Source organism: Ignavibacteriales bacterium (assembly GCA_016700155.1).
Classification (GTDB): Bacteria; Bacteroidota; Ignavibacteria; order Ignavibacteriales; family Ignavibacteriaceae.
Window position 1 is genome coordinate 3,978,907 of sequence record CP065001.1, and the last position, 461,373, is coordinate 4,440,279.

Sequence of the window (461,373 nt, forward strand, 5' to 3'; positions counted from 1 at the left end):
ATTACCGCTGATGGTACTTACACCGGGATTCGTTGCGATCTTTGCATTTATATTTTTAGGCGAGTCATTAACACTTCAGGAAATATCCGGAGTAATACTTTTGCTCGTCGGTACTTATATACTTGAAACGGGTTCTGACGGGGGGATTCTCGGTCCGTTCAAAGTATTTATCAAAACTAAAAATTACAGGTTTGTAATTACAGCATTACTTTTATTTACAATCACTTCGATTCTTGATAAAGTTTTGGTCGGACAGTACAAGGTGACACCTCATACATTTGTCGGATATCAGCATTTGTTTACTGCAATAATTTTTTTAATAACTTTTTTATTCAACAGAAGAAGTGATGATGAAAAACTAATTCCTGAAAAATCGTTATTGGGATTAATTGTAGTGATAGCCGTAATAACAATCGGTTACAGATACACACAGATTGAAGCAGTTAAACTCGCGCCGGTTGCGTTGGTATTATCAGTTAAAAGAATTTCCGTTTTTTTTGCAACGTTAGCAGGCGGAAAAATATTTAAAGAAAAAAATCTTTTGAAGAAAGCAATCGCAACGGCTGTAATGATTGCTGGGGCGTTACTAATATTAGAGGAATAAAAATTACACAGAGATACACGGTGGATCACAGAGAACCACGGAGATGAATTCTCAGTGGTTCTCCGTGTAAGTCTTATTTCTTCTTTACTCTAAACTCCATTTATTATTTGTTAAATCTGAATCAGGTATTTTATCATCACCAAGTTCAGCGGATATAACTTTTGAATTAACTTCCGCAGTCAACATAATTTCTTTATTCCCTTTCTTCCATACATAAGCAGTTTCATAAAGTTTTATTTCATCACCGGTTTCTGTTTTTAATTTTACAACGACCGGAACAGGAAGATTTCCCTTCATCATAATTTTAATTTCAACTTTACCTGACGATTGATTGACAGCACTTATACCAACATCAGGAATTCCTCTTTCAAGAAACCATGGATTGAAATACCAGGATAAATCTTCACCGACAGCATCACTGAAACAATTAAAGAAATCATAAGGCGTTGGATGTTTGCCGTTCCATCTTTCGATATAGGTCTTCATCGCGAGTTTGAATTTTTCTTTCCCCAAGGCATCGAGAAGAATATCATATGCAACTCCCGGTTTATAATAACTAAGCATACTAAGATCAGGATCACGAAGCATTGTTGATGGACCAAACATCGGGATATCATTTTCTTTTCCGGCAAAGTTCGCAAAACCTTTAGCTGCTCTTATCCTGTGATCATAAGGCTCAAACGATAGTTGAATATCATACGGAAGCATATATGCCCAGCCTTCATCCATCCACGCGTATTTGGTTTCGTTTGTCCCGACATAAAACGGGAAATACATGTGTGCAATTTCGTGTGTCGTTACATAAATATCCCAAAGTCGGCTCGGGAAAATACCATCATTAACAATCATAGGGAATTCCATTCCTGCATCACCATTAAAAACAGTTATCGCAGGATATGGATAAGCAACTCCCGGAAGATCGTTTGATAACATTTCAATTGTCTTTTTTGCGACAAGCGCCGACTCATAAAAGAATTTTGACTCAGGATTATATGCTGACTGAACAAGTACTCTTCTCCCCTTTTCTATTTCAGTGCTTACAGCATCATACAGGAAATGATCTGAGACTCCAAATGCAAAATCAGGAATGTAATCAGCATAAAACTTCCAGGTTTTTTTTCCGTTTTTACTTTTGAATATGTTTTTGCCCTTAAGATCTTCGGTAGTAATAATATTTATAACTGAATCAGATTTTTGTGAATTGTTATATCGTTCTAAATATTTAATCTCAAAAACTTCTGATGGATTTTGAAGTGTGCCTGTTGCCCAGACTCCAAACCCTGAAGGCACTTCAATTTGAACATCCATCTTTCCGTATTCGTTATAAAACTCATGTTCGCCGTTATGCTGATACATGTCCCAGCCGTTTATATCATCATAGACAGCAATCTTAGGATACCAGTAACCGATAAAAAAAGTTGTTGAATCATAAGCTCCCATTCTTGGATTTGCAGGATATGGAATTTCAAATCTCCAGTTTATACCAAAAGAAGTATTTGATTTTGGAGCCAATGGAACGGGAAGTGTGACAATCATATTTGTTCCATTTATCAGCACGGATTTATCTTCAGGCTTAAGACTTAAAGAAGTTTTTTCTGAAATGAATTTTGAAATTATTATTCCATCTGTTAATGAGTTTTGATCAAGTTCAATATTTCTTACTGCTTCTTTTTTATGAACATTCTGATAAAGTTTGAAAATGATTTTCTTTAACGTGTCGGGACTGTTGTTGAAATAAGTTATTGTCTCCTCACCTATTAATGTTCGTGTTGAAGGTTCGATAAAGGCTTTGATTTTATAGTCAGAAATATTCTGCCAATAATTTTTCCCGGGATTTCCATCCGGCGAGCGGGTTTCCTTCTGATAGGCTTTTGAAATTTCTTTCGGCATGAAAGAATATCGCTGGCTATAAATTGTGCCGGTAAAACTTATGAAAAGAATAATAAACGGTGTTAAGAGAGCATTCAACTTCGGCATGATAACAATCTCCACATTTAATACTTGATGAATTGTAAATTGTAGAGAAGTAAAGAGAGAGTAAAACCGTTTATCAAATTTTTCTAATTTGATTCAAAGCTTTCTTTGTCGGAAAAGCAAGATAAACATTCGCCAATATCCTGCCGATCATAAAAGATAAAGTTGCTGCAACCGCGCCGACTAAGTAAAAATACTTTATCGAAATAAACAGGACTATTATGATCCCTACAAACTCTGCAAGTGTTCCGACTGAAATTGGTTTTGTAAACTTACTGCTTACAAGTACCGCTCTTTGAAAACTGACAAGTACAGTAAGCATCGGGAATACTGAAATTATCATCAGCGGAAATTTTGCAAAGTCTGCAAGTTCATCCGTTAATCCTGCAACACCTTTAAACCAAAGATCAGCGAGAGGCGTGTAAGCAATGATAGTTAATGTTCCCGCAAGTATGATTGCCAGCCCTATCCCGAATTTCTTAAGCCTTTCATATCCTTCACCTTTATCACCAATTAACGCAACCACAACTTCCTGGTATGAGAGTCCAAGGCTTCTGAATATAAAAAGGAATGAAGTGACAACAGGAAGAACTGCATAGGACTCAAGCGGGTATTTACTCTGCCCGATAAAAAATGTAACAATCGGCTGAACACCGAGATTGAGTAATGACATGATCGCGAGTGGAAAATAAAATGAAAATATCTCGCGGTAGCGGATTGAGTGTTCAGTGATAAATTCTGCTGAACCCGACTTTAATTTCTTTATCAGCTCTTTAGCCATTATTCTGCTTGCAATTGCTTCAACAATAACAGCGGCAGAAAGTGATGATGCGCCGATCACAGCGCCGGGAATTTTTGTAAATGAAAAAAGAAGTACTGCCGTTGTGGACATTGTAAGCAATCGTATTATTGTTCCGTAAGCAACTCTTCTTGTAAGATTATTGCTAATCAATATTCCCTGGTAAAATCTTCGGTACCCAATAGCCGCAGGCCATGGTAATAACATTATCAATGAATGATGAGTTAGTTCAGCAACAACAGCCGGCAATCCGATCAGATCGCGAGTTATGAAATAGAAAACTATAGGTAATAACAGAATCGCAAATATTAATGTTATCGCTGAGTTAAGTGTGTAAGTAAAAACGCGAAGTTTATTAAACGTAAGTTTATTCTTAACAATTGCTATCGATGCGCTCATCATCATTATAACGGGAGCTTCAATTATAAGTGCAAATGAAAAGGCAACACCGTAAGCCGCAAGATTATATTTGGGATCAGGAAGACGCGCAATAAGTGCAGTTAGAAACGGACCTTCAACCGACATCATCAGCCAGGTTAATGCCAAAGGCAGCCAGAATAAAAATATCTTTTTTGAGTTAAGTTCTTCAGCCGGCGATGTCATTGATCAGTTTGTTCTTTCATTTCCTTTTTATTGTCCGCTGCAAAAATAAAAAAAGACAGGATGTTATTCTGATTATTTCTTATGGACGACTAAAATATTTATAAATATTTTCGACTATGAGATAAGAAGAATTGTTTTATTTCAAATAAGAGATATGACTACAGAAGAAAAAGCAGAGTGGTTTGAGCGTTCGCTAAAATTTGTGCTTGACGGGAAAGTTCAGCTTGTTATGAAGTCCCGTAAAAACGGCGAAGGAAGCTGGTCAATTGTTGATACTTCAACAAGCCAGGTGTTAAACTCCAACCTTGAGTGGGAGTCAGAGCCGCAGCTTTCAAAGCGTGATCAGTCATTTCTTATAAGGGCAAGATTTCCTTTCGACCAGGCAGCCGCACTCTTTGAACAGTATAAAATGTTCGCTGGTGTAGAGTAGTCTACTCTGTCCTTTTTCACCACTGAGACACTCCCGGAGGGATGCATCTGGCATTAGTTCACTTAGTTAGACTAAGAATCCCACAACTATTTTAATGGAACTATTTCCTGTTTTTCTTTAAGTTTGAACAGAGGAATTTGTTCAAATGAAAACTATTTATTCTATTGCCGTTACCTTACTTATTGTGAGTTTTATCTCGTGCACAAGACCTGCCGAAACTATAACCGACAAATACAAAAAAGAGCTGTCCACCACCGCCGATGAATTTCAGAATAACCTGAAAAGTGTTCTGGTAAAAGAATTGCAATCCAATGGTGTAATCTCTGCGTTGTCTGTATGTTCGGATACTGCACAACTTCTGACAAAATCAATTGCTGATTCAAGACAGGTTGAGATAAAAAGAATTTCATTTAAGAATAGAAATAGTTTGAACAAGCCTGATTCATATGAAGAAAAAGTCCTGAAGAAATTTGAATCATTGTTCAATGCCGGCAAACTTCCCGATTCAACAATTCACATAGAGTTATTGAGTGAAGGAAGAAAACAGTTTGTAAGATTTTTAAAACCAATTTATGTTCAACCGCCATGCCTGGTTTGTCACGGGGATGATAATCACGTTTCACCTGAAACCGCTGAAAAGATAAATTCAATTTATCGCGATGACAAAGCAAGAAACTACAAAACCGGCGACTTAAGGGGAGCCATTTCAATTAAAAAATTTTTAAGCAGTATTAATTAGACGGGGATATTTATGAAACTAAAAAGTGAATTAGTAAAAGTACCAACAATCAGTTCCTTGCAGGATATGGTTCTGCAATCTGCACAGAGATATAATTCAAAACTTGCACTTGAAGATCTCACCAACACTCCCATAAGCAAGGTCAGTTATTCAGAACTGCTTGAAAATGTTTTAAAGTTTGGAAGCGCTTTAAAAAAGCTTGGTATAAAGGAGCGAACTCATATTTCACTTATAGGTGAAAACCGTGTTCAATGGGGAATAAGTTTCCTTACCTCGATGTGTTTTAATTATGTAATTGTCCCGATAGACAGGAACCTGAACACAAATGAAATCCTGAATATTATTCATGAGTCTGATTCGGAAGTAATAATATTTACTGAATCTTTCGACTCAATGATAAGAGAGAAAAAATCCGTCTTTAAGAATTTAAAACATTTTATAAGCATGGATTTAAGAACCGAGAAAGAAGGATTTCTTTCAATGGTTGAACTGATGGGTAAAGCCCCTAATTTGACTTCACACAATCTTCCAAAAATTAATCCTCATGAAATTGTAGAAATAATTTTTACTTCCGGTTCACTTGGAAGAGCAAAGGGTGTAATGTTAAGCCAGGCAAATCTTTGTGCTAACCTTATGAGCATGACCAGTATGATCAAAATGTACGAGGAGGACCGCTTCCTTTCTGTTCTGCCAATACATCATACTTATGAATGCACGTGCGGATTTTTATGCCCGGTGTTCAGCGGTTCATCTGTTCATTATGCGCGTTCACTAAAAACTGTTGTTGATGATTTAAATACTGTAAAAGCAACAATGCTGCTTGCTGTTCCTCTTCTTTATGATAAAATGTTCAAGCGTATTTATAAAACCATAAATGAAGATAAACTGAAATCGAAGATCATTCCTCCGATGATACGCGTGAGTAATTTTTTTGAAGCTGTGGGCTGGAAGAGTTTTAAGAAAATTATTTTTAAAGAGTTGCATCACAAGTTCGGCGGTTCAATAAGAATATTTATTGCAGGCGGTGCGGCACCTGATCCAAAGGTTGCGAAAGGTTTACGCGAGTTTGGTTTTAATTTTATACAGGGCTACGGCCTTACCGAAACTTCACCGATTCTTGCTCTTAACAGGCTGGATCAATTTAAAGATGATGCCGCCGGTTTACCGTTGCCTGGAGTTGAATTGAAAATTAATAATCCCGATGCAGATGGTATTGGCGAGGTTTATGCAAAGGGTCCAAACATTATGCTGGGTTATTACAAAAACCAAAAACTCAGCGATGAATCAATCGATAACGGCTGGTTCAGAACGGGTGATCTTGGTTTCTTCGACAGTGAGGGCTTTCTTCACATAAGCGGCAGACAGAAAAATGTTATCATTGCTAACAACGGTAAAAATGTTTTTCCGGAAGAGATTGAAGATATTCTTAACAGAAGTCCGTTTATACTTGAATCACTTGTTTATGGTGAAAAAGATGACAAGCATGATGAAATAATAGCTGTGCAAATTGTAACTGATGCGGAAGCATTTATTGAATTCTCTGAAAAGAACAATGTTCAGATTACTCCTGAATTAATTAACGAAACAATAAGCCAGGTTATTAAAGAAACGAACAAAGAACTTTCAAGCTATAAGCAGATAAAGAAATTTGTTGTACGTGAACAGGAATTTGAAAAGACAACAACACAAAAGATTAAAAGATATTTAGTTAAAAAGTCAGGTGAGAATTAATAACGAATGTTAAGCCTCGTTGAAAGTTTACATCTTTTTAAGTTAAATCAGGAATTAATTATAAAATTAAAATTGTAACACTTTTTAATGCTCTACTAAAAATATAAAGATGTCATCTTTGCCTACCTGGTAAAGATTTAAAGTAAGAATTTATTCTTGTCTCAACTTCATAGCCGTTTCAAATCACATCATAATTATTTAAGTTGAAGTAATCTTACGGAGGAAAAAATGCTGCAGTTTAATTACTCTTTCAAAATGTTATTTATTTGTACAACCATTCTTGTGTTTACTTCAACACAGCTTTACTCACAATGGACAAACGACCCATCAACAAATCTTACAGTATGCGATACAACCGGAGAACAGGCTCTGGCAAAAATAGTTTCTACTTCCGACGGCGGTACTTATGTATCCTGGTTTGATAACCGGTCAGGAAGTTATGCAGTGTACCTGCAGAGGTTAGATCCGATGGGAAATAAACTCTGGAGCAGCAATGGATTGCTTGTAAGTAATAATCCGCAATCAACTTCTCTTGTGGACTATGATCTTATTGCAGACCACAATAATAATGCAGTTATTGTTTTTACTGATACAAGAAATTCCGGAAACCTGAATGTGTTCGCTTATATGATAAGTCCATCGGGTAATTTTGTTTGGGGTGCTAACGGTGTCGGTTTATCATCAACGTCTGATTTTCAAGCCAATCCCAAAGTGGCGGAAACACTTGATGGTAATTTTGTGTTTGCATGGATCGTCGCCACATCTCCAACAAAAATCGGTTTACAAAAATTATCGTCAACAGGTGTAAAACAATGGGGCACAGACCCTATACTTATTTCATCCGCAACCGAAGGATTTAATTATCCTGCCGTTGTACAATCAGACAGCAACGCAGTTTTAGTTTTTCATACAGCAACAACGGGTTCATTCCCTGCACAGACGGTTAAACTGCGTGTAAATAAAATTCAATCAACCGGAACATTAAGCTGGGGTAGTTCCGGTATGAGTATTCAGGACCAGGGTAGAATTGCCGCATTCACTGTTCCAAAAGTTTATTCTGATAAAATGAACGGTGGAATAATTGCATGGCACGATGACCGTGATCAGAATAATCTTCAAAGCGCTTTTGTTCAGAGAGTATCTTCTGCGGGAACATTGTACTTTCCTGTTGATGGTGCAGAAGCTTCATTAATGGGCTCCCGCCATAAGTTCAATCCTGTCGCGACTATTAATCCTTCAACCAATGAAACATTTATTTTCTGGCGTGAGACAGATAACAATCAGAATTTTGATGGAATAACCGGGCAAAAACTTTCTTCCAATGGAAGCCGGTTATGGACTGATAACGGAAAAATATTCAGAGATCTTTTATCCGCCACAACTGACGGATTAAGCAGCTTGAACATTCAACGAGGCTCAGACAGGACGTACATGATGTACACGAAGAATAACGGTTCAGTTGTTAATCAACAAGTTGAAGCATTTGCCTGCAATGATAATGGTGATTATATCTGGAGCGGAAATACAGTAACGATGTCAACTGTTTCAAGTGAAAAACTTCAAATGGTTTCAACTGTTGACGTATTTGGAAATTGTAAAGCTGTATGGGGTGACAGAAGAACGGGTGCACAAGGTATTTATGCACAGGATATTAATATGAATGGACAACTTGGTAATCCTATTGTTCCTGTTGAATTAGTTTCATTCTCTGCCTCTGTTGTAAATGATGATGTTCATCTTGGTTGGGTAACTGCCAGTGAAACGAATAACTTTTGTTTTGATATAGAACGAAAACAAATGGCAAGTCTTCAGTCCACAGCCGGCAGTGAACTTTGGGAAATAATCGGGAATGTTGCAGGAAATGGAACAACAACAGAAGTCAATTCATATTCATTTGTTGATAACTCAGTATTCCCCGGCAAATATCAATACAGATTAAAGCAGTTTGATTTCGACGGAAGTTTTGAATACTCAAACATTATTGAAGTTGAAATTAATTTCATTAATGAATTTGCTCTTGAACAGAACTACCCGAATCCGTTTAATCCTTCTACAACAATTTACTATACCGTAGCGGACGCATATTTTGCGTCCGGTGTACCTGTAAGTTTACTGGTGTATGACATTTTAGGAAATGAAATCGCGACACTTGTTAGCGATATACAAATGCCCGGCGCATACAAAATTAATTTTGATGCAGGCAATTCACTTGCAAGCGGAATTTATTATTGCAGACTACAAGCAGGTTCCTTTAGTAAAACGATTAAGATGAATTTAATTAAATAGTATTTATGGCAGGCAGACTTAAAAAAATACTGAGCTCTTCTAAGACTTATAAGAAGAACCAGATTCCTATACTCAGAAAGATTGTGAAGTTAAAACAAACATTCTTTCATCTGTTTCATCTTTATGACACAACTGATGTTGAAGGTACAATTGATAGCATAAGCAGGAATGTAGCTTTCAGAGGCGTGAACAACTGGATGCTTATCTGTGCCGCGTTATTAGCGTCACTTGGACTTGATACCAATTCCCCTGCGGTAATTATCGGAGCTATGCTCATCTCGCCATTGATGTCTCCAATACTGGGAATAGGACTTGGTATCGGCGTCAATGATAAAGAGTTGATGATCAACTCAATTAAAAATTTTGCGTTTGCGGTAGGGCTAAGCCTGTTTGCGAGCGCAACATATTTTCTTTTAACTCCGCTCGGTGAGTTAACAAGCGAGATGAACGCACGCACTTCACCAACGCTTTTAGATGTTGGAATTGCTTTCTTTGGAGGAGTTGCAGGAATAGTTGCCGGTTCAAGGAAAGATAAAACAACGGCTATTCCGGGTGTTGCTATTGCCACAGCATTAATGCCGCCATTGTGTACAGCCGGTTTTGGTTTAGCAGCCGGAGATATGACAATTTTTTTTGGTGCGTTCTATTTGTTTTTTCTTAATGCCGTGTTCATAAGTCTCTCAACTTATTTTATTGTCAGACTGTTAAGATTTCCTTACAGGGCTTTCATTGATGCGAGGGCAAAATTAAAATTCAAAAGATGGTTAGCAGGCATAACAATTATTGTAATCATTCCAGCCGCAGTAATTTTTCTTGATGTAATTGATGATATCCGGACGAATAAAAAAATTCAGAACTTCATCCGTGAAAATGTTGAAACAGAAAATCGTAATTCAGTTAAATGGGAATTAATTGAGAATGATTCACTAAGAGTTGTAAAAGTTTATCTGCTTGGAGAAACAATTCTCCCGGATGAAGAATCTGCAATATCAGACAAACTTGCAAAACAGGAAGGTGATGATTTACAGATCAGGTTTGTACAGATGAACCTGCCGGATTATGAACGTGAAAAAATAGCGAGTGAAACCGCATTAAATGTTTTGAAAACTATTGAAGCCGGACAAATAGCAAGAAAGACAGAGCAGACAATAATCGATAGTCTTAACAGAAGAATTTTAAGACTGATGGGTGATACAATCCCGATGTATCAACTAAAAGGTGAGATTGAAGCACTGTTCCCGGAAATAAAAGATTTTTCATTCGCAAATGTTTTCCAGGGAACAAACTTAAGTAAGAGTGATACTATCCCTTCATTCCTTATCAGTTATAGTAAAAGGATGAGTATTTCATCACAGCGATCAACAGAAAAGAAGATTGAAACATTTTTACGCCAGCGTCTTAATAAAGATACTCTTTGGGTGATAAGCAGAAACTAAAATGGTATTGTCAACACCCCCAAACTCTTAATAGCATACGTATTAAACAGATCAAACAGATAAGAACTGATCTGTGTTAATCAGCTCCATCAGTCTGATCTGTGTGCTATTTGTGTTTACTTCAGCAATATCATCTTTTTAGTTTCAGAAAAATTCCCTGCGTGCCCGCCGCCAGGCGCGGCAGTTAACTTATAATAATAAACACCGCTTGCCAAGCCTTCTCCGTTGAATGTCACTTCATAAGTTCCTGCGGGTTTTTCTTCATTCATTAATGTTGTTACTTTACTTCCTAGCGCATCATATACTGCTAAAGTTACCATACGCTGAGACGGGGCATGCCCCGTCTCTACATCGGAAATACTGAATTTAATTTTTGTTGTTGGGTTAAATGGATTTGGATAATTCTGATTCAACAAAAAACTTTTGGGTAATGGAGATTCTAAACTACCGACAACATCCGATACAACTTTCGGTAAAGACGTTCTTCCTGGTCCGCCATAAACTCCCATATCATTTCTTAAAGTTCCTAAAGAAGGCAACTCAGCATTTCCCGGTGAATTAATATCTTCAGGATCATTATAAACTGAAGAACTATCTCCCGCATCAATGCAAAGTGAGCCCTGCAGCAGATAAAAATTTGTCGTATCAAAAAGAGGATTTTCATTAATGTTCCCTGTGCCGTTGTATCCACCCTGAACATCATTATATGAAATGCTTGCGGATGCAGAAGTCAGTCTTAACTGCGGATTGACAGGCGCTGTATTACCCCAAAGAATATTGTTCTTCACAACCACATTATTTGTTCCCCATAAAAATACTCCGCCTCCGTTAGTTGCGGATGAATTATAAACAATAGTATTGTTCACTAACAGTTTTACTTTATTCTGAAAATGATTTCCAAGAATCCAAACTCCTGCTCCTGCATAGTCTTCACCTCCGCTGTTCCTTGCAATAATGTTGTTTGTTATTACCGCTCCGGCATAATTTAAAACTATTCCTCCTCCGTATCTTCCCCTGTTCTCAACAATTATATTATTTGCAATGGTAGGATTTCCATCACCGCAACGGATGCCTCCGCCTCCGGCACTGGTAAGTCCGGTTTTGTCATAAGCATCATTATCCCTGATTATGTTAAATAAGATTCTTGGTGCCCAGTACTGAATAAGTATTCCTCCGCCTTCCCTGTAATAGCTGCCAAGATTATGTTCGTCTTCCCACGAAGTTCCTTTCCCGCCTGTTAAAGTGAATCCAATTAATGCGGCGGATGTATCAAGTGATGATGATTGATCAAGCTTGTACATTAAAACACAACTTGCCGAGTCCGGGTTTGATGGCTGACTGCCATTTATGATTGTTTGTTCTACATCTTCAAAGTTCCCGCCGAAAATAAATTCACTTGCTAAAGTAATCCCCTTTCCGCGAAAATTGATATTTTCAAAATATGTTCCTCTTGAGACGACAATAGTATCACCTTCCTGGGCATTATCAATCGCTGTCTGAATATTGTTAAAGTCTGCAGGTACATGGATTATATCTGCTGACAGCGAACTAAAGAATATCCCAATTAATGAAATCGTAAGAATAATTTTTTTCATAGAAGTTCCTTTTTTTGAAGCCAACATAATCCTTTGAATATACAATGTCGTTCGGGTTCAGGAATCAGAACGATTTTATATAAAATGGATATTACATTTTAGTTAAGTGGTTTTTATTGTAATTGAATGGTAAGGTTTTTAAGCCTGTATTCAGTAGGTGTTTGCCCGGTATTCCGTTTAAATGCGGTATTAAAAACAGATTTTGAATTAAACCCGCATTCGTATAAAATTTCAAGCACGGTCATTTTAGATTTTGAGTGATCTGAAAGAATAGTTTTCGCTTCACGGATACGGTAATCATTAACAAAATCATAAAAATTTTGATTGAGGTTCTGGTTAATTATCTGGGATAGTACTTTAGGTTGAACTTTTAAAGATGCGGCAAGATTACTCAATGTCAGTGTCGGCTCAAGGTGCGGCTTTTCATTTTCCATATAAGCCAAAAGCTCTTCAAGATACTCCTCGCTTCTTTCTTTTGTTAAAGCAGAATTTTCATATTTAACTTTTTCAATAGGTGTTTGCAGCGTATCAAAATATTGCGGTTGTTTAAGTCCGCGGTACATGATCAGTATTGCAAATACAAAATTAATTGTCAAAGAAATAAGTGATAGCCAGTTACTTATGAGATTGGTAATCAAATAATTTCTTATCAAAACATAATGAACAAGATCAATGAACCACATAAAAACGAATGCCCATATCACGAGTTTTAACCATGATAATTTTATTGTATCAATATCCGAATACGAGTTCTTGATAGAAAGCTCATGCTTTTTCAGTATGACAATAGACAGAATCAGATAAATAAGTATCTGAGTGTTCATTACCTGATTGAACCAGAATCCTAAATTCCCCGGAAATACATGCCCCGTTTGCAGAAGGTTTATTTTTTCTTCAAGTGGTTTTAAATGAAATAATAAAAGAACTAATACGATATAAAGAAGTGATGGCAGTAAATGAAGAAAGAATCGTGAAGTTATTTTATATCCGGGAATCGTCACTGACTTTGTATAAAAGTAAAGAAGCGGTCCAAACAGAAACCCAAACGTAGTTCCCCAGAATAAAAAATTCACAAATAATTTCAGGTCAACAAAAAGATAGTGTTGTATCAAAAAGCCGGCAATAAATAATGCATTTGATACAAGGAATATTAAAAGTAGTGAATGGCTTAAGTCTCCCTTTTTTCTCAGCATCAAAACAAACCCTGCAAACAGCAGTAGCTGGAATGTTGTAATGATGGAAACCATTCTTATAAGTTCAGCCATAAACTTATGTTCTTATTATTCTATTTTATTAAAACTTGTCCTCCGCAGTGTTAACGCAGGAGGATCATTTTCTTTGTTTGAGTATACTTCCCTGCTTGCCCACCGCCAGGCGTGGATGTCAATTTATAATAATAAACTCCGCTTGCCAATCCTTCTCCGTTGAATGTCACTTCATAACTGCCGGCAGGTTTTTCTTCATTAATTAATGTAGTTACTTTTTTGCCAAGTACATCGTAAATGTTTAGTGTTACCATTTGTAGAGACGGGGCATGCCCCGTCTCTACGTCAGAAATACTGAATTTAATTTTTGTTGTCGGGTTAAACGGATTAGGATAGTTTTGTTCAAGAGTAAAATTATTAATTGCAGAAGAAGTGCTTTCAACATTTGTCACTGCATTAAGATCTATTTTATACATCGACCTTCCATACGTACCGGCAGCAAGATAATTTGCTGTTGGATGAATTTTTATATCACCTATTGGAAGAACAGGCAATCCTTCACCAAGCACTTCCCAGCTTGCACCGGTATTGAAGCTGACATACATACCAACATCGCTTCCAAGATATAACCTGTTCGCATTATTGTTATCAACTGCAAAAGCATTTACGGGAGCGTCAGGAAGATTGCTGCTTATATCTGTCCAGTTGCTTCCTTTATTTGTACTTCTGAAAACATGCGGCTGCGGGTCTCTCCATTTCAATCCGCTGAAAGTTACATAAACTATATTTTCATCATTCGGATCGACAACAACTCTTGTAACCCATCTATCAGGAAGTCCATCTGAAATTTCTGTCCAGTTTGTTCCATTGTTTGTGGTAACCCAAACGTGTGCATCATCTGTTCCGACATAAATTACGTTTGTGTTTGTCGGTGCTACTGCAATGGTTGTGATTGTACCAAGTCTTCTTCCGCTAACCCAATCAGTAAGTGCCGGACTAATTTTTGCCCACGATGAAGCTCCGTTAGTTGTTCTGTATAAAAAGTTAGTTCCGTAATAAAGTTTTGTTGGTGTTACAGGATCCATAATTACAGGCGTTGACCAATTGGTTGGTTCGCTGGATGATACTCCGTTTAATACATCATAGTTCCAGTTGAAGCCTCCGTCAACAGATTTTCCAAGTCCGCCGTTTTGTGATTCTGCATAAATAATATTCGGATTTGAATGGTCGACGATTACATAAAATCCATCGCCGCCGAAAATGTTCTGCCAGTTACTTAAGCCGCCGTCCTGAGTTCTGTTCGTTCCGTTATCCTGTGTGCCGCCATATAATTTTTGCGGATTATTTGCATCAAGTCCAATTTCATAAAACTGAGTCGCTGGTATATGCGCCGCATTTGACCAATTCACTCCGCCGTCAGATGAAATATTTATTCCGCCGTCATTTCCATTTAAAATATAATTAGGGTTTGTTGGATGGAACGCAAGCGCGTGATGATCAACATGTAAATGATCCGGTCCGCCATATCCATAAATTATCGGCCAGGTAGTTCCACTGTTTGTTGAACGCATAAAAGCGACGTCCATCACATATACTGTGTTGGGGTTTGTCGGATGAACTCTAACCTGACCAAAGTACCAGCTGAATCCTGCAGTTCCATCCTGAAGTTCCCCGTCAGTATCAACATCAATCCAGCTATTTCCGAAGTTTGTAGTTTTAAACAAACTTATAATGTTACTTCCATCACCATATAAAGCATAAACAATTTCAGGATTACTTTTACTTATTGATAAACCAATTCTTCCCACATTTGTTGAAGATGGATCAGGAAGTCCTGATGTAACTGGTGACCAGCTATCACCGCTGTTTGTTGTTCTGTAAATTCCGCTTGAAGGTCCGTAAAGATGTGAAGAGTTTGGTCGCCTTACTCTTTCCCACATTGAAACCATTAGCCTGTCTGGATTATTCGGATCGATAACAATATCAATTGCGCCTGTTGAATCGCTGATAAATAAATTTTGTTCCCATGTACTTCCGCCGTTTGTAGATTTATAAATTCCTCTTTCAGGGTTAGGTGAAAAGTAAGAGCCGACAGCGGCAAGGTAAATGATATTTGTATTAACAGGATGAACAATGACTCTTCCGATTGAAGTTGTTGCTGACAATCCTAAAAAATTCCATGTTGTTCCGGCATCCGTTGATTTGTAAACACCGCCGCCGGGAAAATTATTGTGACCGCCATTCGATTCGCCAGTTCCAACATAAATAATGTTCGGGTTGATCGGATCGATTGCAATATCTCCTACGGTAAGAACCGCAGCTTCATCAAAAACAGGAAACCACGTTACACCCGTATCGGTAGATTTAAACACTCCGCCAGTGGCGAATCCCGCATAAACATTGTTGGGATTAACCGGATCAAATTCGATATCAACAACTCTTCCGCCGATATTGAAAGGTCCCGCAAACTGCCATTGAACTGCAGTCTGCCCTTTACTCAATCTCTTAATTCGTGTTTCTTCAGCCAATAACTTTGCCTGTTGAATTGCATTTACATAAGCATCAGCATCTGCTTTATAAAAGGGATAAGTTCGTTTGATGAAATCCCACTCCGACGGTCTTTGATCAGGACCCGGTTCTTCACCTGTTGAAAGAACTATTTCGTTTCTATTTTTAAGTGTCGTTGAATCGTTCCCCGAAATAAAAAGAATTGAAATGAGGGCAAGAAGGAAAATCACCTGTAAAAAAATTTTCATAACGAACCTTAGGATAAAATTATTGGATTAATGTTTGAATATTCTTTAGTGGAAACATAATCAAGTTTGGGACTTTACTCAACGGTATAAATAGTGTGGTATATTGTAAATGTCACACTGAGCCTGTCGAAGTGTGACATTACTAGTAATGTCAAGCTTCGGCTTCAAGAGGCCAGGTATGCTACTTTGATGAAAAAAATAGCTGTTCCATAAGTGCCCATCCCATCAACCTGTCCGTTAGCTATTTATTATCAGGCTTATGATGATGGTTATGAAACAGCCATCTGCTCTGCATTTGGAGGACTATTATTTCAGTAGTGACCTAATTTCACACTTAGTCATTCCGAACTTGTTTCGGAATCTATTCAACCGAGGAGATTCTGAAATAATCCGCCGCAGCGGACAGAATGACAGTTTGTAATTTGAGCCTTCAGGCGAAATTAGGACACTGCTTTTTTTCAGGCTATTTCATTAATCATCTTAACAGAATCATCTTTTTTGTTTCTATAATGTTGCCAGCTTGTAATTTGTAGAAATAAACTCCGCTTGATAATTGAGAGGCATTAAACTCAACTTCATAAGTGCTGGCGGGTTTTTGTTCGTTGACCAGAGTTACAACTTCATTTCCAAGCACATCATAAACGCGCAGCAGCACGTGCGCCTGGGACGCATAATATGCGTCTCCCACAACGTATTTTATTTTTGTTGTGGGGTTGAATGGATTGGGATAGTTCTGAAGTAATTCAAATCCACTCACTATTTCGTTTTGAGCTTCGTGAATAGAAGTTGGTGCATCATATTTTAGTTTGAGGGAAGGATCACCAAGTATGTTAAGTGATTTTTTCATTTCATAAAAAAACCCTCCCGAACCATCAAAGAAATTCAAAAGTTGTCCAATGGATTCATCTGGAAGCGAAAATAGATTCTGGGCTATTATCCGTTGCATGTTTTGATATGTTGACCACCATGTTAAACCGCTTATTACCAGACTACCTATTGATCCTGCATTTTCAAGGTACAACATTTCATTACTTATTGTTGTGTTTGTATCGACTATAGCAGATTGAGTCATCAAAATTGAAAAGAAATATTTCCCATCATTCAGTAGTAATGATAGATCATTTAAACCAAAATAATCTTCTCGATTAAGAGATGAATCTTTATTCCGACCCTCAAACCACAAAACGGCACAGCCTGCGTTATTTACATAATTGGCGATCGAATCTTTATTTCCATAGAAAATTGAAGTGTCTACATCAGCAATAATTTTTTTATCAATATAAGTTGGTAAGTAAGCCGATAGTGATTGAGCTGTCCCTACAAAATTAAATACAGTATCATCTCCACAAACAAAAAGTACATTGTTATTCCACTCCTGCAAAGTTGAATTACTTTCATACTGTATAACTTTATTCAGATACTTTGTTAATTCGTTCTCACTCTTACAGGGGATTCTTCCAACATAAAAATCCGTTGCTACCGTATCTGGTTCGTAAATACTTTGTGTGTAGTAATAGTCTGTAAAAAATCTCCACTCCCCGGAACTTCCTAGTTGAGGGTTATCAAAATTCGGAACCATTGTAGTTGTACCCGCAATTAAGAAATAAACAGGTCTGGGCTGCTGCCAGTAAGTTCCCGCATAACTTATAAATGAACGGATGTTATCCTGTTTTGTTGAGTCTTCAAAAAACTCGGCGTAAATAGATGTTGTATCCGTTACGAGTACACTAAAATCAAAAAGTGTTTCTTTGTGATTTTTGAATTGCTGAAATGACTGAACCAGTTCCGGCGTTGTGATTACTATATAATCATACTGGTTCATTGTGTCGCGTAGTGTAACTGTTTGTGAATAGATCGTGCCCAGAAAAAGAAAAACAAGAAGCCCGGTTATTTTCCTCATATCTCCATCCTTATGTTTTGTTTCCGGTTACCCTCATCGCCGGTGGACGCAAAGCATGCGTCCCCAACTTTATTTTCTTAATTGTAAAACTATGCAGGTTCATAAATCAAAAAAAGAGGAAATAATTTTGCGTTCATTTAACAGTGACTGCATTTTTTTGTTTGGTCAGTTTTTAAGGGAAAAATCCGTGTATTACTTTAACTCGCTTTTCTCTTCAAACATCAGGCAATTGAACCACTCATAAAAATTGTTGCCTGTCGACAAATATTTAATCCTACTTTATTTCACACACCAATAAAAAATTTTAGGAGGGATGTATGAGGTATTTTTTTAAGTCCGTTTTTTATGTGTTCTTGTTAATGTTCCTGGTAACATCTATTGAAACATTCTCTCAGCCGCAACTTACCTTGCCGGATGCCAGTCAATCCGCAACTGTGTCACAGCGTATCGGGTTGACAGATATATCAATCACCTATAACCGTCCGGGAGTAAAAGGAAGAAATGTGTTTGGAGAGCTTGTTCCGTATGACCAGGTATGGCGAGCCGGCGCAAATAAAAACACAACAGTTTCTTTCAGCACTGATATAATGGTTGAAGGGAAAAAACTTTCTGCCGGTACTTATGGTCTGCATATGATTCCGTCAAAAAATGAATGGACAATTATATTCAGTAAAAATAATTGGTCGTGGGGCAGTTTTAATTATGATGAAGGTGAAGACGCACTGCGCGTTAAAATAAAACCACAAAGCGGTGAGTTCACTGAATGGCTTCAATATACTTTTGAATCTGCTGATCCTAACTCAACAATCATTGCATTGAACTGGGATAAAACAAAAGCCGGGTTTAAAGTTGAAGTTGATGTAAAGACACAGGTTCTTGCAAGTTTCAGAAAACAGTTTGATGACTTGCCGGGATTTTTCTGGCAGCCATGGAACCAGGCAGCAAATTATTGTCTTCAAAATAAATTTAACCTTGATGAAGCACTGACCTGGGCTGACAGATCAATAGGTATAAACCGAACTACTCAAAACCAGGTTACAAAAATTATGCTGCTGGAAGAACTCGGGAGAAAGAGCGAAGCGGATCAACTTAAAGGAACAGCATTTGAAAACGCAACAGAAGCTGATGTAAATGCGGCGGGCTACCAGTTTTTATTCGCAGGAAAAATTGATGATGCGATTAACGTATTTAAAATGAATACGGAGAATCATCCCGATTCGTGGAATGTGTGGGATAGTCTTGCAGAAGGATATATGAACAAAGGCGACAAAGATCTTGCGACAAAATTTTATAACAAAGCGCTTGGTATGGCTCCCGAAAATCAAAAGGCGAGAATTAATCAATTACTTGGGCAGTTGAAGATGTGAGTTCACTTAATATTTCATAAATATAAAACCCGCCCACAAGAGCGGGTTTATTTTTTTACATCGCATAAACTGAAATCACTTCATCAAAACCATTTGCTTTGATTCACGGAATAAAATACTATTACCATTGCTTACTGTTATGGTATATATGTAAACCCCGCTGCTAAGTGATTCTGCATTGAACTTAACCTGGTATGTTCCTTCGTCTTTTATTTCATTTACAAGTTCTTTTACTTCCCGTCCTAACATATCATAAACTTTGATTACCACATTTGATCTCTCTGGTGTTGAATATTCAATTGTTGTAGAAGGGTTGAACGGATTGGGATAGTTATTTATTTGAAAATCATAAATTATATTTTTTGAACTAATTAGTTTTTCAGGACTTTGCCCGTCGATGTTAGCAACAACAGTATTTGTTGCCTCACTTTCACTTTCGTGGATTACAATTGCCTTAACATAATAATACGCATTTGTACCGCCTTGTATAAAATCTAAAGTAAGTTCTGTGTCATTATAATAATATTCATCAAAGTCTGTAGTTGCAATAGGATCAAAAGTTGCTGTACCGTATTTCCGATAAACACGGTAGCCAACAACATCGGTTAGAGTTGGATGTGGACCCCAAACAAGTTTTGGATGATTACCGATTTGGGAGGGGATTAGAACTAAACAGTTTTGCCAAAAATTTTCTAATAAATTGTTGATAGGATAGGATTCATTAAATATTTCCCAAATAGATATTAATTCACCATTAACTAATTCAGTAAATTGTGTAATATCTGAGGCAATACCAGCAAACCAATAATATTTATTTATATCTGACCTATATTTAAGGGAAATATCATAGTTATAGTTTCCTAAAATGGACAATCTATCATCTCTATAATCAATGTAGAAACAGGTATTACTATCATCACAATGCACTTTATAAAGTCCGAATCCAATAACGGGATATTCATAACCTTGTGGACTTGAACCTCCTTCATTAGATTTAATAAAATGCCAGCCCCCACCTCCGCTATTTGTTCGATTACCCCTAATCGGAAAAAATGTATTGATGATGTTATCTCCATTATTGGGATCAACTGTATTAATATTATAATATTGATCCCAAACGACACTTACAGCATCAAAATGGTGAATTATTAAATGATTAGAATTATCTGCCAATTGATGAACATAAATCTCAACTGCGGGTGGTAATTCTTGTGGAAAGAATGGAATGGAATACATTATTATAAGAGTGCAGCAGAATAAGATTTTCATTTTATCACCTTATTGTAATTATATGTGATGATTTCCATGTTGGGACAAAAAGTTTTGAAAAACCAAGGGCAGGCGAGGAACCACTTCCATTATTTGTAAAATTTATTTCTGTTTGCCATGCGATGTTCCCGTTTTTAATCGCCAAAATTCTACTCAAACCATTTTGATTTTCACAGACTATCACAGTACCTGATTCATCACATATAATCGGTGACCAATTAAACTCATCTAAGTCTAATTTCCATTTCAGATTTCCTGAATAATCAAGTGAGTACAAGGAATCCAGCGCAAAATAAATATTGCCCTCGACATCAATCGTTGGATCAGCATTACCGAAAATATAATTGTTCACACCAACCTGATAATCAAAATACCATCTAATTTTACCATCGTTGGTTATTGAGAAGAAGAATGGTTTTAAAGAATCTACCAATGATGACTTACAAAAGAGATAAATATTTCCTTGTGAATCAATTACTGGAGTATGCAATACTTCGGAGTTACCAAATATCCATTTGATACTCTGAGAAATCAAATCGAGCGCTAATAACGATGTACTGCTTTGCCCGGGAAGATACATCGTTCTGCCATCCGGAGATATCGAAATAGCAACACCGGAACTTGGATTAAATCTGGCATCATGAATTTTCCATAAAAGAGTTCCGGTAGAACTAACTGCATTTAAATTACCTCCACCATCAATCACATAAAGATTTCCTTCCTTATCAATATTTAAGGTTGTTTGCCATACTGGAAAGCCCAAATTATAAGTCCATTGAATATTCCCTTCACTACTAAGGCTATATAAAATACCTTCCTGACCAGAAATACAATATATGTTACCGTTATTATCTATAAGTGGAGTTGTATAAATATTCTCATTCCCTAGTTTTACCTTCCAATTAAAAATTCCATTGATGTTATAAGAGTGAATATAACCTGGCATCGAAGAACAAAAATAAATATTTGAATCAGGTGAAATCGAAATTCCGGTAAAGAGGTAGAGGCTATCAATATAAAAATCAATTGAGCCATTAATTAAAATACGACCTTTGTATCTGCCTGTGTTTTGTGGATCGTTATGATTCATCGGCCAGGGACTATCAGCAAGGCTTGGCCAGGGTATATCTTCCTGCCAGCCGGGTGGATTATTTTTTGGCGGTGGAGTTACTCCGTTGTCTTTACAACTTAATTGTAAGATTAGTAAAAGAAGGATTGGTAAAATTATTTTTTTCATTTTCCCCTCTGCTCCTTTCATAATATGATGTGTGATTTAGTGAGGTGTTGAAGGCAAAGCAAAGATTTTATGACACTGTAAATACCCGTATATGTTTTGCAAAGCCAATCACCCCCATTTTATTATTGGAACCTGTACAAACGTACTTCAGACTTGTTTTATTGTCAACATAAAAAACATATTTATTTTTTAGCAATAAAAAACCCGCTAAGTAAAGCGGGTTTTTATTACTTCTCTTTTTTCGACTATAGTTTTACTTCATAAGTAGCATCTTATGCGTTTGGCTGAAGCTGCCGGCTTTCATCGTATAAATATATACACCTGAACTTAAGCCATAAGCATCAGTATTGAAATCAATTGTATAACGTCCCGGTTCTTTGTTTTCATTTACAAGTGTTGCTACTTCGTTGCCGAGTATGTCATATACTTTTATTGTTACCGGCACTCCGGACGCATAATATGCGTCCGCTACTGTGTAGTGAATTTTAGTAGTTGGATTAAATGGATTAGGATAATTCTGCGACAGTGAAAATTCTTTAGGACCTGTTACATCAACTTCTACTGCGTTGCTGTAATTTACTGTGCCGTCAAAGTCGATTTGTTTCAGTCTGTAAGAATATTTCCCTGTAACTACTGACTTATCAACAAATGAATATGAATTCACTTCTGTTGTAGTTCCTTTACCTTCAACACTACCAACCATTTTCCATTCCTGGTTGCCTACTGCCGATTGCCTACTGCCTACTTCCCTTCTCTCCACTTCAAATCCCCTATTATTCGTTTCACTCGCCGTACTCCAGTTAAGTACCACATTATCATCTTTCTGCTCTGCACTGAATGTTGCAAACTCAACGGGAGTTTCATTTGTTATTGTCATATGAACAGGCACAACAATGTTTGTGTGAAGCGGATCGTTGGTTGTTATTTCCATATCCATTGAGTAATCACCAAGTGCAAGATCATCAGTAGTAAATGTTAATTGTATATCAACTGAATTTCCGTTGTATATCCTTCCTTCATAGTTGTTTGATGCAAGCCAGTCCGGTTCCGCAGAAAATTGAAGAGCGAGATTGTTCTGAAGGTAAGCTGCGTTCCTGACAACCTGCAATCCATCATTACCTTGGAGATTTTCAATACCGACTGTGCAGGACGTAACAGTTCCAAGTATTGAATTGTAGTACAACATTATTTTCCCGCTCTTGTAAAGAACTACCTGGAAAGTAAAAGGTCCCGTACCGCTGAAGTAACCGGGCCAGTCTTTATACTGAACAATGAACTTATCTGATTCAGCTTTGTAATAAACTTTACCCGTGGTTTTACCGTCAAGATCATCCCACAAAGGAGCTATTAAATTATTTGGAATCGCCGTACCAGGAATGGCTGCGTTTGTCATTCCCGCATCAGTAATATCTGTAAATGATATGAAGCCATTGGTGCAGAAATAAACCTGCGTATACTGAACACCATAATACTTAAAGCTGAACCCGAGATTAAATGGTCCTGCTTTGCCTTCATCAGTCGCAGTGTAAGTACTTGTTGCAATCCAGTTATTTACGAGCGTACCGGTCGCTGAAATATCATTCCAGATATAATCCGGTCCTTCGGGGTCGTTGCTGTCAATCCATTCATACCCGAACGTATCAGGTCCGCCGCTTCCCCTTTGCGATGTTCCGTAGAACTGCTGTTTAAAATTCTTATCCGAACTTTCTTCAGCGTTTTTATTTTTTTCAACAACTTTTGCAAGTACGTTTCCGGGAAAAGTATTATTAGTAAAAGTGATGCTGTAATCAAGTGTTGAACTGGTTGACGAAATATTTGAAAGTGATATTATCTCTGTGTGAATGGTATCAGGTAATATCAAGCAATTCAGCGAGTCAGGATTAACGGACATTAACGGCGCATCCCAGGTTATGATTGATGGCACATTAGACATTGTGGATTTATTGCCCCAGATATCAGTTGCTTTAATTGCAACGTAATATGTTGTGTTGAAACTTAGATTTTTCAATTCATAACTTTTTGCAATCCCGGCTGAATCAGGACCGCCCGGAACAATTATCGAGGTTGCATTTTGAAAATCAACCTCAGTAATGATAGGACTGTTAGAATATCTTAAATCATAACTGACAACACCGCCAAGTGATGAATCAAAAGGTGATGTCCAGTTGATCATAACTGAGTTTGATGTCGGGTTTGCAGCAGCAAGATCAGTTATCTGTTCAGGTGCTGTTGAATCAGGAAGAAGACCAAATGTAAGCAGCATGGTACAGTCGCCAAAAATATTATACTGTTCCATCAGCTTTAATCCTTCTCCGGAACTTCCGCCCCATAAATCCATTGCGTGCATCAGCCCGTTAAAGCAAACACCGCCGACTGATTTCATCTCCCTGGTTGTTAACAATGATACACCATGATTCTGCATATCACATGGAGGAACCCAGCTTGCATTTGTCGATGAACCATACACACCTATAGCGCCTTTCGGGTTTGCCATATCGCCTGCTCTTATCCAAGCTTCTTCCATACATTCGGTCATTGTAAAATCACCGTTCATACAAGCTACATCAATTATGAAAGGATTCTTATAGCCATTAGCAAGCTGATGAATTGTGCTTACACCAAATCCGGTTGTACTCCAGCTTGTGCCGGAACCGTGACCGATGTAATTAATAATGCTTCTTCCATTATTAACCGATGTTGTAACCATGCTTGATGTTGCACCCGGATCATAAATTTCATCAACTTGTGTGAAGTACATGTCTTCGATCAACATTTCTTTTAACCAGCCTGCACGCGTATAGTCCGGTGGCGATCCTTCATTACTTGCAACACCGACTCCCTTTAAATACCATGTTGCTGCCGGACCGGTATCTGGAAATTTTTCATAACGGATAAGTTTGTTAAGTACATAGTCCAGATTCGTCGCTGATGAAGGTGATATTCTTGATATGAACGCATCAGGATATGCATCTGTTCCTGCAAGTTTAACATAACAAGGATCAGACGGCGCGCCTTCATATTGCCCGCTGATTGTAGGTATCTGGTTAGATTCACCGACAAAAATTATAAAGGTTAAACCTTCAGCAGAGTTATATAAATTCTGTATATAACTTTTTAAAGCCGCGGTTCCTGTTCCGGTTGTTGTCGGATATTCTGCTGTAAGGGTCTGTAATCCTCTCTCCTGTTTCCACTGAACAAACGGAGTTATGTTAGAAGCAAATGCAGTCGGATAAACTATAAGCAGTCTTCCGTTTTCCTGCAGCGGAACATAATCATAATATGAAAAACCAAAGTTGATAAAGAGTGAACTGTATATGCTTGAAAATTCTTTACTTATTCCTGTTAGCTGTCTGGTTCTTTGTAATATATTGTGAGCCGCAACATTTGCATCAGAATAAACTTCGACAACCATACGCGTACATATTTTCAGTTTACCCTCCGCAGGATTATACTGCATCGGGTTGAACTGAACTGTCTGTCCTCTCAGATCACGAATGATGTATGGTTCATCAAGCAAAATATTATTTTGCGGATACCAGCTATTTGACTGATAAAACTCACTGAATGTATAAGCCACAGTGGAGGGGTCGATATCCCTGGTTATATGTCCCTTTGATGGCGCTACTTCTCTTGTAACAATTGTGTTGATGTCCTGATCAATTACCCTGAAGTTCATTCCGGCAAGATCGGGAATAACAATACTGACTCTGTGAGTTGGTAATTGGGGCAAGCCTTTTTCCATAAGGAATATGCTGCCCGGGATGTAGTAATCAACAAATTCTTTTCCATTAATTGTCGATGAGTACGTTTCATAATTGTTTACAACAAACTCAAGAGTTGTCGATGTTGGTGTAGTGCCAATAACATTCACTGAAATACCCTGCGGGTTATTTCTTTGTGCAAATGAATTATTGAAAAGAAAAGTCAGCATCAACACTACTAAAAATTTTGCAGCTTTGTTTAGAATATTTTTCATAAAATTTTTCTCTGTAGTTTCTGATTAAGAATTTTATTTTATCAATATCATCTTCTTTGTTGAATAAAACTCACCTGATTTAATAGTATAGTAATAAACTCCGCTTGAAAACGATGAACCATCAAAATCAACGGTGTGTTTACCCTGTTCTTTTTCTTCACTTACCAGCGTTACAATTTCACCTCCGAGTAAGTCGAATACTTTCAGTTCAACAAAATTCTTAACCGGTATGGAATACTGAATTTTTGTTACAGGGTTAAATGGATTAGGATAGTTCTGTTCAAGAGCAAAAACTGACGGTGCTGCAAAGTTCACTTCGATTGAGTTATAAATTTTTGAAGTTCCGTCAAAATCTTTTTGAACTAAACGGTAAAATGAAATTCCGGTTACCGGATCTTTATCAACAACGGAATAATGTGAACTTGAAGTAACTGTTCCGTTTCCTTCAACATAAGATATTGTATACCATGAATTTTCATCTGTTGATCTTTGAACTTCAAAGCCTGCATTATTTAACTCGGATGCTGTTGACCAGTTTAAGTGAACTTCATCATTAATAACTGCTGCGGCAAATGAAGTAAGTTCAACAGGTACTGATGAGTATGAAATAATTTTTATGTTATCAATAAACCATCCGTCAAAAACCTGGCTGCCGTCTGAGCGGAATAAAAATCTGAGCAAGATTGTCTGTCCGTTGTAAGTGGAAAGATCAATAGATTCAGTAACCCATGTTGATTGAACAGCATCATACAATGGCTGTCCGCCTGGCTGAAATGATCCTGTTCCGGGATTTGTATACAATCCCTGCTGCGGTGTCCATGTACTGCCGGAGTTTGTTGAAATTAAAACCTGTCCGTAATCCCAATCAGTTTCGATATTCCACTGAGTATCAAATTCAAGTATTGAGCCGAGAGAATTATCAAGCACAATTGGAAGACTGTATGTTAATGTTGCTGTCAGATTGTTTGTGTAGTTACCTGAAGGCGATTCATTAAATGATGTAGGCGGAGAAACAAATTTTGTTGTTGCAAGTCCCCAGGCTGAACTGATCGTCCAATTAGTAGTTGTGCTCGCATTGTCGTTAAGCGAGTATGTTATTGGCGCAACATAGAACGCGTAAAGATTTAACGGAGGAGTACTGCCGGGAGGATTATATCCGCCGCCGCCTGCTGGCAGAGTTGTTACTATTGATGAGTTGGCATCCTGTGCTGCAATATAATATTGAACAACTGTTCCAAGCGGCTGAGCCGGAATAGTAAAATTATATGTTGCACTTAGTGTCGCTGGTGTACCAACAATTTCATTAAACTGTGAAAAAGAACCGCCGCCGGTCTTCGTTCTGTAATAAAGTCTTGGTGCTGCGCTTCCTGTTCCGATAGTTAAACCGGTTGAGATAAATGCGCTTGTATTAATTGGTTGTGAAATATCTGTCGATGCAATAGGTGAGTGCTGAATTGTCAGATTAAGATTAAGTGCGAATGATACCAGCGTACCAATTGCCAGCCTTGACATCTTAAGGTAATATGGATTATTAAAATGTATAACAAGATCATTTACCGTGTGGTAGTATGGATGAAAATCATTATCATCTTCAATAATTAGTATGGCACCGTAACCGTGATCTAAGAATGATTGATGATCACTGTACGGTTCTGCCGGAACGACATCAAGATCAAGATTGATTCCGTACACAAGATTTACTTCCAGCATTTTATCTTTTAATAAACCTGTATTTGCTATTGAACTGTTATGAACATCTGCATTGCCATCATTGTTGCCGTCGTAAGCAATCATATCCATGTTTACTACACCAAGTATAGAATCACCTGCATTAGCCGCCTGAGTAGCATAATATTCGCTGCCTATCAATCCCTGTTCTTCTTCATCCCATAAAGCAAAAACAATAGTGAACGGGAAAGAATAATTCTTTAATACCCTTGCCGCTTCAATAACAGCCGAGGTACCGCTTGCATTGTCATCCGCACCAGGCGCAGTTGTACCGCTTGGCATATCGTCATAATGTGCGCAGATAATATATTTTTGATTCGGGAATTCTGTACCTGTTTTGACTCCGAGAACGTTTTTCCCGGTTGTACTGAATGACTGAATAGTTGTAGTCAGACCATAATTCTCAAGCTTCTGTTTTATATAAGTTTCAGCGAGTGAGTTCCCCGGCTGGTTTTTGTGTCTTGAGACAATCGTTTGAGATGTTCCATTAATAATAGTCGGAACATTACCGGAGAGTTCGCGCACAAAATAAACTAATGAATCCTGACTTACAGAATTCAGTATCTGTTGAACTACCGGTGATTGTGGGAAAATCTGAAAAGCAAACAGGAATGTGAAAAACACTGATTGTAACAATCGTTTCATAAACTACCCCGTAAATAATATTTAGTACTTAAAGTTTCTGGTTAAAACTTAAGAACATTTTACGATAAAGACCATAAATAAAATTTATTTATGCGGGTTGTATCAGTGAAAACAGCTTTTTTGAACTAAATCGTCAAGGCATCCATTCTGATTTTTGCGAGGATCTCTCTTTCGATTTCAATTCCTTTATTCTGTGCATACCATAAGTGAAGTTTTACAAGCCATTCGTCTTTTGTTAATCCTTGTGATTTCAGATCTTTGACAAGTTTTTCGACAACTTCCGGACGCGAACCCCACCTTAATAATTCTTCTCCTGCTTCATCAAAAATCACCAGAACAGGAATACTTCTTTTATTGTCCTCAGTTACATACAAATCCATAATTTCAGAATTTTCATCACGAAGAATAATCTTTAAGTCAATCAAAGTGTTTGCCGAAGCAATATTTGCTAATACCGGAATAATTTGTGCTGAGTCTCCGCACCAGGGCTCGGAGATTATCATCCATGTTTGTTTTTCATTTATCTTACTTATTTCCTCTGCCATTTCTTCTGATACAGAAAAAGTTTTTTCAACTCTCTTCATTCTCTGTACATTTAGTTTAAGCATTGAGTGCCGGTGAGTTTGTATTTCATTTGCGTCTGCGGGCAATATTTTTACACTGTCATCAACTGTGCGCTGAAAATACTGATTATAAGTAAGACCATTAGTTTTAACTGAATCCAGAAAGAATGGACGCCCCATTAAATATCTCCTTGAATAAAAGAATAATTTTTCTGTTTAGTTAGAGACAAATATTTCATTAAGGATTCAGAAATAGTTCCGAAAGATTTTTTTATGAACTTTTTTTATTACACATTAAGTTTATCTTAACATCGTTATTTGAATACACATTTGATTTATGACAACCGAACTAAAATATTTTACAGTTTCTGAAGCAAACAAAACTCTCCCTCTGGTAAAAAGGATTGTGCAGGATATTATTCTTGCCAGCAGTGAATTAAAACTTTTTGCGGATGAGATTGGAAAAAATCCAGAGGAAGATCCGAGAGTAAAAAAATTAATTGCAGAGATAAACGGATTTATAAATGAACTTGAAGAAATCGGGTGTGAATATAAAGACTGGAATTTTACAATCGGTCTTGTTGATTTTCCTGCAATAATTGATGGAGAAGAAGTTCTCCTCTGCTGGAAGAGCGATGAAGAAGATATCAGGTATTATCACAAACACGAATCAGGATTTGCCGGGAGAAAACTTATTCCCGAACAGTATCTTAATGAATGATCACTCTTCCGTAATTTCAAATGAAGCTGCCGTAGTTGCAGTCTGATTATTGTTCACATCCTTCACATTAAAAACCACATTATATTTTCCTGCAGCATAAGTTGAGTCAAGTTCAAATTGTGCTTCGAGTGAAGTGTCGAGCACTTTCTCATTGTTGTTAAGATCTTCTACGCGGGTTATTAGTCCCGCAATTGTATCACCGGATGGTGTTATCAGATCGACAGAAAAAGCTAATGACGCTTTGAACATTTCATTTTCTTCGACCTGCAAAAATCCTCTTACCTGTGCAGAAGCATTCACTTCCCAGGTATCACCAATATCAAATGCAAAAGCTTCGGGATTAAACGCTTCAAGTTTTAAATCTTCTTTGCCGCAGCTTATTAGCGTCAATCCGGTGAGTAATACAAAAAATATTTTTTTCATCCTTAACCTTTTTTTTCATAGTGTGACTAAGTGAGCTAAGTGCCTTAGTGGTAAAACTTCACTAAGGCACATAAAATAATATTTATCCGTTCTTCTTCTGGAAATCTTTCATGAATGAAACAAGATCTTCAACGCCTTTTGTCGGGAAAGCATTATATATAGAAGCTCTCAAACCGCCGACAGAACGATGCCCTTTAAGTCCGCTGAATCCGGCTTTAGTTGCTTCATCGATTAATTTTTTCTCAAGATCAGGAGTTGCAAGATTGAAGGTAACATTCATCAATGAACGGCTTTCTTTTTCAGCGTGACCTTTATAGAAACCACCGCTGTTATCGATTGCATCATAAAGTATCTTTGCTTTGTTTTTGTTGATCTCATACATCTTATCAAGTCCGCCTAAACCAAGAAGGTGTTTAGTAACAAGCTTTATAATGTAAATACCAAATGTATTTGGTGTGTTATAGAGGGAATCATTCTCTGCCTGGATTTTATAATTCAACATTGTGTGAAGCGAATCCTGGCTTCTTTCAATCATATCTTTTCTAATGATAACAAGAACAACACCGGATGGACCAATATTCTTCTGTGCGCCGGCATAGAGTAAAGCATATTTACTTACATCAATTTTTTTATGGAGAATGTCAGAAGAAGCATCGCAGACAAGCGGAACATTACCAACTTCCGGTTCGCTCATCCATTGGGTTCCGTAAATTGTATTGTTTGATGTGAAGTGAACATAGGATGCATCAGCATCAAGTTTAAGCTCACTCTGTTTTGGAATACGTTTAAAATATTTATTCTCGCCTTCGCCTTCTTCTGTAGTTGCGGCAACGTTAACTGTTCCGACTCTCTTTGCTTCTTTAATAGCTTTCTTCGACCAGCTTCCTGTTGAAATGTAGTCGGCTTTATTCTTTGGCGGCATTAAATTTAAAGGAATCATTGAGAACTGAAGACTAGCTCCGCCTTGTAAAAACAAGATGTGGTAGTCATCTGAAATATTAAGAAGTTTTTTAATTCCGTCTTTTGCTTCTGCGTGAATTGCGTCGAATGTTTTTGAACGGTGAGAAATTTCGAGAATTGACATTCCCACACTGGGCAATGTAAAAAATTCTTTTTGTGCTTCTAATAAAACTTCTTCCGGAAGAATTGCCGGACCAGCACTGAAGTTATAAATTCTTTTTTCCATGATGTTTTTCCTTTGATGTTTTGACTTTCTTAGTGAATCTTAGTGTTCTAAGTGTCTAAGTGGTAAAAATAATTCGGTCACTCAAATTAAATGCGTTAACAAACCATCTCTCAATTTCGGTTCAAACCATGTTGATTTAGGAGGCATAATCTCGCCGGCATCTGAAATATTCATAAGGTCATTCAGGCTTACAGGATAAAGTGAAAATGCTACTGCAGCCTTGCCTCCGTCAACTAATTTTTCGAGTTCTTTTGTTCCGCGAATTCCTCCGATGAAATCGATCCGGGTATTTGTTCTCGGGTCATCAATACCAAGCACAGGATTTAATAAAAAATTTTGAAGTACGCTTACATCCAACTTTTCACCAACCGACTTTTCTAAAGATAAACTTGCAAGGACCGAATCACGCGCGCTCAACAAGTACCATTCTTTATCTAAATACATACAGAACTGCTTCTGAACAGATGGTTCTTTTACAGAAGTTTTTGTCACTTCAAATTTATCGCTTACAGCATTTAAGAAATCATCCTTGCTCAATCCATTAAGATCAAACACTACACGGTTGTATGGAAGAATTTTCAACTGGTCTTCAGGGAAAAGAACAGCAATGAAATAATTATACTCTTCATCACCTTTGTGATTCGGATTTGCTTTCATCTTTTCTTCTTTTGCGCGGCTCGCGCTTTTTGCACGATGATGACCATCAGCGATATAAAGTTTGCTTACCTTTTTAAATTCGTTGACTATCAACTCATTGAGCTGCTCGGGCATAACCCAAACTGTGTGCTGAATTCCATCAGGCGCAGTAAAATCATATTCGGGTTTTACTTCTTTAATTGTCTTATCAACAAGTTCATTAACTGATTTTACTCCGCGATAAGTGAGGAACACAACTCCTGTTTGTGCTTCAGTTGTAATAATGTGATTTGTTCTGTCGTCTTCTTTTACCTTACGTGTTTTTTCGTGTTTGAGAATTACATCATTGTCATAATCATCAACAGAAAATGTTGCGCAGATACCGGTTTGCGATCTTCCATCCATTATCAACCTGTAAAGATAGAAGTGTGGTTTATCTTCGGTTGTTAACGGAGCTTCTTTAATTATTTTGTTAAGATTTTCTTTTGCCTTCAAATAAATTTCTTTGGAGTAAACATCTTTAACTTCGGGCAGATCAATTTCTGACCTGGTGATGTGTAAATAACTTAACGGATTTTCTTTTGCAAACTCCGATGCTTCCTCCCTGTTAACTACATCATAAGGAACGCTTGCTACAAGTTGTGCTTTTTCTTTTGTGGGTCTTAGAGCATTGAAAGGTCTGATAATAGCCATTATGAAAAATCTCCTAAACTTTTTTTTGTGCTGGGTTTAAAATCTGTAAAAATTGTACAATTGTCCATTTAAACCTGATGAAAATTACTCTAGAAAATGGTGCTTTAGTTTTGAATATCGCATTTAATCCAATTTATGGTTTATTGCCCGATTTTTGCATTATTAAAAACTATAAGTATCTTTTCGATAATTAATATATTTCAATTTCATATGGAGAATATGAGAAACGCGGTTAAAAAACTTTCCGCCGGTTTTAAAAGACGCGGGAGTGATGGAAGCATCAAAATAGTAGGGGATATAAAATTCTTCGATGATTTCGAATCAAAATTCCTGCATAACAAAAGAAGAGTGTTTGTATGGCTTCCTCCTGCATACAAAAGTAACCCGGATAAAAAATATCCCGTGCTCTATATGCACGATGGTCAGAATCTTGTCGATCCTAAAACATCTTATGCGGGTTATGACTGGAGAGTTGATGAGACTGCAACAAAGCTTATAAAAAATCACAAAGTAAAACCATTTATCCTGGTCGGCATAAACAATACGAATGACCGGCTTGACGAATACAGTGAAACAGAAAAAGGAAGAAATTATCTTCAGTTTATCGTTAATGAACTAAAACCTTTTGTTGATACGAATTTCAGAACTATGCCGGACAGGATTAACACTGCAATTATGGGTTCATCAATGGGCGGGTTGATTTCTTTTCTTGCTGTCTGGAATTATTCCGATGTGTTTTCAAAAGCGGGATGTATGTCCAGTTCATTTTATTATCACAATGATCATGCAATAAATCTTGTTAAGAACTATAACGGAACAAAGAAGGACATAAAAATTTATATCGATCATGGGGAAGATGGGATAATACGTGGTCAGCAAATGTTCTGCGCGCTTACACAAAAGGGATTTGTTATCGGGACAGACCTGGATTATTTCTATTCGCCCGGTGCTGAACATCATGAAACCGAATGGGCTAAAAGAATGGAACGCCCGCTTAGATTTTTTTTCGGAACAAAATAAACTTTTATAAAAATGAAACTAACATCGCTGTTTTTGTTTGCTCTGATTTCATTACTTTTTTTTAATAACGGATGCTGTCCTTCAATTCAAAATGTTGAACATGTTAAAAGGTTAGTTACTCAATATTATGAGTCCGGGCAGTACGAAGCGGAGTTGAAGGAAATCCTCGATGATGCGAAAGAGGATATAGACAAAATAATTCCCGCGAATTTATCCGCAGTTATTTTTGATGTTGATGAAACGGCTCTTTCAAACTTCAAGTACATGAAACAGTATGATTATGGTTATGAAAAAAATATCTGGGATGAGTGGATAAAAAAAGCTGAGGCAGAGCCGATTGTTCCTGTCAGGGATCTGTACAGTCACTTAGTTAAAAAAGGATTCAGGATAATTTTTTTAACAGGAAGAAGAGATTATCAATACCAGCCCACCTACGATAATTTGTTGAGCGCCGGTTATACAACATTTGATACTCTCATCACACGTTCACAAAGTGAATATAAATTACCCGCGGGTCAATACAAGACACAGGTAAGAGCATCACTTGTTAATAAGGGTTATACAATTGTTGCAAACTTTGGTGATCAGCAGAATGACGTTGACGGCGCAAACAGCGGAATAGCAGTTAAACTACCCAACTACCAGTACGGGGTAGAATAAAACTTAATAATTTCCCATTTAGTACACTGTTTCAATGGGACTCTCGCTTCCCTTTCATTTTTGTTTTCATCTCCTTATACTAAAATCAAAAAAGGAAATACAATGAGGAAACTATATTTAATCCTGTTTCTGTTGGTGATATCTGTTATGTCATTCGCGCAGAACCAGAGAAAAGCACTTGTTGAAGTGTTTACAAATTCGCATTGCCCGTTATGCCCGGCCGCACATAACACACTTGATAATTATTTGATGAACAGTCCAAACAGCGGGAACATCAATTACATATATTATCATATGATCTATCCTTACAGTACCGATCAGCTTTATATACAAAGTGCGGAAGGATCGGCGGCGAGACATACATTTTATAACCCTGTTGCAGCAACACCGCGAGGATTTTTTGACGGCGCGATACAAGGATCAACTTCAGGCTGGGGCAGCTCACTTGATGCACGCATTATGATGACGAGTCCGCTGACGATAAGTTTGAGCGGAACGAGAGATGAAAATGAATTTAACATTTCCGCAGAAGTGACAAGGACCGGAGATATTTCCGATAGCGATTTAAATATTTATTTCGTTGTTGCGGAAGATGTGTTTTATGCCGGGAATAATGGAATACAAAACCACAAACACGTGATGAGAAAAATCTTACCCACAACTACCGGAACACCTTTTACAATTAATCCTTCTGAAACAAAAACTGTTGGACAGAATATTCCACTGGAAGCATTGTGGGATGTTGATAGTCTGCACGTAATGGTTTTTATTCAAAGCAATACTTCAAAGATGGTTTACCAATCTGAAATGATAAGTTATAACCAGTTGACTGTTACCGAGGTTGATGATGTTATTGATGTGCCTTCCGGATTTATTCTTGAACAGAATTACCCGAACCCGTTCAATCCAAACACAAAAATACGTTATACTGTTGCGTCAAATGTCACTGGTCAAATGTCAAAGGTGGTGTTGAAGGTTTACAATTTGTTAGGGAACGAAGTAGCAACACTTGTTGATGAATTCAAATCCGCAGGAAGTTATGAGGTTGAGTTTCAGTCGGCAGTCAACAGTCAGCAGTTGGCAAGCGGAGTTTACTTTTATAAACTGCAAGCAGGTTCGTTTGTTGAGACGAGGAAGATGGTTTTCATGAAGTGAGGATGATTGTTGCATTGATCCATTATTGGCTTGTTGGTTTATAAAAATGATATACTTTTTCAAACTTTGATCCCGAAGGAACAGGTTCGACAGCTTAAGAAATTTTGCCCCCGCAGAATGAGATAGTTCTGTGTTGCCCCTCAATTGCAGAAGGGCTTTTTTATTGGAAACTGTCAGGGACTAGTCCGAGACAACCGGGAAAAGTTCTACTGAAGGTGTAGTTTCTGGTGTCGTGAACGTTGTCACACTTCGATCCCAAAGGGAAAGGCATGCTCAGTGTGACATAGTGGTCAGATTTTCTGAAGTAATTTCCCCTCAATTACGCACATCAATTTTTCTTATATTTGCATTCAATATTTTCACTAACAGAGATACGAATGTCCTCAACAAACTTTTCAGAATCCCCGCAGGGAGCGGGGCAAGTTCCCAAAGCTTATGATCCTTCTATTGTAGAAGATAAATGGTACAGGTACTGGCTTGAGAATAATCTTTTCAATTCAGATATAGACAGTTCAAAGAAACCTTATACGATAGCAATACCTCCGCCGAACATTACCGGTATGTTGACGATGGGACACATTCTTAACAACTCACTGCAGGATATTCTCATCCGCACAAAACGTATGCAGGGTTATAATGCATGCTGGGTTCCCGGCACCGACCACGCCTCAATTGCAACCGAAACAAAGGTGACGAAGTTTCTTGAGGAGAAAGGAATAAAGAAGTACGACATCGGTCGTGAAAAGTTTTTAGAGCATTGCCAGGTTTGGAAAAAAGAATACGGCGGAATAATAATCCAGCAGTTGAAGAAGCTTGGCGTTAGCTGCGACTGGCGGCGTGAACGTTTTACTATGGATGATGATTATTATCACGAAGTAATTAAAGCGTTCGTTGAACTTTACAAGGAAGGAAAGATATACCGCGGTTACAGAATGGTTAACTGGGACCCGGCTAACAAGTCCGCAATTTCTGATGAGGAAGTAATCTTCAAAACTGTTAACGGTAAGTTGTGGTACTTTAAATATCCCGTAATGAACTCGAATGAGTTTGTTGTTGTAGCTACCACACGTCCTGAGACTATGCTCGGTGATACAGGCATTGCTGTTAATCCTAATGATGAACGTTACAAACATCTTATCGGCAAAAAAGTTTTACTGCCTATCGCTGAAAGAGAAATACCCGTATTCGGTGATGAGTATGTTGATATGGAATTCGGGACAGGTGTTGTAAAGGTAACTCCCGCACACGATGTTAATGATTATGAGATGGGTAAGCGACATAATCTTGAGTTCATTAATATTTTTAATGATGACGCAACTACTAACGGAAATGTTCCGGCTGATTTTAGAGAGCTTGACCGCTACGAGGTAAGAAAAAAAGTTGTTGCCCGTTTGGAAGAGTTAGAGCTTGTCCAGAAGATTGAAGATTATCAGAATAAAGTCGGCTACTCCGAACGCGGTAATGTTCCGATCGAACCATACTTAAGTGAGCAGTGGTTTATGAAGATGGATGAACTTTCAAAACCCGCGCTTGAAGTTGTGAGAAACGGCAGAGTTAAGTTTTATCCGCAGCACTGGGAAAAAACTTATTATCACTGGATGGAAGGAATTAAAGACTGGTGTATATCACGACAGCTTTGGTGGGGTCACCGTATCCCGGTCTGGTATAATTTCAAAACAAAAGAAGTTTATTGTGATGTTAATCCTCCAAATGATTTAAATATTTGGAAACAAGACGAAGATGTTCTTGATACGTGGGCATCAAGCTGGTTGTGGGCGCACGCAATATTTAAAACGGATGATGAAAGAAAATATTATTACCCGACCAGCTCATTAGTAACCGGTCCGGATATAATTTTCTTCTGGGTTGCGAGAATGATAATGGCTGGCATGCATTTTATGAATGACATTCCTTTCAGTGATGTTTACTTCACGAGTATCATTCGTGATTCGCAGGGAAGAAAGATGAGTAAGTCGCTCGGTAATTCTCCCGACCCGCTTGAAGTGATAAAAGATTACGGTGCAGACGCGTTAAGGTTTACCGTGATATACTTAGCGCCGCTTGGTCAGGACGTTTTGTTCAGCACTGATAAGTGTGAACTCGGCAGAAATTTTGCAAACAAGATGTGGAATGCCGGAAGATTCCTTTTGATGAACAAGGAAACAATTCCCGTTAAGAGTGAATTAATAGACACGCATATAGACTTTGCGGATGAATGGATAATCTCACGCTTCAACGAAACACTTCAACAGCTTAATAAAGCTATGGATGATTTTGAGATAAATAATTCGCTTAAACTTATTTATTCTTTTATATGGAACGATTACTGTGACTGGTACATAGAGTTAATTAAGAACAGGCTTTATTCTGATAATGAAGAAATAAAATCTGCGGTACTGACACGCGCTATTTCAATTTTTGAAAATGCTTTAAAGATTCTTCATCCGTATATGCCGTTCATAACTGAGGAGCTTTATCATCTGCTTGGTGAAAGAAAGAACGGAGAGAGTATTTCTACTTCATCGTATCCGCTGGAAAATGAAAGCCTCATTAACAAGAATGCTGAAACTGAAATGGCAATGGTGATGGATATCATTACGGCGATAAGGAATATCCGTGGTGAGATGAACATTGCGCCTTCTAAAAAAGTTAACGCAATTATCAAGACTTCATCAGTAAAGCCGCACCAGGTTGAGTATATAAAAAGGCTTGCAAAAGTTGAGGAGCTTTCAGCAGATGCAAGCATAGCAAAACCCAAAGCGAGTGCTTCGGCTGTGTTGAGTAGTTGTGAAATATATATCCCGCTTGAGGGGTTGATTGATCTTGATGTTGAAAGAGCACGTCTTCAGAAGGAGATAACAAGACTTGAAGGTGCATTAACAGGAATTCAGAAAAAGCTGTCGAATGAAAAGTTTGTTGCTAATGCCGCCCCGGAAGTTGTTGAGAGAGAACGCGCTAAGGAGAAGGAATGGATTGCAAATATTGGTAAGTTGAAAGAGATATTGGTGAGTTTGGGTTAGAATAATTTTAATTGAAAAATATTTCTATTGCCGTTGACTTCAGTCAACGGTAGTGATCTCTGAAATTAATTCAATGACTTTAGTCACATCAAAAAAAATCAAATGTGGTTAAAGCCTAAATCATACTGTTATTAACCCCCGGCATAAATGCCGGGGCAATTTTATGAAATAGTTTTAGAAAATAGACAATTATACAAAGGGAGAAGAAAAATGTACTACAAACTAAATGACTTCTTAAACGACTGGGCTTATGAATCACAGGCAACATTGAAGCTGCTGAATAATCTTACCGATGAATCACTAACAAAAAAAATCGGTAATGACGTACGTACTCCCGGAAGAATTGCATGGCACATTACAACATCTATGAATGAAATGGTATCGCGTACGGGATTATCTTTCGATAGTAAAAATCACGAAGCTCCTGTTCCCGCAACAGCAAAAGAAATTGTTGATGAGTATAAACATTCATCTGAAAATCTTGTAAAAGAACTAAAAGCAAAATGGAATGATGATTCTCTTAAGACTGAAGACAACATGTACGGTGAAATGTGGTCGAGAGGAAAAACTCTTGGTGTGTTAATTACACATCAGATACATCACCGCGGACAGTTGACTACTTTGATGAGATTATCAGGTTTAAAAGTTCCCGGTATTTATGGTCCGTCAAAAGAAGAGTGGATCGGTTACGGCATGCAGCCGCAGGAGTAAAAGAAGTTTCAGCGTTTTACCAGTTTATTTTTGAATCCAAGATTAATAACATCACGGATTGCGAGTTTATCGCCAGCCGAGAGATCATTAAATTTCATTTCGGAGTTGGAGTCGGGATTAATAACTGAAAACATTATGTCTTCTTCGTTATTACTATGACCTAAACCAAGTGCGTGACCGAGCTCATGAATGATTGTGTTTTTTATTTCACCTTCGGTTACCGGTTTGTTGTTAAACTTGAGTAAACTAATCTGAATATCAGCGAACTTAATTTCTTTCCTGTCATTTGTTTCATATTCAGTCAGCCCGAGATAATTTTCATCATATTTTTCCATAAGATTATGAATGAATCTTATCGATATATCTGCGTTTGAAGATGAGGATGTTTCAACAAATTTAATTCTGCTGTCTGCCTTCATCCAGTGATTGAAAGCATATTTTATAAACTCTCCGTATTTCTTTTTAAAATATTTTGATGATGTGGATTTAACATACACCTTAAGTGGGAAATCATATTCATTCCAGTGCTTTCCATCCCACAAAGAATTTTTTGATTTGTCTACCCGGAAATAATTTTTTCCGGAAGATTCATTTTTGTTATATCTATCCCAATGATTTCTGTCGGAACTTTTATTATCTAACTTTGATTCTTTTTTGCTGTCACCGTAACGACTATTCCGCGCCTGTTTTTCATCCTTAACAACTGTGCCGTTATTTGCATCAGCTTTTGTATTTCTTGAAACCTGCGCAATGCTCATTCCCGAAACAGCAAGCAGAAACAGAAATACGACTGAAATATTTTTGAGTTTGTAAATCATCTTCTTGATTTAACCAATAAAAATTTTTTCTTGATTGAGCATAAAAAAAAGAGAATTAAAATTCCACAGAAATATTATGGATAGAGCAGGTTTCTTTTGACCCGAAATGAATGGTATTCTTTTAGTATATTAGCGCACAAATTTTAATCAAAAAATCACGCAATCTTAAACAAAAAAGGAGAATTATTATGCCTGTCAGGAGTGCATCCGCAGAATGGCGCGGAGATTTAAAGGGCGGTAAAGGGAACCTAACAACCGACAGCAAAGTGCTGAACAATAATGAGTATAATTTTATATCAAGATTTGATTCGGGAACTGTTACAAATCCCGAAGAATTACTTGGTGCATCACACGCCGGTTGTTTTACAATGGCGCTTGCCAATGCTTTATCAAATGACGGATTCAAAGTGAATTTAATTTCAACAGTAGATAAAGTCCATCTTGAAAAAGGAGATGCCGGATTCGGAATTTCAAAAATTGAGATAAGCACAGAAGGCAACGTTGAAGGAATTGATGCTGCAAAGTTTAATGAGTACGCAGAAAAAACAAAAACAGCCTGTATAATTTCGCGGGCACTTTCAAGTGTTCCGATGACCCTTAACGCCAAATTAAAATAAACTACTCTTTACAGCCGCATAAAATTTTGTGCGGCTGCAGTTTCATGCCCTTGTAATCAATTCTTTGTACTTATCATTTTTTTGCATGTAATAATGAACATATGAACAGGTGGGAATAACCGTGAGATTATTTTCGAGCGCGAAATTCAATGCAGTTTCTGCGATTGATCCCGCAATCCCTTTCCCGCGTAAATCGTGAGGCACGTATGTCGAACGTAAATCTATAGTGGTAGCATCTTTCATGAAATAACGCAGGTAAGATTCTTTCCCTTCGATAGTGCAATAAAACTTATGATTTTGTGCATCGTGAATTATTTTCGGATTCATCATTTTGTTCCGTATAGTACTTAAATTTTCTGATACAAAAATACATAAATTCAATTTCAGAACCTTCATACTGTCAATAGTATAAAGCTGATTAAAATTTTTTTCTGTCAGAATGATGTTTGTTAAATAAAAAATAATTATTTAAACTTCCGGCGTGATTTAATCCGACATGATTTCAGTATAAAAGCAAAGATTAACTGTAACAATCAAAACAAGGATTTATTTTAAGCAGTTTCCTCCTAAAAATTTTGTTCCGTTCATACTTCGAATAATTTGAATTACCTGGTTAATAATCACAATGTGATTGGCATGGGAGCCGGAATTAACTAAAAAGGTATTGTGCTCAATATGCTATAAAGCAGGTTTCAAAAGCCATTACGAATTTCTTTAAATCAAAATAATTTAAACACCACTTACAGGGATATGTCATGAAGCTATTTGTAAGCTTTCTATTATTGCTGGCAGTTACATTTCTCACTTCCTGTTCAACTTGTAAAGAGACAAAGGACTCCGGCACATCAACCAACCAGAATAACCCGACAACAGTCACTCCGAATGTATCAATAGTTACTGCCGTGGTAAAAGAAATCAATTCAAAAAATGAAACTGATTTTACCATCAGCGCAACTATAGTTGAAGTGCAGGAAACTGACCGCCTGCCGAGCATTGCAGTAAAAGGTAATGAGTATAAACTCATTCCTAATTTCAGGTATGATAACGACAAGCTGATTGAAAGTGATGTTAATGACTCATTGAAAAAACTTGGCAGACTGAGTGAAGGTAAAAGTTTTAAAGCAGAAATATCTTATGAATATCAAAAGGGATGGTATATACAAAAAGTAATTAGTGTTGAATAGTAAATGAAATTCAAAAGTTTAACTAAACAAGAGGTATAAAATGAAAAAGAATCTGTTACTATATTTTCTTTTTGTGGGACTGTTGTCTGGTTTCTTTTATCTTCAAACCGGGGAACATGAATTTACGAGTGAGGACTTTCAGCAGCACAGAATTGAAAAGAAAAAAGCAAGACTGAATTTGAAATATGATCAGCCTGACAAAGCCATGAAATGGTTTTATGATCAGCGTGCATACCCTAATGGTTTCATTCCTGAACGATGGCAGGAAGAAGCAATGGAACATATACTGCTGCATAATCAGTCCCCAGCAAGTAACCCCGCAGCACTTAACTGGACGCAATTAGGTCCGGGAAATATCGGTGGAAGGATCCGGGCAATCGCTGTTCATCCTTCCGATCCGAATACAGTTTACATTGGTGCTGTGGCAGGCGGTGTTTGGAAAACCGTTAATGGAGGAACTACCTGGACACCGTTAACTGACTTTATGGAAAACATTGCGGTGTGTGCTCTGGTAATTGATCCTGATAATCCTAACACAATTTATGCAGGTACAGGCGAAGGGTTTTTTAATGGCGATGCAATTCGCGGCGCAGGTATCTTTAAATCTGTTGATGCGGGTGCAACCTGGTCACGTTTATCTGCCACAGACAATTCTGACTATTACTACGTTACGGATCTTGACTATGATAACACAAATAATGTTCTGTATGCTTCAACCAGAAAAGGATTATATTCATCAAACAACGGCGGCTCATCATTCACAACTCATTTATCAGGTACAGGCGGAAGTGATGTACATTGCACAGATATAGAAATTGCGTATACATCGCCCGTTACTGTTTATGCTGCGTTTGGTTTATTCGATCAGTCACAGATATGGAGAAGTACCAATGCAGGATCAACATTCGAGTTTAACTATGGATTAACGGGTGCCGGTAGAATTGAATTGGCAGTTTCGAAGTCAAATCCTCTGGTTGCTTATGCTTCATTTATGGATCTTAGCACTAACGGTACAGGCGCAATGGCTTATACTAATAACGGCGGTGGTTCATGGTCTGCAAGAACAGTCCCCGGCCCTTCTTATGCTGGACAAAGTACATATACAGGATCACAGGCATGGTATGATAATATACTTGCTGTGGATCCCGATAATGCAAACAATGTGCTTGCAGGAGGCATTGATAACTGGAAATCAACAAACAGCGGAAACAACTGGACACAAAAAACAAACTGGTACTCTGAAGCAGGTGCACCACCTTATGCGCATGCAGATCAGCACGGCTTAGCATTCGCTCCATCTAACTCAAGTATAGTATATCTTGGTAATGACGGCGGTATCTACAGATCAAACAATAAAGGTGAAACCTGGACATCATTAAATAATGATCTTTTCATAACTCAATTTTTTTATGGAACAACTGCATCATCAGGAACTATATACGCCGGCGGAACACAGGATAATGGTACTTTAAAATCAACCGGAGGCACTGCATGGAATGAAATTCTTGGTGGTGATGGCGGCGCAACAGAGATTGATTTCAACAATCCAAACAATATTTATATGGAGTATGTTAATCTTGCATTCTTTAAAACAACAAATGGCGGGGCAACATTCTTCAAGGCGATGACGGGAATTCCCACAGGTCCGAATTTTTATGATGGAACCACCGATAGAACCCAGTTCATTTCCCCGTTCTCTATGGATCCTAATGATGCCAACACAATCGTAGCAGGCACATACAGAGTTTGGCGTACACAAAATGGTGCATCAAACTGGTCTGCTATAAGTACAGACCTCACAGGTGACGGTTCCGGTCAATCAGGTGCAACAATATCTGCAGTTACAGTAGCCAAAGGAAATTCCGGTGTTATATATGCCGGCTGTTCAAACGGAAGAGTTCAGGTTACAACTAACGGCGGTACTAACTGGAACCTTAGAAATTCGGGTTTACCAAATCTTAGTGTAACAAAAATCGCAACTGATCCTAACAATCCTGCAGTTGCATATGTTACTTTCTCCGGTTACCAATCGGGTTCAAAAATTTTCAAGACGGACAATTACGGACAGAGCTGGTCTAACATTTCAGGAAATTTACCAAACCTGCCCGCAAACTGTGTTGCTGTTAATCATTCAAACGGAAATAATATTTTTGTTGGAACTGACCTTGGAGTATTCTCAACTGAAAACGGCGGAAGTTCATGGGTTCAGGACGTGAATGGTATGGCAAATGTTCCTGTACTGGATCTCGACCTGCGCGCGAGTGATAATAAATTATTCGCTGCCACACACGGCAGAAGTATGTACTCAGCAACCATTGGAGGCGGTGGCGGCGGAACACAGACTACATTGATGCAGCAGGGATTTGATCAGGCATTCCCTCCGGCCGGATGGACCACACAAATTTTAAACTCTTCTTATACATGGCAACAGGGAAATCCACAGAATAATAATTTCAATCAGATTGACCCTTCAAGTACAAACTCAGCTATTTGCCCCTGGGTAGCACAAAATCAAAACGAATGGTTAATATCACCGGCTTTTGAATTGGGTAACGGAAGCGCTTATGTAGAATTTTATGCTGCATATAGTACTCAGTGGCTTTCTGCAGCGACTTTAAAATTACATGTTTCAACAAATGGCGGTTCAAACTGGCAGGAAATCTGGTCTGCTGAAAATGATGGTCAGGGTTTTATGTGGAGACAAAAGAATGTTGATCTTACAGCTTATTCAAACAGGTCAAATTTAAAACTTGGCTGGCAGTATGTTGGAAATGACGGCGATCTTGTAGGATTAGACGGAATTAAAATAGTCGGCTTCCCTACATCAGTTGAAGAGATTGATTCTGAAATTCCTGAAACGTTCGATCTGTCGTTCAACTATCCTAATCCATTTAACCCATCTACAAAATTCAGATATGCTCTGCCTGAAGCACGAAATGTAAAAGTAATTATTTACAACATTAATGGTGAGAAAGTAACCGAGCTTGTAAATAATTATCAGAATGCCGGAACGTATGAGATTACATGGAATGGCAAAAATGATTTGAATCAGGAAGTCGCAAGCGGAACATATATATATTCTGTTGTTGCCGGAGATTTTTCCCAAACACGGAAGATGGTACTGCTTAAGTAATATTTCTTAATCATTCAAAGGCTGTCTTTCACTTTATTGAGAGACAGCCTTAATATTTATTTGTAAATCATACAGGCAGCCTTTAGCTAAATTATCTAAAAATAATCACTTACAAGCGTCTCATTCATTGATTTTTAGAATACTTAATACTACTTTTGTGCAGGTTTTCAATAACAACCACTAAAACAAATTGAGTTCAAGATCATCCTTTTCTGATTATGAGCTTTTGAAAAAAGTTACGGGGAAAGATAAAAAAGCCCTTGAGACTTTATACTCAAGATATTCGCCAACTCTTTTTCCACTTCTTTTAAAAATCCTGAAGAATGAAAGAATAGCTGAAGAAACTCTTGTTGATATTTTTGTGATCATCTGGCGCAGAGCAGGTTCATTTAATTTTGGTCAGGAAAATGTTTATGCATGGATAATCGGAATAGCAAGAAACAAAGCGGTTGATTTACTTCGCAGGAATTCAGAAGACAATACGATTGAAGAATACACCGAGGATTATGAAACCAGGTATATTCTCCCTGTTCTATCCTCCGGCTTAGCCTCTATGGATTACAAAGCTGCCGTTGAGTATAAATCCAAAATAACAGATGCATTTAATGAACTTACTGACGCGCAGCGTTACGTGATTGAACTGGCATTTTTTGACGGATTAACTGAAAGTGAAATAGCACAACGATTGAATATCCCGCTTCCAACAGTGCAATCCAAAATAAAAATTGCTTTAAATAACCTGAATGAGTTTCTGTTAAAAAGCAGGAAGAAACAATAATGTCATCCGAAGACCTGAACGAAAAAATATTTGCTGCCGCTCTTGGATGTCTTGATAATAATGACCTGCTTAAATTCAGAGAACTTTCGGGCACTCAAAAAGATTTTCCGGAAAAAAATTATGCGGTGTATCAGCAGCTTGTCTCATTACTTCCGCTGATACTCGATAACGCTGAGCCGGATAAAAATGTTAAGGATAAAATCGCAAGAAAAGTATACCGCTTGAAGGATACTGCGCCGAACAAATTTATTGATTCGTTAACAACTCCTTCACAAAAACCACAAAACGAAACAAAAGAAATAACTGACCCCGAAGAAGAAAATAATATTTCCCAAACATCTGATAACATCATCATAAATGTTCAGAAGGAAGAAGTAAAACCTGATGCAATAATTCCGGAGCCTGTTGAAGTCAGAACACCGGCAAATATTGAAATCCCAAAGCAGATCACTGAGAGGTTTGAGAAAATTAATTCACTGTCGGATGATAGCGCAAAGGATGATATAGTTTTTACTCAAAGAAAACTTGATATTCCGATAGAAGATAAAAAACGTAAACAGCCCAGAAGAGAACAGGCAGCTGATGATATTGACGATGTAGTGCCGGTTGCATTACCTAAAATCGACGATGAAGGTGAAAAGAAAAGTAAGTTCTTTACAATATTGCTGATACTGATTACAGCAGTTGTGCTTGTTGGCGCGGCTTTTATGTACATAAAGTTTACCGGGGAAACCGATAAATATTTTCAACAGGTGAATACGTTAAACAATAGAATCACTGTTTTAAATGATGAAGCTGCGGCAAACAAGAAGCTTCTGGACTTGTTTGAATCAGAGAATTTAAAAGTAATAAACCTGAATCCTCTTAAAGGTGACAGCACATCGATGGTCAGGATTTTACTTGATAACAACTATCGCGGATTTTTACAGACAAAGTTTTCGGGAACAATAACTCCAGGTAAAACACTAAGACTATGGGGATTGAACGAAGTTGAAAAATTAATGCTTGTGGAATTCAAAGGTGAAGATCAAAATAAATTTTACCCGGTTGATGTGTCTTTTCCTTCTTCACCATCGGAAGTGATTTTAGTATTAAGCACTGAAACAATTGCGAATTCGATCGCTCAAGACAGTTTAGTTTTCAGCGGAAGTTTTTTCTTTAACCTCCCAGCCGAATAATTTCATCTCTTTCGGCTCCACAAAAAACTTAAAACAAGAGTAATTACAAAAACAGCCCAGTACTCTATTACAACTCTTTGCACGGAAAGTGCAAATAAATTCAAGTTGAGTTTTCCCCTTTTAAAGATTACTGCAAGACCAACACTCAAAAAAATAACAGAAAGTATTGCACTCAAAAAGTATTTTCTGTCTTCAATGAACAACACCGCAAATCCCGCCGAACAAATAAACATAGTAACCGGAAGGATGAGTAATCTTAGATCCGGAAATTCAAAATAACTAATTGTAATAAGGAGAATCCCCAGCATAAAGATTGTAGTCCCGCTGAAAAGCGCAATCCGTTCATAATTACCAAAATGATTTATAACTACAATGATCCCGTAGAAAACCAGTACATACCCGCTGTATTCTATAATACTAAAATCAACGACACCAAAAGCTTTTAACAAAACTGAAAGAAGGAAAACACCGGCAACGTAGTAAACTATTGAGGAATTGTTTTTCAAAATTATCAGCCTGAAAATATTTTATAAAATTCTTTGACCCATACTTGAGGCAATAACATCGGCAGTAAATAAAGCACTTTTATTTTTATCATCAAGAATAGGATTAACTTCGGCTATCTCAAGTGATGACATACAACCGCACTCAGCGATTGATTCCATTAACAAGTGAGCTTCACGATAACTTAACCCGCCGGGCACTGGTGTGCCCACTCCCGGGGCAACTGCGGGATCTACAGAATCAACATCAAAACTAATGTGAATGTGATCGACTTTTTCCCTGAATTGTTTAAGTACGCGTACTATTATCCTGTGAATGCCAAGCTTGTCAATATCGCTCATAGTATACACGGGAACTTTTAATTTATTAATTATTTCTTTCTCAAGTGAATCAATGCTTCTTATGCCGATCAATGCGCAGTTCTCGGGTTTTACTTTTGGTGCGAATCCCATAAAGTTGACAAGCTTATCGTTCCCCACTCCCATAAGTGCGGAAAGCGGCATTCCATGAATATTACCTGATGGAGAAGTTTGATCCGTGTTCATATCAGCATGCGCATCTATCCAGATAACTCCGAGTTTTAACCTGTTCTTTCTGCAGTGCGCTGCAATTCCCGTAATCGTACCAAGCGCCATTGAATGATCACCGCCGATACAGAGAGGAAAGTGTCCCTGGTCAAGTACTTTTTCAACTTTTTTTGCCAGCACTGTGGAAGTTTTAAGTATTTCATTTAAATACTTTAATCGGGGATTTGTAATCCGCTGTTGCTCCATGATCTGTATGTGAATATCACCGCTATCAATAATTTTATAGCCAAGTTGTTCAAGTTTCACCTGGATATCAGCAATGCGTAACGCGGAAGGACCCATATCCACGCCTCTTCTGTCGGCACCAAGATCCATAGGGAATCCGATGATATTTACAATCTTGGAATCTTTCTTTTTCATTTTTTGGTAGTTAAAAATTAAATGAGGTAAAAATTTTCCGGGTTCAATATACGAAGAGACATCTTATAATGTTTATAAAATAAATTGCTTAATTCTTATATTTTGTTTTTGAAAATGACCAGTTTAGAAAATAATAATTAAGGTCAAGGCACAAACACAAATGAAACTTCCATCCAAAGAACCGGAAATAAGTGTCGGTATTACATCTGATAAACAGATTAACTTTGAATTGTACGGCGACTTCAAATCCGGAAACTCTAATGATGAATTCAGCGGAAGATTCAGTGCGGAAATTATTAATGACAAGATCAGCTTTAAACGCGGAAGTGAAAAATACGAAGCTCAGGATAATGTAATTTTTGTGCCGCAGGATATTGAAACTGAATCGTTCCTTGTTAAAGATGTAACGATAGGAAAAAAATTTCACTGGGAGCGTAAAGAAAAACAAAGATTCATCGGTACGCTGAAACTCATAAAGGACAACGGCAAACTAACTGTTATAAATATTCTTCCCCTTGAAAAATATCTTGTAAGCGTTATCTCATCTGAGATGAGCGCAAAAAGTTCCTTGCAACTGTTAAAGGCTCATGCTATTGTTTCGCGAAGCTGGCTGCTTTCTAATATTAAGTCCCGCACATTAAAAACCAAATCCTCTTTCGGTGAGTTTCATGAAACCGGCAGCGAATATATTAAATGGTATTCAAGAGAGGAACATGAACACTTTGATGTTTGTGCCGATGATCATTGCCAGAGATATCAGGGAATTACCAAGATATCTTCAGAAGGCGCAAGGAAAGCGGTTGAACAAACTAACGGTATTGTTTTGTTGTATGACAATTCAATCTGCGATGCCCGGTATTCAAAGTCATGCGGAGGAGTTACTGAATCATTTGAAAATGTATGGGAGCCCGTCAAGTACGATTACCTCACTTCAATTGTTGACTACAAGTTTGATCAGGATAACTATAACATAGATTTTTCTTCCGAACAAAATGTAAGGAAGTGGATAGTTTCAAACCCGCCTGCTTTTTGCAACACTAAGGATGACACGATACTTAACCAGGTACTCCCGGCTTTTGACCAGGAAACAAAAGATTTTTACAGATGGAAAGTTGAATACTCTCAGGAAGAAATTTCATCAATTATAAAAACTAAAAGCGGGTATGACTTTGGTAACATTATCGATTTAGTTCCGGTTGAAAGAGGCGCTTCGGGAAGATTGGTAATATTAAAAATTGTAGGCTCTGATAAGTCACTCGTTGTAGGTAAAGAACTCGAGATCAGAAAATATTTATCACTTTCTCACTTATATAGTTCAGCATTTGTTGTTGACAGACTTGACGTAAAAGAAAATATTCCCGGGAAATTTTTAATCCGGGGTGCCGGATGGGGTCACGGCGTTGGAATGTGCCAGATCGGTGCAGCAGTAATGTCACAGCAGGGTTATCAGTTTGATGAAATTCTGCTTCATTATTTCAAAGATGTGAAATTAAAGAAACTATATTGATCAGATGAAAGTATTGTATTCATGCCTTTCTAAAAGCTGGGGCGGAATGGAGATGAATACTCTCACTTCCGTTAAGCAACTGCTGAACAGAAGTTTAAATGCTGAGTTGATTTGTTCTGCCGAGTCAAGAATCCATGTGGAAGCCGTTAGTATGGGTATACTTACACACCCTGTTCACGCTCCCGGATATTTTCATCCCGTTACGGTAACGCGCATAAGTAATATAATCCGCAAAGGTAATTTTGATCTCATCCATTCACACGCATCAAAAGACTTATGGCTGCTGGTGCCTGCATTAAAACTGAGAGGAATAAAAATTCCATTATTACTTACAAAACATGTCGGTTCATTTATAGTGAAAAAAGATTTTTTTCATAAATGGTTGTATAACCGTTTGACTTACGCACTGGCAATCAGCCGGGCGATTGAAAACAATCTTTTGAAAACCTGCCCGCTGACAAAAGAAAAAATTTTATTGCATCACAACGGCATTGATACCTGCCGGTTCGATCCGAATAAAATTAACCGGGATATATCACGGAAAGAGTTTGGATTAAACACTGAAGATCTGCTAATCGGTATGATGGCAAGATTCAGCCCCGGAAAAGGTCATGAAGAATTTCTTTATGCGGCTTCTGAACTGAACAAATTATATAAGAATCTGAAATTCACTATTGTTGGTGAAGCAAGTCGCGGTGAAAATGAATATGCGGAATCAATAAAAAGACTCGCCGAAAGCTATGAGTTAAATAATTTGATTTTTACAGGCTACCGGAGCGACACTGAAAATGTTCTGGCAGCGATGGATATTTTTGTTATGCCTTCACACGCTGAAGCATTTGGTATAGCGCTGGCGGAAGCAATGTCAATGGGAATTCCTTCTGTTTGTGCCGATGCTGAGGGACTGCTTGATATCGCAGTTGACGGCTCCACATCATTACTCTTCGAAGTAAAGACCGGAGATAGTTTAAAAGAAAAATTAATTCGTTTGATTGAATCACCATCCCTGAGAAAATCTTTTAGTGCGGCTTCAAGAGAAAGAGCCGTTGATAAATTTGAAATAGAAAAACTCACAGACAGAGTACTGGATATTTATACAAAAGCGATTAAGAAATGAAACTAAATCCTGTAAATATTTTTCTTCCTTTTGATGAGCAAAATCCTTTTGCCGTTCCTGAGGCATTTGAAAATAATGTTCTGGTGAATAAAGTATTTTTTATCTCACCTGAAAACATTTCAGGTAAAACTGGTGAATTGATAATTTCTAATTCGCTTACCGGCAGTAATACTTATAACAAAATAAATCTCAGCAATGATTCCCATGACCTGATACTGATCACTTCGTCTGTCAAAATTGAATTCACAAAAGAGGACCTGGAAAGGTTCATTAAAATTGCTCAGAACACTGACGCGGGGATAGTAACATCCAATCACTTTGAATTGGTCAATTCAGTTAAACATTCGCGCCATGTGTTGAATTATCATTCAGGAAGTGTTCGTGATGATTTTTATTTTGGTCCGGTTATGTTTTTCAAACGTGAAGCATTTGATTATGCAGTCACCCACGGCCCGCGGGAACTACAGTTTGCAGGATTGTATGAGTTACGACTTCTGATTTCAGAAAAATTCAGGATCATTAACATTCCTGAACAACTATACAATTATAACAAACATGCTTTGAACAAACCGGGAATTGAACAGCACTTCATTTATGTTGACCCAGGAAATAGGAATGCCCAGATTGAAATGGAAAATGTATTCACCGATCATTTAAATCGTATTGGTGCATTAACTTCACCCGAAAGAAAACAGATAGAAATTAATGAACAGCAGTTTGAAACCGAAGCTTCGGTGATTATTCCGGTTCGCAACAGGGTTAAGACAATTGCTCACGCGATTAAATCCGCAGTTAATCAGAAAACTGATTTCAGCTTTAACATAATTATTGTAGATAATCACTCAAATGACGGTACGAGTAAGATAATTGAAGAATTAAAATCAAAACAAAAATTAATTGTTCATATCATTCCTGACTCTGACTCCCTTGGCATAGGCGGCTGCTGGAATGAAGCCGTCAACTCTGTTCACTGCGGAAAGTTTGCTGTTCAACTGGATAGCGATGATATATATAAAGATGAAAATACGCTTCAAAAAATTGTGGATAAATTCAGGCAGACTAAATGCGGAATGGTTATAGGTTCGTATATCATAACAGATTTCAGTCTGAAGGAAATTCCTCCCGGATTAATTGACCACCGTGAATGGACTGATGAAAACGGCATGAACAATGCATTACGCATCAACGGACTCGGTGCACCGCGGGCATTTTATACACCGCTTATTCGTGATTTCAATTTTCCAAATGTAAGTTATGGTGAAGACTATGCTGTCGCGCTAAGAATTTCTGCTGAGTATAAAGTCGGCAGAATTTATGAACCAGTTTATATCTGCAGAAGATGGGAAGGAAATTCTGATCACAATATTTCGCACGAGCAGCAGAATAAAAATAATTCGTATAAAGATTTTATCCGTCTTCAGGAAGTTTTGACTAGACAAAGAAATAATAAAAATGTTAGCTGACCGAATAATTAAAGATGATTTAATCGAATCTTATCTTGCTGAAAATAAATTCAGCAATGCGATTGAGCGTTTATTTGAACTTCAAAAAAAGGAATGGCAGGATTTACAAAATAATTATTCAGCACTTTCTGATATCCAGTCGAACACATTTTACTTTGATGGCTTCCGGATAAAAACTCAACTCAACCCTGGAAGAATTACATCAACCAGTGCAAAGACTGATAAGGTGAATATATTACAGCGCAATTGCTTTTTGTGTGAACATAATCTTCCTGATCATCAAAAGGGGATAATGATAAATGAATCGATGATACTTTTGATTAATCCGTTTCCAATATTTCCGCTGCACCTTACCATTCCGCATACAAATCATATTGAGCAGGAAATTTTAAAACATTTTGATTTGTTCGTTGACTGCGCAAAAAAAATCGGCACTGATTTTACATTAATGTATAACGGTCCTAAATGCGGGGCTTCGGCTCCTGATCATTTTCATTTTCAGGCTTGTAAAAAAAATCTCCTGCCGGTTGATGATGATTTTCATCAGCTCAAAAATGAGTACGGTGAAACTCTGCTAAGAAATGATCTTGTTGAAGTAACAACTATTGATGACTCACTAAGAAAGATTATTTCAATTGAAACGAATGACAGCAGAATTTTACTTCACACTTTTTCGCTTATCATTCTGCATCTTCAAAAATTTTTATTCACGGATGAAGAACCCAAAGTTAACCTTCTTTGCAGCTATGAAGAAGACCACGGATGGAGGGTGATAATATTTTTACGAAGCAAACACAGACCGGAAATATATTTCAGTGAAAAGGATGACAAGCTGCTGTTCAGCCCGGCGGTTGTGGATGTTGCCGGGTTATGTATCACCCCTCTGGAAAAAGATTTTATCCGATTAGACAAAAATCTAATCACAAAAATTTTTAATGAAGTTTTTATTTCCCCAAATGAATTCTATCAATTCACTTCCGAACTTGCAGAACTGTTATCCTATGATTCATTTAACGATTAAACTATCTCATCAGTCCAGAGGGTGTCTGGGGTGTTGATAAAAGTTTTGTAAAAATTTTCCATCTCAGTTCTTCTTCATTACTGCCAGCCATTGATTTCTTAACATAGTTTTCTACTATCTGCTCGCCCAGATTATAATTTATAACATAACCCCGATAGTGATCAACAAATTTCATTCTCTGCTCAGCGCGTTCACCTGTCATTAAAAGATATTTCATAAGCCAGTTTAATGAAGCTTCTCGTGTCCATTTTCCATCAAGATAATTTCTTGCTGCTTCATTTCCGGCAAAACTTAAATTGCTCATAAGTTCAAGCACTTTATAATAATCATCAGTCAGCGATGTATCCAGTCCTGCAATCGGGAACAAAACTTCTCTTTCAAAATTTATTCTTGATTCACCGGGGAAAACGATTCCGATACCATGATTAGCTGTTCCTTCAGCAATTAATGATTGCGGACTATATAAAGGATAAACCGAATATTCTACCCAGCCTCGTTTCCGCATCAATTCTTTTTCAAGCAGCGCGTTATAAACATGATGACCGGGATAACCTTCATGCGCGGCAAGATCCACAGCCCTGTCTATGTAAACAGGCAGTTCAGTATTAATTTGTATAAGACTGAAACTATTTCCCTTATACCAGTTGTAAGCAGCCCAGGGTTTATTTACGACATACTCCAATTCAAAATTTTCATCGGCGGGAAGATCAATATATTGAAGAGTACGTTTTCTGCACTCGTCTATGGCTGCACGAAACACTCCATCAATTTTATCTTTTGGAATTATAAACTGATTCCTGAAATTCTCAAAACGTTTTTGTAAATCACCTGTGCCGGGAATTATTTTATCTATCTCGGTAAGAACGCTGTCAAAATGTTCACCGCTTAATTGCGGGGTTACGGCATCATACAATGCTTTTGTCTCCGAGTCAAAATCAAGTGTTCCGCCGAATATCATAAACAATCTTGTTTTAACGGCGAGTAATTGTTTGTAAAGAAAAGTATACCGAAGCGTCTCTATTTCATCTGCTTTAAGATTACCAAGCGCTTCAAGCTGATTAAGCAAAGTATCTGCTTCTGCATTTAAATCGGTGAATGCGGTAGAATCATTCATACTTACGGTGGAATCTTTTGGAAGCCATTCCTTTGGTCCGTAATAAGCGTCAACATACCCTTCATCATGCAGTCCGATTTTTAGAACCAGTTTAACATAACGTTCTGCGATTGAGTTCATTTTATCCCCAATGTTAAGTTGATTATCGGTGTCTTTTTTTTCAGTGCAGGAAATGAAAACAAAAATTACGAGTATATATAAAAAATATTTTTTCAATTGAATTCCTTTTTATCTGACATAAATTTTTTTGGGTTAACCTGGTTGAACAGCTCATTTTGCAAGTAAATGCAAAGTGTGTTCAAGCAACTCTTTACTCCCGGTGTTGCCGTGACCCGGAATTACATATTCAGCATCCGGAAACTCTGCGAAAACTGTTTTTATTGTTACCGGCCATTGCTTCGTGTCCGCATCTGAAAGATTACCTAATCCTTTTGAGCTTAGTTCTTTAGCCATGCACCCTGCAAATAAAACTTTTTCTGATGGCAGCCAAACGATAATGTTGTCGGCAGCATGTGCGGCACCAAAGTATTTACAGATTATTTTGTTCTTCCCAAAGTTAAGCAAAAGGGAATCACGAAAATGATATTTGGTCAGCGGAAGATTTTTTTCTTTCAGAATATCGTATGTAAGTATGTTTGAATAACTTTCAATGTTTAGTTCATTTATCATCCTTAGTCCGCCTGTACAGTCATCATGCCAGTGATTTGGAATGAAGCCTGTTATTTCAAGTTTCAGACTATCCTTTATAAAAGAGATTAATTGTTCTGTCATTCCTTCTGTCATTGGAGTATCAAAAAGAAATGCTTCATTGCCCTGGACATATATCATTCCGTTTGATGGAAATCTTCCGTACTCTTTTGAAGTAAAATATGAAATATGAACGAAAACATTTTCGGTCAGTTTCATTAATTCAATGTCGGTAGATATTTTATAAATATCATACTGACTTTTTGATGCCGTATTAGCAATAAGAATAATTAACGCTGCGTAAAAAAATTTCAGTCTCATTGGATTCAATTAGTGTGAAGATTTGTAAAGTTTCCCAAGTGAAGTGATGTCTTTGTTCTCAAGTATATGTTTCGAATATCCTTCAGTTGCAACATGTATCATCGAAAGCGCTATGTCCTCCATTTTGCAAATATATTTTGATAAAAAAATATTCATAACAGGATAGAAAATTCCTATAATTTTTGAGGCTAAAAAAGCATGTGTTTGCCCTTTTAACGGCTTTATAAATCCTGGTCTGAAATTATAAACTGCTTTGAATGGGAATTTCATCAAATCGTTTTCTGTTTTACCTTTTACGCGTGCCCACATTAGTTTTCCGTTTTCAGTGCTGTCGGTTCCTTGTCCGGATACATAACAAAAAACCATTCCCGGATTAACTTTAGAAAGTGTTTCGGCGGCACTTATTGTTATGTCGTAAGTGGTAAGTGTATACTCCATTTCGTTTTTGCCGACTGACGTTGTACCAAGACAGAAAAAACATGCCTGGTAACCTTTAAGTTTTTCTTCTATTGAGTTGTACTTAAAAAAATCATCATGAATGATCTCGTGTACGCGGGGATGCTTAAAGTCGGAAGCCCGCCTTGTTATAAGAAGAATTCTTTCCACTTCCTGGTGGTTCAGAATTTCCAGAAGCACTCCCTCGCCAACCATGCCCGTTGCTCCGAAAAGTATTACATCAATCTTCATTGATTTTATACCTCCTGGTTAATTTTTAATTTCAGCCGCAAGTTCTGAAAGTATATTAACTGTATTCCAGTTTCTTGTTGTGGCTTTCACTTTAAGTTTAGATTCAAAAAAATTATTGTTGATCTTTGAGGTTCCATAACCTGAAGGAAGATACATGTAAATCGTCCTTTCTTCGATGACAAATTCCTCCGGTTTGAAATCAGCCGGATTTAATTTTTCAATTAAAGATTTTTCCGGAACTGCAGTCATAAAAGCAACATACATTCTTGAGCCTTCTGAATTTTTTCTTCGGGTAAACGGATTATTTTTTATTACTGAGTTCAGTTCATCCCGATTAAGCACTACAACACTTACATCAAATCCGAATTTTTCCAGGATTTTCTTTTCAATTTTTTTCGACAGCGATGATGTTTCGTTTGATTTATTATCAAACAATACATTTCCACTCTGGATGTAAGTTTTCACATTTTTGAATTTCAGTTCTTCGTAAGCCTTAGACAGATCAACCATTTTGATTTTTTTCTGTCCGCTTACGTTAATACCTCTGATCAATGAAATGTATGCCGGCATATATTCTTTATCTAATTCACTTTTAAAATAAGAAAACTTAACGGCTTCAACATTAAGTTAAGCGAATTATTTTGGGTGCTGTACTGTGATCCATCAATCAAATCGAACACAGAATTGATCCTATAAACTTCAGGCAGCTTAACGGAAGTGCTGATTTCATTATAACTTTTATTTATGACAACAATAATTCTTTCAGTCATATCCGATCTGATATATGAATAAATATTTTTATCAGCCGTAAGCGTAAGGAAATCCCCATACCGCAATGCTGGACTTTGATTCCTGACGCCGATGATTTTACGTACATCAGCTATTGTGTTTGTTTCAGCAGCATTAAGTTCTTCGTCAAACCTCATCATTCTTCTGTTGTCAGGATCAGCAGCGCCGGTCATTCCGAATTCATCGCCATAATAAATTACAGGTATTCCGGGAATCGTATTAAGGAAGACCGTCATCAGTTTAAGTTTTTTATAGCTGTCACTATAACTTACTTCAGGCGGATTGTTCCATCCGATTTCACCCGCATTCATAGCATCAGCAAGAGCAACGTCATAATCCGCGAATGCCATAAACCGGACTTTATCATGGCTATCCATGACATTTCCCATCAGATGGTTTATGCCGTATACTTCAAAAGTATTTTTCATCTGGAGATCAAGCAGCTTGAATGAAAGCGCTGTGTCAATGAATACAGGAACAGAAGTATCATAAAGATTAAAATTAAACTGCGCATCAAGCTGTCCTTTGTTGACATATGAACTAACAAGATCATAACTACCGAATGTTTCTCCAATCTGGTAGAGATTTTTATTCCCGGAGTTAAAAAATTCTTTCCTGATTTTTTTTGTCAGCAATCTCCAGAATTCATTTGGAATATGTTTTACAGCATCGTGCCTGAAACCGTCAGCACCGGTTTCCTTTAACCACCAGACTGCATTGTCTGTCATTACTTCAAGTGCTTCTTCTGATCCTTCAAAATCGAATGACGGCATATAAGGCTCAAACCATGTGGTTAATCTTTGTTCATCCCAGAGTCTTAGATTTTTTCTTCCGTCGGGCAACTCAAGATTTCCAAACCAATCCCTGTGTTCTTTCCAGAAAGGATGCTCGATGTGAATATGATTAGCAACATAATCCAGAAGCACTTTAATGTTTTTAGAATGAGCAGTCTCAATTAATTTTTTCAGTAACTCCATATCGCCAAATCGTTCTTCAACATTTGTGGGATGTACCGGCCAATAACCATGATAGCCAGTATAGTAACGATGTGGTTCGGGGTATTCCTGGTAGGCGCTGTCTGTGTTTGCGATTACCGGAGAAAGCCAGAGAGTGTTTGCGCCGAGTGATGTAAAGTAGCCATCATTAATTTTGTCGATAATTCCCTGAAGATCCCCACCCATATAATTTGCTTTAGCCGTAAGTGATTTGTGTTGAACCGGGATAGTATTTGACTCATCGCCATCATTGAAACGGTCTATCATTATTGAATAAATTATTGCGTCATGCCATGAAAAATTATTCTGATTCAAAAAGATAGTTTGGAGATTCGAGCTTCTGCCGTTTACAGTTACCGCAATTCTGAAAATGCCTCCGGTTTCAATTTTATCATTATCAATTTCAACATAGATATAGTTGTCATCTGTCTTAATTTTTACTTCCTCAATTTTTTTATTGTTTATAAGTGCAAATATATTTTCGGTACTTAATCTGCTTCTGCTGTTTTCATCCTCAAGATAGAATGTATATGTATTCGAACTTTTATTTTTTACCATTGAAATGTTATGAAGATAAAATACACCCGAATGTCTTTCGTGCACAGTACGAACTGAATTATATCCTCCAAATCCGTTTGACAAAAATTCGGGATTATCCGGGTCAATGAATTCCATCGCGCCGGATGAATCATCCGGATCATCAACATAAAATTTATATTCGTGCCGTCCCGGCTCTAATGAAATTGACGTATAAAAAACACCGTCATTATTAATATCAGTCATCCTGATATTGTTTCTGTTCCAGTTATTAAAGCTGCCGAACAAAAACACATTTGATTTTTTATTTGCCGGCTTGAATGCAAAATCCACTTTCTGATTTATCTCACTTAGTACCGGAATGGAATATTTATCATTATTAAAAAAGAAATGTAACAGTTCCATCCCCTCAAATAAGGAATCCGGAGTGAGTATCAATAAATTGTTTTCATACTTCACCTTTATGTTCGGAGATGATTCAACCGTAATATCATATTTTTCTGCATAGAAAATATCGCTGATAAGCAATGTGTCGGTTTCTCCGGACTTTAATTTAATCGGGTCAATAACATCCGTTATGGTTTGACTAAAACCATTTGAGAGGAACAGCAACAATATGGTCAGGAGGGTTTTCGTAAAAGAAGACATATGACTGGTTTATTTTAACTTTTAAATAACTACAAAAATTCCTGGAACATCTTAATTCCTCATAGTTTCTTTAGGAATTTCTTTCGTCTGTATTTTCATTTCATCAAGTGATATTCCGTCGCTTCCAATTTTCCTTTCGCCAATCTGCTGGCGCCACATAGCATAGTAAAGACCTTTAAGCTCCAGCAGTTCACTGTGCTTCCCTGATTCAATTATTTTTCCTTTTTCAAGAACGTAGATCCTGTCTGCATGTAAAATAGTTGAAAGGCGGTGAGCAATTAAAATTGTAATCAGGTCTTTTGTGTTAGAAACATCGCGGATTGTTTTCCCGATTTCTTCTTCGGTCAAAGAATCAAGTGCTGAAGTTGCTTCATCAAAAACAAGAAGGTGCGGCTTTCTTAATAGCGCTCTCGCAATTGAAAGTCTTTGTTTTTCACCGCCGGAAACTTTTACGCCGCCTTCACCTATCAATGTATCAAGTCCTTTATCAGCTCTTGCAAGTAAGGTTTGACATGCCGCTTTTTCAAGAACCGCAAAACAATCCTCTTCAGTTGCACCCGGATTAACAAACAAAAGATTCTCTTTTATTGAGCCTGAAAACAATTGAGTATCCTGTGTTACAAATCCGATTTTTTCTCTAAGCTCATCAAAATTTATTTCGACATGCGGATGATCATTGTAAATAATTTTTCCTTCGTGTGGTGTATAAAGTCCCACCAATAATTTTACAAGTGTTGTTTTACCGGAACCGGATGGTCCAACGAACGCAACAGTCTCCCCCATTTCAACTTTAAAGGAAATTTTTTCAAGCGCTTTCGTAGTGGCACTTCGATGTTTGAAACTGACATTATCAAATTCAAGTTTACTTACCCTTCCGAGTTTTGCCGGAATATCGGGTTTCGTTTCAATTGGAATATTAATTATATCCTGGAAGTTATTAAGCGACACTTCCGCTTCACGGTATATGTTTATTATATCTCCAAGACTTTGAAGCGGACCAAAAATAAAAAATGAGTAGATGAACAATGAAAAGAATTCGCCGACAGAAATTGCCTGAGTGAAAATCAGGAACAGCATCAGGAATAAAATACTTGTTCTAATAAAATTGACTGATGTGCCCTGTATAAAGCTTAGTGTTCTGATATACCTGACTTTTTTTAATTCAAGTTTTAGAATTTTTTCTGTTGTTGAATTGAGTCTATTTATTTCCTGAGTCCCAAGTCCAAGACTTTTAACCAGCTCAATGTTCCTGAGTGATTCTGTTGTAGCGCCAGCAAGCGATGTTGTTTCCGCAACAATCACCTTTTGAATTTTTTTTATCCTTTTGCTAAGGAGTGAGCTAATTAATCCAAGAACCGGCACCGAAAGAAAAAAGACCGGGGCTATAAGCCAGTGAACATAGATTGAGTAAACCGTTACAAAGATTATCCCCACGAGTGTGGTGAACAAAACATTAACTGAAGCTGAAATTAATTTTTCAACATCAATCCTTACTTTCTGAAGCACCCCCAATGTTTGTCCGCTTCGCTGATCTTCAAACATTGAATACGGGATTTGCAGCGAATGCTTTATTCCGTCTGCATAAATCTGTGCGCCAAGCCGTTGGGTAATTACGTTTACAAAATAATCCTGAAAATTTTTTGCAACCCTTGACACAAAAGCCACACCGACAGCCGCTAAAAGAAGCAGGCTTACTCCTTTTATAAATTCGTTTGTAGTATAGTGATCAAACTTTGTTGCGTACTCGTCAATAACAATCCTGAAGATCCAGGGATCGAGCAGCGAGAATACCTGGTTAATAGCTGCGAGCAGCAGCGAGAGCAGCACAAGTTTCCAGTATTGCCTTAAGTATGAGTATAATAATTTCATGGGTTGCGGTGAAAATAATGATTCATTATTTAAATTAAAAAGTATTAGCCAGGGTCTATAAAAAAGAAGCCCGTCTTTTGACGGGCTTAACGAAGCGTTCTTACTATCATTCTTAGAGGGTAGTGTTAATTACAGGATAGCATCTTTTGCTGCTTTTGCTATTCTGAATTTCAATACTTTCTTAGCAGGAATAACCATTGTTTGACCAGTGGCAGGATTTCTTCCCATTCTCTTTTTACGATTAACAACAACTAGTTTACCTAAACCTGGAAGCACAAAAGATTTTTTTGCTTCTTTGTGTGCGAGACTAACTAACTCATCCAAAAATTCGCCGGACAATTTTTTTGTTGTGCCGGTTTTTTTTGAGAGGTGGTCGAGTATCTGAGACTTGGTCATTGGTTTTGCAGCTGCCATAGTTTAAACCTCTTTTTAATTAATGATTGTTTATTTCGCCAGTGAAATTAAACATTATTTTCGTCAAACAAAATATTTACACGTTGTTATTGAAAATTTTTTCAATTTACATGATCTATACTAAGCCCATCAATCAAGGCTGAAAATCATGTATCAAACCCCGCCCCACTATAGAGATACCTGTTCTGTGCCTTTGTGCTGATTCTTTAATTACTTATTTTACACCCGACAATAGTTATGAAAAATCTTCAATTCAACCTGTTATGCAGTTTGATGTTCATAACAATGCTTATGACATCAGCCTCTGCAATTGCGCAAAATGGGCAACCGGGCAATGACAGTCTCTCTACGGTTCATACTGATACGCTAAGCATTCTTACAGATTCTACCAGCAATAGCATAATGCAGGACAGTACATTATTGGTTGAAGTTAAAGATTCGATAATTATTTTTTATGGCAACCCGTTCCTTTCTGAAAGCACTATTTTATCATACGCCGAACTGATGAATAATGATTACAGATATACAGGCGACTTCTTCAAACTATCAGCATTTTCTTTTACAAAGGACTTCGGTTTCATTGGACAGAACAATGAGACAATGATATACGGAACCGGGTTTGAAGGCATTAGCTATTTTGAAGATGGCGTACTCCTCAACAACAGAAGTCTTAATCAACTGGATCTTAACAATGTGCCGAGTGAATTAATTGATTCAATTGAAATACTTCCGGCAGTCAGAGGATTTTTCTATGGTTCGTTCAACAATCCTGTGAGTGTAAATTTTATTACGAAAGATAAAAAGCATAGCCCCGCATACTCGAGGATAAAATACTACGAAGGTCCATTCGGGGAAGCAATGATAGACGGTATCGTTTCAACAAATCCTTTTAAAAGACTTTCTCTTTATTTTGAAGCATCCAACCGAAAGGCTGACCGCCGGTATCTTAACAGCAGTTCAAGTTCGTGGCTTGGACGGATAAAGCTTAAATATTTCTTAAATGATTTTCTTAACCTGCAGGCAAGTTACGGTTATGTTAAATCGACAAAGGGATTAAATGGCGGAGTTCTTATTGATTCCATCGGCAATACAACCAATTTAGTTAGCATAATGTACAACGAAGTACTTGCGCCGGTAAAATTCAGTGAAAGAAGTTATGATGTTAAGCAGCATCACTTCGGACTACGTGCCCTGAGTGAGATCGGTGATTTTACTAAAACTGATTTAAATCTTTATTACAAGTTCAGCCTTGAAGAATTGAATAACTCACAAGCTCCTCATAAAATCGCTGAAGATATAAAAGACAAAACACTCGGAATTAATTTACGCCAGGTATTTACAAGAGGAAATTTTGATGTTGAATTAAACGGAACATATGAGTCAATAAATTATCTGAACCGTGAATATTTCCAGGTAGACACGCTGCCTGTGTCTATTACTGATTTTTATTTTAAGTCAAAAAATTATTCGACCGGTGGAATTGTATCATTCAAAACTCTAAATCATAAATTAAAATTTTCTGCTTTTGGTAAGATGACAGGAAGAGAATATGATTATACATCCGAGTTGAATAATCTTATAGGATATGGGTTTGATGTTGTATTTAAGCCGTCGGAACGGATCAAACTTTACGCGGGTTATTCATATTTTGAACCGCAGTTGTACGCTGAAAATATTTCAACGTTCGAAGCTTCTCTCAACTATGCGCACGATAATATATCCGCCGGTGTCCATGCGTTTTTAAGAAAGTCTGAAATTATTTATTCCCCGGTATTAAATAGGGATCAACCTGATATATTCAATCCTTACCAGGATATGACCGGAATTGCGATAACTGTTAAAAGTAAATTCTGGAAACTCGTATTCGAAGGACGCGGGGCATCTTATTCAGGCAGTTCGGATTCTTTTGATCTTTATAATCTTCCAAAGCAAAACCTGGTTGCGGGAATTTATTTTAACGATCTGCTCTTCGATTCAAATTTAGATCTCAAGACAGGGTTCGTTTATTATTTTACAGGAGAACAGGACCTGTTTAATTTCACTGTTCCTGCTTCTTCAAAACTTGACTTTACTGTTGCCGGTGAAATTCAAAAAACAGCCATTGCTTATTTTACATGGGAGAATTTGCTCGGCGAAGAATATTTTATTGTACCTTATTATCCAATGCCGCTGCGTGGAATTCGTTTCGGTGTTGCGTGGGAATTTCTGAATTAATTTCAGAAACGCATTTATAAATTGTGTTATTAACTATTGTTCTTAAAATCAAAACACTTCCAGTTTAAAATTAAAGTTTGAATCTGCTTGGATGCGCTTTCACAGCATAAACTAAAATTTCTTGTTGCATCAGGAATTGTATCCTTCCTGTTTTACCTGCTGATTACACTTAGCAGCGGCGGCACAAATGATATTCCGCTTTATATGTTTATTTATTTTGAAGCTTTCCTTGTAATGCTGTTCTGCTATTCTGTTTTAAAAATTAAAGAAGATGATAAGAAAACCGTATCCTCTCTTTCCCAAAAATTTCTCTCTAAAATCGGATTGAGGGATACCCCGACTGGATCAGAATATATATTGCTGATATTGTTTTTCGGAATATTGTTCCGGGTTATTCTATTTCCCGCGGACTATGTTACTTCTCCCGATGTTAACCGGTATATCTGGGAAGGTAAAGTGATAAGCAATGGATTCAATCCCTATTCATCGGCTCCGGACGCTGATAATCTTTATCATCTTCGTGATGATGTTTATGAAAAACTGACCTTTAAGCATATCCCTGCGATTTATCCGCCCGCAGCACAATATGTTTTTACGTTTACATATTTTTTCTTTAATGAGAATACAACCGGATTAAAACTTATTTACCTAATCTGTGAGATCATAAGTTTTATATTCATTCTTAAACTGCTTGAGTTAAAGAAAATTCCATTGAACAGAATTATACTTTATGCATGGCTGCCGCTGCCGATAATGGAATATTTTGTAAACGCTCACATTGATCCTTTGCTGATAATGTTTATCGTGATGTTTGTTTACCACTCGGAAAAGAGAAATACAAAACTGTCCGCTTTGTTCCTCGCCCTGTCAGTGCTGTCAAAAGTTATATCTATAATTTTGCTTCCATTAATTCTTAAACAATTTGGAATAAAGAAGAGTATTATTTTCATTTTAATATTTGTATTAACTATAATCGCCGGTTATCTGCCATTCGTCTTTGATGACATAAATGTACTAATAGCTTTGAATAAGTACGTTGCTAAATGGGAGTTTAATGCTTCAATCTATTACCTGCTTAAATTAATTTTTTCTGACGGTACAATTGCAAGAATGATTTGCTATGCGGGACTTGGAATTTCAATTGTTATAATTTCATTTATGTACAAAGACTTTTCCAAAGCAGTTTACGGTGTGCTGATAGCATTTGTAGTATTTGCAGCGACACTTTATCCCTGGTACTTAGGATGGATTGCCGTTTTAAACCCGGTGTTTAATTTCTATTCCGTTACTTCATTACTCTTTACGATAAACTTTTCAAACTTCACTCCGCTTGCGCCTGAGTGGAAAGAATACGTTCCTGTGCTACTGATACAGTATGTATTGTTTTATGTTTTGTTGTTTTATGATTTTGGCAAGAAAATATTAAAAAACAATCATGCTGTCGATAAAACAATTAATGTTTAAGTTTTATTGATCACTCATTTATACTGAGAACAAAAATGAGCACAACATTAACAGAGCCAACACGACTAAAAAATAAAAACTTATTCTTGCTTTCACGAATATTACGGCAAGCAAGCTTAATCTTACTCTCATCCTTTTTCTCACTGCAAATTTTTGCTCAGGATAGTACACTAATAATCAAAGAATTTCATAACAGTTTTCTTCAATTTTTACCCAATACAAATCAAGTAGTTTCAATTATTGTTAAGAGTAATTCTAAACTGGAAAATCAATCAAATGGTCAGCCTGATTTTTTTGCTGCTATTTGCTCCTTAAATGATGGAGAAGTTTTAAAAGAGGTGCGTCTATCAGATGAAGATGTGAAATTTATTCAAGCCTTTAATGTTAGTCATGACGGATTAAGTTTTGTGGTGCTTCTATCTATTAACCAAGGAAATTCTCTAGAGGCGCATAATAATCGGTTCATATTAAAAAAATATTCTTTGGTTGAAAATCGATGGAATTGGCAAATTCAATTAGAAGAGAAAATTCCATATTTAGATTTAACTTTTAGCCACGATAATAAACTCATTGTCGTTATCTCAGCTTACAAGACAATCCTAATTGAATCTAATACCGGAACTCCTCTAAAAAATTATAATCGGGAATCAATAGTTGAAGCAAACGAATATCAACCTTATTTCAGTCTCAGTCAAAATGGTAAGTACTTAGCTTTTTGGTGGAACAAGTTCCTTAGATTCAGTAAAGGAACTGAGTCGGGCATAATTAAATTGATTGATTTATCCTGGTATGGTATTAAATATCTCTATCATTTGGGTTCAATCCCAAACTACCTTTATGTGTGGGATATTTACGATGATTCTCTTCTATGTAAAATTATTATCCCATATGAAGCGAAACGTGGGAATATAGTATTTACTGAAGATGAAAGTCACTTGTTAACCGAATATCCTGATTTTGAATATCATGTTTATTCCGTGTTAAATAAAACATTTATCAGAGATTTTATGGATCCGGATTCTGATTATCCTAACTCAACTAATTATTCAGCAATCGATTACAAAACAATTTCTCTTAGTGCTAATTGTTTTGCTCAAACTTATAAAGATTCTATTTTGTTAATTGAATATCTCACTGGGAAAATCCTACATAAATTGCCGCAGACAACTGTGGCTTATATGCCAATAAATCGATATGCAATGGCATTTAGTCCAGATGGTAAATATTTTGCTGCAGTTACGAGTAATGATAGCGAAACAGAAAAAACACCATTTAGTACCTATATAGTTAATAGCGGAAACAAATTAAGTTTGTTTAGTACTGATTCTTGGAAAAAAATGTGGGACTTAGATATATCCGGTGATTAAAAGGTACATTTTTTTATAATCACTTTTCTGTTAAGAATTTATTGAATGCCTAAGTATGCATTTGAAATATTTAATTTAAGAGTGCCCTTTAATCAGCTCTTGGTTGTTTTACTTTTTGAAGTTTCGTCTTCCCCGATTTCAGTTTTTTTTATTTGCTGCCTATGTTGATAAAATGAAATCTCCCTTGAGTAAAAGTCCCGCATCTGTGAGGCTGAGGTTCAAGTAATTCTAAAAAGTGAGGCTCACCTTTGAGGTGAGCCTCACTTTAATGAAATCTTACAAACTCAGCATCTCCTTAAATTTTATTGCCTGCCTTCTTGATACTTCAATTTTATTCCCGCCTTTAAGTTTTACCAGCAAGCCCCCGTTAAGCCAAGGTTCAATGTTTTCAATCCATTTAAGATTAATTATGTGTTTCCTGTTAGCGCGGAAAAATACTTTTCCGTCTAATCTTTCATCAAGATAATTCAGTGTGCGGAGAATCAATGGTTTGTTCTCATCAAAATATAAGCGGACATAATTGCCTTCCGATTCCATTAAACGAACAGTTTCAAGTTTAACAAACCAGCACTTCTCGCCGTCCTTAACAAACACCTGGTCTGTTTCCGTAAGTACAGGTGTTGTTGTCTGCAGGTTGATTTCTTTTTTATTCTTTTCGATTAATTTTTTAACCGTGTCTTCCAACCGCTTTGGTTCAATCGGTTTCAGGAGATAGTCCATCGCGTTGTACTCAAAAGCTTTTAACGCGTACTCATCATAAGCGGTTGTAAATACAACAACAGGCACACTGTCAAGTTCTTCAAGAAGCTGGAACCCGTTTTTGCCGGGCATCTGTATATCAAGAAAAATTAATTCCGGTTTAAGTTCAGTTATTTTATCAAGCGCGTCTTCAGCATTAACTGCTTCACCGACAATATTTATTTCTTTAAATGGCGTCAGCAATCTGCGAAGTTCTACACGCGCTAATCGTTCGTCGTCTATTATTAAAGCTTTCATTGGTTTGAACCTCCTGTTGGTATTACTAATTCTGCAAGAACAACATTTTGATTTTCATTTTTAATTGTAAAAGAAGCATCATCTCCAAACAAAAGACTTAACCTGTGTTTGGTGTTGCTTATTCCGAATCCTTTTGAATTATGAAAAAGTTCATCATCGAAATGACCTGTATTTCTGATCTGTATATGTAAATCAGTTCCTGTCATTTTCGAATCAACACTTATTTCCCCGCCCTGTGTTTTTTTTGAAATGCCGTGTTTGATACCATTCTCAACAAGCGTTTGTATCATCATCGGGGGAATTTCAATTTTAGAAGATTTTGGATCGATCGTTACTTTATATTTTAATCTCTCTTCAAAACGGATTGACTCAAGTGCAAGATAATCCGATACCGTCTGCATTTCATCTTCAAGCGGAACTGTTTCTGTTCGTTCTATCTTTAAAGAGTACCGCAGTATGTTTGATAATTTCGTCACGGCATTTTGTGCGTTAGCGGGATCTTCTTCAATCAATGCGCGTATACTGTTCATCGCGTTAAACATAAAGTGCGGGTTTAACTGCGATTTCAAAGTCTTCAATTCAAAATCTTTAACTGCTGCTTCCCAGATAAGTGATTCAATCTGCACACGTTTATAATTTTCAAAATAATGAACGGCAAAATATATCAGCGCCCAGAGAAGAACTATACTGCTCAGATTAATTGTTGCAACAAATGGGGTGATTACTTTAAATCTGTCTGACTCAAATAATCCCGCGGCATAGTTTACAGCAAACACCAGGATGTACATTATAAAGCCGAGTACAAGGCTTGCGATTAAAACTCTTGGTATAGTTTTCTTTAACGGAAGATTAAGCCAGTTATTTTTTTTGATGTAAGAACGGAAAAGATGGGTAAAGAAAATTCCGGAGTAACAGAGATAAACCCAGACTAAGGCACGCTGCCATGTAAGCCGTTCAAATGAATAGATAACTATTATGTTTACCAGTCCGAAAAAGGACCAGCCGGAAACCTGGCTGAGCCAATAGATTTTTTTACGGCTGAACTTCATATCTTTTTCAATATTTCCATGTTCCGGAACCGGTTTTAGTGGAATGCCGCTTAATGCGTTCCCTGATTTTTCTTTGTTACTCATCTAAATATAGCTGACCTGTTCTTAAAAGAAAATTTTAAACATAAAGGCTGTGTATTCTCATCTCATTTTGTATTGATTAAAAACAGGTGTGATCAACTCCACCGTATCAATGCGTCCGAAACTTACCTGATATATGCCCGAGTCGTCGATTTAATATTATTGATGGTTTATTTTGGTGATGAGCGGAAGTTAAACACAAAATTCTTTGCGGCTGCCGCTTATATAGTTCATGGTTTATCTTTAAAAAGAAAATGCCGGATGAAAATACTTATCAATCATCCGGCACTAAATTCTATTTCTAAAGTATCAGAGACTTAGGATATCGTTGTAAACGATAAACGCCATCAATAATAGTAAAAGAACAAAGCCTGTGTTTTGAATTGCAATTTTAATTTTGATGGGTATTTCGCGTTTCATAATTCCTTCGATAAGAATTATTATCAGGTGTCCGCCGTCAAGAACAGGGAAAGGCATAATGTTAATTATTGCAAGGCTCAAGCTGAGTAATGCAAGAAAGTAAAGAAAACTAAGAATTCCTGTATCTGCAGATTTTGCCGCAAACTGTGCGATCTTAATCGGACCACCAAAAGCTTTTCCAAACTCTACATTGCCTGCAAAAACTTTTCCAAGCATGCTGAATGTCAGGTTCGTCATTTTCACAATATCAAGCCAGCCGTAATAAAACGATTCAAAAAATCCGTACGTTTTATATTCAACAAGCCCGCCGAATGTTTGTCCCAACGCAACGCCGATTGTACTATCCGCACCCGGTGTTACACTCAATGTTAAAGTTTCTTTATCCCGTTGTACAACAATCGGTATTTCCAAATTTGCATTCTTACGAATTAGCTCTTTTGTCTGCGGAACTGAATAAACAGTGTTATTATCTACCTTAAGTACAATATCCCCCGCTTTGAATCCGGCTTTATCCGCAGGTGAGTTTTCGGATACTTCATTGAATATTGTTTTTAGCCCGCTTGGCACAAGGAACAGTTTTTCATTTTCATCCGAAGGCATTTTTGAACGGGGAATATTCAGGGCAAGTGTTTCATTATTACGTTCTATCTTTACATTAAGATCTTCCCCGATGGTATGTACAAAAAATTCAGCTCGTATATCATCCCAGCTATCAACCGGCTTACCATTAATGCTTAATATCTTATCATGAATTTCAAATCCAAGTGAGTCTGCCGTACTTGAAGGTTCTATATAACCGACCGTTGTTGTCCTTATTACCTGTTTGCCCTGGAAAAAATTCGCTCCCCAGAAAATTAAAAGAGAAAGCAGCAGGTTCATTAGTACACCCGCAGAAATCACTATCACTTTTTGGTAAACTGGTTTTGCTCTGAATTCATAAGGCTGCGGTTCTTTATCTGCATAAGATGTATCAAAACTCTCGTCAACCATACCTGCTATTTTTACATAGCCGCCAAGCGGAAGCAAACAAAGGCGGTAATCAGTATTACCCTGTCCGTCAAAATCTTTTGGCAGATCACCAAATGTAAATCCGGTAAGTTTATTATAACCAAAAAGTCTTTTTCCAAACCCGATTGCAAATACATCGGCGCGCATGCCGCAAAGTTTGGCTGCGGCAAAATGTCCGAATTCATGTACAAAGACCAGGATGCCGATTGTAATCGCGAAATAAATTATATAATCCATTAAATGAATAGCTCCTTAGCGAACGTTATTTGAAACTTAAAATTCTTCTATGTGATGTGTATACTAACAAATCGATGAAACAAATTCGCGGGCAAGTTTATCACATTCGATTATCATTTCCAAATCAGGATCATTATGATTGACTACCTTATCCAATGAACGATTAATAATCTCCGGTATTTTGGTAAACCCGATCTTTCCTTCTAAAAATTTACTTACCGCAACTTCATTAGCCGCATTAAGAATGCACGGTGCAGTGCCGCCTTCATTCAAAACATCATAAGCTAATTGAAGGCATTCGTACTTATTCAAATCAGGTTCAAAAAAAGTAAGATTCCCTATCGCCGGAAAATCAGTTCTTACAAAATCATTTTTTAATCTTTCCGGAAATGAAAGCGCATATTGAATAGGCAGTTTCATATCCGGTAAACCAAGCTGGGCTTTTACAGACCCGTCAACAAACTGTACCATTGAATGTATTATCGATTGAGGATGTATCACAACATCAATTTTTTCCGGCTTTAAACCGAACAACCATCGTGCCTCAATTACTTCCAGTCCTTTATTCATCATAGAAGCTGAATCAATGGTTATCTTATTCCCCATTTTCCAGTTAGGGTGATCGAGTGCTTCTTTTACCGTCACTTTTTCCAGTTCTGATTTTGTTTTATTCAGAAATGGTCCGCCGGATGCTGTAAGAATTATTTTTTCGACTTCATTTATATTCTCGCCTATAAGGCTCTGGTAAATCGCGCTGTGTTCAGAATCAACCGGGATTATTTCCGCATTATTATCTGCACATAATCGGGTTACTAATTCACCGGCAACAACAAGAGTTTCCTTATTTGCCAGGCAGATTCTTTTTCCGCGTTTGATGGCTTCAAGCGTTGGAATTAATCCGGCAAATCCAACCATTGCACCAATCAGTATATCGTAGTCAAAACTTTTTGCTACATCAATCAGACCCTGTTCGCCGCCAAGAACCTCACATTTGCCGCCAACTTTTTTTCTGAGTTCTGAAGCAAGATGTTCATCTTTAACAACAACTGCCGTTGGATGAAATTCTTCAATCTGAGGTTCAAGAAGATCTATCCTGGTGTTTACAGTCAGTGCGGAGATTTTGAATAGCGGGGGATAATTTCTGATCACGTTAAGTGCGTTTATCCCAATCGAACCTGTCGATCCTAATATTAATATTTTCTTCATTTAAGCAATTTTCAGTGGGCAAAAGTATGAATTAAAGCTGTCTTAATCAATGTATAATTAGCTGTTCTGCCTGCACTCTAAAATGATCCGCTTGTTTTCAGACACTTTTTTGATGTTCAGCTCACTTATTATCTGTAACTATTTTATTATTTTCATCAACCACTATTCACTTTCAAAGGAAGTCACATGAAAAAACTCAATCTCTTATTCCTTGTGCTGATTATTTCTTCACTCTTTAATATTGGATTTGCTTTGCCAAGATTTGCTTTAATGACGGGATCACAATGTATTGATTGCCATGTTAATCCCACAGGCGGAAACCTGCGAACGAACGGCGGCTGGGCTTACAGTAAAAACCAGATTGCCATGGTTTCACCTCGTGATGTCGATTTTAAAATGACAAACAGGCTTGGCGATAATATTCTTTTCGGTTTTGATTTCAGAACTCAATACCTTGTAAAGATGACAGACTCGACTAAACAAACCGACTTCCAGCGAATGACCGGATCAATTTATACAGGGGTTGAGTTATCTGAGGATATAAGCTTATCGGCAAGGTACGATTTTATCTGGAGTATATGGGAAGCGTATGCAACCGCATTCATACTCCCTGAAGACGGCTACATAAAAGTGGGATCTTTCACACCAAACTTTGGGATCAGAACTGATGATCATACATCTTACACAAGAGGCGGTGATCTCGGAGTACTATTTCAAACCGGCAGACCGCAGGGCTTAATCTATGAACCACGTTATGTGGAAACAGGAGTAGAGGTCGGGTTTAATTTTTCAAGGATGGTTTTGCTGACAGCAAGTGTTGGAAATAATCTTGCTCGATTCAACCAGCAGTTTGTTACTGATCCTGCATACACAGCATCGCTTCAAATTATGCCGCCCATCAGCGATAACCTCGGACTTTTTGTCGGAGGTTCATTTGTCAATTTCAAAAAGAATAATGCAACCTTTTCCGGGTTTGATGATGTTATGATGTACGGAGGTTTTGCAGGCATCGGTTCCGATTGTTTTTCCTTGATGGGTGAATTTTATCTCGCGAATAATTTTTACAGACCAGATTCGACTTCAAGTGCAATGATGGTTGAAGGTTCTTACAGAATAACAAAAGGTCTGGATGCGGTTGTAAGGTATGACCGTTTTGATTTAAATACTGATTCAGAAAAGAATGATGTGTCCAGATTAACCGTCGGGTTTGAGTTTATTCCATACAGCTTTATTGAGATACGTCCGCAATACCGCCTTCAGATGGAAGACCCGAAGATCGACAATGATTCATTTGTACTTCAGTTTCATCTATATTATTGATACTTCCGGATTGATTTCTTAAGGCTCGCCTGTGATTTTCCGGCGGAGCTTTAGCTTATTTTTGATTTCGCGCAATAATTGGCGTTTGACAATCAAATATATTTTTTGGTATTTTCCAAGTGAGAGTCAGGTACATCATAATAAATAATTTATTTAACATACAAACAGGAGTCAGTATGATAAAAAAACTTGAATACGGTTGTTCATCACCGGGCATTATTGCCTTATTTGTAGTAGCAGCTCTCATCATTTATTTTGTTTAGAGAGATGTTTCTTCTGTTCTAAATCTTTTCTCATAGTATTTATAGAGGGAACCCTGTTTAAGGGTTCCCTCACTTACACCTTCACTGAACTTTACTTTCAAAAAATTTCCTGTACAGAATTAGAACTAATTTCTTTAAGTTTGCCGGAAATCTTTATCTGACTTTGTACATATTCTTGTCGAAAGGAATTTTATGGATAGCAGCACTGAAGTAAAAAAATCGGGCTTCAAATCATTTTCAAAAAATTACTGGATCGTCATAATGATGGAGTTCTTTGAAAGGGGCTCTTATTATGGAATGATGAGTATACTTTCGGTGTATATGACAGATCAGCTTGAATATACTAAAGAAAGTGTAGGTGTTATTAAAAGTACCATCCAACCTTTGCTTTACATACTACCTATCCTTTCGGGTGCAATCGGTGACCGGTTCGGATATAAAAGAACTTTAACATTCGCCTTCATATTTCTTGGACTCGGTTATTTCCTTACGAGCCAGACGACAGAGTATGCTATGGTATTTGCAAGTCTGGTGATAATGGGAATCGGTGCCGGCGCATTTAAACCAATGATTTCAGGAACGATTGCCAGAGAGACTAACGAAACTAACAGTACACTTGGTTTCGGAATATTTTATTGGTCGATCAACCTCGGTGCATTCTTATTCCCTTTGATCCTTGTGCCTTACATAAAAAGCACATTTGGTTGGCAATATGTTATGATGGCTTCAGCAATAGCAACAGCATCAATGCTTATCCCAACTTTCCTTGTTTATAAAGAACCTAAAAAACCTGCCAGTACCAAAACTTTTGCCGAAGTGTTAAAAGGTGCTGTCTTGGTTTTAACGGATGTTAAGTTCATTGGACTAATAGTTATCTATTCAGGATTCTGGATTTTATACTTCCAGATGTTTGATTCTGTTTTGTGGTATGTTCAAAAATATGTTGATGCAACTTCACTCAATATCTTTGTTAATGGAGTTCTGGGTGGTGTTGGAATCAATATAGACTGGAAATTTGATGTTGAACATGTTACAGTAATAAATGCGGGAACGATAATCCTGCTGCAGATACTTGTCTCCAACATAGTAAAAAATACAAAGGCGCTTCCAACTATGATTTCGGGTATAGCGATGGGGACTCTTGGTATGGCAATACTTGCAATCAATACAAACATATGGGTGTTTATGCTTGGCATAACGATCTTCTCGATCGGTGAAATGACCGCGCACCCGAAGTTCATTAGTTATGTTGGTTTAATTGCACCCGAAGATAAAAAAGCACTATACCTTGGATACTCGTTCCTGTACGGTGTGCTTGGCAGTTTTATCGGTGGCATTCTCGGTGCTAATCTTTACGTTCACTTTGTTGATAATTTAAATCAGCCTTCAACACTGTGGATTATATTCAGTTTGATTGGTGTAGTGACAATAATCGGATTACTGCTTTATAATAAATTTATCGCTTCAAAAACTGCTAAAGTATAATGATGAAAAATTATTTGTTCGTTTTGCTCGTAATTGCCTGCGGATCTCTGTTTGCACAGAGCGCTCCTCAACAAAAGCTAATGGCTGTTACAATTGATGACTTGCTGATCAATGGTCCTGACAAAGATGTTTCTGTGATTGAAAATATAACCATCAAATTATTAAGCAAACTTCGCTCAGAAAATATTGAAGCAGTCGGATTTGTCAACGAAGAAAAACTCTATACAAATAATGAAACCGAAAAGAGAACTGCACTATTAAAAATGTGGCTTGAATACGGGATGGATCTTGGTAATCACACATTTTCTCATGTTTCCATGCACGATGTATCTTTAAAAGAATATGAAGAAAATTTTCTGAAGGGTGAAGTTGTAACCAAAAAACTTTTGTCGGGCGAAGGTAAATCAATAAGATACTTTCGTCACCCCTATTTAAGAACAGGCGAATCAATTGAAACAAAGAAGCAGTTTGATAATTTTTTAGCGGATCGCGGCTATACAATTGCGCCTGTTACAATTGAAAATTCGGACTGGTATTTTGCTAACGTTTACAGACGTGCAATTGCTAATTCCGATTCAGCTACAATGAAGGTTGTCGCTGAAGCTTATCTTAATTTTACTAAGGATGTAATTGAGTACGGCGAGCTGCTTTCGGAAAAATTATTCGGACGACAGATCAAACATGTGTTCCTTATTCATGCCAATGAAATAAACGCAGATTATTTTGCTAAAATCATTACGATTATTAAAAGTTATCAATACGGATTTACAACGCTTGAGGATGCCTTAAGTGATAAAGCCTATGAACTGCCGGATAACTTTACCGGAAAATACGGACCGATTTGGACGCAAAGGTGGGCACTCGATAAAGGGTTAAATGAAATTATAAAACTTGAACCCCGGATTCCGGATAAAGTCCGGGAGTTGTACGATACTTATAAATAATTTTATTTCATTCTGGCGCTTTACAAAATTAAATAGTATTTATAGTTCAGATTGATTCAGAAATTATTCCAATTACACATGAAGTTCAGAATACAAAACCGGATTTATTTGTTCTTCATATTCTTATCATTTTTTCTGCTTTCATTAATTGCTTTCACTACTCCCGAAAAAATCACAACATCTGAAGAAGGCTGTACAATAGGGGTTGTTTCCGGAAGAGCAACACCCGATGGAAGACCATTGTTGTGGAAAGTCCGTGACAATTCCGATATGCCGAATAATAACCTTGTTTACAATTCATCCTGTGCATATAAATTTATCGCGGTTGTTAATAACGGCGATAGTGTCGTATGGATGGGTGTAAATGAGAAAGGTCTTGCAATTGTAAACTCAACCGCTTACGATCTACCGGGAACTAACTCAGGTTTTTCAAACGGTTCACTAATGTATTATGCCCTCGGTTATTTGTCCTCTGTTGAACAGTTTGAAAATCTGCTGGAGCGGACAAATCAAACAGGAAGAAAGACCCGCGCAAACTTTGCATTGATAGATGCATCCGGAGCCGCAGCTATTTTTGAAACTGCCGGTACACAATTCAAAAAATTTGACGCGAATGATTTAACTCAAAGTCCCGACGGATTTGTAATAAGAACTAACTTTGCATTTTCAGGTGGAGGAACAACCGGAACCGACAGGTACAAAAGAACCGTTGAGTTAATCAGTTCGTTAAAAAAGGATAATGCTCTTTCATATGAATCAATTATTAAAAATCACTTCAGAGATTTTTCAAATGAATTAAGTGTGCCCGTCGAGCTGCCTTATAAAAACCGTTGGTACAACAGCAAACCATTCGGATATATAAACTCCAACTTCAGTGTCTGCAGAAAAATTTCCCTTTCAGCTTCTGTGTTTCATGGGGTTAAGAGTAATGAGCCTCCTGCTCTGACAACAATGTGGACTTCACTTGGAAATCCATCATCAACAGTAGCACTGCCATATTGGGTGGTTGGCGAAACACCTGAATTGACAAGAGGTGAATTGATCTCCCCGATGTACAAAACATCCGAAGCGATTAAATCTTATTTGTATGATGATGCTGTCAACAAATCATATTTTGACAGCTACAAATTGGTAGATGAATCCGGCTACGGCATCACAGGTGAGATAAAAAGGTTTGAAGAATCCATTCTGCGCACCACAGACAACGAATTAAATAATATTCGTGAAAGACATCATTCAATCAACAGACTTTTAAGAATCGAAAACGAATTATGTGCTTCCGGATACAGATTCCTACAGGAAATTAAATCTACTTTGAACAATCTTATATCACTCGAAGTATTGAATGAAAAATCATGGGAAACTATAAGAGACATTTCTTTTGAAGATGACAACATTATCCAATTAGTTTCTGCGGGCAGGAATGGAATGATTGATGACCCCGTAATTAACGGAGGTGATGTAGCTGTGGGTATGCCGGGCAATGACGATTACCTTATCGGGGAAAATCACACACTCGGTGAAAATGATGATGATCACGGCAGGTTTTATCTGAGGAAAATGTTGTGGAAGAACATCCATGGTTTGCCTTCGGCGGGAGAAAAAATTTATCTCAGGATTTTTAACAGCAATGATTTGAATTCTGCTCTATACTATGGTAACTCCGGTTTATATGAAATTACTTCTTCATCAAAACAAAAATTCAACCCTGAAATATTGGAAGTGATAAAACTAAGACCGAAAGAAACAACACCGGAAATTGCGGGTTCAGAATATTTACAATTTTCATTAAGTGATAATTTTCCAAATCCATTTAATCCATCCACGGTTATAAATTACTCCCTGCCTGTTGATTCTGATGTAAGATTAGAAGTCTTTAACTTGATCGGTGAATCGGTAACAGTTTTGGAAAATACATTTAAAAACTCCGGATCATATTCTGTCAGCTTTAACGCTTCAGGTTATTCTTCCGGTATTTATTATTACAGGTTAACTGCCGGTACTTATACTGCCATAAAGAAAATGCTACTAATAAAATGAGGTTATACATGAAAGTTTCGTTATGCTTTCTGTTTTTCTTTCTGATCATACTACCGCAAAAGAATTTTGCCCAGGATAATTCAAACCCTGATGTTCCATATGAAATGAAAACTTATTATATGGCATTTCTTAAAAAAGGTCCGAACAGAAACCAGGACTCGACAGAAACACAACAAATTCAGAAAGCACATCTGCAGCACATAAATAAAATGGTTGAAGATAAGAAGGTTATTATAGCAGGTCCGTTTTTAGATGATGGTGATATACGGGGCATTTTAATTTTTAATGTTGAAACAATTGAAGAAGCAATCGCTCTTACCGAAGCGGACCCGGCAGTAAAAGCAGGCAGATTAATAATGGAGGTTCGTCCCTGGTGGGGAGCGAAAGGAAGCTGCCTTGAGTAATGGCATTTTAAAAAACCCCGGCAAGTTAATCGGGGTTTTAGAGATTGATTATTTAAGAACTGTCATTTTGTTGTTTTGAACAAAGTCATTAACCCGTAGTGAGTATATGTACACACCACTTGGAAGGTTTGCCGCATTGAAGTTCACGGAATAATAACCTTCGGATGTTATTTCATCAACAAGTGTTTCAACTTCAGCACCAAGCAAATCATAAATTTTCAATTGAACAAAACCAGTTTGGGGAATCTGGTAGTTAATTGTTGTCGTTGGATTGAATGGGTTGGGATAGTTCTGATAAAGCTCAAAATTATAAATAAAATATTGTTCATCATTTATGCCTACAGGGTAAGTAGTATCACCGTACACTTTGTTATTAATTAAACATCCAGTCGTAAGAGTTAATGGATTGCCCCAAGGAAAATCAATCATACTTAACATCCCAACTTCATCTGTCCAGAATTGATAAAACTCTGTTAGACCACCATTATTTATGTGCAGTTTTTTTATAGTAAAAGTTGTGTCAAAAACTGGAGCCTGGTATGCATCAACAACCGCTACAACAGAAGTGGAGACTTGTGATAAGGGGAAAGAAAAAGTATCTCCAACAACACAATTTTTTTTATAATAAGGAATATCGCCATCGTTGTATGGATAATTTTCGGAATATCTATAGTAAAGGCTGTCACTTTCACTATATCTTGAATATGAAAATACTTCTGAATCATTATATAAACGAATCTTATAGTAGTTTTTATTATTGATAATAACATTAGAGTCAACTATAGTTGTTCGTATTAAACTATCCCATTCAGTATTTTCCCAAATCCACACGTTTCCCTTATCAAGCGGAAGAAAATTCTGCGCATAAATATTATTGTTCGAGAAGAAAAAATTTATTAATACCAAAAAAATTACTATTACAAGTTTCATAGATACACCATATTTTTATTTTGACAATTAATTTTTATGGCTAGGTTAGCAAATTTTGTGTGGTCACCAGATTTGGGGAGGGTTCCAAAACCTAAACGATGAATTGAGTAAATGAGTGTATTAGAAAGATAAATTCGAGTGTTTATAGTGGCCAAAATCATAAAACTCAAAATGCGCTATTATTAAAAAGTTGGGGAAAATGGTGTTGGTTTTTGTGCTGCCCAACGCCCGAAATTTTCCCCCAATTATTTATTAGAATTAACTCTGGTTCAAACGTAGTTTTAAATTATGCGGGTGTCAAGTTATTAATTTAATTTGTCCTGGGTATAATAGTTAACTATAAATTGCAAATAAAAATCATGTTAAGTCGCAATCTTAAATCGTCAATCTAAATTCACTAGTACTCTCCCTGTTATTCCGCCTTTCAAAATAATATCAATCTTATCACTTAATTGATCAAGTGAACATTCTTCGTACATCATTTCTAATGTTGATGGTTTCCAATCTGCAGCGAGTTTTTCCCAGACTTTTAATCTTGTATCCATTAAAGTTTCTGCGGAATTAATTCCAAGCAGGTTAACGCCTCTAAGAATAAACGGAAAGACTGTTGTATTAAGTTCAAAAGATTTTGCATTACCGCATGATGCAACAGAGCAACCCATTTCAGTCTGTGCAAGAACGGTTGATAAAATATTTCCACCTACAGTCTCAACTACACCAGCCCACTGTCTTGTAAGCAGGGGTTTTTTCTTTTCATCATCAACTTCACTTCTATTAATTATTCTCGCTGCGCCTAATTTCTTTAAATACAATTCGGAATCTTTTTTTCCTGTTGCGGCAACAACGTTATAACTTGCATTTGAAAGTATTGCAACAGCCATTGAACCTACTCCGCCTGATGCCCCGGTTACCAGAACTTCACCGTTTTCTTTTTTTAAACCTGCGTGTTCAAGTTTCAGAAGAGAAAGTCCGGCAGTGAATCCTGCTGTTCCGTAAATCATACTTTCTTTGAGTGTCAATCCTGATGGTAGTTTAACGACCCAGGCTTCGGGCACGCGGATGTATTCACCAAACCCGCCCGAGGTATTCATTCCTAAATCATAACCGGTCACAAGGACTTCCTCACCCAATTTAAATTTGCCGGATGAAGATTCAGCAACGATCCCGGCAGCATCAATTCCCGGCGTGTGTGGATATTTTCTTGTAACTCCTTTGTTGCCAGAGGCAGATAATGCATCCTTATAATTGAGTGATGAAAATTTTACTTTAATCAGCACTTCGCCTCCGGGCAGATCATTAATCTTTTTATCACCGATTGTCCTGACAAATTTTCCGTTCTCTTCTGTGACAATCATTGCTTTGAATTTATCGGGGATCATTTTTTCTCCTGATTAACTTTTTTACCAAACTTTTCTGAAATACTTTTCGCCGCAATCCATGCTGTCGTCCACGCTGCCTGAAAATTGAATCCACCTGTAACTGCGTCTATGTTTAAAACTTCACCGGCGAAAAATAAATTTTTTACGAGTTTACTTTCCATCGATTTGAAATTAACCTCTTTCAGATCTACACCGCCGGCAGTTACAAATTCTTCTTTGAAAGTACTTTTACCATCTACAAACAATTTTGTGGATTTAAAAATTTCCGAAAGCGTGTTCATTTCTTTCCGGCTAATACTGCCCCATTGTTTATTAAGGTCTATTTCAGCCTTATCAATAATATTATCCAACAATCTTCTTGGAATGTTGAACAACGCTGTCTTTGAAATCATTTTATTTTTTTCTTTTTCCGAATGTTGTTTAAGAAGACTTATGATTTCATCCCGGCTTAAACCCGGAACCCAATCCACAACAATGAAATTCTTATAATTAACTTCGGATAATTCCCTCGCCGCGAACGCAGATAACTTTAGGACCGCCGGACCGCTTAATCCCCAATGAGTTATTAGCAAGGGACCGGAAATACTTTTAGAAAATCCGTTTAATTTTATCACAACATTTTCAACGCTGACTCCAGAAAGACCTTTTAACAAATTATCTTTTACATTAAATGTAAATAATGAGGGAACTGGTTCAATTATTCTATGACCTGTTTGGGCTAAACAACCCCACATCGATTTATTGCTGCCGGAAGTTAAAACTATTTTTTTTGCTGTGAATTTATCTCCCGCTTTTGCCTGAACAACAAAATCATCTTTCTCCTTAGAGAAACCGGTGACAGATGCGCGCTTCATTATTTCGATTTTATGTTTTGATGAAAGCGCTATGAAACAATTTATAATTGTCTGAGAATCATTGGTAACCGGAAAAATTCTGCCGTCACTTTCAGTCTTTAACTTCACGCCGCGTTTTTCAAACCAATGAACAGTGTCTCCCGTACTGAACGTATGGAAAGGTCCGATCAGTTCTTTTCCTCCCCTCGGATAATTCGAGATTAACTCCCGGATATCAAAGCAAGAGTTGGTGACATTGCATCTTCCTCCGCCTGAAATTTTTACTTTTGACAGAAGGTGAATATCTTTTTCAAGAATTAAAATTTTTAAATCTTCAGATCTTTCAGCAATATTGATCGCCGTAAAGAAACCAGCGGCACCTCCACCGATAATTATTACATCATAAATATGCTGGTTCATTTTTTTTCAGTTCATTTAAAAATTTTAATTACACATTCCTAACTTATCAAATGTTGGATTAAATTAGTGCCATTAAATTTCATAAGTAATAATGATAAACTTTTCAGAAAATATTGTGCTTGAAAACCGGAATGTCCTGCTCAGACCTACTGTTGAGAAGGATCTTGATTCACTTAAACTGATTTCAACTGATAATGATATCTGGAAATACACGACTAACATGCTTACAAATGAAGTTGAACTCAAACAATTTATAAATTCGGCGATTGATGAAAGAAATAACAGGAACAGGTACACATTCATTATCTTTGACAAGAAAATCGGTGAAGCTGCCGGCAGCACTGCTTATGGAAATATTTCAACAGGTGATAAGAGATTGGAAATCGGCTGGACTTGGCTCGGCATAAAGTTCCAGGGAACTGGTTTGAATAAGAATGTAAAGTTTCTGATGTTGCAATACGCTTTTGAAAAGCTTGGATGTGAAAGGGTAGAATTTAAAACCGATGTTCTGAATTTACAATCACGCAAGGCATTGTTGAATATAGGCGCTGTTGAAGAAGGGATTCTCCGCAGTCATACACAAATGCACAGCAGCAGAAGACGCGATACCATTTACTTCAGCATACTTAAAAACGAATGGGAAAAGTTAAAGAACACCACATTCGACAGTTTTAACAACAACTAAATAATTTTTTTGATTAGAAAGTTTATTATGACAAAAGATGAATCAATACGTTTATATCTTGAAGGTTATCACAAGCTGAAAGGATGTCTTGATGAACTTCCTTCTGAAATGTGGGACTTCAAACCGTCACCCGATAAATGGAGCGTGCGTGAAATAGTAATTCACATAATGGACAGCGAAATAAATGCTTATGTGCGATGCAGAAAAATAATTGCCGAAACCGGCTCAACAATCACCACTTATGACCAGGACAAATGGGCACAGGCTTTAAATTATAAGGATCACAATATTGACATCGCTGTTGAAGTTTTTAAATTTTTGCGAATGATTACACATGACTTGCTCATGATTTTACCGGACTCAACCTGGGAAAATTTTATAATTCATCCTGAAAGAGGAAAAATAAAACTTACGGATTGGTTAAAAGAATATATCGTTCATATAAATAAGCACTGCGGGCAAATGCAGAGAAATTTAGATGAATGGCAAAAACAAAATAAGTCTTAAAATATTATTGCGGAGAAATAATGGATCATAGTCATCGACCTTCATGGGATGAATACTTTTTAAAACTTGCAATGCTGGCTTCCGAAAGATCGACCTGTCCGCGAATGCACTGCGGCTGTGTGCTTGTAAAGGACAGGTTTGTACTCGCTACCGGGTATAACGGTTCAATCCCCGGTTTACCGCATTGTGAAGATGTTGGATGTTTGATTGTTGAAAATCACTGTGTACGTACAAACCATGCGGAAATAAATGCTCTTGTTCAGGCGGCAATTCACGGTATTAATATCAAAGGTTCAACAGCTTATATCACAAATATGTCCTGCACTACATGTGCCAAAGCATTAATTGCTGCAGGAATAATGCGCGTGGTTGTCTTTTCTGATTTTCATGACACACTTGCTACACAGTTTTATACTGATGCTAAAGTAGAAATTGTAAAACTCCCCATGCCTGACAGGCTTATCCAGTATAATCTGGAAAGTTATACTTCTGCAAAGAAGACTGAGAAATCAAAATAATAATTAATTGGAAGACCGGGATTCTCTGCTGCAAGTGTAATGTCTTATTTATAATTATTTACACCCGCAATGTGTTAAGACCGTTCAACACATTAACTATCTCCGGCATCAATCATAATAATAGTTTTCCTCAGCTTGAATTGCTGATATTGAAAATCGGAACTGAATAAGTATCTTTGAACAGTCTTATTGTACGAAAATTTTTTTCACACCCGATATTACATTTGTTAAGATATTTTTGATTTTGTTCAGATTAAACCTTTAAAAGTACTCTGACGTTTTTAATGACTGCTCCTATCTTAAATACAAAACTTTTTAAGCCGGCTGCCGGACCTCAGACGATTATACGCAAACGTCTCAATGACAGGCTTAATGCGGGGCTTAAATCTAAAGTGATACTTATCTCAGCTCCTGCCGGTTTTGGCAAAACAACATTAATCAGCACATGGATAGATCAGTTAAACTCAAACGTGGGATGGGTATCGCTGGATATTGCAGATAATGACCCGAACAGGTTTTTGACCTATTGCCTTGCTTCACTCCAGACCGCTGACAATGAGCTTGGTAAAACAACTATGTCACTGCTTCAGTCGCCGCAAAGTTCCTCGGTTGAATTAATTATTACCAACCTGATAAACGACATAACATCAACACTCAATGAAACCATTCTTGTTCTCGATGATTTTCATCTGATCGACTCGAAAGAGATTCATGCAGCGATGGACTATTTAATTGAAAATCTTCCATCAAATTTAAAACTTGTTGTTTTAAGCAGGCAGGATCCGCCATGGCATTTGTCAAGAATGAGGGTTAGGAATCATTTAACTGAATTAAGAGAAGCTGATCTGCGTTTCACTTCAGAAGAAGCGCTGGATTTTTTCAGGGACACGATGAAACTTGAACTTTCACAAGAAGATATAGCTGCTCTTGATTCACGTACAGAAGGCTGGATAGCAAGTCTTCAGCTTGCAGCACTTGCTATGCAGAACAGGAAAGATATTTCTGCGTTCATTGCGGACTTTACCGGAAGCCACAATTACATTGTTGACTACCTTACCGAGGAAGTGCTACAGCATCAATCAGGCGAAATTCAGGAATTCCTTTTAAAGACAAGTATTCTCAACCGTTTCTGCAGCGGTTTGTGTGATGCTGTAACCGGTAAAAATAATTCATCCGAACTGCTTGAATACCTGATTAAATCTAAATTGTTTGTTATTCCGCTAAGTGATACGAGGATCTGGTACAGGTATCATCATCTGTTCAGCGATCTGCTTCAGTACAGGTTGTCACTAACTTACCCCGACAAAATTAAAGATCTTCATATCCGCGCCAGCATCTGGTATGAAGAAAACGGATTAATTGAAGAAGCATTTTTTCATGCTGTCAAGGGCGATGATTTTGAGAGCGCCGCAGACCTTGTTGAGTCCGTTTCCGTTAATACATTAATGCGTGGAGAAATTGTAACTCTCCGGAAATGGGTTTCGCAAATTCCGGAAGAGGTTGTAAATAAACGTGCGCTGATCAGTATCTGCAAAGCATGGATCTACAATATTTCGGGGGATCTTCAAAAAGTTGAGCCTGAAGTCCTTAAAGCAGAAAAAGCGATTGGTGAAGGACAAAGAAGATATAATGAATCTGATGTCGCTAACATCAAAGGTCACGTAGTGTTGCTGCGGTCATATTACTTCAGTCCCTTTTATACGGGAAATCCTGAAAACATTATTAAACACCGGCAGATGCTGCACGAAGCGGAAAAAAATCTTCAGACTACAAACCCGATTATACTAAGTATACTTCAGCTTGTAATCGGAGGAACATATTTTTTCACCTGTGAATGGAAGCCCGCGCTTGAAGCGTTTAAGTCGGCTCAATATTATGGAGAGTTATCCGGCAATCATCTTGTTACGTATGCGGCTATAAATAATTATGCTGACATATTGATCTTCCAGGGTAAATTGAAAGAAGCACACCGGCTGATATCATCAGCAATTGATGAGGCTGTCTCCAAATACGGAAAACTTTTTCCGCCGCTCTCATTCAGTTACCTTGCAATGGGTAAACTGATGTATGAAATGAATGACATTGCCGCAGCAGAAGAATATTTTCAGTTGTGCATAAAACTTACCAACACTATTGCTAACCCGGCTATTTATTTAATGTCCCTTCTTCAGCTTGCATACATAAAACAGGTACAGGGAAACACTAAAGAAGCTAAAGCCTACTTGAACAAATCTGAAAGCGTAGGTCAGATCAATACAATTTATCTCAGGGAAATAACCGTTGAATCATTCCGAACAAGAGTTCTTCTTCTTCAGAAGAATTTTAAAAGTACAATAAGTTGGATTGAAAGATTCAGAAAAGATCCTATGACAAACGCAGGTTTATTCTCCCAGGCAAAGTTGATAATTGCCAGGACATATATTGCTCTCGGTGATAACGATACAGCTCTTTTGCTGTTATCCGAGTTGAAAGATTCTTCTGAAAATTTTGGCGCTACCGGATGGTTGATTGAAGCTTTGATTCTTGAGTCGATTGCATTTGATGCCGAGGGTGAAACCGACAGAGCAATAGATTCCTTAAAAAAATCTCTTGCCCTGGCTGAATCTGAAAACTATATGCGGATGTATATAGATCACGGTAAATCAATGACTGAACTGCTTGAAACGGTTCTTGCTATTTATCCTGATGATGAATCATTTTCCGCCGGCTATGTGACTTTACTTATAAATGAAATGAATAAGGAAAATTCATCGAATGGATTATCAGATCAGGAACCTTTAAGTGACAGGGAGATTGAAGTATTGAGGCTTCTCTCGGCGGGATTTTCAAACAAAGCAATTGCGGAAAAATTATTTGTCGCTATAGGAACAATTAAAAAACATACTCATTCAATCTATCAAAAACTCGATGTTGACAGCAGAACCAAAGCAATAAAAAAAGCCCGCGACCTGAATATCATCTGAGTTTAAACCAGGTGATTCTCCTGTCTTTCTTAAATCCGATTTTGTTAACAAGATTAATCGCGTTCAGATTATCCTCTTCAATATTTGCAAAAGGAATTTTTCCTTTAGCAATTACCTTTTGTGCAAGAGAGATTGTTGCAGAAATTCCTAACCCTTTTCGTTGATAGTTATCCATCACCTGTAAAAATCCTAATGAACCGTCATCGTGTGTTAGTGCCCACGCGGCAGGTTTATCATCAATGCGTATGCATGAACTTAATCCATTCATGATTCTTTCAACTATGTAATCAAGCGAAAGATAATCTTTATACTTTGCGTTTTCCATAATGAACTCAGCATCGCCCGGTGTAAGAGAACCGGCTTTGTGAACCGGAACTGGAAGTGTTATTTCACGCGGAAGATAATAACGCATCGTGATAAGCTTCCAATCAATCTCTCTGCAATTGGTTATAAAAGGAATCATCCAGTCTTCCAGAGAAGCATAATACTCATCTTCGCCGCTCATCATATCAACTAAAGATTTAAATTCGTTTTCATCTTTACTGCTTATATAAACCCAAAGCTGATCGCTTTTCTGTTTAATCAATATTGAGTTTCCCGCCTGATGAAACTCCTGCACCCCGTTGTTCTCAACAAATCCAGTAATGCTAAGGTTTCGTATCGGGTCTTCGGCAAGCTTTAGGAGAATGGTTTCAATATTCATCTGTTGTTCTTTTTCTTATTCCTACTCTTACTCTCTATTAGCACAAATTATTTTCTTCATTATATTTCCTTTACAAATATATATAAAGTGTCCTGCTTTTGAATCCATACAAATCTCTTAAAAGTCTTCCGCATGATATGTGGATTTTATTCTTCGCCACATTGATCAACCGATCAGGAACAATGGTGCTTCCATTTCTTGCGCTGTATCTTACTCAGGATTTAAAGGTTGCCGCAACATCTGCCGGATTGTTAATCGCATTTTACGGTGGTGGCGCACTTTTAACAGCACCATTCGCCGGACGTTTAAGCGATAAACTTGGTGCCTTGAAGGTAATGATATACTCACTTCTGTTATCCGGAATTTTGTTAATTGTTTATTCCTTCATTCAAACATATGAATGGCTGGTTGTTCTTACGCTTGTCTGGGCAACCACTAACGAAGCTTTCCGTCCTGCAAACCTTGCTTACATTTCAGAAGTGGTTCCGGCAGAACAAAGAAGAGTTGCATACGCATTAAACAGGCTCGCAATAAATATTGGAATGAGTATTGGTCCTGTTGCGGCAGGATTTCTTACGTTAATAGACTACTCAATAATTTTTTATGTCGATGGTATAACCTCAATCATGGCGGGCATTTTTTTAATATATGCGCCGTGGCAAAAAAGTGAAAACATAAACTCATCAACTCAAATATCAGAAGCAGATATAAAGACCGTTAATTATTCGGACAGTAATAAAAAATTGATTTACTTTCTTGCTGCAATGATCCCAATCTCAATGGTTTTCTTTCAGCATATTTCAACAATGCCGCTGTTTGTCGTTAATGAATTAGGAATTTCATCAGCTACTTACGGATTATTATTTGCTATTAACACCGGACTGGTAATTTTATTCGAAGTTCCGTTAAATGATTACCTCGGAAAATTTAAAGAAGGCAGAGTGCTTGCTGTCGGCGCTTTTCTAACTGGATTAGGATTTGGCGGGATGGCCTTTTGTACGGATGTTCTTTCTGTTGCAATTACAATTGTTATCTGGACAGTTGGTGAAATGATAATACTACCAATTAGTGTTGCTTACGTTTCTAACATTGCACCGGATAACAAACGCGGTTCTTACATGGGCTTTTACCAGATGATTTTTAACCTGGCATTCACCGCAGGTCCCTGGCTGGGAACAATAGTAATGGAAATTCATGGAAGTAAAATTTTATGGTATGCTATTTTTGTGCTGGGATTGATTTCAACACTGATGATGTTGAAGCTGGATAAAAAAAGTTAATTCCATAATACATGGAAATTTTTATCCAGCTTCATTTGCAAATCAAATTTTCTGCGGGTTAGACCTATTCGGATATTCTGACAATTTTATTGGGCGCATAATTCCATGCATCCCCCTTTTTGCTTTCATCATTATTTGTGCTGTTGCCGTTTGCATAAATAGTAATCTCTCCGGCTGTATCAGGCGCAGTAAAACTAAATTTAAATGTGATCTTTCCGTCAGCAGGAGCTTTTGGATCTTTGTGAGTAAGTTCACCTTTTTTTAGAGTCATACCATCGCCCGCGATAAGCGTACCGCCCGAAACAGCTATATTAGTACCGCCCCTAACCAAAGGACCACCTGAAATGACAATAGTATATTCACCTGTTTCACCCTTTTTAAGTTCAGAAGGACCATCAATCACAACTGTAACTTTAGAACTCGCATCACCGTGACAATCGCAGCCTTCGCCATTCTTTTTTGTTGTTCCGATTTTACCATTTGTCTTTGCGTAAATGATAAAGCTTATCATTATAAAAACTAAAAATATATTAACAGCGTTTTTTACAAGGTTGTTTTTCATTTTTCCTTTGATTTGTTGTGAATGAATGATATGACTAATAAATGTGAATTACTATTTAATAATAAGCATCTTTTTTGTATCTGAAAAACTTCCTGCCGTCAGGTTGTAATAGTACACTCCGCTTGATAGTTTTCCCGCATCAAATTCGACTTCATAATACCCCGCCGGCTTTTCATCGTTTATGAGGGTAAAAATTTCATTACCTAAAACGTCATAAATTTTTAACATTACATGTAGAGAAGGGGCATGCCCCGTCTCCACCAATGGAATTGTAAATGAAATTTTGGTCGAAGGATTAAATGGATTAGGATAATTCTGCTCAAGTAAAAAAGTAACCGGTTGAGAAAAATCCACCTCAACAATTTTTGAATATTCATACGATCCATCAAAGTCAATTTGCTTTAGTCTGTATTGATAAATTCCGGGTAAAACACCTTGTCTCCCGGAAGGCAGGTTTTCATCAATGAAAGAATAAGTATGCTGTGCGGTAGTCGTCCCAAGTCCGGCGACAAAACCAATGCTCTGCCAACCGTCATTGCCTGCTGCCGATTTCTCGCTGCCTACTTCCTTCCTCTCCACTTCAAACCCTCTGTTATTAACCTCTGTTGCTGTTACCCAGCTTAGCTTAACGTTGTTATTCATCACAGCCGCATTAAAAGAAATTAATTCTACCGGAATTGTTCCCGGTTGGTTCAACTTGGCTACAAAAATATTTATACTTCCGCCGCCTAATGCGATTGAATCAAACACAGAATTTGCGGCAACTCTTCCTGCAAGAATACAATTGCCTGTTGAATCGATTATGATTGATTGAGCTCTGTCATAACCTGTTCCTCCTGCTGTTTTAGCCCACAGCAATTCTCCGGCAGAAGAATATTTTAAGCTCAACACATCCTCATTCAAATTTACTGAATGTGTTACAATACCATTTCCCCAGTCTATACTTCCTCTTAAAAAACCGGCAAAGTATACGCTGCCCTGATGATCCGTAGATAAAAATTCTGAGTTACCGGTACTTGCATCACCGGTTATACTGCCGTTTGGTACTTCACGAACCCATAAAAAATCTCCGGAAGGATTAATTTTTGCGATGAAAAAATCATATACCCAGTTTGGACCTGCAACGACAATACTTCCAAAAGAAGTTTCGTCAAACAGATTTCCGCTGAAAAAAATATTTCCTTCATCATCACATTTAACAATGAACTCCTGAAAGGTAATATCTTCAACAAATCTTATCCATTGAACAATACCTGAAGGTGAATATTTCACTACATACATGTTGTAAACATTCGGCGGTGTTACCTGGTAACCGTTAAACGATTGACTATTGTTTGCGGTGGCTCCCGTAACAATAACATTTCCTTGAACATCAATATCAATACCTGAAACTCCGCGGACATTATCCTGCAGCCAGGTATGAATATGATTTCCTGATTCATCAAGTTTTTGAATGTATGAATCCTGAAAATCATTAGTAACAGTCAACCAGATATTGTTCTGCTGATCGATGACCATTCCCTCGACACTACGGAAATCTGTTATCGATGTATTTATAATTTTATGCCAGAGTATTAGTCCGTTTGTGTCAAACTTCAAAATAAAACCAACTGGATTATTGGTAAGATCAGTCAGGAATAATTGATCGACCGACAAAGTATCTTTAAATAATCCTGATACAACTATATTGTTCATTCGATCAATGATTAAAGATTGAATTGCGGTTTTACCAAAGACTGTGTCCTGAAATAAAATATTTCCCGAAGTATTCATTTTTTCTATAACTGAATTTCCGAGATATACCTGGCTGAATAATACTTTGGACTGTATAATTCTTGAAGAAATAATATTTGACTGCGCATCTGCGGCAACGAGTGCTGTAAGGTATGAGGGGTTTGTTGAAAGGTTTAAGGGCATAACTTTAGCCCACTCGAATGTTTGTGCGAAAGAAAACACTGTGCAAGTCAATACAATAAAAATGATTTTCATAGTTAATTCCTGACCCTAAATGCAATTTGATGCATTGAGCAAAAAAATTTTATGTGCTTTATTATTATCAGTAACAACCGGAAGGGTTTTGTGACATAAATATAGAACAATATTCTCTTAATCCTTCAGTTATATATTAAAGGATATTGATTGTTTTACTCAAGTTCTATTTTTAAATTACTTTCACCATTCCAAATAATCTCAGAGGGAAAAATGTCGTTAACTTATTCAGGCTATCTTCATTTAGATGAACTTCTTCACATTCAGCAGCCTCGCTCTGAGGGGCCGGATCATGATGAAATGCTCTTTATCATAATTCATCAAACATACGAGCTTTGGTTTAAACAGGTTCTTCATGAACTAGATCATTTGAAAAAACTTCTCTCCGGGAATGATCTTCCGCGTTCACTTCACACAATGAAGCGCATACTTACAATTTTAAAAGTACTTGTGCATCAGACAGATATACTTGAAACGATGACTCCGCTTGAGTTTTTAACTTTCCGCGACAGACTTGAAACTGCAAGCGGGTTTCAGTCATTCCAGTTCCGTGAACTTGAATTTTCCCTCGGTCAGAAAAATGAAAAAATACTTTCTCGTTTCGACGAACATTCTTCCGAAAGAAAAAGACTTCAGAAAAGATTTGATGAACCTTCTCTCTGGCAGGTGTTTCTTCATTTTCTTAAAGTGAATAAATATGATATTCCTGATTCTGCAATCCTCTCTATTGATAATGATGTTGAAGCAGATTCCATTGAACAGATCCTGATTAACATTTATAAAAGCGATCACAACCTTGCTCAATTTTGTGAATTACTTCTTGATATGGACGAAGGTTTCCAGGAATGGCGTTATCGTCATGTTAAAATGGTCGAAAGAACCATCGGTACAAAACAAGGAACCGGCGGTTCTGACGGGGTTAAATATCTTATGGCAACTTTATCGATAAAATTTTTTCCGCTTCTTTGGTCAGTCAGAAAGGATTTCAACAAATGAAATTAAAACCTGATGATCTTTATGCTTCGCCCAACAAACTTGCCAGGCACTATTCAAAATTTAAGGTGAGCAAAAGGTTATTGTTTACAGGACACTCACACCAGGCATGGCCTGACTGCGGATTTGCCGGTCAGAAAAAAACCTGGGAAGACGCTGCAGAGTTAGTCGATGATAAATGGGAAAAGGCTTTTGAAAAAGCAGGTGAAGTAAAACAAGGTTTCTTAAAACTGCTTAATGATAAAAATGGATTTATAGCACTTGCGTCAAATACGCATGAACATTTGATAAAATTTCTTTCTGCTCTTCCGTTAAAAACAAAACCAAAACTAATTTCAACTGACGGTGAATTTCATACAATCAGGAGACAGCTTGATCGTTTAGGTGAAGAAGGTATTGAAGTTGCAAAAGTATCATCCTCCCCAGTTGATGAAGTTGTGGGAAAATTAATTTCAAAGTGCGATGAAAAAACTTCCGCAGTAATTGTTTCATCAGTATTTTTTCAATCAGGACTGATACTTCCTCATCTGCATGAGCTTGCCGAACATTGTTACAAAAACAATATTGAACTGCTTGTTGATACTTATCATCATCTGAATGTTGTTCCTTTTTCGATCAAAGAAAAAAATCTTGAAAAAGCATTTGTTGTCGGCGGAGGATATAAATACTGCCAGCTTGGTGAAGGAAATTGTTTTTTAAGGATTCCGAAGGACTGTGAGCTGCGACCAGTAATTACAGGATGGTACAGCGAGTTTACTGCTCTTGCTGAACAGAAAAAAAGCGGAGAGGTGGTTTATGGAACAGGCGGAGACTTGTTTGCCGGAGCTACTTATGATCCAACAAGTCATTACAGGGCATCAGAAGTTTTTAATTTTTTTGCAAAAATGAAATTGACTCCTGAGTTTTTGCGTGAAGTGAATCAACACCAGGTTTCTCTTCTGATGAATGAGTTTGATAAGCTAAATCTGAATGATGAATTAATCACGCGGGATAGAAATGTAGATCTGAATAATGTCGGCGGCTTTCTTGTATTAAACTCAGAACGTGCGGGAGAGATTTCAACCGGACTCTCGGAAAAAGGGGTGATGACCGATTACAGAGGAAGTTCGTTGAGATTCGGACCTGCGCCATATTTGTCCGATACACAAATAATTGAAGCGATAAATAAATTAAGTGAAGTTGTTTCAGAACTAAAGTGAAATTTATTTTTTTCTCTTATAACAAAAACAATATGTCATATGATCATTCACCATTCCAGTTGCCTGCATATGCGCATAAACTATCGTTGAACCTACAAATTTAAATCCGCGTTTTTTCAGATCTATGCTGATGATATCAGACAATCCGGTTTTTGCAGGAATTTCTTTGAGCGATTTGAATTTGTTAATGACAGGTTTATGATTTACAAAACTCCAGATGTATTTATCAAAAGTCCCGAACTCTTTTCTAACCTGCAGAAATGCTTTTGCGTTTGTCACCGCGGCTTCTATTTTCAATTTATTTCTGATAATGCCTTCATCTTTTAATAATGAACTGACTTTTCTTTTGTTGTATAGCGCAACTTTATTAAAATCAAAACCATCAAAAGCTTTGCGAAAATTTTCCCGCTTGTAAAGAATTGTCCGCCAGCTTAAGCCAGCCTGAAATCCTTCGAGTATAAGAAATTCAAAAAGTTTTTTATCACTATGAACAGGAACACCCCATTCGTTGTCATGATATTTGATCATAAGTTTATCATCCGAAGGCCAGGGACAGCGCTGCTTCATAATATTTCCTTGTTGAAAAAATAATACATAAATTTAATAAAAGAATTTACACTCAATACAGGGTTTAATAATGAGCACAAAAGAAAAATTCTCTGAAGAAATAAAAACCGCATATTCATTTGGAACGGAATTTATCACACTCGGCGGAGTTATTTACCAGGGCGAATGTGTTAATGATCTTCATATAAATATTCCGCTAAAAACATTAAACAGGCATGGATTAATTGCCGGGGCTACGGGAACCGGGAAAACAAAAACTCTGCAGGTAATTACCGAACAGCTTTCATCAAAGAGTGTTCCCGTTCTTGTCATGGATATAAAAGGAGACTTTAGCGGAATTGCAAAAGCAGGATCGGTTAATTCCAAAATAGAAGAACGTCATAATAAAATCGGACTGACTTATACTCCCTCAGGTTTTCCTGTTGAATTATTAACTCTGTCGGAAGAGAAAGGTGTCCGTCTGCGAGCAACAGTTTCTGAATTCGGACCGGTATTACTTTCAAAAATTCTTGAACTTAATGATACTCAATCAAGTTTCGTTTCTCTCATTTTCAAATATTGTGATGATGTTCAACTGCCTGTACTTGATTTAAAAGACTTTAAGCGCGTGCTTCAATACATTTCAAATGAAGGTAAAGCTGAAATAGAAAAAGAATATGGAAAGATATCAACGACTTCAGTCGGAACAATTTTACGCAAAGTCATCGAGCTTGAGCAGCAAGGTGCCGAAAAATTTTTCGGTGAAAAATCTTTTGAAGTAGATGACCTGGTAAGGATTGATGAAAATGGTCGCGGGGTAATTTCAATCATCCGGCTTGTTGATCTGCAGGATAAACCAAAATTATTTTCGACTTTTATGCTTTCACTACTTGCAGAAATTTATTCATCCTTTCCTGAAGAAGGCGATGTTAGTCAGCCTAAACTTGCAATCTTTATTGACGAAGCTCACCTGATTTTTAAAGAAGCTTCTAAAGCCCTTCTTGAGCAGATAGAAACAATTATCAAATTAATCCGCTCGAAAGGAGTTGGAATTTTCTTCTGCACTCAAAACCCAACGGATGTGCCTTCAAGCGTACTTAGTCAACTGGGATTAAAGGTTCAACATGCACTGAGAGCATTTACCGCTAAGGACAGGCAGATGATCAAATTGACTGCTGAGAATTACCCAACCTCTGAATATTATAAAACTGATGAGATGTTAACATCTCTTGGAATCGGCGAAGCCGCAATAACCGCACTGAATGAAAAAGGAATTCCGACTCCTTTAACTGCTGTGTTGTTAAGAGCTCCTCAATCAAGAATGGACGTACTTTCAGAAAATGAGATAGATGAGCTTGTACGCAGTTCAAAATTAATCTCAAAGTACAATGATGAGTTTGACAGGGAAAGCGCATATGAAATGTTGAACAGGAAACTGGAAGTCTCAAAAACTCCCAAGACGGAACCTTTGCCCAAACATCAGCCAACTACTCAACCAAGACAATCAACACGACAAGAAAAAAGTACATTTGAGAAAGTATTGACGAGTCCGACAACAAAACAAATCGGCAACACAATTGTTAAAGAACTTGCCCGAGGCTTGCTTGGAGTGCTTGGTTTAGGCGGTACAACAAGACGAAGATAATTTTCTGATTTAATTCTGTTAACAGAATCTTAATTTCATTTTACACATCTGACTTTGCTCAGATCTAAATTTATTTATTAACCATAATCGTTTTAGCACAGGAGGCACTATGGGTATCTTGGATACTATTCAATCATCTTCCGGCGAACAAGGCGGAAACCAGAATGATTTATTAAATACTGTAATGAACTTAATTGGCGGACAAGGCGGCGGCTTAAACGGATTGATCAGTCAATTTACATCTAATGGTCTTGGAGATGTAATTGGCTCATGGGTTGGTACAGGAAAAAATCTCCCGATTTCAGGTGACCAGATCCAAAACATATTGGGAAATGATACAGTGAAAAACCTTGCTTCAAAACTCGGGATGGATACCGGCTCACTTACTTCACAACTTTCTAATTTACTTCCGAATGTTGTTGACAAATTAACTCCAGAAGGTAAAGTGCCCGAAGGTGATATACTCAGCCAGGGTATGAATCTTCTTGGCGGATTGTTTGATGGAAAATAAATTCTGATAATTATGAAAATTGAGCCGTGATATTATTCACGGCTTCTGTTTGTGCGCATAAACTTTTTATTGTCAGGGTAAAAGAATATCATCAAAAACTGCCGCATCAATCTTAAAACACCAATAGCCATTTTCATCTTTTATTTTTTTCTGCTCCATTGAAAACCCCGATGAATAACTTGCCTCGATAGTATTAGTAAAAAAATTATAGACTGTTATTTCATTTTCCTTTGGTACCACACCATATTTTTCACCAGAATAATTTCTGCCGGGAAATAATTCTAAAAACAACTTGCTTATATATCCATCTGATTTTGCTTTTGAGTAAAAGAATACCGGTTCATTTATTTTACAGTGATAATATCCCTGCTTCAACTCTACGCCGGATTGTGAAATGCTGCTGTCAATGATGACGGAATTTTTATATTCTGATGAAAATTGTTTCCACCGGTTTTCATCCGGTAGTTCTTCCTGTTGAATCGTCATTTGATTTATTTCATTCTCACTGCCTGAATACTTCAGATAAAGATTAATATATTCTTCCATTCCAAATTGTTCCATTAAAAATAAATTATAGAGTCCGCTTACAGGATAAGTGATAGAAGCATCGTGCATTTTGAACTCAGAATTTTTTAGTATTTCCCTGTAATTAAAAAATTGAGATTGCTCTAGGAAAGTAGCAATGTTCAGTAATGATCCGGCTGATAAACCTCCCCGTCCACCAAGTGCTACAGCTATTCCTTCCTGCAGGAATGAATGTGTATATAATGGAAGTGTTTTTAATTTATAGTTGACAAGAAAATGAACCAGTTCATGATAATGTGAATTGTAAGTGCTGAGAATCATATCACCTGAAAGGTTATACATCCCGCGTGTATAATAACCTGTAAGTCTTTTTATCTCATCTTCACTGTTGCACAGTACATAGTATATTTTTTCAATTTCCAACAGCATAAAATCAGAATCGCTGAACCCGAAAAGTTTTCCGATTCTCTCAACAAAATTATCTAATTTGTGTACTGCATATTGGTTGAGCGATGAACTATCACTATAAAATAATCTGGAGTATTTACTGTTGAGTACCTGCCAGTTATTTGTTTCGGCAAAAACCGGGTGAATTAGTTTTGCATTTTTAAAGTAAAATTTTGTACTGAATTTTTTTGATGCTGATGAGACAACAAGCCTGTCAAGTGACTCTGAGACCGGTTCTATTTTATAAGATAAATCAGAAGACTGATTTTTATAGTAAGATTTTATTTCATCTGGTAAGTCGTAAGATATTAGTGCTTTGCAGTAAACATTATCATATTTGATCCCTAACCTGTTAACAGCGTTAAGAGTTTCAACTTCAATAAGTGAGTCCGGAAGATCATTATTGCAAAGATGATGGATAAATTTTTTGGCTGAAACTGAGTCTATGTTTTGACAAGCAGCCGCAATGGTATACAGCAGCAAAATAATAAATAGTTTTAGCATACCGCCAATTTGATTTCTTAACGGCAGAAAAATATGTTATAACTTTTTAAGTTTTTCAGTAATAAACCAGACTTGAAAAATCTATACCCTATTATTTAATCAGCACGAGTTTTTTTGTCTGTGAAAAATTTCCTGCTGTCAAAGTATAAAAATAAACCCCTGATGAAAGTTTACGTTCAACAGATGTTGTATTAAACTCAACCTCGTATGTGCCCGGTGCTTTTACTTCATTGATAAGAGTAGTGATTTCATTTCCAAGCACATTATATATTTTCAGCGTCACGTTGGTGCTGTTACTTGATCCAACGCCAGGAATTTCAAATTTAATCTTTGTTGATGGATTAAAAGGGTTTGGATGGTTTTGATATAGTTTAAGATTTTCAGGTAGTGAAATTACATTTTCATTTGCTGATGTAATACCGCCATCCCAGCCCGCTATTCTTGCCATCAAAACCCAGAACGCTTTTACAACCCGGATTTTTCCTGATGAAACAGAACCAAGATGTCCACCCTCTGTTTCAGTTGTATATTCCTGGCAGATAGCCGGTATTTCAATTCCGTCATCAGGATAATTTTCGGAATTACTTCCAAACGTGTAGGCAACACCATCCCTGTTATCATAACAGGGAGTGCCCCACGGAGTGTGCGACAATATATCCGCAACATCAAAAAGTATTATGTCATTCTGCAATGCATACTGCCTTAGCTGATCATTGAATGATTGTGATTCAACAGAACCGATTGAACGGGCAAGTGACGTTGTGAACCAGATCATTTTCTTATCTGTATGACTGTTTATAAAACCCTGATACTGTGATGCTGTTCCGGTATTTCCGTTACCAAAAAATCCATTAACCGGATCAGCGATTGATGAACCGGGCATGACTTCAAGATAACTGAATTGAAATCCCGCAACATCATAGCTGTCAATCCTTGTTTGAACAAAATCTATAAAGCATGGAAGTTTTTCATTCCAGTTGCCGCAGTTATCCGGCCAGCCTTCATAACTCCAGTTACTGCAGTCCCAGATGCCGTTCCAGTAAACCTCTGTGGAATCAACGCTGTAGGAAGGAACGCCTGTATGAATGTACCGCTTACATTGATTATTAGCAGAACTGTATTCTGATGAAAGACATTGTAGACCTTCATAAATATTCTGTCCAACCGAGCGATCCATAAACATCATCCGTAAATTCTGAGCGAGAGATTTATACTGCTGAGGTATGCTGTCAAACAAAGCAACAGAGTTATGATCGACTGTTATCTGAGCCTGAACAGAGGCTATCGATATCAGAAAAATCATAACTGCTAAATAAATGTTCCTATTCATTCTTTGTAACATAACTACCTCTGGCTTATAAAATTTTGTTGACTTACTGATCACCCGCATACCGACAATTATTATTCCAGATAAAAATTGAAATTTTTCCTGTTTTCTTCCTCTCTTCAGCGGAATAACAAGCAAAATATTCACTTTAAGGAAAATATTTTCTTAAATGACAATACTCCCGAAACCCAAAACTGTTTGACATTACAAAAAATAAATTTGCATCACGGAATGGCTTTTCTTATTTTTGTTATGAACATATGCTCATAATGAAAAATGGCAAGACCAAAGTTAAAACGAACAATCCGGTGTAATCCTTCAGCATACTACTTTAAGCCGAGGGGCATTCCGATATCTGATCTCGAAGAAATCACTCTAAACGATGATGAGGTGGAAGCTATAAGACTGGCTGACCTTAATGGACTATTTCACGAAGACGCTGCCATTAAAATGAAAGTATCACGTGCAACTTTCGGGCGCGTGCTTCATTCAGCAAGGAATAAAATAGCAGATAGCATTCTAAACGGAAAAGCAATAAAAATTTCAGAGTCACTAAAGCAAATCAATGCTAAATCACTAAGCCGATGTAATAAATGCGGAAACAGGTTTAGGAAAAGAAACACGGCAAATCAAAACATTTGCTCTAATTGTAATAACAAATAAGGGAGATACAAAAAATGAAAATAGCAGTAGCAACTGATGACAATCAAACCGTAACAGGTCACGTGGGAAGATGTAACGCGTTTATTTTCTACACAATTGAAGACGGAAAAATTGTGAACAGGGAAATAAAAGAGAATAGACATACTCATCACAAAATGCATGAACATCATCACCAGGGCGAAGAACACTCACACGGACATAGTCACTCCGGACTGATCAGTTTGCTTGATGGATGCAAGTCTCTGATTTTCAATCACGGCGGATGGCGACTAATTGAAGATCTGAAGCGATACAATATTGAGCCTGTGATGACAGATATTAGCCTTGCTGATGAAGCCGCTCTTTTATACTCAACAGGTAAGCTTGTGAATAAAGAAGAAAACGCCTGCAATCATCACTAAAAACAATTGATAGCAGAAAACAAATTAGTCACTTTGCGCTATTGAATAAGCGATTTGAATTATCAATATTTTCATAAACCAAATTAAAAATTATTAATCGGAAGTAAGATTATGAAAAAGCTATTCTTTCTTATGATCGCATCAATATTGCTTTTCGGTTTCACCGCCGGCAGAATGATTGATGATAAAACACAATCATTATTAAAACAATTTCAGTTGAGTGAAGACAACGCGATGAACCAGGTATTCTCGAATATTTCGGGACCATCTTTTTATATACCGAATGTTAAAGTTTTAAAATCAATGGCAACAGGTGAACGCGTTGAGATGGTTAAATCAATAGGGAAATACGTAAAAGAATTTACAACCACACAGGAATTTATCAAACGTTATAATCAGTATCGTGAAGACAAAAAACCAGACGAACCTAAAAAACCGGAATCGGGAGCCGAACTGCAGAAAAAAACTGTCGCTGATATGAAGAAAAGTATTTCCGAAATGGAAAAGCAAATGAAGCAAATGCCTGCCGATCAAAAGGCGATGTTTGAGGACGTTATAAAGCAGAATAAACAAATGCTTGCAGAATATGAAAATCCGGACAACCCGATGTTCGGTAAAAATTATGATGACGCGATGAAACAATCTTATGATTATCAGATGAATGATTACAACAATAAAATGACAGAATGGAAAACAAAATACCCTGAAGGAAAACCATCATTCCTCGTTAAAGAATGGCTTACGCTATATCTTGAAAAATCAAAAGACGTCGACTTTGCCGCAAAGACAGCAGCTAATAACTACGGCAAACAGGTATTCGCTAAAGCTGAATATGAAAGAAAAGATTATTTATGGAAGATGCTTTTCCGTGCCGGCAAGGAAAGTGTTGATGCAAGCAGATCATTTGCACAATCATGGCTTAACGAACTTAAATAGTTTTGTAATCACAAAAGAAAGTCACACCGGTTTAGGATTGGTGTGACTTTTTTATTTCAGCGTATCACAATTTATTGTTTTGACTTTAAAATTTTAATCTTAAATTAAAATCAGAAACCTTACTCTAATTACTTCTTTAACAGCCTGCCGGGGATAAATAATCAGCTAACAAAAAATTTTTTGAGGTGATCATGAAAAAGTTATTGTTACTGTTAGTCATTGCTCTTATCTCCGAATCATTCTCTCAGACCAGTATTGACTTCACAAATTTTAATAGTTCATCAGCAAACGGCTGGATGACGGCTAATGGTTCTCAGCCAAATAAATGGGCAATTGGAGGCGCTGCAAGCTACTATGATTTTTTTTCACGATCCGGCGCTTATATAAGTAATGATATGGGAACAACGTATGGTTACGATGACGATACCACTTCGGTTGTTCATCTTTACAAAGACATTGCAATAAATTCCGTGACAAAAGATATGATGCTTACATTTAAACTTATGTGCCTGGGTGAAGAAAATCATGATTACCTGACAGTTCATGTTGTTTCATCATCGATAACACCGCAGGCGGGCATTGAATTGACTGATGGTTTGGTAGGAAGATCGGAATACAGCGGTGATGATTACTGGAGAGGTTATTCAATAAATCTTAAAAGAGATCTGTACCCGGAAAATTTTATGAGGATTGTTTTTACCTGGAAGAATGATAACAACGGAACAGGAACTAATCCTGCGGCATTGGATGAAATAAGGATTTCTGAGTTAAGTATGAACTACAATACTTTTCATTCAAAAATAAATCTGCCAAGCGGTCGATATTACGGCGGCTCGTTGATGAGCGGTTACTCAGCATATTTTGTGGGCGGAGATGTAGGCGGACCCCCAACACAGCAGGCAGTGGAAATAGATTACGGCGGACAGGCAGGAAAAGATCTTCCGCAAATCCCTGAAGCAGTAAGATTAAATGAACTGACAAAAATCAACGGAAAGATTTTCAGCATTGGAGGATTTAATACCGGCGCTACTGATCCTACAAATGAAATATATTCATTAGACTTAAAAAGTTTCCAATGGGCTGCGGAAGATTCTTTCCCTAAAAAAATATTCTATCATCGGCTTGCGACTCACGATTGGAAAGCGATCTATTCAATCGGCGGATCTGACGAAACAAATCAGCTTCTGAATAGTGTGTACTACAAATTAGCAGCAAGTACAAACTGGCAAGAAGCAACCCCGCTTCCCGGTGATGGTCGTGCGGATGGCGGTTTGGCAATTCTTGACCGCGAAAATAAAATTTTCTACGTCGGCGGATTTACAAACTCATTTGATTTTCAAAGGCAGGTTGACAGCGTTTTTATCGGGACAATTGATACATCAAATCCCGGTGTAATAACATGGAAAACGGGAACAAGTTTTCCGGGCGGACCCCGGGCAAGGTTACGCGCATTTCCGTGGGGCAGAGATAAAGTTATAGTTGTTGGAGGAACGGACGGAGGTAATTTCAACACTTCAACAATTTTTAATGATGTGTGGGAATACGATCTTTCCGAGGATCAATGGACGCTGCTTGGTAATATGCCGCTTGCATTGTGTGCTTATATGGGCGGGACAGAAAGATTATCCGGAGGATTGTGGGCAATGTATTTAGGCGGAGGAATTAAACCCGGTCCCGCGATTTCAAATACTACTTATGCTTACTTTGATACAGTACAAACTCCGACATCAGTTGAAGACAATGAAATAATTGTTAATGATTATTTTCTTTCACAGAACTATCCCAACCCTTTCAACCCAACTACAAAAATAAAGTTTAGTATTCCTCAAACAACGCGTCCCCTCCCGGGAGGGGAAAGGGGTGGGTTAGTTACACTAAAAGTTTACGACATACTCGGCAATGAAGTTGCAACATTAGTAAACGAAACAAAACCCGCAGGTACTTACGAAGTTGAGTTTAATGCAGAAGGATTATCAAGCGGAGTTTACTTTTATCAATTAAAAGCAGGTAGCTTTATTTCAACAAAAAAACTTTTACTGCTGAAATAAATCCTTTGTGTTCTTTGTGAAAAGTATAGTTGATTGAGTTTCACTTTGTGCGCTTTGTGGTTTATGTTCACTTTCTTTAACCGCAAAGAGCGCAGAGAAAACGCAAAGATCATAAAGAAAAACTCTTTGCAAGTTGTCAGGTGAAAATATAATTTGATTCACAGATAATAATTAAAAATGTTTTCATCAAAACTTTCAGGGCAAAATGAAAATAATACTGTTAATAATTTGTCAAAGTCTTATTGCGGTTTCACTCGCACAGCAGGTTAATACCGAAGAGATCCCGACTCATTACCGCAGGGGAATTGAATCACCAACCGGTTACCAGTCCTACAACCAAAAATATTTTGGGAAAAACTTTGAAGAAGAAAAAAGAAAACTATTTCCTCTTAACAGAATTAATTCAGGAACCGGTGTTTGGACAGAATTAAATCCCAACGTACCGAGAGTAGATTACATAGGAGTTGATTTTATAAATCCTGATACAGGCTGGGCAGTTGGTGAATTAGGCGCCTTGATTAAAACCACCGATGGAGGAAATAACTGGACAGTAATTGCAACAAACACAACTACGCTTCTTCTCAAAGTCCATTCTTACAATGGACAAATAGTAATAGTAACAGGATATGATGGGATGATACTCCGCTCAAGTGATGGAGGAGAAACATTTGAACAAATTGTTAGCGGAACAACAAATGATCTTTGGGGAATAATAATGTTGAACAACACCACAGGCTTTATCTGTGGACTTAACCAGACTTTACTCAAAACTACAGATGCAGGAATAAGCTGGCATTCTGTAAACACAACATTGAACCAACACTATTGGGCGATTGATTTTTTCAACGAACAATTCGGAATGATAGCCTGTGGCGGAGGGAAAGTATTAAGAACAACTGATGGTGGAAACAGTTGGACGGAACATCAGGCAGGTGATGCAAGCGCTTTATATGCAATTGACATAATTGATTCAACACACACAGCAGCAGCAGGTGCTAATGGGAAAAATATTTATAGTACAGACGGTGGATTTACATGGTTACAAAATAACCGACTGCAGCACGATGAACTTAACAGCATTAGATTTATAAATGCTGATACAGGTTATACAATAGGTACTTATGGTGGAGAAAGCTGGGGAATTAGAAAAACAACAAACAGAGGAGTGACCTGGTTTAGTCCTCCATTGCCGAATCTAAGTGAATGGGAACTTGAACTGCTATCCGGCGGAACGGGATATTCTGTTGGCAGTGATCTCTGGATAAATAAAACAACTGGAGGTTATGATAACTGGGACGGGCTATTTATGAATAGAAATTTTGTTGATGTTTACTTCACAGATGAACAGAATGGTTACGCACCGGATGGAACATGGATAGGAGGACCCCTGTACAAAACAACAGACGGAGGAGAACACTGGTTTGGATTGCCAAACTTTCCAACAGGTGTATTCACATCTACATTAAGATGTGTTGTGTTCACTGACAGCCTTACAGGATTTGTTGGCAGTGCACCTTGCAGGATAGTAAAGACAACAGACGCAGGTAACAGTTGGCGTATAGTTAACAGAACAGGGCTAACAGATACGATAGGATTGATAAACAAGATTTTCTTTATAAACCCAACAACCGGATGGGCAGTTACTACAAGAGGCGGAATACTTAAAACAACGGATGCAGGTGAAAACTGGTTTGCTCAACTGGAGGCTGGGTCTTTTGTAACATTTAATAGTATTTTTTTTATCAATCCTTTGTATGGCTGGACTGCAAACGAAGCACAATGGCCATTTAAGACTACAAACGGTGGTGATACTTGGATTCAGCAAACAGGGGCAAATATATTTGCAACAAGAGACATTTATTTCCTCGATTCATTAAATGCTTATACAATTAAAATTCTTGAGCTCTATAAAACAACGAACTCTGGTAATAATTGGTTTGCTCAACTTAACTCACAATATGTACTCAGAACATTTGGATGGTTAACATCAAGCCGAGGCTTCATTATTGGAGATGGGATTTATGAAACGACTGACAGTGGAAATACTTGGAATGAAATTTTAGAATTAAGAAATATTGGTTTAAGAAAACTTCATTCACCAATAAATCATATTGGTTACTCAGTTGGATATACTGGCTTAGTATATAGATGTATTGATACTACAATAGTTCCAGTGGATCTATCTTCATTTTTTGCAGAGATAAATAACAATACTATTACCCTAGAATGGTCCACAGCAACGGAAACAAATAATCAAGGATTTGAAATATTAAAATCAAATGATAAACAAAGCTGGAAAACTATTGTATTTGTTGAAGGCCACGGAACAACAACAGAGACTCATTCATATTATTTCACTGATAAAGATATTCTATCAGAAAAAGTTAAGTACAGATTAAAACAAATTGATTATGATGGAACATTTACATATTCAAAAATAATTGAAGTGAATGCTGATCTAACATCAACAGAATTTGTGCTTCACCAGAACTATCCCAATCCCTTCAACCCAACAACAAAAATAAAGTTTACAATACCTGCCGTAGAGACGAGGCACGCCTCGTCTCCGAACGCTGTGCATTTAAAAGTCTTCGACATACTCGGCAATGAAATTGCTACATTAGTAAACGAAACAAAGCCCGCAGGTACTTACGAAGTTGAGTTTAATGCAGAAGGATTGTCAAGCGGAGTATATTTCTATCGGTTAAGAGCAGGTAGCTTTATTTCAACAAAAAAACTTTTACTGCTGAAATAAATTAATTGGAACTACTTTTCTTAAAATAAAAAAATGTCAGTCTTCAATCCCCAAACAACCGGGAGCGCAGACTGACATCATCATTAAACAGAAATGTTTTTATCTGGGCGAATGGAATGCCATGTTGTTTCCTTCACAGTCAATGAAGAAAGCCATATAACCTATATCATCATTAATTTTAGTTTTAGGCATTGTAATTTTTCCTCCCGCTTTTTCCACTTTGCCAAGAGGAACGCTAAGATCCTCACCGCCATTTAAATAAAGTTTCGGTCCGTCCATAGTCGGTTTGTAACCTTCACCCTGGCACAGTGAACCACTGACTTCCTTTTGATCTTCCATAGGAAAGAAAGCCATTTTAATACCGTACATTTCAACACGCTGAAATTCGCCGCCGAGTACATCGGTATAAAACTTTACCGCGCGATCCATATCTGTTACCGGGATCTCTACCCAATTAATTAAGTTAGCCATCTGTGTCTCCTGAAAATTAGTTAATAAAAATTTTGGGCAGGCAGAATAGCAAATAATTTTTATTCCCGGCTAATACTTTTTGCAATGGTCAATAAAATTGATAGAAGGTTGAATCAATAAAAGAATTTTTTTGTCTGCGTTCATCAATTCAACCTTAAAAATGAAAGTCTATTTCATCAGTATCATTTTTCTTATTTCTCTGAATGAACCCGCCGTCAGCGAATAAAAATAAACTCCGCTGGCGAGTGATCCTGCGTTCCATTCATAACTGTAAATACCCTGGTTTAATTCTTCTGAAACAAGTGTTGCCGCTTTTTCTCCGTTTATGTTGTAAACTTCAAGCAAAACAATTGATGATTGCGGAATTGAAAATTGTATTTTCGTTGAAGGGTTGAACGGGTTTGGATAGTTCTGCATTAGTTCAAAGTTTTCTGCGATTGCTCCGTTTGATATTTCTTCTACAGACAACACTCCCACACTGTCAACAATAACTTTAACATTGTTATTGTTCACTTCAACGGAAACGAATAGTCCATCAGGAACAATTATATCGGGGAAACTATCCGTTATGCTGAATGTCGAAGTGATTATAGTGAACATATCTCCGGCATCTGGAATAAATCCATTTACCAAATCTATTTTAAGATCACCATTTAGAACCGCACTGCCATTTATGTTTAGCTGATCGTGTTCAGATCCCGGATTCAATCCGCCAAGTTCAATTTCAAGAACTGAATTTACAGTTGGGAGATAGTTGCCTACATAGTTCATTGTGCCGACTGAGTTTCCCGGTCTGGTAATTCCTCTGTTGCTGAAATTTGCAGGAACTAATATTGAAGCATCACCTGTTATTACCGAGGATATAAAAGTTTCCAATCTTAAAAACCTGATCTCACCCGATGCTGCATCAATAGTTCCGCCGTTATGATTTTTAAAATCCCACATTGTTCCCCATGTACTGAAAGTGTTTCCGCCGCTTTTCTTTACCGTACCGTAGTTATTAAATATTCCGTAATCAGGTATTGTTGTTGTAAACTGTGCGTCTGTTACAATGTCCACCAAACCATAGTTGTTCACCACCGAGGAATCCATAACAACAAAACCACTTTCAGCCTTTATTGTTCCAAGGTTATGAATGGTTGTTCTGCCGATTAATCTTTTGTTTGAAATTCCCGGAACTAAGACAAGAAGACATGTATCGGGAATTGATAAAGTGTTGCCTCCGGATATAGTTGAAGCGCTCCAGGTGAATCCGGTCCCGGTAAAATCAAGCACAACTATCTGGCTGCCAAGAATAAGCTGCCCGCCTAAATATTCAACACGTCCCGCCGGTGATCCTTTTAAGATACCCTCAAAAATGTGGGTGCCGTTTGAATAAAACACAAGCTTTGCATCAAACTCCGCATTATATATTCCGTCTGTATACGTACCATCACATAAAAAATTTAATGCGCCATGCTGCACATTGATAGTCCCGTTCATGTTTGTGAAATAAATTCCGTAACTGAATTGTGAATTTGCATTTCCCCCGCTTTTAAGTACAGTGCCCCTGTTGATGAACTGTCCGTTTTGTGTAATGCTCGTTCCGATCCAAAGGTCAGAGATAATTTCGAACAGACCCCTGTTATCAATTATGGATGCGTCGAACACAGCCATTTGATCTTCTATTCTTATGTGACCTTCATTCAACAATGTTATTCCTCCCATCAGCCATTTATTCTGTGCGGTTCCCTCGTTGATTGTAAACAAACCGCCGATTGGAACAACGAAAGTTCCGTTGTGTGTTGATGTGCTGTCATAAATCTGACCGTTAACCCAACTGCCGACATCGTGAACATATAATGACCCGTTTTCTCCATTTACTATTAGTGTCCCGAATATCTGATTATAGCCTGCAACTTCTCTATAGCCATTAGTCTTTACAATGTATCCGCTGTCAATTGTAACAACATCTAATTCTCCGGGAATTCCAGGGGGCATCCATGTTGAGGGATTATCCCAGTTGCCGTTATTTACAGCAACATAATTTGTCTGAGCATGAACAGAAAAAGCAATCAGCATAAGAAACACAGGTAAAAGTACCCATTTCATACTAACCTCCGTTTAGATAATTTATTTTTTTGATTGACCTTTATAAGTACATGCGACAGTTTTTGGAAAAGTGGTTCATGGCAGGTTGAAATATTTTCAGGCGTGGGGCTGAAGAAAATAATTTTGATAGCCTGAGTATTGAATAAACTCAGACCGGTTCATTAAAGAGCATCCAAATTTTAAGGAAGCGTTTTAAAATTAGCTTATTTGATAATCACCATTTTTTTACATGAAAGAAATCCTTCAGTAGTTAATTGATAGAAATACATTCCGCTCGATAATCCTTCTGCGTTAAATTCAACTTCATAAGTGCCTGCAGGTTTGGATTCATTTACTAATGTCGCAACTTTATTGCCGAGTATATCGTAAACTATTAAACTTACCCTTTGTAGAGACGAGGCATGCCTCGTCTCTACGGCAGGTATTGAATATTTTATTTTTGTGGCCGGGTTAAATGGATTGGGATAATTCTGATACAGGAAAAATGTTTCTGGAACAGAATTAACCCCGGGATCAATGCCGGTTATTTTTTGTGAATATTTTATAGTAGTGTAGTCTTCATTGGAACCTGTTGCTCTGCTTGTGCCTGTGACGATTACATTCCCAACATTATCCAGCGCAATTGCATTTATCTGATCAGAGTTATTTGCAGATCCGTTATACCTGATAACCCACTGCTCCAATCCATCAGCATTATATTTTACTGTAGCATAATCATTATTTGTTTCACTCTGGCTGAATCCTCCAACGTACACATTTCCTTCATTATCAATTGTGATGCAAGTTGCTTCATCAATACCCGCTACCGGATAACTATACCTTGAAGCCCATTGCTGTTCGCCGTTTGAGTTGTATTTTACCGTTGCAAAGTCACTGAACCCGCCTGCCGTACTTCCGAAACTTCCGCCCGTTACATAAACATTTCCATTAGCATCAACGGCTATCGCATTACCGCGCTCGGATTGCGTTGTGTTAAGTCCTGTATAACGGGCTGCCCATTCTTCCAAACCACCCGGATTATATTTTATAGTTAAATAATCAGCTCCCGTTGCAGCAATGGTACTTGTCCCGACTACATAAATATTTCCCTGATTGTCAATTGTAATATCATTCGGTTCATCGTTTGAATTACCGGGAGAGTTATATCTTGCCAGCCACTGCTGCTCTCCGTTTGTGTTATACTTAATTGTTATATAGTCATACCCGGCGCTACCGGAAACACTCATCGCGGTCACAAAAACATTTCCGGTATCATCAACAACTAATGCTTTTGTTTCTTCTTCACCGGGACCTTCATACCTTGCGACCCATTGCTGCACACCATTTGAATTATATTTTATTACAGCAAGATCCACAAAAGTTGAGTCGCCGGTACTTCGTCCGGCAATATATACGTTGCCCATAATATCAACCGCAATGTCGTCAGCAAAATCAGATTGTTCTGCCGGTCCATCATACCTGGCAATCCATTGTTCAACACCATTCTGATCATACTTTATTGTAAGAAAGTCTGAATGAGCAAGACCGGTATAAACCATACTTTGCCCGGTAACATAAACATTGCCTGACTTATCTACCGTTATGGCATTTCCAAAATCGCTGAGACTATCGGGATGATTATAATCGGCAAGCCATTGTTCAACTCCTTCGGAATTATATTTTATCGTTACAATATCGAAACTTGCACCAGGTCTGGTGCTTCCGCCAGTAACATAGATATTACCATTATTATCCGTTGTCAGATCTCTTGCCTGGTCGCTGCCGTTAGTGCCCGGATGAGAATAGCGAGCGACCCACTCCTCCGTTACAGGCTGAGCATTTACAATAAGGGCATTGAAAGAAAAAATAATTATTACAATTGTGAAAATGTTCAGCTTTTGGAATGATGCGTTCATAAACCAACTCCTTATTAATTATTAGTTCAGCAGCCATCTATAAGCGGGGAATTATTGAACTGCTATTTCTTCATTTAATTTTTGCAGCTCGGTTTGAAAATATTTTGCTTTGGTTTCATTGCCGAGCTCTTTATAGAGTAAAGAAGAGTATTCAGTATAGCGGGTAACTTTTTTCTGATCTTTATTTTTGCCGTTTAAAAAATAATCAAGTGACGGAAGAAGATTTTTTTCGGCTTCGGTATATCTTTTTTGTTTTAAGTAACACACACCAAGTTCACCTTTGGTTGACCATGTTCTGAAATTATTTTCAGGAAATATTTCCTCGCGTATTCTCAGTGATTTAAGCAATTCAGCTTCTGCTTTATTCAACTGATTAGATTCAAGATATGAAAATCCGAGCCAGTAATATGCGAGTGAAAGTATGGGATCTTTAGGTGCATTAATTCTTTTGAAAAGATCAACTGCCTGAATAAGCGGCGCTTCGGATTTGGGATAATCTTTCATACTTATATAAAGCATACCAAGATTTACATAAGCCAATCCAACCGAAGGATGATTTTCTCCAAGTGTAGCTACCTTAACATTGTAGGCATCAATGAAAGATTTTTCGGATGACAGATAATCTTTTTTATCAAGATATATGAATGCAAGATTGTTGGATATACTCGCAATCTCAGGTTTGTTCGGTCCATAAAGATCAATAAGTATTTCCCTCGCTTGCCTGTAAAACTTTTCTGCTTCTTCAATTTTCTTTTGATGATGCAGATTAACAGCCATGTTGTTAATTGTTATTGCGGCTTTCTTGCCTTCACCAATACCGTGCAGTTTGTAAATATCCAGTGCCCTTTTATAAACAACACCGGCGCTGTCATAGTCTCCGAGGTTTGATAAAAATGTTCCGTAGTCATTAAGATTGTCAGCAAGTTCTTTCATCGGAACATCCGATACTTTTTCATATATGTTGATGCCCGCATTGTAAAATGAATCGGAAGCCTTATAGTCACCTATCCAGTCATAACAAAGTCCAAGTTGATGTGATGATTTAGCCGACTCCTTACTGATAACTCCGAATAATTTTTTATTTGATTCAAGTGATTCGTGCAAAAGTTTTTTTGCTTTTTCATAATCACCCAGACCTATAAATGTTGAACCGAGCGTCTGCTTGATGGCGGATTGTATTTCGGGATATTCTTTCAGGTTTACATCAACATCTTTTGTTGCTTTTTCTAACAGGTCATAAACTTTCACATCCTTGCTTTCAACCCCGGGATCAACTGAAGAGAGCATTTCAAGCAGGAAGTTATTCACTTCTTCAAACTTACTTAGTTCAATTTGCGCCCTGTCCCGTTCCCGTGCAGCAATGTTTCCCTGGTATATAATAGCGGCTATACTCGCGATGATAAATATGTTGCCGATAACAAAAACTGAAAATCCTACTTTATGTCTAGCAATAAATTTTGATGTACGGTAAGTGATGGAATCCTTTCTTGCCTGAACGGGAAGTCCTTTCAAATATCTTGAAATATCATCATTAAAATCTTTTACTGAAGCATATCGCTGTTCGGGATCTTTATGCATTGCCTTAAGCACAATATTATCAAGATCACCTTTTAACTGGTTAGAAATTTTTTCGAAGTTAATACGGCTTTTTTCATCTTTAAAACTTTGTGTTGTGCGTCTTACTTTTTCACTGGGCTTTAATACATTCTCTTCGGTGATCACTTTGCTTATTGCTGCGGGTGAACTGTTTGTAATTCTGTATGGTTGTTCTCCTGTCAGAATTTCATAAAGTAAAACACCAAGCGAATAGATATCACTTGCAGTTGTAATTTTTGTTCCCTTAATCTGTTCGGGACTTGCATACTCGGGGGTTAAATGCCACATACCTGTTCTTGTTAAACCTTCGTGGTCGTTCACATCTTCATCCAGCAGTTTTGCGATTCCGAAGTCAAGAAGTTTTGGAACGCCCGAATCAGTAACAAGAATATTTCCGGGCTTTATATCTCTGTGCACAATAAGATTCTGGTGAGCATATTGCACAGCTCCGCAGACTTTTTTAAAAAGTTCTAACCGCTCTGTAATATTAAGTTCTTTTGTTCTGCAGAATTCAGTGATCGGTAAACCGTGTATAAATTCCATAACTAGATATGGAAGCCCTTCTTCAGTTCTTCCGCCATCAAGAAGTCTTGCAATAAACTCATGCTGCAAATTTGCAAGGGCCTGCCGCTCTATCTGAAATCGTTTAAGAAGATAATCAGAAGTAATACCGTGCTTTAAAATTTTTATTGCAACCTGCTGGTCAAACTCTTTATCATTTCTTGCGCCTTTATAAACAACGCCCATTCCGCCTATACCGGCTTCTCCTTCGATCAAGTAACTGCCGATTTGTTTGCCTATATATGGGTCGGTAAATGATTCCGAGTTTTGTTTATCAATAGTCAGCGGTTGTTCAAGAAAATCTTTTGTATGCCTGGATGAGTCAATAAGTGAAAGGACTTCTTTCTTCAGTTCATTATCTCCGTAAGAATGTTTATCAACAAAAGATTCCTTTTCACTCTCAGGAACTTCACTTACTTTTTCAAAAAGTTCTTTTACTTTTATATAAAGTTCTTTATTCAAACGACCTCATAATTTTCAGCCTATTTCCCTGTACAGCCATGCTTTGGCAAAGTTCCAGTCCCGTTTAGCTGTTGATGTAGAAATGTTTAGTGCTTTTGCAGTTTCTTCAATAGATAATCCCGAGAAGAATCTCATCTCAACAATTTTACCTGATCTTGAATCTATCGCTTCGAGTTTTTTTAATGCATCATCAAGCGCAATTATTTGTTCATCGCTTTCAACCAGTAAAGTAGGAGAATCGTCCAAAGAAATTTTTTGTTCCCCATCCCCGCGTTTCTTCGAATTTCTTTTGCGTGCGTGATCCACAAGTATCTGTCTCATTGATTGAGCCGCAATTCCAAAAAAGTGTGCGCGACTTTCCCAGGAAATATTTTCATCGCCGATCAACTTAAGATATGCTTCGTGAACAAGTTCAGTTGTTTGAAGTGTATGATTGCGGTGTTCTTCTCTTAAATACTTCGATGAAATTCGTCTCAGTTCATTGTAAACAAGCGGCAGGATTTCAGCCAGCACAAGTTTATTGCCATTGCTGTAGTCATTCAACAGCTTTGTTATATGAATTTGAGAGTTCTGCATTTAGGTATCGGGATGTTTGTTTCAAGATAACAATCCGAAATGAAAAAAGAAAAGTTAAATAACCTGATTACCTCTTCGCTAAGAAGTAACCAGATTATTCGGAATAAATATTATTACATTTTTTAGAATTGAGTTAGAAACAAATCAGTAATCTATTTCAATAAAATCATCTTCTTTGATTCAATAAAGTTTCCTGATTGTAATTTGTAGAAGTAAACTCCGCTTGGTAATAAATCTGAACTGAAAACACTTTCATAATTGCCGGGAGATTTATATTCGTCAACGAGCGTCGCGATTTCATTCCCAAGTACATCGTACACGCGCAGCGTTACCCACGCCGGGGACGCATAATATGCGTCCCCTACGATAAACCGTATTGTAGTTGCTGGATTGAACGGGTTTGGATAGTTCTGCTCAAGTGAAAATCTTTTTATTAATAACTCATCATCATTCACGTCAGTTGCCATTACAAGTTTAACAGCCATTAAATCCTGGTTTCCGTTCGTCCCTTCACCATCGCCCGCAGAGTATACGTTTCCTACATCATCAATCCACATAGCAAAAGCTCTTGATGATTCGTTTATGTCATAAGCATATTCCCATTCAAAATTTCCTGACGAATTAAACTTTACAACAGTAAATACAAAGTTCGAACCGGTACGGTTGCTTTCGCCGCTGACGTAAACGTTGCCATTTGCATCAAGATTAATTGCAAGCGGATCATCATCAAGATTTTTTGGACCATCATGATATGAAACCCATTGCTGCACCCCGGCGTTATTATATTTTATAACTGCAAAATCATTGTACCCGCCTCCTGAGGCTCTTCTTGTTCTTCCGGTTACAAAAACATTTCCACTTTCATCCAACACCATATCCTCCGGAATATCCTGTGCGTTATTCTCATTAAACTCTGTACGCCATAAAATTTGTCCGTCAGAATTTATTTTTAGTGTTGCATAGTCTGTTCCGCTGTTTGTGTTTTGAATTCTGCATAGGGCATGAAGGTTCCCGGTATCATCCAGATCAAGGTCAATTGCAAATTCATTCAGACTATTGTCTGTACCATTAACATGTATGGTCCAAACTGTATCAAGTGATGAATTATATTTTAGTATTACTACTTCCTCTCCGTTTGTTAAGCCGCTGAAACTTTGTCCGGCAGAAAATATATTCCCGTTATTATCAGCAATTATATTTGTTCCGTCATCACTCGCAGTAGTCACCTGTCCGAAATAATGCGAGTCAATGATATTTCCATCAGCATCCATTTTTATTGTTGCCAAATCATAGTAACCGTTATTTAAGGGTGAAAGTCTTCCTGTCGCATAAACGTTTCCATTATCATCTGCGCAAATATCGACTGCTTCACCAACAGAAGTGCCGGCAGAATCAAACACACAAATCCATTGCAGCACTCCGGCTGCTGAATATTTGAGAGTTATGATTTTGCTTGCAACAGAACTCCAATCACTTGTTCCTGTTACATAAACATTCCCTGAATTATCAACACAAACTCCAAACGGACGATCTGTTCCGTTTTGCTGACCATTGTATATTGCAGTCCATTCTGCAACACCTGATGTATTGCATTTTACTGTGATAAAATCCTGACCCTGTCCGCCGGGAGTGAAGTATCCATAGCCGATGATGTATGCGTTACCTGAATTATCATAAATAACTTTCTCTGCAGATTCGGGAACATTACCGGGACCGGTTAAGAAACTCATCCACTCCGGTGCGATTTGTGCGAAACCGGATAAAGGATATAATACAGCAAATAGCAGTAAAACTGTTTTCATAAAAATGATCTCCTGAAAAAATGTTTATTGAATTCTTGACCCTGTCCGGTTGAGGAGAAAGGATTTTAGGAATACACCGGATTAAAAATATGAGAACCGATGAGAGAACATACCTTTTAGGATTATATCAGTCAATAGTCTATTTCATGAAAAGATTTGGCTTGAGATCGATTTCCTTTAAAAGACCAAAGCAAAAAAAACAAACCCGAACACGCAAAGGCTATAACGGGTACTTTGTAATAAGACACCACGTCATAACGAAAAACTGCGCCGGCAGCGCCTGCTGTTACAATTACGAATGCTATCTTAATCAATCTGAATGCTGCTGTTTCATTTACAAAGTTTGAGATTAATATGATAACCAAAGCCGAATGAAAAATTAAAAAACCGCCATAACCATTTCTAATTGAATAAGTAAAACTCCAGTTATAATGAATCATCCACACCATCAGAACATGCGAAAGTATAATCAATGTTGTAACCAACCAGAAACGTCGGGATAATTTTTTCTTAATTGAAATGATCATAACTAATGTCATCCCGGCATATCCTATCATAGCCAGAAGAAACGTAATAAATATTCCGGTTTGATTCGTTGACATAGTTTATATTATGAAAGAAGCGAATAACTCACTAAAAGTTTTCCATCCTCATGCCATTGGATCCAGCCTTCGCCTTTTTTATTAAGGTCATCATCATAAAGAATTACTTTGATCCAATTATCCTTTACTAACACAGGTGACATTATCGAATATTCTTTTATCTGAACAAGACCGGCATTCAGCAGTGGTTTAACCCGAAGAGGATTCTTCTTGGGATCGGGATTTTCAACAGAAAAAACTTTTAATAAAAATTCCTGCCACAAAATTATTTCTACATCAGATGAAGATATCCACACTGACTGTCCCGTCTCTCTATTCACTTCAACTTCAACCCACTCATTAGCAAGTGTGATAATTTTAAGGAACAAAATTTCGTAATCCATTTTTTGATGCGCGGGATAAAACCATGGCGGCGCATAACTTATATCATATTGATGATGATCGGAATGGGAAAAAACTATACTGTCCGATGGAAAATGTTCTGATGCTGATTTTTCAAACTCCGGATGTGAATAAAAAAATAATATCCTTTTGTTGTAGAAATCCGGTTTTGCCATGCCAAGTCCCATATCACCATTTGATTTTATTTTGCTCACAAAACTTAACGCTGGTTTTATTGAAGCATAATTTATCTCTGAATTTTCACGATGCTCAAAGGCTGATGAAACAGACATAACGCGGACAATCATCCATCCAAAAAACATTAGATTAATTACGGCAAGAATAATTAATATCTTTTTTAATACTTCCGGTTTGATTTTTTGAATCAACATAACTGATATAATAATTCCAATAACAAAACCTGCTATGCTGTAAAGAAATACGGCTGCGCCGCCTGCTAATCCTGCTTCGCGGGATTGCGTTAGACCACCAATAACAGCTGCGATAAAAAATCCTGTTATGGCGCTGAGAAATACAAAAAGAATTTTCATTTTACTTTGCGATTAATTGTGAATAATAATCTGCTTCCTTCTTTTTTCCCCATGAATTGTAAAGATCAACAAGAGTGCTTAATGTTTTATTGGTGTTTTCATTTCCGGTTCCTGAAATTTCTTTGAATCCCGAATAACATTGCAAGAGTTGTTTCTCTGCTTCATTATATTTTTTAGCAGTCCCCAGGCATTTACCAAGATGTAATTGTGTTGTAAGCGTAAGATTATTTTTATCTCCGAATTCATTTCTTCTTATCTCATATGCTTTATTCAGATAAAATATACCTTCTTCATATTTGCCGTTACCTTCCAAAGCTCTTCCGTACCACATATACGAACGGCTGAGGTTTACGTTATTTTCATCAAAGTTTTTTAATCCTGCATCAACGGAGGCTTTCATATATTTTTCAGCTTTATCATAAACACCAATATTGTGATAAGTGCTTCCAACATTTGAATACGCGAGTATAAGGTCGGGATGATCTTCACCCAAAACTTTTATTTTGATATTGAGCGCCTCTTCGAGAAGAGGAATTGCTTTATCATGTTCTTTTTTAAAAATACTTATGAAAGCAAGATTATTTATAACTCTCGAAACCTGTATATGATAATTTCCATAATGTTTTCTGAAAACTCTCAGAGCTTCCCTGTATAGCGAATCAGCCTCATCAAGTTTATCAAGATAGTTTAATGATGTGGCAAGATTATTTTTTATTTGCGCTACGTCGGGATCTTCGGGACCTTTAATGCTTTCGCTGATAGTAAGAGCTTGTTTCGTGATTACTTCGGCTTTTTCATAATCGCCTTTGTCAGTCATAAGCGAACCGATAGCATCAAGTACCAGCGCTCTTTCGAATGACGGAGTTTCTTCAATCTCTTTTAACATTTCAAGTGAGGCATTGTAAAATTGTTCAGTCTTTTCGTAGTCGCCTTCATAATGATAAACCAATCCGAGATTTTTCAAACTCATTGCAGTCTCTTTGCTTTTTCCGCCGAAAAGTTTTTTGTTTATCTCAAGCGCTTTATTCATTTCACTTTCAGCGGAATTATAAATTCCAAGATTCTGATAAGTGTTACCAAGCATCGTCCTTATTTCAGCTTCAATCTGCGGGTGCCGGCTTAACTCAAACTGAAGTTTGCCGGATGCTTTATTTATCACATCAATTACTTTGACTTCTTTTCCTTCCTTTCTCGGATCGGGAGCTGAGATCATATCAAGTAAAAACGATTTTATGCGGTTTGATTTTTCCGCTTCAAGTTTTGCAGTGTCACGTTCTTTAGCGGCAAGATGTCCCTGCCATAAAATTCCTGCAAGTCCAAGATTGATTATGATGAAGATAATTGCTGCGGGTATAACCGCAGCTTTATTTCTTTTAATAAATTTTTTAGTTCGATAAGCCCAGGAATCTTCGTGGGCTTTTACCGGTTTATCATTTAGAAATCTTTCAACATCTTCAGCAAAATGTTCTATTGATGAGTAGCGTCTCTCAACTTCTTTCCTGATAGCCATTGAAACTATGTTATCAAGATCACCTTTAAGTTTTTTGTGAAGTTTATCGACGCTGCCTTCTCTTGTTACGCTTATTGTATCGGGTGTTATCCGCGTGGTCTCTTCATCTGAAATTTTTTCAATTGTCTGATAGATGACTTCACTCGGTTTTACAGGTTCAGTTTGTGTAATTATCCGGCTTATGTCCTGGTGGAATACACTTTTTATTCTGTATGGATTGTGCCCCGTTAAAAGTTTATACAAAATTATTCCAAGTGAATAAACATCACTTGAAGTTGTAATTGATTCACCTTTTATCTGTTCCGGACTTGCATACTCCGGTGTAAGATTCCACATACCTTTATGAGTAAGGGTATCGCTTTCTTCCCCGGGTGATAAAATTTTTGCAATGCCGAAATCAAGAAGTTTCGGTTCCCCGTTTTCTGTAATTAATATGTTGTTGGGTTTTAAGTCCCTGTGGACTACAAGATTCTGATGCGCATACCTGACTGCTGCCGCAACTTTAAGAAAAAGTACGAGCCGTTCTTTTGTGTTCAGTTTTTTCTTATCGCAATATTCATCAATCGGTATTCCCTCGATGTATTCCATTACCAGGAATTGAATTCCATCATCAGTAATTCCGCCGTCAAGAAGTCTTGAAATATTGGGGTGATTTAAATTTGCTAAAGTCTGCCGTTCATTCTGAAATCTTTTAATAACTGTTCCGGAAGCAACGCCGGGATTAATAATTTTTACTGCTGCATTTTGTTTTACCTCATCATCGCGAACTCCAAGAAACACCAGCCCCATTCCGCCTTTAGCAATAAGTTTTTCAACTTTGTACCTGCCGAAATACTTTCCTATAAAAAATGCACTGTTCTCTTTTTCAGATTGATTTAATAGATGGGTTGATTCCATAAATTTTTCTGATTTGTCATGTGCACTAAGTAAAGAGAGAACTTCTTTTTTTATTTCCGGGTCACTGCAGTTTTTATCAATGAAAGCTTCTCTTTCGCTTTCGTTAAGTTCGTATGCTTTATAAAATATTGTTTTCAGGTCTGACCAGGTGTTTTTGTCCATCTGCTTCTGTCCTTATGAGAACTCTGTTTAATAAAATATTTTATGTCAATTACGTATAATCTAACATGCGTAAAGTTTCAAGTGAGCAGCTCATTTATAACGAAAAATTTTATTCACTTAACAAAGGAAGGTTATGCTTTACCAATTTCCCTGAACAACCATGACTTTGCCAGGCTCCATTCTCTTTTTACAGTAGCGGCTGAACATTCAAGCACATTAGCTGTTTCTTCAACATTAAGTCCTGCAAAAAATCTTAGTTCAACAACCTTGCTTAATCTCGGGTCAAATGATTCAAGTTTTTGAAGTGCATCTTCCAGGGCAATAATATCCTCGTCCGATTCAATTGCCATCTCCATTGCCTGTTCAAGCGCTAGTATTGTTTTGCCCTCGCCTCTTTTCAGAGAATTACGTTTACGAGCATGGTCAACTAATATCTGCCTCATTGAATTTGCAGCAATACCGAAAAAGTGTGAGCGGTTTTGCCAAGAAAGGTTTTGATCCCCCACAAGTTTTAAATATGCTTCGTGTACAAGTTCAGTTGTTTGCAGAGTATGATTTCTGTATTCATCTTTCAGATACTTTGATGAAATTTTTCTTAGCTCATTAAAAATATATGGAAGAAGTTCATCCACTGCTTCTTTTTTTCCATTGCTGTATGCTTCAAGAAGTAGCGTAATGTTCTGTTGAGAATTGTCCGGCATTATTAATTCAGAATGTTTTGGGATATTGAATTCGGGACTTAAAATAGAAGTTTATATGAGGTATGTCAAATGAAAGCTGTGATCAAAACGTTCCGATATTTTAGATGAAAATATAACGGGATAAGAATTACTTATCCCGTTATTAATCTTTAAAAGACTAAAAAATTACTTAACTAAAATCATTTTCTTTGTTTCAGAATATTTACCTGCGTTAAGTTTGTAAAAATATATCCCGCTTGAAAGACCGGATGCATTAAAATCAACCTCATAACTTCCTGTTGGTTTTTCTTCGTTTACCAAGGTGGCAATCTCTTTTCCAAGAACATCGTAAACTTTTAATGTTGTTAATACAGACGCACCGCGAAGCGTCTCTGATAATGGAATTGTAAAATTAATTTTTGTCATTGGATTAAACGGGTTTGGATAATTCTGTTCCAAGGTGAATGATGATAACTCTGCATCGTCTTCATCAACTGATGTGGGGTTTTGTACATACTTAATGATTGCAATATCATATCCCGAGGTTGTATCAAGGCTGTTACCTGTAGAAAAAACATTTCCATCATTATCAACACCAATTGCCACAGGGTTATCCTGACTGTTACTTGGTCCATCATAAGTTTCTGCCCATTGAAAAATACCTGATGAATTATACTTAACTGTAATTATGTTAGAGTTACTGTAAGTCTGCCCGACAATATACGTGTTTGAATTATTATCGATTGCCATGTCATAACCACGGTAACCGTCATTGCCAACACCTGTGCCGTCATAAGCATTTACCCAAAGTTCATCACCGGCCGGGCTGTATTTAATTGTCGTCATTTTATAACTGGATGGCAATCCCGATGTTCCTGTTTCACCTGTTATATAAATATTTCCCAGATCATCTTTCACCACCGCCCTGGATATATCCCATCCTGTCATAGAATTATACTGCTTACTCCAAAGTACTGAACCTGCCGGATCTATTTTTATAGTTGAATAATCAACCGTTGTACTGTTTGTGCCGGTGATTATTATGTTGCTGTTATTGTCTACTACCATATCAATGATATTCTGATTTCCTACTCCCTGACCGTATCTTGCTGCCCATACAAAATCAAGATTCTGTTCGTACTTCAAAGCAATAAATGAAAGCGAATCATTGTCGTTTATGTATCCGCCGATAATAATTTTCCCGGCTCCATCAAGCGCTATCCTTCTTCCGCCTTCGCTGTTAGAGTGATAAAAGGTTTGATTGAGAAGTGCGCCATCGGGACTGAATTTTACAAGGGAAATATTGTTGTATGTGATAACATTTGTGGCATATTCACCAACGACATAAACATTCCCCGTCAGGTCAGTGACAATGTCATAGCCACCGTTGTATGCACTGCTATAAGCGAAAACATACGACCAAAGTTGTGTTCCGTCAGGACTGTATTTAATGACAAGCATATCATTACCGCCGCCGGAGTAAATTGCTGTTTCGCCAGTTACATAAACATTACCTGCTGCATCAACATGTATTGCCCGTGTGAAGGCACCATTGCTATCCGCAGCTACATAGTTTTGTATCCACTGTTGAACGCCCTGGGAATTGTACTTAACAGTCACTGCCTGTATATCGAGATTCAAATTAGTTTGCCTTTGTGAACCGGTTACATAGACGTTACCCTGAGCATCAACAAACATATCATTAACATATTCGTTTCTTGTGCTGTCGGAAGTAAACCGTTGTACCCAGCTTTGTGAAACCTGTCCATGTATAGTTAAAATTAGGCATAGTACTGCCAGGAATGTAAATGTAGTTTTCATAAGATTATCCTTTAATTAATTGCTAAAAGGAAGAGATACCTGATTTCACAGTTTACATGCGTAAATCAGAATTACTTTGGCTCATTATTAATAAACTATTTTGAAAGATTGTCGGAAATGATCTTGTATTGGTGTGCTTTATCTTTTTGATTTGTTACGTCGAATAACTTTATAAGATAGTCAAGAAATCTTACAGCGCTGATATTTTTTTCGCCTCTTTGTTTTACCACCTGCTGATAACCATAGAACAATAATTTTTCTGCCTCCGGATATCTTTTAAGATAATACAATGAAATTCCCAGTTCTCCTGATGCGGTAATAATATTGGGATGATCTTCGGGATAATTTTTTGTCTGAATTTTAAGTGCATTCCGCAAGTATTTTTCAGCGGATACATATTCTTTTTTTTCAAGCAGAACTTTTCCGTACCAGTAGTTTGTCATTCCGACCCAGATATGATCTGAGTTAAGTGATGTGTTGAAATTTTCCAATGCTCGTGATATATAACGAAATGATTCATCAATCTTTCCGGCACGAAATAGAAATCCCCCAAAATTCATAAGCCCCAACCCGACAAGGGAATGCTTATCACCATAATATTTTATTTTCAGGTCGAGTGATTTTTTATAATACCATTCCGCTTTTGTATAATCGTTTTTATCAACATATATGTATCCAAGGTTATTGTAGTTGGAAGAAGCTTCGGGACTATCTTCACCAAAAAGTTCAATATTTAATTTTAGTGATTTCAGAAAATATTTTTCTGCTTCGTCAATTTCTTTTAACTCATGTAATGTAATTGCAAGATTGTTAACTACGCTTGCGACATCCCGCTCTTTCTCCCCAAAATTTTTTATAAAGATATCAAGTGCTTCTTCGTGATATCTTTTTGCATTTTCATATTCCGCAAAATCATTTTTCAGAATGCCATAATCATTTAGTGCATTTGCCAGATCTCTTGGAGGAGCATCTTTATTTCTTCTTAACATTGATATACTAATCTGATAAAGTGAATCCGCGGTTTTCAGATCAGCAATCCAGTGATAATAAAAAGCAATATCATAAATACTTGCCGCCGCCTGGTTGCTTTCATTGCCATAAACTTTTCTGTTTAACTCAAGTGCTCTGTCCAGATGCGGTTTTGCCTGGTCAAATTCGCCAAGGTTTGTAAGCGTCTTGCCTATTGTTTTTCTAATTGCCGCCTCAATTTCCGGCTGACCTTCAAATCTTTTTCCTACATCATCGGCAGCTTTTTTGAGTACATCATACACTTTAACATCTTTACCTATTTCATTCGGGTCAACTGATGAAAGCATGTCCTGCAAAAATTTATTTACAGTCTCCACCTTAACAGCTTCAGTGCGCGCTTTGTCTCTTTCCCCTGCGGCAACGTTTGCCTGCCAGGCTATAAGTATGATGCTAATAATCATGAATAAGACAAAGATTGAAGAAACAACAAATCCCGTTTTATGTCTTTGAATAAATTTTGATAACCTGTAACCGGCGGTATCTTTCTGCGCAATTACCGGCAGCCCTACAAGATATCTTCTTATATCTTCTGAAAATTGTTCTACAGAAACATATCTGCGCAACGGATCTTTTTGCATTGCTTTAAGAACTATGTTATCCAGATCTCCCTTTAAATGATGATGGAGTTTATCCCTTATATCATATTTTTTCTTTGTTCCTGAATCTTCAATTTTATTATTGAACTCAAGCGTTGATACCTGTTTTACTTTTTCACTTGGCTTTAAAATATTTTCTTCTGTGATTATTCTGCTGATTGCAGAGGGAGAATTATTAGTGATCTTATAAGGCTGCAGATTAGTAAGTATCTGGTATAACATTACACCAAGAGAATAAATATCACTGGCGGTTGTAATGTTGTCCCCTTTTATTTGTTCGGGGCTTGCATAGTCCGGTGTAAGATGCCACATACCCGTTCTTGTTAAGCCCTCTCCTTCTTCCAGCATATTCTCATCAAGCAGTTTAGCAATTCCAAAATCAAGAAGTTTCGGGTGACCGTCTTCTGTAACAAGTACGTTCCCGGGTTTTATATCACGATGTACAACAAGGTTCTGGTGAGCATATTGAACGGCGCTGCAAACATCTCTGAATAATTTTAATTTATCATTAAGGTTTAAATTATTTTTTAAGCAATATTCGGTTATGGGTATACCTTCGATAAATTCCATTACCAGATAAGGAAGACCTTCGGTTGTTTTTCCGCCATCAAGCAGCCGGGCAATAAAAGGGTACTGAAGGTTAGCGAGAGTCTGTCGTTCTATTAAAAATCTTTTTAGCAGGTATTCAGAGTTCAGTCCTTGCTTCAGAATTTTGATCGCGACTTTTTGTTTAAATGATTCATCGTTGCGTCTGCCCGAGTAAACAATTCCCATTCCTCCCACCCCTGCTTTTCCATCGATAATAAAACTTCCTATGTTCTTACCGATAAAAGGATCATCAAGGCTCATTCTTTTAGTTACTGCTTCATTTACATGGTTTTCTATAAAATCATCTGTGTGTTCAATCGTACGAAGCAGGGACAGAATCTCATTCTTTAAACTTTCATCATCACATTTATCGTTAAGGAATTTTTCACGATCGGACTGCGGAAGATTTGAAGCACTATCGAACAACTGCCTGATTTTTATTAATCTCTCTTTATCCATGATGTTTTTGAAAGAATATCAGCGGGATTGTATTTCCCTGTATAACCAGGCTTTTGCAAATGTCCAGTCGCGTTTTGCCGTTGCGGGTGATATATCCAGAACTTCAGCAGCTTCTTCAATTGTTAAACCGGAAAAATATCTTAGTTCAACAATTTTACAGGAACGCTCTTCAACCTGTTCTAATTTTTTTAGTGCTTCATCAAGCGCTATTAGCTGTTCATCACTTTTATCGGATAAATGAAACACATCCTCAAGAGAAAGATTTTCTTTTCCTTCTCCTCTCTTTTGCGAATTTCTTTTTCTTGCATGATCAACCAGAATATGTCTCATCGAATTTGCGGCAATGCCGAAAAAGTGAGCGCGGCTTTGCCAGGCAATATTCTGATCACCAACCAGTTTTATGTATGCTTCGTGAACTAATTCGGTCGTCTGCAAGGTATGATTCCTGTATTCATCTCTCAGATATTTTGAAGATAATTTTCTAAGCTCGTTATAAACATGCGGAAGGAGTTCATCGACGGCACCTTTTTTTCCTTCGACACATTCCTGTAAAAGAAGCGTAATATTTTGCTTCGACAGATTATCCAACTGCGTTCCCATTCCCTTGTGATCAGTTAAATAAAAGTATCTTACTTCTTCTTCACAATATTCCCGTCACATATTACCCGCCCGGTATATTGATTCAAGAACTAGTGAAAAAGCAGATTCGTTAATTGTGGTTATATATTATTTAAAAGTAAGTTAGCCTTTTGATGTGTGTTTGTCAATTTATAAATCATTTGTGTTGAATGTATTTCCCTGGTTAATATCCCCGGAGGTAAATCCTTTATAGAACCATTTTTTTCTTTGTTCAGAAGTTCCGTGTGTGAATGATTCCGGAACAATATATCCCTGCGTACTTTTCTGAATTCGATCATCGCCAACAGCACTTGCGGCATTTAAGGCTTCATCAAGATCTCCCTGTTCAAGCAAGTTAAGTCTTTCGGCATAATGAGCCCATACGCCGGCATAAAAATCAGCCTGCAGTTCAAGCCTGACTGAATACTTATTATACTCTTCTTCACTTAACCTGGAGCGAAGCTGATTCATTTTGTCCATTGTTCCGGTTAAGTTCTGAATGTGATGCCCCACCTCATGTGCAATTACATAAGCCATAGCAAAATCACCGGGGGCTTTAAATCTTTGCTGAAGCTCATTATAGAAGCTCAGGTCAATGTAAAGTTTTTCATCCGCAGGACAATAAAAAGGACCGGTAGATGCGCCGGCTACTCCACATGCTGATTCTACTTTTCCACTGAATAAAACGAGTCTTGGTTCAGTATAAGAATCGCCTGCATCTCTAAATATTTTCTGCCATACGTCTTCTGTTTCTGCAAGCACAACAGAAACAAACTGAGCAAGCTCCTTATCCTCTGCAGATTCAGTATAGTTTGAACTTCCCGTCTCGGTTGAAACATTCTGAAGAATCGAAGTTGGATCACCGCCAAGCAGAAGCACAACAATAACAATTGCAATTGTTCCTATTCCTCCGCCAACCATTCCTTTGGGAGACATTCCTCTTCTGTCTTCTATGTTAGAGCTTTGTCTTCTTCCCTGCCACCGCATATTAATCCCTTTCGGTATTGAAAAGAAATTGTAACGTATTAAAATATTGATTGACTTTAATTTACTTATTAGAGATTAAAACAAAAATCTTTATTGCAGTTTTATAAAAATAATAAGCGGACTGCCTGCCAATCCGCTTTGATGATTCTCAAATGTAATTTTGATTAAGTTATACAAAGATCTGTCATTTAATCAAAAGCATTTTTCTTGTCTGTGTGAATTCTCCTGCTTGCAACTTATAAACGTAAGTCCCCGATGAAAGATTTGAGGCTTCGAATTCAACTTCATAAATACCTTCCGGTTTTTGATCATCAACTAATGTAGTTACAATATTTCCCAGAATATCATAAACCGTAAGTTTGACATTCGATATTTCGCCGCTGATGTTTGAAGGAATCATAAATATTATTTTGGTTGATGGGTTAAATGGATTCGGGTAGTTTTGTCCCAAATCAAAATTAAATAATAAATTAATTTCAACCTCCACAACGTTGGAGAAATGGAAAGTGCCGTCGAAATCAATTTGTTTCAATCGATAATATTGTTTTCCTGTTGATAGCTTATTATCAATGAAAGAATAATATTTTGTTTCCGTAGTATTACCGGCTCCCTTTACTGTTCCGATAGTTTTATAGCCGGTTCCATCATCACTTCTCTGAATTTCAAAATGTGAATTATTTCTCTCGGAAGCTGTTGCCCAATTTAAAAGTACAGTATTATCATTTACCGAAGCATTGAATGAAATTAATTCAACCGGAATAAATCCGCCGTCTCCCGTCCAGCAAGTTGCCTGGTAATTCGTTGATGACCCGCCCATATTTCCACCGCCAAAAAATATTTTGCCTTGTGATGGCATATAAAAAGATAGCGCCAATCCTCTTTCAGAAGCAACATCGCCGTCATAAGTCCATGTGTTATTTGAAGGATCATAATAAAAAACTTTCGGGTTCGATGGATAGGTTGTATAACCACCGCCGGAACCAACCAGCACTATATAATTATTAACTGTTGTTGTTGTCCACTTGCAGAAACTTACAGGTTCGGGAAGGGAAGCTATCGGGCTCCATGTATTTGTAGCAATTTCATATTTCATACAAGCAGTTTGATCCTGTCCGTCGGGGACGAGTCCGCCAACGAGATATAAAAAACCGTTATGATATGTTAACCCACCGTATCTTTTAATTATTGGTGATGGTGCCAGGACACTCCACGTATCAGTTGATATACTGTATCGCTCAAGGTATGATGCCGGCGCGGTAGTACTGTAATTGGAACAGTGCGCATAGATGTAATCACCTCCGCCCCAGGCAATTGCGTTTTGTGCTTCCATTATATTTGCAGATGGATTGACAAGCACTCTCCAGATACCTGTTCCGTTTCCATCAGGTGAAAATTTTTCGAAAGTAGTTGCTGCCGCGGTTCCGGAAATTTTATAAAGTTCTCCATCAGCAACGCAAAATCCACTGTTATATCCGGGGTCAAGACAAACAGTTGAACTGTCCCATGAATTTGTATTAAGATCATAAGCCATTGCCAGCAGCCCGGCATTCTGTCCCGTAAAAACATAAACATAATTCCCGATTTGTCCGCCGATTGAACGACCAAATGGCTGCATCGCATTTGTAATGCTGTTCCAATTAAGACTCAGTATCGAATAATTGTTTTCTGTAGAAATTGGTCCGGCTATGTTTCCGTTTTCATCAAGATTTTTTTGTAAAGATTCTTCCGGTGTTAGCTGGGTTTGCGCACAAATTAAAGTGGTAAAGAAAAGAATAAAGAAAAAAAACTGTGAAGATGTTCTCATTATGTCTCCATTTTTTCGATGAGGTAGGATTAACTTACTGAATACTTATTTTACTGACAACGAAATAATATTTTTTATAGATTGTAAAGTAAACCAACGGAGTATCATGAAAACTATCGGACTTATCGGTGGAACAGGCTGGTTATCAACAATTGAATATTACCGTGAGTTGAATCTCGGCATAAATAAAAAATTAGGTGGACTAAGTTCGGCGAGGATAATTCTTGATTCATATAACTATGGTGATATTGATAAGCTAAATAAGGCAGAAAACCACGAAGGCATTTTAAGATTATTAATAGAGTCTGCCAATAAACTGCAGCAAGTCGGGGCTGAATGTATTTTGCTTTGCGCAAATACACTTCATATGCATGCTGAAAAACTTATTGAAAATATTTCTGTCCCATTAATTCATATTGGTGATGCTACGGCGACAGAAATAAAACGACATAACATTTCAACAATTGCTTTGCTGGGAACTAAATGGACAATGGAAATGGATTTTTATAAAACCCGGTTAAGTAATTCGGCAATAAAATCTCTTGTTCCATCTTCTGAAGAGATTAATTTTATTCATTCAGCTATTATGAATGAATTGCTGAAAGAGGATTTCCGTGTTGAAACTAAAAACAGATTTTTAGAAATCATTAATAATTTATTATCTCAAGGTGCAGAAGGAGTTGTTCTTGGCTGTACAGAAATCCCGTTGATCATCAGCCAAAAAGATTTTGAAGTGCCTGTGTTTAATACTCTTCAGTTACACGCAAACGCGGCTGTTGATTTTGCTTTACTATAAAGAGAAAGCAGTTCAATAAAAACTGCTTTCTCTTAATCTTACTCTTTATCTCTCTTACATAAACAACTCTTTAAAAAACTTTTTCATATCGTCCCAGCTTTTCTCATCAGCAGCTTTATTGTACGCAATTGGGATATTGAATTTTTTACCAACACTATCAGCTGCGGGATTTGTAAAAGCATGAAGACCATCAGGATAATTAATAAACTCGTACTTTAATCCTGCATCATTCATTGCTTTTTCAAAAGCGGTGATCTGTTCTTTAGGGATAAAACCATCCGCTTCACCATTGCACACTAACATTTTTGCTTTAACAACAGAAGGATCGGGAATTGAATCCGTCGGCAGACTTCCATGAAAACTTACAACACCATTCAGATCAGCACCGCCGACAGCCATGTGAAGCACAACTCCACCGCCAAAACAATAACCTATTGCCGCAACTTTATCTGGATTAGTTTGCTGTTGTTCTTTAAGTAGTTTTATTGCTGCATTAAATCTTGCTGTTGCCTCTTCGGGATTTTGCATAACGCCCCCTGCAAGCGCACCCGCGTCAGTCGGGTTATCAACCGTTTTTCCGTCACCATACATATCAATTGCTAAAGCGGTGTATCCAAGTTCTGCTAATTTCCTTGCCCTCATTTTTGCGTAATCATTGTTACCCCACCACTCGTGCACAACAATTACTCCGGGTCTTTTTCCTTTTACATTTTCATCATAGGCAACGTACCCTTTTAATGTTGTTCCGTTTGATGAGTAAGTGACGTCTTTTGTTGTTATTGACGGACCGTCTTCCTTTTGAGCGCAGCCGGCTAAAAACATAAATGATAAAATGATTGTCGATAAGTACTTCATACTTCGTCCTTTCTTTTAAAATATTATTGCAGAAGAAGTGATAGGGAATCAGTTAAGTACAAAACTAAAAAAAGAATCCGCATTCACAAATGGATAAAATCGGGAATTACAGATGGTGTGATTCTAAAATTATTTTAGCCAACCTGAAGATAAGTGCTGACTTTTCTCTAATTCACTGCTTCAAATACTTTAGCGCCATCGTTGTAACGTCATCAGACTGTTCAACGCCATCAGCAAATGACTGAACACTCTGAAAAACATGATTAATAAGTTCGTTGGCGTTGTAATTATTTTTATTTTGAATCATCTGTGACAACCTGATTTCCCCAAATTCTTCATTCTTTTTATTGAACGCTTCTGTTACACCGTCGGTATAGAAGAATAAACTCTCACCCGGTTTCATCATAATAACATTTGATTGATACTCAACATCTTTCATAGCGCCCAATAGCAATCCGCCCACATCAGGAATTTGTTTTATTGATCCATCGTTTAAAAGATGATAAGGAGAATTATGTCCGCCATTACAATATTCAAAAGCACCGCTGCGGGTGTCAAGTACTCCATAAAAAACAGTAACAAACATATTGCTTGGACTTTCCTCAACAAGAATATTATTTACTTCAGACAAAACACTGTCCGCAGGTATTCCTTTGCAGGCCGTTGATTTCAGCAATGTTTTACAAACTGCCATTAAGAGAGCCGCCGCAATTCCTTTTCCGGATACATCTCCTATTACAACTCCAAGTCTGTATTTATCAATCATTAAGAAGTCATACAGATCACCGCCTACTTCTTTAGCGGGTATCATTTTTGCATAAATATCAAATTCTTTCCGTTCAGGAAACGGAGGAAATGTTTTAGGAAGTATTGACGTTTGAATCACATTAGCAATATCAAGTTCCTGCTGAAGCGCAACCAGTTTATTATGACTTGCAAGAGCCTGTTTATATAATTCAATTTCCTTCAATGATTTTTCTATGGTAATCTCAAGGTCTTTTAGATCTATTGGCTTAGTAATAAAATCATATGCCCCGCGGTTCATCGCAGTTCTGATGTTTTCCATATCACCATAAGCAGAAACAATTACTGAACGCAGCATTTTATTATTCAGTTCATTAATCTTTGAAAGCAGTGTAAGTCCATCCATAACCGGCATATTAATATCTGTCAGTATAAGATTTACAGAATCATTTTTGCGAATTGTGTCTAAAGCTTCGGCTCCGTCTTTCGCAAAAAGAAATTCATACTCACCGGTTTTTATCTTTGTCCTGAACTTTTGGAGGATTAGAAATTCAAGATCCGGCTCGTCATCAACGACTAAAATTTTTGCTAATTGCATTTTCTTATTTCCTTAAATTGCCCCGGGATTATTTAGTCTTTCCCTTAAAAGATCAAATTGAAGAGGTTTTGTAAAATAATCATCTGCACCAAGGTTCTTGGCAGCATTATAATTTTGTTCATCACCGTAAGCAGTTATCATAAAAACTCTTAATTCCGGATACCTGGCTTTAATTTTTTCAAGCAGCTCAATTCCGTTCATCTCCGGCATATTAATATCAGTTAAAACTAAATAGTCGGTCTTGTTTTCGATTGAATCAATTAATTCAAGAGCAGATGAACCATTGAGCGCATATTTGATTTGAATCTCACCGGATTTTATTTCTTTCCTGAATTTTTGTTGAAACAAAAACTGAACGTCACTTTCATCATCCACTACTAACAACTTCATTTTTAAAACTCCTTAACACAAAATTATAAGCACAATTAAAAATGCAAATGACTTATCACGCTTTATTAGAAACAGTAATCCGGATTACCTGCTTATCCCTATAAATTATTTGGAAGGGTAATGATAAACTCAGTGTATTTATTCTCCTCGGTCTCAAATCTTATATCACCTGAATGTTGTTTTACTACTATGTCATAACTCAGGGATAAACCCAGCCCGGTTCCTTCACCTGTTGGTTTTGTTGTAAAAAACGGATTAAATAATTTATCTTTTATTTTATCAGGTATTCCCATTCCGTTGTCTTTAATCCGGACCTCAACTTTTCTATGCAAATTTTTTGTTGAGACCTTTAATATTGGAGAGAAATCATTTCCGGCTTTTTTCTGTTTATCATAAGCCGCATAGCAGGCATTGTTAATTATATTTAAAAATACTCTGCTGATATCCTGGGGTATGACATTTATCTTTTCGATAGATTCATCGTAATTTTTTTCAATAGTAATATTAAAATCTTTATTCGCTGCTCTCATTCCGTGATAAGCGAGATTTACATACTGATCGAGCAAGTCATTTATATCAGTTAAAGTTTTTTCCCCGGATGATCCTCGTGAATGAAGAAGCATTCCTTTTACTATTGAATCTGCACGTTTACCATGCTGATTAATTTTTTCGAGATTCTGTTTTAAATTTTCTATTAACTCAATAACTTCTTCTTCATTTTTATTCCTCAATCCTGTTCTTATTTCATCAAGCAGTTCGCGGCTGATTTCTGAAAAATTATTAACAAAGTTAAGCGGGTTTTTAATTTCGTGTGCAATGCCGGCAGTTAGTTCTCCAAGTGATGCCATTTTTTCTGAATGAATGAGTTGTGCCTGTGTGTCTTTAAGCTCTTTGTATGCTTTTTCGATTTCTTTAGCGTGCTTTAGCTGTTCTTCTTTTCGTTCATACTCGGCACGCAGGCGTTCTTTCCTGATTAATCGGTTTCTCTGCGTGCGGTCTGTTATGTATACACCAAAACCAAAAATCAATATATAAAAAGAATAAGCCAACCATGTTCTGTACCACGGTGGAAGTATCTCGAATGAATAGGTTCCCGTACTACTTTCATTATCGAGAATATTTAATGCCGCTACTTTAAATGTATATTTACCGGGGGGAAGGTTTGTATATTCTTTCTTTGTTTCTGTTGAGTATTGAGACCAGTCATCATCAAAGCCTTCTAAGAATGTTTTAAAATTATTTATGTTCCTTCCTTCGTAGCTTGCTGCAGAATACCAGAACTTAACTGAATTGTTCTCAAATGTTATCTCCGGCATAACCGGGTTTACTACCTTTCCACCGAAGTATATGGTTGAATCTTCACCTATTTCAACTTTGCGTACAAGTGATGCATAATCTATGCTGCCTAATTGTTTCTTCCCGAAATCATATTTAATAATACCCGTACTTGTGCAGAACCATACTTTTCCATCTTTCTCAGCATATAAACCATATATTTCTTCATCAGCAAAACTATTAAAAGGAGCTGTTACCCATTTATAAGAGCTATCCTTTTGAAATGTGCCCATTGCAACTCTCCCTTTTGTAATCAACCAAAGTCTTTCTAAACTATCTTGCCCGAAAAAGAGGACACTTTGATTATTAGAAAGATTATAGAAATCAGAGATGATTTTATCTGAAGTATCAGAAAAAAATATTTTCTTACTTGCATCAAATTTGAAGATGCTGTCTAATGAAAAGAAATAATTTACCCCATTAATTTTATCAACCGATATTTGCCCGCTTTGCAGCCCGTTACTTTCATTAAAATGTTCAACAAGCGGTGTATCTAAAAGAGTATTACCTTCCCTATCCTTTAAAAAAACAATTCTGAAAATGCCTGAAGCAACTGTCCCAATCCATAGGCTACCGTCAGCTTCTTCCATGATTGAATTTTTTTGATCGTCTAGTTTTAGAATCTGAGCCTCATCTATCCACTGGTTACCACTTTTTAATTTTGTATATAATCCATCAACTGTGCCAAGAAAAATTCTGTCTGAATTGATTTTAGATTGTTTAATTACTGTGATCTGGTATCCATTTGATCTTCTGTCCCGGACAGGAAGTGCTTTATTGTCCTCAACTTTAAACAGTCCATCATCTGTTCCTACAAGCAGATCTTTTCCTTGTTCAAGAAACCCCCATGATTGTTTATTAATCTCTTTTATTTTATGCAGATCAGATGTTTTAGGGTGCAGATAATAAACACCGCTAGTTGAGGCAACATAGAGAATTTCATTATGACGAATTATACCAATAGGTATAGTTTCAAAATTGTTCCTGGAATCGAAATAAGTAATCGGTGATGCATAGTCTATTCTGGATATACCATTATCTGTTGCCAGCCAAATTGCACCTGCCCGGTCTTGAAAAGCATAATAAACGGTATTATTAATTATGCCGCTTTCAAGATTGTATCTGCGGATTTCTTTACCGCTGCTATCGATTATTATGGCACCCCCATGTAATGTTCCTAATAATATATTTCCATCAGAAAGTATTGCCCTCGCGGAGTAAGTTAAATTTTCTTTGATAAAATCATCAGCTTCTGTTTTAAAAGGAGTAAAATTATTGCCGTCGTATTTATAGAGACCCATGGTTCGGGTAACAATTAGAATTGCATCGGTTTCACCGAAAAAAGGAAGCATTACAAATACACTTTCATTAGCAAATATTTCGCTTCCATTTAAAAGAGTTAATGAATCTTCAGTTAATCGCAAAAGTCCTTTCCCTCTTTCACGAACATATAAAGACCCGTTAACAGAAAACATTATGTGAAAACCTGCATCACTCTGAAGAATCTTAAATTTTCCTTTCTGATTATTCCATATAAAAATATAATTGTTTGCTAAAAAATAAATGTGATCGTTGCTGATATAGATATTCCATACATTGGAAAATTCTTTTTTGTCTTCAGGCAAATATTTTAACAGAGAATGAAATGTTAACCGACCTAAAGAATCCGGTGTAAAATATCCTAATTCACCAATTCCGCCGACATAATATTTTCCGTCTTTTATTGCTATAGAATTGACAGCCGATTTATTATCTAATTGATATAATCTCCATTTTGTACCGTCAAACTCCAGTAAACCGGACCAATTCCCAAAATACATTATCCCGGTTTCACTCTGCGCAATTGCCCGGTTTTGTGAAATGGCGTTATATTCCTTTGGGGAATAATTTGTGACATTTTGAGAACCGCTTTCCAAATAATTTTGTGCTGTTATGACCTTTGCAAAAAAACAGAGGTGTATGATCAGAATAATTTGTTTTCTTAAATAAATTTTAATCATCATAATTTAGATTTGTGAAGAATTCATTGTACTTATTTTTCTATCATTTTACTTTTGGGAAATTCATACAATTGGTAAGTGAATAATAAACCTTGTTCCTTCGCCTTCTTTAGTCTCTACCTTCAACTCACCGTTATGCACTTTAGTAACAATATCATAACTCAAGGATAAACCCAATCCTGTTCCTTCTCCTGTTGGCTTTGTTGTAAAGAACGGCTGGAATATTTTATCTAAGATATTTGCAGGAATTCCATTACCGTTATCAACAATTCTTATCTCAACTTTTCCATTAAGATTTATTGTTGAAACTTTAAGTGTTGGTGAAAAATTGTTGAAACCTTTTTTCTTTTTATCGAATGCCGCATAACAGGCGTTATTAATAATGTTCAGAAAAACTCTGCTGATATCCTGTGGCACAACATTTATTTTTTCTAATGATTTATCATATGTTTTTTCTATGGTTATGTTGAATTCTTTATTCTGTGCTCTCATTCCGTGGTAGGCTAGATCAACGTACTGTTCCAGCAAATCATTTATATCAGTTAAAGTTTTTTCACCAGAACTTCCTCTTGAATGAAGAAGCATTCCCTTCACAATTGAGTCTGCTCGTTTACCATGTTGATTTATTTTTTCAAGATTTTGTTTTAAGTCTTCAATTAACTCGGCGACTTCTTTTTCATTTTTATTTTGCAATTCTGTTTTAATTTCATCCAGCAGCTCGCGGCTTACCTCTGAGAAATTATTTACAAAGTTGAGCGGGTTTTTTATTTCGTGGGCAATACCTGCGGTAAGCTCACCAAGAGATGCCATTTTTTCTGAATGCACAAGCTGTGCCTGTGCAGCTTTCAATTCATGTAAAGTCAATTCAATTTTATTTTTTGCCTCTTCAAGGTTTTTAAAATCTTCATAGCGAGCATAAGCAATTGAGAAAGCCTCTGCTAACGTTTTAACCAATCCAAGTTTTTCATCTGCAAGCGGATTAACATCGCCAACATATAGCATACCTTGTGTGAAAGGTACAAAGTGCAGATCAAGAGATTCCGGAGGTGTTGATGAACCCTGGTATGTTTCTGCATTCTGTATCTGCCCTATTTTCATCAATGACTTTGTCCAATTTATAAACTCTTCTTTATTCCAATGTTCTTTATAAACTTTTTTCTTCTTCCAGTAATCAACCGTATTAGTTGTAAGTTCATTTGCATCAAATGATAAGTTCAATACACCCAATGATTTACCATCGGGTGTTGTTAAATAAACCCGCACTTTTTCTTTTTCTTCATCAACAATAAAAACACCGCAGCGGATAAACGGCACTTCAAGATTTTTTAACTCTCGCCAAATAACAGGGGTAATACGATTTAAATCTTCTGATGTTCTCATCGAGGCAATTTCTGCACGAACTCTATCCAGAGAAGCTTGTTTTGTTGCTGCAATTGCTTGTTTTTCAGCTTCTTTTAGTTCTATGTATCGTCTGTACGTTAAACTTAGAACAGAAGTATATCTCCTGAATATCTGTAAATCTTCTTCTTTAAGTTCTTTATCTGTCCAGGCAAAGACGCCGCCTTCCTTGAAGTAAAAATAATAGCCATATTGAACTTCATCTTCTGCGAAATCAGGAAATTCAACTTGCGGGTTCATGACATTATAATATTCTAAAATTTCTTTACCACGTAAAACAGGATGATATTCCTTTTGTCGTTTCCAGGTTTCAAATATTTCATCTAACACAGGATGCCCCGCAAGTTTTAGACTGCCGATAATTTTTTTTGAAATATTTTCTTTTGTATATGCTGTAGCACGTATATCAACCGTCCGGGTTTCACCATCCACTATACCCACACCACACCGATGAGGTAAAATATTTAACTTATTCAATTCTGAAAAGAAAGTATCAACAGTTTCTGCGAGATCCTCAGAACTATTCATAGCCATAGCTTTTGAACGAACTCTCTCCAGCGCTGCTTCAATTTGTGATTCTCTTGCTTGCGTTTCTGCCTGAACCATATCACTATAGCGCTTATAGGCAAATGCAAATACATTTCTAAATCTTTTCAGGACCATCTTCTGATCTTCACTTAGCAAACCAAAGTTGGAAATTCCTATTGCGCCGTTTCCGAAAGAGTATAGATTGTAAGTTAGTTGCTCAACTTTGCGAAGACGAGGATCTTCTTCCTCACCATTTTTTAAACGGATATCAATAAGATTCTGCAATTCCTGTCCTTCAAGAATAAGTTCAAAAAAGGCATCATTACTTGACTGGATTTGACGAACTTGTTTTTCAATTATTGGATCATCGTAATACGACATAAGTGTAACTGTTCTTCCCATATCATGTGAGTAATCGTAATCCAGGAAGGTCTCATTATTATCATTATGTAAATCGATTATTGCATTTCTAATATTAGTAAACCCAAGCTCTAGCAGTTGTTCATATAAAGCCTGAGCTATGTCTAACATTTCATCAGACCTTTTCATAGTAAGAGCAACTGTTCTTACTTTTTCAAGAGATGCCTCAATTTTTGCTTCTCTTGCCTGTGCTTCAGCTTTTCGCAGATCAAGGTATCGCCGATAAGTTTGTCCGAATACAGATGCAAAGCGTGTAAAAATTTGTGATGAAGCTGGTGATAATTCTTCTAGTGATTCAACAAATAATGCACCTTCTTGAAAGAAGAAAAACTTGTTGAAAATTTTAGATGGCAAATCTGCAACATCAAAGTTACCGGAATAGTTTATGGCATCATTAATACCTTTAAAGAAAGCTTTCATGCTTTCTCCCTCCAGATTATAAGAAAAATCTGGTTGATTATTTTTTGATGCATCAACAACAGCTGTCAGAAAAGGATGCATTGAGATATCGAGAAACCCCATGTCCAATTGCCTTTTTTTACCTGGAACTTTAATTGCCATCCTGCCCGTTACGGTCCATGTTTCCAGTTGTCCATTGTCATGAATAATGGCAATACCGCATGTAGTAGCTTCTGTGTTTAGGTTTTTAACTTCATCATAGAGTGTAATAACGGCATCTCCAACATCCTGGCTGCTATGCATAGCCATGGTTCTTGCGCGAACCCTTTCCAAAGCTAGTTCAATTTCTGTTTCTCGTGCTTGTGCTTCAGTTTTTTTAAGATCAAGGAAACGAGTGTATGTTTGCTGGAATACTTTTCCAAATCGCATTAGTACGGCATTCTCTTCATCAGTGTAAGAAGTATTGACAAAGTTTTCTATATAAAGAGCCACATTCTCCAACAGTACAGTTGAGATTGTAAAAGCGGGTGCATCAAAAATGGTTTTCTTTGATTCCTCAGGGAATCCTGGTATATGTTGAAAGAGATCCTGATAAAATTTGTTTTTTTCTTCAAGGGTAAGTGTGGTGGCAAAAAAGTCTATTCCATTTTTCTTTGCTTCATTAAAACGATTATAATAGATGCAATCAAAATAAGGAATCGTTACCTGTGCAGGGGTTCCGAACTTATCGGCGATCCAGCCATAATAATCATCCCTTGTCTTGTAATCCATAATAAACCCTGTATGTTCAGTATGGATTTTCAGTTGAATAAATTGATCATAAACAATCTGGATGACTTCCTTTAGCTCAACACTCTTCTGCATCGCCATTGTTCTTGCGCGGACTCTTTCCAGCGCCAGTTCAATTTCTGCTTCTCTTGCCTGTGCCTCTGCTTTTTCAAGATCTATGTATCTCCGAAAAGTTAGGCTTAAAACAGACGAAAATCTGACAAAGATTGATTTTTCTTCCTCGGATAGTGGATCTTTTGTCCAGGCGAAGATATTGCCTTCCCTAAAATTAAAATAGTGACCATGATGAATTTCCCCATCAGGAAATTCAGGAATATTGATTTGAGGTCTGAGTGCCTTATAGTATTTCTCAATCTCCTCTCCCTGCAAAACAGGAAAATAGTTCTCCTGTTTGATCCAATGATCATAAATTCCTTTAAGTACAGGGTGATTCAGGTATTCTACTTTACCCAATAACTGTACTGAATCTCCCTGGATTGTTGCATTGGTTGCAGCAGCAGTCCATGATGGAGGATTATCAAACATCTGAGCAACTCCACAACGTACCGGGATTATGTTTAAGATTTTAAGTTGAACAAAAAACTCACTAATGGTATCGAGAAGATTTTCGGAATTATGCATGGCCATCGCTTTTGAGCGAACGCGCTCAAGAGCCGCTTCAATTTCAAGTTCATGGTTTTGTTCTTCAACAGCTTTTCTTTTCTGCTCAAGTTCTTCGATTGTTTCTTCAAGAAGGATTGCTGTTGTCTTTTTTACCTTCTCAGTTCTTTCAAGTTTAAATGCTGTTATCTCTAATTCTTTGTCTGCTTCTTTTACAGCTTTTAAAAGATTTTCCTTCTGTTCATTATCCAGTTTTTCAGATTGCTGAATAAGGTCGAAAATGTTTTGAAGTTTTTGATTCATTTATTTTTCTTTTAATGCAACCCAGCTTACTGTGGTTCCGTGGAATTCCGGTCGGGTATCATCCAACTTGCCAAATTCACCAAGAGAAAAAAAGCCAGCCATCGGTTTATTCCAGGTAGCAGCCAAACCCCCTATTTCTGAAGCTACCATAGGCCCTAATGAGGACAGCCTGCCTACACAGGAAAAAACCAGCAAAGCATCGGCATCTGGTAATTCATTTTCTTTTATGCTTCTTGTGCTTTCTATTACGGTATCAATTACCTCCAGATCAGGCGGAAGTGAAAATCGAAATATGGAACCTTCTTCTACAGGAGCGCCTAACATCACGGATTGGTCTTCCTTATTCCATAGTACAATAGGCCGCATAATTGGTTTTCTTGCTTCTCTTTGAAACTGTAACGGATAACTGTCAAGTCCGTCTGATTTATTACTTGTCAGCATTTCTGTTCCAAGAAATTTCTTTATCACATCCATGGCCGGTTCATTGTCTATCGTAAAAACCCAGTTGCCTTCGCTTTTCGTGATCTTCTTTTCTGTACCAACAGGTTTCCATCCCGATACAGCGGCTCCCTTAATATCAATTTTATCTTCATCCAAGATCAATGCTATTAATCCGGAATTAGTTTTTGATTGATTGGTAAAGAGGGTACCAGTAAAGTTTATATGTTCTCCCGCCACACCACCTATAACCGTAACATCCATTCCTGCTTTACTTAATAAACCTTTTATCACTTCTTCACCTGGAATTCTTATATCAACAGAGGAAATAATAAATGCAGGATAATCAAAAGAATTTTTGCCTTCTTCTCCCGCTTTGCTGGCGCATTTATATGCAGAAGCTGAATTGTAGTCTTTTAAAACCAACTTAAAACCAGCAGGATTCATATCCAGTAGTAATACAACGATAGCCTCAGAGTCAATTCCATCTTCACTAAATTTTTCAGAAGTACTTGCACCGAAGATAGTTATGCTCTCCACGTCGAACATGGCGATAATGGTATCGATCTCTTTCACTTCTGTTAAGAATACAAAAGCCAGTGTTGGCTTAAATCCATCTTCCATACTTTCTGCAAGTGCAGATTTAATTTCTTCCGGTGATTTACCTTTTATTGATTTTGCTTTCATACTAAATACTATTTTTATTAATTATTTTTCTTTTAATGCAACCACGCAACAGGCATTATTGTGATATTCATTTTTCCCGGTTTTAGCCTTTCCATATTCACCATAAGTAAAGAAACCAGCCATGGGTGCATTCCAGATTTTTTGTACCTGCTCTATCTCATCCTTTACTACCATCCCAAACGCTAAATGCCTGCTCACACATGAAAACATGATAAGTGCGTCAGCTTCTTGTTGTGCGTCATCTTTAATGGTTTTACAGTCTGCAACCACTTTTCCAATGGAATCAAAATCAGGCGGCATTGAAAATTTAATTTTTGAACCCTGAGGCACTCTTCCGGAACAAATCAGTGAACGATCTTCCTTGTTGGCGAACATGGCTGTACGTATGACGGGATCTGCATTTTCCCTTTCCAGTTCCAGTGGATAATACCAGGAGCTCAGGAATGTCGTGATGTCCGTTTCCACATCCTCTTTGATATCCACACCCAGGTAATTCATCAATATATCCAGCGCTGGTTTATCGTCAATGGTATATACGGTATTCCCTTCACTTTTTGTAACTGTTTTTGTGGTGCCAATAGCCTTCCACCCGCAGGTAGCTATACCTTTCACATCTATTTTATCTTCATCAATAATCAGCGCTACGAGTGCAGAGTCTTTACTCTTTCCATTGGTAAAAACAAATGTTGATTTGAGTTCCAGATCATCTCCGGCTTTCCCGCCAAATATGGTTACTTCCCTTCCTTCAGGTGTTGAAGATTTTTCAAACTCTTGTATAATGCCTTCAACAAATGGTTCCCCATCCATTGAAACTCCACTGTTTGCTATTATAAACGCAGGATTAGTAAAAATCTTTTTCCCAGTAGCAGCGAACTTTCTGGCGTCGTCGAAGGCAGTCTTCTGGCTTGTTTCTATTAATTCAATTTTGAACCAGGCGGGGTTCATGTCGAGCAACAGAATTGCAGTGCTGCCCCCTTCTACCTCGCCATCTATAAATTCACCTGCAGTAGTAGCGCCAAATATTTTTATATCTTTTTTTTCTAAGATTTCACAAATCAAATCACGGTCTTGTTTTACTGATAAAAAAACGATTGCTAGAGTTGGTTTAAATCCATCAGCCATACCCTCTAATAGTGAAGATTGAATTTCTTCAGGTGATTTTCCTTTAATTGATTTTGCTTTCATTTATAGAAACCTTTTAACGTAAATGATATGATTAAAGAATTTCATTATTTATTTTTTTTAATAGTTCATCAATTTCTGCAATGGTATTTGCTAACACATTTTGATACCACTGCAACTGTATAAGGTGAAAATAAATATCATCCAATACTTTAGATAATTGAGCGTTGTCCATTTTGTTAAAGTGTTTGGTTCGTCTTTCATGAATATACTTTTCACTTAAGAGGGTCCATCTATCATCGAGCATATTAGCATTATCAATTAATCTTGGATACGTTGAATTGTATAATTTGATTAAAGTGCGAATGAGCTCTTTATTTTTATAGGTATTAATTTCATTTCCAGCTATGGCAGACTGAAAAGAACCGGATATGGGATAAAAGGTGCGTTGCCCAACAAAAAAATACTCTTGAAGTAATGAGTCGGTATAATTTTTATCGGGTTTAGTAATGTTGGCAATATAATTATTCAACAGGTTGTAAGCTTCTATTTTGGGTTCAATAAGATTCAATATCAATTCCATATATTTTCTATCCTGTGCCAGATCATTTTTAACACCTTCAATAAATTCTGTTTCGGTAATATCTTGCTTTCTTGTCTCATTCCAATTATTAATCTGTAGAGCAATGAGTATTCCTATTACTACGAGAATAATTTCCCCAATAGCGTACCGCAAATAAGCCATTACTTTATTTTCAGATACCAGTTTTTTTCTGATATTTCTGAAGAATCTTATCATTATTTATTCTCTTCAATATGATTTCATTTAGCTATTATTGTGTTCAATAAAACTAATTGTTTTTTATTTCGATTCTGCTTCGGCGGTGTTTTTGATGTGATCAGAAACCGTAATTGAACCCTCCGTGGATTCATTATACCTGAGTTCCAATTCATCTACTCGTTTCTGATGTTGTTCAAAGTTAATGAATCTCATTAGTATAAGCATTGTAGCCGCAAAGAAAATATATGCAAGTATCACAAACTCCCAATCAAGAAATCCTTTTAATTGTCCCATAATTGCTGCACCTGCAGCTAAACCCAGATTTGATATCGCCATATAAAGTGTAAACTGAGTTACTGAAATCCGCTTCCAGCATAATTGCATCGCTGAGGCAAAAATTGCAATGGTAGTAAATGTGACAAGTGTATAAAAGCAGATTATAAATGCTGTTATAAAAACTTCACTCTGCCAATAAACTCTGAGAAATGACATTGAGCCGACCAATAAAATTAAGATAACCAGATAGATAGAGATCATTTTTACTTTACCGAAATAGTCTATCAGAAAACCGCCAATGATCATTCCAAGAATTCCGGAAATCAAATTTGCTGTCGCAAAAATTTGAGAATAATGAGTGTCCGCCCATCCAAGATGCTGAACTGTAAATACCGGCAATACAGTATCGATCAATCCGCGTCCTGTTGAAAAACTGAATGCAGCAACACCCATCATAAAACTTACCGGCAGGAAAAATACTTTAATAAGACTTTTGAAAATAGACTTCCAGCTATGAAGCTGAATTTTCGCCGCAACTTTCGAAGCTTCCCCATTTGTCCACGGCAATAATTTTTCGCCCGGTCTTTCCCTCAGTAAAAGAGGAATGATAATTATTAAGGATACAATTATAGAGAACGATATTATTGCGTAGAAGTATCCATGCTCGCTCATTATCCAGCTGCCTGTAGCAACGGCACCGCTAATTCCAAGTGTTTTTGAACCCCACATTAATCCATTTGCCCTGGCCTGCTGATTTACAGGTAATATATCAATTGCCATTCCGTCCACGGCAATGTCCTGAGTAACTTCAAAAAAACTAACGATGAAGCCAAGTATCATTAATAAATATAAATTATCAAGCGGGTGAGCAATAAGAGACATCGAGAAAAAACTTAAAATTAAGCCAACCTGGCCAAATAATACCCATGGTCTTCTTCTTCCCATAGCAAGAAAAGTAAACCTATCCATTATCGGAGCATTTATGATTTTCAAACTCCAGGGAATACCAATCACGGCTACGTATGAACCTATTTCCGTAGGGCTCTTTCCATTCATAGCCAACCACGCCGGTATGGCATACCACAACAATCCTTCAGGAATTCCCTGTGCAATGTAAAGTGCAGAAAAAGTAAAGTACCTGAAAAAGCTACTTTCAGATAATGATGGAAGCGATTTTAAATTAATCTGACCGGATTTCATTGAAAGCATTTCAGTCCTTATAAAAGTGTAGGAGATTTCTAAATAATAAAGATGTCATCTCTTTTACAGATGACATCTTTGTAAACCATGCTTTTATACTTTTATTTTTTAGGGGGAACGGGATACTGACCGCGGATTGTATAAATATTATCCTTGTGCGCGTGAAAATGTTTTACTACTTCCGCAAACGCGCCGGGGTGACGTTTATTTCCCCGGGCTACATACTCATCCCAGAATTTGTCGAATGAAGCCATGTCTTTTGCAGTATACCAGAAGTTAAGATTCCATTCATCTCCCCAGTTATGCACAAACTGTCCGAAACTATAAATGTAACCTTCGTCAACAAGTTCTTTCAGGATAGGAACAAATATTGAATCAACCAGTTTGTTTACTTTGCCTGTTTCGCTCATTGGAACCATGTTAAAACTTGTAATAAGCAAAGGGCGATCATCATTCTGAGCAAAGTTTTTTTCACCAAAGGTCAGGACAATCAAAAATAAGACTGCTGAGATTTTAATTAATTGTTTCATCGCACTCACTCCTTTAATTTTTTTGTTGATGTTATTTTAAATTTAATTCATCGGCTTAAGTTTGATTTCGCGAAAACTTTTTGTGCCTACATAAGTTCGCATAGCAAATCGCTTATCAGTCATTGAACGCATTTTATCTTCATCTGTAGTTTTAAAAAACTTTTCTCTTATAGCTTTCATTTTATCTTCATCGCCCTGGTTGTAGTCATACGCATCGCCAAAACTTTTATAAATGTTAACAACAGCAATATCCCAATCGTCCTCGTTTGCGGGTTGATTCAAAAGGATTGTATAACCAACTATTAATCCCTGTTTAACGGCTTCTTCCTGTTGAGGGAAAAAATTTGTGCGCAGATATTCCATATAAGCATCGAACTGTCCCGGACTTGTTCTATAAAAACTTACCACTCGAACATTTCCTTCTGTAAAATGTTCCTGCGCAAATGATGTTGAAGAATAAATGCATATCAGCATTATAAAAGCGAACACGATCTTTAATTTCGAAAACATAACGCATCTCCTTTTTTGAAAATTATTTTGTTTACTGATAAATGTTTTCACTAATCATTTTTTATTTCGCCGCCGTGATCCCCGACCAGCATCCACTTACCGTTTTTCTTCATGAGTATATCCGTCCAGCGTCCTCTTTCGGTATTTGGTTTTCCATCAGGGCTTTCAGTTACCTGCACATAGTAGTAATGTGCGTAGGCGAAATCTCCATTAACCCAAATTTTGGATGGTGTGATTATGTAATACTGCATTTTACCTTTAGTGAACCAGTATGCTAATGATTTTTTTGCTTCTGGTTTTCCGCCAGGTGTTTCGTTTTCATAAGACCAGCCGAGATATGAATCATCAAAATAATCCAGGAACGACATTGGATTACTTGAACCGCTTGCAGCCCAGTACTCTTCTATGCCCGCCCAAACTGATTTTTGTTCGGGTGACCATTGCTGCGCATTACTGATCTGTGAAAAGAGAATTATTGAAAAGAACAAAACGAACATTGAAAGTGACCGCTTCATAACTACTCCTTTATGATTTGTGAAATTATTTTTTGAACGGGGAATTACTATTTAGAATATCATTTGGACTTGTGTGCTTCCAGCTCTATTTCGATCATGAACTCCGGCAGGGCTAATCCTTTTACTTCTAGCCATGTTCCTGTGGGAAAATTCTTTTTATAAATATCATTCCTGTAACCGGATTGATTTAAAAACTCCGCCATGTTGGTTGTGAAAATATTTTCAACGACCACATCATCGAATGTATAGCCGTAGTGAGTTAAAACTTTTTCAAGATCGGAATAACAATTTTTCATCTGCTGTTTAAGATCACCGACTGCGGTTGGGACCCCTGCATCATCCATACTTACAGCACCCGATATAATCAGGTAATTTCCAATTCGCACAGCATGTGAGTAGCCAAAAGTCTTTTCTGCTTCTGGACGCAACAGAAAATAGTCATGTGTTTTTGATACTTCTGTTGTCTGTTTTGTTTTTTCATCATTGGTACACGAACTGAATATTATAGCGAATGAGAACAGCAAAATTGTTATACGAATTTTCATTCTGTTACTCCTGTGTGGTTTTAAATAGATAGACTATTTGTTTTCTTCATCTTCCGTTAAGCCATAACTCAAAACTTTTATTTGATTCTCCGGGCGGATAATTCCAGTCGGGTTTTAATCTTAAACCGCTGCTGCTTCTCCAGATAAATTCCGTTACTGTATTAATATCTTTTGCGTTTATAATTTTGACTGCTATGAGTTTTTCATTTCCAGCTTCAATCTTTATCAGTTCTGATTCAATGTTTTGTACAAGAATTGTGTTGTGAATTATTTCTGCCTGTCTTGGATCGTAAGTTGCCCAGACGATGCCATTAATACCCGACAGAAAAATATTTTCATCGAGAGTAATTGAAAGCTCTAAATTAGAACCCGCCGGTAGTTTTGGGAAGTTGCTATCACTTATGTCTTTCCACTGGATAGTTTTTAGTGAGTTAAGCAATATTTTTCCTTCCGTCTGATAAATGCCTTTGGTTCGCAGAATATCCACTTTGTTGATTTTGATGGTTTAGTTTTTAAAAAATGACGGGACAAAAGTAGGCGAAAGAGAGTGTGTTATCTTGTACTATTCACGCAATTGTTTGGACTTTTATGTCAATTACAACATTTCTAAGTGTTTCTTAGTGCTCTAAGTGTCTTAGTGGTTAAAAAGAATTAAACTCACCACTAAGTCACTAAGGACACTTAGTTACACTAAGAGTTAAAAACTATGACAAATCATGATGTCCTATATTCAGACGGTGATACACCAAACTGCTTTTTAAACGCCCTTGAAAAATACGCCTGATCGTTAAAGCCAACCTTGTAACAAATTTCTGCAACTGTTCCGGCGTTTTGTTTAAGCAAGTCTGCCGCACGCTGAAGACGGAATGATCTTATTAATTGCCCCGGTGGCTGATCAATAAGCGCATTTAATTTTCTTGTAAGCTGGGAGACACTCATATTAATTTCTTCAGCAAGAATTTCAACACCAAATTCTTCTTCTTCAAATTTAGTTTCAATTGTCTTTGTTACTTTTTCAAGAAATATTTTGTCGACAGAATTTGTCGATACTTCCGATGGTTTGATTACTCTAATTGTGCTGAATTTTTTTCTAAGCCTGGCTCTTTGATAGATTAAATTCTTTACTCTTACTCTTAGTTCTTTCGCACTGAATGGCTTTGTAAGATAATCGTCTATGCCTGTTTCAAGTCCTTCAATCTTGTCGTCAAGCCCTGCCTTTGCCGTAAGCATAATAATAGGTATGTGGCTGGTCTTTTCATCATGCCTGATTTCTTTACTTAGTTGATATCCATCTTTCTTCGGCATCATTACATCTGTTATAATTAAATCCGGAATTTCTTTTTGAGCAATAAGTAATGCTTCCTCACCATTCATTGCTTCACAAATTTTATATTGATCCCCTAACTGTTCGCGAATATATGTACGTACATCAGTGTTATCTTCGGCTATCAGAATAATCTCCTGCTGGCTTTGTGTTGTCGGAGATTGGATATCATCTGTTTGAGACAGAACCGAATCAGGGAGACTAACATCTTCTAAAGTAATTTCAGCAGAAGTTTTGTGTAAAGATAATTCAACTGATTTTTCTTCTTTACTTTTTGTATCACAAACAGGAAGCGTAATTATGAACTCTGTTCCTTTTCCAACTTCACTGTTAACTGTGATTGTGCCTTTATGTAATTCTACTAATTCTTTGGTGAGCGCCAGTCCTATTCCCGTTCCTTCGTGCTCACGTGTGGCAGAGTTATCAACCTGGTAAAATCGGTCGAAGATATGCGGAAGCCTGTCGGCAGGTATTCCAATGCCATTATCTTTGATACTTATTTCAACATAATCTTTTGTATTGTCATCCCGAACCTGCCCGACCGGCAGGCGAGCTTGTTTCGGGATCTCCCATTTTATGGAAGATGCTGAAATAAATTCAGCATGACGTACGATTAATGAAACTTTAATTTCACCTTTTGCATGTGTGAACTTGAATGCATTTGAAATAAGATTAAAAAATATTTTTTCCATCTTATCCGGGTCAAAAGTGAGCTGTATATTTTCACATTCCGATTCAAAACGGATTAATATATTTTTTTCTTCAGCCATGGATTCAAATGAGTAGAAAAGACTTTTAAGGAACGATACTATATTGTGCTGTTCTGAGTTTAACTCCATACTACCGGCTTCGAGTTTAGATAAATCCAATAGCTGGTTAATCAATGTAAGCAGCCGTCTTGCGTTCCTGTTTGCAACCTGGAGTTTTCCTTTTTCTTTTGTGTCAACATCAGATGACATAACGCTTTCAATCTGTCCGAGAATAAGTGTAAGCGGTGTGCGGAACTCGTGTGATATGTTTGCAAAGAAATGCGATTTTACCTGGTCAAGATTTCTGAGTGAATCAGTTTCAACTTTTTCAATCTTTAACTGGTTCTTAAGATTTATCCTGTTCAGTTCATACTGTCTTATCCCGTAAAGACCGGAAAGAAATATTAACCCATATAAAATATAAGCCCACCAGGTGCTCCACCACGGCGGCGTAACAATAATAGTAATCGAGATTCCCTGTTCATTCCACACCCCATCATTGTTTGAACCTTTAACACGAAAAACATATTCGCCGGGAGATAGATTTGTGTATGTGGCTGTTCTTACTGTTCCGGACCTGATCCATTCATTGTTAAAGTTTTCCAGTATGTAAGCATATTGATTTTTTTCAGGTGCCGAATAGTCAAGGGCTGCAAACTCAAGTTGAATAAAATTATCGTCATGCGATAAATTTATTTGTTTTATTTCAGATATGTTTTTCTGAATGGAATTTTCTTTTTCATTTGATGAAGAAGTGTTTAGGATTTTAAATCCGGTTAAAACTATTTCAGGCTTGAACGGATTTTCTTTTATTGAATCAGGATAAAAATAATTTAGTCCGTTTATCCCGCCGAAGAAGAATTCCTCCTTTTTACTTTTATAAAACGCGCCCGTATTAAATTCATTACTTTGCAGCCCGTCACTTACATTAAAATTTCTGAATGATTTTGTTTTAATATTGAAACGCGAGAGCCCTTTGTTGGTGCTTAACCATAGATTTCCTTTTGAGTCACTTAGAATTCCATACACAACATTATTGGGCAATCCATTTTCTTCCGTAAAATGAGTGAATTTTTTTGTTTCGATATCAAGTTTGTTTAGCCCTCCTCCGCCCGTTCCTATCCACAAATATTTTTCTGGTTCATACGGGTCAGCGCAGATTGATTTAATATTATTTTCATTAAGACTTTGAGAATCGGATGCGTCGGTAGAGTATAAAGTCATTGATTCGTTTTTTGAATTGAAATGTATTAGCCCGCGCTTAGTACCGATCCAGATGTTGTTCTGAAAATCTTCATGAATTACGGATCTTATGTTTTCATTACTCTCACGATGTTCTTTTTGCAGTTTATATTTTTTGAATATTCCTTTTTCCTGATCTGTTAAACGGCATAAATAACTTTCTGTTGTGACCCATATTCTTTTTTTTGAGTCTTCTATAACGGCACTTACATTTTTTTGAGGTAAGCCGGATTCGTCATTAATAGTGTGTTTATATAAACGAATTTTTCCTTGCTGCGGGTCATGCCGGAATAATCCCTCCGTTGAACAAATCCATAATTTTCCATCAGATGAATTGATCATAGAAAACCCGCCCGTGTTACCGAATGCCTCAATATCATAAGAACTTTTTTCAAAACTTTTAAACTCACCAGTAGCCCGGTTCCATTTGTACAATACTTCGGTGCTTATCCAGATGTTTTCTTCATCGTCTTCAATAATTGAACGAATGCTGAAACCCGTCACTCTTGAGTCAGGTTCTTTTTTTCTTACATAAGTTGAAAACCTGTTCGCCTTAGGATCATAAATATTTATTCCGCCGCCAGCTGTTCCTACCCAAACAATTCCGGTCTTATCCATACACAAACCTGAAACCAGATTGTAACTAAGACTTTTTGCATCGAAGGGGTCGTTCCTTATGTAGTTGTATGATTTTGTTTTTGTGTCGAAGATCATAAGTTCTGCGGCAGTACCAAGCCATAATTTTCCATGACTGTCTTCAATAATATTTCCGATAACTCCCCATCCATACCTGTACACATCAAAGTGATGAGGAAAAGTTTTGTAGGACTCTTTTTCTCTGTCAAACAAAACCAAACCACTCAAGGTGCCCAGCCAAAAATTTCCTTTGCTGTCTTCATAAATTGACGGAATGCTATTATCACTCGGATCATTCGGCGCTGAGGGATTCTTGCTATTTATAAAATATCTGATGAATGCGTTTTTTGTTCTATCATATTTGCAGAGATTGCTTTCCGTTCCAGCCCATAAAATTCCCTTTGAATCAACGAGAAGAGAATAAATTTTATTACTGCCTATTCCGGACTCTATCTTACTTACTTTAAAAAACCATTGTGGATTTTCAACACGACTTTCTTTTACTGGCGATACTTTATATAAACCGTTGTTGTTTGTGCTGATCCAGATATTTGAATCTGCGTCTTCAACAATCGAAGTGATCTCTGAATTGAAATTTTTATTCTTTACTGAATTCAATTTAATCCGATTGTACGAACCATCACGTTGATTATAAATACTTACATCAGCTTCCCGTGTGCCGATCCAGATTAGTCCGCGGCTGTCTTCAAATAAAAATGAAATATTGTTTGATGAAACAGTTGTTGTGTCGAACGGGTTATGATTGAATACTTTGAAGGAATATCCGTCATAACGGTTTAAACCGTCGGTGGTTCCAAACCACATAAAACCTTTGCTGTCCTGTAAAATTGCAAACACCGCATTCTGTGACAGACCATCATTGATTGTGAGATGCCGGAAATTAATTGGCTGGGAAAAAAGAATGCTGCCGTAGATGTACAGCAGCATAAAAAAAGTTAATGTTACTTTATTAAATGCGGAATAATACAGTGTAAAAGAAAAATTACCGGATCGCATCTCTGTAAATTTTTTCTGAATAATTGTGGCTGAGTATAATTTACAGATTATTTGTTCACATAAACAGGGTCATTTAGAATTTTATTAAAGAACGATATACTTAATTCAAAAATTCTACATCACTTAATCATTAGCATCTTCCTGGTTTCAATTACTCCTGCTGCTTCAAACTTATATATGTAAACTCCGCTTGGTAAATTATTCCCATCAAATGTTATTTCATATTCACCCGCCGGTTTGCTTTCGTTTACTAACGTTGCTATTTCATTTCCGATTGCATCATACACTCGCAGCGACACATGCACTTGGGACGCATAATATGCCTCCCCTACTGTGAATTTTATTTTTGTTGATGGATTAAATGGATTCGGGTAATTCTGTTCGAGTGAAAATTTATTTACTAATTCAGATTCATCATGATTAACTGAAGTTGGATTAAGCACACCAGTTATCATCCGCAAACGTCTTGGGTTATATTCTGATATATATAAAGTGTCGCCTGTTGATGTTGCCGTAATTCCATTCGGCTGGTTAAAACTTGCTGATAGAACATCTCCATCTGTACCGCCGGCAGTGCCATTACCGGCAAATACTGATTGACCACTTCCATCAATTGGTATTTTATAAATACGATTATTCTGATATGCTGTTGCATAAATATTTTCTCCTATCAAAACCATAAATCCAAGCCAGCCCGGAAGATCACCTATCTCGACAAAAGTATTCCCGTTCTCTATTCTGAAAACTTTTCCATCAGTAAAATTACCGATGTACAAAGTTCCGGCTGCATCTTTTAAAACTCCGATTGGTCCGTTTAACGGCGCGCCGGAATAAAGCAATGTTATGTTATTTGAGGTATCAATAACAGAAATACTTGAGTTTGTATAGTTTGCAACGTAAAGCAAACCCTCTGAATCAAAATACAATTCACCCGGATTACTTATTGTTATAAAATCCGAAACAACTCCTTCAGGTGATACTTTACTTATTTTATTCGATGTTGCATTCGGTACATATAAATATCCATCCCTGCCGAATTTTATTCCGTTTGGACTTGAAAAACCTGAAGCAAAAATACTTGTTGTTCCCGATGGAGTAATTTTGGTAACCGTGGTTCCATAGTAAAGCGCGGCATAAATATTACCGTCTTTATCTATCGCCAATCCATCGTTAAATGTGGAAGGACCGGGAACAAGAGTTGAAACAATCTGTGCTGAAACCGGAACAAGCATAGAAAGGAACAGGAAAAATGAAAAAGATACTTTTTTCATGACAACCTCCGATTGATTAATTTTTTTTATGCAAAGTGTGCAATCAGAAGTTTAGAGTCGTTCGGGTTGATAAAACCGAACATATAATTGAGAGATTTTCAGTTATTCTTCATTACCCGCGAGTTTAAAATATTCACTCGGGGTTTGATTTGTCAGTTTTTTAAATGCAGTATTAAAAGTGGTTTTGGAATTGAACCCGGCTTCGAAAGCAATAGCCAGCAAGGTAAGATTTTTGCTTTCCTCCTTTTCAAGTATCTGTTTGAATTCTTCTATCCTGAAACTATTTACATAAGCAAAGAAATTTTTATTGTGCTTTTCATTAATTATTCTTGATAATAAATGAGTGTTAATCCCGCTAATTTCTGAAAGTTCAGTTAAAGTCAGTTTCGGATTTAGATATGGTTTTGTTTCCCTCATAATATTATCAAGTTTGACACTCACTTCATCAATGTTCTCAATGCCTGTCGGTTTTGATTCATATTTTTTAGATGCCGAAACAAAAGTTAGTATTTCGGGATTTGATAATGTGTAATAACCCAAAGTAATTATTGAGCAGGAAAGTGAAATCCAAACAAGCTGATAACCTAAATAATCACCCGATCCTGACGGATCAAAAATTCTGAATCCAATACTAACTGACCAGAAAATTAACCCGGTAACTGTTATCAAAAGTAACAGCCGGTAAAACCTGATCTGTGGCGCGATAGAATTATATCCGTTGCTTTCACTCACATGTTTGTTTAATACCCTGTTGCAGAGCATAACGTAGAACAGATTCTGAAGGATTGCGAATATTTCTATACCTGTAAACACGTTGGCATAATCGCCGGATAAATTTATATACGTTTGCCTATCAGCAATAAGAAACGGGAATATTATTACCAGGTAAAGAAAAGCCGGCACAACATGAACGGAGGTATGAATTCTAAATTCAGATTGGACATTAAATAGTTTTAACAGGTAAAAATATAACAACGGACCAAGCAGGAAGATTATAAAATCACCTAGAAATAAAATTTTGGCATTAAGCAGTGTGAGCGGTTGAAGAGTATAAAAATATCTTCCGAACAATGTTAGTGTGATTATCAAAATAAAATATGAAAGAAGTCTGTTGGCACTGACATTCCCTTTTTTTGATCTTCCAACTGCAATGAAAAGAATAATACCCTGAAGTACACCAAACAAAACTATTATTGATAACCAGTTCAGAAGAAACTCCGCTAATTTTTTTGCGGCTAATTATACTATCGAATAGAAACAAAACAAAGAGCAAAGTTTTGTATGCGGAAATGTTTTTTGAAATAAAAAAATCTGTCCAGTTTAATGAGACAGATTTTATTAGAAATAATTTTCTTTTGTGAAGATAACAGCTTTTTCTATTTAACCATCAGTCCGCCTGGGACTGCTGATAAAACAATGTTTTATTTTATCATCAGCCCCGTAAAGCGGGATTTCTGATTAAACGATTTCCTCATTTAATCATCAACATCTTTTTTGTTTCAACGATATTCCCGGATTCAAGTTTATACAGGTAAACTCCGCTTGATAGATTTCCTGCATCGAATGTTACCTCATATTCTCCGGCAGTTTTGTTTTCGTTAACAAGTGTTGCGACTTCATTACCAAGAACATTATAGACTTTCAATACAACATTTGATGTTTGACCATTCACATTTGCCGGGATCGAATACTTTATTTTAGTTGATGGGTTGAATGGATTCGGATAGTTCTGCTCAAGTGAAAATGATTGAGGAGCTTCAACACTTACTTCTGATTTTAATTCAAAGTATTCGAAGGTACCATCAAAGTCTGTCTGTTTTATTCTGTAAGAATATTTTCCTGCTGAAAGATTTTTATCAACGAAACTATAATTAGTCTGTTCCGTCGTATTTCCTCTTCCATCAACAAATCCGACTTTGACAAAACCTGAATTGTTAACTTTTCTCTCTACCTCAAATCCCCGGTTATTTATTTCACTTGCCGTACTCCATTTTAATGTTACTGAACTTCCGTTTACAGAAGCAGTGAATGAATTAAGTTCAACGGGAAGATTTGGATTATCATATTTAACTATTGTCCCGTTATCACCAACAGTCCATCCTTTACCGCGATGAAGGAAGTAAGCTTCATTCAATGTTGAAGATGAACCGCATGGCTGGCTTGTCCAGATCTGTCCGCCATTTGTTGTAAAGAAAATTGTTCCGGCAATACTTACTCCCCATCCGTTATCGGCATCTTTAAAATAAATTCCGTTAACGTCAAAGAAAATTCCTGAGTTACGTGTGACCCAGTTTTGTCCGCCGTCACTTGTGTAAATAAATGTTGAATTGTTGCCGCCTGAAAATCCAACGTTGTCATTAATAAATTGAATATCGTGAAGATCATTACTGGATACAGATGCTGTTTGTGTTGTCCAGTTTGCGCCGGAGTTGGAAGAGTATCTTATCAGTCCGTCATCACCAACCGCCCAAATCTTGTTTGACCCGGAAGCAGCCGCGCCCCTGAATCTTGTTGTTGTTCCTGAATTAACTAATGACCATGATGCACCATTATCATTTGATACGGCGGCAAGTCCGTTATCACCTGCGGCAAAAACCATGTTGCCGGCACCGGATGAAACTTTTCTGAATTGTTCTGTTGTGCCGCTTGAAACAGGGCTCCATGTTGTTCCTCCATTTACGGTCCTTACTATTGTTCCATTATCTCCAACTGCTATACCAATGTTCGCATCTTTAAATAGAATAGAATTAAGATCGTTTCCTGTTGCCGCGACCTGGGTCCAGTTTTGTCCGGCATTTGTAGTTCTCAATAAAGTTCCTGCATCCCCGCAAATCCAGCCGGTTAGTTCATTTATCATATAAACGTCATTTAATATTTGTGTTGTACCGGAGGTTTGGTACTGCCAGAATTGTGAATATCCAGTGGAATAGATTAAAACAAAAAACAGAATTGTATAAATGAACTTTTTCATAAATCCCTCAAAAGATTAGTTACTGATTGAATTGTTTGAAGATTTAGTATTTACAAAACATAAAATAGTGACAGATTTTTCTTAATAGATTTAATTCCTATACCATTAGGTTAGGTTTGAGTGAAAGAAATTCTTCAAGTGTAAATCACAAAGTATTGAGCATTGATCCAATTGATGTGTTAAAGAATAGTTAACCCACACAAATAACTTTTTATTAATATTATTTGCCACTTGGCAAATAATGGACTATTATCATTCCGTCACTAATCTCAACACAAACAAATTCCGGAGGTGTTATGCGTCGGGTTTCTATATCTGTTCTTTTTTTAACTGTACTTTTTCTTTTCACCACAAGTTCTTTTGCGCAGACAGAAGAGAACTTTCACGTTATGCATATACAAACGTGGAAGATGAAATCTCTTCCGACTGGTGATGATGCAACCGCGTTTGCCGATATGATGAAACGCCAGGCAACTGTTGTTAACAGTGATTCACGCGTTCTGCGCTCTTATGTCCTTAGACATTTCTGGGGAGGTGACAGCAGGGATCTTGTTATGGTTGCGGAGTTCAACAGCCGTGATGAAATGTTTGCTTTTTATCAGGACCTTGGATCGCTTTTGGAAAAAGCTTATTCCAAAGAACAGCTTGATAAAGACGATATGCTTTTTAGTAAATACGTGGGTGAACACGGCGATGAGATATACAGAGTCGTGAACGATACAAGGAAATAAAACTTTGTAATCCTTTAAATGCTGCGGAACAAAACCGCGGCATTTAATTTATTATCCGCTGTGTAATCCATTCAGCCTATCTCATTTCCTTTTACATATTCTCAATTGAAAATCCCTGTGTGATTCTTTAATATTTAATCGACTGAAAAAATAATTTGCAGATTGATAGTTATAATCCCGGGGAGTTAAGCGTAGAAAGCGAAAGCTCAAAGTCTTTAAAACAAGACAGCCTTCTTTGTGGTATACGCTGCATCAAGGAACATCTCCAGATTTTCGGGAAACTTCCACTGCCCGACTCGCCGGATTACCTATCTTAAGTTTAATGTGTCGATCAGTATTAATAAAAAGGATTTCAAAAATTGAAAGGAAAAATTATGAGTAGAAAAGTAGAAGTCGCAGGAATAATGGGTCCGGTTTGGTTTATCGGATGGCTTTTTACAATCGGGTTCTTAAAACTTACATTCTTTAAAGGATTATTAGCGCTGGTAGTATGGCCTTATTACATCGGCGATTTCCTTGCCGGTAAAATGATGTAGTTAATCACTGTAAATAAAAAACCCCGACATTTACTGCCGGGGTTTATTTACACATCAACTAATTTTATTTGATCAGCAGCATCTTTCTTGTTTGAACAAAATCTTTTGCCTGTATCCTGTAGAAATAAACTCCGCTTGATAAATCATATGCATTGAACACTATTTCATAACTGCCTGATTTTTTATTTTCATTTAACAACGTAATTACTTCCTGACCGAGTGCGTTATAAATTTTTAAAGTTACTTCCTGGTCAGACGGTATTGAAAACTTTATCACTGTTGACGGGTTGAATGGGTTAGGATAATTCTGATCCAGCGAATAATCAACCGGCGCATCAGTTTCATCAAGCCCGGTAGGCATACCAACACTAAACTCACCGAACGCAGATGTACTGCTTATATAAGCCGCATCAACTGCACGAAGCATCCACTTATAATTTCCGGGTTCAAGATCTTTTAATTTCCACTGTGTGCCATTGCTTACGTTCCCGGGTTCAGGAAGACTATTGGGAATTGTAACCGGAATATTATCACGATAAAGTTCCAGGTAGTAAGTAAGCGCATTGGAAGGTGTGTGATCATCCATTGAAGCTGTCCATGTGAATACTATCGAACTGTCCTGCTGAACTGCGGCATTAAGACCTTCGGGTTGGGTTGGTGCACTGTTCTGACCTTCAACATCATTGCGGTAAACATGCATTTGAGCTTCCACCAAACCGTTACCTCCCGGAACAAAATATTGCCCGGCAATGAAGTAATCAAGATCACCATCATTATCTATATCAAGCCATGAAAATGTTCCGCCTCTGTCTCCGCTTGAACGCGGTGCAGGAAGTTCATTTCCTGAATCAGTAAACACACCATTGTTATTCGTATATATTCTAGCTCTGCCTTCTATCTGTGAACCCGAGTTATATGTACCGGCAAGAAGTATATCAATATCACCGTCGGAATCATAATCAGCCCATGTTGCAGCAGTTAAATCAAACCATCCTTCGCATGGAATACAACTTATCACATCAAAGGGAACATACGTTTCATTTTCATTCTTATAAATTCTCAATGCCATATGAGTGTAGGTGCTGTCCAATTCGCGGACATTACCCGCAACAAGTATGTCAAGATCGCCATCGCCGTCATAATCTCCCCACTGCGCTTCGCCGTGTTCAACGGAAAGAGTTCCGAGAATATCTTCGGCTGTAAAGTTTCCGTTGCCGTCATTTCTATATCTTCTGATGAATCCTTCGTCGGTTAAAGGTGCAATGTTTACGAGAAGCAGGTCGAGATCCTGATCATTATCAAAATCAGCCCACGAACTTTGTGCATGAATTGTCGGTGAAAAAACTGAATCGGTTTCAGTAAATATCCAGCCGCCGTTTCCATCGGAACCATCGTTACGCATTAGCGCGGTGTAGTATTCAAACGTGCTGTCATTAAATACGGACGGTAATAATAAATCTGCATCACCATCATTGTCATAATCAGCCCAGGTTACCGAGCGAAGATCAAAGTCAGCCTGATCATTATCTTCCCAGTAAGCTGGAAGATTTGTTTGTATTGGATTTAGTGATCCCTGATCATTTATATACAGAACTGTTTGTCCGTCTGATGCAACCAAAAGATCCTGGTCGCCGTCTCCATCCGCATCGCCCCAGGAAAGGTCCGATGAGCCTGCCGACATACCATTCAGATCAACATTATTATATGTAAATCCCCATTGTCCGGGATTAACCTGTCCGTCATTACGAACGAGTATTAGCCTGTCCTCAACACTTTGATTATATACTACATAGTAGCCGAGAACTGCAACATCAAGATCACCGTCGTTATCATAATCGGCGGGTGCTGTAGTTATAACCCAGAAGTCTTCATCCTGAGATGTGATGAAGATTGAATCAAGAGGAGTTACTTCTGTAAAATCACCGAATGTTCCTCCCGGTCCCGGCTGAACGACAACTAATCTTCCTGCTGTACTTGTTCCGCTGTCATCATCGGTAACAGTAAGACGAACTATGTAAGTGTTTGCTGTTGTATATGTATGTGAAGGATTTTGTTCATTAGAAAAATTTCCGTCGCCAAAATCCCATGACCAGTTTACAATAATTCCATCGGGATCAGTGCTTGTGTCTGTGAACTGAGCCGTAAGACCTGATGTTATAAAGTTGAACGAAGCATGCGGAGGATTATTAGCCGGAGGCGGTGGTGGTCCTGCAAAGTATTCTATATATCCCTGGTAACCTAAGACCCATGCTGATCCGGTTTGATTAGCAATGACTGAACTGAAATATCCAAAGCCATCTGAATTGATATTAATTACAGCCCAGTTCTGTCCGCCATTTGCCGAGTAATATGCAACGTCAGCATTTGTGCTTATCCAGAATTCATTTTCACCTAAAAGAAAAATATCTGTAAAGCTATGATTGGTAGATGGTGTTTCTAACATATCCCATGTTGCCCCGCCATCATTACTTTTAAAAATTTGTCCGAACGCTCCAACGGCATAGCCCGTGCTTGCATCCCAGAAATCCATGTCCGCAATTTGTACGGGTGAATAAGGAAGATCACTCTCAATCCAGTTGATGCCACCGTCTGTGCTTCTGTAATATCTTCCGCCTACATTGGCAGCCCAGATACTGCTGTCAACAACATCAACAGAAACATAACTTCCGAGAAAATCTGTTACAGGAACCCATGAACTTCCGCCGTCTGTTGTGTGATACAAAGCCCCGGTATTAAAACTTTGACCAATAACCCATCCTTCGGTTAATGATGAGAAACTAATATCCCGTGCTTCTGTCATAACTGCAGGGGCTGATGAAGATGGAACCCAGCTCTCTCCGCCGTCAGAGGATTTATAAATCTTTCCAGAGACATCAACCATTATTACATCACTGGCGCTTAACACTTGCACTGCATTCAAGTGTGCGGTTGTAAATCTTTCTTTAACTATCCATGCAGACGCAGTGTTCTTTACTAATAATGTTCCGTTATCTCCCACGGCTATCATTTTGCCATCCGGAAAAATATCTGCATCATTAATTGAATCACCGGTACCACTTGATACCTGGAACCAGGAAGCTCCGCCGTCTGTTGTTTTGATAACAAACCCGCTTCCATATCCAAAATATCCTACCTGCTGATCTGCAAAAACCGGAACAACACTGCTCAGATACGATGGCATCTGTCCTCTTGATGTAAATGTCTGTGACCATGAAGCTCCTCCATTGACTGAAAGAAACATGTTTCCGGCTCTGTCTGCCGCAATAACATTTTGAGATGAGGATTTTGTAACACTAAAAATTCCTTCTGGAATTATTTCACCAAGGTCATTCCAGGTTAGTCCTGCGTCTGAAGAATGTAAAATGCGATCATCATAGTTTGGAAAAATACCTGAACGACCCCATGCAATTATATTGTTGGGATCAACTGCATATAACGATGTCCTTTGAATTGATGAAGTCCCTGGATTCCATGTAGCGCCGCCATCTGTTGAACGAACAAATACGCCGTTAACTATTGCAACTGCGACCTGATCACTCAGATATTTTACTGCGTCAGCATCACCAGCATAAACAGGTGAGAAATTCAAACCGCCATCTATTGTGCGGTAAATTCCTGTTGCTGAAACACCGAGACCATTTTGTGAATTAGTAAAACTGAATTCATAAATACCATTTGGTGATTCAATCCATGTTGAACCGCTGTCACGGCTTATAAACTTATCAAAGTTCCCGGTTGTTAATCCGAATGATGGTGTGTAAAACTCCATAAAGTAAGTTGAACCGAGAAAAGGTAATTGGTCCCAGGTAGTGCCGCCATTCGTTGTTCTGTAGTTTTCATTACCGAATACCCAGCCAAGCTGTGAGTTATAAAAAAACATTCCGTTAAGCGGATTACCAAGGGTTACAGGAATATCGCGTTGTACCCATGTATTTCCTCCGTCATTCGATTCAAACAAAGAGCCGCCATCATCAAACATATTATCATCGGTTGCTATAAATACACGATTACTATTTGGCGCTCCAATTCCTCTCACATCAAGATGAGTAGGTGAAGGGCTTTGTGTAACCCACTGCGCATTAGAATAGCCGTTGAATACCACAATTGCGAAGATCAACAAAAATATACGTGAGACATTAAGAAAGTCTGTGATTTTTCCAGGCTGGTTCTTTTTGATGTTAATGTTATGTTGTAAAAATTTTTCTTTAAGCATGATTTACCCCGAAATTATATTTAGGATTTATTGTTTGAATAAGTAGTAATGATCACTTTGAAATAAGTGACAATCAAATTGTGGTTATGTGATGAACGGATAATAAATTTTATTCAGTTTAAATATTATGTGCTACAAAATAAAAAGGCGGTTCCTTTGAACCGCCTTCCCCTTTGATTTATTTTTTATTGTGCTAAAATTATTTCAGCAGCAGCCCCACTAATCGGGGCTTCTGCTTAATTGATTGTATCACTTAAGCAACAGCATCTTTTTTACCTGAACATTATCATTGTATTCAAGCTTATAAAAATATAAACCCGAACTTAATCCTGATGCATCAAACTTTACATCATAGCTTCCGGCTGGTTGTTCTTCATTGACAAGTGTAGCAATTGAGTTTCCCAGCACATCAAAAACTTTTAGTATAATAAATGCATTTTGAGGAATGTTGTACGTTATTGTTGTTGAGGGATTAAATGGATTGGGATAGTTCTGCAGCAATTCAAAATTCACGGGAACGTCAATACTAAATTCTATTTCATTTGAATATTCAAAAGATCCATCAAGATCTATTTGTTTAAGTCTATATGTATATTTTCCTGTGTTCAAATTCTTGTCTGAATAAGAATAAGTATGGGTTTCAGTAGTTGTGCCATTCCCTTTAACAAATGCAATTACCTCCCAGTTTCCTGAACTTTCATTTTTTGAATCTTTTAACCGATGGATTTCAAACCCGGCATTATTCGTTTCAGAAGAAGTTCCCCAGTTTAATGTTACTGAGTTGCTGTTAACTTCGGCAGTGAATTCTGTTAGTTCAACAGGAACAACTGTTCCCGTTACAGTAAGAACTGCAACTCCTCTGCTTGCACAACTTATCCAAAGCTCATACCCTTCCTGCAAATATTTTACTTCAATATCGTATATCTGCGCATGCGGTAAACCACCGGTTTGTTGTTGAGGAATAATCCCAAAATTTGTTCCATCGAACCAGCATAATCCATATGTTGATGTAGATGTACTACCAAAGTTCGCAAACCATAATCTTCCATCGGCTGTAACTAATAAGGGAGAAATATTGTCCCCTGGGATTTGAGAATTTTGAGGAGAATAAAATTGATAAGTTCCATTGTTTGCATTCAACTTAAATAACCCCTGGTTGCTGCCAACCCACCCAATGCCATTTGGGGCAACGGCAACTGTTGTAAGCAGATCACTTTGTGGATTAAGCTCAGAAAAATCTGTGTTAAATCTAGTAAAATGGTTGGTGCCGTCTGTACGCAGAACCTGATTTCCGGAACAAGCCCAGATAGTTCCGGGTCTTGAGGGATCTTTTTTTATGTTTGCACCCCAACCACTAAATGGAACAGAAGTCCAGGAATTATTTATATCATTAAAGTATTTCAGATTATAATATTCTCCAAGACTCCAAAGTCTGTTTTGTGAATCTTCAACAACTCCTTCCGATCGATCGTTAGGATAATTTAATGAGTTATAAGTGGAGCCATTCCAGGAATACAGATATCCAAACATTGGATTAATGATAATGTCACCCGTGGATTGTCTGTAGTATATAACTTCTGAGTTATCGGTTGGGAATGGAAAAGGATAACCCAAGCCATAGTTTTCGTTATTGTATCCAATCCATCTTGTACCATCAAATTTCTGAAATCCACCAACACCCGGTCCGGCATTTCCGGTCATCCAAACATTGCCCGAATCATCAAATGAAATATCTTCTACCCAATAATCTATCTGTGAAGAATTGGTAATTCTGTATCTCTGCCAGCTACCGGTTTGTGCGTTTCTTTTTGCAGCACCTCCAATACCAGTTACCCAGATGTTTCCATTATCATCAAGATCAATTCCATAAGAAAATCCACCCTGTCGCCAGATACCAAAGCTTTGCCAGGATGTTCCATTAAATTGCCAGAGCTCGCTATTCCCATCCATCAACAGGGCGCTGCCATTTCCATAAGCTTTGAATGCCCAAATGTCGTTAAGAACTGATGGCACAGGGGGCTGCGGTGGAGTAATCCATTGTCCGCTTGTTGTCTTATACTCGAGAAAGTAAAACGGTGCGATGGAGTTGAATCGGACAATCCACAAATTGTTTTGTTCATCAACACAGTTATGACCCGGTGTTTTGACAAGTTCGCCCGGATTATAATTAAAAGTATGCGTTGTAAACAGTTGGGTATTACTATTAAAGGCGATTACGTTACCTGCGGCAGAAATCCATACAGTATATCCTCCGCCTTGCATTTGCTGGATTGCAACATTATCGCAGGATGCTACTGTACCCGGCCAGTTGTTGGCGGTGCTGCCGAAACCCCAATAGCGCCATACATTGGTAAGAGGATTATAATTTACAAGTCCGCCATTTCCCCAGCTTACTGATATAACTGCCATCCATAACGATCCGTCCGGAGCTATTGTAATTTCACGTGTGCGACCACCAGGATGGATTGAGTTGTTTGCACCCCAAAATTCCAATGAGTTTCCACCGATTGCAGGATTAAATTTTAATAAACCCCGCCAGGTTGCCATCCACAGAATTCCATTTGCATCTTCTTCTATATCACTTATGCGTGATGATCCAACATCATTAATATTTCCAATAACCGGATAGTCAACGTTTGAATAGTTAATCCATCTGTTTTCTGACTGAATATATTTTGCAAACCCGCCTTCTTCCCAGTTTGGATTATATGCCGCGATATATGGATCACCATCATGATCAATCCATATACCCTCAACATAGTCTCCCTGAATACCTGTATTCCCCGTTGTATAATATCGCCAGGAATAGGTCTGCGGAAGAATATTGGAGAATGAAATTATTGATAGGATTAAAAGTGCAGATAAAAATTTCATTGTTCTCTCCTCTAATATATTATAGTGATTTCTGTCTATTAAGTTGTCTTAATAAAACAAAGGGGACAAATTTTAGATGCTGCTAATAAAAAGGCGGTTCCTTTGAACCGCCTTCCCCTTTGATTTATTTTTTATTGTGCTAAAATTATTTCAGCAGCAGCCCCACTAATCGGGGCTTCTGCTTAATTGATTGTATCACTTAAGCAGCAGCATCTTTTTTACCTGAAGCTGACTGCCGCTTTCAAGTCTGTACAGATATAATCCTGAACTTAATCCTGAAGCATCAAAGTTAATGTTATATGTTCCGGCAGTAAGCTGAGAACTGACCAGAGTTTTAACTTCTTCTCCAATTGCATTGTACACTTTTAAAGATACAAGCTGATCTTTATTGATTGTAAATGAAATCGTTGTTGAGGGATTGAACGGGTTAGGATAATTCTGCTCGAGCGTGAATTCATCTATCACAACAGGAACTTCTTCAACCCCTGTTGGTGAATTTACCATTGACTGAAGCTGCAGCACCGTGTTGTTTGACGATGCATCAATGAATGACCAAACTCTTACCAGTTGACCATCAGTTAACTCTGTTATATTTATGTGGTTGAAATTATTATCAACAATAACTGTATTGTTTGTAATTGTGTAGGTTCCGGACGGAAGCTGAACCGACGAGCCGGAAATTGTCCCTGCAGTACCGGTCAGTTTTGAAAAGTTTGTATGGTCTTCGATTTTTATTCTTAGTGCACGCAATGTGTTATCCGGATTTTTCATCATCTTAACTTCAACAAAATGATTTACACTCAAATCAGCAAAAGTGATGGGCTGGTTTGCATGATTAAGATACACTGTTTTTTCATTCACAAATATTGTGAAGCCATTTACTGCAATACTATTCGCGTTAATCGCCTTGATCTGTCCGAATATTTCTATGTCTTCATTACCTTCGAGTTTTATTCTTAACGCTCTGGCAGTAGTTGTTCCGGTTTTAATTCCTTTAACTTCAACTAACTGTCCGTTTGCTAAAGACGAGTACAATATCGGATTGTTAAGATGATCAAATACTTGTGTTGTGCTGTCAACGCTGAATGTTGTACCACCAACGATGAATGATGCCGGGTTTATCTCTGATATTGTTCCTTTAAGTTCTATCTCATTCCTTACAAAATCCTCGATCTTTATTCTGCTTGCATAATAAGTCTGATCAGGTTTTCTGAATCCCTTTACTTCTGCAAACATTCCAACGGTAAGAGCCGCAATAGTTACAGGCATTCTGTTGTGATCCAGGAAAACTGTATTTGAATCAGTCGAGAATGTAATTCCGCCGATAGTGACATCAGATCCGGAGATTGTTTCAATGCGTGCGGTGAATTCAATTTCATTCTGATTATGATCTTCCAGTTTTATTCTTGAAGCAAGGTAAGTGCTGTCCGGCTGTCTGAATGCTTTTACTTCAACTCTGTCACCAACATTAAGCTCTGAGAAAGTGATGGGCTGACGGTTATTATTTAGTATAACAGTTTGGCTGTTCACAAAAAATTCCCTCGCACCAAGCAGAATGCTGTTCGCAGTTTTGTTATCTATAATTCCGGTTATTTCTATTTCGTTACCATGCTGATGCTCGTCTTCGGTTTTAACACGAACCGCAAGCAGGTCACCGTTTGTTTGAGCAAATGCTTTCACTTCCAGCAGTGAGCCGACTTCAATTTGTTCAAAAGAAAATGGTGCGCCATGTCTTCCCCTGTATTCTGTATTCTGATCAACAAGAAATGTTTTGCCGCCAATTATAAATGAGTTCGTTCCCTTTGAGGTAACATAACCTGTTATCTCAATTTCATTTTCGCCGCCCGGATTGTCTTCGGATTTAACACGCGTTGCCGTATATGTTCCGTTACTTCTGTTATCCCCCTGTACCTGCACAAGATCATTTAGCTGAAAATACGAGAATGTAACCGTTGAGCCATTTCGACCCCTGAATTCAGTGTTCTGGTCGAAGAAGAAGGTCTTTCCCTGAACGATAAGATAGTCAGAACCGAGTTCCGATATATTACCTGTGACTTCGATATCACTTACCGCAAAAATATTTAAAGACGTGAAAAGAATTAATAAAGTAACATAGAGCAGTTTGCTGAACCTGTTATCAGCGATGTGACGAATGGAATAAAACGCTTTCATGATGTTCTCCACTATTGTTATATATTTTTATTGATGTTTATTACTGCACAATAAATTTGTCTTCTGAATAATAAGTGTGTGTTATAACAAATAAGGTGACATGTTTTAATTGTCCGTCGGTTCGCGGTGGGAAAGAAATTGAAAGTCCCGGTATTTAACAGTTTAAATATTTGGCAGGCGGTAGTTCGATGTTACTGTAAAACAATATTTATTAATAACTATTCTTCTTTCTGCTTATTGAGAAATGAACGAAAATATTCTTCAGCCTTTACCGGATCAAATAAATCCTCTGGAGTGTTTTCAACTTCCGGAACTCCACCACTAATTAACACGTCGATTACATCTTCATTTAATTTGTTTGGATGTATCCTCCCGGCAATTTTACCTTTTGAATTTATCATTATTATATTTGGTATAGCCCACGCTTTATATTTTCTGAACATATCAAAGTCTTCATCAAGACCGACATCGCTTTTCATCCGATGATCATCAAGAAATTTCATTGCAAGACTTGCAGGTTCATAAGTGATTGAAATAAACTTGACATTTTTATTTTTGTACTTATCCACAAGCGCATTCATATGGGGGATAGATTCTATGCAAGGCGCACACCACGTTGCCCAGAAATCAATAATGAATACAGTATCCACAAAATCTTTTTCTTTGTAAGAGGTTTTTTCATTCTTTGATAAAGAGAAATAAGTTAACTCCGGCGGAGCTTGTCCTTTTTGCAGTTTGTCGTTTTGAGCTCCGGCACACATTATAAATGCAGTGAAGAATAAAATTATCTTTTTCATAATAATCCTTTTAATTCATGAATATTTGACCTTCAACCTGCCGATTTGGTTGTTGCCTTAAATCTATATTGACCGGGAATAATAACATTAGGAGAATTTTATTTTGATGATATTCATTCTGACAACAAAATAGTATTTTGACAGGCGATTAAATGAAAGCACCATTCCAATGAAGAAATTTTTGTTCTATACATTAATATTTGTCTATATCCCAATGTTGGCACAATCCCCTGTTCCTGAAGGCGCAAAACCGGAACTAATCGCTGATGGTTTTTTATTTGTTGAAGGTCCTGTGTGGAAAGATAACTTCGGTTTACTTTTTTCCGACCTTACGGGTAACATCGCTTACAGGTGGACGAAGGAAGACAGCATCACAATTTTCTTAAATCCCTCTTATAACTCTAACGGACTTACTTATGACAGAACCGGGAAATTGATTTTAGCACAAACGGGTCTGCGAAGAGTTGTGCGGCTTGAATCAAACAATACACAGACCGTGCTTGCCGATAACTATAAAGGAAAAAAACTTAACAGTCCGAATGATCTTGCGGTGAAATCAGATGGATCTGTTTTCTTTACTGATCCGCCGTTTAACATTCCCGATGGTGAAAAGAAAGAACTTTCGTTTGCGGGTATATACAGAATAAGTCTGACAGGAGAACTGAAGCTGCTTGATTCAACTCTGGAATTACCGAACGGAATTTGTTTTTCAAAAGATGAGACGAAACTTTACGTGAACAATTCACAAGCTAGAATTATTTATGTGTGGGATGTGCTCAATGATTCAACGATTGCAAACAAAAGAGAGTTCGCAAGAATAGTTCCCGAGGGTTACGCGGACGGAATGAAAATAGATGAAAGCGGAAATTTGTTTTGCACAGGTCCCGGTGGAGTATGGATATTTTCGCCCGAAGGGAAATTACTTGATAAGATTTCTCTTCCGCAAAATCCCACAAATTGTAATTGGGGTGATGCAGACAGAAAAACATTATACATAACAGCGGGCAACAGCGTTTACAGGATAAAACTGTAGAGACGGGGCATGCCCCGTCTCCGCGTGTAGTTTGTAGCTGTATTATTGGGATGGTATTGCATGAATTAACTATTCCTTACTATAATATTTATCAAGCTCCCATTTCAACGGATTGTTTTTTATATAAGTCCGTATTCTTAACAAATCATTTTCATTCCGGATTATATGATCATAGAACCGCGGCTGCCAATTAAATTCCAGGTTCATTTTTCCCCTTAAATATTTTGACACTGCCGATTTAAAACTTCCGACAACATTGCCAAGTAGAGACGGGGCGTGCCCCGTCTCTACGGAGCCAAGGATTATGATACCGTGAATATGATTCGGCATTATCACAAACTCATCAAGCTCAACATTTTTATAATGATCGGGAATTGTGTTCCAAAGTGTCTCAACAATTTTCCCTGCATCGTTTAAAACCATTTCATCATTTTTTATTTCACCGAACCAATGCTTCATAAATTTTGTGCAGATCGTTACGTAATACCATGATGGCGTGGAATAATCCCACTCCTTTAAACGTGTGGATGCTATCCGGAATTTGTTTTTGTATAAATCCATTGGAATGATAAAAATTATTGCCGGGATCTGGATTTTTCTGACTTTGTAAAATATAACGCTTAAAGTTGATTGCCAGCAAATTATTAATACCAATATGTGGCGTACCTTCCCATCAAAATTCTTCCACGTTGTAGAGACGGGGCATGCCCCGTCTCTACAGAGCCGCTTGGATTATTGTGGACACGTGTAGAGACGCTTCGCGAAGCGTCTCTACGAAGCCGGTTGTTGGATCAATTATTTGAGAGACCTGACGCGATGAATATGGAATTCCCATTCAATCTATCGTCCACTCAACCAATCAATCCCCTTTTCTGCGTTAATTCGTTCAATCCCATCAACCTGAACCTCTTTATATGTGATATTGCGTTCCATCCAATCAATGCGGGCGAACCCGCCATTTAATTATCCGAAATTTGACCCGTCAATTTTTTTTAACAAAAACAAAAGGATAAATAAAATGTTGAACAACACAAAAACCCGCCAGTCTGCCGCCAAGGCAGGGTTCCTGGGGAAAAGCATTCTGATCACAGTTCTGGTAACATTTCTTACCATTCAGTTATCTGCACAGGATAACTCAATCAGCTATTCTACAAAAAGTAATCAAAAGCATTTTTATGCTGACCTTGTCGCCAAAACAGCAACGCTTAACGGCGGATGGGGATTGTTCGGCGGAATGAGAGCCGGTTATAATTTGAATGAGAATATAAGTCTTGGTTTAATCGGACATGGACTTATTCCCGACAAACTCGGCGGTACATACATAAATCAAAAAGACCGGGATGAACTTCACTTTGGTTACGGCGGACTTGAAGCTTCGTTCAATCATTCACTGACCGAAAAATTTTACATCAGCAGTACAATGATGATAGGTGCGGGTCGTACTGATTATGAAAACCGGGAAGGACATGATTATTTCTTTATTATTGAACCGGGCGCATCTGCAAATTATATGATAACAAACTGGTTTGGTTTGGGTTACTCGGTTAACTACCGCTTAGCATCGGGAGTTAAGTATGCCGATCTATCCAACGCAAGTTTCAGCGGATGGTCAATGGCACTTGATTTTAAGTTTGGGTTTTAGATTTCCGGAATAGTTCTTTACCAGACCCTGAATCAAGTTCAGGGTGACAGAAGGCAGGGATTCTAATATTTATTGTACTGGTGGAGTTGTTTAAACTCACTCCACCAGTATCTTAAAAAGTAACAAATTTATTGGTGCAATGATGGAGAGAGAAAAAATAGCAATGATGATCAGCGTGGTTTGTGTGATGATGTCTCTTCTGTTTTTATTCTTACTGCTGATCGGTTAGAAAAATTATGAAAGCTGCTTCCTGTACTGTGACGGTGTTACGCCCGTCTGTTTTTTGAATATTGTATTGAAAGCTGTCTTTGAATTAAATCCCGAATCAAACGCAATTGAGATAAGATTATACTTTTCCGATTCACCTTCCGCTAATTTCTTTTTTACTTCTTCAACACGGTAATGATTAATGAAATCATAAAAACTCTGGTTCAATCTTGTGTTCAACAATTCAGAAAGGTTGTGTGTGGATACCGATAACTTATCCGCAAGCTCTCTTAATGTAAGCTCGCTATTGAGATATGGTTTATCGGTTTGCATCAACTCAAGCAAATTTTTTAGATGGTCCTTTGCATCTGTTTCCGACAATCCTGATTTCTGATAACTTTTTACTTCACCGGATGGCTGTTTTAATTCAGGCGAAACTTGTGTTTCATCTTTTTGAGCAGCGGGCTGAAATATCTGCGGCTGCTGAAGGCTGAGATAACCGATTGAATAAATAACAACGGTAGCTGCAAGGTATATCAATGAATCCATATTAATATTTTTTTCGGAGAAGATATCTACAATGTAACTGATGAGTACAATGCTCCACACGAGTGACAACCCGATGGTAAGATGTTTAAGCCAGTCGAGATTTATCTTTTCAATATTAGAATAAGAGTTCCTGATCTTGTTGTTGTAAAACCTCACGACTCTTATTGTTAATACCGTATAAATAATCCCGTGAACAGGTTTAAGATAATCGAGTATGCGCAGACCGGGCACTTCACTTACATTCTCTCCTTTTATTAACGCGATCTTAAATTCAGCACCTTGCAGATAAACAAAGATAAACCCGTAAATAACTACGAGTGTGAAAGGGATAAAGTGCAGGTAATTTTTTTTATCGAATAAATCACCGCCCGAGCTTATCAGCTTTGCGTAGAGATAGAAGATCGGTCCGTATAAAAACGGAAACGCATAAGGGACTCCCATAAAGTGAGGAAAGCCGTAATAGTACTCAAATAGTATATACGCGGAATGGAACACATCAACCGAAAGAGCGAGTATTGCAATTGCAAGCACAACGTTGGCGGTGTGATTAGTTTTTTTTGTGAACAACAGAATAGATAACAGAACACCCTGCACGGCTCCGAGTATTAATATGTATTCAACTATTCTGATGTTAGTGTTCCGGGAATTGTTAAGAAAAGTTAGAACAAATTTGAGTTAGCTGCAATTGGAGAAGAGGGGAAGCTGGATGCAGGATACTAGATACAGGATACCTGATTCCGGATAAAAAGAATCAAGATCCTGAATGGTACTGCCATCAGGATGACAATATTACAATGTCCAGCGCTGTCGAAATTATTAATCTATGCCTGCCCGCCTCTGGCAGATTCGTTATTCAAATCAAGACATTCACCCATTCATTCCTTTTGCTTATTGCCTATTCCCTTTTGCCTATTTATCCGCCTCAGGCAAACTGCCTATTGCCTACCGCCTACTTCCAATCCCCCACTTCCTACTATATCCTTTTCCGCCCTTTATTTTGTATATTTAGGCTGTTAAAAGACTATTAGAAGGCTATTTATAGGCTGTTAGATATACCAGAAAGTGAGGTTTTAGTATTTGGCGACAATGAGCAAGCAAGTCCTGGGGGAATTTCGTGGAAAGATCGGGGATGTGGTTGGCAAAGTACGCAATGGAAAACATTATATATCTTCAGCTCCCGGTAAATACAATATCAGTAAAAAGCCGCACGAGGTTGACAAAAGAAACCGGTTTAGAGTGAACGGACTGTTTGCAAAAACCATCAGGCATAATGAACTTTTATTTATGGTGTGGAATGACGCGAACATTCCGGCGAACAATGCTTTCAACAAAATATGTAAAGTGAACTTTAAACTTTGTGAACCCGACAGACCCTCAGCAAAAAATGTAATTACACCTCCGGGATTTTGGCTGCCGGTAACTCAAATAAACTCTGATGATGAATGCATTGAAATAACACTCAACCCTTTTGAAATATTGCCCGGTGAAGATATAGTCACTTTAATAATGTATATCAGTTTTTATGATCCTGTAAACAAGAATAAAAATTTTTTTGAGATGTGCCCGGCAATGGATTATGAACCCGATGATCTTAAATTTTTATTCAGATACGGCTTCCGCGAAAAGCAACTCGCACAAATTTATAATCACAAAACTATTTTCCTTGCCGCTGTCACACAAAGCAGTAACGGAAATGTATTAAGATGGTCTGAGACGGTGGGAAGAGAGTTGTAAATAGTTTTGAGTGATGAGTTAAGAGTTTTGAATTCGGAAAGCGATGCCGGACCTTGCCTGCCGGCAGGCGGGTACTTGATGCTGGATGCCGGAAAGAACAAACCACAAACTACACACCACAAACAAAATCACATTTTATTTTTAACTGTGGATGTTGTTGGGGATTATCTTTAAGTTGAAACAGCGAATAAATTATTTACGGGGCAATTATGAAAACCGGGTTCATTTTTCTGATAGCTTTATCCTTTCTCTTTGTTATCTCGTGCGAGTACTCACCAACAGAAACATACTTTAAAGAAATTGTTATTCCCGAGCCTGACATTGATCTTCAGATCTTGAATGAAGATGAACTTAACTTTTTAAGAGGAAGAGTTTTTGTACAATTTTCATCTGTGTTGAATGGCAGAAATATTATAAGAATAAAAACCTATCTGAATAATTCTCTTATAAATAATTTTTATGATACAACCGGCACAGTTGAAATAAATACTACCAGTCATCCCGATGGTCCTTATGAATTAACTTTTCAGCTATTTACTACAACGGGAACAGGAAGCCTTGCCGACTTAGCGGGGGCTGAAGTTTTCATACTAACAAAAAAATATAATGTTCAGTTCTACAACGCCCCTGTAATAACACCACAAATAACTGAAATGATTTTATCAGGAAGCGATCTTCACGTTAAATGGAACAGGTACAACGGTTCGGGTTTTCAAAAATATGTTTTGCTTTACAATGATGTAGTACTTAAAGAAATATCTGATCAGGACTCTGTTGAGATTATCGATCCCGCTTATGTCGGCGGAACAACAACCAGAACAATAAAAACCTATGTTGCAAACCGCCCGTTTGAAAGTTCGATCAAAAGCTTCAGTTCGCCGCAGATAAATTTTATTTCTGCAACAATTCAGAATCAGAACTCTGTTCTGCTTACATGGGAACGAAATAACTTTGATAACGCATTTGGTGAATACCGCATTAACCGCAATATCAACGATGGACAATTCATTGCTCAGATCTCAGACATTAACACAACAACCTTTACTGATAATAACCCTGTATTCGGGGGTGACGCTACTTATGGTATTGAAGCGGTTCCATATCACCTGGTTAATACATATCCTCACCCGGCGACTGTTACGGTTCCTTCAATTGGTCAGGAGTTTATTTTTCCAACCGGTATGTATATAGATCACATTCCTGCGACTGATCTGTATTATACATTCTATGACAGAAGACTGCGCGTATATGATAATTCATTTAACATGGTAAACTCGGCTGAATACAACTTAACCAATCCTGTCAATAATTATAAACTCAGTATAACCAACAGTTCAAACGGTGAATTGTTTTATATAATTCATAATTCTCCATCAACAGAAATTATTAAGATCAACAGTTCGACTTTACAGGTTGAGCAGACTTACAATCTTAATACTATTGCGGGGTTAAATATCGGAACATTGAGAAGGATCAGCATCTCTGATAATAACCGGCTTGCCGTTGTGGCTGTGACAAGTTCTTCAAACCCGACATTGTACATATTCGATATGAATAATTTAACATTACTCGCTTCACGTGTACTCGCATTCAATTCATATTCTGATTACGCAATTATAAGCCCTGACGGAAATTACATTCGTGTGGAAAGTAATTTATTAAGCTTAAACGGATCTTCGCTGACATTAATCGGTAACGTTGAAAAATATTCCGTATTCACTCAAGGTTCTGAATCGCTGGTGCAGTTGACAGCGGCACACCAGACAAACACACTTCAGTTACTTAATTGTGCTAACCTTTCTGTGCTTAAGGAAGTACCAATAACGCAATATTTATTCGGTGCAGATTTAAGTTATGATAAAGCAACAGGATTGGTAGGATGTCATTCGCCTTCTGTTTATGCTTATTACATTATTGACATCAATAACCAGGTAATAAAAAAGAAAGTGCCTGTTTTAAATTATCATGTCAGTTTCAAAAATATGACGCTGTTCTCTAACGACTTAAGACTCAATATCACATTTTAATTAAAATAAAAATTATGAAACCTCTTCTTGTTCTACTTACAACATTAACTTTATGCGGCAGTGTTTACAGCCAGGCGCGTCTTCAGTTTTTTGTTAAAGCGGGTTACAATTTTTTTACAATGAAAGATATGAAAGACCTGCAGAATGAATTTTTAAACGACATGAAACTCACGGGCATTAACGGCGCAGTAACTGAATCATACCCGGCCCAGCCCGGCTTTCAGTTTGGATTTCTGTTACCTATAAAAAGAGATCCTGAAGATGACATATTGCTCGGGGCATTTATGGATTTTGCTTCAACGGGTGGAAGAGTTCATTACTCGGATTATTCCGGTGAAATTAAGTATGACCAGATTGCAACTTCATTTTCACTCGGCGCGTTACTACAAATTAATATGACAAGAAGCGATCCGTTTATTATGGATCTTTGTATAAGTCCGCGGGTAATCTTTTCAACACTCAACAATGAATTTTTAACCCGCATCGGGGATACATCACAAAAAGAAACATTCCGGTTCACGGCTACGTCAATTGCAATTGAGCCGGGGTTAACTCCCGCGGTGAAGTTCGGGGCTTTGTATGTCGGGCTGCCGGTTACATACCTGCTTTCATTCAGAAGTTTTCTTCTGTATGAAAAATATTCCGAAGCTTACCTTGTTAACAAAAACAATGACCGGCTTACCATTGACTGGAGCGGATTCAGGGCTGCGCTTATGCTGAAGTATTCACTTTAAGATTGGTGAGTGTCGGTAAATGTTGATCTGTGAAGTATGCCAGATTTATCTGTTTTTTTGTCAATCGATTTTTGCGCAGAGAGTTTTGCTATTCAATACAATTTAATTAACATAATTTGATTTCATAAATGACAATCAAACGATCTTCGCCCCAGAAAAAGCAGCCACTCCATACGTTACCTAAAAACTACTGACTTATAGTCGACATATTTCTAAGTTCCCTCCGTGAATATAAAAGAAACAATTGGTAAGCGAATAAAAGAGCTTCGTGATAAGAAGAAAATTTCACAAGAAAAACTTGCTGAATTAGCCGACTTGGATAGAACATATATCAACACCGTTGAAAGAGGCAAAAGAAATATTTCTATAGAAAATATCGAGAAGATTGCTACAGCGTTAGACTGTACTTTACAAGAATTTTTTAAGTCAGAGCTATTTAATAAAAAAACATGACCAAGGAAGAAAACGCACTAACTTATATTGACTTATTTGCTGGCTGCGGAGGTTTATCTTTAGGTCTATTCAATTCTGGATGGAAAGGACTCTTTGCAATAGAGAAAAGTCCCGATGCATTCCAGACATTAAAATATAACCTAATAGAGAAGAAGAAGCATTTTGATTGGCCAACTTGGTTGGAGCAAACCAACCACGATATTAATGCAGTATTGAAAAAGCATAAAGATGAATTAGAAAAATTACAAGGGCATGTTGATTTAGTTGTTGGTGGCCCTCCTTGCCAAGGATTCTCCACTGCAGGAAGAAGGAAAGAAGACGATGTTAGGAATGGATTGATAAAGTCATATCTAAATTTCGTAAAGATTGTAAAGCCTAATATTATATTTTTTGAAAATGTTAAAGGATTTACTCTCAAGTTTCATAAGAACAAATCAAAAGGTAGAGTTTATTCAAATTATGTCGTGAACGAATTAAATAAACTTGGATATGATGTTGATGGTAAACTTGTCGATTTTTCTATGTATGGTATCCCTCAGAAGAGAACAAGATTTATTTTAGTTGGTATTAAGAAAGATTTAATAACAAATGATAATATTTCTTCGAAAAGTTTTTTTAAGCTACTCATTTCAAACCGCAGGCAATTTTTAATTGATAAAAACCTTCCTTTTAATCCATATTTGAAAAACGCACTGTCAGATCTATTGAAAAAAAACGGTCTTGTTAAAACTCCTGATCGCAAAGGATTTAAAAGTGGTAAATATTCTAAAGTAGAATCAAGGTACCAAGAATTTTTAAGAGCCGGTTCCGATTCGAAGACACCGAATAGTCATAGCTTCCCGAAACATAAGAAAGAAATAAAAAAACGTTTTAAGGAACTTCTTAAGAGTGAGGTTGAAAACAAAAACATTTCTGACGAAGCAAGAAAAAAGCACAAGATTAAAAAACATACACTCATACCATTAGGCGCTAATAAAAAATCACCAACCATTACAACACTACCTGACGATTATATACATTATTGTGAGCCGAGAATATTAACAGTGCGCGAATGTGCTCGGATACAAAGTTTTCCCGATTGGTATGAATTCAAATCTAAATATACTACTGGGGGTGAAAGACGTAAAATAGATGTCCCACGTTATACACAAGTAGGGAATGCAATACCACCCCTGTTCGGGGAACAAGTAGGTTTAGTTATTAAAGGTATAGTGGCATTAGATGGATAAGTTGCAATTTAAAATAAGCGCAGCACTCAAAAATCTTATAGGTAAAGAATTAATTACTGATGAGTATGTTGCAATTTTTGAATTAGTTAAAAATTCATTCGATGCCTACGCTACCAAAGTCGAGATTATTTTTGAAAATCTTTATGTTGAACATGGTGAGCCTAGAATAATAGTGAAAGATAATGGAAAGGGAATGAGTTTTTATGATTTAGAGAATAAATGGTTGTTTGTGGCTTATTCAGCTAAAGCTGATGGAACGGAGGATATTAATGCGCAGAATAACAGCGACTATAGAAACAAAATTACTGTAAATAGAACATTTGCCGGAGCTAAAGGTATAGGGCGTTTTTCTTGTGATCGGTTAGGTAAAAATTTGAACTTGATAACTATTAAGGATGAACCTGAAGCCAAGATTGAAAATTTATTTGTTAATTGGGAGGAATTTGAAGAAGATCAAGAAGAGTTATTTGTTAATATTGATGTTACTCATAAAGTATTAGAAACAATTAATTATAAGAATTTTGAACATGGGACAATTCTTGAAATAACCAACCTTAGGGATGAATGGAATAGAGATAAATTATTAAAACTTAAGTACTCGCTTGAGAAATTAATAAATCCAAATCAGGAAAATGATGCGAGAAATTTTGAAATAGAATTAATTGCTAGGGAAGAATCACAAGCGGATAGGGACAATAAAAACGAAAGGGATCGAGTAAATGGTTTAATAAAAAATTTTTTGTTTGAGACGCTGGAACTTAAAACGACCCAAATCAAAACTGAAATTGTTGATGAGGGATCTTTTATTATTAGTGAACTGATTGATAGAGGCAAAAGGATTTACAAAGTCAAGGAAAAAAACCAATACAATCTTAAATCAAATATCAAGATTCACCTTTTTCAATTAAATCAAGCTGCAAAGATTAATTTTAGAAAAATAATGGGATTTCATTCAGTAGAGTATGGATCAATTTATTTATATAAGAATGGATTTCGTATCTATCCTTTTGGTGAAGAAGGAATTGACCTGCTTGGTATTGATAGAAGAAAACAACAAGGGTACGCAAGATATTTAGGGACAAGAGAAATACTTGGACGAATTGAAATAAATGATCGGGCAAATATAGATGATCTTAAAGAAACAACAAGTAGAGATGGGGGTTTAATAAAAAATGATAAGTATGAAAATTTAGTTGATTTCTTTTTTGAAAAAGCACTTAGAAGACTTGAGAAATATGTTGTTGACTTAATCAAATGGGGTGAGCCGCTTAAAGAATTTGATGGAAAAGAAATTAAGCCCAATGACATTCGAAATGAAATATTATCATTGATTTCAAATATGGCAAAAAATGAAGATGTCATTGATTTAGATTATGATAAAAATTTTCTAAATGTAATAAAAGAAAGAGCAGAAGAAAACCTCCCACAAAATCTAAAAAGTTTAAAAGTACTTGCAGAAAAAACAGATAATCCTGAATTACAGAAGAAAACCCAAAGAATATTATCTCAAACCAAAGCGCTTCAAGAAGCTTATCAGGAAACCCAAAAGGAAAAAGTAGTTGCTACTATCTTAAAAAAAGATGTCGAGGAAGAATTAAAACAAGTACAATCTCAAAATTTATTTTTAAAATCAATTTCTACCCGGGATTTTGACCAAGTAGTTAGTTTTCTCCATCAAATTGGAATATATTCTAATACTATTGATATATACTTAAACAGGATAAGAAAGAAAATAAAGAATAGTGAGAAGATTAGTAACGATGAATTGTCAGAATTCATTGATAAGATAAATTTTGAAAACAGAAAAATAATTTCTTTCTCAAAATTTGCAACAAAAGCTGGTTATAAGTATGAAGAACAAGTTGTGGAAGAAGATTTAATTTCTTTTGTTTCACAATATATCACTCAGGTAAAAGACAAATATGACTTTAAGATTGATTTAACCAACAAAGGAGAGATTACTTTCATAAAACAGTTTCGTCCAATAGAAATTATTTTGGTAGTTGATACTTTCTTAAGTAATTCACAAAAACAGAAACCATCCTTTGTAAAATTTAATTTTGGCCATGAAGATGAAGATCTTGTAATAACAATAAAAGACGATGGAAATGGTTTACACAAATCCATTAAAAATCCAAGCAATATTTTTGAGAAAGGTTATACCACGACTTCAGGCTCTGGTGTGGGTTTATTTTTTGCCCAGCAAATAGTAAAAAAATTAAAAGGAACTATATCTGTTAATGCAGATGTTGAAAAGGGAATTGAATTCAAAATAAGGATAAAATAATGACCTTAGATTATAAAATTCTTTGGTTCGAAGATGAAGAAACATGGTATGAGGCTATTCTACCCGATGTTTCAGAATATCTTACTGAAAAAGGATTTACTTTAGTCCCTAAAAGGAAAGATAACGGTTCCGAATTAGATAAAATTTTTGATGACGATGATTACGATCTTATATTGATGGATTATAATTTATTGGGGGATAAGGGGGATGTTATTATCGAAAGAATTAGAAATTTAGAGATTTATACAAATATTGTTTTTTATTCACAAGATGGTGAAAAAACATTAAGAAGTGGTATAGCAGCAAAAGGTTTAGATGGGGTATATTGTGCGCACCGAGAACAGGGTGAATTTTTAGGGAAAGTAAATGATGTAATTGCTATTACAATTAAAAAGGTCGTTGATTTAAATAATACTCGTGGCTTAGTAATGGCATATACAAGTGAATTAGATTTATTAATAGAAGAACTAATTAATACTATAATACCTAAGATAAATGGAGAGGAATCTCAAAAACAAAAAGAAATTATTAAGTCTAAGCTAGTGGAATCATTAGAAGCGAAATTAAAAAAAATAAATGCAATTGATCCAATAAATAATTTTAATGAACTTTTTGACATTATTGATTCATCTCATAAAGTGAGGGGACTTGTTAGATTATGTAAAAAAGTTGACGATTTGAAAGAATTTGTTCCACTTTTAGAAAATTATCAAAAAGAAATTCTTGATATTCGAAATGTCTTGGCACACGTTTGTGAAGAGGTTGATGATAAAGGGAGAAAAAAACTTAAATCAAACCTTAAAGGGTATGAAGAATTTGTTTTTAACGAAGCTCAAGCTATTGAAATCCGTACAAATATTAAGAAATATTCTGAAACATTAACAACGATTGGTCAAAGATTATAGGTGCTTGAATAAAATTTACATTTGTTATTTAGATTACAGAAAGAACATTTAGGTTTACTTGCAGCACAAATTTTAGCAGCAAAATCTAAAATTCCCCAATTAATCTTTTTTGATTTCTTGTGATCCACGGTACTCCATGCCAATTCTTGTAAGTAAGGATCATACCTAATATCGGCCAACTTACGTGGGCCAAAAAACCGTTCTAACACTCTTGCCATATTAACATCTAAAAGTGGGGCCGGTTTATGGTAAACATATTGTATTATTGCATTTGTAATATACTGCCCTGCGAAGGGAAGTTTTTCTATTTCTTCTTTATCTTTTGGTAATCTTCCTTTTAACTTAACCATCTCTTTGGCGAGTTTCTTAAGAAGTAAAGAACGCTGCTTATAAAGTCCTATAGGAGTCAAAACCCTTTCTAAGGTTTTTGTCGTTGTCTTATTTAAGCTTTCCCAGTTAGGATACTTGGTTAAGAAAGTCTTATAGAATTTAGCAACAGTTTCTGCTCTCGTTCTTTGTAAAAGAACCTCAGCAATTACTTTTTGATAACTGCTTAGGCTTTTCCTTCGCCAAGGAAAGTCTCTACCCTCTTTCTCAAACCACTCGAGAATGTTCCCTTGAAAGAGTTCGATTTTAGATTTTGATATTCTTCTCATAGTCTTTAGACTTTGTTTTGTAACTTAAATATTCATTTTTTACAACTCAAGATTAATTCCTACTTCTGTTAAGTTAGAAGTATGGAAGAGAGATAAGGGCGAGTGCGTGTTGTGTCACTCCAAACAAAATCTTCACTTCGATCACGACTTACCTTTTTCAAAAGGCGGGACTTCTTTAACTGCAGAAAATGTACGCATACTTTGTATGAAACATAACCTCAAAAAGTCCGACAAAATACTATTTGTTTTTCCTGTTGTGTTTAGTTGAGAGGTGCTTTATAAATTATATTTTGTTTTTTGCGGTGGGGGGTGTTCAGGTAGATGCTGAAACAAGTTCAGCATGACAAGGTGAGTGTGATGTTGGTGATAGCGTGGCAGGGCTTGTCGCCCTTCGATCCCAGAGGGACAGGCAGGTTCAGGGTGACAGTGTGAGCGTAGTGTTAATACAGATCCCGAAACAAATGCAGATGCTGAAACGAGTTCAGCATGACACTATTCGGGATGACAAGCGTGAGTGCAATGTTATACTTCGATGAACTCAGTATGACAGGGTGGTGAGGAATATTTTTTTTCATAAAAAACCTTCCGTTGTGTGGAAGGTTTTTTAGTTTAATTTTTTTTTTGGTTACATACCTGCGGCAAGATTCATATCAGCTTTTTTATTCATTTCAGTCTGCACAATAAACCACACAGCGGGTGAGAATACGATGTATAAAACAAACAGCAGCCATTTGTTAAAGTGATCGGATGAAACTTTTTCATAAAGTTCGGCAAACTTATAGTAGGAATAGATACCCGCAAACGGAATAAAAAGTAAAACGGTCCATAACGCCGGTGATGCCTGGTGATCTTTTGCGAGGAATTTCATTTCTTCGGCAATTTTGTAAAACCAGTAGATAACATATATGCCGAGGGTTATGATCACTAACCCAACCTGCGCTACCATGTTCCTTTTTTTGATCATCTTAATTTCCTTTCTGTGTGGTGATGTAATTGTTTAAAGCACCGCTCCCCTAGTTGAGCAAACTGCTGTGCCGGAAAAATAATAAAGGAGATGCGGTAATCAAAGATAAAGATCAGGATTAAGATAAAGATTATTTGAGCGCGTTCTTTCATCGTGATCTTTGTCCGCCTCTGCTGCCCTTCAATTACTGAAAGGCACGAACACAATTTCCGCTTGTAATAAAATTCAAAATTCTGTATGCTTGACTTAAGAATGAATATTATTAAACCGCTGTTTGGTGAGATTCATTTCATACCCGGGAGAGTAAACAAGAATTTTTTATAATCATATAGGTTCGGACATGAAAAACTATAATTACTTTATTCTTTACTTATGCTTGTTTTTGCTTACGGCGGCTATGCCTCCGGTTGTTAATGAATCAGACGCAGATTCCGGCACGTTAACTTTAGCGGCGGATTCATTGCACAATATCGGTCACGCAAGTATGAAAATAAAAACGGCTGACGGTAAGGTTATTTATATCGATCCGTTCCAGCCCGGGAATTATTCTGATTCCGCGGATATAGTGCTTGTAACTCACGGGCATTCCGACCACAATCAACAAAATCTTGTTAAGAAAAAAACAACGGCGACTACTATTACTCATGTACAGTCAAACATAGGCGGGGTGTACCAGGTTTTTAATATTGACGGTATAAAAATTTATTCGGTGCCCGCGTACAACGCAAATCATAATATCAATAGCTGCGTAGGTTATGTAATTGAGTTTAACGGCATAAGGCTTTATCACGCTGGTGATACGGGAAATATTCCCGAGATGGCAAATCTTGCGGACAGTAATATTACTTATGCGTTATTCCCTATCGATAGTATTTATACAATGTCGCCAGCGGCTGCAACTCTTGCCGCAGAAATGGTTCAGGCAGATTACAGTATACCCATGCATACAAAGCCTCCGCCGGATAATTATGATGAGGATAAGGTGTCGCGGTTTGTTCCGGCAAACAGGCTGCTGGTAAGGAATGGTGAAACGATCGCTTTGTATTCTCCTTCAACAGGGACGGATGATCTGAACGAACTTCCTTCTGATTTTAAATTGTTTCAAAGTTATCCCAACCCGTTTAATCCGAGTACTACTATAAGTTATTCAATACCGTCGGCGTCTTATGTAAGTCTTAAAGTTTATGATGTAAACGGGCGTGAGGTAGAAACTTTGTTTGAGGGAAACTCTCCTGCCGGAAATTATGTGAAGGAGTGGACAGCAAAAAATTTTTCCAGCGGTGTTTATTTTTACCGCCTGCAATCGGGGGGATTTTCGGATACAAAGAAATTTGTTTTGGTAAAGTAGGGTGTGGGGGTTTCCTTTGGTGATGGCAAAGACATCGAGGTGTGGCGATTGGTTTGGAGAGATTCTGAAACGAGTTCCCAGAGGGGCAGGCAGCATGACGGGGGTTGGCGACATTTCTAATTCATTGTGATGGACAGTATCGGTGTTGTGATCTTTAAGTAAGGCGCCTTCCTTTTCCCTTTTTTATTTTTTTTCTCCCTGGTGGTTTTCTATATAAAGATGAAATTATACTTTTAAGTATCAATTTATTTTTAATGTTACCCGGAATGAAAAACAAAACAAATGTTAACCGAAACAAAAAGAATTTAAAAGCTGCGCTTTATGAAATAATATTTGAAGCAGATACTCCCGCCGGCAAGTGGTTCGATATTGTTCTGCTGTGGGCAATTCTTTTGAGTGTGCTTGTTGTATTCCTTGAAAGCATTGCAGAAATAAGATTAGCTTACGGCAACACATTTTATTACCTCGAGTGGTTTTTTACTATTCTCTTTACAGTTGAGTACACATTAAGGATCATCAGTACAAATAAACCGCTGCGTTACGTCCTGAGCTTTTACGGAGTAATTGATTTGCTGGCGATACTTCCCACTTATTTAAGTCTTGTTTTTACCGGCAGTCAGTATCTTCTTGTAATCAGGGTTCTTCGACTTCTGCGTGTATTCAGGATATTAAAGCTTACACATTTTCTGCGGCAGGCGGCTATTTTAAAAAAAGCTTTAATGGCAAGTCGCGGAAAAATAGCTGTTTTTCTTTTTACCGTTTTAATACTTGTTGTAGTAATCGGCGCTGTTATGTATGTAATAGAAGGTCCGGAAAACGGATTTACCAGCATTCCTTTCAGTATGTATTGGGCAATTGTAACCATGACTACTGTTGGATATGGTGATGTGTCGCCACAAACACCGCTCGGTCAGGTATTTGCTTCCATCGTAATGATAATGGGCTATGCAATTATTGCTGTCCCGACAGGCATTGTATCTGTGGAGATAGCCGATGTATCAAGAAAATCAGTGGACACACAGACGTGCCCTAATTGCCTTAAAGAAGGTCATGATCATGACGCTAAATATTGTAAATACTGTGGATCGCAAATTAATAACTAAACGATTTTTGAAAATCCGTTTCCTCTGCATAACTCTATTTTTATTTCGCAGCAAATCCTGTTTGTTATATAATTTACCGGAACAAATAATATGAAATCAATATCTGCCATTTTATTCTTCATTAGTTTAATTCTTTTTAGTTCGTGCGGTAACAGCGATGATCTGGGCGCGAAGATCGCGGGTAAGTGGAACATGAAAAAAGTTGAGGAACTATCGAAAGATGTTACTGCGATTCATAATCCGGACAACAACAGGTGGATACGTTTTATTAATGATGCCGGTGACAAAAACAGGGGTACGTTTGAAAGCGGAAGCGGAGACGTAAAGGAAAATTCAGGTAAATGGTATTATTATGAAAAGGACAACGAATTATTTATCGACAGCGACGCCGGCGAGGATGATGACAGTTACTGGGAGGTATTGATAAAAGATAATACTATGTACTGGAAAGGAAGACGATTTGAGTTTAATAAGAGATTCGAGATTTTTTATCACAGGGATAACTGAAGTACATTGTGATTAAAAAAATTGTGCCTCCTTAGCGGAGGCACTTTTTTATCAACGAGATTATGATTCATCATTCATATTTGGACATCTGCATAAATGACTGCGTTATTTAACCAACATCATCTTTTTAACTTCGCTGAAATTTTGTTTGCCGTCTGATGACTTTGCATTGATTATGTAAAAGTAAACTCCGCTTGAAAGATCTCTCGCACTGAATGTTATATTTTTTAATCCAGCGCTTTGTAGGCCGCTTACAAGTTCCGTTACTTCGCTGCCGGTAACGTCATAAACTTTTATTGAGACAAAGCTTTCTGAGGGAAGATTATACTGAATAACCGTCGACGGGTTAAAGGGATTCGGGTGATTGTTGTACAATGCATAACCGTCCGCTAAAACAGGATCATCGCCAACGCCCGTGGTGTTATCGGGAATGTATGTTCTTAAAATCCTTCCTGCGTTTTCCCACTGTCCGTTAAAGTATGATCTTTCCACATATTCAATATCGTTGCCGTGTTCATCATAAAAAGTTTCACTCATTGCCTGCGGCGCCCAGTCGCCGTTGACCCAGTCCGAGTAAAGAACATTAATTAATTTTCCCGCTGTATTAAACTGACTGCGTGTTTTAAAAAGATTTTCCCAGTTGTTGTTTTCAAGTCCCTGCTGAATAACCGACATCGCAGAATCAGAGCCCCAGTAGGTTGTGTTTCCTTTGAAAAGATTCTGCCAGGAATTTGAGGATGAATCAAAACTTGAAGAAGTGAATTCGATCATTCTTCCGGATCCATCATAAATGTAAGAATGTTTTGAAAGAGAATCCCATTGCGCTGCGCCCCACACAAAACCGGTTGTTTGTTTAAGAAGATCATTTTCATAAGTGAACGTAGTCTTTGATCCCGGAACGTATGAGCCTGCATCCCAGCCGTAAATAATTTGCTCAAGCACGCGTTCCTCATCAAGAAATACAGAAATAACTTTGCTTATGTTCAGCCAGCTGCCGTTATCCATATTCTGAATTTCTGTTGTTTCTGTATAAGGATTATCCGAGTATGATAAAAGGTCCCTGCTGTAAGGTGTGTATACGCCGTTCTGAACAACAGAAAAATAAGTAACCATGCTTACTCTATCCTGCGCGTTGTATTCGTAGCTTAGTTTTACATCATCGTCCCAATCTGTTCCGTTCCACAGTTGTAATAATTTATCTTCAAGTTTTCCAGATGCAGTATAAGTTTGAAGTGCGCGGGTATCATTTATCCAGTTTATGCCATCCCATACCTGTGAAAGGGCTTCAATGAGATTAAAGTCCTGGTCGTATAAAAATTTCTCTGATTCATAGTTTGTCCAAGTGCCTCCGCCGCCAAGTTGTGTTACGGTTGTTGCAAGTACAAACCCGTTCTCAAGTACTTTGTATGTTGTTGATGATCTTTTATTGTTGTCTTCAGATGAAGAGGTTTTATTTCCATTAAATTTTATTCCTGTTCTTTCAAGAAGTGATGAATATTTTTTTGACGGAAACATTTGTGATGATACATTCTGCGCAAAAAGATTTACGGCAAAAGTCATCAAAAGAATTAATACAGTAACGCCTGTCTTTTTCATATAAGTATCCTTTAGATTAATTATCAATTGATTTGACTGATACAAAATTAAATGATAAAGAAGGGCAGGAACATAGAACGGATGTTCTATTTTGAAGGAATCAACGCGAGGCTTAAGATAATAAATGGAAAAGCCGTGCCTGTTAAAGAAAAAATCTCCCTTCTTCTACCGGGTTTGTCATTCAAAATAGATTTAGATAATCAGCAGGATAAAAAGGATAATAATTTTTATATTAACCCGCAGCTCTTCATTTGACTGTTAACCCAACAACGATTTTAAAGGAAAGAAAAATGGCATTCATAGGAATCGGCAGAAAAAAACTTTCAACTGAAGCAATCGGCAGTAAGTGTCCCTCTTGCGGTTCAGATGAAATGATGATGGTTGATATTTATGCGCGGTATTTTGCGCTGCTATGGATCCCGTTTTTTCCTGCTGGAAAAGATGTTAAGGCAACATGCCCTAAATGCGGACATAAACCTGAGCTTCATACTTTGCCGACAAGTTTTTTTCTTGAAACCGAGCAGATGAAAAACATGACAAGCTCGCCCGGTTACTTATTCTCCGGTCTGTTTATTTTTCTTTTAGCCGCTGTGTTTTTTGTATTCAGATTTATTGATTCAGGTTCAAAGCCCGGGCAGGATGATTTTGCGGATTATCTCAACTCACCTGAATCGGGTGATGTTTACGAAATAAAAACCGACAACGGAAATTATTCACTTCTTAAAATTGTTGATGTAAAAGATGACTCGGTTTATGTAAAATTTCATGTTGAAGAGAAGGAAAGTCAGTCGGAAATAAAAATGCTTTCAACTGATAAGAATTTTGCGCGTGATGTTTTTGCCTTCTCAATGGAGCAGATAAAACAAAATTATGATGACGGTTTAATTCTAAATATTCAGCGATCGAAAACAGAAGAAGAGAAACCCGAAACAAGTGTCGGTGAAGAAAAAGCATCAAACAGAAAAGAAGGAGTACAACCCTCCGAAGCGCCGAAACGTAACCGGACAAACACCAGCCGCACGGCTAATTCGGCAAAATAGTTTTTTTTCATAGAACAATATTATTTTCTTCCAGCGCTTTTACTAGCTGGTCATAGTTCTGAAATTGAATTGCATTCCAACCAAACCTTCTTGCGGCTTCCGCGTATTCGGGAATATCATCTATAAAAATATGTTCTGAGGAAGGCTTCTTTGTGAACTCTTCAACTGCCCGGTAAATTTTCTCTTCGGGCTTAACTGCGCCAACCTGGTATGAAAGAAAAAGTTTATCAAAGTATTTCAGAAAGTCATATTTATACCAGCCGTATTTGTGATGAAGCGAATCAGTATTTGATAAAAGACAAAGGGTGTAATTCTTTTTTAAAAGCGGAAGCAGTGAGGCGACATTTTCATTAAGAGTAAAAATATCCGAGTAGTATTGAATGAAAATTTCTTTGCTGACTTTATGTTCAAGCGCATTCAGCATGATGGAAATAAATTCTTCTTCTGGAAGATCGCCCCGTTCAAATTTTCTATGAGTCTGGTAATTATTCTGATAGAACTCATAAAATTTTTTGCCGAGATCTTTTTCTATCAGCTCGAGTTTATCAATCGATTTTTTATAATCGAATGGAATTAAAACTTTACCGAGATCAAAAACGACGACTGAAATATTGTTCTTTACCATGCAGTTTTGTTTATTCGATCACAAACTCGCGATCAGATAACCCGGAATTAATCTTTACAGAGCTGATGTTGAAATCAAGACTTTGTCCGCCGATCTTTTGTGTCAGCTTAAATGCGTATTTCAATCCGTCAATTGTCTTGTAGTCCGAGTAAAGCACTTCGTGAGTAAACGTTCCCTGCGGAGTGTTAATGTCTTTCAGCTCGCGCACCTTAAGAAATGATTGAGCGTCATAATACTGAAGCCACTTGGTTCCTGACGGCAAAATCATTTCAACTTTATACGCTGGTTTTCCGTTTATCAGTTCCATACCTGTTAAGTTTGCTTTAACTCCATAGTGATCAAGTTCAAGCAAAAGGATTATCGTAGATTCTATTTTTAATTTTTCAAGTTCACTTCCTTCTATCGTGGTTTTGTCGTTACCAATAAGTTGAATCCCTTTTTCGCCGTCAAAAAATACTTTCTGATCTACTTCGCCTGCGCGAATTTCCTGTTTCAGTTTGTTTGGCGCTTTTTGGTAAGACACGATAAGAATATTAACCCCCTGTACGACCCCGCGCATAACAGTTGTCCGATCTACAATCCTGGAAAGATTCTCCGCTCCGCCGATGGCTTTTACATAATTCGAAATTACAGTATCGCCCGTCATCCCTTCGGGTATTAGAAGGCTGTCGGCTTTTTGATTCAGCGCCGGCAATTCTATCGCGGTTATTACTAAAAATATTGTACAGATAATTATTTTTTTAAGGAACATTTCTTCTCCGGGTAATTTGTGGTTCAAAGATAGTAATTATAAACAGGTAAAAACCATCCATTGTTCATTACATTTAACCGTTTGAATTTCTGTGTTTACGAAATAGGTTTGTATTGCATAATATTACTTAGCTAATTTTATCCGGTTTATTATTCACAAAAATATTTAAACTTTATGAAATCAATCCTTTTGTACTGCTTTCTTGTATTTTCAGTTTCAACAATATATACACAACAGTTAACTGTTTCGGGAATTATAAAAGAACAGGTATCCGGTTCTCCGTTAAGTTTTGCCAACATAAGAGTTGCGGGAACAACGCTCGGCACAGCAGCAAATAAAGACGGTCAATATGAACTGAAGCTGAAGCCGGGAAAGTATTTTCTTATAGCTTCGTTCATTGGATATATTTCCGATACCGTTGCGGTGAATTTAAACACTGCTGATATGGAAGCTGATTTTAATCTTGCTCAGTCAAATGTTGAGCTGGAAGAAATTGTTATTCTGCCGGGAGAAAATCCCGCGCTTGAAATAATAAGAAAAGCAATCGCCCGGAAAAAAGAACGAAATGAAAAAATAATTAGCTATGAGTTTGAGGCTTATACAAAAGGAATAATCCGCACCGAAGAGGATATTAAAGCCGGGGGCAATTCTGTCAGTCTTGGAATCGGAACAACGGATACTTCGGAATTGAAAATAACCGGCATACTTGAAAATCAGAGTAAAGGGTTTTATAAAAAACCCGACCAGTACAAGGAAACAATAATTGCACGCAAACAATCTTCTAACTTTCCTTCATCAATAAATGTTCTTACAGGAGGAAGACTAATTCAGAATTTTTATTCTGATGATATAAACTTTTTCGGTAAAGACCTGCCGGGTCCTTTAGCAGACAATGCATTAGGCTACTACTATTTTTACATAGTAAGAACTTTGCCCATCGATGATAAAAAAGTGTTTCAGATAAAATTTACTCCTGACGATGAAAATGATCCCGGTTTTACTGGTGATGTTTTTATAACCGACAGCACATTTGATATGATAAAAGTAGACCTGAACCTGAATCGCGCCGCAAACACTGGAGGGGTATTTGATACAATAAATATTTTCCAGCAGTTTGCTGAATACCAGAAAAATATTTATATGCCGGTAGATTACAGGTTGTTTGTCACTGCCAATATAATCGGATTAATAAGATTTGGGTTTGAGCTTAACACGATATTGTATGACTATAAGATCAATCCGCTTATTGAAGATGATTTTTTTGATATGGCTTTACTTACTGTTCTGCCTGAAGCCGACAGGAAAGATTCAGTTTACTGGACAGCAAGCCAAACGATACCCAGCACATCAGAGGAACAAACAGCATATCAACGTATCGACAGTATTAGCAATGTACCAAGAACGTTCTGGGATGATTTTTCCTGGCTGAGCTCAAGGATGTCTTTTACAGAAAATTTTTCAACGACTGCACCACTTGGTTTATATCACTTCAACCGTGTTGAGGGTCACGCTCTTGATTTCGGATTTTATTTAGATGACTATTTTGATAAAAGATTTAGTTCTTCGCTCGATCTTACTTATGGTTTTTCCGATAAAAAATTCAAACAGGATTTTAGCGCGAGTTATCTTTTGGGCGATTACAGAACTTACAGCGCTTCATTGAATGTTTTTAATGATATAAAAATACTTTTCGGCGGTTCAGAAGATTATAATGAACTTACGTCAACAATTCTTTCGCTCGCGTCAAAGTATGAATTCCGCGATTACTATTATTCAAAAGGCTTCAAACTTAATCTTTCAGGCGAAGTGTTTCCTGTGCTGAAACTAAATGCCGGATTCTTGAACAGAACAGATAATAATGCTGTTAACAATAGCGATTTTTCTTTCTTCGCAAAAGATCGCAGTTACAGACAAAATCCCGTAATAAATGAAACAAAGATTAATGCTTTGACTGCAGGATTCTTTTTAGATTTCAGAAAATATATTGAAGACGGACTTTACAGAAGACGGGCATCATTTAACAAGTCATATATGACATTTGACGGCGGCATTACTTATTCCGACAAGAGTCTTTTGAAAAGCAGTCTTAATTTTAAAACTTATTCGCTCGGTACGTTTGTTAACCTGAATGTTTTTAATTCTTCTGTTTTAAATATTCGTGCAAACGGAATTTATAATGACGGAACTCTTCCTTACCAGATGCTTTATTCCCTTCCGGGCAATATTGATATTACTTCACGAAATTATTCGTTCCGTACGCTCGAAGTAAATGAAATTTTAGGCGAACGCGTTTTTACAGCATTTATTGAACATAATTTAAGAGATGAACTTTTCAGGTGGATGGGCATTCCTGGATTAAAAAGCTGGGAGATTCAGCTAAATACATTTCTTAATATTGCTTATTCTGATATTAAAACGCCTACGGAATCGATTCAGCCACACAAAGCAAATACATTTACACATCCTTTTTATGAAGCCGGATTCGGGCTTGGACATGTTTTGCTTCCAATTCGTGTTGAGTTCGCCTGGAAACTAAATCACCGCGGTGAGAATAACTTTAGGGTCGGATTAAGTTCTTTCGTTTTTTAAATATTTTAAAAAGAAAAAGCGCTCGTAAAGAGCGCTTAAGAGTGTGCAAGTATACCAAATATATTTTTAATTCTTCGGTTTTGCTTCGCTGACAATAATGTTTCGGCCATTCATTTCCGAACCGTTAAGAGCTTTGATCGCTTCACTTGCTTCAGATTCGTTTTCCATTTCTACGAATCCAAATCCTCTTGATCTACCGGTCTGGCGATCGGTAATGACTTTAGCAGAAACAACTTTACCATGAGTTTCGAAAGCTGCCTGCAAAGTCTCGTCGTTCACTGCCCAGGGCAATGAACCCACAAAAAGTTTAGTACTCACTAACTTACCTCTAAAAATAATTAATAAAACACTACGGTTTCCGAAAACCGCATTTCAAATTAGTACAAAATTGATAAAAATCAAAATATTTGAGCTTTTCGGTGAGGCGGCACAAAGTTAGATTTATAAATACCCAATCTTAAAAAATATTCTTAACTTCTCCCGCAAATAATTTTACCTCCCCCGAACATTAAGAAAGTCGTTATGAAAAAATTTTTATTCCCGGTTATACTGTTTTATGTCATTTCTTTCCAGTTCGTTTTAGCCCAGGAACAAAATATTGTTAGGGGGGAAATAATTGTTCAGCTTAATGCTGCAAACCAGTTAAATAATTTTAAAGATGCATTTCAGAATTTAGATTTGAAAATAAAACAACTGCTTTCTAAAAGAATGAATATCTGGCTTTGTACTTATAATGAAACAAAGATAGATGTTTCGGATGTTCTTTACGAAATAAGAACTCATCGTTCCGTTAAATCCGTTCAGTTTAATCATGTTCTCTCTGAACGATCCGCGCAAATTTTTGATCTGAATAATTATAACCCTTACACTGTTTTATCGACTTTTCCCAACGACACAAGATTCAATGAACAGTGGGCTTTACACAATACCGGACAATCAGGTGGAACTGTTGATGCCGACATCGATGCGCCTGAAGCATGGGATATTTCAACAGGAGGCTTAACTGCGGATGGAGATACAATTGTTATTGCAATTATCGATGGCGGATGCGATTTGAATCATAACGACCTGCCATACTGGTACAACTATGGCGAAATACCATCAAACGGAATTGATGATGACAGCAATGGTTATATTGATGATTACCGCGGTTGGAATGCTTACGGAAACAACGGAACCGTTCCCGGCAGTTCACACGGTACACACGTAGCGGGAATATCTGGCGCAAAAGGAAATAACAATCTTGGAGTTTCCGGTGTTAACTGGAACAGCAGGATTATGCCGATAGCAGGATCTTCATCCAGCGAAGCAACTGTGATTGCTGCTTATGGATATGTATTGGAAATGCGTTCTTTGTATAACGAGACTAACGGAGTTCTGGGTGCTTTTATTGTTTCAACAAATGCGTCATTTGGAGTTGATCAGGGACAGCCGGCAAATTATCCTTTGTGGTGCGCGATATATGACTCATTAGGCGTACAGGGAGTTTTAAATTGCGGGGCAACAGCAAATGCAAACTGGAATATCGATGTTGTTGGAGACATACCAACGGGATGCCCAAGCCCATATATGATAAGCGTAACAAACACAACGCGAACCGATGCTAAAAATTCAGGCGCTGCTTACGGCTTAAATACAATTGATCTTGGTGCGCCGGGAACATCCGTCTTGTCCACATATCCGAATAATAATTATCAAAATCTTACCGGCACATCAATGGCAACGCCGCAAGTTACCGGGGCAATTGCACTAATGTTTGCCGCCGCGGATTCACAAATATTAGCATCTTACAAATCTAATTTATCTGATGGCGCGATTATGTTCAGAGATATTTTATTTGAAGCTACCGATTCAATATCTGCCTTACAGGGAATAACTGTAACCGGCGGAAGATTAAATGTGTATAATGCTTTGCTTCCTGTTTCTGCGCCTCAAATACCTGTTGAGCTTGTATCTTTTTCTGCCGAAGCTAATGAAACAAGTGTTAGTCTTAGCTGGATAACCTCGACAGAAGTTAATAACCGCGGGTTTGAAGTGGAAAGAAAAAATGTCGGAAGGCAATCGGAAATAGGAAATCAGGGTTGGGGTGTGCTTGGGTTTGTTGAAGGAAAGGGAACAACTACTGAGCAGAATTTTTATTCTTTCTCTGACAAAAATGTTTTGACGGGAAAGTATCAATACCGGTTAAAACAGATTGATTACGATGGTTCTTATGAATATTCAAAAGTTGTTGACGTGGATTTGTCCCGACCAAATACTTACTCTCTTGAACAGAATTATCCAAATCCATTTAATCCGACAACAAAAATAAAATTTACTGTCGGGGATGCTTTTTATGCATCCCTTTTATTGGTAAAGTTAACTGTGTTTGATGTGCTTGGAAATGAAATTGTAACACTTGTCAACGAAGAAAAATCCGCCGGCGTTTATGAAATTGAGTTTGATGCATCAAATTTACCAAGCGGTATTTACTTTTATAAACTTCAAAGTGCGGCTTTTTCGCAGACAAATAAAATGTTACTACTCAAATAACAATTTGATTCGGGGCAATCCAGGTTCGGGGGGTTTTTAATGGCCATATCGATTCACAGTAAAAAAACACTTGAATAATTAAACTTAAATTCAAAGAAGGACAATGCATGAAATATTTTAACAAAAAAAATGAATTTATATTTTTTGATATGTTATTCATCGTTTTACTATTCCTTTTAACATACGCTCCACTGTCAGCTCAAAAGTTAGGCAAAATGCCGCTAGCCGATCATTCTGCTGCTATTCACTCAAACGGTATTGTATATGCCTGGGGGAATAATTCGTCTGGTCAGATTGGCGATAGCACACAAACTGTTCGATGGCTTCCGGTTCGGGTGTTGAAGGGAAACTATGAGGGAACTCAATATCTCGGCGATAGCCCTTCAAATCCGATAACTGAAATTTCTCTGGGTGGCAACTTTACAATTGCCCTTGCTGCTGATGGAACGATTTTCAGTTGGGGTGGAAACGCAACAGGGCAATTGGGCGATACAACAATTACCTATAGGCTAACTCCTGGCAGAGTTTTAAAGGGAGAATATGAAGGAACTACTTATCTCGGAGATAATCCAGCCAATCCAATTATTAAAATTGTTTCCGGATTTTACTTTTCATTGGCGCTTGCGCTAGACGGTACCGTTTATTCATGGGGCAACAATGAGCATGGACAGTTGGGCAACAATGAAACGGAAATCAAAAGAACGCCGATAAAGGTTTTATGTGGGGAATATATTGGAACAACATTTCTTGGTGACAATCCCAATAATAAAATATTAGATATCGCAGCCGGAGAATATTTTTCAATTGCACTTGCAGAGGATGGCATCGTTTATTCGTGGGGTGAAAACAACAGGGGGCAATTAGGAGATAGTACCGACACAGATCGACATACTCCAATAAAAGTTTTGAAAGGAGCATATTCCGGAACAGTTTATTTAGGCGATGATTCAAATAACAAAATTATAAAAATTGTTGCGGGAGATTCTCACTCCCTTGGACTTGCGGAAGATGGAACCGCATACAACTGGGGAAGAAACACAGACGGACAACTTGGAATTAATTCTGTCGCCAATAGCTATGTTCCGGTTAGAGTTTTAAAGGGAAACTATGCCGGAACAACCTTTCTCGGCGATAATCCCAACAACAAAATTATTGGTATCGCCGCTGGTTCTTTTTTCTCGTCGGCTTTAATGGAAGATGGAACTCTCTTTAATTGGGGACAAAATCTAAATGGTCAAATCGGAAACGACTCGACTGTTAACAAAAGAATCCCGACACATGTTCTTAAAGGGTTATATGATGGATCAATGTTTTTGGGTGACAATTCAAATAATAAAATTATTTCAATTGGGCTAGGCGATCAGCACGCAATCGCTTTGGCGGAAGATCTTACCTTATATAGTTGGGGTGATGTGACAAGCGGCAAGCTGGGAGATAGTTTGATTGTGTTTCACAGAACACCCGGAAGAGTTCATGGATTGAACAATGTGGGTTTTTTAATCCTTCCTGTTGAAGAAACCTCTAACCCGATTCGCGATTTTGAATTAAGTCATAATTATCCAAATCCATTTAATCCGACAACAAAAATAAAATATACTGTCGGGGAAACATTTTATGCGCCCCTCTCGTTAGTAACGCTGCGAGTGTATGATATACTTGGAAATGAAATTGTAACACTTGTTAACGAAGAAAAATCCGCCGGCGTTTATGAAATTGAATTTAACGCTAACAACTTTCCAAGCGGGGTTTATTTTTATAAAGTTAATATTGGTAGTTTTACAGAAACAAAAAAAATGGTTCTTCTTAAATGATCTTTTATTAAAACAAATAATTATGGATCCTAAATTCTTTAAAACTTCTGCTGAACTAAGGAACTGGTTTGAAAAAAATCATCATAAAGAAAAAGAACTGTGGGTGGGATATTATAAAAAGGATTCGGGGCTTAAAAGCATAACCTGGTCTGAATCGGTTGATCAGGCTTTATGCTTTGGCTGGATTGACGGTATAAGAAAATCAATCGACGAGAAAAGTTATACTAACCGTTTCACCCCCAGAAAACCGGGCAGCAACTGGAGCGCAATCAACATCAATAAAGTTAATGAACTTACAAAGCTTGGCTTGATGAAACCAGCCGGAACAGAAGCATTCAAAAAGTTGGATAAGAAAAAAGCGAAAGTTTATTCATTTGAACAGCGCAGTATTGTTCTCAATCCTGCATTTGAAAAAATTTTTAAATCAAACAAAACCGCATGGAAGAGTTTTACCTCAATGGCACCTTCATACCAAAGGGTTTCAATTCACTGGGTGATGAGCGCAAAACAGGAGGAAACAAGATTGAGGAGGCTTAACATATTGATTGAAGACAGTGCCAATAATATTAAAATAAAACCTCTTCGTATTGGTAAAGAATCCGGTTAAATCTTTTGCGGGACAAATTTTGACTTTTGCTTCAAGAGCCATTAAATATTTTAACAACTTAGTTCCATCTGTTCAAGCCTCCGGAGCCGCATCTATAATTAATCCGTATTCAACGAGAGATGTTAAGAGCTGTGTATCTTTGTTTTATAAAAAATTTTACCGGGATAATAACAAGAGAGTTTTTGTTTTGGGCATCAACCCGGGAAGATTCGGCGGCGGACTAACCGGTATTTCGTTCACCGATCCGGTTGAACTAAAAGAACATTGCGGAATAGATAATAGCCTGGGTAATCAGAAAGAACTTTCAAGCAGGTTTATTTATTCTGTTGTAAATGAATACGGCGGAACTAAAAAATTTTTCTCTAAAGTTTTTCTTTCAGCGCTTTACCCTTTTGCTTTGGTTAAGGACGGAAAAAATTATAATTACTATGACGATAAACGAACCAGCGGGCTTTTAAGAAAGAGTATTGTTGAAAATCTAAGGTCTCAAATTAATTTCGGCGCAAACCGGGATTATGTTATTCTGCTTGGAAAGAAAAACGCGGAGTATTTTAATTCGCTTAATGATGAATTTAATTTCTTTAAAAAGATATTTGTGCTTGAACATCCCAGATATATTATGCAATATAGACTCAAACACATGCATAATTATATTCGTAAGTATATAGAAACAATTGAACAATGAATTTAGATCCAGGCATAAAACCCTTGTTCCTAATACCCGCTCTAACGGGTTTCGTTTTTATATTAGCGTCGTACATTCAGCTTAAATTCCCGCCGAAAAAAATTAATTGGTATTATGGTTACAGAACGAAGAGTTCCATGAGTTCACAGGAGGTCTGGGATTTTGCACAAAAATATTCTTCAAGAGTTATGTTATTTTCAGGTGTGATACTGATTGTTATAGGCGTAATCGCTTTACCATTTCCTGTAATCAATCCTTTGCCTGAAGTTATAATTTCTGTTTTTATTGTGATTGCTTCAGTTATAGCTCTTTACTTCTTAACCGAACAGGAAATTAAAAACCGGTTTCCGAAATAATTTTTTACCGGTTAAATAAAATATAATCCGTCCTTGCCGGTTCACCACCAGATTGCCTTACCAACAACGCTATTTGTCCGCGATGGTGTGATGAATGACTGATTACCTGGTTTATTATCTGACCAATTTTATTTGAAAAATTTTCTCCCTTAGAGTTTTGATAACTAATACTTTTTTCGATATCAGATTCTGCGGAGTTCTTCAAAAATTCCATCCAGTCTTTTGTGCTTTGAGATGAAAAAATTATAGATTCATCCAGCGACCTTTCATCCCACGGTTTTAATCCGGACCTGCCCAAAATCCTGTTAAGCCATAATTGCTGTGCATTAACAATATGCGCAAAAATTGAAACTGCTTTCGGGTTTATGTTTTTTGTTTCGCTTATTGATGCGGCCGAGAGTTTATTTGCCCAATCGTTGTGTTCAAATAAATGAATGTAATGTTGTTTCATAGCATCTCCTTAGCTAAAAAATAATTGACAGCGCAGTTTTAAATACAAATCACAGAATTAAATCATAAGCGGATATTTCAAAAGCATAATAACGATTGATCTTGAGAAAATAAATTCACTTAAAAGGAGAGTCGTATTTCCTTAAAATAAAAATGCCCGTATTGAACGGGCATTTTTTTACACAAGGTTTAAGTGTTTATCTAACTGCCGTTTCCATTCGTACCGGCTTCTTCGTCTTCTTCAGGAACTACTTTTGCTATATCGGCTATTTTATCGCTTTCGTTCAGACGTATTACTCTGACACCCTGAGTATTACGTCCCATCACGCGGATATCTTTAACGCTCTGTCGGATTACCATTCCCTGGGTTGTAATGATGACCAGTTCATCCCCATCAACAACTTCCATCATTGCCATCATCTTTCCGACTTTATCGCTGGTTTTTACTGTGATAACTCCTTTGCCGCCGCGTTTTGTGATCCTGTAATCGTTGATGTCTGACCTTTTGCCATAGCCATTTTCAGTAACAACAAGTATGTTATCCTGTCGTTTCATTACAAGAAGTCCGACGACAATATCTCCTTTAGTTAAGCGAACTCCTCTTACTCCGGTTGCTGTCCGCCCCATATCACGAACATCCTTTTCGTTAAAGCGTATTGCAAAACCAAGTTTTGTTCCGATGACAATATCGTTGTTCCCGTCTGTCATTTTAACTTCGATTAATTTATCTCCGTCAACCAGATTGATTGCATTGATGCCGCCTTTACGAACATTACCATAGGCAGATAGAACTGTTTTCTTTATTGTTCCCTGTTGAGTTGCCATAATCAGGTAATTCGTTTCGGTGAATTCTTTTACTGAAACAAATGCTGTTATGTTATCTTCTTTTTCTTTTTGAAGTAGATTTAAAATAGATCTTCCCTTTGATGCTCTACCGCCTTCAGGAATTTCAAAAACTTTTAGCCAATAACATTTTCCTTTTTCAGTGAAGAAAAGAATGTAATGGTGAGTCGATGCAATGAACATGTGTTCAATGAAGTCATCTTCCTTTGTGCCTGACCCGATTACGCCTTTGCCGCCGCGACCCTGTTTACGGTAACCGCTTACCGGGAATCTTTTAATAAATCCCTGGTGCGATATTGTTACGACAACGTCTTCTTCGGCAATAATATCTTCTAAAGAAAACTCTTCATAATCATGAATTATTTCCGTTCTTCTTTCATCGCCGTATTTTTCTTTTAATGCAAGAAGTTCATCTTTGATTATAAGATAGCGCTTCTCTTCGCTGCCGAGAATGCCTTTGAGTTTTTCGATCAGCTTGATAACTTCTTTGTATTCATCTTCTATTTTCTTTCTTTCAAGCCCGGTAAGTCTTTGCAGCCTCATGTCAAGAATTGCTTTCGCCTGAATATCACTAAGCTTAAACTTCTTCATGAGGTTTGCTTTTGCCGTCTCAACATCGCGGGATTTTTTAATCGTCTCGATAACCGCGTCAATATTATCAAGAGCAATTATATAGCCTTCAAGTATGTGCGCTCTTTTTTCTGCGGCATCAAGCTCAAACTTTGTTCTTCTTACCAGCACGTCCATCCTGTGATCAATAAAGTGCTGCATCATTTCTTTTAGTGTAAGAACTTTTGGTGTGCCGTTTACAAGCGCCAGCATAATAACACCGAACGTGGTTTGCATTTGCGTGTGCTTGAATAACTGGTTGAGAACGACGGCTGGTTGGGCATCGCGTTTTAATTCAACAACCATTCTCATTCCATCGCGATCTGACTCGTCCCTGATGTTGGAAATTTCAGTGATTTTTCCTTCCCTAACGAGTTCAGCTATTTTTTCAATCAAATTTGCTTTATTAACCTGGTATGGAAGTTCGGTGACAACAATATTTTCCCGGCTGTTTTTAAGCGTTTCGATATTTGCTTTTGCCCGGACAACAATCCTTCCCCTTCCGGTTGTATATGCTTCTTTTACGCCAGCATATCCGTATATAATTCCGCCCGTTGGAAAATCCGGAGCGGTTACAAACTTCATTAATTTTTCTGATGTTAGTTCCGGATTTTTTATTAGCGCAACTAATCCATCAACAACTTCTGTTAAATTATGCGGCGGAATATTTGTTGCCATACCAACCGCTATACCGCTTGATCCGTTTACCAAAAGATTAGGAAGATATGAAGGCATTACCGTCGGCTCTTCAAGCGAGTCATCAAAATTCGGCGCAAAGTTTACTGTATTCTTATCAAGATCGCGAAGCATTTCATCCGCTATTCTTGCAAGACGAGCTTCGGTATATCTCATTGCCGCCGGTGAATCGCCGTCAACAGAACCAAAATTTCCCTGACCATCAACAAGCGGATAACGAAGAGAGAAATCCTGAACCATTCTTACCATCGTATCATATACCGCGGTGTCTCCGTGCGGGTGATACTTACCAAGAACCTCTCCAACAATTCTTGCGGATTTTTTATACGGCTTGTTGTATGCAACACCAAGTTCATGCATTCCGTATAATACTCTTCTGTGGACGGGCTTAAGTCCGTCCCTTACATCCGGCAAAGCTCTTGCAACGATTACCGACATTGAGTAATCGATGTATGATGATTTCATTTCCTCTTCAAGAGAGACCGGGATTATTTTTTCAAATATCGTTGCCATTAAGTTTTTCTTTTTATGTTAAAAATATTTTTGATGAATATATCAGATATCAAGGTTCCTGACATACTTCGCGTTCTTTTCAATAAACTCTCTTCTTGGTTCGACTTCATCGCCCATAAGAGTTTCAAAAATTTTATCCGCTGCCGCGGCGCTTTCAACGGAAACCTGAAGAACTGTTCTTGTTTCCGGGTTCATTGTCGTGTCCCATAACTGTTCCGGATTCATTTCTCCCAATCCTTTATAACGCGATATTGTTACGCCTTTAACCGAACCGTCGTCAAGAAGCTCTTCGTCGCCGGTAATTTCTTTGCCGTTTACTTTTAGCCGTTTTAGGATTTCTGTTCTCTCATTGTCATCATAAGCATAAAATTCTTCTTTGCCTTTTTTGATTTTGTATAAGGGCGGTTGAGCAATATAAACTTTTCCAGACGTTATAAGTTCTTTCATATGCCTGTAAAGAAATGTCAGCAGCAGTGTTCTGATGTGGCTTCCATCAACGTCCGCATCTGTCATGAGAATTAATTTTCCATAGCGCGATTTTGATTCATCGAAGTCAACTCCAAAGCCGGCACCAACCGCAGATATGATCGCTTTGATTTCGTTGTTCTCGAGTATCTTATTCAGCTTTGCTTTTTCAACATTCAATATTTTTCCTTTTAAAGGAAGTATCGCCTGGAATCTCCTGTCCCTTCCCTGCTTTGCAGAACCCCCCGCAGAATCGCCTTCGACAATGTATATCTCGCAATGCTCTGGGTCCGTAATTGAACAGTCGGCAAGTTTTCCCGGGAGGTTCATATTATCAAGAGCATTTTTTCTTCTTGCAAGATCGCGTGCTTTTCGTGCGGCTTCTCTTGCTTCAGCAGCGCGCATACATTTTTCAATTATCTTTTTTCCAACCGAAGGATTTTCTTCGAGATACTCTGCAAGTTTTTCTCCAACCAGCGTTTCAACCGCCGATTTTGTTTCGCTGTTGCCGAGTTTGGTTTTTGTTTGTCCCTCAAACTGCGGCTCTGCAACTTTAACTGATATTACTGCTGTCAATCCTTCTCTAAAGTCATCGCCGGTTAGATTTATTTTTCCCTCTTTTATGAGTCCGTTTTTATACGCGTAATTATTAAGCGTTCTTGTGAGCGCGGTTTTAAAACCAACGAGGTGAGTTCCGCCTTCATGCGTGTTAATGTTATTCACATAAGAAAAAATATTTTCTGTATATCCGCCATTATACTGGAAAGAAATTTCAATTGGGGTTCCGTCTTTTTCACCTTCAATGTATACGGGTTTGTGAAGCGCTTCTCTTGCTTCATCAAGATATTTTACAAATTCTACTAACCCGCCTTTAAAATGAAAGACCGCCTCTTCGCCGCCGTTCCTTACATCTTTCATTTTAATTATGACTGTTTTATTTAGATAAGCCAGTTCCCTCATTCTTTCTGCTAGCGTATCGAACTTAAATTTAACCACTTTAAAAATTTCATCGTCGGGCAGAAAGGTTACTGTAGTACCGGTTTCGTTCTTTTTTGTTTTTCCGGTTTCCTTTACGGGCTTTAGCGCAACGCCTCTTTTATATTCCTGGAAAAATATTTTTCCATCTCTCTTAACTTCAACCTTTAACCATTCTGATAATGCGTTAACAACCGAAACACCTACTCCGTGCAAACCGCCTGAAACCTTATAAGAATCTTTGTCAAATTTTCCTCCGGCATGCAGCACTGTCATTACAACTTCGAGTGCGGATCTTTTCTCCTCCGGGTGCATATCAACAGGAATGCCTCTTCCATTATCTTCAACGGCTATACTTTCATCTTTGTTTATAGTAATGCTTATGCTGTCGGCATATCCCGCAAGAGCTTCGTCAATGCTGTTATCAACAACTTCATTAACGAGGTGATGAAGACCTCGCGAACTTACGTCGCCGATATACATCGCCGGTCGCTTTCTAACCGCCTCAAGCCCTTTAAGCACGTTTATGCTTTTGGCACTATAATCATTTTTATTTTTGTCTGCTGCCATTTTATTCTCTCTTTAATTAAACTCTTAAATAAATCTTATTTGATTTATTCTGTTCTCTCTGAAATAGGAATTTATTTTATCTACAAATGAGTGTTCGTTAAACTTTATCTCACTTCGCCAGGTTGAGTTTTCAACCTTTAATTTCAAAACTTTCTTCTCAACTTTTACAGGGATAACAATCTTTTCAAGCTCTGGAAAAATTTTTCCGAACTCAACGATGACATCACTCTCTGCTATTACCGTTTTTATTTTATCAAGTTCCGGTGATGAATTAATTATTTCTCTAAGGCTTCTGAATCCATCAGGCATAAGCAACGCTTCCTTCATTAAGCCTTATAAGCAGGTCTGTTTCTTTTTTCTTTAGAAATGAAAAGTCGGAAAAATCAGTTAATGTAATGAATGTCTGTCCAACCTCACTAAGATATTCGCTGATTTTTTTTGCTCTGTTGGAATCCAACTCTCCAAAAACATCGTCGAGTAAAAACAATGGGGTTTTTCCTGAGATCTCTTTCAAATAAAAAAACTGAGCAAACCTTATGGCTGTTTGAAAAGTTTTATGCTGACCCTGCGATCCGAAGGTCTTTAGATTTATTCCGTTAATTTCAAAAACAAAGTCGTCTTTATGCGGACCCACAAGGTTGGACGCTCTTCGTAATTCCTCTTCTCTTTTTTCGCTAAGTGCCTGAATAAAAATTTTTTTTATATCCCTTTCCGTGCTGTCGTTCAGGTAAGAATATTTTATTGACGGAGTTTCTTCCCTGTTCATTATCCTGAAATATGATTCGCTTATATATTCATTAAACGCTGATATAAATTTTATTCTTGCTTCGATTATCAGAGTTCCGTAGTCGGCAAGTTTTTCTGTCCAAGAATCAAACTCATTTTTATTAAAATATCTTTTGTTCTCTCGGAATTGTGATAACAAGCTGGATCTGTTCTTCAACACTTTATTGTATTCAATGAGAGTCTTGAGATATGTTTCGCTCGCCTGAGAGATTATCGAATCTGCCAGTCTTCGTCTTTCTGATGGTGATCCCTGGGTAATTGAATGATCTTCCGGAGTAAGCAGTACAACAGGATATTTTCCTATTATTTCCGATGCTCTGCCGATAATTTTATTATCCTGCAAATAGTTTTTCTTATTGTCTGTCAAAGAATAGGTTATCTTAATTTTATTCTCTGTTCTGTCCTTAAAAATTCCGCTTATTTCAAATCCGTTTTCGCTAAAACTAACCGCTTCACTATCTGATCTTGAACTGCTGCTTTTTGTTGTACACAGGAAGTATATAGATTCAAGAATGGTTGTTTTTCCTTTTCCGTTACCGCCGACTATATAATTAATTCCATCTGAAAAATTTATACTTACCTCTTTATGTAGTCTGAAATTTTTAAGCCGGATGGAAGAGAGGATCATTTTCTCAGTTATTTAACCTAACAGGCATAAGCAGCAGCATTAATTCTTCGTTCTCATGAACCTCGGTTGGTTCCAGTATACATGCTTTGGTTGGTGAGTGAAGTTTAAATATTATTTCTTTACTGCTTATGTGTGTTATCATATCGTGAACATAGGCGGTATTAAATCCTATGTCCATCGACTCTCCTTTGTATTCGCACAAAATATTTTCTACTGCATTTGAGCCGTGATCAATATCCTCTGCAGATACTTCAACATTATTTTTTCCTATAGAAAATTTTACCTGCTTGGAGTTACCAGAAGAGAATAACATCATTCTCTTTATGGTGGACTGCAGCTCATCTCTTTTCACTTTTAGAATATTCTCATTTTCAAGCGGTATTACACTGTTATAAGCAGGATATTTTTCCCCGATTAATCTGGAAACAAATTCCAATCCATCAAGAATAAATGAGATGTGTGTTTTGCTTAAATAAATTTTTATTTCGCTCTCCGGAAGTTGTTTGGATAACACACCTATTGCTCTTTCAGGAACAATATATTGTTCATCTTTAGAAAACTTCACCGCTTTATTAATGAACTTAACAAGCCTGTGACCGTCTGTTGTTACAAACCTTAACCCATCACCGCTAAACTCAAACAACGTTCCTGTCATTGCCGGACGCATATCCTCTTTGCTCATTGCAAATGCTGTCTGATCAATGGCTTTCTTTAAATCATTTCCCTTTAAAATTATTTCCTTCTCTTGCGCTACTTCCGGGATTTCAGGAAAATCTGCCGGATCAGAATAACCGATATGATAAACACCGTTCTCTGTTTTCAGTTTTAGCTTAGAATTGCTTTCTGTTTCAAAAGTAATCATCGTTTCATTTAATGAGCGAATTATATCGAAAAGAAGTCTGGCGGGGATAACCATTTTTTTATTTTCTTTTGCATCAATATTGATTGATGAGCGGAGGGAAACTTCAAGATCAGTTGCTGAAACAATCATAGATCCATCTTTAATGTCAAACAGAAAGTTTTCCAGAATAGGCATTGGTGTTCTTGAAGGAACAGCCGGAATAATCCTGGATAAAAGCTTTTCTAAAACTTTACTGTTTACTTTAAATTCCATAATTGTTTCTCCTTTTCGATTATGCAAAAGTACTAAAATTACTCCCGAATCTCAATAACTTAAGCGCGTTATAAACTCATAATTTACGTTCAGTTACTAACTGACTTATATTAATTATTTAATATGTTTTTAAAAATTAATTAATAGTAATAAGGCTGTTAATATGTGGATAAATAATATTTTTATTGTTTAGTAAAACAATAATACACATTACAGCTAAAGCCGATGTTGAAAACTAATTAACAAGTTGGATGTTATTAGAAAGATGTTGGCGAGAGGCAAGATATTAACATGATAAAAGAATTAATTAACAGGTTTTCAACAAAGAACTATGAACAACTTAATTCAATCTGATTTTTTAATGTAATGATGAGATCCTTAATTGATGTGTCGTTTTCTTTTCCTTCTTCTATAGCATTGCATGCATGGATAACAGTTGAATGATCTCTTCCACCGAAATGAAGTCCTATCGTCTTTAGAGAATTTTTTGTCAGTTCTTTAGATAAATACATGGCAAGCTGCCTGGCAAGAACGATTTCCTTCTTCCTGGTTTTTTCACGCAATTTATTTTCAGCAACATTAAGGTGAGCGCAGACAATTTTTGTAATACTCTCGATGGTCACATAAACTTTTCTATCGGTTGATATTTCCTTAACCGTTTTTTTTGCAAGCTCAAGATTAATCTCCGCAGATTTAAGAGACGCAGTTGCGAGCAGTTTTATTAAACACCCCTCAAGCTCTCTTATGTTTGAAGTGATATTCCCCGCGATATATTCCATTATTTCGTTTGGCAGAGCCATACCATAATCTTCACACTTCCGTTTTAAAATAGCCAAACGCATTTCAAGTTCAGGCGGTTGAATATCAGCAGTTAGTCCCCACTGAAACCTGGATATTAATCTTTCATCAAGTCCTTTTAAATCCTTTGGCGCTTTATCGCTTGAAAGTATTATTTGTTTTCTTGATTGATGTAATGTGTTGAAAATATGGAAAAAGTGATCCTGAGTTTTTTCTTTTCCGATTAGGAATTGGATATCATCTATAATAAGGACATCCATCCCGCGGTAGAAAGCAGAGAACTCATTTACACTATTTGTCTTTATTGCCTCAACAAATTCCACAGTAAAAATATCAGAAGAGAGATATATAACTTTTTTGTCTGGCAGATTTTTTAAGATTTGATTACCAATAGCTTGAATAAGATGAGTCTTGCCAAGACCAACACCGCCATAAATAAAAAAAGGATTAAATGAAGTCCCGCCCGGATTTTCACTTATTGCAGTCGCAGCAGCGCGGGCGAGCTGGTTGCCTTCACCTTTTATAAAATTATCAAACACATATCTTGGGTTTAGGTAGTTTTCAAATAGATTCTCTTTTTGGGGGGGCTCTGGCTTTGTTGATACATTAGTGACGGAGCTGTTATTAGTTTCTGCTGGCTCATTCTCTTCAACGATCAGATAAGAAAGTTTAGCTTCCGGCCCAAGGACCTGAAAAATAGTCTTGTTGATCAGAGTATTAAAGTGCTCATCAATCCATTCCCAGAAAAACTGGCTGGGTATCTGTACCCGTAGATTCTTATTAACAAGCTCAACGGGCTTAATGGGTAAAAACCATGTATTATAAGTCATCTGGGTTACATTCTCCCGTATGATTTTTAGACATTCTTTCCATGCGGAAAGGTGGTCGTATGTTATTGTGTTGGTAATGTTATCTAGTGTAATGGTATGTAAATTATCCACAAATAAAAAACCTTAAATTTCAAGAAATCTGTAAAAACAACAAGCAGTTCAAACAAACCACCAACAACTTATCCACATCAGGCGGCGGACGGGAACCCGCTATTTTACAACAAGTTAAGGGGTTTGTTTTGAAAAGACCTCACAAAGACAACACCGAAAACACTAAAAACACCAAAAAAAAAGACGTGAAACTATTTCACAATTTGTGGTTGTCCACATGTTGTTCACCGCCAAAGAGGGCTTTCAATTATATGAAAAAATATATCCTCAAATGACCAAGAGCAAATTAATTCTTGGTTTAAAAAAGAAAATCTTTTAATAGCACCAAAAGTCACTATTGGGTGAGCTTAATCTTGGATATTTAAGGGTTTATATTTATTTTTGTCCTCTTTTTAGATATCAAGGAGTAATAAATGAAGAGAACGTATCAGCCAAGTAACCGGAAAAGAAAAAACAAACACGGATTCAGAGAAAGAATGAAAACAAAAAACGGTAGAAAAGTACTTGCCAGCCGCAGAGCTAAAGGCAGAAAAAAACTAACCGTAAGTGATGAGAAATAAATTTAACGGAAATTGAAACGCTTCGGTCTTTCAAAGAAGGAAAGAATAAGAAGCCGGAAGGACATCCAAAAAATATATTCCTTTGGAAAAACGATCTCATCTTCAACAAAAAAAATTAAAGCAACATATTTATCAGAACCCGCACAGAATGAAGGCAGCATAAGTATTATGACTGCTATAGCAAAAAAAAGCGGAAACGCTGTCTGGAGAAACCGGGTTAAAAGATTAATCAGAGAATCGTACCGCCAGAAAAAGCAAACGCTGGTTGAAGCATGCCTGAAGAAAAACAAAAGGCTTAATGTTGTATTTTCGTCAAATACAATTAATGAAGAAGAAAATAAAAAGATTAGTCTAAAAGAAATAATGCCGGAGGTGGAAGAACTGATTGCCACCATTGGCAGGAGTATTTAGATGAGGTATATTTTTATTTACCTTATCAAAGGATATCAAAAATTTATAGGTCCTCTTTTGCCACCTTCCTGCAGATTTACCCCAAGTTGTTCAGAATATGGAATACAAGCATATAAAAAATACGGGGTTATTAAAGGCACAATCAAAACAGCCTGGCGGATTATCAGATGTAATCCTTTTAATAAGGGTGGTTACGACCCAGTAGAATAAACGGAAGAATAATGGATAGACAAACAACCATAGCTTTTATATTGATCGGCGCAATTCTAATGGTGTGGCTTTATGTCAGCGCCCCAACGCCCCCGCCGAATCAAACACCGCAAACAAAAAGTGACTCAACCGGCACAACGGAAGTAATTAAGGATAGCGTAAAAGACATTCCTCCCGTCGTTGAAAAAGAAATAATCAAGTCAGATGAAAAAAACATTTTCAGTTCTTCTAAAAACGAAAAAGTAATTATTGTTGAGAACGAACTGCTGCGCCTTGAGATAACAACAAGGGGCGCAAACATCAGGAGATGTTTCGTTAAGAAGTTTAATAACTGGTATTCGATTGACCAGGAAGAAGGAAAAAATATTGAGCGAGACGCTGTTCAGTTAATAAACTACTCACGCAGCAACGGTTTCGATCTTGCCTTTGTTACTTCAGAAGGAAAAGCGATTAATACAGCCAATCTTGATTTTGAAACATACTCTCAAAAAACAAAATATCTCCTTGCTAAAGAGGATTCTCAAAAGATAGTTTTTACTTTTAAAGCGGAAGACGGAAGCAGGATTATAAAAACGTTTGTCTTCTACGGAAACAAATACAGCTTTACTGCAGATGTTGAAATGGCAGGAATGCAAAGCCACATCAGTAATAACGCGTATGATCTTGTGTGGGATGGCGGAATCCGTTTTGCTGAGGAAAACTCTGTTGATGAAGCAAACTATTCGAACGCCAGCGCATTTTACGGGGATGAACAGGTAATAGTTGATGCATCGGATGCGGGAACAAAAGTTGAAAAAGATTTTTCAGGCAAAGTCAACTGGGTTGCAGTAAGGAACAAATATTTCTCCGTGATCATAGCCCCACAAAAACCTGAACAGGTAGAGGGCGCCTTTATTAATGGATCAAGAGAATTGCTAAGCGACCATGGAGTAAAAGAGTTTTACAGCACAAGATTAATTCTTCCCTATAAAAATACTGCAAGCGAAAAACATTCTTTTACTATTTATATGGGTCCGGTTGATTATGATATACTAAAAACATATTCAACAAACTTTGAAGCAATTGTAGACTTTGGAAGTTTTTTCGGGTTAAAATTTATAGTAAGACCAATTGCTGAATTTGTAATGCTTCCGTTGTTTAATTTTCTTCATACGTTCATTCCAAATTTTGGTTTTGTGATTATTGTTTTTTCGTTGATCATAAAAGTCTTTTTGTATCCGCTCACTAAAAGCAGCATGCAGTCAATGAAAAAAATGCAGCTTCTTCAGCCAAAGATGGCGGAAATAAAAGAGAAGTATAAAGACGACCCGTCTAAAGCAAATACCGAAACAATGAAACTATATTCAACCTACGGAATTAATCCAGCCGGTGGTTGTTTCCCATTGCTGTTACAGATGCCGATATTTATCGCGCTTTGGGGTTTGTTCCAGGTGGCGATTGAACTAAGACAGCAGCCTTTCATATTCTGGATTTCCGATCTTTCCAGACCGGATATTATAACAGTATTACCATTCAAATTACCTTTGTTCGGTATAGATCAGATAAGTGGTTTGGCATTGCTTATGGGTATAACAACGTTCATACAACAAAAGATGACGATGAAAGATCCAAAGCAGCAAATGCTTGTGTACATAATGCCCGTAATGTTAACCCTGATGTTCATGAGTTTTCCTTCCGGATTGAATCTTTATTATTTTATGTTCAACCTTTTATCAATCGGACAGCAATATTATATAAACCACAAACATGACGGAATGGTTCTTGAACCAGTTAAGAACCCGAAGAAGAAACAGGGATTTATGGCGCGTATGATGGAAGCAGCCGAACAAAACGCAAAGGCTCAGCAGAAGAAGAGAAAATAGAAATTAACTTTTGGGAATTTAATTCCTGAAAGTATATATGCGGACAACCGGAACGATGAGAATAATAATATTAATTTTTATATATGCGTTCGTTAGTCTTGCATTTAAGACCACAGCACAGACTCACCATACTATTCAATTTGAAAAGAGAGAAATAAAACTTCCTTTCGGACTTACCGCATTCGAATCAAAAACAAAACCCACAATAGCTATTGCGCTAAGCGGCGGCGGCGCCCGAGGCTTGTCACAGATTGGCGTTCTTAAAGCATTGGAAGAAGCAGGCATCTATCCGGACATTATAGTCGGCACCAGCATGGGAAGTATTGTCGGGGGACTTTATTCTGCCGGATACAGTGTTGAGCAGCTTGATTCTATTGCGTCCTATACAGACTGGAATAGTCTGTTAGCATCGGACAGAGAAAGAAGCAGAAGAGATTTATTCATTGAACAAAAAATTACAGAAGACCGCGCGATCTTCGCGCTTCGTTTAAGCGGGCTCAATCCTATATTACCAACATCACTGAATGACGGGATAAGACTATCAAATTTTTTAAATCTTCTTTCACTAAAAGCTCCTATACAAATTGAAAACGGATTCAGAGATTTAAAGTATACGTACAGAGCTGTCTGTACTGATCTTGTCTCCGGCAAACCCGTGATACTTGATAGCGGATCTTTAGGCACTTCGATGCGGGCGAGTTCAAGCGTATCGTTTTTATTATCGCCGATAACCATTGACACACTAACTTTGGTGGATGGCGGTTTGGTTGCAAACATCCCCGCAAAAATAGCCGCTGAATTCAAACCGGATTTAGTAGTTGCCGTAAACACCACAAGCGAGCTTCATCCCGAAGACGATCTTTATTTACCGTGGATTGTTGCAGACCAGGTTGTAAGTATCCCCATGCGCCTTTTAAACCAGGAACAATTGGGTTATGCGGACTTTGTTTTCAACCCGGCACCGGGAGATCTTGATGCGGCGGACTTTTCTAATCCGGGACAATTAATTAAAAGCGGATATGAAATCTCCAAATCGAACATGGGTTCTTTTCTAAATAAACTTAACGTGGCATATGATAAAAAAATTACCCCGCAGGAATTTTATCTAAAAAATATCCGTTATATAAACAGGGGTAGTAAAACCGAAACATCGCTTGTTAGTCATTATGCTGAGATGGACTCTGTTTCCAGCCATATGATTGTTAAAGATATTGACTCAATCTTTACTGAAGGCAACATTGCAGATGTGTCAATTGAAATTGAAGAGCATGAAAACTTTACCAACCTGAAAATTAATTTTATTGAAAATCCCGTTGTTGATCATTTAAAGATTACAGCAAACGACTCATCATTAATTGACTATGCGTTAGACGAATTGAATGGATTAATTTCCAAACCATATAACGCAAAGGCATTTTCAAAAAAGATTGAAACGATATTGCTTGCGTACCGTCAGGCGGGATATCTTCTTGCCGGCATAAAAGAATGCGGGTTCGACTCATTAAACGCCGAACTATATCTGAATATTGAAGCGGGTACCATTGATCAAATTCAAATTGATGGAAACGAAAAAACAAATCCGACAATAATACTAAGAGAACTGCCTTTCTCGGTTTCCGATTCATTTTCTATTGAACAGGCAGAAGAAGGGTTAACTAACCTTAGAAGCACAAACCTGTTCAGCGACGTGAATATTTTTGTAAAAAAAGAAAATGGCGAAAACATCATCATTGTAAGTGTAGCGGAAAAAACCTCGGGACTGCTTCGGGTTGGTTTCCGGACAGATAATGAAAACCGCGCTCAATTAAGTCTTGACCTTCGTGATGAAAATGTACTCGGCAGCGGTACTGAGCTGGGTCTTCTTCTTTACGGCGGAACAAGAAACCGTGGCTATATTCTTGAACACAAATCAAACAGAATATTTGATACATACTTCACTTACAAGATTGATGCTTTCTACAAATTTAATGACGTTAAAGTTTATGGCGATGATGCGCCAACATCAGAAAAATTTTTTTCAAGATCGGAACTCGGGGAATACAGGCAGATATTTTACGGCGCATCAATTTCATTAGGCACGCAGGTGGAAAGATTCGGAAACCTTATAGCGACCGGCACCTATCAGTTTGATGAAGTAAAAAATAATTCCGGCAACCAGGCTGAACCATACATGACCAAAATTGTTAGCCTGATGTTCAGCTCAACAATTGATACGCAGGATAAATACCCTTACCCGGAAAACGGTTTTTATTTTCATGGATTTTATGAAACCGCACAAACGATACTCGGCGGCGATGTCGGCTACACAAATTTTGGTTTTGAGTATAAGAACCATATTACTTTTGCGGGCATACACACGTTAACAAGCGGATTAAAAATGGGTTTTGGTGATAAGACGCTTCCGTTGAGTGAACATCATTCTCTCGGCGGACAAAATTCTTTTTTTGGAATGAGAGAATATGAATTCCGCGGAAGACAATTATTCTTAGCCTCTCTTCAATACAGGTATAAACTGCCTGTAAAATTATTTTTTGATACTTACGTGCTTGCAAGATATGATCTTGGTTCAACATGGAGAGTTCAGGAACAGATACGCTTTAAAGATTTAAGACATGGTGTGGGCACATCAATATCGTTTGACACCCCAATAGGTCCCGCAGATTTTTCTGTCGGCAGAAGTTTTTTATTTAAGAAAAATGTTCCCGGCAACCCGATAGTTCTTGGCGAGACCTTCTTTTATTTTTCAATCGGTTATACGTATTAAATTATTTACTTGTGCGAAGGATCCTGTCCGATAATATCAGAGCTAATTTTCCACTCACCGGGTTCTTTACTAAACAATCTAGGACACTATCTCATAACGCCGTGAACTCGCTTTTATATTTTTAAGTTGAAGATTTATGAGTTACTGTTTAAATAACTATCAGTTGATGAGTATAATAATCCAAATAAATTTCTGCATTACTAACTGAACTTTTTTATTACTCTTTCAATTCGTTTTCTTTTACTCTCTTTATCAATATCGACAAGTCTTGATGACAATGTTTTAATAAAAAGACTCTTATTGTTATCATCAATGATCGGCATTGCCCTTTCCGCATACATTGGCAATTGATTGACGGGGCTGGCGAGAATCTGTTCATTCAAAAGAGAAAAAGCATTTTTTGAATATTGTTTTATAGAACAAAGTTTTATTAAAATATTTACTGCATAGTCTCTTGCAATTACAGAGCCTCTTTCGGCAGTTGAAATAATTTTTGTAAGTGCGCCGTTTATCAGCTTTGGATTTTCAAGCGTGATTGTATTAATTGCCGTCATTGCGCCCCATTGCAGACGGTTATTTTTGTGATCGAGCAGTGCAATAAATTCTTTAGCATAGCCAGCAATAAGAGCTGGTTTAATTTCCCCGATTTCATACAGCACCTTGATGCAATCATTTTGAATATCTCTACTTTTACTGTTAAGGTTATCAATAAGTTCTTTAACAGCTTTCTTGTCTCCCTTGCTTGCTACCTGTTTTGCTAATTCCTGGTTCGGCACTTCATCTCTGCGATTTAGTGATGAAGCAAGTTTATTAATAACACTCATACTTTATTCCACCTTTCAAGCTTAGGAATGTTTTTAGTGAAAAATCCTGATAAGAATCCGGGGAAACCCATTTCTTTCATCTTCCCTTTAACAAACTCCTGCATCTGGCTTACAGTCCAGTGAGAATTAATGAATTGCCCGTCTTTAAAACAATAACCACAAAACTTTTTGCTGATTGTTCCATCAGCATCAGTTCCGCCTCCGCCCGGTGATTTTTTCATAGGCATACCACAGCTCTGGCAATTTTTGTAGCTCTGTTCCATACAACTCTTTCATTTTATGTTTTTGTAAAGATAAATACCCTCACTGACAACCCTATGTCAGTGGCTTTTTATTTTTTAGGAAAGTGATTTTATATACTCGTTGATATCATAATGCTTTGATTTTCTAAACTTCTCTTTCAGATTTTTTAAATCAACTATTCGCGCTACTTTAAAATCCCTGTAGGAATTTCGCATCCAGCACCATGCTATCAAATGCCATTGGTTGGAATAAAATGTTAAGCCAATTGGCTCTATCTCTCTGCGGCTAGTTTCTTCATTGTTGTTTATATATTCAATATGCAAGACTTCTTTATTAATAATTGAGTTTTGAATCTCGTTTAGATAATCTGGTTTCTCTGGTTCGTCGGGAGCTTTATAAATTTTTATCTGTGAATGCAGCAGATCAATATTGTCTTTATCCGTCGATCTTAATACTGCTTTTATTTTACTAATAGCGCTCTCAATATTATTCTTCGTTGTTTTGTCACCAAACTTTTCGGAAAGAGTAGAAACAAGAATAAGGGAATTAGCCTCTTCAGTTGTTAAGGAAATTGGAGGAAGGAAAAAACTTTTCAGGATTGAATATCCCTTCTGGTTCTCAAAGTAAATGGGAACACCAATTTCTCCAAGAGCTTTTAAGTCTCTATAAACTGTGCGAAGGCTGATCTCATATTTCTCTGCAACAAATTCTGCAGTTACATATTTTTTTGATTGTAACGTAGTCAGGATTGCTATGAGTCGATCAATTCTATTCATATATATTCGATTAATAAAAATAATTCTCTAAGCACGGGCCTATTTAGCGAACCCCCGGAGAACTAATCTCAAAAAGCCGGGACCCTCCCTTTATTTCTTTCAGGGTTGTTCATAACTATTCATCCCACTTAAGCATAACATCAGCTACACTCTGGTGAGTTTGTTCTGACAACAATTCAGCAAACTTCGAATCATCTAATTTTTCTTTTTGTAATAAGAGCGCATTCCATAGTTTTACAAAAGTTTCGGTACCGCCAGCGTCATAAATATTCCCGGCAGCATAATGCCATCGGCATTGATACCACCCATAATTTCTTGGATGTCTTTGTCCGATTTCTTCATAACGTTCTTCAATATCGGACAGAGAGGTATAAACAAAACCTTCGGTTCCACCGGCAATTACCATTTGCGGGAATACTGTAAGAGCGGGCAATTGTTCAGGCTCATTTTCAGCAATGTATGTATGAAGAAGAATGTTGCAGAACAGTTCTCCCATCCACATACGTTGTACATTTAATCCAGCTTGAAATTGATACGCGTGACCAAGTTCATGAATAGCAAGCAAATCAAAAAATGCCTGCATTGATAGTCCGCCGTTTTCATCAATATATGTTGAAGAGATTTTGTCCGCCAGTTCTTTGGGAAACTGATCTACCGGCGGGATAAAACTTTTCCAGAATTCGTTATTCTCTGAAGCAATAATTAATAAATTTCTTTTTTCGTCATAGTGCGGCATTCCATAAACAGGAAACGTTGTGTGCCTGGGCCAATCGACAGGATTCATTATCAGCAATGTAACTTCCGGTTCGAATGCAATAAGCTTATTATAAAACTCAAGAACATGATCCATTCTTTCTGCAACTATTTTTGCCCGGACATCATTACCCGCGCTAAAATATATTTTTGTTTTATAACCATCGAGAGGAACAAGATCGTCGTAAGTTTGTGCAGACGAAACTGAGCCGGCAACGATAAAAAACAAACTCGCCATCCCAATTACCAGCTTGAAAAAAGTGATTCTGTTCATAGAAATGTTCCTTTATTGATTAATTATTTTTCAAAAAAATCTTTTTTGATGTTTGTATCAACAACAAACTTCCGGAAGTATGCGGTGTACGAAGTATTGCTTTTCTCCATCTCTAGCCACTCATTCATTTCATCTTCTGTCCACTGACTTTTGTGACATCTTATAGATTCAAAATGTTTTTCTCTGTGAGCTTCATTGTATTTAATTCTTACGTTAAGGTATTTTTCATCAACGGAGTTTAATTCAGCACTTGTGAAGGATGTATCAGTTTCATCATTTGGAAAGCCTACAAAGTGAAGCGGATACTTTTCATACCACCCTTCACGCAAAATTATTTCTGTGGTAATATCACTTATTGCACGGTGGTCGGGATGACCAGTATCTCCGTCGGGACCAAAAGTAATTATCACATCAGGATTTATTTCTTCCATTAATAATTTTAACTTTTCTTTAAGTTTTGCTGTTTGCCGGAAGTATTCGCCAAGTCCAGTTCTTGAACCCAACCCATCATGAAAACCCAGGAATATCGGCGGCTCAATCCCTAATGCATTGCAAGAACAAATTGTTTCTACTTTTCGTATTTGCGCAAGGGAATCTCCTGCGGGAATTCCGGCGTGTTCACGGGTTCCATATCTTCCATCCGCTGCGAGGACAAGATATACTTTGTTATCAGCAGCATATTTGGCAAGGACGGGACCCATCGCGGTTTCGTCATCTGGGTGCGCAAGTACAACCATGATAATTTTTTCATTTGAAGCAACAGTTTCTCGTTGTCCAAATGTCATTAATGAGCAAAACAAAATCAGAATTAAGAATAGCAACCTTAATTTCAATCTAACTCTCCTTTTTTCTTTTCGGCTGCTGCTGTGTTACGCAATGAATACCTCCTCCGCCTCTGTTGATAGCAATTGGATTGATTTGAATTATTTCTTTATCAGGAAAAAGTTTTTCGAAAAGATTTTTTACTTCCTCGTCTTTCTGCTTTTCAGATTCGGGCATTCCAACTTTCAAGTATTTAGGAATTAAGACAACTTCGTTTGAGATGAAGAAGTTAAGGTAGTTGACGGCTTTTGTTATACGTACTGTATCTCCATTATTAAATGAATTTAAATTGAGTCCGCTTCCTCTTCTCCATTCATCATCAACCACCAACTCAGTATAAAATTCAGGAACATTTAAATTTGGAGAAGGAACTCTTATTATCTCGAATGGTTTTCCATCAAGATCACTTGCTTGTTTAAGTATCTGGTAATTCTCTTCTAAAATATCGTAATCAATTTTGCTGATTGGATTTTGTAATCTTTCTTCATCATCAATCTTTGTGAGCAGAATTGTATTTGGAGCAACGAATCTTGCGACTTCGTCAATGTGCCCGTTTGCACCCCCTGTAAACCAGTTATCGACTGTTGGTCCATCAAAAACCCTCTCGTTCACAGGCGAACGATTAAGCCATATTATTTTTTTGCTTCCGGTCAAACGAAGATATTCTTTTTCAATTTCATCGATCGACTTTCCCGGATTGCGTTGAAGTGCAGTTTCTTTTATAGCCATCATTACACCATTGCCGTTTACTTCCAATGCCCCGCCTTCATTCACTATTTCAGAACTGATGACTCCCAGATTAAGTCGTTCAGCTTCTCGCTTTTCGATCTTGCCATAAAGTGAATCAGTTCTTTCTAAACGAAAATCTTTATAGACATATTCATATCCATAAGCATTCCAGTTGAAATCTGCAATTTTCATTTCACCGTCATCATTAATTAGAAAGAGGGGCCCCGGATCTCTTATCCAGTCATACCGTAATGAATCCTGTGTCCAGAAAATTTTATTTGTGTCAATATTAAACCCGAAAAGAAATTTATTTGCATTAATCCTGATTGATACATCATCGTAAATCATTTTTATATTAACTGATTTTTGAAGAGCAGAAACAATTTGAGCAATCACACTATCTTTTTTAGGATTGTCGAACCACCCGGCATAAACAGCATCCTGTGGATGAAACTCGGCGGGCATATAAAAATCGGAGTCAGGTTTTTGAGTATTACATGATAAGAACAGAAGTACCGATAGCATAAAAAAAAATAATTTCATTTTATCTCTGATAAATTCATTAGTGATGGTGCTGTTTCCAATTTTAATTTTGCCGAGACTTTTTCAATATCTAGAAAAACACGGAGAAAATTTTCAGAACAGATTTTCCTGACCTCATCTTCTGTCCATCCGCGGTTAACCAACTCAATTAATAAATTAGGATATGTTGAAACATCTTCCATTCCTTTTATTGTATAGTATATTCCATCATAGTCTCCGGCGATACCTATATGATCAACACCGATAAGATTTTTTACATAGTCAAAATGATCGGCAAAATCTTTTACGGTAACAACAGGCATAACATCTTCGCGCTCCCATTTTTCCATTATTGAATCGACTTTAGTTTTATCATCAGGAAATTCTTTTATGATTTTATAATAAAGAGTATCGCCCCTGTCCATCCATTCATAATGTTCTTTTCTTGTAAAGTATGGAACTGCGGTAAGCATTATCAATCCATTGTTAGCTTTTAATCGTAACAGAACATCGTCGGGCACATTCCTGTTTACATTGCATAAAGCTCTTACGTTAGAGTGGCTGAATATTACAGGTGCTTTTGTGATATCAAGAATATCATTCATTGCTTCTGCGGAGATGTGGGACATGTCAATAATAATTCCGAGACGATTCATTTCTTTTACCATCTCCTCACCGAGTTTGGAGATGCCGTTATACTTAACCGTGTCGTCGCTTCCGTCAGCGAGCTGGTTGGTGGAATACGCGAATGTAACACTGCGCAATCCAAGTTTATAAAATGATCTTACAAGGAACATATTATCACCTAATCTTACTGCGCCTTCAAGTGAAGGAAGAATAGCAATTTTTCCTTCGTTCATTGCTTGTTTCATTTCAGATGATGAGCCGACAACAGTCAAATCGTTTTTATATTTTTCTTCAAGCCGGTATAATAAATCCCATGCTTTCAAATAGGCGTCCAACGATCTTGTTCCTCCGAAAACGTTAAGTAACTGACCGCCCACTCCGCCCTTTCTCCAGCGGATGATGTCCGTGTGACCTTTAGTAATAGTATCAAGCTGGTAATCGTCAATATCTTTCGGACAATCTTTACAGTCGAAATAGTGAATGAACAGATCATTATGCCCATCAATTACCGGAGATGTTTTTAGAATTTTTTCAACTATTGTCTTTGTGTTTTGGTTCTGTCCGGTTGTTGTTGATTGAAGAAAAAACAAAATGCCTGCGAAAAGCAAATAACCCTTAATCAGATTTGATACAGAAATGCCTGACATAAAAATACTTTCGAAAATTATAAGAGTGGAGACTATTTAATTTTAGTTAATACGACCAGGACTGAAGTTCTATTACATTATCTTCAGGATCGGCAACATAACACCACGTAACTTTTCTGTCGTCTGAAGTTGAGAGAGTGACTATTTCCCCGATTTTTTTACCGCCCGAATTTAAAACTTTTTGTTGTGCATCCAAAACATTTTCTACTTCAAAGGCAATATGCCCGAAACCCGAACGGTTAATCGGTTTATCTTTTCTTTCCGCCGAAGGGCTGTAACTGAATATTTCTAAAGTCGGTCCGTTATCCCATCCCGGCAAACGGAGATGAACTCCCCTTACAGAAACATTTTTAATTGAAGTTCCTTTTTCAATTCCCTCTCCCGAGTAATTTCTTTCCGGAGGAACAAGCACACAGCCAAAAACATTGATATAAAATTCTGAAAGTGATTTCCAGTCTTCAGCGATAAGGTTAGTGTGAACGTATTTTACTTTAATCATTTTATCATCTGCTTTAAAACCCATGGGACTATTGTTGAATTTGCATCAAGTAAGAAGTCAAACGTTTTATAAGTCCGTCTTTCATTTCAAACACATCACAAAAAACAAGATTGATATATTCGGCATCTTTTTTCTTTGCTCGGACAGTCCCCTCGGTGATGACAACATTATTTTCTTCAGTTGCCCTTTTAACAATTATAACGGGTTTTCCTTCAAAAGCAGGGTTTTCAATTTCTTTATCAAAAGCATCTTTACCTTTTAGATGAAATACTCCGGGCAATATCCACTCAACATCATCAGAAAGACACGAAAGTATTTTTTCGTGATCTGACTTATTGAAGCCATCAATATAATTTTCTACAACTTTTTTATTCGCCGACATAATTCATCCCTTGTATTTAACATTGTAGTACAGGTGCGTAACAGTTGGTGAATTAATAACATTACTTATTTCAAGCTCAAAGTTTGTTGATTTAATTTTTTCAAAAAGGCGTACACCCTTTCCCATTATCATAGGGGCTGCGTGAAGCGTGAATTCATCTATCAATCCGGCATTAAGATACTGCATTATAACATCTGCGCCGCCTGATATTCTAACATCTTTATTTCCCGCGGCTTCTTTTGCTTTTTGTAAAATGGAGTGAATGTTTTCGCTTGTAAAATAAAAAGTTGTTCCGCCGGGTCTTATCCATGGTTCTCTTTTTTCTTTTGTAAGCACATATACAGGACAGTGGAACGGGGCTTCTTCTGGCCAGTTAGCCTCACCTTCTATAAACATTTTCTTTCCCATTATGTTTGCGCCGATCCTGTTGAAAATGTTTTCGATTATATCGTTATCAACATTGTCCGTCTCACCGCCTTCAAGTTTAATATGGTTACGAAATGATTTTTGTTTAAACATCCAGTTATGGATTTGAATTCCTCCGTCACCAAGCGGATTACTTGCGCCGCCGTTTAGTCCGGCAATAAACCCGTCGATTGTGATTCCGACATCAAAGAAGACTTTGCTCATATTCAAATTCCTGTGCTCATTAATTCACACCTGAACATTCTTCCATTTGCCTCTTGTAAATAACCAGAGAGTAAAAAGCCCTACGGAAGTTTCCGAAATAAATATCGCCCAGAAAATTCCGATGTATCCGAGATCAAGGATTTTCGACATTGTATATGCAAGAGGAATCTGAATCAACCAGAAAAAAACAAAATTAATTTTCGTTGGAGTTATTGTATCGCCCGCACCGTTAAATGCCTGGCTTGATACCATCCACCAGCCGTAAACAAAATATGAGTATGATACAATGTGAAGCCATTCACTGCCGATAGTGATTACACCCGCATCATCAGTAAATATTCCGATGAGTTTACCGCTGAAAAGAAAAAACACAACAGCGACACAAATAAGGAATGCCATGTTCCAGTAACCTGTTATCCAGACGGAACGTTCCGCACGGTCCGGCTGCTTTGCGCCAAGGTTTTGACCAACTAAAGTTGCCGCGGCATTAGACATTCCCCACGCAGGCATCATCGAGAACATCATTATCCTGATTGCAATTGTTGCACCCGCAATTGCCTGGCTTCCGAATTCTGAAATTATCCTCATTATAAAAATCCACGATGTCATTGCAATGATCATCTGTCCTATTCCGCCAAGCGAAGTTTTGATTATCTGCGAGATTATTTCCCAATTTATTTTTAAGTAGGATGATAAAATTATTATGTGTTTACCACCTTTGAAGAGGAACCATATTTGCAACAGTACACCAATACCTCTGCCGATGTTTGTTGCTATTGCCGCGCCTTCAATTCCGTATGCTGGAATCGGTCCCCATCCGAAAATAAGTATCGGGTCAAGAATAATATTAAAACCATTTGCTATCCATAATACGCGCATTGCAATTGCCGCATCGCCCGCTCCACGGAATATCGCGTTGATCATGAATAACAGCATAATTACAATGTTGCCGCCGAGCATCCATTGCATATAACCATAACCGTGCTGCAGTACCCATTGATCTCCGCCCATCAAAGCAAGAAGATCTTTTGCGAAAAATATTCCTGCTATAGAAAAAGGAACGGAAGCAACAACAGCAATAATTATAGCCTGTACCGCACTTATGCCGGCTTTTTCTTTTTCCTTTTCGCCAACTCGTCGAGCGACAATAGCTGTGACCGCCATGGACAATCCCATGGCAATAGAATAAAGAAGAAAGAGATAAGTTTCGGTCAGTCCAACTGTCGCAACCGCAGAAGCGCCGAGCGAACCGACGAAGTATATATCAACTACTGCAAAAACAGATTCCATTATCAATTCAAGTATCATTGGAACCGCAAGCAGAAAAATTGCCTTCCCGATTTTTATTTGTGTATAATCTGCTTCGCTTCCGCGTATTGCATCTTTTAGTTCCTGCCAGACACCGGATGAATTTTCAGATGGAGTAGCTTCTTTAATTTCTAAATCAGATTCTTCAGACATTATGCTCCGTTAATAGTACGACACTCTTTTATTTAGAAAAGTTTATGGTGTGTATTAAATAGAAATAATTTGATTTGAAAAAGATAAAACTTTTACTGCACCAGATTAGCAAAAATTTTCAGCCCATCAAAAGAATATTATTTGAGTCATTACTTTTTCTTCAAGGGCTTATTCAGATTTTCTATAACTCGTGACTTTGTGATCTTTGTTATTAACGCGTAAGGAATTTTTTTATCAAGCGGGAACTGGATTGCCCCTTTAGAAGTTTTGTATTCTTTCAGTTCCTTTGAAAACACCTCTATCGCTTTTGACCCGGGATAAAATCCAATATGATTGTTGAATGCAGCAAAGTGAACCAAGTTTCCTTTCAACTTGAAAGTTGGTATCTGGTAACTTATAGCCTCTTCAGCTAATGGGGCGGCTTTGTGTATTGTCTTTCTGACTTCTTCAAGAAGTTGTTTTACTTCTTTCGGAAAAGTATTTATGTATTCGTCAATAGTTTCAAATGTGATTTTCGAGGAGATCATAATTTCTTTCGATAATTATTAAACGATCAATAAAGCCGGATAAACTTATTTTTCAGCAAGCTCTTTTAATTTTTGTAAAGCATTGGGCCACATACCTTCGAACATTTCCTTGTAGTCATCATTGATGTCCATATCAACACGCAGTTCTGTTTTTCCATTAATGTCTTTGAAAGTGTAATTTTCAAGTGAACCAGCCCATTGTTTAACCTCATCGCTCGTTGTGTCTTCTTTACCATCTTGAACCACCCCAAGATGTTCGATTGAAATATATTCATGCTTTCTGTTTTCTTTTATCCGGCTTACCATTCCTCCCATAATACCATTTTCGTTCGGTCCAAGAAAAAGAATTTTACTTCCCTTCTCCCAGCCGCCAACATAATGTGAGCCTGGTGAAAAAACATCCGTCCATTCACGATAAGTTTTATCCTCAAGCATTGTATTCCAGACTTTTTCTTTAGGTGCATCAATCTCAATCTTGAAATTTAGTTTTTGCATTACGCGCTCCTTATTATTTTTTTGTGATTTTTTTTGACGAATTTTCTTTTACTCTGTATTTGACAATCTTACTTATCAGTGATAACGGCATTGGTTCATCAATAGGAAACTGTACTGATCCTTTAGACGATTTGTACTTTGATATTTCTTTTCTGAATGCTTTTAGTCCTGATGGTGCCGGATAAAAACCGATGTGATTTTTAAACGCAGCGAAGTGAACAAGATTTCCATTCAATTTAAATGTCGGTATCTGATAGTTGATGGTTTCTTCTGCTTCGGGTGCAGAGTTTATAATAGCCTGACGCACCTGTTCGAGAATTTTTTGTATTTCTTGCGGGAAATTTTTTATATAGTCATCAATACTTTTAACTGTTTTCATATTTGATTTCATATACCACCTACCGATTTTTTATAATGAAATACAATTGCTTTTGAACTTAATTTTTTTGTATCCATAAACTGCTGTTTGCCCACAAGTAAACAACTGGAAAATTGTGCCGACAGGAAATATTATTTACTACACAACCTATATACATCCGTTTTTTCATGCTTTGAATAAAACTCAAATCCAAATCTTTCCATCAATTTAATCGAGCGAATATTTTGCGGATCGACATCACCTTCAATAAACTTTAGGCCCATTGTTTTGAACCCGAAATCAAGTACGGCAGGAATAACTTCTTTCATAATTCCTCTGCCCTGATCCCGCGGAATAACTTCAAACCCAATTTCCGCTTTCGATTCTTTTTTTGAAATTTGAAAAAGACAAATTGTCCCAATAATTTTTTGTGTGTCTTTCCTTGTTACTCCCCAATAGATCGATTCATTATTCAAAATATTGTCATTAATTTTTTTTATAAATGCCCTTGCGTCATCTATGGTTTTTGCTTTTTGTCTATCCAGATACCGGGCAACACTGTCATCCGAACGCAATAAAAATATTTCATTATCATCGGTCTGGATCAGTTGACGCAGAATGAAATTTTCGGTTTCCAAATTCGGAAAAGGTGTAAATGTAATATCATTCATAAAACTTCTTTAAAAATTATAATTATATGTTTTTAATACCATTCTACAATTATCAATTTTCAAAAAATCCTTTTGGAGTTTCTCCTTTCAGAAATGGTTCGATGAAAGCAATAAGAAGATCAGGCTGACTTATAACTGCGGTATGCGATGTTGCAGGTAAAATTGCTAACCGGGATTCAGGTAAAGGTTTTCCCATATCACCCATTACACCACCGCCAAGAAGCCGGAACATAGAAACAATATGTTCAAGTGTTGCTACGTCTGCATCGCCCGCAATGATCAGCACAGGGGTTTTCAATTTTTTAACTTCTTCTTCCAAAGACATTGGTTCATGTTCAAGCGCAATCATCTTTTTAAGGAACGCAATATATGCATCCGGATTTTCTGCCTGCTTATGTTTTTCTGCAAAGAAAGGCATAGTAAGAAACATCTCGGGTGTCATCATCGGTATGAATTCAGTGTATGCAGGCTGCCAGCCTTTAAGATCATAAGCACCAGAGGCAAAGATAAGTTTGTTCACCTTCTGCGGCTGGCTGATAGCGAGCTGCAATCCTACCTGGGCTCCCATTGAATAACCAAACACATCAGCTTTATTTAACCCTACTTCATCCATAAAATCAGCAACATCATCAGCGAGATTCTGATATGTAATTGGTCTGTCAATATCTTCCGTATGACCATGTCCCTGAAATTCCAGAGCATAAACCATGTGCGTTTCCGCAAGCATTGGTATGATCTTTCCCATACTCATAATATCCATATGAGCACCAGTCAAGACTATAAGTGGGTTGCCTTTGCCGGAAACTTCGTAGTACATTTTCATTCCGTTAACATCAGCATATTTGCCGGAACTGTTCTCATTTTGTGCAAATGATATAAACGAAATTGCCAGCAGAAACACGACTAAAGACTTTATTTTCATATTCAATTCTTCCTTAGCTAATTTGCTTCAACATACTTTTTAAAATTGTCAAGGATCGCCTGCCAGCCTGTTCTTTGCAGATCAACAGAGTTTTGAGTTTCCGCATCAAAGATTATGGTAACTTTTGTTTTGCTACCGGAACTTTCAAAATCAGTTGTTGCCATTCTGCCGTCCAGCATTGTGTAAGTAATTTTTTTCTGAATAACGACCTCATCATAAATAGCTTCAAAGTCGAATCCAAAACTTCCGTCTTTTGCTTCCATCCTGCTGTTCATCTTTCCGCCGACACGTAAATCATTTTCAGCTTTCGGACAATGCCAGTCGTCGGAAGCATAATTCCATTTTGTGATGTGTTCGGGTTTTGTGTAATAATCCCAGACTTTTTTTACATCTGCGGATATATCTGCGCTTACTGTGATTTTTGTTGTGTTCATTATTATTCCTTTTTCTTTTTTGAATCTTGAACCCACCCTTTTGATTTAAACACTGCCCATATTGACATTGAATGACCATGACCTAAATCATAATTCTTTTTTAACCAGGTAATAAGTTCCGTTGCTTTCAGTCCGGGTTTTAGTTTTCCCTCTTTCTGCATCTGGTTTTTAAAATCTTCAGGGGTTTTTCCTGTCTTCGTTTTTATATTTTCAAGATAAGCTTGAAACGACATAATTTTTTTCCTTAATCTTTAGTGAAGCAAGTATTTGTTCCGTTTTAAATTTATCAACCGCGACATGCTTTTTCCAAACCGGCAATATCAATCTTTCTCATCTGCAGCATTGCTGTCATTGCTTTTTTAGCTTTTGCGGGATCTTTATCATTCAACATTTCAAACAATATTCTTGGGACGATTTGCCATGATACTCCATACCTGTCTTTTAGCCAGCCGCACATACTTTCCTGTCCGCCACCGGAAGTTAGTTTATTCCAGTAGTGATCTACTTCATCCTGGTCATTGCAATCAACAACAAAAGATAAAGCTTCGTTAAAATCAAAATCATGTTTTAATGTGCTGCTCATTGAGTTGAAAAGATAACCGGCTAATTTAAACTGCGCAAACAACAAAGTTCCTTCAGGAAGTCCGGCAGACTCCTGATAAGGAAACTCCATCATAGTTTTTGAATCAGGAAAAACCGAACTGTAAAATGAAATTGCTTCTTTTATCTTTTGATTTTTTTCATTCGAAAATAATAACGCAGGAACAATTTTCTGAGGCGAATTAATTTTCTCAACATCAAGCTGCCATGAGAGTCCGAACTTATCCACAACCCATGCGTATTTAGGACTCCAGTCATATTTATCGAGTTTGAATATAACATTTCCGGCTTCACATAGCTTATTATAAATGTTTTCAATTTTTTTATCAGACTCACAATAAGCAAACAAAGAAATAGATTGATTTAATTTAAAATGAGGTCCGCCGTTTAGTGCTGTAAAGTTTTGTCCTTCGAGTTGAAAAGAAATAGTAAGCACCGAACCGGCAGGTCTTCCCGCCGCCTTAGCTGAAGCTTCATCGTATCTTACTGTCTTATTGATCTTTGAATTTTGAAATAGTGAAGTATAAAAATTAACAGCTTCCTCGGCATTGTTGTCAAACCAGATGAACGGAGAAATTTTTTGCATTTAAATACCTGTAGTAAAAATTAATTAAGTCGGTTTAATTATTCGCTTGCTGGGTTGAGTAACTTATCATCCACTGAACACCGAATTTGTCGGTAATCATTCCGAAATAAGAACCCCAGAATTCATCCTTCATTGGGGATTCAACTTTACCGCCCTCTGATAATCCCTTGTATAATTTATCAGCCTCATCCTTGCTTTCAGCATCGATGGAGATGTAAAAGTTATTTCCGAAAGTAAGTTTATGTCCCATTGAATCAAGGGCATCGGTAGCCATTATCATGTTTGAAGTACCCATTGGTAAAGCAACATGCATTATTTTTTCTTTTTCTGAATTAGAAAGATTCTCTGTGCCTGGCGTATCTTTAAAACGATAAACACCGCCAAGAAAATCTCCGCCAAAAACTTTTTTGTAAAAGTTGAAAGCTTCTTCGGTGTTGCCTTCAAAATTAAGATAAGGATTGATTGATTTCATTTTGAACTCCTTTTTATGTTTAATGAATATATTCTTCTTTTAAACGGAAAGAGAAAATCTGATTGTTGCCGTGGATTGATTAAATCAAACTCCGGCTCCCCGAAATGTAAATGTGAAATGTTATAAGTGTCTGATAAATGCTGAACAAAAATACTATCGTTCTTTAAAAATAAAAGGGGTTTAATACGGCATTTTAAAGGGTTGAACACGACAAATGTACGGTGGGCCCGGTATGGAAATATCGATTATTGTCTATGTTATTTCTGAATAAATAAAAGAGAAGTCAAATTATTAAATATTAAAACGTGGTTTGCTTTCTCGCTTTAAAAAATCCACACGTAACAATATCCTCAGTTACAATTGCTTTACCAGATAATTCAAAACCAAAATGAAGATAGAAATTTACATTTGCTTCAACTTCGGTGTTGAGGCTTAATCCAGCACTTGTTGGATGTGCAGAAACTAATTCCTCAACCTTATTAATTAGTTGACGAGCTAATCCTTTTCCCCGGTAAGCATTTCTAACACCGATCATATTCAGATGATGATGAGCTTCTTTTGTAAGCAGACCCGAAGCAATACTGCCATACATTTCATATCTGGCTTTTTCTTCAACTCCGATTTCTGCCCAGGTTTTGTCTCTAAGCTTTTTCAACTCTTCGGGACTTGAAATTTCTCCGGGCAGAGTAACAGTTGCCGCCGCCACCAGTTTGTTTTCTGAATTGTAAACACCAAGCAAAGGTTCATTTCTTAAAATTCGGCTGGAAACAAAAAAAGTAACAAGCTTATTAAGTCGTTCGGGGTAATTTTCTTTTTCTCCAAGCACATATTTCATTACCGGGTAGTTGTAGAAAGCTTCGCAGAGAACGTCCGTGATTTCGGACATATTTTGTTTGTATAAGTTTACAACTTTCATCGTTATCAATATTAAGTCTTGGGTTAATCTACTCAAAGAAGCATAGTATGTGAAAAAAAATCGAAAAATTTGATTAACAACAATAAAGGCATCGTAGTAATGCCCATTGATCTTATGCAAAAAAATAATGACGGATTAGCCATGGCTGCTGTTGTTCCGAGAGTTAAAGAATGCCTCTTCTCATTTTTTCATACCTTATTAAGCTTGTTCAATAACTCCAATGCTTTCTTTTCAAATTTCGAAAAGGCAAACCACTTCTTACCGAGATCCTTCAAAGAAGCACCAAAGTGATAAACATCCTCGTCATCAATTATTATAAACCTGTCGTGTGAGTGTTTAAATTCTTTCACCTCTATTCTGGGATATTGTTCATTAAACTTTTTCAGATCGGTCATAAAAGCCTTAGATAAATTTCCTGTATAAATAGTGACCTTAACATTTTTCTTTCTCTTGGTAAACAAGCCCAGCACAGTATCGTCAACATAATTATCAATAAGGACAATGGATTTTTCTGCTTTCCTCACCAGGTCAGAAATAAATCTGTGAGCATCAAAAATCTGTCCGTCAAAGAATATTCCTTGTTTGGGAGGTAGTTCAGTTTTTATAATCAGATCGATAGTTTCAACCTTCTTTGTTAGCCCCTCGACATTATCCTCAATACGATTTATCCTTTTATTTAAAACATATCCATTCATCATATAATCTTTGAGAGTTATATTTGCCCAAATTCTAAATTCAACACCTCGTTTTGATTTAACTCTATAACCAACAGAAATAATCATATCAAGATTATAATGCTCGATTTGATAAACTTTTCCATCGGCTGCAGTTGTCGCAAATTTTGCGACAACTGAAAGCCCGCCCAATTCTTCCTTCATGGCATTGTTGATATGCTTTCCAATAGTTTTAATATCTCTATCAAACAGAGAAGCAATCTGCTGCCGATTAAGCCAGACATTTTCATTTTCTACTCTAACTTCAATTTTATCTGCAAGCTCGTCAGCTTGATAGATAACGATTTCGTTTTTCATATTTTTTAATTCCACCGAATTGAAGTGCTGACTTGGTAATTTAAATTATCTATTAATGCATCAGTTGATAATATCATTCTATTATACTTCCTTTTTGTTGGTTAGGAGATCCGAATTTTACGGAAGATGAATAGAATTACTCAAGGAACTTAAATCTGACAATTTTCTTATTCAAGAGGCTCACTCATTAAAACAAAAGGGCATCGTGGTGATGCCCTTAATTGTTGGGAATGAAAATAAATTGTCACACCGAGTTCATCGAAGTGTGACGTCATCCTTCGACAGGCTCAGGACGACAATGAATTATTATAACGATTACTTCGCATCGAAGCGATCAAGGTTCATAACTTTATTCCACGTAGCTACAAAGTCTTTCACGAATTTCTTTTTAGCATCATCCTGTGCATAAACTTCTGCAAGTGCGCGAAGCTGTGAGTTTGAACCAAAGATAAGATCGACACGTGTAGCTGTCCACTTAACTTTTCCCGTTTTACGATCTCGTCCTTCAAAAACATCACCTTTTTCTGAAACGGGTTTCCATGTTGTATTCATATCAAGCAGGTTTACAAAAAAGTCGTTTGTCAGTGCACCAACTTTATTAGTGAACACACCGTGTTTTGATCCACCAAAGTTTGCACCAAGCACACGCAATCCGCCAACCAGCACAGTCAACTCAGGCGCGCTTAATGTAAGTAGTTGTGCTTTGTCAACAAGCATTTCTTCTGCAGAAACGGTAAATGCTTTCTTCTGATAATTGCGGAAACCATCTGCTTCCGGTTCAAGATACTCAAATGATTCAATATCAGTCTGAGCTTGTGTTGCATCCATACGTCCAGGAGTAAACGGTACTTCGGTTTTATGTCCGGCAGCTTTTGCTGCTGCTTCAACTGCGCTGCATCCGCCGAGGACGATCAGATCAGCAAGTGAAACTTTCTTGCCGTCTTTACGACTGTTAAATTCTTTCTGAATATTTTTAAATACTTTTAAAACTTTTTCAAGTTGTGCTGGCTGATTAACTTCCCAGTTCATTTGGGGCTCTAACCGGATTCTTGCACCATTCGCTCCGCCTCTCATATCTGATCCTCGGAATGTTGATGCAGAAGACCATGCTGTATAAACTAATTCTGCGATTGATAATCCTGAATCCAGGATTTTCTTTTTCAAACCATCAATATCTTTTTTATTGATAAGCTTATGATTAACCGCCGGAACCGGATCCTGCCAGATTAAATTTTCTTTTGGAACTTCAGGTCCAAGGTAACGTGCCTTTGGTCCCATATCACGATGGGTAAGTTTAAACCATGCTCTTGCAAACGCATCAGCAAACGCTTTTGGATCTTTATGGAATTTTCTGGAAATAGGTTCGTAGATCGGATCAAATCGTAATGACATATCCGCGGTTGTCATCGTCGGAGGATGTTTGATTGATGGATTATGAGCATCGGGAATCATGTGTTCCGGCTTAACATCTTTTGCCTGCCATTGCCATGCGCCGGCCGGGCTTTTAACTTTTTCCCATTCGTAACCGAAGAGCATATCAAAATAACCTGAATCCCATTTGGTTGGATTAGGTTTCCACGCACCTTCTAATCCACTTGTGGTTACGTCGCTTCCTTTACCTGATTTATGTTGATTTATCCAACCCAAACCCTGCAACTCAATCGGGGCAGCTTCAGGTTCCGGACCAACTAATTTCGGATCACCTGCGCCATGCATTTTACCGAATGTATGCCCGCCTGCGGTGAGTGCAACTGTTTCTTCATCATTCATTGCCATACGTTTAAATGTTTCGCGCACATCACGACCGGAAGCAACCGGATCAGGATTTCCATCAGGACCTTCAGGGTTAACATAAATCAGTCCCATCTGCACAGCAGCAAGAGGATTTTCCAGATCTCTTTCACCCGAGTAACGGCTATGAGGTTTATCGCTGGTTGCTAACCATTCCTTTTCAGCACCCCAGTAAATATCTTCTTCAGGTTGATAGATGTCTTCGCGTCCGCCTGCAAAACCGAATGTTTTAAATCCCATTGATTCAAGTGCAGCGTTACCTGCTAATATCATTAAATCAGCCCAGGAAATTTTATTTCCATATTTCTGTTTGATTGGCCAGAGTAAGCGACGAGCTTTATCAAGGTTACCATTGTCCGGCCAGCTATTCACGGGTGCAAAACGCTGGTTACCGGTTCCGCCGCCGCCGCGACCGTCTGCTGTACGATATGTTCCTGCGCTGTGCCATGACATTCGAATAAATAAACCGCCATAATGTCCCCAATCTGCAGGCCACCAATCCTGCGAATCAGTCATCAACGCATATAGATCTTTCTTAAGAGCTTTGTAGTCGAGCTTTTCAAATTCTTTTGCGTAGTTAAATTTTTTATCCATTGGATTGGATGCCGGATGGTGCTGGTGAAGTATTCCAAGGTTTAGCTGGTTAGGCCACCAGTCACGGTTTTTTGTACCACTGCCCGCACTATGATTTACTGGGCATTTGCTTTCATCGTTCATAATATTTCTCCTGATGTTATTAGGTTAATAGTTATTCAATTAATTTTTTTTATTAAATGTTCCGATTATCTGCAGCTTTATATCTTTTACTTTAAAGTTTGGAATTTTCTTCTTCTTAAAATAATCTTCCAGAATTGTATTAAGATTTTCATCAAAAAAATCTTCTATTCGTTCTGTGTCTTCGCAATATAAGTGATGATGTTTGTCAAGTATAGCATCATAACGCATAAAGTCATGTTCGGTTTTTACTTTTTTAACTAATCCTTTTTCAACAAATGTTTCAAGAGTTTTATAGATTGTACCAACAGCAATGTGCGGATGATTTTTGACAACGTACTCTTTGATTTTATCAGCAGTGGGATGATCTTTCAGATTAGATAAGGCTTCCAGAACAGCAACCCTTTGAGGAGTAACCTTCAGGCTGCTGTTTTTCAATTCAATTTCAAGTTTGGGCTTTTTCATAGATAAAAATTATTAGATAAGAATTATTCCTAACAAAGATAAAGTTTTGTTTGTAAGATATCAAGATGAGAGTGGGTCAGGTTAAAGAACTATTATTATACGGACCATCCAAGGAATAAATTTCCGAAGCTAAAATGTTATTGTATGGTTGCTGGTTTGACAAATCTGTGAAAAAAATGAAATTATTATAAAAAATCTGAAAGAGCGAAAGCAGATTATTGTGTTGAAAGAAAATTATTTTTTCTTTAGACTTGCACACAAATTTTATCCATAATGATTTACCAGCATCATGAAAACAATCACAATCATTGTGTCCAAAGGCGCAATATTAGGCAACATTGAAGGACCAAGACAGGTATTCACTGAAGCAAATTCTTTCCTTGAAAGAATGGGACAACCGCCGTTATTTAAAATTCAACTTGCCGGACTTGCGGATAAATCACAACTGAATGATGGTCTTTATACAATCACTACAGAACCGATAAAAAATATTCAAAGGTCTGATCTTGTTATTATTCCCGCAATGTATGGCGATCTTGGAAAAGCTATAGATGCTAACAAAGAATTTATTCCTTGGATAGTCGATCAATACAACAACGGCGCGGAGGTAGCAAGCTTATGTCTTGGCGCGTTCCTGCTTGCGTCAACAGGGTTATTGAATGAGCGCAAATGTGCAACACACTGGCTTGCGGCAAATGCTTTCAGAAATATGTTCCCGGATATAAATCTTGTTGAAGATAAAATCATTACAGATGAAAACGGTATTTACTCAAGCGGCGGCGCATACTCATCGCTTAACCTGATTTTATATCTTGTTGAAAAATATGCCGGAAGAGAAATCGCGGTGCTTTGTGCAAAAGCATTTCAGATAGATATACAGCGCGACAGCCAATCACCGTTTACAATATTTGTCGGACAAAAAGAACACGAAGATGAGCCGGTTAAAAAAGCACAGGAATTTATCGAAACCAATTTCCAGGATAAGATCACTGTTGACCAGATAGCATCAATGGTTGCGCTTAGCAGAAGAAATCTTGAAAGAAGATTTAAGAAAGCAACAGCCAACACAGTTGTTGAATATATTCAGCGTGTAAAAATCGAAGCGGCAAAACAAAGTCTTGAATCATCAAAAGAAAATGTAACAGAGGTTATGTACAAAGTTGGTTACACAGATAACAAAGCTTTCCGTACGACATTCAAACGTATCACCGGTTTATCGCCAATTCAATACAGGAACAGGTATAACAGGGAAATGGCAGCTTAGAAAAAAGCAATAATTTATATAAGCGGTTTATTTCTTGCTTTGAATTTTTTCAAGTGATTTGATTCTTTACAAAACACGATTTTCATTTTGTTTTTACACACAATATCTGAAATGCTTTCTCCGGTTTATTGCGGACAAATATTTGTGTTATTCTTGAAACTACGAAACCGAGAGCCCTTGGTTTTATTTTTGAACGCGCAAATTCACCTCGTAGTGATTTCGCCCCGTTAATTCCTATTACTTTATAACCGCGGGCTTTCATTTCTTCCACAGTCCAGCCGGATTTATGAACCTGCCATGGGTTGTTGTCATACTCTCTTTGAGGAACAAAACCGTTGGGAGTGAATATCAGTACCCGTTTAGTTGCAATGCTTTCCATCATTTCAATTAATTTCGAGCCATCTTCCTTTGTGAGGTGTTCAATCAAATCATTGGCGAGGACACATTCGAATGAACCCGGCTTAAATTCTTTTTCAATATCAAGCACATCAATCTGGCGGTACTCGTTATGGATTTTTAATGCCCGGCTTTTTTCTAAGCTTGGAGTAAAAGCATCCACCCCAACGCAATAAGGTTTATTCGATAACGATCCTACCGGAGAGTTATTACCGCAGCCAACGTCAAGAAGAGTTTTACAGTCTCCGACAGCTTTTTCAAGTTCAAAATTATAATGCTTGAAAATTTTTTTGAGAAGTTTATTCACCCTCGTCGTTCTTTCGCAAGTTTGTACAGCTCCAGATATTTCTCCGCGGAGCGCGTCCAGCTATGATCCATCTTCATTCCATTACGCTGGATTTTTTTCCATACATCTTTATGCCGGAATGCATTTACAGCACGTTCAACAGATGAGTAAAGCGCGTAAGCCGAGTAATCATTAAAAGAAAAACCCGTTCCGTGATCGAATCCGTAATAATTTTCTTCATCCCAGTCTTTCACGGTATCAGCAAGTCCGCCGGTTTTTCTTACAACCGGAACAGTGCCGTATTTCAAGCTGTAGATCTGGTTAAGCCCGCAGGGTTCATATCGTGACGGCATTAAGAATATATCAGCGCCCGCTTCAATGAGGTGTGAAAGTTCATTGTTATAGCCGATGTATGTACTGAATTTTCCGCTGTACTGATATGACAACGATCTGAACAGATTTTCAAAACGGTCTTCACCGCTGCCGAGTAATATCCATTGCGCGTCAAGTTTCATAAGTTCGCTTACAGCCTCAGCAAAAATATCCAATCCTTTTTGTGCTACTAATCTTGTTACCATTCCAATCAATGGTCTGTGTTCATCGTATACCAGGTTAAAATGTATTGCAAGAAATTCTTTGTTCTTTAATTTTCCTGAAAGATCATTCACAGAAAATTTATAAGGAAGATACTTATCCGTTGCCGGGTTCCATTCATCATAATCAACACCGTTAAGTATTCCATAGACATCCTGTTTGCGTGAGCGGAGAATATGCTGCAGTCCTGCACCGTACTCGTCAGTTAAGATTTCATGAGAGTATTTATTGCTCACAGTATTTATCATATCAGAAAAAACGATTCCTGTTTTCATAAAAGAAACAGAATCTTCATGTTCAACCGGTCCGCCGGGATAATAAAGCTCACCACGAATTTCAGCAGCGAACAATGTTGATTTATGAAATCTTCCCTGGTAACCGATATTATGAATTGTAAACACAGACGATGTGTGATCGAACATCCTGTCCCAATTGTAATTGTCTTTTATAAAAAGAGGAAGCAAACCGGTTTGCCAGTCATTGCAGTGAACTACATCGGGAGTCCATTGCATACGCTGAAGAGTTTCAATAACCGCTTTCGAAAAAAGAATGAAGCGTTCATCTTCATCCATATCGTTTGTATAAATTCTTCCACGGAAAAAATAATGCGGGCAGTCGATAAAATTAACTTCAACATTCGATCCCGGCAATTTTGCCTGGTGAACGTGCACTGATCTTATCACCCCATTTATTCTTATCGGCATTTCACCTATTGACCAGCTGTAATGAAGACCGAATTTTCCCTCATCGATAAGATCGTATTTGGGAATAAAAAGTTTTACTTCACATCCCAGTTTTTCAAGTGCTTTAGGAAGTGAACCGGCAACATCGGCAAGACCGCCTGTTTTAGCGTATGGAACTGCTTCAGCAGCAATAAAGGCAATTTTCATTTTTGTACTTTAGATTTCATCCCGATTGAAAAGAACATAACAGGATGATATTGTTAATAAAAAAATCTTTATTTCGTGGTGTATAATAAGGCATAATGAATTAATTTTCACTTGTTGCTTTAAAAGAAATTAATGACTAGAGATAAAAGAGAGAATTAATTTCTTATCTACAACACGATTTCAATAAACTAAACCAAAGAAACAAATGAATCACATAATAAATCAGCTTCTTGTGTTTACCGAGGGGAATCCATCCCACAAGCCTATAATATTTGTTCATGGGTTTCCTTATGATCATTCAATGTGGAACAAACAGGTTGAATACTTTAAGCAAAAATATTTTTGTGTTACTTATGATATCCGCGGGCTTGGACAATCACCAGCCAGCCATGGTCAATTTACAATGGAAATGTTTGTCGATGATCTTGAAGCAATAATCAGAGAATTGAAATTAGACAAACCGGTTTTATGCGGGCTTTCAATGGGAGGTTATATTTCATTGCGTGCTTTAGTAAGATTCGAAGAAAAATTTTCCGCAGTAATTTTATGTGACACAAGGTCGGATTCAGATGATAATGCGGGAAGATTAAAACGCTCCGGCGCGATCAAAAGAATTTCTGATGAAGGACTAGAGGGTTATGCTAAAGATTTTATATCAACCTGTTTTGGCGATGAGTTCAAAGAAAAGAACCAAGAAGAGTTTGAAAAAATTATTGAAAGATCATCTGCACATAATCCTGCAGGAGTTAAAGGCAGCCAACTTGCAATGTTAAGCAGGACTGATACAACGGATTACTTAGAAAAAATAAAAATCCCTTCGCTGATTATTTGCGGCGAATATGATGCTTTAACTCCTCCTTCTGTAATGAATGCTATGGCTGATAAAATTCCGGGTTCAACATTTGTCGTGATAAAAAACTCCGGACATATGTCACCCATAGAACAGCCGGACAAAGTGAATGCCGCGATGAATGATTTCCTGGAAAAACTTCTTTGAAATTCAGCAAGAAATATGGTCTGTTAAAATATCTTTTATTCTTTTTTGTTTTATTTAATCTGATCTCATGCGGAACAATGCAAAAATCATCATTGACTGAAATTAAAATAAATGAAGGATGGGAAGTTTCATCTGGTGATGATTCGATATCTTTTTCAACTAATGTTCCTAATGAAATTCATATTGATCTTTTTAATAATGGATTCATTGAACATCCATACTTCAACGACAATGAAAAAAAAGTTCAATGGGTTGCTGAGAATGACTGGACGTATAAAAAAGTCTTTGATGTTGAGTCATCCTTTTTATCTGGTGAAAATGCTGAATTGGTCTTTGAAGGTATTGATACGTACGCGGATGTATTTCTTAATAATAAAAAAATCCTTTACACTGATAACCAGTTCAGAGAATGGCGGGTGAATGTAAAAGATGCTCTGAAAGAGAAAGACAATGAGTTAAGGCTGGTCATATACTCTCCGTTCAAAATTGAAAAACAAAAAGTTAAAGAATACGGATTTCAGCCGCCTGATGATTCAAGAATATTTACTCGTAAAGCACAATACGTTTACGGCTGGGATTGGGCTCCCCGGCTTGTCACTTCAGGAATATGCAAAGGTGTAAAATTAGTTTCCTGGAATGGTCCCGAATTAAAAGACGTTTTCATTGTTCAGGATTCGTTGTCAAAAGAGAAGACATTGCTTACAGCAAAGTTTGAAATTAATTCTTTTGATGATGATGAGGTCATACTTTCTGTAAATGATGTTGAACAAAAAGTAAAGCTGGTTCCGGGCAATCAGGTTGTTGAAATTAAATTTTCTATTGACAATCCTGAACTATGGTGGACAAACGGATTAGGCAGTCATCATCTTTATAAATTCAACTGTTCGATGTTTCATGAAAAACATGGTTTACAATCAGTTGACAAGAAAATTGGTTTAAGAACTATAGAACTTGTGCAGGAACCGGATTCAATCGGAACAACATTTTATTTTAAACTTAACGGTATTCCGGTTTTTATGAAAGGGGCCAATTACATTCCGCTTCAAATGATGGGCGCGGGCATAGATTCAAATAAATATCAGCAGTTAGTAAATGCTGCCGCTGACGCGAACATGAATATGCTGCGTGTTTGGGGCGGCGGGATTTATGAAGACGATTTGTTCTATGATCTGTGTGATGAAAAAGGAATTCTGGTCTGGCAGGATTTTATGTTCGCCAACGGAATGTATCCTGCTGATTCGTTAATGATAAATAATATCCGCATAGAAGCAGAAGAGCAAATAAAACGCCTGCGCAATCACCCGTCATTAGCGCTGTGGTGCGGCAATAATGAAATCGCTGAAGGCTGGGCAAACTGGGGATGGAAAAACAATTTTACTCCTGAACAACAGAAAAAAATGAGTGATGATTACAACAAAATATTTCATCAAACACTTCCTGGATTAGTTGAAACATTTTCACCGGACATTCCTTACCGGGCATCATCGCCGCAGTACGGAAGAGGAAATCCTAAAAGTCAGTACGAAGGCGATTCACATTACTGGGGAGTGTGGCACGATGCCGAGCCATTTGAAAATTACGAAAATAAAGTGCCGCGTTTCATGAGTGAATTCGGATTTCAATCATATCCCTCTTTATCAACACTTGAAAAATATTTTAAAGAAGAAGACCTTCTTTTTGAATCACCTGTTTTGCAGACCCATCAGAAGCATAAAAGAGGAAATGAACTGATAAAAACTTATATGGAACGCGACTATCATATTCCCACAGACTTTTCAAAGTTCATTTATGTAAGTCAGCTTTTGCAGGCGGAAGGAATTGCAAAAGGAATTGAAGCACACCGCAGAGCAATGCCGTATTGTCTGGGCTCATTATACTGGCAGCTTAATGATTGCTGGCCCGTTATTTCCTGGTCGGGGATCGACAACGAAGGAAGATGGAAGGCTCTTCATTACTTTGCTAAAAGATATTTCAGCCCGGTGATGATATCGGTTTCAGAAGAACAGGATGAGCTAAAGATATTCATTGTGAACGACACGAAAGAAAATTTTTACGCAAAACTTTTGATTACCGTCAATGATTTTAATGGCAATAAAATTTATTCTGAGGAAAAGAATGTTGAGGTGAAAGAAAACTCCTCTTACTGTTATAAAGAACTCAACCTGAGAACAATAAATTACTTTGAACGGAATACTTCATTCGTAAACATAAAATTGATATCTGATAAAGAATCCATTGCAGATAAAAATTTCTTTTTTGTAAGGCCAAAAGAAATGAAATTATCTAAACCGGAAATTATTCTAAGCAGCGAACCATTTAAAGACGGGTTAAAGATTACTTTAACAACAAATGTACTTGCTAAAAATGTTTTTATAGAGGCAGATGTTGATGGAAGATTCTCCGACAACTTCTTTGATTTAATTTCTGGTGAAAGGAAAGAAATTATTTTCTATTCAACTTATGCGGAAAAAGAGCCACGGTTTAATTTTATTTCTTTGTGGGACATAAAAAGCCGACTCAAATAAGATTGTTTAATTTATTCTTTGATCATATATAACTTATTATCCTCCACAAGGTAAAGCATAGGCGCGACTTTAATTTTTGGATAACGCAAACGAAGCCGGATTGTTTCACTCAGCACAAAATCAATTTCATTCCCTATCTCAAACATAGGCGCAAACTGGTTGAAGTGTTCTTCTGCCTGTTCTTTTGTCCACCCCGCGCGTTCACTTAATCCTTTTATAAATAATTCTTTTCTTTGAACGAGGTTCACCATCCCGCAGTTGTTATGCCCGATCAAAGCGATGTGCTGAACATCACCAACTGAAATTGCATAAGAAACCTTAAACTCACTGTAACGGAGATTCGCCCCTCCTGAACGGATTATGAACGCGAAGTTCTCAGGTATGTGAAGATGTTTGCGGTTATCCATACACATCCCAATTAAAAGTTTTGCGTTTGAGTAAACATCATATTCTTTGTCAAGATTATGATACTCAAGTAATAATCCAATCGGTGTGTTTTGATATTCTGCGGGGATATCGTTCTTGCTATTTATACTTAATAGTCTGTTCATAAAACTCTCTTTTAATTTGAGGATTAAATTATTTTTCACTGCTCAATGAATATGGTAACGAATCTTTTGATTGTCCAAGTTCTTTGTTTGGAGCGGAACCCATTTCAAAAATTAATTCGCCGCCGTTCATAATATCTTCGTGAAGGATAAAAAGTTTATCATACTTTTTTCCGTTCAAAGTGATGCTTTGAATATAAATATTTTTTTCGTTGAGATTGTTAGCCGTAATTCTGAATGACTTTCCATTCTCAAGATTAATATTTGCTTTACTCAAGCCTGGTGTGCCGATAACATATTCGTTTGAACCCGGGCAGACTGGGTAAAATCCCATAACACTAAAAATATACCACGCAGACATTTGTCCACAGTCATCGTTGCCGCAAAGTCCGTCAACTGCGTTGCGATAAAAATGATTTGTGATTTCATTTACTTTTTCCTGTGTTTTCCACGGAGCGCCGGCATAGTTGTAAAGATAAGGAACGTGATGGCTTGGTTCATTGCCGTGAACATAACCACCGAGAATTCCGGCAGCGCTTATATCTTCGGAATGTTGAAAATGTTCTGCATCCAAACCCATATTAAAAAGTGAATCCAGATGTGAAATAAAATTTTCGTTTCCACTGTAAAGATCAATCAAACCGCTTACATCGTGCGGAACATATAACGAATAATTCCATGAATTACCTTCGATAAATCCCTGACGCTCTGTGCTCATAGGATCAAAAGGTGAAAACCATGAACCATCAGAATTTTTCGGACGAATGAATTTTATATTCTTGTCAAACAATTGACTAAATGAATTTGCTCTCTTCTTAAACACATCTTTGATATGATCATTACCCGCAATATCGGCAAGCTTGTAAATTGTCCAGTCATCATAAGCGTACTCTAATGTTTTTGATGCTGCGTTTGAATTAAGATCCATAGGAACAAAACCGTAATCCATGTAAGAATCAATTCCATCATACTTGCCGTAGGTCGCGCTCATAACGCAGGCGCTCAAAGCATCATTAAGATTGAAGCTTCTTATTCCTTTCATGTATGCATCAACAATTACTGGAACGGAATGATAACCTATCATACACCAGTTTTCATTTGCGTGATGCGACCATACGGGAAGTATTTTATGAACACTCTGCTGCTGATGTGCAAGCATTGAGTTGATCATATCGCCCGTTCGCTGCTGCTGAACAATTGTGAACAAAGGATGAAGCGCACGGTAAGTATCCCACAAAGAAAATGTTGTATAGTTTGTAAAGTTTTCGGATTTGTGAATATTCTGATCAAGTCCACGGTAAGAACCATCAACATCCATATAAAATGTTGGTCCCAAGAACGAATGATAGAGCGCTGTGTAGAAAATTGTTTTCTTCTCTTTGGTGGTTTCAACTTTGATTTTGCTTAGTTCATTTTCCCACATTTGTTCCGCTTCGGATTTTGTTTGATCAAAATTCCAGTGAGGAATTTCTGCGGTTAAATTTTTTAATGCCCCTTCTGTACTTACAGCAGACAGTGCAAATTTTATTTGAAGCGATTCATCTTTGTTCATATCAAAGTTAAAGTATGCGCGAACTTTCTTTCCTGCCATTTCCGGGAAGTTTTCAAATTCATTAAACTTTCTGTAGAAGCCGTTATAAATTATTTGCTCATCATTCTTATAGCCGTATTTTTTTATTGGTTTGGAAAAAGTCATAGCGAAGTAAAGATATTTTGTCCGCGCCCATCCGCGGTTCTGCCTGAATCCCGTTACAAGGGTATCGTTCTCAACACGAATGCTTGACCACACAACTTTGCCATCATAATTGTATATGCCTGAAATCATATCAAGAATAATATTTGCAGAAGACGATTCATCAAAAGTGTATTTGTGAAAACCTACACGTGTGCTTGTAGTCAACTCTGCATTGATCCTGTAATCATCAAGATAAACGGAATAATATCCCGGAGAACTTTTTTCTTTGTCGTGTGAAAACCTGCTTCTGTACCCGGAGTCAGGATTATCTTTTGTTCCGGGATTTAATTTAAGTTCGCCCGTAGTTGGCATAATTAAAAAATCACCAAGATCAGAATGACCTGTGCCGGAAAAATGTGTATGACTGAATCCGACTATTGTGTTGTCTTTGTATTGATAACCGGCGCAATAACGGTAAACATCTTTATTGTAACCATGTCCGAGTGAATAAGGAATAGTATCTGTTTCCGGACTAAGCTGTACCATTCCAAACGGAACAGTGGCACCGGGATATGTATGTCCCATATCATCCGTCCCGATCATCGGGTTAACGTAGTTGATTAATTTTGTTTGTGCCGTGGATGATGTAACAATTATTGCTGAAAGAATTATTGAATAAAATATTTTCATATAAGTAATTTTAGTTAATTCCATTCTGAGAAAAACTCGGTAGCCGCAGGCTTTAGCTTGCGAACATGCAGGTCTGCGCAACCTGAAGGTTGCGGCTACCAGTGGACAATTATTTTTTATAATACTCGGCAGTTGTTTTTATTCCTTCATCATAAGAAGTTGGAGTAAAGTTAAAAGCTTTTTCAAACTTGCTGCTGTCGAAAAGATAATCATATTCATTCTGATATAACATCTCAACACTTTCTTTTACAATCGGGTTAAAAAAACCAACCGCTTGCACCATCCACTTTTTTAGAACTGTATAAGATGGTTTAACATTAAACTCATCTGCTATCTTTTCTATCATTTGTTTTGCTGTTAAAACATTTTTGTCTGTAGGTAAATGCCAGACCTGGTTATAAGCTTTTTCGGTATTGCCGAGAAGCGCAGTGGCTTTTCCTGCATCATGAGTGTAAGTGAAAGAATGTTTTACGTTATCATTTCCCATCCACATTGCTTTTTTACCTGCAGCGAGCTTTTGAAAAACCACAACAGTAATAAAACTCAGCGGGGTATTCGGTCCGTAAAAATCTGCCGCGCGGACAATTATTGCTTTAATGCTTCCTTTATCAACTTCATTTAAAATTGTCTGACAGATTTTTGACCGCGCTTCTCCTTTTTTACTGCATGGATTTATCGGTGTATCTTCCCGCATCCATCCATCAACCTTACCATAAGAGTAAACATTATCAAAAAAAACTAATTTTGATTTATACTGCTTGCAGGCACTTATAACATTGTTAATAATGATAGGCCACTGAGTTTGCCAAACAGAAATGTCATACTTTAATCCGATTGTTAGATAAACGACTTCAGAACCTTTAACTGCATTCAGAGTTTGATTAATGTCTAACAAATCCGCCCGAACAATTTCATCTGTTGGATTTATTTTGTGGGGGTTACGGCTCACCAATCTTATTTTATTTGTGTAATCGGTAAGTGCTTTCGCAAGCTCATTGCCGATTGTTCCGGTTGAACCGAGGATTGTTTGCATAAGTTATCTTTCAGATACGGAAATAATTCTATGAATTTTATTTCCAACCTAAAAGAATTCAACTTGCAAATCAAATCATTGATTTAAGATCAGAGTCATTTTTCCAAACAATATGCGCTTCCATCGGTGCTTGTAAAAATAATCACATCATTATTTACTGCCGGCGTACTAAAAAGAGCACCCAGTTTGTACAATGCTTTAATATAATCTTCAGGGGAACTAATCTTCGAATAAAATTCTGATTTTGTAATTTTTAATTTGTCTTCAAAATAATGTTTAGAATTGGAATTAAAATTATCAGTGTTAAAAGACCAGGCGATCTCACCGGTATAGATATCAAGTGCCAATAATTTTCCAAGCAGCGTACCGAAATACATCCTTGACCCGCCAAAAGCAGGGGCACCGAATGTATTAAAATTGACATTTGTTCTCCAGTTTTCTTGCCCGGTTTTTCCATTAATTGAAATCATAACATCATCATCGGAAGCGCCGGCGTATAATACGCTATCATAAACCGAAAGGGCAAGCGCCCAGCCTTTAGGGAATTGTTTATTCCAGTGACAGTACCCTTCATCAGCATCGATTGCGTAAAGATTATAATCTCGGCTTCCGATATATACCAGATTATTGGCTACAACCGGGTTTCCCTGCATCTCTCCCTTAGGAAAAAATCTTTGCCCGACTGATTTAAATTTCCAGATTAATTCCCCGGTATTAACATCTATTGCATAAACAAATCCATCAAAGGAGCCAGCAAATAATTTTCCATTATAAATGACCGGGGTAGAATGAACAACATCACCGGTTTTGAACTTCCAGATTAATTTACCGGAAGTAGAATTGATGGAATAAATATTTCCATCACCTGAGCCGAAATAAACGGCATCGTTAAATAAAACCGGCGATGATTTAAAATAATCGGCGTATCCATAGTATTTGTAAGTTTGTTCACCATCAGTTTTAAATGTCCAGTTTAAGGTTCCATTATTTTTATTTATTGAATAAAGTAAGCCATCCCCACAAACAAGAAATATTTTTTCATTATCAACACAGACCGTAGACCGGATTTCCCCATTAGTCTTAAACTTCCAGTTTAGATTTCCTGTTTCAGTATTTAAAGAGTATAATGATGCATCAAGGCTTCCGAATATTACGCTTGTGCCTGTTATAACAGGGGAAGAGAATAGTGCTCCCCCTGTTTTAAATTTCCATTTTACCTTAGGGCTATCACCTTCAACATAAGGAAGGCAGCCTTCTTTTAATGGATGTAAAAATTGAAAAGGCGCAGGTATAACAGTTTGCGGCAGCCACCACATTATCAGCAACCAAAAGATTTTCATATTAATGCCAGTTAAATATTTTTATAAAAATTAATTGTTTAGTGGGCAAATTATAATCCGCACTGAAGATTTAAATGATAAAATGATCAGCGGTAAGAAGTTTTTGATGAAGGGGGAAAACAAAAAGCCCGTAAATTATTACGGGCTTAAACCGGAGGGACTCTCCAAATCTTAGTTTACAAAATTTGCTTTGTGCATTTCATCAATTGATGCAAGGAATGTATTTATCTTTTCAATTTTTGATTTCGGATAAACTTCCCCCGGCTTAATACTTAAAGCTTTTTCATACATCGATTTTGCATCAGAATATTTTTTATCTGCAAGAAGCTGATCTGCTTTTTTTATTGTTTCGTCATAGGATGAACTCATATCCTTTTTAATGTCACGCATCTTCAGATGTGCGCCTTTCTCAGCAACAATTAATTTTTTGAATTCATCCGGGTAACCGACATTCTTTGGATTGTGAAATTCATTTTTAACTACACCATCCATGTATTTAAGAAGAAGCTGTTCACCAAGTTTTTTCCAGGTTTCATACGTTCGGTCGCCGAGTGAAATTGAATAATCTGTAAGAAAAGATACCGCTTCACCTTTTGAATTTTTTAGAAGTGATAAAGCAGTTTTTTCAATTGTCTCCTGTTGTGCAAGGAATGAACCTTCCAGTTCATTCTGTACTCTCTGCACATCATTAATTACAATTGAGTAACGCGGATAAGCAAAGTTGGAAACAAAATTAAATACCCAGAAAACAGAATCCCATGTAAACTGAGCGAGTGATCCTAATCCTTTTTTATAGTTGTAAGGAACTTTAGTCATCGAACAGTACATCGGCGTATAAACCGTAAAGTATGTATCATCAACACCGAACCATAAAATACCTCCGACTTCATTCGGAAGATTTGAGCGAGACTGCGCCACAAATGAAAATCCAGTTTGCGGAGTTGAAATAGGACGTTCGTTAAAGTATTCTTCCTCGTTATACTTCCAAGTTAAAGGACGCCAGCGATATGGCATTCCGTAAGGACCTGCAGCGACTCCGGTGGTCATATCAAGTTCGGTCCCTTCATAGTGGTCACGCATAAGGAACATTACATCCTGTGCGGAAAGTTTTCTGTCGGGTTTTATATATAGCGGCATACGTTCCATTGATTCACCGTTTATGTATGCCAGATATTTTTCCATGTTCCCGTTAACTCTTCTGAATAAAGACCATACTCTCGCATCGCAGAATCTTATTCCGCCAAAATCCAATGGAGCGTAAGCATCAGAAAAATTAAAATCTTTATCATCGCCGGTAAAGTATCCTTTTGATTTTGCAAATGAAATTACATCTGGTGCATATAGACAATTATCCGGATCATCAAGCGGAAAGGTTGTTATTCTTGCCTGGTTTGCATGACCGCTTACATAACCATCGGGAATTCGTATTGCAACCCAAACGGCGCCTTTGTTTCCTTCACCTTTTCCGATCATTTCGAGTATCCATGCTTCGTTCGGATCAGCGATAGAAAATGACTCGCCCGAACTGCAGTAGCCATATTCTGCAACAAGGTCGGACATAATTTTTATTGCATCTCTTGCAGTCTTTGCTCGTTGAAGTGCGATATATATAAGACTGCCGTAATCAATAATTCCTTTAGGATCAACAAGTTCTTCTCGTCCGCCGTAAGTTGTTTCACCAATAGAAACCTGGAACTCATTTATGTTTCCAACTACGTTATAAGTCTGTAACGCCTGTTTAATTCTTCCAAGAAATTTTCCTGTATCCCACTCATAAATATCAAGCATGGCGCCTGCGGGATACATTGCTGCCGGGAAGTGATAAAGTTCGCCGTACATATTAAACGAATCTGCGGAGTAAGTAATCATAACAGATCCATCCGTGCTTGCGCCTTTGGTAACAATAAAATTTGTACATGCATAGAATACATCATTAGCGAATAAACCAAAGACGATCATCATTGTTAGAATGAATTTTCTGTTCATAATGAATCCTTTTTGTTAAAAGATTTTGCAAAAATTTTGCCGGAAAGATAATAAAAAGATTTTGAAGGGGGAATGAAAAAGAGACCGGACTGCTAAAGAGTATTCAGTGGTTATGGACTATAAATCATATTGGTAAGATTACCAATATGATTTAATTACTTTTCTTAAGCACCCACACAACACATTTTATTCTTGTCCCGAATAATTCTGTTTCGGTTTGCTGACGCTTAATATACTCGTCAAACAAGTTTGATTTTTCGGGATACTTCTTTTTCAACTGTTCCGCCCGTGAGATTATCAGTCGGGTATTGTTTTCATTCGTCTGTTTTATTTCATCATCACCAATAATTTTTTCAGTGATAATCTCAAGACCGCAGTCAGAAATATCTTTCAATACATTTTTTCTGGAAGGATATAAATGTTCATCACCGTTGCCGTCAATCGTGTATGCATCATCGATAATGATTATGCCTTTTTCCTTTGTGCAGTTTTTCAACGCAGTAAGAGTTTTATAAAAATCGCCCCATAAATGTCCAACCGCAGATAATATTACTATATCAAAATCTTTAAGTCCTGCTGATTTGTACTTTATATCTGCCTGCTCAAAAGTACATAAATGTGATACGCCGTTTTCCGAAGCATCTTTTCTTGCCTGATGAATGAATGGAAGCATGCCATCAATACCAAGCACATTTATTCCGAAATGCCTAGCAATGTTTATTGCTATCAATCCTTTGCCGCAGCCAAGATCAAGACAAGTAGTTTCTGAATTAATTTGAAGATGATGTGATTCAATCAACCCGACAATTAATTCAGATGAACCTCCAAGCTCATTAAGATCTGCAAGCAGTTCGGGGAGATAAGGAAGTATTTCTCTGTTTCCGCCGAGTGATTCGGCTACGTCGTCATTTAGTGTGCTCATACTTCCTTAATTTAATTCTCTCCGAAAATTTTTTCTACTTAGAAGTTAACTATAATTTTATAAACTCAACTCTTCGGTTGAGCGCTTTGTTTACGCCGCTGTCATTAGATGCAATTGGTTCGTTCTCTCCTTTTCCATCGGTTTCAATTCTTGAAGCATCTATCCCGAAATCTTTCACGAAAACATTTTTTACTGCTGCGGCTCTTCGTTGTGATAGATCAAGATTTGATTTGTCATCTCCGTCCGAGTCAGTATGTCCGACAATTTTAATTTTTACATCCGGGTTTTCATTTAATACATTGGCAATTTCTTTTATAGTTCCGAAAGATTCTGATTTTACAACATCTTTATTCACATCAAAATAAATTCCGTAGCTGATAAGTTTACCTTCGGTCAATAACTTGCTTCGCATATCGGGGGAAGCGTTGGTTATTCTTAAGTTGGAAATGTATGAGCCGGAGGAAGCGCCGCGGCTTAGCCTGAAACAAAGCCTGCTGAGTTTTACTCCGTCATAAATATTTGTAGGCATATCCAACACTTTTGCCTGTTGGTGATAAATCCTCAGTCTTCTTCCCTGCACCCAAACAATTACGTGATTTACTTTTTCCGGAATAACAGGGTTAACATCCGACTTGCCGACTATTTTTTCATTCTCGCCGGTTTTATATCCCCAGGTATTCCAGTTTTGTTTTTCAATTGAAATCATTATTCCGCCGTTACCGGGCTGAGAACCATTGTCCATTTCTTTCTTTTTGTTTTCTCCGTAAAGCAAAAGTCCAGCGGCAATTCGTCCACCGGTTTTCTTAGGAACGATATCAAATTCAATAATAAAGTTTTTAGGAAAATCTATTTCGTTTAATAAAAAATAATTTCCGTCTGTGCTGTTAAGATTAAACCATTTACCCGGCGCAATATTTATTGTATTTATTTCTCCGGCAGAGTTCGTCGTCCATAATGCGGGGAAATCTCCAACCGCGTCCTGGCTGAAATCATCGAACAATATTACTTTATCACCAGGGATGAAATCATATTTTGTTGAACTTGAAAACTGAATTTCATTTTCGTTCTGCTGAGTTGAAGATTCATTGCCCGAATTATTTTTTACTTTTGTTTCACTAGTTTTGGTTGTACCGGAGGTGGAATCATTTTCTGATTCATTCGATTCTTCCCCCGCATTTTTAATCCCCTCTTCTATTCCATCATATCCCTTATTTACCCCTTCATCAATTTTCTTCTCTACTCTCTTTTCCCCTTCGCTTTTTATTTTTTGTTCAGTTTTTTTCTTTAGCTTCTCAAAGAACTGGGCTTGAGTAATTTGGCTTGCGCCTACCGAAAAGATGAGAGACAGAACCAAAACTAAATTTTTCATGATACCCATCCGTTTTTAAATTTTCACCCTGATTGATTATTTAGATTTTCAAACATGAATTTTTCGTTTTCGTAATAAACCGGAAACTTATGATTAAGGATCAAAATTTCTACTACAAAATTATAAAAGTATTACTCAAGAATAAACGGGGGTAATCCGGATGTGAGTTGCGACTCACTATTTTAATAGATGTTGAGTCTGTGTGTTGTATATTGGTTTAGGTGTGTGTATCAGTAAAAACTTACAATATGGTTTTTGTAATTGCCGTTTTCATAATTAAACTTTGCACTGAAGAATTTTTCCTGGTAAAGCCATTCAAGAAAAATTTTATCTCCATCCCACAGGTTTAATGAAGTGACTTTATCATTTGGTATCCATTCAAGATTTCCTTCTGACGAATCAATTAATTCACCGGAATAATTTTCCGCAGTAAAAATGAAAACGTACCAGTCATGTTTTCCGTCGAATAATGGAAATGTTATAAACCCATGCATTCTTGGTGATTCAATTGTTAATCCTGATTCTTCTTTTACTTCGCGTATCACGCAATCTTCCGGGCTTTCTGTTTTTTCAAGTTTACCTCCAAGTCCGTTCCACTTTCCTTCGTGATAATCATTTTCTTTTTTAACACGGTGAATCATTAATGTTTTATTTTGTTTTTTATCTATTACATAACAGAGAGTTGCAAGTTTCATATCTATTTTAGTTGTTTAAAAACAAATGTATTGACAATAAATAAGAGCCGGACTAATTTTTATCAGAGTTAATAAAAACTTAATCTTTATTATTAGTTTTTATCAAATATACAGATAAAAAATATTTTGCAATTAAATTAATTTTAGAAATATTTAGCTGACTGATTTTTGTAATTATTCATTGCTGTTAATTCAGTAAGATAAAAACAGAAGTTAATTTATAAACAAAGGAGATTCCGAATAATGATGTCGACAAAAAAAGTTTCGGGTGAAGACGTTGTAAAATCCAGGGAAGAACTTCTGGAAGAATGTCTTGAACTCGGAATTCCGGTAACCGGAAATGAAGATATGGACACTCTTGAATTATATCTTGCTTCATCGGATGATGACGATGATGATTTTGATGAAGATGAAGACGAATTCGAAGAGGACGACTTTGAAGAAGATGAAGAGATTGACGATGAGGAAATTTTTGAAGAAGATCTTGAATTCGATGAAGACGACGATGACGAAGATCTGTTTGATGATGAAGACGAGGCTCCGTACAACTGATTCCGGCATCGGTTGTTAACATTACAGGGAATCAGGGGAAGCGCTTACATACCCAGGTAACTTTTCTTCAACAGATAATTTTTAACATAATCGGTCACACCGTCTTCAAGCGGTGTGAGCGGTTTATTATATCCCGCTTTTTTAATTTTATCAAGAACGGCTTCAGTAAAATATTGGTACTTTCCGGCAAGGTGATCCGGAAGATCAATATACTCTATCTTTAATTCTTTATTCATTGCTGAAAAAATTGCTTTTACAAGATCATTCCATGTTCTTGCTTTTCCGGCACCAACATTAAAAATTCCGTTTCTGTCTTTTTTATCTACAAAAAACAAAGTCATATCAACAGCGTCTTTCACATATACAAAGTCCCGCATCTGCTCGCCGTCTTTGTAATCCGCATTCCTTGATTTGAAAAGTTTTACTTTTCCTGTGTCGCGTATCTGTTCAAAGGCTTTATGAACAACACTTCGCATATCGCCTTTGTGGTATTCGTTTGGTCCGTAAACATTAAAATATTTTATTCCCACAATATTATTTGCTGCGCCTGTTCTTATCGCCCATAAATCAAAAAGACTTTTAGAATATCCATACATATTCAGCGGACGAAGAGAATGGAATGAAGATTCATCATCATTAAAACCAAGTTCCCCATCGCCATAAGTCGCTGCGGATGAGGCATAAATAAATCTTATGTTATTTTTTAATGAATACTCCGCAAGAATTTTTGTGTATTCGTAATTATTCTTTAAAAGATGATCGGCATCTTTTTCCGTCGTTGATGAATTAGCGCCCATATGAATTATTGATTCAATTTTGAAACCTAATCCAGAATTTATCTTTTCAATAAATTCATTCTTGTTAATGAAATCATGGAAATTTAGTCCGACAAGGTTTTTCCATTTTTCATCTTTACCAAGTTCATCGACTATAATAATATTGTTGTTGCCCAGTTCGTTTAATCTCCAGACTATTGCGCTTCCAATAAAGCCTGCCCCGCCGGTTACAACTATCATATATATCCTAATGTGTTCAAGTTAGTTTTATAATCGAAAGCAATTTACTTATATTTCAAAAGGTTTTCAAAGATACACAATCGATGAACACACGAGCAATTATAATTATCTAATACGAAAGAAGGGTCTTAAAGCAGAAACAATGGGAGCTACACTCGAACAACTTAAACAGATATTAAATGAACGCATTTTAATAATAGACGGCGCAATGGGCACAATGATTCAGCGCCATAAACTAACCGAAACGGATTTCAGAGGACAGTTATTCAAAAATCATAAAAACGATCTTCAGGGAAATAACGATCTCTTAAGCGTTACTCAACCTGATATAATTAAAAATATCCACAGGGAATATTTTAAAGCAGGCGCTGATATAGTCGAAACAAATACGTTCAACGCGAATGCGGTATCGCAGGCCGATTATAACACATTAACTTTTGTGCATGATATGAACGTCGCTTCAGCAAGGTTAGCAAAAGAAGCCGCGGATGAATTCACAAAAGAAAATCCTGCTAAACCAAGATTTGTAGCCGGTGCGCTGGGACCAACGAATAAAATGCTTTCACTTTCTCCCAATGTAAATGACCCCGGCTACAGGGCAATTACATTTGATGAATTGAGTAAAGTTTATTACGATCAGGCAAAGGCTTTGATTGAAGGCGGAGTTGATATACTTCTTGTTGAAACAGTTTATGATACTCTCAACGCTAAAGCAGCTTTGTTCGGGATAGACAAACTTCTTAGAGAGTTAAAAATTCCAATGCCGGTTATGGTTTCAGGAACTATTGTTGACCAAAGCGGAAGAACTCTTTCCGGTCAAACAGTTGAAGCTTTCTGGATATCGATAGCACACACAAAAAATCTTTTAACGGTTGGATTAAATTGTGCACTCGGCGCAAAACAAATGCGTCCTTTTGTTGAAGATCTTTCAAACATTGCGAACGTAAATCTTTCAGTTTATCCCAATGCAGGCTTACCAAATGAGATGGGCGAATATGATGAGACTCCCTCAACAATGGCTTCAACATTAAAAGAGTTTGCAGAAAGCGGATTCATTAATATTGTCGGCGGATGCTGCGGAACAACTCCTGATCATATAAAAGAAGTTGCAGAGATTATTAAAGATTATAAACCGAGAACAATACCCGGAGAAAAAAAATTATTATGTCTCAGCGGAATGGAGCCCGTTATTATTTATCCTGAATCAAACTTTGTGAACATAGGCGAAAGAACAAATGTAACCGGCTCAAAAAAATTCGCAAGACTTATTAAGGAAAGTAAATATGAAGAAGCTCTATCCGTTGCACGCGACCAGGTTGAAGGCGGCGCGCAAATTCTTGATGTAAATGTTGATGAAGGAATGCTCGATTCCGAAGAAGTAATGACAAAGTTCCTGAATATGATGGCTGCTGAACCCGACATAGCAAAACTTCCTGTGATGATCGATTCTTCTAAATGGTCTGTTATTGAAGCCGGGTTAAAATGCCTGCAAGGCAAAGGAATAGTAAACTCAATTAGCCTTAAGGAAGGTGAAGAAGTTTTTAAAGAACATGCGCGTAAAGTTTTAAGCTACGGTGCTGCCGTTATAGTTATGGCGTTTGATGAAAAGGGGCAGGCTGATTCTTTGGAAAGAAGGATAAGAATTTGTGAGCGAGCTTATCAGATTCTGACAGAAGATGTCGGCTTTCCGCCACAGGATATAATTTTTGATCCTAACATTTTAACTGTCGCCACAGGTATTGAAGAGCATAATAACTATGCGGTTGATTACATTGAGGCGGCTCTCTGGATAAAACAAAATCTGCCGTATGCTAAAGTAAGCGGCGGTGTAAGTAATATTTCATTTTCATTCCGCGGTAATGATGTTGTAAGGGAAGCAATGCACTCTGCTTTTCTTTACCATGCGATAAAAGCCGGAATGGACATGGGAATTGTTAATGCTGGTCAGCTTGAAGTGTATGAGGAAATTCCCAAAGTGCTTTTAGAAAAAGTTGAAGATGTTTTACTCAACAGGCTTCCCGATGCCACAGAAAAATTAATTGAATTTGCCGGCACTATCAGAAAGGATGAAAAGCAGGAAGAGAAAGAAGATGACTGGAGAAACAATCCGGTTGAAGAAAGATTAAAACATGCCTTAATAAAAGGTATCGTTGATTACATTGATGATGATGTGGAAGAAGCAAGAAAAAAATATCCCAAGCCGATAGAAGTAATTGAAAAGCCGTTAATGGATGGAATGAATGTGGTGGGCGACCTGTTTGGTTCCGGAAAAATGTTTCTTCCGCAGGTTGTAAAAAGCGCGAGAGTAATGAAGAAAGCCGTCGCATATCTTATACCTTTTATTGAAGCGGAAAAAGCTGAAAGCGCAGAGATTAAAGAACAAGGGAAAGTGCTGCTGGCAACGGTCAAAGGTGATGTTCACGACATTGGTAAAAATATTGTGAGCGTTGTACTTGGTTGCAACAACTATAAAGTGATTGACCTTGGTGTGATGGTGCATTCAGATAAAATACTTCAGGCTGCAATTGATGAGAAAGTCGATGTTATCGGTTTAAGCGGACTTATAACTCCGTCACTTGATGAAATGGTTCACGTTGCGAAAGAAATGCAAAGAAGAGGAATGAAGCTTCCCCTGTTGATCGGAGGGGCGACTACATCAAGAGTACACACTGCTGTGAAGATTGCGCCGCACTATAGTAATCCTGTTATACATGTTCTTGATGCCTCACGAAGTGTTCCGGTTGTAAGTAATCTGCTAAGTGAAAATGAAACAGATAAAAATAATTTTCTTAATTCAGTATCTGCTGAATACCAGCGGGTGCGGGATGATCATTCAAAAAGAACCTCCGAAAAGAATTTTATCTCACTCGAATCTGCCAGGTTAAATAAGTACAAAATAGACTGGGCAAAAGAAAAAATACTCAGACCAAGAATAATGGGGTTAAGCACTTTTAGAAATTTTCCTTTGCAAAAATTAAGAGAGTACATTGACTGGACTCCTTTCTTTCAAACCTGGGAAATGAAAGGAAAATATCCGGCTATTTTCAGTGACGCAAAATTTGGTGTCGAAGCAAAAAAACTTTTTGAAGATGCGAACAAACTTCTTGATAAAATCATAAAAGAAAATCTACTGGCAGCTAATGGAATTGCGGGACTCTTCCCGGCAAACACAATAGCTGATGATGATATTGAGATTTATTATGATGAATCACGACATGTAGTAAAACAGGTGTTGCATACATTAAGACAACAGCAGCAAAAAACGGATGGACAGCCCAATTATGCCCTGGCAGATTTTATAGCTCCAAAAGAATCAGAGGTTGAAGATTATATTGGAATGTTTGCCGTTACTACGGGAATAGGTATCGAAAAACTGATCAAACAATTTGAAAAAGATCACGACGATTATAACAGCATAATGATTAAAGCAATTGCTGACAGGCTTGCAGAAGCATTTGCCGAATGTATGCATGAAAAAGTCCGGCGTGAATTATGGGGATATTCAGCTGAAGAAAATTTATCAAATGAAGATCTGATAAAAGAAAAATATGCCGGTATTCGTCCCGCGCCCGGTTACCCGGCACAACCCGACCATACGGAAAAACCGATTATTTTTTCTTTGCTTGATGCTGAAAACAATATCGGCATTAAACTGACAGAAAGTATGGCAATGTATCCCGCTGCAAGTGTAAGCGGGTTGTTCTTTGCACATCGCGATGCAAAATATTTTAATGTTGGAAAGATAAGCAAAGACCAGGTAATAGATTATCACAGGCGAAAAGGAATGAGCGTTGATGAAATTGAAAGATGGCTGAGCCCTGTTTTATCTTATTAATATTTTTGTACAGGAATAACAAACTAGCACAGAAACTAAAAGAGTTAGAAAAAGAAACCCGTAAAAAATTTAATGATCAGCAAAGTCAAATAAATATAATCTTTGAGGCAATTCAGGAACTTATCAGAGAAGAAAGCAAACCTAAAAGCCGGTTGGCTTTATTGTTTAATGTTTGTGCCGCCTATTGCCATTGATAAGTGCTCTTATCCGGTTCCTCAAATAGTCGTTTGTTTTATAGAATAATTACTATATCTTGCTGTTGCCTGCATAAAAATTTGAAGACAGTCCTCATAATACATTCTCTTTTTTAACTACAGGATATACACATCATAAAAATGATGGGTGAATTAATTATCAAACAAAATTCTAAGGAGTTACAATGAATATATTCGTTGGCAATCTTTCCAATGATGTTAACGAAGATGATCTTATGGGATTATTTTCGGATTTCGGGCAGGTTCGTGAGGTAAAAGTAATCCGAGACCTGTTTACGCAGCAATCAAAAGGTTTTGGATTTGTTGAAATGCCCGGGCTTGCAGAAGCTCAGAAAGCAATTAACGAACTAAACACTAAAGAGCTTAAAGGAAAAAAAATTACTGTTAATGAAGCCAGACCAAAACGTGATAATAACCGTAGACCCGGAGGCGGGGGCGGAGGAGGTCATCGCGGCGGCAACAGATCATCAGGCGGCGGACAGAACAGAAGAAGATTTTAATAAATCTATTTATCAACCCCATCACTTGATGGGGTTGGTTTTTCAATATCACTCAAGTGTAATTCAAGGGCATCAACTGAAATAGCAATTTCACGCATTGATAAAACTAATGACCACATCAATAATAAAATACTAACTCCGAATACGTATTTACCAAGATCAATCTGTCCCGCAAATAAAAGGAACATACAAAGCACACATAAAAATAAACTGGCAACACCCACCGCCTGCATTTGTTTGATAAGATGGGCTCGTTTCCGAAGGTTGGTTATTTGTTCAAGTATAATATCGTCGGGATCTGATTTATAATTTTTATGAAGTGAACGGATCAGAGTTGCCAGGGTTAAAAACCTGTTTGTATACGCAAGCAGTAATAAAGAAATAGCCGGAAATAACAGTGCGGGGGTAGTTACATCAATTTCCATTTAGCAGCCTTAACATTAAAAAATACATCTTTAATTTATCTGATTTTTGAATGATAGGGAAAACCCATTCATAAAATCTTTAAAAATTAATTAGGTTATTAATATGCCAATAGATAGCTTTGGATGTCCGGTTTTGCCGGATTTTTTATTTATTAATTATTTTTAGAGGTTCTTTAGTGAGTACTAAATTATTTGTGGGATCACTCCCCTGGTCAGTGGATGACAGCGTTTTACAATCAGCTTTTGAGAAACACGGTGAAGTTGTTTCAGCAAAAGTTATTAAAGACCGCGAGACCGGACGATCTAGAGGTTTCGGTTTTGTTGAAATGGGGAATTCCACGGATGCCGATAATGCTATCAAAGCATTAAACAATTCGGAACTTAAAGGAAGAAATATCGTAGTAAACGAAGCAAAACCTAAGAGCTAAGTTATTTTTAGTTTAGTCCGAAAAAAGGCGTCCTGATCAGACGCCTTTTTTATTTATTATCAAACGGGCATTATAGGTTCTTATTTCTCAAAAGCAGTATTCTTAACCATTTCTTTAGAATCATACGGCGCAGGATCACCGCCAAGGTATTTATGGAACCATTCTAAATGTGCATTGTAATACAAAGGCATTGATTTAACACCGCTTGGCCAGTGTCCGTCATTCTTGAATATTACAAGCCGGCTGTCAATTCCCAGTGTTCTAAGTGTTGTGAAGTATTGTACGCTTTGTGTGTAAGAAACACGGTAATCTCTTTCGCCGGTGATAATCAGCGTCGGCGTTGAAAAATTTTCAACTAGATTTGAAGGAGAGAATTTTTTATAAAGATCAGAATTCCATGGCTGACCTTTCACGTCCCAATTAACAAACCATAATTCTTCTGTTACTCCCCACATTGATTCAATATCAAATATTCCCATCATTGACGCGAGACATTTAAAGCGTTTGGTTTTTCCCTGAAGCCAGTTCATCATATAACCGCCGTAAGACCATCCCATTGCACCTATTCTGTCTTTATCAACGTAGGGTAGTTTTTCAAGCTCGTCGGTTACCTTCATTACATCTTCATAAACTTTTCCGCCCCAATCTCCGGAAATAGCTTCGGTGTATTTGCTTCCGTATCCTGTTGAACCATGCGGATTTGGAAACGCAACAATATATCCGTATCCCGGATAAACCTGCCAATCACCGCGGAATGAATCCATCCATTGTGATTGTGGTCCGCCATGAACATTAAGCACTAAAGGATATTTTTTATTCGGATCAAAATTGTGAGGCTTGACAATAAAAACATGAACAGGAATTCCGTCCGCACCTTTAACCCATATTTGTTCGGCAGGACGAATATCAACTTCTTCCATCAATTGTTTATTGTAGAATGTTAATTGGTTGTAGGACTTTTCTTTCACATCATATGAATAAATTTCTCCAGGCTTCCCAACCTCTCTGTACATAACAAACATTTTTGAATTTGCATCAGGAAGAGTGTATCCGAATATCGATTTATCATCAGTTATTTTATCAACTTTTTTTGTCTGGATATCAACTTTATAAACAGGCGAATACCCCTGGTAATCAGCGTTAAAATAAATTGAGCGCGAATCTTCAGACCATGTAAGGTTATCAACTGTATAGTCAAATGCTTCAGTAAGCACTTCACTTTGATTTGTATTACGATTGTAAATTGCCACACGGTAACGGTCGGCTTCATAATCAGGTGTTAGTTGGATCTTGTATGCTATATAATTTCCGTCTGGTGAATACACGGGATGACCATCCCACGCTTTGTTAGTTGAGGTTATGTTTTTTGAAACTGTGTCGCTAATCTGAATTATGTACATATCAGCATTTGTTGACGCCGCAAGATTTTTTTCAGGTGATGAAACAAAACAGATTTCTTTACTGTCGGGAGAAAAATTATACTTAACACTTCCTCCGAGTAAATACATACCTGAAAGCACATCACTTGTTGCAATAAGCTGGTATTCGTCTTCATCAATATCATAAAGAATAAGTGCTGTTTTTTTGCTTCCCTTGTAATCTGTCCAGTGACGGAATAATAGTTCATCTGTTACATAGGCCTGTAAAGGACCATTCGATACGGATTCATCAAGTTCTTTGTTGCAGTCCTCATCAACTCCGCATTCGGGAAATATTTCTGATGTAAACAATATATATCTTCCGTCATTTGATAAAACAGGATCGGAAACACCCATTGAAAAATCAACTACCTTTAAAGTTTTAAATGTGTTGAATGAATAACTGTATAATATTCCTGCTGATGAGAAGTAAACCTCATCATCTCCGTTCCAAATCGGCGAATAACCACCAGGTGCTTTTGACGTAATGTTAACCGGCTCGGTACCATCAGCATTCATCACATAAATATTTGTTGAGGATTTTCCGGTTGATAAAAAAGATTCAGAAACTGTATAAGCAATTTTATTTCCCGAAGGGGAAACAACCGGCGCACCGACATTTTTTACTTTGTAAAGATCTTCAATTGTGAATGCACGCTTTTGTGCTAAAGTGAAAAAAGGCAGTGCGAAAATTAAAAGAACAGCGATAAGATTTTTATACATAACATCTCCTGATAGAACAAAAATTTTTGTGCGGGAATTTAAGGCGATTCATACTCAAGTAAAAGATTTTATACATAAATGGGTCAGTAAATACACGCCGTGTTTTTTACACTATGGTGTAATTCTTACTAAGAAAATATGAAGCGGATTGTTCTAATAATCAATAAACAAAAGAGTTCAGGTGGTACTTAAATTGATTTGTCCTCATCCGGGAAATTATGGTCAACAAGAAATCAAGGAGTTAACATGAAAAATTTATTTACTGTTTTTATAGTAACTATACTTTTCATTTCTTTTACGGATGCGCAAACAAAATATTATGTGTCAACAACGGGTAGTAATTCAAATAACGGATTAACTTCATCAACAGCATTTGCAACGCTTCAATATGCAGCAGACCAGGTTGAAGCCGGCGATTCGGTTTTTGTTCTTATCGGAACTTATGTCGGGTTTGATATCCGCACGGATGGATCACAATCAAACAGAATAACATTTAAGGCAGAAAGTGAAAATGTTATCATCAATGAACGAAACACTACAACTCCTGATGGAATAAATATTGAAAACGGTTCGTGGATAGTTATTGATGGGTTTACAGTTATCGATCAGCCGAGAGCGGGAATACGTATAGTTCTTTCCGATAATGTAACAATTAAGAATAATGTTTGTGCGGATAATTACCGCTGGGGAATTTTCTCAGGCTTTGCTGATGATCTGCGCATCGAAAATAATTCATGTTCAAACAGTGAAGATGAACATGGAATTTATGTATCCAACAGCGGAGACAGACCTGTGATAATCAACAATCATTCATTTAACAACAACGGGTGCGGCATCCATATGAACGGGGATATATCAATGGGTGATGATGGTATTATCAGTGACGCTGTTGTTGCGGGTAACATAATTCATGGTAACGGACTCGGCGGCGGTTCAGCAATAAATATGGATGGTGTGCAGGACTCAAAAGTATTCAACAACATTATCTATAATAATTTTGCAACAGGTATTGCAATGTACCAGATTGACGGGGGTGAGCCGTCAAAGAACAATAAGATATTTAATAACACTGTTATAATGCCAACAAACGGCAGATGGGGAGTGCTGGTTGTAAACGGCTCAACAGGAAATACTTTATACAACAACATCCTTATTAATTATCACAGCTTCAGGGGAAGTATTTGTATGGATAATGAATCCAAAACAGGATTCACAAGTGATTATAATATTCTTGTTAACAGGTTAAGTGATGATGACGGCAGCAGTAATATGAGTTTAACATCATGGCAGTCAATGGGATATGATATGAATTCACAAATTTCAGTTGCTGAGAATCTAATTTTCGCTAATCCAACCGGGAATGATTATCATCTTCTTCAGAATTCACAGGCGACAAATACAGGAACTTCGTTAGTCAATTCAGTTGTACTGACTGATAAAGATGGTGTGACACGTCCTCAAGGCAGCGGGTATGATATAGGTGCTTATGAATTTCAATCACCAACAGGTATTGATGAAGAAAATATCGCAAATGATTTCACGTTAGAACAAAACTACCCAAACCCGTTTAACCCATCCACAAAAATTAAATTTACGATTCCGTCAAATGTCAATGGTGAAACTGCAAATGTGAAGCTTACAGTTTTTGATGTTCTTGGTAATAAAATAGTCACGCTTGTTAACGAGGAAAAACCGGCAGGTGTTTATGAAGTTATCTTTGATGCGAATGAATTATCAAGCGGAATTTATTTTTATAAGCTTACAGCGGGAAATTTCACCTCGGTTAAAAAAATGATGTTACTGCGGTAGTTGGTTTATATCTATTGTTTGAAATTATCTCAGAGTAAAGGAGAATAGAAATATTCTCCCTTCTGCTTTCTTTCATGTCCCAATCTTTTGTTAGCTTGCACTAAACAGTACATCCTCTTATTCCCCGGTCTAAATATATTTATAAAATTTATTCTGAGGTTCACTATGTATAAGTCTTTACAAAAAATTATTGTACTGGCTCTGATCTTTTTTTCATCAAACTTTTCCCAATCACTTTCCAATGTAGAGTGGTTCGCAATGTCTGGCGGTATGAGCACAACCGTTGATGCCGTTGCAGTTATAGGGAATGATGTTTATGTCGGCGGACTTTTTTCCCATGCAGGAGGTGTACTGGTAAACAGGATTGCAAAATGGAGTGGCACAAATTGGTCTTCGCTTGGAGGAGGCGTAAATGGTCAGGTCACATCACTTGCTGTAATAGGTAATGATGTTTATGCCGCAGGTAATTTTACAATGGCTGGCGGTGTTCCCGTAAATAATATCGCTAAATGGGATGGAGTAAGCTGGTCAGCGCTTGGTGAAGGATTAAATGAATTGGTATTAGCGCTTGCCGTTAATGGAACTGATCTTTATGCCGGAGGATTTTTCACACAGGCTGGCGGTGTTTCTGCTAACCGCATTGCAAAGTGGAATGGAACTTCCTGGTCTTCATTAGGAGAAGGAATAAATAATGAAGTTGATGCAATAACAGTAGATGGAAATAATGTTTATGCCGGCGGATATTTTAATGTTGCAGGAAGAAAAGATGTAAGAAGTATTGCCGTGTGGAATGGTTTGGATTGGAATTCAATGGGAGAAGGTATATTCGGTATAGTCAGATCACTGGTTGTAAAGAATGGAATTGTTTACGCCGGGGGAATATTTCAAACCGCGGGAAGTGAAACAGTCAACAGTATTGCAAAGTGGGATGGAGTAAACTGGTCAGCATTGGGAACAGGACTGGGAGGAAGTGTATTTTCGATGACGTCTTTCGGGAATGATATTTATGTCGGCGGTTTGTTTACAACAGCAGATGGAATTCCCGCGAACAGAATTGCAAAGTATAATGTTTCAACTTCAACATGGTCGGCGCTTGGCACAGGCTTAAGCGGTTCTGTTGATGCAATGACAGTGCAGACAAGTACCGGCTCCATGATTATAGGCGGATCATTCGGACAAACCGTTTCGGGGTTAACTTTAAATTATATCGGACGCTTTACCGATAGCGGGAATCCACTTCCTGTAGAGCTTGCAGCCTTTGAAGCAGTTGTGAACGGCAATAGTGTAGTTCTTAAATGGCGGACTTCATCAGAAAATAATAACAGAGGGTTTGAAGTTGAAAGGCAAGTTCTCAGCCTGCCTGACGGCAAGGCAGGTTCACAATCATCAGTCGGCAATTCAGAGTTTATAAGTATTGGTTATGTTGAAGGACACGGAACTTCAACTGAACAAAATGAATATTCGTTTATTGATAAAAACACTTCATCAGAAGTATATCAATACAGGTTAAAACAAATTGATTATGATGGTTCTTTCGTGTATTCAAAAATTGTTGAAGTGGATTTATCCCAGCCTGTTACTTTTTCACTTGAGCAGAATTATCCGAATCCGTTTAACCCAAGCACCAGTATTCAGTATACGGTAGGCAATAGGCAATATGTATCACTAAAAGTTTTTGATGTTCTTGGTAATAAAATAGCCACGCTTGTTAATGAAGAAAAACCGGCAGGCATTTATGAAGTTACATTCAACGCGGATGAATTTTCGAGCGGGATGTATTTTTATACATTGCAAACAGGCAACCTGCCTGACGGCAAAGCAGGTTTTATTAAAACAAATAAGATGGTGCTCTTGAAGTAGTTTTCAATCCGTACCGGGCGGACAGGTTGTATAATTAAGGCGATTCGATATGGATCGCCTTTTTTGTTGGCAGGGTTAGGAACTTAACACTAAGGAATGATTGATTGAGTGAATGGGTGAATAAAATTGGAAGTCGTTTGTATTTACAGATCAATTTGAACTTAAGGAAAAGCGAGCGGACTGAACGGAAATGGAGAATGAATTGCCGGAAATGAAGTGGGTATTCTCTGAAATCTAACACACATTCTTAAAAATAAAGTAAGTATTCTTAGAAATGATGCAAATATGGTTAGCAATGAAGCAAGTATTCTTAGTAATGATGTAGATACTCTCAGAAATGAAGCAGTTATTCTTAGCAATGATGTAGATATACTTAGAAATAAAGCAGATGCTCTTAACAATGAAGCACACATTCTCCGAATTTGCGGAGGAAGTTTTGATTTTGTTATATTAAGGCACATTTAGTCATAAAGGAGGCAGAGTAATGTTAAGGTATAATTTCAAAAGGCTGTTTGATCAGCGTGATATAAAGCAGCCGCTTGCGTACTTGATCAGTAAGGGTTTTAGCCGGAATGTAGCATCTCATATTAACTCAGGAAAGTTCAGAGCGTTGACGATCAGCCAGGTTGAAAGGTTATGCAGAGCTTTGAATTGCACCCCGAATGACCTTGTAGAGTATGTGCCTAAGGAAGGTGAGCAGCTGAGCGGAAATCCCCTTGCAGTGCTGGTGAGGGATGAGAAGCTTGTTCGAATGAGTGACCTTGTAAGTAAGATACCGATAGAGAGGATGCCGGAGTTTAGTGAGAGGTTTGAGGAGTTGGCGAGGAGTCTTGCGGGTGGGAAGGATTGATATTGTTGGTGAGGAGGTTTACCACTCCCAACAAGATGCCTTCGACATAAGCACTGAGGGCACTTAGAAGCACTAAGGAAGACAAACACAGATTTTTTGTTTGATTTAGTTTTTTGTTTGAGGTAAGTTGGGATTAATATATAGCGGGAATTTTGTGGCAGGTAGTTGCTTATCATATAGTTCTTCAATTAGATACCCACAATGGCAATGCTGTTTGAACAATGTTTGTTCTTATTGCGTTTTCTACCTGACTGAAAATAAATTTTGTGCAAATATATGTGTTTGATTAAATGTATTATCGTTTATGACCAATTAGCCGAGGATATTATAGTTCTTATACGAATAAAATTAACTAATAACCGGATTGAGAACTGCCGATTCGGTCTAAGTAATAGTTAGGCATATAATAAAGGGATGTATGAAATATAGATTATTAATTTTAATGGTTTTTTTAATCATTGCTAATCAAAGTATAATTTCACAGAATGAATTTGCAGTTGGAGTAAATGGAATACCAGCAATAACATATTCTTACTCTCCTTCTGATTTACCATCACCGAAAAGTAATTTTGGTTATTCGTTTGGAATCAACGGAGCTTTTTTTATTCAACCAAATTTGTTTATTGAAACGGGCCTGAATTATCAGAACCAAGAACTTTTGTATGCAAAAGATATATTAGACACCAGAAAAGCCTGGATAGATGTTAATGGAAACGGAATAGTTGATGGAGAAGATAGATTAGATTATTCACGTGTTGTTCCAACTGATTTTTCAAATAAATATTCTAGCATAAGTTTACCAATATCAATAAACTATAGAACGAGCAAAATTAATACTACAAGTTTCATTGGATCATTTGGTGTTAACTTAAATTATATATATAACATTGAAGGAATAAGTGAATCAAATCAATTTGGCGAAAATTTCGAGGGGGATAAATCAATAGATGATTTTTCATTATCAATTTCCATAGGTGTAGCATTATTTCAACCACTAACTGAAAATATATCTTTGATAGCGGGACCAAAATACTTTTTTGATTTTTATACAAGCCCAAAAGATTTAGAAGCAAAATTTCATACGTTCGGTTTAGAAATAAAATTAAATTATTCATTGTAAATATGCCTAACCAGCGGTTCAAGCTGACTGTTTTTTCGTATTCGGCTTTTTACAAATTTTAATGTTGGTCGTTACGTTTCGGCACTCTTGTTCAAAGTAATAATATTAATAAAAGTTTTTTAAATAATTATTGGCAGTTGTGTTCTAAGCTAAATTCTTGTTCTGGGCAGCAGCTTAACCGCAACGCCGTTAGGCATTTATTAAAAATATAAAAAGGGAAAATAGAAATGATAAAAAATATGTTTCGGTTCTTAATTTCATTTGCAATAATAAGTTTGCTATTCAGTGGTTGTGCAACCGTTTTAAGTGGTTATGAAGACAAAGTAGATTTAGTTAATGCTCCTGAAGATATAAAGGTATATTCTGATGAAGGCATTGAAATTCCAACATCAAGTAGAACTGTTAGACAATTTTCTGAAGAAACAAAAAAGTATGAGAATATAGAAATAAAAACTATCAACCTTAGAAAAAATAAAGATCATATTTTAATTTTAAAATCAAACAACAACGAAAAGAAAGTTGAAATTTATCCTAAAATAGTTGGTACCTGGTTAATATTAGATTTTATAACTGGAATATTTCCAGTTTTTCTTGATGCTTATACCGGGAGCTGGAATAGTTTTCAACCTATCAATGCGGGTTTTTAATAAATATATTTTTAGTAACATAATTAATAAAATACCTAACCTCTTTAATCCGTCAAAGACGGACAGGTAAGTAAAGAGTCCACATAGTGGCAGGCAAGACTGTAAGAAGAAAAAAATAGGATCGATCATTTGAATAGAGTTCTTAAGAAAAATAAACACACAGAAAAATTTTTTAAATAATTATAAACCCGGTATTGTATTTTAACATCACACGCCGTTATACCACAAGAGTGAGAATAAACAGTGTTGATGTGTTGTTCAAAATATTGTACTTTTATTTGTGCAATATAAATTAGGAGTGATTATGCATAAAATACAATTAGATCAGGATATTCAACCATTATCTGAATTTCGTTCCAAGGTGGCATTTTATTTTGATAAAGTAAAAAAAACCAAGAGACCATTGGTTATTACTCAAAATGGAAAAAGCTCTGCTATATTGTTAGATGTATCAGAATACCAGTCATTAGTTGACAAAATAGAAGTCTTGGAAGAGATACGACTGGCAGAGGCACAAATAGATCAGGGGAAAGGAATTACACACCAGCAAATAAAGAAGAAATATTCCAATAAAACCAAATGAAAATAATCTGGTCTCCGTTAGCTGCTGAAAGATTGGATAGGGTTTATGAATTTATCGCTGAAGATAATTTACCGGCAGCAAAAAAAATGGTTGACAGAATTATTAAGAGAATTGATACGTTATCAAAAAATCCAGAAAGAGGAAGGAAAGTACCGGAAACAAACAGGGAAGAAATCCGGGAAGTATTTGAAGGAGAATACCGGATAATTTACCGGATGGAATCTGGGATAGTTCATATTCTTACCATAAGGAATTTCAAACAAGTATTACTCCCAAAAGATATAAAGTAGTTTTCCATATCGGCTAACTTGTTCAAATTAGTTCTAATAAAAAGTTTTAAATAATTATTGGCAGGTGTGGTTTCCTTGGCTTCCTTGATTTAGGAGGCGGGTTAGTTGCAAAACAGGATAAATTGTTTTTAAGAAAAAAAATAAAAGATCAGAAACCAAATTACTATTTTGATGATGATTCAATTAGACAACCTTCATTTCAAAGAAAGGTTAGAAATGAAGATATTATTCTGAAATTGGGACTTGAAATAAATTATTCGCTTCCAGTTATCGAAGATGAAAATGAAACAAAATTTAGAACTTCCCAGGAGATTGTAAAGAGAATAATAATTTTATATACATTATGCTCAATTGCTCAGGGAGAAAGTAAGGATGGAATTGTTGATTGGTTTAAGAGTAACAGATATTGGGATGAAGTAAGCCCAAAAGAAAAAGAATTTATTGAATCAATTAATCCATCAGGACAAGAAACAATTGCAATAACCTGGCGCAGCGAAGCAATTTATATTCTTCTTTGGGTACTGGGATTTTTAGATAAAATTGAAATTCCATTCCAGCAATCTGATGTTCAGGTCATTGAAAAAATAATGAGTGAGGTTTTGAAAACTAAGGACAATTTATTTTCAAAAGCAAAACTTAGATCAAATTCAGAAATACTTGACCAGCTTGATTTAATATATCGGTTGCATTGGTATGTAAGAAATCAGCAACTCAATAATCGAAAAGTGAAAAAAGTTGATCAAGAAGTGGTTTATGAATGGCATTATGCGTTGAATTGGGTTACATATTACGATGAAAATTGGGATGATATAACAACAGATACTTAATGCACCTGACATTTTTAATAGGTAAAGAGTCCACATAGTGACAGGTAATACTGTAAAAAAAATAGTTCGGGTCGATCAGACTGACTTAGAGTTATTTTTTTAAGGGAATAATGTTTAATGTGACAAAACAAAGATGACATCTTAAGGAAAAGATGTCATCTTTCATTTCTGATGTGAGAATTTTTTATCAATTCAGTTTAACACTAAACTTATACTTCATCGGGCTGGTGTCCATATTCATTCCGGGTCCTCTTCCAAAGCCTCTTCCTTCGGGACGTTCGCCCATATTGCCGGGCATCTGTTCGTCATCCATTTCACCCATACCTTCAGGCATTCTTCTTCGCATATCCAATCTTTCCATTTCTCCCGTTTCAAAAGTTATGTTAACGGATTTTCCCGCACCGGAATTCAGCGCTCCTTTAATATCATGGTTTGAACGGAAAGGGATTTTAAGTTCATAGAAAAATTTGCCGTCGGTAACATCAATATTCGCTCTATAAGTTTCACCATTTAGCGGAAACGCGTTCAACACAAAATTATTTTCTTTAACAATGTATAGTTCATTCTGCATCCCAAGCATATTTTTAATTCTTGAATCATCACCCTGTGGAGGCTGCATTTCAGTATTTTCCCTGCGCATCTGTATAAGCTCGGACGGATCAGCTTTATCGGGATATCTAACTCCGATCATATCATCTGAGTTTTCAGGCTCAAGCCAGATGGTTAATCCGCCGCGCAGCATTTTCATAATCTTGTTCCTGTCGCTTGTAACAAGACAGAGATAAAGATCTGATGCGTTGTTTTTAAATCCGAACGAAATGTTTTCTCCATCGATATATGTCAGGTTGTGCCAGTCGGTTTGATTTCCATCAATAATGATCTCATTATCAGTGACAGATGAACTTACCTCCCGCGATGAAGAACATCCCCAAAAGAATACAATGACTGCCGCTGTTAAAAACTTTAATAAAAATATTTTGTACATAATGCTGTTCTTTATTTAAATGGACTGATATTATAAATAAACGAAAGGAAAAAATATCTTCCGATCACGTTTGTTTCAGAATCTTCTGTGTAAGACTCACTCGTTGTTCTGGTAATATTTGTGTTCTGATTCAGCAGATCATAGACCGTAAAACGAATTTCACCGCTGTTATCCGCAAATATTTTTTTGCCAACACTCGCGGTTAATAAAAATGAATTGGGTTCGTATTCACCGGAAACACCGCCATCATACCTGTGATTCAATTCACTTTGAAGAATAATACCTTCGTATACATCCCAGAATAATTTAACTCTTGATGACTGTGAGATATAATTTTCATTACTTGAAACGGAGCTTGAATTTTTAAGATCATTGTACGTCGTATTGCTTGATATAGAAAAATCAAGCTGAGTGCCGACATTGCTGGCAATTACAAATCCTGCGCCCGCGCGTAAAAATCCTGAAAAGTTTTTAATTCCATTTATCAAAGCTGGTGTGCGTGTGTAATTCAGATTTATATTCAGGTTCAGGTTAGATTTGATGAGGCTTACAGGAATACCATAACTTAAAAAAGAACGAAGGCTATAGTAGCCGTCAAGATTTTCATAGGTTGTTAAGCGGCTGCCGCGGTTTAATGAAATACCATTCGGGAGAATTGTATCTCTCGTCGCAATTGTTGTACTGCTTCCTATATAATCTTTTGTAATCGATCCTCCGACCATAACAAAAAGTGAAGTCATACTTTCAAAAAAGATGTTTGAATATCTCATTGAAAAAAAGTGCCTGTAATCCTGTTTGAGGTTCGGATTTCCTGTTGAAAGCTGAACGGGGTTTGAGTTATTAACAACATTCTGTAATTGCTGAACCGAAGGATCTGTGTTAAAAGTCCTGTAAAAAAATCCGTAACTCTGGTCACGCGATCTTCCATACCGCAGCCTTACCGATGGCAGCCAGGAGTAAAAAGTTTTTTCGAGTGATGTAACCAAAGGAAAAGTCTGATCATTATTCAGGCGAGCGATTGAAAAGTTTAAATTAGCGTTTACGGAAAGATCGTTCATCTGGTAGTTATAACCCGTACCGAATGTATTTGTGTGGTATATTTTTTTGTAAACGCTGCTCAGACTTGTATCCGTTACCGAGTAGGAATTCTGCTGATCAGAATATGCCAAAGCTTCCTGATCACTTTTTTCCTGTGAGTATGAAATTGCTGCGTTGAACATTAGCTGTGAATTATCGCTTAATGGTTCTGTGTATGTAATATCTGCCGATCCGGAATATCCATTCTGCAAAACATCGGTCAGTTGGTCTATTGTGTCGGATTCTGCAGGATTGTTGTTGTAAATATTTTCCGAATAAAGTTTTTTATCACCATCATTTTTTTTGTAAGAAGAATTAAAACTTAACGCAATTGTTCTGCCTTTTACGGGGAACTGGTGGCGATAGAGTAACTGTGATGAGGCGTTAATCGCGCTTAAGTCGGATGAATAAATATTTTTAGTTGAATTCAGTTCTTCAAAAGCAGTTACAGTTTTTCCGTTTGATGAATATCTCTGGTCGTTCTGCTGCAAAGAAAAACGGGGAATAAATCTTATTGAGTTGGATGAATCGATATTGTAATCAACTCTTAGATTAAAGCGATGGTTTGTGTTGTCGTTTACAGAAAGAGAATTTTCTGAGTAGTTTTGTCCCGCAGTATTTGATAAAAAGTAGCTTCGGTTAAGTAATGATACCGCATCATTATCCGACCTGTTAAAAAAATAACTTCCGCTTATTTCAAAACCGTTCCACCATTTGTCAACATAATTTAATCCAAACGCTTTTGTTTGAGTTAATCCGTTGAGAGAATTCACTAAAAAGTCTGAAGCACTGCCGCCGAAAAATCCCTGACCGGGAACGCCTCCCGGAGGCATCTGACCTCTTCCGGGACCCTGGAAGAATCTTCCACCGCCTCTGCCCCCCGATGAACTCATTACTCCGAGCAGATCTTCGTTGGAAAAGTTCTGTTCATTAATATTATTAAGCTGACCAAGAATGGAAATTCTTCTGTCGTTATCAAAGAAATTAATATTTCCTCCGGCGGCATGCTTTTCCTCATTACCATATCCGGCAGAAAATTTTCCGAAAGTACCTTCCTGGATTTTCATTCTTGTAATAACATTAATCGCTTTTGTTGTATTACCGTCATCGAATCCCGTAAACTGTGATTGTTCGCTTTGCTGATCGAAGACCTGTATGCGTTCAATTATTTCTGCGGGAATATTTTTTAATGTCGCGTTCGGATCATCACCAAAAAATGGTTTTCCGTCAACAAGTACACGCTTAACATCTTCTCCTTGCGATTGTATTTTTCCATCCTGTACGGTAACGCCGGGTAGTTTTGTAACAAGGTCTTCCGCAGAAGCGTCTTTGTGAGTTTTAAATGCGTCGGCATTGTATATGGTTGTATCGCCGCTTTGAACAGCAGGCGGAGTTTCTCCAATCACTTTAACTTCTTCGGTTTCGATTGAAACTTCGGTTAATAAAATTTTTCCAAGGTCGATTGAATTTGTACCAAACTCGACAGGCTGATTTTGCGTCCTGTAGCCCACATAACTAATGTTCAAAATGTATTTTGCCGGTCTTAGATTTTCAAACCGGAAAACTCCTTTACTGTCGGAAGTGATACCGCGAAATGTGGAATCGGGAAGTTGATACAGAATTACATTTGCGGAAGAAAGGAAGTGCCCGTCGTTCGAATCAATTAACTGTCCCTGTAAAAACCTGTTTTGAGAAAAAGTACTTATAGAAAAAAGAACCACGAGAGCCAGAATATTTTTCATAGATGTTCCTGAAAATCAACATTGTTTAGACAACCGAGAATGTTATGAAGTTTAACATTGAATTTACATTCCGGTTTTTAGACTCCGCCCGAATTATAATTCTTTCGCAGGAGGGAATAAAATCTAAAAAAATAATTATGATAGTGTTTAATGAGTAAAAAATATTTATTTTCTCACCGCAGGTCTGCTTCATTCTTAATCAGTAATCTTCCGGACAAGGCTATCTCTGAGTTAACTCAGCATTAATTTCAATTTAAATGAAAGGAAATTTTATGAGTCAGGATAAAATTAAAATCAGCGGGGTACAGGGAGACGTTATAGGAGTAAAAGTTTCCGGACAGGGAAATGTTGTCGGTAAAAACATTACTGTATCAGGAACAATTAATATTAATTCGAAAGAACTCGAGAAAGTCCCCGATAAATATGCTGAAGGATTGAAGTCATTTACGGAAAATGTTAACAAAGAATTAACTGCTAATAATGTTGAGCCGGAAAAGATTCAACCGGTACAGGAAAGTATTGAAGAGCTGACAAAGGAAGTTCAGGACATTCCCCCCGCAGAAGAACTGCCGACTACAAAAAAGAAAAAAATAGGGGCAAAACTTGCGGCGGTTGCGGAAGGGCTGTTGAAACTATTGCCTAAAACAGCGCAGACAATCGCAGCGTTTACCCCGTTAGCACCGTTCAGTGAACTGATTGGTGAGGGCGTTGAAGCATTGGTGAAGGGAATACAAAAAGAGGTTTAGTGATGGATGAAGACAAGATTAAAATGAAAGACATTAACGGAGATATCCTCGGGGCAAACATCTCCGGTCAGAGTAATACTGTTAAGAAAGAAGAATATCACGGAACAGTAATTCATCACACATATAATATTTACGGTAGCGATGCGGCATTAAAACATGTTAACGCTTTCCGTACAGATGTAAATCCGGACGAGGCTGCCGGGCTTAACTCAAATAATACTCCGGATGAAAAACAGAAAATAGAAATTAATAATCTCTATGAACGAATAGTAAAACTTGAACAGAGCGGAACAAAGATTGAAAGCATACAAAGCGGTACAGAAAAAATAACCCGCATTGAACTCACGATAAAGAAAGCTGTACTGCTTTCTACCGAGGCGGAACAATTGTGGATTGATCACGTTTCCAAACGGACAGCAGAATCGGGAGGAAATGTTTCGGATCAGAATGAACTGAGAAAGGGATTTGATAATCTCACATACAACCGCAGGCTGCTTGACGCGTATTCGCTTCTTGAACAAGCTAACCAGGAAGATCCCACAAATACGGAAGTTCTTCTTAATATGGCAAAACTGTTAATGGTGCTTACACCGGATGATCCAACAGATGAAGAAAAATTATTATACCGGATTCAGAATCTTTTAACTGAACCTAAAAACGATAATGAAAAATTCAGGCTTGCCCAGGCAAATTTTTTATTAGCAACAACGCGTAAACCTTATAACATATCGTGGCTGCAAAGTTCAAAAAAGATGTTCCAGGATCTTGGCCGGGCAGAATGGGTTTCGCACATTGATACTTTAATGCAGCAGGATAATTCGCAACCTCAGCAGCAGACACAAAGCAATATGCCACAGCAGCAGTTTTCACCGGCGGGCAAATGGTTTGTAAAGATAAATGATTTTGCAGGCAGCACAATGAATATTGAATTGCAGATGAATGGATCATTCAGCGGGGTGCAGCAATCATACGGGTTTAATCTTACCGCAACAGGTAACTGGAGTTTTGATCCTTACTCAAATACTCTTTTCATTCAGGGATGGGTAAACGGGTTTCAACCATTTATGATGCAGGTGTTTATTCAGAATATTTTTCAAAATGGTTTTAACGGGATAGACGGAAGCGGAATAGGATATCAATTCACAAAATCCCAATAAAAATTTATTATTTAAACTATTATTGGTTTTGCGGAATCTTATTGAATGAACAAAACAATAGGAGGTCGCATGTATCGTATAATCAATTCAACACTTACTGTTTTTCTTCTTTCACTTTTTATTTACACATCTGCATTTGCCGGCGGATTTCATATCTCCGTTAAAAAGAGCAATGGGGAAAACTCTGCCTATGCAAAAAATGTTATGCTTGTGGTTCAGCCCTTTGGGTGTCATCAGCCGACGGATGCTGAAGTAAGCGGCACCGCAGAAGGCATTGTAAACGGAACAAGAAAAACAATTGATCTTAAGTTTGTCAGGAATGACAAAGGCGAATCAACACTTACCAAACAATGGCCTGATGAAGGGGTCTGGGTAATTGCCATAAATGCCTCATACAATAATGCAAAAAGCAGTGCGCTTGTTGAGATTGGGACGGACTATAATCTTGTCCGCGCAAAAGATGATGACGGAATAAAAACGTTTCATAAAAAACTTGATAAAGCTGAAGTTGAATCATCGTTGAAAAAACATATTGCATCACTAAAAAAAGTTTAGAACCTTATAAACACAAAATTCCCGGGTTGTCAGATAACACAGCCCGGGTAATTCTTTACTTCTTTTATTTACTATCCCTTCATTGCTTCTCACAATTCAAATTATGTATTTTATACCGGGGACAATTAACCGGTTATAAACAATCTGGAGGAGTTGAGATGGAATCAATCGTTACTCTCTGGCTTCCTATAGTGCTATCCGCTGTTGCTGTATTCCTGGTAAGTTCCGTGCTTCATATGGTATTCACTTATCACAACTCAGATTATAAAACTATTCCGAACGAGGAAAAGATAATGGATGATCTGAGAAAATATAATATCCCCCCGGGCGATTATATGATCCCGTACCAGTCTGCCAACAAAGACAGAAACACTCCCGAGTTCAAAGAGAAACTTAACAAAGGACCTGTAATGGTTACTACAGTTTTTCCAACAGGTCAGATGAGCATGGGATCCAGCCTGGCTCTATGGTTTCTTTATGCCATTATTGTAGGAATGGTTTGTGCATATGTGGTCTGGCATGCACTTATTCCGGGTGATCATTATCAATATGTTTTCAGGTTTGTGGGAATGACTGCATTTGCAGGCTACAGTCTTGCGTTAATGCAGAATAGTATCTGGTACAAAAAGAGCTGGACTGCAACTCTAAAATCAATGTTAGACGGCGTTATTTACGCCCTGCTTACTGCAGGTATATTCGGCTGGCTGTGGCCCGCTGCCGCGCCGATGCAATAAAATCTTTTAAGTTGTCAGTCATATTTAATACTGAGTATGACTGACAATTATTAAAACCACCCATAACATTTTCTCCGGTTAAAATTTTTCCCCATTAAAAACAAAATCCATAACAGCATGATTCACTATATTTGAAGCACTCAAAAAAAATTGGTGGACAAATGAGCTTAATAAAAACTTTTTTCGTATTTATTCTCGCCCTTGTTATCTGGGGCTGCAATCAAAATGAAGGAACAAAAACGAATATGAATAGTGACGATAACTTTAAATTCCTTACAGAACAATTTGCAGATCTTTCAATTCTGCGTTACCAGGTTCCCGGTTTTTATGAACTTACTGCAAAACAAAAAGAACTGGTTTACTACCTGTATGAAGCAGCATTAGCCGGACGCGATATTTATTATGATCAGAATTATAAATACAACTTAAAAGTACGCCGCACGCTTGAAGCTGTTGTAAGCAGTTACAAAGGGGATAAGAATTCAACTGACTTTCAAAATTTTATGGTGTATGTAAAACGTGTTTGGTTCTCTAACGGGATACATCATCATTACTCAACAAGAAAATTTATTCCCGATATACAGCCGCAATATTTTGCAGAACTTTGTACGCAGAGTGATGCATCTTTATTTCCCCTGGAAAATGGTCAGACGGTAGATCAGCTTGTTGTGGAATTAACCCCAATCATCTTTGATCCGAATGTTGACGCAATAAAAACCAATCTTGATTCAAATGTTGATATAGTTAAAATGTCAGCAGGAAATTTTTATGAAGGGTTAACTCAAAAAGAAGTCGAAGATTATTATGAAAAGATAGTTGATAAGAATGACTCCGAGCCGATCTCTTACGGATTAAACTCCAAGCTTATTAAAGAGAACGGACAAATAGTTGATAAGACATACAAAGTTGGCGGAATGTATTCAGCTTCAATTGAAAAAATTGTTTACTGGCTTGAGAAAGCAGTTACTGTTGCGGAGAACGATCTTCAGAAAAGAACTTTTGAAAGGCTGATCGAGTTTTACAAAACCAGTGATCTGAAAAAATTTGATGAGTATAATATTTTATGGGTGCAGGATACTGTTTCTGTAGTTGATGCTGTTAACGGATTCATTGAAGTATATAACGATCCGCTCGGCTACCGCGGCGCGTTTGAATCTGTTGTTTCAATAAAAGATATGGAAGCTACAAAACGTATCGACGCGATAGGAAGACAGGCACAGTGGTTTGAAGATAATTCCACGATAGCGCCGGAACATAAAAAGAAAAATGTTGTCGGCATATCAGCAAAAGTTATTACAGTTGTTGTTGAATCCGGTGACGCATCACCTTCAACGCCGATTGGAATAAATCTTCCTAACGCTAACTGGATACGGAAAGATCACGGCTCAAAATCGGTTAATCTTGGCAACATAGTTTATGCTTATGATAAAGCCGGTTCAGAAGAACTGCTGAAAGAATTTTGTTATTCACAGGAAGAAATTGATCTGGCAAAACAGCATGGTTCATTAGCGGGTAAACTTCATACTGATCTTCACGAAGTTATAGGACATGCTTCGGGGCAAATTAATGCGGGAGTCGGAACACCAAAACAATCATTAAAAAATTATGCTTCGGCAATTGAAGAAGCTCGCGCTGATCTTGTTGCATTGTATTATATAATGGATCCAAAACTGATTGAGATAGGTGTTATGCCGTCACTTGATGTTGCAAAAGCGGAATACAATTCATACCTGCGTAATGGTTTAATGCTTCAGTTGAACAGGATTGAGTTAGGTGATAACATCGAACAGGCACATATGCGCAACCGGCAGACAATATCAAAATGGGTACTTGAAAAAGGCGCCAAGGATAATGTCATCGAAAAGAAAATGCGTGACGGAAAAACTTTTTATGTGATAAATGATTACAACAAACTCCGCACATTGTTCGGAGAAATGTTGAAAGAAGTTCAGCGTATTACATCTGAAGGTGATTTCGCTGCAGCGCAGACATTGATTGAAACTTATGGCGTTAAGATCGATCCCGCTTTGCACAAAGAGGTTCGTGACAGGTATGCAAAACTTAACGTCGCTCCTTACAAAGGATTTATTAATCCTGTTTTAAAACCTGTAATAGAAAATGGAAAAATTGTTGATGTAAAAGTTGAATATCCCGAAGACTTTACTGAGCAGATGTTATTCTATGCAAAGAATCATTCGTTCCTGCCAACGATGAATTAGGGTATTTAATTAAATTTGACACATAAAAATGTCACACTGAGTTAGTCGAAGTGTGACATTTTTTTTACTACCTCTTAAATCTCACCAACCATTTCTTTCCCTCAAAGAAGTTATATGTGCCGTATGATGTTTGCTATGCCACGCATACAAAGCAATATTATTTCTCAGTTTTATGTGAGCCTGTGTTTCCGGATGAATAAACTCTCTTTCAAGTTCTTCTTTTGTTAATGAACGAAGAAGTGTAATTAATCTTTTATGCAGCGCTTCAAGAAATGTTAATGAGTCATCCACACTTAATAATTCATACTCTTTTAATCCCGCCCACTTTGATTGTACGTAAGCTTTTATAGTTGGAGTATCTTCAGTCAACGCCCATTTGAAACGTATGTAACTGTTCAGGTGACTATCGCAAACGTGATGAACAACCTGTTTAACTGTCCATCCATCAGGTCGGTATGGTGTGTTAAGCTGCTGTTCGGTTAATCCTTTAACCGCGGCTTTTAATTTTGCCGGCAGCGTTTCAATATCATCAAGATGCTGTTGTAATGTTTTGTCGTCAACAGATTCGGGCCAGGCAAATTTGCCGATGGGGTATTTAAGTTTTTCCAACGCGTCTGTATTCATTCTCATTCCTTACTTATTAAAATGATTTTTGTTATGAATATATTTTATCATAATTCAAATGCAAAGCCAATACTAAATGCGTCATCATCCATTTCTTTAATTGAAAAGTGAGGAAGGTTAACATTCTCTTCATTTATTGGTTCCCAATCAGACTTACAATAGTTAAATTTTATTGTCATTTTATTTGAGGAATCAAATAACAAATGCAACGGAGCGTTCAACCCAATGCCATACCTGTTAACCGGGTATTGCGGCGGAAGCGGATGAACTCCGGGGTCACGCAGATATTTTTCACTTTCGCGACCAAAACTTATTTCAAGTATTTCATAAAGTGAAAGTTCTACTGCATAATTGGGGTAATAATACCGGAAGTCATAATCTCTACCGGAGTAAACTAAGTCAATCGCTGCCAGTAACTGTATCGGATGAATTTTTTCTGTGCCAGAGAATGACGGAATGAACCGGTAACTAATCCCCGCTCTGATGTTTTGATTAAGAAAGTATTCCTTATCAGTCGGGTCTAATTTGATTTTTGAATTAAGAAAATTTTTAATGTAGAGTCCTATTTTAAAATTATCCTGATCAGAAATTTTCATGTTTGCCGGGAGTTGATATAAAACACCGAGACTCAAATCAATAGCTGAGCCTTCTTCAGATATAAACCAATCACCAATAGACAATTGAGGAACAGCGTGAAAGTGATAATATCCGGCAGTTAATCCAACTGAAAGTGAATTAAAAAATTGATAAGCATAACTAAGATTAAAAATATTCTCCTGCGTCTCGCGGAAATAAATGTAATAAAAAGTCTGTGCTGAAAAACCAACGGTTCCAAGATTTTCGGGCAACGGTGTAACTACTGCATAATCGTAAGGACGGGTTCCGTCTACAAAGGGGGCAAGTCCAATTCCATTCGAAAATAAAAGTTCGTAAGAATTAGAATTGGCAATCCCCGCAGGATTATAATATAGCGCCTCAGCCCCTTCTGCTATGCCCGTATATGTATTGCCTAAACGGATTGTTCTTGCATAATGAGATGTGCTGTATTCTGTGAAAGCGCCCTGAGCAGATAAATATTCTGTTAAGAAAAAAATGATAAGGACAAATAAGAAATAAATGTTTTTCATAATGACCCCTTGAATATTTTATTAATTGATTTTCAATTCCCAAATGTCAGATACAGTCCCGCCATATTTCGCTTATCAATTATAACATACCTGAATTGCAGCCCTATGTTTATTGCGCCGAGATTACTTTTTAATCCAACTCCCGGGGAAACATAAAATTTTGAAACTGTCGCAGCTTCATTTTTATTTACGGGATTAGGGTTATACAGATCATTTGCGGATGATAATGTCCCTTCACCAATACTTACTGAGGGTTCGATAATTATATAATCGGTTTTGAATCTGAATCCTACTTCAGGACCCCAGTAAAACATTGAACCATACCCGTCATCTTTATAATATGCTTTTGAGCCAAGATGTATTACAGCAATGCCACCAAGAGTTATCCAATCATTAACCGAAACATTTACGCGCGCACCAAAGCCGACAAACCTGTCATAATTAAATCCTTTCCCGAATAAAAACTCTGCGGATAAAATATCCCAGATACTTTTCTGCGGAATTTCCTGAGGCGGTAAAACAAGAATTGATTTATTCTCAGCCAGTGAATCATAAACTTCTGAAGATGAAATAAAATTTATCTCATCCCATTGTACTTCCCTGTTGCCAAGTTCTTCATTGTATATGATGAATGATTCTTTATTGCCCGAAATTATTTCACCCCTGATCTTAGCGCCTGATTTTAATCTGACAACGGTTGTATCACCGCATTCGCCATAAACATCCGTTTGGATAAGAATAGTGTATAAAAAAATAATTAGTGCTGACAGAAAAATTTTCTTAAAAGAAATAAGATTCATAAATCACCCGGTGATAAAAGTATTGGAGAAATATATCTGATGCTAAATGTGGAAGACCGCAGTATATGAACAGTACCCGGATCAATATCAAATTTTACGAAGCCCAAACTCAACACCCCTAAAATTATTGCCTGTAACTTAATGCTAATAAAAAAAGCAGTCAATCAATTAATTGATTAGTGAGTTTATACAAGCGCCAGGCGGGGGATGATTTTAGTTTTGCATTTATAATATCTAACAGTTGCTTAATTCCTGTTGATAGTAGTATTTTATCAAAACCGGATAAGAGAAAAAAAATCCGGATTCACCTCTGTTGCGGATTCAAATAATATCTAAATAAAAATCATTAAGTGAATTGATGGAAAACAAAGGACTCCTTTTCATTCCTGATATAAGCGGGTTTACAAAGTTTGTAAACCAAACAGACATTGAACACAGCCGGATGATCATACAGGAACTGCTTGAGTTATTAATAAACACGAACAAGATTGGTCTCGAAATTTCTGAAATTGAGGGTGATGCGATTTTATTTTACAAATTTGGTGAAGCCCCCAAGCTTGAAGAAATCTATAAACAGGTTGAAGCAATGTTCCGGGAATTTCATAGACATCTGCTTAGGTATGATCAGCATAAATACTGTCAGTGTAATGCATGTCTTTCAATGGTTGGACTTTCACTTAAAGTGATTACTCATTACGGTGAGTTCACAGGATATAACGTAAAACAGTTCAGTAAGCTTATCGGAAAGGATGTTATAGTCGCGCACCAGCTATTAAAAAATGATATTGATCAGCATGAATACTGGCTTGTCACTCAAAACCTGGTTTATAAAACTCCGCCAGCAGGATTTACCGACTGGATGAAATGGAACATCGGGGCAAAGCAAACTGATTCAGGAGAAATACCTTTTCATTATACACAATTAAGTGAACTTAGAAATGAAATAACTCCCGAAGCAGCGCCTGAATACGGGCTTACTGAAAAAACAAAAGCACTTTCATTCATCAAAGAGTATGATACAGACATCATAACACTTTTTCATGCGGCAGGTGATTTTAATTACAGGAACAAATGGTTCGTCGGTGTAAAATCTGTTGAAGTGCCGAATCAACATTTACCAAGACTCGGAATGAAATGCAAATGTATTATGGATAACGAGCAGGAAGTTTTTTATTCAAGCGGCTACACTTATGGCGAAGATAGAATAGAGTTTAATGAAACAGATGAAGGGAAAATGTTTTCTGTTCAATACACTCTTGAGAAAATAAATGTCAGAAGAACAAAACTGACAATTGATGTTTTTATAAAAAAGGGTCTTTTGAACAAAATTTTTTTTGGTGTTTTAAAAAAGAAAAAAACCGAAGCCACCTTCAACCAATCACTGGAAAACCTGTCTGGCTTTGTGAAAGAGTTAAAGGTTCCATCAGCATTAAGCTGAAAAGTTTTATTGCTTAAAAGCCATGAATCCCGACGCAACCTCTTCCCGTGATAAGTTCCCTCTCATTAAAATATCATCACTTAAGTTTTCAAGTTTTTTGTAGAACAATATTCCGGAAGCTAGAATATCCGGATAGTTTAATTCTTTGAGTCTGAACAATTCATTTTCAGCCTTATCATATCTTCCGGCAATATCATAAACCCTGAATAGTTCAAACCTGGTTTCATGAGTTAATTCGTTATTAATGATTTTTGCAAGCTCTTCAACATCATCAAAATAAATGCTCATATCCATTTCTGTATTTTCGTTGTTAAGAATTCCATAAATGAACAAGCTGAGAATTTTGTGATAATCCTGTTCCTGATTTGAATTCTTTTTGCTCAGGCTGTTCAGCTCCGCTTTTTCTTTCAATAACTTTGCGGTAAAAAGACTTTTTACCGCGGCTGCTTGTTTGTCTTTATTAATATTCAGCAGAGTAATAATATCCTGTGATGACAAAGACTCGATCAATAATGAGTTAAGCCCGACGATATTATTGAAAGCATTCTCCAGGTCAGTCTCAGCATCAGCAAGATTACCGGCTTTTTTGTTGAAAACTATTTTTGCGAGTACCTGAACAAGTTGTTCAATAAGCCGCATTATATAATCGTTGCGTATCATTTCAGTTTTAAATCTTTAATAATTGATTGAGTGGGATTAATCCCCCCTCAGAGCCGAATCGAATTGTATTACTGAACAGTTTCAACAGTTTATTCTCAAGGCCTGTCAACTTTTATTTTATAAACATCAGTACTTAAATACTTCAAACCGGAATCAACCATAAGTGTAACTACTGTTGATTCGGGACCAAGTTGTTCTGCGACTTTTATTGCTGCGACAACATTCGCGCCTGAAGATGTGCCCGCAAACAAACCTTCTTCTCTCGCCAAACGTCTTGCCATTTCTTTTGCGTCTTCTGTTTTAACAGGAATAATTTCATCGACCAAATCGGGTTTCCATAACGGCGGGGTATAACCAATTCCCACCCCTTCAATTTTATGCGGACCGGGTTGACCACCCGAAAGAACAGGCGATTCACCAGGTTCAACAACAACTGTTTTTATTTTTGAATTGTACTGTTTAAGAATTGTTGCAACACCCCGCGATGATGCCGCAGTTCCCGCACTTTGAACAAACGCATTAACCTTTCCGTTTGTTTGCTGCCAGATCTCTTCAGCTAAAGGAAAGTATCCGCTTATGCTGTCTTCATTGTATAGTTGATTTGTCCAGTATGTGTTGGGTTGTTTGCTGACTTCTTTTGCGGCTTCTATCATATCAAGAATTAATTTTTTTGTAGTAAGTCCGCCTTCACTTGGTACCATTGTAAGCTCAGCGCCGAATGCTTTCATCTGGTTAAGTTTATCCTGGCTGAATGCGTCAGAAGTAATGATATTAAGTTTGTACCCTTTCGCAACGCAGACCAGTGCAAGTGATATCCCGGTACTCCCGCCGGTATATTCGACAATTGCATAACCGGGTTTTAAACGACCGTCTTCTTCAGCGCGCTGTATCATAGCCTGCGCAGCACGGTCTTTCATACTGCCGGTTGGATTTTCCCATTCAAGTTTAACAAAAATTTTTGCAGATCCCTTCGGAACAACTTTGTTAAGCTGCACAAGTGATGTATTGCCGATTGTGTGAAGGATGTTTGAATTTGTATTCATTAGTGTCAATTTAAACTGTGAATAATTTACGGTGCATAGAAAAGAACAAACTTATTCAAGGTGCTGTCATAAAAATAAGTATCGGGATTTGACATAGACAATGTGTTAATAAATTTTCCTTTATAGTTCAGGATATATTCTTTATATCGAATTAACTCTGCAACTATTTCAATTTCTTTCAAGCCTTCATTTTCAAGTTCAATCCTTCTAAAATTAAGCGGCATAAAAATACTTTCTTCAATCCTCGATTTTTCCCAGAGGTAAGATTCCATTCTAATTTTGTATCCAATGTATAAAAGCGAATAAGGAAACAGTTTTAGATAATTGGAATCGCTGCCCCAGCTATTTTCATCGTTGCCCCGTTCATTCAGTACAAAACAGGAATCATGATGAACCATTATCCCCTTAGAAAATATTTTCGATTCTACTACACAACCGTTGCTAGTCAAGTAGATAAAGTTTGTGAGAGAATCAGACAAAGCATCACCCGTTACATCTTCAATTATAATTTCTGTAAATCGAAAATCCTGTAGTTGTTTGTCAATAAAATTTTGAAAGTCCTGTAAGTTAATATAGAAATCGCTTGATATGTTGATTTTAACAGGAGCCCCCTCAATCCATACAGTTGCTGTTGAGTCTGAGGCGAAGATAGAAATAAAAGCAAATAAGACGATCAGGAAAGTTTTCATATTTGTTTTCTTTTTATAATCTTGAAGAACTTGTTTCTATTTTCTTTTGACTTAAACATAATGATAACATTCAACACCAAGTAAAGTAAATAAGAACCAGTGATTCCGTAAAGAATGAAGTAGAAGAAGATCTTATATTCAATCGAATAATTTTCATAATCAGGTAATTCCATAAAACCATGCGGATTTTCCGGATTGAAAATCACGATGATATTATCATAATATTTTTTGCATTTTCTTAATTCACCACATTTGCCCTCCTTAATTACATGAACATTATTAAGCGTAACAAATTCAAGAGAATAAAACCATGCTCCAAATTTCTTTTTATAGCTCACTGATGGATTAGTCGTGATTCCATTTTCTTTAATGTCTAAATATTGTTTAAAATCAAAATAAAATTGAATAGAGGCGAGTGAGTAAAAAATTAAAAAACTCACGATAAGAACCTTGAGATTATTTTGCAGCATCATACTAGTTTAGATTTTATTCTGAGAAAAATAAAAGAGTGATTTTATAAATAGACATATAAAAACTCCCGGAAAAATTTTACTAAAACTTCGCCGGGAGAATTCAGTTTGAAAATTATTTCATTAGAATAAGTTTCCTTACAGCAGAAAATTTCTTTGTATTTCCCACGGCATTTAAGCGATAGAAATATACTCCGCTTGCTAGACTGCTTCCATCAAAAACAATATTGTATGTACCTGCTTTTTGATACTCGTTTTTGATAACAAAAACTTCTTTACCAAGTATATCAAAAACTCTCAGGTCAACGAATGCATCTTCAGGAATAAGATATGCAATGGTTGTTGACGGATTAAAAGGATTCGGGTAATTCTGAAGTAATGAATAATCATCAGGTAAAGCGTCAAAGTAGACTTCAACAATTTCAGAAAAATCATAACTGCCATCGAAATCAATCTGCTTCAGCCGGTAATAAATTTTTCCTTTATAGTTTAACTCAGAAAGATCGTCAACGTACGAATACCGCCTGGTTTCTGTTGAACTACCGTATCCGGATATCTGCGCGATTGTTGTCCATTCAGCTTCTCCGAATTTTCTTTGAATTTCAAAACCAAGATTGTTTGTTTCACTTGCTGTTTCCCAGACAAGCTCAACAGTTTTACCTGTTAATGTAGCAGAGAAGGATACGAGCTCAACAGGGATCTGAGCGACAAATGTTGTGAACGGACTTAGTACGCCATACTTAATGCTCAGCCAGATGATCTGATTTTTTAATGCAATTGCCTGAGGAGTGTTCGGGTTAAGACTATAGTATGTCACAAGTAAGTTTTCAATTTTTTTCTTAGCCCACACTTTTGGAATGAACTGATAGTCAGCAATAGATGTATCAACAAGTTCAAGCTGGTAATTGTATTGAACCGGCTGACCATATCTTGTTCCGCTGAAAGTTAGTGATACAGGGGGAGCTTCATCATATCTGCCGGCAGCAAGCATTTGCTGACCGATATACAGGTTCGGCATCGGATCAGGATAAACTTCATAAAGAACGTTTGGAGTGAAAACCATTTGTGTGTTCAACAAAACAGGATTCCTGATTTTCAAATAGAACTCTGTTATTCTTGATTCCAGTTGATCATTCCCGAGAAACTCAGCAAGCCCGTTATTGTTGGCAGCAAGCAATGTCAGCAGTTGAACATTAACATCGCTGCCGATGCCGAATGTATTAAGCATGATAGTAGCTTCCAACTGTGTAACCAATGAATCAACATAATTGAGAATCTGCTGAGTGTTTGTTAAACCTGTTGTTGGCTGACCGTCAGTTAAAAAGATAATGATATTCGCTGTACTGTCATTAGATGTTACAAATTGTGGAAGAGCAGTACCGAACGCGCCTGAAATATTTGTGTTTCCGCTTGCAACGAACCCGGAAATATAACTCAATGCCGCCACCTCATTTTCAGGTGTATAATCAATATGTGATGGTCTGAATGATGAAACAGTGGTTGCAAAATCAATTATGTTAAATTTATCTCCCGTATTTAAATGCTGAACGATAAACGACGCAGCATTTTTTGCCTGGACAATTTTTGTCCCCGACATACTTCCCGAGCGATCAACTATGAGAGTAAACACTTTATTAATAACCTGTGCGGATGGTTCGGGCTCAACAATAAAAATAAAATATCCTCCTGAAATTGTATCCGCTATGCTTGCAGAGTCATCGAGGAAAGTACTGAACGAATAAAGACCAAGTTCACTAAGACTTAAGCTGTAAACAATTTTATAATTTGAATCAGCAACTGCCTGTGAAAGATTAATGTGAACTTCAGCAGTATCACCATTATTCGATATTACCGAAGATGGATGACTCGTACATTTTATGGAGTCTATTGTTCTTTCAGATATCAGAACAAAATCCAATTTCTGTTCCATCACCGGTTGAGTTTGAATTAAAGTGTACCTGTTGGGATAATTGAATATAACATTACCGAAAGAATAAGGAAGCAGCTGCACATAACTCAATTCAACTATCAATGTGGAATCAGCAAGAAGTTGTTCCGGGATAGAAAAATATAACGGCGTGGCACCAAGATATTGTAAAAGTGAAGCGTGAGGTTGCGGACCGGAACCTCCACCTCCGGTGGTATCATTACCGGTCGGGGCTATCAGTGCTTCGTGCCAGATACCATTAATCTTCCACCGCAAATTTGTTCCGCTGGCGCCGTCAGGAAGAGGAAAGGCATATTGAACTGTTGTATCCATCTCAAGATTATTAAAAAATTCCTGAGTGGTTGTAACAATTGAAACCTGGTTTTCAACATATACAGAAACATGAGTGTTAACCAATTGTAAATATAGCGGCTGACTTTTGTTTACTATACCCACACCATTAGAAAAGAGAGTTGACCCAAATAAAAAAAGAAATGAGATGACAAATAATTTTTTCATGATAACCCCGCTGATGATTAAATGAACACTGCAAATAAAATTGAATTTTCTTTATTCATTAGCAAGATGAAAGCAGAATTAATTTTTGTGCTTGCGACAGAGAGTTGTCAATTATTAATTATTGCCCATTGCTAAAGCTTTAAGATTAAGCAGATTATTTTTGCAATATCTTAACCAGCTCGCTTATCCTTGCAAGATGATGATCATCGTGCTCAGCGACAAATAAAAATAAGTCCATTGTGCGCATTGGTGTTTTTAATCTTGGATGAAGCGCGGAACGGAACACAAGTTCATCGTCAATGCCTTCAAGCATTAATAATGTTTCCTGCCTTATGTTTCTGAAATCGTTTAATAGTTTATCAGCATGAACTTCATTGTGATTTGCGTTATGTGTTTTTGTATTCTGAAGCTCTGCTGCAGATAATTCCTGTTTACCCGCTTTAAGTTCTTCGAGCCTTACCTGCCACAATGGTTCAAGATCAGTAAGATGCCCGATATTTTCTTTTATTGTCCAGCTTCCATTAACTTTTGTTGTAAGAATTTCCGGGGGAATAGATTTGAGTTTTTCTTCAAGTCTAACCGGCGTTCCCCAAAGACGTTCGACAATAGAAGGAAAAATATTTTGTGTTGAAGTGAAATTAAATTTTCTCTCGAACCATTTGGTTTGTTGCATTTAATATTTTCCTAAAAATTGATCTATTAAGAAGACTAATCATATAGTATCAAATAGTCTTCTGCTACTAATCTAAAATCGATAATGTAAATATTATTTTTGTCCAATTTAACATCATCTAGTACTGCCGTTTTATATCCAATATACTTTGCACATATATTATACGTTCCAGGAGAAATATTCAAGATTACATAATTACCCAAAAGATCAGTTGCACCACCAAATTCGGATTCTTCTAAGATTATGTACGCCCCAATTAGCGGATCATTACTTACCTTATCCAAAACGCGTCCTACTACTATGGCTTTGTCAACATTATATTTGCCATTATAATAACCCTCATATACTCGAATCGCAGTAGAAGATGAACCGCAGTGAATAGAAATCATTGATAAAATTAGAACCGCAATAGTTAAGTTAATTTTTCTTTCGAACCATTTGATTTGGTGCATAATAATTTGCCAATAATATGATTGCTGAAATTATAATTTATATGAAAGCTTGAAACAATATTAATCTAAAAAATAGTGACCTTGAATAAGTTGAAAATCTATGATGTACATTTTATTACTATCCAATTTAACTCCGTTTATACGGGTGTCCTCGTATCCAATATTTTTAGCAACTATATCATAAACTCCGGGAGGGATATTTAGTATTACATAATTGCCTTTTTCATCTACTGAACCGCTAAATGAATATCCACCAACGGTGACAACTCCTCCAACCAGAGGGCTTTTATCTTCTTGATCAATAACTCGTCCAACCACGACAGCGTAGTTATTGCTGTTTGTACCCCGATACGGACCTTCATAAATGCGTGTCACGGAAGAAGGTGAACTACAGTGAATGGAAATTATTGATAAAATCAGAACGGCAATAGCGAAGTTAATTTTTTTTTCGAACAATTTGGTTTGGTGCATAATACATTCTCCGCGATACTTCAGAATAATTTAATTGGCGATGCTCCAGCTAAATCCGATTCCGAGTTTAATAATAGATTTTAAATTTGTCTCGGTTCTTAATGAGTAATCATTTTTATAACTGGGGGTATATCCTATTTGTGATTCAGATATTGGTATTGAATAGAGCAATTCCAAAACTATCATCTCGCATATATCAACACCGACACCTGCTCCAAGCAAGCTGATTCCTTTCGATGTGGCTCCGCCGGTGTTGGAACTGTAATCATTGTTGGCATGATAATTAAAAAACGCAATTAAGTTAGCGAACTTATAAATTTTATACTTTGAAAATATTCCGGCTTCATAGCCAGTATAATCATCAGCAAATAAAAACCCCGGTTTAAATTCCAGCATTAACTCGTTCGTAATTCCAACATCAAATTTCAGATATAAACTGGTTGGAGCAAAAGCCCCAAACGCTGAGGAATAGTTTGACACAGAAAGGTTGGTTGTTCTGTTTATCACATCGGTGTTTGTAAAGTACTGAAATGATTCGAGTTGAAATCCTAATTTCAGATTTTGAGCAGAAGTTGAACTAAGAGGTATAATTAAAATAAGTATTACTGCATTTTTCCAATCAACATTTTTCATTGTTCTTTCCTAACTAGTGATTGCAGACTTGCCTTTGTGAAGTTTTAGTTATCTGTGGGGGCAAAATAATTTCCTTTCATTATGCGTAATGATACTTTTTGTTAATCGATAGTTATACATAAATAAGAATCATCAATAAGTAAAATTATCGGTTAACATACTTGAAAATGATTGATTTACCATCATCCAACAAACGGATGAAGAAGTAACTATTACTTTGTGCCCCCAGGGTACATGCTTCATAGTTGTAATTAATTTTATTTCCCAAAATCTCTTGAATTTTATCTTCTGCCTGAAAGTATATATCGTCCTGTTTACTAGCGGGCCACGATCTGACTACGGACAAAATATCATGATAATCTTTCGTAGATACTTCTATTAATGCAATTGATATATAATCCCCATGTATGTCAGGATATGATGCATCTTTGAATAAAAACTTTGCTGATGAAGGGAACGTGATTTTCGTGTTGAATGTAAACTCAGATTCGTAAAATGATTCTGTAGGATAAAATGCTGTATAAGTAGAGTAGAACGAAATGATAAGTGTGGCTGCTATAAAATAGTATTTTATTTTCCGATCATTACTGATACTTAAATATCCCATGGAAATTAGTTTTTTCCGAACAGGAATGGTCATTAAAAATAGTAACCCTGTTACCAGACCAATTGAGATTGTTATAAAAACATAAATAAAAATTTCAACCAACATGTTTGTTTATTTATTTGAGTTAAAACTTAATAGTTGTATGCATAAAGCTTTATAAAATATTTTAATGACATTAGTTTATTCTTTATATAAATTCTTAAACCTGGATTTAAGTTCTTTCAGAATTGAGTTGAAAGCTACTGTCTTATCTTTATTGACAATGTTTTTATCATTAATAATAAAAGCCGCCTTTGAATAGTTTGAATACGAATCTGATTCAGCGGTCAGATAAAGATATTCGTTTCTTACATCCCACATTGAAGCGCTCAGTTTGAAATATGAATCAACTTCAGTTCCCGGAACTATCCAGCCGAGAATTATTGTGATATAAGTCCACGACCAGAAATTACCATACTTATCAATATCATTTATGCCCCGAATAACAAGTACCGCATCAGCATTATGACGGGCTGCCGCAAGACGGATTGTTTTTATATTGGAATCACCAACCATGCTTGATGGGATAATAAATATTTCTGAGAATAAACTATCGTCGATGGATTTTAGTGTATCTAAAATTTTGGCTTTATCGTTTTCAACCCATCTCCAATATGTGTTCTGCCAGTAGTTAACAACTTGCTGATCAAGATAAACAGCGAGTCTAAGCGGTGCTGTGAGCTGCGGCTTTAATGTCAGTACCTTTTGGATGTCTGCATCATTTGTAATTACATCATATGATAACTTTTTGTTAATCAATCCCTGGTCAAAGCCGGAACCAGCGCAGCCGCAATAAAGTATTAATAAAGGAAGTATTAAAAAATAAATTGGCTTCATAATTTTTCCCTCCGGATTTTTGACGGGCTTATCATTTTTTAAAGATTTTCTTAAAGCATAAATGTTATTACAGAGAATTATCTATTTCGCCGGTTCCCAAATATATTCTCCATTACGATTTATATATCCGAACTTTCCATCAACTCTTACCAAAGCAAGTCCGTTGCTGAATCCATACGCATAATCATAAATCGGCTCTATGATAAATTGTCCGGCAGTATTAATAAATCCCCATTTGCCGTTATTTTTAATTGCAGCAAGACCCTCGCTGAATCCGGACACTTCATCAAATTGCGGTTCAAGTACAAACTTACCTTGCGCGTTAATGTATCCCCATTTACTAGATTGTTTAACAAGCGCTAGTCCATCATTAAAAGGAAATACTTCCTGGTAGACAGCCGGTATAATTAGTGAATCGTTTGTATCAACGAATCCCCAGCTTCCATTTAATTTTACAGGTGCAAGCGAGTTAGAAAAATGTTTTACTGATTCAAATCTTGGTTTAACTACTATCTTTCCTTTCTTATCAATGAATCCTCTCTTACCGTTAAGAGTTATGTTGGCATAACCGTCACAAAAATTTCCGGCATTGTCAAACTGAAGCGGTATAACCATTTCCCCATTACGATCTATATAACCGAACTTATCGGATACAACAAAGAATAAAAATTTTTTTATAACTTCTACCCAGGCAAGCCCTTCTGAAAAATCACCGGCATTGTCAAACTCTGCCGGAATAACGGGGTTGAATGATGTATCGATAAATCCCCAGAGAGAGTTTGTAAAAACACCTTTACCATTTTTCAGCACGCGGGCTCTTTCATTATAAAACAAACCGGCTTCACTAAAGCCGGAAAGGAATCCAGATATACTTGCAAACTCACCTTTAGTATTGATGTAACCCTTATCCTCAACTATTGGTGATTTTTTATTTACACCTGTTCCGGAATCACCAATTTTTACATAGGCAAATCCGCTGTAAAAGTTTGAAGCTTGTAAATACTGGGGTTCGATTACAATTGTCCCGGTTTCATTTATATATCCCCATTTGCCGTTTTGAATAACGGGAAAAAGTTTTTCCTGACTGATAGTAAGAGAATTAAATCCTATAAAAAATATTATAAAAAGGAGAGAAAAAATTTTATTCATTTGACGTCCCTTCATAGCCCGATGCAATGCCTTTCAAACATACCATTATGTATGTATTCCCCAATTAGTAATTATTTAAATGTACGTTCTCAAATTACTTAAAACATTTTACATTAGTTCGATAACACTTATACTTAACCCGGAGCCCAGCCAACACCAACATTCCAGAAAATAGCTTCATCAATATTAATTTCGTCGTTAGTCTCCTGGTTTACCAAACGAAGATTTTCAACTTTTATTGTCACATAGTAAAATGTATTCCAGACAGGTTCTTTAATCGGGTTATCTTCGGATACAGAAAAAGATAATCTGCCGGATACAGCCATATACTTTTTAGTCACTCCTTCATTCGGATAACCAACATCATTACAGAAGTTGAAATAGATGCTGTCGGGGTGATTCGCCGCAACCTCAATCACAACTTTTATGTTTGGATTAGAAATACTAATGTCAAAAACCTGCCGTTTCTTTGTAAGTTTAATTTCGTTTGTGTTTATCCCGACGGTTAATGCTTTTGTGCTGTCTAAAAATTGATAAACAAAAATATTCCCGCAGCCGCGACTCACAATAATTTTATCCGGTTTGGTAATGCCATCAGGATAAACGTAAACAGTTTCGGTCTCTTCACAGGAAATGAAAAGAAGTGCGAAGAATAAAATAAAAATGTGTTTCACACTGAAATTCTCCTTCCTTATATAAAAACCGTTTTTAATAAAATGAGATTATTTCTCCTGCTTTCTTTTTTTGAGCGATTCTAAAATTCTCATTGCGTATTCGCAAAATTTGCTAGCATAATCCTTAGCTAATACACTTAGCACAGGGATAGCTTCATCGGGGTAATATGAAGTTATATTGAAAAGAGCTCTCCAGATTAATTCATCGTTCTTTTCATGTGTTTCAAAAGGAGCTATCTCACCTTTAATTATCTTGTTTAAAAAATCTGCCCCCGAGGCTCTTAACGCAATGTCATCATATCTCGCTACCTCAGCATCTTCTAAATTAATCTTTGCTTTACCGATATTTGATGTAACGATATCGGTGTTAAAAAATCTATATCGCGCATCATATTCCTCTCCCTTCTTCAAGACGAAATCGCTGATTAGCAAAAACTCAAAAGGTCGTATTCCATCACTACGCAATAACACAACGCAAGAACTGACATGATAAAAAGATGCACTTCTCCTCCATATACTATCTGAATCTTTGAACTCCTGTTGAAGTAATTCCATCTTTTGACTATCGTATTCAAAACTAGTTGGAGTGTTATTGATTATATAAATCGGGATAGCACCATCTTTGATATTCTCGAAGTCAGCATACAAGTACATAATATCTTTGTAAATGGGTATATGCGCGGGAAGTTCACTTATCGGTTTTGAATCCCAGTACTTCGTTTCATCAAATTTGGGAGAGGTTACATAAACCGTATCGGTTGAATACTCCTGGCAATAAATAACAGCAGGGAAAAACAAAACGATAATTATGAGAAAGATTATCTGTGTTGATTTTATTTTGGTCTTCATAACTTTTAAATCCTTTAAAAGTAGTTGATTCCAGATAGGTTAAGACAGGGGCGGGAGCTATTTAATAAAATACGATCAGGAGTAACATTCATTGTACAGCAGCCCATTAATTTTCCCGCTAAATATTTAACACCAACTTAGGCGAAACAATTTTTTAAGTCAAACTAAAAATGTGTGTGGTTTGTTGTTGGTCTTGAATTTTGCAAATAGTTCTTTGTCTTTCTTAGTGTTTCTAAGTGAACTTAGTGTCTAAGTGGTAAAATGCCTTAGAAATCTCAGCCCGCAAAACAATTACTAATCGCATCAACAAGATTTTCAACTGCAATTATTTTTATATCATTTTTCTTTAATCCCGCGGTGTTGTTCTGTGGAATGATAACTCTTTTAAAACCGAGTTTAGCGGCTTCCTGTATTCTCTTTTCGATGTTGCTAACACTGCGTACTTCTCCGCCAAGCCCTACTTCACCAATTACTACGGTGTTGTTATCTGCGACTTTATCTAATAGATTAGAGGCAATACTGCAGCAGACAGCAAGATCAATAGCTGGCTCATAAATTTTTACACCGCCAGCCATATTTAGAAAAACATTATTTGCTGATAATCTGTATCCGCATCTCTTCTCAAGTACAGCAAGGAGAATTGATAGTCTTCTGTAATCAAATCCTGTTGCAACGCGCTGCGGGTTTCCAAAGTTTGATGGTGTAACAAGCGCCTGTACTTCGAGTAGTATCGGTCGTGTGCCCTCCATACTTGCGGTTATAACCGAGCCTGATGTATTTCGGTCGCGTTCGCTTAAAAATAACTCACTGGGATTTGTGACTTCTCTCAATCCGTTTTCGCGCATCTCAAACACACCAATTTCATTTGTACTGCCGAACCGGTTTTTCTGTGCGCGTAAAATTCTGAACGAATGATGCGACTCGCCTTCAAACTGAATCACCGCATCAACAATATGCTCAAGTATCTTCGGACCCGCTATCGTTCCCTCCTTAGTAACGTGCCCGATGATGATAACAGAAAATCCTTTCTTCTTTGCTTCTTCCATAAACAATGAAGTTGATTCACGTATCTGTGTAATTGTTCCGGCAGAGTTCTGCATATCACTTCTCTGCATTGTCTGTATTGAATCTACAATTACTACTGCGGGTTCAATTTCGTTTATTGCAGAGATAATTGGATTAAGATCAGTCTCCGCAATTATATAGATATCATCCGAAGTAATTTTTAGTCTTGATGAACGGAGTTTGATCTGTTTTAAAGATTCTTCGCCAGTTACATACAGGACTTTGTTTTTAATTGTTGCGGCAGTCTGTAATGCGAGTGTTGATTTGCCGATTCCCGGATCACCGGCAAGAAGTATTACAGAGCCGGGCATAATCCCTCCGCCAAGAACACGATCAAATTCGTTAATGCCTGTCATTATTCTGTCTTCTTCCGCGGCAGAAATTTCATTTATCTTCTTCGCTGTGAAAGGAGATTTAGTTCGTGCTGATTTGTTCTTTGTGGGTTCAATTATTTCTTCGGTGAATGAATTCCATGAATCACATTCAGGACATTTGCCTATCCATCTTAGTGATTCGTACCCGCAGTTTGAGCAGATGTATTTTATTTTAGGTTTAGCCATGATTTTTTTACCACTAAGGCACTAAGGGCACTTAGAAACACTAAGAAGATGGAAGTTTCGAAAATTCTTCTGTAACAAGCGGGATTAAACTTTCGGTTATGTTTTCACAATTAAAATTGATTAGCAATCCTTTGGGTTTGCCTGTCAATTTTAAATATGATAGTAATTGGGCTTTATATACTGGTATCATGATTTCAACAGCTTTCAATTCAACAATGACAATATCATTTACCAATAAATCGAGTACCAAAGTTGTTCCGAGATCTTTTCCTTTATACAAAACTGGAACCGGAATATGTTTGTTAACAATTAATCCAGCCGAAGTTAATTCTTCAATCAAACAGGTTTCATAAACAGATTCTAATAATCCGGGACCAAGCTGCTTATGCACTTCAATCGCACAACCGACAATTTTATAAGAAATCTGGTTAACTATTTCTTTGGTAATTGTTTTCATTTCTTCTTAGTGAAACTTAGTGTTCTAAGTGTCTTAGTGGTTAATTTCCTTTAATACCTTCTCATGGTTACTGTAATCTCTTTTTACCACTCAGGCACTCCCGAAGGGATGCCTTCGGCATAAGGGCACTTAGAAACACTAAGGCTCTGGAATATATCATAAAAACTTTTTTACAATCTCTTCAACGCCGGACAGTGCTGAACTGATTTTATCTACATCTTTTCCACCAGCTGTTGCAAGATGCGGTCTTCCGCCGCCTCCGCCGCCGACAAGCTTTGCGAGTTCGCCGACAATTTTCCCCGCACTGAGTTTTTTATCTTTAATTAGATCATCACTTACAACACAAACAATTCCGGCTTTACCTTCGGGTTCAGCAAACAAAACACCGACACCGCTTTTAATACGATTGCGTAATTCATCACCGAAGGATTTTAATTCATCCATTGTGTCTGCGTTTATCTTGCCCTTATAAACTTTGATGGAATCAACTTCAGAATATTTGGAAAGTACCGGATCAACCTGGTTTAACTTACCAGCCATTTTAAGTTCAGAGATTTCTTTCTCAAGTTTTTTCCTTACATCGGTTAATTCAGCAATTTTTTCTTCGGAGTTTTTAAGAAGACCTAGTTGAGATAAAATATACTGCTCAACACCAAGTCCAGTTACGGCTTCGATTCTTCTTACACCGCTAGCAATTGACGATTCACTAACAATTTTAAACAAACCGATCTGTGAAGAATTTTTAACGTGAGTTCCTCCGCAGAACTCCATACTAAAATCACCAAACTGAACAACGTTAACCTTATCGCCGTACTTGTCACCAAAGAACATCAGCGCGCCCATCTTCTTTGCAGTGTCAAATGGAATGTTACGGTGATGCTGAAGCTCAATATTTTTTCGCAGCTCTTCATTCACAAGCGATTCAATATCCCTGATTTCTATTTCACTTAACTTTGAAAAATGAGTGAAGTCAAAACGCAATCTGTCCGGACCAACATACGACCCAGCCTGGTGAACATGTGTTCCTAAAATTTTTCTTAAAGCGGCATGAAGAAAATGAGTCGCGCTGTGATTACGCATTATGTCCCATCTTCGTTTTTCATCAACGAGTGCAAGAACAGAATCACCCGGTTTTATAAGACTATTCTGTTCATTATCTATAACGTGAATTGTTTTGTTGTCTGTCTTTGTAACATCAACAACCGGGAGTGAATTTGAACTAACAGAAATTACACCGAGATCATCGATCTGTCCGCCGGCTTCAACATAAAAAGGAGTTTTGTCGAGAATGACAAGATCTTTCCCGTTATCCTTTTTGTGTCCGATAATTTTTGATGAAGATTTTAATTCATCATAACCGGTGAATACAGAACTGGTGTCTTTATCAAACGTAAAATCATTTAAGTTATCAAGGTTGATATTCACCGAAGCAAATTTTTCTTTTGATGCATCACGTCCGCGTTGTTTTTGTTCCTCCATCAATTTGTTGAATCCGTCTTCATCAATGGCAAAACCTTTTTCACGAGCCATTACGTTTGTGAGATCGACAGGGAAACCGAAAGTATCGTAAAGTTTAAAAACATCATTTCCTGAAATTACTTTTGATTCTTTCATATTCTGAACAAGCGAATCAAACAGTTCTATTCCTCTGTCAAGAGTCACATTAAAACTTTCCTCTTCAGCTTTAATAACTTTTTCAACATACTTTTGCTTTTCGGCAAGTTCAGGAAAAACATTTCCCATATTCTTTACAAGAGTATAAACGAGTTTATGAAGAAATGGTTTATTGAGATTTAATTTTCTCCCGTAACGAGCGGCTCTTCTTAAAATTCTGCGAAGCACATATCCGCGACCATCATTACCGGGAACAGCACCATCAGCAATTGCAAACGATAGAGTTCTTATATGATCTGCAATAACACGCATTGCTATTTTATCTTCTTCTTTTTCATATGCGATGTTAGAGATCTTTGAAATCTCATTTATCATCGGCATAAAAACATCGGTGTCATAGTTAGAACTTTTTTTCTGAAGTACTGCGCATACACGTTCAAAGCCCATTCCCGTATCAACATGCTTTGCGGGAAGGTCGTGAAGTTTTCCTGTTTCATCACGGTTATACTGAATGAAAACAAGGTTCCAAATTTCAATACATTCCGGAACTCCCGCGTTTACATATTTAGGATTATCATAATCATCACTAAGATTTATGTGAATCTCCGAACAAGGACCGCAAGGACCGGTTTCACCCATCTCCCAGAAATTATCTTTCTCATCAAAACGTAAAATATGATCTGGATTTATATCTGTCTTACTTTTCCACAATTCAAGTGCTTCGTCATCCGTTCTGTAAACCGTAGCCCAGATTCTTTCCTTTGGAAGTTTCCATACATCAGTGAGTAATTCCCATGCCCATTCAATTGCTTCTGATTTATAATAATCGCCGAACGACCAGTTGCCAAGCATTTCAAAAAATGTGTGGTGATAAGTATCGTGACCAACTTCTTCAAGGTCGTTATGTTTGCCGCTTACGCGAATACATTTTTGTGTGTCAGCCGCTCGTTTGTATTCGCGTGTTCCTTTGCCGAGGAATACGTCTTTGAATTGATTCATTCCCGCGTTGGTGAATAATAATGTCGGATCATCGAATGGAACTACCGGTGAACTTGGTACGATTCTATGTTCTTTTGATTTGAAAAAATCTAAAAATTGCTGTCTGATTTCAGTTGATGTCATTGTATTCTTGTTGTTAAAAATTGTGCAGCAAAGATAATAAATATAGGTTTAAGCGGGAAGGAGAGTTATCCTGCTAAACCTGAAAAGGAAAAATTATGGGGTAGCCGTAACCTTCAGGTTGCGGGATTAGGGATGTTAGGCAGGCTGAAGCCTGCGCCTACCGGCGGTCTTTTAAATTAATGGTGTGGGTGAAAACAACTTGTCAATTTGTAACTATTTTTTTCTCAAGCAGTTCGATCTTCTTTTCAACATCAGCTTTTTCTTTTTCGCTTAATGTTAATTTGGAAATGGAAACATATTCACCGTACGCTTCTTCATTCAGTCCTTTGTTAAAAAGAATATCAGCAAAGAAAATTCTGTATGATGTAATTTCTTTTACGGATGGATACTTTCTATATGTTTCTTTTGCTGCAATAACTGCGGATTCATTAAATCCATTTTCTGATAATTGTTTTGCCCCATTCAAACGTTTAATACCATAGTCGTGATTTTCTAAAGTATTATTTTTTTTACCGTTTTCATTTGTACCATACACCGCGGTGTCGTGCGATTTACTCTTTTCTTTTTTTCTCGGGGCATTTAACATGTCTTCCATAGCTAACGCGAGCAGAAGTTCTTCGGTTGTCATCTTTTTAATATCTGAAACCAATACTGCGGAAGATTCTTTCAGCATAAAAAAGGAATTGCTGTTTGAGATTCTGACAGAAGAATTTTTTTCTGTCATCAGCATTGAAGTTGAATTGATAGTTTCACCTGAACTGACTTCAATCCACTTTTCTTCTCCGGCGGGTAATTTCTTAACGGTTCCGGATACTTTTTCTACTTTGAATGATTGCGCGTTCAAAGTGATTATGCTTAATAATATCAGTAATAATGTTTTCATATTAACCTCAAAGTACTTTAATAAACATCAATAATTTCTACTTTATTTTTTGCGAGTCCGTAAGAATCGATTGCTTCAGAATAAAATTTTGCTGATCCTGTTTTCCATGCTGTTTCAAAATCTGTCAATGAAGTCGTTTCAACGGGTATCCAAACTTCATCTCCGCCGTTTTCATTTTTACGCACAAATATTTTTCTGTCATTAGCAGTAATTATTCCTGCTTGTGCGGGAGACAATTCAGTGTTAACCAGAAGATTTACGTGTCTTATCCCCCCGGTTTCTTTGTAATCGACTAAAGCGGTTTCAATTCCAACACTCTCAAGAATCGAACTGAAGCAGACACTGAGATCATCACAGTCGCCGCCTTTTAATTCTTTTGTCTGATGCGGGAACTGTACGTGTTCAGCAGATGCTCTGGGGTCAGAGATATAAACAAGATTACTCACGAATTCATTAAAAAGGATTTTTGTTTTATAATATTTCAGCAGGTTTGATGCCGATGAATCAAGCTCTTGTTTATACTTACTCAAAATATTTTTTGAATAGTTCATTGAATAAGTAAGATCTTTTTTAATGAAGTAACGAAGATTTTTTACATTACCATCCCAGGCGTTTATTCCATTTACGAGCAACGGTTTTTGAATATGATCATCTGTGTTTTCGCTTTCTGTTATCAGGTAAAAATCAGCGGATGCTATTTCCGAACGCTCTTTGTTGTATGAATCACCTATCAATGCGAAAAATTTTATTTCAATAGTATCGTTAGGCGGAATAGTTATTGACGGCGATTGAAATTTATCCTGGTTTATCCCATCTATTCTGCATGCCGGTTTAACAACAAGTGGTTTGTCGGTGAGGTTTACAACTTTGCCAACGGCTATGGGAGAATCAATATATTCTTCAGACAATGTCGGATATATTTCATTCACCAGTTGTAAATCAAGAAGTTCGGCTTTCTTCTCTACAAGTGTATTTAATGTTAGTGAAAATGTAAGAACAGCCTTATCAAAACTATACCGGTTATTAAGAACATTGTTTAATCCTTCATCCCTGAAAGTATTGTAAGATGAAATTCCGTTTCGTTCTGAAAAATATTTTACACCGGAAAGTGTAACGCCCCATAAGTTTGTCGCGTATGATACCGCTGGTAGAATTCCGGCAACAAACGGCTGCTGATGTTTGTTGTGAAGAGTTGTAACACTGAATCCAAGATTTCCATTTGAAGAATGATGGATATAATTCACTCCCGCTAAAAATGAATTATCACTTTCATATAAAACGTTGATGTTAAATGATCTTGCGGGCGAATAAGTTATTCCCGTCATAAATCCGCGTGTGGCTTTTAATTCATATTCATTTAACGAAGGATTATCGTGAGACTTGCCAAAATTTAATAGGTTGATTGAAGACGCTGTTACAGAAAGTTCATCAGAAAAAAAATAATTAAGACCCAGATCAGCTTTCCAGAAATTTCTTTTTGAATTTTCTGAATTTCTGACAATGTAAAGTGTATCCGAAAATACAGGGACCAAAAACTCCTGGCTGAAATCTTCTTCAAACATTCTTAAAGAAAATCCTGCTGAAAACTCCGGGGTGAACAAATATGAATATCCAAATCCAAACAGTTCCTTATAAGTAAAATTTGAAGTGAGTGATTGAACAGTTGAGTCTTCAAAAATAATTGATTCACCCGAATTGAACACAAACTCCTTTTGATATCCTGGAGTATATCGGGCTGAGAAGGAGTGTCCGTCTATTTTTTTTGAAAGTGAGATTATAAAGATGTTCGACGAAAGATTATCAGAAAATTCTCCGCCATAGCTTACATTAAATCCCCAGTCTTTCAGCGGATTATAATTTCCCGGGTTGCTTTCAAATCCATTTAATACTGCTGTTTTGTTTTTTGAAATACCCCAGTATCCGTTAAGACCGAATGATGATTGACCATATGTGTTTAATATGACCATAAGTGAAAATTGTATTATTACAAATATTTTTTTGATCAAGGAATCTCGACAACTATACTGTGAATACTTTGTGATCTGACAAACAACTCGTTATCCGTAGAAACATGTTTCCCTTCATATTTTCTGACGAGCGAAACAACTATCTGGTTGAATCGGTCTTTAGGAATTGCATTCAGTAATCCCGGGGGAATAACAAGACTTCCGTCATCGGCAGTTTTAATTTTATATAAAGGTATTGCAATGTGATTGTTCCTAAGCTTTGCACCTATGATCACCTCAACAGGAAGTGGTGAAGTGTTGGTCCAGGTAAGCATTGCCTGTAGCCTGTTATTAGCATTTGAACGATTGATTACAAGACTGCCGGTTATTTCCGGTGGTGTCGGAATATCGAATGAAGTTATAAGAGCTACTCCAAGTCTTAATTTGAAGTTTATGGCAGAGTTATAAATAAAATTAAACGGATCCGAATGATTTCCTCTTCCTCTGTAAAGAAGATGCTGCCATCCTAAAGTGGTATCTCTTATTCCGTTTCTGTCTTTAAATCTGATTTTAAATGGAACCTGGTTTGCTTCAACATCATTAAAACTAACATTGCCAAGTATTCTTGTTCTGTAGCCGATGAGTCTTTCGTTCAAATCAAAGTATGGAACAGTTCTGTCAAAAAATATTGCCTGGGCACTTGATATGTTCGTTGTAAATGAGTTGTCTGTGATCTTTATTCCGCTGACAGCAATATAATTTGTGAATCTTAAAAACTCCTCAACTGTTCCTGTTGAATCGATGCCTTTACTAATTTCACTTTCGGGGTCAGAGGTTATAACTTCAATCTCAACATTGTCGCTGTTTCCTGTTTCGGGTTCAAGAACAACCGGTGATGGTTTATCACATCCGTAAACAAAAAGTATTATTGCAAGCAGTGCTAAATATTTATTCAATCTGGTCATTGTTGTTAAACTTAATATTGCCGGTTAATTTAGTCAATTCTGTATTCAATATGATCTTGTGATTTAAAGCATAACGAAGCTGCCGGGCTTTTATGAATGAGGGAAAGCTTATTCATTTTTCGACAGCTTCTGTTATGCAATTATTAAATATTTATCAGAACATTCTTACTGTGTATGGAATACCCCAGGATTCACTTTCAACCGGGGCAACATCATCAAAGATCACCTGTTTTGGGAATGCATTTATTATTGCATGGAAGAATCCCGGGAACTGATGTGTTCTGAAGTATTGCTGATAAACTTTTAAGTACACACCGCCTGAAGGTGTTGAAGAAACAAGATTAAACTTTCTTTTTGCTCTGTGCAGACCAAGCCTGTCGGCACCGTAAGTAAGAGTTACAAAATCTTCTTCTTCATATGCGCTTGTTACTTCAACGGTTACACGAACTGAATCACCTCTGAGTACAGATGGTAATTGTCTCCACCAGTGGGGTCCTCTCGATAAGAAAAATTCATTAGGTGATGTGATAACTATTTCATCTCCGTTAGGAAGCAGTATTGTTGTTTTTGTTATATCAATATTTCTGTTAGGAGTTCCGCCTTCGGGTAAAGAGATCGCTCCGATTTTCCAGTTACGCCATGGACGGGGTGTGTTTGCAATCTTTACAAAGATAATTTTTCTCACCATAACAGCAGTGAAAGGTTTTTGAAAAACTGAATCAGGTTGAGTAGCTGCCGAATCATAAGATGCTGCTACAAATAAAACGCCTTCAAATGTTTTTGTAAGTGTGCCGTAAGCTGTGTCGCCAACTATATCAACAGAAAGTGTCCTGTTAACCAATCTCATTCTCTGACCGACTCTAAACGGATAGATTTCGGTAGTTGTTTTACCGAGTATATCCGATAGTCCGCCTTCATCATAGTTTGGTTCAAATGATGCTAATGAAGAATCTTCATCTGCAAGCTTTTCAAACGTTGCCTGATCTGTTGTTGGCTCACCGTCTTCGGGATCAACAGAAGAATTATCACAACCCGCAAGTATGAAAATAAAGATTGCCGCGAATGCCGTAAGCATTTTCAGAAAGATCTTAGATTGTTCCATTTCGTACTCCTTTTATTTATTGATTTATTTTAATTTTTCTTCCACTCATTCGGAAATAAACAACTAAACAATCGTGCCAGTATAGAAATCCCTGTTTATACTTTGATTAGCTGATTTTCTGATGAATTGCTCTGCATGAATAATCAATTGAAACGCATGGTTATTTTTTTTCAAGCAAATTGACGGGTAAACTAAGGCAGAATTAAGAGAAAAATATTATTATTAGGAAAGTAATCCAATTGTTCCCGCACAAAATACTTACATAATAAAAGGAGAATGCGATGCTCAAAGAATTCAAACAATTTGCAATGAGAGGCAATGTTGTTGATCTGGCTGTCGGTATAATTATCGGCGGTGCCTTCGGAAAAATTGTGTCATCACTCGTTGGCGATATTATTATGCCACCGATCGGAGTTCTGCTCGGGGGTGTAGATTTCAGCACGCTTGCTATAACAATAAAGGCGGCATCTGAAGGTGTGGAGCCGGTTGTAATCAAATATGGTATGTTCATCAATACAATCATTGATTTTATAGTGATTGCTTTTTCAATCTTTATGCTGATTAAAGCAATGAATTCTTTCAAAAAGAAAGAAGAAGAAAAACCAGCTGCACCGCCAAAACCATCCGAAGAAGTTGTGCTGCTTAGTGAAATCAGGGATTTGTTAAAGAAGTAAATTATAAGCCGGCTGCTTTTTTGGTAGCCGGCATTTTTTTTCATGGCTGTTGTTTAAGTTCTCTTATTTCATTAACTGTTAATTCCCTCACACTGCCTGAATTCAATTCGCCCAGTAAAATATTTTTTATCCTTACACGTATCAGCCTTAATGTAGGGTGACCGGCTTTCGCTGTCATTTTTCTTACCTGCCTGTACCTGCCTTCGTTAATGATTATTTTTAACCAGGAGTCCGGAATATTTTTTCTGAATCTAATGGGAGGGTTTCTGTGCGGAATATTCAAAGGTGAAAATACTTCAACACTTGCCGGAAGTGTTTTGCGACCTTCAATTTCCACACCTTCTCTCAATTTATCCAATTCATCTTCGGAAGGAATGCCTTCAACCTGTACCCAGTATTCTTTCTCAACTTTCATTTCCGGATTAAGCAGTCTGTCAGTTAGTTCTTTATCATTTGTTAAAAGAAGCAATCCTTCACTATCCATATCTAACCTTCCTACAGGATAAACATTGGGTGGAAAGTTAAAGCAGCCGGCAAGAGTTTTTCTTCCTGATTTGTCTGTGAACTGAGACAGAACTCCATAAGGTTTGTTTAGAATAAAATATTTATAGTCACTCATTTTTGAACTGCGATATCCATTTTTTTAAGGAACATTAAAGAGTCAGCCTCGTCTGACAGTAGTAATATTACTTTTTATCTAAGTAAAGATTAGTTATTTTGGCGCTGTTAATTTAAGCAAATATTAGTGTAATTAGCCCCAGGCGGAAGAAACATGTCATTCAGGGATCAAAAAAAAATTCTTGAAATCCTAAAGCGATACGAGAATAAATTTGACAGGAAAGAACTTGATGATTATAAAATGTTTTTGAAAAGGGATAAAGATGAAGAGGAATTTGATACTGTGTCAATGAAACGGCTAAAGGAACTTCAAGATAAATACTTTGTGGCGCCTGACAGATCCAAACTGGATGCTTTGTTCAAAAAAAAAGAAGAATAAACTCTCCACTTTGACTATGAATCTCCCAACTTTACCGGCTGGTTACATTTACTCTAACAAATTATACTTTTTTTCATTTCTGAGGTATAAATGGATCTCAAACTGCTGAACAGGATTTTTGCGGCATCAGTTTTTATAATTTCAGCCGTGGTTATGTTGTTAACCGTACAGCCATCAGTGTCTTTCTGGGATTGCGGCGAATTTATTGCTGCCGGTTATTATTTACAGGTACCGCATCCGCCGGGAACACCGTTCTTCCTCATACTCGGAAGAATTTTTTCAATGATACCATTTGTTGAAAATATTGGACTAAGAGTAAATTATATATCAATTCTATCCAGCGCGCTTTCAGTTCTGTTTCTTTATTTAATTGCTGTTAAACTGATTGAAAATTACCGCAGCAAAAAGTCTGAAAACGTATTAGATGCTCTGGGAACTTACATCGCTGCCGCAATAGGTGCATTGTCGTTTTCATTCAGTGATACTTTCTGGTTCAACGGTGTTGAAGCGGAAGTATATGCTTTCAGTACATTCCTGTTTGCAGCAGTTGTTTGGTTAATGATGCAGTGGCATGAAAAAGCAGATGAAAAGGATAACGAAAAATATCTTTTGATGATTGCATACCTTATCGGACTTTCCACAGGTGTTCACCTTATGAGCGTGCTTGCAATAGTCCCGGTTGTGATGATAATTATTTTCAGAAAATATGTTGACGATGAAGCTGCATTAAAACAAACCGGGCTGATCTTTTTGATTCATGCTGCTATTGTGTTGCTTGTAGCAGTTGTCTGGTGGGGCGGACTAAAATCAACTACACCACCCACACCGGAAGATTATAAAGCATTTGATTCTAACTTTAAAATAGGAGTAGTCTTAATCAGCGCATTGATAATGGGAATTTTCTGGAAAAAGATTTTCACAAAGAATTCTTTTTATATGCCGCTGATAATCGGAGGAATTGCGCTTGCTGTAACTTATCCGGGAATAGTAAAATATCTTCCTTCATTAATGACTGAGATTGCCGGCAATAATATTCTTATTGAGATAGTTCTTCTCGTAATAATTTTTGCTGCACTTGCGTACGGCGTTTATTATGCAACAAGAGAAAAGAAACCAACGCTTCATCTCGTATTTATGTCATTCATTTTTGCTCTTATAGGTTTCACCACATTCGCAATGGTTATCATCCGTGCTAACCAGGATCCTCCTATGAATGAAAATGAACCCAAAACATTTACTGAACTGGTTTCATACCTGAACAGAGAGCAGTATGGTGATTTCCCAACATTCAAAAGAAGATTTGCTACTGAGCCTCATCAGATGGTGGTGTACAACAATTACTCAAGCGATCTTGATTTCTTCTATTCATACCAGATGAATCATATGATGACGAGATACCTTCTGTGGAATTACGCCGGAAGAGAAGGATGGGTTCAGGATGATGGAGTAAACGTAGCGCCTTTCAATAGTATAGCAAATTATTTAGGAAAACTTATTTATATAAAATTTGATGGCGATGCTAAAGATTCGTTGTTCGGCATTCCATTCCTGATAGGCATACTTGGAATCTATTTTCAGTTCAGAAAAGACTGGAAAATGGGTTCCGTGTTTATGATAATGTTTATTCTTATGGGTTACTTAACTGCTTTTTATCAGAACCAGCAGCAACCCCAGCCCAGAGAACGTGATTACTTTTATGTCGGCGCGTTCTTCGTCTTCTCAATATGGATTGCAATCGGCGTCAGAGGGTTAGCTGATAAAGTTCAATCGCTTTTGAAAGAAGGTGCGTTAAAAAATGCGGCTGTAGGCGGCGTGTTTGCTCTTATGATAATTTTTATTCCGGTAAAAATGTTAATGGCAAATTATTATACTCACGACAGAAGTCGTAACTGGGTACCCTGGGATTATTCATATAATCTTCTTCAAAGCTGTGCGCCGAACGCAGTATTATTTACAAATGGTGACAATGATACATTCCCTCTCTGGTATCTTCAGGATGTGGAAGGAGTGCGCCGTGATGTGAAGATTGCTAACCTTAGTTTATTAAATACTCACTGGTACATCCGGCAGCTAAAGAATGTTGATCCGTATAATGTTGGTACTGTTAAGATGAGATTATCTGATGCACAAATTTCACAGATACAGCCGATAAGGTGGGATCCGAGAGATGTAACTATCTCAGCACCCAAAAGCGGAACCGGAACTGCCAATGATGTATTTCAGCAGTACAACCTTACAGATTCATCCGTAATAAAACAGGGAAACATAACTTTCAGGATGAATAACACACTTTCATTTGGTGATGTTAAAGCGATCCGCGTGCAGGATATAATGGTAAAAGAAATTGTTGAAGCAAATGCATGGGAAAGACCTATCTATTTTGCCGTTACCTGTTCTGATGACAGTAAAATAGGATTGAGCGATTATTTAAGAATGGAAGGAATGGCTCTTCGTTTTGTTCCTGAAAAACGTAAACCGGGAATTGAGTTTGTTAATGAAAAAGTGCTTAGTATGCAGCTTACAGAAAATCCTGATTACAGTAAAACATTCCAGCCGGGTTTTAAATTCCGCGGATTAAATGATTCAACAATTTTCTTTGATGAAAATCATAGAAGAATGACGCAGAATTACCGCAACGCATTTATAAGACTTGCTATTTATTATGTTAATACCGGCAATAATAATCTTGGTGTTGAAGCTTTGGATAATATGGAAAAGGTAATGCCGCGCAGTATCCAGCCAATGGAAATGGGATTGATGTTTGAAGTCGCAAACATTTATTACAACGCAAAAGGTATGGAACAGTATAAATCACTTGCGTATGAAGTTGAAAAGAAAGCAAGACATGAGCTTGATGTAAATCCCGGCGATATCCAGTCTTATTATAATCCTTACAGGATATTGATTGAAACCTATGAAAACCTTAATGAATACCGCAAAGCTATGGAGATATGGCAGCGTATAGAAACCTTGTATCCGAATGATCCAAACGTAAAAGCGAATGTTGAAAAGTACCGGGTGCTTGCTAATCAGCAGGATAGTCTTTCAAAGGTGAACAATTAATGATGCCGAAATGAATTGCTGTTCAAATATATTTTATAATTACAATAAGCGGTGTATGCCGCTTATTTTTTTACCGGGAATATTATGAAAATCCTGGTACTCGCTTTATCTGGGATCGGTGACGCATTGATGTTCACGCCGGCATTATCGTTACTCAGGAAAAAATATCCTGATGCCGTGATTGATTCACTTGTAATGATTAATGGTGTAAAAGAAATTTATGAACGTAATCCTTCTGTAAATAAAGTCATCTATTATAATTTTATGAAAGAAGGAATTATTAATTCACTAAAATTTATTTCGTCATTACGCGGCAAGTACGATGTTTCAATAAATGTCTATCCTTCAAACAGGAAAGAATATAACATTATAAATTTTCTTATCGGGGCAAAACAAAAAGCCGGCGTTGAATATTTACGAATGAACGCATCTAATCTTGGCTGGCTGAATAATGTTACCGTTAAAGAAAACGATACGCTTCATAATGTTGAAGAGAATATTCACTTAGTTGAAAAACTTGTTAATGAAAAATTCAATGAAAAACCCGGGCTTCAGATATTTTTCACAAAAGATGATGAAGAATATGCTGCTGAATATCTGAAGCATACAGGAATAACTAAAGATGAAATTGTTATTGGTATTCATCCGGGCTGTGCGACTTTAAAAAATCATATTAAAAGAAGATGGGAACCGGAAAAATTTTCTGAGTTGGGCAGAAGAATACTAGAAGAATACAATTCAAGAATATTAATATTTGGCGGACCCGAAGAAACAGATTTAAAGCATGAAGTAGCTAACGGAATCAACCCGGAAAAAGTTCATGTTATAAGAACCGATAACCTTATCCATAGCGCAGCGGTAATGAAGCGCTGTAATCTTTTTATCACCAATGATTCAAGTCTTATGCACATTTCATCTGCATTAGGATTAAAAGTTATCGCTATCATCGGACCTACAAATACAAATTACATTCATCCATGGAATACTGAACATAAAATAGTGTCACTCAATCTTGACTGCGCACCTTGTTTTTACTATTCACCCAAGCCATTAATATGCACAAGAACAGATATTCAGTTTAAGTGCATTAAAGAACTGACTCCTGAAATGGTATTCAAAACCGCCCGATCCTTTTTAAATAAATAGAACATTTAATCTATTCCAAACCCACACCTTCTTTAATAAATTTTCGTAAAGATTTATGTAAGAAAGGAAATGATTTTATGAAAACGCTATTAATATTTTTATGCAGCGTTACTATTCTTAACGCTCAATGGACAAAAGTTGATTTGCCGAATACCACAACTGCTCAATCATTTTTTGTTGATGGAGATACGCTGTATGTAGGAGGAGATAATAATATCTTCTACACAACAAATGGTTCTGATTGGAATGAGTCATCCGTTATTGGTGAACTTTTTGAAGGCGTAACTGCCCTTATAAAAGTTAACAATAGAATTTTTGCAGGCAGTTTTACTCACGGAGTTTATGAAAGTACAGACAACGGAAATAGCTGGATACACAGATCAACAGGGCTTCCGGCAGAAGGCGGACAGAAAATTGATGAATTTGCAGTAAGAGGAAGTTACCTATACGCAGCAACTCTTGGCGAAGGAGTTTTTGTACTTGATCTGAATAACCCGGCTCAGTGGGAGGCTTTTCGTACCGGTCTTGATTTTGGAGTAGAGTGGACTGTCAACTCAATCTTTAATTTTAATGACAACCTCGTCGCCGGTGCCGGCGCAAATGCGAGTATGCAGATAAACTCTTTTGGTTCGAATATGTGGAAGCGTTACCCGTTTGATATTTTTAATCAAGAGATAAACTCCCTGCTTTCAATAACAAGTTTAAATGGTGTATTGCATGCAGCCAGCTACCAGGCAATTTACAGAAGCACGAACGGCGGTACTGTTTGGGAAAAATTTAATCCCGGTGTCGGGATAATCGGTCAAACTTCTTTTACAAAACAAGGCGAGATACTTTATGTCAATCTTGCTAAAGCTGGACGGAATTTTATTTACAAATCAACTGACAATGGTGTTACCTGGAATTTATTTGATGATGTACGTTCTTCAACTGCAAACGCAATTGAATATTTTAACAACAGGATTTATTCAGGAAGATTTGACGGCTTGTGGTATTATCCGTTGACTCCGACAGATGTTGAACCTGATCCTGTTTTGCCGAATAAATTTTTATTGGAACGAAATTATCCCAACCCATTTAATCCATCTACAAAAATTCGCTACATCGTAGGGGACGCATATTATGCGTCCCCCGCGTTAGTTACGCTAAAAGTATATAATATTTTAGGAAATGAAGTTGCCACGTTGGTAAATGAACGCAAACCATCAGGCGAGTATGAAATAGATTTTACTGCTGATGGTTTAGCAAGCGGAATTTATCTTTATAAGCTTAGTGTAAATGGTCAAACAGGTACAAAAAAAATGACGCTCCTCAAATAGTATAAACCATATTGCCGCAGGCTAAACTTTGCTGTATCAGCAAGCTCTCACATCATCTGCCTGCGGCTTAAAAATTTTTTCTGTACGGGTTGACTAAACTTTTATCTTCTCAGTTTTAATTTTTGTTTTGGTGGAAATACCTAAGAGAGAGTATGCCGGACAAAAATTCATTAACGCTGTCATCAATGGAACAACACCAACCAGTCCCCACCAGCTTTGAAAAAATATTCCGGCAATAATTATTGCAACACCAAGAATAATTCTTATAAGTTTATCTGCACTACCAACATTGGGATTCATAAATTTCTCCTGATTTTATATTAGATAATTTTTTAGAAGTCAGCACGGTTTTATTTAAATGCCGATCCTTCTACTTACTAAACATTAGTTAACTGTGTGTTTGATTCAGGACATTGTGAAAAGATTCAGAAGGATTAATTTTAAGCGGGAAATGTTAAAGTATGCTGTCTTGATTCAAACGGAACCAAGACAGCATGAAATAATTTATTTGGATTTTTCCTGTTCCATTTGTGCCCATGGATTGTTATCTGTGTTCCACATTTCAACTTTTATTTTAAGTGAACCATCACTTTGAATTTCCCAGACTGTTATGTACTTGCCATTATCCGGCCAGGAATCTACACCGGGTCCGGACATGTCCATATCATAGTTTCCGATTTCAATAGCAAGATTCCCCTGAATGATTATATCGGTTGTATTCAGGTTAAACGATTTTGTTTTCCATCCCATTTTCTGCTGCTCTTCACCCATTTTTTTAACGGCTTCAATTCCCCTGACTGAACCCTGGTAGCTTGGTAGTGAAATTATATCGTCAGTATAAAAAGTCAGCATCGTTGTCATATCATCAGCGAGCATTGCCTTGACAAACTCTTTATTCATAGCATCAACCTTTGCCCTTATTTCACTTTCGCTTTGAGCGAATAAAACAGATCCGCACAGAACAACAAAAACAAATAATAGTTTTTTCATTTTTACTCCTGGTGTTTTTATATGGTTAATTGTTTGAAGCTGTATAAAGTTAATAAACGGATTGACAAAAGAACATCTGTTACAATTAATAATTTATTGAACTTCTCAAATAGGTGACCATATCACTGACATTATCAAAACATTTTATCAACCCGGTTTTTCTTTTCTCGGATTCGATTTGAACTTCCATTATTTCAACAATTTGTTTCCACATATTTGAATGACAGGCTACCGGTTTAACCTGTAAAATATTTTTGTTCATTAACTCCCACACTGCGGCGAGTTCAAGCAAGGTTCCTGTTCCGCCTTTAAGTATTACAAAGCCATCCCCTGATTTTATTAATGTTTGAATTCTTTCGAACAGATTATCAGATACAATATTTTTAGTAAGAAATTTATTTGGAATGGATTTCCAATCTCGTACGGTAACACCGATTGCGTCTGAGCCGTTATCTACGGCACCTTTGGATGCTGCTTCCATTATGCCGGAATAACCTCCTGTACAAACAGAAAAATTATTTTGAGCTAAAAGCTTTCCAAGTTCATAAGCAGTCGCGTATTCCTCATCACCCTGCTTGGGAATTGAACTGCCGAAAACAGTGATTGTTTTATTCATAGTTTGTATGGAATTGATAATTAATCTAATAAAAATTCGTATGAACGGTCTGTGAAATAATTTCTTTTTAAGAAGAAGTACTTAAGTGGAGTGAAATGATGAAGTGGGTGAGAAGGTAAAAAAATCTTTAATGCTTTTCTCTTGAGATTGAATTCGTGTACATTTAAGTTAATATTAGTTTATTTATCTGCTGATACTTTTGAAATTGCAATCTTCATATAGAGGCAGTTATTTTATATTTAACGGGAGAAAATATGAAATCATCACTTTACCTTTTCATTTTCCTTATACTTCTGTTATTTCTTTCATGTAGTGAAGAAAACGAATCATCAAATAATATTATTCCTCTTGGGAGTGATTTTAGATATCCTTTACAAGTCGGGAATGAATGGTCATTTAATACTTCAAGATTGTACACAAACATCCGACCCGATTCAATTAAACATCTACTAACAGATAGTTATTCAAGTGGGACACTTAAAGTGGAAAAAGACACTTTACTTGATACACTTAGCCTCTGTAAACTTGCCGAAATATCCAAGAGCCTTCGCTATAGTTATGCGTTTTATCAAAATACGGATAGCGGATTTATTAAGTATGCTTATGCCAATATTCCGAGTGACCTTCTTCCCCAAAAGAATATGAAGTGCAGATTAAGTTATAAAGGAAAACTCTATATTTCTATGGATGAAATAATTAATCAACTTAACAACTCTTTAAATGTAATAATGGCGACAAATGATTCTATATATTATCATAATCCGCCAAGAGTTGTTTTCAGGTACCCATTAGTGGTCGGACAAGAGTGGCTACTATCTCAGCTAGGTGACATAAGAATAGACAAAGAAGTGATAGGAAAAGAATTTGTAAACACTTCTGCCGGTACTTATGAATGCTTTAAAATTCTCTGGAAATATGATTTTGATTCCAATGGTGTGGTTGACGATGATATAATATATTATGAATATGTCAGTGCTAAAGGAATTGTGAAATCAGTAATTACATTAAAAGATATTGTTGTTGCTGATGAAACACATCCGGAGGGTTTTGGATTTACGGATGTAATTATTGAAAGGGTTTTAACTGGAGTAAACTTTTGACTTTCACATAAGTTAATGATAAGAAACTACTCTGCTAAAGGACTTTTTATATCATTGAGAATAAATCATTCTGGAAGACATTAAACAATATCAATATGGAGGCAGGTCATGAAAAAATTCCAGGCAATTGCATTAATCTTTTCAATTTTAATATTAACGGGTTGCGCTACTGTATTTAAAGGTTACGAAGATGAGGTGAATATTTTAAATGCGCCGGAGGATTTAAAAGTATTCACGAAAGACGGAACTGAAATCAAGACAACATCCAAAACAGAACGAGTCAAAGATGAAAGTACTTTTAGCATTTCAGATGTTAATATGAAAAGCATAAAATTGAGAAGCGATAAATATCATACGCTCATTTTTAAATCCGGCGGCAAAGAAAAAACGGTTGATTTGTATCCTAAATTAGGTGCCGGATGGCTCATCATCGATATTATAACCGTCTTCCCTGCCTTCATTGATATGTACACAGGTAATTGGAATTACTTTGATCCTGTTGTACTTGAATTTTAATGAATACAACTCCGTTAAATACAAAAATTACGATTGAGTATCTGAATTTTTTGATTTCAGAACTCATTCGTATTAAATCGGACTGGCATATATCCGATGATGAAATAACATTGTTCAATAATGAATTAATCAAATTCAAAAAAATTGCGAAGGATGCTGATTCTGTCAATCCCGAAATTAAAGCGATGATCGCCAATCTCTCAATTATAAGACTCCGGAATAATTTTACACTTAAAGAATACCTGCTGAATTTTTTATCTCGACGCGACAGGGATTCGGATAGCACGCAATCAAGGCTCAAAGCTGTCTTAGATGATACTTCAGAACGGTTGAAAATGATTTCAAATCAGATAAAATATTTGTCATAATAAAAACTGGTTTTCATTACCGTACATCATTAAAACAGCAAATTTCTAACCGTTAAAAATATTTTTTAGAAAAGTCCCTAATTACCTTTTCGCCGCACTACTGTTTTAGTCACCCTATAATTAAATCAAGGAATTAAAATGAAAAGCACAGTTTTACTGAAGTTTTGTGTTGTGTTGATTTTCTTTCTGTTTGCTTCTGATTATTCTCAGGCTCAATGGCAGAAAACGAACGGGTTAAAAGGCGGATATTTTTCTCTCGTTGCCGGAGATATGAATAACCTGCTCGCTGTTACTAATTATGGCAGTATTTTTCAGTACAAAAATGAAAGCTGGAATTTTCGCAGCTCATATAATTATCTGAATGAAATTTTCAAACTGCAGGATAAGTGGATAGGATATTATTCTAACGTCATATCAAAATCAGAAGATGACGGTTTAACCTGGCAGGAAATTCTTCACCCCGATGAAAATAATTTTTTGGTTTCTGCTAAAGTTATAGATAACAAAATTTATGCTCTCTCCAGTGACACGCTTTTTTATTCCGATGACTTTGGAACTACCTGGAACGCAAATGAAGTAAGTTCCACGATTGTAGCCGGTGTTGATACCGGATTCTTTTATGCAATCTCAAATTTTTATATAAAAGATAACATAATGCTCGCCGGCGGGTTTACAACATTTCCATCATCATTCGGCGCACTTGCGTATTCCACAAATATGGGATTAACATGGCAGCCGACTATGTTTCCGAGTAATATCAATAATACTTTTGTTCATGATATCACAGGCGATGACAACTATTTTTATGCATCTGCGAGCGGTGGTTTTTTCAAATCAACTAATGGATTGGACTGGAGCGAAATTAATGAAGGTCTTCCATTTTCCGGAGTGTCACTTTCAGTAACCAAGATGAGCATTTTCCAGACTGATCTTATTGCAATCATCAATAATACTCCATCCGGACTTTACAGATATAATGGTACAAACTGGAGTTTGTTTTATGATGAGAACTTTCCTTCGTATATGTCAACAGAAAATGATGAACTTATCTTTACCGCAAATGGTGAAGTTATAAAGTATGATGTTGCAAATAATATTGTACTTACTTCTGACATCATAGCGTCAACTTCACGACCTGTAGTTTCAGCAAACGGAAATGTGTACAGTGTATATAAACAAAAAATGTTTCGTTCGGTTGACAACGGACAAAGTTGGAATGTCATTAGGGAACCTTCTGGCGGCTTACTTGTTGTGGATGGAAATACTTTATTTACTACCTCGAGTTCAGGCGTTGTACGATCAACAAATTCAGGCGATGACTGGACATTCTTAACATCAGGAATACCTTCTACGCACATACCGAAACTTTCTTCAGTTGGAATAACTGATAAAAAAATCTACGCAGGGTTTAATGGAATCCGGGCAAGAATGCATCTTCCTCCAGTTTGGGAACAAGGCGGTGTGTATGTGTCATTAAATAATGGTGATTCATGGTCTGCGTTAAACTCAGGTCTGCCGACTGAAGGCGGAGTTCATACACCTGTTTATTCAATAACGGCGAATGGGAATATAGTAATTCTAAATACTGCTTCAGGTAGATTTTCTTTAATCAACAATACCTGGGTAAATATTTCGAATGGTTTTCCCGTCAATGTTTATATGACCGGACTGTATATTTTTAATGAAGATATAATTTTTCTTACAACGAATGGTTTATATATTTCTCGTGATAGAGGTATAACAAAAGAGGAGTTCAACACAGGATTGCCGTCATTGACATATTATTTCACTATACTATTTAATTATGAAAATGAACTATATGTTTTTGCTAATGATCAGGCAGATCAGGTATTTAAATTACAGGAAGATAACTGGGTACCAACGGTTTTTCCAATGCCGGATAATGTAAGATTTACTGAGCTTCAGGCAACCGGAAAAATTATTTTTGCAGGTACTTATGATAATGGTATTTGGATATATAATCCTTCACCGACTGATGTTGATGATATTAGTAATCCTGAATCGTATAGTTTAGGACAGAATTATCCAAACCCGTTTAATCCAAGCACAACAATATCTTATCAGTTAGCAGCAACAGGAAATGTTGAAATAGTTGTATATGATGTTCTTGGAAAAGAAATATTGACGCTCGTCAATGAAAGTAAACCAGCGGGCAATTATCAGTTAGTGTTTGATGCTTCTTCACTTACAAGCGGAGTTTATTTTTATAGGATTGTGACTAATAATTTTATACAAACGAGAAAGATGATATTGTTGAGGTAAGCATAATTTGATGATATTTATAAAGCACTTGTTTGATTATCAGGCAAGTGCTTTTTTATTTACAGATTTACAACGGGCATTGCATTAATTGATGGTATTATATATAATACCGTCGTGGAAAAACACAAAATAGTTATTGATACCAACGTAATTGTCTCTGCATTAAAATCAAAAAATGGATATTCATATAAACTTCTTTCCATAATTGATGACGAAAGGTTCAGAGTTTTTATTTCAACACCAGTTGTTCTTGAATATGAAGAAGCATTAAAAAGAGAAAAAATGAAGATAGCCCTCAATAAGAGCGAGATAGACGATGTATTAAACTACATTTGTATGATTGCAGAGCAAAGACAAATATACTATTTGTGGCGTCCGTTCTTAAAAGATCAAAAGGATGATATGTTCCTGGAACTGGCTGTTGAGGCTGGTTGTGATTTTATTATCACATTTAATAAAAAGGATTTTAAAGGCATAGAAAAATTCGGATTAAAAATTTTATCACCGAAAGAATTATTGAAATTGATTGGAGAAAAATATGAGTAATATAAGTTTAAGGTTGCCTGACTCGTTACATAAGAAAGCCCGTGACTTAGCAAAAAAAGAAAAGACGTCAATAAATCAACTGGTTTCTTCAGCACTTTCTGAAAAAATAACTGCTTTAATGACAGAGGAGTATATTGAGGATCGCGCTAAACGAGCAAGCCGAAAAAAATTTAAATCCGCATTACGAAAAGTATCTAATGTTCCCGCTGATGAAAAAGATACCTGAGAATTTATAAGATTCTTTAAGTGAAAGATTAAATCGGCTGGTGACAGTTTTGTAACAGCCGGTTTCTTTTTATAATCCTAAATATCTCATAAATGCTTCCTGGTTTGGTTCTCTTCCAAGAAACTCTTTCACAAGATCAATTTCTTTTTCTTCACCGCCTTTTGCCAGAATAATATCACGATACCTGATCCCGGTTTTCTTATCCATTATTCCGTTCTTTTCAAATACGGAAAACATATCCTGCGCATAAACTCTTGCCCACATATAACCATAGTAACCCGCGGCGTATCCTGTAAGATGTCCGAATGCCGCCTGCATATTTGTTCCTTCAAGATATGGATAAAGCGTAACAGAGTTCTGTAGTTTTTTAACAACTTCAGCTGTTGATACACTTCCATCCGGATTAAAATTGTCATGGTATGTCATATCTATCAGTCCATAAAAGATCTGCTGCAAAGCCGCAATACCTGAGCCTACATTTTTAGCGGCAACCATTTTTTTATGAAGTTCAACCGGCAAAAGTTCATTGGTTTTATAATGACGGGCAAAAAGTTTTAACGCTTCATAATCCCAGACCCAGTTTTCAAAAATCTGTGAAGGAGCTTCAACAAAATCTCTAGCAACAGATGATCCGGAAAAAGATGAAAGTTCTGTTTTAGTTAATACGCTGTGCAGTACGTGACCAAACTCATGAAAAAATGTTTCAACATCTGACTGAAGCATCAAGGCGGGTTGATTCTCAGTGGCTTGTGGAAAATTACAGACAAGCGTTGCGACCGGCTTCTGGTAACCATTCACCGTTTGTTTCCCGGGTATCATCGGGAAACATGCGGCATGTGAAAATTTATTATCCCTCGGATGAAGGTCTAAATAGAACATAGAAATAATTTTTCCATCCTGCTTAACATTAAACATCCTTACATCTTTATGCCATACGGACGGGCTTTTTACTTCTTCAAACTGAACATCAAACAGATGCTGCGCTATTGAAAATAATCCGTTCAAAACATTATTAAGTTCGAAATATTCTTTCACCTTGTTCTGATCAAGACTGTATTTTTCTATCAGCAATAAATTTGAATAGAAAGAAGATTCCCATGGTTGAATTACGTTAGCAGATTTATCGTTGGTATATCTTCGCTTCACTACTAATAATTCTTCATAATCTAATTTTGCTTTTTGTTTTACTTTGTCGATGAGATTATTTTCAAAATCCCAGACTGCCTTTGGAGTTTTTGCCATTCTCTCTTCAATCTGGTATTCGGCAAATGATTTATAACCAAGTAACGCCGCAATGTCATTTCGCACTTTAATTAATTCATTTAACACCGAAAGATTTTTATCGGAAGCCCTGTTGTTATAAAGTGTATAAAGTTTTTTTCTCGCTGATTCCGACTTAGCATACTTCATAAAAGGAACATACGAGGGATATGACAAACCAATCTTGTAATCCCCATCTTCTGTGCGATGCTGATTTTTATATGATTCATCAAGTCCAACAATTTCATTTTCGTTGACAGTTAAAGTCTCATTTACCGCGGCAATGTTGTTATTGAATTGAATCGTTAGTTCGGTAAGTTTATTCTGCAAAGATTGTAATACATCTCTTTTTTCTTTAGGAAGAGCAAAGCCATTCCGCTCAAACCCGCGAACATTTTCATCGACGAATTTCTTTTTAAAGCCGGTTAATTTTTTTGCTTCCTCGGTAAGGGAATAATCTTTAATTGCTTTATATAGTTTTTCATCCAAACTCATCTCAGTAAAGAATCCGCTGAACTTTGCTATCGATTCGCTGGCAGCGTCTCGTGTTGCGTCAACAGGATGTACATTTGCCATAAGATAAACTTCGCCGTATACCCCTGAAACTTTATTTGTCAGGTTATCATACGCAAGCATTGTGTTGTCAAAGTTTCTGTTCTTAACAGAATAAAGTTTTTCGAGTTCTGATTTTGCATTTGTGATAGAAAGGTCCGTTGCTGATGAAATATGTTCGGCAGTAACAGATGAGAAATCAACAATGTCGTTAAAACCTGCAAGCAGCGGGTTTGTGATTTTATTCTCAGGCTCAGTTGCAAAGAGATTGAACGTAATCAACAAAGCAAGCAGTATCGGGTAAATAATTTTGTTTTTCATAACATAATTCTCCTTAAAAATCTTTGCGTGAAAATATTATTCGGCACTGCTGATGTTAAATGAATTGTGATAAACGGCTGGCAAAAATTTATCCTCATATTAAAGGAGGTCAAAACAGTTGCCCAAGCACGTTTTTTCTAAATGAAAATATTTCATCTATCTTTTTTGAAACAATAAGTTTGTTTACAAGCGGTGAGAATATTCCGAAATAAAGAGCGTAAGTCACCTCATCGGTCATTTCGATTCCCGTCGGAGTTACCTTAAAAGTATGTTTATGATGCCATAACTTGTACGGTCCGAACTTTTGTTCATCGATAAAGCAGCACTTTTCTTCAATGCTATTTATTTGAGTTACCCAGGTCAAAGGGATTTTTAGTAACGGGTTTACCTTGTATGTAATCAGCATTCCGGGGAACATTTTCGCCGGGAGAGAACACGTAATTTTAAATCCCAGCCATTCGGGAGTAATCTTTATCAGATTTCGCGGATCAGAAAAAAAATTCCATGCTGTATCAATATCTGTTTTCAGATGCTGTGTTGTTTTATAAGTAAAAATGCGCATAGGATCCTTTTGAGATGAATAACAATTATTCAGCAGAAAAAATTCCTTAAACAAAAAATTACTTTAGCAGGTATCCTTGCGATTGGTTGAATATTTTTTATAATGTAAGAACGGCAAACACGGAAAACCTCTATGGAATCAATCACTTCTATTGGTGAAATATTATTTGACGTTTATCCCGATAAAAAAATACCGGGCGGCGCACCATTTAATTTTATTTATCACATAAAAAAAATTACCGGTGAAGGAAGTTTTATAAGCAGAATCGGGGATGATGAATACGGAAAAGAAATATCAGCATTCTTAAAGAGAAATAATATTTCAACGGAGCTTATTCAAATGGATACTGAACATCCCACGGGGTTAGCGATTGCATCACTCGATGAAAATAAAATTCCGCATTGGGAAATAAAAGAAAACTGTGCTTATGATTTTATTGAATTAAATCAGTTGGTTGAAACTCATCTATTAAATTACTCAGATTGTATTTACTTCGGCACATTAGCACAGCGGGGCGAGGTCTCCGCAAATTCATTAAATAAAATTTTCAGGATGAATAAAAAATTTATTTGTGACCTGAACATCAGGCAGAATTATTATTCAAAAGAAGTATTAGACAGTTCGCTAAAAACAGCAAATGTTTTGAAGATGAATACCGAAGAACTCAATCTTGTATATAATCTTTTTTATAACCGTGTGTTTGTTGAAAACGAAATAGCCACAAGAATCATTAATGATTTTGAAATAGAAATGATTGCCGTGACAAACGGAGAAGAAGGCGCCGCAATATATACTTCAAATTCAAAAAACATCATGAAAGCAAAAACCCGGAATGTTGTGGATACCGTCGGAGCCGGCGATGCATACTCAGCCGTACTTTGTCTTGGTTATTTACGAAATCTTCATCCGGAAAAAATTAACACTATAGCAAGTGAATTTGCCGCATACATCGTTACCCAAAGAGGAGCGTTACCGGCAAATGACAGTATTTATGAATCACTAAAGGAATCAATTTATAATGACAGCTAAGAGAAAATTATTCATTCAGTTGTACAGCATACATGGACTTATTAGATGGAACAATCCCGAACTCGGAAGAGATGCCGATACGGGCGGACAAACAAAATATATTATTGAACTTGCAAAAGCGCTGAGTGAAAATGAAAACGTTGAAAAAGTCGAACTGATCACCCGCCAGATAACCGACAAAAATATTTCAGAAGATTATTCCCAGCCAGTTGAAGAACTTAATTCCAGATGCAGAATAGTGCGGCTAAAATGCGGAGGCGGAAAATATCTCAGGAAAGAACTTCTCTGGAATCACCTCGAAGAATTTGTTGATAAAAGTATTAAATACATTAAATCTTCCGGAAGACTGCCGGATATTATTCACAGTCATTATGCTGACGCAGGATTTGTTTGTACTGAGTTGACAAAATTTTTCGGGATTCCATTCGTGCATACAGGTCATTCACTTGGCAGAGCAAAACTTCGAAAACTTTTAAGTGAAGGATTATCTAATGAGGAAATTGAAAAAAGATATAAAATATCCCACCGGATTAAAGTTGAAGAAGAGATAATCAATTATGCAGATGCGATAATCACAAGTACAAACCAGGAAATACAAATGCAGTATGGTGAGTATGATAATCTTTCATCTGTTAAATCATTCAAGGTTATTCCCCCGGGAACTGATATAGATAAGTTTTATCCTTACAACAATCTTCAATATGAAAATGAAGCTGAAGTAATCCGCGGCACTATCGAATCAAAATTAAAAAGATTTTTTATGGATATCGATAAACCGTTGATATTAACCTTATGCCGCCCGGATAAAAGAAAAAATATTTCTGCACTTATCAAAGCTTATGGTGAAGATGCGGAACTTCAAAAGAAAGCAAACCTCGCAATCTTTGCCGGAATAAGGCAGGATATTATGACAATGGAAGAAAATGAGCGCGAGGTACTTACTGAAATTCTTTTGTTGATGGACAAGTATAACCTTTATGGAAAAATGGCAATTCCTAAACGTCATGATACAGAATATGAAGTGCCGGAACTTTACAGGATTGCCGCGAGAAGCGGAGGTGTTTTTGTTAATGCTGCTTTAACCGAGCCATTTGGTTTAACATTGATTGAAGCTGCTTCAACAGGGCTTCCGGTTGTTGCTACAGATGACGGCGGACCAAAAGATATAATCGGTAATTGTAATAACGGATTATTAATCGATGTTTCAGAAGATCAGAATATTTCCAAAGCGATTAAGGAAATTATCAGCAGCAAAAAAATGTGGAACCGATTCTCTGAAAACGGGATTAAAAATGTACGCAGATATTATACTTGGAAAGCACACACAAAAAAATATGTGGACGAAATTCTGGAAGTGTCACGACGATATGACCCCGATCGTATTTCAGTAGCTGACACAGGAAGAAAATTGCTTGATATGAACCAGTTAATAATCTCTGACATTGATCATACATTGTTAGGCGATCATCGTTCGCTTTCTGAGTTCAGATCGTTACTTGCAAAGTTACCTAACGAAACAGGGTTTGGAGTTGCAACTGGAAGAACAGTTGAATCAGCATATAATGTTCTAAAAGAATATGGAGTTCAGATGCCGATAGTTATTGTTTCGTCAGTCGGTTCTGAAATTTATTATAACTATAAAGGTGAATGGATCTATTCAACAGGCTGGGATGCGCACATATCACATTTATGGAACAAGCAAAAAATTATTGATGTGCTGAAACCTCTGACATTTCTTCAAATGCAGGAAAAAGACAAGCAAAGAAAATTTAAAGTCAGTTATTATATGGAAGAGAACAAAGACCGTCTGACAAAAATCAGGCACACTCTTTTAAAGAATAAAATAAAAGCGAATGTGATATTCAGCCACAAAAAGTTTCTTGATATTCTTCCATACAGAGCTTCAAAAGGAAAAGCGATAAGATACCTTGGATACAGGTGGAATATTGAAAATGAAAAAATATTGGTCGCAGGTGATTCGGGTAATGATGAAGAAATGCTGAAAGGTGATCTGCTTGGTGTTGTTGTTGCAAACTACAGCGAGGAGCTGGAAAAAATAAGAGGAAGCCGAAGAGTTTATTTCGCACAGCGTTCGTACGCGGGCGGTATAATTGAAGGCATTAACCATTATAATTTTCTATTTACTTAAAGAGGTTGATATGGATGTTTTAAAATTAATTGAAGATAACAGGAATGATTTTTTCGGATACCTTAATAAAGTAGCGGCTTATGAAAACAAATTATTAGTAAAAGGAAATCTATTTGATATTCTCGATCATCATAAATCAGAAAATAAAAACGGCAGTTACAAAGCATTGGCGGAAATTGCTAAACACATAGTCGAGTCTGTCTGCATCAACAATACAATCTTTTTTGAATTCAGGGAAAAGATAGGAGATTCGTTCTTTTATCTTTTTAATACTGAAGAGAAATATTATGAACAATCCAGTGTGACTGAATATCTTAGGGCTAAAGAATATCATGTCGACGGTCAAAACGTTGAAGACCCCTTAACTCTTAACTTTAATCATTTCTATTTTAAATTTCCAAGAACTACCGAATCAAAAAATATCGGAAGAGGTGTTGAGTATCTTAACCGGTATTTATCAAGCCGTATGTTTACAGAACCGGAAAAACTAAGTAAAATACTTTTTGATTTTCTGTTTCTTCACAAGTACAAATCACAGCAGCTTGTTTTAAATGACAGGATTAAAGACCCATCAATGCTTAGTTCCGCAATCGACAAAGCCATTGCATTCCTTAGAAAAAAAGATGAGAACACACCATATTCAAAAATCAAAAATGATCTTCAGAGTTTAGGATTTGAGGCAGGACTTGGAAACAACGCGGCGACTATCATTGAAAGTCTTGAACTCCTTGACAGGCTAATGCAGACGCCCGATCATAACTCACTTAAAGATTTTCTTTCACGCATACCGATGATCTTCAACATAGCAATCATTTCACCTCATGGTTATTTCGGGCAGGAAGGCGTGCTTGGTATGCCCGATACAGGCGGACAGGTAGTGTATATACTTGACCAGGTGAAAGCACTTGAAAAGTCAATGTCGGAATCGTTACAGAAATCCGGACTTAACGCAAAACCAAAGATCATAATTCTTACAAGACTAATTCCAAATGCAGGTAAAACCAAATGCAATCAACGTATGGAAAAAGTACATGAAACAAATAATTCGTGGATACTTCGCGTGCCTTTCAGAACACATAATAGTAATGTTACTGATAACTGGATTTCACGATTTGAGATATGGCCATACCTCGAAAATTTCGCTGAAGATTCTGAAAGAGAATTACTTGCTGAGTTTAATGGAAGACCTGATTTTATTATCGGCAATTATTCTGATGGAAATCTCGTGGGGTATATTCTTTCAAAAAAATTCGGAGTTACACAGTGCAACATTGCACATGCACTTGAAAAAAGTAAGTACTTATACAGCGCATTATACTGGAAGAATCTTGAAGACCAATATCACTTTTCACTTCAGTTCACAGCAGATCTTATTGCAATGAACTCAGCTAACTTTATTATAACGTCATCGTACCAGGAAATTGCAGGTACTGAAGAAACTATAGGTCAGTATGAATCGTACAGGAATTTAACTATGCCGGGACTTTACCGTGTTGAAGGCGGTATAGAATTATTTCATCCTAAGTTTAACATAGTCCCACCCGGAGTTAACACTAAAATTTATTTTCCTTATTATGAAACGGGAGAACGACTCAAAGACACAAAAGAAGAACTTGAGAAACTGCTATTCAGTCAGGATGAATCAGATGAAGTTGTTGGTAAATTGGAAAACCCCGAACTGATACCGATCTTTTCAATCGCGAGATTAGATAAAATCAAAAATCTTACTTCACTTGTAAAATGGTTTGGTGAAAGCCAGAAACTTCAGAAAGCTGCGAACCTGATTATTGTCGCCGGTAATGTTGACCCGATGAAATCCGGTGATGAGGAAGAGAAAGAACAGATTTATTTAATGCATGATCTTATCAACAAGTACAACCTGAGAAACAAATTCAGATGGATAGGCAAAAGATTTAAGAAAGATGAAACCGGTGAAGTTTACAGGATAATAGCTGATCACAAAGGGATATTCGTTCAGCCGGCGTTGTTTGAAGGATTCGGATTGACGGTTCTTGAAGCAATGCGTTCGGGCTTACCTGTTTTTGCCACGTTGTATGGAGGTCCGCTTGAAATTATCCAGGATGAAGTTTCCGGCTTTCATATCAATCCGATTAAAGGAAAAGAAACTACAGCAAAGATTCTTTCCTTTATTGAAAAATGTAATAAGGATAAAAAGTACTGGGAGAAAATTTCTGCTAAAGCTATAAAGCGGGTTGATACAACGTACAACTGGGAATTGTACTCCAACAATCTTCTTTCACTCGCAAAGATATACGGTTTCTGGAAGTTCGCCTCAAACATTGAGCAGAATGATCTTCATTCATACCTGAATGTTATTTATCACCTGCTTTATAAACCAAGAGCAAATGAATTACTGCAGCAGCATGCTAACCGTTAATTAATTTTCAGCATAAGATCTTTTAACGCTTCCGTTTCCGTTTTCATTTGTCAGAAAAAGAGTCTGTGTCGGATATGCAAATTCAATTTTCCTTTTAGAGAACTCTTCAAATATTTTAAGGTTAATCGCCTGCTGTATATCCATATACTTGTTGTAATCAGCACCTGTGACGTAATAAACAAATTCAAAGTTTAAACTGAAATCACCATAAGATGAAAAATGTCCGCGGTCAAAATCTGCATCCTGTTGTTCGGTAATTATTTGTTTTACTAAATCCGGTATGATCTTCAGTTTTTCATAAGTTGTTTGATACACAATCCCTATTGAAAATACAACTCTTCGTCTTTCCATTTTTTTATAGTTGTGTACACGTGAATTAGTAAGATCGGTATTTGAAAAGACAAGTTGTTCACCGCTAAGACTTCTGATTCGTGTTGTTTTAATTCCTATCTGTTCAACTACACCGAGCTTATTATCGATGATAATAAAATCTCCTGTTTCAAAAGGTCTGTCAAAAAAAATCACAAAGTAGCTGAACAGATCACCAAGAATAGTCTGCGCAGCAAGGGCGACTGCAATGCCGCCAATACCTAATCCCGCAATCACTGCCGATATTTTGAAACCAAGATTATCCAGAACAAAAATTAATCCCAGCCCCCATACAAGAACTGATGCTAAAGTCGTTATTCCTTTTAACTGCTTTTGTTTTGAAATTGTGTGATCACCCTTAGCAAGGTACGAAGTAAGAATAAATTTTATTACTGAAGTTACAGTCCGTAAAAAGAAAAATGTGATTACAATAATTGTAACTACATCTATGGTTCGTTGAACTTTTTCCGGAATGTTTAGCGAACTGATGGCAAAGTACAACGCTCCGAAATAAAGCAGAGGAACGACTGTTTTTTCAATTCCTCTTATAAGTATATCGTCTAATTGAGTCTCGGTTTTTTCAGACCATTTTTTGAGTTTACTAAGAATAATTTTTTTGAAAATATGAATTATTATTATGCCCGCTATAAAAATAACTGCTGAAACAATGTACTGCTGTACTGTATTGCCAAAATAATTTTGATTTAAGAACTCATTCATACCTGGTATTCCTCATATTTACTTTTTTTAAGAAAATAAAATTATATGAGAGAATAACAAGTCAGGAATGGACAAAGTGATAATTTAAACAGAGAATTATTTCAGATTGAATATCTGTCGATTATCTCTTGTGGTATGCGAACAGGCTTCCCGCTTTTCAAATCGATCATTGTATAAACGAGGTAACCTTCAGCGGCAAGTTTTTGATTTTCTTTTTTAACGATTTTAAAATTTACTGTGCATTGCGCTCCACTGACTGAATCAAGCTGAGTTCGGACGATGACAACTTTATCGTTAAGGGTTAATGCGCGCTTGTAATCTATATGCGTTGAGCTTACTACCCAGTTGTAACCGGTGCTATGAAATTCCGACATTGACATCTTGTAATCCTTTTGCATCTGGTCATAACGGGCTGCAAGTACGTAGTCGAGATATTTTGTGTTGTGAACATGATCGTTCATATCAATATCATCAGGACGAATTGTTATTTCAGTTTCAAATATTGAGTACATAAGAATCAGAGAGCTATATATTATTAAAAACTTCAGTCTTCGATCCCATAGGGACAGGCAGGCTCAGACTGACAATGATTATAGAAGGAATATATCAAAAGGACTTGTTAGAAATCAAATTTAAATCCTACTCCGAATTTTTCACGTTTGAATTTGTAATAAGAATTAAATACATCGAAACCTTTGAAGTAGGAAACATAAAAAGAAATTCCACGCCCATACCAATTTCCGATTTTAATTCCTCCCATTGTATGGTTATTACCTTCATACTTACCGGTACCGTTCAGATAAAAATGGTGAGCGAAAAATATATTATCATTTTCCCCGAAAATTTTGCCGACAAGATTTTCAAAAGAAGATTCAATTCCCAAATGGAAGTTCCATCTTTTCTGATCATCGGGTCTGATAAGAGTGGAATAAGTAACGCCGCCATAATACCTGAGCTGTGAGGAATTGAATAACATATCATTCGCAATTGTCAGTTCACCATAGTCTCTTGTAAATGGAACTGGTTCATAGTCATTCAACCATGTTTTTGTAACATTGTCATAATGACCATCAACAAGATGTGCACTGTTGTGAATGATCTTTAAACGAGCCATTAATTTATTTTCGGAAAATGATTTTACAATGGAAACATATCCACCGAACAATCCATCGACAGCGTCAATCTGTAATCGTTTCCCTTCATAACTTGTGGATAATGCATAAGCAAGAAATTCAATACCAACAACTATTTTAATTTTGTCAGAAGGCATAATGAACTGAACAACATCCGCGGCGAAACCAACATCGACCTTAAGGTTCGTTGAAGCTGTGTAATAAAGTATTCCAAGTTTTGCTTCTTTGTGATCTGCAGCCAATGGTTTAAAATTAAAGTCAGATGGAAAGAATTTTGTGTGAGATGAATCCTGCGCGGATACAGGCGCAACAACAAGTAAAAGGAAAATCAAAAAAAAGTTTTTAAATGAAGGCAATGTATGAACCGTAAATAAGAATGAGTTAACCAGAAAGATCAGCTATCTAAAAAATTTTTAATTAAAGTTATTCCCGGTTCACCGGAAACTTCCGGATGAAACTGAACTCCGTAAGCTTTTCCTTTTTCAATCGAAGCTGTAAACCTGCTGCCATTATCCGCTGATGATGTTGACATTTCATTCAGGTTCATAAAATATTTTTCTTTAAACAAAAACTTTGAATGATCTTCAATATTGTTAAATAGAATTGAACTGCCGATTATATCAACTTCTTTGAAAGTTCCTTCCGGTTCAGTGTCGTTTTCTTTGCGCTCGGATTTATAGGGAAAGATGCCAAGTCCAGCAATATTATCGTTTAAGATATTTTCAGTCATCAATTCCATTCCAAGATCAATTCCAAGTATCGGTTTTTTTATTACTCTCAGAACTGAATACAGGTTAAGCATATTAAGTTTTTTTGCGCCTTCACATGCTTCACCCTCACCGATAAGAATAATTTTATCGGCTTTACAAATGGTGAATTCGTTCTCGGTTATTTTAAATTCCTGGTTAAGAAACCCCAGAACTTCAGGTAATTTATTGTCTATCTTCTTACCGCATTCAACTATGGCAACCATAACAATCTAATTTCATTTTTATCATAATAACTGGTTTAAATTTAATACAATTCCCGATAATATTTATCGTAGTATTAAGTACAATAATGCAGGTTTATAGCAATCAATAAAAAACCCCGCTATAAGCGGGGCTGTGAATTCAAATATTAAAGAAAGATTACTTTGTAAGAATCATTTTCTTTGTTGCGGAGAAGTTTGTTCCATCAATACCTGCGGCATCTATACGATAGAAATAAACACCACTGTTAAGATTAGCTGCATTGAAATCAAAGTTATGTGATCCTGCTGCATAATCCTGATTAATTAATGTTGCAACTTCCTGGCCAAGAACGTTAAATAATTTAAGTGATACTTTTGAATCAACTTTTAATCCAAAATTAATTACTGTACTTGGGTTGAAAGGATTTGGATAGTTTTGCTCAAGTGCAAATTCAACAGGAGAAACTACATCAGCTTCAACAACCTGTGAATATTCAAATGTTCCGTCAAAGTCTATTTGTTTTAGTCTGTAGCTGTAAGTTCCTTCACCAAGATTTTTATCAAGGTATGAATAACGGTTGGTTTCTGATGTTGTTCCGTTTCCTTCAACAAAACCTATTACCTGGAATTCTTCACCGACAAGTCTCTGGATTTCAAAACCGCGGTTGTTTAATTCAGAAGCTGTTTCCCAGTTAAGGCTAACATTATTATCTGATACATTTGCTTTGAAAGAAGTAAGCTCAACAGGAACAAAACCCTGTCCGTTTACGCGTACAGCATCGATGCCAATGTAGTTTGAGTATGTTCCGCTCGGACCGCCATCATAAATTACATATTGAATAGCAAAGCGAACCATACCGCTAACGTTAAATATATATGTATATTGAGCCCATCCAGCTTCGCTGGTTATAAATCTTGGTGTTGAAATTGTGAAATCAGGAATTGTTGAGCCGCCAGTTGGTGAAACTCTTACATACAGTGAATCATCCCATGCGTTTGCATCAGGTGATCTGTGATAGAATGTAAGAGTATCGCCGGAAGATACACCCACCAATGGTGAAATCAACCAGTGATTAATATAAAAACCGTTTGCGCCCTGATAATTTGAAGCTACAAACCCGGTTGTAGGACCTTCAAATGCCGGGAATACTGTTCCATCAGGTGTGAACCATGCAGCTTGTGTACCGCCGCCATCCTGATTAATAACAACCCAGCCGCGAGCCTGAAGATCAGCAATTTCATTTGGTCCGTTAAATAAATCTTCAAACTGAAGTGCATCGGTTTGGTGCAGGTTTGCTGGTGTGTTTTGCTCACTCTGCTTTGTTCCCGGTCTAACGTGTGTATCCTGTGCCTGGATAACTACAAAACTAAAAAGAAAACTAAAAAGTACTATGAGTTGCCTCATAAAGACCTCCGATTATTGATGAGTGGTTAATGAATGATTAGTGATGAATTCTAATCTGTGCAAGTATAGGCAAAATAATTTCATAAATCAAAAGGATTGCCGCTAAAAATTGATTTTTTTTAGGTTTTGATCGCGGTGAATCAAGCCTTGTTGTAAAACTTTACTCCTTCTGATTTCAGTTTCTCTATCCACATCTCTTCAAGTGATTCAAGATCCTTATCTATCTCCGCGTAGGTTTCTTCTTTTATACTAAGTTCATCAATAATTTTTATTTCAAAATTTTCTGAACCGTGTTTTTTGTAATCGTCGATAAGTTCCTGGTAAGGATAACTTTCCATCTTTAATGTAAACTCAAACCTTCTAACTACCGCCGGAAGGTTTTTACTTTTACCGATAAGCATTTTATTGTCAACTTTATTGTGAACAGCATAAATGCCAGCAGGTTGTCTCTGCATTTTATAGTCTTTGGTTATTTGTTTTTTGTCCATCACGAAATTCCCTACCCTCTATTCCTATCAATCCAATAACCCCAGGCAATGATTAACCATTGTGCATTGCCAACTATTCCTATTGATTCAACATTTTCCGGCGGAGGACCAAACAGGTTGGCTATGTACATTACAACGAGGAATATTATCAATCCTAATAAAGCATAAACACCTGTTTTGTTTTTCTTCTTAGTTGATTTGTAATAGAGAAAAACTCCGGCAGCAAACACCAAGCCTTCGAGAATTACAGTCGCAGCAAAACTATTCCATAATCCAAAACCTACTTTCAATTCACTACCCGGAATTATCGGCAGATCAGGAATGTGAACGAGCAGATCAAGAAACCAGTGGCTTAATACAAGTGCGCCGAGTATTAGCGCTGTCTTAAATTTTTTCTTAATGAAAAAATAAACTGCGCCAAATACAACCGCCCAGACAATAACTCCAAACAGGCTATGTGTAAACGGATAATAAACGAAATCAAGCGGTGTAACAGCAGATACTGTTTTGTTTATTTCAACACGCTCGATACCGAGCAGAATAAAAATAGGCCAGATCAGATCAATCCATTGAGCAGCCATAAAGTAAGTGCCGAGCGAAGCAGTTTTATCAAATTTTTTCCCTGCAAAACCAGCTCCGAAATGTCCGATAAACATTGTTACCTCTTAAGTTTTATTGTGTACTGACAACAAAGTGTTAAAAAATGTTAAATTCGGGAACTAAATTCTTTCAACTAACATCTAACGTGCTGTAAAAAAGAAAGGACTAAAAATGACTCGGACTAACTTAATAATTTTTTTGATTTCTGTATTTGCTGTTTTTCAACTTACATCAGCACAGGAAAAAGTTTCTGATAAACTGAAAGATGTTAAAGGTGATGTACAAAAGATCACCATCACAACAGAAAACGGTGATGTTGTTATTGAAGGCGATGACGCGCAAAAACTTTTTGATGATATAAAGATGTCTTCCTCTTCAAAAAAGAAATTCAGATTTTATTCATCTGACGGGGATGATGATGTAATAAAAAAGAAAAAAGTAATTATACTGGATTCTGATTCAGATGATAATATGGTGTGGAGTTCTGATGAAGACAGCGATGATGAGTTTGATGTGATGATCCTAAACGATGACGACAACTATGTTTGGGGAAGCGGTGATGGAATGGATAAGAAAATAAAGATCACAATTAATGATGGAAACAAAAAAGTTGAAGTAACCACAAATGAAAATGGTGAAGAAAAAACAGAAGTGTATGAAGGCGATGAAGCTGAAGAATATCTCAAAAAACATGAATCCGATGAGATGAAAATAAAAATCAAAAAGCCGGGTAAGGATAAATAAGTAAAGAGGATAATCATTGAAAAGAAAAGCGATGATGTAAAAGAATAAACTAAGCCAATAAGTAATTGAAGGCTTGTTGAATCACAAAAGTTCGACAAGCCTTTTTTATTGGAGAAAATTATTTGACCACAAAATGACTGAACAAATAAGCTAGGGCATAGTCTAACAGCACAGAATTAATAAATTATAAATAGTGTCCTAATTTCACTTTTATATTCAAATTATCAATCTGTCATTCTGTCCGCCGCGGCGGATTATTTCAGAATCTTCTTAGTTTAATAGATCCCGAATGGCAATGCCATCGGGTTGACAAAGTGTGAAATTAGGACATCACCATCTTTTATAGTAGGCTAAGTAAATAATATATTTGCGGGAGGAATTATTGTGAATTGATTCCAGTGTTTCACTAATCAAAAAAGGCTCTATATGAATAAAGAATCAGTCACACTTCGCATACTCTTCACCGGCGCACTCGTCATCGCTCTTTTAGTCCCGCTTGTAATGATCCAATCACTAATAACCGAGAGACAATCATACAGGCACGAAGCTATCACCGAAATTGGAAAAGGCTGGGCGGGAGAGCAAACTCTTGCCGGACCCGTTCTGACTTTTGTAAACGAATATACAACCACGGGAGACGGAAAAACATTTACAAAGCAGGATGTAAAATATGTTCTGCCGGATGATCTCATCATCGAATCAAAAGTGCATCCCGAAATACGTTACCGCGGAATTTACCAGACTATAGTTTACAAAACAGATTTGATCATAAAAGGAAATTTTAATCCTGCCAGGATAAGTGAAGTTCTTAATCCGGATATTTTAAAGGAAAGTTATTTATCATTTAATGTCAGTGATCCGAGAGGCATAAAAGAAAATATAAAACTAAGATGGGATAACACTGAACAGGTAGTTAAACCCGGATTGAAAGACAGGAATGTTTTTAAGAATGGATTCTATTCATCACTCATAATTGAAAAAGATAAACCTGATTACAGTTTTGAACTAACTCTTAGTCTGAACGGAGTTGAATCACTCAACTTTGTTCCCGTTGGTAAGAACACAAAAGTAAATGTCGGTTCTACTTGGCAAAGCCCGAACTTTTCAGGAAATTTTCTTCCTGCAACAAGAGAGATAAATGAAAACGGATTCACAGCATCATGGAATGTGAATGAATTTAACCGGACATTTCCACAGGACTGGAACAGCAGCACATACAATATTTTTGATGATGCCTTCGGAGTTCGTTTTGTCATTCCCGCAGATGAATACCAGCAGACAATGCGTTCATCCAAATACGGAATATTGATTGTACTTCTCACCTTTTTAAGTTTCTTTCTCGTTGAAGTATTCAGCGGTAAAGCAACACACCCTATACAATATTTGTTAATCGGACTCGCGTTAGTGATTTTCTATTCACTCCTCCTTGCGTTGTCTGAATATATCAAGTTCCAGTATTCCTATTTGTTTGCTGCTGTACTTGTGATAGGATTGATCAGTCTGTACGTAAAAAGTATTTTTAAGAATGGCGGGATAACAGTAGCAATCGCCGGATTGCTTATTCTGTTTTACGGATTTGTTTACGTAATACTTCAGTTGCAGGATTATTCATTACTACTTGGCAACATTGCGCTGCTGCTTATACTTGCATCAGTTATGTTCTTCACAAGAAAGATAAACTGGTTTGATGTGCTGAAAGGGAAATCAAAAACGCAGGGATAAATTGTAATCTGGAATAAAACAGAGGTTGTCTCAAAACTTAAAAATTGTCAGGCTGAGTTTGTCGAAGCCTGACAATTTGAATTATCATCACCCTTCGATCCCATAGGGACGGGCGGGCTCAGGGTGACAGAAAAAAAAATTACTTTTGAGACAACCTTTTCTATCTTAAAATAAACGGGCTCTGTCAGTTTTTATTTTTAAGTACTTCTTTTAAAACCGTAGCTTTATCAATTGGTTTTGTACAGAAGAACCAGTCATAACACTTAACATCTTTTTCTTTGCCATCCATTCTGTCTTTTGCTGTTCCGCAGGATCCGGCTGGCGGAACTATAACATCATCACCTGGTCTCCAGTCAGCGGGAGTTGCAATTGAAAATTTATCAGCGGTCTGTAAAGCTATTAACACTCTGTAAAGTTCATCGAAGTTTCTTCCGAGACTCAAAGGATAATAAAGTATTGTTCTTATTACACCTTTAGGATCGACGAAGAACACAGCGCGAACAGCTTTTGTATTGCTTTCACCAGGCTGTATCATTCCATACTTCTTTGCGACTTCCATTGTGATATCTTCGATCAAAGGAAATTTAACTTCTACGTTTTTCATTCCCTTGTATTCAATTTTATCTTTGATAGTTCTTAACCATGCTATGTGACTGTAAAGACCGTCAACTGATAAACCGACTAACTTACAGTTAGCTTCAGCAAATTGATTTTCCATTGAAGCGAATGTCATAAACTCCGAAGTGCAGACCGGAGTAAAGTCAGCAGGGTGACTGAATAGAATAACCCATTCACCTGAATAATCCTGCGGAAAATTAATTTCACCTTGTGTTGTTACGGCTTTGAATGAAGGCGCTTTTTCGCCGATGCGCGGCATTGCTATAGTTTCGTTTTGAATTGTTTGTTCCATTTAGGTTTTCTCCCATAATAATTAATAATTGATCTGACCGTATGATGAAAACATCAAAGATTAGATTCAAAAATTCATGATCATTTCTGTTCATGGGCAGAGATAGAGAGAGGAGAGGAAACTTCAAAATAAAATTAGCAACTATTGATAATTATCAAGCTTGAAGTATTGTTTGATGAAATCTTTTAACACATAATTTTTTTTCTTATAACCTATATGTGAGAACTTAATGATATGAGCTGTAGAATATTTGGCTGTTAGTTTAAAAAATCCTTCTGCATTGGTCATTGTGTTTGATAATATTGAGTCTTCTTCCTCTCCATAAATACTAACATTTCCACCTATTAGAGCTTCATTTTGCAGACTATCAAGAATATAACCCTCTACTTTAATACTATCCTTTTCCGGGTCATATTCTATAGTAAAAATTTTTATATGAAGAGGAGAAATATCTTCTGGGATACAATCCCAATAGAAGGAATTATTTTCGCTGGAGCTACTACACGAACCAAACGAAACAAGAAAAAAAACAAAAAATAATTTTGAGATTATCAGCTTTGTAATAGGAAGGTATTTTACAGAATTTGATTTCATACTAACCCCACAAAATTATTTTTACCGATTTTAACTTTTGTCAATTTAGAACAAATGTCAACAACTAATTAATTATCGGATTTCATATTTTCTTTTTAAGTGAAAGAAAAAAAATATGACTGCCAGAAAATTGCTGAGATCCACAAATCACTCCTGTTTTCTCACCTCATACCCGTTATTAACTTAACAGCATTTTTCTTAAGATCATCATAAGCCCCGTTATTCTGGTTACAGAACACAACGAGAGTAATGTCTGATGAAGGAAAGTACTGGAATTCAAAATTCACTCCGCCTGCTGTTCCGCCGTGACCGTAACTAGTTTCCTGCCCTGATTTACTTAAAATAAATCCATAACCATAATCGAAATCCATAGGCTCTTTAACACTTTTATTCTTCGCTGAAATCATATTTAAAAAAGTATTGCTGGAAACAATTTGATTGTTCTTTAACGCAAGAGAAAATTTCAGAATTTCTTTTGCATTTGAATAAGCTCCGCCCGCAGATGTTCCCCTTGATTCTTTATTCCTCTGAACCGGCTCAACCCATTCTTTGTTATCTCTGCTTCTTGTTAAAGGAAGTGCAAGATTTTTTTCTGTTTGATTATAGTATCCGGAAGTTCTCATATCAGCAGGATTGAAAATAAATTCCTGTACAACATCAAAAAAAGTTTTCCCGGTCACTTTTTCTATAATGGCACCAAGCAGAATAAAATTGGAGTTGCAGTATTGATATACTGTGCCTGCATCAACATCAAAACCGGATTTATAAACAAGCCGAAGATGATCGTTAAGATTTTTAGCTGAATAAAATGCTTTATCGTTTTGCCCCGACCAGTATTCAGCAACTCCTGAAGTATGAGACAAAAGATTGTGAATCGTAATCTTATCAGCTTTTGAATTATCGGTAAATCCATTCAGGTACTGTGTTATCTTATCATCATAACCAAGCTTATTCATTTCAACTAATTTTGCGATACACAGCGCGGTAAACATTTTACCGCCTGAGGCAATGTTGAAAAGGGTGTTATCCGTCACGGGGATTTTCTTAAATGGATTTTCATATCCAAAATATTTTTCAAAGATGATGTCGTTACCTTTTGCGATCAATATACTTCCGTACAAATCATATTCATCATTTAATGTTTTAATGTAATTGTCCAGCCAGTCAAGAGTACTTTTCTGTTCAATACTTCCGTTGGGAAGCGAGACCGGTTCAGAAACATCTGCAATAAAACCGATTGTGTTTAATTTGTGCGGCGCTTCAGGATCAAGCCGCCATTGAAAATCTTTCCACATCACATCATCTTTTTTCTTTGCGTAAAGATGCATTATATAACTTTTGCCATCGGGCATATCAAAGGTTAAAACTTCAGAATGATGATAAGTTAATGGTGCATATTCAGCATTCATTTTTTTAACAAAGGAAAGAAGTCTTTCAACTCCGGTTTCTGTCAAAGCAGTGTGGGAAAATATTTTTTCGATTATCTCTTTCTGCTCTGATTCAGAATTGGAATTAACAGCCTTTATAAATAGTTCACCGTAGTCTTCACTCATATTTTGGGCGAATAGAATATTCCCAATAAATATTAAACTAAAGGCAATGCAAATAATATTTTTCATTTCAGGTATGTCAGCATAATTGATTGAAAATGGTTGTTGAAAATTAATCTTTAAAACAAATTGATGAAGAAGACTATTTAAAATATTTTTCTGTGCTTTTCATTTAATCCAAGTTCTTGCAGATGTTTATACAGCTCTTCCGATTCCTTTCCGCCTTTTTCAGCATGGTGTAATAGTGTAAAGCCGTGGGGACCTGCTGAATTAAGTAATACCGGATATTCAATGAGCAATGATTTTACTATTTCTGTTTTTCCTAACATTGTTAGTACAAAAATATCTGCTCGCGCACCTTTATCAAGAAGATAATTAGCTGTTTCTTTCAAACCCATATGACCTGCGGCACCGATTGCGGTTTCAAAATCACCGCCGCCCCAATCCCATGCAGCATTTAATAACATTGGGTGTTCCCCTAACATCTGCTTCACTTTACTAAAATCGGTGTGTGCTATTTTAACAAACTCATTTACAATTTCAGGTTTGATTGCAGGTGGTTTATCCTTTTGTTGTGCAAGCAGGAAATTAGGTATAGTTAAAACTCCGGCTGCGGCTAGAAAACTTTTAGAGAGGAAATTTTTTCTTGTGATTGAAGTTTGAAGTTCATCTGCTTTATTCATTTTAAATACATCATCTTAATTGTTTGAGAATAGTTATTTACCATCATTCTTAAAAAATAAATTCCGGAAGTAAGAGTATGTTTACTTAAATCCAGTTGTATTGTATATGTGCCTGAAGGTTTTTCTTCATCGACAAGTGTAGCAACTTCATTGCCGAGAATGTTAAATGCACTTATCATAACCCTTGCGGGGGACGCATAATATGCGTCCCCAACAGTGAATTTTATTTTAGTTGTCGGGTTAAACGGGTTTGGAAAATTCTGGTAAAGCTGAAACCCTTTTTCTATACTCCCTGTTTCATCATCAACAGAAGTTAGCTGGACAGGTCTGATCAGAATACTGTTCGGCGCCATCATATTTCCCTGGTTAGTGAAAATATTTAAATAAGATCCATCAGGGGAAAATCTTTTTATATGATTTTGTGTCCAGTCGCAAATGTAAAGACTGCTGTCCGGACCAAACGCATAACCCTCGGCATTTGTTAATCCCGAAGCAAACGTTTTAATAAAATCTCCCGATGAATCAAATTGCTGTACAAGTCCAAGCACCCAATCAATGACAAGGAGGTTTCCGTTGTTATCAAACCACAGGTTTGTTGGTCCTTGTAAGTGTCCCGCTTCAGTGAATATGCGTATGAAGTTCCCTGAAGTATCATACATCCTTACATCTTTAGAACCATAACAGGCGACATATAGATTCCCTTCTTCATCCCATTCGTGTCCAAGCGCAAGATTAATTGATGGAGTGAACTCATCAATGAAAACTCCGGAAGTTCCGTTGAATCGGGCAATTTTATTTTTTGTAGTGCCCCACTGACTGACATATAAATAACCATCCGGACCGAAAGTAATTTTAGTCGGGTTGTCTAAAACATAACCGCTCGTGAACTGCCTGATATAATCGCCGTACATTTTATCATAAAGCAGTATGCCTGTATTACCGCGACCCGAGACAAGTACGTTTCCGTCTGTTCCGATTTTCAGATCCTGGGTATAACTCAACCCGCCTGAACCGGTAGAAATAAAATCGTCAATATAATCTCCGGTTTGTGCATTAAACTTTTTTACTGAATGAGTGTTTCTGCTGCTTACAAGCATTTCGTATTCATTCTGGGCTACTGATCGCGTGCTAAGTCCACTAAAAAGTAGGCAGCATAATGCTGCGTATAAAAATATCCTGTTTTGCATGGAATTACCTTTGAGTTATTTCAAAAGTGTCATTTTTTTTGTTTCGATATAGTTATCAATTTTTAATTGATAGAAATAAATTCCGGTTGAAAGGCTTTCACCATTAAATTCGATTTTATGATTCCCGGCAGATTGGCTGCCGTTAATTAGTGCAGCTATTTCTTTTCCTGTAATGTCAAATATCTTAAGTGAAACAAATCCGGGCGACGCAATCTGAAATTCAATTTTTGTAGTTGGATTAAAAGGGTTCGGATAGTTTTGAAAAAGATAAAACCCTTCCGGATTTTTTGGAAAATTTTCATACACCGAAGTGATTAAAGAAATTCCGGTTCCCTGCACAGCATTATAAAAATTATTTGGCTGGATGTTAGTAAATACTTCAGTTGATGACGATGACCATTCGATAACCAAAGAATCAATTGATTGTGCGTCTCCCAGTCCGAAATGCACACGCGGATCATTCTGGCTGTTATATCCAAACTGTGAATTAATTTCTCTCATTTGCCAAAATGAATTTCCGTTTATTGTAGCTTTGATTTTTACTTTTGTTCCAATCGCAGATCTATTTACAACCACACCTTCACATTTAATATTTATCCATTGATTTGAAGGATTATCATTGCGATAGAAACTATTGTTCTGGTTCCCGCGGTTTGCGATAAAAAGATCGAGGTCGCCGTCATTATCATAGTCTCCCCAGGCTCCACCCATCGTATTTTCCTGATCATTTACAATTTCCCCCGATTGAATTTTTGTAAGCAAATAATCCGGGAAACCGGAATTCTCATAAAGAAAATTTTTTTCATTTTGCCAGTTGGTTACAAACAGATCAAGATCACCATCATTATCATAATCTATCCAGCTTCCGCTGATGGAGTTACTTTGTTCTGAAACAACTTCACCGCTGTCGAGCGAAGTGAAAGTTCCATTACTATTTATGTATAAGTCATTAACAAAATTTCCCTGGTTAGCTACAAACAGATCAAGGTCGCCATCGTTATCATAATCACCCCACGTTCCGCCCATTGATGCTCTCAGATCTGTAACAATACTTCCCGTTGAAACTTTACTAAAAGTACCATCTCCATTATTGTTGTAAAGAAAATTTGCCTTGCCTGCTGCCGCTGCATTCGGTACAAATAAATCAGTGTCGCCATCATTGTCATAGTCTCCCCATGCACAACTGATTGATGTATTGGTCTCTGAAACCGGATATCCTGTAATTATTGAGTTAAAAATATTTCCGTCCTGGTTCTTGTATAGAAAACCCTGTTCAAAAAAATTTGCGACAAACAAATCGACAAACCCGTCATTGTTATAATCAGCCCATGCACTTCCATTTGAGTTTCCTCCATCCTGGACAATACTGCCGGTGGTAATTCTGCTGAATGTTGAATCGCCGTTATTTAGAAAAAGTGAATTGTTTTGTCCATCTCTATTTGTGATGAATACATCTGCATAGCCGTCATTATTAAAATCGGCGATTGTACTTCCAATAGATCGTTCGGACGATGTAACAATTTGTCCAATATTGATTTTGGAAAATGTGCCGTCACCATTATTGAAGTAAAGAAAATTCGGAACATCGACTGCAGCCGCACCACCGTTTGAAACCAGCAGATCAGGATAACCATCATTATTAAAATCAGCCCAGGAAATCCCGAATGATTCGCCGCCGTCATTAACAAATTCACCGGTTGTTATTTTTGTCAATGTTTGTGAGGATACTTCACAATAACTGAATGAAAAAATTATCATTACCAGGGATAAAAAATTCTTTGTCGTGATTAGTTTCATTTATTAAATCCTTCTGATGAATGAAATAGCTGATCAAATTTTATTTTAGATAAATCATCTTTATCGTCTGAGCAAAATTATTTGCGACAAATCTCAGAAAATAAATTCCCGATGCTAATTGTCTTTTATCGTGTTCAGCATTCCAGTTAAATGTATGTGTACCCGCTGGTTTGTAACCATCGAACAGAGTTTCGATTTTCTGTCCGGTTTCATCATAGATATAAATCTTTAACCTGCTGTCTTTTTGCAAGTCAAATTTTATTTGAGTTGAAGGGTTGAATGGATTCGGATAATTCTGATATAACCTAAACTCTCCGGGAAGTTCAGTGAAGTCATCAACAATATCTGTTGCAGAATCAATTGCTTTTGTTTTCCAGGCGCCTCTTCCGATGGTTGCAATTCTTATTGTTCTGTCCAAAGGATGGTAATGAATATCATAAGTTCTTACAATCGGCAAACCTTCATTAAACGGAAACCATTCATCGCCTCCGTTAGTAGATGCATAAACACCAAGTTCTGTTGCAAGATAAATATGGCTGCTGTTATAAGGACTGATGGTTATAGCGTAAACAAAAATATCCGGCAAATTGTTTGTGATGTTGGTCCAGGTTTCTCCAAAGTCAGTCGACTTTTTAATATGATCCTGGTTTAATGAAGCACTGTTACGTGTTGCATACAATGTTCCGGAAACACCCGGATCAACTTCAAGATCAGTAACTCTCCAACTTGGTCTTGATGAATTATTCAAACTCATCCAATCAGTTCCACCATTTGTTGATCTCCAGACAGACCACGAAGTATTTGTATAAGCATGTGCATAAATTATATCAGGATTAATTTGATCAACTGCCAGCGTATTTACATTTGGAATATCAGCTACCGGAGTCCAGAGATTTCCACCGTTTGTGGTCTTATAGATCTTTGCGGTACTTGCAGTAAACAATGTTGTTGATATTGTAGGATGCATAACAAGAGGCGCAATAAGAACTCCGCTTTCTGTTATCCCGTTATTAATTGGAAAGGTTGAAGTTGGTGAAGCGCCGCCATTTGAACTTTTCCTATGATGTCCAACAAAATAATCTCCGTAAAAGATGTTATTGTTATTAGGATCGATGATGACATTCGTTCCGTCATTATCTGACCATCTTGTCCATTTAGTATTTCCGTTAGTGTTAATTAATTTTTGAAGTCCGTGATCCTGGAATCCGCCTATAATTAAATTTGTATCGGTTGGTGAACTTGCTATTCTATGTATCAATGCTGTCACTAAACCGTTATTCATTTTATTCCACTCAGCACCTTTGTTAGTTGACTTCTGAACTCCTCCATCATTAAAAGCATAAACAGTGTTTGAATCTGCCGGAGGAAAACCGATATCCCACTGATCGACATAAGTTCTGCCGGGATAATTTGCGGTCGGCGCATTATATACATCTACTTGCGTCCAGTTTGTTCCGCCATTAGTTGATCTCCAGTTTGTTATCCCTCCATAATGAATTATCTCAGGACTGAATGGATTAATTCCAACCACGTTCACAAACCAGCCATAGCAGCTTGTTGTATCATAAGGTGCGCACAATGCTTTTGGTGCCGTGGTTATTTGATTCCATGAATCACCGCCATCAGTTGTTTTATATAATCCAATGGAACCAAAATTATTCGCATCAGATAAAGACGCCAAAAGTATTTCAGGATTAGAAATTGAAATTGCAAGTGATGAAAATCCGATTGCACTGCTTTGAGGAATTCCGTTTGTTAAAATGTTCCAGGTAATTCCTGAATCCGTAGATTTAAAAACTCCCTCAGCTCTTATTATTGAATACAAATTATTTGTTCTCGTCTGATCAATCACAAGCGCCGAAGCTCGTCCGCTTCTTAATATTGACCATGTTTCCCCGGCATCTGTGGAAAGCCAGATCCCGTTGCTTGCTGCCATATAAACTGAATCAGCGCTTCCAGGTTTCCAGACTAGTTTCAATACTGAAATGTTTTGACCAAGAGAGTAATTAAAATTTGTCTGGTACCATGTTTCTCCGTTATCTGTAGATTTTAAAACACCCACGCCCGGACCCATAGTTATAGATAAAAATCTGTCGTTGCCTGTTCCTGCGAGAATAATATTCCCGTCAAGCGGACAAACTTCGAGATCAGAAATAATCATTGACGGAAGTTCATCTGTCATCGGTTCCCAAAGTTCTCCGCCGTTTGTGGTCCGCCATATTCCGCCCATTGCCGAACCTGCCCAAAGTATATCGGGGTTAACAGGATCAAAAGCATGACAGGTCATTCTGCCGCTGTGAAGATCAATTGTATTTGGTCCGAGGTTTATCCACTCCGATACCAATTGCTTTTCACTCTGTGAGAGATAATTGAGATTTGATTCCTGAAAAACATCCCAGCGGTACTGTTCCCTCTCCGAAAAATTAACAGCTTTGTTTATCTGGAACTCTGATTTTTCTCTTACAAACTGTTTATAACCTGAGCCTTTCAGATCTCGGTTCTGTGAAAAATAATTATCATAATAGTATTGATCCCATTGCTCAAAAACATGTTCAACAGCATTTAATGATTGGATGGAATCACAATCCTGGCTGTATAGAACCATGGAGTAAAGTAATGAGAATGATAAAGCAACTAGTAAATGACGATTCATTTTACACCTCGATGAAAAAAATTTTCTACCGGAAATTTTTTAGAATGAATCTAATTTTCGATGAAGAACAATCTTTGTCAAAACCTGCTAATTTTTCGTCAGAAATTTGGTGGGCGAAATACCGGTATTTTTTTTGAATGACTTGCTGAATGAATGAATATCTGCAAAACCGCAGATGTGCGCTATTTCACCGATTGAATAATTCTGTTCATTTAACAGTTCTTTTGCTTCATTCAAACGGCGATTCAAAATGTAATTATGCGGTGAGGTTCCGAACACTTCTTTAAATGATCTGAAAAAGTGAAACTCAGAAAGGCAGCATTGTGCGGCGATTTGTTTTATGTCAATTGACTTTCGGAAATTGCCGTCAATAAAATCTTTTCCTGTGAGCAGTCGTTTAAGTATTTCTTTTTTTGTCGAAAATTTTATAGATGAAAGTGAATTCAGACGGTTAAGGTTTTCAAATTCATGTAATGCTGCAAGTTCAGCGAGCTGTAAAAAAAATTCTTCATCAATAAATGCCGGGTTAAAACTTTTACTGATTATTTTTGAATTAATGTCAATCAGTTTTCTTCCAAGCTCAGTGCTGCCAACCGGATAAACACTGCTAAAAAAATTTTTTGAATTGAAATAACCCGGTAAGGTGTCATCAAGATTTATAACACCCCCGGATGAAAGCACCTGGTAAGCCTGGTTTATAAGACTTATGTCGATATCAATACACAATCCCTTTACGATTGTCTTTGATTCAAAATAACCAAGACTATCACAAGGTGTAGTAGCAGTAAGATACTTCATTTCAGGAACAGCGAATTCTTTTTTATTGATCTTGTAATATTCTGTTCCTGCAAGGCTAAGCTTGATTGAATAACTATTGACAACATTTGGAAAGTAAGCTGCCTTCAATTCAGAAAGAGAAATAAAATTTTGATTTCGTTTTATTCTTGTTGAGCCAAGACTTTCATCAGTAAGATGAAAAAAATATTTACTGCTTGTATTGATCAATTGGTTAAACGATCTGTGATTGGATTGGTCGCAAGCTAAATAAACAATGTTCTAAAACATAGGGAAAAATTTGTAGTTTAATTTTAAGATGACAGCAGGTTCAAATGAAGGTTAATAGGCGCTTCTTACTCTAATCATAGTGACTATCATTTATCAAAATCAGAATATATACTTAATGGAAGTTTATTCTGATACAACCCTTGCTTGCCTGCTGTTAATTGTTGATAGTTGTTCAAGTGAATTTTACTAAAATTCATTTACTCATATTCATTTTCAGGTAAGGCACTGAAATTGTTCCGTGGTGTTATTAAAAAAATTATTGATAGTCAAAAAACTTTATTATAAGTTAAGTTTAGTATACGATGCAGATTGAGGGACAAGTATCTGCATCAGCAAGAGTCACACAAACAAATTAATCAATTCCTGTAATCACCAATCAGTATAGGTGATTTGTATTGCTAATATTTCCTATTGAGGGGGGAGATATGTTTCGAAAGTGTTTTACTCCGCTTTTTCTTAATGCTGTAGAATATATTTATTCATCAGCTTCCGCAAAATATTTAAATCAAAAATCAACCGGAAGAATACCCGGGATTATTTCCGCCCGTAATATCAAATCAAGATTCATCTCATACAATAATTCAATAACAAATAATCCTCGGAGACAGCAATGTTGTTTTCTGTGGGAGGAGGAAAAATGTTCAAAGATATAAATAACAATTTCACAAGGCTGATGAAGACCGCTGCAATTACAGTTTTATTGCTTTTGTCTTCAGATACCTTTTCACAAACCGCTGTTCAGTTTGATGGCACAAATGATTATGTAACATTTGGTCAGGCAACCAATACGCTTGGTGCGCAATCCTTTACTGTTGAATGCTGGTTTCAGAGAACCGGCACAGGCTCTGTAACAACTACAGGAGGAACAGGAGCAACAGGGGGTATTCGAGCTTATCCGTTAGTAACTAAAGGGCGTGGCGAATCAGATAACAGTGTAGTTGATGCGAATTATTTTCTGGGAATCAATGAACCCACTTCGGGTTATCCTTATGCTGCAAATGTTTTAGTTGCTGATTTTGAGGAGGGTACAGGTTCAAATAGTCCTGGACTAAATCATCCAGTTGGTGGTGTGACTCCGATTGTAAATAACATTTGGTATCATGCTGCTGCAACTTATGATGTAACAAGTCGTCGTTGGTGTTTATACCTTAATGGAAACTTAGAGAAAGATACAATTCTTGCAGCGGGAACCAGATTTCCGCAGTATTTAAGTACGCAGCATGCCGGAATAGGAACAGCTATGAACTCTTCTGGACTCGCTGCCGGATTTTTTGCCGGACGAATTGATGAAGCAAGAATCTGGAACAGAGCATTAACATTATCTGAGATCAGATCAGGAATGTCACAGGAAATTAATTCAGGTTCAGGATTAATCGGAAGGTGGGGATTGAATGACGGCTCAGGAATTTCAGCAACAAACTCTGTTGCCAGTAGTCCAAACGGAACTTTAACAAATGGACCAACATGGGTAGCCGGACAAACTTTCCCGAACGAACCCTGGGCACTTCAACTTAATGGAACAGGTAACTTTGTAAATTTTGGTTTAGCTCCTGGATTGGCAACACAAACATTTACAGTTGAAACATGGTTTAAACGAACAGGAACAGGTGCGGGAGTATCAACAGGAACAAATGGAATTAGTATGATTCCTCTCGTTGCAAAAGGAGCTCCAGAAACTGATGGCAGCGCTGTGGATGCTAATTATATTCTCGGAATTTATTCAACAACGAATGTTATCGCAGCCGATTTTGAAGAAGGAACCGGATCGGAATCTCCTGGTTTGAATCATCCTTTAACCGGCACGACAGTTTTACAAAATGATGTGTGGTATCATGCCGCTGTTACATTTGATTCAAACGGTGAGTACAGGTTATACCTGAATGGTTTACTTGAAGCCAGCCAATCTTTAGGAACTGCTGTATGGCCGCAGGGAAATACAACTCAACACTCGGCGCTTGGTACAATGTTAAAATCAGATGGAACAAATTCTTCACCAAGCGGAGGTTATTTTGCAGGAGTGCTGGATGAAGTTCGTATCTGGAACTATGCAAAAACTGAATCTGAGATTCAATCAAATCTGAATAATGAAATCACAACTCCGCAGGCGAATCTTTTAGCTTGCTGGTCACTTGATGAAGGATTGGGAACAACAGTAAACGGTTCGGCAGGAACAATTTTTAATGGAACAATTCAATCATCAGGATATAACTGGGTTTTTGGCGCCCCGTTTAATATCAGTTTTACGGCTCCTGAAGCACCAACAGGTTTAAGTGCCACCGCAGGGATTGGAAATCAGATTGAACTTAACTGGACAGATAGCTCCACCAACGAGCAAGGCTTTGCAATTGAACGATCAATTGTTGGTGAAAGCGGACCATTTCTACCTTTAACAACAGTAGCAGCAAATACAACTACTTTTGTTGATGCGAACCTCTTATTAAATACAACTTTTTATTACAGGGTAAGAGCATACAGAAGCAGTTTATTCTCAGACTACAGTAATACTGCAAATGCGACCACACCTGCAGAAGCAAATAATGCAATTCGGTTTGATGGTGTCGATTCATATATAAAAGTAACTGACGGCGGCGGATTAGCAATTGAAAATTTTACACTTGAAACGTGGTTTAAGAAAGATGGAGATGGCATTTCAGTTACAAGCGGAACAGGCGGTATACCAGATGCTATTCCATTAATAACCAAAGGAACATCTGAAAGTGAATCCTCAAATCTTGATATAAATTATTTTCTATGTATTAAAGCCGCAACAAATGTTATTGCGGCTGATTTTGAGGAAGGTGCCGGAGGGACTTCGGTTAGTTTGAATCATCCGATACTTGGAGTAACGCCGATAGCAAATAATGTATGGTATCACGCGGCGGTTACATATGACGGAACTACATTACGATTATATCTTGATGGTAATCTAGAAAACTCCCTTGCAGTCGGTCAACCGGTTGCATCGGCAACAACTTGTAATTTAGCAATCGGAAGTTCTCTTCGATCAACTGATGTTGCACAGGGATTTTTTAATGGAACGATGGATGAAGTCAGAATATGGAATTACGCCCGAACACAAAATGAAATTCAATCAACAATTAATTCAAAATTAGATATTTCACAGCCGGGATTATTGGCAAGATGGGCACTTGATGAAGGAACAGGAACTTCGGCAAATGGTTCCGCGGGAACATCGTTCAACGGTGTCGTAACTAATTTAAATTATGAATGGGTTTCGGGAGCTCCTTTTAATGCTTCAATCTTTCCATTTGTTCCCACACTTGTATATCCAACAAACGGACAAACAGACATTAATCAGTTCCCTCAACTGGAAGTTGTTGCAAGTGATAACAGCTCAACTAATCTTACTGTTAAATTTTATGGAAGAATGGTTGAACCAAGTGAGAAATTTACACTCATTGGTTTTCCGGATACACAGTATTATACATCGTTGAAAAATGGCGGCTCGGCTGCGATACTCAATAGTCAAACTCAGTGGGTTGTTAATAATAAAGATGCACTGAATATCGTTTATGCAGCCGGACTTGGAGATTGTGTTGATGATGGAGATTTGATTGAAGCCCCCTGGCAGGTACTTGATAATGCAATGGATATAATAGAAAATCCCGTTACAACAAATTTACCTGATGGATTACCATATGGATTAGCTGTTGGAAATCATGACCAGACAGCAAACGGTGATGCTGATGGTACCACAAATTTTTATAACCAATACTTTGGTTCAAACAGATTTAGCAGTCGCGGTTATTACGGAGGCAATTACGGTTCCAATAATGATAACCACTTTGATTTGTTCAGTGTTAACGGAATGGATTTTATTGTCATTCACTTTGAATATGACACAAGTCCTGACGCAGCAATAATAACCTGGGCAGAAAACTTGTTGCAAACTTACAGTGACCGCCGTGCAATTATAGTCAGTCATTGGATAATTAATACCGGCAACCCCGGCAGTTTCAGTACTCAAGGACAGGCACTGTATAATGCTTTCAGAGATAATCCGAATGTATTCTTAATGTTATCCGGTCACGTTCCCGGTGAAGGAAGAAGAACCGACACTTATGAAGGAAATACAATTCACAGTCTTTTGTCGGATTATCAAAGCAGAACAAACGGTGGCAATGGCTGGTTGAGGATCATGGAATTTGATCCATCAGCAAACCTGATAAATGTTAAAACTTATTCGCCATATTTAAATCAATTTGAAGAAGATGGTGATAGTCAGTTCAGTTTGCCTTACACAATGAGCGGGATTGGCGATGCCCCGTTTGTTGAACTTGGATCTGTTACCATTCCAAACAATTCAAACGCAACATACACATGGAATGGTTTGCTCGGCGGTGAAACATATCAGTGGTATGTGACTATAACCAATGAAAATAATTTTACCACAACAGGACCAATCTGGTCATTCAGTACAGATCAGGAATTGCCAGTAGAGCTGACCTCGTTCAGTGCAGATATTGTTGATGATAAAGTTATATTAAACTGGCAAACAAAAACTGAAACTAATAATTACGGGTTTGAAGTTGAAAGGTCAGTGTCAAGGCAGACTTCAAAATCCGGTTGGGAAAAAATCGGGTTTGTTACCGGTAATGGAAATTCAAATTCACCAAAGGATTACTCTTTTACCGATGTAAATCCTAAGGGCGGTTCTTCATTTGAATACAGGCTGAAACAAATCGACAATGACGGTCAGTATCATTATTCAGATGTTGTTGAAGTTACAGTAATTCCTGTTGAGTTTGCATTATATCAAAACTATCCTAATCCGTTTAATCCGACAACGAAGATTAAATACAGTATTCCGACAGAAGCTGATGTAACGATTAAACTGTATGATATTCTTGGAAAAGAAATTAAATCGCTCGTTTCATCAAAGCATAGTGCTGGCAATTATGAAGTGGATTTCAACGCAGCAAACTTAGCAAGCGGCACTTACTTTTATAGAATTCAGGCAAAGGGATTTACTGACACTAAAAAATTGCTCATTGTCAAATAATGCTCAACTAATTCATATTTTTACCCAAAAGCCGTCCGCAAGACGGCTTTTTTTTATACCTCTTTAAATTCCATTTATTCTTCCGATAATCCAACAAAGGAGTTACCGTTTTTAACACATAACTGAATAGTTGTTACCTAACCATCTGTAATAGGGGAGAAAATCAGATGAAGATAAGTCATTGCTTTATGCTCTTTATTATTTTTGTTGCAGTACAAATAAATGTTGCGCAACAAATTAATAAAGTGATCGTTTCCGGTTACGGCGGTCAGCATGATCTTGATGTTAAAAATGCTTTTCATCTCGGCTATTCAAGTTATAACAACTCACAGTTTACAGGCGAAGTCCTTTTATACTCCGGCACATTACAAACAAGCTTCAACTATGCTGCTCTCAATGATTACGATCTAATCATCCGCTCAACGACCGGGCTTGTTACTGGCTTACAGCTTGCGCCATATTATCCGGATATAAAGTTAGTTATGCCTTCAGGAAGTAATTCATTCGTTCAAACATTTTCAGGCGATGTAGTGAATTCTCCCGTTGTCGTTACCGGCGCGGGTGTTACATCAAATGTAACCGGGTATAAACTTGAATTTTTTTCTATCGATCCCATTACAACGGACAATCAATCAAGTTATTCAAACGGATATATTGCGGGGCAGCTGACATTCATTGCTAATATGTTGCATTGCAGTTTCGATTCAGCAAGAATTGTTGCAAGGGAATCGTCCTCTCAAAATGGAGTTTTCAGCACCTATAACGGATTTGGAAAAATACTAACTGAAAATATTTTTACGGGGGAATTGCCAGTCGAATTAGTCTCATTCACCGCAAAAGTTTATGATAACAAAATAATTCTTGATTGGAAGACGAATACCGAAACGAATAATTATGGTTTTGAAATTGAGAGAACCATCAGTGCCGGAACAGGCGCCGGTTGGCAATCTATCGGGTTTGTTGATGGAAACGGCAACAGCAATAGTCCTCACTATTATTCATTCGTCGATATCGATTATCCAAAATCGGATAAACTTATTTACAGGTTAAAACAAATTGATACCGACGGAAAGTATGAATACTCAAATGAAATTGAAGTTGATATAAGTGCTATAAGTATTGATTACGCGCTTTACCAGAATTATCCCAATCCATTTAACCCTTCAACTAAAATTAGTTTTAATCTTGCCAAAGAAGAATTTGTGAATATAAATATTTACTCGGTTCTTGGAGGAAAGATAACTACACTTACAAATCAGTTTTTTGAAGCAGGTAAACATGAAATTGATTTCAATGCTGACGCATTTTCTTCGGGAATCTATTTATATAAGATTGAAGTGGGGGTAAACGGCGAGAAATTTTCGCAGATCAAAAAAATGAATTTGATTAAGTGAATCATAATAGAAACACTCCCAATTCAGCGGCATACTTATATTAATCAGCCAATAGAGTTCTATACGTAAATTAATTCTATGTCCCATCTTTACTTTAAATTTTTTGTTCAGCATTTTTGTAATACAATTTTTCAACAATAAAGAACGATGGTACAAAATGCTCAATTGTATAAAACATATGCCCCGCGTATCGTTCGGTATTGTGCGGATATTTAGTTAGAACTAACCTCTGACTTTCCGCTCAACCGGGCGGATCTAACCCGAAATAATTTTAAGCAAAACAATTTCTTTTTTTGCACAGGTATGCAATGTATGTTCAATTATACGGGATACCGGTGAAGAGGAGATTAAAATGAATTTAGAAAGTTCAAATAATTATTTAAAAATCGTTGTTTCATAGAAAGAATAAAATGTCAACTAATCTGGCAGATACTTATTATTTAAAAGCGCTGGACTATTATCCCTATGACTTAGAGAATGTTATTGAAGCTCTTAACTACGCGATCAGCTATGATGATTCTCATGCCGGAGCAAACTGTCTTTTGGGTAAACTTAACGTGTACCAGTTAGGTAATTACAGTAAAGCAGAAGCTTACTTCGAGAAGGCACTGGCTGGTGATATAAATCATACGGAAACCCATTACTCGTACGCAGATTTATTAATTCAGGTCGGTGAATATCTTAGGGCAAAAAAGCTAATTAAGTATTCATATAAGGTTAAGGGAATTAATGTTTCGAGGTTAAAGTACAACGAAGGATTGATTTCTGAGATTTCCGGCGACTTAGAAAAAGCAAAAAATTACATGACTTTTGCTTTAAGCCGATCATTCAATAAATCAGAGAGGGAATTTTTATCTGAAGCATTAGAAAGAATTAACTCAAAAATTAAAAGTGAGGATGAATCGAAAACTAAATAAACGGGAGGCAAAGTTTGTCTCCCCAATTATACGTCTGATATTAAAATTCAGCATGATGCTCTCGCCGATATGATTTCAGATATGCATTTAATTGTACTGTTAGTAAGCAATAAGAAAAAAAAGACCACCTAATCAGGTGGTCTTTTTCTAAATGAATTAATTAAAAAACTATTTCATTAACATCATCTTACGGACTTCAACAAATTTATCAGTCTTAATCCTGTAGAAATAAGTTCCGCTCGGTAGATTTGCTGCATCAAAGTTCACCTTATAATTACCCTGTTGTGACACTTCGTTTATTAGCTCAGCAATTTTCTGTCCAAGCATGTCGTAAACTTTTATATTTACAAAAGAAGCTTCTGGAATTGAATACTCTATTGTAGTTGTAGGATTAAAAGGATTCGGGTAATTTTGATCTAATGAATATTCGTTTGGTATGGACTGATCGTCTTCTACAGATACAGGTGTTAAACATCCTCCAACTCCGTATGCATTGGAACCATTCTGTCCTGCAAAAACAGCGAAGCATTTATCACTTCCACCAAGTTTGTAGCCTGCTCTGCCGCCATAAACACCATCCGGGTATACACCGGCTCCGGACATAGAATACGCCACAGTCAAACTCATTGTGCCGGTGTTGTTTAAATTTCCTGTGCTATAAAGAAATTCAGGATTTGGTGTATTTGTGTTTATCCATCCAAATTTAAATTCTCCATCTACTCCTTTTATTGCAATAACATCAGTCATCGAAGCCGTATTGTTAATGTAATTATTATCGAGATACCCATCAAGCCAGGAAGCTCCACCATTGTGTGTTGCTATATAAACCGCATCTACATCACTGCCTTCGTATCTGAGGGCTGCAATGCAACCCTTTAACTGGTCATTGCCGCCATTGAAAGACATAATTGGGGTGCTATGCTTAAAACCTCCAAGACTAAGGAATTGCTTAACATAAGGTATTCCTCGCATAAAATTATCACTATATGTCAGATCAATAATTTGGGATGCCGAACCACCGGTATAGAAGATAGTACTGGTAATCATCCTATCCCCTGAGCCTAATGAATCAAAGTAAGCGACATCAGACCGGGTAACTGTATTTAATGGTGCGCCTAACCACCATGTCCCATAACCACTTCCGTTCTGTTCGCTGTTGCAATTACGAACTGATGGGGTTTCAGCATATGGACTTTCAATAGTAAAAGCTCTTAGATATACAGCTTTGGTTGTCGTGGTGTTAACTGAGTCCATTGTTGCAACAATATAAACGAAGGCAGTGCTTGTGTATTTGGGATAGTCTGATACAACCCTTGCCCAATACTGATCTGTGCTGGAACTTTGAGGCAATTTTTGAAAATTACCGCCGGTACCATCGTCCTTTGTCCTGTAAAAGAAGGCGCTCTTTTCACCACTTAGAATATAGCCACCGGTTACAAATACCCACCAGCTGCTTCCGTTCCTTAATACTTCTATGTCTAAATCATCTTCCAAAAAATCCATACCAGCCTGCAGAAAAGTAATTGCTTTGAAATACACCCAGCTATCTCCATTATTATCAGAGTAGAGTATTTTTAGTGTATCTGTAACACCATTTCCGTAATTGGAGGTAGCTACCCAAATCCTTCCTCCGGTATTTTGAGTTGTAGTTGCAATTGCCCGAACATTTCCTGAAGTAATTACACTGGTTCCCGCCACACTCTTGGCATTCGTTTGAATTGGTGATTCTAAATAAGGAATTTGCTGTGCATCTGAAAATGGTTCAGCTGCATTACGTCCTAAGAGATCATCGATTTGTTTACTAAGCTGTTTAATTAATTCCGTGTCATCATTTTCTCTCGCCTTATTGAATTGTGCTGTCAGTTCTTTAATCCTTCTGTTCAATTCTTCACTTCTTTGAACATGAACAATTGGGGCTAAGGTACCATCCCCATTCTCTCTGTTATTTTGAACAACTACAGCCCCATCATTTGTGTTCTTTTCATAATTCTGTGCGCTCACGGATATTGTAAGCAGGAAAATAAAAAGAGCAATTAGAACACGGCGATCAATTATCATAAAGTTACTCCTTATTTATGGTTATTTAGTTATAACTAACTTATTACGAACTTTATTTTAATTCTGATGAATAGTTGTTTGAATAAGATATCGAGTAGGGGTGATGAGAGTTTATATCGTATTATTTGGTACTGTTCATAAATTATTTGTTTTTAGATGGTGGAAGAATAATTGAGATTGATTCTAAGATAAAAAATGAAATCTTAAAAACAAACTGTTTTGGAGTGTTTCTAACCAACGCAAGAAGCCGTGCAATATGAGTCGTTGATGTAATGGAATTAAAAAACCGCAGATGAAATTTTCTGCGGTTTGATTTCAGTTTGTGATAAGACTAAGTAATAACTTATCATTTTTTATTTGATAAGTTTCTTGATGTAATCCGGAAGAAGAATTCCCGGCTTAAGTTTTGGATCCTCTTGCGGCGGCTCGAGTTTTTTTGAAAAAGGTATAACACCTGCCCAAACCGGCAAATCATAATCCTCTTCTTCATCCTTTGGCGGGCCGGTTCTTATTTTTGCTGAAGCTTCATCTATCTTAAGCGAAACAACTGAAGTTGCATTAAGTTCTTTTTCGCTTGGCTTTCTTGCATCATTCCATCTGCCTGGAATGATATGATTTGTAATTGCTTCCAGAGCATTAAGTTTTTCATTTTTATTTTTAATCAAATTGCCTTTACCAAAAATCACTACAGACCTGTAGTTCATTGAATGATGAAAAACTGATCGTGCAAGAACAAGTCCATCTAAAATTGTAACTGAAACAGCTATTTCCTCTCCTCTGGAAATTTGCTCAAGAAGCCGGCTGGCTTTCGCGCCGTGAAAAACAAGATGATCGTTCATTCTTGCGTGAATGGTCGGAATGATAAACGGGTGTCCATCCTGAATAAAACTGATGTGGCAATACAAAGCTTCATCAATAATTTTGTTGATAGTTTCAGAATCGTAAAATCCTCTTTCCGGTATGCGGTTGACTTTTATTTTTTTACCTGGTTTATGCTTCAAGTGGTTGATCTTTTAGATTAAAGTAAATCTGATCATTTATTATTCTGCAGCATCTCTAACATATCTTGCTCGTAGTCAATATACTGTGACCATTCTAGTTTGTATAAAATATTTCCAGCATAATGAATTATCAAATCGTTATCTAAGTCATAGTGATCATTAACAAACCACTTTTTAAATGTCGGACTATACCAGTTGGCTAATTTGTTGAAAACAGTTTTACTTGGTTCATTTAAAATTTTATCATCAAAATGCATTGCTTGATTTCTACCTGCATAAATAATTAATCCAATAGGTATTTCATCAATTAATCTTCCAATACAAAATTTAATAGGTTTTGTATTCCGTTTAATTATGTTTTCAAAACCCACCGGAATAAGATTATTTTTTGAAAATATTTCTATACCGGTACAAGCAAATTGTAATATAGTCCCAGCCAATGTGGATTTAGCGAATAGTTCAAAAACATATTCATCATCACGGCGATGACGATCTTCCAAAACTTCTTTATTTTCAATTCGCCATTTGTCATAAGCCTTCCTATTTTCCTCCGAATCTGGATCACCAAAGAAAAAAAATCCGGGTCTTTGTGGAATTCTTATTAAATCAAGATAAGAATCGTATGCCTCAAAGACCTTTTGAACTGCACTTTTAGTTTTTGATAAATAATCCTGTATGAGTTCCAATTACTTGAATCAAATTATTATTTTTCATGAGAATCTATTTCTAAGGTGATCTCATAACGACTTGTTGATAAACCTACAAAATCACAATCATTTTCATTACAAAGTTTTTCATGATCTCGTTTTGGATCCAAGCCAAGACTAAGAAGATATCCTTTACGGTCTCGGTACCAATAGTCCAAATCAAAAGCAAAGTCAAAAATATTTTTCTGCTTCGCAAGTATGGGTTTTAGTTTGTCCAATTCTTTTTGTGTATAGAATTCTTCAGGTGACTTATCTTTCTTTTTATTATTACAGCTTCGACAGAGTGCAACTAAATTTCCTGCGATGAGATGCCCACCCAAAACCATAGGAATATGATGGTCAATGCATAGAATTGGAGGGTTTCCAGTCTCTGGAAATGGCTTTTCTTTAATTCCACACTTGAAACACCGATGATTAAACAAAGCAAAAAATTTATTTTTATATAAATCTTCAATGAGCCGAAGTCTAAAATGTTTGAAAAGCTCAATCTTTTCTTTCTTTCTCTGATCCCTGTATGTTTCCTTACTTCTATTTTTCATCGTGAATTAATTAGTTGTATTCAAACTTCCCAATTCTTGCCAAAGCAAACAACGGGAATAACCCCAATTTATTATAATAAAATTATCGAAGAGTCATCTTAGTTTTTAAATGAGGTCAAAACTTTTTTCAATTTTATTAATCCTTCCCTTATCTCGTTTTCAGTAAACGCAGTATAGCCCATTATTAAAGCAGGGGCCTGCTTAAACTTCATGCAATAATCTGAAATAGGATGGACGATTACATTATGTTTCAAAGCTTCCGCAGCAACTTTTCGATCATTCAATTTTGGGGAAAGTTTTGCTATGATATGCATGCCTGATGGGAGAAAATCAGCAGTCAGTAATCCGTTAAAATTTTTATTTATTTCATTAACAATAAATTCCTGACGGGATTTATAGAGCATTCTCATTCTTCTAATGTGTTTGGTAAAATGACCTTCTTCAATATATCTGGTCAAAATCATCTGTTCGAATACCGGACTCTGTCTATCCATTATGTACTTGAGTGATTTAAAAGATTCCATCATGGAAATGTCCGGAAGGACAAGATAACCAAGTCGTAATCCCGGGATAAGTACTTTACTAAAAGTTCCAAGATAAAAAACAGATTTATTCTCATCCATTCCCTGGAGTGATGGTAATGGATTGCCGATATATCTGAATTCGCTATCATAGTCGTCTTCAATTATCCAGCACTTATTTTCAGCAGCAAATTTGAGAAGTTCCAGTCTTCTTGATATCGGCATAATCACACCTGTTGGAAACTGATGTGAGGGAGTAGTATAAATCAAATCAGGTTTAGCATTATGTTTTTTTGAATATTTCATATCAATTCCCTCTTCATCCAGCGGGCAAGGCAGTAACTTCACTTCCGCCGCAATCATTGATGCTTTAACACCGCTATAACCAGGGTCTTCCATCCAGATGTTACTTCCTTTTTTCAAAAGAATTCTTGTTATGATGTCCAGTCCCTGCTGAGAACCATTTATTATTAATATCTGATCAGCAGAACAGTTTACTGCACGGTAAGTTTGCAGATATGAAGCTATTATTTCCCGCAGAGGTCTAAATCCGGCAGCATCACTATAACCCAGATGAAGATTTGAAAAGTTAAAAGAAATCTGATTAAAAAGTTTCGACCAGATCCTTATTGGAAATTCGTTTAATGCCGGTACTCCGTTTTGAAAAGGGAATATCCTTTCCGCTGAGATGCAGCTTTGACGAAACTTTAAAGGAATCTTTTTTTGTAATCGTACTTTTTTAAGCGTTGAAAGTTTTGATAAAGATTTAACAGGAATGATTGGTCTCTTATCAGGTATTTCATTAACATAATAACCCGATCCTGTTTTACCGCTGATATACCCTTCAATTTTTAATTGATCAAAAGCTATTGCAACCGTGTTTCGTGATATCTTTAAATCATTTGCTAAAGATCTGGTGCCTGGTAATCTTTTACCCTGCTTAATTTTTCCTTCAAGAATTGCATCTCTATAAAGATTATATAGCTGCTTATAGAGAGGTACATCAGATTTGTGATGTAAATCAAAAGCAATTAGCGGGATTTCATCAATTATTTTGGACATAATTAAAAATATGAAGTGGCACCATAAAATAGTTGTATAACGGATCTTTTATACCAGCCGAAGTAGAAATATTTTATGGAAGAAAATTATTGATAAATATAATCAGTTATAATCAGATGATCCAAGTAACAAAATATAACCAGCGAATATAAAATGAGAATGAAGCATTGGATTGCATTTATTGTACTGGGGATAATCTGGAGCTCTTCTTTTATGTGGATAAAAATTGCACTGGAGGAAATAGGTCCCACTACACTCGTAGCATTTCGGGTTCTGTTCGGATTCTTATTTTGTGCAGCAATCATATTTATTCAAAGAACTAATTGGCCAGCTAAATTCAATGAGTGGTGGCCGCTTCTTTTTCTTGGACTTATTAACCAGGCAATTCCATTCTTCCTTATCTCCTGGGGTCAGCAGGCTATTGATTCATCAGTCGCTGCAATATTAGATGCAACTGTTCCTCTTTTCACTATAGTAATTGCTCACTTCTTTCTTGATGATGATAAAATGACGGTTTTCAAAGTTACGGGTTTACTTATTGGTTTTATTGGCGTAGTTATTCTGCTTAGCAAAGATGTTGGTGAATCTGCTAGCTCTGTAATGGGGCAGGCTGCGGTAGTTCTAGCATCAATGTTCTATGCAGTAAGTGGAATTTTTATTCGCCGGAAAACACAAAATACACCGGGATATATCCGAAGTGGAATACCTCTACTATCTGCAACATTCATTATGTGGCCTTTTGCTTTTATAACGGAGAGTCCAATTCAATTTCCACAATTAGAAATTACATGGATCAGCCTACTATTCCTTGGAATTGTTGGATCAGGTTTTGCTTTTGTATTAGCTTATTATCTCATACATGAAATCGGACCAACAAAACTTAGCTTTGTCACTTACATTTTTCCTCTTGGCGGAGTAATACTCGGAGTAGTTTTTTTAAACGAGCAGATGACCTGGCAGATTTTATTAGGAGGTACGCTTATAGTTGCAAGTCTGGCTGTATCTAACTGGCGAACAACAAAGAGTTTTGCAAAAACTGAATAAAATAATTAATTATTATAAAACTAAGGAGTATTCAACATGTCATTTCAGGCATATCTCGATAATATCAAATTAAAAACAGGTAAAAGTCCGGAGGAGTTTAAAAAACTTGCAGAGGGAAAGGGGTTATTATTACCAGGGGTAAAAGCTGGTGAGATTGTAAACTGGTTGAAGAAAGATTTTGGATTGGGACATGGTCATGCAATGGCGATTTATACTTACTTCAAGGGAAGCAAACAAAACAAAACGAATCTTTTTGAGATTCATTTTATTGGAAGTAAAAATCATTGGCGCTCAACATTTGAAAATTTAAAAAACACATTAAAGAAACAAAAAATGAATGTCACTGTCCATCCTGCAGAAAGTTATTTAAGTCTGATAAAAAACAAGAAGAAATTTGCTGTTATAAAAACCTCTGGCAGTAGAATGGACATTGGGTTGAAGTTAAAGGAAGTTAAAACAAACGGACGACTGGAGCCTTCAGGAAAATGGAATGTTATGGTTACGCATCGTGTGAAGATTACCGAGCCAAACCAAATAGATAAAGAAATAATTAAATGGTTTAAACAGGCATACAGTGAAGCCTGATATCACAGTTTATTTTTATGAACACAGAATTTATAAATCAAGTAAGGAAACAATTATGAGATCAACTGAATTAAATGAAAAATTTTCGAAGAGAAAAATTTGGGCGGGAAGGATCTTAACTATTATCGGAACTATCTTTTTAGTTTTTGATAGTTTAGGAAAAATTTTTGGAGTACAGGAGGCGGTTGAAGGAACTGTAAAATTAGGTTATCCTATTCAGGTGGTTCCAATTATTGGAATTTTGCTCTTAATATTTTCAATAATTTATATCATCCCACGCACCAGAATGATTGGCTTGATATTGTTGACAGCATATCTTGGTGGCGCAGTCGCAACACATTTCCGTGTCGGGAATCCCCTTCTTACTCATGTAATGTTTCCAGTTTATATAAGTTTATTACTTTGGGGCGGATTCTATTTACGTGCAGAATCACTTAAGACCTTGCTTCCATTGTGGAAATCAAAATAATGGAAAAGCTGAACACTCACTTAGCATCCTACTATGAATCCAGGGCAAAGGAATATGACAAAATTTATTCAAAGCCCGAAAGACAAGAAGAACTAATTACAATAAGCGAATTCATTAAGAAAACATTCGCTGATAAGAATGTTCTGGAAATTGCATGCGGAACAGGATATTGGACAGAAAAAATTTCATCGGCAGCAAAATCGGTTACCGCTGTCGATATAAATAAAAGTGTAATAGAAATAGCAGAAGAACGAACCAGAAAATGTAAAAACATAAACTATGTAATATCAGATTTATTCAATTTCAAAACTGATGTTAAATATGACATTTTATTCGGGGGATTTATTTGGAGTCACATACCTTCCGAAACTCTGGATCGATTTATTAAAACTGTAAGTAATTTTATTGTACCTGCCAGGGAGGTAGTTTTTGTTGATAACAATTTTGTTGAAGGAAGTAGTACACCCATATCACAAATAGATAATAATGGAAACACATATCAGCGTAGAGAACTACAAGACAAATCCACACATCTTGTGCTTAAAAATTTTCCTTCTGAAGAGTTTTTAAAAAATAAGTTATCAAAGTACACCCGAGAAATAAAAATTATTCCCCTCCAATATTATTGGATTTTATGTTATAGTATATGAGGAAAAACGAATTTAATAATTCATTCAAAAAAATCTTCCCAATTCTTCCCAAAGAAAACAACGAATTAATAACAAAAAAACCGCAGAAGTTTTTTCTGCGGTTTGGGTTAATTTATTGTTTTACACTCGTCCTTCGAAAGGCTCAGGATGACAGGTGTTATTTTCTAAATACTAGTTTTGCGCTGTCACCAACATTAACTTGTATTGTATCTCCATCACCAAAGCTACCAGCAAGCAATTCCTGTGAAAGAGGATTAACAAGATATTTTTGTATAACTCTCTTTAACGGACGCGCTCCGTATGTTACATCATACCCAAGGTTTGCCAACCAATCTTTTGCTTCATTGGAAACATTCAGCGTAATCTCTTTTGCGTCCAGCATTTTTTGAACGCGCTCAAGTTGTATGTCAACTATCTTTCTTATTTCGGATTTGAGCAATGGTTTGAATAAAACAATTTCATCAATCCTGTTTAAGAATTCCGGGCGAATACTTTTTCTAAGCAGTTCATGTAATTGCTGGCGAAGTTCACCCATCAGATTCTCAACATTGTTCTCATTAAACAATTCAAGTTTATCCTGGATATAATGTGAGCCAATATTCGATGTCATTATTATAATTGTGTTCTTAAAATTTACTGTTCTTCCCTGGTTATCGGTTAATCTTCCATCATCAAGTACCTGCAGCAAAACATTAAATACATCAGGGTGGGCTTTTTCAATTTCATCAAGAAGAATAACTGAGTAAGGTCTTCTGCGAACTGCTTCTGTTAATTGTCCTCCTTCTTCATATCCAACATATCCCGGAGGCGCACCGATTAATCGTGAGACCGAAAACTTTTCCATATACTCGCTCATATCAATTCTTATCATCGCGTGTTCATCATCAAAAAGAATTTCTGCAAGTGCTCGTGCAAGTTCGGTTTTACCAACGCCGGTTGTTCCAAGAAAAATAAATGAGCCGATTGGTTTGTTGGCATCCTGCAATCCGGAGCGTGAGCGGCGAATAGCGTTTGCAACTGCGATAACAGCCTCATCCTGTCCAATCACACGCTGATGAAGTTCATCTTCAAGTTTCAGAAGTTTGCTTCGTTCGCTTTCTAACATTTTGTTAACGGGAATCCCTGTCCACTTTGCAACAACTTCTGCAATATCTTCCGCATCAACCTCTTCCTTCAACATCTTTTTATCTTGCTGGGCTTCAGCGAGTTTTTTAGTTTCATCTTTTAATTGCTTTTCAAGATTTGTAATTCTTCCATAACGAATCTCAGCAACCTTTCCTAAATCACCTTCACGTTCATATCGTTCTGCCTCGAGTTTAAGGTTTTCAATTTCGCTTTTCATCTCGCGGATTTTCTGAATCTTATTTTTTTCAAGATCCCAGTGCAAACGAAGCTGTGTCTGATCAGCATTTAATTCTCTAAGTTCCTGTTCAAGTTCTTCCAATCGTTTGATTGATGCATCATCCTTTTCCCGTTTCAAGGCTTCTTTTTCTATTTCGAGCTGTTTAACTTTTCGTTCAAGTGTATCAAGTTCTTCCGGCATCGAATTAATTTCAATCCGTAGTTTTGATGCGGCCTCATCAATAAGATCAATAGCTTTATCGGGAAGAAATCTATCCGTAATATATCTTTCAGAGAGTTGAGTAGCGGCAACTATGGCTCCATCCGTTATACGCACTCCATGATGAACTTCGTATCGTTCTTTTAGTCCGCGCAAAATTGAAATTGTATCTTCTTCAGATGGTTCGCCAACAAGTACCGGCTGAAATCTTCTTTCGAGCGCCGCGTCTTTTTCAATATGCTTTTTATATTCATCAAGAGTAGTTGCCCCGATTGCATGCAATTCGCCTCTTGCTAACGCAGGTTTCAAAATATTTGCTGCGTCCATAGCGCCTTGAGTAGCCCCTGCACCTACAAGTGTGTGGAGTTCATCGATAAAAAGAATTATCTCTCCATTTGAGTTTTGTACTTCTTTAATGACAGCTTTCAATCTTTCTTCAAACTGCCCGCGAAATTGTGTTCCCGCAACAAGCGCGCCCATATCAAGTGCTACTAATCTTTTGGTCTTTAAATTTTCCGGAACATCTCCTGTAACTATTCGATGAGCAATGCCTTCAGCAATTGCAGTTTTACCAACACCTGGTTCGCCAATAAGTACCGGGTTATTTTTTGTTCGTCTTGAAAGAACTTGAAGCACTCTTCTTATTTCTTCATCGCGACCAATAACAGGATCAAGTTTTCCTTGTTTAACTAATTCGTTTAAATCTCTTCCATATTTTTCAAGCGACTGATATGTGTCCTCAGGATTTTGTGATGAAACTCTCTGCGAACCTCTTACAGTTTTTAATGCTGAAAGAATATCATTATAAGTTATGCCGTTATCATGCAAAAGTTGTCCAGCTTTTCCTTTATCATTTGAAAGCGCAAGAAGTAAATGCTCTGTTGAAACATAATCATCTTTTAAGTTACGGGCTTCTTCAGCGGCGGTATCAAAAAGTTTTCCAAGTGATGGACTCATTTGTTGATTGCCCAAACCTGTTCCGGTTATTTTAGGAAGTGATTCGAGAAGTTCAACAACTTTTAATTTTACTGCATTATAGTTACCGCCGGTTTTTTTAATTATTGTTTCTGCAACGTTTCCGGATTCCTGAACGATTGAAGCAAGTATGTGTTCGGGTTCAACAATCTGGTTGTTATAGTTTTGAGCAATCTCGATTGCGGTTTGTACAATCTCCTGTGCTTTTACTGTTAGCCTGTTAAAATTGAATGACATATTAAATTCCTTTGCTTAGTGAATCTAAGTGTTCTTAGTGCCTAAGTGGTAAAATATTTTTTATGCTATTGCACCAGGAACAAAAACATCTAAGCTTAAACTATTCTTTGTTCTTATTATAAAGCTCACTTGCATCTGTTAACATTTTATTTAACCTGTTAACAAGTTTATGGGGGTCCTCAAGATTACCTTCGAGCAATAATGCTGATTCGTAAAGTTGTTCTGTTGTATCGACAATAAACTGATCATTGGAATCTTTCTTAAACACATTCAACAAATTTCTAATCAGCTTATGATCTTTATTAACTTCAAGCATTCTTTTCTGTTCGGGTAAAGACATTCCCTGGTTTGACATCTTTAAAATTTTCTGCATTGTTGAAGTCATAGAATCATCAGGGTTTATAAGCGTTGAGGGGCTTCCCTTCAATCGCTTTGATTCTTTTACCTCAGTCACTTTGTCTCCTAAAATTTCTTTCATTCTTGCCAGGAGAGAATCAAAATGTTTTTCGTCAGCTTTGTCCAATGATTCCGGTTTATCGGTTTTTGTTTCAACGTCTTCAAGTTTTTCGAGTTGTTTTAAATCAACTGTATCGACTGATTTTAATTCAAAGTCCTTATGCTTTCTAATTGATGAAACAACAAATTCATCCACAGGGTCATATAAGTATAAAACTTCAATGCCTTTTGATTTAAATATTTCGAGATGTGGATTAAGATCAATCGCTTCCCTGCTGCTTCCTGAAGCATAATAAATTTCTTTTTGATCTGGTTTAATTCTGCCGACATATTCTTTAAGAGAAATTAATTCTTTTTCATCCTTGCTTACGGATGAATTGAATCTTAAAAGCTGCTGGTATTTTTCAGCATTTGTAATATCCATGTAACCAAGTTTGAATATGCGTCCGTGTTCCTTCCAGAATTCAGCATATCTTTCCTGAGAATCTTTAGCAACCTTATTCAAGTGTGAGAGAATGTTGCTCGTTACGCTGTTTGCAATTTTTGAGAAGACAACATTTTCCTGAAGAGTCTCTCTTGAAATGTTAAGTGGCAGATCCTCTGAATCTACAACTCCTTTTACAAAACTAAGATACTCGGGTAAAAGCTCTTTATTCTGATGCTGGATTAAAACCCTGCGTACATATAGATCGAGTCCATAATCTTCGCGGTTGAATCTCCAGAACTCATAACTTTTCTTGGGAATAAAAAGAAGTGAATTAAACTGAATAGGCGCATCAACGGATGTGTGAATAGATTCAAGTGGTTCATCATTATCGTAAGATAAAAATTTGTAGAACTCATCGTACTGTTCTTTTTTTATTGATGATTTTGGTTCTCTCCAAATTGCGTTGATGGTGTTTATTTTTTCATTCTCTAAATAAATCGGGAAGGAAATGAAGTTGGAGTGTTTTTTTATAATTGATTCAAGCTTAAACTTGTTTGCAAATTCTTTAGTTTCATCCTTTAAATGAATTTCAATAGTAGTTCCCCGATTTATATCTTCATCTGTCTGCGATAATTCGTACTCACCAAGACCATCACTTTTCCATAAAACTGCGGCTTCATTTTTCTTAAATGATTTTGATTTAATAACTACTTCTTTTGCTACCATAAAAACTGAGTAGAAACCAATTCCAAATCTTCCGATGATATTATTTGCGGCCTCTTTATTTTCTGTAAGTTGTTTTAAAAATTCTTCTGAACCTGATTTAGCTATTGTCCCGATGTTTGAAATTAATTCATCGCGGGTCATTCCAATTCCCGTATCAGAAATTGTAATAGAATTATTTTTTTCGTCGAAAGATATTTTTATTTCAAGAGGAAGATCATTATCAGAAATCTCAGTTCCTTTGGTTGATTCAAATCTCAATTTATCTAGTGCATCCGATGAATTTGAAATTAATTCACGGAGGAAAATATCACGGCTTGTGTATAATGAATGAACTAGTATATCAAGAAGTTTTTTTGTTTCGGCCTTAAATTCAAATTTATTTATTGTGGTTTCTGAACTCATTATTCCTCCAGTAAAATTAGATTTCAAATAAATTCCATAATTGACAATTCACGTGCCAGTCAACGTTGTCCCTGTAACATATTGTAAAAAAATAAGTTATGGAGAGAACAAGCAAACGTTAAAAGTTTCTAAACCATTCGATTACTGACAAGATGGCGCACGATTGTTAACTTTTGAGCTTAGCTCGGTCATAACTTAGTGGCAGTTTGTCCTGCTTGCAGATCAATTGTGATGCACATAAAGTCCGTTGTGGAGTTCTAATATATTTAGTATTTTCGTCCCCACTTTTTAATTTATTAGATAAACTTGTCAGAAGATATAATCACCGCAATTGCTACCCCTGCTGGAATCGGAGCTATCTCAGTCATTAGAGTTAGTGGAAAAGACTGCGTTGCAGAAGTCGATAAAATTTTTGACGGGAAGGCAAAACTAATAAATGCAGATAGTCATACAGTTCACTATGGAAAAATTATTGATATTGAGTCAAGAATAATTGATGATTGTCTAGTGACCGTGTTTGTTGCGCCTCATTCCTATACAGGAGAAGATTCTGTTGAAATTAGCACACATGGAAATCCGCTTATTACTCAGAAAATTGTTGAGACTCTAATTTCCCAAAATATTAGAATAGCTGAACCAGGAGAATTTACTAAAAGGGCTTTCTTGAATGGACGAATTGATTTAACTCAGGCAGAAGCTGTTGTAGATATTATTAATTCCAGGTCAGATGCAGCTTTACGAGGTGCTAGAAACCAACTGAATGGACTTCTTTCAGTAAAAGTAGAACTATTAAAAAATGAACTGACAAATATATCCTCATATATTGAACTAGAACTGGATTTTGCTGAAGAAGACGTAAGTTTTATCTCAAAAGACATACTTGTTGAAAGAATTTCTAAAGTAATTTTTGAAATAGATAATCTTCTATCAACATTTAAATTCAATCGAACCGTTAGAGATGGTTTTAATGTTGCTATTGTTGGAGCCCCAAATGTTGGCAAGTCATCTTTACTCAATTATATCCTTAAAGAGTCAAGAGCGATTGTAAGTGAGATTCCAGGCACAACAAGAGATATTATTCGCGAAGAAGTTATTATAGATGGACAGTTGTATAGATTTTATGATACTGCTGGCTTACACAACTCAACCGATCCAATTGAACTAACGGGGATGAATTTAACTTTAAATACGGCGAAATCTTCAGATCTAGTTTTATTAGTTTCAGATAATGCCGAAGATGAGTTTCTAGATATAGGTTATTCCACACCAGACCAAAGCAATACACTAAGAATTTTGAATAAAATAGATATTAAGAGACCCAATGATCACAACTTTGATGTGCTTTTGTCAGCAAAAACCGGCGAAGGAATTGATGAGTTATTTACAAGACTAAAAGAAAAAGCATTTAGTTCTAGTGGCTTTACTGAAAAAGGGGCTGTGGTATCGAATATCAGACATTATCAATGTCTAACCAAATCAAAAGACAATTTATCAAACGCTTTGGTTTCAATTACTGAAGATAATAGCGGAGAGTTCATTACTCAGCACATACGTTTTGCTTTGACTAATTTGAGCGAAATTATTGGTGAAGTTACAAGTGACGACATATTAAATAACATATTCAGGAATTTTTGTATAGGTAAATAATAGTTTCACGTGAAATGAGTACTAGGTCAAAAATCTGCTTAATTTTAGTTTCACGTGAAACTGAAGACATTCAATGGAAAAGTATGATGTAATTGTAGTTGGAGCGGGTCATGCTGGAATTGAGGCTGCTTGTGCCGCTTCAATAATAGGTTGCTCGGTTGGGTTGATTACAATGGACAGAAATGCCATCGGCAGAATGTCCTGTAATCCGGCGATCGGTGGAACCGCAAAAGGTCACCTTGTTAGAGAAATTGATGCATTAGGTGGAATGATGGGGGTTATAGCCGACCAGACCGGAATTCAATTCAGAATGTTAAACAGATCAAAAGGACCGGCAGTATGGTCTCCGCGCTGTCAATCTGATAGAAAATTATATTCAGAGAAAGCCAAAGAAGTAATTGTCGATCATTCAAATATAACCCTAGTTGAGGATTCTGTAATAGATGTTATAGTTGAAAATAAAAAAATTCAAGGAGTCAAAACTTTATCCGGCAAAATAATTTATTGCAGTGCTTTGATTCTTTCTTCAGGAACATTCTTAAACGGCGTAATGCATACTGGATTGGTAGCAACTAAAGGTGGTAGATTCGGCGAACAACCATCAAGTGGAATAACAGATTCTCTTGTTCATTTAGGATTTGAAACATTTAGACTAAAAACAGGAACTCCACCAAGGCTTGACAAACAATCAATAAACTGGCAAGTCCTTGAAGAGCAGCCAGGTGATGAGAGCCCTCAACCTTTTTCTTTTAAAACTGATAAAAGCCTCTTCCCTTTTCGGCCGCAGGTTAGTTGTCATATAACTCACACTCATCCCGATGTCCACAAAATCCTTGAAACAGGATTTCACCAATCACCAATGTTTACCGGACTAATAAAAGGGATCGGACCAAGATACTGCCCTTCAATTGAAGATAAGATTGTTCGCTTCTCAGAAAAAACTTCGCATCAATTATTTCTTGAGCCAGAGGGTTTGGATAGTGATTTGATTTACCTAAATGGATTTTCTACTTCCCTGCCAATTGAAACTCAGCTCGAAGCTCTTCACAAAATCAAGGGACTTGAAGCAGTAAAAATGGTTCGCCCCGGTTATGCTGTCGAATATGATTTTTTTCCACCGCACCAGGTTGATCTGACGCTTGAAACAAAGTTAATTGAAGGACTCTATTTTGCCGGACAGATAAATGGAACTTCGGGATACGAGGAAGCTGCTGCGCAGGGATTAATTGCGGGTATAAATGCCGCAAATAAAATTCTAGGCAAACCTGAATTTGTTCTTAAAAGAAGTGACGCTTACATCGGTGTTTTAATAGACGATCTCGTAAACAAATCAACAGATGAACCATACCGTATGTTTACGTCAAGAGCAGAACACAGGTTATTGTTACGTCAGGATAATGCGGATCTTCGATTGTCACGATATGGTTATGAATTAGGACTTATTGATGCTGACCAGTTTGATGAAGTAGAAGACAGAAGAAAAAAAATCTATTCAATGGTTGATTTATTTAATAATACAAAATTACTTCCGTCAAAAATAAATCCACTGCTTGAGAATAAAGGATTGTCATTACTCGATAATTCAGAGTCTATTTCAAAATTGTGTAAGAGACCAGAATTAACTTTAAGAGAGATTCTTGAGTCAAACGGACATAGCGTCGGAAACGAAATAGGGGAATTGTTAAATGACGATCCAACACTTTCTCAAGTTGAAATTGAGCTTAAATACGAAGGATATGTAAAACGCCAGATGGAAATGATTGAACGATTAGAAAAATATGAGCCAGTACAAATTCCTTTAAGCTTAAACTATTTGAATTTAAAAGCTCTGTCAACCGAAGGAAGAGAAAAACTTCACAGAATAAAACCGAGATCTATCGGTCAGGCTTCACGCATACCCGGCGTTACACCTTCAGATATTTCTATATTATTGGTATATTTGAAAAACTAATTTAAAAGGACTTTCATGATTGATATTCAGGAACAATATCTCAAAGAACTTCAATCTTTTTGCTGGGAAAATGGTTTTAATCCCGACCCAATGAAAGTAGAAAGACTTGCATTTTTCGCTGAATTAGTAGCAGAAAAAAACGAATCAGTTAACCTGGTTTCAAGAAAAGATATAGAGTCAATAATTGAAAAACATATCTTCATTTCATCATATATCTCAAAATTTATTCCTGATAAATGCACTCGCTTTTTAGACATAGGCACAGGTGGAGGTTTTCCGGGTATTCCAATTGCAATTGTACGAAGTGATATGCGTGGTGTTCTTGTAGATTCAACCGGGAAAAAAATTGAAGCAGTCAAAGAGTTTATCGATAAACTAAAACTAAGTAATGTTGTTGCAGAAAATGAGCGTGTTGAAAGTCCTGAGTTTGTTACAAGGTATAATGATTATTTTGATATTATAGTTAGCCGGGCAACTGTTCCTTTAATAATCCTTTTGAGATATGCTCTCCCCTTATTAAAAGAAAAGGGATTTATAATGGCGATGAAGGGCGGCGATCTTGACGATGAATACAAGAAAGCCGAACTCAAGTATAAAGCTTACATAAAAAAATCTACTACGTTTGAGTTGTTCTATCGTCCGAACAATATTCGAAATCAAAAAGGGAAAAAATTAATTCTCCTTGAGATTAATAAATGAGTTCTGATTCAGAATCAAATTCACTTTTTGATGAAATAAAGAATCTATCGACAGAACAACGAAATCCACGATCACTTAATATTGATTCTCTTCCGGTAAGCGATATTTTAAAACTCATTAATGATGAAGATAAAATTGTTGCAACAGCTGTTGAAAAGGAACTGCCATATATTGAACAGGCAATTGAGAAAATAGTCGAGTCATTAAAAAACGGTGGAAGACTTTTATACTTTGGCGCAGGAACCAGCGGCAGATTAGGAGTTCTTGATGCAGTTGAATGTCCACCTACATTTGGAACACCTCCAGGCTTAATTGAAGGTTTTATTGCCGGCGGAAAAGAAGCAATGTTCAAGGCACAAGAAGGTGCCGAAGATTCAGAAGAACTTGGTGCTAAAGATTTAACCAATGCAAATGTTACAGAGAAAGATATTGTTTGCGGTCTTGCAGCGAGTCGAAGAACACCTTATGTGATTGGCGCAATAAAAAAAGCAAAACAAAACGGTGCAGTTACTCTGTTTGTAACTTGTAACCCAAGAAGTTCATTTAATTTTCCGGAAGTTGATATTGCAATTTGCCCTGAAGTCGGACCCGAAATCATTATGGGTTCAACAAGGATGAAAAGCGGAACCGCTCAGAAAATGGTTTTGAACATGCTTACTACAACAGCTATGATAAGGCTTGGCAAAGTGTTTGAAAATATGATGATCGATCTTCAACTGACAAATAAAAAATTAGTAGAACGGGCAAAAAGAATTTTGATGATAATAACAAATGCTTCCTATGAAGAAGCAGGCGATTTTCTTAAGAAGGCAAATGGAAATGTTAAGTCTGCAATTGTCATGAAAAAATGCAGCGTTGATTTTGAAAAGGCAAAAGAAGCACTATCAAAATCAGATGGTTTTGTACGACGAGCGATTGAATTATTAAGTTGATCTAAATATCCATTAAGTTTTTAACGGGATTCATTCTGAAATCCCTTTCATAGTTTTAAATGAAAATAAAATTATTCATTCTTATAAGCCTGTTCTGGTCATCCATTATTTTTCCGCAGGATGAACTAAAACCAAAACACGATCTCTCAAACTTCTTTAAAGTCGGCGGCGATGTTTTTACTTCTCCGGCGCATTTCAATTCAGACGATTGGATAATTCTTGGTTCAACAATAGGTTTAACAACTGCGGCATTTTTAATTGATGAAGAAATTAAATCAATAGCTCTTTCAAATCAGAATACATTTAATGACGCAGTTTTTGAAATCGATAAATACTACCATATTGAATCTATGGCTGCCGGTATAGGCGGCTTATACATTTATGGGTTAGCTGCAGATAATTATAAAGTAAGAAATCTTGCGCTTCGTCTTACCGAAGCAACGGTGTATGCAAGTCTTATAAATCTTACAACTAAGTTTATCCTTGGAAGAGGACGCCCTCAGATAAATGAAAGCGCAACTAACTTTGAGCTGTTCAACACAACCTGGGAATTTACATCGCTACCGTCGGGGCATTCAACACTTTCGTTTGCATACTCAACGGTACTTGCAAAAGAATACAATAATTTTTTCTGGAAATTCGGATGGTATGCCGCAGCGACAATGGTGGGGTTTGGCAGAATTTATCATAACGTTCACTGGTTTTCGGATGTGTTACTTGGCGCCGCTATTGGTTACGCTGTTGGTGAATTTGTTAATCGTCATCACACAAATAATCCGGGACAGGGAATTCCAAACGAGGACTTCAATATTTCATTTCGCATTCTTTTAAAATAAAGTTCTACAAGATGTCAGTATCAGAAAAAGTTTTCTCGCGGTTCAATAAGCTTCAACAAGTTCATAATCTTATTGAAATTATCAATAACTCAAATTCAGATATAAAAAAAATTTTTATTTCTACTTTGAGCGGATCTTCTAAGCCATTATTAATTCCGCAACTTTCAAAAGTTAATCGACCAATATTAATTCTTACCCCCGATATCAAGGAAGCTTCTGAGCTTGTAATCGAATTAACATTGACCGGTCTTAATACATCAGCAATTGGAATATTTGAATTTACCGGTGAAGTACTTCAACAAAAACTAACGGAAATTACAAATCAAAAAAATCCTGTTGTAATATCAGGTTATGAACTTCTGAATTGTTCATTTCCTTCAGCAGAAAAAATTAAAAACAATACCACACAAATTTCTATTGGCGGTGAGCTACAATACAACGATATCATTGAGTATTTAAATCTTCTTAACTATCAGAAAGAAAAATTTGTTGAAGCACCAGGCGATTATTCAGTCCGGGGTTCTCTAATTGATTTCTGGTCTTACAGCGAACGCAGTCCTTTACGTCTTGAGTTTGACGGAGATTTCTTAGAGTCCATCCGGTATTTCGATTCCGAAAATCAACGTTCAATTGAGCATACTCAAAATTGTTCACTTGCCGGTTCATTTAGTTCTGATAGTACCGCAAATAATATTCTTGACAGCAACATTTTCAGCTATCTAGATAATCCGATTGTTCTTGCTTCATCTTTTGAGCTGAAAAATTTTGCGCAAAAAACTTTCAATCCATTTATTCAAAAAGAAGTTCAGGAAAACAACCTTAAAGTCGTAAATGATTCAGAAGATTTTCCTGAAATAGAGATTGATGAACAATCTCAGCAAACTTCAACTTCCATCACTACGATGAATGAATCGGAAATCGATGTTGATTCATTTAGTCCCAATGCACTCTGGATTATTGAAAATGAACTTGGAACAAGCCATGAACGTATAAACATTGGAATAACTGATCCGCCCGTTATCAATTCAAATTATGAGGTTCTTTATAGGACATTAAAAGAATATGCTGATAACAACTTTGAAATATTTATTACTTCAGAAAATGAACTTCAGTCATCACGGCTTAAAGATCTTTTGTCAGATTATAATGAAGAACTTTCTAAGCTTATCGATGAAAACAAAGTTCATATAATTACTCTACCTCTTAAAAAAGGTTTTGTCCACAAAGAAACAAAACTTTTAATACTTTCCGATTACCAGATTTTCAACAAACCATTCAGGACAAAAGTATCATCCACAAAAAAGTTTAAGAAGTCGGGATCAAAATCATTAGCTTCGATAAAGCGCGGTGATTATGTTGTTCACGAGGATTACGGAATAGGCAAGTACGCCGGACTTGAAACAATTGCAATCGGCGAATCAAAACAGGAGTCGATGAAAATACTTTACAACGATGGGGGAGTTGTATATGTAAATCTCAATTACCTTTCGCTTGTTAAAAAATATTCTTCGAACGAAAATCTTCAACCGACGCTTTCAACACTTGGTACATCTGAATGGGTTAATACCAAACATAAAGTAAAAAAGAGAATCCGTGAGGCAGCAAAAGAGCTCATAGAACTTTATGCAAAAAGAAAAGCTTCAAAAGGATTTTCATTCAGCGCAGATACAATCTGGCAGAAAGAACTTGAAGCATCGTTTTTTTATGAAGATACTCCTGACCAGGAAAAAGTTTCAACAGAAGTAAAAGAAGATATGGAAGCTGTTCATCCGATGGACAGGCTTGTTTGCGGTGATGTAGGATTTGGTAAAACAGAAATTGCAGTCCGCGCTGCGTTCAAAGCCGCACAGGAAGGGAAGCAAACGGCTGTCCTGGTTCCGACAACAATTTTAGCCGAGCAGCATTTTAATACTTTCAAAGATAGGCTTAGCCAGTTTCCGGTTAAAGTAAATGCTCTCTCAAGATTTCAAACTAAAAAAGAGCAGACTGAAATTGTTAGTGATCTTGAAGAAGGTAAAGTTGATATTGTAATCGGAACTCACAGGCTTTTATCAAAAGATGTAAAGTTCAAAGATCTTGGTCTTCTTATCATTGATGAAGAACATCGTTTTGGAGTTACTGCAAAAGAAAAACTTCGTTCATTAAAAATTAATGTTGATACGCTGACTTTAACGGCAACGCCAATCCCAAGGACATTAAATCTTTCTCTTCTTGGTGCGAGAGATTTATCTATCATTGCTACACCGCCGCCGAATCGTCAGCCCATTTTTACAACTGTAGGAACATTTGATATTTTCAAAATAAAAGAATGGATATTGAATGAACTAAGAAGGAATGGTCAAGTGTACTTTGTTCACGATCGCGTTCAATCAATTGACAAACTTTCTGGTTACCTAAGTAAATATATTCCTGACATAAAAATTGCTGTCGCCCACGGTCAAATGAAACCAGCCCAGCTTGAAGAAGTTATCCACGGATTCCTCAATAAAAAATTTGATGTACTTCTTTCAACAAAAATTATTGAAAGCGGTATTGATATTCCGAATGTTAATACAATAATTGTTAATCGAGCCGACAGGTTTGGTCTTGCTGAACTTCACCAGTTAAGAGGAAGAGTTGGTCGCTCAGACAGGCAGGCTTATGCTTATTTTATAGTTCCATCGTTATCCGGTATTTCAAAAAAATCATTAAGGCGTTTACAGGCGATTGAAGAATTTACAGATGTCGGTGCAGGTTTTAATATTTCAATGCGCGACCTTGAAATAAGAGGCGCGGGAAATTTACTTGGTATGGAACAAACAGGGTTTGTAAATGATATCGGCTTTGATCTCTTTTTAAAAATGATTAATGAAGCAGTTGAAGAGTTAAAGCAAAAAGAATTTAAAGAAGTTTTCAAAGAACTTCCGGCGACAGAAGAAAGATCACAGCCTAACATTGATACATTTTTTAATCTTGGAATTCCGCTGGAATATATGCCGGATCAAATGGACAGGCTTAACTTTTATACTTCACTTTATTCTGTATCGAACACCGAAGAACTTGAAGAGATAAAAGAAGAAATGACAGATCGCTTTGGGGTATATCCTGAAATTGTAAAACGACTACTTCTATCAGCAGAGCTAAGGATGTATGCTTCTTATGCATTGTTTGAGAGAGTTATAATTCAAAGAAAAAATATTTTTCTCATTCTTCCAAAGGCGGAAAAAGAAGAGTTCTATAAAACAAAATTTGTTTCGCTGATGAATTTCATTGTTGAAAAATATTCATCCACAATAAAATTCAATCAGCAAAAAGAAGTGATGAAATTGGTTATTACAAATACATTTTCTTCACCGGAAGAACAGCTTCAGTATTTGATTAATCTTACAAGGGAAATTGGGGCGATGTATACTATAGGAAAAATAACAGCAAATTGAATTATTAGCACATTACGAAAACAAAATCTTGCGTTTGTGTCATTCCAAACCTGGTTTGGAATCTCTGGTTGAATCTTAAAAGCTAATAATTCTATTCGCGTGTGAAGTAAAACTCTTAATCTTCATCTTCAAGTTCTGATAATAAACCCGGTACATCAAGAGCTTTTGTTGTCATGATTATATTACCTCTCGGATCAACAGGCCATTCTTCTTCGGGTCGGTCAGCGTAAAGTTCAATTCCGTTATCATCGGGATCTCTTAAATAAACCGCTTCAGAAACTCCATGATCAGAAGCGCCTTCAATCGGATAATTTGTTTCCCACAATCTTTTAAAAACTCTGGCGAGTTCTTTTCTGTCGGGAAGTAAAATTGCAAAATGAAAAAGTCCTGTTGTCCCTTCCGGTGCCGGTGCGCCGTCTTTACTTGACCACGTATTCAAGCCTATGTGATGATGATAACCACCCGCTGAAAGAAACACTGCCCCTTCACCATAGTATGAAGTTACAGAAAACCCAAGCAGGTCACGATAAAATTTTAATGACTGTTCAATGTTAGAAACTTTAAGATGTATATGCCCTATTCTTGCCCGAGGATGAATTTCAAATTCCATAAAATGTTTTCCGGTTTATTTTTTGTTAAAAACTTGTTTCAATTTAAAAATTATTAATGACTGCAAAAAACTCTTTTAGTTTTTGCTCATCAAGATTTCCGTTTGTTCTTACGCCGCTGCAGATATCAACTCCATAAGGCTGTACTTTTTCAATTGCTGACTTAACATTCGAGGGATTCAAACCACCGGCGAGAAACATTGGACACGCAATACTTTCGGGAATAGTTTTACTTAAATCCCAGTCGTGCGTTCTTCCCGTTCCGCCGAGCTCTTTTATTTTCAGATTTTGATTTCCCGAATCTAAAAGTATTGCGTTAACATCTTTCGAAACAGAAATTGCTTCTTCAACAGATTCTTTACCTGTTACATGAATAACCTGAACTATAGAAATACCGGGTAAAGCATTTTTCAGATCAGAATAGTTTCCATCAACTAGCCTGTCGCAGATTTGAATTGTGTTAACTCCTGTTTTTCTTTGCTGTTCGATTATTTGATCAGCGCTTTGTTTGCTTGTTAAAAGAAATGATGAAACTCCTGGTGGAATGATGGAAGCAATCTCAGTTATCAAGTCATCACTGATTACGCCGGGACCGCTTGGCATTGATGATACCAATCCTAAAGCAGATGCCCCATATTTAATTGCGAGTTTAGCTTCATCAACACTGCTTATGCAGCAGATCTTTACTCTTGGTTTTGTAAAACTCATTCTGCTTTAGTCAATGTTTATCTTAACTGGTTTTACATTCCAGATTTTTTCTGCGTACTCCTGTACCGATCTGTCGCTTGAAAACTTCCCGATGCGGGCTACATTAAGTATAGATTTTTTTGTCCACTCTTCGTGATCAAGATATAGATTACTTACTTTATCCTGAGCGTCAATGTATGACTGGTAATCTGCAAACAGGCAGTAATAATCTACATTCATCAAACCTTCAATTATAGGTTTGAAAATTCCCGGTTCATTTTTATTAAAGAAGTCTGTTGCTATCATATCAACAACCTTTTTCAGGTTTGCATTTGATTCATAGTAACTCTTTGGGTTGTAGCCGCTGCGTTTCAGCTTGGCAACTTCATCAGCAAGTAAACCGAAAATGAAAATATTATCATCTCCGACTTCCTGTCTTATCTCGATGTTTGCGCCATCCATTGTGCCGATTGTAAGCGCACCGTTTAATGCGAATTTCATATTACCAGTGCCCGAAGCTTCCAGTCCTGCGGTTGATATTTGTTCTGAAAGATCAGAAGCAGGAATTATTTTCTCCGCTAATGAAACTGAATAATCCTTTAGAAAAATTACCTTGAGTTTATTGCCGACATCTTTATCGTTATTAACAATTTGCGCTACAGAGTTAATTAGTTTGATAACGAGTTTAGCCATATAATATGCGGGCGCGGCTTTACCTCCAAAGATCACAGTGCGCGGAACCATATCAAGTTTAGGATTTTCTTTTATCCGGTTATAAAGTGTAATAACATGAAATACATTAAGCAGTTGTCGTTTATACTCGTGGAATCGTTTTACCTGAACATCAAAAATTGAATCGGGATTTACTTTTATGTTGTGCTCATTTTCAATGTAAGAAATCAAGAGAAGTTTATTCAGCCACTTTGAGCTTCTCCAGTTTTCACGGAATTCTTTATCATCAACATACTTTTCAAGTTTCTTTAATTCGGATAATTTCATTACCCAGTTATCACCGATTTTTTCAGTGATCAATCCTGACAATAACGGGTTAGCTGTCTTTAACCATCTTCGCGGAGTGATACCGTTTGTGATGTTTACAAATTTCTTTGGATAAAGTTTATAGAAGTGAGGGAAGATTGTATGCTTCAGTATTTCCGTGTGCAGTTCCGCAACACCATTCACTTTGTGACAGCTTACTATTGCAAGATTTGCCATCCTTACTTTTTTATCGTTACCCTCCCGGATAATTGAAATCTCGGAAATTATTTTTTCATCATTCGTATAATTTTTTCTGACGTACTCAACAAAACGCCTGTTGATTTCATAAACTATCTGCAAATGCCTCGGCAGCAGTTCACCAAAAATCGGAACAGACCACTCCTCAAGTGCTTCGGGAACAACGGTATGATTTGTATATGCAAAAGTATTATAAGTAATGTCCCATGCTTCATCCCAGCTTAGGTCTTCCTCATCGATTAAAATTCTCATCAATTCAGGAATTGCTATTACGGGGTGTGTATCGTTTAATTGAATTGCCGTTTTCTCTGCAAACTTATCATACGTCTTTTGCGTTATCTTATATTTCCTGATTATATCCTGCAAGGTTGCAGACACGAAAAAGTATTGCTGCTTTAATCTTAAAAATTTTCCTTCAACTATAGTATCGTTCGGATATAAAACTTTAGAAATGATCTCTGAATTATTTTTGCTTTCAACAGCGGCGAGATAATTACCCTTATCAAAATCTTTAAAATTAAAATCACTTGTTGCGCGTGCCTGCCAAAGTCTTAAGTTGTTCACAGTTTTTGTTCTGTAACCGGGAACCGGAACATCATAAGCGGTTGCAAGAACATCATCAGTATCAACCCACCTGAATTTATATTCGCCATTAGGAACCTGGTACTGCTCAATTCTTCCGTTGAACTTTACTCTGAATGTTAATGATCTTCTGAAAATATCCCATGGGTTGCCTGACGCAAGCCAGTAATCGGCTTTTTCAACCTGCCAGCCGTTTTCAACGTGCTGAGAAAAAATTCCGAACTCATACCTTATTCCATAACCGAAAGCCGGTAATCCTAATGTCGCCATTGAATCAAGGTAGCAAGCGGCAAGCCTTCCCAGACCGCCGTTGCCAAGCCCCATATCGTGTTCGCTTTCACGGATCTCTTCAAGGCTGTAATCATTTTCTTTTAAGATGTTATAACATTCACCGTAAAAATCCATGTTGATAAGTGCATTGCCGAGCATTCTTCCCATAAGGAATTCAAGCGAAAGGTAGTAAACACGTTTTACATCCTTCTCTTTATAAATCTGTTGTGTGCGAAGCCAGTTGCGTACAAGCCTGTCACGTACTGCCATAGACAATGCAAAATACGCGTCTTCACCCGTGGCGGTGATTTTATCTTTTACTAAAATAAATTCTAAGTGTTCGGCAAATTGGTTTGATAGTGAAAAGCTGTTCGAATCTTCTCTATCTGTAAAAAATAAGGACTCGTTTTTTAAACCCATTAAATCTCCTTGTCAGTTATTTCACTGGCGAATACTAAAGAAAAAACGTGTGAACTCAAAAATATTTCCGGGTCAAAATTAAGATAATATTGCTGTTGCTTCAATCTCTACAAGCAACTTCGGATCTATTAACGCTTTCACTTCAACCATTGTTGCAGCGGGTTTTATTTCTTTGAAAAATTCTCCGTGAGCTTTTCCGGCTTCTTCCCAGCGGCTGATATCGGTAATAAAAATTCTTGTACGTACAACATCTTTTAAAGAAGCTCCGGCATCTTCAAGTACTTTCGAAATTTTTTGAATGATAAATTTTGTTTGAAGATAAACATCATCTTCGCCAATGATTTTTTCTCCGTCAACGGCAGTTGTTCCGGAAACTTCTACAACATTCCCGATTTTAACTGCACGTGAATAACCGATAATGTCTTCCCATTTAGCGCCTGAGCTTATGTTTGTTCGTTTCATAGGATTTCCGTTTAGTTAATTAGTGGAAAGATAGGGAATGAATTCAAATTGCTGAATCATTAAAGAATTTACCCAGAACTGTACTTCGAATTCAATATCGATTGAATTGTTTTTGCTGCGACTCAATCTCAAAATTGTGCGTATTATTTGTGGGTTCATATTTTACAAAGTGGTAAATCTGATGTAAATATTTTATCAATATTCCTAAACGAATTGGCATTCCTTCAAAACCTCGTGAAAAAATATTAATTGTTTTTATTTTATCATCATAAGTGTAACAATAATTTATCAAAATCTGGATAAGGGCTGGCTCCCCACATATTGATCCAAAACCGGAGTGATAATAATTTTTTAATTCACTCACATCTATTGTTCTAAATTTGTTCTGAATAGAATTGAATTCCTTCTCATTCAGTTTAGAAAAGTACTCCCCTTTATCAAAAAATTTTCCTATACCAAAATTTACCTTTTTGTTATAACTGATCTTTAAGTATGATTCCTTTGTATCACTTATGTATAAAGTCGATGACAAATAATCGTGAAATCCCCTATCAGTAAACCGTACTTCTACGTTCTCTAACAATAACTGTTTGTTATAAAAATTGTATGTACTGGGGCATGGTCTTGATTCGCCTAGTCTACTATCTTTTAACCATAAGTATTTATCAGTCACTTTTAGAAAAGGAAGTTTAAGATAACCCTGGTAACCCGGATCTTTAATAACAATTGTATCTTTGTTTAAATAATATGGTTGGCAGTCACTCTCATAGAAAAATATCGTCAAAGAATCCTTAAATGAAATAAAGCCACTGGAATGGTCGTCCAGTGGTATTATCCAATCGCCCTCTAGTTTTTGTTTTAACCATTTGTCGGATTGATTATTATCACAGGATGCAAACAAAAGTGATATTAATATTATCAGCATTGAAATGTAATATCCCATATACATCATCTCCCGTATTGTGTCATATTACACGATGAGAATATATCAAAGTTCCAGACTGATTTCTATAATACCAGCACGTTTATGCTGTTGTTTGTAAAAATAAATTTACAGGTGATCTCTTTTTCGTTTTGATTAGAACATTTGTTCTATTGCCACCGTCTTTATGTTCAGTTAATATGTGCCGCAAATTTTATCAATAATTGACGATCACAAAATAATGGAAGAAATCATGAAAAAAATTTCGATAAAAATTTTAATGCTCATTTTTATTTGTTCACCGGTTTTCTTTGCACAGAACAGCGGCGATTGGTTATGGCATAAAATATACGGCGGCACTGAATATGACGAAGCGAACGCTTTAGTAAAAACTTCAGATGGTGATTTTGTACTTGCAGGCTATACACAATCATTCGGGCTTGGCAGATTCGGAGATGCATATCTGGTTAAAGTTGATTCACTCGGCGATACTTTATGGACCAGACGGTATGGTGATGAAGGAATAGATGTATTTGCAGATATGCTTCTTGATGATGATGAAAGTACAGTCAGTATAGGTTTAACAGACACTCCTGAAAGCTGGGAAAATATTTATATGATCAGAACCGCACCAAACGGCGATCTTATGTGGAATAAAAATTTTGGCGGCGAACAAAAAGATGTCGCACTTGCAATAACAAAGACAATTGACAACGGATATTTATTAACCGGAGTTACAAAATCATTCAGTGTTGGTGAAGAAGACCTTTTCGTATTTAAAACTAACGCTGATGGTGATTCACTATGGTTTAAAACTTACGGTACAATGGGTAATGACGGCGGACATGGAGTAAGCCCTGTTTCAACAGGTGGTTATATTATTGCAGGAATTTATGACTGGTCAACTCTTTGGTTGTTAAGAATTGATGAACAGGGTGATACACTCTGGACAAAACAATTCGGCGGAATAGATTATGATGAAGGCAACTCTGTTACCGAAACACATGATGGCGGCTTTATCATCTGCGGAAGCACCGCATCAGAAGGTGAGGGAGGACTCGATGTTTACGTTATAAAAACCGACAGTGCAGGTAACATCCAATGGAAAAAAACTTACGGCGGTTTTTCTTATGATGAAGGAAGAGAAATACTTCAGAAACAGGATGGCGGATATCTTATACTTGCAAACACAGACGAAGGAATAAACGGCGAGTTCAGTTACTATGTTATTAATACAGATGAAACGGGAGACACACTCTGGACAAGAAAATACGGAAGCGGCGGGGGCAGCACTGACCGCGCTTTCGGATTATTGGATCTTAACAATGGAAACTTTGCAATTGCGGGAACAACTTTCGACATGGCAAGTAATGGCAACGCGACTTTATCATTGATATGTGTCGAAGAAAAAACAACAGACGTTGATGAAGGTGCTGAACATATAAATTCATTCAAGTTATATGACGCATATCCGAATCCATTTAATCCAATTACAAAAATTACATTCACGGTAGGGGACGCATATAATGCGTCCCAGGTGCGCGTAACACTCCGAGTATATGATGCACTTGGCAAGGAGATAAGTACATTATTCGATGGAAGTAAACCTGCTGGTACATATACAATTAATTTTGATGCAGGTAATCTTGCAAGCGGAACATATTACTACAAACTAACCGCCGGAAATTATATTGAAACAAAAAAGATGATTTTGATGAAATAGGTTTTTGATGTATGATGGCTAAAGGTTGATGGAAGATGTATGAAGCGGCTGAATGCCGCTTCAGTATTTATAGCAACTCGTCCCCTCTCGAGAGGGGAGAAAGGGGTGTGTTGCTGTATGTTAGTATGAAAAAATATACTTCTCATACATTTGATTGATTTGCATTTAATTCATACAACCACCAAATTACAAACATGAAGTCAGTACAACGAAGAAAGATTCTATATTACAATCCTGTACTAAAAGATAAAGCCAGGCAATTGCGCAACAATAGTACAAAAACCGAAATTCTTCTTTGGCGATTTCTAAAAGGCAGGCAAATGAAAGGATATGATTTCCACCGGCAAAAGCCGATCGATGAATACATTGTGGACTTTTTCTGTAATGAACTTATGCTTGCAATTGAGATAGATGGAATATCACATATTGGTAAAGAAAAACAGGATGAACAACGACAGCGTAGACTTGAATCGTTTGGAATTAGGTTTTTAAGATTTGATGATGATATGGTGTTTTACAAGTGCGATTCTGTTATTCGATTAATTGAGCAGTGGATTGAAGAAAACAAAAAAATAGAGTGAAGTGCTCTTTGTTAATTGTTGAAGAATTATTTGGTGTGTTTGATTTTCAGTGAGGAGACACACCCCTTTTCTTCCCCTCTCGAGAGGGGAAACAGCATGCTTGTTGAGAATTTTTATAATGAAAAAATCTTAATAAAATATTTTAGTCGAAATCACTTAGTATTATTCTTTAACACCTTCAAACTGTGAAATTATTTCCAGAATAAATTCCATGCGTCTTGCAGTGATGAATTAAATCTGTTTTTCGGATTTACGTCATTTGATTTCAAATCATAAAGAAGATACTTCCATTTCCATGTTTCTCTTGGTTTTTCTTTTTCGGGAGTTGTAACGGTTATTAGTACTTTATCATTTCCCAGAAAGATATAACTTTCCACATTTTCATCAGCACTTGTGATCTGAAACAGATTATCTCCAATCCTGTCTGTTGAGAATAAAATATGATTGTCTTCTTCGTTGAGATAACCGTCTTCATTATTATCCTTATTCACAACGGTAAAGAATAACCTGCTGGTAGAGCTGTCTATATGCGTATATCTGGAGAGTGATTCCAGAATTAAAACTTTCCTGTTAAACAATAAGCGGAAATTATCTTTTGATAGATTATAAAATAAAATGTTGACAACATAGGGATAATCATACTTTCCACGTTTGTATAGTTCCGAACTTTCATCCAGTCCTTGTGCTATAACCCTCATCATGGAGTAATCAGTACCATAAATATTTTGAGGTTCAGAATAATGGAAAGAAATTTCTGTGATAGCCTCTGTCTGGCCCGACTGATCAGAGAAATTATTTTCAACAATTACTCCCTCCGTTTTTGCATCTATTCCGTGTGAGCCCGAGAAGCTCATTATCACTAGCACAATTACTGAAACAAAAAGTAACACAGCCGCGGCAAATACAATTTTAGTTTTTGTTTTCATGTTACAATCCTGAAATAACTTGTCCTTCTATAGAAATGATTGATTATTTTTTTCACTCCACCACATAAATCTTTTCAACGGTTAAATATAAATTGGTTACTGAATAACCGCTTCGTGGTTTAGTTGTTTTTCGAATTTCGTAGTGCCCTTTTATTTGAACCCATTTTCTGTTATAAGAATGATCGATGTTGCCCGACAATAAAATTTCATAATAAAATTCATTTGGCTGGTCAATCAGCCATTTGTATGACCTTAACTTGAATCCGCTGGCACCTTCCTGTTGTGTATTACTATTATTTTTTCGTGGACCGATAGGTCTATTGGTTATCGGCGGAGCAAAGTATTCAACATAACCTTCAATAATTGCACCCGGATAAATAAATTTTTTCTTTGGTTTGGATTCGGAATGTTCTACAACTGTGTAGCAGCCGACGAAGAGAAGAGTAAAGAAGACCAATGTGTAAGCAATAAATTTCATTTTAATTTTCCACCCGAACAAATCTATATAAAGGACTGAATCAAAACCAACTATTTATTTTTAACACAAAACCTTTCGGAGCTTAGTATCATGTCATGCTGTCCGCCGCGGCGGATCATTTCAGCATCTTCTTACAATTGAATCCCGGAATAGAGATCATTACTTGTGTCAGAAAATTAATATCATAGTTAGTTATTCAATCCCAAACTTGACATGCACACTTCTTCGTATTGTAACTTTGCCGGAAGGATTTCCTGTTTGGGATCCTTCAAATGTTGCAGTGTTCATTGGACTGAGAACGCTTTGCCACTGATCATTCTCTTCAATCTCAATAACACTACTGAGTTTAACACCAAGAGTTGTGCACATATACAAAGCTTTTTCTTTTGCTGCTTTCAGCGCCTGTTCATAAGCTGCTTTGTGCTGCGCTTCGTAATCTGATATGTTGTAGTTAGCCGAGACAATTTCATAAGCATCACTCTTCGCAATATCATTGGAGAGCGCGTAATACTTTGAAATGTCTTTCAACAGAAATGAAACATCAACGTGAGTGAAATAACCTTTGTGGACACGCTGCCTGCTTCCATCATTGTATTCATAATTTTTGCCGAGTTTTATTGGCGAGACTTCTATATCATCAGAACTAATTCCGTGTTCGTTAAGCAGTGCAATCAGCGATGATGTGTTTTCGTCAGTTAGTGATTTACTTTTCTCAACAGTTTCAGAAATGTTTTTTATCTGAATAGAAAAGTTTATCTGGTCTGCATTACGCACAACCTCCGAAGTGCCGTTAACATTGATGAATTTTTGTTGCGCAAAGGCGGAGGTGATGAAAAGTGTTAGGAGTATTAGGATGTGTTTCATTGTATGATGCCTCTTATAAAGATTATTTTTGATTGAAACCAACACCTTGGTTTATCTATTTAAAACGTGTAAACAACCAGTCCAAATGAAATAGTTTAGCTGTAAATCCAATTCCCGTAAACAACAATTTGTTCCCCGGATTTACTTTGCCCTTCAACTTAAATGCACCCAGTGAATCTGTGACTGTGGAAAAATTGGATTTAAGTCTAAAGCTTTCGTTTAAAGTATCAAGCCCGCCTATCGACACAAATACATATGGCAATGATTCTTTTGTTTCAAAATCAAGTGTATTACCGGAAAGAAAAATTTCATTGGTCTCTGATGACCAATTTATTGAGTCAAATATGATATCAGTTATACACATTGAGCCACACCATCCGTAACAGTACTCATCATAGGTTACTGTGCAAAGCGTTTCTTCTTCTTTTGTATTCTCAACAAATAAATTGACCGGAATAGTTTGAGTTAAAACAGAAACTGTTTGAATAAAAAATAAAAGAAGAAAGGTAATAAGGGACTTCATTGCTGTGAGTAAGCTTCAATTTTATGAACTAGGTTATTATATAATTCCTGTGTTTTCAATTTAAACACAGGTGAACAAATCTGTTGGCAATTATATTTAGACCAGTACAAAGGATAAACCATAAATGTAAGTTGTAATGCAATTGAGTCACCAAATTCTTCTTTAATAAATTTTTTATAATTAGGGTGCTTATAATAAATTGAATCGTATGGTTTTTGGTCAAAACCTAAAAATGAGTCAATGTCAAAATCCGGTTCAGATAGTTTGTTGTCTTTAAGATACCATCCAAAACCGATTGTTAATGATATGAATAGGTAATTATAGTTTTTGAAGTTTATTGAAGATTTTTTTTCAGATAAAAAAGAGTTTAACCCGGTTCCGCAAGACATAAATTCAATCAACCAGTTTTCTTTACTCCATTTTCCGTTTTTATAAACCCAATACTTCCAATTTAATAGGGGTGTTGAGAGCCCATCAATTCCTATGTAAAAGTATTTAGTATCCATATAAGTATTTATATTAACATTTATGGAGTCCAATTGTACAAATTCTTGTTGGTTTATTTCCCATTGGGATGGTATGGTATCATAAACCTTAAATGAAACTAAAGCTGGGTTGTTGAAAAAATTTGTTCTTATGCGATAATTACCCGCTGACAATTTATTTATTCTGTATGAGGTGGCATTAAGCGTGCGAAAAGTACTCTGCCCGTTTTTTATCATTGGTAGTGAATCTGAATTAAAATATTCAGATTCTAAGCTATCGATTATTTTGTAATCGAGTTTTTTCCAACGATACAAATTTTGTTTTTCTAAAATAATTTCTGGTAAATAACTTGAGAAAGTATGAATGTCAAAAAAAGGATTTTCATTTATTGTAAATCCATTTGTTGTTACCATCTCAAATAAAGTAAAATTTATGGGTTCATTATATCTCAACCTTAATAAGCTATCATCCAGTGTTCCAAAGGTATCTAGAAATTCTTCATTCTTAATAACCTGTCTAAAAGTTATATTACTACGGCTGGTTTCGTAATATTCAGTATGACTAAAAAAAGTATCGATATAGTGATCAATTTGTTCCGGAAAAAATTCTGTGACAGTAATAAAAATTGTGAGTGCATAAAAAATAAATATTAATGAGTAAATCAATTTCGTAAGAAAGAGATTTAGTGTCCTATAGAGGTATTTCCTTTTGGTCATCAAAACATTTAATATTTCTTTTGTGTCAAATTATTATTGTTTCTTCCCGCAATGCTCAAATACACCAACCCTGTACATCTGCCATCAAGCACTGCCCCGGGATTAAGAGGAAACAAAAGGGGCGCATAAAATCAATAGTAACTTAAGGGATTGGGGTGCTAATCTCAATTAAAAAATTTATCTGTTTTTTACCCACCCCTTTCCCCTCCAGGGAGGGGACAAATTGCTTTTGGTTGGTGGTGTGTGGTCTGTAGTGTGTAGTTTGTGGTTTGTTGTAATGGAATAGGTCATGTTGATAATTTAATATTGTACATTCCTTGTTTTGTGTTCGATATTCCTGTTCAGGATTAAGATAAGGAAATCAAATAGAATTTAATTTCTATAAAAGCAGATTATTAAAAATTGGCTCAGTGATTCTAAGTGCCTTAGTGGTGAAATTCATTCCGTCACCCTCCGATCCCATAGGGACAGGCAGGCTCAGAGTGACATGTGAAAGTGGTTTCGGGTTAGTGATTGAATCTTTCAATCTTTTAATTTTTCTTCTTTCAATCTGTCTTCTTCATTCTTTTCATCACGTTCAAGTGAAACGAGTGGTATTCCAAGGTCGCGGATTCTTGTTAATATTCCAAACAACGCGGACTGATCTTTTATTTTTCCCCTTAACATACATTTACCTTCACCGAAGTTGAATATTTTCATGTGACCGAATAATCCTGAACATCGTTTCGGCAGTTCACCGTCGAGTGTGATCTTGTATGTTGCTTCTTCTTCTTTTTTCATCGCATTCATCTGTAAAAGTGTTTTATGTTTTTTCCCTTTATTATTTATCTGTCATTTGTCATTCCGAACCTGGTTCGGAATCTTTCTTCGATTACCACGAAGATGCTGAATGGCAATGCCATCAGCATGACATCATTAAATTTCCTTTGTCATTTCGAATGAGTCTTCGAGAGAGAAATCTCTAACGATACCATGTTTGAGATTCCTCACCCCACAACGTTATAGCGTTGCAGGGATTCGGAATGACAATCGTTCATAGCCGGTGACTATTCCTGTCCAACAGGCTCTGCATTAACTGATTTTTCTTTTCTTCCAAAAACTTTTTTGAAAAGTCCCGGAACTTTTACTCTTAATTTTTCCATCTTAACAAATACTATCGGGACAAGTATAAGTGTAAGGAACATTGAACTTGTTAATCCGCCGACAAGCGCCCATGCAAGTCCTGCTTTCCATTCTGATCCTGAACTTGTTGACATCGCAATCGGAAGCATACCGAACACCATTGTAAGTGTTGTCATAAATATCGGTCTTATTCTTGCGTAACCAGCTTCAATAAGCGCATCGTGAACGTTCATTCCGTCTTTTTGATTTTGTGTGGTTCGGTCAACGAGAAGAATTGCGTTCTTACCAACAAGTCCTATCAGCATTATTATTCCGAGCATTGAAAATATACTCAGCGAGTTCATTGTTAACGCAAGCGCGAACAACGCACCAACCATTGCAACTGGAATTGAGAATAACACAACAAACGGATAGATGTATGAATCATACAACGCAACCATTATCATATACACGAACAGGATTCCCGCAAGTATAGCAAGACCAAGACTGCCGAATGATTCAGCCTGGTTTTTAAGATCACCGTCATAAGTTATATCAACACCTTCAGGCAGTTTATGATCTTTTAGCGCTGCCTGTATATCGGCACCGATACTTCCGCTTGGTCTTCCCACAGCCTGTGAAAAAACAGTGATGGAATTAATCCTGTCATACCTGTTAAGCTTTGTTGGTCCGGTTGTTTCAAAAATATTTGCAAACTGCTGAAGTTCAATTACCTGTCCTCTCATATTTGTGAACGAAAGGTGACTTAGATCAGAAACCTTTGATCTGTCAAACTCATCGAGAGCGATGCGTATGTCGTACTCGGTTTCACCATCTCTGAATTTTGATTCATCATCACCTGTTAACGCAACGCGCAATGTTGCACCAACTTCAGCAATAGAAAGTCCGAAAGCCGCAAGTTTTTCTCTGTCTATTTCAATACGTGTCTCGGGTTTTCCCTCTTCAGAAGATAAACGCACATCTGCAGTGCCGGGAATTCCTTTTACTATATTCATAACATCTGTAGCGCCTTCAATCACTCGTTCGCGGCTCGGACCTTTCACAACTAATTGTATAGGAGTTTGATTTGCAGTACCGAAAATTCCTATCGGGTTTACACGCACATCAACCCCGGGTATCTGTTGAATTTTACTTTTTATTATCTGACCTATTTCTTCAGTTGATTTATCTCTCTGGTTTTTATGTATCAGCGCAACATCAATCTGTGAACTGAAGTTTGAGTTCTGACCGATCAAACCTTCGCTTGATGCGCCGACATTCACAAACACTTTCTGAACTTCGGGCATTGATGAAATTATTTTCTCAGCTTCCTGTGTTACGTAATTTGTTCTTTCAAGTGAAGCTCCGGAAGGAAGTTCAATTGTAACCGTGAACTCACCTCTGTCAGATACAGCAACGAATTCACTTCCTATAAAACCTCCGCCTATCAACGCGAATGAACCAAAGAAAAGAACAACTGTAAGAGTTATAACCTTCCAGCTGTTCGCTAAACTCCATTTTAATATTCCAATGTAATGTTCGGTAAGATTCTTAAACATCTTTTCAAACCACAACGCAAATCTTCCAACGATGCTGGCTTTGGTTAATCTTTCGAGCTTGCTGATTCTTGATGCGAGCAGCGGAGTAACCGTAAAAGAAACAAACAAACTGAGCAGTGTTGATATAACAACAACAACCGCAAACTGACGAATGATGTTTCCTACAAGTCCGCCGGTTAATGCAAGCGGTACAAACACAACAACGTCAACAAGAGTTATCGCGAGCGCGGCAAAGCCTATTTCATTTCTGCCTTTTAATGCGGCGGTTCTGTTGTCTTCTCCTTTTTCAAGATGATGATAAATGTTCTCGAGTACAACGATAGAGTCATCAACAAGAATACCTACAACAAGTGATAACCCGAGAAGTGTCATCAGGTTTAAGGAGAAATCAAACATATACATTACGATGAATGTTGATATCATCGAAGCGGGTATTGCAAGAAGAACAATGAATGAGTTCCTGATGCTATGAAGGAAAAGAAGCATAACAATAGCAACGAGCAAAACCGCAAGCGCAAGATCAAACTTAACTGCGTTTGCTGCATCGATTGTAAAGAGTGAACCATCCTGCGCAATATCAAACTTTAATCCCGCTGCTTTGTAATCATTTTCCATTTTGGTTATTTCGCTACGAACAAGCGCACTAACTTCAACTGCGTTTGCATCGGTTTGTTTCATAACTAATAAACCGACGGATGTTTTTCCGTTTATCCTGTTGATGTTTTCATATTCTTTAGTTCCGTCTTCAACTTCGGCTACATCGTGAAGTCTTATTTCACTTCCTTTTGATGTAGCAACAACAAGGTTTCTCAAACTTTCAATTGAGCTGAACTTGCCGGCGATACGCACAACAAATTGCTCATTATTGTTTTTGATTTTACCTGTCGGGAAATCAAGATTGGAATTTTTTATAGCCTGCGTAACCTGCATAATTGATAGTCCGTATGAACGGATCTTTGCTTCATCAAGATTAACTTTTATTTCTCTTTCATCACCGCCGATAAGTGTGATCTGGGCAACACCTTTTACATTAGCAAACCTCGGCTGAATTCTATCCTTTATAAACTGGTAAAATTCTTTTGAAGGCATGTTGCTTGTTAATCCCATACGGAGAACAGGTATTTCATCAAGAGCAAATTTTGTGATGATAGGAGTTTCAGAATTATCGGGAAGTACAGAAATAATTTCACTCACTTTTCTCTGTGTGTTCTGAACAGTGAAGTCTATGTTAACACCCTGATCAAACTCAGCCATTACAAATGAAACGCCTTCAACAGATGTTGACCTTATCGCTTTAAGCTGGTCAACACTTGAGATAGCATCTTCAATATGTTTGGTAACGGATGTTTCAACTTCATTCGGAGAAGCTCCGGGATACACTGTTGTAATTGTAACCCATGGTGAATTCATCTTTGGCAGAAGTTCGTAACTAAGCTGAGTATAACTGTATATTCCAAGCACAGTCAGCGCAGCAAATATCACTACAATCAGCGTTGGTCTTTTTATTGCAAGTTCTGTAATCGTCATTTTTATTTCCTTTATCTTTTCTTCGTGATATTAGTTTATAACATCAACGTTAAAATTATCTTTCAGATTATTCTGACCATTGACAACTATAACTTCCCCGTTAACTAAACCGCTCATTACCTGTACATAATTATCATAAGCAGCACCGAGTGTGATCTTACGTTCACGCGCTATTCCGTTCTCAACAACAAAAACTCTTGCGTCTTTAACACTGCCGACAAGCGCTTCTCTTGGTATTACAATCGATTCAGTAGTTTTAAGTGAAATGAATTTTACACGACCAAACATTCCTGCTTTTAAAGGATTCTGTTTGCAGTTCATTAATGTAACTTCAACTGGATATGTGTGAGCATCATCACCTTTGTCGCTTATGGTTGCTATCTTTCCGTTGAACACAACACCGGGATAAACATCAGTTGTAATTTCAACCGCGTCACCGGATTTTAATTTGAACGCATCTTTTTCAGCTACGTTCAATTTTACTTTCAACTTGGAAATATCAACTATATTTGAGGTAACACTTCCGTTGCTGACATAGTTGCCGACATCGACAGAACGTGCTGTAACAACACCTGAAATTGGTGCGGTGATTTTAGTGTTGTTGAATTCTCTTCTTGCAACGATGAGTTGTGATTCCGCAGCCTGTAATTCAAGTTTTGCTGCTTCAAGCCTGCTTACAGGAATTGATTTTTCATTGTACAGCGCTTCATATCGCTCAAAGTCTTTCTTTACTTTTTCATAATTAACTTCGGCAGTTTTGAACGCGGCATTTTTTAATTCACCGTCAAGCTGAATTATAATTGAACCTTTTGAAACGTAATCACCGATCTTTGCATACACACCAACAACGCGTCCGGATGCTTCCGCAACAACAGCGACATCATTATCACCTGTTATCGTTCCGACTAATTCCAATGTATTTGAAACAGTTTTAGTTTCAGCTTTTGTAACTGAAACCGGGTAAGAATTAATCACTTCTTCATTTGATTTTGCCTGGAGTTTTGCCTTGTTGTGCATAAGTATAGCGCCAACTCCGCCGACAATAATAATTGCAACGATTATAATTTTTATCTTCGTCCACAAACCGCCTGATTTTTTTTCGCCTGTCATATCATTATTCCTTTATAATTATTTTTCAAAAATCTTTTTATAATCCGCCGACCGATTTTTCCAGGTTTGCTTTAGCTAATTCAAGATCAACCAATGTTTGTACGTGGTTTGTCTTTGCCTGGAGTAACGCTACTTCAGCATCAAGTAATTCTGAGTTAAGAGTTAATCCCTGTTTAAACAACTCGCTTGATACACGGTAATTTTCTTCAGCCTGTTTTACACTGAATTCCGATACGGATAATTTTTCTTTCGACTGAAGCATGTTCAGATAACTTTGTGTCACTTCAAGCACAACAGCATCTTTTAAAATTTTCTGCATGTCCTTGCTTTCTTCAAACTGCATTTCAGCCTGTGTTGTCTGATGTGAAGTTTTTCCCCAGTTCCACAAATCAAAAGAGAGCATCACGCTTACATCCCAATTGGATTTAAACTTTTCTTCAACCGGGAAATAACGCTGATTTGGGTTTGAGTAATAATAATTTCCTGCAAGATATACCTGCGGAAACCAGCCTGATTGCGCAAGTGTTATTCCCGTTTCACTTGCTTTAACAAGATAGTCCGTTGCTTTTATATCAGGTCTGTTTTCAATTGCTGTTGTGGTAAGTTCATCAAGAGAATTGTTTATTGATTCAGTGCGATTGATATCGTCAGTAATTTCCGTCTTAGTTGAAAGCGGAATACCGATAACATTGTTAAGGTTAACCATTGCAAGCTGTACAGAATTTTTAATATCGATTTGTCTTAACTGTGCTTCTGCAAGCTGCACCTGAATTTTGAGAACGTCGTTGTTTGTTGCCAGTCCAACTTTATAAAGATTTTCAACATCCTTTAAATGAGCTTTTATCTGTTCAACATTTTCATCTATCACTTCTTTAATCTTCTGAGCTTTGAACAAACCCCAGTAAGCATTTTTAATGTTGTACTCAAGGTTCTGTTCTTCCTTCCTGTAATTTTCCTTTGATGCGAAAGTTGAATACTCTGCAATCTCTGTGCTGCTCTTTAGACGGAATCCTGTAAACAGAGGCTGCTGTAAACTCAACTTAAAATTGTAGTTGTTGTTGATGTTCGGTGAAAGATCAAAACTTCCGAACGGTGTTGAAAGTGTGAAAGGATCGATCTTACTTAATCTTGTATAAGTAGCATTAAAACTAAGTGAAGGAAGTCTTCCCGAAATAACCTCACTAAGTTTTGCTTCTGAAGAATTCATTCTTGATTCATAAGTATGAAGCTGTTTGCTGTTTTTAAATCCGATTTTTATTGATTCTTCCAATGATAATTTTTTTACATCCTGTGCAGATAAAACCTGGCTGAACAAAATCATCAAAACGATAATTGCTTTTATTCTCATAGCTCCCATTGTTATCAAAACTTTCTCCGTGTTATTGTTTGTAAAATGATCTGAATGAACGGTACAAAATTACTAAGAGAGGCAGGTGGTGTGCATTGTACAAAGGTTTATTTTGGGGTTTATTTTAAAATAAACCCTGTTGATGAATGGCATAATAGATGTATGTTTGGTGAAAATAGAACAAATGGACTACATAAACTCTAAACCCGGAAGAAAATAATGAACCAAAAGCGGCTTTCTTCAAAAGAAATTTTAAACAAAGCGTTTACTAAAGAGAATCTTTTTAAGCCACCGGTGTTGTCTTTGATAATTTCAAATCTACTTATAGCCGTATATGCCATAGTTGATAACCTGTCTGTTATGGATGTGCTTTGGGTGTACTGGATTCAGAGTGTAATAATCGGGGTGTTTAATTTTTTTAAAATGATGAGTCTTAAAGAATTTTCAACTGAAGGGTTTAAACAGAACGATAAAGAAATGCTGCCAACCAGAGCCACAAAGATTTCCACTTCTATTTTCTTTTTGATTCACTACGGGATTTTCCATGTTGTCTATGCTGTTTTTCTAACGGGATTCTCTTATATGAGTTACACAGATTCAAAAGGGTTAGACTGGATTTATCTTGTGGTTTCATCGGCAATGTTTGTTGTGAGTTACATTTTTGAATTTATCAAAGAAAAAGAGAAAGAATCATCGAATAGTGAACTGCCAAACATCGGGACGATTATGTTCGCGCCGTATGTTAGAATAATTCCAATGCATCTTATTATTATCTTTGGCGGATTTGCCGGAATGATCGGAACCGTTTTTTCCGTAAGAGGAGATCTTGCATTGCTTGCAATGTTCATCATACTTAAAGCAGGTGTTGATGTTATCAGTCATTCAATTAGTATTGACGACCTAAAGACCGGCGCAGGGGTAAGTGCTTAGCTATATAAAATTCTTTCACAGACTAACACGGAGTACCACAGAGTGAACTAAAGTCAAGCTTCTGATTCATCATATCGAAGTATCCAACTATTAAATTCCATCCTGTAATTCAAAACTAAAACCAACCCATTTTTTCCACTCATCACAAAAAAGTGCGTTTTCAAAGATTTTTCTTGACATATTGATAGCAATATGATATCATTACGATAGCAAATTTAGAAAGGTTATAAAATGGAAAAGATAGTCGAAAAACACGCCGGCAAGATCAATGGATTTGTCATCCTCTTCCTTCTTTTTGTAATACTTGCTTTCGAGGTGATGCTTGTAATCACTATGGCGAGAGATGAAAATCCCGCATTGCTCGGAATATTCTTCCCTGTACTTATCGTCTTAATTATTATGTTGAGCGGCTTTGCGGTTGTGCAGCCGAATGATTCACGTGTTCTAATCCTGTTTGGAAAATATACTGGAACAATTCGTCAATCAGGATACTGGTGGGTTAATCCATTTACTGTTAAGAAAAAAGTATCACTAAGAATCAGAAACTTTAACAGCCAGAAAATTAAAGTTAATGATCTTCACGGAAACCCTATTGAAATCGGTGCCGTGGTTGTATGGCGTGTTACTGATTCAGCCAAAGCTGTTTTTGATGTAGAGAACTATGAACAGTTTGTTGACATTCAAAGTGAAACCGCGATAAGAACGCTTGCCTCTGAATATCCTTATGATGTTGATGAAGAAGACAAACCTTCATTAAGAGGAACACCCCAGGAAATTGCGGACAGTTTAAAGAATACACTTCAAACAAGACTCGAAGTTGCCGGAGTTGAAATTGTTGAGGCAAGAATTTCTCACCTTGCTTATGCACAGGAAATTGCTCAGGCAATGTTGAGAAGACAGCAGGCACAGGCAATAATCGCCGCTAGAACAAAGATTGTTGAAGGCGCTGTGGGTATGGTTCAAATGGCGCTTACAGCTTTAAGCGAACAGAACATTGTTAATCTTGATGAAGATAAAAAAGCAACAATGGTAAATAATCTTATGGTCGCACTTGTATCTGAATCGGAAGCACAACCTGTAATCAACACCGGAACTTTATATCAATAATTAAAAGTAATAGACATGAAAAGTATTTCAATGTTACCCGGTAATGATCTTACACTTATACAGCCGTCAGTGTTTAAAAGAATTTATAATCTTAAAAACACTGATGGTATAATCGGAATTATGGATTATCCAAGATTTTTCAGCACCGATACAGTTGTTGAGATATCAGGTGAGAAATATGAAATCAAACAACCAAGTATCTGGAGATCTGAAATACAGGTACTTCGTTATGGACAATCATATCCACTGGCAAAGTATGAGTCGAATTTCTGGCGCACAAAAGGAGTATTAACTTTGCCGCGAGGTGAAAAGCTAAACTTCAAATATGGAATGTTTAAAAGAGCATGTGAAATAACCACTTCATCCGGCGAACTACTTATTATGTTTAAAAATACTTTTGCTTTCAAGGATAAGAATATTGTCGAGATTCATAAAGCCTCTCCGGTGCTTGATGAAAATCCCTGGATAATTTTTTTAGGCTGGTATATAATTCTACAGCACAGACGAAGTGCTGCCGCTGGTTGAAATGTATGAAAGATGAATAGTAATCATGAGTGAAAAGAAAAAATTCCTTTTAAGATTAGATGAAAATATTTATGCCGCCCTTGAAAAATGGGCGGCTGATGATTTACGGAGTGTAAATGCTCAGATTGAATTTTTGTTGAAAAGACTTTTAAATGAAGCGAACAGATTAAAGAAACCGACTGACGTGGAGAATAAAGAGGAAAACTAATCGTCTCATTTAATGGTTTGGCATTTCTCATTTCTATCTGATAAATTAACCGCAGCAAAATATCCTGTTGAACAATGAACAGAACAATACTTGTCTTCATAATAATTTTATTTATAAACCAGATGTTGTGTGCGCAATCAGCAGATCAGATTATACTGACTGACAGTAGCAAAACAGAGTACCAACAGGAAAGCCCCGATCTGAATTTCCTTATTAACAAAGCAGAGTTTTTAAGATATACAACACTGCAAGGCATAACAGAGTTAAATGCCGATAACAGCAAGTTGTGGCTGCAGTCAAAAGTAACACTTGACAAAAATTTTTTTTCATTTGAGAATAATGATCAGCCATACGAAGATTTACTTTCACCATTGATGCAGCAGTATCAAAGTCAGCAAAAAATGAAACCGCTGTATTACATTCTCGGCACAGCACAAACTGCGGCGGTTGGTTATCTTGCTTACAAGCATATAAAAAAGTACGGATTCAAATAGAACATCCTCATTTCCGGAACTCATTTTTCAATACAATAATTTTATTTTTTCTTTTAATCTTTATCGGAGGTTTTTATGAAAATCGGTATTCTTGGTTCCGGTGTAGTCGGTCAGCAGTTGGGACTTGGTTTTATTCGCACAGGTAACGAAGTGAAAATAGGTACACGGGATACTTCAAAACTTACTGACTGGCAGAAACAAGCAGGAACAAAAGGCTCAACAGGTTCTTTTGAAGAAGCCGCTTCATTTGGTGAGTTAATTGTTCTTTGCACACTATGGGGAGGAACTAAAAACGCAATTGAAATGGCTGGGCAGCGGAATCTTTCAAATAAGATTTTAATTGATGTGACAAATCCCCTGGATTTTTCTAAAGGAGTTCCACCTTCATTTGTAGCAACTCAAGGAAATTCAGGCGGTGAGCAAATTCAGAAATTGCTGCCGGATACAAAAGTTGTTAAAGCATTCAACATTATTAACGCATACATAATGATAAACCCCGCAATGCAGGAAGGTAAACCGGATATGTTCATTGCCGGGAATGATGTTAATGCAAAACAAAAAGTTACTGAGCTTATTTCACAGTTCGGGTGGGAAGGGATTCACGATCTCGGAGACATTTCAATGTCTTACTGGCTGGAAACTTTCGCAATGTTATGGATTCACTACGGCTTTAAGAATAATCACTGGACACACGGATTTAAGCTTCTGAAAAAATAATTATGAAGGAAGTTTAAAACGGATACGCAGTACACCTTCTTCAAAACTTGTTGAGATGATCTGGAACTTTCCTATTTCTTTTGTTGATGAGACATGTACTCCGCTGCAGGGACATGAATCATATTCACCGATTTTTATTATCCTGATTGTGTCTCCTGCATCATCCGGAAGCTGAGTTAATTTATAATCATCAATAGCATCTGCTCTGTGTAAAAATTCTTCTGTTACTTTCAGATCTTTTTGAATTATGTCATTAACAGTTGAATTAATTTTCTGAATTTCATCTTCAGTCAGGTTACGGTCAAAGTGATAATCACATTTGGATTTTTTCTTTTCTATATGATTACTGAATGATCTTCCCTTGTTGAACATTCTTACCATTGTCTGGTTAAGAATGTGTTCGGCAGAATGCATACGCGGATCATATTCTTTATTTGATTTTACTTCATCCATAATTTTAAACTTGATGTAATTATAATTTATATAAATCGTTGCTCATCTGTCATTTCGACCCGCCCCAGGCGGGGAGAAATCTCCTTTACCCTCACGGATTAGATTTCTCACTCGAAGACTCGTTCGAAATGACTTATCCGTTTTAAGTAATCACCATTTGTTATAGTGAATTTTTTCTTTTTTGAACCTGTCTTCAGTATTAACAACTTCATCAGGATATCCCAATGAAATCAATGCAACCGGAACAATTGCCTCGGGAAGAGTGAATTGCTCTTTAACATTTTTTACAACTTCGTTCATACCGTGAATTGCTATCCAGCATGCACCTAATCCGGCATCGTGTGCAGCAAGTAAAATATTTTGTATAGATGCAGAACAATTCTGAATCATCCAGCTTTCATTTTTTTCTACAGAAGCATCACCGCAAACAATTATAGCTTTGTCAGACTGTCTCAACAATTCAGCGTGCGCAATTGATTTTATTGTCTGCACAAGAATTTCTTTTGAATCAATGACAATAAAGTGCCATGCCTGCAGGTTCATTGCTGAAGGCGCGTACATTGCGGTTTTCAAAATTGAATCAAGAGTTTCATCGGAGATACTTTGATTTTTATATTTTCTTATGCTTCTTCTGTTAATTACAACATCTTTGAAATCCATATTCACCCCTATCTGTTAAAAATATACTTACAAATATAACACTTGCTGAAATTTGTTCAGGCAAATGAAACTCAAAATTATTCCGGTTAAGCAGTAACCTTTTCACTATTGATGTGGTCTAACCTAAAAAATCATGGAGGATAATATGTTCAAACGAAAATTACTTTTTGCAATTCTTGTTTTGCTTGCTGCCATTGTTTCAACTACTAAGATGATGGGGCAGGATGTTGTCAGGACTTATGACAATAAAGATTTCCAAAATGTATCTATAAGTCATGCTATCAATTGTCAGGTTACTCAGTCTGATAAATATTCTATCGAAATAAAAGCTGACGAAAGAGATTTCAAATATCTGAAAGTCGATCAAAAAGGCAGTATGGTAAAGATCTACATCGACAAAAATAATTACGATGCGTACGGCGAAATTAAAGTTAAGATAACAATGCCTGAGTTAACGGGACTTAATTGCAGCGGTGCTTCAAAGTGTAAACTAAGCATGAATGTCCCCGGTAAAGAATTTGAAGCGAATCTTTCCGGCAGTTCATACATCGAAGGAAGTTTAACAAGTGGTGATATTGAAATAAAACTTTCGGGAAGCAGTAAAGTAAATCTTAACGGCAAAGGTAATGATCTTGATTTGCAGTCATCAGGAAGCAGCAGTACGAAGATGAAAAATTTTTCTGTGAATAATGCTGATGTTCAGATGTCCGGTTCATCATCTGCCGAATTAAACTTAAACGGAAAACTAAATACGCAGCAAAGCGGAAGTTCAAAAATAGTTTATTATGGGAATGTTGATCTTGGCGAAACAAGATTCAGCGGTTCATCGGGAATAAGTAAAGGTGAATAACTCACCATTCAATTCCAATGCCCGGCGCCCATATTGTTGTTATACCAAATAAAATTCTCCCGTTCTTTTGGCTTACAAGCCAGAGTCCGGGAGAGAAATTTCCGATCTTTAATAACCCCGGATAAATATTCAGATTAACTGTATAATCAGTTAGCCCGCTTATATGTAGTGATGTTAAAAGTGAGTTATCGACATCATAGAAGATTCCTGCATTCCATGTCATTGAAATACTTTTTTTATGCGTTGATTCATTTACATCAACTAATTCTTTTGCCCGAAGTCCCGCGCCTATTGAAACAGATGAACTATCATCGAACTTATAGGAAAGTCCTGTCAACCCATTCATTCCGAAATAATAAAAGAAAGACCAATCGTCGAGAAAAGGAAGTTTCCACTTGATTGAAAAATACTGACCGTTATTGTGAAGTGAGTTATCATTCAAAACCAGAGAGGGTTGAAGCGACCAATCGCTTAGATTTAAATCTTCACTAAAAAATCTGTTAACATTATCAAAGCTGAAGAGTATAATTCCGCCAATATCAAAAAAATAAATGTCAGCAATTATATCTGCATTATCACCTGAGTAAGATCCGTTTTCAATCACTTCATTTAAAATGTGATATGCGCTTAAAGTTATAATCGAAAACAAAACCGGTTTAGGGAAATTATGTCGTTTATACCACTCTCTTGTTGCAGTGTAAGTCATTCCACCGCCCACTAAATGGAGCTGATAGTTGGGCCACCATTGCGCGCCTTTCTTTGTCAATTCAATTGGGAGTAATTCAGTTCTGATGAAATCGTTTGTACCCGTTCTTTTAATTACACCGAACGGGTTAGCCATATTCCGGAAAACATTTTTTAATCCTGCGTTGTAATCGAACTTAAATATTTGTCTGTTATGCCCTTGAAGTTGTATAATATCATAACTCCCGTTAAGCAGAACATAGATGGGGTTGTACATAGATTCGCTTCCGAAATTTTTCCCTTTATAAAAATAATTTTGTTGGGAAAAAGTACTTACAGAAGTAACGGTGAGTATCAGAAAAATCAAAAAAATTCTGATGGTAGCCGGAAGTAGAAAAGATCGTTTAATAAGTAATTCAATAATATTTATTTGAGCGCTTTTAATTCCGTTCAAACAAAGATGAAAGATCCAGCGTGGTTGTTTTTCTTTTTCCTGCCAGTGAAACATAAGTTAAGGCAAGAGATTCTTTGCCTGCACCGAGGACTGTACTGATTAGTCCGAGTGCTTTGCCTAATTCAGAAGGATCAACGTCACTGATTATTTTTTTCCAGATCGTCTCTTCAAGTGAATTAAAAGCTTTGTGCACTTCGTGAAGATCAAATCCTGCCTCAAATCTTTCCCGCGCAATTTTTTCTGAATATTCGGTTATCTCAAATAAGTTTTCAGTTAATACACATCTGCATGTAAGTTCAAAAAGTTTTTCAAGGCGTTTTCTATTCTGCTCTTCACCTGACTGTGAGTAGGATTTTAGATGTGCTCGTTGAAGGTTTCCGAAGGATTCGTTTATTATTTCAGATCTGTTTTTTTCTAAAAATGATGAAAGCTGCATACAGTACCCCATATATCTAATTTTTTCTTACACAAAATTAAGCAAACTTTTTATGAAAAAACCTGATATTTATAAATGTTGCTATTCAAGGTAGTTCCCATCAACCTATTGTACCGCTTATCAATTAAATCAATCACTCCTGATAAAAAAGCGCGGGACCACTAAACCAAATTAACTTTGCTTCGTCTTAATACTCAGAAACCGATTATCATTCCGGCTTTGGTTCAGGTTTTCTGCTAACACAACATTGGTTTAATAAGGAGAACATATATGAAGAGTGAACGGCAATTTCGATTTTGGGGTGCAGGTAATAATCTTCCCGTCATCCTGATCACTTTAATGATTGTATTTACAGCTATGGCTTGTTCAACATCACCAGACACTACATCATACATTACTGATGAGGAAGGGAAAGAAACATTTTCTTTTTCTGAAGATACGGACGGAAGAGAATCTCACTTTACCGCTCATTTCAATGGTGATAGACTTACTGCAATTTACCGCGACGGAAAAAAACTGGAGGGCGAGGATTTTGCAGAATGCTCTGAATTAGTATATCATAAGTTAAATCACCTTCGCAAAGGAATTAAAGAATCTGACGATGATATGCTTCACTTTTCATTGGATATGAAAAAGTTCAACCAGGAGATGGATGCTTTCAGAGAGAAGATGCTTCACGAAGGTCTTGCTTCAACAAAATTTCATTTCGATAAACAGAAATTTAAAGAGCAAATGATGAAATTGAAGGAGGAGCTTGCCCAGTTAAAGGATAAAAATTTTGAGTTCCATTTCGATAAGGAGAAACACGAACAGGCAATGAAAGAACTGCAGGAACATCTTGCGGATCTGCAGTTACAAAAACATGATTTCAAGTTTGAATTTGATAATGAGGAATTCCAGAAAGCAATGGAACAACTGAAAGCAGCGCTGCAGGATCACGACTGGGAGGATATGGAGTTTAATATCCCCATTCCTGAGATACATATTGATATGGATGAACTTGATGAAAGTATGAAAGAGCTGGAAGTTGAAATGGGTAAACTAAAATCATTCATGAAGGAAATGCGTTCTGAAATGGTAAAGGATAATCTGATCAGTTCCGAGGATGAGGATTTTGATATGGAATTTTCTGCCGACGAAATGACAGTGAATGATAAAAAAGTTCCCGAGTCACTCCACAAAAAATACAAAGAGCTTTATAAGAAACATTACGGTAAAGAAATAGAAGATAAAATAAAAATCCAGGAATAGACCTCATCTCCACAACGGGTTGTTCGGAGTCGCTAAATACTTGACCCGATTAATCTGAACAACCCTTGTTTTAATTTAAAGTACCGCAATTTTTCCTGTCATCACATAATCCTTAATTATTATATTATTACCGCTTCTTTACAATTCTCATTTATTTCAGGAGGTGAACTTGGGTTATTTTATTATGAAACTTCTTCATGTGTTATTTGTAATTCTTTTTATGGGTAACATCATTGTTTCAATACTTTGGAAGATTTACGCAGACAAGACAGGTAATAAGCAGATCATCGCTTTTACTCTGAAAAGTATTATAAGAAACGATCGCATACTTACAATGCCGGGTGTTACCGGTCTTATAATATTTGGTTTTGGTGCGCAGGGAATGGGACATATTCCTATCACAACAGGATGGATATTATGGCCCATTATAATGATAGTGATTTCCGGTGCTGCGTTTATGGCAAAAGTAGTTCCTGTGCAAAAGAAAATGCTGAAACTTGCCGAATCAGAAAACTTTAATCAGAATGAATACTCTGCTCTTTCTGCAGAATGGATGATCTGGGGATTGATAGCGACTCTAACACCTTTGATAGCGATTATAATGATGGTATTAAAAGTACCTCAATAGAAATAGAGATTATAAGTAATAAATAGGAGAATGTATGTTAAGGATAGGATTTAGAATGATGCTCATCTTTTTTTCTGTAATGCCTGTAATAGGTTTTGCAGGATGCGAAGATGGAAACAATAATATTACCAACAAGACGGCAAAGGCAAATATGGAAAACATTCAGAATATGAATCTGGAGACTGCTACATTTGGGTCAGGATGCTTCTGGTGCACGGAAGCAATCTTTGAAAGACTTAAGGGAGTTAAACTTGTTGAATCCGGGTATGCCGGCGGAAAAAAGGCAAACCCCACTTATGAAGAAGTTTGTTCAGGTGAAACAGGTCATGCTGAAGTTTGTAAAATAATTTTTGATCCGAAGGAAATCAGTTACGATGAACTTCTTGAAGTCTTCTGGCAGACACATGATCCGACAACATTAAATCGGCAGGGAGCTGATGTTGGTACTCAGTACAGGTCTGTGGTTTTCTATCACAACGAAAACCAGAAAAAGCTGGCGGAGTATTACAAGAATCAGTTAAATCAATCAGGAGCCTGGGATAATCCTGTAGTTACAGAAATATCACCTTTGACTAATTATTATAAAGCGGAGAAATATCACCAGGACTATTTTGAAAATAATCCTACGCAAGGATACTGTTCATTTGTAATAGCGCCTAAGGTTGAAAAATTTGAAAAGGTATTCAAAAAGAAATTGAAATAAGAAACAGGCTACCGAATAAAAATAGATTGCCGGCTTATTTATTAATAGCCGGCATTTTTTTGACTACTTGTTAGCCGAATAAGAAAATAGATACTTCCACTTATAACCTGCTTATACCGTTCATAAAAAATAAATAGTAAAAAAGCTTAATCGATTTGATCTTCAGATTGTAAAAAAATTTCATTACACATATCACGGTAAAATCGGAGATATCTTTTTACATCAAGGGAATTCTAATGAAAAAAGTTTTACTATTCACATTAGCACTATCATACATACTCGCGGCGGCACCTAATGAAGATAAAGTTCTTAGACTAAAAAAAACAACTAACCCGATTATTGTCGATGGCAATGTTGATGCCGCATGGGCAATGGCGGATTCAGTAGAAAAATTTTTTCAGCTTCAGCCGTATTTTAAAGCGCAGCCGACAAGAAGAACCGTAGCAAAAGTTCTCACCACAAACGAATCAATCTATTGTATAATGATATGTTATGATGAAAGAGATAATATTCAGAACAATACCGGACTGCTTGATGATTTTGCAGGGGATATTGTTTCATTCATGATCGATACGTTTAACGATAAAAAAACAGCTTACAAATTTGCGGTGAACGCATCCGGAGTCAGAGCTGATTCACGAATGCTTGATGATGCACGTAACCGTGATTATAGCTGGGATGGTATATGGTTCGCCGATTCAAAAGTGTATGACTGGGGCTTTGTTGTTGAAATGGAAATTCCTTATAAGTCGATTCAGTACCAGGAAAATTTAGAATACTGGGGACTCGATTTTGACAGATGGATTCCTGCAAACTCCGAAGATCTTTACTGGTGTGAATATGAACAGAATGAAGGACAGAGAATTTCAAAGTTCGGAAAACTTGTGTTTGAAGAATTTACCCCTTCAGTTAAAGGACTGAATCTTGAGTTTTATCCTGTCGCATTGAGTAAAGCAGTATATCTCAATGACGGGAAATATGATATTGATGGCGATGCAGGGCTTGATGTTTTATATAATCCATCAAGCAGTTTAAAATTTTTATTGACTGCTAATCCCGACTTTGCACAGATAGAAGCTGATCCTTATGATTTTAACATTTCACGTTATGAATCCTTCTTTGATGAAAGAAGACCTTTCTTTACCGAAGGTAATGAAGTGTTCACTGCATCCGGCAGACAGAGGAATACCGGCTTTTACAGACCACTTGAATTATTTTATTCAAGAAGAATTGGAAAACTTTTACCTGATGGTTCTGAAGTTCCGCTGCTTGTGGGTACAAAAGCATTCGGAAGAATTAATGATTGGGAGTATGGCGGATTTTTTGCATTAACGGGTGAACAGGATTATAAAGATGATGATCAGAATTTAACTGAGCCGCAAGCATGGTTTGGTTCAGGAAGAATCAAGAAACAGATACTTGACAATTCTTCAGTAGGTATTCTCTTCGTTGGTAAGCAAACGAAAGATAACACATACGGAGTTGTAGATATTGACGGTGCTTTTCGTACTTCCGAATGGCAGTTATCATACCAGGTCGCAAGATCAATAAAAAACAGTGATGGTGATTTTGCAGCGTCCGCCGGACTAACATCATTTTCACAAACGTGGCTGAATCTTGGTCGGATAAGATACATAGGTGATAAGTTTGATATAAATCAGGTTGGCTATGTACCATGGATCGGAACAACCCAGGTCACTGTTCTATCAGGACCAATATGGCGCTATGATGAAGGATATATAAGCCAGATACTTTTATACGGCGGATTTTCTTTATACCATGAAAAAGTTGATGCATATATGGATCGCGACGCAGCGTTCGGTTACAACATGCAGTTCAGGGATAACTGGGGATTTGAATTAAATCTTTCACTCGGACGAAGCAAGGATTCTGACAAAGAGTTTACTTCCTATGAAGCAAGTTTAAGTTCCTGGTATAACATTTCACCCAAATGGAGCGGCAACCTTTACGGCGGTTATACAAGAACATATAATTTTGACCGCGACTATCTTGCATACTATTCATGGCTTGGCGCATACATTAGCTGGCAGGCGTTTTCTGTTTTTAATGTGGGAACTTCTTACAATATGTATACTGAATTTGATCCTGACGGGAAGATTGAGGACATAGCATTTAATGCACGTCCTTATTTTTCACTGACTCCAATTAATGATTTAAATATCAGGGTTTATGTTGATAATGTATTTATCCGCTCAACTGACAGAATGGAAAGAATAATCGCCGGATTTTTATTCTCATATAATTTTCTGCCTAAAAGCTGGATCTATTTTGCAATTAACGAAGCGCACGACAGAAGCGATGAATACGATACGGCTAACAATTTATTACCTGGCAGGATGCATCTTTCCAGCCGCGCCGCTGTTCTGAAAATAAAATACCTGTACTACTTCTGATATTGGCTTTCAACCTGCTGATGAAGTAATTTGTATTTAAAATTTAAGGAATGGTATGTCTTCTGCACCGCTTTCTAAAAAACTAAAAATAAAACCGGGCGAAAAAATTCTGGTACTTAATTCACCTGAAGATTATTCTGAAAAACTTCAACCTCTGCCAGAAGGAACGTATTTAACTAATAAAGCAGCAGGAAAATTTTCTTCAATTCATGCTTTTGTAAAAAGCAGATCAGAACTGAATAAAGAATTACAGAGAATAAAATCACTATTGAATGATAACGGGATGATCTGGTTTTGTTTTCCTAAAAAGTCTTCCGGTATAAAGACGGATATCGACAGAGATACCGGCTGGGAAGCGATTGAAAAAACGGGATTAAGGTTCATCACTCTTATTTCAATTGATGACGTGTGGAGTGCTTTCGGTTTAAGAAACGAAAAAGAAGTGCCGCAGTACAGAGAAAAAATAATTTCACCGGAAGAAAAAAAATATATCGACACAGAAAAAAAGATTGTTAAAACTCCGCCCGACCTTCAAAGTGAACTTCAGAAAAATAAAAAGGCTTTGGAATATTTTAACTCGTTAGCATACTCACATAAAAAAGAATACGTGTTGTGGATAATCGAAGCGAAGAAAGAAGAAACAAGAATCGCACGTATTAAGAAAATGATAGAGAAACTTAATTCCGGTTTAAAGAATCCTTCAGACAAAAAATAGTTTATGCCGGAAGTTTATGTCCCCACTTCATAATAGTTTTATGAAACTTGTGGAAGAACCCCATTGGTTCAAGGAACATTAAAAGACAATATCCGTGAATCACGTTCATTCCTTTTTCTTCACAGAAGCTAATAGCTTCATCCGATTCTGAACCTGTCTGCATCCAGAAATGTTTTATCCCGGCGTCGAATGCTTCTCCTACAAGCAGTTCTGTAACCATCGGCTGAACGACTGCTACAACGGCGTCAACGGGATGATCAACTTCCGCAATATTTTTATATAATTTTATTCCGCTTACTGATCCGCCGGATGGATTGATCGCGTAAACATTATAACCCTTTTCATAAAGCTGGTTATATAGAGTAATTCCAAATCCTTTACCTGATTTGGAAACTCCGGCAACTGCTATGTTTTTTTTAGAAATGAATCTATCGATCATTGCTGATGTTATTTTCATAGTGTTCTCCTCTTTTAATAAAAATAATTTCAGGATAAGTGTTTAGTGAAACTGTTTTGTATTTCTGAATTACGAAAATAATTCCCGCATAGAATCCTATCAAAAGAATGCTCAACGTAGTAGAAAAGAGTTCGCGGTTGGATTCAAAAAGCATAAAGCCAAAATAAATCCCGGCAAGAATAAGGATCAGGGGAAATCCATATATGATAAAACTTGCTGAGAGAATTTTTCTTCCTTCAATTGATACTTTTACATTATCTCCGGGTTTAGCTCCAAGCGGATCTTTAACCTTTAGCTGCCGCCCTTCTGATGAAGATGGTTTACAATAAACTTTTGCAGAACATTCTTCGCATTTTTCCTTGTCAAGAATATTAATTACCGCGAAACCATTGCCGGATTCTATAACTGTTCCTTCTTCGAATAATTCTTCCGTATACATAAGTGATTCTTAGTTTACAGATACATTTTGTTCATGATGTTCTTTTACAGGATGAAGAAGATCAATTGCTTTTGTACTGCATTTCTCAATCGGGACTTTACTTAAGTCAAGTTTTGTGTAATCAATTATTGCCAGGTTATTCTCCATAACAACACCGCCGTCAGATTTACGTGCGCAGATACCACATCCTATACAAGAAACAACACAAACCTTTTTTGCTGTTTTCGGGTCATCTTCATTTTTACAGAATACAAATAACTGTCTGTCAGATGGATGTATTTCAATAATTCCGCGCGGACATGCTTTTGCACAAAGTCCGCATCCTGTACACAATTCATCTACAACAACCGGCAAGCCGTTTTCATCCATGTACATTGCACCGAACTGACATGCATCAACACACTCACCGCCGCCAAGACATCCATACAAACAAAGTTTATCACCGCCGGAAACAAGTGCCTGGACTGTGCATCCCTGCGGACCATTGTATGATGCACCTTCTTTTACGGCTGCTTCATTGTTACCTCCGCGGCATAATACTCTTGCAACAAGTTTTACAGTATCGCCGGATTCAACACCAAGTATTCTTGATATTTCTTCTACAACATCAGTGCCTCCAACCGGACAACCATTTGCTGCAGCTTTACCTTCAACAACTTTAACTGCAAAATCATAACAGCCTGCATTTCCGCAAGCGCCGCAGTTTGCGTTCGGCAGCACTTCGTTTACTTCCGCGATTTTAGGATTTTCTTCAACACGTAGTTTTTTATCTGCAAGAGCGAGAGCGCCTGCGAAAATAAATCCGAGTCCGCCCATTGTTGATATTGCGATGATTAATGTGAAATCCATTTTATTTTCCTTTTACTTCTTCTTATCCTAAGATTGAACACTATACTTTGTCATCCTTCGACAAGCTCAGGATGACAACAATATTAATTCACTAAATACTTTTCAAAACCGGTTGAATAAAAAATCTTTCCTATGCTATCAACTATCATTACTTCTGTGTTTTCTAATCTCTCTATTAAATTCAACCCCTCATCTTTACCAAGAACAAACACTGCTGTTGCGAGCGCGTCTGCTTCCATATCTGTTTGAGCTATCACAGTTACGCTTCTGCATTTCTCTGACGGATAGCCGTTTGTTGGATCAAGAATATGATGATACCGTTTACCATTAATTTCAAAATACTGTTCATAGTCCCCGGATGTTGCCACAGCCATTCCGTTCAACTTTAATGTACCAAGTAAGTTTGTTGAACTTCGCGGATGCTGAATGCCTACAACCCAATCACTGCCTAACTCACGTATCTCACCGCCGGCATTTACAAGAGCGGTGCTTATTCCGTTACGTTTTAATAGTTCGATTGCTTTATCCACAGCATACCCTTTTGCAATTGCACCAAAGTTTAATTGAACGCCTTTTGTTTTTGTGAATGAAGCATTAGAATTTATCTGAATATTTTTCCATCCCGATATACTTTTTGCAGCCGATATATTTTTTTCTGATGGTAACACATGATCAGAACTTCCGAAATCCCATTCATTTATAAGAGTACCGAGACTAACATCAAAGGCACCTTTTGAGATTTTATTCAGCGAATCACAGTACAACATTACTTCAAATATTTCCGGATGCGGCGCAAAAAGTGTTTCGCCTGAATTATTAATTTTTGTTATTGCCCCAACATCAGAGTGTGATGAAAACAGGTCATCGATTCTTTTTATCTCATCAAATGCTTTTGTAATAATCTTATCAGCTTCTGTTTCATTCAATCCTTTAACCTGAATTTCAACCAACGTGCCCATTAAAAGCTGAGTCCGTTTAGTCAACAGGTTTTCATTATTGTTTTTTGCAAAGAAAAATCCGATTGCAAAAAGCACAATAAATAGAGAACTATATAAAATTATTCTTTTCAATTCGTTCTATGCAGTTACAACTCTTACTAATAATTTATTCGGCGCGCATGCTATAACATCACCTTCTGCCGCAGCAATTGAGTGTTTACATATTCCGTTTTTGCATGATGATGAATGAACACGAACAATACCATCACGAAGGGTTAACCCGGTTTTTCCAATTAAACCATCAACCGAAATATTTTTGTAATTCTTTTCTAATGAAATTCTATCAAGCAACCCTTTTTCATTTTCTATCAGCAATTCTTTTTTGCCTGAGTTCATCAAGGATGAAAAGAAATCTGATTCTTTATACTCAGCAGTAAATAAATATTCTGCTTTCAGGTTTTTAATTTCATTTCTCAGGTTAAACAACGTGAAGTTCAAATCATCAATTGAAAAGACGGAGTTGTTTGAGTCGCTGAATATAAGGTCGGAATCAATTTCATCTTCTAATCTTTTAATTCTGTAAGTAACAATTCCTTTGTCAGAAAAAATTTCTTTTCTTGATGATAAGTCAATCTTATTTATTATCGCATTAAATTTTGAATCAGCCATCAAAACCGGCTCTGAGTTACTCTTAATTTTATTTCTGAATGATGAAATGATTTTTGACAATATCTGTTCATCAGCAGGAATAAATCCGTGAATTGAATAATAAGTTGACTTAGTATTATTACTCAGCTTACCGGCAGTAATACCTGCGCCAAAAGCTACGGTTGATAAGCCAGCTATCTTGAAAAAGTTTCTTCTTGAAATCATTTTATTCTCCTTAAATGTCAAACCTGCTTACCGCAGGCAAGAGTCAGACGTTAAACGTCAGACCAAATTATTAAAATCTTTTTGTCACATTGAGCTTGTCGAAATGTGACCGTCAGTCTTCGACAGGCTCAGACTGACAATTCATATTTTCAATTAACAACAAACTACTTACTACTAACTAAAATCAAATCATTCCTGCAAAGCCCATAAAAGCTAATGCAAGTATGCCTGCAACAATTAAAGTAATCGGCGCACCCTGAAATGCTTTTGGTACATCTGCAAGATCGAGTTCTTCTCTTATGCCAGCCATGATAACAAGAGCTAAAGTAAACCCTGCGCCTGCACCAACACCAAACACAACACTCTGAAGGAAATCATATTCTTTCATTGATGCGAGCAATGCGAGTCCGAGTATTGCACAGTTAGTTGTTATAAGCGGAAGAAAAATTCCGAGTGCCCTGTACAAAGGCTGTGATACTTTCTTAATTACCATCTCTACAAACTGAACCAGCGCAGCAATAACAAGTATGAATGATGGTATTTGCAGAAACTCAAGTTTATAAGGAACAAGTACAAGGTTGTACAATAGCCAGCTTACTATTGCTGTCAGTACCATTACAAATGTAGTTGCCAGTCCCATCGATATAGCAGAAGAACTTTTATTTGAAACTCCGATGAACGGGCAGATACCGAGAAAGTATGCAAGTACAAAATTGTTTACTAACGCCGCTGAAATAAAAATGATTAATAATTCCATAATTAAATACCTGCTTCCTTCAATACTTCATCAGTAATATCTTCTTTGCCAGAACGTTTGTATTGAGCAAGAAGAGATTCACGTTCAAGATTTTTCTTTCTCTCTATATAAACATTTGCAAAGCCCATCATCAGTCCGAGTGTAAGAAAAGCACCAGCAGGTAAAATCATTATTAACCATGGTTCAAATGCGTTTGGTAAAACCTGGTAGCCAAGTAATGTTCTTGAACCGATGATCTCTCTAATTCCTCCAAGAACAAAAAGTGAAATCAAAAAACCTGCGCCGTTGCCAAGTGCGTCAAGCACTGATCTTAAAGGACTATTTTTTGAAGCAAAAGCTTCTGCTCTTCCGAGAATTATACAGTTAACAACGATCAACGGAATGAACGGACCAAGTGCTTTACTTAATTCCTGGAACTGCGCTTTCATTACAAGGTCAACAATAGTTACGAATGTTGCAATGATTACGATGTACGCCGCTATGCGCACCTGGTTGGGAATTAATTTTCTTACAAGCGAAATAAGAAGACTGGAAAACACCAGCACAAAAGTAGTAGCGAGCGCCATCGCAATTCCATTAATTGCGGATACAGTGACGGCAAGTGTAGGACACATACCAAGTATCTGTTTGAATGTTGGATTTATATCCCACAACCCTTTTGTAAATTCTTTAAGGAGCGTTACCTGTTTTTTCATTTTGCAGCTCCTTTCGTTTCAAATGATTTCAACTTTGAGATTCCTTCATTAACAATTGTAACAACCGCTCTTGATGAAATTGTTGCACCCGTTATGGACTGTACTTCATTTGGAGCAGAAGGTTCAACACCTTTAACAAGCTTTATTACCGGAACAGGAGTTAGTCCGTTATATTGATCTTTGTAAGGGGGTTCAAGGATTTTTGTGCCGAGTCCCGGTGTTTCAGATTGTTCAAGAACTTCGATAGATGTTACCTTATCAAGTGTTGATGAAAGCCCTATCATCAGTTTTATTTTTCCCTGGAAACCATTTCCTGAATAAACAAGTGAATACCCTGAGAAATTATTTTGTTCATCAAAAACTTTGTATGCTTCTAATTCTTTTGTTTGAACAGCTTCATATTTTTTTCCATCGGGATGAACAAGGAATATTGCGCGTTCGGTTTCAGCTTTTTGATTGACAGCGATTTTAGGCGCTGCCCAGTTGTTTACAAGCGACAATGAACCGCCCGCAATAACTCCGATAACTGTAAGCGTAGCAACGATGCGAATTACTTCTTTCATTTCTTCGCTCCCTTCTCAACGCCGAATATTACAGGTCTTGTATATCTGTTTATCAAAGGAACGAAACCGTTCATAAATAAAATTGAATACATAACACCTTCGGGAAGTCCGCCGTAAATTCTTATAACAACAAGAACAAGAGAAATTCCCAAACCGAAAATCCACATTCCTTTTCCTGTAATTGGAGAAGTAACCCAGTCAGTTGCCATGAACATTGCGCCGAATAAAAAGCTTCCCGCAAAAATGTGAAAAACAGGTGAAGGGTTATGCGGATCAATAAGCCAGAATATTCCTCCAAAGACGATCATTCCGATTATCATTGAAACTGGAATACGCCAGTTAACTATACCAACTGCTATTAAAAAGATACCGCCGGCAAGTACAGCAATAGCGGAAGTTTCTCCAAGTGAACCACCGATATTACCGACCGCCATTGGAATTGTTTCTGTAAATATTTTATCGAATTTGAATGCCGCTAATGGTGTGGCGCTTGTTACCGCATCAACAGCAAAATTTGGTTTTGTCCATGTTGTTATCTGTACTGGAAAAGCAGCTTGCAGAAAAGCTCTTCCTACTAATGCGGGATTAAAAATGTTGTAACCAAGTCCGCCGAAAATTTGTTTGCCAAGTCCTATCGCTACAACAGAACCGATTGCAGTTGCGGAGATAGAAAAATTCGGAGGAAGCGTAAGTGAAAGCAATAAACCTGTTAGGGCTGCACTTCCATCAAACCATGTTATTTGTTTTTTTCTTATTGATTGAATAGCTGATTCAGTTCCAACAGAGAACACTACTGCTGTGATCATAATAAAAATCTGCTGCCATCCGAAAAAAATAAGTGCAGCAGCAACCGAAGGAACTAACGCTGCGACAACATACCACATAACTTTTTGTGTCGTCCACTTAGAGTGTAAATGCGGTGACGTTGTGAGATCAAACTGAACTGATTTTTTTGTTTCTGTAATTGTAGCTGTTTCCATAAATATATTCTTAGTGTTACTTAGTGAACTGAGTGTCTTAGTGGTTTAAAAATATTTTACCACCAAGACACTAAGGACACTTAGAGTCACTTAGTTGAGGCAGCTCTTTCACGCTGCATTTTTAAAACTTCCTGTTTTCCTAATCTTAACCATTGAACAAGAGGAATGTTTGCCGGGCAAGTGTATGCACATGTTCCGCATTCCATACAAACTGTTATGCCTAATTGTTCTGCGTCTTCAAACCTGTCAAGCTGGCTGTAACGGACTAATCTTGTAGGCATAAGATTTAAAGGACATACATCGACGCACTGTCCGCATTTCAAACAAGCTGTATCAGGTTGTTGTTCAACTTCATCTTTTGTAAGAACGACAATGCCCGAAGTTGCTTTCATAACCGGTGCTGAAAGATCATACTGTGCAACGCCCATCATCGGTCCGCCGACAATTACTTTAACAGCGTCTTCTGTTACGCCGCCGCAATATTCCAGAACATCTGTGATTGTTGTTCCAACAGGAACTATTAAATTTTTTGGATTCTTAATTCCCTTACCTGTAACAGTTAAAGCCGCGGTGATGGAAGGTTCGCCTTTTACAACAGCGTCATAAATTGCAACGGCTGTTCCTATATTTTGAATAACCGCACCTACATCCATAGGAAGTTTTCCCGGGGGAACTTCTTTTCCTGTTACTGCTTTGATGAGCATCTTCTCAGCGCCCTGAGGATATTTGGTTTTTAATGAAACTACCTCAAGATTATTTTGATTTACAGTGTGCTTGCTTAAAAGCTCTATCGCTCCGGGTTTATTATTTTCAATTCCGATTACACCTTTGGAAACACCGATTGCGCGCATAATTAATTTTAATCCGCCGATAACTGCTTCGGGGCGTTCCATCATAAACCTGAAATCTCTCGTAAGATACGGCTCACACTCGCAGCCATTGAGAATTACATAATCAATTTTTTTATCTGAAGGTGGTGATAGTTTTACAAATGTCGGAAATGCAGCGCCGCCCTGTCCAACAATTCCGGCATCTTTAACACGTTCACGAATTTCTTCAGATGAAATTGTTTCAAAGTCCATCGGTTCAAAAAAAGTATTTTCAGTCTGACCATTAACAGTAATTACAATTGCATCTTTCGGAAATCCGCTGCTGTTCGGTTCTTTACCAAGACTTGCAACCGTTCCGCTAACTGGACTGTAAACCGGTGCAGAGATAAATCCATCAGCTTGGGCAACAAGCATTCCTGATGTAACAACCGCACCTTTCTTTACTAAAGGTGATGACTGTTTACCGACATGCTGTGATAATGGAAGAATGACTTGTTTGGGTAACGGCATTAATTCAAATGCCAGGTTTTCAGTTGATGATTTTTCTTCCGGTGGGTGAATTCCGCCATGAAATGTTTTTGAGCGCACGATATGTTCCGCGTTTTATAAGTTAGTATTCACAAAATTATTTTGTATTTGGCAACAGTACTTAATTACAAAATAATATTTGATTTCAGGCGATATTTTCACAATCTGTGCCAAGAAGTGCGTTTTTTTCAACACTTTTACCAGCTTCATTTCAGAACTTAAAATGGGTTTATTGACTTATTGTTGTAAAGCGGGAATTCTCTTTTTCATTATTGAAAAAGTAGTTATAGCATAAGTGAGAATAGTCTAATGATTATTAAAGATACTTTCGCATTATTGGTCTTGTCGCTGATCTTCTTTCAACTTCATTAAATCCTGTTTTAATAAATGCAGAAGCTGTTCCGGTCCAGATAAATGCAGGTGTCGCCTTGTCATTTTTTGTTTCAACAGGATATCCTTCAACAATTTTTGCTTTATTCTTCTTAGCAAATTTCACTGCTTCATTAATTAATTTAACCGACAATTCTTTTCTTCTAAAATTTTTATGTACGAAAAAACATGTAATTGACCAGACCGGTTCATCATCAACAGGAGAAAGTATTTTTGAGTTTGCAAGAACAGGATATTTTTCTCTTGGTTGAATTGCTATCCATCCAGCCGGAGTATTTCCGTCATAAGCAATTAAACCCGGAATGATTCCGGTTTTGACAATTTTCTTCATCTCTGATTTTGTCCTGCCGTCTTTACGTTTTTCATCGTACTCTTTTCTTCTCATCATCCAGTACATGCACCAGCATCCGGCGCAGGCGCCGTTTTCGCCGAAGAGAGTTTCAAAGTCATTCCAGGTGTTGGGAGTTAATTGTTTGAATGTTGTTTTCATTTATTAGTTACTTCATTCTGATTTAAGAACACTGATTAACGAATTATGATTTTAGATTTATTTGTTAAGATTCTTTTGAGCGGTTTCAACACTCTTTACAAAAATAGAAATAAGTTCATTACATTCTTTTAACGCTGCTTTGAATTTTGAATCAGAATTATGTAAAGAAGCTTTATCAAGAATCTTCAAACAGATTAAAGTCTCTCGAAGTTCCTTCAGAATAATTTTCAATTTATGAACGAAATCTTTTCTTGATTCTCCACTTTGTGCTTCACCGTAATTAAGAGCGGAAGAAGTTCCCGAACGAATCAATTGTCCGGCTAAATGATTTCCTGCTTTAGTATTTGGAAGTTCGTTTACTATCCCGATAATCAAAACAGAAAAATTGATAAGCCGCTCTTCAAGCTCAAATTTATTCATAATCTCTTCCTATCTCATTTTACTGACTTCTAAAATCTAAAATCGTTAATCTATGTTCCTAAATCAACTGACTTGCTGAAACCATTTCCAATAATCTGAATCGTACAGAATGTCAACAAAATTGTTTATCAGAAAAGGAATAATAACTTTTAATGAACACACAGGATATTTTACTTTATTTACTGATCGGACTTACATTGTTCATCTTTCTTAGAAAATTCCTAAGGAACAAAAAAGTTAAACACTATTCAGCTATTGATCTTAGCCAGGTAATTAAGAAAAACAAAAACACGCTTCTTCTCGATGTAAGAACCAAAGCAGAGCGCGATTCACAAAAGATAAATGGCTCAATACATATTCCGCTACATGAATTGAAAACCAGGGTTGAAGAATTAAAAAAATACAAAGACAAAGAAATAGTTTGTTACTGCCAGACAGGAAGCAGAAGTGTTTCAGCGGCAATCATATTACAGAAAAGCGGTTTTAATATTGCGAATCTTCGCGGAGGAATTTTAGGATGGAATTCAGCGGGACTAAGATAATCCACTGGACAAAAAAATTAGGACCGGTTGCACTTGGTGCGTTAGGTGGATTTTTATACTACACATACATTGGATGCAACTCAAACTCTTGTGCAATTACAAGCGATCCTTACATTAGCACAATCTACGGCGCTGTTGTAGGAAGTGTTTTTACTCAATGGGGAACTAAAAAGAAAAAAATTACTGAAGAAAATTCAACGGAGAATATTTCACAATGAATTATGGTTTATCAAAAAAAGTCAGTACCGGTTTTGAATCAACAATTGAAAAAGTAACCGACGAACTTAAGAAAGAAGGTTTTGGTGTTCTTACAACAATCGATGTTAAAGAAACGCTAAAGAAAAAACTTGATGTGGATTTTAAAAAATATACAATACTCGGTGCGTGCAATCCACCGATAGCACACAAAGCATTGCAGATGGAAGAAGAACTTGGTTTGCTTTTACCGTGTAATGTTATAGTTTATGAAAAGGATAATGAAACGCAGGTATCGGTTTTTGATCCTATGGTTATGACAAACATAATCGATAATCCTGAAATGAAAACAGTTGCCACAGAAGTACGCAGCAGGCTTGAAAGAGTATTAGAAGCAGTTTAATTATTTATATATCAAAGAGGAAAAACAAATGGCTGAACATTTAACAAAAGAAACTTTCCAGGAAAAAGTTTTTAACTACGAAAAAAATACTGAATGGAATTACGAAGGTGAAATTCCCGCGGTAGTTGATTTCTGGGCTCCATGGTGCGGTCCCTGCAAAATGGTAGGACCGGTAATCGATGAACTTTCTGAAGAGTATAAAGGCAAAGTAAATTTTTATAAAGTTAATACCGATGAAGAACAGGAACTCGGCGGAGTGTTTGGAATAAGAAGTATTCCCTCATTGTTATTCATTCCTGTAAAAGGTCAGCCGAAGATGGCGGTTGGTGCGCTTCCAAAAGAATCAATGAAAGAAGTAATTGAAAAAGAACTTCTAACGCCGGTTGCTTAGTTGAATTAAAAAAGATTATATGAACGCTGTACTAAAATTGTGAGTACAGCGTTTATTTTTTATTAACCAGAATTACTCCCGCAGTAATTATTATACCTGCAACTATCATCAGCAAAGTTATCTCTTCATTCAACAAAACCCACGAAGCAACTACAGTAACAAATGGTTCGAAATAAAGGAACGCCCCGACTTTAGCTGATTCCATTTCCTTTAGCGATTGCGCCCAGAATACATAAGCAATCCCCGAACAAAATATTCCCAGGAATAATATTGCAATCCATCCTGTTGAAGAAAGTTGTGTAACAGATTCAACAGAGTTTTTACTAATTGCAAACGGCGAAATAATGATCGCCATTATCAGGAACAAAAATAAAATCGTCATCATCGGCGGATAGTTAACGGAGATCTTTTTATTTACAAGTGAATAAACACTCCACGTAAACGCACTGCCGAGAACAAGAAAATCTCCTTTGTTGGAAATAAAACCGATTGAAGTGAAATCGCCTTTACTCATAAGTAATAAAAGACCGAAGAACGAAATGATAATTCCTGAAATCTTTATAGGCGTCAAATATTCTTTAAGGAACAACAGCCCAAGTAGAGCCATAAAAACCGGAGTGATACCAATAATCCATCCTGTGTTTGCTGCACTTGTGTATTGTAATCCGGTTACCTGTATCCACAAATGAAAAACGGCTATAAGCGCAAGCAGCAAAATTCCGCCGTGACTTTTAAGATTAACAGCAAAACTTTTTTTAGTTCTTACCGCAATCACTGACAAGAAAATTGTTCCTAATATCAGTCGAAGAAAAATAATTGAAAGAGGTACAAGTTCATCAAGTGCAACCTTTGTAGCGATGAATGAAACGCCCCAGAATACTACCGCTGATAGAGGTTTCCAATATTTAATTAATTTTGATTTCAAATAATGAGTTGGATATTATGATGAGAGAAAGATAAAGAATAAGATTAAGAGAACGAATGCTTTTCTTCTAAGTGTTCCTAAGTGATATTAGTGTCTAAGTGGTTAAATCTCCTAAACTCGTCCGTGCAAATATGCTTTCCTTTTCTTCTCCGGGAACTTTTCAATTGCATACCGAAGTATTGTTCTGGGCATCACTTTGTAATGTTCTTTTAGAAAATCCTCTTCAGCATCAATGTCACGATTGCCGATTTCACGAAGCATCCAGCCGACACCTTTTTGTATCAGGTCTTCTTTATCCTTCAATAATTTTTCTGCAAAAATAAATGTCAGCGTAAAATCACCATTCCTTATAAAAGTGTATGTCGATAGAATACTTATCCTCTTCTTCCATAAATCCTTTGATGAAACAAAGTCAAAAAGAATTTTCCTGTCACGTTCCAATAAATAATCGCCAAGTATTTTAGGAGCCGAAAGATCAACAAGATCCCAGTTGTTAATGTATTTTGTGTTTGCAAGATAGAGGTCAACAATCTTTTTCTTCAAAGCATCATCACCTTTCTGGTATTGATGTATAAGTATAAAAAGAGTCGTCAATCGTTCTTCATGGATTTTTGAGCTTAATAATTGTTTTAAATCCGTAAGCGGTAAATGATAAAACATTTTTGCAATCTGTCTTTGAACAGGGACTTTTATCCCGACAAAAATATCTCCCTCACCATATTCACCAGGACCTGTTTTGAAGAACCTCTGAAGAATTATTGCATGGTCAGGATTTGAATGCTTCTTTATTGTTTTATGAAATTCAGTAACGCTCATTTGTTTCCTTTAATTGGTAACAGACTTAATCCAGGTTAACATTTCTTCAAGTGCAACGGGTGAAAAAGTTTCCTCAATCTTTGAGTATTCCGAAACAGCACCTGTTTCTGAGCTCTGGAACAAATGGTTTAACCCTTTTAATTCTTTAGTCACAAAGTTTTTATTTCCAGCTTCCGTCAGAAATTTTTCAATCGCTGTTAAATTTTCTTTCGGAGGAACCTGCAGATCATTCTCGCCATTTAGCGCAAGCACCGGGCATGTTACTTTTTTCAGAGCAAGTGCCGGATCAAATGAAAGAAAATATCTGAACCATGGACTCAACAAAATTTTTAACTGCTGTGTTTTTAACATTTCAACATCACCCAATTCAGTTTTTTCTTCTTCCGTAAGGTTATTGTAAAAAAGTTCAAAAGCGGAAAGTAGTTTTTCTTTTGCAGTACTGTCATCAGGTGTTGTTTTTATTATTTCGTACATCTTCTTCGACAAGTCCAAATTCTTTTTTATTTCTTCTTCACTAGTTCCTTCGGCTTTAGAAATTAATTCTGATTGCAGAATAAGTATTTGATCACCCGGAATTCCAGGACCTGCAAGTAAAACAATAAAGGCAACATCATTTGATTTTGTTGCGACGATGGGTGCTATCAAACCGCCTTCACTGTGTCCTACCAATCCAATTTTATTTTTATCGATATCATCTCGTGTTTTTAGGAATTCAATTCCGGCAAGTACATCAGTACTAAAATCTTCTGAATTAGCTTTTGAATGATCGCCCGTTGATTCGCCCACACCACGGTCATCAAATCGAAGTACAGCTATTCCGTTTTTGGTTAGATAATCTGCGATGACAAGAAAGGGTTTGTGACCAAGTAATTCTTCATTCCTGTTTTGTGGTCCCGAACCGGTAATCAAAATGACTGCTGGAAATGGTCCACCTGTTTTTGGAGTTGTCAAAGTTCCAGCAAGTGTTATATCCGCATCAACATTAGCATACGTAACTTCTTCTTCGTTGTATGGATACGGAGGTTTAGGTTCCTGTGGTCTTTTCAATTCAACTTTTTCTTCTGAGTATTTTAGCAGCAAAGGAATTGCTTGACCACCCTGATTCCACATTCCATCAATCTGCATATTCTCAATGTTGAATGTGCCTTCATAAAAACCACCGATTGCTTTGACATCAAATCTAACTTTATCATCACTAACAATAACCCGGTCAACTTTAATCCCGTAAGCTCCCTGGTCAGGGCTGTCTAAAGTAGCTGATGATAATGTATCTGCTTCAACATTTATATTGAACACAATTCTTAATTCTACCGTTGAAATTTTTAGAGTTCCCTGCCAGGTTCCTTTTATTTTAGAAACATCTCCAGCCAATAACAGAGTTGACAAGGAAAAGATATAAAGGAATAAAAATAATTTTTTCATTTTATACTCATTTAATTAATAAACATTTTAGTCTGCTTAAAGTTAAGAGAATAAAAGATTATCGTGCAGAAAATTTATGATGAGCGGATTAGTTTTTTGATCTGGCGGTAATGTCTTTCAGAATGTAATATTAAAAACTCAGTGATATGGTGAATATTCATTTTGTTCGAATACCACGTACTGAAAAGATTTTTAGTAATAGCATCGGGTGGTATTGATTGGAAGAATTCCTTCATATCCTTTCTTAAACTTTCCCATTTTTTAATTAGTTCATCATAGTCAGAAGAATCCGGAATGTTATCAATCCCCTTTGGCGCTTTGATTTTTTTAGGCAAGCCGAACAGAAATTTAAGCTGTATGGTTCTTAACGGTGAAAAAAACCCCATCTCCTCTTTTAATTGATAATCTTTAATTGACCGTTTTAATGCGATTATTGTTGCCTGTTCGGCTCTTATGATATGATACAAAATTTGTAACGGTGACCATTTATTTTCGAACGGTTTTACGTTCATTAATCCCTTCGGTGAATTAGTGAACAATGAAATTATGTCGCTTCGCAGCTCTTCAAGCCGATGGAATTTTTTTTCTAACTGATTATTCATGAGGTGTATAAAAAAACTGGAGAATCCCTTTCGGTATCTCCAGCAAATTAAATTACATATGTAGTATGTTTCCGGAATGAATTCTCATCCTTCCGGCAATACATCTTTAATATGTTTTCTCTTTTGTTTTTTTGTCCACTCACCCTCCTTAATTAGTTATTAAATAGTGTTATTTAATACGACTCAATAGGAGTACTAAGTGCGGAAAATTAATTCCGCGGAATGGCCATCCGGTTGTCAACTTAAAAAAGTTAATCACAATTATCAAGTGCACTTTAGGGTGAAGAAAAATTATTCTCCCCCTTTAAAGTGTTTATAATTTTTTATAAGCCTGTGCAATTGTTTTTCTTTTCTCTTTCTTTCAAGCATAAGGTCTTTATTTCCTTTTGTTTCGTGGTATTCGTTTTCCTTTAAAAGTTTTAAGTAATTCTGAAAATATTTTTCGGATATTATGCCTCTTTCAACCGCGTCAAGTACTGCGCAGCCTTTCTCAACGGTATGTGTACAGTCAGAATACCTGCAGTTAACAGAAAGTTTTTCTATCTCGCTGAATGTACTTTGCAGACCATCCTGTGCTTCCGTTAATCCAAATTCACGCATACCGGGTGTATCAATCAGGATAGCTCCCGTTGGTATTATGAACAGTTCGCGTCTTGTTGTTGTATGTTTACCGCGATTGTCCTTTATCCGGATCTCAGAAACACTCTGAACATTGCTGCCGAGTATATTATTTATAATTGTGGATTTGCCAACACCTGAAGAACCAACGAGAGCATAAGTTTTACTTTTAACTAATTTTGAGAGAAGATTTTGCAGCCCTTTCCCTGTTGATGCGCTAATTGCAGTTACATCAACGTCGGGATGATGTTTGTGAATTAAAGAAATAAATTCATCTTCGTTTTCAACTAAGTCGGATTTATTTAGTATTACCATCGGAGTTACGTTTCCGCTTTCAGCCATTACAATGTAGCGCTGCAGCCTGTTAATATTAAAGTTGCTGTCAAGTGCCTGAACGATAAAAATGAAATCTAAATTTGCAGCTATGATCTGTTCCATCGATTTACTTCCCGGGACACTCCGTGAAAATTTTGATCGTCGATTTAACACTGAATGTATGATCGCCTTTTTTTCTTCTTCGTATTCTATAGTCGTCACCCAATCACCAACTTTCGGAAAATCGGATGGCGAATCGGACGAATAAATAAGTTTGCCGCTAACTTCCGCCTGCAGTTCTTCTGTCCCGTTATGGATTATGTATCGTTCTTTGTTTTCGGTTATTACTCTTGCTTTACTAAATCCTGATTCTTTATGAGATGTAAAATCTTTTTCAAAAAAATCAGACCAGCCTAATGCGATAAGGTTTTTCAATTTTGTTTTCCTTTAGTGATTAATAAATATTTTTAACGAAAGGACGGACTGATTCGTTTAAAGCAGAAATGGTTTTACTGTTTTAAGACTCAGTCCTTATTATGCAATGGTCTGCATATTCAGGCTGATTAACAGATAAGATTTTTTGTGTAGTGTTTTTATAAGTCTTCTAAAAATTTTCAACTCAAAATTACTTTTTAATATGTTAACTGACAAGTAATTGATGAGTGCATAGCTATGTTTTTCATTTCAATAATTGAATGATTCAATCAGATAAGAATACAAATAGAACGTTTGTACTATGTTTTAATTCATTATTAAGAAACATTGCTTTAAAAATACTCCATTCGACCAATACCGCAGCAGAATAAAAGGCGGGATATTTACACATCAAATTTCAAAAGCAAAAATCAAAATCAAGGAGTAAAAAAATGTCACTAATAAAAAAATTTTTTGTGCTTGCAGTAATTATGTCGGCACTTTTTATAGTCGGTTGTTCTAAAGATTCCGAAAACCCTGTAAAGCCGGGTGATGGCGGCAGCGGAGGGAATGGTGGTGGAAACAATTCTCAGTCAACAATAACAATTAACGGTGCAGGTTTTAACAACAAACAGATCGGCTCCAATTCGGGCGTGGGTGTTTATATAGCTCCGGAACAAATGACTTATGTCGCTTTCTGGGCAGTGTCAGGCAGCGATTCACTTACAGCTTCAATTAATATTCCCGGCACAACCACTGGAACTTATAGCTGGGTTAATACTGAACAGGGATTGTATTTTTCAACAGGGACATCTCAAACCGCAAGAGTGTTTTATCCAACCGGTGACGGCGCAACAATTATAACTGAATTTGGAAATGTTGGGGGGAAGATTGTCGGCACATTACAAGGAAAGGTTTTTGATGTTGTAAGCGGTGATACAGCAAATGTGTTTGCATCATTTTCAGTTGTACGCGCCGCGGATGAAATAGAATAATTTTTTCATAACGCATAGATCTCCAAATAATGCGGCAGCTTACCACTGCCGTTTTTTTATTTTTACTCAGAAAGATTAATTTCTTTACCGGCTTCCGCTGAATAAACTTTTCTGCCTTTATCTTTTTTAAGAAGTTCCGCTCCTACCCATTTAATTGAATCTTCTTCTCCGTGAACAAGGATAATTTTTTCGGGTTTAAGTCTATCTGCAATTTTTAGTAATCCTTCTCTCCTGGCGTGCGATGGAAATCTGAATTTTAATATTTCACATTTTATTATCTCATCATTACCAAACAGATTGATTACATCACCTTGCCGGGAATTAGTAATTACATAACCCGGAGTAAGTGAATCCATATAACCAACAACTACAATTGCTGATTTTTTTTGTTTGACCCAATGTCGTGCAAGTCTGTATGAAGCTGTGCCAGGCATCATCATTCCGCTTGATGCAAGAACAATACACGGCTGTTTAAAAAATGTCATAGGATCATCGACTTCAAATAAATTTTTCTGCGGAATATTATTTAATATAAGTTCGGTATCATTTCTACGGGTTGTAAATCTGTTATAGTCATAAACCTTACTTATTTTATTTCCGATGCCGCCGGTATAAATATCTATATCCGGTATTGTTCCCGAAATAATTAATTGATGACATAATGCCGACATCTCCTGCATTTTACCAAGTGAAAAAACCGGGATGAGAATTGAACCACCATCGTTTGCAATTCTGTTTATTGCTTTGGCAAATTTTTGTGATTCAGTTTTAAGCGTTGGAACAAGTGTTGAATCAGTGCTTCCATAAGTTGTCTCGGTAATCAGGATATCAATTTTAGTTTCAGGAAGTTCTGCTTCTTTGATTATGATCTGCGGCTCAGTATTTATATCGCCGGTAAAAAATATTTTAATATTGTTGTGCTTAATCAGAATTGAAGCAGAACCGGGAATATGTCCGGCATCATAAAAGGTAGCATTGATTTCTCCGCCTTTATGTTTATAACCTTTTAATAAAAAATTCTGTCCATATTCCTTCCATTCAATGCTTTGAATGAGCAGATCAATTTCATCGTGATTGAATAAAGATTTTAGCTGTTCGTCATTTTCATCTTTAACAATTTCAACCGAGTTATGAAGTGTAAGTTCTGCAATCGCCCTTGTCTGCGGAGTAGAAATAATTTTAAGGTAGGGAAATTTTTTTATTAAGAACGGAAGCGAACCAATGTGATCCTGGTGAGCATGTGTGATTAATACATAATCAACAACTCTGTTCTCAATCAAAGATAAATCGGGAAGTGAATCACTTCCTGTTTTTCTCGGATGCATTCCGCAGTCGAGAATAATTCCTGTTCCCGAAAGATTCAGATAATACGAGTTTGCGCCAATCTCGCCGGCACCGCCTAAAGGAAGAAATATCATTCTTCTATTGCCCAGATAATATCACTAAGTGTCGGTTCGTTAGAATTAAAATTGAATCTCATGAGATATGCCGTATTAAAGCCCAGCATATAATGTTCAATTATTTTTTTAAGCCAGGTTAGTTCGGATTTTAGTTTCCAGTGCTCTCTCTTTGATGAATACAACACGACAAACAACCGGTTCTTAAAATGTTTTCGCTGCTGTTTTGACTGATTGTTATAAAACCATTCAATCAGTTTTCCTGAGTCACGTACAATCTCTTTTATCGGTGATGTAAATTCTTTCGGAAGTACAGATGTTTTATGATCGAAAGCAACTCCCTGAATTATAAAATCCTTCTGCCTGTCTTTTGAATTTTGCGCTGGCGTCACTCCATCAACTGAACAAAAAATATTTTCAACAGCATAGGCAGACCAGAAATTAAACCACCTGTTGATTGAGTAGTTATAGTACTTTTCATAATCAGTTTCAGACTTAAATCTCAGTTCAATTTCTTTTAGTACATTTTCGAACTCAAAGGTTTGATAGATAAAATTTGTTTTAGTATCGAAGTAGTCGTTTTGTTTTTGCAGCCATTTGTATGGGTAGTTTAATCTTTTTTTTAGCTCGGCTTCTATTTGTGTTAATGAATATTGCATTCATTTACTTCTTTTTAAATATAAATATGTATTCATGTTTGAAAACATAAAACCCGCCAACCAACGCCCTGTAACGCCACAACTCTTTCTGTTTCATTTTGCCGCGTGTGTCTTCAAAATTTTTTACAACTGTCGATTTTAAAACATAACCTCGTTTAATAACTTCCTGCATTGAATAAAACCCTAACGGTATCCATTCACCATCCGAATACTTATCCCCGATTATAACGGCTAAATATCTTCCCTTATCAAGCACCGATGAAACATTATCTATAACCTTACCAAAACTTTCCAGAAATTCATTTAAAGATGTACAGTTTGAAAGATCACTTTTCTCTTCACTGAACTTGATAATATCCCAGTAAGGCGGATGCATAATAACAAGCTGCACCGATTTAATTCCAAGTGTGGATAAAGATCTTTTCAGGTTTATTCCTGATGAATCACCAACTATAATTTCAGTCTTACTTTTTCTCTTTTCTTCATCAAGATTTTTTTGTGCAAGCTTTGCTACCGATGGAATCAATTCTACGCCAACACCGTTTCTTTCCAATCTTTGTGATTCAATCAACGTAGTACCGCTTCCAAGAAAAGGATCAAGAACCCATTCGTTCTTTTTCGTATAACGTCTGATGAGTTGATTAGGAATTTGCGGAATAAAATTTCCCCAGTATCCGGCAGAGTGTGAACCGCTTGTATCACGTTTCTTTATTATCCACAAGCTGTCCGTTATGATGTCATCATATTCTTTCCACCGGTTCAGGTTAAGGTCATTTATCTTTCCGGTTTTAATCTGTGTAAGTGATTTGATTAAACGCTGAAGGTAATATTTGCTGCGTTCAATAGTTTGTGTTTTTATTATCTGTTCAATTTCTTTTTGAAGATAGGCTGAGTTTATATTAAACCCGCCGCCAAGTTGAATTGAATCAGATCCAATTATTTTTTTATTTAGCTGATCCAGAGTGTTTCTTATCTCAGACAATTTATCTTTTTCTGTCAGCTCAAGAAGCGTTTTAAGAATATCGTTTTCGCTCATAATCAATTCATCATTTTTAAAATTATTTCTGAAATTGTTTTACCGATACTCAACGATGCAGTAGCCGCCGGTGACGGCGCATTAAGTACGTGAACCATATTTTCTTCGCTGATAATTCTGAAGTCATCAACTAATTTGCCATCGGGTTCGAGTGCCTGCGCTCTTACTCCTGCCCCGCCGGTTACAATATCATCTTTGGTGATTGAAGGAATTAATTTTTGCAAAGCTTTTGTAAAAGCATTTTTGTTATATGATCTGAAGAATTCGCCCATCCCCATTTTATAATGTTTTGATGCCATCTTAATAAAACCGGGATAAAAAAACATTTCAACTAAATCTGAAAATGAAATATCACTTTTTTTATAACCTTCTCTTTTGAAAGCAAAGACGGCGTTAGGACCAGCTTCAACTCCACCCTTCATCATTCGAGTAAAATGAACACCAAGGAACGGGTAAGCTGGATCAGGCACAGGATAAATTAAATTTCTCACAAGCTTCTCAGATGATTTTTTCAGTTTATAATACTCTCCTCTGAAAGGAATAATTTTAAGACCAGGATTTATTCCACAAAGTTTTGCAATTCTATCGGAATAAAGTCCACCACAATTAACAAAAATTTTTGATTTAATAATTTCTGAAGTAGTCTGAAGTTCAAAATGATCACTTAGCTTTTTTATCCCGATGAATTTTCTGTTCAAAAAAATTTGTCCGCCATTCTCTTTAATCAATTCAGAATATTTATTTGTTACAACCGTGTAATCAACTATTCCGGTTTGAGGAACAAACAAAGCTTCAACACAATTTATATATGGTTCGATTTCTTTTGCTTCATTTGGTTTGAGTCTTTTAAGACCAGTAAGTCCATTTGCATTTCCTCTTCGCTCAAGTTCGCTTAACGCAGGAAGCTCGTCATCTGTAACCGCGACAACAAGTTTACCACATTGTTCATGGGGAATCGAATGCTCTCTGCAAAAACCATACATCATTTCGCGACCAGCAGCGCAGTTAATTGCTTTTTGCGAACCGGGCTTATAATAAAGTCCCGAGTGAATAACACCGCTGTTATTACCGGTTTGATGATAGGCAAGCCGGTTTTCGGATTCGATCAGCAGCAAAGAACATTTATTTTTTTGCAGAATAGAAAGAGCAGTAGCTGTTCCGATTATTCCGCCGCCGACAACAGTTATGTCATAAACCATTTTGAATGAATGAATTTTCGACAAAAAGTTACAATTTCAAATGGAACTTAATAAAATCAGACTTTGTTTACATATTTGTAAAATGTAGCAGTTTATAAGACTTGAATCCAAAAATAAAATTCCGTATCTAACCGTGTGGTATAACACACAATAAGCATTATGTGGAAATTATGAACGAAAAACAAAAAACTATTTTAATCGTAGCAATATCAATGATAACAGGGTTTGTTGCTGTATGGCTTTTTACCGGCGGGGAAATTTTTTCCAAATCACAGGTTATGGTTGAAAAAACCGATCCGCTTTTTGATACAACATATATTGAATGGCAGGACAAATTCATTCTCGGTTTGGATTACACTGCCCTTGCTGCGGCGATAGTCGGAACGGTCTCAGGAATTTTTATTTATTTATTTAAAACTAAAAGAAAGGAAACAATGTGAAAAAAATTATCGGTACTCTCGGAATTGTGCTATTTGTCTCTGCCGTTGTATTCGGACAGGGATTTAAAGTAAAAGCAACCGGTAACCAGACATTCAACTTTGTATCAAAGGATCAAAGGAATCAGACGTCTTTTTTCAGCGCGATGCCGGTTGAGGATATTCGTGGCCTGGCAGCCGGAGTAGAGGGGAATGTTTCATTTGATGTTAAGAATGTCGCATCAACATTAAAGGGAAAAATCACTATTGCGACGGCATCAATAAAAACAGGAATTGATTTAAGAGATGAACATATGCGAAGCGCGGGCTGGCTTGACGCAGAGAAATATCCGGAAATATCTTTTACAATTAAAAAAGTATCTGATGTGAAAAGTGAAGGTGACAATAAAATAAAAGCCAAAGTGTCTGGTGATTTTACACTACGCGGTGTGACTAAAGAAGTTGTAACAGAGGCGACACTCACATATCTGGATGAAAGTGAAAAAACAAAAATGAGAGCACCGGGCGACCTGCTTGGCATTCAGGCTGAGTTTGACATAAAACTTTCTGACTATGGTGTGAAGAATGATGTAATAGGAAATAAAGTCGCCGACAATATTGAGATCGATGTAAATATAGTTGGATCAAATGCTGCGAAATAGATGTTAATGCCAAGACGTGATGAAAAAAATGCCGGAATAACTTCCGGCATTTTTATTTTTAAAAAAGATGACATCATTTCCTTAAGATGTCATCTTTGTTTTAATCTGCCTACTTCAGCAAAATTCCCTTAGGTACTTCTGACTAAGTGATTGCATCACTTTATCATCAGCCCCGCAGAGCGGGATTTCTGCTCAAATGATTTCATCATTTGAGCATCAACATTTTTTTCATATCACTGTAAACCGGTATTCTTCCCTCACCAATTACTTCTATCCTGTAAAGATATATTCCACTTGCAACGTTGCCGTAGTAGCCCGTTTCAAACTCTACATAGCCTTCAGCTTTTTTTCTTTCTGTTTTATTAGGACTGAACTCTACTTCATAATATCCGGCACTTTGATATTGATTTACCAACACTCTTACAAGCTCTCCTTTTATATCATAAACCATCACCTTTACATAGCCGCCTTCTTTTAATCTGTATGGAATTGTTGTTGACGGGTTAAATGGATTTGGATAATTCTGAAGCAGCCTGAAATGCTCAACCACAACCGGAGGAGCCTCCGGTATGCCTGTTATTGTTACGTGTACTTCTTCACTTGCTGCTGACTGGTTCACTGCTGTGTCTATTGCTGTAAGCTTGTAATAATAATTACCTGAGTTTATCCTGTCAGGTACATCATCATAGTAAAATGTATCTGCAACAACAGCTATTAATTTTGTAGGGTCATAAATGAAATCAGGAACAGTATCCCTGTAAACTCTGTAACGAAATAAATCTGCTTCTGTGTTTTTATTCCATGTAAGATGAACAAGTCCAGAATCGAGAGAAGCGATTAGGTTGCGTGGAGGTTTAGGCGCAAGATCCATATAGGTGTATTTCTGTCCCAGAGGTCCTCCGAAAATTCCTATGTCGCTTCTGCTTCCGTCAACATCTAAGATGTTTGGGTTTCCTTTGTCAATTGCAGGTGAATATTTCTGAAGATGATAATCGAAATCAAGCTGTGAATTTGGTATGGTGTCCTTCACAAACATCGGATCAGCAACTATATTACTGTCACCAAGTATTGCTGTACCTGATACTAATTCAGTGACATTCCAGAATAAATTGTAATCCGGTATTACCGTACCATTTCCTGATTGAAAACCTCTGACTACATCCTTAGCAATATTGTTTCTTATTATTGTTCTGTGTGCAGTTGAACTTCCATAAGCATTTGGTGCATTCAATGATATGTTGTTTTCTAAATAAGCGTAATCTGTTGTTATTTGACCTACCTGAATATTTGTATTGTCGTAACCTGAAACAATATTATTCATTATCTTAATTCCCACATTATATTGAGCTCCAACTCCTCTTAAAGTATTACCTTGCTCTATTACAATATTATTTGTAAATGTTGGATTTCCGCCGAATGAAAAATATATGGGGGTGTTAATAGAATTAGAAGAAGTAATAATGTTGTTTGAATAAACAGAATTACATAGACCACTTGGGCATTCATCTCGAATTGCATAATAAAATGCATTTATTATGAAACTGGATATATTCACTGATGAAAAATTAATATTTAAAGGAACCTCCAAACTATTTATTTTACAAAATTCAGCTATCAAATTCGAACGTCTGGTTACTATTCCATTTCTCTGTGGATTAGAAGATTTGATCGTAAAATTTTTAAATGTCGAATTATTTTCAAAAAAGTAAATTATGTCATAGCCTAATATGTTTGTTCCATCAATTATTGTACTGTCCATACTACTACCAATAAGGTGTATTGTTCTATTTATATAAAGAGACTCGTAGTAAGTACCGTTTGCAACAATAATTGTATCATCAATCCAACTTAAATCAATAGCTTTTTGTATGCTGTCAGCCGCAGTCTCCCAGCTTGTGTAGGGCGGTGTGCTGCTGCCGGTTTTGCTGACATAGCGTGTAGTAGCGTGGGTAATGTATAATGTACAATTTATAATGTACAATGAGAGGAAAAGAAGAAGAAACTTATTTGGTTTCATAAAGTTACCCGTCGGTTTTTAACCACTGGTTGTAACTTAATCTTTTATGAATTGATTTGCGAGAGGGAAAAAACGATAAGCCAGAGATGACATCTTAAGGAAAAGATGTCATCTCTGATTTAAATTATCACTTAAGAAGAAGCATTTTATTTATTGAAGAATTCTTAATTCCATTTACTCCCTCAGCAGTTACCCTGTAAAAATAAACACCGCTTGGTAGTGAAGAGGCATTAAATACAAACTGATGTTTACCTGCAGAATAATTTCCATTAACAGGCACCGCTACCTTTTCCCCAAGTGCATTGAATATTTCTGTCGTAACAAAAGATGAAACAGGTAAACTGAAATTAATATTCGTTGAAGGGTTAAACGGGTTAGGATAATTCTGTGATACATTAAATTCAACAGGCACACTAACGTTATCCTCAACCGAAGTGAGTATCTGGTTGTATTTTATTTTTGAGTTATCCATCGCGGTCCGTAATTCTTCTACTGTCGGTGCTGCGGCGACTGTAAATACAACTTCAATTGAATCTCCCGCGGCAATTGTTTTTGGACCATCAGCAACAACAAATGAAATATCGCCGGGACCCGCATTAGTCTTACTTAACCCTGTTGAAATTGCAGTCCACTTTTCGTGATCTGCAAAACCATCATAGATTCCAAAACCGCCGTCAGCGCTGTCATTCTTTATCGCATAAAAATTATATGCAGTGGAATTTATAACGCCTGCGGCTACTCTTGTATCAGGGCTTCCTGCAGGTCTGTATGCGTATCCGAATTTACCGGTATCATCCCAGCCAGCCTGGTCGGCAGTTGCGGTCGCAAAATCCCAGTCAAAGAAAAGTCCTGTATGCAGATTTGTAATATCAGTTGCGTTGTTGTTAATGATCTTATACCTAAGGATCATATAATTTTCATTTGGTGAGGATGAGTAGGAATATGAATTCAATTTAACAGTGACTCCAAGTTTATTTGATCCCGCATTGTTATCATTCACAATTGAAGAGCCCTCATAATCAGCAACCGTGCCGGGTATGTGCAGAATAAATGGCTGAACAATAGCAAAGTCATTATTCTGTATACTTTGATTCGATCCTCTCGCCGCATCTGAAATTGTTGTGTTTGATGTACCGAGAATTAATGCGCCTTCAAATAAAAGATTATCTCCGCCCTGGTATGAAAACCCGTTCCCCTGAGCATTGGTTGGATAATCATTGTATCCCAAAGTACCTTTACTGGTAATTGTCATTGCAACATCGTTGCCTGATTGTGTTCCGTAAGTTGGATTGCCGATTGTGCTTATCCATTGATAATCACTGTAGCTTCCGTCATTGTACATCAGTAAGAAATCAAGTTTTGCGTTTGCAGGGACAGACGCATTCAATGTAAAAGTAAATCTTGATGAACTGTTATTAAACTCACCCATTGTCGGAACACTACCGGCAGAAAAATTTCCGCTTACAATTGATGAATAAGAATTTTTCAACTGAAGTGTTACAGAAAGATTAGATGTCGCACTGAGATAGTTAATAAAATTCACATCAACAACTATAGTTTCATTTGCCTGGAATATTCCGTCACCGTTGCCGTAAGGTGCTTCATCGGAAAAAGCAACATCAGTTGCTCTTACAGAGATGGGCGTTTCTGCCGTTAACGAAGTCAAAGCATTTATTCTGCCTTTACCTATTTTATACTGGAGCGACGGACTGTTCAATGCATCAATGTTATCAGAAGTCACCCTGATCCTTTCTCCGATTTGTAAGGGTGTGTATGAAGGAAACTCTGCTGCAACTAGTGCAGCAAGTCCTGCGGTAAGCGGCGATGCCATAGATGTACCGCTTATAAAAGTGTAAGTATCATTCTGCCAGGTAGAATAAATTGTCGAACCCGGTGCCGAAACGTCGACGGTAGTTCCATAAGTTGAGAATGAAGATTTTATATCGCCTGATGTTGTTGAGGCGACTGAAAGAACATTGTCATATCCTGATGGAAAGTGTGAGCTTTCACCACCGGAGTTTCCCGCAGCAGCAACGACTAATGCACCGTTACTTGTTGCATAATTCACAATCTCCTGTCCGAAAATTGAATACCCGCTTCCTCCCCAGCTGCAGTTTATTATTTTAGCGCCGTTATCAACCGCGTATACAATTCCTTCATAACCAAAAAGAACGGATGGACCATTCGGACCTCGTACATCATCACGAATAGTTTTTATCGCCATCAATCTTGATTTGAATCCAATACTTGCAATACCTATTCCGTTATTGGTAACTGCGGAAGAAATTCCTGCAACGTGAGTTCCGTGATCAGGACGATCTTCCATCGGATTATTATCAGGTGTTCCTGTCAGTCCGCCAAAATCCCATCCGCGTATATCATCAATAAAACCATTGTTATCATCATCAATTCCGTTTCCGGGTATTTCATCCCAATTACGCCAGATGTTTGCGGCAAGATCGGGGTGATCCCAGTCAACACCTGTATCAACAATTCCGATAACAACAGAAGTATCACCCTGTGTTACATCCCATGCAAGTGATGCCTGTATCTTTGAAAGGTTATACATTGATGCGTACTCAGGATCATTCGGAATGAAATCAAGTTCATAAACAAATTTTGGTTCAGCCCATTCAACATCACTTAGATTTTTTATTTTGGATGATACATAAAACGGATCAGTGTCTGATTCAAAAGTTATAATCACTATCCGGTCTAATCCGAATTCTCTTTCCGTAAGCTTTTGATTAAATATTGAGCGTGATGCAGTTACATTGAATTGAGATAAAACCTTCTTCAATTCACCGGGCAGATCGGTTGTACTTTTTATTCCATTTGAAGGAAGATGTTTCAATTTAAATACTAATGTATTTGAGAGATATGATACATCGCCGTTTTTAATTACAGACGGAATTAGAGTCTGGGAGTTAAATCCCATTCCGAATAAAACTACGACAAGAAGGATAAAAATTCCCGGCAAAATCTTTTTCAGGCTTAACATTATTACCTCGGTTAAAGTTTGATGTGAATTGGCGGGTAAATATTGGGATATAGTTTTTTAATTGCAAGAATGAATTCACACATAAGTGTTTTCAACCATTCATAAAGTTTTTATTTGCCAAATTAGAATCTTATCGTATATTTACGATAAACAATAAGGGAATTAATAATCGCAATGGCTTTCTCTAAAAAAAATGAATTTTCAAACGATGAGATATGGCTTGCCGATATTGCAAAAGCCTTATCACATCCTGCGCGGATAAGCATTCTTAAAATACTTACGGATATGAATGTGTGTATGTGCGGAGATATTGTTGAACAGCTTCCTCTTTCGCAGTCAACTGTATCTCAGCATCTTAAGGAACTAAAACGCGTCGGACTTATACAGGGCGATATTGACGGACCCAAAGTCTGCTACTGCGTTAACAATAAAACACTTGTTAAGGCAAAAAAAGAATTAGATAAACTATTTTCAAAAGTATGTGTGTGTTAAACAAAGGAGTAAAAAATGGAAAACGAAAAAAACATCAAAGAAGTTGTAAAACAGAAGTATGGAGAAATTGCTGTGCTGAATAATACCAGCGGATGCTGCGGATCATCTGAAAACAAGATAGTCGGCTACACAATTATGAAGGATGAATACCATCACCTTGACGGCTACGTTGCAGATGCTGATCTGGGACTCGGCTGCGGGCTTCCCACTGAGCATGCCGGAATTAAAAAAGGAGATACCGTTGTTGATCTTGGCTCGGGTGCGGGTAATGACGTGTTCATTGCGCGTGCTATTGCCGGTGATGAAGGAAAGGTTGTAGGAGTTGACTTCACCGAGCCGATGATAAACAAAGCAAACACCAATAATGAAAAGATGGGTTACAAAAATGTTGAGTTCAGGCTTGGTGAAATTGAAAATCTTCCGCTTGAGAATAACTTCGCCGATGTTATTGTCAGCAACTGCGTCCTCAATCTTGTTCCCGATAAAGTAAAAGCATTTGCAGAAATATACCGTGTTCTTAAACCCGGCGCGCACTTTTGTGTTTCCGATATTGTGATAAAAGGTGAACTGAATCCCGAATTAAAAAAATCCGCGGAGATGTATGCAGGCTGTGTTGCTGGCGCGCTTCAGCAGGATGAATATATGGGAGTGATCGAACAAACAGGATTTGAGAAAGTTGAAGTTAAAAGAACAAAGGTGATAGAACTGCCGGATGATATACTCCTGCAATATCTTGACGAAAAAGGAATTGAACTGTTCAAACAAAGAGTTGAAGGAATATTCAGTATAACGGTTGTGGGATACAAACCATAAATGAAAAAGAGAATACTCATACTCTGCACAGGCAATAGCTGCCGAAGCCAGATGGCTGAAGGTTATCTGAAAAACTTAGACAGTGAACTTGAAGTTTTTTCGGCGGGAACAAAACCTGCATCACAGGTTAATAAGTATGCTGTTAAAGCAATGAACGAAAAAGGTATAGATATAAGCGGCGGCGTTCCCGAAGATGTAGAGAAGTATCTCAATCACTCTTTTGATTATGTGGTAACTGTTTGTGACAATGCAAAAGAAACCTGTCCTGTTTTTACGGGACAGGTTAAACACCGCGTCCACATCGGGTTTGATGATCCTGCCGATGCTGTTGGAAGAGAAGATGAAGTGATGCCTGTTTACAGGAGAGTCCGTGATGAAATATTTTTTGAGTTCGGAAAATTTTATAACAATGTAATTGCTGTTTCCTGATGCCGCCGTCAAAAGTAAAATTAAAACTGCTTGACCGTTACCTCACACTATGGATATTCCTCGCGATGTTCATCGGTGTGTTTTCAGGAAAAATATTTCCCGGCATATCAACATTCTGGAACAACTTTCAATCCGGCACAACCAACATACCCATAGCCGCCGGACTTATACTTATGATGTACCCTCCGCTTGCAAAAGTACGTTACGAAGAAATGAGTGATGTGTTCAGGGATGTGAAGATACTTACACTTTCGCTTATACAGAACTGGGTGATAGGTCCGTTGCTTATGTTCGTGCTTGCGATTGTATTTCTCAGTTCATATCCCGAGTATATGGCGGGACTGATACTCATCGGGCTTGCGCGGTGCATTGCAATGGTGATAGTATGGAATGATCTTGCCGGCGGTGACAGGGAATACGCCGCAGGACTGGTTGCGTTCAATTCAGTTTTCCAGATGCTTTTCTTTTCGGGTTATGCTTATTTGTTTCTTACTGTTCTGCCGGGAGTATTTGGATTGGAAACATTCGCAGTTAACATAAGCATAATGCAGATTGCCGAAAGCGTTCTTATCTATCTCGGCATACCTTTCTTTGCGGGAATGATAACAAGGTTTGTTCTTATACGTTTAAAAGGAAGAGAATGGTATGAAAGAAAATTTATTCCGAAGATAAGTCCTGTTACACTGATAGCGCTGCTGTTTACAATCTTTGTAATGTTCTCACTTAAAGGTGAAATATTTTTAGAAATCCCGGGCGATGTACTTCTTATAGCAATACCTCTCGTTCTTTATTTTGTAATTATGTTCTTTGCTTCGTTTTATCTCAGCAAAAAAGCGGGTGCTGATTATAAAAGATCCGCGACACTTTCATTCACCGCGGCGAGTAATAATTTTGAACTGGCGATTGCGGTCGCGATTGCTGTGTTCGGGATAAATTCCGGCGAGGCATTTGCGGCGGTTGTTGGTCCGCTAGTGGAAGTGCCGGTGTTAATAAGTCTTGTTAACGCGGCGCTGTGGATGAAGAGAAAATACTTTTAAGTTAGTTGAGAGTTCCGCCACAGGCGGACAGGTATGTGTTAAAAGTTATGAATCGGGGAATGACAAAAGAACTTCCTAAATCCTAATAGTAGCAAAGAGAAATAAAAACCTAAAAAGACCAGGCGGGGATGCTGCATTGTGTGATGACGTTAAAACAAAGCCTGCGGGAAAGTAAGCAATGCGATAAGTAAAACGAGCAATAACTGAAGAAAGTCAAGCAATGGGAGGAGTCGCTGACACAATGACAGGAGTTATTGAAGCAATGGCAGGAGTAAGTCCCGCAATGAGAGAAGAAAAGTAAGCAATGAGTGAGGAAAGTCAAGCAATGAGGGAAGAAGAGGAAACAATTACGCAGGAAAATTGAGAAATGGGGAATTTGGATTGAAATATGCGTTTTGTGAACGCACCTTCCCTGCTGCTGCCTGCGCAGGTTGTTGCAGGGCTGTCATTCCGCCCGTCTTAGACGGGTCGGAATCTTCTTTTGCGATTATGTGCAATAGAAGACCCTGAAACAAGTTCAGGGTGACAAAAAGAGAGTTATGCAACAGCCTGCTTCGGCGACAGTGTACCTTCCTGGAGAGAAGAGGAATTGAGTTTAATTCTGATTGATAACGAAGTAACGATTAGAATATAAGAACAGTTACGGAATGGTCTCCCAAAGGGACGGGCTTGATAACCAGGGAAAAACCCGGTAGCCGCAGGCTTCAGCCTGCGCTGAGCAAGCTCTTCGCAACCTGAAGGTTGCGGCTACACAAAGGTTTTGTTTTCGTTTAACTGCTTAATGAGGGGGGGTTTGTTTTTAAATTTGATTTATTAATTTGGGGTTGGGCGGATGATCTACTTACGGGCCGCAAGTCGAAGTTATCCTTAATTAACAATTTAAAAATTAATACGAGAGAGGTTTATCATGAACGATAAACAAGAAAACCGTTTTAGCATGTTTGACGCGGTGACAACTTTACTCGATGCTAACACGGCTAAGACAGCCGCGATAACAAATTTTGCACCCGCATTGCTTGAGTTCAAAAATCTGAAAGCGGAAATAGTAATTAATGACGGATTGAAAAGCACGGTTACAACCGGAAAGGCAGCGAATAAAGCCGCCGCTGAGAGTGATCTAATCGACGCAACGATGGTGATTGCTTCGGCGATAAGCGCGCTTGGCGCAAGTACGGGAAATAACTTTCTTAAGGAGTTAGGGGATGTAAATAAAACAAAGCTGGTGAGAATGCGTGACACCCAGTTAGCCGCGTATTGTACGACGATGCATACTGAGGCAAACTCCAACGCAGCGGCACTCGCCGGTTATGGTATTACGCAGGTAATGATAGATGAGTACGAGGAGAAGAAGGACCTGTTCGCAGGCAGTTCCGGCGTGCGTGAGTCGAGCGCGGCAACGAAGGTTGCGGCAACACAGGCTGTTGTTGACCGTTTTGTTGATGCGGACACATTGCTGCTTGAGCAGATGGATAAGATGATGGAGTTCTTCCGTACGAGTGATACTATGTTTTATGATGAGTATCACGCGGCGAGAAGAGTGATCGATCTTGGTGTAAGGCATGAACCGGAAGAGCCGGAGAATCCTAATCCTTGACGTAGTGTAAGTAGTTTCATCCGCCCAAATGAAATTAGTTATGAGTTGAGAGTTCCGCCACAGGCGGACAGGTATGAGTTAAGAATTATTGATGGATGTAATCCTGCTACCCACCTTCGCTGACTAAATCATAAGCAGGGTTATAATATGGAAAGCCCGAAGCGCCTTGTCGCTTCGGGCGTTTTTATTCTAAAATAATATCGACGAGAAGCTTTGGGAATATTTCTTTATTTTATTTTTATCAGATTATTAACAAAGAAATTTTTTATTTTAGAGCGAACTTATCGGGACAATTTTTCTAAATGCAACTGAAACTTTTTACACCGGATGATTTTTTAACGATTAAAGAAGCCAGTGAATGGGCTACTGAACATCTCGGGAAAAAAGTTACTACGTCAAATATATCTTACCTCATTAACTATGGCAGGCTTCATAAATATGGCGAAAATGGAAACTCAGTTATTTCAAAGACGGAACTGAATGAATACTACAAGTCTTTTAATGGAAGAAGAGAACTCTCATTTAAAAATAAACTTGGCGGTGATTTGAATTGGGCACTATCATTCGATCAATACACAGAAGCCGAAACAACCAAACACGTTCATCGTTTACATCCATATAAGGGTAAGTTTATTCCGCAACTTGTTGAATATTTTCTTGACGACCATTTAGATGATTTTAAAAAAGAAAAATTTTTTGAAGTGGGCGATATTGTTATAGACCCATTTTGTGGAAGCGGTACAACATTAGTCCAGGCAAATGAACTTGGAATAAATGCAATCGGAATTGATGTTTCTTATTTCAACTCATTCATTTCCAATTGTAAAATTGACAAGTATAATCTTGAAGAACTTAAAAAGGAATCTTCACTTATTACCGCCCAATTAAAAAATTTTCTTAACAATAAAAATGTCCCCGAGTTTGAAACAAAGCTGCTTGAAGAGTTGAATGTATTTAACAATAAATATTTTCCGGTACCGGATTATAAAAGAAGAGTTTTAAGAAAAGAAATAGATGAATACAAATACAGCAAAGAAAAAGAGAAAATGTTTTTGCCTGTTTACGAAGCCCTTGTAAAAAAATATGATATAGAATTAAAGCAGGACACAAGAGAAACATTTTTAGATAAGTGGTATTCAAAGCACGTTAGGGAAGAGATAGATTTTGTATTTGCAAAAATCAAAAGACTGAAGAACTCAAATACAAAAGATATTCTTAAACTCATTCTAAGCAGAACAATCCGTTCATGCAGAGCAACAACGCACGCAGATTTAGCAACTTTAATAGAACCGGTTACCACAACGTATTACTGTCACAAGCACGGTAAAATGTGCAAACCACTTTTTTCAATTTTGAAGTGGTGGGAAACATATTCAAAAGATACAATTGACCGGATAACAGAATTTGGAACGATTCGGACAGATACAAAACAAATTTGTTTAACCGGTGACAGCAGAGAAATTGATCTGATTGAAGCATTAGAGAAATTAAATCCAAAATTTGCAAAGCAGGTAAAAAAACAAAAGGTGAAGGGTATTTTCTCAAGTCCACCTTATGTCGGATTGATAGATTATCATGAACAGCATGCTTATGCTTATGATCTCTTTGGATTTAAGAGAAGAGACAATTTGGAAATTGGACCACTATTTAAGGGCAAAGGTAAGGATGCAAGAGATTCTTATGTTGATGGAATTTCTAAGGTGTTGTTGAACATGAAAAAATATTTTGCAGAAGATTATTCTGTTTTTCTTGTCGCTAATGACCGAAATAATCTATATCCAATCATCGCAGAGAAAACCGGGATGAAAATCGTTAATCAGTACAAACGTCCTGTGCTTAACAGAACTGAAAAGGATAAAGGGGCTTATTCAGAAATCATTTTTCACTTTAAGGATTGTATAAATGATTAAGACTAAAATTGAACGATATTGTGAAAAATTTATAAGTGAAAATTATGATAAAAAAGATAGACGAAAGGCTGATGATAAAAAATTTGAGTGGTTTATTAATTCAATGCACTGCTGGCAGGTATCGAGTCAATCTTACAATTCTAAAAATAGAATTGGCAAAGACATTTCATTAGGATCAGCCCAGGGTGGGGATGCTTTTTTTGTTTTATTAAAAGGTCAAATTTATTCGCTTAATGATAATATTGACGACATCATCACAGAACTGGAGAAAGAACAAACACAAGTTGACATTACTTTTCATTATATCCAGACTAAAAACTCTCTAAAAGCAGATTTGGGAGATTTCAAGAAATTTTCTGCGATTCCATTAATGATTTTAAAGAAATCTAAAATTGATGATTCAAAAAAGGAACTTAAACTTCTTGAATTATTTATAAATAAAATATTGGAAAGAAAATTTAAGAATGTTGTTTACAAATTCGAGTTGTTTTTTTACACAAATAAAAATGATAATGAAATAAATGTATTAAAAAAGAATTGGAAGGATGAGATTGAATATATTTCTAATGATTATAAAGAATATGTCGATGTTAGTATTGAACTTCGTGGTTCAGATTTTATAAATAATTTATTTGAAAGATTTATATCGAATGAATTCATATTATATGTCTCAAAACAAAATGTAAAACAAGTAACTTCTAAAGATAAAACACATTGTTTAATTGGCTATATATCTGCAAAAGAACTACTAGATTGTATAGCACCTATACACACCAATACGAATCAACGCGTTTTACTTCCCGATGTATTTAATAATAATATCAGGCTCTATCTTGGGGAAACTGATGTAAATCAGAATATCGAGCGTACTTTAATTGAAGAACCTGAATTATTTCATCTTTATAATAATGGTATTACTATAACAACAAAGGATGTTAATACTAGCACTATAGATTTATATTCTATAACTCCAGTTAATATTGTTAATGGTTGCCAAACTGCCAATAGTGTATTTAAGGTATTATCAGCACTTGACAATTCAATTGAATCTAAAGTTCTTATACCAGTAAAAATTGTTAAGCTTCATAGTGATGATGAAAACAAGCTTATTACAATCCGCTCAAATAGTCAAAATGGTATATCAGAAAAAGACTTAATATCAATTACTAATATCCAAATTGATTTAGAACAATTATTCAAACGACATAAGATTCACAGTCATACTTTTTTTTATAAGCGACAAAACTCATATGCCGATTCTAATATAGCTGGATATGATTTTATTATTAATGTCAGTGATATCCTAAGAGCATTATTTTCTACACTCATGTTAATGCCACATAAAGTAACTTCTTACTTTGATAGAACTACGCAAAGATTTATTGATACCATTTTTGAAGAGAGATTTTTAAATCTTTATCACATAATAACTGTACTCTATAAACTTGTTGAAGATTATCTGGAAGAAAACCATCCCGAAATTCAAAGATTAAAATTTCATATTACCTTTATCGTTTATCGCTTAATCAACAAAAGTGCTGATATAAACCTCCTGGACAAATATTTGCGCGACAATAAATCTAACATTGATACTATTAAAGAAGAAGAATCAAAGAAACAAAATGAAGTGGCAAGGACGATAACTAGTAATTTATTTAATCTTCTGAAATCTGATAGTGGATTTGAAGATTGTCTCAAATACATTATTGAAATATTGAACTCAAATTACCCTGAGTATCTCGATTTATCTACAAAAGAAAAGGAAAGAGTATTGTATCTATCCGTTGCAAATAAGTTTTCAAACTTCGACTCTGTATTTATCAAGTCATCAAAGGATTTCGTTAAAAAATGAATAGTAACCAACTAGTTCAAATTAAAAAATCTTTAACCCAAAGTCTCAGAAATAAATTTACTAACCACAACCCAGAACCCGCATCAATGCCATTTCATACAAGGCTGTTGGGTAAAGATAGGTTAGCATTGTATCAATTCATTCATTCATTGAACACAAATTTTGGTACTACCATATTTGAACCAGTTGCTAAAGCTCTTGCAACACCAAACTTTAAATCAGCGGAATCACAACAAGTAGCTGGATTACAAATAAGCTCAGAAGCTCACAAGTTAATTCAGACTTTGATGGATAAACTTGCTACTGCGGAAACAGAACCCGACAAAGTAAAAGAAATAGAAGCTTTAAGAAAAGTTTGTCAATCAGGTAACATGAACAAGGTCAAACTCACGAAGGTTGATGTCAAACTTGTTCATAAAAGTGGAACTATCTATCTCTTTGACTTAAAAACTGCAAAGCCAAACGCTGGTGGTTTTAAAGAGTTTAAAAGAACATTACTTGAATGGACTGCGGCAACGTTAGCATCAAACCCAAAAGCAAAAATTCAAACTCTTATTGCTATTCCATATAATCCATACGAACCCGAACCTTATAATCGTTGGACAATGAGAGGAATGATTGATCTCAAACACGAATTAAAGGTAGGCAAAGAATTCTGGGACTTTCTTGGTGGGGAAGGAGCTTACGAAGATTTACTCGACTGCTTCGAACAGGTTGGTATAGAGATGCGCGAAGAGATAGATAGTTATTTCGCAAGGTTTAAATAATACATACCCCACTACCTCCACATCAAAAAAAATAGCTGATCAAACTAAGTTCAATCAGCCATTCAACCAATCACTCAACCTGCGTTGTCTTTACGAATTAATTATCATCTTCAGCGAATCATAAGTTGCGCTTATTGTTCTATCAAGCAATGCCTGTGTATGCGCGGTGGAAACAAATGCCGCTTCAAACTGTGCGGGTGCTAAGTAAATTCCGCGCTTTAGCATTTCGTGAAAGTACTTTCCGTATAAAGCTGTATCGGATTTAACCGCGGTGTTAAAATCGTGCACATTTTCTTCAACAAAAAATAATGTGCTCATCGATCCTACCCTGTTGTACGCAAACTTTTTATTTAGTTTTCTTAACGCGTCAAACATTCCCGATTCAAGGTATGCTGATTTGTCTTCAAGTATATCATAAACTTCAGGATGAGATTTAATATAGTTAAGTGCCGCGAGTCCGGCAGACATAGCAAGCGGGTTACCGCTTAGTGTACCAGCCTGGTAAACGGGTCCGCTGGGAGCTACCATTTCCATAATTTCTTTCTTTCCGCCAAACGAACCAACTGGCAAACCGCCGCCGATAATTTTCCCGAATGTGCTAAGATCGGGTGTAATGCCGAGCACCTGCTGCGCGCCGCCTTTGGCAACACGGAAGCCTGTCATCACTTCATCGAATATCAGTACGATTTTTTCTTCGCTGCAAATATCTCTTAACTGTTTGATGAATGAATCCTCGGCTTTTACAACTCCCATATTACCTGCGATGGGTTCAATTATAACTGCGGCAATTTCATTTTTGTTTTTTTTTATTAATTCTTTCACGGAGTTTATATCGTTGTAGTCTGCCATAAGTGTATCCGCGGCATTTCCTTTTGTAACTCCGGGACTTGTCGGTACACCAAGAGTCAGCGCGCCCGAGCCGGCTTTGATCAGAAAGTAGTCAGCGTGACCGTGATAACATCCTTCGAACTTTATAAATTTTTCTTTGCCGGTGTATCCGCGTGCGGCGCGTATTGCGCTCATTGTTGCTTCGGTGCCGCTGTTTACCATTCTCACCATTTCAACGGATGGGACGAGTTCGGTTATTAGTTTTGCCATTTCAATTTCAATTGAAGTCGGCGCGCCAAAGCTGGTTCCGTTTTCGATTGCGTTAAGTAATGCTTCTTTGATGAAGCCGGGATTGTGACCGAACAGATGCGGTCCCCAGCTTCCTATGTAGTCGATGAATTCATTTCCGTCAACATCATAAAATAAAGCGCCGCTGCCTTTTGTAATGAATAGCGGGTCGCCGCCAACTGATTTGAATGCGCGTACCGGTGAGTTTACTCCGCCGGGTATATATTTTTTTGCCTGTTCGAACAGTGTTTTGCTTTTGTCGGTTTTCATATTGCTTAACTTTTGTTAATGGTTGTGCAAAGATAGGAATTTGAGGGTGTAGTTGAAAAGTTAATTGGAGATAGAATGTATGGAATATTGAATATCGAACAAGGAATATTGAATGATGAAGTAAAGTTAACCACTAAGGCACTGAGAGCACTTAGAAGCACTAAGTAAAATCAAGGAAAGAGAAGTTTGTAATCTCTTTCAATTGCGGGTGCGACTATTTCTTCGGGAATGAATTTCCAATTGCCTGTCTTTGAAGGCGAAACTATTTTTTTATTTTCAATCCACTTCATCATATAGTAGCGAAGGTCTTTTTCTGTTGATGTTATTATTCTTTTTGAGAGTTCTTCTTTGGGAATTTTTGCGCCTGATGTTAAATGTCCGCCCCCGCCGTTACCGCGGTACGAGTTGATGGCGGCTTTATAAATTTTGTTTTCGTCAAATGATGAACCGTCACTCATTGAAATTATATTCACTTTTTCGCCGAATGGTTTTGTAACATCAACTGTATAGTTAATTCCCGCCGCTGATGAAAAGTTGTAATAAGGATTTGTAAGATGTGTTCGGTCATTAGTCATAACTACATTGCCGTCTTTATCTTTATTGAATTTAAGCAGGTGATCGTTCTCATCTTTCATTGTGTTGCTCCAGAGATCATAAGAGTATTCGAGATAATCTTTAATTTCTTTTCCGCTTAAACTCATTGTATAAAGATAGTTTTCATACTTGTAAAGGTTGAACATATCTTTAACATAAATATCACCTTCTTTAATCTGTGCATTAAATGAAAGCGGTGAAGCGAAAGAGACATCAGCTCCGGAAATCTCAAGCTGAATACGGTGAATCAAACCAATGAACGGAGAATCGCCGAAATATGTTTCGCGGGTTGAAATTGTTTCTGTAAATGAACCGATGGGGCGTAAAACATATTCCTTTATTTCATCGTAGGCTGATGAAAATGTTTTTATAAACTCAGGGTCAGCGGGATAATTTTTTGTATCGATTAAACTTCCTTCAATTTTTTTATCCCATTTTTTTGTTGAAGAATTAAATTCAAAAAGAACATCAGCGCAGGCAACATTTATCGCATCGCTTTTAGTTCCTGCAATAAGCACACTGTCGCCGTCTACATTCGTGACTTTGAAGTTCCATCCTTTGTGATCGTGACCAACAAAGACAATATCAAATCCCGGCACCTGTTCAGCAACGAGTCTTGCTGCATTTTCATTTTTAGGTTCGCTGCAGTCCTGGTTGTTGTACTCGCACTCAACACCTGAATGAAAGAGTCCGACAATTAAATCAGGATTTTCTTTTTCTTTGATTGTTCTTATCCATTTATGAGCAGTCTGAATCATATCTTCAAATTCAATTCCTTCCCATATCTGCGGTGGAAGCCAGTTGGGAATTCCGGGTGTTATCATTCCAAGTACTGCAATTTTTATTTTATCTTTTTGAATTATTGAATAAGGCGGGAAGTATGTTTCGCCGTTATCTGTCCTTATAGAATTTGCTGAGAGCCATGGAAAATCAAACTCCGAATTTATTCTGTCATAAACTGAATGACCGGTTTCAATATCGTGATTGCCAATCGCCGCAGCATCATACTTCATGTAGTTCATTACATCGGCGAGCAAGTGAGTAACGCTGGTTTTTTCAAAGTTGTAGTAATACACCGCGGGCTGTCCCTGCAGAAGATCCCCGTTATCAAGAAGAATTGTATGCCGGTCTTTTTTATTTCTTTCCTGTTCAACAATTGTATGAACCTGCGCCATTGAGGTCTGCAATGGTTTATTGTTTTTAAAATCGAAAGGAAAGATGACGCCGTGAATATCACTTGTTTCAAAAATTTTTATTCTTACCTGTTGAGCAAAAGCGGCGGCTGAAATAAAAATAAAAAAGGTGTAAAGCAAAATGTATTTACGGCTCATGACATTCTTCATTTAATAATTGATGCCGAAAGTTAATTATTCTTCAGGATATCCGGCATTAAAATATTGTTATAAAAATATACTAGTATTCCCTTAACCAGTAAACCGGATTATATAACAGGATGGAAAAAAGAGAAGGGAGTAATATTATGTTCTTCTTGACCTGGCTAAAGCCACATCAATTACTCTTCCCTTAATTTCTTTTTTGTTGAGTGCGGTGATTGCTGTTTCTGCATCGGAGTGGTGTTCCATCTCCACAAATCCGTAACCTTTTGATCTTCCGGTTTGACGGTTTACCACAATTTTTGCAGCTCCAACTTTACCGTACTCTTCAAAAACAGATTTTAACTCCTTGTCATCCATTGACCAGGGGAGGCCTCCCACAAAAATTTTCGTGCTCACGTGAACTTCCTTCGACAGTAATTATGAGTAATTCAGGAACAAAAAAATTTATCTGTCTAAACTATAAAGTAATTAATTGATTTAGTCAAATCTCTGCAGAAAGTTTGAATAAATTTTAGAAAGCTTTTAATTATTCTTTCGCCGACAGTTATTTTATTAATACAAAGCAGCAGATGTTTTTTGTTCCGTCATTACAAACAGTCTTTTTGAGCAGTCAGTTCCGCTTGATTAAATAATTTTATAACTGGTTAAAAAGTGTTGAATGAATCAACAATCAATGGGAATTGTTAGGAGTGTTGGTAAATACAGAACAATATAATGGCGATAAAAATCAGAGGGGAATTAATTCATCACCGACTTTAACGACACCAGTTGATTCACAAAGCAGGTTTTGTCCGAACATAACTTTACCATCCTGCTTTCTGAAGGTTGCCAGTGTTTTAAGCGGTTCGTGTGCCCGTTCTGCAGTTTCCTGGTCGGTTGTAGGTATTACACATCTTTCACATGGTTTAACTGCATGGAAAATTAATTCGCCCATCCGGAATTTTCCCAACCGGTCTTCTTCAAATGGCTCACCCCCGGTGAATACAAAATTTGTACGGAAGCGGTTCATTGGCAAAACGGTTTCCATTCTACTGTTCAAATCATCGAGAGATGATTGTCCGATTATCATAAACGGATATCCATCAGCAAAACTTACAATCTCATTGTTGTGGGCATATCGTTTATCAACTTCCCTTGATGTTGTATCCGGCATGTAGACAATCCGGCAATTAGTATTAAGATGATCTGACAGCCATTCATCGACCTGTTTACTTACAAGATGGGCGTCACACCTGTCATTCCATATCGGAACGTTAATAATTTCCGGTGAAAAGTTATCTGCTTTAATTCTGAAATTATCTGATGGGTCATTCTTCTTACTGAGGACGAGATAATTTTCTTCAACAACAGCTTTCAGCAATGTCATCTGAGGATAATCACGCTGCGTCATAAAATCTGATTGCTCATTAATCAGCAGCCAGCGGCGGTCGTGCTTTAATCCCCTCTTTTCAACCACGCCTTCATTTACAGAGTAACCGCTCAGTGACTTAACCGGAAATATATTTATTTCAGTGAGTAATAATTTTTTCATCTGTTGAAAGATGACACTAAATTTTTATTGATTCAACAGTAACCTTAAAATCTTCTTCATAATTATTTATGAGGCTTTCAAGCTCTTCTTCAGATTCTATCCTTAATATGTTCATAACTGATTTGTCTAATTCCAATCCGGCATCCCAGTAGAACGTCCCGATGTTAAACCGCTGAGTCATATAATCGCAGAGGTGGATCACAGCAGGGATTTCACGACTGTCAGTAGCAAGAGCTGGTTTATGGTGTCTGCTTAATGCTTCGCATAATTGAATAGGGAGAGACCATTTTTCCGCGAGGAATCTGCCGACTTCCTGGTGAGTTAATCCAAGTACTTCTAGCTCGGCATCCGGCATTTTTATATCTGCTGATTTTGAAAGTTCGATTATTTCTTTAAACTGCTTTGGTAAGAATTTATAGGTGACCATTATCCCAAGATCGTGAAGAATACCGGCAACGAATGCATCACTGCCAAATTGGAAACCAAGGCTTTGGGACATACTCTTTGCGGCCGAGCCTACAACCATTGAATGAATCCAGAATTCCATCGGATCGAAGTTTGGATCACCCTGCGCACCGAATGAATCGACAAGCGACAGCGCGGTAACAATATCTTTTATCTCCTGTGTGCCAAGTACAAGTACCGCAAAATCAAGTGATGAAACTTTGCGCTTTATTCCGTACAAAGGTGAGTTTGCAATCGCAAGCAGTCTTGTTGTTAGTCCCTGGTCTTTGCTTATCAGTTCCGCGAGTTTGTTAGGTTGTACATTTGGGCTGTTCAGAACTTTTGTCACTTCAAACAATACCTTTGGAATTGAAGGAAGCTGCCTTATTCCAGCCAGTGTTTTTTCGGTTTTTTCTTTTTTTAATTTTATTGCTTCCGTGTCGGATTGCATAATAATCTCTTGCATTTTTTACTCAGCCATATTAAAAATTAAAATTTCAATTGAAAACGAACAAGTTTTACATTCTATTATCGGAAGAAATTGAAATAAGTGTAACCTCGGGAGTAGAATTATAGCGAATTGGCGCAAGTGACATTCCCAATCCTCGTGTAACAATTGCCAGCATTTTACCGAATTTTCTGTCGCCCTTCACGAAGTCAGTCTCAATTAATGTAGGTGTCAAATTAAAAAATGGGAAAAGCAATGTGATCTGTCCCCCGTGTGTGTGACCTGCCAGGAAAAGATCGTAATTATGTTTCTGCGCTGCATCTATCAGGTATTCCCTTGGCTGATGAGTTAAAAATATTTTTAAATCATAATCAGATGAATGATTGGAAAGACTGTCAAGTAATGACGGGGCAATCCTTTCAACATAAGTATTTGTGACAAATGTGATATTAACTTTGCTGTTATTGATATCCAGAGTTAATCGATCATTGTCGAGCATCTTTACATTATACTTTTTTAATTCTTCTGTTACCTCACGAATGCTTCTCGGATTATCTTCCCTGTAAGCCCAGTTATCATGATCACCGACACATGTGTAAACGCCATATTTCGATTTAAGTTTACCCAGATATTCAGCGGCAGTGCCTATGTAATCCGGTGTTGAGGTTATAACATCTCCGGCAATCAGTACCAGATCAGGATTTGTTGAGTTCACCTTATCAATGAAGTTCATTAATCTTTTCTCATCTGTGTACCTGTCCGCCTGTGTATCGGAGATGAAAGCTATTCGTAAATTATTCAGACCGGGATGAAGATTTTGAACTTTGTGTTCTGTTATTCTTATCGAAACTGTATTGTAATCGTAAATAATTCTTGCGGGCACATAGATAAAAAACAAAACGGTTATTGCAATAATTATCTTCGCTTCAAACCTTTTGAACCTCTCTCTTACACTTTTACTGAATAGTAATAAAGGAATTTTTAATATATCTAAAACGAGGAAGAAGAGCGTGATCTGTAAAACGATCATTGCACAAACCCAGAACGGATACATGACAAAGTAGTCAAAGAAAAAATTCTCAGGCAATGAAGCGCGTGTTTCATTTATCCTGCTTATGATCCACAGGATTAAAACATAAGCGGGGAAAATATTAAGAGCGATAAGAAAAATATTTTTGCCCCTTTTGATGTAACGCTCTGATGAGGGGAAATATATTTTCAATGCCCTGGATATTTTTCTTGAAAAATAAAATTCAAGAAGTATAATTGTCAGTAAACCAAGCCCGATCCGTAAATAGAAGCTCATAAAAGAAATTTTTCCCTATAGATTAAAATTGTGATGGGAAGAATAATATATCGAATGGAAAATTACTATACACTTGCCTATACATTAACTCCCTGATTTTACTTCGCCGACCTTCTTATTCATTTCTTCAATGTGACTGCCCTTCCAGTAAATTTTTTTGCAACCCGTGCATTGATAGAAGTCATTATGAATCTCTGCAACTTTCGGCGGGATGTCATCTATAATTTCTGCCTTTTCAGCTTTGATCAGCAGGCTGTTGCAGAGCATACACCGGGAATATTCTTTAATAAAATTTTTTAACTGAAATCTTTTTACGACCTCGTACAATTGATGTTCAGGATCATTATTTCTTACCCAGTAACCGTGAGTTACATCATTTCGTTTAAGTATGTTCCTGTCGCGTGTAAGTATCGTTCGTTTTTCATTAAGTGATAATGCGACAATGTCATCTCTGGAAAAATCAATTTTGTAAATCGAATCAAAACCAAGCATACGCAAGTACGCAGCAAGTTTACCAAGATGCACATCAATCACATACTTTGGATCGCGGAGAGGCTGAGGTCGCAAATGCTGAACATCGGAAATATCAAATGATTCAAACACAGGATAAACACTTATATCATCTTCATCTTTTATGATATATGAAAAGTTAACTGATTTGCCGTTTACTAAAATCATATCTATTTCTATGTGAGGCACGCCGAGTGATTCAATCATATCTTTAACAGATGCTCTGTCAAAATAATGATGTGTGAATCTTTCTTTCTTTTTACAGAGAGGAAGAAAATCATTCAGCTCTTCATAAAATCTGAAATAACATTTGTGCATTTTTAATTATGTTTTTGACTTATCACAAATTACAAAATTGCTGTTGGAAAAAGATGGAAAGGAAATATTATTTGTCGAGGATAAGTTTACAGTGAGCGAAAACTTCTTCAACGTCAATATCGTTTATCAAACCGGTTTTAGATTTAATTGAAATTTGATTAATGCCTTTCGGGACCCATTCAGCTGGGTCTGTGGGTCCGAACAACGAGACCATCTTCGCACCCGAAAAGCCGGCAATGTGCATTGTGCCGGTGTCATTGGTTATGTATAAGTCACATAACTTAAGAACGGCTCCGAGTTTTTTAACCGGACAGTTATGAAGTATTGTAAATGGAATTTTATTTTCTGAAAGGGCACTGTTTATTTTTTCTGTAATTAAAGAATCTGTCCACCCGGATGTTATCAATATATTGTTTCGATATTGATCATAAAGCTGTTTAATAACACTTATAAAATTATCAGTTGACCAGATGTTTGCATTTTTCCCGGCACCTGGATGAAAAGCAATTATTTTTTTTGACCTATCGGGAAAATTATCTGCAAGATATTTTTCTGCGAAACTTATTTGATCAGCATTAAATGAAAATTTAATCTCACTTAACTCTTCATCAGTGAGATCGCAATTAATTTGTCTGGCGATTTCAAGATTGCGTATCAATTGATGTTTGCTTTTCCAGTTGAAGTCTGATTTAATATTCAAATATTTATGAGACTGATTTAATTTTCCGTCAATCGATTTAACCCCAACCCGTTTCTTTGCCCCGGAAAGAAAATTAATTATATGTGAAGTTCTCGACAGGACAATTGTGGAAGGAACAATTCCAAAATCATATTTGATCTTTCTTAATTGCTTATAAAATAATAGGACCGTTTTGAGGGATGATTTATCAAAAACTAATACCCTGTCGATGTAAGGATTAATTTCTTTAAACGGGATTTCATAATTAGTCTTAGCGGCAACTAATGTGATGTGGGAATCGGGGTATCTTTTTTTAATGGCAGCATAAAGGCTAAGTGAACAAAGCATATCACCAATTTGATTATGCTGCCTTACAACAAGAAAGTTAATTGATTTTTTATCCTGTTACTGATTTAAATGTTAGCTATCTTCTCGACTTATCAATCCACTTTGCAAGGTCTTTTGCAAAATAAGTCAGGAACATATCGGCGCCTGCTCTCTTGATAGCAAAGGCTGCTTCAACCATAACGCGTTCTTCGTCTATCCAGCCGTTGGCGCCGGCTCCTTTAATCATTGAATATTCACCGCTGACCTGGTACGCTGCAGTCGGCATTCCGAACGTGTCTTTTACTTTTCTGATCACATCGAGATAAGGTCCGGCGGGTTTTACCATTACTATGTCCGCTCCTTCTTCAATATCTTCAGCGACTTCTCTCAAAGCTTCATTAATATTTCCAATGTCCATCTGGTGCGAGCGTCTGTCACCGAAAGCGGGAGTTGATTCTGCAGCATCACGAAAGGGTCCGTAAAAACCGGAGGCATACTTAGCGGCATAACTCATTATCGGGATCTTAGTGAACCCTTTATAATCGAGTGACTTTCTGATTGCAGCAACTCTACCGTCCATCATATCGGAAGGAGCGATAATATCCGCGCCGGCTTCAGCATGCGAAAGTGCTTCTTTTGCAAGAAGTGATACGGTTTCATCGTTTAAAATTTCTTCGCCATTGAGTAAGCCGCAATGACCGTGAGAGGTGTATTCACACATACAAACATCAGTGATAACAAGAAGGTTTTCTACATTTCCTTTTACCGCTCTTACCGCCTTTTGTATAATTCCATTCGGGTCATAAGCTTCAGATCCTTTTTCGTCTTTGTGTTCAGGAATACCAAAAAGAATAATTGCGGGAATTCCAAGGTCTCTTACTTCCTTGCATTCTTCAACCAGCATATCAATTGAAAGTTGAAAAACTCCCGGCATAGATTTTACCGGGTTTTTAATTTTATTTCCCGGTACAACAAACAATGGGTATATCAAATCGTTTTTTGTTAAAACTGTTTCGCGCACCATATCGCGAACCAAAGGGTTATATCTTAATCTTCTGTGACGAATTGTTGGGTATTGGCTCATTGCAGCTCCTTAGTTAATGTACAATGCATAATTTACAATGTACAATTATTTTGAATTCAATTTTGATGTTTTGATAATTGATATTAAAAGTTTTATTAGTTCTTTGCAATCATTTGACAGACTTTCGAATGATTTATTGTTAATAATATCTGAGGCATTCAATAAATTTATCCAGTATTCAGTTTCGCGGGCTTCTTTTAAAGCAATATTAAGTTTATTGATAAAATCTTTACTAGATGGTGAATTCTGAGCTTCTGTAATATTAGCACCAATTGAAGTTCCGCTTCTTAATATTTGTTTTACAATTGGTTCAATACTAAAATTATTTTTCAAAAGAAATTTATAAAGTTTTATAATTCTAACACTAAATTTAAAACTCTTTTCAAGCACAACATTTCCATATTTAATACTCTCTTCAGAAACTTTCATTGTACATTATACATTGTAAATTATAAATTAACCTTGTTTGCAACCTGTTCCGCGTTCTTGATGCAATCACCGACAGAGATTCCCCCTCGGTAGTTACCGCTTAAAATAATTCCGGGGTTATTTTTTTCAAATTCATCAAAATAATTTTCATGTTCAATGTAACCGAGATTGTATTGCGGTATAGCGCGCTCCCAGAATCTTTGAGAAGAATAAACGGGTTCAGCATTTATCTTCATTAATAATTCAAATTCTTTTCTTACCCTTTTAATGAGTATGTCTCTGTCGGTATTTCCAACTTCCGGATTTCTTGAGCCTCCGATAAACAGTGTGAATGCTGCTGTTTGCTCATTGCTTCTGTTGGGGAAAATAATTGAACTCCATATTGCGCCCAGGAAATTCTTTTTTTCTTTTGAAGGAATTAAAAAACCAAATCCATCTAAAGGACGATTTATAGCGGAACGATTATACCCGAGATACAACACAAGAACCGGCGGATAATAAATTTCATTTAAATGTTTTGTTAGTTGTTCATCCCAGCCATTAAAAATATCTGAAGCGACATAAGCGGGAACTGTTGAAATTATTGAATCAACTTCCAGTGTTTTTATTTCATTATTTATCTGATAGTTAATTTTATAACCTGCTTCAGCTTTGTTAATCGATTTAACTTCTGAATTGAATAAAACTTTATCACCAAGGTGTTGTGTTATTGCAGAAGGAAGGACTTTCATTCCATCTTTAAATGATAACATCTTTGCGCTTTGTTTCGATTTTTCCGCACGTCTTCTTCTTTCTCTGATACTTTTGATTGTGCCAATAATTAATCCGCCGTAGTTTTCTTCAAGCGCATAAAGTTTTGGGAATGCAGATTTAACACTCAGGTCCTCGGGTTTACCGGCATAGACTCCGGCAACAAAAGGATTGATTGCATAATCAAGAAATTCTTCACCAAGTCTTCTTTTAACAAACTGGGCTATACTCTGGTAATATCCGTCCTGTGATCTTCCGATAAATGGTTCTGCAAATAATCTAAACTTAGCTGATGCTGAAAATAATTTCGTCTTAATAAATCCTTTAAGACTCATTGGAAGTGCGTGGAGCTCATTATTCCTTAGAATATATCTTTTGTTGCCTTCTTTGTTTGCATACACTAATTGGTCTTTTAATCCGAGTTCATCTACGAGCTGACTTATAAGCGGAGTGGTTTCAAGAGCACTATTAGGACCTCTGTCGAACAGATAACCGTTTTCAAATATAGTTTCAATCGACCCGCCAGGTTCTGATTTTTTTTCAAGTACAGTTACATCGTAACCTTTTTTATTCAGCAGGTAAGCCGCGGTAAGTCCCGAAATGCCGGCGCCTAATACAACTATTTTTTTCATCAATTGTTCTTTTTGTTTAACGGTAAATTTAATAAAAGACACATGGATAATGAAGAATGAAATTTGTGCATACAATAACTAAAAAATAGCTTGATTAATTATTGAATTAAGATTTAGTTTTCATTCGTAACTAAGGAAAAATAAAATGAAAATCGCTTTAATTTTTTCCATGGCTTTTTTACTTTACTCATGTTCGATTAGGGAAGAAGAAGAAGAAACAAGTCAGCCATTTGCAGTTGAGTCAATTACTGTTAATGATATTTCACGAAACGGTATAAATTTTACTGCGTACAATAGCTGCGGAAGTATGTGCTGGAAAAGAACATTTGTTGAAACAAAAATTGATCGAACAGATATTTATGTTAAAACAATAGCTGTGTTTGATAAGTATGCTGCTTGCCCTGCCGTTTGTGTCGGAACCGAAACCCCCGTTTCAATTAATTTATCAGGCAATGGTATTTATAATTTTCACTTCTGGCAAAGTGATTCTACGAGTCTGGATTCGGTAATTACTATAAATTAAAATGCCGGTACGGACCGGCATTTCCCTTCTGAAAATTCCTGTGTAAAAATTATAAATATGATTTCAGGTGCATTACATAATTTGCAGCACCGCCAGGTTGATATCCTGTTTGTGCAATCATTACTCCGCTGCTGTTTAGCAGGATTATTGTCGGAAATCCCTGAACTCCATATCGCTGTAAAAGCTGGTTGTTATATAATTTAGTTTCTTGTGTCTGCTTGATGTCCCTCGGAAAATCAAGTTTTACAAGAACAAGCTTTTCGTTTGCATATTCTTCAAACTCGGATTGACTAAATACTTCATTACTAAGACGCTGACACCAAACACACCAATCAGATCCCGTAAAATTCACGAGTATAGATTTATTTTCAGCTTTCGCTTTTTTAATTGCAGATTCAAGATTTGTTTCCCATTCAAGATTATCGCCCGAAGATTCTTTTCCGCAGCCTGTAAATATCAGTAATACTAAAAATGATAAAGCAAATAAATTTTTCAACTTAATCTCCTGTTTTGTTAGTAGTTTGATTCCCAAGATCTAATTAAGATTCATCCTTTCTATTTAAGTTTTGTCAATACAAGATCTGCAAGCGCATTAATAAATAGTTGTGAATCATTTAATCCTTTCATAACAATATATTCGTCTATACCGGCTTCATCTGCGACGTGTTTATATTCAATGGCAAGTTCAAAATCCGTTTCAACATGATCCGAAACAAAACTTACCGGAATAACAAGCAGAGATTTTTTTCCTTCAGCAGATAGTTTTTTTATCATATCATCAGTTGCGGGCTCCAGCCATTTAGCAGGTCCGACTTTGCTTTGAAAACACAAATGATGCTGATGAGAATTATTCCTCATTTTCATCACAGCAGAAATTGTTTCCGAAATATGATGACTGTATGGGTCTCCTTTTTTTACATAACTTACCGGTGTACCGTGTGCACTGAAAACCAATTGGACGTTATCTCTGCTTCCTTCCTGAAACTTTAATAAAGTTTCGTCTATTCTTTCATTAATAGCTTTTATGTATTCAGGATGTGTCGGGTATGAATCAATAAAAATATGTTCGCTTGTACTACCGGGATAAACTCTTTTCCACTCATTAAATGAAGAGCCGGTAGTTGAAACTGAAAAATGAGGATAAAGAGGAAGCAAAATTATTTTTGAATACTTTCTTGCTGCAGCCTCAAGTGCGGTCTGTGAAGTTAGCGGATTCCAATAGCGCATAGCGATCAACACATCACAATCAACGGAACTACTTCTAAGATTGCTCTCCAGCATCTGTTTTTGTATTTCGGTCCAGTGGTTGAGGGGAGATTTCCCGCCGATCAGTTCATATTCCTTCTGAACTTTCGGGGCTCTTTTTTTTGAAATATATCTTGCAAGGGATTTTTGAAAAGGCAGTTTAAAAATATCCGGATCATTAAAGAGATTTTCCAGGAACGGCTGAACCGCGTTTAGTGAATCAGGTCCTCCCAGATTAAAGAGCACAACTGCTGTCTTATTGTTCATGAAATTGTTTCCGGTGAATAATGAAAAATTTACTTTAATAATTTACCAAAATGTTCTCGATAGTATAAAAAATTTAAGTATCCTGTTTGAGATAACAATTCAACTAAAAAATAGTTCACAATATTGAATAAAATTTATGATGAAATAGTAAAGTAGATGTAACATTTTATTTAATAGTTATTATATTTGTTTTGAACAATCCTGTTCTAATAATCTGGGAAGAAATGAAATCAACTACTAAAAACATTGCCGCCAACATACCTGATGAATGGATAACTCATTACGAAAAATCAGGATTTACTGAATCACCGCGTTACAAAGAAACAATTCATTATTTCAATAACTTTGCTGAAAAGACAAACTTAGCCAAAATAGTTACTGTTGGTTCATCAACCCAGGGACGCAAGATAAAATGTATGGTTTTAAGTTCCGGTAAGGAATTCAACCCACAGAAAGCAAAGGAAAGCGGCAAGGCAATAGTACTAATACAAAACGGGATTCACGCCGGTGAAATTGAAGGTAAAGATGCAAGTATGCTTTTGCTCAGGGAAATTCTTATCACTAAAGAAAAAGAATATCTGCTTGATAACCTGATACTTTTAGTTATACCAATTTTTAATGTTGATGGTCACGAAAGAATAAGCATTCACAACCGGCCAAATCAAAACGGACCAAAGGAAATGGGTTGGAGAACTACCGCATGGAATCTCAATCTTAACAGGGATTACATGAAATCAGATTCTCTGGAGATGGAAGAGTACCTTAAGTTCTTTAATAACTGGCTTCCGGATTTTGTGATAGATACACACTGCACCAATGGCGCTGATTATCAATACCATCTTACGTACGTCGTTGAAAAGCATGCTAACATACATCCTGCCTTAGCTGCCTGGGGGAAAAATTCTTTTTTACCCGGAGTTATTCCAAAAGTAGAAAAAGATGGTTTTCTTACCGCACCGTATGTTGAGTTAAAAGGTAAAAAAATAACCGACGGAATTGTTGATTGGGCTGCTGCGCCAAGATTATCGACAGGTTATTCAGCATTGCAGAATCGCCTTGCATTACTTGTAGAGACCCACAGTTTAAAACCATTCGAGAACAGAGTTGGTTCGACAAAATCTATACTCGGACATACGCTTGATTATTTAAATCAGAATAGCTCACAGCTTGTTAAAATAAATCAGGATGCTGATAATGAAACGATAGAGACTTACGCGTTAAAGAAAACCCCGTTTCCGGTTTCGTTCAAAGGAACAAGTGATTATGTACCATTCATTTTTAAAGGATATAAATTCACTGAAGATGAAAGTGAAATCACCGGATCATCTGTTATCAGGTACACAAACAAACCCGAGGATTTTGAAATACCGTTTTATAATAAAGTGGAAATAGAGAAAACAGTAAGATTGCCTTACGCTTACCTGATACCGCAGGAATTCAAATCCATTATTGACAGAATGCGGTTCCACAGGATAAAATCCACGAGATTCTTTGCAACAAAACAAGCAAAGGTAGAAAGGTACAGATTTAAAAATATTTCCTTCGCTCCGTTTTCATACGAAGGAAGACAAATGGTTGATTTTGATATTCAGCCATTTACAGAAGTTGTTGAAATACAGGAAGGCACGTTTATAATTTATCCTAATCAAAGAACGTTAAGGATTCTTGTTAACCTGCTTGAGCCGGCTGCACCGGATTCATTTGTCCGTTGGGGATTTTTTAATGCTTTCTTTGAACGAAAAGAATATGCTGAAGAATACGTGCTTGAACCATTTGCACAGGAGATGTTAAAAAAAGAAGAAAAGGTCAGAAACGAATTTTTCAAAAAGTTAAATGAAAATGAAAACTTCAGAAATGATCCTAAAGAGAGACTGGACTTTTTCTACAAGCGCTCTCCATTTTTTGACAGAGGTGAAAAAGTTTACCCGATAATGAGGGTAATTAGTAAAAAGGATTTGATCTGATCATAAACAGAAAAAAGTTTAAATAAACCGGAAAGCAATGTGTCAAAGCTTTCTTCCAATCAACAAATAAACTAAGAACGGCGGGTGCTTATGGATCCTGCTTCGTTAACAATCCTTTGTATAGCAAGTTATGAAAAAGGGCATGAATTCATGCGACAGTGTAAGCGTGAAGGATGCCGTGTTATTTTACTAACCTCAGAAAGTCTGAAAGAAATTGCCTGGCCGCGTGAAAGTATTGATGAAATATTTTATATAGCGGATGTTAACAAAGAATGGAAAATGCGTGATGTGATTTACGGTGTAAGTTTTATGGCGCGCAATGAACAGATTGACAGAATAGTTGCACTCGATGATTTTGATGTTGAAAAAGCCGCTTCATTAAGAGAACATTTAAGAGTCCCCGGAATGGGAGATACAACAGCACGCTATTTCCGCGATAAATTTGCGATGCGCACGCGCGCTGCTGAATCCGGGATTGTGGTTCCCGATTTTGTTCATGTTCTCAATCATAAAAAGATAAAAGAATTCATCTCCAAGGTTGAACCGCCTTATATAATAAAACCAAGGATGCAGGCTGGTGCACATGGAATGAAAAAAATTAATTCCGAAGAGGAATTGTGGAAACGCCTTGAAGAACTTGGTGATGACCAATCTTTTTATCTGATGGAAAAGTTTGTTCCGGGAAATATTTATCACGTTGATTCCATTATCTATAAACACGAAATAATTTTTAACATTGCCAACCAGTACGGCTTGCCGCCGATGGAAGTCGCGCACGAAGGCAGAGTTTTTACAACACGAACAGTCAAAAGGGATTCTGAAGACGAAAAGCAACTGCTTCAAATAAATAAAAAGGTATTGAAATCTTTGGGATTGCTGCAAGGTGTTTCGCATACAGAATTTATTAAATCACATTCCGATGGTAAATTTTATTTTCTTGAAACTTCAGCAAGAGTAGGCGGTGCTAACATAGCAGAGCTTGTTGAAGCTGCTTCAGGTATTAATCTCTGGGCTGAATGGGCAAAGATTGAATTGCTGCGCGGTGGTGCTGAATACCAGCTTCCCAAAGCAAAAGAAAATTATTCGGGATTAATTATCTCACTCGCAAAACAGGAATGGCCCGATGTATCTGGTTATAACGATCCTGAAATTGTGTGGAAAATGAATAAGAAATATCACGCCGGAATGATTGTGAGTTCACCTGATTATAGCAGAGTTGAAAAGCTGATCGCTGATTATACAAAAAGATTTTATGATGATTTCTTTACTTCACAGCCTTTGCCCGATAAACCAAGTGCATAAAAAGTGGTTTATATGAAACTATATTGTCACACTTAGTTTAGTTAGGTGTGACAATATAATTCGGTTTTCAAATCTATTGCTTCCACTTCCTGTATTGTTCAACCAATGAAACATGTGATGTGTCATCAGTTAAATCTGTAACTCTTGTCTTTATAAAAAAATCAGTAGTGTTCTTATCCCAGAAAATTATAGGCATTAAATCGGGATTATAAGTTCCGTTTGATTCAACATAAGTTTCAGAAAAAGAATCAACGTAAAACATATACGGGCTGTCTTCATCAAACTTATAAAGCTTGAATGTACCAATTCCATCAAACTCAAGTTCAAATTCTCCCATAAGCTGGTTGTTCTCTTCGAATAATTTTTTGGATATAATTTTTGCTTCAGGATAATCATCCTGTAATTTGTTTCCGTCTATGTAATCAGTAACAAGCTCAGCAAAATCTTTAAATGACTGATCTTTTCCTTCATCTTTTTGTGAAAGTATATTTACGTGTTTGATAACTGCTTTGCCTGAACCATCCTTATTTATTTTTAAACGATATTCTTTGTATTCCGTTGTTAGACATCCTGAGAACAAAATCAAAGAAACAAAAAGAACCATAGGATAAACCAAAAAATTTTTTGCCATAAAATGCTCGCTGATTAGTTGTTTGAATATTTATTAAACTGTTCTTGAATACTTTGTTGTATCTTCTTTACGTTCGATATAAGCGTCAAAATTTATTGCAATATTACGGATAAGGATTTTTCCCATATCGTGGACTTTAATTCCTTTATCATTCGTTGTAAGCAAATCGTCCGCTTCCATTTCTTTAAGATTGTTCAATCCGTAAGCAAAATATTTCTTAAAATCTATCTTGAATTCTTTTTCAACGTCACTGAAGTTTAATTCAAAGTCACACATAAGTTTTGTAATCACATAACGACGGATGTGATCATCTTCTGAAAGGTAATATCCCTTGGCTACCGGAAGCGTTTCATTATCTAATGCTGTGTAATATTCTTTTTCTGTTTTAAAATTTTGTGCGTAAACATTTTTTAACTGGCTGATGGATGTGATTCCCATCGAATACAGATCGGCGCCGGCGTTTGTGCTGTAACCCTGGAAATTTCTATATAATTTTTTTTCTCTCAAGGCGATTGCCAGTTCATCATCGGGTTTTGCAAAGTGATCCATTCCTATCAATACATATCCTGCGGCAACTAATTTTTCCATCGTCATTTTCATGATGTTAAGTTTTATTTCCGCGGCAGGAATATCTTCAGGGTGAATTAACGCCATATGCTTTTTCATCCACGGTACATGAGCATAATTAAAAACAGCTATTCTGTCGGGAGAAATGTCTATTATCTTATCAACTGTTACTTCAAATGATTCAACCGACTGAAAGGGAAGTCCGTAAATCAAATCAAGATTAATTGATGAAAAACCTAATTCTCTTACCCATTGAACAGTTTGTCTTGTTATATTTTCCGGTTGAATTCGGTTAACGGCTTTTTGTACTTTTTCATTAAAGTCCTGAACACCCATGCTGATGCGGTTGAACCCATTATTACGCAGTGCTTCAAGATGTTCCCGTTTTAATTCTCTTGGATCAATTTCACATCCGTTCTCGGAGTTTTCTTTAAATTGAAATGACTGGTTGATGTATGAAGCAAGATCATTTATTTCATCAGGATTGAGATGTGTCGGCGTTCCGCCACCCCAGTGAAGCTGTGATACTTTGCGGTCGGGAAGAATGTAGGTGCGAAGCATGTCAATTTCTTTTTGAACATACTTGATGTATTCTTTTATCCTGTCCCGGTTTCTTGTGATGAGCATGTTGCACCCGCAGAAATAGCAGAGCGTGTCACAATAAGGGAGGTGATAGTAAAGTGAAAGATCGGGAAGATTATCACCGTAATTGGTTTTTATTATTTCATCAAGAAAATTTTCGTGTGTGAATTTCTCGTTAAAGTGCGGTGCCGTTGGATAGCTTGTGTAGCGCGGTCCCGGCTTGTCGTATTTTCTAAATTTTTTTAAGTCTAATTCGAACATATTCAACTCCTCTGTGCTTCTGTGTCTCTGTGGTGAAATTCTTTGCTCTCTTCTTTCACAAACTTTACAAGTGCTTTTACTTTTTCCGGATTTATGTCGGGCAATATCCCGTGACCGAGATTGAATATATGTCCCGTTCCTTCACCATAAGATTTAAGAACCCGTTTAACGGATTTCTTTATAAACTTCTCACTACCGTATAAAACAGTCGGATCAAGATTACCCTGAAGCGCTACTTTGTCCCCGGCTTTCACTCTTACTTTACCAAGATCCATAGTCCAATCAAGACCAAGTACATTAGCTCCGCACGATGCCATCTTACTTAGTTTATAGTGAACACCTTTCGCAAAGAAGATCACCGGCTCATCTTTGCGTTTTATAAGTGAAATAATTTTTTCGACGTACGTTAAAGAAAATTCCTCAAAATCTTTTGGCGATAAAATTCCTCCCCACGTATCAAAAATCTGAACTGCATCCGCGCCGGCTTCAATTTTTGCTGAAAGATATTCAGCAACAGCTACTGCAAGTTTATCAAGTATTGAGTGTGCAAGTTCCGGATCATTATAAATAAGTTTTTTCACTTCCGAAAAATTCTTTGAACCTTTACCTTCCACCATATAAGTGAGTAAAGTCCATGGCGAACCTGCAAAGCCTATCAGAGGCACTCTTCCGTTCAATTCTTTTTTTGTAAGACTTACAGCATCAAGCACATACTTTAAATCCTTATGCGGATCAATTTGTTTAAGTGCCGAAGCATCTTCTTTACTTCTGATGGGTTTGGGAAATACCGGACCTTTTCCTTCATTCATTTCGAGAAACATTCCCATCGCTTCTGGTATAACAAGTATATCAGAAAAAATTATTGCGGCATCAACGCCGATAATATCAACCGGCTGGATTGTAACTTCAGCAGCAAGTTCGGGAGTTTTACACATCGTAAGAAAATCTGCTTTTGCTCTTACCGCACGATATTCAGGAAGGTAACGACCTGCCTGTCGCATTATCCAGATTGGTGTTCTTTCAACAGGAAGTTTTTTACACGCTCGCAAAAACAAATCGTTCTTTAACTCACTCAAATTATTCTCCGTTTCTTCTAAAAAATTTTTATCTGTTATAATATTTGATGACAGCGTTTACCAATCCATCCATCGTAAACTCAGGCGGCATAATATCAACTTTTACTCCGCGCGCTTCAATTGCTGACTTTGTTGTAGGACCAATTGCAGCAATATCGAAATCAATAAAATATTTTGAAGGGATTGTAATTCCCAGTATGCTGACAAAATTTTCAAATGTTGAAGGACTTGTGAATATAAACAAATCCGGTTTGCTGTTTATTAATCTTTCAAGATGATTTTTTACTTCATCTTTGGATGGAACAGTTACATTATAAACAGGAACTGCTTTTGTAACAGCTCCAAGTTTGCCGAGTTCTGTCGGAAGTTCTTCGCGACCTATTTCTGAGCGGGGTATAAGTATTAATTTTTTCTTAAGATTAAAAACAGACAAAGCTTTAACCACGCCTTCGCCGCTGAATACTTCCGGGGTAATATCAACCGGTATTTTTTCCTTTGAACAGGCGGAAGCGGTTTTATTCCCGACTGCAACTACTTTTAAATTTTCGTAACCGGGAGTTACATTCAACTCTTTACATCTTTTGCTGAACATTTTAACAGCATGCGCAGATGTGAAGATAATGAAATCAATTTCTTTTTCTGAAGTGATCACATCGTCAAAATATTTCCAATCGGAAGGTGGAATAATTTGAAGTGTAGGAAATATAATTATCTTCGCACCAAACCTGCTGAATAACTCAAGTGACTCTTTCGACTGATCCAAAGTCCTTGTTATAACTAATGTTTTATCTTTTAACGGGTGCATTTTAAAATCATCATAACCGGCAAGAATGCCGTGCAGAACAAAATAAAAAATTTTTTCGCGGTCATATAACATTTCATCTTCTGAGTATTCGTTCTCAATTCCTTTTCGTACTGAACCGTAAATGCTTCCAAGAATTAACTCTACGGCAAGGTCTTCATCAAGATCATTGAACAATAATTCTTTTCGTCCTTTTAGAATAATACTTTTCAGCAAAAGAATAAGGTCATCATCAAGCGAACGTATTTCCTTGTGAAAACCATTTTCTGTTTTAATGTATTCCTGGAAATAAATTTTAAAGAACGAACGGTTTTTCATCATAAACGTATAAAGATGAACTACAAATGAACGCAAAGATTCTATACTGTTTGTTTCATTTCCAATTTTATCGTTCAGTGACTCAAGAAGTTTTTCAAGACGGAATTTTAATACAGCAGAATACAACTCTTCCTTCGATTCAAAATAATTGTATAAAGTTCCTTTTGCTACAAGAGTAAGTTTAGCAACTTCATCCATCATTACTTCATGAAACTTCATCCTGGAAAATAGTTCAGTGGCAGATTCAATGATCCTTTCGCGTTTTAGTTTTTTTATTTCTGATCTGTTTCTTGAACTCATCTCTTAAATAAAAGTTTATCTTGATGAAGCATAAATTTCTTTAAGTATTTCTCCGGCGCCAGCTTTAACCAGATCTTTTGCTAACTGAATTCCGAGTTTTTCCGGCTGTGACTTACTTCCTCTAAGTTTTTTTCTGAAAGTTAAACTGCCGTCAAGTGAACCGACCAATGCATCGAGATAAAGTCCGGATGATTTAACCTCAGCCAAAGCACCGATTGGAACCTGGCAGCCACCTTCAAGTTTTCTTAGCAAAGATCGTTCAGCAAGAACCGCTGCATAAGTATTTTCATCGTGAAGCGGTTGAAGTATTTCTTCGACAATTTTATTTGATGAATGAATTTCAATGCCGAGCGCACCCTGACCAACAGCAGGTAAAATATCTTCAGTAGAAATAAATGAAGAGATATACTTTTGAAGTTTTAATCTTTCAACACCGGCGCGTGCAAGTATAATAGCGTCCCAATCGGACTTAAGAAATTTTTCGATTCTTGACGGAACATTACCCCGCAGTTCTTCTGTTTTAATGTCCGGTCTTAAATGCAGCAACTGACTTTTTCTTCTTAATGAACCAGTTCCGACTACAGCATTTGTTTTTAGTGAATGGATTGTTGTTCCTTTTTTTCTTGCGATAAGTACATCTTCAACAGGATGGCGTTTGGTAACAACAGCTAATTTTAATCCATCGGGAAGCTTTGTCTGAAGATCTTTTAAACTATGTACGGCAAGATCAATTGTTTTGTTCAATAATTCATTCTCAAGCTCTTTAGTGAAAAGGCTTTTGTCACCGATCTTGGAAAGAGCGACATCAAGGATTTTATCACCCTTGGTTTTGATGATTTTAATTTCAACAGAAATTTTTTTGTTCTTCTTTTCAATTTCTTTTTTGATGAAGTTCGCCTGCCACAAAGCCAGTTCACTTCCTCTTGAGCCGATTATAATTTTTTTGTTCAATGTTGCTCTCTGTTGTTTTGATTTTTTTCTTCGCCGTTTGAGTTTATACCGAAGACATCCCGTATGATACTTATTCTTGACGCAGCCTCTTCCGCGGATATTCCGGCTTCAGTTATTTTTTTTAATTCTACAGTCGGTGTATGAAGAATTTTGTTGATGATCCGTTTTGTAACGACTTCTAATTTTTCCTGGTCATCAGCAGAAAAACGGTTTTTATTTTTCTCGACTTCTTCGGCTCTTATAAGTTCAAAATGATCGCGGATATTTTTTATCGTAGGCGCAACCTCAAGTGAATTGTACCAGTTAAAAAAGTTATTCAATTCCTCTTCAATAATTTTTTCAACTTTTGGTATTTCATCTTTTCGCTTAGTAAGATTTTGTTCAACGATAATATTGAGCGAATCAATATCATGATAAAAAACGGAATCAAGTTTTGATGAATCCGGATCAATATCCCGCGGTAAAGCAATATCCATCAATATCTGCGGCGCATAATGACGTTGTTTTAATGCTGATTCAACATCGCTTTTAGAAATAATAAATCCTTCAGAGCTTGTTGCGCTGATAACAATATCAAAATCTTTTAAATGATTTTTCAATTCAGAAAATGGAATAACTCCGCAATGCAATTCATCAGCAAGTTTTTGTGCTTTCTCAATTGTTCTGTTTGTGAGTGTGAGTTTACCGATGCCTCTGTCTTTGAGATGTTTGGCTGCAATCTCACCGGTCTCGCCAGTTCCTATAACAAGCGCTGTTTTTTTGGAAAGGTTAGAAAATACTTTTTCGATAAGTTGAACAGCAGCGTAACTTACTGTTACAGCACCTTCGCTTATTGCCGTTTCATTCTGTGCGCGTTTACCGACTCTTGTTGCGGCATCAAAAACCCTTTTCATCAACACGCCGGTGAACTGCATGTCTTCTGCAATTTGAAATGAATCTTTAATCTGTTTAAATATCTGGTTGTCGCCGATAAGCTGTGAATCAATACCTGAAGCAACACTGAAAAGATGTTGAAGTGCGCTTCTTGAAATAAAATTTTGAAAATGAGCTGATTCAATATTTGACGCGGTCTTGAAACCTGAAATTGCAGTCTGTAAGTCATTGTGCGTTAGCTGCGATGCAACAGGAATTCCGTAAAGTTCAGTACGGTTACAGGTCGAAATAACCAACCCTTCGGCGAGGGTTTGTCCTTTTATTTTATTAATAAGCTGAGTGATTTCTTCCGGTGAAAGATGAAGTGCTTCCCTTAATTCAACAGGTGCCGTGCGATGGTTTATCGAAACAGTTAAAATATTCATACGTGTCTGTTAATAGAAAGAATGAAAACTCTGTGCAAGAAAATTCGTCAACATTGTTGAAATTATAGAAAGTATAAAACCAGTAATAGACAGAATAATTAATTTTCTTCCGCGCCATCTGCCGGTAACAGTATTTATTATTCCAAACCCATATAATATCCAGACCAATACCGACCCGACAAGTTTTGGATCTGTGTATGAAAAATTCGGAAATGCTTTTGGCAGCCAGATTATTCCAATTGTAATTGCTACAGA

General features: G+C 36.9%; 399 protein-coding genes (2 of these 399 cut by a window edge). 156 read left to right on the plus strand and 243 right to left on the minus strand.

Annotation, left to right across the window (positions count from 1 at the left end; genetic code table 11):
• Window positions 1–604: the 3' portion of an EamA family transporter gene (locus IPM56_16750; protein ID QQS35869.1), read on the plus strand. It extends 272 nt beyond the left edge of the window; the window shows 604 of its 876 coding nt (coding positions 273–876); the start codon falls outside the window, past its left edge; its stop codon occupies window positions 602–604.
• Window positions 605–688: 84 nt separating this feature from the next.
• Here IPM56_16750 and IPM56_16755 read toward each other — a convergent pair whose 3' ends face one another.
• Together IPM56_16755 and IPM56_16760 are read right to left on the minus strand one after the other, a co-directional pair.
• Window positions 689–2,581 carry a hypothetical protein gene (locus IPM56_16755; protein ID QQS35870.1) on the minus strand — a complete coding sequence of 631 codons (1,893 nt, stop codon included), beginning with the start codon at window positions 2,579–2,581 and terminating at the stop codon, window positions 689–691.
• 73 nt (window positions 2,582–2,654) lie between these two features.
• Window positions 2,655–3,980, minus strand: a complete 1,326-nt coding sequence (locus IPM56_16760) for a hypothetical protein (GenBank protein ID QQS35871.1) — start codon at window positions 3,978–3,980, stop codon at window positions 2,655–2,657.
• Between the two features lie 154 nt (window positions 3,981–4,134).
• On the opposite strand from IPM56_16760, the gene IPM56_16765 reads away from it, so the two are divergent.
• From IPM56_16765 to IPM56_16785, 5 genes are all read left to right on the plus strand, one after another.
• Window positions 4,135–4,410, plus strand: a complete 276-nt coding sequence (locus IPM56_16765; GenBank protein ID QQS35872.1) for a hypothetical protein — start codon at window positions 4,135–4,137, stop codon at window positions 4,408–4,410.
• 145 nt (window positions 4,411–4,555) lie between these two features.
• Window positions 4,556–5,149, plus strand: a complete 594-nt coding sequence (locus IPM56_16770) for a DUF3365 domain-containing protein (protein QQS35873.1) — start codon at window positions 4,556–4,558, stop codon at window positions 5,147–5,149.
• A gap of 12 nt (window positions 5,150–5,161) precedes the next feature.
• Window positions 5,162–6,880 carry an AMP-binding protein gene (locus IPM56_16775; protein ID QQS35874.1) on the plus strand — a complete coding sequence of 573 codons (1,719 nt, stop codon included), beginning with the start codon at window positions 5,162–5,164 and terminating at the stop codon, window positions 6,878–6,880.
• A gap of 228 nt (window positions 6,881–7,108) precedes the next feature.
• Window positions 7,109–9,166 carry a T9SS type A sorting domain-containing protein gene (locus tag IPM56_16780; GenBank protein ID QQS35875.1) on the plus strand — a complete coding sequence of 686 codons (2,058 nt, stop codon included), beginning with the start codon at window positions 7,109–7,111 and terminating at the stop codon, window positions 9,164–9,166.
• A 5-nt stretch (window positions 9,167–9,171) separates the two neighbouring features.
• Complete coding sequence (locus tag IPM56_16785; protein QQS35876.1) at window positions 9,172–10,602, plus strand: DUF389 domain-containing protein; 1,431 nt, start codon at window positions 9,172–9,174, stop codon at window positions 10,600–10,602.
• A 116-nt stretch (window positions 10,603–10,718) separates the two neighbouring features.
• Here the strand turns inward: IPM56_16785 and IPM56_16790 are convergent, their stop codons facing one another.
• The 4 genes from IPM56_16790 to IPM56_16805 form a co-directional block, all read right to left on the minus strand.
• Window positions 10,719–11,111 (minus strand): T9SS type A sorting domain-containing protein, encoded by a 393-nt coding sequence (locus IPM56_16790; protein QQS38338.1) that lies wholly within the window; start codon window positions 11,109–11,111, stop codon window positions 10,719–10,721.
• Between the two features lie 1,199 nt (window positions 11,112–12,310).
• A complete protein-coding gene (locus tag IPM56_16795) occupies window positions 12,311–13,462 on the minus strand; it encodes a helix-turn-helix transcriptional regulator (protein ID QQS35877.1) in 1,152 nt (383 codons plus the stop codon).
• A 50-nt stretch (window positions 13,463–13,512) separates the two neighbouring features.
• Entirely contained in the window at window positions 13,513–16,158 is a 2,646-nt protein-coding gene (locus tag IPM56_16800; GenBank protein QQS35878.1) for a T9SS type A sorting domain-containing protein, read from the minus strand.
• 475 nt (window positions 16,159–16,633) lie between these two features.
• Window positions 16,634–17,005: a T9SS type A sorting domain-containing protein gene (locus IPM56_16805; protein QQS38339.1), complete on the minus strand. Its 372-nt coding sequence runs from the start codon at window positions 17,003–17,005 to the stop codon at window positions 16,634–16,636.
• A 1,370-nt stretch (window positions 17,006–18,375) separates the two neighbouring features.
• Between IPM56_16805 and IPM56_16810 the strand changes: the two genes are divergently transcribed.
• On the plus strand, window positions 18,376–19,425 hold the full coding sequence (locus tag IPM56_16810; protein ID QQS35879.1) for a DUF2911 domain-containing protein: 1,050 nt from the start codon (window positions 18,376–18,378) through the stop codon (window positions 19,423–19,425).
• 75 nt (window positions 19,426–19,500) lie between these two features.
• On the opposite strand, the gene IPM56_16815 is transcribed toward IPM56_16810, so the two are convergent.
• The 5 genes from IPM56_16815 to IPM56_16835 form a co-directional block, all read right to left on the minus strand.
• Window positions 19,501–20,661 (minus strand): T9SS type A sorting domain-containing protein, encoded by a 1,161-nt coding sequence (locus IPM56_16815; protein QQS38340.1) that lies wholly within the window; start codon window positions 20,659–20,661, stop codon window positions 19,501–19,503.
• A 37-nt stretch (window positions 20,662–20,698) separates the two neighbouring features.
• On the minus strand, window positions 20,699–21,931 hold the full coding sequence (locus tag IPM56_16820; GenBank protein ID QQS35880.1) for a PQQ-like beta-propeller repeat protein: 1,233 nt from the start codon (window positions 21,929–21,931) through the stop codon (window positions 20,699–20,701).
• 253 nt (window positions 21,932–22,184) lie between these two features.
• The gene (locus IPM56_16825; GenBank protein ID QQS35881.1) at window positions 22,185–25,907 is read right to left on the minus strand and encodes a T9SS type A sorting domain-containing protein; all 3,723 of its coding nucleotides are present in this window, start codon (window positions 25,905–25,907) and stop codon (window positions 22,185–22,187) included.
• Window positions 25,908–25,940: 33 nt separating this feature from the next.
• A complete protein-coding gene (locus tag IPM56_16830; GenBank protein ID QQS35882.1) occupies window positions 25,941–28,280 on the minus strand; it encodes a M28 family peptidase in 2,340 nt (779 codons plus the stop codon).
• Between the two features lie 125 nt (window positions 28,281–28,405).
• Window positions 28,406–29,023: a thioredoxin family protein gene (locus IPM56_16835; GenBank protein ID QQS35883.1), complete on the minus strand. Its 618-nt coding sequence runs from the start codon at window positions 29,021–29,023 to the stop codon at window positions 28,406–28,408.
• Between the two features lie 157 nt (window positions 29,024–29,180).
• Here IPM56_16835 and IPM56_16840 point away from each other — a divergent pair, with 157 nt between their 5' ends.
• On the plus strand, window positions 29,181–29,564 hold the full coding sequence (locus IPM56_16840; protein ID QQS35884.1) for a DUF2203 domain-containing protein: 384 nt from the start codon (window positions 29,181–29,183) through the stop codon (window positions 29,562–29,564).
• Here the strand turns inward: IPM56_16840 and IPM56_16845 are convergent, their stop codons facing one another.
• From IPM56_16845 to IPM56_16855, 3 genes are all read right to left on the minus strand, one after another.
• Entirely contained in the window at window positions 29,565–29,987 is a 423-nt protein-coding gene (locus tag IPM56_16845) for a hypothetical protein (protein ID QQS35885.1), read from the minus strand.
• 82 nt (window positions 29,988–30,069) lie between these two features.
• Entirely contained in the window at window positions 30,070–31,173 is a 1,104-nt protein-coding gene (gene serC / locus IPM56_16850) for a 3-phosphoserine/phosphohydroxythreonine transaminase (GenBank protein QQS35886.1), read from the minus strand.
• Between the two features lie 81 nt (window positions 31,174–31,254).
• Complete coding sequence (locus IPM56_16855; protein ID QQS35887.1) at window positions 31,255–32,502, minus strand: DUF1015 domain-containing protein; 1,248 nt, start codon at window positions 32,500–32,502, stop codon at window positions 31,255–31,257.
• A 219-nt stretch (window positions 32,503–32,721) separates the two neighbouring features.
• On the opposite strand from IPM56_16855, the gene IPM56_16860 reads away from it, so the two are divergent.
• The 5 genes from IPM56_16860 to IPM56_16880 all read left to right on the plus strand — a co-directional run bounded on the left by IPM56_16860 (window position 32,722) and on the right by IPM56_16880 (window position 39,068).
• Window positions 32,722–33,522, plus strand: coding sequence for an alpha/beta hydrolase (locus tag IPM56_16860; GenBank protein QQS35888.1), 801 nt, complete (start codon window positions 32,722–32,724; stop codon window positions 33,520–33,522).
• Between the two features lie 12 nt (window positions 33,523–33,534).
• The gene (locus IPM56_16865; GenBank protein QQS35889.1) at window positions 33,535–34,182 is read left to right on the plus strand and encodes an HAD family acid phosphatase; all 648 of its coding nucleotides are present in this window, start codon (window positions 33,535–33,537) and stop codon (window positions 34,180–34,182) included.
• A gap of 759 nt (window positions 34,183–34,941) precedes the next feature.
• On the plus strand, window positions 34,942–35,337 hold the full coding sequence (locus IPM56_16870; GenBank protein ID QQS38341.1) for a T9SS type A sorting domain-containing protein: 396 nt from the start codon (window positions 34,942–34,944) through the stop codon (window positions 35,335–35,337).
• 377 nt (window positions 35,338–35,714) lie between these two features.
• Window positions 35,715–38,357 carry a valine--tRNA ligase gene (locus tag IPM56_16875; GenBank protein QQS35890.1) on the plus strand — a complete coding sequence of 881 codons (2,643 nt, stop codon included), beginning with the start codon at window positions 35,715–35,717 and terminating at the stop codon, window positions 38,355–38,357.
• A gap of 210 nt (window positions 38,358–38,567) precedes the next feature.
• A complete protein-coding gene (locus IPM56_16880) occupies window positions 38,568–39,068 on the plus strand; it encodes a DinB family protein (protein QQS35891.1) in 501 nt (166 codons plus the stop codon).
• A gap of 8 nt (window positions 39,069–39,076) precedes the next feature.
• On the opposite strand, the gene IPM56_16885 is transcribed toward IPM56_16880, so the two are convergent.
• Entirely contained in the window at window positions 39,077–39,886 is an 810-nt protein-coding gene (locus tag IPM56_16885) for a matrixin family metalloprotease (protein ID QQS35892.1), read from the minus strand.
• Window positions 39,887–40,074: 188 nt separating this feature from the next.
• Between IPM56_16885 and IPM56_16890 the strand changes: the two genes are divergently transcribed.
• Window positions 40,075–40,503, plus strand: coding sequence for an OsmC family peroxiredoxin (locus tag IPM56_16890; protein QQS35893.1), 429 nt, complete (start codon window positions 40,075–40,077; stop codon window positions 40,501–40,503).
• A gap of 42 nt (window positions 40,504–40,545) precedes the next feature.
• Here the strand turns inward: IPM56_16890 and IPM56_16895 are convergent, their stop codons facing one another.
• On the minus strand, window positions 40,546–40,833 hold the full coding sequence (locus IPM56_16895; GenBank protein QQS35894.1) for an N-acetyltransferase: 288 nt from the start codon (window positions 40,831–40,833) through the stop codon (window positions 40,546–40,548).
• A gap of 425 nt (window positions 40,834–41,258) precedes the next feature.
• On the opposite strand from IPM56_16895, the gene IPM56_16900 reads away from it, so the two are divergent.
• The 4 genes from IPM56_16900 to IPM56_16915 all read left to right on the plus strand — a co-directional run bounded on the left by IPM56_16900 (window position 41,259) and on the right by IPM56_16915 (window position 46,776).
• The gene (locus IPM56_16900; protein QQS35895.1) at window positions 41,259–41,687 is read left to right on the plus strand and encodes a hypothetical protein; all 429 of its coding nucleotides are present in this window, start codon (window positions 41,259–41,261) and stop codon (window positions 41,685–41,687) included.
• Window positions 41,688–41,727: 40 nt separating this feature from the next.
• Window positions 41,728–44,820 (plus strand): T9SS type A sorting domain-containing protein, encoded by a 3,093-nt coding sequence (locus IPM56_16905; protein ID QQS35896.1) that lies wholly within the window; start codon window positions 41,728–41,730, stop codon window positions 44,818–44,820.
• 226 nt (window positions 44,821–45,046) lie between these two features.
• Window positions 45,047–45,598: a sigma-70 family RNA polymerase sigma factor gene (locus IPM56_16910; protein ID QQS35897.1), complete on the plus strand. Its 552-nt coding sequence runs from the start codon at window positions 45,047–45,049 to the stop codon at window positions 45,596–45,598.
• Window positions 45,598–46,776: a hypothetical protein gene (locus IPM56_16915; GenBank protein QQS35898.1), complete on the plus strand. Its 1,179-nt coding sequence runs from the start codon at window positions 45,598–45,600 to the stop codon at window positions 46,774–46,776. The genes IPM56_16910 and IPM56_16915 overlap by 1 nt, the downstream gene beginning before the upstream one ends.
• Window positions 46,777–46,778: 2 nt before the next feature.
• Here IPM56_16915 and IPM56_16920 read toward each other — a convergent pair whose 3' ends face one another.
• Window positions 46,779–47,282, minus strand: a complete 504-nt coding sequence (locus IPM56_16920) for a hypothetical protein (protein QQS35899.1) — start codon at window positions 47,280–47,282, stop codon at window positions 46,779–46,781.
• A gap of 21 nt (window positions 47,283–47,303) precedes the next feature.
• Window positions 47,304–48,227, minus strand: coding sequence for an arginase (gene rocF, locus IPM56_16925; protein QQS35900.1), 924 nt, complete (start codon window positions 48,225–48,227; stop codon window positions 47,304–47,306).
• A gap of 160 nt (window positions 48,228–48,387) precedes the next feature.
• Here rocF and IPM56_16930 point away from each other — a divergent pair, with 160 nt between their 5' ends.
• The 4 genes from IPM56_16930 to IPM56_16945 are packed head-to-tail and all read left to right on the plus strand — an operon-like array spanning window position 48,388 to window position 53,335.
• Window positions 48,388–49,734 carry a SpoIID/LytB domain-containing protein gene (locus IPM56_16930; GenBank protein ID QQS35901.1) on the plus strand — a complete coding sequence of 449 codons (1,347 nt, stop codon included), beginning with the start codon at window positions 48,388–48,390 and terminating at the stop codon, window positions 49,732–49,734.
• Window positions 49,735–49,738: 4 nt separating this feature from the next.
• Window positions 49,739–50,851, plus strand: a complete 1,113-nt coding sequence (locus tag IPM56_16935; GenBank protein QQS35902.1) for a glycosyltransferase family 4 protein — start codon at window positions 49,739–49,741, stop codon at window positions 50,849–50,851.
• On the plus strand, window positions 50,848–52,314 hold the full coding sequence (locus IPM56_16940) for a glycosyltransferase family 2 protein (protein ID QQS35903.1): 1,467 nt from the start codon (window positions 50,848–50,850) through the stop codon (window positions 52,312–52,314). The genes IPM56_16935 and IPM56_16940 overlap by 4 nt, the downstream gene beginning before the upstream one ends.
• Window positions 52,304–53,335, plus strand: coding sequence for a DUF4922 domain-containing protein (locus IPM56_16945; protein QQS35904.1), 1,032 nt, complete (start codon window positions 52,304–52,306; stop codon window positions 53,333–53,335). Before IPM56_16940 ends, IPM56_16945 begins: the two co-directional genes overlap by 11 nt.
• 1 nt (window position 53,336) lies before the next feature.
• Here IPM56_16945 and IPM56_16950 read toward each other — a convergent pair whose 3' ends face one another.
• The 7 genes from IPM56_16950 to IPM56_16980 all read right to left on the minus strand — a co-directional run bounded on the left by IPM56_16950 (window position 53,337) and on the right by IPM56_16980 (window position 61,396).
• Window positions 53,337–54,569: a hypothetical protein gene (locus IPM56_16950; GenBank protein QQS35905.1), complete on the minus strand. Its 1,233-nt coding sequence runs from the start codon at window positions 54,567–54,569 to the stop codon at window positions 53,337–53,339.
• A 150-nt stretch (window positions 54,570–54,719) separates the two neighbouring features.
• Window positions 54,720–55,457, minus strand: coding sequence for a subclass B1 metallo-beta-lactamase (gene bla / locus IPM56_16955; GenBank protein QQS35906.1), 738 nt, complete (start codon window positions 55,455–55,457; stop codon window positions 54,720–54,722).
• Between the two features lie 9 nt (window positions 55,458–55,466).
• Window positions 55,467–56,144 (minus strand): epimerase, encoded by a 678-nt coding sequence (locus IPM56_16960; GenBank protein QQS35907.1) that lies wholly within the window; start codon window positions 56,142–56,144, stop codon window positions 55,467–55,469.
• Between the two features lie 18 nt (window positions 56,145–56,162).
• Window positions 56,163–56,714 (minus strand): DUF1697 domain-containing protein, encoded by a 552-nt coding sequence (locus IPM56_16965; protein QQS35908.1) that lies wholly within the window; start codon window positions 56,712–56,714, stop codon window positions 56,163–56,165.
• An 11-nt stretch (window positions 56,715–56,725) separates the two neighbouring features.
• Window positions 56,726–59,077, minus strand: coding sequence for an alpha-glucosidase C-terminal domain-containing protein (locus IPM56_16970; GenBank protein ID QQS35909.1), 2,352 nt, complete (start codon window positions 59,075–59,077; stop codon window positions 56,726–56,728).
• A gap of 87 nt (window positions 59,078–59,164) precedes the next feature.
• On the minus strand, window positions 59,165–60,982 hold the full coding sequence (locus IPM56_16975) for an ABC transporter ATP-binding protein (GenBank protein QQS35910.1): 1,818 nt from the start codon (window positions 60,980–60,982) through the stop codon (window positions 59,165–59,167).
• A gap of 129 nt (window positions 60,983–61,111) precedes the next feature.
• Entirely contained in the window at window positions 61,112–61,396 is a 285-nt protein-coding gene (locus tag IPM56_16980) for an HU family DNA-binding protein (protein QQS35911.1), read from the minus strand.
• 237 nt (window positions 61,397–61,633) lie between these two features.
• Here IPM56_16980 and IPM56_16985 point away from each other — a divergent pair, with 237 nt between their 5' ends.
• From IPM56_16985 to IPM56_16995, 3 genes are all read left to right on the plus strand, one after another.
• Complete coding sequence (locus tag IPM56_16985) at window positions 61,634–63,610, plus strand: TonB-dependent receptor plug domain-containing protein (GenBank protein ID QQS35912.1); 1,977 nt, start codon at window positions 61,634–61,636, stop codon at window positions 63,608–63,610.
• A gap of 87 nt (window positions 63,611–63,697) precedes the next feature.
• A complete protein-coding gene (locus tag IPM56_16990) occupies window positions 63,698–65,074 on the plus strand; it encodes a hypothetical protein (GenBank protein QQS35913.1) in 1,377 nt (458 codons plus the stop codon).
• 35 nt (window positions 65,075–65,109) lie between these two features.
• Complete coding sequence (locus IPM56_16995; GenBank protein ID QQS35914.1) at window positions 65,110–66,441, plus strand: hypothetical protein; 1,332 nt, start codon at window positions 65,110–65,112, stop codon at window positions 66,439–66,441.
• Window positions 66,442–66,717: 276 nt separating this feature from the next.
• On the opposite strand, the gene IPM56_17000 is transcribed toward IPM56_16995, so the two are convergent.
• The 4 genes from IPM56_17000 to IPM56_17015 all read right to left on the minus strand — a co-directional run bounded on the left by IPM56_17000 (window position 66,718) and on the right by IPM56_17015 (window position 71,438).
• Window positions 66,718–67,437, minus strand: a complete 720-nt coding sequence (locus tag IPM56_17000; GenBank protein ID QQS35915.1) for a response regulator — start codon at window positions 67,435–67,437, stop codon at window positions 66,718–66,720.
• A complete protein-coding gene (locus IPM56_17005) occupies window positions 67,434–68,570 on the minus strand; it encodes a histidine kinase (protein QQS35916.1) in 1,137 nt (378 codons plus the stop codon). Before IPM56_17005 ends, IPM56_17000 begins: the two co-directional genes overlap by 4 nt.
• Window positions 68,571–68,876: 306 nt before the next feature.
• Entirely contained in the window at window positions 68,877–70,232 is a 1,356-nt protein-coding gene (gene rseP, locus IPM56_17010) for an RIP metalloprotease RseP (GenBank protein QQS35917.1), read from the minus strand.
• 63 nt (window positions 70,233–70,295) lie between these two features.
• Window positions 70,296–71,438 (minus strand): 1-deoxy-D-xylulose-5-phosphate reductoisomerase, encoded by a 1,143-nt coding sequence (locus IPM56_17015; protein ID QQS35918.1) that lies wholly within the window; start codon window positions 71,436–71,438, stop codon window positions 70,296–70,298.
• Window positions 71,439–71,624: 186 nt separating this feature from the next.
• Here IPM56_17015 and IPM56_17020 point away from each other — a divergent pair, with 186 nt between their 5' ends.
• The 5 genes from IPM56_17020 (at window position 71,625) to IPM56_17040 (ending at window position 77,894) form a co-directional block, all read left to right on the plus strand.
• A complete protein-coding gene (locus IPM56_17020) occupies window positions 71,625–72,758 on the plus strand; it encodes a hypothetical protein (GenBank protein ID QQS35919.1) in 1,134 nt (377 codons plus the stop codon).
• A gap of 455 nt (window positions 72,759–73,213) precedes the next feature.
• Window positions 73,214–74,506 carry an MFS transporter gene (locus IPM56_17025; protein ID QQS35920.1) on the plus strand — a complete coding sequence of 431 codons (1,293 nt, stop codon included), beginning with the start codon at window positions 73,214–73,216 and terminating at the stop codon, window positions 74,504–74,506.
• Entirely contained in the window at window positions 74,506–75,450 is a 945-nt protein-coding gene (locus IPM56_17030) for a polysaccharide deacetylase family protein (GenBank protein QQS35921.1), read from the plus strand. The genes IPM56_17025 and IPM56_17030 overlap by 1 nt, the downstream gene beginning before the upstream one ends.
• A 108-nt stretch (window positions 75,451–75,558) precedes the next feature.
• Window positions 75,559–77,490 (plus strand): T9SS type A sorting domain-containing protein, encoded by a 1,932-nt coding sequence (locus tag IPM56_17035; protein QQS35922.1) that lies wholly within the window; start codon window positions 75,559–75,561, stop codon window positions 77,488–77,490.
• On the plus strand, window positions 77,487–77,894 hold the full coding sequence (locus tag IPM56_17040; protein ID QQS35923.1) for a hypothetical protein: 408 nt from the start codon (window positions 77,487–77,489) through the stop codon (window positions 77,892–77,894). The genes IPM56_17035 and IPM56_17040 overlap by 4 nt, the downstream gene beginning before the upstream one ends.
• Window positions 77,895–77,942: 48 nt before the next feature.
• On the opposite strand, the gene IPM56_17045 is transcribed toward IPM56_17040, so the two are convergent.
• From IPM56_17045 to IPM56_17055, 3 genes are all read right to left on the minus strand, one after another.
• Window positions 77,943–78,824 carry a T9SS type A sorting domain-containing protein gene (locus tag IPM56_17045; GenBank protein QQS35924.1) on the minus strand — a complete coding sequence of 294 codons (882 nt, stop codon included), beginning with the start codon at window positions 78,822–78,824 and terminating at the stop codon, window positions 77,943–77,945.
• Window positions 78,825–79,207: 383 nt separating this feature from the next.
• Window positions 79,208–80,203: a YhdH/YhfP family quinone oxidoreductase gene (locus tag IPM56_17050; GenBank protein ID QQS35925.1), complete on the minus strand. Its 996-nt coding sequence runs from the start codon at window positions 80,201–80,203 to the stop codon at window positions 79,208–79,210.
• Window positions 80,200–81,456 (minus strand): NAD(P)/FAD-dependent oxidoreductase, encoded by a 1,257-nt coding sequence (locus tag IPM56_17055; GenBank protein QQS35926.1) that lies wholly within the window; start codon window positions 81,454–81,456, stop codon window positions 80,200–80,202. The genes IPM56_17050 and IPM56_17055 overlap by 4 nt, the downstream gene beginning before the upstream one ends.
• A gap of 91 nt (window positions 81,457–81,547) precedes the next feature.
• Between IPM56_17055 and IPM56_17060 the strand changes: the two genes are divergently transcribed.
• The 4 genes from IPM56_17060 (at window position 81,548) to IPM56_17075 (ending at window position 86,129) form a co-directional block, all read left to right on the plus strand.
• Entirely contained in the window at window positions 81,548–82,141 is a 594-nt protein-coding gene (locus IPM56_17060) for a GNAT family N-acetyltransferase (protein ID QQS35927.1), read from the plus strand.
• Window positions 82,142–82,168: 27 nt separating this feature from the next.
• Window positions 82,169–82,648, plus strand: a complete 480-nt coding sequence (locus tag IPM56_17065) for a DinB family protein (GenBank protein ID QQS35928.1) — start codon at window positions 82,169–82,171, stop codon at window positions 82,646–82,648.
• Between the two features lie 20 nt (window positions 82,649–82,668).
• Complete coding sequence (locus IPM56_17070) at window positions 82,669–83,166, plus strand: cytidine/deoxycytidylate deaminase family protein (protein QQS35929.1); 498 nt, start codon at window positions 82,669–82,671, stop codon at window positions 83,164–83,166.
• A 284-nt stretch (window positions 83,167–83,450) separates the two neighbouring features.
• Window positions 83,451–86,129 carry an AAA family ATPase gene (locus IPM56_17075; protein ID QQS35930.1) on the plus strand — a complete coding sequence of 893 codons (2,679 nt, stop codon included), beginning with the start codon at window positions 83,451–83,453 and terminating at the stop codon, window positions 86,127–86,129.
• On the opposite strand, the gene IPM56_17080 is transcribed toward IPM56_17075, so the two are convergent.
• Window positions 86,122–86,832 (minus strand): GNAT family N-acetyltransferase, encoded by a 711-nt coding sequence (locus tag IPM56_17080; GenBank protein ID QQS35931.1) that lies wholly within the window; start codon window positions 86,830–86,832, stop codon window positions 86,122–86,124. The genes IPM56_17075 and IPM56_17080 overlap by 8 nt on opposite strands.
• Before the next feature lie 98 nt (window positions 86,833–86,930).
• On the opposite strand from IPM56_17080, the gene IPM56_17085 reads away from it, so the two are divergent.
• On the plus strand, window positions 86,931–88,112 hold the full coding sequence (locus IPM56_17085; GenBank protein QQS35932.1) for an MFS transporter: 1,182 nt from the start codon (window positions 86,931–86,933) through the stop codon (window positions 88,110–88,112).
• A gap of 64 nt (window positions 88,113–88,176) precedes the next feature.
• Here IPM56_17085 and IPM56_17090 read toward each other — a convergent pair whose 3' ends face one another.
• Window positions 88,177–88,674 (minus strand): hypothetical protein, encoded by a 498-nt coding sequence (locus IPM56_17090; GenBank protein ID QQS35933.1) that lies wholly within the window; start codon window positions 88,672–88,674, stop codon window positions 88,177–88,179.
• A gap of 51 nt (window positions 88,675–88,725) precedes the next feature.
• Window positions 88,726–89,316, minus strand: a complete 591-nt coding sequence (locus IPM56_17095) for a T9SS type A sorting domain-containing protein (protein ID QQS38342.1) — start codon at window positions 89,314–89,316, stop codon at window positions 88,726–88,728.
• 1,560 nt (window positions 89,317–90,876) lie between these two features.
• On the opposite strand from IPM56_17095, the gene IPM56_17100 reads away from it, so the two are divergent.
• Both IPM56_17100 and IPM56_17105 read left to right on the plus strand, forming a co-directional pair.
• Complete coding sequence (locus IPM56_17100) at window positions 90,877–91,659, plus strand: tryptophan 2,3-dioxygenase (GenBank protein ID QQS35934.1); 783 nt, start codon at window positions 90,877–90,879, stop codon at window positions 91,657–91,659.
• A complete protein-coding gene (locus tag IPM56_17105; GenBank protein ID QQS35935.1) occupies window positions 91,656–92,855 on the plus strand; it encodes a kynureninase in 1,200 nt (399 codons plus the stop codon). Before IPM56_17100 ends, IPM56_17105 begins: the two co-directional genes overlap by 4 nt.
• A gap of 3 nt (window positions 92,856–92,858) precedes the next feature.
• Here IPM56_17105 and IPM56_17110 read toward each other — a convergent pair whose 3' ends face one another.
• Complete coding sequence (locus IPM56_17110; GenBank protein ID QQS35936.1) at window positions 92,859–93,422, minus strand: DNA-3-methyladenine glycosylase I; 564 nt, start codon at window positions 93,420–93,422, stop codon at window positions 92,859–92,861.
• A gap of 70 nt (window positions 93,423–93,492) precedes the next feature.
• On the opposite strand from IPM56_17110, the gene IPM56_17115 reads away from it, so the two are divergent.
• Complete coding sequence (locus IPM56_17115; GenBank protein QQS35937.1) at window positions 93,493–95,046, plus strand: DUF853 family protein; 1,554 nt, start codon at window positions 93,493–93,495, stop codon at window positions 95,044–95,046.
• 109 nt (window positions 95,047–95,155) lie between these two features.
• Window positions 95,156–95,557: a DUF937 domain-containing protein gene (locus IPM56_17120; protein QQS35938.1), complete on the plus strand. Its 402-nt coding sequence runs from the start codon at window positions 95,156–95,158 to the stop codon at window positions 95,555–95,557.
• A 72-nt stretch (window positions 95,558–95,629) separates the two neighbouring features.
• Here the strand turns inward: IPM56_17120 and IPM56_17125 are convergent, their stop codons facing one another.
• Both IPM56_17125 and IPM56_17130 read right to left on the minus strand, forming a co-directional pair.
• The gene (locus IPM56_17125) at window positions 95,630–97,033 is read right to left on the minus strand and encodes a hypothetical protein (protein QQS35939.1); all 1,404 of its coding nucleotides are present in this window, start codon (window positions 97,031–97,033) and stop codon (window positions 95,630–95,632) included.
• Window positions 97,034–97,124: 91 nt separating this feature from the next.
• Entirely contained in the window at window positions 97,125–97,808 is a 684-nt protein-coding gene (locus IPM56_17130) for a T9SS type A sorting domain-containing protein (GenBank protein QQS38343.1), read from the minus strand.
• A gap of 828 nt (window positions 97,809–98,636) precedes the next feature.
• Between IPM56_17130 and IPM56_17135 the strand changes: the two genes are divergently transcribed.
• The 5 genes from IPM56_17135 to IPM56_17155 all read left to right on the plus strand — a co-directional run bounded on the left by IPM56_17135 (window position 98,637) and on the right by IPM56_17155 (window position 105,163).
• Window positions 98,637–99,023 (plus strand): DUF134 domain-containing protein, encoded by a 387-nt coding sequence (locus IPM56_17135; GenBank protein QQS35940.1) that lies wholly within the window; start codon window positions 98,637–98,639, stop codon window positions 99,021–99,023.
• Window positions 99,024–99,037: 14 nt separating this feature from the next.
• Window positions 99,038–99,424 (plus strand): iron-molybdenum cofactor biosynthesis protein, encoded by a 387-nt coding sequence (locus IPM56_17140; GenBank protein QQS35941.1) that lies wholly within the window; start codon window positions 99,038–99,040, stop codon window positions 99,422–99,424.
• A 111-nt stretch (window positions 99,425–99,535) separates the two neighbouring features.
• Window positions 99,536–100,360, plus strand: a complete 825-nt coding sequence (locus IPM56_17145) for a hypothetical protein (GenBank protein QQS35942.1) — start codon at window positions 99,536–99,538, stop codon at window positions 100,358–100,360.
• A gap of 191 nt (window positions 100,361–100,551) precedes the next feature.
• Entirely contained in the window at window positions 100,552–102,408 is a 1,857-nt protein-coding gene (locus IPM56_17150; GenBank protein QQS35943.1) for a T9SS type A sorting domain-containing protein, read from the plus strand.
• 205 nt (window positions 102,409–102,613) lie between these two features.
• Entirely contained in the window at window positions 102,614–105,163 is a 2,550-nt protein-coding gene (locus IPM56_17155; protein ID QQS35944.1) for a T9SS type A sorting domain-containing protein, read from the plus strand.
• A gap of 99 nt (window positions 105,164–105,262) precedes the next feature.
• Here the strand turns inward: IPM56_17155 and IPM56_17160 are convergent, their stop codons facing one another.
• The 15 genes from IPM56_17160 to IPM56_17230 all read right to left on the minus strand — a co-directional run bounded on the left by IPM56_17160 (window position 105,263) and on the right by IPM56_17230 (window position 127,302).
• Window positions 105,263–105,634: a VOC family protein gene (locus IPM56_17160; protein ID QQS35945.1), complete on the minus strand. Its 372-nt coding sequence runs from the start codon at window positions 105,632–105,634 to the stop codon at window positions 105,263–105,265.
• Between the two features lie 168 nt (window positions 105,635–105,802).
• Window positions 105,803–107,725, minus strand: a complete 1,923-nt coding sequence (locus tag IPM56_17165) for a T9SS type A sorting domain-containing protein (protein ID QQS35946.1) — start codon at window positions 107,723–107,725, stop codon at window positions 105,803–105,805.
• Between the two features lie 203 nt (window positions 107,726–107,928).
• Complete coding sequence (locus IPM56_17170; protein QQS35947.1) at window positions 107,929–109,620, minus strand: SBBP repeat-containing protein; 1,692 nt, start codon at window positions 109,618–109,620, stop codon at window positions 107,929–107,931.
• 51 nt (window positions 109,621–109,671) lie between these two features.
• Window positions 109,672–112,239: a serine/threonine protein kinase gene (locus IPM56_17175; GenBank protein QQS35948.1), complete on the minus strand. Its 2,568-nt coding sequence runs from the start codon at window positions 112,237–112,239 to the stop codon at window positions 109,672–109,674.
• A gap of 15 nt (window positions 112,240–112,254) precedes the next feature.
• On the minus strand, window positions 112,255–112,815 hold the full coding sequence (locus IPM56_17180; GenBank protein ID QQS35949.1) for a sigma-70 family RNA polymerase sigma factor: 561 nt from the start codon (window positions 112,813–112,815) through the stop codon (window positions 112,255–112,257).
• 152 nt (window positions 112,816–112,967) lie between these two features.
• Entirely contained in the window at window positions 112,968–114,617 is a 1,650-nt protein-coding gene (locus tag IPM56_17185; GenBank protein QQS35950.1) for an SBBP repeat-containing protein, read from the minus strand.
• 131 nt (window positions 114,618–114,748) lie between these two features.
• Window positions 114,749–115,219, minus strand: coding sequence for a hypothetical protein (locus tag IPM56_17190; protein ID QQS35951.1), 471 nt, complete (start codon window positions 115,217–115,219; stop codon window positions 114,749–114,751).
• A gap of 8 nt (window positions 115,220–115,227) precedes the next feature.
• Entirely contained in the window at window positions 115,228–116,151 is a 924-nt protein-coding gene (locus IPM56_17195) for a hypothetical protein (protein QQS35952.1), read from the minus strand.
• 1 nt (window position 116,152) lies between these two features.
• Window positions 116,153–118,720: a serine/threonine protein kinase gene (locus tag IPM56_17200; GenBank protein QQS35953.1), complete on the minus strand. Its 2,568-nt coding sequence runs from the start codon at window positions 118,718–118,720 to the stop codon at window positions 116,153–116,155.
• Between the two features lie 131 nt (window positions 118,721–118,851).
• Entirely contained in the window at window positions 118,852–119,421 is a 570-nt protein-coding gene (locus IPM56_17205) for a sigma-70 family RNA polymerase sigma factor (protein ID QQS35954.1), read from the minus strand.
• Between the two features lie 165 nt (window positions 119,422–119,586).
• Window positions 119,587–120,150 (minus strand): T9SS type A sorting domain-containing protein, encoded by a 564-nt coding sequence (locus IPM56_17210; protein ID QQS38344.1) that lies wholly within the window; start codon window positions 120,148–120,150, stop codon window positions 119,587–119,589.
• A 1,166-nt stretch (window positions 120,151–121,316) separates the two neighbouring features.
• Window positions 121,317–123,893: a tetratricopeptide repeat protein gene (locus IPM56_17215; protein ID QQS35955.1), complete on the minus strand. Its 2,577-nt coding sequence runs from the start codon at window positions 123,891–123,893 to the stop codon at window positions 121,317–121,319.
• An 18-nt stretch (window positions 123,894–123,911) separates the two neighbouring features.
• Window positions 123,912–124,493 (minus strand): sigma-70 family RNA polymerase sigma factor, encoded by a 582-nt coding sequence (locus tag IPM56_17220; protein QQS35956.1) that lies wholly within the window; start codon window positions 124,491–124,493, stop codon window positions 123,912–123,914.
• Window positions 124,494–124,661: 168 nt separating this feature from the next.
• Window positions 124,662–125,498: a neutral zinc metallopeptidase gene (locus tag IPM56_17225; GenBank protein ID QQS35957.1), complete on the minus strand. Its 837-nt coding sequence runs from the start codon at window positions 125,496–125,498 to the stop codon at window positions 124,662–124,664.
• A 184-nt stretch (window positions 125,499–125,682) separates the two neighbouring features.
• Window positions 125,683–127,302 (minus strand): T9SS type A sorting domain-containing protein, encoded by a 1,620-nt coding sequence (locus IPM56_17230; protein ID QQS35958.1) that lies wholly within the window; start codon window positions 127,300–127,302, stop codon window positions 125,683–125,685.
• 106 nt (window positions 127,303–127,408) lie between these two features.
• Here IPM56_17230 and IPM56_17235 point away from each other — a divergent pair, with 106 nt between their 5' ends.
• Window positions 127,409–128,098, plus strand: coding sequence for an amino acid racemase (locus tag IPM56_17235; GenBank protein ID QQS35959.1), 690 nt, complete (start codon window positions 127,409–127,411; stop codon window positions 128,096–128,098).
• Between the two features lie 54 nt (window positions 128,099–128,152).
• On the opposite strand, the gene IPM56_17240 is transcribed toward IPM56_17235, so the two are convergent.
• The 18 genes from IPM56_17240 to IPM56_17325 form a co-directional block, all read right to left on the minus strand.
• Window positions 128,153–128,953, minus strand: coding sequence for a dienelactone hydrolase family protein (locus IPM56_17240; protein QQS35960.1), 801 nt, complete (start codon window positions 128,951–128,953; stop codon window positions 128,153–128,155).
• Window positions 128,954–129,125: 172 nt separating this feature from the next.
• A complete protein-coding gene (locus IPM56_17245; GenBank protein ID QQS35961.1) occupies window positions 129,126–130,295 on the minus strand; it encodes a SpoIIE family protein phosphatase in 1,170 nt (389 codons plus the stop codon).
• A 12-nt stretch (window positions 130,296–130,307) separates the two neighbouring features.
• Window positions 130,308–130,685 (minus strand): response regulator, encoded by a 378-nt coding sequence (locus IPM56_17250; protein ID QQS35962.1) that lies wholly within the window; start codon window positions 130,683–130,685, stop codon window positions 130,308–130,310.
• Window positions 130,686–130,783: 98 nt separating this feature from the next.
• On the minus strand, window positions 130,784–133,936 hold the full coding sequence (locus IPM56_17255) for a GHKL domain-containing protein (protein QQS35963.1): 3,153 nt from the start codon (window positions 133,934–133,936) through the stop codon (window positions 130,784–130,786).
• A gap of 147 nt (window positions 133,937–134,083) precedes the next feature.
• On the minus strand, window positions 134,084–136,024 hold the full coding sequence (locus IPM56_17260; GenBank protein ID QQS38345.1) for a HAMP domain-containing histidine kinase: 1,941 nt from the start codon (window positions 136,022–136,024) through the stop codon (window positions 134,084–134,086).
• Window positions 136,025–138,457: 2,433 nt separating this feature from the next.
• Window positions 138,458–139,582 (minus strand): FIST C-terminal domain-containing protein, encoded by a 1,125-nt coding sequence (locus IPM56_17265; GenBank protein QQS35964.1) that lies wholly within the window; start codon window positions 139,580–139,582, stop codon window positions 138,458–138,460.
• 21 nt (window positions 139,583–139,603) lie between these two features.
• The gene (locus IPM56_17270; GenBank protein ID QQS35965.1) at window positions 139,604–140,767 is read right to left on the minus strand and encodes an FIST C-terminal domain-containing protein; all 1,164 of its coding nucleotides are present in this window, start codon (window positions 140,765–140,767) and stop codon (window positions 139,604–139,606) included.
• A gap of 31 nt (window positions 140,768–140,798) precedes the next feature.
• Window positions 140,799–141,503, minus strand: a complete 705-nt coding sequence (locus tag IPM56_17275; protein ID QQS35966.1) for a hypothetical protein — start codon at window positions 141,501–141,503, stop codon at window positions 140,799–140,801.
• Between the two features lie 63 nt (window positions 141,504–141,566).
• The gene (locus IPM56_17280) at window positions 141,567–142,970 is read right to left on the minus strand and encodes an MFS transporter (protein ID QQS35967.1); all 1,404 of its coding nucleotides are present in this window, start codon (window positions 142,968–142,970) and stop codon (window positions 141,567–141,569) included.
• A gap of 92 nt (window positions 142,971–143,062) precedes the next feature.
• Window positions 143,063–143,491 (minus strand): hypothetical protein, encoded by a 429-nt coding sequence (locus IPM56_17285; GenBank protein QQS35968.1) that lies wholly within the window; start codon window positions 143,489–143,491, stop codon window positions 143,063–143,065.
• Between the two features lie 42 nt (window positions 143,492–143,533).
• Window positions 143,534–144,001: a hypothetical protein gene (locus IPM56_17290; protein QQS35969.1), complete on the minus strand. Its 468-nt coding sequence runs from the start codon at window positions 143,999–144,001 to the stop codon at window positions 143,534–143,536.
• A 50-nt stretch (window positions 144,002–144,051) separates the two neighbouring features.
• Window positions 144,052–144,516 carry a nuclear transport factor 2 family protein gene (locus IPM56_17295; protein ID QQS35970.1) on the minus strand — a complete coding sequence of 155 codons (465 nt, stop codon included), beginning with the start codon at window positions 144,514–144,516 and terminating at the stop codon, window positions 144,052–144,054.
• A gap of 59 nt (window positions 144,517–144,575) precedes the next feature.
• Complete coding sequence (locus tag IPM56_17300; protein QQS35971.1) at window positions 144,576–145,061, minus strand: RidA family protein; 486 nt, start codon at window positions 145,059–145,061, stop codon at window positions 144,576–144,578.
• Between the two features lie 46 nt (window positions 145,062–145,107).
• Complete coding sequence (locus IPM56_17305; protein ID QQS35972.1) at window positions 145,108–145,500, minus strand: hypothetical protein; 393 nt, start codon at window positions 145,498–145,500, stop codon at window positions 145,108–145,110.
• 275 nt (window positions 145,501–145,775) lie between these two features.
• Window positions 145,776–150,029: a response regulator gene (locus IPM56_17310; GenBank protein ID QQS35973.1), complete on the minus strand. Its 4,254-nt coding sequence runs from the start codon at window positions 150,027–150,029 to the stop codon at window positions 145,776–145,778.
• Window positions 150,030–150,148: 119 nt separating this feature from the next.
• Window positions 150,149–151,300 carry a T9SS type A sorting domain-containing protein gene (locus tag IPM56_17315; protein ID QQS35974.1) on the minus strand — a complete coding sequence of 384 codons (1,152 nt, stop codon included), beginning with the start codon at window positions 151,298–151,300 and terminating at the stop codon, window positions 150,149–150,151.
• 102 nt (window positions 151,301–151,402) lie between these two features.
• Window positions 151,403–152,485, minus strand: coding sequence for an AraC family transcriptional regulator (locus tag IPM56_17320; GenBank protein QQS35975.1), 1,083 nt, complete (start codon window positions 152,483–152,485; stop codon window positions 151,403–151,405).
• Between the two features lie 286 nt (window positions 152,486–152,771).
• The gene (locus tag IPM56_17325; protein QQS35976.1) at window positions 152,772–154,271 is read right to left on the minus strand and encodes a T9SS type A sorting domain-containing protein; all 1,500 of its coding nucleotides are present in this window, start codon (window positions 154,269–154,271) and stop codon (window positions 152,772–152,774) included.
• Window positions 154,272–154,567: 296 nt separating this feature from the next.
• Between IPM56_17325 and IPM56_17330 the strand changes: the two genes are divergently transcribed.
• The gene (locus tag IPM56_17330; GenBank protein QQS35977.1) at window positions 154,568–155,002 is read left to right on the plus strand and encodes a hypothetical protein; all 435 of its coding nucleotides are present in this window, start codon (window positions 154,568–154,570) and stop codon (window positions 155,000–155,002) included.
• A 374-nt stretch (window positions 155,003–155,376) separates the two neighbouring features.
• Entirely contained in the window at window positions 155,377–155,538 is a 162-nt protein-coding gene (locus tag IPM56_17335) for a hypothetical protein (GenBank protein ID QQS35978.1), read from the plus strand.
• 64 nt (window positions 155,539–155,602) lie between these two features.
• On the opposite strand, the gene IPM56_17340 is transcribed toward IPM56_17335, so the two are convergent.
• The 4 genes from IPM56_17340 to IPM56_17355 form a co-directional block, all read right to left on the minus strand.
• Window positions 155,603–159,751, minus strand: coding sequence for a VCBS repeat-containing protein (locus IPM56_17340; protein ID QQS35979.1), 4,149 nt, complete (start codon window positions 159,749–159,751; stop codon window positions 155,603–155,605).
• A gap of 249 nt (window positions 159,752–160,000) precedes the next feature.
• On the minus strand, window positions 160,001–162,625 hold the full coding sequence (locus IPM56_17345; protein ID QQS35980.1) for a T9SS type A sorting domain-containing protein: 2,625 nt from the start codon (window positions 162,623–162,625) through the stop codon (window positions 160,001–160,003).
• A 195-nt stretch (window positions 162,626–162,820) separates the two neighbouring features.
• Complete coding sequence (locus IPM56_17350; GenBank protein ID QQS35981.1) at window positions 162,821–164,797, minus strand: T9SS type A sorting domain-containing protein; 1,977 nt, start codon at window positions 164,795–164,797, stop codon at window positions 162,821–162,823.
• A gap of 218 nt (window positions 164,798–165,015) precedes the next feature.
• On the minus strand, window positions 165,016–165,594 hold the full coding sequence (locus tag IPM56_17355; GenBank protein ID QQS35982.1) for a TlpA family protein disulfide reductase: 579 nt from the start codon (window positions 165,592–165,594) through the stop codon (window positions 165,016–165,018).
• Window positions 165,595–165,808: 214 nt separating this feature from the next.
• On the opposite strand from IPM56_17355, the gene IPM56_17360 reads away from it, so the two are divergent.
• On the plus strand, window positions 165,809–166,627 hold the full coding sequence (locus tag IPM56_17360) for an SMP-30/gluconolactonase/LRE family protein (protein QQS38346.1): 819 nt from the start codon (window positions 165,809–165,811) through the stop codon (window positions 166,625–166,627).
• 69 nt (window positions 166,628–166,696) lie between these two features.
• Here IPM56_17360 and IPM56_17365 read toward each other — a convergent pair whose 3' ends face one another.
• Entirely contained in the window at window positions 166,697–167,188 is a 492-nt protein-coding gene (locus IPM56_17365; GenBank protein QQS38347.1) for a transposase, read from the minus strand.
• Between the two features lie 457 nt (window positions 167,189–167,645).
• On the opposite strand from IPM56_17365, the gene IPM56_17370 reads away from it, so the two are divergent.
• Entirely contained in the window at window positions 167,646–168,269 is a 624-nt protein-coding gene (locus tag IPM56_17370) for a hypothetical protein (protein QQS35983.1), read from the plus strand.
• 234 nt (window positions 168,270–168,503) lie between these two features.
• Here the strand turns inward: IPM56_17370 and IPM56_17375 are convergent, their stop codons facing one another.
• The gene (locus IPM56_17375; protein ID QQS35984.1) at window positions 168,504–169,619 is read right to left on the minus strand and encodes an AraC family transcriptional regulator; all 1,116 of its coding nucleotides are present in this window, start codon (window positions 169,617–169,619) and stop codon (window positions 168,504–168,506) included.
• 492 nt (window positions 169,620–170,111) lie between these two features.
• Here IPM56_17375 and IPM56_17380 point away from each other — a divergent pair, with 492 nt between their 5' ends.
• The 8 genes from IPM56_17380 (at window position 170,112) to IPM56_17415 (ending at window position 178,394) form a co-directional block, all read left to right on the plus strand.
• A complete protein-coding gene (locus IPM56_17380; GenBank protein ID QQS35985.1) occupies window positions 170,112–170,759 on the plus strand; it encodes a hypothetical protein in 648 nt (215 codons plus the stop codon).
• 27 nt (window positions 170,760–170,786) lie between these two features.
• On the plus strand, window positions 170,787–170,933 hold the full coding sequence (locus IPM56_17385) for a hypothetical protein (GenBank protein ID QQS35986.1): 147 nt from the start codon (window positions 170,787–170,789) through the stop codon (window positions 170,931–170,933).
• 35 nt (window positions 170,934–170,968) lie between these two features.
• Complete coding sequence (locus IPM56_17390) at window positions 170,969–172,786, plus strand: hypothetical protein (GenBank protein QQS35987.1); 1,818 nt, start codon at window positions 170,969–170,971, stop codon at window positions 172,784–172,786.
• Window positions 172,787–172,800: 14 nt separating this feature from the next.
• Window positions 172,801–173,520 carry a hypothetical protein gene (locus IPM56_17395; GenBank protein ID QQS35988.1) on the plus strand — a complete coding sequence of 240 codons (720 nt, stop codon included), beginning with the start codon at window positions 172,801–172,803 and terminating at the stop codon, window positions 173,518–173,520.
• 225 nt (window positions 173,521–173,745) lie between these two features.
• Complete coding sequence (locus IPM56_17400; GenBank protein ID QQS35989.1) at window positions 173,746–173,973, plus strand: helix-turn-helix transcriptional regulator; 228 nt, start codon at window positions 173,746–173,748, stop codon at window positions 173,971–173,973.
• The gene (locus IPM56_17405) at window positions 173,970–175,202 is read left to right on the plus strand and encodes a DNA cytosine methyltransferase (GenBank protein ID QQS35990.1); all 1,233 of its coding nucleotides are present in this window, start codon (window positions 173,970–173,972) and stop codon (window positions 175,200–175,202) included. Before IPM56_17400 ends, IPM56_17405 begins: the two co-directional genes overlap by 4 nt.
• On the plus strand, window positions 175,195–177,489 hold the full coding sequence (locus IPM56_17410; GenBank protein QQS35991.1) for a sensor histidine kinase: 2,295 nt from the start codon (window positions 175,195–175,197) through the stop codon (window positions 177,487–177,489). Before IPM56_17405 ends, IPM56_17410 begins: the two co-directional genes overlap by 8 nt.
• Window positions 177,489–178,394: a hypothetical protein gene (locus IPM56_17415; protein QQS35992.1), complete on the plus strand. Its 906-nt coding sequence runs from the start codon at window positions 177,489–177,491 to the stop codon at window positions 178,392–178,394. Before IPM56_17410 ends, IPM56_17415 begins: the two co-directional genes overlap by 1 nt.
• Here the strand turns inward: IPM56_17415 and IPM56_17420 are convergent.
• Both IPM56_17420 and IPM56_17425 read right to left on the minus strand, forming a co-directional pair.
• Window positions 178,382–179,050 (minus strand): hypothetical protein, encoded by a 669-nt coding sequence (locus IPM56_17420; GenBank protein QQS35993.1) that lies wholly within the window; start codon window positions 179,048–179,050, stop codon window positions 178,382–178,384. The two genes, IPM56_17415 and IPM56_17420, sit on opposite strands and share 13 nt — an antisense overlap.
• 625 nt (window positions 179,051–179,675) lie before the next feature.
• The gene (locus IPM56_17425) at window positions 179,676–180,014 is read right to left on the minus strand and encodes a DUF4234 domain-containing protein (protein QQS35994.1); all 339 of its coding nucleotides are present in this window, start codon (window positions 180,012–180,014) and stop codon (window positions 179,676–179,678) included.
• A gap of 340 nt (window positions 180,015–180,354) precedes the next feature.
• On the opposite strand from IPM56_17425, the gene IPM56_17430 reads away from it, so the two are divergent.
• The 3 genes from IPM56_17430 to IPM56_17440 all read left to right on the plus strand — a co-directional run bounded on the left by IPM56_17430 (window position 180,355) and on the right by IPM56_17440 (window position 182,972).
• Window positions 180,355–181,362 (plus strand): MBL fold metallo-hydrolase, encoded by a 1,008-nt coding sequence (locus IPM56_17430; protein ID QQS35995.1) that lies wholly within the window; start codon window positions 180,355–180,357, stop codon window positions 181,360–181,362.
• 254 nt (window positions 181,363–181,616) lie between these two features.
• Window positions 181,617–182,465 carry an ion transporter gene (locus IPM56_17435; protein ID QQS35996.1) on the plus strand — a complete coding sequence of 283 codons (849 nt, stop codon included), beginning with the start codon at window positions 181,617–181,619 and terminating at the stop codon, window positions 182,463–182,465.
• A 90-nt stretch (window positions 182,466–182,555) separates the two neighbouring features.
• Window positions 182,556–182,972, plus strand: a complete 417-nt coding sequence (locus tag IPM56_17440) for a hypothetical protein (GenBank protein QQS35997.1) — start codon at window positions 182,556–182,558, stop codon at window positions 182,970–182,972.
• Window positions 182,973–183,077: 105 nt separating this feature from the next.
• Here the strand turns inward: IPM56_17440 and IPM56_17445 are convergent, their stop codons facing one another.
• Window positions 183,078–184,568: a T9SS type A sorting domain-containing protein gene (locus IPM56_17445; protein QQS35998.1), complete on the minus strand. Its 1,491-nt coding sequence runs from the start codon at window positions 184,566–184,568 to the stop codon at window positions 183,078–183,080.
• A 51-nt stretch (window positions 184,569–184,619) separates the two neighbouring features.
• Between IPM56_17445 and IPM56_17450 the strand changes: the two genes are divergently transcribed.
• Both IPM56_17450 and IPM56_17455 read left to right on the plus strand, forming a co-directional pair.
• On the plus strand, window positions 184,620–184,823 hold the full coding sequence (locus IPM56_17450; protein ID QQS35999.1) for a hypothetical protein: 204 nt from the start codon (window positions 184,620–184,622) through the stop codon (window positions 184,821–184,823).
• Between the two features lie 35 nt (window positions 184,824–184,858).
• A complete protein-coding gene (locus tag IPM56_17455) occupies window positions 184,859–185,608 on the plus strand; it encodes a hypothetical protein (protein QQS36000.1) in 750 nt (249 codons plus the stop codon).
• Between the two features lie 7 nt (window positions 185,609–185,615).
• Here the strand turns inward: IPM56_17455 and IPM56_17460 are convergent, their stop codons facing one another.
• The gene (locus IPM56_17460; GenBank protein QQS36001.1) at window positions 185,616–186,233 is read right to left on the minus strand and encodes an HAD family phosphatase; all 618 of its coding nucleotides are present in this window, start codon (window positions 186,231–186,233) and stop codon (window positions 185,616–185,618) included.
• Window positions 186,234–186,243: 10 nt separating this feature from the next.
• A complete protein-coding gene (locus IPM56_17465) occupies window positions 186,244–186,984 on the minus strand; it encodes a hypothetical protein (GenBank protein ID QQS36002.1) in 741 nt (246 codons plus the stop codon).
• A 174-nt stretch (window positions 186,985–187,158) separates the two neighbouring features.
• Between IPM56_17465 and IPM56_17470 the strand changes: the two genes are divergently transcribed.
• Window positions 187,159–189,573 (plus strand): carboxypeptidase-like regulatory domain-containing protein, encoded by a 2,415-nt coding sequence (locus tag IPM56_17470; protein QQS36003.1) that lies wholly within the window; start codon window positions 187,159–187,161, stop codon window positions 189,571–189,573.
• Window positions 189,574–189,639: 66 nt separating this feature from the next.
• On the opposite strand, the gene IPM56_17475 is transcribed toward IPM56_17470, so the two are convergent.
• Complete coding sequence (locus tag IPM56_17475) at window positions 189,640–189,891, minus strand: RNA-binding protein (protein ID QQS36004.1); 252 nt, start codon at window positions 189,889–189,891, stop codon at window positions 189,640–189,642.
• Window positions 189,892–190,095: 204 nt separating this feature from the next.
• On the opposite strand from IPM56_17475, the gene IPM56_17480 reads away from it, so the two are divergent.
• The 5 genes from IPM56_17480 to IPM56_17500 all read left to right on the plus strand — a co-directional run bounded on the left by IPM56_17480 (window position 190,096) and on the right by IPM56_17500 (window position 195,564).
• On the plus strand, window positions 190,096–192,105 hold the full coding sequence (locus IPM56_17480) for a S8 family peptidase (protein ID QQS36005.1): 2,010 nt from the start codon (window positions 190,096–190,098) through the stop codon (window positions 192,103–192,105).
• Between the two features lie 107 nt (window positions 192,106–192,212).
• Window positions 192,213–193,916 (plus strand): T9SS type A sorting domain-containing protein, encoded by a 1,704-nt coding sequence (locus IPM56_17485; GenBank protein QQS36006.1) that lies wholly within the window; start codon window positions 192,213–192,215, stop codon window positions 193,914–193,916.
• 22 nt (window positions 193,917–193,938) lie between these two features.
• A complete protein-coding gene (locus IPM56_17490) occupies window positions 193,939–194,523 on the plus strand; it encodes a YdeI/OmpD-associated family protein (protein QQS36007.1) in 585 nt (194 codons plus the stop codon).
• A gap of 19 nt (window positions 194,524–194,542) precedes the next feature.
• Window positions 194,543–195,208 carry a DUF4918 family protein gene (locus tag IPM56_17495; protein QQS36008.1) on the plus strand — a complete coding sequence of 222 codons (666 nt, stop codon included), beginning with the start codon at window positions 194,543–194,545 and terminating at the stop codon, window positions 195,206–195,208.
• A gap of 137 nt (window positions 195,209–195,345) precedes the next feature.
• A complete protein-coding gene (locus tag IPM56_17500; protein QQS36009.1) occupies window positions 195,346–195,564 on the plus strand; it encodes an SdpI family protein in 219 nt (72 codons plus the stop codon).
• Between the two features lie 4 nt (window positions 195,565–195,568).
• On the opposite strand, the gene IPM56_17505 is transcribed toward IPM56_17500, so the two are convergent.
• The 7 genes from IPM56_17505 to dnaA form a co-directional block, all read right to left on the minus strand.
• A complete protein-coding gene (locus IPM56_17505; GenBank protein QQS36010.1) occupies window positions 195,569–196,015 on the minus strand; it encodes a DinB family protein in 447 nt (148 codons plus the stop codon).
• 200 nt (window positions 196,016–196,215) lie between these two features.
• On the minus strand, window positions 196,216–198,675 hold the full coding sequence (gyrA, locus tag IPM56_17510) for a DNA gyrase subunit A (protein QQS36011.1): 2,460 nt from the start codon (window positions 198,673–198,675) through the stop codon (window positions 196,216–196,218).
• Window positions 198,676–198,717: 42 nt separating this feature from the next.
• Window positions 198,718–200,685 (minus strand): DNA topoisomerase (ATP-hydrolyzing) subunit B, encoded by a 1,968-nt coding sequence (gene gyrB / locus IPM56_17515; GenBank protein ID QQS36012.1) that lies wholly within the window; start codon window positions 200,683–200,685, stop codon window positions 198,718–198,720.
• 24 nt (window positions 200,686–200,709) lie between these two features.
• On the minus strand, window positions 200,710–201,012 hold the full coding sequence (locus IPM56_17520) for a DUF721 domain-containing protein (GenBank protein QQS36013.1): 303 nt from the start codon (window positions 201,010–201,012) through the stop codon (window positions 200,710–200,712).
• Entirely contained in the window at window positions 200,987–202,099 is a 1,113-nt protein-coding gene (gene recF, locus IPM56_17525) for a DNA replication and repair protein RecF (GenBank protein ID QQS36014.1), read from the minus strand. Before recF ends, IPM56_17520 begins: the two co-directional genes overlap by 26 nt.
• A 4-nt stretch (window positions 202,100–202,103) precedes the next feature.
• The gene (gene dnaN / locus IPM56_17530; protein QQS36015.1) at window positions 202,104–203,213 is read right to left on the minus strand and encodes a DNA polymerase III subunit beta; all 1,110 of its coding nucleotides are present in this window, start codon (window positions 203,211–203,213) and stop codon (window positions 202,104–202,106) included.
• A 329-nt stretch (window positions 203,214–203,542) separates the two neighbouring features.
• Window positions 203,543–204,907 (minus strand): chromosomal replication initiator protein DnaA, encoded by a 1,365-nt coding sequence (gene dnaA, locus IPM56_17535; GenBank protein QQS38348.1) that lies wholly within the window; start codon window positions 204,905–204,907, stop codon window positions 203,543–203,545.
• A gap of 458 nt (window positions 204,908–205,365) precedes the next feature.
• Here dnaA and rpmH point away from each other — a divergent pair, with 458 nt between their 5' ends.
• From rpmH to IPM56_17560, 5 genes are read left to right on the plus strand one after another with little or no spacing between them, the layout of a single operon-like run.
• Window positions 205,366–205,512, plus strand: coding sequence for a 50S ribosomal protein L34 (gene rpmH, locus IPM56_17540; GenBank protein QQS36016.1), 147 nt, complete (start codon window positions 205,366–205,368; stop codon window positions 205,510–205,512).
• 12 nt (window positions 205,513–205,524) lie between these two features.
• Window positions 205,525–205,923, plus strand: a complete 399-nt coding sequence (gene rnpA, locus IPM56_17545; protein QQS36017.1) for a ribonuclease P protein component — start codon at window positions 205,525–205,527, stop codon at window positions 205,921–205,923.
• On the plus strand, window positions 205,924–206,133 hold the full coding sequence (gene yidD, locus IPM56_17550) for a membrane protein insertion efficiency factor YidD (protein QQS36018.1): 210 nt from the start codon (window positions 205,924–205,926) through the stop codon (window positions 206,131–206,133).
• An 11-nt stretch (window positions 206,134–206,144) separates the two neighbouring features.
• On the plus strand, window positions 206,145–207,995 hold the full coding sequence (yidC, locus tag IPM56_17555; protein ID QQS36019.1) for a membrane protein insertase YidC: 1,851 nt from the start codon (window positions 206,145–206,147) through the stop codon (window positions 207,993–207,995).
• A 55-nt stretch (window positions 207,996–208,050) separates the two neighbouring features.
• Window positions 208,051–210,759, plus strand: a complete 2,709-nt coding sequence (locus IPM56_17560; protein ID QQS36020.1) for a patatin-like phospholipase family protein — start codon at window positions 208,051–208,053, stop codon at window positions 210,757–210,759.
• A gap of 200 nt (window positions 210,760–210,959) precedes the next feature.
• Here the strand turns inward: IPM56_17560 and IPM56_17565 are convergent, their stop codons facing one another.
• From IPM56_17565 to IPM56_17680, 24 genes are all read right to left on the minus strand, one after another.
• On the minus strand, window positions 210,960–211,583 hold the full coding sequence (locus IPM56_17565; GenBank protein QQS36021.1) for a hypothetical protein: 624 nt from the start codon (window positions 211,581–211,583) through the stop codon (window positions 210,960–210,962).
• On the minus strand, window positions 211,580–211,846 hold the full coding sequence (locus IPM56_17570; protein QQS36022.1) for a zinc ribbon domain-containing protein: 267 nt from the start codon (window positions 211,844–211,846) through the stop codon (window positions 211,580–211,582). Before IPM56_17570 ends, IPM56_17565 begins: the two co-directional genes overlap by 4 nt.
• Before the next feature lie 75 nt (window positions 211,847–211,921).
• Window positions 211,922–212,602 (minus strand): YafY family transcriptional regulator, encoded by a 681-nt coding sequence (locus IPM56_17575; GenBank protein QQS36023.1) that lies wholly within the window; start codon window positions 212,600–212,602, stop codon window positions 211,922–211,924.
• Between the two features lie 115 nt (window positions 212,603–212,717).
• Window positions 212,718–213,629 (minus strand): hypothetical protein, encoded by a 912-nt coding sequence (locus IPM56_17580; protein QQS36024.1) that lies wholly within the window; start codon window positions 213,627–213,629, stop codon window positions 212,718–212,720.
• Between the two features lie 23 nt (window positions 213,630–213,652).
• Entirely contained in the window at window positions 213,653–214,462 is an 810-nt protein-coding gene (locus IPM56_17585; protein ID QQS36025.1) for a PIG-L family deacetylase, read from the minus strand.
• Window position 214,463: 1 nt separating this feature from the next.
• Entirely contained in the window at window positions 214,464–215,723 is a 1,260-nt protein-coding gene (locus IPM56_17590; GenBank protein ID QQS36026.1) for an agmatine deiminase family protein, read from the minus strand.
• Window positions 215,720–216,976: a dipeptidase gene (locus tag IPM56_17595; GenBank protein ID QQS36027.1), complete on the minus strand. Its 1,257-nt coding sequence runs from the start codon at window positions 216,974–216,976 to the stop codon at window positions 215,720–215,722. Before IPM56_17595 ends, IPM56_17590 begins: the two co-directional genes overlap by 4 nt.
• 46 nt (window positions 216,977–217,022) lie before the next feature.
• Window positions 217,023–217,475 (minus strand): VOC family protein, encoded by a 453-nt coding sequence (locus IPM56_17600; protein ID QQS36028.1) that lies wholly within the window; start codon window positions 217,473–217,475, stop codon window positions 217,023–217,025.
• A 28-nt stretch (window positions 217,476–217,503) separates the two neighbouring features.
• The gene (locus IPM56_17605) at window positions 217,504–217,857 is read right to left on the minus strand and encodes a nuclear transport factor 2 family protein (protein ID QQS36029.1); all 354 of its coding nucleotides are present in this window, start codon (window positions 217,855–217,857) and stop codon (window positions 217,504–217,506) included.
• Window positions 217,858–217,860: 3 nt separating this feature from the next.
• On the minus strand, window positions 217,861–218,487 hold the full coding sequence (locus tag IPM56_17610; protein QQS36030.1) for a dihydrofolate reductase family protein: 627 nt from the start codon (window positions 218,485–218,487) through the stop codon (window positions 217,861–217,863).
• Window positions 218,488–218,511: 24 nt separating this feature from the next.
• Entirely contained in the window at window positions 218,512–219,948 is a 1,437-nt protein-coding gene (locus IPM56_17615) for an MATE family efflux transporter (GenBank protein QQS36031.1), read from the minus strand.
• Between the two features lie 149 nt (window positions 219,949–220,097).
• Window positions 220,098–220,475 carry a DUF1801 domain-containing protein gene (locus IPM56_17620; GenBank protein ID QQS36032.1) on the minus strand — a complete coding sequence of 126 codons (378 nt, stop codon included), beginning with the start codon at window positions 220,473–220,475 and terminating at the stop codon, window positions 220,098–220,100.
• 45 nt (window positions 220,476–220,520) lie between these two features.
• The gene (locus IPM56_17625) at window positions 220,521–220,970 is read right to left on the minus strand and encodes an SRPBCC domain-containing protein (GenBank protein ID QQS36033.1); all 450 of its coding nucleotides are present in this window, start codon (window positions 220,968–220,970) and stop codon (window positions 220,521–220,523) included.
• A 13-nt stretch (window positions 220,971–220,983) separates the two neighbouring features.
• Window positions 220,984–221,361: a DUF1801 domain-containing protein gene (locus IPM56_17630; protein ID QQS36034.1), complete on the minus strand. Its 378-nt coding sequence runs from the start codon at window positions 221,359–221,361 to the stop codon at window positions 220,984–220,986.
• A gap of 119 nt (window positions 221,362–221,480) precedes the next feature.
• Window positions 221,481–221,999 (minus strand): GNAT family N-acetyltransferase, encoded by a 519-nt coding sequence (locus IPM56_17635; protein ID QQS36035.1) that lies wholly within the window; start codon window positions 221,997–221,999, stop codon window positions 221,481–221,483.
• Window positions 222,000–222,051: 52 nt separating this feature from the next.
• Window positions 222,052–222,921: an alpha/beta hydrolase gene (locus IPM56_17640; protein ID QQS36036.1), complete on the minus strand. Its 870-nt coding sequence runs from the start codon at window positions 222,919–222,921 to the stop codon at window positions 222,052–222,054.
• 17 nt (window positions 222,922–222,938) lie between these two features.
• A complete protein-coding gene (locus IPM56_17645; protein QQS36037.1) occupies window positions 222,939–223,355 on the minus strand; it encodes an SRPBCC family protein in 417 nt (138 codons plus the stop codon).
• A gap of 2 nt (window positions 223,356–223,357) precedes the next feature.
• Window positions 223,358–223,588: a DUF4287 domain-containing protein gene (locus IPM56_17650; GenBank protein QQS36038.1), complete on the minus strand. Its 231-nt coding sequence runs from the start codon at window positions 223,586–223,588 to the stop codon at window positions 223,358–223,360.
• Window positions 223,589–223,641: 53 nt separating this feature from the next.
• Complete coding sequence (locus tag IPM56_17655; GenBank protein ID QQS36039.1) at window positions 223,642–224,541, minus strand: VOC family protein; 900 nt, start codon at window positions 224,539–224,541, stop codon at window positions 223,642–223,644.
• Window positions 224,542–224,575: 34 nt separating this feature from the next.
• On the minus strand, window positions 224,576–225,013 hold the full coding sequence (locus tag IPM56_17660; GenBank protein QQS36040.1) for a VOC family protein: 438 nt from the start codon (window positions 225,011–225,013) through the stop codon (window positions 224,576–224,578).
• Between the two features lie 298 nt (window positions 225,014–225,311).
• Window positions 225,312–225,899 carry a GNAT family N-acetyltransferase gene (locus IPM56_17665; GenBank protein QQS36041.1) on the minus strand — a complete coding sequence of 196 codons (588 nt, stop codon included), beginning with the start codon at window positions 225,897–225,899 and terminating at the stop codon, window positions 225,312–225,314.
• Between the two features lie 218 nt (window positions 225,900–226,117).
• Window positions 226,118–226,960 carry a virulence RhuM family protein gene (locus IPM56_17670; GenBank protein QQS36042.1) on the minus strand — a complete coding sequence of 281 codons (843 nt, stop codon included), beginning with the start codon at window positions 226,958–226,960 and terminating at the stop codon, window positions 226,118–226,120.
• A 315-nt stretch (window positions 226,961–227,275) separates the two neighbouring features.
• Window positions 227,276–229,468 carry a catalase/peroxidase HPI gene (gene katG, locus IPM56_17675; GenBank protein ID QQS36043.1) on the minus strand — a complete coding sequence of 731 codons (2,193 nt, stop codon included), beginning with the start codon at window positions 229,466–229,468 and terminating at the stop codon, window positions 227,276–227,278.
• A gap of 39 nt (window positions 229,469–229,507) precedes the next feature.
• A complete protein-coding gene (locus IPM56_17680) occupies window positions 229,508–229,930 on the minus strand; it encodes a transcriptional repressor (protein ID QQS36044.1) in 423 nt (140 codons plus the stop codon).
• Window positions 229,931–230,219: 289 nt separating this feature from the next.
• Here IPM56_17680 and IPM56_17685 point away from each other — a divergent pair, with 289 nt between their 5' ends.
• Window positions 230,220–231,194, plus strand: a complete 975-nt coding sequence (locus IPM56_17685) for a helix-turn-helix domain-containing protein (protein ID QQS36045.1) — start codon at window positions 230,220–230,222, stop codon at window positions 231,192–231,194.
• An 82-nt stretch (window positions 231,195–231,276) separates the two neighbouring features.
• On the opposite strand, the gene IPM56_17690 is transcribed toward IPM56_17685, so the two are convergent.
• Window positions 231,277–231,897 carry a methyltransferase domain-containing protein gene (locus tag IPM56_17690; GenBank protein QQS36046.1) on the minus strand — a complete coding sequence of 207 codons (621 nt, stop codon included), beginning with the start codon at window positions 231,895–231,897 and terminating at the stop codon, window positions 231,277–231,279.
• Window positions 231,894–233,360, minus strand: a complete 1,467-nt coding sequence (gene glgA, locus IPM56_17695) for a glycogen synthase GlgA (GenBank protein QQS36047.1) — start codon at window positions 233,358–233,360, stop codon at window positions 231,894–231,896. The genes IPM56_17690 and glgA overlap by 4 nt, the downstream gene beginning before the upstream one ends.
• A gap of 205 nt (window positions 233,361–233,565) precedes the next feature.
• On the opposite strand from glgA, the gene IPM56_17700 reads away from it, so the two are divergent.
• Window positions 233,566–234,357, plus strand: coding sequence for an alpha/beta fold hydrolase (locus tag IPM56_17700; protein QQS36048.1), 792 nt, complete (start codon window positions 233,566–233,568; stop codon window positions 234,355–234,357).
• Window positions 234,358–234,434: 77 nt separating this feature from the next.
• Complete coding sequence (locus IPM56_17705; GenBank protein ID QQS36049.1) at window positions 234,435–236,882, plus strand: glycoside hydrolase family 2 protein; 2,448 nt, start codon at window positions 234,435–234,437, stop codon at window positions 236,880–236,882.
• An 11-nt stretch (window positions 236,883–236,893) separates the two neighbouring features.
• Here IPM56_17705 and IPM56_17710 read toward each other — a convergent pair whose 3' ends face one another.
• The 8 genes from IPM56_17710 to IPM56_17745 form a co-directional block, all read right to left on the minus strand.
• On the minus strand, window positions 236,894–237,433 hold the full coding sequence (locus IPM56_17710; GenBank protein QQS36050.1) for a carbonic anhydrase: 540 nt from the start codon (window positions 237,431–237,433) through the stop codon (window positions 236,894–236,896).
• Window positions 237,434–237,461: 28 nt separating this feature from the next.
• Complete coding sequence (locus IPM56_17715; protein ID QQS36051.1) at window positions 237,462–239,819, minus strand: GH92 family glycosyl hydrolase; 2,358 nt, start codon at window positions 239,817–239,819, stop codon at window positions 237,462–237,464.
• Between the two features lie 85 nt (window positions 239,820–239,904).
• Window positions 239,905–240,828, minus strand: a complete 924-nt coding sequence (locus IPM56_17720) for an NAD-dependent epimerase/dehydratase family protein (GenBank protein QQS36052.1) — start codon at window positions 240,826–240,828, stop codon at window positions 239,905–239,907.
• A gap of 95 nt (window positions 240,829–240,923) precedes the next feature.
• Window positions 240,924–242,168 (minus strand): PQQ-binding-like beta-propeller repeat protein, encoded by a 1,245-nt coding sequence (locus IPM56_17725; GenBank protein QQS36053.1) that lies wholly within the window; start codon window positions 242,166–242,168, stop codon window positions 240,924–240,926.
• A gap of 171 nt (window positions 242,169–242,339) precedes the next feature.
• Window positions 242,340–244,154, minus strand: coding sequence for a C69 family dipeptidase (locus IPM56_17730; GenBank protein QQS36054.1), 1,815 nt, complete (start codon window positions 244,152–244,154; stop codon window positions 242,340–242,342).
• A gap of 151 nt (window positions 244,155–244,305) precedes the next feature.
• The gene (locus IPM56_17735) at window positions 244,306–245,076 is read right to left on the minus strand and encodes a class I SAM-dependent methyltransferase (GenBank protein QQS36055.1); all 771 of its coding nucleotides are present in this window, start codon (window positions 245,074–245,076) and stop codon (window positions 244,306–244,308) included.
• A gap of 49 nt (window positions 245,077–245,125) precedes the next feature.
• The gene (locus IPM56_17740) at window positions 245,126–246,445 is read right to left on the minus strand and encodes an OmpA family protein (GenBank protein QQS36056.1); all 1,320 of its coding nucleotides are present in this window, start codon (window positions 246,443–246,445) and stop codon (window positions 245,126–245,128) included.
• A 230-nt stretch (window positions 246,446–246,675) separates the two neighbouring features.
• Window positions 246,676–247,140, minus strand: a complete 465-nt coding sequence (locus IPM56_17745) for an 8-oxo-dGTP diphosphatase (protein QQS36057.1) — start codon at window positions 247,138–247,140, stop codon at window positions 246,676–246,678.
• A 243-nt stretch (window positions 247,141–247,383) separates the two neighbouring features.
• Here IPM56_17745 and IPM56_17750 point away from each other — a divergent pair, with 243 nt between their 5' ends.
• On the plus strand, window positions 247,384–247,692 hold the full coding sequence (locus IPM56_17750; GenBank protein QQS36058.1) for a hypothetical protein: 309 nt from the start codon (window positions 247,384–247,386) through the stop codon (window positions 247,690–247,692).
• Between the two features lie 44 nt (window positions 247,693–247,736).
• On the opposite strand, the gene rfaD is transcribed toward IPM56_17750, so the two are convergent.
• Window positions 247,737–248,708 (minus strand): ADP-glyceromanno-heptose 6-epimerase, encoded by a 972-nt coding sequence (gene rfaD / locus IPM56_17755; protein ID QQS36059.1) that lies wholly within the window; start codon window positions 248,706–248,708, stop codon window positions 247,737–247,739.
• Between the two features lie 142 nt (window positions 248,709–248,850).
• Between rfaD and metH the strand changes: the two genes are divergently transcribed.
• The gene (gene metH / locus IPM56_17760) at window positions 248,851–252,543 is read left to right on the plus strand and encodes a methionine synthase (protein QQS36060.1); all 3,693 of its coding nucleotides are present in this window, start codon (window positions 248,851–248,853) and stop codon (window positions 252,541–252,543) included.
• 379 nt (window positions 252,544–252,922) lie between these two features.
• Window positions 252,923–253,258 carry an RNA-binding protein gene (locus IPM56_17765; GenBank protein ID QQS36061.1) on the plus strand — a complete coding sequence of 112 codons (336 nt, stop codon included), beginning with the start codon at window positions 252,923–252,925 and terminating at the stop codon, window positions 253,256–253,258.
• A gap of 5 nt (window positions 253,259–253,263) precedes the next feature.
• Here IPM56_17765 and IPM56_17770 read toward each other — a convergent pair whose 3' ends face one another.
• The gene (locus tag IPM56_17770) at window positions 253,264–253,683 is read right to left on the minus strand and encodes a DUF2721 domain-containing protein (GenBank protein QQS36062.1); all 420 of its coding nucleotides are present in this window, start codon (window positions 253,681–253,683) and stop codon (window positions 253,264–253,266) included.
• Between the two features lie 176 nt (window positions 253,684–253,859).
• On the opposite strand from IPM56_17770, the gene IPM56_17775 reads away from it, so the two are divergent.
• Window positions 253,860–254,111, plus strand: coding sequence for an RNA-binding protein (locus IPM56_17775; GenBank protein ID QQS36063.1), 252 nt, complete (start codon window positions 253,860–253,862; stop codon window positions 254,109–254,111).
• Window positions 254,112–254,191: 80 nt separating this feature from the next.
• Here IPM56_17775 and IPM56_17780 read toward each other — a convergent pair whose 3' ends face one another.
• Window positions 254,192–256,252, minus strand: coding sequence for a S9 family peptidase (locus IPM56_17780; GenBank protein ID QQS36064.1), 2,061 nt, complete (start codon window positions 256,250–256,252; stop codon window positions 254,192–254,194).
• Between the two features lie 246 nt (window positions 256,253–256,498).
• Between IPM56_17780 and IPM56_17785 the strand changes: the two genes are divergently transcribed.
• The 9 genes from IPM56_17785 (at window position 256,499) to IPM56_17825 (ending at window position 264,238) form a co-directional block, all read left to right on the plus strand.
• On the plus strand, window positions 256,499–258,061 hold the full coding sequence (locus tag IPM56_17785) for a right-handed parallel beta-helix repeat-containing protein (protein QQS36065.1): 1,563 nt from the start codon (window positions 256,499–256,501) through the stop codon (window positions 258,059–258,061).
• A gap of 1,152 nt (window positions 258,062–259,213) precedes the next feature.
• Window positions 259,214–259,921 carry a T9SS type A sorting domain-containing protein gene (locus tag IPM56_17790; GenBank protein QQS38349.1) on the plus strand — a complete coding sequence of 236 codons (708 nt, stop codon included), beginning with the start codon at window positions 259,214–259,216 and terminating at the stop codon, window positions 259,919–259,921.
• Between the two features lie 285 nt (window positions 259,922–260,206).
• The gene (locus IPM56_17795; GenBank protein QQS36066.1) at window positions 260,207–260,386 is read left to right on the plus strand and encodes a hypothetical protein; all 180 of its coding nucleotides are present in this window, start codon (window positions 260,207–260,209) and stop codon (window positions 260,384–260,386) included.
• A gap of 19 nt (window positions 260,387–260,405) precedes the next feature.
• On the plus strand, window positions 260,406–260,771 hold the full coding sequence (locus tag IPM56_17800) for a helix-turn-helix transcriptional regulator (protein ID QQS36067.1): 366 nt from the start codon (window positions 260,406–260,408) through the stop codon (window positions 260,769–260,771).
• A 418-nt stretch (window positions 260,772–261,189) separates the two neighbouring features.
• Window positions 261,190–261,891: an outer membrane beta-barrel protein gene (locus IPM56_17805; GenBank protein QQS36068.1), complete on the plus strand. Its 702-nt coding sequence runs from the start codon at window positions 261,190–261,192 to the stop codon at window positions 261,889–261,891.
• A gap of 227 nt (window positions 261,892–262,118) precedes the next feature.
• The gene (locus IPM56_17810; protein QQS36069.1) at window positions 262,119–262,538 is read left to right on the plus strand and encodes a hypothetical protein; all 420 of its coding nucleotides are present in this window, start codon (window positions 262,119–262,121) and stop codon (window positions 262,536–262,538) included.
• A 304-nt stretch (window positions 262,539–262,842) separates the two neighbouring features.
• Window positions 262,843–263,121, plus strand: coding sequence for a type II toxin-antitoxin system Phd/YefM family antitoxin (locus tag IPM56_17815; protein ID QQS36070.1), 279 nt, complete (start codon window positions 262,843–262,845; stop codon window positions 263,119–263,121).
• Window positions 263,118–263,411 (plus strand): type II toxin-antitoxin system RelE/ParE family toxin, encoded by a 294-nt coding sequence (locus tag IPM56_17820; protein ID QQS36071.1) that lies wholly within the window; start codon window positions 263,118–263,120, stop codon window positions 263,409–263,411. The genes IPM56_17815 and IPM56_17820 overlap by 4 nt, the downstream gene beginning before the upstream one ends.
• Before the next feature lie 122 nt (window positions 263,412–263,533).
• Complete coding sequence (locus tag IPM56_17825; protein ID QQS36072.1) at window positions 263,534–264,238, plus strand: DUF4272 domain-containing protein; 705 nt, start codon at window positions 263,534–263,536, stop codon at window positions 264,236–264,238.
• A 187-nt stretch (window positions 264,239–264,425) separates the two neighbouring features.
• Here IPM56_17825 and IPM56_17830 read toward each other — a convergent pair whose 3' ends face one another.
• A complete protein-coding gene (locus IPM56_17830) occupies window positions 264,426–265,223 on the minus strand; it encodes a hypothetical protein (GenBank protein ID QQS36073.1) in 798 nt (265 codons plus the stop codon).
• 11 nt (window positions 265,224–265,234) lie between these two features.
• On the minus strand, window positions 265,235–268,042 hold the full coding sequence (locus IPM56_17835; protein ID QQS36074.1) for a TonB-dependent receptor: 2,808 nt from the start codon (window positions 268,040–268,042) through the stop codon (window positions 265,235–265,237).
• Between the two features lie 272 nt (window positions 268,043–268,314).
• Between IPM56_17835 and IPM56_17840 the strand changes: the two genes are divergently transcribed.
• The 5 genes from IPM56_17840 to IPM56_17860 all read left to right on the plus strand — a co-directional run bounded on the left by IPM56_17840 (window position 268,315) and on the right by IPM56_17860 (window position 273,453).
• Entirely contained in the window at window positions 268,315–268,788 is a 474-nt protein-coding gene (locus IPM56_17840) for a hypothetical protein (GenBank protein ID QQS36075.1), read from the plus strand.
• Window positions 268,789–268,790: 2 nt separating this feature from the next.
• Complete coding sequence (locus IPM56_17845) at window positions 268,791–269,945, plus strand: tetratricopeptide repeat protein (protein ID QQS36076.1); 1,155 nt, start codon at window positions 268,791–268,793, stop codon at window positions 269,943–269,945.
• A gap of 69 nt (window positions 269,946–270,014) precedes the next feature.
• Entirely contained in the window at window positions 270,015–270,500 is a 486-nt protein-coding gene (locus tag IPM56_17850; GenBank protein ID QQS36077.1) for a hypothetical protein, read from the plus strand.
• Window positions 270,501–270,658: 158 nt separating this feature from the next.
• Window positions 270,659–271,234: a hypothetical protein gene (locus IPM56_17855; protein ID QQS36078.1), complete on the plus strand. Its 576-nt coding sequence runs from the start codon at window positions 270,659–270,661 to the stop codon at window positions 271,232–271,234.
• 161 nt (window positions 271,235–271,395) lie between these two features.
• Window positions 271,396–273,453: a dihydrofolate reductase gene (locus IPM56_17860; protein ID QQS36079.1), complete on the plus strand. Its 2,058-nt coding sequence runs from the start codon at window positions 271,396–271,398 to the stop codon at window positions 273,451–273,453.
• Window positions 273,454–273,534: 81 nt separating this feature from the next.
• On the opposite strand, the gene IPM56_17865 is transcribed toward IPM56_17860, so the two are convergent.
• The 3 genes from IPM56_17865 to IPM56_17875 form a co-directional block, all read right to left on the minus strand.
• Window positions 273,535–274,062 (minus strand): putative metal-dependent hydrolase, encoded by a 528-nt coding sequence (locus IPM56_17865; protein ID QQS38350.1) that lies wholly within the window; start codon window positions 274,060–274,062, stop codon window positions 273,535–273,537.
• A gap of 62 nt (window positions 274,063–274,124) precedes the next feature.
• On the minus strand, window positions 274,125–275,204 hold the full coding sequence (locus tag IPM56_17870; GenBank protein ID QQS36080.1) for a hypothetical protein: 1,080 nt from the start codon (window positions 275,202–275,204) through the stop codon (window positions 274,125–274,127).
• 32 nt (window positions 275,205–275,236) lie between these two features.
• Window positions 275,237–276,004: a hypothetical protein gene (locus tag IPM56_17875; GenBank protein QQS36081.1), complete on the minus strand. Its 768-nt coding sequence runs from the start codon at window positions 276,002–276,004 to the stop codon at window positions 275,237–275,239.
• Window positions 276,005–276,362: 358 nt separating this feature from the next.
• Here IPM56_17875 and IPM56_17880 point away from each other — a divergent pair, with 358 nt between their 5' ends.
• On the plus strand, window positions 276,363–277,442 hold the full coding sequence (locus tag IPM56_17880; GenBank protein ID QQS36082.1) for a DUF2652 domain-containing protein: 1,080 nt from the start codon (window positions 276,363–276,365) through the stop codon (window positions 277,440–277,442).
• Between the two features lie 6 nt (window positions 277,443–277,448).
• On the opposite strand, the gene IPM56_17885 is transcribed toward IPM56_17880, so the two are convergent.
• From IPM56_17885 to IPM56_17985, 21 genes are all read right to left on the minus strand, one after another.
• Entirely contained in the window at window positions 277,449–278,102 is a 654-nt protein-coding gene (locus IPM56_17885) for a hypothetical protein (protein QQS36083.1), read from the minus strand.
• A 95-nt stretch (window positions 278,103–278,197) separates the two neighbouring features.
• Complete coding sequence (locus tag IPM56_17890; GenBank protein ID QQS36084.1) at window positions 278,198–279,145, minus strand: cysteine synthase family protein; 948 nt, start codon at window positions 279,143–279,145, stop codon at window positions 278,198–278,200.
• Between the two features lie 26 nt (window positions 279,146–279,171).
• Window positions 279,172–279,834, minus strand: a complete 663-nt coding sequence (locus IPM56_17895) for a hypothetical protein (protein ID QQS36085.1) — start codon at window positions 279,832–279,834, stop codon at window positions 279,172–279,174.
• The gene (locus IPM56_17900) at window positions 279,831–280,274 is read right to left on the minus strand and encodes a hypothetical protein (protein QQS36086.1); all 444 of its coding nucleotides are present in this window, start codon (window positions 280,272–280,274) and stop codon (window positions 279,831–279,833) included. Before IPM56_17900 ends, IPM56_17895 begins: the two co-directional genes overlap by 4 nt.
• A 145-nt stretch (window positions 280,275–280,419) precedes the next feature.
• Entirely contained in the window at window positions 280,420–282,750 is a 2,331-nt protein-coding gene (locus tag IPM56_17905; protein QQS36087.1) for a VWA domain-containing protein, read from the minus strand.
• A gap of 154 nt (window positions 282,751–282,904) precedes the next feature.
• Entirely contained in the window at window positions 282,905–283,423 is a 519-nt protein-coding gene (locus IPM56_17910) for a DinB family protein (GenBank protein ID QQS36088.1), read from the minus strand.
• Between the two features lie 35 nt (window positions 283,424–283,458).
• Window positions 283,459–283,875 carry a carboxypeptidase-like regulatory domain-containing protein gene (locus IPM56_17915; GenBank protein ID QQS36089.1) on the minus strand — a complete coding sequence of 139 codons (417 nt, stop codon included), beginning with the start codon at window positions 283,873–283,875 and terminating at the stop codon, window positions 283,459–283,461.
• 60 nt (window positions 283,876–283,935) lie between these two features.
• On the minus strand, window positions 283,936–284,346 hold the full coding sequence (locus IPM56_17920) for a carboxypeptidase regulatory-like domain-containing protein (protein ID QQS36090.1): 411 nt from the start codon (window positions 284,344–284,346) through the stop codon (window positions 283,936–283,938).
• A 30-nt stretch (window positions 284,347–284,376) separates the two neighbouring features.
• Window positions 284,377–284,979 carry a hypothetical protein gene (locus IPM56_17925; protein QQS36091.1) on the minus strand — a complete coding sequence of 201 codons (603 nt, stop codon included), beginning with the start codon at window positions 284,977–284,979 and terminating at the stop codon, window positions 284,377–284,379.
• Between the two features lie 145 nt (window positions 284,980–285,124).
• Window positions 285,125–285,586: a hypothetical protein gene (locus tag IPM56_17930; GenBank protein QQS36092.1), complete on the minus strand. Its 462-nt coding sequence runs from the start codon at window positions 285,584–285,586 to the stop codon at window positions 285,125–285,127.
• A 180-nt stretch (window positions 285,587–285,766) separates the two neighbouring features.
• On the minus strand, window positions 285,767–286,462 hold the full coding sequence (locus IPM56_17935; GenBank protein QQS36093.1) for a hypothetical protein: 696 nt from the start codon (window positions 286,460–286,462) through the stop codon (window positions 285,767–285,769).
• 81 nt (window positions 286,463–286,543) lie between these two features.
• Window positions 286,544–287,611 (minus strand): WG repeat-containing protein, encoded by a 1,068-nt coding sequence (locus tag IPM56_17940; GenBank protein ID QQS36094.1) that lies wholly within the window; start codon window positions 287,609–287,611, stop codon window positions 286,544–286,546.
• Window positions 287,612–287,745: 134 nt separating this feature from the next.
• A complete protein-coding gene (locus tag IPM56_17945) occupies window positions 287,746–288,285 on the minus strand; it encodes a hypothetical protein (GenBank protein ID QQS36095.1) in 540 nt (179 codons plus the stop codon).
• A gap of 48 nt (window positions 288,286–288,333) precedes the next feature.
• Entirely contained in the window at window positions 288,334–289,134 is an 801-nt protein-coding gene (locus tag IPM56_17950) for a hypothetical protein (protein ID QQS36096.1), read from the minus strand.
• A gap of 275 nt (window positions 289,135–289,409) precedes the next feature.
• Window positions 289,410–290,759 carry a DNA repair protein RadA gene (gene radA, locus IPM56_17955; protein ID QQS36097.1) on the minus strand — a complete coding sequence of 450 codons (1,350 nt, stop codon included), beginning with the start codon at window positions 290,757–290,759 and terminating at the stop codon, window positions 289,410–289,412.
• Window positions 290,760–290,799: 40 nt separating this feature from the next.
• Window positions 290,800–291,207 (minus strand): GxxExxY protein, encoded by a 408-nt coding sequence (locus IPM56_17960; GenBank protein QQS38351.1) that lies wholly within the window; start codon window positions 291,205–291,207, stop codon window positions 290,800–290,802.
• Between the two features lie 165 nt (window positions 291,208–291,372).
• Window positions 291,373–293,952, minus strand: coding sequence for an alanine--tRNA ligase (gene alaS / locus IPM56_17965; GenBank protein ID QQS36098.1), 2,580 nt, complete (start codon window positions 293,950–293,952; stop codon window positions 291,373–291,375).
• Between the two features lie 202 nt (window positions 293,953–294,154).
• Window positions 294,155–294,835: a hypothetical protein gene (locus IPM56_17970; protein QQS36099.1), complete on the minus strand. Its 681-nt coding sequence runs from the start codon at window positions 294,833–294,835 to the stop codon at window positions 294,155–294,157.
• Between the two features lie 17 nt (window positions 294,836–294,852).
• Window positions 294,853–296,841 (minus strand): hypothetical protein, encoded by a 1,989-nt coding sequence (locus IPM56_17975; protein ID QQS36100.1) that lies wholly within the window; start codon window positions 296,839–296,841, stop codon window positions 294,853–294,855.
• A complete protein-coding gene (locus tag IPM56_17980) occupies window positions 296,838–297,737 on the minus strand; it encodes a hypothetical protein (GenBank protein ID QQS36101.1) in 900 nt (299 codons plus the stop codon). Before IPM56_17980 ends, IPM56_17975 begins: the two co-directional genes overlap by 4 nt.
• Before the next feature lie 163 nt (window positions 297,738–297,900).
• Window positions 297,901–298,848, minus strand: coding sequence for a hypothetical protein (locus IPM56_17985; GenBank protein ID QQS36102.1), 948 nt, complete (start codon window positions 298,846–298,848; stop codon window positions 297,901–297,903).
• 281 nt (window positions 298,849–299,129) lie between these two features.
• Between IPM56_17985 and mscL the strand changes: the two genes are divergently transcribed.
• Complete coding sequence (gene mscL, locus IPM56_17990) at window positions 299,130–299,522, plus strand: large-conductance mechanosensitive channel protein MscL (protein QQS36103.1); 393 nt, start codon at window positions 299,130–299,132, stop codon at window positions 299,520–299,522.
• A gap of 40 nt (window positions 299,523–299,562) precedes the next feature.
• On the opposite strand, the gene IPM56_17995 is transcribed toward mscL, so the two are convergent.
• Window positions 299,563–300,141 carry a pseudouridine synthase gene (locus IPM56_17995; protein QQS36104.1) on the minus strand — a complete coding sequence of 193 codons (579 nt, stop codon included), beginning with the start codon at window positions 300,139–300,141 and terminating at the stop codon, window positions 299,563–299,565.
• Between the two features lie 153 nt (window positions 300,142–300,294).
• Here IPM56_17995 and IPM56_18000 point away from each other — a divergent pair, with 153 nt between their 5' ends.
• The 4 genes from IPM56_18000 to IPM56_18015 all read left to right on the plus strand — a co-directional run bounded on the left by IPM56_18000 (window position 300,295) and on the right by IPM56_18015 (window position 306,047).
• The gene (locus IPM56_18000; GenBank protein ID QQS36105.1) at window positions 300,295–300,519 is read left to right on the plus strand and encodes a hypothetical protein; all 225 of its coding nucleotides are present in this window, start codon (window positions 300,295–300,297) and stop codon (window positions 300,517–300,519) included.
• 90 nt (window positions 300,520–300,609) lie between these two features.
• On the plus strand, window positions 300,610–303,582 hold the full coding sequence (locus IPM56_18005) for a DUF2723 domain-containing protein (GenBank protein ID QQS36106.1): 2,973 nt from the start codon (window positions 300,610–300,612) through the stop codon (window positions 303,580–303,582).
• Between the two features lie 84 nt (window positions 303,583–303,666).
• Entirely contained in the window at window positions 303,667–304,728 is a 1,062-nt protein-coding gene (locus IPM56_18010) for a glycosyltransferase family 9 protein (GenBank protein ID QQS36107.1), read from the plus strand.
• Between the two features lie 77 nt (window positions 304,729–304,805).
• Entirely contained in the window at window positions 304,806–306,047 is a 1,242-nt protein-coding gene (locus IPM56_18015) for a T9SS type A sorting domain-containing protein (protein ID QQS36108.1), read from the plus strand.
• 93 nt (window positions 306,048–306,140) lie between these two features.
• Here the strand turns inward: IPM56_18015 and IPM56_18020 are convergent, their stop codons facing one another.
• The 3 genes from IPM56_18020 to IPM56_18030 form a co-directional block, all read right to left on the minus strand.
• Window positions 306,141–306,347 (minus strand): DUF2892 domain-containing protein, encoded by a 207-nt coding sequence (locus tag IPM56_18020; GenBank protein ID QQS36109.1) that lies wholly within the window; start codon window positions 306,345–306,347, stop codon window positions 306,141–306,143.
• 204 nt (window positions 306,348–306,551) lie between these two features.
• Entirely contained in the window at window positions 306,552–307,037 is a 486-nt protein-coding gene (locus IPM56_18025; GenBank protein ID QQS36110.1) for a DUF4440 domain-containing protein, read from the minus strand.
• An 85-nt stretch (window positions 307,038–307,122) separates the two neighbouring features.
• Window positions 307,123–307,653, minus strand: a complete 531-nt coding sequence (locus tag IPM56_18030) for an LOG family protein (GenBank protein QQS36111.1) — start codon at window positions 307,651–307,653, stop codon at window positions 307,123–307,125.
• 254 nt (window positions 307,654–307,907) lie between these two features.
• Between IPM56_18030 and IPM56_18035 the strand changes: the two genes are divergently transcribed.
• From IPM56_18035 to IPM56_18060, 6 genes are all read left to right on the plus strand, one after another.
• Window positions 307,908–308,753 (plus strand): hypothetical protein, encoded by an 846-nt coding sequence (locus IPM56_18035; protein ID QQS36112.1) that lies wholly within the window; start codon window positions 307,908–307,910, stop codon window positions 308,751–308,753.
• 108 nt (window positions 308,754–308,861) lie between these two features.
• A complete protein-coding gene (locus IPM56_18040) occupies window positions 308,862–309,269 on the plus strand; it encodes a hypothetical protein (GenBank protein QQS36113.1) in 408 nt (135 codons plus the stop codon).
• Complete coding sequence (locus tag IPM56_18045) at window positions 309,269–309,637, plus strand: hypothetical protein (protein ID QQS36114.1); 369 nt, start codon at window positions 309,269–309,271, stop codon at window positions 309,635–309,637. The genes IPM56_18040 and IPM56_18045 overlap by 1 nt, the downstream gene beginning before the upstream one ends.
• A gap of 138 nt (window positions 309,638–309,775) precedes the next feature.
• On the plus strand, window positions 309,776–311,920 hold the full coding sequence (locus IPM56_18050) for a T9SS type A sorting domain-containing protein (GenBank protein QQS36115.1): 2,145 nt from the start codon (window positions 309,776–309,778) through the stop codon (window positions 311,918–311,920).
• A gap of 114 nt (window positions 311,921–312,034) precedes the next feature.
• Window positions 312,035–312,466 carry a putative toxin-antitoxin system toxin component, PIN family gene (locus IPM56_18055; protein QQS36116.1) on the plus strand — a complete coding sequence of 144 codons (432 nt, stop codon included), beginning with the start codon at window positions 312,035–312,037 and terminating at the stop codon, window positions 312,464–312,466.
• Entirely contained in the window at window positions 312,459–312,692 is a 234-nt protein-coding gene (locus IPM56_18060) for a toxin-antitoxin system HicB family antitoxin (protein ID QQS36117.1), read from the plus strand. Before IPM56_18055 ends, IPM56_18060 begins: the two co-directional genes overlap by 8 nt.
• A gap of 69 nt (window positions 312,693–312,761) precedes the next feature.
• Here IPM56_18060 and IPM56_18065 read toward each other — a convergent pair whose 3' ends face one another.
• The gene (locus IPM56_18065; GenBank protein QQS36118.1) at window positions 312,762–314,825 is read right to left on the minus strand and encodes a Zn-dependent oligopeptidase; all 2,064 of its coding nucleotides are present in this window, start codon (window positions 314,823–314,825) and stop codon (window positions 312,762–312,764) included.
• A gap of 109 nt (window positions 314,826–314,934) precedes the next feature.
• Complete coding sequence (locus IPM56_18070) at window positions 314,935–315,387, minus strand: SRPBCC family protein (protein QQS36119.1); 453 nt, start codon at window positions 315,385–315,387, stop codon at window positions 314,935–314,937.
• Between the two features lie 132 nt (window positions 315,388–315,519).
• Between IPM56_18070 and IPM56_18075 the strand changes: the two genes are divergently transcribed.
• Genes IPM56_18075 through IPM56_18085 form a run of 3 tightly spaced genes read left to right on the plus strand, consistent with a single transcriptional unit; the run spans window position 315,520 to window position 320,963 of the window.
• Window positions 315,520–316,416, plus strand: coding sequence for a hypothetical protein (locus tag IPM56_18075; protein QQS36120.1), 897 nt, complete (start codon window positions 315,520–315,522; stop codon window positions 316,414–316,416).
• Window positions 316,406–318,565, plus strand: coding sequence for an HAD-IIB family hydrolase (locus IPM56_18080; protein QQS36121.1), 2,160 nt, complete (start codon window positions 316,406–316,408; stop codon window positions 318,563–318,565). Before IPM56_18075 ends, IPM56_18080 begins: the two co-directional genes overlap by 11 nt.
• Before the next feature lie 10 nt (window positions 318,566–318,575).
• On the plus strand, window positions 318,576–320,963 hold the full coding sequence (locus IPM56_18085) for a sucrose synthase (protein QQS36122.1): 2,388 nt from the start codon (window positions 318,576–318,578) through the stop codon (window positions 320,961–320,963).
• On the opposite strand, the gene IPM56_18090 is transcribed toward IPM56_18085, so the two are convergent.
• The 7 genes from IPM56_18090 to IPM56_18120 all read right to left on the minus strand — a co-directional run bounded on the left by IPM56_18090 (window position 320,964) and on the right by IPM56_18120 (window position 326,686).
• A complete protein-coding gene (locus IPM56_18090) occupies window positions 320,964–322,052 on the minus strand; it encodes a mechanosensitive ion channel family protein (GenBank protein ID QQS36123.1) in 1,089 nt (362 codons plus the stop codon). It lies immediately after the preceding gene.
• Between the two features lie 101 nt (window positions 322,053–322,153).
• Entirely contained in the window at window positions 322,154–322,564 is a 411-nt protein-coding gene (locus IPM56_18095) for an acyl-CoA thioesterase (protein QQS36124.1), read from the minus strand.
• A 107-nt stretch (window positions 322,565–322,671) separates the two neighbouring features.
• Window positions 322,672–323,517 carry a DUF1207 domain-containing protein gene (locus tag IPM56_18100; protein ID QQS36125.1) on the minus strand — a complete coding sequence of 282 codons (846 nt, stop codon included), beginning with the start codon at window positions 323,515–323,517 and terminating at the stop codon, window positions 322,672–322,674.
• A gap of 62 nt (window positions 323,518–323,579) precedes the next feature.
• Window positions 323,580–324,158 carry a hypothetical protein gene (locus IPM56_18105; protein QQS36126.1) on the minus strand — a complete coding sequence of 193 codons (579 nt, stop codon included), beginning with the start codon at window positions 324,156–324,158 and terminating at the stop codon, window positions 323,580–323,582.
• Window positions 324,159–324,315: 157 nt separating this feature from the next.
• On the minus strand, window positions 324,316–325,542 hold the full coding sequence (locus IPM56_18110; protein ID QQS36127.1) for a T9SS type A sorting domain-containing protein: 1,227 nt from the start codon (window positions 325,540–325,542) through the stop codon (window positions 324,316–324,318).
• Between the two features lie 140 nt (window positions 325,543–325,682).
• Window positions 325,683–326,030 (minus strand): GIY-YIG nuclease family protein, encoded by a 348-nt coding sequence (locus IPM56_18115; protein QQS36128.1) that lies wholly within the window; start codon window positions 326,028–326,030, stop codon window positions 325,683–325,685.
• Window positions 326,031–326,041: 11 nt separating this feature from the next.
• Complete coding sequence (locus IPM56_18120; GenBank protein ID QQS36129.1) at window positions 326,042–326,686, minus strand: hypothetical protein; 645 nt, start codon at window positions 326,684–326,686, stop codon at window positions 326,042–326,044.
• A 115-nt stretch (window positions 326,687–326,801) separates the two neighbouring features.
• Here IPM56_18120 and IPM56_18125 point away from each other — a divergent pair, with 115 nt between their 5' ends.
• Together IPM56_18125 and creD are read left to right on the plus strand one after the other, a co-directional pair.
• On the plus strand, window positions 326,802–327,374 hold the full coding sequence (locus tag IPM56_18125) for a hypothetical protein (protein QQS36130.1): 573 nt from the start codon (window positions 326,802–326,804) through the stop codon (window positions 327,372–327,374).
• A 426-nt stretch (window positions 327,375–327,800) separates the two neighbouring features.
• Window positions 327,801–329,096 (plus strand): cell envelope integrity protein CreD, encoded by a 1,296-nt coding sequence (gene creD, locus IPM56_18130; protein ID QQS36131.1) that lies wholly within the window; start codon window positions 327,801–327,803, stop codon window positions 329,094–329,096.
• A gap of 184 nt (window positions 329,097–329,280) precedes the next feature.
• Here creD and IPM56_18135 read toward each other — a convergent pair whose 3' ends face one another.
• The 8 genes from IPM56_18135 to IPM56_18170 all read right to left on the minus strand — a co-directional run bounded on the left by IPM56_18135 (window position 329,281) and on the right by IPM56_18170 (window position 339,475).
• A complete protein-coding gene (locus IPM56_18135; protein ID QQS36132.1) occupies window positions 329,281–330,006 on the minus strand; it encodes a peroxiredoxin in 726 nt (241 codons plus the stop codon).
• A gap of 141 nt (window positions 330,007–330,147) precedes the next feature.
• Complete coding sequence (locus IPM56_18140) at window positions 330,148–330,600, minus strand: carboxypeptidase-like regulatory domain-containing protein (GenBank protein ID QQS36133.1); 453 nt, start codon at window positions 330,598–330,600, stop codon at window positions 330,148–330,150.
• A 161-nt stretch (window positions 330,601–330,761) separates the two neighbouring features.
• Window positions 330,762–332,219: a beta-lactamase family protein gene (locus IPM56_18145; protein ID QQS36134.1), complete on the minus strand. Its 1,458-nt coding sequence runs from the start codon at window positions 332,217–332,219 to the stop codon at window positions 330,762–330,764.
• 77 nt (window positions 332,220–332,296) lie between these two features.
• Window positions 332,297–332,734, minus strand: coding sequence for an ankyrin repeat domain-containing protein (locus IPM56_18150; GenBank protein QQS38352.1), 438 nt, complete (start codon window positions 332,732–332,734; stop codon window positions 332,297–332,299).
• Window positions 332,735–332,829: 95 nt separating this feature from the next.
• On the minus strand, window positions 332,830–334,020 hold the full coding sequence (locus tag IPM56_18155) for a T9SS type A sorting domain-containing protein (GenBank protein QQS36135.1): 1,191 nt from the start codon (window positions 334,018–334,020) through the stop codon (window positions 332,830–332,832).
• Between the two features lie 15 nt (window positions 334,021–334,035).
• Window positions 334,036–335,817, minus strand: a complete 1,782-nt coding sequence (locus IPM56_18160) for a VCBS repeat-containing protein (GenBank protein QQS36136.1) — start codon at window positions 335,815–335,817, stop codon at window positions 334,036–334,038.
• Between the two features lie 40 nt (window positions 335,818–335,857).
• On the minus strand, window positions 335,858–338,470 hold the full coding sequence (locus IPM56_18165) for a T9SS type A sorting domain-containing protein (protein QQS36137.1): 2,613 nt from the start codon (window positions 338,468–338,470) through the stop codon (window positions 335,858–335,860).
• Window positions 338,471–338,557: 87 nt separating this feature from the next.
• Complete coding sequence (locus IPM56_18170; GenBank protein QQS36138.1) at window positions 338,558–339,475, minus strand: helix-turn-helix transcriptional regulator; 918 nt, start codon at window positions 339,473–339,475, stop codon at window positions 338,558–338,560.
• A gap of 697 nt (window positions 339,476–340,172) precedes the next feature.
• On the opposite strand from IPM56_18170, the gene IPM56_18175 reads away from it, so the two are divergent.
• From IPM56_18175 to IPM56_18185, 3 genes are all read left to right on the plus strand, one after another.
• Window positions 340,173–344,558 (plus strand): T9SS type A sorting domain-containing protein, encoded by a 4,386-nt coding sequence (locus tag IPM56_18175; protein QQS36139.1) that lies wholly within the window; start codon window positions 340,173–340,175, stop codon window positions 344,556–344,558.
• A 167-nt stretch (window positions 344,559–344,725) separates the two neighbouring features.
• Window positions 344,726–345,952: a T9SS type A sorting domain-containing protein gene (locus tag IPM56_18180; GenBank protein QQS36140.1), complete on the plus strand. Its 1,227-nt coding sequence runs from the start codon at window positions 344,726–344,728 to the stop codon at window positions 345,950–345,952.
• A 410-nt stretch (window positions 345,953–346,362) separates the two neighbouring features.
• The gene (locus IPM56_18185) at window positions 346,363–346,869 is read left to right on the plus strand and encodes a hypothetical protein (GenBank protein ID QQS36141.1); all 507 of its coding nucleotides are present in this window, start codon (window positions 346,363–346,365) and stop codon (window positions 346,867–346,869) included.
• 168 nt (window positions 346,870–347,037) lie between these two features.
• Here IPM56_18185 and IPM56_18190 read toward each other — a convergent pair whose 3' ends face one another.
• From IPM56_18190 to IPM56_18210, 5 genes are all read right to left on the minus strand, one after another.
• Entirely contained in the window at window positions 347,038–348,927 is a 1,890-nt protein-coding gene (locus tag IPM56_18190) for a T9SS type A sorting domain-containing protein (protein ID QQS36142.1), read from the minus strand.
• 353 nt (window positions 348,928–349,280) lie between these two features.
• Window positions 349,281–349,937 carry a pyridoxamine 5'-phosphate oxidase family protein gene (locus IPM56_18195; GenBank protein QQS38353.1) on the minus strand — a complete coding sequence of 219 codons (657 nt, stop codon included), beginning with the start codon at window positions 349,935–349,937 and terminating at the stop codon, window positions 349,281–349,283.
• A 23-nt stretch (window positions 349,938–349,960) separates the two neighbouring features.
• Complete coding sequence (locus IPM56_18200; GenBank protein ID QQS36143.1) at window positions 349,961–350,614, minus strand: hypothetical protein; 654 nt, start codon at window positions 350,612–350,614, stop codon at window positions 349,961–349,963.
• 17 nt (window positions 350,615–350,631) lie between these two features.
• Window positions 350,632–351,174: an HNH endonuclease gene (locus tag IPM56_18205; GenBank protein QQS36144.1), complete on the minus strand. Its 543-nt coding sequence runs from the start codon at window positions 351,172–351,174 to the stop codon at window positions 350,632–350,634.
• A gap of 98 nt (window positions 351,175–351,272) precedes the next feature.
• Window positions 351,273–352,757 (minus strand): PLP-dependent aminotransferase family protein, encoded by a 1,485-nt coding sequence (locus IPM56_18210; protein ID QQS36145.1) that lies wholly within the window; start codon window positions 352,755–352,757, stop codon window positions 351,273–351,275.
• 153 nt (window positions 352,758–352,910) lie between these two features.
• Between IPM56_18210 and IPM56_18215 the strand changes: the two genes are divergently transcribed.
• The 4 genes from IPM56_18215 to IPM56_18230 are packed head-to-tail and all read left to right on the plus strand — an operon-like array spanning window position 352,911 to window position 355,505.
• Complete coding sequence (locus tag IPM56_18215; GenBank protein ID QQS36146.1) at window positions 352,911–353,801, plus strand: DMT family transporter; 891 nt, start codon at window positions 352,911–352,913, stop codon at window positions 353,799–353,801.
• A gap of 36 nt (window positions 353,802–353,837) precedes the next feature.
• Window positions 353,838–354,386: a DUF4287 domain-containing protein gene (locus IPM56_18220; GenBank protein QQS36147.1), complete on the plus strand. Its 549-nt coding sequence runs from the start codon at window positions 353,838–353,840 to the stop codon at window positions 354,384–354,386.
• 55 nt (window positions 354,387–354,441) lie between these two features.
• A complete protein-coding gene (locus tag IPM56_18225; protein QQS36148.1) occupies window positions 354,442–354,855 on the plus strand; it encodes a DoxX family protein in 414 nt (137 codons plus the stop codon).
• Window positions 354,855–355,505, plus strand: a complete 651-nt coding sequence (locus IPM56_18230) for a methyltransferase domain-containing protein (GenBank protein ID QQS36149.1) — start codon at window positions 354,855–354,857, stop codon at window positions 355,503–355,505. The genes IPM56_18225 and IPM56_18230 overlap by 1 nt, the downstream gene beginning before the upstream one ends.
• Window positions 355,506–355,662: 157 nt before the next feature.
• Here IPM56_18230 and clpB read toward each other — a convergent pair whose 3' ends face one another.
• Both clpB and htpG read right to left on the minus strand, forming a co-directional pair.
• Window positions 355,663–358,278 carry an ATP-dependent chaperone ClpB gene (gene clpB, locus IPM56_18235; protein ID QQS36150.1) on the minus strand — a complete coding sequence of 872 codons (2,616 nt, stop codon included), beginning with the start codon at window positions 358,276–358,278 and terminating at the stop codon, window positions 355,663–355,665.
• A 100-nt stretch (window positions 358,279–358,378) separates the two neighbouring features.
• Window positions 358,379–360,289: a molecular chaperone HtpG gene (gene htpG / locus IPM56_18240; GenBank protein ID QQS36151.1), complete on the minus strand. Its 1,911-nt coding sequence runs from the start codon at window positions 360,287–360,289 to the stop codon at window positions 358,379–358,381.
• A 306-nt stretch (window positions 360,290–360,595) separates the two neighbouring features.
• On the opposite strand from htpG, the gene mnmE reads away from it, so the two are divergent.
• The 6 genes from mnmE (at window position 360,596) to mfd (ending at window position 369,770) form a co-directional block, all read left to right on the plus strand.
• Window positions 360,596–361,936, plus strand: coding sequence for a tRNA uridine-5-carboxymethylaminomethyl(34) synthesis GTPase MnmE (gene mnmE, locus IPM56_18245; GenBank protein QQS36152.1), 1,341 nt, complete (start codon window positions 360,596–360,598; stop codon window positions 361,934–361,936).
• Between the two features lie 73 nt (window positions 361,937–362,009).
• Window positions 362,010–363,887, plus strand: coding sequence for a tRNA uridine-5-carboxymethylaminomethyl(34) synthesis enzyme MnmG (gene mnmG / locus IPM56_18250; GenBank protein ID QQS36153.1), 1,878 nt, complete (start codon window positions 362,010–362,012; stop codon window positions 363,885–363,887).
• An 18-nt stretch (window positions 363,888–363,905) separates the two neighbouring features.
• Window positions 363,906–364,586 carry a 16S rRNA (guanine(527)-N(7))-methyltransferase RsmG gene (gene rsmG / locus IPM56_18255; GenBank protein ID QQS38354.1) on the plus strand — a complete coding sequence of 227 codons (681 nt, stop codon included), beginning with the start codon at window positions 363,906–363,908 and terminating at the stop codon, window positions 364,584–364,586.
• The gene (gene murQ / locus IPM56_18260) at window positions 364,583–365,518 is read left to right on the plus strand and encodes an N-acetylmuramic acid 6-phosphate etherase (GenBank protein QQS36154.1); all 936 of its coding nucleotides are present in this window, start codon (window positions 364,583–364,585) and stop codon (window positions 365,516–365,518) included. Before rsmG ends, murQ begins: the two co-directional genes overlap by 4 nt.
• Before the next feature lie 59 nt (window positions 365,519–365,577).
• A complete protein-coding gene (locus tag IPM56_18265) occupies window positions 365,578–366,354 on the plus strand; it encodes a phosphatase PAP2 family protein (protein QQS36155.1) in 777 nt (258 codons plus the stop codon).
• Between the two features lie 11 nt (window positions 366,355–366,365).
• Window positions 366,366–369,770, plus strand: a complete 3,405-nt coding sequence (gene mfd, locus IPM56_18270; GenBank protein QQS36156.1) for a transcription-repair coupling factor — start codon at window positions 366,366–366,368, stop codon at window positions 369,768–369,770.
• 115 nt (window positions 369,771–369,885) lie between these two features.
• Here mfd and IPM56_18275 read toward each other — a convergent pair whose 3' ends face one another.
• The 5 genes from IPM56_18275 to IPM56_18295 all read right to left on the minus strand — a co-directional run bounded on the left by IPM56_18275 (window position 369,886) and on the right by IPM56_18295 (window position 374,978).
• A complete protein-coding gene (locus IPM56_18275) occupies window positions 369,886–370,380 on the minus strand; it encodes a VOC family protein (GenBank protein ID QQS36157.1) in 495 nt (164 codons plus the stop codon).
• A gap of 43 nt (window positions 370,381–370,423) precedes the next feature.
• On the minus strand, window positions 370,424–371,086 hold the full coding sequence (locus IPM56_18280; protein ID QQS36158.1) for a phosphoribosylanthranilate isomerase: 663 nt from the start codon (window positions 371,084–371,086) through the stop codon (window positions 370,424–370,426).
• Between the two features lie 6 nt (window positions 371,087–371,092).
• On the minus strand, window positions 371,093–373,573 hold the full coding sequence (locus IPM56_18285) for a glycogen/starch/alpha-glucan phosphorylase (protein ID QQS36159.1): 2,481 nt from the start codon (window positions 373,571–373,573) through the stop codon (window positions 371,093–371,095).
• 78 nt (window positions 373,574–373,651) lie between these two features.
• Window positions 373,652–374,035, minus strand: a complete 384-nt coding sequence (locus IPM56_18290; protein ID QQS36160.1) for a RidA family protein — start codon at window positions 374,033–374,035, stop codon at window positions 373,652–373,654.
• 91 nt (window positions 374,036–374,126) lie between these two features.
• The gene (locus tag IPM56_18295) at window positions 374,127–374,978 is read right to left on the minus strand and encodes a hypothetical protein (protein QQS36161.1); all 852 of its coding nucleotides are present in this window, start codon (window positions 374,976–374,978) and stop codon (window positions 374,127–374,129) included.
• Window positions 374,979–375,210: 232 nt separating this feature from the next.
• Here IPM56_18295 and IPM56_18300 point away from each other — a divergent pair, with 232 nt between their 5' ends.
• On the plus strand, window positions 375,211–376,680 hold the full coding sequence (locus IPM56_18300) for a T9SS type A sorting domain-containing protein (GenBank protein ID QQS36162.1): 1,470 nt from the start codon (window positions 375,211–375,213) through the stop codon (window positions 376,678–376,680).
• 194 nt (window positions 376,681–376,874) lie between these two features.
• A complete protein-coding gene (locus IPM56_18305; protein ID QQS36163.1) occupies window positions 376,875–377,261 on the plus strand; it encodes a DUF559 domain-containing protein in 387 nt (128 codons plus the stop codon).
• A gap of 191 nt (window positions 377,262–377,452) precedes the next feature.
• Here the strand turns inward: IPM56_18305 and IPM56_18310 are convergent, their stop codons facing one another.
• The 9 genes from IPM56_18310 to IPM56_18350 form a co-directional block, all read right to left on the minus strand.
• Window positions 377,453–378,187, minus strand: a complete 735-nt coding sequence (locus IPM56_18310) for a hypothetical protein (protein ID QQS36164.1) — start codon at window positions 378,185–378,187, stop codon at window positions 377,453–377,455.
• A 52-nt stretch (window positions 378,188–378,239) separates the two neighbouring features.
• Window positions 378,240–378,665: a hypothetical protein gene (locus tag IPM56_18315; GenBank protein ID QQS36165.1), complete on the minus strand. Its 426-nt coding sequence runs from the start codon at window positions 378,663–378,665 to the stop codon at window positions 378,240–378,242.
• Window positions 378,666–378,857: 192 nt separating this feature from the next.
• Window positions 378,858–379,529, minus strand: coding sequence for an SIMPL domain-containing protein (locus tag IPM56_18320; GenBank protein ID QQS36166.1), 672 nt, complete (start codon window positions 379,527–379,529; stop codon window positions 378,858–378,860).
• A gap of 55 nt (window positions 379,530–379,584) precedes the next feature.
• Complete coding sequence (locus IPM56_18325) at window positions 379,585–380,052, minus strand: hypothetical protein (GenBank protein QQS36167.1); 468 nt, start codon at window positions 380,050–380,052, stop codon at window positions 379,585–379,587.
• Window positions 380,049–381,203, minus strand: a complete 1,155-nt coding sequence (locus IPM56_18330) for a hypothetical protein (protein QQS36168.1) — start codon at window positions 381,201–381,203, stop codon at window positions 380,049–380,051. Before IPM56_18330 ends, IPM56_18325 begins: the two co-directional genes overlap by 4 nt.
• 573 nt (window positions 381,204–381,776) lie before the next feature.
• On the minus strand, window positions 381,777–382,034 hold the full coding sequence (locus tag IPM56_18335) for a hypothetical protein (protein ID QQS36169.1): 258 nt from the start codon (window positions 382,032–382,034) through the stop codon (window positions 381,777–381,779).
• A gap of 266 nt (window positions 382,035–382,300) precedes the next feature.
• Window positions 382,301–385,441: an efflux RND transporter permease subunit gene (locus tag IPM56_18340; protein QQS36170.1), complete on the minus strand. Its 3,141-nt coding sequence runs from the start codon at window positions 385,439–385,441 to the stop codon at window positions 382,301–382,303.
• Window positions 385,442–385,471: 30 nt separating this feature from the next.
• Window positions 385,472–386,551 carry an efflux RND transporter periplasmic adaptor subunit gene (locus tag IPM56_18345; protein QQS36171.1) on the minus strand — a complete coding sequence of 360 codons (1,080 nt, stop codon included), beginning with the start codon at window positions 386,549–386,551 and terminating at the stop codon, window positions 385,472–385,474.
• A 37-nt stretch (window positions 386,552–386,588) separates the two neighbouring features.
• On the minus strand, window positions 386,589–387,917 hold the full coding sequence (locus tag IPM56_18350; GenBank protein QQS36172.1) for a TolC family protein: 1,329 nt from the start codon (window positions 387,915–387,917) through the stop codon (window positions 386,589–386,591).
• A 201-nt stretch (window positions 387,918–388,118) separates the two neighbouring features.
• On the opposite strand from IPM56_18350, the gene IPM56_18355 reads away from it, so the two are divergent.
• The 6 genes from IPM56_18355 to IPM56_18380 all read left to right on the plus strand — a co-directional run bounded on the left by IPM56_18355 (window position 388,119) and on the right by IPM56_18380 (window position 391,880).
• Complete coding sequence (locus tag IPM56_18355) at window positions 388,119–388,829, plus strand: hypothetical protein (GenBank protein QQS36173.1); 711 nt, start codon at window positions 388,119–388,121, stop codon at window positions 388,827–388,829.
• Window positions 388,830–389,060: 231 nt separating this feature from the next.
• Window positions 389,061–389,936, plus strand: a complete 876-nt coding sequence (locus tag IPM56_18360; protein QQS36174.1) for an SPFH domain-containing protein — start codon at window positions 389,061–389,063, stop codon at window positions 389,934–389,936.
• A 15-nt stretch (window positions 389,937–389,951) separates the two neighbouring features.
• Window positions 389,952–390,461 (plus strand): hypothetical protein, encoded by a 510-nt coding sequence (locus IPM56_18365; protein ID QQS36175.1) that lies wholly within the window; start codon window positions 389,952–389,954, stop codon window positions 390,459–390,461.
• 25 nt (window positions 390,462–390,486) lie between these two features.
• Window positions 390,487–390,669, plus strand: a complete 183-nt coding sequence (locus IPM56_18370; GenBank protein ID QQS36176.1) for a hypothetical protein — start codon at window positions 390,487–390,489, stop codon at window positions 390,667–390,669.
• A 74-nt stretch (window positions 390,670–390,743) separates the two neighbouring features.
• Window positions 390,744–391,163, plus strand: coding sequence for a hypothetical protein (locus IPM56_18375; GenBank protein QQS36177.1), 420 nt, complete (start codon window positions 390,744–390,746; stop codon window positions 391,161–391,163).
• A 75-nt stretch (window positions 391,164–391,238) separates the two neighbouring features.
• Entirely contained in the window at window positions 391,239–391,880 is a 642-nt protein-coding gene (locus IPM56_18380; GenBank protein QQS36178.1) for an NAD(P)-binding domain-containing protein, read from the plus strand.
• Here the strand turns inward: IPM56_18380 and IPM56_18385 are convergent, their stop codons facing one another.
• Complete coding sequence (locus IPM56_18385; GenBank protein ID QQS36179.1) at window positions 391,881–392,333, minus strand: hypothetical protein; 453 nt, start codon at window positions 392,331–392,333, stop codon at window positions 391,881–391,883.
• A 150-nt stretch (window positions 392,334–392,483) separates the two neighbouring features.
• Window positions 392,484–392,993, minus strand: coding sequence for a nitroreductase family protein (locus tag IPM56_18390; protein ID QQS36180.1), 510 nt, complete (start codon window positions 392,991–392,993; stop codon window positions 392,484–392,486).
• Between the two features lie 145 nt (window positions 392,994–393,138).
• Here IPM56_18390 and IPM56_18395 point away from each other — a divergent pair, with 145 nt between their 5' ends.
• A complete protein-coding gene (locus tag IPM56_18395) occupies window positions 393,139–393,843 on the plus strand; it encodes a DUF2807 domain-containing protein (protein QQS36181.1) in 705 nt (234 codons plus the stop codon).
• A gap of 1 nt (window position 393,844) precedes the next feature.
• Here the strand turns inward: IPM56_18395 and IPM56_18400 are convergent, their stop codons facing one another.
• Window positions 393,845–394,804 (minus strand): hypothetical protein, encoded by a 960-nt coding sequence (locus IPM56_18400; protein ID QQS36182.1) that lies wholly within the window; start codon window positions 394,802–394,804, stop codon window positions 393,845–393,847.
• Between the two features lie 163 nt (window positions 394,805–394,967).
• The gene (locus IPM56_18405) at window positions 394,968–395,417 is read right to left on the minus strand and encodes a hypothetical protein (protein ID QQS36183.1); all 450 of its coding nucleotides are present in this window, start codon (window positions 395,415–395,417) and stop codon (window positions 394,968–394,970) included.
• 270 nt (window positions 395,418–395,687) lie between these two features.
• Between IPM56_18405 and IPM56_18410 the strand changes: the two genes are divergently transcribed.
• From IPM56_18410 to IPM56_18430, 5 genes are all read left to right on the plus strand, one after another.
• Entirely contained in the window at window positions 395,688–396,668 is a 981-nt protein-coding gene (locus IPM56_18410; GenBank protein QQS36184.1) for a hypothetical protein, read from the plus strand.
• A 169-nt stretch (window positions 396,669–396,837) separates the two neighbouring features.
• Window positions 396,838–397,296, plus strand: a complete 459-nt coding sequence (locus IPM56_18415; protein ID QQS36185.1) for a DUF2269 family protein — start codon at window positions 396,838–396,840, stop codon at window positions 397,294–397,296.
• Window positions 397,297–397,351: 55 nt separating this feature from the next.
• Window positions 397,352–397,999 (plus strand): peptide-methionine (S)-S-oxide reductase MsrA, encoded by a 648-nt coding sequence (msrA, locus tag IPM56_18420; GenBank protein ID QQS38355.1) that lies wholly within the window; start codon window positions 397,352–397,354, stop codon window positions 397,997–397,999.
• A 236-nt stretch (window positions 398,000–398,235) separates the two neighbouring features.
• The gene (locus tag IPM56_18425) at window positions 398,236–400,413 is read left to right on the plus strand and encodes a carbohydrate binding family 9 domain-containing protein (GenBank protein ID QQS36186.1); all 2,178 of its coding nucleotides are present in this window, start codon (window positions 398,236–398,238) and stop codon (window positions 400,411–400,413) included.
• A gap of 55 nt (window positions 400,414–400,468) precedes the next feature.
• A complete protein-coding gene (locus IPM56_18430; GenBank protein ID QQS36187.1) occupies window positions 400,469–401,128 on the plus strand; it encodes a YdeI/OmpD-associated family protein in 660 nt (219 codons plus the stop codon).
• A gap of 1 nt (window position 401,129) precedes the next feature.
• Here the strand turns inward: IPM56_18430 and IPM56_18435 are convergent, their stop codons facing one another.
• The 12 genes from IPM56_18435 to IPM56_18490 form a co-directional block, all read right to left on the minus strand.
• Entirely contained in the window at window positions 401,130–401,585 is a 456-nt protein-coding gene (locus IPM56_18435; protein QQS36188.1) for a CoA-binding protein, read from the minus strand.
• A complete protein-coding gene (locus tag IPM56_18440) occupies window positions 401,557–402,024 on the minus strand; it encodes a SoxR reducing system RseC family protein (GenBank protein ID QQS36189.1) in 468 nt (155 codons plus the stop codon). The genes IPM56_18435 and IPM56_18440 overlap by 29 nt, the downstream gene beginning before the upstream one ends.
• A gap of 9 nt (window positions 402,025–402,033) precedes the next feature.
• Window positions 402,034–402,873 carry an RnfABCDGE type electron transport complex subunit B gene (locus tag IPM56_18445; protein ID QQS36190.1) on the minus strand — a complete coding sequence of 280 codons (840 nt, stop codon included), beginning with the start codon at window positions 402,871–402,873 and terminating at the stop codon, window positions 402,034–402,036.
• 83 nt (window positions 402,874–402,956) lie between these two features.
• Window positions 402,957–403,943, minus strand: a complete 987-nt coding sequence (locus IPM56_18450; protein QQS36191.1) for an FAD:protein FMN transferase — start codon at window positions 403,941–403,943, stop codon at window positions 402,957–402,959.
• A 6-nt stretch (window positions 403,944–403,949) separates the two neighbouring features.
• Window positions 403,950–404,684 (minus strand): NusG domain II-containing protein, encoded by a 735-nt coding sequence (locus IPM56_18455; protein ID QQS36192.1) that lies wholly within the window; start codon window positions 404,682–404,684, stop codon window positions 403,950–403,952.
• 184 nt (window positions 404,685–404,868) lie between these two features.
• Window positions 404,869–405,441, minus strand: coding sequence for an electron transport complex subunit RsxA (gene rsxA / locus IPM56_18460; protein QQS36193.1), 573 nt, complete (start codon window positions 405,439–405,441; stop codon window positions 404,869–404,871).
• A gap of 2 nt (window positions 405,442–405,443) precedes the next feature.
• Entirely contained in the window at window positions 405,444–406,136 is a 693-nt protein-coding gene (locus IPM56_18465) for an electron transport complex subunit E (GenBank protein ID QQS36194.1), read from the minus strand.
• Window positions 406,133–406,699 (minus strand): FMN-binding protein, encoded by a 567-nt coding sequence (locus IPM56_18470; protein ID QQS36195.1) that lies wholly within the window; start codon window positions 406,697–406,699, stop codon window positions 406,133–406,135. The genes IPM56_18465 and IPM56_18470 overlap by 4 nt, the downstream gene beginning before the upstream one ends.
• On the minus strand, window positions 406,696–407,679 hold the full coding sequence (locus IPM56_18475) for an RnfABCDGE type electron transport complex subunit D (GenBank protein QQS36196.1): 984 nt from the start codon (window positions 407,677–407,679) through the stop codon (window positions 406,696–406,698). Before IPM56_18475 ends, IPM56_18470 begins: the two co-directional genes overlap by 4 nt.
• Window positions 407,680–407,765: 86 nt before the next feature.
• Window positions 407,766–409,097, minus strand: a complete 1,332-nt coding sequence (gene rsxC / locus IPM56_18480) for an electron transport complex subunit RsxC (GenBank protein QQS36197.1) — start codon at window positions 409,095–409,097, stop codon at window positions 407,766–407,768.
• 256 nt (window positions 409,098–409,353) lie between these two features.
• Entirely contained in the window at window positions 409,354–409,917 is a 564-nt protein-coding gene (locus IPM56_18485) for a GNAT family N-acetyltransferase (protein ID QQS36198.1), read from the minus strand.
• Between the two features lie 57 nt (window positions 409,918–409,974).
• Window positions 409,975–410,337: a four helix bundle protein gene (locus tag IPM56_18490; GenBank protein ID QQS36199.1), complete on the minus strand. Its 363-nt coding sequence runs from the start codon at window positions 410,335–410,337 to the stop codon at window positions 409,975–409,977.
• Window positions 410,338–410,489: 152 nt separating this feature from the next.
• On the opposite strand from IPM56_18490, the gene IPM56_18495 reads away from it, so the two are divergent.
• The 4 genes from IPM56_18495 to trxA are packed head-to-tail and all read left to right on the plus strand — an operon-like array spanning window position 410,490 to window position 411,868.
• A complete protein-coding gene (locus IPM56_18495; protein ID QQS36200.1) occupies window positions 410,490–410,879 on the plus strand; it encodes a rhodanese-like domain-containing protein in 390 nt (129 codons plus the stop codon).
• Window positions 410,855–411,097, plus strand: coding sequence for a hypothetical protein (locus IPM56_18500; GenBank protein ID QQS36201.1), 243 nt, complete (start codon window positions 410,855–410,857; stop codon window positions 411,095–411,097). The genes IPM56_18495 and IPM56_18500 overlap by 25 nt, the downstream gene beginning before the upstream one ends.
• Entirely contained in the window at window positions 411,094–411,477 is a 384-nt protein-coding gene (locus IPM56_18505) for a DUF302 domain-containing protein (GenBank protein ID QQS36202.1), read from the plus strand. Before IPM56_18500 ends, IPM56_18505 begins: the two co-directional genes overlap by 4 nt.
• Window positions 411,478–411,505: 28 nt before the next feature.
• The gene (gene trxA, locus IPM56_18510) at window positions 411,506–411,868 is read left to right on the plus strand and encodes a thioredoxin (GenBank protein QQS36203.1); all 363 of its coding nucleotides are present in this window, start codon (window positions 411,506–411,508) and stop codon (window positions 411,866–411,868) included.
• A 52-nt stretch (window positions 411,869–411,920) separates the two neighbouring features.
• On the opposite strand, the gene IPM56_18515 is transcribed toward trxA, so the two are convergent.
• The 5 genes from IPM56_18515 to rsgA all read right to left on the minus strand — a co-directional run bounded on the left by IPM56_18515 (window position 411,921) and on the right by rsgA (window position 417,001).
• Entirely contained in the window at window positions 411,921–412,793 is an 873-nt protein-coding gene (locus IPM56_18515; protein ID QQS36204.1) for a DMT family transporter, read from the minus strand.
• Between the two features lie 111 nt (window positions 412,794–412,904).
• Window positions 412,905–413,609, minus strand: coding sequence for a DNA alkylation repair protein (locus IPM56_18520; protein ID QQS36205.1), 705 nt, complete (start codon window positions 413,607–413,609; stop codon window positions 412,905–412,907).
• A 9-nt stretch (window positions 413,610–413,618) separates the two neighbouring features.
• On the minus strand, window positions 413,619–415,031 hold the full coding sequence (locus IPM56_18525) for an alpha/beta fold hydrolase (GenBank protein ID QQS36206.1): 1,413 nt from the start codon (window positions 415,029–415,031) through the stop codon (window positions 413,619–413,621).
• Window positions 415,032–415,105: 74 nt separating this feature from the next.
• Window positions 415,106–415,633: a DinB family protein gene (locus IPM56_18530; GenBank protein ID QQS36207.1), complete on the minus strand. Its 528-nt coding sequence runs from the start codon at window positions 415,631–415,633 to the stop codon at window positions 415,106–415,108.
• Window positions 415,634–415,924: 291 nt separating this feature from the next.
• Window positions 415,925–417,001 (minus strand): ribosome small subunit-dependent GTPase A, encoded by a 1,077-nt coding sequence (gene rsgA / locus IPM56_18535; protein ID QQS36208.1) that lies wholly within the window; start codon window positions 416,999–417,001, stop codon window positions 415,925–415,927.
• 431 nt (window positions 417,002–417,432) lie between these two features.
• On the opposite strand from rsgA, the gene IPM56_18540 reads away from it, so the two are divergent.
• The gene (locus IPM56_18540) at window positions 417,433–417,975 is read left to right on the plus strand and encodes a hypothetical protein (GenBank protein ID QQS36209.1); all 543 of its coding nucleotides are present in this window, start codon (window positions 417,433–417,435) and stop codon (window positions 417,973–417,975) included.
• Between the two features lie 62 nt (window positions 417,976–418,037).
• Here the strand turns inward: IPM56_18540 and IPM56_18545 are convergent, their stop codons facing one another.
• The 4 genes from IPM56_18545 to lhgO are packed head-to-tail and all read right to left on the minus strand — an operon-like array spanning window position 418,038 to window position 422,266.
• Window positions 418,038–419,393: an MBL fold metallo-hydrolase gene (locus IPM56_18545; protein QQS36210.1), complete on the minus strand. Its 1,356-nt coding sequence runs from the start codon at window positions 419,391–419,393 to the stop codon at window positions 418,038–418,040.
• Window positions 419,390–420,031, minus strand: coding sequence for a hypothetical protein (locus IPM56_18550; protein ID QQS36211.1), 642 nt, complete (start codon window positions 420,029–420,031; stop codon window positions 419,390–419,392). The genes IPM56_18545 and IPM56_18550 overlap by 4 nt, the downstream gene beginning before the upstream one ends.
• Before the next feature lie 4 nt (window positions 420,032–420,035).
• Complete coding sequence (locus IPM56_18555) at window positions 420,036–421,067, minus strand: DNA methyltransferase (protein ID QQS36212.1); 1,032 nt, start codon at window positions 421,065–421,067, stop codon at window positions 420,036–420,038.
• Window positions 421,068–421,069: 2 nt separating this feature from the next.
• The gene (gene lhgO / locus IPM56_18560; GenBank protein QQS36213.1) at window positions 421,070–422,266 is read right to left on the minus strand and encodes an L-2-hydroxyglutarate oxidase; all 1,197 of its coding nucleotides are present in this window, start codon (window positions 422,264–422,266) and stop codon (window positions 421,070–421,072) included.
• Between the two features lie 170 nt (window positions 422,267–422,436).
• On the opposite strand from lhgO, the gene IPM56_18565 reads away from it, so the two are divergent.
• The gene (locus IPM56_18565; protein QQS36214.1) at window positions 422,437–422,706 is read left to right on the plus strand and encodes a hypothetical protein; all 270 of its coding nucleotides are present in this window, start codon (window positions 422,437–422,439) and stop codon (window positions 422,704–422,706) included.
• Entirely contained in the window at window positions 422,703–423,344 is a 642-nt protein-coding gene (locus tag IPM56_18570; GenBank protein QQS36215.1) for a YceI family protein, read from the plus strand. The genes IPM56_18565 and IPM56_18570 overlap by 4 nt, the downstream gene beginning before the upstream one ends.
• A 205-nt stretch (window positions 423,345–423,549) precedes the next feature.
• Here IPM56_18570 and IPM56_18575 read toward each other — a convergent pair whose 3' ends face one another.
• Together IPM56_18575 and IPM56_18580 are read right to left on the minus strand one after the other, a co-directional pair.
• A complete protein-coding gene (locus IPM56_18575) occupies window positions 423,550–425,361 on the minus strand; it encodes a hypothetical protein (protein QQS36216.1) in 1,812 nt (603 codons plus the stop codon).
• A gap of 127 nt (window positions 425,362–425,488) precedes the next feature.
• A complete protein-coding gene (locus IPM56_18580) occupies window positions 425,489–428,362 on the minus strand; it encodes a S8 family serine peptidase (protein QQS36217.1) in 2,874 nt (957 codons plus the stop codon).
• Window positions 428,363–428,536: 174 nt separating this feature from the next.
• Between IPM56_18580 and IPM56_18585 the strand changes: the two genes are divergently transcribed.
• Genes IPM56_18585 through arsB form a run of 4 tightly spaced genes read left to right on the plus strand, consistent with a single transcriptional unit; the run spans window position 428,537 to window position 431,133 of the window.
• Window positions 428,537–428,854 (plus strand): winged helix-turn-helix transcriptional regulator, encoded by a 318-nt coding sequence (locus IPM56_18585; GenBank protein ID QQS36218.1) that lies wholly within the window; start codon window positions 428,537–428,539, stop codon window positions 428,852–428,854.
• Window positions 428,855–428,869: 15 nt separating this feature from the next.
• Window positions 428,870–429,667 (plus strand): arsenite methyltransferase, encoded by a 798-nt coding sequence (gene arsM / locus IPM56_18590; GenBank protein QQS36219.1) that lies wholly within the window; start codon window positions 428,870–428,872, stop codon window positions 429,665–429,667.
• A complete protein-coding gene (locus IPM56_18595; protein ID QQS36220.1) occupies window positions 429,668–430,096 on the plus strand; it encodes an arsenate reductase ArsC in 429 nt (142 codons plus the stop codon). It begins immediately after the preceding gene.
• The gene (gene arsB, locus IPM56_18600; protein ID QQS36221.1) at window positions 430,096–431,133 is read left to right on the plus strand and encodes an ACR3 family arsenite efflux transporter; all 1,038 of its coding nucleotides are present in this window, start codon (window positions 430,096–430,098) and stop codon (window positions 431,131–431,133) included. Before IPM56_18595 ends, arsB begins: the two co-directional genes overlap by 1 nt.
• A 347-nt stretch (window positions 431,134–431,480) precedes the next feature.
• On the opposite strand, the gene IPM56_18605 is transcribed toward arsB, so the two are convergent.
• Window positions 431,481–431,630 (minus strand): hypothetical protein, encoded by a 150-nt coding sequence (locus tag IPM56_18605; protein ID QQS36222.1) that lies wholly within the window; start codon window positions 431,628–431,630, stop codon window positions 431,481–431,483.
• A 410-nt stretch (window positions 431,631–432,040) separates the two neighbouring features.
• Between IPM56_18605 and IPM56_18610 the strand changes: the two genes are divergently transcribed.
• The 4 genes from IPM56_18610 to IPM56_18625 all read left to right on the plus strand — a co-directional run bounded on the left by IPM56_18610 (window position 432,041) and on the right by IPM56_18625 (window position 437,256).
• On the plus strand, window positions 432,041–432,727 hold the full coding sequence (locus IPM56_18610; GenBank protein ID QQS36223.1) for a hypothetical protein: 687 nt from the start codon (window positions 432,041–432,043) through the stop codon (window positions 432,725–432,727).
• A gap of 302 nt (window positions 432,728–433,029) precedes the next feature.
• Window positions 433,030–434,637 carry a site-specific DNA-methyltransferase gene (locus IPM56_18615; GenBank protein ID QQS36224.1) on the plus strand — a complete coding sequence of 536 codons (1,608 nt, stop codon included), beginning with the start codon at window positions 433,030–433,032 and terminating at the stop codon, window positions 434,635–434,637.
• Window positions 434,630–436,489, plus strand: a complete 1,860-nt coding sequence (locus IPM56_18620; protein ID QQS36225.1) for an AIPR family protein — start codon at window positions 434,630–434,632, stop codon at window positions 436,487–436,489. Before IPM56_18615 ends, IPM56_18620 begins: the two co-directional genes overlap by 8 nt.
• Entirely contained in the window at window positions 436,486–437,256 is a 771-nt protein-coding gene (locus IPM56_18625) for a TdeIII family type II restriction endonuclease (protein QQS36226.1), read from the plus strand. The genes IPM56_18620 and IPM56_18625 overlap by 4 nt, the downstream gene beginning before the upstream one ends.
• A 90-nt stretch (window positions 437,257–437,346) precedes the next feature.
• Here IPM56_18625 and hemL read toward each other — a convergent pair whose 3' ends face one another.
• The 11 genes from hemL to hemG form a co-directional block, all read right to left on the minus strand.
• Entirely contained in the window at window positions 437,347–438,642 is a 1,296-nt protein-coding gene (gene hemL / locus IPM56_18630) for a glutamate-1-semialdehyde 2,1-aminomutase (GenBank protein QQS36227.1), read from the minus strand.
• A 170-nt stretch (window positions 438,643–438,812) separates the two neighbouring features.
• Window positions 438,813–440,567, minus strand: a complete 1,755-nt coding sequence (locus tag IPM56_18635) for a bifunctional metallophosphatase/5'-nucleotidase (GenBank protein ID QQS36228.1) — start codon at window positions 440,565–440,567, stop codon at window positions 438,813–438,815.
• A gap of 147 nt (window positions 440,568–440,714) precedes the next feature.
• The gene (locus IPM56_18640) at window positions 440,715–440,969 is read right to left on the minus strand and encodes an RNA-binding protein (GenBank protein ID QQS36229.1); all 255 of its coding nucleotides are present in this window, start codon (window positions 440,967–440,969) and stop codon (window positions 440,715–440,717) included.
• Window positions 440,970–441,300: 331 nt separating this feature from the next.
• Window positions 441,301–442,104, minus strand: a complete 804-nt coding sequence (locus tag IPM56_18645) for an MOSC domain-containing protein (GenBank protein ID QQS36230.1) — start codon at window positions 442,102–442,104, stop codon at window positions 441,301–441,303.
• Window positions 442,105–442,120: 16 nt separating this feature from the next.
• Window positions 442,121–442,999 carry an HDOD domain-containing protein gene (locus IPM56_18650; protein ID QQS36231.1) on the minus strand — a complete coding sequence of 293 codons (879 nt, stop codon included), beginning with the start codon at window positions 442,997–442,999 and terminating at the stop codon, window positions 442,121–442,123.
• 67 nt (window positions 443,000–443,066) lie between these two features.
• Complete coding sequence (locus IPM56_18655) at window positions 443,067–444,302, minus strand: metallophosphoesterase (protein ID QQS36232.1); 1,236 nt, start codon at window positions 444,300–444,302, stop codon at window positions 443,067–443,069.
• Between the two features lie 84 nt (window positions 444,303–444,386).
• Window positions 444,387–445,130 carry a Mut7-C ubiquitin/RNAse domain-containing protein gene (locus tag IPM56_18660; GenBank protein ID QQS36233.1) on the minus strand — a complete coding sequence of 248 codons (744 nt, stop codon included), beginning with the start codon at window positions 445,128–445,130 and terminating at the stop codon, window positions 444,387–444,389.
• Between the two features lie 67 nt (window positions 445,131–445,197).
• Window positions 445,198–446,157: a glycosyltransferase family 9 protein gene (locus IPM56_18665; protein ID QQS36234.1), complete on the minus strand. Its 960-nt coding sequence runs from the start codon at window positions 446,155–446,157 to the stop codon at window positions 445,198–445,200.
• A gap of 76 nt (window positions 446,158–446,233) precedes the next feature.
• A complete protein-coding gene (gene hemB / locus IPM56_18670; GenBank protein QQS36235.1) occupies window positions 446,234–447,220 on the minus strand; it encodes a porphobilinogen synthase in 987 nt (328 codons plus the stop codon).
• Between the two features lie 45 nt (window positions 447,221–447,265).
• The gene (locus tag IPM56_18675) at window positions 447,266–447,649 is read right to left on the minus strand and encodes a four helix bundle protein (protein QQS36236.1); all 384 of its coding nucleotides are present in this window, start codon (window positions 447,647–447,649) and stop codon (window positions 447,266–447,268) included.
• Window positions 447,650–447,669: 20 nt separating this feature from the next.
• The gene (gene hemG, locus IPM56_18680; protein QQS36237.1) at window positions 447,670–449,034 is read right to left on the minus strand and encodes a protoporphyrinogen oxidase; all 1,365 of its coding nucleotides are present in this window, start codon (window positions 449,032–449,034) and stop codon (window positions 447,670–447,672) included.
• 142 nt (window positions 449,035–449,176) lie between these two features.
• On the opposite strand from hemG, the gene IPM56_18685 reads away from it, so the two are divergent.
• Complete coding sequence (locus tag IPM56_18685) at window positions 449,177–449,554, plus strand: hypothetical protein (protein QQS36238.1); 378 nt, start codon at window positions 449,177–449,179, stop codon at window positions 449,552–449,554.
• A 49-nt stretch (window positions 449,555–449,603) separates the two neighbouring features.
• Here the strand turns inward: IPM56_18685 and IPM56_18690 are convergent, their stop codons facing one another.
• Both IPM56_18690 and hemH read right to left on the minus strand, forming a co-directional pair.
• Window positions 449,604–450,050, minus strand: coding sequence for a thioredoxin family protein (locus IPM56_18690; protein QQS36239.1), 447 nt, complete (start codon window positions 450,048–450,050; stop codon window positions 449,604–449,606).
• 59 nt (window positions 450,051–450,109) lie between these two features.
• Entirely contained in the window at window positions 450,110–451,066 is a 957-nt protein-coding gene (gene hemH / locus IPM56_18695) for a ferrochelatase (protein ID QQS36240.1), read from the minus strand.
• 224 nt (window positions 451,067–451,290) lie between these two features.
• On the opposite strand from hemH, the gene IPM56_18700 reads away from it, so the two are divergent.
• Together IPM56_18700 and IPM56_18705 are read left to right on the plus strand one after the other, a co-directional pair.
• The gene (locus tag IPM56_18700; GenBank protein ID QQS36241.1) at window positions 451,291–453,030 is read left to right on the plus strand and encodes a M14 family metallopeptidase; all 1,740 of its coding nucleotides are present in this window, start codon (window positions 451,291–451,293) and stop codon (window positions 453,028–453,030) included.
• Between the two features lie 90 nt (window positions 453,031–453,120).
• Window positions 453,121–454,332 carry an ATP-grasp domain-containing protein gene (locus tag IPM56_18705; protein ID QQS36242.1) on the plus strand — a complete coding sequence of 404 codons (1,212 nt, stop codon included), beginning with the start codon at window positions 453,121–453,123 and terminating at the stop codon, window positions 454,330–454,332.
• 73 nt (window positions 454,333–454,405) lie between these two features.
• Here IPM56_18705 and IPM56_18710 read toward each other — a convergent pair whose 3' ends face one another.
• The 7 genes in view from IPM56_18710 to ccsA are tightly spaced (at most 33 nt apart) and all read right to left on the minus strand, a layout consistent with a single transcriptional unit that may run on beyond the window.
• Window positions 454,406–454,963 (minus strand): hypothetical protein, encoded by a 558-nt coding sequence (locus tag IPM56_18710; GenBank protein QQS36243.1) that lies wholly within the window; start codon window positions 454,961–454,963, stop codon window positions 454,406–454,408.
• A gap of 33 nt (window positions 454,964–454,996) precedes the next feature.
• A complete protein-coding gene (gene hemN, locus IPM56_18715) occupies window positions 454,997–456,373 on the minus strand; it encodes an oxygen-independent coproporphyrinogen III oxidase (protein QQS36244.1) in 1,377 nt (458 codons plus the stop codon).
• A 2-nt stretch (window positions 456,374–456,375) separates the two neighbouring features.
• Window positions 456,376–457,449: a uroporphyrinogen decarboxylase gene (locus IPM56_18720; GenBank protein ID QQS36245.1), complete on the minus strand. Its 1,074-nt coding sequence runs from the start codon at window positions 457,447–457,449 to the stop codon at window positions 456,376–456,378.
• A gap of 28 nt (window positions 457,450–457,477) precedes the next feature.
• Entirely contained in the window at window positions 457,478–458,869 is a 1,392-nt protein-coding gene (locus IPM56_18725) for a uroporphyrinogen-III synthase (GenBank protein ID QQS36246.1), read from the minus strand.
• Between the two features lie 15 nt (window positions 458,870–458,884).
• Entirely contained in the window at window positions 458,885–459,820 is a 936-nt protein-coding gene (gene hemC / locus IPM56_18730) for a hydroxymethylbilane synthase (GenBank protein QQS36247.1), read from the minus strand.
• Entirely contained in the window at window positions 459,817–461,118 is a 1,302-nt protein-coding gene (locus IPM56_18735) for a glutamyl-tRNA reductase (GenBank protein ID QQS36248.1), read from the minus strand. The genes hemC and IPM56_18735 overlap by 4 nt, the downstream gene beginning before the upstream one ends.
• A gap of 9 nt (window positions 461,119–461,127) precedes the next feature.
• Window positions 461,128–461,373, minus strand: partial view of a cytochrome c biogenesis protein CcsA gene (ccsA, locus tag IPM56_18740; GenBank protein ID QQS36249.1) — the final stretch only. Its footprint extends 579 nt past the window's final position; 246 of the gene's 825 nt are visible here — the last part of the coding sequence; the start codon falls outside the window, past its right edge; its stop codon occupies window positions 461,128–461,130.

Bases quoted from the DNA above. Each gene is read 5' to 3' on its own strand.
- IPM56_16755 (QQS35870.1), bottom strand. From the start codon at position 2,581: ATGCCGAAGTTGAATGCTCTCTTAACACCGTTTATTATTCTTTTCATA.
- IPM56_16760 (QQS35871.1), bottom strand. From the start codon at position 3,980: ATGACATCGCCGGCTGAAGAACTTAACTCAAAAAAGATATTTTTATTC.
- IPM56_16765 (QQS35872.1), top strand. From the start codon at position 4,135: ATGACTACAGAAGAAAAAGCAGAGTGGTTTGAGCGTTCGCTAAAATTT.
- IPM56_16770 (QQS35873.1), top strand. From the start codon at position 4,556: ATGAAAACTATTTATTCTATTGCCGTTACCTTACTTATTGTGAGTTTT.
- IPM56_16775 (QQS35874.1), top strand. From the start codon at position 5,162: ATGAAACTAAAAAGTGAATTAGTAAAAGTACCAACAATCAGTTCCTTG.
- IPM56_16780 (QQS35875.1), top strand. From the start codon at position 7,109: ATGCTGCAGTTTAATTACTCTTTCAAAATGTTATTTATTTGTACAACC.
- IPM56_16785 (QQS35876.1), top strand. From the start codon at position 9,172: ATGGCAGGCAGACTTAAAAAAATACTGAGCTCTTCTAAGACTTATAAG.
- IPM56_16790 (QQS38338.1), bottom strand. From the start codon at position 11,111: ATGGGAGTTTATGGCGGACCAGGAAGAACGTCTTTACCGAAAGTTGTA.
- IPM56_16795 (QQS35877.1), bottom strand. From the start codon at position 13,462: ATGGCTGAACTTATAAGAATGGTTTCCATCATTACAACATTCCAGCTA.
- IPM56_16800 (QQS35878.1), bottom strand. From the start codon at position 16,158: ATGAAAATTTTTTTACAGGTGATTTTCCTTCTTGCCCTCATTTCAATT.
- IPM56_16805 (QQS38339.1), bottom strand. From the start codon at position 17,005: ATGAAAAAATCACTTAACATACTTGGTGATCCTTCCCTCAAACTAAAA.
- IPM56_16810 (QQS35879.1), top strand. From the start codon at position 18,376: ATGAGGTATTTTTTTAAGTCCGTTTTTTATGTGTTCTTGTTAATGTTC.
- IPM56_16815 (QQS38340.1), bottom strand. From the start codon at position 20,661: ATGTATTCCATTCCATTCTTTCCACAAGAATTACCACCCGCAGTTGAG.
- IPM56_16820 (QQS35880.1), bottom strand. From the start codon at position 21,931: ATGAAAAAAATAATTTTACCAATCCTTCTTTTACTAATCTTACAATTA.
- IPM56_16825 (QQS35881.1), bottom strand. From the start codon at position 25,907: ATGAAAAATATTCTAAACAAAGCTGCAAAATTTTTAGTAGTGTTGATG.
- IPM56_16830 (QQS35882.1), bottom strand. From the start codon at position 28,280: ATGAAACGATTGTTACAATCAGTGTTTTTCACATTCCTGTTTGCTTTT.
- IPM56_16835 (QQS35883.1), bottom strand. From the start codon at position 29,023: ATGGGGCGTCCATTCTTTCTGGATTCAGTTAAAACTAATGGTCTTACT.
- IPM56_16840 (QQS35884.1), top strand. From the start codon at position 29,181: ATGACAACCGAACTAAAATATTTTACAGTTTCTGAAGCAAACAAAACT.
- IPM56_16845 (QQS35885.1), bottom strand. From the start codon at position 29,987: ATGAAAAAAATATTTTTTGTATTACTCACCGGATTGACGCTAATAAGC.
- serC (QQS35886.1), bottom strand. From the start codon at position 31,173: ATGGAAAAAAGAATTTATAACTTCAGTGCTGGTCCGGCAATTCTTCCG.
- IPM56_16855 (QQS35887.1), bottom strand. From the start codon at position 32,502: ATGGCTATTATCAGACCTTTCAATGCTCTAAGACCCACAAAAGAAAAA.
- IPM56_16860 (QQS35888.1), top strand. From the start codon at position 32,722: ATGAGAAACGCGGTTAAAAAACTTTCCGCCGGTTTTAAAAGACGCGGG.
- IPM56_16865 (QQS35889.1), top strand. From the start codon at position 33,535: ATGAAACTAACATCGCTGTTTTTGTTTGCTCTGATTTCATTACTTTTT.
- IPM56_16870 (QQS38341.1), top strand. From the start codon at position 34,942: ATGGTTTTTATTCAAAGCAATACTTCAAAGATGGTTTACCAATCTGAA.
- IPM56_16875 (QQS35890.1), top strand. From the start codon at position 35,715: ATGTCCTCAACAAACTTTTCAGAATCCCCGCAGGGAGCGGGGCAAGTT.
- IPM56_16880 (QQS35891.1), top strand. From the start codon at position 38,568: ATGTACTACAAACTAAATGACTTCTTAAACGACTGGGCTTATGAATCA.
- IPM56_16885 (QQS35892.1), bottom strand. From the start codon at position 39,886: ATGATTTACAAACTCAAAAATATTTCAGTCGTATTTCTGTTTCTGCTT.
- IPM56_16890 (QQS35893.1), top strand. From the start codon at position 40,075: ATGCCTGTCAGGAGTGCATCCGCAGAATGGCGCGGAGATTTAAAGGGC.
- IPM56_16895 (QQS35894.1), bottom strand. From the start codon at position 40,833: ATGATGAATCCGAAAATAATTCACGATGCACAAAATCATAAGTTTTAT.
- IPM56_16900 (QQS35895.1), top strand. From the start codon at position 41,259: ATGAAGCTATTTGTAAGCTTTCTATTATTGCTGGCAGTTACATTTCTC.
- IPM56_16905 (QQS35896.1), top strand. From the start codon at position 41,728: ATGAAAAAGAATCTGTTACTATATTTTCTTTTTGTGGGACTGTTGTCT.
- IPM56_16915 (QQS35898.1), top strand. From the start codon at position 45,598: ATGTCATCCGAAGACCTGAACGAAAAAATATTTGCTGCCGCTCTTGGA.
- rocF (QQS35900.1), bottom strand. From the start codon at position 48,227: ATGAAAAAGAAAGATTCCAAGATTGTAAATATCATCGGATTCCCTATG.
- IPM56_16930 (QQS35901.1), top strand. From the start codon at position 48,388: ATGAAACTTCCATCCAAAGAACCGGAAATAAGTGTCGGTATTACATCT.
- IPM56_16935 (QQS35902.1), top strand. From the start codon at position 49,739: ATGAAAGTATTGTATTCATGCCTTTCTAAAAGCTGGGGCGGAATGGAG.
- IPM56_16940 (QQS35903.1), top strand. From the start codon at position 50,848: ATGAAACTAAATCCTGTAAATATTTTTCTTCCTTTTGATGAGCAAAAT.
- IPM56_16945 (QQS35904.1), top strand. From the start codon at position 52,304: ATGTTAGCTGACCGAATAATTAAAGATGATTTAATCGAATCTTATCTT.
- IPM56_16950 (QQS35905.1), bottom strand. From the start codon at position 54,569: ATGAACTCAATCGCAGAACGTTATGTTAAACTGGTTCTAAAAATCGGA.
- bla (QQS35906.1), bottom strand. From the start codon at position 55,457: ATGAGACTGAAATTTTTTTACGCAGCGTTAATTATTCTTATTGCTAAT.
- IPM56_16960 (QQS35907.1), bottom strand. From the start codon at position 56,144: ATGAAGATTGATGTAATACTTTTCGGAGCAACGGGCATGGTTGGCGAG.
- IPM56_16965 (QQS35908.1), bottom strand. From the start codon at position 56,714: ATGCCGGCATACATTTCATTGATCAGAGGTATTAACGTAAGCGGACAG.
- IPM56_16975 (QQS35910.1), bottom strand. From the start codon at position 60,982: ATGAAATTATTATACTCATACTTAAGGCAATACTGGAAACTTGTGCTG.
- IPM56_16980 (QQS35911.1), bottom strand. From the start codon at position 61,396: ATGGCAGCTGCAAAACCAATGACCAAGTCTCAGATACTCGACCACCTC.
- IPM56_16985 (QQS35912.1), top strand. From the start codon at position 61,634: ATGAAAAATCTTCAATTCAACCTGTTATGCAGTTTGATGTTCATAACA.
- IPM56_16995 (QQS35914.1), top strand. From the start codon at position 65,110: ATGAGCACAACATTAACAGAGCCAACACGACTAAAAAATAAAAACTTA.
- IPM56_17000 (QQS35915.1), bottom strand. From the start codon at position 67,437: ATGAAAGCTTTAATAATAGACGACGAACGATTAGCGCGTGTAGAACTT.
- IPM56_17005 (QQS35916.1), bottom strand. From the start codon at position 68,570: ATGAGTAACAAAGAAAAATCAGGGAACGCATTAAGCGGCATTCCACTA.
- rseP (QQS35917.1), bottom strand. From the start codon at position 70,232: ATGGATTATATAATTTATTTCGCGATTACAATCGGCATCCTGGTCTTT.
- IPM56_17015 (QQS35918.1), bottom strand. From the start codon at position 71,438: ATGAAGAAAATATTAATATTAGGATCGACAGGTTCGATTGGGATAAAC.
- IPM56_17020 (QQS35919.1), top strand. From the start codon at position 71,625: ATGAAAAAACTCAATCTCTTATTCCTTGTGCTGATTATTTCTTCACTC.
- IPM56_17025 (QQS35920.1), top strand. From the start codon at position 73,214: ATGGATAGCAGCACTGAAGTAAAAAAATCGGGCTTCAAATCATTTTCA.
- IPM56_17030 (QQS35921.1), top strand. From the start codon at position 74,506: ATGATGAAAAATTATTTGTTCGTTTTGCTCGTAATTGCCTGCGGATCT.
- IPM56_17040 (QQS35923.1), top strand. From the start codon at position 77,487: ATGAGGTTATACATGAAAGTTTCGTTATGCTTTCTGTTTTTCTTTCTG.
- IPM56_17045 (QQS35924.1), bottom strand. From the start codon at position 78,824: ATGAAACTTGTAATAGTAATTTTTTTGGTATTAATAAATTTTTTCTTC.
- IPM56_17050 (QQS35925.1), bottom strand. From the start codon at position 80,203: ATGATCCCCGATAAATTCAAAGCAATGATTGTCACAGAAGAGAACGGA.
- IPM56_17055 (QQS35926.1), bottom strand. From the start codon at position 81,456: ATGAACCAGCATATTTATGATGTAATAATTATCGGTGGAGGTGCCGCT.
- IPM56_17060 (QQS35927.1), top strand. From the start codon at position 81,548: ATGATAAACTTTTCAGAAAATATTGTGCTTGAAAACCGGAATGTCCTG.
- IPM56_17065 (QQS35928.1), top strand. From the start codon at position 82,169: ATGACAAAAGATGAATCAATACGTTTATATCTTGAAGGTTATCACAAG.
- IPM56_17070 (QQS35929.1), top strand. From the start codon at position 82,669: ATGGATCATAGTCATCGACCTTCATGGGATGAATACTTTTTAAAACTT.
- IPM56_17075 (QQS35930.1), top strand. From the start codon at position 83,451: ATGACTGCTCCTATCTTAAATACAAAACTTTTTAAGCCGGCTGCCGGA.
- IPM56_17080 (QQS35931.1), bottom strand. From the start codon at position 86,832: ATGAATATTGAAACCATTCTCCTAAAGCTTGCCGAAGACCCGATACGA.
- IPM56_17090 (QQS35933.1), bottom strand. From the start codon at position 88,674: ATGAAAAACAACCTTGTAAAAAACGCTGTTAATATATTTTTAGTTTTT.
- IPM56_17095 (QQS38342.1), bottom strand. From the start codon at position 89,316: ATGAATAACAACGTTAAGCTAAGCTGGGTAACAGCAACAGAGGTTAAT.
- IPM56_17100 (QQS35934.1), top strand. From the start codon at position 90,877: ATGTCGTTAACTTATTCAGGCTATCTTCATTTAGATGAACTTCTTCAC.
- IPM56_17105 (QQS35935.1), top strand. From the start codon at position 91,656: ATGAAATTAAAACCTGATGATCTTTATGCTTCGCCCAACAAACTTGCC.
- IPM56_17110 (QQS35936.1), bottom strand. From the start codon at position 93,422: ATGAAGCAGCGCTGTCCCTGGCCTTCGGATGATAAACTTATGATCAAA.
- IPM56_17115 (QQS35937.1), top strand. From the start codon at position 93,493: ATGAGCACAAAAGAAAAATTCTCTGAAGAAATAAAAACCGCATATTCA.
- IPM56_17120 (QQS35938.1), top strand. From the start codon at position 95,156: ATGGGTATCTTGGATACTATTCAATCATCTTCCGGCGAACAAGGCGGA.
- IPM56_17125 (QQS35939.1), bottom strand. From the start codon at position 97,033: ATGCTAAAACTATTTATTATTTTGCTGCTGTATACCATTGCGGCTGCT.
- IPM56_17130 (QQS38343.1), bottom strand. From the start codon at position 97,808: ATGATCTGGTTCACAACGTCACTTGCCCGTTCAATCGGTTCTGTTGAA.
- IPM56_17135 (QQS35940.1), top strand. From the start codon at position 98,637: ATGGCAAGACCAAAGTTAAAACGAACAATCCGGTGTAATCCTTCAGCA.
- IPM56_17140 (QQS35941.1), top strand. From the start codon at position 99,038: ATGAAAATAGCAGTAGCAACTGATGACAATCAAACCGTAACAGGTCAC.
- IPM56_17145 (QQS35942.1), top strand. From the start codon at position 99,536: ATGAAAAAGCTATTCTTTCTTATGATCGCATCAATATTGCTTTTCGGT.
- IPM56_17150 (QQS35943.1), top strand. From the start codon at position 100,552: ATGAAAAAGTTATTGTTACTGTTAGTCATTGCTCTTATCTCCGAATCA.
- IPM56_17155 (QQS35944.1), top strand. From the start codon at position 102,614: ATGAAAATAATACTGTTAATAATTTGTCAAAGTCTTATTGCGGTTTCA.
- IPM56_17160 (QQS35945.1), bottom strand. From the start codon at position 105,634: ATGGCTAACTTAATTAATTGGGTAGAGATCCCGGTAACAGATATGGAT.
- IPM56_17165 (QQS35946.1), bottom strand. From the start codon at position 107,725: ATGAAATGGGTACTTTTACCTGTGTTTCTTATGCTGATTGCTTTTTCT.
- IPM56_17170 (QQS35947.1), bottom strand. From the start codon at position 109,620: ATGAACGCATCATTCCAAAAGCTGAACATTTTCACAATTGTAATAATT.
- IPM56_17180 (QQS35949.1), bottom strand. From the start codon at position 112,815: ATGCAGAACTCTCAAATTCATATAACAAAGCTGTTGAATGACTACAGC.
- IPM56_17185 (QQS35950.1), bottom strand. From the start codon at position 114,617: ATGAAAACAGTTTTACTGCTATTTGCTGTATTATATCCTTTATCCGGT.
- IPM56_17190 (QQS35951.1), bottom strand. From the start codon at position 115,219: ATGTCAACGAATCAAACCGGAATATTTATTACGTTTCTTCTGGCTATG.
- IPM56_17195 (QQS35952.1), bottom strand. From the start codon at position 116,151: ATGAAAATTCTTTTTGTATTTCTCAGCGCCATAACAGGATTTTTTATC.
- IPM56_17200 (QQS35953.1), bottom strand. From the start codon at position 118,720: ATGGACAAAAACACCTGGTCAGACCTGAAAACAATATTTTATAAAGCA.
- IPM56_17205 (QQS35954.1), bottom strand. From the start codon at position 119,421: ATGCCGGACAATTCTCAACAGAACATTACGCTACTTCTTGAAGCATAC.
- IPM56_17210 (QQS38344.1), bottom strand. From the start codon at position 120,150: ATGGCAATCGATAATAATTCAAACACGTATATTGTCGGGCAGACTTAC.
- IPM56_17215 (QQS35955.1), bottom strand. From the start codon at position 123,893: ATGGATAAAGAGAGATTAATAAAAATCAGGCAGTTGTTCGATAGTGCT.
- IPM56_17220 (QQS35956.1), bottom strand. From the start codon at position 124,493: ATGGGAACGCAGTTGGATAATCTGTCGAAGCAAAATATTACGCTTCTT.
- IPM56_17225 (QQS35957.1), bottom strand. From the start codon at position 125,498: ATGCGGTGGCAGGGAAGAAGACAAAGCTCTAACATAGAAGACAGAAGA.
- IPM56_17230 (QQS35958.1), bottom strand. From the start codon at position 127,302: ATGAGAACATCTTCACAGTTTTTTTTCTTTATTCTTTTCTTTACCACT.
- IPM56_17235 (QQS35959.1), top strand. From the start codon at position 127,409: ATGAAAACTATCGGACTTATCGGTGGAACAGGCTGGTTATCAACAATT.
- IPM56_17240 (QQS35960.1), bottom strand. From the start codon at position 128,953: ATGAAGTACTTATCGACAATCATTTTATCATTTATGTTTTTAGCCGGC.
- IPM56_17245 (QQS35961.1), bottom strand. From the start codon at position 130,295: ATGCAATTAGCAAAAATTTTAGTCGTTGATGACGAGCCGGATCTTGAA.
- IPM56_17250 (QQS35962.1), bottom strand. From the start codon at position 130,685: ATGAAGTTGTTAGTAGTGGATGATGAAAGTGACGTTCAGTTTTTGTTT.
- IPM56_17260 (QQS38345.1), bottom strand. From the start codon at position 136,024: ATGGTTCAGGCAGAAACGCAAGCAAGAGAATCACAAATTGAAGCAGCG.
- IPM56_17265 (QQS35964.1), bottom strand. From the start codon at position 139,582: ATGAAAGCAAAATCAATAAAAGGTAAATCACCGGAAGAAATTAAATCT.
- IPM56_17270 (QQS35965.1), bottom strand. From the start codon at position 140,767: ATGAAAGCAAAATCAATTAAAGGAAAATCACCTGAAGAAATTCAATCT.
- IPM56_17275 (QQS35966.1), bottom strand. From the start codon at position 141,503: ATGATAAGATTCTTCAGAAATATCAGAAAAAAACTGGTATCTGAAAAT.
- IPM56_17280 (QQS35967.1), bottom strand. From the start codon at position 142,970: ATGCTTTCAATGAAATCCGGTCAGATTAATTTAAAATCGCTTCCATCA.
- IPM56_17285 (QQS35968.1), bottom strand. From the start codon at position 143,491: ATGAAACAATTAATTAAAATCTCAGCAGTCTTATTTTTGATTGTCCTG.
- IPM56_17290 (QQS35969.1), bottom strand. From the start codon at position 144,001: ATGTTTTCGAAATTAAAGATCGTGTTCGCTTTTATAATGCTGATATGC.
- IPM56_17295 (QQS35970.1), bottom strand. From the start codon at position 144,516: ATGAAGCGGTCACTTTCAATGTTCGTTTTGTTCTTTTCAATAATTCTC.
- IPM56_17300 (QQS35971.1), bottom strand. From the start codon at position 145,061: ATGAAAATTCGTATAACAATTTTGCTGTTCTCATTCGCTATAATATTC.
- IPM56_17310 (QQS35973.1), bottom strand. From the start codon at position 150,029: ATGCGATCCGGTAATTTTTCTTTTACACTGTATTATTCCGCATTTAAT.
- IPM56_17315 (QQS35974.1), bottom strand. From the start codon at position 151,300: ATGAAAAAAGTATCTTTTTCATTTTTCCTGTTCCTTTCTATGCTTGTT.
- IPM56_17325 (QQS35976.1), bottom strand. From the start codon at position 154,271: ATGAAAAAGTTCATTTATACAATTCTGTTTTTTGTTTTAATCTATTCC.
- IPM56_17330 (QQS35977.1), top strand. From the start codon at position 154,568: ATGCGTCGGGTTTCTATATCTGTTCTTTTTTTAACTGTACTTTTTCTT.
- IPM56_17335 (QQS35978.1), top strand. From the start codon at position 155,377: ATGAGTAGAAAAGTAGAAGTCGCAGGAATAATGGGTCCGGTTTGGTTT.
- IPM56_17340 (QQS35979.1), bottom strand. From the start codon at position 159,751: ATGCTTAAAGAAAAATTTTTACAACATAACATTAACATCAAAAAGAAC.
- IPM56_17345 (QQS35980.1), bottom strand. From the start codon at position 162,625: ATGAAATTTTTATCTGCACTTTTAATCCTATCAATAATTTCATTCTCC.
- IPM56_17350 (QQS35981.1), bottom strand. From the start codon at position 164,797: ATGAAAGCGTTTTATTCCATTCGTCACATCGCTGATAACAGGTTCAGC.
- IPM56_17355 (QQS35982.1), bottom strand. From the start codon at position 165,594: ATGAAAAAGATAATTTTATTCTTCACTGCATTTATAATGTGTGCCGGA.
- IPM56_17360 (QQS38346.1), top strand. From the start codon at position 165,809: ATGTTGGCACAATCCCCTGTTCCTGAAGGCGCAAAACCGGAACTAATC.
- IPM56_17365 (QQS38347.1), bottom strand. From the start codon at position 167,188: ATGGATTTATACAAAAACAAATTCCGGATAGCATCCACACGTTTAAAG.
- IPM56_17370 (QQS35983.1), top strand. From the start codon at position 167,646: ATGTTGAACAACACAAAAACCCGCCAGTCTGCCGCCAAGGCAGGGTTC.
- IPM56_17380 (QQS35985.1), top strand. From the start codon at position 170,112: ATGAGCAAGCAAGTCCTGGGGGAATTTCGTGGAAAGATCGGGGATGTG.
- IPM56_17390 (QQS35987.1), top strand. From the start codon at position 170,969: ATGAAAACCGGGTTCATTTTTCTGATAGCTTTATCCTTTCTCTTTGTT.
- IPM56_17395 (QQS35988.1), top strand. From the start codon at position 172,801: ATGAAACCTCTTCTTGTTCTACTTACAACATTAACTTTATGCGGCAGT.
- IPM56_17405 (QQS35990.1), top strand. From the start codon at position 173,970: ATGACCAAGGAAGAAAACGCACTAACTTATATTGACTTATTTGCTGGC.
- IPM56_17410 (QQS35991.1), top strand. From the start codon at position 175,195: ATGGATAAGTTGCAATTTAAAATAAGCGCAGCACTCAAAAATCTTATA.
- IPM56_17415 (QQS35992.1), top strand. From the start codon at position 177,489: ATGACCTTAGATTATAAAATTCTTTGGTTCGAAGATGAAGAAACATGG.
- IPM56_17420 (QQS35993.1), bottom strand. From the start codon at position 179,050: ATGAGAAGAATATCAAAATCTAAAATCGAACTCTTTCAAGGGAACATT.
- IPM56_17425 (QQS35994.1), bottom strand. From the start codon at position 180,014: ATGATCAAAAAAAGGAACATGGTAGCGCAGGTTGGGTTAGTGATCATA.
- IPM56_17430 (QQS35995.1), top strand. From the start codon at position 180,355: ATGAAAAACTATAATTACTTTATTCTTTACTTATGCTTGTTTTTGCTT.
- IPM56_17435 (QQS35996.1), top strand. From the start codon at position 181,617: ATGTTACCCGGAATGAAAAACAAAACAAATGTTAACCGAAACAAAAAG.
- IPM56_17440 (QQS35997.1), top strand. From the start codon at position 182,556: ATGAAATCAATATCTGCCATTTTATTCTTCATTAGTTTAATTCTTTTT.
- IPM56_17445 (QQS35998.1), bottom strand. From the start codon at position 184,568: ATGAAAAAGACAGGCGTTACTGTATTAATTCTTTTGATGACTTTTGCC.
- IPM56_17450 (QQS35999.1), top strand. From the start codon at position 184,620: ATGATAAAGAAGGGCAGGAACATAGAACGGATGTTCTATTTTGAAGGA.
- IPM56_17455 (QQS36000.1), top strand. From the start codon at position 184,859: ATGGCATTCATAGGAATCGGCAGAAAAAAACTTTCAACTGAAGCAATC.
- IPM56_17460 (QQS36001.1), bottom strand. From the start codon at position 186,233: ATGGTAAAGAACAATATTTCAGTCGTCGTTTTTGATCTCGGTAAAGTT.
- IPM56_17465 (QQS36002.1), bottom strand. From the start codon at position 186,984: ATGTTCCTTAAAAAAATAATTATCTGTACAATATTTTTAGTAATAACC.
- IPM56_17470 (QQS36003.1), top strand. From the start codon at position 187,159: ATGAAATCAATCCTTTTGTACTGCTTTCTTGTATTTTCAGTTTCAACA.
- IPM56_17480 (QQS36005.1), top strand. From the start codon at position 190,096: ATGAAAAAATTTTTATTCCCGGTTATACTGTTTTATGTCATTTCTTTC.
- IPM56_17485 (QQS36006.1), top strand. From the start codon at position 192,213: ATGAAATATTTTAACAAAAAAAATGAATTTATATTTTTTGATATGTTA.
- IPM56_17490 (QQS36007.1), top strand. From the start codon at position 193,939: ATGGATCCTAAATTCTTTAAAACTTCTGCTGAACTAAGGAACTGGTTT.
- IPM56_17500 (QQS36009.1), top strand. From the start codon at position 195,346: ATGAGTTCACAGGAGGTCTGGGATTTTGCACAAAAATATTCTTCAAGA.
- IPM56_17505 (QQS36010.1), bottom strand. From the start codon at position 196,015: ATGAAACAACATTACATTCATTTATTTGAACACAACGATTGGGCAAAT.
- gyrA (QQS36011.1), bottom strand. From the start codon at position 198,675: ATGGCAACGATATTTGAAAAAATAATCCCGGTCTCTCTTGAAGAGGAA.
- gyrB (QQS36012.1), bottom strand. From the start codon at position 200,685: ATGGCAGCAGACAAAAATAAAAATGATTATAGTGCCAAAAGCATAAAC.
- IPM56_17520 (QQS36013.1), bottom strand. From the start codon at position 201,012: ATGAAGGAAGCGTTGCTTATGCCTGATGGATTCAGAAGCCTTAGAGAA.
- recF (QQS36014.1), bottom strand. From the start codon at position 202,099: ATGATCCTCTCTTCCATCCGGCTTAAAAATTTCAGACTACATAAAGAG.
- dnaN (QQS36015.1), bottom strand. From the start codon at position 203,213: ATGGAATTTAAAGTAAACAGTAAAGTTTTAGAAAAGCTTTTATCCAGG.
- rpmH (QQS36016.1), top strand. From the start codon at position 205,366: ATGAAGAGAACGTATCAGCCAAGTAACCGGAAAAGAAAAAACAAACAC.
- yidD (QQS36018.1), top strand. From the start codon at position 205,924: ATGAGGTATATTTTTATTTACCTTATCAAAGGATATCAAAAATTTATA.
- yidC (QQS36019.1), top strand. From the start codon at position 206,145: ATGGATAGACAAACAACCATAGCTTTTATATTGATCGGCGCAATTCTA.
- IPM56_17560 (QQS36020.1), top strand. From the start codon at position 208,051: ATGAGAATAATAATATTAATTTTTATATATGCGTTCGTTAGTCTTGCA.
- IPM56_17565 (QQS36021.1), bottom strand. From the start codon at position 211,583: ATGAGTGTTATTAATAAACTTGCTTCATCACTAAATCGCAGAGATGAA.
- IPM56_17570 (QQS36022.1), bottom strand. From the start codon at position 211,846: ATGGAACAGAGCTACAAAAATTGCCAGAGCTGTGGTATGCCTATGAAA.
- IPM56_17575 (QQS36023.1), bottom strand. From the start codon at position 212,602: ATGAATAGAATTGATCGACTCATAGCAATCCTGACTACGTTACAATCA.
- IPM56_17580 (QQS36024.1), bottom strand. From the start codon at position 213,629: ATGAACAGAATCACTTTTTTCAAGCTGGTAATTGGGATGGCGAGTTTG.
- IPM56_17590 (QQS36026.1), bottom strand. From the start codon at position 215,723: ATGAAATTATTTTTTTTTATGCTATCGGTACTTCTGTTCTTATCATGT.
- IPM56_17595 (QQS36027.1), bottom strand. From the start codon at position 216,976: ATGTCAGGCATTTCTGTATCAAATCTGATTAAGGGTTATTTGCTTTTC.
- IPM56_17600 (QQS36028.1), bottom strand. From the start codon at position 217,475: ATGATTAAAGTAAAATACGTTCACACTAACCTTATCGCTGAAGACTGG.
- IPM56_17605 (QQS36029.1), bottom strand. From the start codon at position 217,857: ATGTCGGCGAATAAAAAAGTTGTAGAAAATTATATTGATGGCTTCAAT.
- IPM56_17610 (QQS36030.1), bottom strand. From the start codon at position 218,487: ATGAGCAAAGTCTTCTTTGATGTCGGAATCACAATCGACGGGTTTATT.
- IPM56_17615 (QQS36031.1), bottom strand. From the start codon at position 219,948: ATGTCTGAAGAATCTGATTTAGAAATTAAAGAAGCTACTCCATCTGAA.
- IPM56_17620 (QQS36032.1), bottom strand. From the start codon at position 220,475: ATGATCTCCTCGAAAATCACATTTGAAACTATTGACGAATACATAAAT.
- IPM56_17625 (QQS36033.1), bottom strand. From the start codon at position 220,970: ATGCAAAAACTAAATTTCAAGATTGAGATTGATGCACCTAAAGAAAAA.
- IPM56_17630 (QQS36034.1), bottom strand. From the start codon at position 221,361: ATGAAATCAAATATGAAAACAGTTAAAAGTATTGATGACTATATAAAA.
- IPM56_17635 (QQS36035.1), bottom strand. From the start codon at position 221,999: ATGAATGATATTACATTTACACCTTTTCCGAATTTGGAAACCGAAAAT.
- IPM56_17640 (QQS36036.1), bottom strand. From the start codon at position 222,921: ATGAAAATAAAGTCTTTAGTCGTGTTTCTGCTGGCAATTTCGTTTATA.
- IPM56_17645 (QQS36037.1), bottom strand. From the start codon at position 223,355: ATGAACACAACAAAAATCACAGTAAGCGCAGATATATCCGCAGATGTA.
- IPM56_17650 (QQS36038.1), bottom strand. From the start codon at position 223,588: ATGTCGTTTCAAGCTTATCTTGAAAATATAAAAACGAAGACAGGAAAA.
- IPM56_17655 (QQS36039.1), bottom strand. From the start codon at position 224,541: ATGCAAAAAATTTCTCCGTTCATCTGGTTTGACAACAATGCCGAGGAA.
- IPM56_17660 (QQS36040.1), bottom strand. From the start codon at position 225,013: ATGAAATCAATCAATCCTTATCTTAATTTTGAAGGCAACACCGAAGAA.
- IPM56_17665 (QQS36041.1), bottom strand. From the start codon at position 225,899: ATGTCCGAAATCACGGACGTTCTCTGCGAAGCTTTCTACAACTACCCG.
- IPM56_17670 (QQS36042.1), bottom strand. From the start codon at position 226,960: ATGAAAAACGAAATCGTTATCTATCAAGCTGACGAGCTTGCAGATAAA.
- katG (QQS36043.1), bottom strand. From the start codon at position 229,468: ATGAACGATGAAAGCAAATGCCCAGTAAATCATAGTGCGGGCAGTGGT.
- IPM56_17680 (QQS36044.1), bottom strand. From the start codon at position 229,930: ATGAAAAAGCCCAAACTTGAAATTGAATTGAAAAACAGCAGCCTGAAG.
- IPM56_17685 (QQS36045.1), top strand. From the start codon at position 230,220: ATGAAAACAATCACAATCATTGTGTCCAAAGGCGCAATATTAGGCAAC.
- glgA (QQS36047.1), bottom strand. From the start codon at position 233,360: ATGAAAATTGCCTTTATTGCTGCTGAAGCAGTTCCATACGCTAAAACA.
- IPM56_17700 (QQS36048.1), top strand. From the start codon at position 233,566: ATGAATCACATAATAAATCAGCTTCTTGTGTTTACCGAGGGGAATCCA.
- IPM56_17705 (QQS36049.1), top strand. From the start codon at position 234,435: ATGCAAAAATCATCATTGACTGAAATTAAAATAAATGAAGGATGGGAA.
- IPM56_17710 (QQS36050.1), bottom strand. From the start codon at position 237,433: ATGAACAGACTATTAAGTATAAATAGCAAGAACGATATCCCCGCAGAA.
- IPM56_17715 (QQS36051.1), bottom strand. From the start codon at position 239,819: ATGGAATTAACTAAAATTACTTATATGAAAATATTTTATTCAATAATT.
- IPM56_17720 (QQS36052.1), bottom strand. From the start codon at position 240,828: ATGCAAACAATCCTCGGTTCAACCGGAACAATCGGCAATGAGCTTGCG.
- IPM56_17725 (QQS36053.1), bottom strand. From the start codon at position 242,168: ATGAAAATCTTTTGGTTGCTGATAATGTGGTGGCTGCCGCAAACTGTT.
- IPM56_17730 (QQS36054.1), bottom strand. From the start codon at position 244,154: ATGAACAGAAAATTCATTCTAACAATGATGATCGTCTTTGGTTTATTC.
- IPM56_17735 (QQS36055.1), bottom strand. From the start codon at position 245,076: ATGAGCACACTAAATGACGACGTAGCCGAATCACTCGGCGGAAACAGA.
- IPM56_17740 (QQS36056.1), bottom strand. From the start codon at position 246,445: ATGAAAAATTTAGTTTTGGTTCTGTCTCTCATCTTTTCGGTAGGCGCA.
- IPM56_17745 (QQS36057.1), bottom strand. From the start codon at position 247,140: ATGAAACTTGCAACTCTCTGTTATGTAATAGATAAAAAACAAAATAAA.
- IPM56_17750 (QQS36058.1), top strand. From the start codon at position 247,384: ATGATGTCGACAAAAAAAGTTTCGGGTGAAGACGTTGTAAAATCCAGG.
- rfaD (QQS36059.1), bottom strand. From the start codon at position 248,708: ATGATAGTTGTAACCGGCGGGGCAGGCTTTATTGGAAGCGCAATAGTC.
- metH (QQS36060.1), top strand. From the start codon at position 248,851: ATGGGAGCTACACTCGAACAACTTAAACAGATATTAAATGAACGCATT.
- IPM56_17765 (QQS36061.1), top strand. From the start codon at position 252,923: ATGAATATATTCGTTGGCAATCTTTCCAATGATGTTAACGAAGATGAT.
- IPM56_17770 (QQS36062.1), bottom strand. From the start codon at position 253,683: ATGGAAATTGATGTAACTACCCCCGCACTGTTATTTCCGGCTATTTCT.
- IPM56_17780 (QQS36064.1), bottom strand. From the start codon at position 256,252: ATGTATAAAAATCTTATCGCTGTTCTTTTAATTTTCGCACTGCCTTTT.
- IPM56_17785 (QQS36065.1), top strand. From the start codon at position 256,499: ATGAAAAATTTATTTACTGTTTTTATAGTAACTATACTTTTCATTTCT.
- IPM56_17790 (QQS38349.1), top strand. From the start codon at position 259,214: ATGATTATAGGCGGATCATTCGGACAAACCGTTTCGGGGTTAACTTTA.
- IPM56_17795 (QQS36066.1), top strand. From the start codon at position 260,207: ATGGTTAGCAATGAAGCAAGTATTCTTAGTAATGATGTAGATACTCTC.
- IPM56_17800 (QQS36067.1), top strand. From the start codon at position 260,406: ATGTTAAGGTATAATTTCAAAAGGCTGTTTGATCAGCGTGATATAAAG.
- IPM56_17805 (QQS36068.1), top strand. From the start codon at position 261,190: ATGAAATATAGATTATTAATTTTAATGGTTTTTTTAATCATTGCTAAT.
- IPM56_17810 (QQS36069.1), top strand. From the start codon at position 262,119: ATGATAAAAAATATGTTTCGGTTCTTAATTTCATTTGCAATAATAAGT.
- IPM56_17815 (QQS36070.1), top strand. From the start codon at position 262,843: ATGCATAAAATACAATTAGATCAGGATATTCAACCATTATCTGAATTT.
- IPM56_17820 (QQS36071.1), top strand. From the start codon at position 263,118: ATGAAAATAATCTGGTCTCCGTTAGCTGCTGAAAGATTGGATAGGGTT.
- IPM56_17830 (QQS36073.1), bottom strand. From the start codon at position 265,223: ATGTACAAAATATTTTTATTAAAGTTTTTAACAGCGGCAGTCATTGTA.
- IPM56_17835 (QQS36074.1), bottom strand. From the start codon at position 268,042: ATGAAAAATATTCTGGCTCTCGTGGTTCTTTTTTCTATAAGTACTTTT.
- IPM56_17840 (QQS36075.1), top strand. From the start codon at position 268,315: ATGAGTCAGGATAAAATTAAAATCAGCGGGGTACAGGGAGACGTTATA.
- IPM56_17845 (QQS36076.1), top strand. From the start codon at position 268,791: ATGGATGAAGACAAGATTAAAATGAAAGACATTAACGGAGATATCCTC.
- IPM56_17850 (QQS36077.1), top strand. From the start codon at position 270,015: ATGTATCGTATAATCAATTCAACACTTACTGTTTTTCTTCTTTCACTT.
- IPM56_17855 (QQS36078.1), top strand. From the start codon at position 270,659: ATGGAATCAATCGTTACTCTCTGGCTTCCTATAGTGCTATCCGCTGTT.
- IPM56_17860 (QQS36079.1), top strand. From the start codon at position 271,396: ATGAGCTTAATAAAAACTTTTTTCGTATTTATTCTCGCCCTTGTTATC.
- IPM56_17870 (QQS36080.1), bottom strand. From the start codon at position 275,204: ATGAAAAACATTTATTTCTTATTTGTCCTTATCATTTTTTTCTTAACA.
- IPM56_17875 (QQS36081.1), bottom strand. From the start codon at position 276,004: ATGAATCTTATTTCTTTTAAGAAAATTTTTCTGTCAGCACTAATTATT.
- IPM56_17880 (QQS36082.1), top strand. From the start codon at position 276,363: ATGGAAAACAAAGGACTCCTTTTCATTCCTGATATAAGCGGGTTTACA.
- IPM56_17885 (QQS36083.1), bottom strand. From the start codon at position 278,102: ATGATACGCAACGATTATATAATGCGGCTTATTGAACAACTTGTTCAG.
- IPM56_17890 (QQS36084.1), bottom strand. From the start codon at position 279,145: ATGAATACAAATTCAAACATCCTTCACACAATCGGCAATACATCACTT.
- IPM56_17895 (QQS36085.1), bottom strand. From the start codon at position 279,834: ATGAAAACTTTCCTGATCGTCTTATTTGCTTTTATTTCTATCTTCGCC.
- IPM56_17905 (QQS36087.1), bottom strand. From the start codon at position 282,750: ATGAAAAAATTATTTGTCATCTCATTTCTTTTTTTATTTGGGTCAACT.
- IPM56_17910 (QQS36088.1), bottom strand. From the start codon at position 283,423: ATGCAACAAACCAAATGGTTCGAGAGAAAATTTAATTTCACTTCAACA.
- IPM56_17915 (QQS36089.1), bottom strand. From the start codon at position 283,875: ATGCACCAAATCAAATGGTTCGAAAGAAAAATTAACTTAACTATTGCG.
- IPM56_17920 (QQS36090.1), bottom strand. From the start codon at position 284,346: ATGCACCAAACCAAATTGTTCGAAAAAAAAATTAACTTCGCTATTGCC.
- IPM56_17925 (QQS36091.1), bottom strand. From the start codon at position 284,979: ATGAAAAATGTTGATTGGAAAAATGCAGTAATACTTATTTTAATTATA.
- IPM56_17930 (QQS36092.1), bottom strand. From the start codon at position 285,586: ATGGGATATTTAAGTATCAGTAATGATCGGAAAATAAAATACTATTTT.
- IPM56_17935 (QQS36093.1), bottom strand. From the start codon at position 286,462: ATGAAGCCAATTTATTTTTTAATACTTCCTTTATTAATACTTTATTGC.
- IPM56_17940 (QQS36094.1), bottom strand. From the start codon at position 287,611: ATGAATAAAATTTTTTCTCTCCTTTTTATAATATTTTTTATAGGATTT.
- IPM56_17950 (QQS36096.1), bottom strand. From the start codon at position 289,134: ATGAAGACCAAAATAAAATCAACACAGATAATCTTTCTCATAATTATC.
- radA (QQS36097.1), bottom strand. From the start codon at position 290,759: ATGGCTAAACCTAAAATAAAATACATCTGCTCAAACTGCGGGTACGAA.
- alaS (QQS36098.1), bottom strand. From the start codon at position 293,952: ATGACATCAACTGAAATCAGACAGCAATTTTTAGATTTTTTCAAATCA.
- IPM56_17970 (QQS36099.1), bottom strand. From the start codon at position 294,835: ATGAAAACATTATTACTGATATTATTAAGCATAATCACTTTGAACGCG.
- IPM56_17985 (QQS36102.1), bottom strand. From the start codon at position 298,848: ATGGAACAATCTAAGATCTTTCTGAAAATGCTTACGGCATTCGCGGCA.
- mscL (QQS36103.1), top strand. From the start codon at position 299,130: ATGCTCAAAGAATTCAAACAATTTGCAATGAGAGGCAATGTTGTTGAT.
- IPM56_17995 (QQS36104.1), bottom strand. From the start codon at position 300,141: ATGAGTGACTATAAATATTTTATTCTAAACAAACCTTATGGAGTTCTG.
- IPM56_18000 (QQS36105.1), top strand. From the start codon at position 300,295: ATGTCATTCAGGGATCAAAAAAAAATTCTTGAAATCCTAAAGCGATAC.
- IPM56_18005 (QQS36106.1), top strand. From the start codon at position 300,610: ATGGATCTCAAACTGCTGAACAGGATTTTTGCGGCATCAGTTTTTATA.
- IPM56_18010 (QQS36107.1), top strand. From the start codon at position 303,667: ATGAAAATCCTGGTACTCGCTTTATCTGGGATCGGTGACGCATTGATG.
- IPM56_18015 (QQS36108.1), top strand. From the start codon at position 304,806: ATGAAAACGCTATTAATATTTTTATGCAGCGTTACTATTCTTAACGCT.
- IPM56_18020 (QQS36109.1), bottom strand. From the start codon at position 306,347: ATGAATCCCAATGTTGGTAGTGCAGATAAACTTATAAGAATTATTCTT.
- IPM56_18025 (QQS36110.1), bottom strand. From the start codon at position 307,037: ATGAAAAAACTATTATTTGTTTTTGTTGTTCTGTGCGGATCTGTTTTA.
- IPM56_18030 (QQS36111.1), bottom strand. From the start codon at position 307,653: ATGAATAAAACAATCACTGTTTTCGGCAGTTCAATTCCCAAGCAGGGT.
- IPM56_18035 (QQS36112.1), top strand. From the start codon at position 307,908: ATGAAATCATCACTTTACCTTTTCATTTTCCTTATACTTCTGTTATTT.
- IPM56_18040 (QQS36113.1), top strand. From the start codon at position 308,862: ATGAAAAAATTCCAGGCAATTGCATTAATCTTTTCAATTTTAATATTA.
- IPM56_18045 (QQS36114.1), top strand. From the start codon at position 309,269: ATGAATACAACTCCGTTAAATACAAAAATTACGATTGAGTATCTGAAT.
- IPM56_18050 (QQS36115.1), top strand. From the start codon at position 309,776: ATGAAAAGCACAGTTTTACTGAAGTTTTGTGTTGTGTTGATTTTCTTT.
- IPM56_18060 (QQS36117.1), top strand. From the start codon at position 312,459: ATGAGTAATATAAGTTTAAGGTTGCCTGACTCGTTACATAAGAAAGCC.
- IPM56_18065 (QQS36118.1), bottom strand. From the start codon at position 314,825: ATGAAAAACAAAATTATTTACCCGATACTGCTTGCTTTGTTGATTACG.
- IPM56_18070 (QQS36119.1), bottom strand. From the start codon at position 315,387: ATGCGCATTTTTACTTATAAAACAACACAGCATCTGAAAACAGATATT.
- IPM56_18075 (QQS36120.1), top strand. From the start codon at position 315,520: ATGGAATCAATCACTTCTATTGGTGAAATATTATTTGACGTTTATCCC.
- IPM56_18080 (QQS36121.1), top strand. From the start codon at position 316,406: ATGACAGCTAAGAGAAAATTATTCATTCAGTTGTACAGCATACATGGA.
- IPM56_18085 (QQS36122.1), top strand. From the start codon at position 318,576: ATGGATGTTTTAAAATTAATTGAAGATAACAGGAATGATTTTTTCGGA.
- IPM56_18090 (QQS36123.1), bottom strand. From the start codon at position 322,052: ATGAATGAGTTCTTAAATCAAAATTATTTTGGCAATACAGTACAGCAG.
- IPM56_18095 (QQS36124.1), bottom strand. From the start codon at position 322,564: ATGTACTCAATATTTGAAACTGAAATAACAATTCGTCCTGATGATATT.
- IPM56_18105 (QQS36126.1), bottom strand. From the start codon at position 324,158: ATGGTTGCCATAGTTGAATGCGGTAAGAAGATAGACAATAAATTACCT.
- IPM56_18110 (QQS36127.1), bottom strand. From the start codon at position 325,542: ATGAGGCAACTCATAGTACTTTTTAGTTTTCTTTTTAGTTTTGTAGTT.
- IPM56_18115 (QQS36128.1), bottom strand. From the start codon at position 326,030: ATGGACAAAAAACAAATAACCAAAGACTATAAAATGCAGAGACAACCT.
- IPM56_18120 (QQS36129.1), bottom strand. From the start codon at position 326,686: ATGTTTATCGGACATTTCGGAGCTGGTTTTGCAGGGAAAAAATTTGAT.
- IPM56_18125 (QQS36130.1), top strand. From the start codon at position 326,802: ATGACTCGGACTAACTTAATAATTTTTTTGATTTCTGTATTTGCTGTT.
- creD (QQS36131.1), top strand. From the start codon at position 327,801: ATGAATAAAGAATCAGTCACACTTCGCATACTCTTCACCGGCGCACTC.
- IPM56_18135 (QQS36132.1), bottom strand. From the start codon at position 330,006: ATGGAACAAACAATTCAAAACGAAACTATAGCAATGCCGCGCATCGGC.
- IPM56_18140 (QQS36133.1), bottom strand. From the start codon at position 330,600: ATGAAATCAAATTCTGTAAAATACCTTCCTATTACAAAGCTGATAATC.
- IPM56_18145 (QQS36134.1), bottom strand. From the start codon at position 332,219: ATGAAAAATATTATTTGCATTGCCTTTAGTTTAATATTTATTGGGAAT.
- IPM56_18155 (QQS36135.1), bottom strand. From the start codon at position 334,020: ATGCAAAACAGGATATTTTTATACGCAGCATTATGCTGCCTACTTTTT.
- IPM56_18160 (QQS36136.1), bottom strand. From the start codon at position 335,817: ATGAAACTAATCACGACAAAGAATTTTTTATCCCTGGTAATGATAATT.
- IPM56_18165 (QQS36137.1), bottom strand. From the start codon at position 338,470: ATGAATCGTCATTTACTAGTTGCTTTATCATTCTCATTACTTTACTCC.
- IPM56_18175 (QQS36139.1), top strand. From the start codon at position 340,173: ATGTTCAAAGATATAAATAACAATTTCACAAGGCTGATGAAGACCGCT.
- IPM56_18180 (QQS36140.1), top strand. From the start codon at position 344,726: ATGAAGATAAGTCATTGCTTTATGCTCTTTATTATTTTTGTTGCAGTA.
- IPM56_18185 (QQS36141.1), top strand. From the start codon at position 346,363: ATGTCAACTAATCTGGCAGATACTTATTATTTAAAAGCGCTGGACTAT.
- IPM56_18190 (QQS36142.1), bottom strand. From the start codon at position 348,927: ATGATAATTGATCGCCGTGTTCTAATTGCTCTTTTTATTTTCCTGCTT.
- IPM56_18205 (QQS36144.1), bottom strand. From the start codon at position 351,174: ATGAAAAATAGAAGTAAGGAAACATACAGGGATCAGAGAAAGAAAGAA.
- IPM56_18210 (QQS36145.1), bottom strand. From the start codon at position 352,757: ATGTCCAAAATAATTGATGAAATCCCGCTAATTGCTTTTGATTTACAT.
- IPM56_18215 (QQS36146.1), top strand. From the start codon at position 352,911: ATGAGAATGAAGCATTGGATTGCATTTATTGTACTGGGGATAATCTGG.
- IPM56_18220 (QQS36147.1), top strand. From the start codon at position 353,838: ATGTCATTTCAGGCATATCTCGATAATATCAAATTAAAAACAGGTAAA.
- IPM56_18225 (QQS36148.1), top strand. From the start codon at position 354,442: ATGAGATCAACTGAATTAAATGAAAAATTTTCGAAGAGAAAAATTTGG.
- IPM56_18230 (QQS36149.1), top strand. From the start codon at position 354,855: ATGGAAAAGCTGAACACTCACTTAGCATCCTACTATGAATCCAGGGCA.
- clpB (QQS36150.1), bottom strand. From the start codon at position 358,278: ATGTCATTCAATTTTAACAGGCTAACAGTAAAAGCACAGGAGATTGTA.
- htpG (QQS36151.1), bottom strand. From the start codon at position 360,289: ATGAGTTCAGAAACCACAATAAATAAATTTGAATTTAAGGCCGAAACA.
- mnmG (QQS36153.1), top strand. From the start codon at position 362,010: ATGGAAAAGTATGATGTAATTGTAGTTGGAGCGGGTCATGCTGGAATT.
- murQ (QQS36154.1), top strand. From the start codon at position 364,583: ATGAGTTCTGATTCAGAATCAAATTCACTTTTTGATGAAATAAAGAAT.
- IPM56_18265 (QQS36155.1), top strand. From the start codon at position 365,578: ATGAAAATAAAATTATTCATTCTTATAAGCCTGTTCTGGTCATCCATT.
- mfd (QQS36156.1), top strand. From the start codon at position 366,366: ATGTCAGTATCAGAAAAAGTTTTCTCGCGGTTCAATAAGCTTCAACAA.
- IPM56_18275 (QQS36157.1), bottom strand. From the start codon at position 370,380: ATGGAATTTGAAATTCATCCTCGGGCAAGAATAGGGCATATACATCTT.
- IPM56_18280 (QQS36158.1), bottom strand. From the start codon at position 371,086: ATGAGTTTTACAAAACCAAGAGTAAAGATCTGCTGCATAAGCAGTGTT.
- IPM56_18285 (QQS36159.1), bottom strand. From the start codon at position 373,573: ATGGGTTTAAAAAACGAGTCCTTATTTTTTACAGATAGAGAAGATTCG.
- IPM56_18290 (QQS36160.1), bottom strand. From the start codon at position 374,035: ATGAAACGAACAAACATAAGCTCAGGCGCTAAATGGGAAGACATTATC.
- IPM56_18295 (QQS36161.1), bottom strand. From the start codon at position 374,978: ATGGGATATTACATTTCAATGCTGATAATATTAATATCACTTTTGTTT.
- IPM56_18300 (QQS36162.1), top strand. From the start codon at position 375,211: ATGAAAAAAATTTCGATAAAAATTTTAATGCTCATTTTTATTTGTTCA.
- IPM56_18305 (QQS36163.1), top strand. From the start codon at position 376,875: ATGAAGTCAGTACAACGAAGAAAGATTCTATATTACAATCCTGTACTA.
- IPM56_18310 (QQS36164.1), bottom strand. From the start codon at position 378,187: ATGAAAACAAAAACTAAAATTGTATTTGCCGCGGCTGTGTTACTTTTT.
- IPM56_18315 (QQS36165.1), bottom strand. From the start codon at position 378,665: ATGAAATTTATTGCTTACACATTGGTCTTCTTTACTCTTCTCTTCGTC.
- IPM56_18320 (QQS36166.1), bottom strand. From the start codon at position 379,529: ATGAAACACATCCTAATACTCCTAACACTTTTCATCACCTCCGCCTTT.
- IPM56_18325 (QQS36167.1), bottom strand. From the start codon at position 380,052: ATGAAGTCCCTTATTACCTTTCTTCTTTTATTTTTTATTCAAACAGTT.
- IPM56_18335 (QQS36169.1), bottom strand. From the start codon at position 382,034: ATGAAAAAAGAAGAAGAAGCAACATACAAGATCACACTCGACGGTGAA.
- IPM56_18340 (QQS36170.1), bottom strand. From the start codon at position 385,441: ATGACGATTACAGAACTTGCAATAAAAAGACCAACGCTGATTGTAGTG.
- IPM56_18345 (QQS36171.1), bottom strand. From the start codon at position 386,551: ATGACAGGCGAAAAAAAATCAGGCGGTTTGTGGACGAAGATAAAAATT.
- IPM56_18355 (QQS36173.1), top strand. From the start codon at position 388,119: ATGAACCAAAAGCGGCTTTCTTCAAAAGAAATTTTAAACAAAGCGTTT.
- IPM56_18360 (QQS36174.1), top strand. From the start codon at position 389,061: ATGGAAAAGATAGTCGAAAAACACGCCGGCAAGATCAATGGATTTGTC.
- IPM56_18365 (QQS36175.1), top strand. From the start codon at position 389,952: ATGAAAAGTATTTCAATGTTACCCGGTAATGATCTTACACTTATACAG.
- IPM56_18370 (QQS36176.1), top strand. From the start codon at position 390,487: ATGAGTGAAAAGAAAAAATTCCTTTTAAGATTAGATGAAAATATTTAT.
- IPM56_18375 (QQS36177.1), top strand. From the start codon at position 390,744: ATGAACAGAACAATACTTGTCTTCATAATAATTTTATTTATAAACCAG.
- IPM56_18380 (QQS36178.1), top strand. From the start codon at position 391,239: ATGAAAATCGGTATTCTTGGTTCCGGTGTAGTCGGTCAGCAGTTGGGA.
- IPM56_18385 (QQS36179.1), bottom strand. From the start codon at position 392,333: ATGGATGAAGTAAAATCAAATAAAGAATATGATCCGCGTATGCATTCT.
- IPM56_18390 (QQS36180.1), bottom strand. From the start codon at position 392,993: ATGGATTTCAAAGATGTTGTAATTAACAGAAGAAGCATAAGAAAATAT.
- IPM56_18395 (QQS36181.1), top strand. From the start codon at position 393,139: ATGTTCAAACGAAAATTACTTTTTGCAATTCTTGTTTTGCTTGCTGCC.
- IPM56_18400 (QQS36182.1), bottom strand. From the start codon at position 394,804: ATGTACAACCCCATCTATGTTCTGCTTAACGGGAGTTATGATATTATA.
- IPM56_18405 (QQS36183.1), bottom strand. From the start codon at position 395,417: ATGCAGCTTTCATCATTTTTAGAAAAAAACAGATCTGAAATAATAAAC.
- IPM56_18410 (QQS36184.1), top strand. From the start codon at position 395,688: ATGAAGAGTGAACGGCAATTTCGATTTTGGGGTGCAGGTAATAATCTT.
- msrA (QQS38355.1), top strand. From the start codon at position 397,352: ATGATGCTCATCTTTTTTTCTGTAATGCCTGTAATAGGTTTTGCAGGA.
- IPM56_18425 (QQS36186.1), top strand. From the start codon at position 398,236: ATGAAAAAAGTTTTACTATTCACATTAGCACTATCATACATACTCGCG.
- IPM56_18430 (QQS36187.1), top strand. From the start codon at position 400,469: ATGTCTTCTGCACCGCTTTCTAAAAAACTAAAAATAAAACCGGGCGAA.
- IPM56_18435 (QQS36188.1), bottom strand. From the start codon at position 401,585: ATGAAAATAACATCAGCAATGATCGATAGATTCATTTCTAAAAAAAAC.
- IPM56_18440 (QQS36189.1), bottom strand. From the start codon at position 402,024: ATGTATACGGAAGAATTATTCGAAGAAGGAACAGTTATAGAATCCGGC.
- IPM56_18445 (QQS36190.1), bottom strand. From the start codon at position 402,873: ATGGATTTCACATTAATCATCGCAATATCAACAATGGGCGGACTCGGA.
- IPM56_18455 (QQS36192.1), bottom strand. From the start codon at position 404,684: ATGATTTCAAGAAGAAACTTTTTCAAGATAGCTGGCTTATCAACCGTA.
- rsxA (QQS36193.1), bottom strand. From the start codon at position 405,441: ATGGAATTATTAATCATTTTTATTTCAGCGGCGTTAGTAAACAATTTT.
- IPM56_18465 (QQS36194.1), bottom strand. From the start codon at position 406,136: ATGAAAAAACAGGTAACGCTCCTTAAAGAATTTACAAAAGGGTTGTGG.
- IPM56_18470 (QQS36195.1), bottom strand. From the start codon at position 406,699: ATGAAAGAAGTAATTCGCATCGTTGCTACGCTTACAGTTATCGGAGTT.
- IPM56_18475 (QQS36196.1), bottom strand. From the start codon at position 407,679: ATGGAAACAGCTACAATTACAGAAACAAAAAAATCAGTTCAGTTTGAT.
- IPM56_18485 (QQS36198.1), bottom strand. From the start codon at position 409,917: ATGAAAACAACATTCAAACAATTAACTCCCAACACCTGGAATGACTTT.
- IPM56_18490 (QQS36199.1), bottom strand. From the start codon at position 410,337: ATGAATAAATTTGAGCTTGAAGAGCGGCTTATCAATTTTTCTGTTTTG.
- IPM56_18495 (QQS36200.1), top strand. From the start codon at position 410,490: ATGAACACACAGGATATTTTACTTTATTTACTGATCGGACTTACATTG.
- IPM56_18500 (QQS36201.1), top strand. From the start codon at position 410,855: ATGGAATTCAGCGGGACTAAGATAATCCACTGGACAAAAAAATTAGGA.
- IPM56_18505 (QQS36202.1), top strand. From the start codon at position 411,094: ATGAATTATGGTTTATCAAAAAAAGTCAGTACCGGTTTTGAATCAACA.
- trxA (QQS36203.1), top strand. From the start codon at position 411,506: ATGGCTGAACATTTAACAAAAGAAACTTTCCAGGAAAAAGTTTTTAAC.
- IPM56_18520 (QQS36205.1), bottom strand. From the start codon at position 413,609: ATGAGCGTTACTGAATTTCATAAAACAATAAAGAAGCATTCAAATCCT.
- IPM56_18525 (QQS36206.1), bottom strand. From the start codon at position 415,031: ATGAAAAAATTATTTTTATTCCTTTATATCTTTTCCTTGTCAACTCTG.
- IPM56_18530 (QQS36207.1), bottom strand. From the start codon at position 415,633: ATGAATAATCAGTTAGAAAAAAAATTCCATCGGCTTGAAGAGCTGCGA.
- IPM56_18540 (QQS36209.1), top strand. From the start codon at position 417,433: ATGTCACTAATAAAAAAATTTTTTGTGCTTGCAGTAATTATGTCGGCA.
- IPM56_18545 (QQS36210.1), bottom strand. From the start codon at position 419,393: ATGATATTTCTTCCTTTAGGCGGTGCCGGCGAGATTGGCGCAAACTCG.
- IPM56_18550 (QQS36211.1), bottom strand. From the start codon at position 420,031: ATGCAATATTCATTAACACAAATAGAAGCCGAGCTAAAAAAAAGATTA.
- IPM56_18555 (QQS36212.1), bottom strand. From the start codon at position 421,067: ATGAGCGAAAACGATATTCTTAAAACGCTTCTTGAGCTGACAGAAAAA.
- lhgO (QQS36213.1), bottom strand. From the start codon at position 422,266: ATGGTTTATGACATAACTGTTGTCGGCGGCGGAATAATCGGAACAGCT.
- IPM56_18565 (QQS36214.1), top strand. From the start codon at position 422,437: ATGAACGAAAAACAAAAAACTATTTTAATCGTAGCAATATCAATGATA.
- IPM56_18575 (QQS36216.1), bottom strand. From the start codon at position 425,361: ATGAAACCAAATAAGTTTCTTCTTCTTTTCCTCTCATTGTACATTATA.
- IPM56_18580 (QQS36217.1), bottom strand. From the start codon at position 428,362: ATGTTAAGCCTGAAAAAGATTTTGCCGGGAATTTTTATCCTTCTTGTC.
- IPM56_18585 (QQS36218.1), top strand. From the start codon at position 428,537: ATGGCTTTCTCTAAAAAAAATGAATTTTCAAACGATGAGATATGGCTT.
- arsM (QQS36219.1), top strand. From the start codon at position 428,870: ATGGAAAACGAAAAAAACATCAAAGAAGTTGTAAAACAGAAGTATGGA.
- IPM56_18595 (QQS36220.1), top strand. From the start codon at position 429,668: ATGAAAAAGAGAATACTCATACTCTGCACAGGCAATAGCTGCCGAAGC.
- arsB (QQS36221.1), top strand. From the start codon at position 430,096: ATGCCGCCGTCAAAAGTAAAATTAAAACTGCTTGACCGTTACCTCACA.
- IPM56_18610 (QQS36223.1), top strand. From the start codon at position 432,041: ATGAACGATAAACAAGAAAACCGTTTTAGCATGTTTGACGCGGTGACA.
- IPM56_18615 (QQS36224.1), top strand. From the start codon at position 433,030: ATGCAACTGAAACTTTTTACACCGGATGATTTTTTAACGATTAAAGAA.
- IPM56_18620 (QQS36225.1), top strand. From the start codon at position 434,630: ATGATTAAGACTAAAATTGAACGATATTGTGAAAAATTTATAAGTGAA.
- IPM56_18625 (QQS36226.1), top strand. From the start codon at position 436,486: ATGAATAGTAACCAACTAGTTCAAATTAAAAAATCTTTAACCCAAAGT.
- hemL (QQS36227.1), bottom strand. From the start codon at position 438,642: ATGAAAACCGACAAAAGCAAAACACTGTTCGAACAGGCAAAAAAATAT.
- IPM56_18635 (QQS36228.1), bottom strand. From the start codon at position 440,567: ATGAGCCGTAAATACATTTTGCTTTACACCTTTTTTATTTTTATTTCA.
- IPM56_18645 (QQS36230.1), bottom strand. From the start codon at position 442,104: ATGAAAAAATTATTACTCACTGAAATAAATATATTTCCGGTTAAGTCA.
- IPM56_18650 (QQS36231.1), bottom strand. From the start codon at position 442,999: ATGCAATCCGACACGGAAGCAATAAAATTAAAAAAAGAAAAAACCGAA.
- IPM56_18655 (QQS36232.1), bottom strand. From the start codon at position 444,302: ATGAGCTTCTATTTACGGATCGGGCTTGGTTTACTGACAATTATACTT.
- IPM56_18660 (QQS36233.1), bottom strand. From the start codon at position 445,130: ATGCACAAATGTTATTTCAGATTTTATGAAGAGCTGAATGATTTTCTT.
- IPM56_18665 (QQS36234.1), bottom strand. From the start codon at position 446,157: ATGCTTTGTTCACTTAGCCTTTATGCTGCCATTAAAAAAAGATACCCC.
- hemB (QQS36235.1), bottom strand. From the start codon at position 447,220: ATGAGCCAATACCCAACAATTCGTCACAGAAGATTAAGATATAACCCT.
- IPM56_18675 (QQS36236.1), bottom strand. From the start codon at position 447,649: ATGAAAGTTTCTGAAGAGAGTATTAAATATGGAAATGTTGTGCTTGAA.
- IPM56_18685 (QQS36238.1), top strand. From the start codon at position 449,177: ATGAAAATCGCTTTAATTTTTTCCATGGCTTTTTTACTTTACTCATGT.
- hemH (QQS36240.1), bottom strand. From the start codon at position 451,066: ATGAACAATAAGACAGCAGTTGTGCTCTTTAATCTGGGAGGACCTGAT.
- IPM56_18700 (QQS36241.1), top strand. From the start codon at position 451,291: ATGAAATCAACTACTAAAAACATTGCCGCCAACATACCTGATGAATGG.
- IPM56_18705 (QQS36242.1), top strand. From the start codon at position 453,121: ATGGATCCTGCTTCGTTAACAATCCTTTGTATAGCAAGTTATGAAAAA.
- IPM56_18710 (QQS36243.1), bottom strand. From the start codon at position 454,963: ATGGCAAAAAATTTTTTGGTTTATCCTATGGTTCTTTTTGTTTCTTTG.
- hemN (QQS36244.1), bottom strand. From the start codon at position 456,373: ATGTTCGAATTAGACTTAAAAAAATTTAGAAAATACGACAAGCCGGGA.
- IPM56_18725 (QQS36246.1), bottom strand. From the start codon at position 458,869: ATGAGTTCAAGAAACAGATCAGAAATAAAAAAACTAAAACGCGAAAGG.
- IPM56_18735 (QQS36248.1), bottom strand. From the start codon at position 461,118: ATGAATATTTTAACTGTTTCGATAAACCATCGCACGGCACCTGTTGAA.